Here is a 461,373-nt window from a genome sequence, read left to right on the forward strand (position 1 = left end):
ATGAACAAAGAGATCTTAGCTGTAGTAGAAGCCGTTTCTAACGAGAAAGCCCTGCCGCGTGAGAAAATCTTCGAGGCGTTAGAGAGCGCTTTAGCCACTGCGACTAAAAAGAAATATGACCAAGAAATTGATATACGTATTAGTATTAACCGTCGAAGCGGCGATTTTGAGACTTTTCGTCGTTGGCAGGTTGTTGAAAAAGTGATCCAACCAACCCGAGAGATCACTTTAGAAGCAGCTCGTTTTGAAAATAGAGCTTTTAACTTAGGCGATTATGTTGAAGATCAAATTGAATCCGTAATCTTTGATCGTATTACGACCCAAACTGCTAAACAAATTATTGTGCAGAAAGTTCGTGAAGCTGAACGTGCAATGATACTTGATCAGTTCCGTCAATACAAGGGTAATGTTATTACTGGTGTGGTAAAAAAGGTAAATCGCGACAATATTGTATTAGATCTGGGTAGTAATGCTGAAGCTATAATTATACGAGAAGATATGTTACCGCGCGAAAATTTTCGTCCAGGTGATCGTATTCGTGGTGTGCTTTATGATTTCCGTTCAGAAACACGCGGTGTACAATTATTTATTACACGTTCTAAACCGGAAATGTTAATTGAATTATTTCGAATTGAAGTACCTGAAATTGGTGAAGAAATTATTGAAATAAAAGCAGCTGCTCGAGATCCAGGCTTACGTGCTAAGATTGCAGTAAAAACAAACGATAGACGTATCGATCCGATAGGGGCTTGCGTTGGCATACGTGGTGGACGTGTACAAGCGGTATCTAATGAGCTTGGTGGAGAACGTATTGATATTATATTATGGGATGACAATCCGGCTCAACTTGTGATTAATGCTATGGCTCCTTCTGATGTAGCGTCAATTGTAGTAGATGAAGATAATCATACTATGGATATTGCTGTTGAAACTCCTAATTTAGCACAAGCAATTGGTCGAAACGGTCAAAATGTACGTTTAGCTTCTCAGCTTAGCGGTTGGGAATTAAACGTAATGACCGTTGATGATTTAAAAATTAAATATCAAGCTGAAATACATTTAGCAATTGAAATGTTTAAAAAACATCTCAATATTGACGAAGAGTATGCTACTTTAATTGTAAAAGAAGGCTTTTCTTCATTAGAAGAATTGGCATATGTACCTATTAACGAATTATTAGAAATTAACAGTTTTGATAAAAAAAGCATTAAAATTTTACGTGAACGCGCAAAAAACGCATTGACTACTTTAGATTTGGCAAAAGAAGAAATACTAGGCGATCAAGAACCCGATGAAGATCTCGTGAATCTTGACGGTCTCGATCGTGCGTTAGCATATCGTTTAGCGTCAAAAGGTTTATGCACCTTAGAAGCGCTTGCAGAACAGGGTATTGATGACTTAATAGACATTGAAGGGCTGGATGATGAGAAGGCTGGTGCACTAATTATGGCTGCACGTAATATCTGCTGGTTCGGCGATAATGTGTAATAACAGGAAGTAATATGACAGATGTAACTATCAAATCGCTGGCCGAAGAAATTCAGACTCCAGTCGATCGTTTAATAAAGCAATTTACTAAAGCGGGAATTTTAAAATCCGAAAACGATATGGTATCTCAGCAAGAAAAAGAAATCTTGCTGCTCCATCTTAATCGGGAGCGTGGTCAAATTGGTTCAAAAAAATTAACGTTACAACGAAAGACACGCAGTATCCTAAATATCTCAAGTATCGGGGGTAAAAATAAGTCAGTACAAATTGAAATCCGAAAAAAACGCACATATGTAAAGAGTAATTCAGATCTTGAAAAAACTTCAGTATCGGGAACACCAATACTGCATAAATCATTAAAAAAACTTGATTTAATTGAAGAAAAAACAAAACTAGAAGCAGAAAAAAAAGCTAAACGTAACGTATCTGATAAACTAAAGCGCAAAATAATAATACAAAATGAAAAAGGAATTCATCAATCAATCGAAAATGTTAGATCAAATAAATTGCGACGTGGTATCGAAATATTTGAGTTAAAACGTAAAGCGGAAGAGGAGTCACATCGTAAGCTAGTAGAAAATACACGTAAAGCAGTTGAGCAAAATCGCCGTCTTTTTGAATCAAAGTTAGATGAATGGAAAAAATTTGAAGAAAACAATAAAGGTGATTATCATGTAACCACCTCAATTCATGCACGGCAAGCAGAAGATGAAAATGATCGTGAATTAGAAGCTGCGGGTCGTAGTCGTACTCGTAGCAATAAAACATTACGGTCAGCAAAAAAAAGCAATAAGCACTCAGAAGCTAAAACCGATCGTGAAGAAGCTCGAGCAGTTAATCGCAGTAGCAAAATCATTAAACATCGCAGACTAAATTCGCTTCAGCAGTCTTTTAATAAGCCAACGCAAATACTGAACCGTGATGTAATAATTGGTGAAACAATTACAGTCTCTGAATTAGCTAATAAAATGGCAGTAAAAAGCTCTTTAGTTATTAAAGCAATAATGAAAATGGGTACTATGGCTACGATTAATCAACTTATTGATCAAGAAACTGCTCAACTTGTTGCAGAAGAAATGGGTCATAAAGTTATTTTACGTCGCGAGAACGAACTAGAAGAAGCGGTAATGGAAGATCGCGATACCAATTGCGAACAAGAAGCTCGTGCACCAGTAGTTACTATCATGGGACATGTTGATCATGGTAAAACTTCACTTTTAGACTATATAAGATCAACTAAAGTAGCTTCTGGTGAAGCTGGAGGAATTACGCAACATATTGGTGCATATCATGTTGAAACTGAAAATGGAATAATTACTTTTCTTGACACACCTGGTCATGCTGCTTTTACAGCTATGAGAGCTCGTGGTGCTCAAGCAACAGATATTGTTATTTTAGTAGTAGCTGCTGATGATGGTGTAATGCCTCAAACCGTCGAAGCTATTCAGCATGCGAAAGCAGCTGGTGTTCCAGTAGTAGTAGCTATTAATAAAATTGATAAACTAGAAGCTGATCCAGAACGCGTCCAAAACGAACTAACGCACTATGGTATTATACCGGAAAAATGGGGGGGCGAGAATATATTCGTAAATGTTTCTGCAAAAGAAGGTATTGGCATTGATGATCTTCTGAATGCAGTGTTATTACAGGCAGAAATGTTAGAATTGACTGCAATTCGTATGGGTATGGCAAAAGGTGTAGTTATTGAGTCTTTTTTAGATAAAGGTAGAGGTCCAGTTGCTACAGTTTTAGTACGTGAAGGCACGCTGAACAAAGGTGATATTGTTTTATGTGGCCTAGAATATGGTCGTGTGCGAGCAATGCTTGATGAAATAGGTCGTGAAATTTTAAAAGCCGGTCCTTGTATCCCGGTAGAAATTCTGGGTTTATCTGGTGTTCCTGCAGCAGGTGATGAAGTTACTGTAGTAAGAGATGAAAAAAAAGCACGTGAAGTAGCATTATATCGTCAAGGTAAATTTCGTGACGTTAAGCTATCGCGTCAACAAAAATCGAATTTAGAAAATATGTTTTCTAAAATAGCTGAAGGTGAAATTTCTGAGTTAAATATTGTATTAAAGGCTAATGCGCAAGGTTCTGTAGAAGCCATTTCAGATTCTTTATTAAAACTTTCTTCCAACGAAGTAAGGGTAAAGATTATTTGTTCGGGTGTAGGTGGTATTACAGAAACGGATGCAACTTTAGCTGCAGCATCAAATGCAATTATTCTAGGTTTTAATGTACGTGCCGATTCTGCTGCATGCCGTATTATTGAAATAGAAAACTTAGATTTACGTTATTACTCTGTAATCTATACTTTAATCGATGAGGTAAAAGCTGCAATGAGTGGCATGTTAACTCCGGAGTATAAGCAGCAAATCATTGGTTTAGCCGAAGTACGCAACGTTTTTAAATCACCTAAATTCGGTGCTATTGCAGGTTGTATGGTTACTGAAGGTAATATTAAACGTAATAATCCGATACGTATTCTACGCAATAACATAGTCATTTATGAAGGAGAATTAGAGTCATTACGTCGATTTAAAGATGATGTAAATGAAGTACGCAACAGCATGGAATGTGGTATTGGTATAAAAAATTATAATGATGTTCGAGTTGGGGATATCATAGAAGTTTTTGAACCAACTGAAATTAAACGTATTATTAATTAGTCATCAATTAATTAGTTTGATATAATTTACATAAATGAACATGGAAAAAGAATTTAGCCGTAGGCAGCGTGTTGCACAGGAATTGCATAAAAAAATTGCCTTTATCTTACAAAGAAAAATAAGAGATCCACGTTTAAGAATTATGATAACAGTATCTGGTGTTGAGATATCACGTGATTTATCTTATGCCAAAATATTTATTACTTGTTTAAATGAAGAAAATCATAAAGATATTCAAGATACTGTTAACGCACTGAAAGAAGCGTCAAGCTATATTCGTATGTTGCTTAGTAAAATAATAAAATTACGAACTGTACCGAAGTTAACTTTTTTTTACGATCCTTCATTAACTCAAGCAAGATATATGTTAACGCTTATTTCTAATACCATTAAGAATGATATGATACAATGCTCTAGTAGAGCGAGTAGTAGAAACGAAGGAGGATCAATGTGATTGATCCTCATAGTAACAGTCATAAAATCCATGGTATATTATTAATAGACAAACAGCAAGGTGTTTCGTCTAATACTGTTTTACAAAAAGTAAAACGTTTGTTTAATATTAGAAAAGCCGGTCACACAGGCGCACTGGATCCATTGGCGACTGGCATGTTACCAATTTGTTTGGGGGACGCTACAAAATTTTCCCAATATCTTATTAATTCAGATAAACGTTACCGTGTTATCGCTCGCCTGGGAGAAAGCACTGATACTTTTGATGCTGATGGTAGTATAATCAATACACGTTTTGTTGCAGTGACTCAAAATAAATTGAAAATAGCTTTAGAAAGTTTTCGTGGTAGTATATTACAGGTCCCACCGATGTTTTCAGCACTTAAATATCGCGGGCGTCCATTGTATGAATATGCACGTAAACAAATAAAAGTAGAACGTGCAGCACGTCCGATTTTTATATATGAACTATTATTAATTCGATGGAAATCTAATGAATTAGAATTAGAAATCCATTGTTCTAAGGGAACTTATATTCGTAGTATTATTGATGATTTAGGTGAAAAGCTAGGTTGTGGAGCTCACGTCACTATGCTACGCCGTTTACAAGTATCTCATTACACAACGGAAAAAATGGTTACATTAAAAAAGTTACAAGAGTTGGTTCATAACGCTAATATTCATTCAATTTCATCTTTAATTGTACTAAATCCATTTCTGCTTCCTATGGATAGTTTAGTTGCAAACTGTCCAGAAATACATTTACAGAAGAGTTTACCAAAGGACAGTAGAGCAAATAGCAGCAGAGATGGCTCTGTAAATTGTTAAGCAAGGATTGGTTTGGATTGCGGAAAGCAAATTCAAAAAGTTTATTGGCATAGCTAAAATAAATAGACAGTGTTCTATAAGACTTCATATTTTTGCAGCTGAAAGTCAGTTGTGAGAATACAGAAGTATTAGCTTTATAGTACCTGGAGCTCCATTATACCAACTTTAAATTAAAAGTAGAATCTTTTATTTGGATAAGTGAAGTGTTAAGTTAGAGGTTAGCCTTTATTTAATTGATTATTGGAGTTTATTATGTCTCTAAGCATAGAAATTAAAAAAGAGATTTTTGTTAAATATGGTCGTAATAGTAATGATAGTGGTTCAACAGAAGTGCAAATTGCTTTGCTTACAGCCCAAATTAACCATTTACAAAATCACTTTCATGAACATAAAAAAGATCACCATAGCCGTCGAGGTTTACTGAAAATGGTCTCTCAACGTCGTAAATTATTAGATTATTTAAAACAAAAAAATGTTATCCGTTATGTAGGATTACTGGAAAAATTGGGTCTACGTCGTTAAATATCTATTTATATTCAGTATTATATTCGATGTTTAAAAACTATTTTTAAAAATTATTATTGTTTTTAATGAGGTGCTGCACAGCTAGTAATAAGGTTATATTACGAAGACAAATTTTAAAAGCTGTCATAAGTCGCCAGAGTTAGCACCTAAAGATCGGTAATATACCCCGAGCTAGAATGGGCTTTGCCCTCCCCAGAATTTAAGGATTTAAATTTTGTTGAATTCGATCTTGCGTACATTTCAATATGGTCAGCATACTGTCACGCTGGAAACTGGTATAATGGCACGTCAAGCCACGGCTTCTGTAATGGCTAGTATGGACGATACAGCAGTTTTTGTGACAATTGTTGTTCAGAAAAAGACAAAACCAAGCCAAGATTTTTTCCCATTAATGGTTAACTATCAAGAACGTGCCTATGCTGCTGGTCGTATTCCAGGTAATTTTTTTCGTCGTGAAGGCCGTCCTAATGAAGGTGAAATTTTGATTGCACGGCTGATTGATCGACCTGTTCGTCCCCTTTTTCCTGAAGGTTTCATGAATGAAGTTCAAATTATTGCTACTGTAGTATCTGTAAACCCTCAGGTGAATCCGGATATCATTGCGATGATTGGTGTGTCTAGTGCATTGTCAATATCAGGCATCCCATTTAATGGTCCTTTTGGTTCAGCTCGTGTAGGATACATCAATAATCAATATGTACTGAATCCGATTGCTGATGAACTTAAACAATCTCGCTTAGATTTAGTGGTTGCTGGTACACAGAATGCGGTCTTGATGGTAGAATCAGAAGCTGATTTACTTACAGAAGATCAAATGTTAGATGCTATAGTTTTTGGTCATTCACAGCAGCAAGTTGTTATTGAAAATATTAAGGAATTTGTAAAGCAAATTGATAAACCACAATGGAACTGGCAGCCCGAAGTAATTACTAACAATGATCTTAATATGCGTGTTGCTATGTTAGCTGAAGCACGCATTAGTAAGGCTTATCGCATTACTAATAAAAAAGAACGTTCTATGCAGCTTGAATTAATTAAAAATGACACTATTTCGTCATTTTCAGCGGAAGATGAAACAGTAGATGATATCAAAATTACTAACATAATACATAAATTAGAAAAAAAGGTAGTTCGTTCTCGCATTTTAAAGGGTGAGCCACGCATTGATGGTCGAGAAAAAGATATGATTCGTAGTCTTGATATACGAACTGGCGTGTTACCTCGTACACATGGTTCTTCTCTTTTTACTCGTGGTGAAACACAGGCATTAGTTATTGCTACTTTAGGTAGTCCGCGTGATGCTCAAACTATAGACGAGTTAATGGGTGAACGTAGTGATGGATTCCTTGTACATTACAATTTTCCTCCATACTCTGTAGGTGAAACAGGTGTGATTAGCTCACCAAAGCGTCGTGAAATCGGACATGGTCGTTTAGTTAAACGTAGCATTTTTCCAGTCATGCCAAAACAGGAAGAATTTCAGTATACTGTGCGTCTAGTATCTGAAATTACTGAATCTAATGGTTCTTCTTCTATGGCGTCTGTTTGTGGCGCTTCTCTAGCATTAATGGATGCAGGTGTACCTATTAAAGCTGCTGTAGCAGGCATTGCTATGGGATTAGTAAAAGAAGGGGAGACATTTGTAGTACTATCTGATATTCTTAGCGACGAGGATCATCTTGGTGATATGGATTTTAAAGTGGCTGGTAGTCGTGACGGTCTCACTGCATTACAGATGGATATTAAAATTCCGGGTATCACTCGTGAAATCATGCAAATCGCTCTTCATCAAGCTAGGGGTGCCCGTTTACATCTTCTGAGTGTAATGGATAAAGCAATTAGTATTCCACGTCAAGAAATCTCAGAATTTGCACCACAAATCTATACTATAAAGATTAATCCTAATAAGATTAAAGACGTTATAGGCAAGGGTGGTTCTGTTATTCGAGCTTTGACTGAAGAAACGAATAGTATCATTGAAATTGAAGATGATGGCACCGTAAAAATTGTAGCGAATAATAAAATAAAGGCACACGATGCTATACATCGAATTGAAGAAATTACTTCAGATATTGAAGTAGGTCGTATTCATTCTGGTAAGGTTACACGCATAGTTGATTTCGGTGCCTTTGTAATGATAGCTAACGGCAAAGAAGGTTTAGTTCATATTTCACAAATTGCTAGAAAACGTATTGATAAAGTTACAGATTATTTAAAAATGGGCCAGCAAGTACTAGTAAAAGTAATGGAGGTGGACCGCCAAGGACGTGTTCGTCTTAGCATTAAAGAAGCAACAGATCCAATGAAAATGGAGACAATTATTGCTTCATCCAATATGGTCGACTCATTGGAAGTAAAACAGTAATATTTTAGCTAGTTTTTATCTTGTGATGATAGTACAACAATATATTTAAATTTTATTGTTTATTTGTCTTATAAAACTTGAAATTCCCTTAGTGCGACTTATATATGCATTGATTGACATCGTTATAATGTATTTTAAAAAATTCTTACAATCCCTTCCTATTAATTTCTTACTCTATTTTGTTAAATACAAAGCAGAGTAAGAGAGCATTGAATAACAACATGTTAATAAAATAGTTTAAAATTGCTAGAATTAGGTATAAGAGATAAAATTTCGTTTAGTTTTTGAACTTTGAAACTAATGTATTCTTGATATTAGTTTTAATTAAAAAATAACTTTACTTCAGCATAATATATACCATTTAATTCCAATGGTTAAAAAAAAACAAAAAATATTTATTAAATTTAATCAGTTAGTAACCGATGAGTTTTAATGTACTAATTCAATTCGAGGTTCTAAAAAAATAGTTTTCTATATTAGTCGTAATTTTAAGATTATTTATTCAAATTAGCTGATGCAATCTAAGAGGTAAGTATAGTAAATGGTTGATGTAAAAATTAGTTTTGTTGATTTAGGTCTTAAAGAATCCATTATATCAGCTCTAAAGGATATGGGATATTTAAAACCTTCTCCAATTCAGCTTGAATGTATTCCATACCTGCTTTCTGGACGCGATGTTCTTGGCATGGCACAGACTGGGAGTGGTAAAACAGCTGCTTTTTCTTTACCGTTAATGAATAATATTGATGTTTCTATTAAAGCACCACAGATTCTTATATTAGTACCAACTCGTGAGTTAGCAATACAATTAGCAGAAGCCTGTAGAAAATTTTCTAAATATATTCAAGGGCTTAAAGTATTAGCTATATATGGTGGTCAACGTTATGATATACAGTTACGTTCATTACGTCAGGGACCACAAATTATTGTAGGTACGCCGGGTCGTTTACTTGATCATCTTAAACGCAATACATTAGACCTTTCGAATTTGTGTGGAGTAGTATTAGATGAAGCTGATGAAATGCTTCGCATGGGATTTATAGAAGATGTTGAAAGTATTATGACAAAAATGCCCGCAGAACATCAGACGGCTTTGTTCTCCGCTACAATGCCTGAAGTTATTCGCCGTATAACTAAACGTTTTATGAACGATCCATATGAAGTACGCATTCAATCAAATAGTACTACTGATCCAAATATTTCACAGTATTACTGGACGGCATACGGTTCTAAAAAAGACGCTTTGGTACGTTTTTTAGAAACAGAAAAATTTGATGCTGCTATAATCTTTGTGCGTACACAGAATGCAACATTAGAAGTTAATGAAGTGTTAGAGCGTAATGGGTTCAACAGTGCTGCATTAAACGGTGATATGAATCAAACGCTACGTGAACAGACAGTGACGCGTTTAAAAGATGGACGGATTGATATCCTTATAGCTACTGATGTAGCGGCTCGTGGGTTAGATGTAGAACGTATTAGTTTAGTTATCAATTATGATATTCCAATAGATGCACAATCTTATATTCATCGAATTGGACGTACAGGCCGTGCTGGTCGTACTGGTCGTGCACTCTCGTTTGTTGAAAATCGTGAGCGGCGTTTACTACGTAATATTGAATATATTATGAAATTAACTATTCCAGAAGTCGAATTACCAAATGCAGAACTATTATGTCAACTTCGTTTAGAACACTTTACAGCTAAAATTCAAAAACAGTTAGTAAGTGATGATTTGCATTTGTATGGTGAACTTTTAAAAAAAATTCAATTACAAGGACATTTGCAAGATATAGAAATTTTAGCCGCTGCACTAATGAAAATAGCACAACAGAATCGTCCGCTTATTTTACCACCTGATATACCACGTTCGCAACATCGTGAATTTTATCATCGTAACAAAAAACGTCAAAATTCATCTGGTATGCGTAGTGTTACACGTACACGTTATGCTGCTCGTCAGAATCGTCGAGAACGTCATGATGTTTCTGAAATGCAGTTATATCGCTTAGAAGTAGGCCGTAACGATGGAGTAGAAGTACGCCATATTGTGGGTGCAATTGCTAATGAAGGTGACATTAATAGCCGTTATATTGGTCATATTAGATTATTTAGTACACATTCTACCATTGAGCTAAGTAAAGGTATTTCTGGAGAAGTTTTACAGAATTTTACTCATACACGTATTCTTAATAAACAAATGAATATAAAATTAATAGGTGATGTGCCACAATATACAAAAAATGAACGGCGAAACCGTAAACATGACAGTGAACAACGACGTTTAGGACGACGATCATGGAGGAATTCATAAAAATAAAGTATTGTTATTTATAAATGGATATAGGTAGTTATTTATATTTTTTAATATGGAAATAAACTAAGATAAAAGTTAAAAATTAAAGTTAAATCTTATGCTTTAATAAAAATATTAACTTGCAGATTATTATTGATATTTCTATTTTCTACTGTAGGTAAAGATAAAATTCTTTCTAAAAATAAAATGTATATCTTAAATATGATCGGATGATATTCTTTATATTTACGAACTAACAATATATTAAGTAATATTGTTGTTCTTTTTTGATTGAATTTTATCAAAGGTATTTAATATGTCTACGTATTTTAATTTAATTGAGTATCTAAAAAAACAACATGTTTTATCATTATGTGCAACAAATGGAAAAGATTTATGGTGTGCTAATTGTTTTTATGTGTTTAATGAAACGGATACATCATTTTTATTAATGACAGAAGTAAAGACACGACATAGCCAATTGATGTTACAAAATTCGCAAGTAGCTGGCACAGTAAACTGTCAACAAAAAACTATATTATTAATTAAAGGGATACAATATAGTGGTCAAATTGTCCTATTAAACGATAAACGCAAATGGCAAGCACAACGTGCTTATCAAAAACGTTTTCCAATTGCTAAAAAAGTTAGTACGGCATTGTGGGAAATTATAATTGACGAAATGAAAATGACTAATAACATGCTAGGATTTGGTAAAAAAATTATTTGGCATCGTTCTAAAAGCTAAGTTCTTTATTTTAATAATAACATATTGTTATACTGTTAGTGATTATGTAATCACAATTAAAGTATAGATGCAAGATAAAAAATAAAACATATTGATTGATAATTAACTACTATCCAAAATTTTAATCTTTTTACAAAAAAAATAACTTTTCTATGAAAAGATATTTTGTTTTCTTGTTTAAAATCTTATATTTGAAGTACATTCAGCAGTGAATTTTTTCAAAAAAATACATATCTTCAGTAAACAAAAAATTTTTAATAACGAATTGCAAATGCTTCTATTTCAATTTGTACATCTTTTGGTAGACGTGCAACTTCTATGCAGGAACGAACTGGAAAGTTAGCATTATGCTCAATGAAAAATGTTTCATATATAGCATTTATAATCTCAAAATGTTTTAAATTCTTTACAAACACTGTAGTTTTAACAATGTTTTTTACTTCCAAGCCAGCGCTTTTAACAATTGCTTTTACATTTTCGAGTGATTGGCGAGTTTGCCTACTAATAGTATCAGGCACTGTACCAGTTTTAGGATCGATTGGAATTTGGCCAGAAGTAAAAACAAAAAAACCAAGATCAACACCTTGAACATAGGGTCCAATTGCTGGAGGTGCTTCTGCCGTAATAATTTCACGATACATAATTATTTCCTTAAATAAGGTATTTTTTTTAAATAGTATTATTTTTTAAAAATATTCACATTGCATAAATAACAAGGCATTTACCAATGATCGATAACTACTTGTCGTGTAAACTCTTTTTCGCAATATTTACATTTTAAAAGTAGTTTTTTGTAACGTTCCTTAACGGAAAAATTAGAGTATACCGGTTCACTTCTGCTAATACAATTACTGTTAGGACATGTTAATACACGTTCAATACAATCTGGTAATACCGGGGTGATTTTAGCAACTACCTGATACTCAAAAATGCGGTTGACTGTAGCATTTGGTGCATAAACTGCTAGTTGATTAATCTGATCGTCTGTCAAGCATGTATTTTCAATTTTAATTAAATCTTTTCTCCCCATTTCGCACGATGGTAAATTTAGACCTATTGTAACACGCTGGTCAGTTTGAGTTAAGTGAAAAAAAGATAGCAGCTTAAATCCTACTTGTGCAGGAATATGATCAATTACCGTACCATGCTTAATAGCTTCAACTTGTAATTTATTATCGTATTTCATAATAGTGATTATAGCAATAATGTGCTATTTAATACTAGTGCTAATAGTGCTTGGCGTGCAAAGATACCATTACCAGCTTGTTGGAAATAATACGCGTGAGATGTATGATCTACATCAGTAGTAATTTCATTGATTCTTGGTAATGGATGTAGTATTTTCATATTTTTCCGAGCTCCTAATAAATCTTTAGAACGTAGAACAAATTGTGCTTTAACACTTGCATATTCAGACGGATCTAAGCGTTCTTTTTGTATACGTGTCATATACAGAATATCTAAATCAGGCATAACTTCTTCAATGTTATCGTGAATTGACCAATTTAGATTTTTTTCATCTAATATATCGGTAATATAAGTAGGCATCGCTAGCACATTCGGTGCAATGAAAAAAAATCGGTTACCATTAAATTTTTCTAATGCTTGTGTTAACGAATGTACGGTTCGTCCATATTTTAGATCTCCAGCCATTGCTATATTAAGATAATCGAGGCGATTTTGAGTTTCCTTAATAGTAAAAAGATCAAGAAGTGTTTGTGTAGGATGTTGGTTAGCTCCATCCCCTGCATTGAGAATAGGAACTCCAGCGGAAAATTCTGTTGCTAAACGCGCAGCACCTTCTTGTGGATGACGTATTATAATTGCATCTACATAAGTACTTATAACTGCTATTGTATCAGAAAGGCTCTCACCTTTTTTTTTCATCGAAGTGTTATTGTTATCAGAAAATCCTATAATAGATGCGCTTAAGCGATGCATAGCAGTTTCAAAGGATAAACGGGTTCGGGTAGAAGCTTCAAAAAAACAACTAGCTATTACATGATTTTTTAGCAAAGTTGAATAAGGTTGAATTTTCAACTTGCTTGCAGTATTTAATATTAAATTAAGTTCGTCTCGATTAAGATCGTGGATGGAAATAATATGCCTACGATATAACGGGTTAGTCATACATCTTTCCTTTATCAGCCTAAAATATCTATTTCTACTAAAACAGTAGTTGACAATGATGATTAATCAAGTATTCATTTTTTATTTATTAAAAATTTGCTTCCAGACAAAGCTTATTCTTTTATATGAATTGAGATTTAAAAAGCGTCGCTACCATTACCGCTTTAATAGCATGCATTCGATTTTCTGCTTGATCGAACACAATGCTGTGAGATGATTCAAAAACTTCGTTAGTGACTTCCATGCCTTCGTATAAATGGTAATTTTCTGATATCTGCTTACCTAGAATGGTATGGGTATCATGAAATGCAGGAAGACAATGAAGAAATTTAATTTTCGGATTACCTGTTAAATTTAACATTTTGCTATTAACTTGATATGGTTTTAATAGATTAATGCGTTCTTTCCAAAAAGATTGAGGTTCACCCATGGATACCCATACGTCAGTGTAGATAAAATCAGCATTCTTAGTGCCTTCAGCAATATTTTCTGTTAAAGTAATCTTACAGCCAGTTTTTTTTTCGTTTGCGCGACATTGTGCTATTAGTAACTTTTCAGGCCAGTAAACTTTAGGCGCTATTAGACGCAGATCTAAGCCCACCAGCGCTGCAGCTTCTAGCAAACTATTACTAATATTATTACGGGCATCACCTACGTATACTACAATCATATCTCTCAGTGCTTTTGAGGGTAAATGTTCCTGCATAGTTAGTAGATCAGCTAACAATTGAGTCGGGTGAAACTCATTGGTCAAACCGTTCCAAACAGGTATATTAGAATATTTTGAAAGGGTTTCTAGCAATGTCTGTTCGTATCCGCGATATTGAATACCGTCATAAATGCGACTTAGAACACGAGCTGTATCTTTCATTGATTCTTTATAACCAATCTGGCTATTGTTAGGGCTAAGATAGGTTACATTAGCACCTTGATCATATGCAGCAATTTCAAAAGCACATCTTGTACGAGTCGAATCTTTTTCAAAAATAAGAGCAATATTTTTACCTTTTAAATATTGCATTTCTGAATGGTTTTTTTTTTCTTGTTTTAAATTTTTTGCTAAATTTAGCAGAAAAGTGATCTCTTCAGTAGAGAAATCTAAAAGTCTTAAAAGATGACGTTGGTATAGATTATGCATACAACCCTCAATTCTTATTGATAAAAAAATTTACATTTAAAATTAAGATACGTTTTCGATATCGTCGTTATAAAATTTTGTTATGTACTACAAAGCAATCAGGAAAAGGAGTAATTTATTATCATATAATATGAAAATGTGTTATAGCGCATTGTTAAAAATTTTTAACATTATTCACTTTATACTTTGTATATACATTTACTTTGTATATATATTTACTTTGTTTTATATTTTTATTTGATTTTAATAATTTTTTTAAAAAATACATCATTTTCAAAAAAACATTTAGCAAATAATAAAAAAATGTAGATTAATTGAAGAGGGATAATAAATTATTACACTGTAATTAACGTATTACTTTTTAAAATGCTATTGATATTTAAATTTATTTAAATATCTTAAAAAAATTTTGTACTTATATTTTTATATAACACGATTTTTAAAATATCAATAAAGAATATGTATTCTATAAGAATTCACAATCTTTATGTTTTGAAGGATAACTTATGAGTAAAATCTATGAAGATAACTCTTTTACAATAGGACATACGCCCCTAGTTCGTCTGAATCGCATTGGTAACGGTAGAATTTTAGCAAAAATTGAATCGCGCAACCCCAGTTTTAGTGTCAAATGTCGTATAGGAGCGAATATGATTTGGGATGCCGAAAAACGCGGAATTTTAAAACCAGGTTCTAATTTAGTGGAAGCAACCAGTGGTAATACTGGTATAGCATTAGCTTACGTCTCAGCAGCACGAAACTATAAACTAACATTAACTATGCCAGAAACCATGTCTCTTGAGCGTCGAAAATTACTAAAAGCTCTAGGAGCGACTCTAATATTAACAGAAGGACAAAAAGGCATGAAAGGGGCTATAGAAAAAGCTGAAGAAATTGCAAATGACAACCCTAAAAAAAATATTTTATTACAGCAATTTAGCAATTCAGCTAATCCTGAAATTCATCAAAAAACAACTGGCCCAGAAATTTGGCAAGATACAAATGGGAAAATAGATATATTTATTTCTGGTGTTGGTACTGGTGGTACATTAAGTGGTGTAAGTCATTATATTAAGAATATAAAAGGCAAAAAAGAACTGATTACTATAGCAGTAGAACCTACTGAATCAGCTGTCATTACTCAAACTTTGTTAGGAAAAGAAATTAAACCAGGTCCGCATAAAATTCAAGGAATTGGTGCTGGTTTTATACCAGTTAATCTTAATCTCAAGTTAATTGACCAAGTTATCACTATTACTAATGATGAAGCTATTATTAATGCTCGTCGGTTAATGCAAGAAGAAGGTATTTTAGCCGGTATCTCTTCTGGTGCGGCGATCGCTGCTGCTTTAAAAATTCAAGAAAATGAAGATATTAAAGATAAAAATATTGTAGTAATTCTTCCTTCTTCTGGTGAGCGTTATCTCAGCACTATGCTATTCACTGATTAATTTACCAAAAAACTGCAAATTTTAAATATTATATATTGAAATATTTTAAATATTATTTAATTTAAAACTGCATACATATTAAATTAATTATCTTTATTAACTGAATGTGCTTTTGAACACCGAATGTATTCTTATAATGATGTGAAATTTCCAAATTTTGTTAATTAGAAAATTTATCTAAAATATTCATTAGGATTAAAAATAGAAAAAATGCGTTGAAAATTTTTCATATAGGAGAGTATTTTTTTAATTTAATTGATAGTAAAGATAACATACGATTTAAAATACTTTTAAAAGATGTATTCAATTTTATTACACAAATAATGCATCTATCTAATATTGATTTGGATTTATTATAGCATTGAAAATGATAAATTAAATTTAGATCTAGCATGCTAGATCTGATATTAAGACTTTACAGTAATAAAAAATTGGGGAATAAAATGTTTCAAAAAGACGTTATAATTACTGCAATTAATGGTTTTCACACTCGTCCTGCAGCTCAGTTTGTGAAAGAAGCTCAATCTTTCCATTCTACAATTACAGTGACATATAATGGTAAATCTGCTAGTGCGAAGAGTTTATTTAAATTGCAAACTTTAGGTTTAGCTAAAGGTACTATAGTGACCTTATCTGCCGAGGGTAAAGACGAAAAACAAGCAATTGAATGTTTAGTGAATATTTTAGCTGAACAAAAATAAATTTTTAACTGTATATCTATAATATAATTTTATTTATAAATAATTTATTCGTTTTTTTAAATGATAGATCTATATTAGTTTGTAAATAAAAACACGAAAAAAATGACAACCTATGATGTTAACAGGTAATCTTAATTAAAGGTAACATTATGATTTCAGGTATCTTAGCATCACCCGGCATTGTTTTCGGTAAAGCTTTACTGTTTCAGCAAGATGAGATAGTTGTCAACTGTCAAAAAATCACTAAAAAACAGGTTACAACAGAAATTGAGCGTTTCCTGTTAGGACGAAGTAAAACGGTTAAACAAATTGAAGATATGATAATAAAAGCTTGTAATGTATTTGGTAAAGATAACGCTATGATCTTTGAAGGATACATTATGTTACTTGAAGATGCGGAATTAGAGCAAGAAATCACAGATTTAATTAAAAAAGATTATTTTACAGCTGATGCTGCTGTTTATTCTGTAATTCATACTCAAGTTAAAGCACTAGAACAACTAGAGGACGAATATTTAAAAGAACGTGCGGCTGACGTACGTGACATAGGTCGGCGTCTGCTACAAAATATTCTTAATTTACATATTATGCGCTTCGAAGAGATCAATGAAGAATCTATTTTAGTAGCAAAAGATTTAACACCTTCAGAAACCGTGCAGTTGAATTTTAAAAAAATATTAGGTTTTATTACCGATTCTGGAGGCTCTACCTCACATACTGCTATTATAGCGCGATCTCTTGAACTCCCCGCTATTGTAGGAACTGGTAATGCAACCATAAAAGTAAAAAATGGTGATTTTTTAATTTTAGATGGAGTAAATAATAATATTTATATTAATCCAAATGATGAAATAAAAGAAAAAATGAAGGAAATTCAAGCTCTTTACATATTAGAAAAACAAGAACTATTAAAACTAAAAAATTTGCCTGCAATTACATTAGATGGTCACAGAGTTAAAATATGTGCTAATATTGATGCTGTGCATAACATTATAGCTACAGAATACAATGGAGCTGAAGGGGTTGGTCTATACCGTACAGAATTTTTATTTATGGACCGTCATTCTTTACCAACGGAAGAGGAGCAATTCCAAAATTATAAAATAATTGCTGAAGCGATAGGTTCACGGAAAGCGATTGTACGCACAATGGACATTGGTGGTGATAAAGATGTAAAGTATATGAATTTACCGAAAGAAGATAATCCTTTTCTCGGACGTCGTGCCATTCGTATTGTCTTGGATGAAAAAGAAATTTTACATGCTCAACTCCGTGCCATTCTACGCGCGTCTTCTTTCGGTAAACTGAGTATTATGTTTCCAATGATTATTTCGGTTGAAGAAGTCAGAAGTTTAAAAATCGAGCTTGAAATGCTGAAAACTCAATTACGTAAAGAAGGTAAAATCTTTGATGAAACTATTGAAGTAGGTATTATGATAGAAACGCCCGCATCAGCTGTCATGGCACATCATTTAGCAAAAGAAGTTGACTTCTTTAGTATTGGAACGAATGATTTAACACAGTATACTTTAGCAGTGGATCGTGGTAATGATTTGATTTCGCATCTCTATAACCCGATGACACCTTCTGTTCTTAATCTGATTAAGCAGGTGATTGATGCATCACATGCTGAAGGTAAATGGACAGGCATGTGTGGTGAACTAGCAGGTGATGAACGTGCTACACTGCTACTTTTGGGAATGGGATTGGATGAATTCAGTATGAATGCTATTTCAATCCCAAAAATAAAAAAGATTATTCGTAATGGCAATTTCGAAAATGCAAAAATGTTAGCTGAACAGGCTCTTACTCAACCTACAGCGGAATCTTTAATGAAGTTAATTAATAAGTTTGATAAAGAAAAGCTCTCTGTTAATCCACGAGATCATTGGCCTCTAATTACTGCTTAGGAGAAAATCATGGGTTTGTTTTCTAAACTTTTTGGTGACAAATTAGAGAATGCATTAGGAACAATTGATATTGTTGCACCATTGTCGGGCGAAATAGTAAATATTGAAGATGTACCTGATGTAGTATTTGCTGAGAAAATCGTGGGTGACGGTATTGCTATTAAACCGATTGGTAATACAATGGTAGCACCCATTGATGGTACTATAGGTAAGATTTTTGAAACTAACCATGCTTTTTCAATTCAATCAAATAACGGTATTGAAATATTTGTCCATTTTGGTATCGATACAGTTGAGCTGAAAGGTAAAGGCTTTAGACGTATAGCCGAAGAAGGTCAAAAAATAAAAAAAGGTGATGCAATAATTGAGTTTAATCTACCATTGCTTGAAGAAAAAGCAAAGTCTACGCTTACACCTGTAGTAGTTTCTAATATGGACGAAATTAAAAGTTTAGTCAAATTTTCTGGAAAGGCAATAGTAGGAGAAACATTAATTATGCGTGTTAAAAAATAGCAATAACTTTGGTTATAGTTTGTATTTGGAATATCAAACGGCATCTCAATAGGTGTCGTTTTATTATTAACTAACTTTGTAAACATTAAAACGGTATATTATTTATAGCTCTATAAATAAAATAAAAGCCTTTGTAAAATAATCTATTATATGATGTTACAACTTTCTTAACATTTCATTTGATGTAACGGTATTGTTCCATGGTAAAGTCGTGCTTTTTTTAGCCCAATAAATAAGTATTCACCGTAAGTTGGAGAGATATTTTGAATATTATATACTACGGAAAAGGGTTTTTGATCCAAAGCAGTAGGTTGTACCATTAACTGCCAAAAATGTCCGCGTGGCTTGATATCTACTATCTTAACACGCCAGCATGTTTCGCAACTTACTTCACGTGAAAGGCTAATTTCCCAAGGACGCAAGAAAATTTCAACATTGCCTTCATATATAGATTTATATCCTAACGGCCAACAATGTTCATCGATATAAAAATATGAACCTTGTACTATCCCTTTGAAACAATTAACTTCTCCGAGAAATTCCAGTACAAAACGAGTTTGTGGTTCTCGCCATACTTTATCTGGTGTACCAACCTGTTCAATATTTCCTTGCTTCATAACTACTAAAGTATCTGCTACTTCTATTGCTTCTTCCTGATCATGGGTAACAAATACACCTGTAAATTTTAATTCTTTATGTAACTCACGTAACCAACGTCGTAACTCTTTACGTACCTGTGCATCTAGTGCACCAAAAGGTTCATCAAGTAATAAAATTTGGGACTCTACTGCTAGTGCACGTGCTAATGCTACACGTTGCTTTTGTCCGCCGGATAGCTGTGAAGGATAACGATTTGCTAAATGTGATAACTGTACTATTTCTAATAAATTGTGTACTCGTTTTTTTATATCATGCATAGAAGGTCGTTTATGCCGTGGAAGTATTGTTAGACCAAAATCAACGTTTTCAAATACCGTCATATGACGAAAAAGTGCATAATTTTGAAAAACAAAACCTACCCTACGATCGCGTGCATGCAACGAACTCACATTTTTTTCATTAATGTAAATTTGACCACTAGTTTGATAATCTAAACCAGCAATGATACGTAGAAGAGTAGTTTTTCCAGAACCGGATGGACCTAACAGTGCTACCATTTGACTAGTAGAAATATCTAGAGACACATTATTTAATACGACAGTATTTTCAAACTGTTTAGTAATTTTTTTTATTGTAATACTCATGATTTTATCCGATTAGTACATTTAATTATCTTTTTGCCATTTCAATAAGCTTTTTAGAAATAATGTAGACATTGCCATTAAAGCTAATAATGCAGAAGCTGTGAACGCACCTACAGTATTATAATCCTGATGTAATAATTCAACTTGAAGCGGCAAAGTATAAGTTTCACCACGAATAGAACCTGATACTACAGATACTGCACCAAATTCACCGATTGCACGTGCATTAGTTAATACGACTCCATAAAGTAATGCCCAACGAATGTTAGGTAGTGTAACGCGTAAGAACATTTGCCAACCTGATGCACCTAATAATAATGCAGCTTCATCTTCATATTTTCCTTGGCTAAGCATGACAGGTATTAATTCACGAACTATAAATGGGCAAGTAATAAAAATGGTTGCTAAAACCATACCTGGCCAAGAGAACATAATCTGGATATTATAACTGTCCAACCAACTTCCAATTGGACTATTAACTCCCCAAAATAATAAGCACATTAAACCTACTACAACAGGTGATACAGCGAATGGTATATCAAAAAATGTTAATAAAAGTTGACGACCGAAAAATGTAAAACGAGTTACTAACCAAGTAAACAATACACCAAAAAATAAATTAATTGGTACAGTAATGAAAGCGACCAACATGGTGAGCCAAATAGCGTGTAACATCTCTCGATTTTTTAAATTATAGAAAACAGCATCTATACCGTTACATAATGCCTTCCAAAAAATAAAGATCATGGGTATTACTAACAATATGTTACAAACTATAATCCCTATGCTAATAAGTAACCATTTACTATAGTTGTTGATAGAGTTTTTATTAAATTGGAATAACTTTAAAAATTCAGACATCATTAGTTTCCTAAACGACGACCAAAGCGGTTTTGGAAAGTATTTATAATGCATAATAGTATTAAAGAAACAATCAATATCACTGAAGCAATAGCACTAGCTGCTGGATAATCAAATTCTTGTAATTTTATAAAGATCATTAGCGATGTTACTTCTGTTTTCCAAGCGATATTGCCGGCAATAAAAATAACAGCTCCAAATTCTCCCAGACTACGTGTGAAAGATAAAGCAGTGCCACATAATAATGCAGGTGCAACTTCTGGTAAAATTACGCGTTGAAAAATTTTCCATGAAGTTGCACCTAAAATTTCTGCCATTTCTTCATATTCAGGCGCTAGATCTTCTAAAATTGGTTGTACTGTGCGTACTACAAAAGGGATACTCGTAAAAGACATGGCTATTGCAATACCTACCCAAGTATAAGATATTTTTATATCAAATTGTGAAAGCCAATGACCATACCAACCATTTGATGAAAATAATCCTGCTAAAGTTAAACCTGCAACTGCAGTGGGCAATGCAAACGGTAGATCAATTAGACTATCTAAAAATATACGACCTAAAAAATCATATCGAGTTAGAATCCATGCGATCAACATGCCAAATATCGCATTGAATAAAGATGCAATACTTGCCGATAAAAAAGTTACTTTATAAGCTGTAATTAATTGTGGATTAGTAATGATATCGCAATATTGAGAAAATGTTATTTTTGATAATTGAATCACTAATGCACTAATAGGTAATAAGATTATTAGACACGTAAAAAGTAGGCTAGTTCCTAAACTTAGACCAAAACCTGGAAAAACACGCTGTCGTATTAGGGAAAGCATTAAAATCGCCCTATGTTTAGTAATTTATCTAATTCACCACCGCTAGCAAAATGAGTTTGCATAACTTTATGCCAACTACCAAATTGATCAGTAACTTTAGATAGTACAGTTGTTGGAAAATATGATTTTTTACTTTCCATTAATTGAAAATTATTTACACGATAGTAAAAATTAGTGAGAATTTCTTGTGCTTCTAGAGTATAGAGATAATTTAGATAAGCTTGAGCAACTTGAGTAGTTCCATTATGTTGAACATTTTTATCTATCCAAGCTACCGGAAATTCTGCTAAAATATTAATTTTTGGCACTATGACGGTGTATTTATTTTTGCTATATTGATTACAAATGTTATTGATTTCTGATTCAAAACTAATTAATACATCACCTAACCCACGTTCAATAAAAGTAGTTGCCGCACTACGTCCACCAATATCAAATACTTCAACATTCTTTAAAAAAGCTGTCATAAAAGCTTCAGTTTGAAGTTTATTTTTCCCATCCGCTTGATCAGCTGCATTCCAAGCAGCGAGATATGTATAACGACCATTACCGGAAGTTTTTGGATTAGGAAAAATCAGTTTTACATTTTTACATACCAGATCAGACCAATCATAAATATGCTTTGGGTTATTTTTACGCACTAAAAAAGCCATAGTAGAGTAAAATGGAGAGCTATTATTTGGAAGACGGCTTTGCCAATTAGTTGGAATTAAACACGCTTTATCATGTAAAATTTGCACGTCTGTAACTTGATTATAGGTTACTACATCAGCACGCAATCCTTGCAATAGAGCTAGTGCTTGTTTTGATGAACCTGAATGCGATTGTTTAATAATTAATTTATCATTAGGGTGACTAGCATTCCAATGCTTTTTAAAAGGACGATTAAGTGCAATAAATAATTCCCTAGAAACATCATAAGAGCTGTTAAGTAATTCTGTTGCTTGAACTATACATGCTATTATTAATAATACAGCAATAAAAAACAAAAAACATTTTTTCGAAATCAAAAATATCATTTTACACCTTAAAACGGTGATTACTAATGCTATTAAATATTGCCAGTGTATTTATAACTTTGCGAAAATTAATAATGTTTTTATATATTATTTCGAGATTTTAAATTCTAAAAAATCATAAAGTTATATGTAAGATTGAAAAAATGAATTAACATATTTATATAACTATAGTATTTATTGATTAAATGCTTTATATGATTACATAAAAATAGAATTTAATTATTTCCGATTGAATAATACTATATTTATCTATTGGTAACTGAATTAAAATAATCAATGCTTAGATTATATATAAATAATTTAATCAAATAAGTATTTTTATATATCGCTAAACTAAATAATTTTCAAACGATTTTTAAAAACTCTCTCAGAATATACTGCGTGATATTGTTAATTCTAACTATGTACTATATTATAAAACGAAGAATAAGATATAAAAATCTAAAAAAATGATTTCAAGTATAGAAAAAAATAAATACAAATTGATGTGTATTATCTTGTAATTAATGACTCACTGATAACTAAAATGTATCTCTGAACTACTATTGCAATGTTTAACTAGCCAAAAAAACTAGTTTTTTTCTTAACAATTCATTAAAAGATGCGCACAACTCCGTATTCAATAATTCAGATTTATAAAAAGATAATAAACATTGATTTTATGTTTAAATTAAATTATTAATTATTTTATAGAGATTATAAAAATAATGTTATTGATAATGAATGTAATTAATTCTTCAATATCTTGCTAAAGTAAAGAACTAATTTCTATTAAATTTAACTTGCAAAATAGATATAATTTATTTTGATTAATGAGTTTTTATAATTTAATTTATAATAAAATATTAAGTAAGATTCAGTATATGAATTAAAATAATGATATGATATTCAATTACTATTATGATTTTATCATCAGTTATTCTAACCGATTTTTTAAAAAAATCGGTTTATAAAATAATGTACTGTTATTTCAGTCACTGTAATATCCTACTTCTGAATATCTATTTCACAATAGATAACGAAATTATAATACAGGATTTATCTCAATATTGATAAATATAATAAATTTCTAGTTTTAAAAAAACGCTCTTAATAAGATAGATTACTATTTTTATTTATTAATAAATCTAATTGATGAAATTTTATAACTATAGTAATTAGATATTCAAAAAATTGAAAGTAATTATTTGAAATGATTCACTTATGGTTTCTTATTTATTTGTGATATTAAATCTTTTATCTTTACAAAAGATATTGAATTTCTTACAATTGTGAATATTAAATTTTATTACATCTTTATTAAAAATTTTAGCTATTTAGAATATATCTGTATTGTTTTCATTAAATCATGCTAGTTGATAATATAATGAAATTATTTAAGGCATGTTATGCTAACATGATTAAAATACATAGTAAGTTAACGTATTAATTATTTAGCACAATACATATAAAATCAGATAGAAACAAAAAGTTAATAATCTTAAAAAATGCATGCTTTATGTGCTTAGTTAATCTAAAAAATACATACAACTTATTTTAAATAAACTATTAATATTTAAAAATTAATAATTTTTATTAAACGTTTTCTGTGGGAAAAAAATATGTATTGTCCAATTGTTGATTTGGCTCAAAAGCTAATTCGCTTACCTTCTCTTACTCCTCATGATGCAGGATGTCAAACTCTGTTGATAGAACGCTTAGAAGCTATTGGTTTTTTAGTAGAATCGATGAATTTTGGCGATACAAAGAATTTTTGGGCAACACGTGGTCAAGGTGAAACACTTGTTTTTGCTGGTCATACTGACGTAGTCTCCCCTGGCGATGCTAGTTTATGGATACATAATCCTTTTGAACCTTTTATTCAAGAAGATATTTTATTTGGACGGGGTGCTGCAGATATGAAAGGATCGTTAGCAGCTATGATAGTAGCAGCAGAATATTTTATTGCAGCATATCCTAATCATAAAGGACGTTTAGCATTTTTAGTGACTTCTGATGAAGAAGGTAGTGCTTTTAATGGTACGGCAAAAGTAATTGACAAATTAATATTGCGTCAAGAATGTTTAAACTATTGTCTTATCGGTGAACCTTCTAGTGATGAGATTGTCGGTGATGTAATAAAGAATGGGCGACGTGGATCAATTACAGGTAATTTGGTAGTATACGGTATACAGGGTCATGTAGCATACCCGCATTTAGCAGAAAATCCAGTTCATCGTAGCATACCTGCATTAAATGAGCTTATTCAAACAGAATGGGATAAAGGAAACGTTTTTTTTCCACCTACTACAATGCAGATTGTTAATTTAAAATCTGGCAGTGGTAGTAATAATATTATTCCTTACACATTTTCCGTACAGTTTAACTTCCGATTTAGTAATCAAATTACTGATGTGATGATTAGAGATCAAGTTGAATCATTGCTTAAACGTCACCAACTACACTATACCATAGAATGGAATACGTCTGCTCAACCTTTTTTAACTTCAAAAGGTAAATTAATTGATGCTGTTGTAAGTGCCATTATAAGCTGTAATAAAATTAAACCGCGTATATTAACTACCGGAGGAACATCTGATGGACGTTTTATTACACGTATGGGTACACAAGTTGTAGAATTAGGCCCTATAAATAAGACTATTCATAAAATTAATGAATGTGTAAAAATATCTGATTTAAAAGTACTATCTAGTATGTATCAACATATTATGCAAGAGTTAATTGCTTAGCTTTAAAATCAGTATTTCATTAAAAAACGTTTTAATATACTTGTTAAAATAGCAGTATAATATTTTCGATAAATCATCTGATGTACTGAGATAAAAAGAATATTTTTAATACAAAAGTAATTTTTGCCTAGTTTTTAATAATCTCTTACTTTAAGAAGACATATGATTATTAATTTTTTGTAAAATATTTATAAAATATATTTATTATACTTTGTAACGCTTCGATTTTATTAAGTTTTACAGATAAATAATCAGCTTTAAATCTACATTAATTAAACTACGTATATTCTGACCAAAACGATTTTATCCATTTTTTTAAAACTTTTTTTCGATAAGCGAATATATATAACCAAAATTTATTGTCGAATGTTATTTATTTTAAATAAATAAAATTCGAATTTTAAAGTCATTAAACTAAGATTTACTTCATCAAATAATTTACATAATAAATCATAAATTTGTCTACATTAAGGCTCAAATTGTTATAACATATACTTTCCTTACCAAGTTAAACGCTTCTTAATAAAAATAAGATTTGTTAATTGTTAATTATTTGAATTGTGGTTAGCATCATTTTTTTAAAAAAGATTTAGCAGCAAAAGTGCACGTTCATAAGCTTTTTTATAACTAAATTTCTGATGAATGATCTGGAGCTATACAATTATGTGCTACCTATTTAATAGGTAGCATTGCAAATTGTCATTTTACTATAATTTCATTATGTTGTAATGATCTTTTATATGAAAGTGAATATATTGTTGGTGTCATTTAGTAGTCAAACCTAATTGAATTTATTGTTTGATAGTTATTTGCACTAACTGGTTTTATTTGTATATCATTTTTTGACGTGATATCTCTGTAGAATTCTGACAGTTATAGATTTATGTTATTAATAGAATATATGGTTTTTCCTTTACCGGAGAGCATTAAACGTGCTAGTACACTTAAACGCTAAAAAAATTTAAATAATATTAAAAAGATTAGTAAGTATAATATATAATATTGGATTATTCAAGGCATCTTGAACATCACTCATTCATAATTTTGTTAATATTTTATGCTAGAATTAATTTGGCATATAATTTTTCAAACATCTGTATTACTGATAATGATTAATATCATTTAACGGTATTTTCATTAAAATATTTTCTATATTAAATATTTTTTACTTACCATAATACATAATTAACTATCCTTAATCAGTTGATATTTTATATTTAATAATAGCTAATAAAATTCAGCAGAACAAAAATCTACTAAGAATTAGATCTTAATTATCAATATGTTTTAAATTTAAAATATTTAATTAATTTCATTATTAGACTTTGGTTACCAGCATCTATCTTATCATCCATAGTTAAAATAAAATCATTTAACATTTGAAGAGTATAGTATCGTATCTGATCTGGTGAATTAACAGATTTTGTTCCTTTTATCAGTTTTAATAAACGCACTTTTAAAATTTGTCGATTATCCTCGTGACAAAGATTAATCTGATAAAAAGCCTTGTAATGATGATTTACATCGATATCATAATTGTGACATTTAATCCAATCAGTTATCAACTGTTGTGATCTGTCATCACGTTGTTTAATAGGTAATTTGTAGAAATGCATAATATTAATTATTTTTGGCCAAATTGCACTACGACTATCGTTGACATAAATAATACCAGTGTTATTAATGTATTCTGCGGAGAGGACATTCATGAGTGATAATGACTGCGTTATTGGAGGATGAATATTTAATTTATTACCAATCGGACCGCGAAAAATATTCTGAGGTATATCATATTCACTATGCTGTAATGGCAAAATTATCCCTGTTGGCATTTTTAGATCACATAGTCTAGCAGAGTGCAAGTAAAACTCATTATTATTATCTATTGGTAGAACGTGAATCTGATAACTAGAATTTGAACAAGCTGATAATAATATTAAAGCAAAAAAAACAAAAAAAATGTGAGAAATTGAGTATTTGTTTGAATAATTCATTGAATCTCCACAAATTATCCTATATTTGAATTAATTAATGCCTGTGTTACTTTAAGTTGACCCTCTTCAGTTAATGGTGTCATTGGTAAACGTAAAGTATCTTGTATGATTAATCCTTTCCGTTTTGCAACCCATTTCACAGGTATAGGATTAGGTTCGCAAAAAAGCATTTGATGTAAATACATAAGACGTTTATTCAATTGACGTGCTTGAGCAAAATCACCTAATAATGCCAATTTACAAAGTGAAACCATTTCAGGTGCGGCAATATTAGCAGTAACTGAGATTACACCTTTACTACCTAACTGCATCGAATCCAATGCGGTCGCATCATCACCACTTATTAAAATAAAATCATCATTAACTAACGTTTGTATTTGACTAAAACGTGACAAATTACCTGTTGCTTCTTTTATACCAATAATATTTTTGATTTCGGCCAAGCGTGCTACGGTTTCTGGTAGAATATCACAACCGGTACGCAAAGGGACGTTATAAAGTATTTGAGGTAGATTAGTACTTTCTGCAATAGCTTTAAAATGTTGATATAAACCTTCTTGTGTAGGTCGATTATAATAAGGAGTGACTGTTAGACATGCAGCTATACCAGAATTAGCAAAACATTTTGTAAGAAATATCGCTTCAGATGTAGCATTTGCACCAGTACCAGCGATAATGGGGATACGACCATCTGCCATATCTAGCGTCATCATGACTACTTCTGCATGTTCTTTATAGCTAAGAGTCACTGATTCGCCAGTTGTACCAACCGAAACAATCGCTTGAGTTCCACTAGCAACATGATAATCAATAAGTTTTTTTAAACTTGTCCGACATATATTGCCTTTTTGATCCATTGGTGTAATAAGTGCAACAATACTTCCCGTGAACATGAATAATCTCCCTAAAAAAACAAGTGTTTCATGTTGCTTTTTATATGAAAAGAAAAGCAAGTGAATCATTACGCATATACTATACCACATATAATATGTTTTTTACTTTCATTAAATTTTATTAAATATATGTAAAAAATTTTGAATACCTTTTTACAATGGATATATAAAAAAATATGTATATCATATGTGTAAAGTATATCATGAGATGATAATACAATTAAATATAAGTATAAAATACTATTAAATTACTGTATACATTAAAATTGTCATATTTAATTTTTATGTAAATTGGGATATTAATAGAAATTTCAGTAGGATCTTTTAAAAATGTTGAAATTTTTAATCAATACTATTATCAAAAAAAATTTTACTATGATCCTTAGAAAAGAATAAACAAAGCTTCTATGATTTTTAACCAATTATAAGATAATATTTTCAATAATATTGAAGTGATTCATAATATAAGCATATTAACGGGAATAATTAAAACTATCTTAAATTAATCCTTATGTCTATCGATTAAATTATTCATAAAATTTAATTTTGAATTTTTATTAACTAATACTAATCATATAAAATATTTTATATCAAATTCAATCTATTGAAAATTAGCATAAAAAATTTTTATATTTTTTTCTAAAAAAAATAATATTTGATTGTATTTAAAATACATAATCAAATAAATATTTTTAGTTACTAAAAATATTTTACTTATTACTGAAATTATAGTGCGCTTTGTACGTTATAAAATATATATAACGAACTAATATTAGCATGTATCACAAATGGAAAGAGCGCTAAATTGCATTTGAAAATGAATTTCAAATATTCACGACAGTACCAGTATGCTTATAGTTATAAGATATGTAAATAATATTATAGTTGATCTCTAAAGCTTATTTTATTTATTATACTATTATTAGTAAATTAAATATTAATGCCCCTTAGCCTATTTATTTAAGGTATTTAAAGTTGTTTACATTCAAGTAATTTACTAATAGATAAAAAATGAGAGCAATACTATTTAGTAGAATGATACTTATAAGTTTTTACGTAAATCTAGAATAATCAAAAATAATTGATAGTTTGAAATAAAGAGTAGTTATACATTAATTGAATTAACTTTAAGCGGTTTACTTTGTAGTGAGTCTTTAATTTTAGAAAAGAGTTTTTATATTAGTCATATATTCCTACAATTTATGAATAAATTAATGCAAATAATTGATTAAGAAATTATTTTCTAACAGTCTCTCTTATTTCCATAAAAAATATCTTAGCTCTTCTTTAACCATTCAAGTACTTACAATAGTGCATCTTAAAGATTGTGGCTTTTTAGATATTTCTGTGTGTGCATTACCAAAAATTTCGGCAAATTACAAGAAAGTAATTAGCAATAGATAGAAAAAAATATATTATATCTAAGTATAATATGTACAATTATTATCCATTTCTATGGAATGTTGATATGAATTTTTAATTCATAAAAGCAGAAATGAAAAAGTGTGTAAAATTAGTATGATTAAAATTTTTAATTTAACTAAAAAACTTTTAATTCATGAAGAAATTGGTCTTTTCAATCTCAAAAAATAATCTTCAGGCTATTTTTTTAAATTTGTGCAATTAAGTGAAAATTGATAATAATATTGCTTTTATTTTAACAAAAAATTAGGAAAAAATTAATTAATATTTAAAAAATAGTATGTCTATACATGTGTTACTTAATATTTATTTTAACGATCTTAAAACTTATTATTTTTAGACCGTAGAAAAATTCATTATTATGATTTAAACTTAGTAATGCTAGTAAGTGATTATAATTTTTTTAACACAATGTTTTTATTGCATTTTATGATCAATGATTTCTTAAATATGTAGTTTTCTTTGCGAAAAAAACATCTAGGTATTCATTCTCATCATCTTTGGTTTTTAAAACGTCCAGATACGTATTACACACAGTATTGGTTTATATTTCGTTACTAATCATCTAGATAAAAGTACATATTATCTTACAAAATCAATTAAGAACATTATTTATATTTTTCATAACGAGGTTGTATTACAAGCATATCTATTAATTCATATAAGGAAAAGCATCCTTAGATGATATTTAATTCATAAAGCAACATTATAAACTGATCAGAGATATTAGTTAATAAATTAGTATGATATTTTTTTAAAATACATATTCACTAAAATTCGTAATGAACTTTCATAGATATATAAATATATTTTATCTAATTGAACGATTCATAAGCGACCTTAATATTGTCACTTATGACATTAATAAGATTAATTTTTAAATCATTCTTATAATTTTAGGCTATAATAGGACTTAAAGTATATCATGTAGAATAAAAATATTACCAGATTTCTGAATATATTATATAGTAACGCTATGGTAAAGCTTAAATAGGTTATAAAAATTTGTATTATAGAAAAAGAATTAAGCTGGTTATCATTTAATGAACGTTTTTTACAGGAAGCAGCGGATAAAAGTAATCCTTTAATTGAAAGAGTTCGCTTTCTTGGAATTTATTCCAAAAACTTAGAAGAATTCTACAAGGTACGTTTTGTTGATCTTAAAAGACGCATCTTAACCGAAGAAGAACAGCGCCTATCTCCTACGCTTCACTATTTGTTAAGAAAAATTCAGCAGCAAGTACAAAAGTCTGACCAACTATTTGATAGAGTCTACAATGATCTTTTAATGGAAATGGAATCTAATCAAATTTTTTTAATTAATGAACGTCAATTATCATGTAATCAAAAAGAATGGCTGCGGTATTTTTTTAAAAATCATTTACGTCAACACATTATTCCCATTCTATTAAATCAACATACTAATTTAATACAATTTCTTAAAGATGATTATACTTAATTTAGCGATAGAAATTATTTATAAAGGTAATATTCGCTATGCCCTTTTAAAAATTCCTTCTGATAAAGTAACACGTTTTGTTCATTTACCATCACAATCATTTAACAAATCTAATTCAATGATATTACTTGATAATATTTTACGTTATTGCCTTGATGAAATTTTTAATGGTTTTTTTAATTATGATATATTGAATGCTTTTTCTATGAAAATGACTCGAGATTCTGAATATGATTTAGTTACAGAAATGATGGAATCAAGCTTACTGGAACTTATGTCTTCTAAATTAAAACAACGTCTTAAGGCAGAACCAGTAAGATTTGTCTATCAGAGCAACATGCCCAGTCCAATGATTAAACTGCTTTGTCATCAGCTATCAATTTCTAATTATAATTCAGTTGTTCCTGGAAGTCGTTATCATAATTTCAAAGATTTCATTAAATTTCCAAATATAGGAAAAAAATCTCGTCCATCTTCTATTGCCTTCTATTCGTCACCTTGGCTTTAATTCTTTTCGAAATGGATTTGATGCCATACGGGCACAAGACGTGCTAATTTATTACCCTTATTATACTTTTGAACACGTCTTAGAATTATTACGTCAAGCATCTTTTGATCCAAGCGTACTAGCAATAAAAATTAATATTTATCGTGTAGCAAAAAATTCTCGGATTATGGATGCAATGATACATGCTGCCTATAATGGTAAAAAAGTTACTGTAATTATAGGATTATAGGCACGTTTTGATGAACAAGCTAATATTTACTGGGCAAAACGATTAACAGAATCTGGAGTACATGTTATCTTTATCTGCACCTGGCCTAAAAATTCACGCTAAATTATTTTTGATTTGCCGTCAAGAAAATATGCGTGTAATACGTTATGCACACATTGGAACTGGTAACTTTAACGAAAAAACTGCACGTATTTATACTGATTACTCATTGCTAACAGCAGATGCTCGTATCACTAATGAAGTGCGTTACGTATTCAATTTTATTGAAAATCCATATCGTCCAGTAAGTTTTAAATATCTTATGGTATCACCACAGAATACCCGAGCTATGTTATATTAATTAATTAATACAGAAGCGGATAACGCATTACATGGTTTGCATGCAGAAATCATTTTGAAAATTAATCACTTGTTAGATAAAGAATTAATTGATCTTCTTTATAGTGCTTCAGCTTTAGCAGTTAAAATTAACCTTTTAGTTCGAGGCATGTGTTAACTAATACCTGGATTGCCGGGTATTAGTCAAAATATTTGTATTACTAGCATTATTGATCGCTATTTAGAACATGATCGTGTTTATATTTTTGAATATCAAGGTAATAAGAAAGTATTTCTTTCTTCTGCAGATTGGATGACACGTAATATGGATTACTGTATTGAAGTGGCCGTATCAATTCTTGATCTTCGTTTAAAAGAACGTATAATAAATGTTATTTCTATTTTATTAAATGATACTGTCAAGGCTCGTATTATAGATAAAGAGTTAAGTAATTAATATGTAGATTGTGGGAATCGTAAAAAAATAAGATCACAATTAGAAATCTACGATTATATTAAGCATATAGAAACAGTGAAAGAAAATTAGTATTTTAAATATCTCTCTTAATCTACTATGATATCTTCTGTAAGATGTCAATACATTGTTAAATGTATTCACAGAATTTAATAAATTTTTTAGGAAAAATCTTTACAGTGCTGCTACCTAGTAAGCTTATAGCAAGGATAGTGTATATATATAGCCATATTTAGTTAAGTATTATTTTGTAAAAAGATATTTGATTGTTGTTGTTTTAACAATAAATTTTATCTTAGTAATTTTAAAGATTATTCCCATTCAATTGTTGCAGGTGGTTTACTGGAAATATCGTATACTACGCGAGAAATACCATTTACTTCGTTAATAATACGATTTGAAACAAGTTCAAGAAAATCATAAGGTAAATGTGCCCATTTTGCTGTCATAAAATCGATTGTTTCAATAGCGCGTAATGAAACTACCCTATCATATTTACGAGTATCCCCCATAATACCAACTGAACGTATTGGCAGAAAAATAGCAAATGCTTGACTTACTTTATTGTATAAACCTGCCTTGCATAATTCTTCAATAAAGATCGCATCTGCAGCTCGTAATAAATCGCAATATTCTTTTTTTACTTCTCCTACTATGCGTACACCTAATCCTGGGCCTGGAAACGGATGACGATAAAGTATTTCGCAAGGTAAACCGAGCTCCAAACCAATTTTATGTACTTCATCTTTGAATAACTCTTTTAAAGGTTCAATTAAACCTAATTGCATTTTATTTGGTAATCCACCAACATTATGATGCGATTTGATCAAATGTGTTTTTGAAGTATCTTTACCAGCGGATTCAATAATATCTGGATAGATGGTTCCTTGTGCTAACCATTTTACATCACTTAATTTATTCGCTGTTTCATTAAATATTTCAATGAACTCACAACCAATAATTTTACGTTTAATTTCTGGATCAATTTTACCTGCTAATAATTTAAGGAAGCGATCTTGTGCCGATATATGTACAATGTTTAAATCAAAGCCATTACTAAAAATATTCATCACTTGCTGTGCTTCATTCAAGCGCAATAAACCATTATCTACAAAGACACAGATTAGACGCTTACCAATAGCACGATGTAATATTATAGCTGCTACAGAAGAATCTACACCACCAGAAAGACCTAGAATTACTTTATCATTTCCAACTATTTTACGAATATCTTTAATAGTGTTTTTTATAATATTATCTGATTTCCATTGTGTTTTACAACCACAGATATCGAATACAAAACGTTTTAATATACTTAATCCTTGAGGAGTATGCGTTACTTCAGGGTGAAATTGTACGCCATAAAAATTTTTCTCTTCATTAGCTATAATAGCAAAAGGACAATTTTGGGTACTAGCTACATTAAAAAAACCTGTAGGCATCACTGTCACTTTATCGCCATGACTCATCCATACTTGTAGAAACGATGTACCAGTGGTGTTTATAGTATCGTGAATATTGTCTACTAATATGCATTTATTAATTATTTTTAACTGGGTATGACCCAATTCACGTATTTCTGAACTTTCAACTTTACCTCCTAACTGTACTGCCATAATCTGCATACCATAGCAGATGCCTAATATTGGTAGCCCTAAACTAAATATATATTTCTGTACATCAATACCATTAAGATTAATAACGCTTTCTGGACTGCCAGAAAGAATAATGCCTTTGGGTTTGATTTGTTTAATTTGATTTTCACTGACATCCCACGTACATAGTTTACAATATACGTTCAGCTCACGTATACGGCGTGCTATTAGCTGGGTATATTGAGAACCAAAATCAAGAATTAGAATAGAATCTTCATAAATCTTTTTGATCGTCATAGAAAAATTTTCCGTAGGATGGACTGAAATAAATATTGTCTTTTAAGTTAAAAGTTTTATTTAAAAATATCAAGATCTTACACGATAGTTTGAAGGTTCTTTAATAATAGTTACATCATGTACATGGCTTTCATGCAAACCTGATACACTAACGTGTACAAATTCTGCTTTTGTACGTAATTCCTCAATAGTAGCACAACCTGTTAATCCCATACAGGATCTAAGACCGCCTATTTGTTGATGAACAATTTCTTTTAATTTTCCTTTGTACGCCACTCTTCCTTCGATTCCTTCAGGAACTAGTTTATTAGCAGCATTATCACTCTGAAAATAACGTTCAGAAGATCCTACGGACATGGCACCTAACGACCCCATGCCACGATATGATTTAAATGCACGACCTTGATAAAGCTCGATTTCACCAGGGCATTCTTCAGTACCAGCAAGCATAGAACCAACCATAACAGCAGTAGCTCCTGCTGCAATTGCTTTGGCAATATCACCAGAAAATCGGATGCCTCCATCAGCAATTACTGGAATATTGCTACCTTCTAGTGCTTCGACTACATCAGAAATAGCTGTTATTTGTGGAATACCCACACCAGTTACTACGCGAGTAGTACATATAGAACCTGGACCAATACCCACTTTTACTACATCGGCTCCTGCTTTTACTAATGCTAGTGCACCTGAACCAGTTGCTACATTACCGCCGATTATTTCTAAATCTGGATATTTTTTTCGAGTTTTACGAATGCAGTCTAAAACACTTTCTGAATGACCATGTGAGGAATCAATAAGTAATACATCAATACCTGCATCTACTAGCATATCAATACGTTTATCATGACTTGTGCTAATGCCTACTGCTGCTCCAACACAAAGACGACCTTGCATATCTTTACAAGCATACGGCTTACGTTCAGCTTTTTGAAAATCTTTAACAGTAATCATACCAAGAAGGTGAAATTTTTCATCTACGACTAGTGCTTTTTCAACACGCTTTTCATGCATTTTTTGCAGTATAACATTATATGTTTCATTTTCTTTGACAGTCACCAGACATTCTTTCGGTGTCATGAAGGCTGAAACAGCTTGTGTTAGATCAGTGACAAAGCGAACATCACGACCAGTAATAATTCCTACTAACTCTTTGTTTTTGTTAATGACTGGATAACCAGCAAAACCGTTACGTTCAGTTAATTCTTTTATTTCTTTTAGTGTTGTACTTGGCAATACTGTCTGCGGTTCAGTTACTATACCGCTTTCATATTTTTTTACTTTACGTACTTCATTCGCTTGTCTTTCCATTGGCATATTTTTATGAATAAAACCCATACCACCTTCTTGAGCAATAGCAATTGCTAAATTCGATTCGGTTACAGTATCCATAGCTGCAGAGAGAATCGGAATATTTAAGCGAATATGTCTTGTAAGTTGGGTGCTCAAATCAGCCATATTCGGCAAAATGGTAGAATAAGCAGGGATAAGTAGAACATCGTCAAACGTAAGTGCATTTTTATTAATTCGCAACATAGCAACATTTCAACCTGGCATAAATAAGAAATAGATAAAATATTGCTACAATATTATACAGGTTATAACTAATTGATTCCAGATTTTTTTTAAAAAATATAAAATTTTTGCATAAAAATATATGTAACTAAATAATTAATCTATTAATTTAATTGCTTCTCTCAATAAAATCTTTAATATAAATACAAAGTTTTACATAAAACATAGAATGAATTTAGAAAAATAAAACCTGTGTTAGTAATATACTAGCGCTATATTTTATTTTACGCTGAATTTGTTTTATTAAAATAAATTTAAAAGACAATAGTTATTTTAGGTATATTAAATAATATTGAAATTTATTACATATAAATAAGTTAACTAAATTGTTAAATTAAGTTTTAATCTATTTAAAATCAATCAATTAGTTATTAATGGGTATCTATAGATTTATTTTACATTAACGTTTATTACTTTTTAAGTAATCCATTAAACGTTTACGTTTGCGTTTTTGGGATGATGTTAGCAGATTGTGTTTGCCCTTATATGGATTAACACTTTCTTTAAATTGAACATGAATAGGTGTACCTGTTGTATTTAATGAATTACGGAAAAAATTTATTAGATAACGTTTGTACGAAAGTGTAAGATGTTTTAATCTGTTACCATGAATAATAATCATTGGTGGATTATGACCACCCATATGTGCATATTTAAGTTTTACGCACTGTCCATGTACTAAAGACGGTTGGTGATTATGTACAGCAGTATTCATAATCCGAGTCAAAACAGATGGACTAATATGCATAGTAGCATTCTTGTGCGCTTCGATAACTGATTTAAATATCTTTTTTACGCCATTTCCATGTAAAGCTGAAATAAAATGCACTCGTATGAAATCTATAAAACTCAAACGAAAGTTCATGTTTTTTTTAAATTCAAGTTGTTTTTCCTGTGATATTTTATCCCATTTATTAATACTAATGACTAGACAACGTCCACTATTTATAATAAAATTTACTAGAGAAAGATCTTGATCCGATATACCTATACATGCATCCACTACTAATACAACAACATTTGATTGCTCAATTGATTGCATTGTTTTGATCATTGAAAATTGTTCACTATCATCAACAATTCTACTACGTTTACGTACACCTGCTGTATCAATTAATATATATTTCTGCTTGTTATGCTCTAGAGGAATAAAAATACTGTCGCGTGTAGTGCCGGGCATATTACAAACCATGACGCGATCGTAGCCAAGAAATTGATTTATAAGTGTCGATTTGCCCGCATTTGGACGTCCTACAATTGCTAATTTGATTGGTTGATCAATTAAATGAAAAAAGTCTTTTTTCTCAATATGTTGAAAATTATCTTTTTTTTGTAACATTAATGAATTTTTATCGATTGTATTTTTTTCTTTATTTGTATGTTCTAAATTACCTGTACTCATGCAACTTAACATGATTTTTTCTAATAAAATGGTTATTCCTCTTCCATGTGAAGCAGTTATTGGATAAATTTCATGGAATCCCAGTGAATAAAAATCTAATATTGCTACATCTAAATTTAGACCATCAGTTTTGTTAACAACTAAAAAAGTTGATTTATTACATGAATGTAAATGACTTGCAATTTCGTAATCCGCAGCAACTACACCAGCACGCCCATCAACCATAAATAATACTATATCTGCTTCTTTAATGGCTAAGAGTGATTGTACTATCATGTTATCTTGAATATTTTTCTTAAATTTTAATCTGGCATGATCTTTAACATTGTCATGAATATAGTCAAGACCAGCAGTATCCATCACAATAAATTCAAATCCTTTTAACTCAACTCGACCGTATTGACGATCACGAGTTAATCCAGGAAAACTTCCTACTAGTGCATTGCGTGTACGTGTTAATTTATTAAAAAAAGTGGATTTACCTACATTATGACGTCCAATTAGTGCAACAATAGGTAGCATATAACTTGCCTTATTTTAAATGATGCATTACTATCTTGCTAGATTACTAAATCTTTTATAAAAAATTTAAATAGCTATTCTAAAATACTCAGTAGGTTTACAATAAAACTAATATTTTTGAAATCTAATAGCATAAACTGTACCGTTTTGTGATTGAATAAAAAGTTTATCACTGAGTACTATCGGTGCAGTTTGAAAACTAGTATTAAGAATGCACTGCTGTGCTATATATTGACCATTGCTTCTTTTTATCCAGTATAAACAACCTTGATTATCACAAACTACTAAATAACCATTAAATAATACTGGAGAAGTTAGTTTGTGATGAGGCAAATGATTTTGATTCCAAAGAGATAATCCATTATTGATATGTAATGCATTTATTTGATAATTATCATTAATGAGATAGATACACTGTTCGTCAATCAGAAGATTTCTAACACCATGCATTTCACGTTCCCAACGAATTTGTCCAGAATGTAAATCTAGAGCTACTAGCTTACCATTGCCAGCCAAAACGTAAACTATATCTTTTAATATCACAGGCGTTGTATCAATGTTACGTAGATACTCAATATCGCTACTACCGTCTAATAGCATTTGAGAAAGTTGCTGTTGCCAAATTAATTGACCTTGCTGTATACTAATAGCGCTAATTCTTCCTTTATCATTACTGACGATCACACCACCAAGAGCTGATGATGGTGCAGTTTCGCTACGGAATGATATAACTGCAGGCGTACCAATACTGACACTCCATTTAATTGCACCATTTTTCTGATCTAATGCTTGTACCATACCGTTACTAGTATGTAATAACACTAAATTATTGCTTACTATAGGACGAGAAAGCACTTCACCGGAAATGCTTTTTTGCCAAGCGATACTCCCATCTTTATTGTTTAATGCATATATTTGAGCACGTTCACTACCAATATAAATATAGTTGCCATTAGCAGTAATACCTCCAGATAGCAATGCCGAAACATGTTTTGAGAAAATACCAATTTTTTTAGAAAGATCGATTTTCCATTTTTCTTTACCGTTAGTAGCATATAGCGCTTTTACTATGCCAAAGCTATTTGCGGTATATACCATACCATCATAACAAGATAAATGTAAGTTAGAATACAAATTACTACTATCATTATTTACGGAAGTAGTCCATATGATTTTTGGGATACAGCGATTTTTTATTGTGTGTAACAAAACTATTTTCACTGTATCTTCTGGATTTTTGAAGAGTGAACAAGCGCTGCACAGAATAACTAACATCAGTCCTGGTAACCCTATTAGCAGGTACTTACATAATCGCATGTTGGCTCTCTTGAAAACTAAATTTGAATGATTTATTTTTGTATCTAGTTCGATAATTAGAAGAAATTTATTCTATATTTTTCTTTTAACTATATGATATATAATAATCATTACCTTTTATCGGCTTAATTTTAATGATATCATATAGATTATTAATACTCTTTAATTACGGCAATAATGCTTTTAACATTATAGAAATTTCACTTTGATTTAGCATTTGTTGATTTCCTGTACGCAAATTTTTAATTAATACTTTTCCTGTTTTTAGTTCGTTTTCACCTAACACTAATGCGATACTTGCACCCCATTTATTGGCTCTGGTAAATTGTTTTTTGAAACTCCCGCCACCAAAATTTGTCATAAATTTATATTTAGGATTAAGGTCTCGCAATTTTTCAGTTAATTTTATTGCAGCACATTGTGTTCCTTCTCCTAATGCAATAACATAAACATCTACAAAATTCTTTCTGATTTTATCCAAATTGGGATTAATTGTCTTTATTAGCAACATTAATCGTTCTAAACCCATACCTAACCCTACTGCTGGTGTTGGATGACCACCTAGTTTCTCAACTAAATCATCGTAACGTCCTCCACCACAGATAGTACCTTGCGCACCGAGCCCCTGTTTTGCAACCCATTCAAAAACAGTTCGATTATAATAATCTAGACCGCGTACTAAGCGTTCGTTCACACGATATTTGATACCAACATGGTCTAATAAAACACATAAATTAATAAAATGTTGGCGCGATGATTCGTCTAAGAAAACACTTAATGTTGATACATCTTTTAGCAATTTTTGAATTTCAGGATTTTTGCTATCTAACACACGAAGAGGATTAGTATGCATACGACGTTTGCAATCTTCGTCTAGCATATTAGAATGTTGTTTTAAAAAATCTACCAACTCTCTACGGTATCTAGCTCGCGTTTCTAGCGAACCAAGGGAGTTAATCTCTAACTCTACGTACTCAGAAATGCCTAATGCTTTCCAGCAGCGCGATGTTAACATAATTAATTCAGCATCTATGTCTGGACCTTCTAATCCGAAGATTTCCACACCTATTTGATAAAATTGACGGTATCGACCTTTTTGCGGACGTTCATAACGAAACATCGGACCAATATACCACAAGCGTTGTTCTTGATTAAAGAATAGACCATGCTCAATACCAGCACGTACGCAACATGCAGTGCCTTCTGGACGCAGTGTCAAACTTTGTCCATTTCGATCCTCAAAAGTATACATCTCTTTTTCTACTACATCATTCATTTCACCTATTGCACGTCTGAATAATGAAGTATATTCAAGAATAGGTAAACGGATCTCACTATAGCCATAATTACATAATACTTCTTTTATTATGCATTCAATGTGTTGCCAAATTAAAGTATCCTTAGGTAAGTAATCATTTATTCCACGAATTGCTTGAATATATTTAACCACGTTAAACATCTCTTTATACAATATACATTCACAATATAATATACTTGAATTATTTCGTTCATAAACTATGAAACTTTAAGCATGTAATAAAATCAATTAAGTAATGTATATCTTTTTCATTTATGTTCTTCTAATTGCTTGATTTTAAAATTCTAGTTTTATCTAACATTGCAACTTTAGCCCGAATGCGTGCTTCTAATTGATCAAGAATGTAATGATTGTCAAGACGATCATGTTGATGTACGCCATCTTCATAGAACGAACTGTGCTTATTTCCACCAGTTACTCCTAAAGTTGAAATTTTAGCTTCACCTGGGCCATTTACTACACAGCCTATAATAGATACATCTATTGGTGTAATAATATCTTCTAAACGTTTTTCTAATTCATTAACGGTACTAATAACGTCAAATTCTTGGCGTGAACAAGTTGGACAAGCAATAAAATTAATACCGCGTGAACGTATTCGTAAACATTTCAAAATATCGAAAGCAACTTTTATTTCTTCTATTGGATTAGCAGCTAACGAAACACGGAGTGTATCGCCAATTCCTTCAATGAGCAGTAAACTTAAACCAATTGATGACTTAACTGTACCTGAACGCGCACCACCGGCCTCAGTTATACCAATGTGCAATGGTTGATCAATAGCTTTTGCCAACAAACGATAAGCTTCAACAGCTAGAAATACATCAGACGCTTTAACACTTACTTTGAATTGATCAAAATTAAGACGATCTAAATAATCCACATGTCGCATTGCTGAATCGAATAAGTCCTGTGATGTTGGTTTATGCTTGTTATTTTTTTGTTTTTCTAAAGAACCGGAATTAATACCAATTCGAATTGGAATATTATAGTAGCGAGCACAATCAATTACTTGACGGATACGCTCTTTATTTCCAATATTACCTGGATTAATTCGCAAGCAATCCACTCCGTACTCAGCTACTTTTAGAGCTATGCGATAATCAAAATGAATATCTGCTACTAAAGGTATAGTAACTTGTTTTTTTATTAATTTAAATGCTTCCGCTGCATCCATACTAGGTATTGACACACGTACAATATCTGCACCAACACGTTGTAATTCATTGATTTGCATGACTGTTTCTTTTACATCTGTGGTTCTTGTATTTGTCATAGATTGAACGGCAATAGGAGCACATGCACCAATAGGTACTTTGCCAACATAAATTCGTGTAGATTGACGACGGCTTATAGGTACTTCATTATACATACTCTATCTCCACATTTCTCAATGTAGTTTACTAGACACTGTGATAATTAAAACTACTTATTTCATAGAGTATCTAAAAAAAACAGCTTTATAGTAGTGATGATCTTGATTTTTTTCTTTACTGTGCTTAGCAGATTAATTTTTAGATAATATAAAAGTTAGTCTAAATTTTTATTTTTCGATTATGTTTCATAAGCAATTAAATACATTTTTAGCAGAATGAAAAATTTTATTTTAATTATTATTGGTATAATATCTGATTTAAATTTTATATAGTGATAAATTACTTAAGATATTATAATAATGTACTATGATTTTTATTTCTTCTTATTGAAGACCTATAATCTTAATTATTAAGTTTAAAAATAGATGTGCACCAGATATTAATCAAATACACTTTCAGCGAATGGTCTATGTAGTAGTTTTATTAGTAATAGATTTGTTATATTTATTAGTTTTTGTTTTTAATAAATTGTATCATATTAGAATCATTCTTAAACTTGTCGTCGCTAGCAATTGAAATACTTACTTTACTATTATCCTTTGATAAAATATAATGATCAGTAAGGCTACCTTTACTACTTTCATTTTTGAAGATTGAAAAACGTTCTTTTTGCAAAGATTTATAATTTTTCCACCACCATGTCCCGTTTAAACTGATTAAAATCAATATTATAAGCCAAGTAAAAATTATCAAATTTAAATTGCGTTTTTTACGTTTTTTACCTAATGAAAAACTTTTCATTGGCACAATTGGAGTTCGTGTATGTTGTTTTAATGGCGTTATAGATAACAAATCATCTTCTGATACATGGACTAAGCGTGCATAAGAACAAATATAACCTCGTAGAAAAGTAAAAGATACATTATCCGGAGCTCTGTCTTCTTCAATAGCACGTACTGTAGAAAGTTTTAGACATAATCGCTCTGCGATGTTCTGCTGTGTTAGGCCCATGTTCTCACGAGCTAAACGTAAGCGTTCACCTGTAGAATATAGCGAGGCAGATTTCTCTTGGATGGCTTCATTGTTCATGAGCTAAATAATGATGCTCTGTATTGATGTTGTAAAATTTCGCTCTACTTAAGTTTATTTCTGTAGCTTTACATGTTATAGAATAAGCTTAATTGCATAGCAAAACGTATTTGTGACTATAATCCTCATGCCATTATAAAACATTAACACACTGAAATTACGTTAATTACTTTCATATTTTAAGCTAATTTTTTATAGTGTTCATCCTAACTCAGTATTTTATATTAAACAAATAAAATACTTAAGTAAATAATATATATTATAACAAATTCTTCAATCTATAGCAAAATTAAAATACTCAACTATTCTTATATCATGATTTTATTTTAATTACATATGATTGGCTAAGTTAAATATACTATATTTATTTAAAATAATTAATCGTTTTAATTAAAAATTTTCAATGTACTTGAATACGCTGAGTACGGTCAATAATATTACCAGTTAATTGACCACATGCAGCATTAATATCCTGACCACGTGTTTTGCGAATAAAAGTGATGAAGCCACTTTTTATTAAAATATTGTAAAATTCATCAATGCGACTCCTAGAACTACGTCGGTAAACTGATCCATGAAAAGCATTCCATGGAATTAGATTAATTTTACAAGGTATATTTTTGAGCAATTTAACCAGTTCATATGCATTATTACTACTATCGTTTACATGATCTAAAAGAACATACTCTATAGTAACATAACCTTGATTTGCATTTGATTTTTTTACGTATTTTTTTACTGAAGTTAGAAAACTGTTAATATTATATTTTTTATTAATAGGCATAATACTATTGCGTAGCTTATCATTCGGAGCATGAAGTGAAATTGCTAGGGCTACATCTATCTTATTCTTTAAAATGTCCAATGCTGGCACTATACCAGAAGTAGAAATAGTAATATGTCGTTTTGACAAACCAAAACCAAAATTGTCTAACATAATTTCTATAGCTGGGATTACATTATATAAGTTAAGTAAAGGTTCTCCCATCCCCATCATCACAATGTTGGTAATCAATTGCTGTGCATCTACTTGAGTAGAATTGATAATTTTTTTAGCTTGCCATACTTGTCCAATAATTTCTGAAACACGCAAATTACGATTAAATCCCTGCTGAGCTGTTGCACAAAACTTGCATGCTAATGCACATCCTACTTGTGAAGAAACACATAATGTAGCACGACGGCCTTCAGGGATATATACAGTTTCTATTAATTGATTATCTACCTGCATTGACCATTTCACAGTACCATCGTTAGAACAATGTGTTTGAATTACTTCTGGTGCACGTATCTCAGCAAGCTGGGTAAGTTTATTAGATAACGATTTATTAATATCTGTCATATACTTAAAGTTATTACAAAGATGATGGTAAATCCATTTCATTATTTGTTCAGCACGAAAGGGTTTTTCGCCTATCTTTATAAAAAAATCTTGCATTTTCTGACGATTAAAGTCAAGCAGGTTAACTCGTTTTAGTGTTTGAGAAGTAAGTGATGAATAATTACAAGGTGTTGTCACATTCTGCTCCGAAATAAACTTTTTTAAATTATTATTATATAGATAAATTAAGTTTAAGCCATTAGATATCGTAGATGATAAGCTTATTTGTAATACATTTTAACAAATCTTCAAATATTATAGATGATATATATATATTCAGAGTTAAAACGTGTAAACAAAGATCTAAAACTAATGTCTTATCAATTATGGCTGTTTTGTTTCGAAGTACCAAAATATATTTCATTTTTAGAAAAGAAATATGTAATTTCACGTATAGCTGATTCTATAGAATCAGATCCGTGAACAGCATTTTCAGTTACATTATCTGCATATTCAGCACGTAACGTACCAGCTAATGCTTGATTAGGATCAGTTGCACCTATTAAATCACGATGACGTTGAATAGCATGATTTCCTTCCAGTACAGAAACCACAATTGGACCAGATATCATGAATTTAACTAATTTATCAAAAAATATACAATCTTTATGTTCTGCATAAAATCCTTCAGCTTGTTGTTTTGTTAAATGAAGCATTTTAATAGCAATAATTTTGAAACCAGCATTTTCAAAACGGTTATAAATTGCACCAATTACATTTTTAGCAACGGCATTTGGTTTAATAATAGAAAGAGAGTGTTCTATTGTCATAATCATCTCTATGTAGAGTGTATTCGTTGTACTAATGAAAGGTTATTTAAGCACAACATAAAATATTAAATTGGATTGCTTAACATAAAAAGTAAATTACATAATGTATTACATTATGTAATTTTTACTAAATTTAACAATTGGAAAGCATAATGTAGTTCATATATTTGAATATTTTAATTTAGCATATTTAAAATAAACTAAGCTAACATATAGACTAAAATGCGAATTTGGAAATGTAATTGCATTGAATCATATATTTCTTTAGCGAAAGAGTGAACAGAAATTACAAATTTAGAAATGAGAAATTTGGACCATTTAATTTAGCGTATTATTTGATAATGTAAAATTTAGCAATTTATACCAAATCTATTTAAAAAAAATTTATTTTAATAAAATGACATGATCGGTTTGAACTTTTAATTGTTTAAAATTTTATAAAATTTTTCATAACATTTTGTAATACATAGGTTTTAGTAAGAACGCAATTTTTCATTTCAAACATAAAGTGTTTAACTACAATATATACGTAAGCGCTATGGAAAAGTCAGAAATTAACACTATTTATGTTTAAAAGAATTATTATACTGCTTAACTTTTATTAAATACTATTTAAATCTCTATAGATAATAAAAATAAAGTCATCGATTGATTATATGCGCATCAATTTTCTTAAAGATCTTACTGTTGATGTAACTAATTTGATTGTATAATCAATTTCTTTTTCACTTATAAATCGGCCGAGTGAAAAACGGAGCGAACTGTGAGCTAGTTCTTCACTAACACCCATTGCACGTAATACATAAGAAGGCTCGATATTTGCAGATATGCAAGCAGAACCGGATGATAATGCTAAATCTTTTAGTGACATAATCAATGATTCCCCTTCAACATTAGCAAAACTAATATTTAGAATGTTAGATATGCCCTGTTCTAACGAACCATTAATTTTAATATCTTTTAGTGCGCTAATACCTTGCCACAAACGTTGACGTAATTTTGATAAACGTTCCGTTTCCTCATGCATTTCTTGACGAGATATACGACAAGCTTCACCCATACCTACAATTTGATGTACTGCTAGTGTTCCAGAACGCATTCCACGTTCATGGCCACCTCCATGAATTTGAGCATTAAGATTCACTTGTGGTTTCCGTCTAACCCATAATGCTCCAATACCTTTAGGTCCATAAATCTTATGTGCTGAAAAAGAGAATAAATCTACAGCCAAATTATGAAGATCAATAGGTATCTTACCAACGCTTTGTGTTGCATCAACATGTAATAAAATGCCATGTAAACGACATAAAAGACCTATATTTTCAATATCTTGAATAACACCTGTTTCATTATTTACATGCATCAAAGATACCAATATAGTATCATTACGAATTGCTGATTTTAACATATCTACATTGATAATTCCATTACTTTTAGGTTGTAAAAAAGTAACGTCAAAACCTTTTTTTTTCAATTGTAAGCAACTATCAATAACTGATTTGTGTTCAGTTTGACTAGTAATGATATGTTTACCATGTAAGTAATGGAGCGTTGCTATGCCTTTAATTGCTAAATTATTAGCTTCAGTTGCACCAGAAGTAAACACTATTTCTCGTGAGTCAGCATTAATTAATTCAGCAACCTGATTACGTGCTAAGTCGATTGCTTCTTCTGCTTCCCAGCCAAAACAATGGGAGCGAGATGCAGAATTTCCGAAAATACCGTCTATAGTAAGACATTGCATCATTTTATCAGCAACACGCTTATCTACAGGCGTAGTAGCCGCATAATCTAAGTAAATAGGTAACTTCATTGGTAAAAAATTTCCTATGAAATTATATAGTTTACTAAAAGTAACATTTAATGTTCATAACATTAACAAAAGTTATAAAAAAGTACAGATCAGGCCGGAAAATATAATATATAAGTTTTATCAAAAAAATATAAAAATTTTTTTACCAATTATCATATTTTTAAAAATTATTGTAGTTTTATTGCTTTGAGCAATTTTATTTAATTATTCAAGACCAATAAATAACAAAAAAATTAACATAACTATATTTAATATATAAATAATTTATTGTTTGTATGTTTAATGACATACCCTGACTTACGACTCTGCACATTCCATGAGTCGATCTTATCTTATTCAAAATAAATTTTCAATAAATTTATTATATTTTGAATTATTTAGTAATTCTCAATTTATTTTAAGAATTGAATGACATCAATAAATGTATTTCACTTTAATAAAATACTATATATAATAAATGTTTATTTAAAATGAGAATTTTTTAAAAAAATCAAATCATATACTTATTAAAGTAAAGATAAAATTTAACATGATCATCTATAATACATCATAGTTTTAAAATTAAATATGTATTTAAATACCTATTTTGGTGCCTACACTAAATGAATGATTAAGACGTTAGATAAATAATTTACATTACATAGAAATAATCTTTTTCTTCGGTAATTTTTATATGAAAAATTTTTTAAGATAAAAAGGGGTTCTTTAACTATCCTAATAAAATTTTGTATTACTGTTTATTGCCGCTTGTATTAAGTGTCGTACAGGATTAGGAGTTATTTACCATTAATGCGTAATGAATTTTTAGTACTTTATGTAATTAGTGTTCACAACTTAACGATTATAGTATGAGCAGTGGCAATATCTATACTCTAGACAATATGGTTCTACAAATGGGCGGGACGACTGTCTACTAAATATAAAAATGCATGTATAAGTTTATATTAACATATTTAATGTATTATTGGACTAATGCATTGCTTTTGTCGAACTAGTTTAACAATTTTGGATCTAGCTTATCTTGCCGCTGTCAGTGTCGATTTTTATTTTTAAATTATCTTAAAATTCTGGTATTTTTTAGCAGGTGATTTACTAGTACGCAATCAAGTAACTAATATAATACTGACTTTATTGGTTTCCTGAATTATATCATAGCAAAGAATATAATAGTACATAGTTCGCAGGTTGTTAAAATATTTTTGGAAAACATATTTAATGTATTTAACAATTAATAAAAAAGGCAGTCAAGCCGCCTTTTTGTTAATTATTATTTAATATGATTGAATATATATCAATTAAATAATTAACATTTGCTCGTTTGTCTGCGTTGTCCTACACTTCCCAATATTGCAGATAGCAGCGATTCAATCAAAAGCATAAAAAAGATATACCAGCTTGTTTTTGCAGTTGCTGAAACTGCTTGTTCTGCTGCTTTACGGGCTTTTTGCTCTGCTTGTTGTTTGAGCTGTTGAAATTTTTGAATTGTTTGCCGATATCTTGTTTCAAATTGATTAACGATTTTTTCTGCTTCTCGGTCATCTATATCATTACGCAATTTTATAATTTTTTTCAAAATATCACGATCTTTAGCTTCTAATCTATTGTGATGACTATTTACAACATTACGAACCCAATTAGTAATATCTACATCAGTATGAATATTTCGATTTATGTTGTTATTTTTTTCCTGTACGTTATAGATTTGATTATTAATATTTTTTTGTAATGTATTACTTTCTAATACTGGTGTAGTAGCTTTATTGATTAGTTCTTTTAATTCATTTTGAAAATTTTCTAAATTAATGTTATTTTCTTGAAGTTTTTCTTTTACGATTTTAGTTAAAGAGGGTGCAATATTTGAAACACCTTGGCTTAATGCATTAACACTATGACCAACAATATTAAATACACCGCCAATGACGCTGCTAGCAAATGAAATTGTCAACCATAATGTAATAATAGTGCTAATACCAAATACTAGTAATCCATGTAATGCTCCTTCATGTTGTGCTAGTCGTCCAGCTATAAAACTTCCTAATCCTATTGATAGTAACATATTTAAAGAAGTCCAAATTAATGCACTATTACCAATATGTTGGAATGGATTTTGTTCTTGTAGTGGATTGATAGTAGTTGCTCCTATTGCTGTACCAAGCAACGATAGTGTAATATGCACTATTAATGCAGCAATTACTCCAACAAAAATTGAGCTCCAAGAAATATGCTTTAAAGGCAGCTCCATACGAGCTCCATGGAGAGTTGTTCTAGAATTATTGTTAATCCAAGTTTCAGGCATAATGGTTCTCCTTACGATAAACAACAATACAACATAATTTAATACATCTATTAAAATTCTACTGTTATTCAGCGTAGACAGAGAAGTCTGTTTCTGCCAGGCAGAAAACTACACTAATACACTAGCAAATTGTATAAACAGCATAAATATATATTAAGGTATTTTATTAACTAGCATATAATATGCTCTAAATTCTACTTTAGAAGATACAAATTCAAATGTAAATATAAAGCAAGATCTTTAAATAAGATATAGCAAATAATTACTGTGTTTAAATTAACTTAAATTGAATTATTTTATTGAAAAGAAAAAATTTAAATATCGCTTCATTTAATTATTTAATTTTTTTTAAAAAATTTAATTTTACTAAAATTTAGCAAAGCCATTCATTGCTAACTGTAGAGTAAAATTACTTATTCTAGTTTCAGCGAAGAATTATGGTGTTAATAACGATAGCAGAGATTTAATTATATACAGGGAAACTTGCACAGATATCAAGAACTTTTTGTTTAGTTTTTGTGATCACTTTTTCATTATTAATATTATTCAACACATCAGAAATCCATATAGCTAATTCACACACTTCTGTTTCTTTAAAACCACGACGCGTAACTGCAGGCGTACCAAGCCGTATACCAGAAGTAATAAATGGTGTTTCAGGGTCATTCGGTATGCTATTTTTGTTTATCGTTATATTAGTACGACTTAGTGTGATATCAGCTTGTCTTCCAGTCAACTTTTTGTTTATAAGATTAATTAGAAACATATGATTATAAGTTTCACCACAAATAACATTGTAATCGTGTGCAATAAATACTTTTACCATTGCTTTAGCGTTTTTTATAGTTTGTAATTGATAATTTTTAAAATTCGGTTCCATTGCTTCTTTAAGTGCAACTGCTTTACCAGCAATAACATGCATTAGAGGACCACCTTGACTGCCTGGAAATACCGCAGAATTAAGTTGTTTATAAAATTCTTCATTGCCATTTTTTGCCAAAATTAGTCCACCGCGAGGACCGGCTAAAGTTTTATGGGTTGTTGACGTTACAACGTGTGCATATGATATTGGGCTTGGATATAGATCTGCAGCAATTAGACCTGCAACATGGGCTATATCAACTAAGAGGTATGCACCTATACTATCAGCAATTTCGCGCATTTTAGCCCAATTACATAAACCAGAATAAGCAGAAAAACCGCCAACGATCATTTTTGGTCGATGAATTTGTGTTAATTCAGTTAATTCATCATAATTAATTTGTCCAGTTTTATCTATTCCGTAGAATATAAAATTATACATTTTACCAGATAGGTTAACTGATGAACCATGGGTTAGATGACCACCATGCGATAATTTCATGCCAATAATAGTATCACCTGGTTTTAATAAAGCAGTATAGACGGCAAAGTTAGCTTGAGAACCAGAATGTGGTTGTACGTTTGCATAATCTGCATTGAAGAGCATTTTTGCTCGTTCAATAGCTAGTTCTTCAATAATATCTATATACTTGCATCCCCCATAATATCGTCTGCCAGGATAACCTTCTGCATATTTATTCGTCAGTTGTGAACCTTGTGCTTCCATAACACGTGGGCTGGTATAATTTTCTGAAGCAATTAATTCGATATGTTTTTCCTGACGCACTGTTTCTTGCTGCATTGCTTTCCATAACTCTATATCATAATCAGCAATATTTGTTTCATGTTTTAGCATCTATATTTCCTAATTTAGAGAGTATTAATTAATGTAGTATAAGAATTAAATTTTTATTTTAAAGTCAAAGGAATACGAACATTAAACGTTATATAATAATATTTTTTTTTAATATTTGCTAAATATTTTAGTCATCTATAAGTAGATCAACTTGTTGATGAATTGATATTCATGTGATTGAATTTATTTTTAATTTTGAATGATTGAATCATATGGATAGATACTTAAAAGTAAAAATATTAATGAAGAAAATATTTTATAACATAAACTTAAATAAATTTTTATAAAAATTTTATATATAAATACATTTCTATGTTCGCAAATATTAAAGTTAATCAATACTAGAAATAAAAAATTACTTGATTTCTATTGAATTATGTATAGATATATTTTTATTTAACTAAATTAAAGTAGTTTATAATGTAAAGGTTATTGTGGAAAATTGACTCATACTTGTACATTTACCTTTGTGAAACTTACTAAAAAATACGACAATTAAAAATAATCAATAAATATCGACTTAAATATGTGTCATGGTTTATGTGTTTTAAATGTAATTTAATTTTAAAAAGAGATGATTTTTCTAAAAAAAGTTATAATAGTCTCTATTATATAAATTAATATTTATTAAATTAATTTGTTTAACATTTTTTTGAATTAATATTATGAACTTTAAGTATAAAATTATTTATTAATATATAATCAACAATTCTTCAATTTATTTTTTTAAAAGAACTTATGAAAATTTAATTTTTCTATTTATTTTAAAAGGAATAGATATATTTAATAAATTAAAAACTTTATATATTTTCAATGTATTTTCTTTTATTTAAAATTAAAAATATTCTTAATACGAATAACGACTTCAAAAAATAAATGGTTGAATTAAGTAAATTAATATTGAATATATTTATTTATAATGAATCATACCTTTTATAATTATAATTCATTGAGTTAAATTTAAATTATGACGAATAATTTTGTATTCATTAATCAAGCATAATTTAATATGAAGTTATCAAAATAATACTATTTACTAGGTTTAATATTCAATTTAAAAATTCAATAAATATATCTTAAAAGTGTGCAATTATGTGTAGATTGAAACTAATTTAATAAATTTATAGATAAAAAATTTAAATGAGAATTTATAATAAATATTGTTTTTGAAAAAATACAATTAAATACTTAGTGTTTGCTTAACTTGATATTAAAGTTCATTGAATGAACTATTGACCTAAATGATGAAAACATCAATTGATGCGTTATTCTCTATCTATTTTGCTGAATTCAAAAATTATTATAATATACACAAAATATGTTTTAGATGCGGTATTAATTAATGTTTATTCGCCTATGCATGCCATGCTACTAACTTCTTTAAGTTAATTTATTACTGTATGATTTTCAAAACCAATTTTCTAGTTACGTACCATATAGTCATGTAAAATTATAGTAATAATAATACGATAAGTAATTTTTATTAGCAATGTTTTTCTTTTTTGACTTTTTTTTAGCAAAGATCAAACTGGCTTTGATACAGAATATTTTACATTGTAATATTTTGATTTTATTTATCTACTAATAGTTTGTGTTTTATAAGCTATTTTTATTTAAAAAAATATCATATTTTATATCAATCAGTTTGTTATAATTTTTTCAAATTCATTTATTTTTTTAGTAACTTAAATTAATTTAATATGAAATACACTTTCAGATTAGCATAATACGTTAAATAATTTCAAATTCTCAGTTTTATATTTAGTAGATATGTGACGTTATAGTTATTGCTTAAACTATATTTTCAATGCACTTATACTTGCTTTGTATTAAGTAAATAAAAAATTAAAATAACTAGTTTATTTATTGTTACTAAATAATTCTAGTACAAAATTTGCAATACGACGTTTGTGAAAATTATATATAAAATGATAAGGATCGCTTCTGTTAATTTATAACATCGATTTATAATTTTTTATAAATGGCATTCTATTTTTATATTATTTACTTCTTATAAAAATAAAATCTAAACTCGTATCGCATTGTTCTATAACTATAACAAATCGCAGCTTAATTATCACTGATACTAAAGGTATTTTTAGACTACTTTATTAAAATGAGTTTGCACATAATGATAATGTTACCTTTATCAATATTATTGGTATAAATCTTATTAATATAATTTGCGAAGATAGTTAGTTTCTTATCATCGTTATTATTGAATGTACTATTGTGGTTCATTACTTTGTTTATAAAAATTAAAAATTTACTTTAATACTGGATAAGCAAATTCTTTATTAAATTCTGTATTACAGAATACTGTTTGAATAACAATTTTTTATAAAGTTACGATATGAATAAATTGACCACAACTCCTTTTTTATTATTATTATTTAGAATAAACTATTTCAACTTGCATTATGAATTATATTATAGTTAAGTTCTATAATAAATGGGTTGCGTTAGTGAAGGTATTATGGTGGCATTATTAACTTATATATTAAGTAATATATATAAAGTTTTTTAATAAAATTAAATTTACCTTTTTTGTTCACAAAAATATTCAATTATGTAACTTCTCAACAATATTTTTATTATCTTTAATAGCATAGATATAAAGATGCTGTGTACATATTTAAAATAATTTGAAAAATTAATGAATAATTCATTTTTAAATAATTTTAAAAAGTAATTTATGAGATTTGAATCAATTGAGAGTTTATTATATGTAAGTATTTAACTGTATTGTGTGTATTGGTATTATTATTTATCTCGATAGATTTTATGTATAGATATATCGTAGGTACATCATGATAAATTTATTATAATATTTAATCAAGTGAATTAATAAAATTATGAAAGATCATTAAATTAAAAATTTTACTAACTAATAATAGAACAGTAAATTTTTAACAGTACTTGAATTTAATGAGTTTAAATATTACATGTTTTTAACTATATATAATTTATATAAATAAATCATGTATATTATTATACATTAAATAAAATAATGAAGTATGTTTTTTCTATTTTTAATTAAAAAAATCATATAATAAACATATATGTATTTTGTATACATAAAAGGTATCTTTTATCATTATCCATTTATTATTAAATAATAAATTTTTTATTACGGCATGTAAGAAAAAATTTATTTAAAATTTCTCTACATTCATCAGCTAATATTCCGCTATCAATCTTTATATTATGGTTCATTTGTAGGTAGTCGATTTTTTTAAAAAATGTACTTACTACAGCAGTTTTTCGATCTTTTGCACCGTATACTAACCGAGTGATACGACTATGCATCATTGCACCAACACACATTAAACAAGGTTCTAAAGTGACATATAAAATAGTATTCAGCAATCGATAATTTTTTAATACTTTGCCACCCTTTCTTAAAGCCATAATTTCCGCATGTGCCGTAGGATCATTTTGACTAATGGGTTGATTCCAACCTTCAGCAATAATTTTATTCTTCTGTATTAGCACAGCACCTACTGGTACTTCACCTTGTTTACAGGCATAATGTGCTAACTCTAATGCATAGTGCATCCAGTATTGATCAGTGCATACAGTCATTTATCTATCTCCGTGAATACAAATAAAATATTTCATGATAAAATTCGCTGAATGAAATTTAAAAATAAAATATTCTGCTTTCAATCTAATATTACAGATGATATTCACACATAATAGAATGAAAAATTTAAGTAACAGAAATATTAAATGAAAATTTAACAAATAGTTAATAAATGAAAATCTATTAGAGATTTACGATCCATAATTATTAAAAAATACTATTTCTTATGTATATAAGTTCTGAATCAAAAGTTGTAGATTAATTTTTTAAATATTTATTAATTAATCATTGTTACACAGAACATCAACATTTCATCTTTATTAAATAAATCAATCAGTCAAAAATAGTAAAAATTTGCATATGTGAGTTTCTTTATAACATCCTTATACCTTTATAGCATAGCTAATTCTCGATAATAACTGTAGCGTAAGCATAGTGGCGTTCATCTGCTAAAGTGACGTGAGTTCGCCTAATACCGAGTTTTTGAGCAATTACTTGAGCGTAATTTAAAAAACGTAAACCAGGCTTACCTAATTCATTGTTATATACTTCAAACTGATTAAAAGCTAGTCCTCCGCAAATACCAGTACCAAAAGCTTTGGCTGCTGCTTCTTTAACTACAAACCGTTTTGCAAGAAAATGTGCTTGCTGATTATGTATTTGATATTTTTTTAACTCAAATATACTTAAGATACGCAACGCCAAACGGTTTCCAGAACATTGAATAATTTTTTCTACACGCTCAATTTCTATAATGTCACTTCCTAATCCAAGAATCGCCATTAGTGACGTGCTGTCCACATTAGATTTTTCATCTCTTTAATAGCATCAGATAAACCACTAAATAATGCACGACTAACAATTGCATGACCAATATGTAGTTCATGTATTTCTGGTAAAGCAGCAATTGACTTAACATTATAATAATTTAAACCGTGACCAGCATTAACTTTCAGACCTAAGCTAACAGCAAAATTTATAGAATCAATGATGCGAGTTAGTTCGATATTGCGCTGTTGACCTTCGAGTGCCTCAACATATCTACCAGTATGAATTTCTATAGATGACGCTTTACTTAACATGGCTGATTCAATTTGCTGACGATTAGGGTCAATAAACAGCGACACTAAAATTCCAACTTCGTGCAATCGTTTTATCGCACTATTAATTTTATTTTGCTGATTCGCTACATCTAATCCTCCTTCAGTAGTTAATTCTTGACGTTTTTCTGGCACTATACAAACAAAATGCGGTTTAACTTTACATGCAAAATTTATCATCTCATTGGTCAATGCTATTTCTAAATTCAATGGTATCTGAATGATATCATTTATAGCACATACGTCGTTATCTTTAATATGTCGCCGATCTTCACGCAAATGGACAGTGATTCTATCTGCACCTGCTTGTTCAGAAATAATTGCAGCTTGTACTAAATTGGGATAATTTGTACCACGTGCATTTCGTATAGTAGCAATATGATCAATGTTCACTCCCAATAATAAATGAGACATTAACAATCCTCTATATTTTAATTTTAATTAATATAATTTTTATATTGTAATGACATCTACTTCTAACATATAAAATTTTAAATTAACGATTACTACATTAGTATAATTTTACTATAATTTATATTACAACTATTTGTTCTTTAAAATTAAAAAAGACCATTATATAGATTAGCAGCGCAATAAAATAATCACATTTATTTGCTAAATAGTTATCTTAATATCAGTTTGAAACAACGTATATCAGTCAAGCTGAAATTGAATTATGCAGCTATTCATAATTTATTAAAAACCCACTGACAAAAAAATTTCTTTTTAAAAACATCTCTTCTTAAATAATGATAAACTAGTACAAAATAGTTTTTTTAATTACTCAATAGTTTGGTTTTAAAAATCTTTTACGAAAAAATCCGTTCTTCTGATAATGTATAGTAAACATTAATTATGAATTATATATATTAAAATACTATTTTAGTATCTTTATTATAGCCTAAGCCTAAATTATATAACATATATTGATTATCTACCCAGCCAGATTTTACTTTAACCCAAAGTGTCAGATGGACTTTAATTGAAAAAAATTCTTCAATATTTTTACGCGCTTTAATGCCGATTTGCTTAATCATGCTGCCTTTATTGCCAATTACTATTTTCTTTTGACTATTACGTTCTACTATAATAAGGGCTTTAATATTATAGTTTCCATGGTTATTAAGAACAAAATCTTCAATTTTTACAGTTAAAGAATACGGTAGCTCATTATTTAAAAAATTCATCAATTTTTCACGGATAAGTTCAGATACCATAAAATTCTTCGAACAATAATTAGTATAACATTTTGGAAAATGATGTATACCAAAAGGCAAGTGTTTACGCACTATGTTAGCGATAATATTAAGATTTGTTCTAAATTTAGCAGAAATTGGAACGATATCAATAAAATGCATTTTTTGGCTAACAAAACATAAATGTTGTAATAGTCTCTTTTTATTTTTAATATAATCAATTTTATTGATTACTAAAAGAACGGGAATGTTACTTTGACGTAGTTTTTGTAATACCATTTCATCATCTGGCGTCCAACGAATACCTTCTATAACAAAAATAACTAACTCAACATCAGCGATACAACTAATTGCCACACGATTCATTAGACGATTGATAAGATTTTTTTCTTTAATATGTAAACCGGGTGTATCCAGATAAACTGTCTGGTATATATCTTCAGTGTGAATACCCATAATACAATGTCGTGTAGTGTGAGGTTTACTTGAAACAATAGATATTTTTCTTTGCACTAACTGGTTTAGTAAAGTAGATTTACCAACATTTGGGCGACCTACAATTGCAAAAAAACCAAAATAACTCTTTTGACATTCCTTCATCCGACTCCTTGCATGTTTACTAGAACTATATAATTTATGTATACTTAACTTAATTATTTATTCTAAGCAAAGTTTACGTAATGTCTTTTCTGCAGCTGCTTGTTCTGCTTTACGACGACTTGAACCTATTCCTATTACTGGTTCAGTCAAAGTATTAATTTGACAATTAACACTAAATTCCTGATCGTGCGCTTCACCTCGCACTTGCACAACAATGTAACAAGGTAATGGTAAATGGTGTCCCTGTAAATATTCTTGTAATCGCGTTTTTGGATCTTTTTGTTTGTTACCGGGCCTAATTTGTTCAAGTCGTGTCTGATACCAGTCAAGAATTAAATTTTCAATGACTTGCATAGTACTATCCAAAAAAATACTACCAATTAATGCTTCTACTGCATCAGCAAGAATGGATTCGCGATAGACTCCACCACTTTTTAATTCACCAGGACCAAGACGTAAGCATTGACCAAGTTCAAATTCACGGGCTATTTCTGCTAAAGTATTACCACGTACTAATGTCGCACGCATGCGACTCATATCACCTTCATCTACACATGGGAAGCGATGATATAATGCATTAGCAATGACATAGCTCAAAATAGAATCACCAAGAAATTCAAGACGTTCATTGTGTTTAGTGCCAGCACTGCGATGAGTGAGCGCTTGTGTTAATAATTCCGAATGAATAAAAGTGTAACCTAGCTTGCGCTGAAGCTTATTAAGTTTATTACACTTATTTATGAATATAGCGTTCATGCAATTCCAATTATTATTTACTTCTATCACTTTTACTCTCTAAATACTAAATACAAATGTAGACAAAAGACTATGTATTGCGTTAGTTTTATAATGTATTATGCTAACATGATAAAATATCACTAATCTATTTTATATTGTAAAAAGATATTCTGTTAAAGCTAATTATCAATGAATACTACCAATTCGATTCAAGCGTATACCAGTTGGCCATTGCCCTTCTTTTTTATCAAAGCTCATCCAAATAGCTACCACTTTGCCTAATAAATTTTTCTCTGGAACAAAACCCCAATAACGGCTATCGGCACTGTTATCACGATTATCACCCATCATAAAGTATTGGCCTTTTGGCACAATCCAAGTCGATAGTGGTTGACCTACTTGTTGATAGTACATGTTTGCTTGACTTGGTAATTCATTTAGCAGAAGAATATGGTGTTTTACATGATCGAGAGTTTCTTCACGTGTACTAAGGCGAAGACCTCTATGTATAGTTTTATCTTTTGGTACTTCATAATATCCATTAATTATTTGGTTTTCATTATTACCAAATTCACTAAAAGTTTGTATAAATAGACTAGGTTCAATTTTGGTGTAAGTAATAGGTACTACAGTTTCATATTTGCCGTTTTTATTACAATCAGCATTGATAGTAAGAGTTTTATTATATGGATTAAAGACAATGCGGTCACCTGGTAATCCTATAATCCGTTTTATGTAATCTACTTTTGTATTTTTTGGGTATTTGAAAACTACAATATCACCGCGTTTCGGGTGTCCTGTAGGCATGAGCGTCGTTTGGGTAAGAGGTTCTTTAATACCATAAGCAAATTTTTCCACAAGAATAAAATCTCCAATTAATAACGTTGGCATCATTGAACCAGAAGGTATATGAAAAGGTTCAAAAATAAAGGAACGTATAATTACAACTATCGCTAATACCGGAAATACAGACGAAATAGTCTCTATCCAATGTAGTTTTTTAATAATATAACGCTTTAGAAAAACTGCCTTAAATCGATTAACACACCAAATAACACCGGTTAGCATCGTAATTATTACTAGAGTAAATGTGAAAGCATTAGCCATTAAAAGGTTCCTATTTACTATCTTTGCCAATATGTAAAATAGCAAGAAATGCTTCTTGTGGTACTTCAACGTTACCAATTTTTTTCATTCGTTTCTTGCCTTGTTTTTGTTTTTGCAATAATTTCTTTTTTCGGCTTATGTCACCTCCATAACATTTTGCTAAAACATTTTTACGTAATTGTCTAACAGTTGAACGGGCAAAAATATGCTTATCAATAGCTGTTTGAATAACAACATCGAATTGTTGACGTGGAATCAGAGTTGTTATTTTTTCTATTAATTCACGTCCACAATATTGTGCCTTATCGCGGTGAGTGATAAGCGATAAAGCATCAATACGTTCTGAATTAATCAAGACATCAACGCGTACCATATTAGCGACTTGAAAACGCTTAAATTTATATTCTAGTGAAGCATAACCGCGTGAAACAGACTTTAAACGATTGAAAAAATCGAGAACTACTTCAGACATTGGCATTTCATATGTTAGAGAAACATGCCTTTCATAATATACCATGTTTATCTGAACCCCGCGTTTTTCGACACATAATCTAATAACGTTACCTAAATATTCTTTCGGTAATAATATGCAACATTCAGCAATTTGCTCTCGTATCTCTTTGATATGATTTGATTTTGGAAATTTAGAGGGATTATCTATATATTTTACTTTTCCATCAACAGTTTTAACTTTATAAATCACTGAGGGGGCCGTAGTAATTAGATTAATATTATATTCTCGTTCCAAACGTTGCTGAATGATTTCCATATGTAACATTCCAAGAAAACCACAACGACAGCCAAAACCTAAAGTTGCAGAATTTTCTGGTTCGTAAAATAATGAAGAATCATTTAGACTTAATTTGCTTAATGCATTATAGAAAGGATCATAATCATCTGATTTTATAGGAAATAAACCTGCATACACTCGAGGATTTATTTTTTCAAATCCTGGTAATGCATTAGTTGCAGAATGATTTAAAAGCGTTAAAGTGTCACCTACAGGCATGCTTAGAATTTCTTTTACCCCGCATATTAACCAACCTACTTCACCACATTTTAGCTCTGTTCGATCAATTTGTTTTGGTGTAAAAATTCCTAGTCGTTCTGCATTGTAAACTTGACCATTACTCATAACTTTTATTTTTTCGCCTTTATGTAATCTTCCTTCTTTAATGCATATTAGCGATACTACACCTAAATAATTATCGAACCAAGAATCAATAATTAGTGCTTGTAATGGAGCGTTTGGATTACCTTGCGGTGATGGAATATCACGCACTAATCTTTCTAATACGTCTTGTACGCCTAAACCAGTTTTTGCAGAACATCGCACTGCATCTGTAGCATCAATTCCGATGATATCTATAATATCTTCTACGACACGTTCTGGATTCGCAAGGGGTAAATCAATTTTATTTAGAACAGGTATCACTCGTAAATTCATTTCAATAGCAGTCAAACAGTTTGCTACTGTTTGAGCTTCTACGCCTTGATTAACGTCTACAACTAATAATGCTCCTTCGCACGCAGCTAGAGAACGAGATACTTCATAAGAAAAATCAGTATGACCGGGAGTATCGATAAAATTAAGTTGGTAGATTTGACTATTAAGCGCTTTATAATAGATTGTTACGCTACGTGCTTTAATAGTAATACCTCGCTCACGTTCTAATTCCATTGAGTCTAGAACTTGCGATACCATCTCACGACTGCTTAAACCGTTACAACTTTGAATCAAACGATCAGAAAGTGTGGATTTTCCATGGTCAATATGAGCAATAATAGAAAAATTTCTTATTTCTTTCATTATTTGAGAATATTTTATATATAAAATGTAATAGATAATGTATCTGATTATAATCAAGCGTATTGCATTATGTTAAAATTTAGAATAGTTAAGTAATGATAATGACCTTATATTTTATTATATTTGTTTTAATTATTTAATTATTAATTAGTTAATTAATTTTATGAGTCTGAGAGATCACAAACGATATTTTAAGTTATAATAATAGTCTTCATAGATTCAAACAACTTACAAGTTTTACATCTGGTTGCTTTAAGCAGTACTTGATTCAAAAATTAGAACTCCAAATCTTGGATAACTATTTGCAATTCTAGAAATTCTCTACTATTGTCACATCATCGTCAATGTTTAAAAAAACCTTTAATTAAGAGTGCAATTGGCATGCAATAATATTTAGATCTGACTAATTAAGATGACCAAGATAATGTTGTTATCAAAATAGCAATATCAAGTTCAAAAACTTTTATATAAAATCTTACTGAATACATTATTCTTTTTTAAAAGATTATAAGCGGGAAATGCAGTATTTTTTATTTTTTTCATTTTTATATATTTCAGATTTAATAATTAATATGCACTGTATATAAAAATTTAAAAAGGCAAGTTAAAATTCTATATCTATTCTCACTATGATTTGCTTTAATTATGAGATAATTGTTACATATCTTTTCATAATTTTTGCGTATTGCGCTTCCTTTATTAAAATTAGTAATTTTACATCGTAGCAGTAAACTTATGTTAAGTAAGTAATTATTTAATTTTTTAATTAATGATGTAATTTTAATAAAATCATTAGAGCTTTCTAATTGTATTATGTTTTTAGATAACTATTTAATGTTTTTTTTCATCAAACTTAATATTTATTAAAAATGTTTATAAAAACATCGAAACTCACTATAATAAATTGATTTAATTTCAATTAATAATCTAAGCATATTGCTAATTTTTTTGAAAAAAATATTATTGCTAGAGTAATACATGCATAATGTCAAAATTCAAATTAAAAAATCAGATAATAAACATTGGTATAGGTATGTATTTAATAAGGAAATGATATGATTAAAATTCGGATGTATAAATTAAAATTTGTGTAGATTAATATACATTGATTTTCTAACCTAGAATACTAGCAGAGCGTATAAAATGTTAGTAGCTTTGATTGATATTACTGTATTTCGTCTGTGATAATAGCAAGTTTTTATGAAAATTTTTTTGAAAAAATTAGCAATATCTTATAGTTACATTCGAAATTTATTGCAAAAAAATTTATAAAATTTTTATTTTTTAGCGCGAAAATTTCGTATGTATTTTAAATAATATGATTGATATTGTTAAATTTTTTTAAAATTGAAAATTAAAAGTTATCGCTAAAATTATATATAATATTAAATTTTGTCATCAAAACATTTAAAATACCATATATATATTATATATGTTCTTTATTTGGATCTTAATTATGATATAACGTGTTATTTTATTAAAATGTTTAATGGCCTCAATATAATTGTATTAGAAATTACACTATTAACTCATTTTCAAAAAATTTTTTAAAATTTAATATTATAATGTTTACCATAATTTAATATTTTTTTATATTAATCATGTTTAATTTAATATATTAATATAATATAATACATTATTTGCATAATATTTATTATCTATGAATTATAAAATGAACTGTGTATTCATATTATTTCTAATTTAATTATGTGATGACATTAGATGTTTTTATCAAACATTATATAGAATTGCAAAAATATTATTTAAATTTTAAATAAAAATAAATGAGTTAAAATGCAATAATTAACATTGTCTTTATAATGCGATCTAACTTTTAAAAAAATTAAATTAATTCGTTTATTTTTGGCAAACAGGCAATAAAATTTATAAAAATTATTTATCTATTTGTAACAAAATATCAATGCAATTCATTGTTCTAAAAAATTTAATACGTTTTGTCTTTAAAATATAAAAAAAGATTTTTATATTAATTTGTTTACAAAAATTATTAGTTGTATTTTTATATTAAAAAAATAAATTAACTGTTTTGAATAACCATAGGAATTAATAAAATAAACTATGATAATCAATAATGTTTGTTTTAAATAGCATATTTTAATATTATTTTTTTAAAATAATTAAAGATTACATAATGTTAATCGTAAACTGATTTAAAGTGATTCAGGATATTATTATAATGAGTTTATATATAAATAATTTTTTTACCTGTTAAGTATTATGAAATTTTTAGATGACTTTTATTGTGATGTCCTAATAATAGGAAGCGGTGCTGCTGGTTTATCATTAGCAATACGTTTAGCCCCATATTATCGTGTTATTGTTCTAAGTAAATCACAGCTAAAGGAAGGTTCTACATTATATGCGCAGGGAGGTATTGCTGCCGTTTTCGATGAAACTGATAGTATTGAATCGCATATTGCCGATACTTTAATTGCCGGTGCTGGTTTGTGTGATGCTAATGTTGTTAACTTTGTTACTACTAACGCTAAACATTGTGTTCAATGGTTGATTGATCAAGGTGTTATTTTTGATAAAAACTTTCAAACTCATGGAAAAATTAACTACCATTTAACACGTGAAGGTGGCCACAGTCATCGACGTATATTGCACCATGCCGATGCTACTGGTCATGCAATAGAAACAACTTTAGTTCATGAGGCATGCAATCAATCTAATATCTCTATCTTTGAATATACTAGAGCAATAGATTTAATTCTTTCTGATAAAATAGAAATATCAGGCAAACGACGTGTACTAGGTGCCTGGTTTGCAAATTATCATGATGAACAAGTGAAAATTTGCCGTGCACGTGCAGTAGTTTTAGCAACTGGTGGTGCTGCTACAGTTTATCAATATACAACTAATCCAGATGTAATTTCAGGCGATGGTATTGCTATAGCCTGGCGTGCCGGGTGTCGTGTAGCAAATTTAGAATTTAATCAATTTCACCCAACATGTTTATATCATCCTTACGCAAAAAATTTTTTGCTAACCGAAGCACTACGTGGTGAAGGCGCCTGGTTATTGCGGCCAGATGGCACTCGTTTTATGCCTGATTTTGACTATCGAGCTGAATTAGCACCACGTGATATTGTAGCGCGCAGTATTAATTATGAAATGAAAAGATTGAGAACAACTTGTATGTATCTTGATATCAGTCGACAGTCAGAAGATTTTATTTATTCCCATTTTCCTAATATTTATAAAAAATTAATTCAATTTGATATAGATATTACCAAACAACCTATTCCTATTGTACCAGCAGCACATTATACCTGTGGTGGAGTAGTAGTTGATCTTCAAGGCAGAACTGATATTGACGGTTTATATGCTATAGGAGAAGTAAGTTATACTGGTTTACATGGTGCAAATCGAATGGCATCTAACTCATTATTGGAATGTTTAGTGTATGGCTGGTCTGCTGCAGAACATATTATTCATAATTTACCTAAAATGACTATGTCGGAAACTTTACCGTCTTGGAATAAGATATTATCTAATAAACTGGATAATGTAGTCATTCAACGTAAGCGGCATGAGTTGAAAGCATGCATGTGGGATTATATGGGTATAGTACGCACGAATCAGGATCTAGACTATTTGAAGAGTTATATTAAAGAATTACAATATGAAATTGACGATTACTATGCCAATTTCGGTTATTCAAATCAGTTATTAGAATTACGCAACTTAGTGCAAGTTTCTTTGTTAATGGTTCGTTGTGCATTGGAACGTAAAGAAAGTCGTGGCTTACATTATACTTTAGATTTTCTAATACTTCTAGACAAAGCAGTGCCTACAATTTTAATACCATGATAATTAAAATGCACGAGCAAAAAATTATAAATAGGTTTTTGTATATTGGGTTAGTGTTAAATTTCATAATTGAATGCTCAAAAATAAAAAATTTAGCATAGTTAGATTATATCTAAAAGCAATATAGTAAAATTAATATTTTACACAAAAGTTATTAATAGTAAAATATATATTGAGTATGAAATGTCTTTCTTAGTTTAATATTTGTTGTGTTTATTCTTCGTACGAAGAAAATACACTAAGCTAAACGTCTTTCCTAATATTAAGGAGTTAGCAATGGCTAATAAATTAACCTGGTATGATGTGTTAGCTGAAGAAAAAAAGAAATCTTATTTTAACAAAATATTGAAAAAAATATCAAATGAACGTATGAAAGGTGTTGTTATCTATCCGTCCCAAAAAAATGTATTCAATGCTTTTCGTTTAACTAAATTACATAATCTTAAAGTAGTTATTTTAGGTCAAGACCCATATCATGGAACTAACCAAGCACATGGCCTAGCATTTTCGGTCCTTCCTGGTATTGCTATTCCTCCTTCTTTATCGAATATTTATAAAGAAATAGAACAAGATATTCCTAGTTTTGTACGCCCAAAACATGGTTGTCTTGAACATTGGGCAAAACAAGGTGTCTTACTTCTTAATACTATTCTAACAGTAGAAGCAGGAAAAGCACATTCACATTCTGATTTTGGTTGGCAAAGATTTACTGATCAGGTTATTAGTGTTATTAATGATAATTGTAGAGATATAATATTTCTTTTATGGGGCAAGAATGCACAGAAAAAAAGTGATAAAATTGACCACCGGCGACATTATGTATTGACAGCGGCTCATCCTTCACCTCTCTCTGCATATAATGGTTTTTTTGGTTGTAAACATTTTTCTCAAGTTAACGTATTGTTAAAGTTATATAATCGCGTACCGATTAACTGGACACCACCACCTGTGTAAATAAGTATAAAGAAATAAAACAGCCGCGTGCCGCGGCTGTTTTTATAAAATTTATAATTTAGCTTTTGTTACTGTCACCATTGCTGGTCGAAGTAAACGACCATTAAGTGTATAACCTCGTTGCATTACCATTAAAACATAGTTTGGGGTTATCTCTTCTGATTCAATCATGGACATTGCCTGATGAATTTCCGGATTAAATGGAACGTTAGTACTATTAATTACTTCTACACCAAACTTATGCACTGTATCTAATAAAGATTTTAGTGTTAACTCAATCCCTTCAATGATAGATGATAGTTTTTCATTGGATTTATCGCTCACTTCTAGTGCACGTTCTAAATTATCAATTACAGGAAGTAATTCATTAACAAATTTTTCTAAACAAAATTTATGTACTTTCTCTAAATCTATTTCAGTGCGTCTTCTAATATTTTCGATTTCAGCTTGAGAACGTAACTGTATATCACGTACACATTCCTGTGATTGAGCTAATTCTATTTCCAATTGTGCAATACGCTGATTCAGCAAATCTTCCTGGGCAATAGTTGCTACTTTCTCAATTTCCTTTTCGATGTTTAAGAGTGATTGATCCTGATCTATTTCTTCTAAAATTTTTTCATCAGAGGTATTCTGATCTGTTTTTATATTATTCATGAATTTCTCCGCGTTTTGCACATTTATCTCGCTTGCTCGCTTATTATAAGGATCAGTTTTATGGTTTCAAGTAAACCTATCACATTGCTTTTGTAATTTAACTTATTCAGGGATATTTATTAAATGAATAGATATTTTAATTATATTGGGATTGTGGGTCAGCCGCGTCACTCAACGGCACTAACAACACACAAAATGCTTTGGCATTGGCTGACATCAAAAGGATATAAAGTGCTTATTGAACAACAGATTGCACGTGAATTAAACATAAAATATGCAAAAACAGGTAGTCTAGCAAGTATTGGCAAATCTGCTGATATGGTAGTAGTTGTTGGTGGCGATGGAAATATGCTTAGCGCTGCTCGTGTTTTAGCTCATTATGATATTAAAGTAATTGGAATTAATCGAGGTAATTTAGGTTTTCTTACCGATCTAGATCCTGATAATGCACTACAGCAACTAGATGATGTCTTAAAAGGCAATTATTTTGTAGAAAAACGTTTCTTATTAGAAGCACAAATATGTAAGCAAGCATGTACACTACGTATTGGTAATGCCATTAATGAAGTTGTTGTGCATCCTGGTAAAGTAGCACATATGATTGATTTTGAAGTTTACATTGATGAAGTATTTGCATTTTCACAACGCTCAGATGGTCTGATTATTTCAACACCAACTGGTTCTACTGCTTATTCACTTTCAGCAGGAGGCTCAATTCTTACACCATCGCTAGATGCAATTGCGATTGTACCTATGTTTCCACATACATTATCAGCACGTCCATTAGTAATAAACAGTTGTAGTACTATTCGCTTAAGGTTTGCTTCAGTAAATACTGATTTAGAAGTCAATTGTGATAGTCAAGTATCTTTATTAATTCAACAAGGAGAAGATGTTTTAATTCGCCGTAGTAATGATAATCTCACCTTAATTCATCCGAAAAATTATAATTATTACGATATTTTAAGTTCTAAATTAGGCTGGTCAAAAAAATTGTTATGAACAATCTTACAATCTATTTTTGTTATACCAGTAAAAATTAATTTTAAATATAATAACATTATCTTATTATACAATAATTTTTACTAGCGGAAAGCAGTAGTAATAGATTACTAAAATAACACGATTTTGGTACTTACATTATAATTATGATTCTACATTTCAATACATATACGTTTTTAATATTTAAGTTTTTATTAATTAAAAATTTTTAAATGTCATTTAATCATAGATGTTTAATTTTATTAAACATGCGATTTCAAATTTTAAATAATACAAAACTTTATTATAACTATTAAGATAAGTACAATATAACACGAGAATTTAATGTTAAAGCTAATATTTATAGTTTGTGAAATACCATAAATAAAAAATAATATTATTATGGTGAATTTGCGAATTCTTTTATAAGAACGATTAAAATTTAACTATATTGAATAGGAAATTTAAAAAAATGAGTTTTTATGGCAGCACAATAAAGAAATTTTAAATCAATAACATATCGAATAATATAATTAATTGAATTCTTTTAAATTTTAACATGTATTGTGTTATTTAAACTAATTTAAAGCAAAAATCATATTTAATTCCTAAAATATCGGGAATAAATTACCTGGTATTTACTAAATTAAATCAAATATTATAAAAATTAATAAAAAAATCGTAAAGCAATTTATCATTCTTGATTAAGAATACAGTGATTATATTTTTAACGTTTTATAATAGTAGAAATTCACATTGAAAAATATTTATAACAATAAATCTTAAAAATTTTTGAAAATTATTGAATATTTACTTATTCGTATAACCATACACATACTTAAATTTGATCTAATTAATTAACTTATCTATTATTGAGAATAATATACTAATTGTAGTATATTAAATAATTAATATTATTTTTTGATTTTACAATTACTATAAAATAACCTTTTAAAATAAAAAATAGCATATAAATAAGCTTAACTCTATGTCTAAATGCTTATTTAAATAATAAATATATAAATAATAAAAGTTTTTATATGATTTTGGATCTATTCAATTATAATCAATAAAATTGAACCAAACGTTAATTTTATTCGGTCTCATAAAATGATTATGTATATTAAATAAATAGTTCTGACTTAAGTAACATATATGGTATTATATATTGGATAAGAAATAGACAAGTAAAAACTGATAGTACAATATAAAAAATCATACATAGTTCTTACGGCATTATGTAATATTGAATTTTGAGTATGACCAAGTTTATCTTTCACAGACCGTACCAAAACTGATTCATAGGATTACAAATACGGGGATGTAATGAATGTATTGTAAAATATCAGCTATTTTTATAGCAGTAATATTAAGTATGACGGTTGGATGTTCTAATCTTAGAAGTATTGTTTATTATCCAGATATTAATCAGGGTAACTATCTAGTTGTCAATGATCTCAAAAAGATTCATATTGGTATGACAAAACAACAAATTGCTTATATTCTTGGAACACCCATTTTGCAAGATTCATTGAGCAACAATAATATTTGGTATTATATCTTTCGTCAAGAGTTGAATCATAAACTTTTAAAACAACAAATATTTACACTTATCTTCAATGATAAAGATATTTTAAAAAAAATTAATGACAAGACCTTTATAAACAAAAACAAGCATTAGTAATCATAAAAAAAATATTTTTATTTATTTTTAACGCATTTTTTTGTATTATTGGTTTTTGCATATTGTGCACGTTGTCTGCGCATTTCTTTAGGATCAGTAATTAAAGGACGATAAATTTCTATTCGATCTCCATTTTCAATCAAATAATCTAAAGTTACTAATCGACTAAAAATACCAATTTTATTTTTATGTAGTTGTATATCCTGGCGTAATAAAAGCAATCCTGAAGTTTCAATTGCTTGTTGCACTGTTGCGCCTTTTTTTAAGGTGATACTATATACATACTGTTTATCTGGTAGAGCATATATTACTTCTACCGTAATATTGGACATACAATATTCCTTTGAAAAATTCAATTTATATTTATTTTTTAATAATTTTTTAAATTATCTCAATAATAATTTTTATTATAATAAAATATATTAAAACTTTATTTATAAGTGTATTCTATTAAATTTAATGTTGATGAAATCAAGATTAAATCCTATGCTTATAAAGCATATTAAAAAAATTTAAAATTTTATAATTAATTTTAAATTTTTTCATAACATACTAAATGTATAGCAATATTATAATTAGCATTATAGCATTACAAAAAATTTGCCAATGATATAAAATAAAAACATGTTACTGTATAGAAAGATTAGTAATATAGATTTCCCTATTCGATCAATATGAATTAATATTTAACATATACTATATTTTATTATGACAAAAAAAAAATTGCGTCGGCTTGATACATGTATCATTGCTGTTAACAAGCGCGCTCATTATGAGTTTTTTATTGAGAAAGAATTGGAAGCAGGCATAGTATTATATGGATGGGAAGTCAAGGCACTACGTTCTTATAAAGCCAATATTAGCAATAGTTATATTTTATTACAAAATAATGAAGCTTATCTATTTGGTTCCACATTTGAACCGCTTTCGGTAGCTTCTTCTCATATAACATGCGATTCGATTCGTAATCGTAAATTACTATTAAATAGAAGAGAACTTGACTTTCTTTATGGATCTATACATTATAAAGGTTATACCATTATTGCATTATCACTTTATTGGAAAAATGCTTGGGCTAAACTAAAATTAGCCATTGCGCGTGGTAAAAAAGATTATGATAAACGTAATGATATTAAATATCGTGAATGGAATATTCAAAAAGAAAGAATTTTAAAAAAATTTCCCTATTGATGATTGCTATATCAAGTTTTTTGATTATAATAATATGTGACACATCGGGGCTGATAATGGATTCGACAAGATTTTCAAAATCTAAGGTGCATGCCAAGGTGCGGTGGGCCTTGTAAAAAACCGCAAAAGATAGTTGCAAAAAAAGAAAATTACGCTTTAGCGGCCTAATATGCTGTGTAAAGCCCTTTCTTCCTAGCTTTTGCTCTTTAGGACGGGGTTAAAAGAAAGGTCAAAGATACTAAGAGCTCGCGTAGATGCCTTGCTTACGGTGGACACGTTAAATTTTTTCAGAAGCTAGTTTATGAAGCGCGTGTCTGTCCGCACTTCATGAGCAAAATTAAAGATTAGACTAAGCATGTAGTACTGAGGACGTAGGAATTTTGGACGCGGGTTCGACTCCCGCCAGTTCCATGATAATATTAATTTTTATTTTTGAATTTGCATAAATAAATGATTAAATCAAACATTGTTCAATGTAGCTAGAAAAGTTCAAAAACCTAATTTATTAGATAACGTTATAAAAAAATTATTGAAAAATTTTCATTAAAACAGATTGAATATTTATTTGATTACTATTAAACGCTTCCCATGGATAATGTAGACACTGATTAATTATAAACCTATTGTTGTTCATAAAGCATTATATCCCAGAACAGATACGCTGTTTTTAATTAGAAAAACAATTAGTTTATTGTTTTTATTGAAAATATTAATAAAGAAAAGAATTTGTCAATCATTTTATACAATATGTATTCTTCAGTTGTTTTCAATTTGTGTATTGAAATATTCTATAAAATTCAAATTACTTAAAAATAGAAGTTTATAAATAAATAAAAATTTTTATGATAATATCAATTGTTGTGTTAATTTAATTTAATTAGGAATAGTAGTAATTTGACAATGAGAACAATCGATAAAAATCAAAATTAGAACCAACATAAAATTTTAAAAAGTTAATACATGATACAGCAATAGTTTTGGTACTAGCTGCGTTTACCCCTGCATATTTTCTATAACGTAACATTCTCAATAATCTAATAACTTAATGCATGCTATGCAATAAAAAAAAAGCTTTAAATGAGATTAAATAAATATAATAACGTTCAAATATTTTGTGGTAGTTTAATAATTAAAATTCTCAAAAATGTAATAGATACATATATAACCAAACAAACATTAAATAAATTTATTGAAAAACATGCGTATTCAATTGGATGGCAAGAGTTGTATCTTTGGAATTTAAAAAGCATATCTAATTGATTTAATTAGTATATGAATAAAAATTATCTGCTACGAGATAACACCTAACATAGTTAATATCAATTTAGTTAAAATTGTGTTCTTTTTTTGTATTTTACCTTTATTTTCAATAGAAATATAAATTTATCAATACTTGATAATAATCAAGGATTATATGGTGGATAAAAAAACACTATCATGTTGTCTAAATTTAATTTTCATAAACACCAAAAATATCTTTCTCAACTTCCTAAAATATCACAATCTGTAGACGATATAAACATATTTTATTCACCTACAGAATTTTGTGAAATTTTATTAAAAAAGATCTCTACAGCACAACAGCGTATTTGTATTACTGCATTATATTTAGAAAATGATCGCGCAGGTCGTAGAATAATGCAAGCACTATATGTTGCTCGTCAGACACATCCAAAGATAGATATCAGTATTTGGGTAGATTGGCACCGCGCACAACGCAAAAGGATTGATATTGCACGTGGTCCAACAAATGCTAATTGGTACTATAAAATATCTTCAAAATATTCAGATATTGCAATTCCAGTTTATGGTATACCAGTCAATACTCGTGAAGCACTTGGTGTGTTACACCTTAAAGGTATTATTATTGATGATATGCTACTATATAGTGGTGCTAACATAAATGATATGTACCTTCATCTGTGTGATAAATACCGATATGATCGTTACCATTTAATTCGTAATGCATATCTTACTAATATCATGTACGAATGGATTTGTAAGCATCTGAAACGATCTGATGCAGTTAACCGTCTCGATCAATTTCAACAACCTGATAATTTAAAATTTAAAAAAAAGGTTCGTCTATTTCGACAATATTTACAAAATGTTAACTATACTTTTATAAGCAATGTAGGCAATAAAACCTTAGCATTAACACCATTAGTTGGATTAGGTAAGAATAACATTATCAATAAGACCATCCTACATCTTGTATTATGTACTAAATATAAAATCATTCTTTGTACGCCTTATTTTAATCCACCCGCAATTTTAGTGCGTAAAATAATTCAAGTATTACGTCAAGGGAAAAAAGTAGAAATTATTGTAGGTGATAAAATAACTAACGATTTTTACATTCCTGCTGATCAGAAATTTAAAATTATTTCTACTCTGCCTTATTTATATGAAATTAATTTGCGTCGTTTTCTTAGTCGTCTGCAATATTATATTTCTAATCATCAACTTACTGTTAGAATATGGAAAGATTGTAATAACAGTTACCACCTCAAAGGTATTTGGGTTGATAAGACATGGATGATGATTACAGGAAACAATTTAAATCCTCGCGCTTGGCGATTAGATTTAGAAAATGCAGTACTAATACACGATCCTTTGCAAGAATTAGCTAAACAAAGAGAAAAAGAACTAATAATAATTCGTAACAATACAACTATTCTTAAGCATTTCCGTGAACTCGAAAGCATATGTGAATATCCAGAAAAAGTACGTAAACTAATTCGTCGATTACGTCGTATTAGTATTGATCGGTTAATAAAACGTTTAATTTAATTAATTAGTTATTTAAGTACGTAATAATATAGATAAATCAACAAAACTGCTTATTTTTCAGTGAATATCATAAAATAAACTTAATTATAATTAATTTAAGCAACTTTTTAAAATTGAAGAGTAAAATACAATGGTTTCATTTACTGGAGTTATTTTGGCAGGCGGAAAAAGTAATAGAATGCAAGAAAAAGATAAAGGACTATTAATATTTCAACATAAACTACTGTATCAACATGTATTACAACGCTTTTACCCACAGGTTAATTACTTATTTATCAGCGCAAATCGTAATATTAATCATTATGAATCAAGCGGTTTTCCAGTCATTACCGATTCAATTCCATATTATCCTGGACCGCTAGCTGGAATGCTTAGTGGTTTGTATCATTCTCAAACGGAATGGGTTGCATTCTGTGCTTGTGATATGCCATTTATTCCAATTAATTATGTTAAACGATTATGGGAACAGCGTGGTACTGCGCCCGCAGTATGGGTAAAATCCTTTATCAAAGATCATCCTACATTATCATTGGTACATAATTCTTTAAGAAATGCACTCCAAATTTTTCTATTGTGTGGTGAAAGACGTCTAAAAAAATTTCTATATCAGCAAGGTGGACACGCGGTCATCTTTTCTGATATAGAATCAGTTTTTAAAAATATTAATACACCAAATGATTTAATAGAAAAAAGTGCATAGAAAAAAATATTTTATCCGCCAATTAAACTATTTTAATCTAAATTCAATTTTTATCTTGCTAACATCACAATATTATACGTAACAATTGTGTTCAAAGATATATTATGCTCATTATTAAGATATCTATCAGAAAAGTTATGCAGTAATATTGTATTGTGTGCTTATAAGGTTAAAAGAAAAATCTTGCTAACCACAAATACAACATCAACATATTATATTATTAAATATATTGACAAGAAACGAACAATGGAGCTAAGCGGGATCGAACCGCTGACCTCCTGCGTGCAAAGCAGGTGCTCTACCAATTGAGCTATAGCCCCTCAATTTTAAATTTTTTAGACTATTCAATTTCATTTATATTTTAAATGACAATACAAAATACTGGTAGGCCTGAGTGGATTTGAACCACCGACCTCACCCTTATCAGGGGTGTGCTCTAACCAACTGAGCTACAAGCCTGTTCAGGCTCTATAATAAAATTAATTTAATTCAATAATATTTTCATCAATAATTTCACTATAGCACCTATTGAAAAATATAAGATACAATAACCTTTATAACAGTGCAAGAAAAAATTCAATTTTTCCATTTATCAAAAGATTTTTTTTTAATATTTTCTGGTAGATCTGCTAAACTATTTATTATCCAATCCGCTGCTCTTTTTGCTTTATTTGTTATAGGTTGGCCAGATTTCACTAATACTTTAGTACCAATGCAAGCCATCTTTGCTGCTTGCATATCTTCAAGGGTGTCTCCAACCATATAAGAAGCAGTCATATCAGTGTTTAAATGCCTTTGAGCAGCAATTAGCATTCCCGGTTTAGGTTTACGACATTCACATTTTTGACGGTAAATTTCTAATTTAGCTTCCGGCAAATGCGGGCAATAATAAATCCCATCAAGTATTATATCACAATGAGCAAGAGAGCGATACATCCATGCAGTGAGTGATAGAAATTGACTTTCGGTAAAAAGATTACGTGCAATACCAGATTGGTTGGTTACTAATACTAATGCAAAATTCATTTTTTTTAATGTTAGTAATGCATCAAGAGTACCATGGATAAATTGAAAATTATCAATTGTGTGCACATAACCATAATCAACGTTCAAAGTTCCATCACGATCAAAAAAAATGGCAGGAACTTTATTTTTCAAATAGACGCTCCTTTTACTAAAATTGTATAATGAAATTTATTTTTTATATTAAATAGAGCGAGTTTAATATATTTAGCAAATTTTTTCATATAATTGATGTTATATATGATTAGGAATCAAACTAATTGAAAATAGTTAATTATTTATATAATCAATACAATTGTTTATTTCTGTTTCGAAACAGAGAATTTATTTGATTTATGAATATATTTATCATAGAAGAAAATATATTTCTTCACAATTTTTTCATAAACAAGGTAAAATTTAACTTTTATCATTTAATTCATTTAAAAATTCTGAAATGTATTAATTTTTATTATTAATAGCAAATATACGCATAAGTTGTATTTTAAATACCTTAACTATTTAAAAAGGCTTGCTATTTTAAATAGTTAAGGTATTTATTTGAGATAATATACAATACAGTATACTGCTGTAGAAGTATTGAATATGCTGTTTTAGTTTCTTTAACTAAATTTTATTAGTTAACGGCATAAAATGAAAAAGATATAAAAATTAATAAAATTATAAATTTTTATTTTGAATAATTATTTTTAATATAGCTATACTAGCTACATAAAACTTTTTAAAATATAATTTTAAATTGGAATTCTAATGCATGAGAACTAGTCAATATTTCCTATCTACTTTGAAAGAAATACCTTCCGATGCGGAAATTATTAGTCATAAACTGATGTTACGCGCCGGTATGATTCGTAAATTAACTTGCGGTCTTTATATCTGGTTGCCAACAGGCATGCGTGTAGTTAGAAAAATAGAAAACATTATCCGTCAGGAAATGAATAGGATCGGTGCAATAGAAATTTCAATGCCTATAGTTCAACCTACTGACTTATGGGAAGAAAGCGGTCGTTGTAAACAATATGGTCCCGAATTATTAAACATAAAAGATCGACATCAAAAATCATTTATTTTAGGTCCAACGCATGAAGAAGTAATAACAGATTTGTTGCGAAATGAGCTACGATCTTACAAACAACTACCCCTTAATTTGTATCAAATTCAAACAAAATTTCGTGATGAAATACGTCCTCGTTTTGGAGTCATTCGCTCCCGAGAATTTATTATGAAAGATGCATATTCTTTTCACACTTCACAAGAGTCACTTGAAGAAACTTATGAAGTCATGTCCTCCGCTTATAGTCAAATCTTTAAGCGTATGGGTTTAAATGTGCGTTTAGTACAAGCCGATACTGGCTCTATCGGTGGACATATGTCACATGAATTTCAAGTGCTAGCACAAAATGGAGAAGATTATATTATCTTCTCAGATCAATCAGATTACGCTGCTAATATTGAGAAAGCTGAAGCTTTATCGCCTCTTGGTGACCGTCTGAAGGCTACTCAGAACATGACACTATTTGATACACCTAGTGTAAAAACAATTTCTGAATTAGTCAAACAATATCAAATACCTATTGAAAAAACTGTCAAAACGTTATTTGTAAAATCTACACAAAAACAAGGTAATTCTTTGGTTGCACTATTACTACGAGGTGATCATCACCTAAATACCGTTAAAGCTGAAAGATTAGATATTGTATCAACTCCGTTAGAAATGGCAACCGAAAAGCAAATTTACACGTTGTTAGGTGCGAGTTTTGGTTCACTCGGTCCTGTGGGTTTAACTATTCCAGTAGTTGCTGATCGCACTGTAGCCAAAATTAGCGATTTTTGTGCTGGGGCTAATATTGATGGTAAACATCTTAAAGGAATTAATTGGGGACGTGATTTGCCAGAACCGCGCATAGAAGATATTCGAAATGTAGTCCAGGGTGATCTCAGTCCGGACGGAAAAGGTATTTTACAAATTTCACGTGGTATTGAAGTAGCTCATATTTTTCAACTTGGTACTAAATATTCTAATATAATGAAAGCGACTGTTCAAGATGAAAATGGTCATGAGAAAATTGTTATTATGGGTTGTTATGGCATCGGTATTACTCGCTTGGTAGCAGCGGCAATTGAGCAACATCACGACAATCTAGGTATTACTTGGCCAACAGCACTTGCACCATTTGAAGTTGCTATTCTTCCTATAAATATGTACAAATCCTCTTTTCAGGTAAAAGCAGTAGCGGAAGAATTATATCAAACACTACGTTCAAAAGGTGTAGATGTTATTATTGACGATCGAAAAGAGCGTGTTGGTGTAATGTTTTCTGACATCGATCTAATAGGTATACCACATGTTATTATAATTAGCGATAAAAATTGTAATGTTAAAAATATTGAATACAAATCACGAAGCACTCATGAAACACAAATGATTAAAAAATGTCATATTATTGATTTTATTATTAATAAACTCAATAAACAAACCTAACTCTTCGCTTTTAATTATATTGGAGTAATATAACTACTTAAAATGTAATCACTATTTCTACATTCAATTATTAATACTCTTGTATACTACCATGTAAATCCTGTATTTTACAATTACTTTTTATAGTTTTTATCCAAACTGGTTTCCAACCTTGCTTATCTTTAGATATTCCTTCAAAAGTAGTAAATAATTCAGGAGAACCGATTAATTCTTCATTATAATAAATGAGGGGAATACGTTGTCGTTGCCAAGGTGGAACACCTAACTCTTGCCATAATTTTTTCATTTTACAACGACCAAACCGACCCAAAATATTATAGTATCCATGGGCAACAAATCGAATAGTAATCTGTTCGTTATTTGTTGGAAAACGAAATTGCACAATATTATTATTTGCTTGTAAATAACCTAAATTTTGAGGTAAACACAATGGTTGATTACGATCAGCCCAAATAAGTATATAGTTATTCAACGATGTTAACTGTGGTAACCAATAAAGCTTTTGTCTATAACGGCGTACTTCATGCGTTATGCAGCGCAAGCGCGGTTGTGCGTCTTTTCGACTACGCATAACTTCGAAAGTAATACGTTTTAATGCTTCTCGTGAAGGCATTTTGCCTCCTTGTATAGCAATCCAGCGACGTAATAGTGCATGACGATGTACTTCACTGATTGCTAACAATGGTATAAAATATAAGGCACCCTGCTCGTCAATCAACTTTTCAAGTTGTCCAGCTAAAAGTTCGTCTAACAACTGCTCTTGTTCAGCACAAAGAGCAGCACTTCGTAAAGTAGATTTATTAAAATATGGCCAACGTTTTTTTAGTAAAGGTATAATGTGTAATCGCAAAAAAACGCGATCATAACAATTATCTACATTACTTTCATCGTTTATCCAAGAAAGCTGATGTTTTTTTGCATACGCTTCTAAATATTCACGACTAAGATTTAAGAAGGGTCGAAGATGTAAATATCCGTTAATTCGACGTTTTAAGGACATACCTGCTAAACCTGTGGGTCCACTACCACGCTTTAATGCCAATAGTATAGTTTCACATTGATCATCAAGGTGTTGTGCAGTTAATAAGCACTCACCAGGCCGTAATTTCTCAAATAGTACTTGATAACGAACATCACGTGCAGCAGCTTCTATGCTACTGCTGGAATGTAAATTAATTTTAACATGCAATACCTCATACGGTACTTTCCATTTTTCACAAATTTGCTTACAATGCAATGCCCAATCATCAGCATTCGGGCTTAATCCATGATGAATATGTAGTACACGAATGTGTGATTCAGATGATGATATGCGTTGTTCATTTTTCCAACACATTAGTTGATGTAATAAAACTGTCGAGTCAAGTCCACCACTAAATGCTAACACACAATGTGTTTCAGCATGAATAAGCGAAGTAATATGGGATAAAGGCATGAATATTCCCTTAAATTCAGTAAATATTATTGCATATCTAGATTTTATACAATCAAATAAGAAGTTATAAATATTACTCTAATATTTTTTAAAAACGAATTTTTATTAAGTCGTATTTACTATTTCTTGATAATAAAAAGTACTGACGTCAAAGTAAGTATTATCTAACATATATTATTAGATTTAATTTAAAATTACTCATCTGCTTATTGGATGTCCCTATACAATTATTAAATAATTTATTGTAATCATTAAAAAAAATGAATTTTCAGTTACCAATTAATTTTTTTATTTATAACATAATTATTCTGATTTCTTTTGAAATTTTATAATTATAGAAAAATATTAAAATCAACAATTTTAATTATACTGTCATGTTCGCACAATACACGCACTAGATAACGTTTGTCTTTACTTAATATGATACACCTTGAAGGTTAGTTTGAAAAACTGGACAATGCTGTTCAATTGTACAAAGCATAAGCAAGAAATTAAGAATTGATCTGCATTCTTAAGAAATAATTTATCTCGGCATGATTATCGGTATACCGGAGGATAAGCTAAAATCATATTAGCTAAAATTCGTCCTATTAAATCTCGCACATCGATTATTTCGACATTCGACATATCCTTGTAACTGTTGTTAAAATGCTTTATATGGTCTCATTTCTATTTTTAGTAAAACTTCGAAAGCTTTGAGCATTAAGTACGGCAAATGACATTATATAAAAAGTGTATGCATCCCTTGTGTTAACGTTTGAATATCCATCTTTCTATAGAAGTTAGGGTGTTCTATCTATATACAGAGATGGTAGAACATTGTTAATTGATAAATTAAGATCGTAAGTACGTTTAAATTTATTTAACCTATTTAACATGCTGATGATTTTTACTTTATCAATACCAATTCAAAAAGAAAAAATAGATTATAAGTTCCTGTTTTTTCCTACTATTATGCCATTCTGATAAAGAAATTTAACTACTAACATTGCTGAATTTCTTCTGTTGTTATCTGTCCTAATGCATGTATACCAGGCGTGAGCACAGTTACTTTGATTGGATGAAGATACATATGATTTTATCAGGTTGTATAAATTTATCGCAGTTTTCACTGGATTGAATTGACAAAAATTCTAGAGTGTCTAACTTGTTTGGCTGCCAAATATTGAAAAACCAATCTTTAATTTTCATATAACCTATTAATTTTAAAAAGAATTAATAGCATGTTCTACAGTAGATTGAATTAATCGTTTTTCCTGATTACCTTATAGTATAGCTGCTGCAATTTTAATGGACCATACAATGACATAATTCGGTGAAGTGGTTGTAGAAATCATATGAGCTTCATTGAACGTTTTCTGATCATAGTCGCCTTTTAATATGCAATATGCATCAAAGATGCTCGTGAAAGAGACGCTAATAATTTATGTGTTGACTGAGTTTCGTAAATGACTTTACTTTGAAGACGCTGACCATTTATAGTACTGCTTGGACTAATCAGATAGCGTTCTGTAGTATATTTACTTTTTTTGTATGTTATGATATTAGAATTCATTTTTTGGAATTTGACCAACAATTCCTAATGCGTTTCGTCATATAGGTGAACACAAATAGGGATGATATCAGACATCATGAGTAAGTGTCTTAATGATTGATGACAGTTACGGTCGATTAATAAAGTACTGCCAGTTGATACAGCATACATCCCTATAATTTTGTTTGACGTTGAGGTGCCGTTAGTTACTATATAGCTTTTTTCAGAATCGAAAGTACGTTCAATATATTGTTCTGCTTATAAATTCCGTCTGGTATGATTTAGTAATGAACTTAATTCAATAATAGAAATTGATACATTTGCTTTTAATGTATTTTACCAAAAAAAACACAAAAAATATTTCTAACCGAACTTTTTTGGAATGCATTGCCACCCATGTGACCTGGAGTGAAAAAACATATTTATTTTTTTTTAGCAAACTAAATAGTGTTTTGTTAAAGGTAGAGTAATGTTCTCAATATGTTAAGAAGTACGCTGACAGATATAAGGCACAATATCGCTATAATTTATTGTGCACCTTAACTGCAATACAATACACATATTACTCCAGGTAATATGTGTATTGTATTGCTTGCCACTAATAAAACTATAGGTAGGTAGATAGATATTCATTTAGATAATAAATATTTTTAAAAAGTGATAGACTGTAGCATTCCAATTAATATTACAGTAGAAATACGTGGATTATGCTCAATAAATTTTAAAACATCATTCATTTTTTCAAGGTAAAACACCTGAAAAACTTTTTCTTTTTTAAAGAAATGCCTGATTTATGAATGCATTGTAATAGGTAAAATTTAGCATACGATGCCATAATTATCATAATGCCCAATACGGACCTACTATAATTTTTTAGTATTGAATTATACATAGAAAAAGCATATCCCAATAAATTAATAAATCTTTTTTTTATAATGGAACATACAAAAAATCAACACAATCATACTAAATATGTATCACAATGTGTTAATTATAGAATTAATATGTTATTTATCGCCATAGTTAATCAAGCGTTGATAACGACGGTTCAGTAATTCTTCTGTAGTTAATCGATCTAAATAAGCTAAATCACCTAATAGTTGTTTTTTTAATACTATCGCCGTTTCGATTGGATTACGATGTGCTCCGCCTAATGGTTCTGTAATTATTGCGTCTATCAATTCCAATTTTTTTAGACGACAGGCAGTAATTCCCATTGCTTCAGCTGCAATTGAAGCTTTATGAACATTTTTCCAAAGAATTGCAGCACAACCTTCTGGTGAAATTACAGAATACGTACTATATTGCAACATATTTAGTATATCGCCTACGCCAATTGCTAATGCACCACCAGACCCTCCCTCACCTATAACAGTACAAATAATTGGAATTTTTAAATGAGACATTTCAAGTAGATTGCGTGCTATTGCTTCTGATTGACCTCGTTCTTCTGCGCCAATACCAGGATAAGCACCTGGTGTATCGATCAGCGTAATCAATGGCATCTTAAAACGTTCAGCCATTTTCATTAAACGTAGTGCTTTACGATAACCTTCTGGTGTTGGCATGCCAAAATTACGCCGTATTTTTTCTTTTATTTCTCTACCCTTCTGATGGCCTATCACCATTACTGGACGATCATTAAGACGTGTAATACCACCAATAATTGCCTTATCATCTGAATACGTGCGATCTCCTGCTAATTCATCAAAATCATTAAAAATATTATGAATATAATCCAATGTATGGGGACGTTGTGGGTGACGTGCGAGCTGTACGATTTGCCATACATCTAAATTTGTAAATATTTTACGCGTTAATTCAATGCGTTTTTCACATAAGCGCTGTACTTCTTCATCCAGATTAATATCATATTGTTTATCTTGACGACTGATAGATCTCAATGAATCGATTTTTTCTTCTAATTCTGCAATTGGTTTTTCAAAATCTGGGTAATTAAAATTCATGATATTCCTTTTTAATTAAATTCCAGCTCCACTTGCTGTGATCCTACTAATAATCGTAACTCATTAAGTAAAGAATTATTTAAAGAAATGCGCCATGCTGTACCAAAAAGCAATTTTGCCTTAGCGTCTTTTTTTTGATAATAGACATGCACTGGAATATTTCCTGAACAATAAGGTTCTAAAATTTTCCGAAAATGTTTTAAAAATTGTTCATCTATTTGAGAATCGTTGAGAAAGATAGCAAGTGCATGCACATATTTTTTTCTAGCTTCATCGATATCCATAATTTTTTGTGCAGAGATTTTGAGACTCTGATTAAAATCATTTAAGCTTATCTGACCATGTACGATTAAGATACGATCTCTTTCTACTAAATGCTTATATTTTTCAAATACTTCAGTAAATAATATTATTTCTATATAACCCGACCGATCATCAAGAGTAAGAATACCCATTCTATTACCACGTTTAGTACAAATCACCCGAGCTGAAATTACTAAACCAGCAACAACGGTTATTTTACCGTGTTCTGTTTTCGATATATCTTTTAGACACGTACCATTGACATAATATTGAATTTCTTTAAGATGCTGATCTATAGGATGACCCGTAAGATACAGACCTAATGTATCGCGTTCCCCTCTAAGTTGAACTTCTTTTGACCAAGGTCGTATGCGAGACTTTTTTATTTCTTGTGGACTGTTTGATAAAATTCCAAACATATCAATTTGTCCAATAGTTTTTGTTTGCATACGCTGATCAGCTATTTTTAAAGCAATTTGCACATCGTTCATCAATGATGCGCGATGTGCACCAAGAGCATCACATGCTCCTGATATGATCAATATTTCCAGCACGCGACGGTTGAATTTTTTAATATTAGTACGGATACAAAGGTCAAATAAATCCTTAAAAAGACCGCCTTGATTACGTGCATCGATAATTGCTTCAATAGTACTTTTACCAACACCTTTAATAGCTCCAATGCCGTAAACGATTTTACCTTCATCATTGACATGAAAATGATATAAACCTGAGTTAATATCAGGTTTCAAGACATTTAAACCTATACGATAACATTCATCTACTAATGCCACTATTTTTGTAGTGTTATCCATATCAGCACTCATTGCTGCTGCCATAAATTCCGCTGTATAATTCGATTTTAACCATAAAGTTTGATATGATACCAAAGCGTAAGCAGCTGAATGTGATTTATTAAAACCATACCCTGCAAATTTTTCCACTAAATCAAATATTTTCATTGATAGTACGCCATCAATATCATTTTTTTTGGCACCCTCACGAAATATACAACGTTGTTTAAGCATTTCGTTTGGCTTTTTTTTAGCCATTGCACGACGAAGCACATCTGCACTGCCGAGCGTATAACCTGCAAGAACTTGCGCAATTTGTATTACCTGTTCTTGATATAAAATGATACCATAGGTTGATTGCAAAACAGGTTTTAAGCTTTCATGTTGCCAACGATGATCAGGATAAGCAATTTTTTCACGACCATGCTTGCGATTAATAAAATTATCTACCATACCAGATTGTAAAGGACCTGGTCGAAACAGTGCTACTAATGCTATTATGTCTTCAAAACAGTCCGGTTTGAGACGCTTGATCAGGTCTTTCATACCGCGCGATTCAAGTTGAAACACTGCAGTTGTTTCAGCACGTTGAAGTATTTCAAAGCTCTTTTGATCATTGAGTGAAATAGTAGAAATATTGAGAGGTTTTAAATCATATTTTTTTAAGCGTAGGTTAATCATTTTCACTGCATAATCTATAATAGTCAGGGTTCGTAAGCCAAGGAAATCAAATTTTACTAATCCGGTATCTTCCACATCATTTTTATCAAATTGAGTCATTGGATGATTACCATCTTCATCACAGTACAGCGGAGCAAAATCAGTAATTTTAGTTGGTGAAATTACGACACCGCCAGCATGTTTACCAGCATTACGAATAACTCCCTCAAGTTTACGCGCCATATCTACAAGGGCTTTAACTTCTTCATCTGCGTTATAGGTTTGTAATAATATTGGGTCAGCAGAAAAAGCTTTTTCCAGAGTCATACCTGGATCAGAAGGTATCATTTTTGAAATACGATTGATAAAACCGTAAGGATGACCAAGTACACGACCCACATCGCGAATAACAGCTTTAGCTGTCATACTACCAAAAGTAATGATCTGTGCAACTGCTTCACGTCCATATATTTCAGTAACATGATCAATTACCTGATCACGTTTTTCCATGCAGAAGTCGATGTCAAAATCAGGCATTGAAATACGTTCAGGATTAAGAAAACGTTCGAAAATTAAATCAAATTCTAAAGGATTGAGATCAGTTATTTTTAATGCATATGCTACGAGAGAACCTGCACCAGAACCACGACCTGGTCCAACTGGAATATCATTATCTTTAGACCACTGAATAAATTCCATAACGATTAAAAAATAACCTGGAAAACCCATTTGATTAATCACATCGAGTTCAGCTTTTAAACGCTCATCATATTTCTGTCGTTGCTGAATACGTATTTCATTATTTGGAAATAAAAATTCCAGACGTTTTTCTAGTCCCTTTCGTGATTTTATAACTAGAAAATCTTCAGTGGTTACTGTTCCTGTTGGAAACTGCGGCAGAAAATATTCTCCAAGACGTATAGTAGCATTACAACGTTTAGCAATTTCTACACTATTTTTTAGAGCTGCAGGAATATCTGAGAATAGCTCACACATTTCCTTTTCACTGCGCATATATTGTTGAGCACTATATCGGATAGGACGTTTTGGATCAGAGAGCATATAACCATCATGAATTGCAACACGAATCTCATGTGCAGCATAATCATCTTTATTAAGGAAACATACTTCATTAGTTGCTACTATTGGTAGAGATTTAGAAATTGCTAAATTAACTGCAGCGTTTAAATACGTTTCTTCATCAGGACGACCAGTACGTGTAACTTCAAGATAATAATTATTAGAAAAATATTTAAGATAGAAATCTAGACATTGCAGCACTGATTGCTTATTACCTCGTAATAAACTACGACCTACATCGCCTTGGCGACCACCTGATAATACTATTAATCCGTTACTTAACTCGATTAGCCAATCTCTTTCAATAAACGGACCAACAATACCATATCCACGTTGGTAAGATCTTGAAATTAAAATTTTTAAATGTTTATAACCTATGTTATTGGCAGCAAGTAACGTAACTTGTACAAGTTCATTGTCCATCATCGGTGTGCTAGCCATTTTAAAATCAGCACCAATAATAGGTTTAATGCCTGCTAAATGGGCACTATTATAAAAACGTACTAAGCCACATAAATTCATAAAATCTGTAATAGCAATTGCTGGCATTCCCAGAGAAGCTGTTTTTTTAACTAAAGTACTAGTTTTTGCCAAGCCATCAATCATTGAATAATCACTATGTACACGCAAATGTATAAAACGAGGTTCAGTCATAAAAAATTTTAATTAAATTGAGAAAAGTTATGTAATTAAATATGTCAAAGTAATCTGTAAATATCATACGGATGATTTGTAAAACTTACATACTGGTGAAAAATTGCGGCGATGATAAGGAGTTGCTCCATACTGTATCAATTTTTTTATATGTTGCGATGTTGGATACCCTTTATGCTGTGCAAAACCATACTGTGGAAATAATAAATCTAGCTCTATCATTTCACGATCACGTGTTACTTTCGCAAGGATTGAAGCTGCACTGATTTCTTTTATTAAACTATCACCTTTTATTACAGCTTGTGTTGGTATTAATAAAGACGGGCATCGATTACCATCTATTAATACCAGATCTGGTACGATATGTAAGCCTGTGATAGCCCGTTGCATTGCTAACATTGTAGCGTTCAGAATATTGAGTGCATAGATTTCCTCTAATTCTGCTCGACCCAAATTCCAACAAAGTGCTTTTTCTTTGATTTCATTGTATAATGATAGACGACGTCGTGGTGTTAGTTTTTTAGAATCATTTAGTCCCATTATAGGATTAAGAGGATCAAGGATGACTGCTGCGGTAACTACTGCACCAACCAATGTTCCTCTGCCAACTTCATCAACACCTGCAATTCGGAAAGTATTAGAAGTAGAAGGATAAATCAAGTCATTCATTATTAACTATTTCTAATACTGCATCTGCAGCTTGCTCATCGGCTTTCCAAATAATTTTTTTGTGCAATTTATAAAAATTATTTAATAAAGCAGCTCGCTTTGGTCCTGAATGTAACACTACTTCTAATGCAGCAACTAGCGCTGATGGCTGACAATCATCCTGTAAAAGTTCTTTAACAAGTTCTTCACCAGCTAATAAATTAGGCAGTGAAATATAAGGTATTTTAACTAAATGTTTTGCTAACCAAAAATTAAAAGGCTTCATACGGTAGCCAACAACCATTGGACATTTTGCTAACATACATTCTAATGTAGCAGTGCCTGATGCAATAATGGCTATATCGCTAGCAATCATTACTTCTCTACTCTTACTACCATCAAAAAGTCGAATAGGTATATCAGGTGCAACCATAGCTTTTATCTGTTTAAATTGCTTTTGACGATCCATATTTACTAATGGTACCAAAATTTCCATTTGTGGATATTTTTCATACAATAATTTAGCTGCAAGCAAAAAATCGCCACTTAACATTTCTACTTCAGTAGAACGACTGCCAGGTAGTAAACCAAGACAGAGCGCATCTTTGGTAATTCCTAATTCATTTCGTGCTGCTATTTTATTAGGTCGAAGAGGTATTGCGTCAGCCATACTATGTCCTATAAAACGACAAGGTATATTAAAACGATCATAAAACGCTTTTTCAAAAGGTAATAATACTAAAATTAGGTCAGTATTACGTTTAATTTTGAAAATACGTTTTTGCCTCCATGCCCATACTGAAGGACTTACATAATGAATAGTGCGAATACCAACACGTTTTAGATTACCTTCTAAAGTAAGATTAAAATCTGGTGCATCAATACCAATAAATACATCTGGTTTAAGTTCAATAAATCGCTTTGTAAGATCCCAACGAATCTTGAGTAATCGTGGTAGATTACTAAATACTTCTACAACACCCATAACCATCAGTTCTTCCATGTCATACCAAGCTTCACATCCTTCAGCCTTCATATTTGTACCAGCTATTCCTACAAAACGTGCATTAGTATTACGTGCTTTTAAAGCTCGTATCAGTCCTGCACCAAGAATATCGCCTGATGTTTCTCCAGCTACAAGGGCAATTGTTAAAGAATGTATAGCCATAACTTAACGGATTAAACCTCGATTAGAACGAGCAAAAAAGTCATAAAAAAGTTGTATTTCATTATATTGATTCATCAATACCTCAATTTCCGGTTTGATTTCTTCCATTTTTTTATTACTTCTATATAATAAATTGTACACTTCACGAATAGCATAAAGTACTTCTTTTTTAAAACCACGACGTTTTAATCCTTTAATATTAATACCGAAAGGTATTGCATGATTTCCCTGTGCAATAATATAAGGTGGTACATCTTGCACAATTCCAGAACAACCACCAATCATCGAGTACGAACCGATAGTGCACCACTGATGCACAGCTGTCATACCACCAATAGTAACAAAATTATCCACAGTAACATGTCCACCTAAAGTAGTATTATTGGCAAAAATACAGCCGTTTCCAACTATGCAGTCATGTGCAATATGCACATTAACCATTAATAAATTATCGCTACCTACTACAGTTAAACCGTTAGCTTGTATAGTACCTCGATGAATAGTAACACTTTCGCGTATGCTATTTCGATCACCAATTTCAACCCGCGTTAATTCTCCAGCATATTTTAAATCTTGACTAACTTCACCGATTGAAGCAAATTGATAAATTTGGTTATCTTTACCAATACGTGAATGACCGTTTACCACTACGTGTGATTTTAGCACTGTACCTGTGCCTATTTCTACATTGGCACCAATAAAACAAAATGGACCGATATAAACGTTTTTACCAATAACAGCCCCTTCTTCAATAACGGAACTGGGATGAATGTTGGCGGTTAAATTAATCACTAATTATACCTCCCGGCTTCGCGCACACATCATAGTTGCTTCACAGACCACTTCACCATTAACAGTTGTCACACCTTTAAAGCGTGTTAGGCTACAGCGGGTTTTTTCAAAGGTTACCTCCATAATCATCTGGTCACCTGGTACTACAGGACGTTTAAAACGAGCTTCGTCTATACCAGCAAAATAATAAAGCTCTCCGGGTTCTAATTTTCCTACACTTTTAAAGGCTAATATACCGGTTGCCTGTGCCATTGCTTCTAGGATGAGAACGCCTGGAAAAATTGGTTTTCCAGGGAAATGTCCCTGAAAGAAAAATTCGTTAACAGAAACGTTCTTCACCGCACACAAATATTTATTTTCTTTAAATTCTAGCACACGATCAACCAATAAAAATGGATAACGATGTGGTAGTAATTCTAAAATCTCTTCAATTTTTAAAGCATGCGTTTCAGTAGTCAAAACACTCTTCCTGTACTAAAAAATCTAATGGCAATGATGAGACAGCTATTGCCTTCCTTAAGGATCTTCCACTAGCTGCAAATCATACTTGAACAATATTACCGTACTTAGATTTCTCAATAGTGAAAGAAAGTACACTGATATTATTACTATAATACTAGAAAGATTAGTGAGATGCGTAAGTGTTTAGTGATTTTTAATGACTTGATGTTCGATAGCCTTTAATCGTTTGTTGATATCATCAATTCTCATAAGCAACACTGTTGTTTTGCGCCAGTTTTTATTATGTTGGACTGGAATCCCAGAAGAATATATTCCTGGTGTCTTTATTGGACGTATTACCATACTCATTCCAGTAATAGTGACTCTATCACATATTTCCATATGTCCTTTAATAACAGTAGCCCCTCCTATCATACAGCATTGTCCAATTTTTAAGCTACCTCCCATAACTACACCGCCTGCAACTGCAGTGTTATCGCCTATTATAACATTATGTGCAATCTGACATAAATTGTCTATAATAACACCATTGCCAATTATAGTGTCATCTAATGCACCACGATCGATAGTAGTACAGGCACCAATTTCTACTTTATCCCCTATTATTACTGTACCTAAATGTGGAATTTTAACCCAATTCCCCTCATCATTAGCATAGCCAAAACCATCTGATCCAATAATAGCTCCAGATTGGATTAAACAATCCTGACCAATTTGAATTTCGTGATAAATTGTTACATTAGACCATAATCGTGATGCTTTACCAATCATTGTTCTCTTACCTATAAAGCATCCTGAACCGATCATAACATCATCTCTTAATTCTACATTACTTTCAATTACTGTATTAGCACCTACAGAAACATTCTTACCTAATTTAGCTGTTGAATCGATCACGGCATTCGGTGCAATATTTTGTGCAGGTTGTGGTGTTTTATCTAAAAGTTTAGATATATAAGCTAATGTTAAATAAGGATTATTTACAACAAGAGCAGCTATATTGCACAATTTTAAATCTTGTTGTGTTAAAACTACTGCTGAAGCTTTAATATCGGCAAGATATGCACGGTGACGATTATTTGCAAGAAAAGTTATTTCTCCATTTTTAGCTGATTGTATAGAGGCAACACCAGAAATAATGATGTCACCGTCTCCGTACAATGTTGCATTTAACTGTCGAGCTAAGTCAGATAGTCGAAAGGATAACATCAATTATTTAACCTGTTTAATTACTTCGGAAGTAATCTCTTGTTTTGTTGAAAAGTAAGCAATAGCATCTGTATCGATTACCATATCATAACCTTGACTTTCAGCAACTTTTTTTACAGCAGCTCGTATACGTCTTAATAATTTATTACGTTCTTCTGTCTGACGACGATGTTTGTCTTCGTCAAACGCTTCCGCTTTATTAGAAAAATCTTCACGCTGCATTATAATTTCGCGCTCCATGCGTTTACGTTCGCTAGGTTTTAGAATGGAAATATCACGCTGTAGTTTGTGAATTTTTTTTCGTAACTCGTACTCTTGATTTTTTAGTTCAGTAGAACGCCCTTGAAATTCGTTTTCTAAGTCTTTAGCAGCAATAGCACTTTGTGGCAATTCTTTGAAAACTCTATAAATATTCACTACTGCAATTTTCTCAGCAGCTTGAATACTTACACAAAAAACTAAAGAAAAACTTATAGCTACAGCGTATAACAATTTTTTCATTATAAGCTCCTAATTTTTATATTAAAAATAATGAATCCATACTATCATTATTTATTTAATTACCATGTGCTGCCGATATTAAATTGAAACTGTTCTAATTTATCTCCCTCTGCTTTCCTTAATGGTTTAGCATAGGAAAAGGTCAATGGACCTAAGGGAGATCTCCATTGTATAGACATACCAACAGAAATACGAATATTGTTTGGATCACTATAATCGGGGATACCAGCAGAGATTGTTTGAGCATTATTTTGCCATTTACTATCCCAAACAGTACCTGCATCTATAAAGAAGGATGTACGGATAACATTGATATATTTTTCGTTTAAAAATGGTGTTGGAGTAATTACTTCTATGCTAGCGATAGCATTCGCATTACCACCTATTGCATCGTTTGATTTAGACACTACTGCTCTATTACCTCCTTTAGCAATAAGATTTGCACTATTTTTCAAGTAAGCGGCCTTTGGCCCAATTGTGCGAGATAGAAAACCACGAACGGTACTGGAACCACCGACATAAAAATTTTCATAGAAAGGCATTTCTTTACTACCAAATCCATTACCGTAACCTATACGACTACGAGCTAATATAATCCAAGTGCGTTCATGATTAATAGGTATATAATGTCTTATATCTAATGTGATTTTGTAAAAGGAATTATCTGATCCTGGAATTGATATTTTCCCATTTAAATTAGAATAAGTGCCATGTCTTGAAAAAAAAGTACGATCTAAGCCATTAAATGTCCAACCATAGTTAAAAGTAAAATCACAGCAGGAAACATCATGCTTATCATTAAAATTACGATGATGGCCAAGAGAATTAAAATAACGCCACATTGCTATCTGGGGATGGATATTGGCAATATCATTGTACAGATAACCTAAGCCAAGGCGTAATTTATTACTGTAGCTCACTGGAAAACCTATTGTTGCTTCTACTCCGTAACTTTCATTAGTATAATCAGATAAATCTGCTTTATTTGCTTTGAAATTATTGTAAAATAAACGACCACCAAGACTCACGCCATCAATTGTAACATAAGGATCTGTCATTGAAAATTCAGCATATGTCTGATAGTCATTTTTGAGAGAGCTAATACTTACACTATTGCCGCTACCTAACCAATTTCCCTGTGTTACGCTAGCCTGAAAATTCAGGCCACTTTCAGTACCGTACCCAATACTAAAATTAAAGGTCCCAGTATTACGTTCTTTTATTTGGTAAATCACATCTAATTGATCCAGTGTTCCTGGTACACGTTTCTTAATTACTACAACGCTCTCAAAATAACCTGTACGGTTTAATCGCTCTTTACCTTTATTAACTAAATCACCACTAAACCAGGTGCCTTCCATTTGTCGCATTTCACGACGTAGTATTGCATCTTTTGAGATAGTATGACCTTCAAAACGTACATTATGTACATAATATCGTCGACCGGTATTTATATCCAAACGTAGTTTAACAGTTTTATTGACGTTATTAATTTCAGGATATATTACTACATGAGGATAAGCATACCCACATGTATTCAATATGTTTTTGATATCATTTTCTATTTTTAACATTTTACTGTTATTATACAATCGATTGGATAAAATATGCGTTAGTTTTTCAATTTTTGCATAATATTCAGTTGTATTACTCTTGATTATTACTCCTATAACTTTGTATTGTTCTCCTTCAGTAATATGAACAGTAATATAGATCTTTCTTTTATCAGATGTTAAACTCACCTTTTTAGAATCTATATTAAAATGTATATATCCACGATCAAGATAAAATTGACGTAAATTTTTAAGATCTCTAACTAGTGTTTCCCTATAGTAATTGGAATTATTAAATATGTTCCACCAAGCCACCTGACCGTGTAACTGAAAACAAGAAAGTAGTTGCTTAGAACTGAATGCTTTATTACCTATAATATTAATCTGTTGAATTTTTGATGATATACCTTCTTGAAAAGAAAACTTCAAATTAATACGATTATATGATAGTGGTGTACTAATTACTTTAACTTTAGCATTATATTTACCAATACTGTAGTAAACATCTTGTAGTTTTTTCTCAATAGAAGAAAGCATACCATTATTTACTGGTTGACCTATGCGTATGTGAGACATTTCAAGGTTTTCTTTTAGCTTTTCTGTTGTTATAGTTTTATTGCCCACAAAGGTAATCTTGTAAATTGTAGGATATTCTTTTACTCGTATAATTAATTCAGTACCGTCTTGTAGTAGTTGAATATCTTTAAAGTTACCAGTGGAAAATAATGCACGAATAGCTTTTTTAATATTATTTTCATTAATTGTATCACCAATGTGTATTGGTAAATTCATTAGAGCTGTACTTAAAGTAATCCGTTGTAATCCTTCGAAATGAATTTTTTTCACTACGAAATCGTTTATACCGAAGACAGTGGTGCTGCTGCTTAGTAGCAACAACATTATGAACAATTTTTTGATGGTCATTGTTTTTATGAGTTATCCTGACACACCTCTTGCTTGTTTCTAATACAAGCGTGAGAAATCGTTAAAAATTGCAAACCCCATTAATACTACTAATAGTATTAAACTAATACGGTAACTGAAATCCTTAACTCGAATAGATATTGATTCACCTTTAATTTTTTCAATAATTAAGAAAAGTAAACATCCGCCATCTAATACAGGCAAAGGGAAAAGGTTTATAATACCTATATTAATGCTAATCATCGCTAGAAATATGAGATAATAAATTAGGCCATATTTTGCTGATAATACTGCTCCTTTTGCAATTGAGATTGCCCCCCCGAAATTATTCAAAGCAATATCTCTAGTGATCAATTTTCGAAGAATGGATACATTTAGCTTTATTAATTGCCAAACTTTAACATGAGCTTTATAAATCGCATCGAAATATCCACATTTTCTTATTATTGTATGCTGATTAGGGAAAATAATAATTTGTGGTATAACACCTAAAGAATTTTTATTATCATAATTTGATTGTTTTTCTAATTTCACAAGTTTTTTTATAATCTTACCGCTGCGTTCTATCTCCAATTCAATGTTTGTATCAAAACTCTTTTTAAGAATCGTTGCAAGCAATTGCCAGTTCGTTAATAATTTTCCGTCTACTTTAACAATTTTATCACCTACTTTTAAGCCAGCTCTGATTGCGGGTGAATTTGGATGAATATACGCCAAAGTTGTTTGAATTTTAAAACGATGCGAGAGTATGCCCAAGAAAAGCAAAACATTTTTTGATTTAGGTTTAAAATGGTATCTACGTAAATTAAGTATTTTTTTTTCTTTTTGAATTTTATTAAACTGCGATACAGTAAATGTTATTTCACTATTACCTATTTTTTTAAGTAGAACCATACGTACAGAATTCCAATCTGGTGTTTTTACATCATCTACGGCTTTTACCTCCATACCAGAAGTAAGATGGGCTTTTTCGGCAATAGAACCGTTTACAACACCATGAATAATTGGACGTATACTAGGCATACCATAACTGAATACGATCCAGTAAATAAAAATAGAAAATATAAAATTTGCGATAGGACCAGCAGCAATAATAGCAGCACGTTGCGACAATGTCTTTTTATTAAAAGATTGACCAAAAACTTGATAGGACATATTTTGTTCATGTTCATCAAGCATTTTAACGTAGCCACCTATTGGAATTAAAGCAATGATGTATTCAGTATCTTGACGATCTTTAAAGGAAAAAAGTTTTTTTCCAAAACCTATTGAAAAACGGACTACTTTTACGCCAATTAAACGCGCTACTAAAAAGTGACCTAATTCATGAATAGTAATGAGTACACCTAAGGTTATAACAAAAATTATAAAATTCCAAAGTATGTGTAACATAATTACTATTCTCAGAAAAGTCGGAATATCAACAGCAAAAAACCAAACAATGGAATTGCAGCTGTAAGGCTATCGATACAATCGAGTATCCCACCGTGACCCGGAATTAAATTGCTACTATTTTTAATACTAGCCTCTCGCTTTAACATACTTTCAGTTAGATCACCTATCACGGAAAAACATGCAATACTTATTGCAGACACAATTTGCATAAATGGCTTCATTTCAATCGGTGCTAACATAGAAAATAGCCAAGCGACAATGATAGAACAGAATAAACCACCTACGAGACCCTCCCAAGTTTTTTCTGGTGAAACCTTTGGTATTAATTTATTTTTACCAAATAGCTTTCCAAATATATAAGCACCAGAATCCGTACTCCATGCTAATAATATGACAAACAATAGATACCATGACCCTATAAGGTGATTTGTACTATAATGATAGCAACGTAATTCTATCATCTCTGCGAAAAATGGAAATAATGTTAATATACCAAACAACAAACGTAAATAACGCGAATTACTCCATAATGATGCTGAAATAGGATAGAAAAAAACTAATATAAAAGCGATAACCCACCATATTAATGATATCCATAGTAAGATACGTAATGGATAGAAATGTCGCTCGTCAAATTTCATAATAAAAAACATTCCTGATAGTAGCAAACCGCACAATGCAGATAAGTAAACGCGTTGAGAACGTTTTACCATACCTGCTAATTGACTCCATTCCCAAGCAGCAAGCATACAAATCATAATGATCGTAATTACGAAACTGAATAATGGAAACCAGAATAGTATAGCAATTACTAACGGAATTAAAATAAATGCAACAATTAGACGATAACTTAACAAAATTTACCCTCTAAAAAATTTCATGTACCTTCTTCTGATAACACATGTCATAATACACTACCGTAGCGTCGTTCACGAAGAGAAAAAGCATTTAATGCACCTTTGAAAACATGTTCATCAAAATCTGGCCAAAGAATATCAGTAAACCAAAATTCAGCATAAGCTATTTGCCACAATAAAAAATTACTAATACGATATTCGCCACCAGTTCTTATTACTAAATCTACAGGCGCTAACTCCTGCATACATAGATACGATGCTAAACTTTCTTCAGTAATTTGATCAGGATGTAATATACCTTCTTGCACTTGTTCCGCTAATTTTTTAGCACCTTGAATGATATCCCAACGTCCACCATAATTAGCAGCAATATTAAGTCTTAATCCATTATTTTGTTTAGTTAATTCTTCAGCCAGTTTGATACGTTCTTGAATTCGATTATTAAAACGTCTGATATCACCAATTATGGACAAACGTACATTATGCTGATGTAAAGTTTTAACTTCACTATCAAGTGCCCAAATAAATAATTCCATTAAAGCTGTTATTTCTTGAGTTGGACGACTCCAATTTTCGCTACTGAAAGCATATAAAGTTAATGCTTCTAATTTATGACTTACAGCAAAACGAACAGCACGACTTACTGACCTAACGCCAGCTTTATGACCTGACGTTCGTAGTTTACCTTTTTTTTTTGCCCAACGACCATTTCCATCCATAATGATAGCTACATGCCGTGGTATATAATCCAAAGCATTATTGATATTGTTATGATTTTTGAAAGACATAAAGCGTAAATAATCCCTTTTATCAGAAAAATAATCATTTCTGATACTGTACCAGTCGCAAGGTAGTTTAGCCTAATTAATTATATAGAAATCATTCTTTAATATACTATGAAATATTTAGATGATAATATATTATTTTTATTCATAGCGAACAAATATAAGTATATTTAAATTATTAATTTAGTCAATAAGTTATGAACATAAATGCGTGCTAGACGATCGATTTCCATTACATCATCAAGAGTATCTGGTTCTCGATATGATAAGGATTCAAGCGTTTCGCTGTTGATGATAGCAATGTCAGTAAAACGAATTTGGTGTTGTAGAAAAGCGGCTACTGCTACTTCATTTGCAGCATTGAGTATGATAGTAGCAGACTGTCCTGCTAAACATGCATCCATAGCTAATTTCAAACATGGATAGCGTTTATAATCTGGTGCTGAAAACATTAAGGCATTTATACGAGTAAAATCAATCGGGTTTACACCGGAATGAATCCGAGTAGGCCATGCCATACTATGTGCAATTGGTATCCTCATATCTGGTGAACCGAGTTGTGCTAATACACTGCCATCACAATAACGTACCATAGAATGAATGACCGACTGCGGATGTAAAATTACTTCCATTTGTGTATGTGTAGCATTAAATAACCATTTTGCTTCAATATATTCTAAACCTTTGTTCATCATAGTAGCACAATCAACTGAAATTTTTCTTCCCATTGACCAATTTGGATGCATACACGCTTGATCAGGTGATACATGAGCTAAATCAGCAAGTGGGGTTTCACGAAACGGTCCACCTGATCCTGTAAGCAGAATGGATTCAATACCATTTTCTCGTAAATCAGCGTATCCTAATTGGTTTTGTATTGATGCAGGTAAACTTTGGAATATAGCATTATGCTCGCTATCGACAGGTAATAATTGTGCTTTATTGTGTCGAACAGCATCCATAAGCAAGCGACCGCATATTACAAGCGATTCTTTATTAGCTAGTAATACTGTTTTACCAGCATGAATAGCAGATAATAAAGGTCTCAATCCGGAAGTCCCGACAATAGCTGCCATGACTTGATCTACTTCATCTAACTCTGCTAGCTCACAAGCTGCCTGAATACCTGAAAAGACTTCAGTATCGATATTCAATGATTTCAATTGGTCACGTAAAATTTGTGCAGAAATTTGATCAGACATAGCGGCATAGCGTGGTTGAAATTGTTGACACTGTGCAACCATGAGCGCTACATTCTGACAAGCAACCAGTGCTGTAACATGATATTGATCTGGATTTACTGCTATTACCGCTAATGTATTAGTACCAATTGATCCAGTAGAACCTAGTAAAGTAAGTCGTTTCATTAAATCAACTACCCTAATGAAATCATTAAATATGTCTTAACTGCTCGCTAAATTATGTACTAGCAGTTTATAATATAAAACGCCGTCAAAATATATTTTAAAATGAAATATTTCTTAACGGCGTGTTATAGCAGCACATTGGATGAAATTAAAAATCCATTAATATTTTTTCTTTTTTACTCAATATAGCATCGATATATTTGATGTTTATATTAGTGATTCTTTGGATCTCTTCTTGTGAGTGACGTTCTTGATCTTCACTAATTTCTTTTTCTTTCAAAAGCACTTTGATTTTCTCATTAGCATTACGACGTATATTGCGTATAGAAACACGACCGACTTCTGCTTCACCACGAACAACTTTAATCAAATTTTTACGACGCTCTTCTGTTAGTATAGGTACTGAGACATGGATATTGTTACCAATTGAACTTGGATTCAGTCCAAGACCGGATGACATTATAGCTTTTTCAACAGCTATAACAGTGGAATGGTCAAAAACGTTAATTTTTAGCGTACGTGCATCTTCTATAGTGATATTCGCTAATTTATATAATGGTGTCGTTTTACCATAATATTCTATTGTAATACCGTCAATTATTGAAGGTGTAGCACGACCAGTATGCACTTTCTTAATAGTATTTTTAAAAGTCTCTACACATTTATCCATCCGTTGTTCAGTGTCTTTTTTAATATCATCTATCACGTTAAAACCTTTAAATTTAGTTTGATGCTACTTTATTTTTCAAATAATCAATAAGCACTAGCGTATCGGTAAAGGTTGATTATTACTTTAGCATGCTATATTTACGAAATATATTTGATTCCAATATATCAATATGTAATTAAGGTACCTTCTTTTTCTCCCATGATTATGCGACGAATTGCACCAAACTTATTCATATTAAACACACGTATGGGTAGCTTATAATCGCGAGCTAATGTAAATGCAGCGAGATCCATAATTTTAAGCTCTTTATTTAAAACTTCATTATATGTTAGCTGATCACACAAGGTCGCATCGAGATTTTTTTTAGGATCAGAACAGTATACTCCATCTACTTTCGTAGCTTTTAATATAACTTCAGCTTCAATTTCTATACCACGTAAGCAAGCTGCAGAATCAGTAGTAAAAAAAGGATTGCCTGTGCCAGCAGAAAATATTACTACACGATGGTTGCGTAATAAGCTGATTGCTTGTGCCCAACTATAGTGATCACATACACCGTTAAGTGGAATTGCAGACATTAAGCGTGCATTAACATGCGAACGGTGCAACGCATCGCGCATTGCGAGACCATTCATGACGGTGGCTAGCATACCCATATGGTCTCCGACAACACGACTCATACCTACTTTAGCCAACCCTGAACCACGAAATAGATTTCCACCACCAATAACCATACCTACTTCTATACCTAATTCAATTAATTCTTTTACTTCTGCGGCTATACGATCGAGTACGCTTGCATCGATACCAAAACCTTCGGAACCTTGTAATGCTTCACCACTCAGTTTTAATAATATGCGTTGATATACAGGTTTTGCGTTAATCACCATAGTTAATTCTTCCTAAAAAAAACAAGATGTAAAAACAGTTAAATCTGATTGATCATCCGTTAAAAACTCGAAAAAAACTATTGGGATTAAAAGATAAGATTAAATCTTAATAGTATATATAGATTAAGGGCATAAAAAAAAGTAAGTACTACAAATTTAGTTTTTCCGATCATGAAAGATGTTTAGGAATAGCAGCTAAATCAATAGAATCAACTTCATTGATACTTTCACCGACTTCAAAACGAATAAAGCTAATCACTGTTGCACTTTTTTCTTTAAGTAAATCACTGATTGTTTTGCTAGGATCAATAATAAAAAATTGATTTAAAAGCGAAATTTCATTAACAAATTTTTTCATGCGCCCATCTACCATTTTTCTTGCAATTTCTATAGGTTTATTAGATTGCATAGCAATATCCATTTGTATTTTATATTCTTTTTGAAAAACTGCCTTCGATACATCTTCTGGATTGATAAATTCTGGCTTACAAGCAGTAATGTGCATAGCGATTTGTTTACTAAGCTCTTGATCAGCACCTTTAGTAGAAATTAAAACACCGATACGTACACCGTGTTGATAACTATTTAGTTGTTTTCCTTCTAAAATAGCAACACGACGGATGGTAATATTTTCCCCCATTTTGCTAATTAATGTAATCCGTTCTTCTTCGAAATGGTTTTTTAATATATTTATATTATCAATTTTTTTGTTAATGACTTCATCTAAAATATTATTAGCAAATAATTCAAAATGAATATGTTTTGCTACAAAATCAGTTTGGCAATTAAGTTCTATAATAGCTGCATAATTATTTTCTATTTTAATTTTAATAATGCCTTCTTCAGCAAGATTAGCAGCTTTTTTTGCTGCTTTAATAACACCGGACTTTCGCATATTGTGTATTGCCAATTCAATGTCAGCATTAGCTTCAATGAGTGCTTTTTTACATTCCATAATGCCCATACTTGTACGCTCACGTAATTCTTTTACTAGCGCAGCAATAATTTTAGTCATGATATGATCCTCGACTGATTTCTAAAAATTCAAAAAATTAGAAATTTAATTGCTTGTCCCTATCTTGCAAGCGTGCATCTTTAAGATTCAATAAAAATTGAAAAGTAAAATCATCTAAGTCTCAAGCAACTTAAAAAAATCATTTTATTGTATATTTACTTAAATATCTTTAATGCGTTCTTGAGAACGTCCTTCACGTATACTAATAGCGACGATAGTTAAATATAAGTTAATAGCGCGAATAGCATCATCGTTACCTGGTATGACAAAATCCACACCATCAGGATTAGAATTGGTATCAACAATAGCGAATACTGAAATACCTAATTTGTTTGCTTCTTTAATTGCAATATTTTCATGATCAGCGTCAACGATAAATAATGCATCAGGCAATCCTCCTATATTTTTAATACCACCTAAACTATCTTCTAGTTTAGCTAATTCTCGTGCACGAATTAGCGCTTCTTTTTTTGTGAGTTTATCAAAGGTACCATCTTGCGATTGTATTTCCAGATCTTTTAAACGTTTAATTGATTGACGAACAGTTTTCCAATTAGTTAGCATACCACCGAGCCAACGATGATTAACAAAAAACTGATCACAGCTTATAGCATACTCTTTAATTGCTTCAGCGGCTGCTCGCTTAGTACCAACAAAAAGGATTTTACCTTTTCGACCAGAAATTATATTCAATTCAACTAAAGCCTGATTAAACATCGATATAGTTTTTTCAAGATTAATAATATGCACTTTATTACGTACGCCGAAAATAAAAGGTTTCATTTTCGGATTCCAGTAACGAGTTTGATGACCAAAATGAATACCAGCTTTTAGCATATCGCGCATGGAAACAGTTGCCATTATTACCTCTAATTAATTTTAATGAGGGAAGTTAGATCTTTATGCATAAATAGGTCGGGACTTTTTTTACAAATCTTAACTGTACATCTAGTATAGATATACATGCATCATTAGTAGACTAATGAAATTTACGTATTTCTGACATACGTAGACAATTCAAATTATATCATACCATCATCTATATCAGTACACCAGAAATTGTTAAATGGACACACTCAACTGACTAACTTAATTTAGTTAGCCCATTTAATATTTATTATGTAATATTTTTTATGATTTAATTATTTAAATTATTTTTGCATTATAAGTGTTTATCATTGTAGCATTTGCTTTAAGAACAAAATAACTTCAATAATTATATATCTTACTTTTTATAATGTTGCATTGAATAACGTAACATTATAATTTATAAAAAAAGCTTTTATTTTTTTAAAAAATCACATATTGAAAATATCTTTTAAAATGCTATCAGATTTATCTATAAAAGCAATTAGCCAGAGTGTTTTTTTATTGCTGTATAATATAATATTGCGTGCTATGTTTTAATTTTTAGACAGTAGTTAATATTTCAATTTGAAAAAAAGTATTAACTATACTTACCAGCAAATCGAAGTAAAATAACTAGTACTACTGTATGAATTAATATGATTAAAATTTGTAATAGAAAAAAATGTAACGTAATAATATTTATTTAATGAAGATTGAATTAACTTGATCAGAAAAAATAAACGAGCGAAATTTAGATTAGGCTAAATAATTAAAAGATTCGCTTTTATATAATATTTTTAACACTTTATTCTATATTTACTTTATTTATTCCTTATGTGCGTTTATAAATTTTTTGTCCTTAAATTTATTTAATTAATATATTAATTAAATTATATTATAAACAATAAATTAAAAAAATTTTTTTCATTATTTCAGAAAACAGCTATCTATTTAATATATTTTATAATATCGTACGCATATCTGAAAAATTCAAAAAATGTCTAAAAATTTTACAAAAAAACTTAAAAAATTGATTTTCAAAGATTGAAAATAATTCTATTAGGTTTTTTTATATAAATAATTATTTGAAATAAAGATACTCATCATGCACATTATATAAGCATGTACTTTACTGAATATGAACAATGTTAAGATAGCACATATAAATTTATATTTACAAGTATTACCATATCCATCTATAATTTGTATTGCACTAAATTGCTTTTCATAATATATTATCATATTTAATAATTTAAAATTTTACCTATTATAGCAGCATACTTATTTTAAAGGTACTTTGAATTACTTTAATTTATTTTCAAAATTTATTCGTAAAAGTAGTGCGAAATGATTAATATTTTGTATATATTAATGCATCTAAATTAGAGTTCATTAGCAAAACAAAAAACATAATTATGTTATTAAATGGGAAAATAAGCATTCATTCGGTGTATATTGAAATTTTTGTTAACTATAAATCCTATCGACATCCTTAATTATGTTAATTGTATATTTTCTCAATAAAAATTAATTTATTTTCTTAGCTAAAATTTTAACTTTGTAAATAAAATCATATTTTTAGTTATACATATAACATGTGATAAATATAAAATATAATAAGCGAGGTTTTTAAAAATTAATTTAATCTAATTAGATCGGCTTACTTAATAATTAGCGTAAGCATCTTTTTCTAATGCTCTATCATATTGTATGACTGTATTGATAATATATAATGCTGCAAATTTCTTAAAATAGCCAGAAAACCTTTACATTTTTTGCAACATTCAACAATGTTTAAAAATTTAATCCTAAAGATATCATTTTTTTGTTAAAAAATTTTCTGTTCAATTTATTCCAAATATTCAATTCGTTAAAAAACCATAAGTTACATTTTTTAAATATCTTAAATGCATTTAATGTACTTACAGGTTGAAACATTCAGTTTAACTATAAACCATTATATTATATGTATCCTTTACCGCATAACTTAATTATGAGATAAAAAATTAGGAATAAATAATGCAAGAATTAAAAAATATTATTGAAACTACTTTTGAAAATCGTGTCAACATTACGCCAAGTAACGTTGATAAGATTACTTACAATACAATCGATGAAGTAATAAAACTACTAGATAGCGGTATATTGCGTGTTTCAGAAAACATTAACGGAAAATGGGTAACACACCAGTGGTTAAAAAAAGCCATATTGTTGTCGTTTCGTATTCATAAAAATAAGTTAATAGAAGGTGCGCAAACCCGTTTTTATGATAAAGTACCTATGAAATTCGCAAATTGGAATGAAACTTATTTTGAAAAAAAAGGATTTCGTGTAGTACCACCAGCAACAGTTCGTCAAGGTGCATTCATAGCACGTAATACGATTTTAATGCCATGTTATGTTAATATTGGAGCATATGTTGATGAAGGTACAATGGTGGATACTTGGGCGACAGTAGGTTCCTGTGCACAAATCGGTAAAAATGTACATCTTTCTGGTGGTGTCGGTATCGGTGGTATCTTAGAGCCATTGCAAGCCAATCCTACGATTATTGAAGATAATTGCTTCATTGGTGCTCGTTCTGAAATTGTTGAAGGGGTTATTGTTGAAAAAAATTCCGTTATTTCTATGGGAGTATACATTGGTCAAAGCACAAAAATCTATGACCGTGACACAGGTAAAATTCATTATGGTCGTATCCCAGCAGGTTCAGTAGTAGTCTCTGGTAATTTACCTCATAAAAATGGTGCCTACAGTCTTTACTGTGCAGTAATTGTTAAAAGGGTTGATTCAAAAACGCGCAGTAAAATTTGTATTAATGATCTATTACGTGCTATTGACTGAGCTATATTATATTTTTCGTTTTATCATCATCAATAATCTGTTATGTAAAAATTTTTATTTTTTTTCATAATTTAATTTGTATGAGTACATTTAAATAAAATACATTCTTAAAATATTTGTATTATTTTTAAAATTAGATTATACGAATTTTTTAATTAACAATTCAAGTGTTTCTTTTAATTTTATTAATATATGGTTATATATATTAAAAATAATTTTTTGGAAATAACATTTATGAAATTAATATAAAGAGGGCAGTCATATGCTAAGAGTATGAGAATATAATTCACTGATCAAAATTTATAATAAAAAATGTGTTATATAAAATGCTTTCATGTAAAATGTTTTGAATATGCGCATTAGATTTTAATGCATTATAATTAAAAATTATAAAACTTCGTTGAATGCGAAAAGTACACTAGTTTTTTTAAAAAAAATGTTTAATTGTTTATTAAAATTCATTTTGGTATTTAGTTGATCATTCAGTTAAAATCAAGCTATTTATTATAATCGGCCAATACTATTTTATTAAGTTAGATTATTATACTGCCAAACAACTAATATATCAAATATTTAGTAATGTAATTTTAAATATTTTAATATAAAATTAATAGTGATTTTGTTAGTAAAATAACTAATTCAACCTACTGTCTTCTGAAATATAATTAAGCAACTTAATTATATTTCAGAAGACAGTAGCATTAAAAAATATAAGAATCCTATTAACCATAATTGCTGTTAATTTAATGTGCATTCAATAATAATACATGTTATTATCTACAATATAAATCTTAATTTTGTGATTGTTAAATTTGCATTTTAATATAGCATATTTCAGTTAATGTTAATTTAACGGAATATAAGTAATTTAAATGCTGAATGAGGACCCACAACTACAAGTTGTTTTAGCATTTGGATTTGTTACAACAAAACGCGATCCTTCTAAACTTTCTATGTAATCTATTGAACCACCAACTAAATATTGTAGACTCATTGGATCAATTACTAATATTGCTCCATATTTTTCAATAGTAAAATCACCCTCATTGATTTTATCATCAAAAGTAAAACCATATTGAAAACCGCTACAACCACCTCCGGTAATATATACTCTTAATTTTAAAGTAGAATTTTTTTCCTCTATAATTAAGGTTTTTATTCTTTTAGCCGCAGCATCAGTGAATTGCAAAGGCAATATTAATGAATTATCATTCATTGTTGACCTCCAAAACACATCATGATGAAATCAGTTCTTTTAAATAAAATTATTTATAATTAAATCAATAAATATATAGAATAATATTTATTTTGAATTGAAAATGCATCTGAAATGAAACGTTATGACCTTATTGATGCTTAGTGTACAATAGTATTTTGATCTTAAATTAAAAATAGTAAGTTATGATAGATACTTAAATATATATTTACAATATCAAACTTTATTTTTTTCTCATAGAGCAGACTTTCGAAAATAAAAAGCAGCGTTTTCGGTATCCTACTAATCTATTAAGCAAAGATTAATAATAAAAATATTGATTACAATCATATCATTCAATATCATTAATATATAATATTATAATTATAGTACTATAATTCCATCTCGCGTATATTCTAACAATTTGACATCCCAAGATAGATTAAATAAAATCAATGTTATGAAACTAATTAATTTACATTAATATTATATGTATATAAATAGTCATTCATATATTGTTTAATTTTTGATTAAACATCACAAACTAAAACGTACCTATTTTTTCTATTTATCATTTTACTTTACTAGCATAGTATTTTTATTCAGTTTAGTATTAAATTATTTTTTAGTAATCTTCTATTATTATGAATTGTAAAACATTTCTTTAATCCAATCGGTTATGTTATGATCGTACTTTTTAGTATCCTTTTGATTTTTTTTTTGTTTTTGACATATTTGTTTTGGATCTAATATCCATACAGGCAATGTGCGTAAGGTATTTTGATTACATACAAAATTACCTGAAGAATTAATATGCATATAAGTGATACCTTGCGGAGGTTTTAATATCAACGGCATTGGAGGCTGGTTATCAAGATAACGACGGTAAATCTGCATTGCTCCATTGGCACCATATAGCTTTGCAGTTTGGTTATTATCGCGACCAACCCAAGTGATAGCTACTTCTTTACCATCAATACCAGCAAACCAACTATCAACTAAATCATTAGTTGTACCAGTTTTTCCAGCTAAATGGGCATTTGGATAACGCGCTCCTAATGCACGTGCAGTGCCATGATTTATGACCTCTTGCATGGCATATAACGTCAAATATACTGCCTGTTCAGGTTCTACCCTTTTGGACTGTGGGAAACTTTGATATAATACATCACCATTCTTATCAATTACTGAACGAATTACCGATAATTTTGCACGATTACCACCACTGGCAATTGATTGAAACGCTTGTGCCACTTCAATAGGTGTTAAGTTAAGCGAACCTAACAAAATTGCGGGCACAGGATGTAATTGATCTTTTGGTATACCAAGTTTTATCCAATGATCTATAATGACATCCAAACCTAATGTCATGCCAAGATTTATTGTAGGTATATTCATTGAATTGATTAATGCATCTACCAACATTACTTTATTACTAAAAAGATGATTATTGTTCATCGGTTTCCAGAGAGTACCATTAGGTTGCTTCATAGTAATTGGTTGATTTGAAATTAAACTATTAAGGCGATAAATATCTGGTTGACTTAATGCCGTGAGATAGGTTGCTGGTTTAGCTAGTGAGCCAATAGAACGACGGGCCTGTGTTGCACGGTTATAACCGGCAAATTGTGGATTAGAACCACCTACTATCGCTCTTAACTCACCACTAAATCGGTCAACTATTACCATTGCTGCTTCTAAATCTTTTAAGATATATTGCTTTTTAAGAATAGGAATACCTTCTCTTACAGCTTTTTCTGCGGCATGCTGCGAGATGGGATCAAGCGTAGTAAAAATCTTCATAGAAGAAAGATCTTTCATCTTGTCACGGCCAAGTTTAATTTTCAATTCATTACGTAAGATTTGCATAAATGCGGGTTGAGCAATAATTGCTCTATCTTTCGGTTGAACTTTTAGTGGACGAGTTGAGAGCATTGTGTATAGATTTTTATCTATCACTTTGTGCTGTTGTAAAACATATAAAACTAAATTACGACGTTGCAAAGAAATTTTTAAATTACGCCAAGGATTATACAACGATGCACCCTTTACCATTCCTACTAACATTGCCTGCTGATCAAGACTTAATTCATTTAACGAACGATTAAAATAGCACAAACTTGCTAATGGAAAACCTCGTATCTGAATATTACCCACCTGACCAAGATAGACTTCATTTAGATATAGTTCTAATATATAATCTTTGCTGTAACTTGCATCCATTATAATTGCCATATAAACTTCACGTATTTTACGCCATATAGAACGCTCATTAGTCAGAAAGAGATTCTTGACTAGCTGCTGTGTTAATGTGCTACCACCTTGTATCGCACGTCCTGCAATAATATTAGCAAGAAAAGCACGCCCGATAGAATGAGGACTGATGCCATCATGTTGGTAAAAACGACGATCTTCTGTATTAATTAATGTGTTTATTAATAAATCTGGAAAACCCGTTTTAGGAACAAAAAACCGTTGTTTTCCATTTGATGATTGCAGCATGTTAATTAAGCAAGGATCAAGACGAAAGAAAGCAAAATTTCGCCCTGTTCTAACATTTTTAATCTCTATTAGTTTGTCATGATTAGTATTGAACGTGATACGTACGTATATTTTTCCTTCTTTATTGTCAGGAAAATTAAATGGACGACGTAGTATAAAAATAGTGTCACCTTTTACACTAAATTCGCCAGAATGCATAATATGCGATACGTTACGATAATGTGTACTTTCTAGTAGAGTAATCAAATCTTTCTTTTGATATAGCATTCCTGGTTCTAAACTGACCATACGACTATAAATAATAGCTGGTGATTGCCATATTTTGCTATTTAGACGATTACGAATTTCAGAATTAAGATGGATACCCCAGTTAATGATCATTATTATAAAAACTAAGAAAAAATTTATCATGCAATAGAACCAAAAATGCTTATTGTAGCGTGCAATTCTTACTTTACATCTTCTTGATATGACTCGCATACTCTCCTCATTATTTTACATATCAGACAGTTTATGCATCATGCTATTATAGTTTACACAGTTCTAAGCTGTTTGTTGATTGCTTGCTTATATCAGGATTCCCCTTTAAAAGAAATGTAATATTTTCATTATATTATATGGTATATTATTTAATATACTGATTTATAACAATTTTTTAATTTTTTGATTTTAGACTGCGATTCTATATATATTTATAGTATTTATATTTTCTAAAAATATAGAGAGGATAGCATCTATAATAAAAGACTTTTAAGCAGCAATACAATTACAACATACTATGTATAGTAAAATATGTGCAATAAAAATTAAATTTATGAAAAAAATACTTTATGATTATTTTCTTAATGTATTTTAATAATTACTGATCATCTTGAGTAAAGAACAGTTTTAGTCATTATTTTAAGAAATCAATTTGATTAGAAAATTAATTTTAAATTTGCGCAATGCGCAATGTAAGTACAATATACACTATATGTTTTAAGCAACGATAAGGATATGCAGCTAAACTTAGATACTAAAATTATTTTTAAAATATATAACCTATTGAGTCAATAAATATTTTAATAAGTAAGTAATTTAGAAAATTTTATTTTACAAAATAATGTCATTAAAAATTTTAAAAAAAAATCATAAAGTTAATTATGATGAATTAATAAATCTAAATAAATAGAGACAATTTATATGTGGATTGCAACTTACTAATGTAATAATTTAATGTGTTTTTGATCATATTGTTTAAAAATAGCTAAGAAGTGATTTTCAAATAGATTTTTTAAGTTAATCTGATAAATATGAACGTATAATAAAGATAAGTTACTTTATTTGACATAAAAAACTTACAATGTAATATTTTATTATTCGACAAAATCAAAAAATAAAATCAATTCATTACGTTGAATGGATTAAAAGATTTATTCTTATGTTTAATATTACGTGTCATCAGAATAAATACATTCCTTAGACATTATAAAGCAATAATATATTTAGAAGGTAATGTAAAATAATTTTTGTTAAATAAAAATATTGAATTCTATATTAAGCATTATAATAATACATTGATTTTAAATTTAAATATGTTTTTCTAATCGATGGTTTTAACGCACTGATGAATATTGCTAAATGTGATAGCTTCTGCTATTTATATTGACATGTTTTTCCCTGATGGGAATCAATAGTGCGTGTTATCCAGGAGAAAGAACATGCAAAAAGAGCAAAATAGTAAAACTTCTTCTCTCAGTATTCTTGCAATGGCTGGAGTAGAACCATACCAGGTAAAAGCAGACGAAAAATATATGAATGCAGCGCAGTTGGACCATTTTCGAAAAATTTTAGAAGCCTGGCATCATCAACTTAGAGGTGAAGTAAATCGTACTGTTTCACATATGCGTGACGACGCTGCAAATTTTCCTGATCTAATCGACCGTGCTACACAAGAAGAAGAGTTCAGTTTAGAGCTGCGTAACCGTGATCGCGAACGTAAACTCATTAAAAAAATTGAGAAAACACTAAAAAAAGTTGAAGAAGATGATTTCGGCTATTGCGAATCTTGTAATATCGAAATTGGTATTCGCCGTCTTGAAGCACGTCCTACTGCTGATCTTTGTATTGATTGTAAAATGTTATCAGAAATTCGTGAAAAACAGATATCTGGTTAATAGTAATGCGCAATGACCATATATAAAATAAACAATTACCGCACTGCAGATCGTTTTTTTGTTTTTTTGCTCTGCGGTTTACATATTTAGCCTAACAAAATATTCTACATTTTTAATTTTTCAAACCATTAAAAGTATTTCCTATGCATTGATTGTATTGTAGTTGTTTGAAAAATTTTTGATAGAAATTTTTTGATAAGAATTACTTAAATTTTTATAAGAAAATTTTATTTAAATATTAGATTGATATACATTCAAATCGAATTACAAAGCAATATGATGTCTAAATTATCTCTAACAAGCTATGATCAAATTTTAATATCATTAAAACATTTTTTACTATTGAATTATTGAGGTGTCCTATTTATACCCGAATCGCTAGTTTTCGCTGTAAAGCCCTCAAGTATGACGAGGAGGTACTTAAAAAAGTGAAAACTGAAAATTCAATTAACATTATTCCTCGAAAAAAACATAATATCTCTCGTAGAGATATTAGCAGTAATGCATTAAAGGTTCTCTATCGTTTGAATAAATCCGGGTATGAAGCGTACTTAGTAGGCGGTAGCGTACGTGATTTACTTTTAGGTAAAAAACCAAAGGATTTTGATATTACTACTAATGCTACACCTGAACAAATGCGTAAACTATTTCGTAATTGTCGTTTAGTTGGACGTCGTTTTCGTTTAGCACACGTTATGTTTGGACTTGAAGTGATAGAAGTTGCTACATTTCGTGGTCCTCATCAATATACAAACATAGCAAATCGCAATCGTTGTCAGTGTCAAAAAAACGGCATGTTATTACGTGATAATATTTTTGGTAGTATTGAAGATGATGCACAACGTCGTGATCTTACTATTAATAGTCTATATTATAGCATATCGGATTTTAGCGTGCGTGATTATGTTGGAGGTTTTCAGGATTTAAAAACAGGAATTATCCGTTTAATTGGCGATCCAGAAACACGTTATCGTGAAGATCCTGTACGCATGCTACGTGTAATACGTTTTGCTGCTAAATTGAATATGCAAATTCATATTGAAACTGCTAAACCTATTGTCAATTTAGTAACATTACTGAAAAACATTCCGCCTGCACGGTTATTTGAAGAATCTCTTAAATTATTACAAACTGGTTTCGGTTTAAATACTTACATGATGATGCGTGAATACCAATTATTTCAACCATTATTTCCAATACTCGCTCAAGGCTTTACAACTCAAGGAAATAGTGTAATGGAACGTTTACTAATACAGGTATTTAAAAACACGGATATTCGTATTAATAACCAGATGAATGTAAATGCTGCATTTTTATTTGCTGCCATGTTTTGGTATCCGCAATTAGAGCTAGCGCAGCGAATTGTACAAAAAAATAGTGTTTCTTATCACGATGCTTCTATATTAGCAATTAATGAAATACTAGATGGAGTGTGTAAAACATTAGCAATTCCAAAGCGGATTACTACATTAATTCGTGATATCTGGCATTTACAGTTGCGTATGTCGCGTCGGCATGGTAAATATGCATGGAAATTAATGGAACACCCAAAGTTCCGTGCTGCCTATGATTTACTAGTCTTACGTGCTAATATTGAAAAAAATCAGCAATTACAACATCTTAGTTGTTGGTGGACAGAATTTCAATCGGCTGTATTAACGCAGCAAAAAAATATGCTAAGTAAAATAGGTAATGAACCTCTAATGTATCGAAATTCTACAAAATTAAACTATTGTGATATAAACTATAACAATCGTAGCAGCAGTACATAATGACGATTGTTTATCTTGCCCTAGGTAGTAATCTAACTAATCCTTTTAATCAAATCAAGTCAGCTTTTGCTGAGTTAGATGCTCTTCCATGTAGTAGTTGTATCACTACTTCATCATTATACCGTACACCACCGTACGGTTTATTAGATCAACCAGACTATTTGAATGCTGTAATATCGCTAGAAAGTACTTTACTGCCAGAAGTATTGCTCGATCATATACAACATATTGAAAAACAACATGGCCGTGTACGTACAGAAAAACATTGGGAAGCCCGTACACTCGATATTGATATTCTTTTGTTTGGTGATGCAGTAATTAATACACCTTCTTTAACAATACCCCATTACGATATGTGTAGACGAGCTTTTATGTTAGTACCGCTCTTAGAAATTGCACCACGACTTTTGCTGCCTAATGGATATGCTTTAGTTGATCTAGTTGCTCAGTTAAAGCACAGTGAAATTCGTCTTTGGAATGAATAATCGGCTGAAATGAAATATCAATTTAATCAGCTGATTAAAAATATACTGAGTTAATTTAAAACACTGGATAATATAATGACGTTAACGACCATTTCTTATTTAAATCAATTAAAATCTGATGGATGCAAATTTGCTGCCTTAACAGCTTATGATTTTTGTTTTGCCCGTTTATTTTCAAATGAAGGGATTCAAGTATTACTAATTGGTGATTCACTTGGCATGACTATACAAGGCCATGATTCTACTCTGCCAGTTACTATCAAAGATATGGTGTATCATATTGCTGCAGTACGCCGAGGAGCACCGCAGGCCCTCATAATAGCTGATATGCCTTTTATGAGCTATGCTACTTTACAAAAAACTTTTAAAAATGCTGCACAACTTATTCAAGCCGGTTCTAATGTAGTCAAACTAGAAGGTGGAGCCGCATTTATAGTAGATACTGTTCGTATGTTAACTGAACGTGCTGTACCAGTCTGTGGTCATCTAGGATTAACGCCACAGTCAGTAAATATTTTAGGAGGCTATAAGATACAAGGTCGTAGTGAAGCTAGTGCTCAACGCCTTCTAGCCGATGCACAAGCATTGGAAGCCGCTGGTGCAAAATTATTAGTTCTAGAGTGTGTGCCAATATCATTAGCGGAATGTATAACTAAATCACTAAGTATTCCAGTTATCGGAATCGGTGCAGGCAATGTCACAGATGGTCAAATTTTAGTCATGCATGATGCATTCGGTTTTACAAATCACAATACTCCAAAATTTGTTAAAAATTTTCTTGCCGAAACAGGCAATATTCGTACTGCAATTCACCAATATATTGCTGAAGTCAAAGCAGAAACATATCCAGCCATTCAACATAGTTTTGAGTAAATAAGCAGGAGAACTAATTGATCATCATTAAACAATTATCGACATTGAATTTTAAAATGCGACAATTACGAGACCAAGATAAAAACATTGCGTTAATACCTACCATGGGTAATTTGCATGCAGGCCATCTCTCATTGGTCCATGAAGCACAAAAAAAAGCTGATATTATTGTAGTATCAATTTTTGTTAATCCAATACAATTTGAAAATGCTGAAGATTTATCTAATTATCCACATACCCTAAAAGAAGATTGTAAAAAATTGGATGACCAAAAGGTTGACATAGTATTTATTCCTAGTGTAATAGATATGTATCCTAATGGCATTATTAACCAAACTTTCGTTGAAGTTCCATATTTATCACAGTTATTGGAAGGGCATAAACGTCCAGGTCATTTTCGAGGCGTTACTACCATTGTAAGCAAATTATTTAATCTTGTACGACCAAATATTGCATTTTTCGGTGAAAAAGATTTTCAGCAACTAGTCATTATTCGAAAAATGGTTATAGATATGAATTTTAATATCCATATTGTCGCAGTGCGTACAGTACGTGCTCATGACGGTTTAGCGTTAAGTTCGCGAAATCGATATTTAAGACTAGATGAACGTAAAATTGCACCATCTTTATATAACGTCATTAAAAATATGTCACAACGTTTAAATAAAAATGACTATCATATTGATGAAATTATTACCAATGCGGAAGTTACATTAAAAAAAGAAGGATTACGACCAGATAGCGTAGCAATTGTTGATGCCACCACTTTAGAATCAGTTAACAAACATACTAAACATGCGGTGATACTAATAGCGGCATTTTTAGGCAAGGTGCGTTTGATTGATAGTCAACAAGTGTATTTAAAGAAGAAAAAATGATATATTATAAAATAAAATTTAGTATATAGATAATAAACTAGAATAAATGTCAAAAAAATTGATAATATATTTGGCGTTAAATTTAAAGTAAAATAACCTTTTAGCATCATAAAAGATAATCTCTTTTATCATTTTTTCAGAAAGATTTAAATATATAACACCAATCACAATGATTCAAAATCAGTATATTATTTTAATAATTTACCTCTATTCAAACTTAATATAACTAAATAGTATCCCGGGTATAAATATATGAAAATATTTATTTCTTCTTATCATTCATTTTAATATTGAATACATGCAATACATATTAATGTTTAAAATAAATTATCAATAACTCTGCATAACTTATTATTACTCAATTGTTAAAATTATTATTGATTTTTTTTAAAAAAATATTTGATTTTAAATTAAGTAAATATTTCATTTAGATTAATATCTTTTATATATATGCAGATATTCAATTAAGTACGTAATCCTCTTCCGCGCTCAATAAGAATATAGACCATAACGTAAAATATTATCATAAATATTAACAAGACTAACATTGTTAGTTGTAAAGGAACTTCGTTTATCCCTAGAAAACCATAACGAAAACCACTTATCATATAAACTATAGGATTTAGCCTTGACAATGTCTGCCAAAAAGGTAGTAGTAATCTCAAAGAATAAAATACACCACCGAGATATGTCAAGGGAGTCAGTACAAAAGTAGGAATAAGACTAATATCATCAAAATTTTGTGCGAATACTGCATTAAGTAGACCAGCTAGTGAAAACAAAATTGCTGTTAAAAAAAGTGTAATGCCTACCATTGGCCATGAATATACATGGAATGGAATAAAAAATAATGATACTAGTGTCACTAAAACGCCTACACATACACTACGTGCCACACCTCCACCTATATAACCAATAATAATTATATGTGTTGGCACTGGTGCTATAAGCAGTTCTTCAATATTACGCTGAAATTTAGCGCTAAAAAAAGAAGATGCAACATTAGCGTACGCATTTGTGATAACTGACATCATAATAAGACCAGGTACTATAAACTGCATATAGTTAAACCCACACATGCCTTTCATATGTGAGCCAATTAAATTTCCAAAAATAATAAAATATAATGTAATAGTAATTACTGGTGGTACTAAAGTTTGAATCCAAATACGCGCAAATCGATTAATTTCTTTACTCCAAATGCTTTTAAGGGCTATCCAGTAAAATTTCGTCATATTTTTACCTCTTTTTGCTTTGCGTCAAGCTAACGAATAGCTCCTCTAGACGGTTTGCTTTATTACGCATACTTAATACTTCTATTCCTTGTGCGCTAAGTTGGCTAAATATACTATTTAAACTTTGCTCGCGCATCACTTCTACTTCAAGCGTTGCAGAATCCAATATACGATACTGAAAGTGCTTCAAGCATGGCGGAGAACTAGATGGCGCTAAATCAAAAATGAAAGTCTCTGATTGTAGTTTTGAGAGCAAATCTTTTGTCGAAGTGTTTTCAACTAATTCGCCGTTTTGAATAATGCCAATATTCCGACATAGCATTTCTGCTTCTTCGAGATAGTGGGTAGTAAGAATAATAGTAGTACCTTTAGCATTTAGATCCTTTAAAAATATCCACATCGCACGACGTAACTCAATATCTAAACCTGCAGTTGGTTCATCAAGAATTAATAATCTTGGCTCATGCATTCGTGCGCGAGTGAGCATGAGACGACGTTTCATACCACCTGATAGCATCCTTGCACGCTCATTACGTTTGCTCCATAGATCAACTTGATTGAGGTATTTTTTCGCACGTATATTAGCCTCACGACGCTCAACACCATAATAACCAGCTTGATTTACTACAATCTGCATTACAGTTTCGAAAGGATTAAAATTAAATTCTTGTGGAACTAACCCAAGTTGACGTTTGGCATAAACTGCATCTTTCTGTAAATCATAGCCAAATACACGCACGGTACCGCTAGATTTAATGACTAATGAACTAATAATACCAATAATAGTGGACTTACCAGCACCATTCGGTCCTAGCAAGGCATAAAAATCGCCAGCATCTACATTTAAATCAATTCCTTTAAGCGCTTGTACACCACTAGGATGATAAGTTTTAGTCAAGCTAGAAATTTTTAGTGCATTACTCATTACTCATCTCCATACTCTATGATAGTAAGATTATAGTTATGTAGAATAGTTGGTTATCTTTAATTGAGAGATCCGGTTAATTGAGAATTAATCGATTTGAGAAATCAAAGGAATTAAATAAGATAACAATAATAATCTACCCATCTACTCTATATATTAGAAAAATTAAGAGTAAATAAGCTATTACGTTATCCATTAGTTGATTAAAATTCTAGTAGCCTTGAAATAATATTTTAATTATTCATCTACCATGACAATTTTACCAATATAGGGTAAATGACGATAATGCTGTGCATAATCTATTCCAAAGCCCACTACAAATTCATCTGGAATAGTAAAACCCACATATTCAACAGTTACATCTGTTTCACGACGATCAGGCTTATCTAATAGTGTACAAATTGCTAATGATTTTGGATCACGTAACAGCAGCATTTCATATACTTTTCTTAATGTATTTCCAGAATCAATAATATCCTCTACTATCAATACATCTTTATCACGTATATCTTCATCAAGATCTTTAAGAATTTTGACATCGCGTGTTATAGAAAACATTTCATTCCCATAACTAGAGGTTGTCATGAAATCGACTTCATGTGATATATTGATAGCTCGACAAAGATCAGCTATAAACATAAAGGAACCACGAAGTAGGCCTACTAATACCATTTTACTAGTACTATTACGATAACGATCGCTAATTTGTTGGCCAAGTTCGATAATACGATCCTCTATTTCTTGCTTAGAAAACATCATACTAACAATATGTTTCAATAAATTTTTCTCTTTAAATTTAAAGAATTATTATAAGTAACATTCATGGTACCAGAATTTATGAAATTCTAATATTTTTAAAATCATATTTTACTTTACTAAAAATTTATATCTAATTTTACTAGATACTAATCTTACTATAAATATAAAAATCTTAAAAGTTAAAAACTTTTTATATTTATACAGCAAAAGTGTAGTGACTGAGTAAGTATTTTATTCCTTAAGATGAATACTTAACATTTTATCAGATGTAATAATCTTACAAAGTTATACAATACTTAGCTAAGTATTCAAATAATTGTTTTTCAATAAATGAGTTACGTGTTTTCGATAAATATCTAATTGTTTATAATTACAAAAAAATATTTTTAACTATATAATGAATGATAAAGTTTTTTACATCCTTTATTTTTTCAAATAACAATCAGAAAGACTGTAAATACTATTTAGATATTTTGGTGATGCAATGCATATATTCGTGTATGTATTATAATAATAGCATTATAGTCTCTATTTTAATATATTGTAAGTAATTAATATTAACTCAGTTAGAGTAATACTCCATATGCAGAAGTCACTGAATACTTCATTTTCAATGATACCAAATCTAATTTTAAATCTATTTAAAATCTATTTCAATCTCAAAATGTTTGAATTAAGATCTTTGAATAATTTAAAATATTATTTTTTTGCTTTTGGATTAAGCACATCAGTAATACTACCTTGAAATATTTGAGCTGCTAATCCAATAGATTCATTTAAAGTAGGATGTGCATGAATAATTAGTGCAATATCTTCAGCATCACAACCCATTTCAATGGCTAATCCAATTTCTCCTAAGAGCTCGCCACCATTGCTACCAACTACTGCCCCGCCAATAATACGGTGATTATCTTTATTAAAGATTAGTTTAGTAATACCGTTCGAACAATTAGAAGCAATAGCACGACCTGACGCAGTCCATTTAAAATGAGCTGTTTCGTAGCCAATCTTTTTTTCTTGAGCTATTTGCTCTGTTAAACCAACCCATGCTACTTCTGGATCTGTATAAGCTATGGAAGGAATTACTTTTGGGTCAAAGTAATGTTTTAAGCCTGATATTACTTCAGCTGCTATATGTCCTTGATGTATAGCTTTATGTGCTAACATCGGTTGACCAACGATATCTCCTATAGCATAAATGTGTTGCACATTAGTACGCATTTGCTTATCAACACATATAAATGCGTTTTTATCTAATTTTACACCAGCTTTATCTAAAGCTAATTCTTTAGTATTAGGTACACGACCAATTGCTACTAAGATCACATCGTAAACATTTGTTTTGATAATATTTGTTTTATCTTGTAATTCAACATAGACTCCTTCTTGTTTTAGATTTACATTAACTAATTTAGTTTCTAACATTAAATTAAATTTTTTATTAATAGATTTCATGAAAACTGTTGCTATATCTTGGTCTGCACCAGAAATCAATTGGTTACATATTTCAACTATATCGATTTTGGAACCTAATGCATGGTAAATATTACCTATTTCAAGACCAATTATGCCCCCTCCTATTATTAATAAGCGTTTCGGTATTTTTTCTAGTCGAAGAGCAGCAGTAGAATCCCATATGCGAGGATCTTCATGTATTGCTAAAGGAAGTTTGACAGGATAAGAACCTGTTGCAATAATAACATTATCAAAGTTAATTTGAGTAAAATTAGCTTCGTGTTGTACTATTACACTATGAGAAGAACTAAATTTGCCTATACCTTGCAGGATTTGAATATGACGATTTTTAGCCATATTTACAAGCCCACTAGTTAGCTGCTTAATTACTTTGTTTTTCCAAATATTAATTTTGCTTATGTCGATAATAGGCTGAGAAAATATAACTCCATTTTCTTTAAGGCTACTACTATCGTCAATGATTTTTGCAACATGCAATAAGGCTTTGGAAGGAATGCAACCTACGTTCAGACAAACACCACCGAGAGTACTATAGCGCTCTACTATTACAGTTTTTAAACCTAAATCTGCGCAACGAAAGGCTGCAGAATAACCTGCAGGACCTGATCCGAGTACTAAAACTTGAGTGTAAATCTCTTTATTCATGATGATCTCTTAAAATTTCTAGTGGTCAAAATAAGTTTGAAAAACTCCTTAATACTATATGTATATTAGAATATTTCACTTTAAAATCTATTCAATTCATATAAATACTTTTAAGTACAACAATGCTGAACATCTATTACCTAAATACCATAACCATAAATTAAGCTTTAAGCTTATACAGTAAGTTTGATTACATCACATTACTAGATATCGGATATCGAATAATATACGCTTAATAATATTTATAAATCTAGCACCATCAGCACCATCAATCACTCGGTGATCAAAAGAAAGAGAAATTGGCATTATTAGACGTGGGGTAAACTCTTTACCGTTCCAAACAGGCTCCATCATAGATTTAGAAACACCAAGGATAGCTACTTCTGGTGCATTAACAATAGGAGAAAAGTATGTAGTTCCTAATCCTCCTAAGTTAGATATAGTGAAACAACCACCTTGTACATCATGAGGAGTTAGTTTGCCATCATGTGCTTTTTTTGACATTACCATTAATTCACGGCATAGTTCATTGATACTTTTTTTGTTTACGTCTTTAAATACAGGCACTACTAAACCGTTTATAGTATCCATTGCAATACCAATATTTATATATTTTTTAAGTATCAATTTTTGTGCATCTTTAGATAATGAACTATTAAAAAAAGGCATTTTTTCCAATGCATTTGAAACTACTCTCATAATAAAAACTAATAACGTGAGCTTAAGATCTAACTTGTTTTTTTGAATTTCAGTATTTTGCTCTTTTCGAAATGCTTCTAGTTCTGTAATATCGACCTTATCGAAATGGGTAACATGTGGAATTACAGTCCAATTGCGACTAAGATTAACAGCAGAAATTTTCTGAATACGCTTTAGTTCTATTTCTTCTATTTCTCCAAACTTACTGAAGTCTACTTGAGGCGACATTAATGCACTTGTTGATGAACTACTACCTTTAACTATGAAATTATCTGATAATATTTCTGTATTTTTTAGTGTATCTCTTACATAACATTGTATATCTTCTTTTAAAATACGACCTTTTCGACCAGTGCCTTTTATTTTTAAAAGGTTTATACCGAATTCATATGCTAGACGACGAATTAACGGTGTAGCATGAACATAAGAAACAACCTTGTTTTCAGAAAACTTACTTTTTATATCAGTTTTAGGATTTGATTCTGTTATTTTTTTGCTGTCTGAAGTAAAGAGATTGTTTTTCACTTCAAACACCATGATCAGTGAACCAGTACTTACTTTATCTCCACTTAAAACTTTTAATTCTTTAACAGTTCCACAAAACGGAGATGGAACATCCATTGAAGTTTTATCTCCTTCGACAGTAAGCAATGATTGTTCAAATTCAACTTTATCACCTACGTTAACCAAAATGTCAGTGACTTCAACTTTATCTAACCCAATATCCGGCATTTTAATTTCTATTTCCATTATGTTTTTTTATACCTCTTACGCCAACCTTGGGTTAATTTTGTTAGTATCGATGTTAAATTTGAATATTGCTTCTGTTACTATTTTTTTGTCAATTTTACCACATTTAGCTAACTCACTTAACGCAGACACTACAATATATGACGTATCTACTTCAAAATAATGTCGCAAAGTTTCTCGACTATCTGAACAACCGAAACCATCCGTGCCTAATACTCGATAATTTTTAGTTGGTAAATAACTATAAACTTGTTCAGCAAATAGTTTTATATAATCTGTTGACGCTACTGCTGGTTCATTATTCATCACCTGTGCAATATACGGTATACGTGGTTTTTCATTCGGATGTAACATATTCCAGCGTTCACAATCCTGACCATCTCGAGCAAGTTCAGTAAATGAAGTTACACTGTACACATCACACCCAATATCATAATTATTAGCCAAAATCTGAGCCGCTTTACGAACATGACGTAAGATAGCTCCTGAACCGAGTAACTGTACTTTACCTGTTTTACCGCTTAGCGTTTCTAGCTTATAAATGCCTTTGCAAATACCTTTTTCCACGCCATTTGGCATTGCTGGCATATAATAATTCTCATTCAATGTAGTAATATAGTAATAAATATTTTCCTGTTTTTCACCGTACATGCGTACTAAACCATCATGTACAATAACTGCAACTTCATAAGCATAAGATGGATCATAAGAAATACAATTTGGAATAGTTAATGACTGAATGTGGCTGTGCCCATCTTCATGCTGTAAACCCTCGCCATTAAGTGAAGTTCGACCAGAAGTACCACCAATTAAAAAACCACGTGCTTGTTGATCACCTGCTAACCACATAAGATCACCGATTCTTTGAAAACCAAATATTGAATAATAAATGTAAAATGGAATCATCGGTAGATTGTTAGTACTGTAAGAAGTGGCAGCTGCTAACCACGAAGAACCTGCTCCTAATTCATTAATTCCTTCTTGCAAAATCTGTCCTTTTTTGTCTTCTTTATAATAAGCAAGTTGATCGCGATCTTGAGGAATATATTTTTGACCATCTGAGTTATAGATACCAATTTGACGAAATAAGCCTTCCATACCAAAGGTACGTGCTTCATCTGATATAATTGGCACCAAACGATCTTTTATCGGATTATTTTTTAACATGATATGCAGTATACGTACGAAAGCTACAGTAGTAGAAATATTTTTATGCTGTTCTTGTAACAATGCGCTAAATTCTTCTAGTGTTGGTATTTTAAGTTGTTCTGTAAATTTTATTCGACGGCTAGGTAAGTAGCCGCCCAATTTTTTGCGTTGATTATGTAAATAATTATATTCTTCTGAATCTTTTTGAAAGGTTATGTACGGTAACTGATGGATTTCATCATCACTTACCGGTATATTAAATCGATCACGAATATAACGAATACTGTCGATATCCATTTTTTTTACTTGGTGAGCAATATTTTTAGCTTCAGCGGTAGTACCCATACCATAACCTTTGATAGTGTGTAAAAGAATTAACGTAGGTTGATTTTTAGTTTCATTTGCTTGTTTTAATGCAGCATAAATTTTTTTTGGATCATGACCACCACGATTTAAAGAAAATATTTCTTCATCTGTCCAATATTTTACTAATTCGGCAGTTTCTGGATATTTACCGAAGAAATTTTTTCGCACATAAGCACCATCACGAGATTTAAAAGTTTGGTAATCTCCATCAAGTGTCTCATTCATAAGCTGAATCAACTTACCACTATTATCTTGCTCAAATAATTTATCCCAACGACTACCCCAAATAACTTTAATTACTTTCCAACCAGCACCAATAAAAATACCTTCTAATTCATTAATTATTTTACCGTTACCATTTACAGGACCATCTAGACGTTGTAAGTTACAATTAATAATAAAAATTAAATTATCTAATTTTTCACGTGCTGCAATAGTAATAGCACCTTTAGATTCTGGCTCATCCATTTCACCATCACCAAGAAAAGCGTAAACTTTTTGATTCATAGTATCTTTCAGACCGCGATGCTGTAGATATTTTAAAAATTTCGCTTGATAAATGGCATTTAATGCACCTAACCCCATGGATACTGTTGGAAATTGCCAAAAAGCTGGCATTAATTTTGGATGTGGATACGAAGATAAACCATTTCCCTTTACTTCTTGTCGAAAATTATTCATTTGTTTTTCTGTAATACGACCTTCAAGAAATGCACGTGAGTAGATGCCCGGAGAAATATGCCCTTGAAAATAAACTAAATCACCTCCATTTTTCTCACTTTCTGCACGAAAGAAATGATTAAAACAAACTTCATAAATAGTGGCAGATGATTGAAAAGAGGAAATGTGTCCACCTAATTCTAAATTTTTCTTCGACGCCCGCAGAACTGACATAATAGCGTTCCATCGAATTGCAGAACGAATACGACGTTCAAGAAAAATATTTCCAGGGTATTCTATTTCATTTTCAATTGGAATAGTATTAACATAATTACTTATAATAGAGCAATCTGTAATAATTTTTACTCCTCTTTTACGTGCAGCTATTAATATTTTATTAATTAGATATTGCGCTCGTTCAACACCTTCTTGATGAATGACAGATTCGATTGCCTGTAACCAATCACGAGTTTCGATCGGATCTACGTCATTTTGTAAATGTTCTGACATAGGGAGATTCCTTATGTGTATGTTTCTAAAGAAATGAGACAACAATATTTATATTGAATACTAGTTAAACTAGATTAACAGCATCAACAAAAAGTTTTTAATCCTTACCGAACAATAATACTGCTATCATGTTTTATGATATTACTCTAATAAACAAAGATACCTTTGCTTTTAATAATTATGTTTTATTTAATGTGTAAAAATTAAATAAAATTTTGGATGTATTTAAAATAAGCTCAAGGTATTAAGGTGCTCATCATTTCTTTTCCAGAATTTTTTTAATGAAGATGCTGAAAGTACAACTGTGTTTTAAATAAAAATTTCAATTTGAGCTTCAACGTATTACATCAGTTGCATTAAGTAGCAACTATAAATATTAAAATTTTTAGCTATCTAATTTAAAAAAAATTAATTTTTATTGGCTTAATATAAATCAATTTTTATCAATGAGAGATCTGATTAATTATTCATTTTAATGAAATTGAATTTTTAAAAATTAGTAATATCAATATTCAATTTCTTACATTAAGTGAATTAACATAATTAAGATTTTATATTTCAGTCAAAAAAAAGTAGTCAGAATTCAATCAGTGCCACAGTATTCTATCTTTATCTTTTGATATTAATTAAATTAATAAATATTTATATGTATCTCATTAAATGATTTCCTATTAGTGAAGATATTTCAGCCATATCAATTTAAGATAAAAATCTAAATTTAATTTAAAAATTAAAATCATGAATCTATATAAAGCATTAAATACAACATATATGCTGATTAAATTGTTAAAAAGATCACGTAAAGGTATAGAATATCTTCATATTACACAATTTTTATAAAAAAAGTAAAAAGAGATGTAAAATATTGAATTGATCATTATGCTAATGATCATTGTAGTTCATTAAGTTAAGAGAATAGTATTGTATTTATGGTATGAAAATATGAACTCTAATAGCTTTGTCATGTAGGCATTGCAAGTATACACAATAACATTATGAGGTTTTTATGGAACAACAGCATAGCGAAACGCTGCACCGCGATCTAAAAAATCGCCATATTCAGCTAATTGCGCTAGGCGGTTCAGTAGGTACTGGTTTTTTTCTAGGAAGCGGATCAGTGATTACATCAGCTGGGCCATCAGTAATTCTTGGGTACACTATTGCCGGTTTTATTGCCTTTCTTATTATGAGGCAATTAGGCGAAATGGTTGTAGAAGAACCAGTAGCAGGTAGTTTCAGTTATTTTGCTTGTAAATACTGGAGTAACTTTGCTGGTTTTGTATCAGGTTGGAATTACTGGGCACTTTATGTATTAGTGGCTATGGCAGAACTCACAGCTGTTGGTAAATATATCCAGTTCTGGCTTCCATCTTGTCCTACTTGGATAACAGCTGCTATTTTTTTTATTATAATTAATACTATTAATATGAATAATGTAAAAACGTTCGGAGAAACGGAATTTTGGTTCGCACTAATCAAGATAATAGCTGTTATCAGCATGATTGTTTTTGGTAGTTGGCTATTAGTAAGCGGTAACGGCGGTCCGCAAGCTTCCATTAAGAACCTTTGGAATCAGGGAGGTTTTATGCCTAATGGTATAAACGGACTGATAATGATGATGGCAATCATTATGTTTTCATTTGGTGGTTTAGAATTAGTAGGTATTACAGCAGCAGAAGCTAGCAACCCAGAAGACAGCATTCCAAAAGCTACTAATCAAGTACTTTGGCGTGTTTTAATTTTTTATATTGGTTCGCTGGTTGTGTTGTTATCTCTTATGCCATGGACACGAATTACTGATACAACTAGCCCGTTTGTACTGATTTTTCATGAATTAGGTGATTCTTTAGCAGCTAATGCTTTAAATTTAGTCATTTTAACTGCTGCATTATCAGTTTATAATAGTGCAGTATATTGTAACAGCCGTATACTATTTGGCCTAGCCAAACAAGGTAATGCTCCTAAAATACTGATGAAGTTAGATCGTCATGGTGTACCTATAACAAATATTTTTGTATCTGCTATAGCTACTGGTTTATGTGTTTTAATTAATTTTATAATGCCTGGTGAAGCTTTTGGTCTTTTGCTGGCATTGGTAGTATCTACGTTAGTTATTAATTGGGCTTTAATCAGCTTTACACATATGAAATTTCGTGAAAAAAAAGATCAACAAGGTATCGTTACAAGATTCAAATCAATACTTTATCCTGTTAGCAATTGGATCTGTTTATTATTTATGTTCTTTATACTGATTATTATGGCACTTACTCCCGGAATGGCAACTTCTGTATGGTTAGTGCCCGTTTGGCTTTTGCTTTTGTCTGTAAGTTATGCTATCGTCAAAAAAAATAAAATACAAAATGTATGATTTTAAATTTTACTTTATCGACCTCATTTTTTTTAAAAATTGATATTTTATGAATTTTTAGGTAAATATTTTTATATATGGTATCAGGATTACAATTTTTTTAAGAAAGATGAAATTAAAAGCGTTTTTGGCAATATTTTACACATCAAATAGATTTTCATTCTGATTTTTAAAACATGACGTACTTGAATTTTTATCACATAGTAATATAATTACTATGCATTTAAAGATGCAAGTACATTTATTTTGTATTCCAATTTTTCAATTTAAATTAAATTTTGTATTTTTAGTATCACTGTTGTCTGGATAATACTTGATACTTAGCGATGTAGATATATATCTTTTTCTGATATAGTATCAAAAAATTAAATACATTATGTATATGAAATATACATATATTTAACTAGCCATTTTAAAAGCAAAAAGATAGAGTATTATAAATATAGAGTTAAATTTTATATAATTGCACATTATGAAATCCCGTTATTATAATACTGGTGACCGCCGTCGGACTTTAATGGCACGTATACAGCAGGATATAAAACAAGTTGTTGAACGTGCACTGCAGGAAGATTTAGGTGGCAAAGTAGACATTGATAAAGATATTACAGCTTTATTGTTACCAAAAGATAAAAACGGAAAAGCACAGGTTATTACGCATGAGGCGGGCATTTTTTGTGGTAAACGCTGGGTTGAAGAAGTTTTTATTCAATTAGGGAATCAAGTAAGTTTGATTTGGCATGTAGAAGAAGGACAAAAGCTCATTGCTTATCAAGTTTTATTTGAACTACAAGGTCCTGTTCGTCTTCTGCTAACTTCAGAACGAACTGTGCTTAATTTTTTACAAATGTTATCCGGCATAGCAACCCAAGTAAATCATTACGTTACTTTATTAGCGGACAGTAAAACACAATTACTAGATACACGAAAAACGTTTCCAGGTTTACGTACTGCTATGAAGTATGCAGTATTATGTGGTGGAGGTCAAAATCATCGATTGGATCTGTCTGATGCATTTTTAATAAAAGAAAACCATATTATTGCGAGTGGTTCCATAAAGAATGCAGTGGAAAAAGCGCTATTTCTCTACCCTGATTTACCAGTAGAAGTTGAAGTAGAAACTTTGCAAGAGTTACAAAACGCACTTAATGCTGGAGCTGATATTATTATGCTAGATAATTTTAGTCTCAATATGATAAAAGAGGCAGTAAGTATAAATAACAATACAGCATTACTAGAAGTTTCAGGAAATGTTGATTCAATAACATTACCTCAAATTGCAACAATGGGAGTGGACTATATATCAATTGGAGCACTAACTAAACATTTACATGCATTAGACATTTCCATGCGTTTTTTATAACATTTAATTGTTATATTTAAGATAATCATTTTATGTGTATTGGCATAATTCACTATAGATAACTATTTAATTAATTTGATTTATATTGATTTTCAATTTATGATTCTACTGCTAGTAGAAATTTTGTAACAAAGATTTATTAGGGTAAAAATTATATTTTATTAAAATTTAACATATAATAAAAAATATTACATTTTAACATATTAGATTAATGATATTTATATTTAAATATAACAAGATAAATTCATTTGAATAATATTAATGCCTAGAATATAATAAGTTGGATGTAGATCTATTCATTATAACTGTTGCCCATTTTTGTGAAATTTATTCGTTTTCTTATAATTTAGTGATTAGAATGAGATTATTAATACAGTAGTTATCATATTTTACACATTATCAAATAAGATCAGATTTGATTACTAACAAATATTTTTTGCCTATCTTTTATCTTCATTAAGATATATTTCTTAAACATAGTAAGAAAAGATTTAGATTGCGAGAGAATAACTATGCGTTTTAACGTTGTCGCACTTACTGGTGGTATTGGCAGTGGGAAAAGTACCGTTGCTAATGTGTTTTCGGAATTAGGCATTAATATTATTGACGCTGATAGTATTGCTAGAGAAATTGTTCGACCGGGTTCGCCAGCATTGCAAAAAATCATAGCTCGTTACAGTAGATCTATTTTAACTGAAGAAGGTAAGTTGAATCGTGCTATGTTACGTAACATTATTTTTCAATCATGTAAAGAAAAAAATTGGCTTGATGACTTACTACATCCCTTAATTAATATGCGTACAGAGCAACTTAAAAAATTGACTAGCTCACCTTATATCATTTGGGTTGTGCCACTTTTAATAGAAAATGGACTGCAACATTTAGCTGATCGGGTATTAGTAATTGATACAGAAGAAATTATACAGTTGCAGCGCACACAACGTCGTGATAAAATTTCATTTAATCAAGTAGAAAAAATTCTTTCCGTTCAAATTAGTCGTACACAACGCTTAGCTTATGCAAATGATGTCATCGAAAATAATGGCACGATAGAACAGATGATGGAGCGGGTTGCTGAACTTCATCAATCTTACTTACGCTTAGCAGCAATTGGATAGGATTAATGTTATGAGTACAGATATTTTGTTTGAATACCCTCTTAATGAAAGAATGCGTACTTGGTTGCGTGTTGAATTCTTGATTAATCAATTATATGAAGTTGTACCGGTAACAAACTCAGTTTCAGTACTAAGCGTTTTCCGTATCATTAGTGATTTATTAGATATTTTTGAGCGTGGTGATATACGTACAGAACTTTTAAAAGAGTTAGAACGCCAACAACAAAAATTACGTACTTGGATCGATGTACCAAATGTGGATAGGCAACTTGTAAGTAATTTATGTAAACAATTAGAACAACAATCTAATAGCTTAAAAAATGCACCGCGCATGGGGCAATATTTGCGAGAAGATCGTATGATTTCATTGGTACGTCAACGACTTAATATTCCAGGTGGATGCTGTAGTTTTGACCTACCCAGCCTACATATTTGGTTGAATCAAGAACAATCATTACGAAATTCCCAAGTTAATAGTTGGTTAGTATCACTCCATTCCTTGAGTGATAGTTTGAATATAGTACTAGATCTTATTCGTCAGTCGGGTGTTTTTCGTAATCAAACTAGTTTAAACGGTTTTTATCAAGATCATGCTGAAGGGTTTGATTTATTACGATTACACATAACTTTGGAAAATGCTTTTTATCCACAAGTATCTGGACACAAAAGTCGGTATACTATTCGATTTCTTCCTATACATAGTGAATGCAATGAAATTCCAGCTCGTTTAAATTTTGAATTGGCCTGTTGTTAAATAATTAAGTCATTAACTTAAAAACTTTAAAAAAATAAAAATTTATTAATAATATAACAGGTTATCTCAATAACTAAATTTAATTTAAAATCAATTTTTTTATAAATAGCGAAATTTGTTCAATAATAATAATCAATTTTAATATTCGAAAATATTGAACAATAAAATAGCACATTTCAAAATGAAAGATTTATAACAAAATTTTTTTTACTATTTTTACATATAGCGCTACAGAAATAGCGCTATCTAAGCATGCATTATTAATACTCATTTTTGTGTCATTTAATTGTAAATTAAAAATAATATTATTATATATACAGTAATATGAAAAGCAAAATACTGCAAAATTCATGTCACTCAAAAAATTTTAAAGTAATTTCATGAATAGGAGTATTTTGATGATTTTTTTAAAAAAGTAATAGTGTGTATAATATCTATAAACGACCATGACATTGCTTATATTTTTTACCTGAATTACATGGACAAGAATCATTACGGCCTATTTTTTTTTCTTTTGGTTGCAATATTTTTTTATTGTTTATTTTTAAATCATTAAATTGGTGTTCAAAATTCACATTTACTGCTTCTTTTTTTACATCTAATTGTAATTTGCTTAAAGTACTAATGACTTCATATTTTAGTGACTCAAGCATGATAGAAAACATATTAAAGGATTCACGTTTGTATTCTTGTTTTGGATCTTTTTGAGCATAACCTCGTAAATGTATACCTTGACGCAGGTAGTCCATAGCTGCAAGATGTTCTTTCCAAAGCGAATCTAATGTCTGAAGCATTATACTTTTCTCTAAGTTACGCATGATTTCTGACCCAAACGTATTTTCTTTAATAGAATAATTTTTAATGGCATATTGAATAATTTGATCACATAGTTTTTCTTCATTCAAATCCATATCTAAACTCAACCATTCAGCAATTGGTAGATTAAGATCGAAATCATTCCGGAGACAGTCTTCAAGTCCTGATATATTCCACATTTCTCGAAAAGATTGTGAAGGAATATAATTATTAATAGTAGTTTTAAAAACGTCTTTTCGAATATTATTAATAGTTTCAGATATGTTAGATATAGATAATAATTCATTACGCTGGCTATAAATAGCGTGACGTTGATCGTTAGCTACATCATCGTATTCTAAAAGTTGTTTACGGATTTCAAAATTACGACTTTCAACTTTATACTGCGCATTGGAAATTGCTTTAGTTATCCATGGGTGTTCAATAGATTCACCTGGTTTCATACCTAATTTTCGCATCATATTCGACACACGATCCGATGCAAAAATACGCATTAGAGTGTCTTCCATAGACAAATAAAAACGTGATGAACCCGGATCACCTTGACGTCCTGCACGACCGCGTAGTTGATTATCTATTCGACGTGATTCATGACGTTCTGTACCAATAATATGCAAACCACCAGCAGATAAAACGTCATTATGACGTTTTTGCCATGCAATTTTAATTTTTTGAATTTTTTCTTCGGTAGGGTTTTTCAAGATGGCCATTTCTGCTTTCCAATTACCACCAAGTATAATATCCGTACCGCGACCGGCCATATTAGTAGCAATAGTTATTGCACCTGGCTGTCCAGCCTGTGCAATAATATCTGCTTCTCGAGCGTGAAATTTTGCATTTAAAACATTATGTTTAATTCCATTACGCATCAACGCATGAGAAATTAATTCAGATTTTTCAATGGAAATTGTACCAACTAAAACAGGTTGATGTCTCAAATTACACGTACGAATATCATCGATAATAGCATCAATTTTTTCTTTTTCTGTTATATAGACTAAATCGGCCATATCTTTACGTATCATTGGACAATTAGTAGGTATGACAATCGTATTCAGATTATATATAGAACTAAATTCAAGCGACTCTGTATCAGCTGTACCAGTCATACCGGCTAATTTTTCGTAAATACGAAAGTAATTCTGAAAAGTAATAGAGGCTAATGTTTGATTTTCATTGTGAATTTCTACGCCTTCTTTAGCTTCTATAGCTTGATGTAAACCATCAGACCAACGACGTCCTGGCATAATTCGCCCAGTGTGTTCATCTACAATAATTACTTCGCCATTTTTCAACACATAGTCAACATCTCGCGTAAATAACATATGAGCGCGCAGAGCTGCAGTAACATGATGCATCAACATAATATTAGTTGATGAATATAATGACTCGCTTTCTTTTATAAATTTATGTTTTAACAATAATTTTTCTACTTTAATAAGACCTCTTTCGGTCATATGTGCCTGACGTGATTTTTCATCCATCCAAAAATCGCCTTCACCGTCAGATGTTAAGGAGTTTTCTTTTTCTTGACGAACTAGAAAAGGGATAATTGTATTAATTTTGATGTATAAATCAGAGCTATCTTCCGCGGGTCCAGATATAATTAAAGGTGTACGCGCTTCATCAATAAGTATGGAGTCTACTTCATCAACTAATGCGTAATGTAATTTACGTTGTACCCGTTCTTCTACGCTAAATGCCATATTATCACGAAGATAATCAAAGCCATATTCATTATTAGTACCGTAGGTAATGTCAGCAGCATAAGCTTTACGTTTGGCTTCAACTGATATATCCGGTAGATTAATACCGACACTTAAACCAAGAAATTCGAATAAAGGTCGATTGTTTTCAGCATCGCGCTGTGCTAAATAATCATTCACTGTAACAATATGCACACCTTGTCCGCTTAATGCATTCAGATACGCAGGCAAAGTTGCAGTAAGAGTCTTGCCTTCACCAGTGCGCATTTCAGCAATGCAACGTTCGTTTAATACTATACCACCGAGCAACTGTACGTCAAAATGACGCATGTTGAATACGCGTTCACTAGCTTCACGTACTGTAGCGAAAGCTTCCGGAAGTAACTGTTTTAGATTTTCGCCGTTGAGTAAGCGCTTGCGAAACTGATAGGTTTTTTCTTTTAAAGCGCGATCTGAGAGTCGCCTAAAATCTATTTCCATATCATTAATAATATCCACAATTTTACTCATATGACGTAAAGTACGATCATTACTGCTACCAAAAACTTTGGTTAACAATTTAATTAACATGATAAATTTTTCTCAAGTTAGCAGTGATGCTTATAGACTCTGTAAATTCTACAATAAATAAGCAAAAAAACTCTTAAATATAGCTACCTACTATTAAGGTAATGACCTAATATTAAAAGCGTTCTAGTCATTAGTGTGATTTGATCAATTTATTTTTTAAATTCAATTTGAAAAATAAATTGATTACACTTAAATTCATATTTACTTAATTGTGTTGCTAAGGTGAAATTATTGATAATAAAAATACTGTTAAATTATTTTCATTTTTTTTGTTTCTATTATAATAGAAACAATCAGTTAAATCTCTTGTAAAACAACGAAAAACAGGATACATTTTCTGAAAATTTTAGAGAAAACTAGAAAGGAGTTTATGCTAAAACTAAATTAGTTGCTGTGAAAGTCAAAGGTAAATTGGCATCATCTTCGAAAGTTGCCAATTCCCACGCTTCTTGCTTTGCTAAAAGTGTTTGCAATAGTTTGTTATTTAAAGCATGCCCAGATTTAAATGCCGAAAAAGCTCCTATCATATTAAAACCACACATAAATAAATCACCAATAGCATCCAGCATTTTATGACGAACAAATTCATCTTCAAAACGTAGACCACCTTTATTTAGTACACGAAAATCATCAAGACCAATAGCACAATCCAAGCTACTACCTAAACATAAGCCTTTAGACTGTAGATATTTAATCTCTCTCATAAAACCAAAAGTACGAGCACGGCTTATTTGACGTATAAATGATTCTGCAGAGAAAGTTAATTTATAACATTGTGAACTTGAATTAATTACTGGATGTCGAAAATCGATAGTAAAATCAAGAGAAAAACCATTATAAGGTTTGATTTTTGCCCATTTATCGCCATCATTTACAAGCACTACTTGTTTAACACACATAAAATGTTTTATACTATTCATTTCTTCTATACCGGCATCCATTAACAGATAAATAAAAGGTGCTGCACTACCATCCATGATTGGAATTTCTGGTGCATCTACTTCAATAATAACATTATCTATACCTAGTCCGGCTAAAGCAGCATTTAAATGTTCTACTGTGGAAATACGTACTCCTCCATCGTTTATCAGACAAGTACTCAACGTAGTATCACGTACATATTTTGCATTAGCTTGGAAATCAACTTTTGGATTTAAATCTATGCGACGATAGACTACTCCAGTATTTACTGAAGCAGGACGTAAGGTTAAAGTGACTTTTTTGCCAGTATGTAGGCCGACACCAGTCACCTGAACCACACGTTTTAATGTCCTTTTTTTAATCATCGCATTACCTCAAATATGATTTATTCTATTCGCTATTATAAATTAAAGATTGGCAAATACGTTAATACAAAAAATCAAACTTTCTTAGCTTTAGATATTATTCTTAGTCTGCTTGCTTACGTAAAAAAGCTGGAATATCTAAATAGTCAGGTTCCTTACTAGATGTTGCAACCTGTTCTTTCATAATTTTTGGAGCTGACTTTTTTTCTTGTAATATTGGAGCACTCAGACCCTTTTTTTTGTAGCAATGATCTATAACTAGCTTAGATGTAGTAGATTGATTAGTTACTAAAGTAATTTCAGGACACTTATCTAAACCTATACCAGTAGCAACAACAGTAACACGCAATGTATCGTTCATCTCTGGATCTAAAGAAGTACCAATGACTACAGTGGCATTTTCAGAAGCAAAAGCACGAATCGTGTTACCAACATTTTCAAATTCATCGAGTTTGAGATCGAATCCAGCAGTAATATTAACTAAAACGCCTCGTGCACCTGATAGATCTATATCTTCTAGTAACGGACTAGATATTGCAATTTCAGCTGCTTCTTCAGCTCGATCTTCGCCACATGCTGCACCAGATCCCATCATGGCATAACCCATTTCTGACATAACGGTACGTACATCTGCAAAATCAACATTCATCAAACCTGGACGTGTGATTAATTCTGCGATACCTTGTACTGCACCTTTAAGAACATTATTAGCTGTACTAAAAGCATCGAGAAGAGAGATACCTCTACCCAAAACTTTTAACATTTTATCATTTGGAATAATGATCAGTGAATCAACATGTTTAGAGAGAGCCGAAATACCTTGTTCTGCAAAAGCCATTCGTTTTTTACCTTCAAAATGAAAAGGTTTAGTAACTACTGCAACTGTTAAAATATCTAGTTCTTTTGCCAATTCAGCTACTACTGGCGCAGCACCAGTACCTGTACCTCCTCCCATACCTGCAGCAATAAATACCATATCAGCTCCATCCAATGCAGAACGTAGTGCTTCACGATCTTCTTCTGCTGCAGTGCGACCAATTTCAGGATTTGCACCAGCGCCAAGCCCTTTAGTTATATTAGTACCAATTTGAATAATTTGAGCCACGGCGATTTTACGTAATGCTTGTGCATCAGTGTTTACAGCAAAAAATTCTACGCCCTCAATATGTTCACGCACCATGTGTTCTACAGCATTCCCTCCTCCACCACCAATACCGATAACTTTAATAACTGCGTCATTGCTTAACTCCATAGGTTCAAACATAATTTTCCCCCTTTACATGACTATATTCTAGTCAATAAGATACCATAATATGATAACTATGCTTATCTTTGATAAAAACTAAAATTCCTTCTTAATCCAATCGTTAAATCGCTTAAACCAGCTTCGTATTGAAGACCGTTTTTCTAATTCAGTATCAGCATTCATTTGTAACTCTTTGCCATACAATAGTAATCCTACTGCTGTTGAATAATAAGGTTTCTGCACATAATCTGTTAACCCTGTAATATTTAGTGGTTGCCCAATACGGACCTGCATCTTGAACACTTTTTGCGCACAGGCTACTAAACCTTCTATCTGTGCTGCTCCTCCAGTAAGTACGATACCAGCTGCTAAATGATATTTAGCACTTTGCTGACATAGTTGCTCTTGTATTTGTAAAATTTCATCGTTTATGAAATTTAGTAATTCAATATAACGAGCTTCAATAACTTTAGTAAGAGTTCGGCGATGAAAAATTCGAGGTGCTTGTCCAGCAAGGTTAGGTATTTCGACGTTTTCATCTTTATTTACAAGGGTTTCAATTGCATAACCATATTGTATTTTAATTGATTCAGCATCAGTGAGCGGTGTACCAAAAGCATAAGCAATATCACTAGTTACTAAATTTCCTGCATAAGGAATAACTTTAGTATGACGCAAAGCACCTCCAGTATAAATAGCTATATCCATGGTACCGCCACCGATATCAACAACACAAACTCCTAATTCACGTTCTTCTTCCGTTAAAACAGCAAAGCTAGATGCCAAACCGGAAAAAATTAGTTGCTCCACTCTTAAAGCACAACGATCAACTGCTTTGACAATATTTTTTGCCATATCGTTATGACATGTGATCAAGTGAACTTTGGCATGCATTCGTACTCCGAACAGTCCTATTGGATTCTTAATGCCTTGTTGATTATCAATAGTATACTCTTGAGGAATAACATGAAGAATACGATGTTCATCAGAGATACGCACTGATTTTGCTGTATGTACTACATTTTCCACATCATCCTGAGTAACTTCTTCGTCAGAAATCGGCACTATACCAATTTCATTTTGACAAGTAATATGTTTTCCAGATAACGCAAGATATACTGAGCAAATTTGACAATCTGCCATTAATTCGGCTTGATCGATAGCTTTCTGTACGCATTTTACGATTGACTCTAGATCAGTCACGCTTCCTTTATCCATACCGCGAGATAAGCAACTACCGATACCAATAATATTAACAATACTATCGGGTAGAATTTCTCCAATTAAGGTAGCAACCTTGGCCGTACCAACTTCGAGTCCTACTACCAGTTTTCTGTCCGTTGCCTTGATCATCTTTTCAACCTGTGTATAGATTTTATTTCTATAATTACTATGTTATGGATTTAACTACAGGAATCCAACTGACTGCAGCTCCGCAGTGATATCTAAGATCGATATAATTAATGTGTTTTTTCTTAATTTGAGCTTGGTGTTGCAATTCTGGATAAAGTTCAATAAAACGCTCTAAACGTTCTATAATGCTATATTTCCCTAAATTGATGTGAATATTATTATTTATAATTAACTTCCAGGAGCCGTTTAATGTTATTGAAGTACTCTTTAGCATTAGGCGATTCAAATAGCTATTTTTTAAAACTTCTATTATCATTTGATAACCAACTAATGCTTCTTTTTCATGCTGTTCAGGTCCGTATAGTATCGGCAACTTTTCTTTGACAAGACGATTTGTAGGGATAGAAAATGAAATACCATCCGCATCTATTAAACGCGACATATTCCAACGTACTATTGGTACAAACTCTACTAAATTGATTTTTAACCTATCAGACCGCTGTTTATTTACTCTAACATTTTTAATCCAGGGTAAAATTTTGATATTGTGTTTTATGATATTCATATTTGAAGATATGAAAGTTACTGGTAATCTGATTGACAAAATCGCATATTGGATGTCTTTATAGGTGGTGTAATGTATTTTTCCAGTTAATACTAACTTCGATAAAGGTAAATGTAATTCATTTTTTATCCACTTCGATATCACTAATCCGCTAAATAACCAACCGATAATAATTAATAAACATATCATGCCAAATAATTTACTAGTAATATTGTTATATCTACAATGTATATATTGCTGTGCTTGTGCTTGTGCTTGTGCTTGTGCTTGTGCTATAAAATTTTGTCCTCGTCGTGCTACTGCTTTAGGCATACTAATGAATAAACTCCAAAACTCTAAGATTATTTTCTAGCTATTCGTATGAAAATTTCACTACGTCTTAATCAAGATATCAAGTTTTAAACACAATCAATTTCACGTTAAGTGTTATAGTGCTATGTTATAGAATACATTTAACATATGTAGATTTATGTAATATATAGTTTAATTGTAAAATACATCTTTTATAAATTTGTTTTTCCTAATATTGTATGCAATGTATTCGAATAAACGGATTTAATATAATTGAAATATATAGATAAATTTTTTTAGCAATTACATTATTTTTATGAGCAACTTCTATGAATATTACATTGACAGTGTTTAGTAGAATATGATTAATTATCAAATATTTTTTTCATTTTTTGCCAATATGATCAGTCATTGTAAGAAGATTGTTTACAATATTAATGTTCACCTACTTCGTTCTTTTTTAAGATTTATTCGTTAGAGTTCAGTATTAAGAAACTCTATTTTCACTTTAGGCTTTAAACGTATTTTGGCTAATTTACGTGCAAGCTGGCCGATATTACCTGCTCCTTGAACGATGATTAAATCATTACCAGTTAAAAATTTTGCTAATACTACTGGTAATATATCATGTTCGGAAACTAAAATTGGATCCACTTTTCCGTATCTACGAACTGCACGACAGAGTGATTGACTATTGATTCCAGGTATAGCTGTTTCACCAGCTGAGTAAACGTCCAGCATTAGCAGTACATCAACCTGTGATAATACATTAACAAAATCATCAAATAGGTAGCAAGTACGTGTATAACGATGGGGTTGAAATATCATGACGAGTTTTCTTTCAGGCCATCCAGCCCGTGCAGCTTTAATAGTAACATCTACTTCTGTAGGATGATGGCCATAATCATCAACTAATACCGCACTGCCTAAATGACCGTTCACCACTGTAGTATCGAATTCACCAAGTACATCGAAACGGCGTCTTGTCCCTTTAAAACTTTTTAAAGCGGCTAGAATAACGTTATCACTAATGCTCTCGTCACTAGCTACTGCAACTGCGGCTGCCGCATTAAGAGCATTGTGACGACCTGGCGCGTTAAGTGTAACGTATAGTGTTGGCTTATTTTGACGAATAAGCATAAAATGTCCATTTATACCAGCTTGTTTATAGTTGCCAATACGGATATCAGCGTTATTGTCAAAGCCATATGTGGTAATTTGACGACGAATATATGGAATAAGATCTCGAATTACTGCGTCATCCACACACAATATTGCACGTCCATAGAATGGCAAATTATGTAAAAAATTAATGAACGTTTTTTTTAAGTTTTCAAAATTACCTTGATAAGCATCAATATGCTCTGCTTCAATATTAGTTACAACAACTACTATTGGCTGTAAATGCAAAAATGAAGCATCGCTTTCGTCTGCTTCTGCTATCAGATAACGGCTACTGCCAAGATGAGCATGTGTTCCAACAGATTTTACTAATCCACCATTAATGAAAGTAGGATCTAGACCACCTTGGGTGTAAATATTAGCTAACATTGCAGTTGTTGTCGTTTTCCCATGCGTTCCAGCAATTGCAATTCCATGACGAAAACGCATTAGCTCAGCAAGCATTTCGGCACGACTAATTATCGGGATACATAAATTACGTGCAGAAATTAACTCTGGATTATCTTGCGATATTGCGCTGGAAACTACAACTACACTTGCATTATTAACGTTTTCTGGATGATGGTTAAAGAAAATAATAACACCTAAAGAAAGCAAATGTTGCGTCATTGGATTGCGTTTTAGATCAGACCCGCTAATATAATAGCCTTCATTAACCAATATTTCAGCAATACCACCCATTCCAGAACCACCAATACCGACAAAATGAATATGTCGAACAAAGCGCATTTCAGGTACAATAGAACGCAATTTCGCTAATTTTTGTCTATCCATCTATCTCTGTTACCTATTTTGCTGTCTATAACTTCTAAGATACAAATCAAGCTTGTTGATTTAATAAGTCATTTTGCGATGCGTTTAATAACTTCAACTATTTTATCGGTTGAATCTAACATCGCAATTTTACGAGCTTTTTCTGCCATTGTTAATAATACGGTACGATTCCATTTGCATAGTGTAGTCACTATAGTCGCTGCATTAAAATGTGTTTGTTGAAAAATTTTTGCGGCACCTGCTCGTTCTAGTGGTAACGCATTTAAGTATTGCTGATTGTCCTTATGTCTAAATGGTACAAAAATTGCAGGTAAACCTACAGCGGCTATTTCACTCACAGTCAGTGCTCCAGAACGGCATATCACTATGTCCGTCCAAGCATAAGCCTCAGCTATATCGTCAATAAATTCAGTTATTTTATGTTGATGTTGCCCAATTATTTGATAAGCTTGTTGTACAATTTTTTTTGAATTTTTTCCAGTTTGGTGCCATAAAACGGCATTGTGGCCTAATTCTTTTGCTACCAATGGCATAGTTTGATTCAAAATATGAGAGCCTTGGCTGCCACCTAGCACTAAAATGCGCATTGGACCAGTTCGTCCACTTAAACGTTCTGCAGGTAAAGGTAAAGCTAGTATATTAGCACGTATAGGATTACCTACTACATCAGCATCAGGGAAGGCACCTGGAAATCCTTGTATTACACTATCAGCAATTTTTGCTAACCATCTATTAGTAAATCCAGGAACACTGTTTTGTTCATGCAACACAATCGGTACATTATAACTCCAAGCTGCTAAACCACTAGGACCTGAAACATATCCACCGGTACCTAATGCTACATTTGGTTTCCATTTTTTTATAATGTTATATGCTTGTCGCCATGCATTTAAAATGTTCATTGGTGCCAATATATGAGTTGTAATACTTTTGCCACGGAGGGAATTAATACAAATAAATTCAATATTGATGCCTTGTTGTGGTACTAAGTGCGCTTCCATATGATTAGCAGTGCCAATCCAACATATCTGCCAACCTTGTTTCATGAGATGCTGTGCAATCACTAGAGCCGGGAAAATGTGCCCACCGGTACCTCCGGCCATCACCATTAAACGCTTTTTAATCATCGTGTAATTCGATTACATAAATGCATTTTTGCTAAACGGGTTTCATAATCTGTACGTAATAAACATACAATAGCGGTTGCAATAATGATGAAACTTGATCCACCATAGCTAATTAGAGGAAGTGTTAAACCTTTAGTTGGCAACATCCCTGAAGCTGAACCAATATTAACCAATACCTGTAAGCTAAACCATATACCTATTGAACATGCTAAAAAACCAGAAAAATTTTGATTCATCTCTAAAGCACGTCGACCAATTGACAAAGCACGAAGAGCTACGAAACATATCATTAATAATACTAGTACTACACCAACATAACCTAACTCTTCTCCGAGAATCGAAAAAATAAAATCGGTATATGATTCTGGTAAATACTCCAATTTTTGAACTGAATTACCTAGACCTTGTCCCCATAATTGCCCTCTACCGAAAGCCATAAGTGATTGTGTTAATTGATAACCACTACCGAAGGGATCGTGCCATGGGTTCCAAAACGAGATAATACGATGAAGACGATAGGGTTTAGCAATGATGAGAGGCATTACTATTAAAATACTGGACATGATAATAATGATATATTGCCAAACTTTGGCACCTACAAGGAATAACATTACAAGAGTAGTTACAAATAAAACGATCGCAGTTCCAAAATCCGGTTCTGCCAAAAGAAGCAATGATAATAATATCATTATAGTTATTGGCTTACAAAAACCCCAAAAATTATTACGTACTTCGTCAACTTTGCGTACAAAATAACTAGCAAGATAACAGCATAATGAGAATTTTGATAATTCTCCTGGTTGAATACGAAATGGACCTAGAGGAATCCAACGTGATGCACCATTTACTGCAATCCCTATAATTAATACAAAAATAAGCATAAAAACTGATAAGATAAGCATTATATTGCTATAACGTTGCCAAAAATGCATTGGTAAACGTAATGTAATAATCACTATACTAAAAGCTATTGCAATATACAAAATATGACGTTTGGTAAAATAAAAGGGATCTTCGTTCAAATGCTCACTGGTAGGCATGGAAGCTGACGTTATCATAATTAATCCAATAATAGTTAAACCAAAAGTAAGCAATAGCAAAGTTCGATCATATAATACTACCGATACGTTATTATGTTTACATACATTCTTAATCCAATGTTTAAAACATAGAGGTAAAAGATGCGCAATATGTATCTTACTGATTCTCATTAACCTAACTCCTTTGCTAGTTTTGTAAATATATCCCCTCTTTGTTCGAAATTTTGGAATTGATCGAAGCTAGCACAAGCTGGTGATAACAAAACTATGTCTCCGGATTTTACTTGCAACGCTACTTGTTCCATAGCTTGTTGAAGCGTTTCAGTAAGTGTAGTAATTTCTGGCCTCAACTGAGCTAATATATGACCATCAATGCCAAAGCAAAATAATCTTAAATATTCTACCTGTAAATATTCTTTTAATGATTTAAAATCCGTTCCTTTTCCTTCTCCACCTAATAGAAGCCATAATACACCCTTCTTTATACGTAATGCTTTTAAAGCAGCGTGAGTACTACTAACATTGGTGGCTTTAGAATCGTTAATCCAACGAACACCATTAGCTTGGTGTACTAATTGAAAACGATGTGGTAAACCAGAAAAATTAGCTAACGCTGATAGACTAAAAGTACGTGGAATAGAAGCAGCATCCGCTAACGCCAATGCGGCTAGGGCATTAACATAGTTATGATAGCCTATTAATTTTAATTTTTTAGTATTAATAACTTTTTTGCCTTTTATCTGTAGCCAGATGTTTTCTCCTTGCTGTGTCAGGCAATAATCTCCAGTATTGATACCGAAACTGATGTAAGACTTATTGATACTATTTGTTGGTATAGTCATATTATCGTTAGCATTAAAAATACATACTTCAGCATGTTTATAAATGCGTAGCTTAGCAGAACGATATTGTTGTAAATCTTGTGAATATCGATCCATATGATCTTCTTGAATATTTAATATAGTTGCTACCATAGGTTTTAAACTATAAGTTGTTTGTAGTTGAAAACTGGAAAGTTCTAATACATAAAGGTTTGATACAGAATTAAATTCTAATAATTTTAAAATAGGTAATCCAATGTTTCCACCTACGCTCACCGACCAATTTGCAGCTCGTGCCATTTCGCTTAATAGCATCGTAACAGTGCTTTTTCCATTAGAACCAGTAATTGCAACAATCGGTGCGTTTACTTCACGACAAAATAATTCAATATCACCTATTAACTCGATACCTGATTGATTAATTTCTTGAAATATTGGATCAATCAACGCAATTCCAGGACTCACAATAACTAGATCGCTTGTTAGCAACCAACGTCTATTGATTCCACCGCAATAAAATTCTATATTTTTCGGCAATTTTTTCAAACCCGGCGGTGACATACGAGTGTCCATAATGCGTGGTATCACACCTTTAGCTAAAAAAAAATCAACACATGAAAGACCTGTTAACCCCATTCCAATAATAACAACTTTTTTGCCTTTATAATCAGCCATATTAACGTAACTTAAGTGTCGTTAAACCCATTAATACGAATAGGAACGAAATAATTCCAAAACGTGTAATTAAACGCGGTTCTGGACAACCTTTCAATTCGTAATGGTGGTGAAGAGGTGCCATACGAAAAATTCGTTGACCACGAAGCTTAAATGATACTACTTGCATAATCACGGACAAAGTTTCAAGCACAAATATACCGCCCATTATTGCTAATAAGCATTCTTGACGTAAAAGTACGGCTAGCATTCCTAAAGCGCCGCCTAATGCTAATGAACCTACGTCACCCATAAATAATTGCGCTGGATAAGTATTAAACCATAAAAAACCTAGTCCTGATCCGACAATTGCAGTACAGACAATCATTAATTCACTAGCGTAATGCAAATAAGGAATATGTAAATTTTGAGAACATTGTAAATTACCAGTTAACCAGGCTACTAATGCTAAACCAGTCGCGACAAATACTGTAGACAGAATTGCAAGACCATCAAGACCATCAGTCAAGTTAACAGCATTACCGCTACCAACAATCACAAAATAGGTTAATAGAATATAAAATAATCCTAATTGAGGCATAATATTTTTACAAAACGGTATAACCAATTGCGTTGCAGCCGTATCTTTACCTGTGAAATATAGTCCAAAAGATATACCAAACGTAATGATAGACATCCAAAAGTATTTCCAGTAAGCAGTAAGACCTCTAGTATTTCCACGTACTATTTTACGATAATCATCAAAAAAACCAATAACACCAAAACTAATGAGAATAATTAGTACATACCAAATATACGGATTAGCAAGATAAGCCCATGTTAATACGGATACAGTAATGGATATTAGAATCATAAGTCCACCCATAGTTGGTGTGGCAAGTTTGTTAAAATGCGACTGAGGACCGTCGTAACGTACAATCTGATAAATCTGTCGTTTCTGTAACCAAACGATTAAATGTGGTCCTATCCATAAAGAAATAAAGAATGCAGTTAACAAACTTAAAAAAGCACGAAAAATTAAATATGACAATATGTTACAGTCTGAATACAAAGAGACTAAAGATTTTGCTAACCAAACTAGCATATTCTCTTCTCCTGTAAACTTTGTACTATCTGATTCATATTGGTATTACGTGAACCTTTAATTAAGATAGTAATTTTTTGATGTTCAGATAGTAAAGTCCACAAATGTTTAATTAAAGCTGATTTTTGAGTAAAATGTTGACCTTTTTCACTAATATCACTGATTATTTGACTTAATTTCCCAATACTTAATACACAATCAATATGTGAATTTTTAACTATTTTTCCAATTTGCGCATGGTATGATTCAGCTTTTTTGCCTAATTCCAACATATCTGCGACTACTAAGACACAAAAACCAGTTGTATCGCTTAGTATTTGAATAGCAGCAAGCATAGAAGAGACATTAGCGTTATAACTATCATCAAGCAGTAATTTATTATCTGCTAAATAAATGGGATAAAGACGTCCATAAATCGGCTTTAGCATTTTAAAAGCACTCTGAATAGCGATCAATGGTGCATCTACTGACATAGCAAGTGCTGATGCAGCTAGTGCATTACTAACGTTATGGTAACCAACTAGCGGTATTTCAATAGAAATGTTGCCACGAGGTGTATGTAACATAAACTGGGTAGTATTGGTACTCATAGTAATATTACTTGCACGAAATTCAGCATCGGTCATTTCATTTAACGAAAAACGCCATAGCTTTTTATTAGCTAATTGTAATTTCCATTTAGTCAAATCGTTACTTTCAGCATTAATAATGCTAGTGCCATTTTCTAATAAACCACTAAAAATTTCACTTTTAGCACTTGACACACCAGTCAGAGAACCGAAACCTTCTAAATGTGCTTCTGATAAATTATTAATCAATGCACTTTCCGGGCGAACTAAATTAGTAGTATAAGCAATTTCGCCGTGATGATTAGCACCAATCTCAATAACCGCGTAATCATGCGTTTCATTAAGAGACATCAATGTGATAGGAACACCAATGTGGTTATTTAAATTGTCTACCGTAGATACGGTTTCTCCACATTGACGTAAAATCATTGCTGTCATCTCTTTTACAGAAGTTTTCCCTGATGAACCTGTTAGCGCCACTACACGTGCTTTCGCTTGTTGACGTACCCAGGAACCTAATTGGCCAAGAGCAAAATTTGTGTCATATACTACAACTTGTGAAACGTCAACTGGTAGAAATTTATTTGCTAGTATTGCATGCGCACCCTTGACTATTGCATCGAATGCAAAGTTATTCCCATTAAAATATTCACCAATCAATGCAATAAATAGGCTTCCTTTTGTAACTTTACGACTATCTATTGTAACGTTTTTAATAATTAAATTAGAACCATATAATTTTCCACCACTAATTTTTGCCAATGTTTTAAGGGAAATGGGAATCATATTATATGCCAAGTAAATTTCTAACAATGTGACTGTCTGAATGATACAAATATTCTTTTCCAAAAATTTGATAATTTTCGTGACCTTTTCCAGCAATCAAAATAATATCATTTGTTTTAGCTTGCATCACAATTTTGCTAATAGCTTGTGTACGGTTTTGCAAAACATGAACATTATTTAAGTTATTGAATCCCAAAAGAATATCGTTAATAATAGACATTGATTTCTCATGACGAGGATTATCATCAGTAATGATTACAGTATCAGAAAATTTTTCTGCAATAGCGCCCATTAATGGTCGTTTGCCTTTATCGCGATCACCACCGCAACCAAATATGCACCATAGTTGACCTCTACAATGTAGACGAGCTGTTATTAATGCTCTTTTTAATGCGTCTGGTGTATGGGCATAATCGATAATTACTAAAGGTCTGTCTTTGACAACAAATGTTTGCATACGTCCACATATTGGCTGAAGTCGAGACGCATAGGCGATTAAAGAATTTAATGGATAATTGAGAACTAATAATGTTGTTAGCGCTAACAGTAAATTACTAGCATTACATGCTCCTATTAATCTGCTATTAAGTTCACCGTTGCCCCAGCTAGAGCGAAAAGCAATACGTGTAAAGTCGTGATAATAATTTATAGAAGTAGCTTTAACCCATTGATTATAAAAATTTTTTTTAAAATTATTTTCTAATGTAACAGCCACTGCATCTGGTAGTTTCTTCAACCAACGACGGCCTACTTCATCATCTGCATTGATAATAATTTTATCGACTTGATGTTTAGAAAATAATAGCCATTTTGCTAATTCATAGGCTTGCATATTACCGTGATAATCGAGATGATCGCGGCTCAAATTTGTAAATATCGCAACATTAAATCGTAGATCAGAAACACGATACTGTATTAAAGCATGTGAAGACACTTCCATTACTGCTAAAGTTGCATTTTTTCTTATTAGATTATGTAGAAAATGCTGTATATCTACAGCAGAGTCTGTGGTGTTTTTTGTTAACGTTAATTGTCCATAAAGACCATTGCCCATAGTACCCATAATTGCGCTATTTTCACCTAACATATTAGCCCATTGTGCAACTAGATGTGTAATTGTAGTTTTACCATTAGTACCGGTTACACCAATTAATTTCAATTTATTCGAAGGTTGTTGATAAAAACGTCCAGCAAGCTTAGAAAGATTCTCGGATAGATGGTTTAAATAAATAATAGGGACACCATTTCTTTGTAAAATGTTTCCATTTTTTCTTTTATCTTCTGCTTCAGCAATTACTGCTACTGCACCTCTATCAATGGCTTGGGAAATAAAAAAACGCCCATCAGTATTATGACCTTTTACAGCAATAAATAAGTCGCCCGAATGAATAGCACGACTATCCAATGTTATATGACGAATTGGACAAGCTAATAAGCCTCGGATGATCCAAGGACTAAGTAAATTAGATAAATTACGATTCGTCACTTCATCCCTCATCAATGATTGTTAGGTGAATCGTTATTGAATAATGCATCAGGTAAAATATTCATTGTACGTAATACATTACCCATAATAGTACTAAATATTGGTGCAGCAACTGCACCACCATAATACTGACCGGCTTTTGGATCATTGATTACTACTACCATGGCTAAACGAGGATGACTAGCTGGCACTACGCCTGCAGTATAGGCGATATATTTGTTAATATAATGGCCATTAGGTCCTTGTTTTTTTACAGTTCCTGTTTTAATCGCAATGCGATAACCTTTGATAGCAGCTTTTTCACCAACTCCACCAGGTAAGGCTACACTTTCCATCATGTGAATTACTTTTTTAACTAAATTTTTTGGAAAGACACGTTTTCCGATTATCGGTGTATTAATTTTAATAATTGATAAAGGATGATTAATACCGTAACTACCAATAGTTGCATAAACTCGTGCTAATTGTAATGGTGTCACCATTAATCCATAACCAAAAGAAAATGTAACTCTTTCTATATCTGACCGCTGTTGTCTTGTAGGATACAAGCCTTTGCTTTCTCCAACTAATCCTAAATTAGTTGGTTCGCCAAGACCAAATTGCTTATAACTGTGTAATAATGCTGAAGAAGGCATCGCTAATGCTAAATGTGACACTCCAACATTACTTGATTTTTGTAAAATTCCCGTCAATGTTAATTCACGATAGCAAACTACATCTTTAATTTCATAGCCATGAATACGATAAGGAAAAGTATTTAATACACTGTTTTCTTTTACTACTCCTTTTTGTAAAGCGGTCATAATTACCATTGGTTTGACGGTAGAGCCTGGTTCAAACATATCAGTAATAGCGCGGTTACGGATAATTTCTTGAGAAGTATTACCAAGATGATTCGGGTTATAAGTTGGGCTATTTGCCATTGCAAGTACTTCGCCGGTATTGATATCTATTAATACTACTGTCCCTGATTCAGCTTTATTAAAGTACACAGCATTACTTAATTCTCGATAAACGATTTCTTGCAGGTGTGCGTCAATACTTAACATTAAATCATGAATAGTGCTACTATTTTTGGAAGAAATATTTTCAATCACATGACCATAGAGATCTTTGCGCACAATCCGTTTTCCTGATTTTCCTGTCAAAACATTATTAAAACTTTTCTCAATTCCTTCAATACCTTGACCATCAATATTCGTAAAACCAATTAAGTGTGAAATAGCATGTCCAGTCGGGTAATAACGGCGTGATTCTTTACGTAAAAAAAGATATGGTAACTTCAAGTTTTTTATGTATTCGCTAATTGATAAACTAACTTGACGTGTTAAATATAAAAAGCGCCGTTTTGGATTAGCATTAATTTTTTTAATTAAATCTTCTAATGGAATAGATAATACTTTTGAAAGCGCTTTCCAATGACTATTGGATAATATATCTCCTAAATGTTCTTTAAGCTTTTTTGGATCAATCCAAATTGCATTTACTGGTACACTAACCGCTAATGGACGACCTATACGATCTTTAATAATTCCGCGTTCGTTAAGTGTTGGCTGTATTCGTAGTGAACGCAAATCTCCCTCTTGTATTAATTTATTATCATTAATTATTTGCAACCAAGTTACGCGTGCTAGTAAACTAATAAATGCCAATAAAATGCAACTATATATTAATACAAAACGTTCTTTTAAAAAAATAAATTCATTTTTTTGTTTTTTTAATTTTAACGTTTTGCTTATATTATTTATCAAAATCTGTAATTCCTAATTTTTAATATTTCTTTTTAAAATAACATGTTCTTCAAAAGGGCTGATATTTTTCATATGTAGCTTATCAATTGCTATACGCTCAATTCGGTTTTGATCTCCAAGATAATTTTCTTCTAGAATGAGATTTCGCCATTCAATATCTAATGCATTAGTTTCTGATATTAATTGTTCATGTTTTGAAATCATAAGTCGTGTTTTATGTGTAATATTTATTACAAGTACTGATGATATTAAAATTGCAACTAATAAAACGGCAAGTATTTTGTTAATTTGTAAGAGATCATGACTGATAATACATGGTAAATTATAATATCCATTTATGTTCATAAGGCTATCTTCTCAGCAATGCGCAGTACTGAACTACGTGAACGTGGATTTTTTGCAACTTCCAGTACACTTGGAGTAAGTTTTCCAAGATTTTTAAATTTTTGATTGCTAAAAACTTTTAATTCTGTTTCTGTCATAGGAATACTAGATGGCAACTGTATTCCTTGACTTTGATCTCGTATAAAATGTTTTACTAAACGATCTTCCAGTGAATGAAAGCTAATAACTGATAGACGACCACCTAACGCTAATACAAAAAATGTTGCTTTAAGTGCGGAATGAATTTCTTGCAGTTCATTGTTAATCCAGATGCGAATAGCCTGAAAACTTCGTGTTGCTGGATGTTTAGACTGCTTTCTTACTGGTATGACTGAAGCAATTAATTGAGCTAATTCTTTAGTATGACTTATTGTTTTTTTGCGATTTTGTTCTACAATAGCATGAGCAATACGTTTAGCAAAACGTTCTTCACCATAACTTTTAAGTATAAAAGCAAGTTGTTTTTTTGTAGTCTTAGCAAGCCATTCTGCTGCAGGTTGTCCTTTAGTAGGATCCATGCGCATATCTAATGGCCCATCATTTTTAAATGAGAAACCACGTTTGGCATCATCTAATTGAGGGGAAGAAACGCCCAGATCTAATAAAATACCGTCAATTTTGCCAATTAGACCACGTTCTTCAACATAATGGAATAAAGCTGAAAATGATCCATGTACAACGAAAAAACGTGAGTCTTGTATTTTAGAAGCATGGATTATTGCTTCCGGGTCACGATCAATAGCTATTAATCGTCCCTTTGAATTTAATTTTGACAGAATCAATCTAGAGTGACCTCCTCTTCCAAATGTACAATCAATATAAATACCTTCTCTTTTGATATTCAGACTATCAATGGCTTCATGGAGCAATACTGTAGAATGTTCGAAATGATTATTCATAATAGCTAATTTACATTTTATGATTTATTTGAAAAATTAGATGGTTGTTTTTAATGAAAATTAATATTAATAGTTTTGAAAAATTTTTATTTTTATAAATTTAATTTATTTAATTAAAGTTTAAATTGGATTTGTATTATTTACTTATTTTTTTTTATAAAATATATTTTGATTATAAAAAAATTACTTCTAATCGAAATTTAAAAAATTCATTAAGTAGAAAAAAATTGATATGATTATTTAAGATGCTAAGTCTGTATGTTATGTAGAGCAGCATGCTATGTAAAGGTAAAGTGTAAGTAATATTTTATGTCTTGTTAAGACAATACAAAATTTAATATTAAAATCTTAAATTTCATGACATAATTTAGAATTTTATTTTTATTTAATGAAAACAATATTATAAAAATTTATTGATATTTATAATGCAAATTATATTATTAAAGTAATTTAATATTTAAAAATTTAGAATGATTTCTTAAAACATAAATAGTTTTAAGACAAGAGAATATAAACTGGAATCAAGTTTATGAATTTTTTTCAAATATGTTGTTTTTTTGATTGAAAAATAGCAGTAACTTCCTATGAGTTAAAGTATAGTTACAAAGTAGTTTTTAAAAAGTGGATATTATAATTATTTTTTAAAAGGTATTCTATGAAAAATATGAAATATTATTCAATCGCTTCGAGAAATACCAATAATACCTGAACGGACTATTTCTAAAATATTGGCTGTCTCACGTATTACATTAAGAAAAGCATCTAACTTTTCACTAGTACCCGCTAGTTCTACTATATATAGTATGGATGTTACATGAACAATGTGGCCACGAAAAATTTCCGTATTACGTTTGATTTCTTCACGATTATGGCCTGTGGCATGAATTTTTGCTAGCATAATTTCGCGCTCTACATGTCCAATTTTTCCCAACTCACTAACCCGGAGTACGTCTATTAATTTATGCAATTGTTTTTCAATTTGTTCAAGTGCTTTTTGATCACCAATTGTTTGGATTGTTATATGCGATAAAGTTGGATCTTGAGTAGGTGCTACAGTCAAGCTTTCTATATTATAACCACGTTGTGAGAAAAGTCCTACAACTCGAGATAGTGCACCTGATTCGTTTTCGAGAAGAACTGATAAAATACGACGCATAATTACGTTCTCTCCGTTTTATTTAACCACATTTCATTCATTGCTCCTCCTTGAATTTGCATTGGGTAAACGTGTTCGTTACTATCAATAGCAATATCAACAAATACTAAATGCCCTTGAGAAAGATTACTCATGGCTAGGATTAACTTTTTTTCTAATTCGTTAGGATGTTGAATTGCAATGCCTATATGACCATAAGCTTCCGCTAAACGTACAAAGTCTGGCAATGAGTCCATGTAAGAATGTGAATGTCGACCAGAATACACCATATCCTGCCATTGTTTTACCATACCAAGAAAACGGTTATTAAGGTTTAATATTAGTATTGATATATCATATTGCAATGCAGTTGATAATTCTTGAATATTCATTTGAATACTGCCATCGCCGGTTATACAAATGACCGTTTCTTTAGGTAATGCTATTTTAGCACCTAAAGCTGCTGGTAGACCAAAGCCCATAGTGCCAAGGCCTCCTGAATTAATCCAACGTCGAGGTTTATCAAATGGGTAATAAAGTGCTGCAAACATTTGATGTTGACCAACATCGGATGTTACGTATGCATTACCTTTAGTTAAACTCCAAATTTTTTCAATGACAGCTTGTGGTTTAATGTTATCACTACTACGATCAAACTCTAAACATTTGCGACTACGCCATTTTTCGATACTTTGCCACCAGTGATATAAATTGTCTGGTTTTTGTTGATTTGTAGTATGTTGTATTAATAGCTTTAGAATTTGTATTAAAGTTTGTTTAGCATCACCGACAATGGGAATATGAGCATTAACAGTTTTAGAGATTGAAGTTGGATCAATGTCGATATGCATTATCGTTGCATTTGGACAGTATTTCTTTAGATTGTTGGTTGTGCGGTCATCGAAACGCACTCCTATCCCACAAATTAGGTCTGCATGATGCATTACCATATTTGCTTCATAAGTACCATGCATGCCTAACATGCCGATAAATTGATGATGCGTTCCAGGAAATACGCCTAATCCCATTAATGAAGTAGTCACAGGAAAGTTAAGTTTTTCTGCTAGTTGTAACAACTCTATTTCACAACCTGAAGTAACAGCTCCGCCCCCAGCATAAATTACAGGTTTTTTAGCTGCTATTAGTGTTTGTACTGCACGTTTAATTTGACCTTTATGTCCATGAAATATAGGATTATAAGAGCGCATATTTACGTTATTTGGCCAGATATAGGGAAATTTATTTTCTGTCGTAAGTATGTCTTTAGGTAGATCAATAACAACTGGTCCAGGGCGTCCACTTGCTGCAAGCCAAAAAGCTTTTTTTAAAATAACAGGAATTTCTGCAGTATTTTTTACTAGAAAGCTATGTTTAACTATTGGCCTAGAAATACCCACCATATCGCATTCTTGAAAAGCATCATAGCCAATTAATAATGAAGGTACTTGACCTGATAGAATGACTATAGGAATAGAATCCATGTATGCTGTTGCAATGCCAGTAATTGCATTTGTTGCACCTGGACCAGATGTTACTAATACTACTCCTACTGTACCGGTGGCGCGTGCTAGACCATCGGCCATGTGTACTGCGCTTTGTTCATGACGAACAAGTATGTGGTCAATACCACCTATTGTTTGAAGTGCGTCATAAATATCTAACACAGCTCCACCTGGATAACCGAAAATTTGTTTAATACCCTGATCAATTAACGAATAAACGACCATTTCGGCTCCTGATAATAACTTTTCCATTTTTTATTAACTCCAGGTTCGGAAAATTTGATCAATAAAATCAAATATTTTCCGATAATTTTAATAATCGCTGTACAATTCGCTAATTTAATTGAAATTTTATAATTGGTGTGAGAGATTTGTTTCTATTTGTATTATATGTAGCAGATTCATATAAATTAATTGTTTTATAAAAATATTATAACGATATAATAATTAGCCTGTAAATATCATTTGTGTATATTCTGCTTATTATTTTTTTATTTCATGGTGTATTGATGGGGGAGTTGTTGTCTTTTATAAAAGCATTAATCTAATATGCGATTTTATTTAAGATAAAATATTGTTTTTTTGTTATTTCAGTAATATATAAAATTTAATTTTTAGAAGCTAATAACTTAATACATTATGTTATTATATAATATTATTTAATGAGTTAATTGTTTAATGATTCAATAAATTTTTATCTGTTTACAATATTAAAAGTATTATATACCTAATTAATTGTTAATTATGAATGGTATAAATGTAAAAACCCGTGTTTCAACACGGGTTTTTACATTTGCAAAATTAAATAACTTGAATCCATACAGATACAAGGAACATTAATGATAATGAATCAACAAGTTATTATTTTTGATACCACCTTGCGTGATGGTGAACAAGCGCTACAAGCTAGTCTAAGTGTAAAAGAAAAATTGCAAATCGCTTTAGCGTTAGAACGTATGGGTGTAGACGTAATGGAAGTAGGTTTTCCAATTTCCTCTCCTGGAGATTTCGAGTCAGTAAAAACTATTGCACGTATTATTAAAAATAGCTCAGTATGTGCATTAGCGCGCTGTATAGAAAAGGATATTGATGTTGCTTATAGCGCATTGAAATTTAACAAAAAATTCCGAATTCATCTTTTTATTGCTACCTCCCCAATACACATTACCAGCAAGTTACGTTGTACATTATCAGAGGCCATTGAACGTTCAGTTCATATGATTAAGTACGCTTTAAAATATACAGAAGATGTACAATTTTCATGTGAAGATAGTGGCCGTACTCCAATTGATAATTTGTGCCGTATGGTGGAATCAGCTATTAAAGCTGGTGCTAATACTATTAATATTCCAGATACAGTAGGTTATACGTTGCCAGACGAATATGCTGAAATTATTAGACAGTTAATAAACCGTGTTTCAAACATTGACAAGGCTATTCTATCTGTTCATACGCATGATGATTTGGGGATAGCAACCGGTAATACTATTGCGGCTCTAATGGCCGGTGCAAGACAAATTGAAGGAACAATGAATGGGTTGGGTGAACGTGCAGGTAATTGTGCACTAGAAGAAGTAATTATGGCGATTAAAACGCGCAATAGTATGATGAAGCTAAATACAAATATTAATTTTCAAGAAATCTATCGTACAAGCAAAATTGTTAGCCAAATTTGTAATATGCCAATTCCTGCCAATAAAGCAATTGTTGGTTCTAATGCATTTTTACATTCTTCGGGAATTCATCAAGACGGTATTTTAAAAAACCGTGAAACCTATGAAATTCTAAGGCCTGAATCTATTGGCTTACATACGTTACAATTAAATTTAACATCGCGTTCAGGACGTGCTGCTGTAAAACATCGTATGGAAGAAATGGGTTATCAAGAACCCGACTACGATCTAGATACATTATATGATGCTTTTTTAAGACTAGCAGATAAAAAAGGTCAAGTATTTGATTATGATCTCGAAGCCCTAGCTTTTATTAATCAACAAACAGAAGCTCCAGAATATTTTCAATTATATGAATTTAATCTTCATACAGGTTCTAACATGATAGCAACTGCTTCTATCCAATTATGTTGTGGTGATAAAATCCAAACTACCGTCAGTACTGGCAACGGTCCTGTAGATGCTATTTATCAAGCTATTAATCGTATAAGTGGTTTCGAGACTGAATTAGTGAATTATAAACTAACAGCAAAAGGACACGGTAAAGATGCATTAGGTCAGGTTGATATAGTAATTAATCATAATAATCGTAAATTTCATGGTGTTGGTCTAGCAACTGATATTGTAGAATCTTCTGCTAAAGCTATGGTAAATGCTTTAAACAATATTTGGCGTTCTAAACAAGTAGAAAAAGAATTGCAGCGTAAATTCAAAGATAAGTAAGGAATAATATAACTGATGACTAAATCTTTTCATATCGCAATATTACCAGGTGATGGAATTGGTCCAGAAGTGATGTTTCAAGCTATAAAAGTTCTCGAAAAAATTTGTATGCTTTTTAAAATAAACATCTCAACCAGCGAGTATGATGTTGGTGGTATAGCTATTGATCGTCATGGTCAAGCCTTACCATTGCATTGTATTAATGGATGCAATCAAGCAGATGCTATTTTATTTGGATCAGTAGGAGGTGCTAAATGGAAATATCTACCACAGCAAAAACAACCAGAATATGGAGCACTTCTCCTTTTACGCAAGCACTTTAAATTATTTAGCAATCTACGACCTGTAGTGCTTTATAAAGGATTAGAAAAATTTTGTCCATTACGCAGCGACATCGCTGCACGAGGTTTTGATATCCTTGTTGTGCGTGAACTAACAGGTGGTATTTATTTTGGAAAACCAAAAGGCCGTACAGGTAATGGATCAGAAGAATGCGCATTTGATACTGAAATTTACCACCGTTTTGAAATTGAACGTATTGCACGTATTGCTTTTGAATACGCACGTAATAGACAGAATAAAGTAACATCAATTGATAAAGCTAACGTGCTTCAAACATCAATTTTGTGGAGAGAAATTGTAAATGAAGTTGCAAAAGATTACTTAGATGTAGAATTGAGGCATATGTATATAGATAATGCTGCTATGCAACTGATTACTAATCCATCTCAATTTGATGTGATCTTATGTTCTAACCTATTTGGTGATATTCTTTCTGATGAATGTGCAGCGATTAGTGGGTCTATAGGTATGTTGCCGTCAGCTAGTTTAAATCAAGAGGGTTTTGGTCTTTATGAGCCAGCAGGAGGTTCTGCACCAGATATTGCTGGTGAAAACATTGCTAATCCAATAGCACAAATCCTTTCTCTATCGCTGTTACTTCGTTATAGCTTAAAGGCTTATAAAGCTGCTAATAGTATTGAATCTGCTGTAAAACACGCATTAAAATTAGGCTATCGTACTCATGATTTAGCGGGGCATGGTACAGCGGTGAGTACAAATGAAATGGGTAATATTATCGCGCACTATATTACCAAGGAAGAATAAAAAATTATGAAAAGTTTATATCAAAAGTTATTTGATGCGCATATTGTTCATGAACAACCTAACGAAATGCCCTTGCTATATATTGATCGTCATCTTATTCACGAAGTCACATCACCACAAGCTTTTGATGGATTACGTAAAAATAAACGCAAAGTGCGTCAACCGTCTAAGACGTTTGCTACAATGGATCATAATGTTTCCACTAAAACTAAAAATATTCATGCATCCGGTGAAATGGCACAGCTTCAGATGCACAAACTAATAAAAAATTGTGCTGAATTTAATATTCCATTATACGATCTTAACCACCCATGTCAAGGTATTGTACATGTAATTGGTCCTGAACAAGGTATTACATTACCTGGCATGACCATTGTATGCGGTGATTCACACACTTCTACCCATGGTGCTTTCGGTGCTCTCGCGTTTGGTATAGGAACTTCGGAAGTTGAACATGTACTCGCTACACAGACTTTAAAACAAAGTCGAGCTAAAACAATGAAAATCGAAGTTTCTGGTAATACTGTCTTGGGGATTAGCGCTAAAGATATAATATTAGCTATTATTGGTGAAATTGGTAATGCTTCCGGTACTGGGTATGTAGTAGAATTTACTGGTAAAGTAATCGAAAAATTAAGCATGGAAGGTCGTATGACATTGTGTAATATGGCTATTGAAATGGGAGCTAAATCTGGTTTAATTGCACCGGACAATACAACTTTTAATTATTTGAAAAATAGACAATTTTCACCACAAGGTAAGCAATGGGATATAGCCATTAATTATTGGCGAACACTAAAGTCTGATCAAAATGCAAAATTTGATAGAGTAATAACTGTAAATGCTGATCACATTGCACCGCAAGTTACTTGGGGAACTAATCCAAGTCAGGTTATCGCTATTGATCAAGTTATTCCAAATTTTGCATCATTTTCCAACATAGTTGATCGATCATCCGCACAGCAAGCACTAAATTATATGGGTTTAAAGCCAGGTATCAAATTAACAGATGTGGCTATTGATAAAGTTTTTATTGGTTCGTGTACTAATTCTCGCATTGAAGACTTGCGAGCAGCAGCAGATATTGCTAAGGGTCGTAAAATTGCACCTAACGTATTATCTGCTATTGTAGTACCAGGTTCTAATCCAGTAAAAATTCAGGCAGAAGCAGAAGGCTTAGATAAGATTTTTTTAAATGCTGGATTTGAGTGGCGTCTACCAGGTTGCTCTATGTGTATAGCAATGAATAGTGATTTTCTTAATCCTGGTGAACGTTGTGCCTCAACTAGCAACCGAAATTTCGAAGGTCGTCAAGGACGAGGGAGTCGCACCCATCTCGTAAGTCCAGCAATGGCTGCTGCTGCAGCAGTAACCGGTCGTTTTAAAGACATTCGTGAAATGATTTAATGAGTATTGAAATGATTTTAAAAAAATTTGTTCGGCATACCGGTATCGTTGTTCCTCTCAATATAGCAAACGTCGATACGGATACTATTATTCCAAAACAGTTTTTACAAAAAATTACCCGAGTAGGTTTTGGTGCGCATTTATTCCATAATTGGCGGTTTGATGATGAAGCAGGTACCGTACCAACTGCTAGTTTTGTATTAAACAAACCAGAATATAAAGGTGCTAGTATTTTACTAGCACGCGAAAACTTTGGCTGTGGATCGTCGCGTGAACATGCATTATGGGCGTTAACTGATTTCGGTTTTCATGCAATTATTGCGCCAAGTTTTGCTGATATTTTCTATGAAAATAGTTTTAATAATCAACTGTTACCTATAAAGTTAACTGATAACGAAATTGACACAATGTTCCAACTAGTTTTTGCACGACATTGCATTAGTTTTACAATTGATCTTCAAAACCAAAATGTTATAGCTGGAAATAATATTTATAATTTTAAAATAGATGTTTTTCAGCGTTATTGTATGATTAACGGATTTGACAAAATTGCTTTGACATTGCAATACGATATGGACATAACTCGTTATGAGATTAATCAACTGCAGTTTTTACGTTAATTTAGAACTATACTTATTAAAAAGTACAAATATATTACGTGTATTTAAGAAATGTCTTTCATATATCATTATTTTTAATGACATATAGAGTTTACATAATACTACAGTAAAAATTGTAAATCATAGTCTGTGATTCTATTAAAAAATTATTAAATTAATTTAGTAGAAAAGATTATGATGATTCTAAATAATCTGAATGCGTTATTATGAATTCTGGCTTAGTAAACGTAGATTTTTCGATGGTTTATGTTTTTAAATTAAAAAAATAATTTTTCTTAATAAAAATATAAAAATTAATTGAAACGTTTGATAATATGAAATACCTATAAATTCTGATCTATTGATAGAATTTATAGGTATTAAACTTAATCAATGTTTGAAATATACTACTCGAATTTTAAATTCAAGAAACATATATATCAATCTAATAAAAGATTTCCAAGTAAGTATTATGTAATTCATATAAATTTAGTTAATAATAGATACTTATTTTCTACTTTTATTCTTTATTAGATAGATATTTGGATAATTAATCTGATGTTGCTATTACAATGGGATATTGTATATAAAAAAAGAACAAGTTTTAAGATCGATTATTAGTATGTATTGAATGAATAATGTACTTAGTAGTTTTATGTAATAACTTAACTTAAGTAATGAGTGGATTTTCAGGAAAGTTGAAAATTTTTTTTAAATATATGATTTTTTTTTAAAATAAAATAAAGTTTTCTGTTTAAATACTCTTTACTAAATAGATAAGTCGTGATTAGACTCTAAACAATGCTGTTTAAAAATAAACTGAAGAATTAACATAATAATTCGTTCTGAATTGTGATGACTTCTTCAATCTTCTAATTTTATAGATAATAAATATCCATAGAAAGGAATGTATATTTTTAATACTTAAAACTAAATTGAGCTTTTGATTTTAAAATATAATTTTAATTATTAAGCAATTATCGAAGTCACAAATGAAAAAAAATAGATTTATCTTACTAATTATTGCAATTAATATAATATTATATAGTCAGTGTGCCACTTCGGAAAATCTTATATCACATTCTGTGCTAGAAATGCTACAAGATAATTTTCCTCTTTTAAAACATGATATGAATAAGTTACCAGTTACGATTAATTCTGATTCTGTTAAAGGAAAATATCCTAACATTTTGTTTTTTAATGGAAACGTCGATATAAAACAAGGAAAACGTCATTTTCATGCTGACGAAGTACAATTAAATCAACACCAGAACAATAAAAACATTACATTAGATCGCACCATGAGAGCGTTAGGCAATGTTTATTATGATGATGAGCAAATTTTTCTACAGGGTGAAAAAGCCTGGGGGGATCTAAACAATAAAGATATTAATGTATTTAACGTTAAGTATCAAATGGTTGGCAAAGCGCTACATGGTATTGCTGATGAAATACAATTACGTGATTATAATCGCTATATTATACTAAAAAAAGGTAGTTTTACATCATGCTTTGCAGGTTTTAATAGTTGGAATATGACTGGTTCTGAAATTATTCAAGATAATCAAGAAGAAATAACTAAGATATGGAATGCATATTTTAAATTAGGTAATGTCCCAATATTTTACAGTCCCTATTTTCAGTTACCTACTGGTAATCGTAGATTATCTGGATTTCTACTTCCGACAGCTAAATTTAGTAAAAACAATGGACTACAATTGATCACACCTTACTATTGGAATATTAGACCAGAAGTAGATGTTACTATGACACCATATTACTATAGTAAACGTGGTTTACTGCTACAAAATGAATTGCGTTATCTAACGCAGACAGGTACAAGTTTAGTAAATTTACACTATTTGCTATTAAACAAACAATATGATAGCAATACACAACTATTTAATACTGCGCCAATAAAAAATAAAAAATTTAATCGTTGGTTGTACTATTTTAATCATGTTGGTGTTTTTAAGAAACATTGGTTTTTTAATGCTAATTACGCTAAAGTGAGTGATGAGCATTATTTCAGTGATTTTGAATTAGATGATCATTATTCAACTAAAGGCTACTTGCCAAAAAAATTTAGTATCAAATATGCAAATACTAACTGGGATATTACATTCTCTAGTCAAGATTATCAAAAGTTGCCATCGTATCACAATCATGATAGTACAGCGTATCGTGCTATATCACAGTTTGATCTAAATTTTTATCCAAGTAATGTTAGAATATTTAACGGCTGTTTTTATGCGCAAGTAGTCCGCTTGGTTAATACTAACAATTATATGCCTGAAGCAATACGTTTTCATGTCGAACCAACATTGAATATTCCATTCTCTAGGAGTTGGGCAAGTGTAAATACAGAAGCAAAATTATTGGTAACTCATTATGAACAGTACTGTATTGACCACTATAAAAACCAGGATTCAATTATTAAAAATATTTCCTTGAAACGCTCTGTAAACCGGGTGATACCAAAATTTAAAATCGATGGTCGATTGATATTTGATCGAAAATATAATCTTAATATGCCGTGGAAAAAAAATATTATTCAAGTAATAGAACCACATATTCAATATGCTTATATTCCATACCAAGATCAAAATAATATTTATCCATATGATTCGACGTTATTTCAAGCGAATTATTCTAATCCATTTCATGAATATAATTATAGTGGATTAGATCGTATTTCTGCAGCTAATAAAATAACAAGCAGCGTAACTACACATCTTTATAATAATAATTTAGATGAATTTTTCAATTTCTCTTTAGGTCAAATTTACCATTTTACGCCACATAATAATCAAATAACCCAAATCAATGATCATACGAATACTCTCTGGATGGGTAATGCTTATTGGAAAATAAATAATCGTTGGCATTTACGCAGTGGCTTTCAATATAACATGTCTCTTAACAAAGTATTTCAGGGAAATACTTCACTAGAATACCATTATACTAATCATAGTATGCTACAACTAAATTATCGTTACAGTAGTCCAGAATATATTGAAAGTTTATTCAACAATATAGAACTAATGAATCATTTAGTTTATAAAAAAGGAATTTCACAGATAGGTACAATAGCAAGCTGGCCAATTGCTAACACTTGGTTTTTAGTAGGAAGCTATTATTATGATAATCTAAATAATAAATCACTTGAACAAATGCTAGGGGTGCAATATAGATCATGCTGTTATTCTGTTCGTTTTGGTTACGAACGTAAAATTAATGGTTTAAAAAATAATAACAGTCAATATGATCAAAAAATCTCGCTCAACATTGAGTTACGTGGTATAGGTTCTGATTCTGACAAATTCAATATAAGAAATATGTTACAACAATGCGCTATACCTTATCAACATATTTTATAAATACAATATGTAATGGCCCCGTCATAAAAAATAATGGATAACAATTATGAAGAATTGGAGGATATTAATTTTCAGTATAATGATAACCGCTAATGCTGCGTTTGCAGTGCCGCACGTAATTGATAAAATTGTTGCAGTAGTAAATAATGAAGTATTGTTAAAAAGTGAAGTTGATAGCATTTTTAATAATATGGTATCAAAGGCAAATGACATTGGTTATAAGTTGCCTAATGATAAAATATTGCGTCATCAGATTCTTGAACATCAGATCATGGACAATATTATTTTACAGTTGGGTAAAACAATCGGCATACAAGTTAACGATAAACAGTTAGAGCAAGTTATTGCTTTACAAAATCACATCACTCATAATCAATTACGTAAACTTCTAGCATCTGAAGGAATAAGCTATACTACTTACCGTAAGCAGTTGCGTAAAGAAATATTAATTACAGCGATACGTAATAATGAAGTCCGTCGTCATATCGTAATTTTACCCGAAGAAGTAGATACTATATCCAAACAAATTAGTTTGCAAAATATTCAGCATCTACAGATAAATATTAGTCAAATTCTTTTGCCTCTGCCGGAAAACGCAATAGCTAAACAAGTAAATGATCAGGAGAAATTAGCAAAGGAGTTAATTAAAAAAATAAAAAAAGGCATTGATTTTAATACGTTAGCTATATCGTATTCGATAGCCCCAGAAGCATTACAAGATGGCAGCATGGGCTGGAATACAATTGAAGAACTTCCAACGATTTTTGAACAAGCATTGCGTACTGCAAAAAAGGGCGATATTATAGGGCCAATTCATTCCGGAGTTGGTTTTCATATATTAAAAGTTAACGGGTTGCGTGATGAAACTAAAAGCATTTCTGCAACTCAAGTGCATCTGCGTCATATCTTTTTAAAACCTTCACTTTTTTTGAGTGAAGATCAGGCTGTTGCTAAATTAAATCAAATATTTGATCGTATTAAAAATGGTAAAACTACTTTCATAATGGCAGCTAATCAATTTTCTAACGATTCTAATTCTGCTAAAAAAGGAGGAGATCTTGGTTGGTCTACGTTAGAAATTTATGATCCAATATTTAGTAACGCAATCCTCCAATTGAACAAAGGTCAAATTAGTAAACCGTTACATTCTTCTTTTGGATATCATTTAATTCAATTAATAGATATTCGCAAAGTTAATAAAACCCATGAAACACAAAAAGAACGTGCTTATCGTCTTCTATTCAATAGAAAATTTTTAGAACAAGAACAAGTTTGGATGCAAAAACAACGAGGCATGGCTTATGTGAAAATTATGGATACTTATGATTACTAATTATCGAGTTGTTATTACTTCTGGCGAACCGAGCGGCATCGGTCCTGATTTGATAATTCAGCTTGCCCAATCTAATTGGCCTGTTGAGCTAGTAGTATGCGCTGATGGCGAATTATTGCAATATCGTGCCACTCAATTGGGATTACCACTAACTTTACTTAAATATCAATCCACATTGGAACCAAAACCGCAAAAAAGTGGTTCATTAACTTTGCTACAAATTGATACAATCAAACCAGTTATTGCAGGTCTTTTAGAAAAAGATAACAGTCACTACGTCATTAACACTCTACTACGTGCATGTAATGGTTGCTTAAATGGTGAATTTGCTGCTATAGTTACCGGTCCTGTACATAAAGGTGTAATTAATGATGCTGGTATATTATTTACAGGTCATACTGAATTCTTTGCCAATTATACTGGTAGTAGTCGAGTAGTTATGATGCTTGCAACGAAAGAAATTCGAGTGGCGTTAGCCACAACTCATTTACCTTTAAAGAAAGTACCTGCCGCTATTACTTACGATACTTTATATGAAGTAATTAATATTTTACATGATGATTTGAAAAAAAAATTTTCTTTTCCGAATCCGTGCATATTAGTATGTGGACTTAATCCACATGCAGGTGAAAATGGTTACATTGGTCGCGAAGAAATAGATATTATTATTCCAGTGTTAAATGAATTACGCAGCCTTCATGGCATGCAATTAGTGGGACCTCTACCAGCTGACACAATTTTCTTACCGAAGTATTTACAGCGTGCCGATGCAATTTTAGCAATGTATCATGATCAGGCATTACCAGTATTAAAATTTCAGGGATTTGGACGTGCTGTAAATATTACTCTTGGGTTGCCTTTTATCCGCACTTCTGTTGATCATGGCACTGCATTAGAATTAGCTGGACTTGGTTTTGCAGATCCGGGAAGTTTGATTACAGCACTAAAACTTGCTATTAGTATGATTAACAATAATGTTTATTAATAATCGCACCAATAGAAAACATTATGCTCGTAAGCGTTTTGGTCAACATTTTTTAAAAGATCAGAATATTATTAATAATATTGTTGCTAGTATTTGTCCTAAAAAAGGGGATGTATTAGTTGAAATTGGACCAGGTTTAGGTGCTTTAACCGATCCTATAAGTAGATATTTAGATATATTGACCGTTATTGAACTAGATCGTGACCTTGCCTACCGATTAAAAAACCATCCGTTTCTTGGACCTAAATTGACTGTTTACCAACAAGATGCAATGAATTTTGATTTTTCAGAATTAGCAAAAAAACAAAACAAAAAATTGCGTGTATTTGGCAATTTACCATATAATATTTCTACACCGTTAATTTTTCATCTATTCAAATATATTGAATGGATTAAAGATATGCACTTTATGTTACAAAAAGAAATAGTCGATCGTTTAGTTGCGTTACCAGGTAGTAAGCATTACGGTCGTCTTAGTGTAATCACACAATATTACTGTCAAATCATACGTATATTGGAAGTTCCATCATGTGCATTCATGCCCATACCAAAGGTAGATTCTGTGCTAGTTTGTCAGCTTCCTTTTACTCAACCTCCACATCGAGTGAATAATGTAGATTTATTAAAGTATATTACTATGATTGCCTTTATGCAACGCCGTAAAACTATACGTAATAGTTTAGGTGATATCTTTTCTGAAAAGAGTCTTAAAGAACTAAATATTGACGCTTCATTACGTGCAGAAAATATTACGTTAGAACAATATTGCAATATGGCAAATTGGTTATCTGAATATAAAATTGATATAACTATATAGTTGTATAGAATATGTTATTCTACTCTGATGTTAATAAATTTAAAAATTATATTTTTTTCTTTTGTAAATTTAAAATAAATACCGTATAAATAACATGATAATGCTATCATCTGTGTAATGCATCAGCATGCAAAGTTCAAGTATATCTTTTTTCGTATTGTTATTTCAATGTTATATGTATGTTTACATTATTGTTTGAAGTAAAGCATTTGATTGAGTTTAATTAAATGAATACATACTTAATTGGCGATGTTCATGGCTGTTACAATGAACTCTGTAGTTTATTGAAAAAAGTTGCATTTAATCCATATCAAGATGAATTATGGTTGACAGGTGATTTAGTAGCTCGTGGTCCAAATTCCCTTGATGTATTACGTTATGTCAAGTCTCTAGGTAGATGCGTTCGTATGGTGTTAGGAAATCATGATTTACATTTAATTGCAGTGTATGCAGGTATAAGCCCTAATAAACCTAAAGATCGTTTAACTTCTCTTCTTAATGAAAACAATGTAGTTGAATTAATTGATTGGTTACGTTGTCAACCATTATTGCAAATAGATGAAAAAAAGAAATTACTTATGTCACATGCAGGTATTACACCACAGTGGGATCTAAAAACTGTAAAAATGTGTGCTAGTCAAGTATCAGCAATACTGTCAAGCGATAATTACCATTTATTGCTAAATTGTATGTACGGTGATATGCCAAATAATTGGACATCAAATTTGACCGGACTAGCACGGTTACGTTTTAGTATTAATGCGTTAACTAAAATGCGTTTTTGTTTTCCAAACGGGCAATTAGACATGATTTGCAAAAAAGATCCTCATTCAGCACCTACTCCTCTTCAACCATGGTTTTTAATTCCTAGCAAAATTGATCGAGAATATACTATGGTATTCGGTCATTGGGCTTCTTTAGCAGGAAAGGGAACACCAGATAAAATTATTGGATTAGATACTGGTTGCTGTTGGGGTGGTATGCTTACCCTGCTACACTGGGAAACGCAACAATATTATGTTCAGAAATCAATTTATTAAAAACAAATCTATGATATTATTAAATCAAATTTATATAAAGCATTAGCAGTAACGTGGACGTGTCTTCCTTCTGATTTCAAATTAAATAGATATCTATGAATTATATGATTATGTGATGGCGCTCCAAAATTTCAAAACGATAACTATATAAATTTTGTTTGTCTGGATAGTGAAATTCACTAAATATAGATTTCCATTCTTTTAATTTGTAATTAGGAAATTGCGTGTCACCTTGTACTTTTGCATGAATATGAGTGAGATACAGACGATCTGCATAAGTCAACATTTGCGCATAAATACGACCTCCACCAATAACCATAATTTCCTGAGCATTATTTGCAATTTTTATTGCTTCATATAATGAAGTAGCCCAAATGACATTATGATATTTTTGATTATTTGGCCGACTACTCAGTACAATATTTAGACGATCAGGAAGTGGACGACCAATAGAATCAAAAGTCAGTCTTCCCATAATTAATGGTTTATTAAAAGTATTACGTTTAAACCACATTAAATCGGCTGGTAAATTCCATGGTATAAGATTATTTATACCTATAATTCGGTCTACTGATAATGCTGCGATTAAACTGATCATTTTGAATACTTAAATAAGAAGAATAGTTACAGATAATTAATTTATAAAATAATTTTATTATATTTTTGTGATCTTTTTCTTTGCATGCATTTCCTGGAGAGACAGTACGTGTTCTATAGGATTTGAATTTAATGCCATCACTGTAGCAAAACTACCATTCAAAGTAGTATCATAGTGCACTTTATACCGTAATGCACTGTATCTAATTAATTTTGAATCTTCAATGGCTTGACGTCCTTCAGTAGTATTTACAATATAAGTATATTCACCGTTTTTAAGACGATCTTGAATATGTGGACGACCTTCGTGTACTTTATTTACTAATCGTAATTTGATACCTGCTTTTTTTAGCACAATAGCAGTACCGTAGGTAGCGTCTAATTCAAAACCAAATTTTTGCAGTTTTACTGCAAGATCAACGATACGTGCTTTATCAACATCTCGTACAGAAAGAAGTGCACGACCAATTTTCTTCATATTACTTTGTGCACCTAACATTGCCTTAGCAAATGCTTCTGCAAAGGTACGACCGATTCCCATAACTTCACCAGTAGAACGCATTTCAGGTCCCAGTATAGGATCGACATCAGAAAATTTGTTGAATGGTAATACTACTTCTTTGACAGAATAGTATGGTTGAATTATTTCTTGAGTTATACCTTGTTCAACTAATTTCTTCCCTATCATAACAAGCGCTGCAATTTTTGCTAAAGGTAGACCTGTGGCTTTTGATACAAAAGGTATCGTACGAGCAGCACGTGGGTTCACTTCAATTAGGTAAATTTCGTTATTTTTAACCGCAAATTGTACGTTCATTAAACCACATACTTTTAACTTAAAGGCTAATTTTTTTACCTGTTTTCGCATTTCATTCTGAATGTCATTGCTTAAAGTATATGCTGGTAGAGAGCACGCAGAGTCACCAGAATGCACACCAGCTTGTTCAATATGCTCTATAATAGCACCAATTAAAACGTCTTTGCCATCACAGATAGCATCAATGTCTACTTCTACTGCATCATCAAGAAATCTATCTAACAGTACCGGTGCATTATTAGATACAGCGACTGCAGTTTTGAAATACTGCTGCAAATCATTTGTATTATAAACTATTTCCATTGCGCGACCTCCTAGTACATAAGAAGGACGAACAACGAGAGGATATCCAATAATAAGCGATTTGTTTATTGCCTCTTGTAAAGTACTGACCGTAGTATTAGCAGGCTGCTTTAAGCCTAAAGATTGTACAACCTTTTGAAAACGTTCTCTGTCCTCTGCACAATCAATCGCATCAGGAGTAGTCCCGATAATTGATACTCCTTCTGCTTCTAATTTGCGAGCTAGTTTTAGTGGCGTTTGACCTCCATACTGTACAATAACACCTTTTGGTTTTTCAATTCTTACGATTTCTAATACATCTTCCAATGTAACTGGTTCAAAATATAGACGATTAGAGATGTCATAATCTGTTGATACAGTTTCTGGATTACAATTAACCATGATTGTATCATAACCCTGTGCACGCAAAGCTAGTACTGCATGTACACAACAATAATCAAATTCAATGCCTTGGCCTATGCGATTTGGACCGCTGCCAAGCACCAGAATTTTTTCAACGTGTTGTGTAGGGTTAGATTCACATTCCTCCTCATAAGTAGAGTACATATATGCAGTATCAGTTCTAAATTCTGCTGCACAAGTATCAATACGCTTATACACAGGATACATATTATATTTTTGACGTAGCTGGCGTATTTTTTTTTCTTCTACATATGTTAAGTGTGCTAAACGAGCATCAGAAAATCCTTTTCGTTTAAGATAGTATAAATAATCGTTACTCAGTCCATGGATGCCTATATCGGTTACCTGTTTTTCTAATTGTACTAATTCTTCAATTTGACTTAAGAACCAACGATCAATATTAGTTAGATGAAATACATTATCTACGGACATACCAGCACGAAAAGCATCGGCAATATACCAAATGCGATCAGGACCAGCATCTTTTAGTTCTCTACGAATAAGTGTTAAGCATTCCATGTTGTTAAAATCAACTTTTGAATCAAAACCATTAGCCCCTACTTCTAAAGAACGTAACGCTTTATGGAGTGATTCTTGAAAAGTACGACCAATGGCCATCACTTCCCCGACTGATTTCATTTGTGTGGTTAATCGGTCATTCGCTCCGTTAAATTTTTCGAAATTAAAGCGTGGAATTTTAGTTACTACATAGTCTAGAGATGGTTCAAAAGAGGCAGGTGTACGACATCCAGTAATATCATTAAGTAATTCATCTAAAGTAAAACCAACTGCAAGTTTTGCTGCTACTTTAGCAATTGGGAAACCAGTTGCTTTGGAAGCTAGTGCAGAAGAACGTGAAACACGTGGATTCATCTCGATTACAATTAAACGACCATTTTTAGGATTAATTGCAAACTGAACATTAGAGCCGCCAGTTTCGATGCCAATTTCACGAATGACTGCAATCGAAGCATTACGCATCATCTGATATTCTTTATCAGTAAGAGTTTGTGCTGGTGCAACAGTAATTGAATCACCAGTATGGATTCCCATAGCATCAAAATTTTCGATTGCACAAACAATGATACAATTATCATTTTTATCACGTACTACCTCCATTTCATATTCTTTCCAACCAATTAAAGACTCATCGATTAATAGTTCATGAGTAGGAGATAAATTAAGACCTCGTTCACAAATATCTTCAAATTCTTCCCGATTATAAGCAATTCCACCACCACTACCGCCCATTGTAAAAGAGGGACGAATGATGCATGGAAAACCTACTTCTTCAGCAACCTGTAAAGCTTCTTGCATGTTATGTGCAATACCAGAACGTGATGTTTCTAAACCAATATTTTTTATAGCTTTATCAAAAGAAAGACGGTCTTCAGCTTTACTAATAGCAGCAGCAGTAGCACCTATCATATTAACATTAAATTCTTTTAGAATTCCTTGACGTTCTAATTCTAACGCACAATTCAATGCTGTCTGGCCACCCATTGTTGGAAGTAGGGCATCTGGACGTTCTTTTTCAATAATTTTATATAATATATCTAATTGGATTGGCTCGATGTAAGTAACATCGGCCATTTCTGGATCGGTCATGATCGTTGCTGGATTAGAATTGACTAATACGATATGATAACCTTCTTCACGAAGTGCTTTGCATGCTTGTACACCAGAATAATCAAATTCACATGCTTGACCAATAACAATCGGACCTGCACCAAGGAGTAAAATAGATTTTATATCTGTGCGTTTGGGCATGGTGTATTCCTGATCATTTTACTTTAACACGGTAAATTTGCATCAGTTCAATAAAGTGATCAAATAGCGGCGATGCAGCATCATGTGGACCTGGACTAGCCTCTGGATGACCTTGAAAACTAAAAGCCGGTTTATCAATACGATGAATACCTTGCACTGTATAATCAAATAAAGAAATATGTGTAATACGCAATTTATTACTTATCAAACTATTTTTGTCTACAGTAAAACTATGATTTTGTGAAGTAATCATAACAGTATTTTCATCTAAATCTTTTACTGGATGATTAGCTCCGTGATGGCCAAACTTCATCTTCAAAGTTTTTGCACCGCTTGCTAACGCTAATAACTGATGTCCGAGACAAATTCCAAATATCGGAATTTTAGTTTTTAAAAACGTTTGGATTGCATTAATTGCATAATTGCAGGGCTCGGGATCGCCGGGACCGTTAGAAAGAAAAATGCCGTCAGGTTTCAGTTTTAGCACCTCTTTTGCAGAAGTTTGTGCGGGTACAACTGTTAGACGACAACCTCGATCTACTAACATGCGTAAGATATTACGTTTAACACCATAATCATAGACTACTACTTGAAGAATTGATTCATTAGTCTTGTTACTCTGATTATATAGAGAACCTTGTAATGTTAGACTACCTTCTTTCCAAAGGTATGTTTTCAAAGTACTAACTTTTTTTGCTAAATCTATTCCTGTAATCCCTTGAAATTTCCTAATTTTTTTTAGTGCTACTGAAATTTTTATATTTTTACCGCTAATAATACAACCTTTTTGGGTTCCTTTGTCACGTAATAAGCGTGTTAACTTCCGTGTATCAATTTCAGCAATGCCAACAATTTTGTTACGTTGTAGGTATACTGAAAAATCCTCTTCGCTACGAAAATTACTACTTATAGAGGATAAAGCACGAATTATAATACCTTGAACATGAATTTTATTGGATTCTTGGTCATGAATATTAGTACCAACATTACCAATATGAGGATAAGTAAAAGCAACTATTTGATTGCAATATGAGGGATCAGTCAGAATTTCTTGATAACCAGTTATCGATGTATTAAATATGACTTCTCCTACTGCTACTCCTACAGCGCCTATAGCAACACCTTGAAATTTAGTTCCATCTTCTAAAACCAAGAGAGCTGAATTACCCAAAATATCCTCCAGGTTATAAAATTTAAATTAATTCAAATGACTTATGCTAAATTATTCTAAAATTAAATAATCCATGAATTTTTTAAAGGAATCTATAATCTCAATAATTACATTATCTACGTGCATTAGGTATACTACCTTTTTTATTTGTTAGACAATATTAGATAACATAACGTTAAAAATCAGACATGATATAAATCAATTAAGATAACTTTTAGCAACAAACTATTTTCGAAGAGAAAAAATCAACACATAAAGATTTTTATTACAAATAAATATTATTTTTATTTTACAATTTTCATAATTATGATAAATTTAAAACGTCATGCATGTTATACAAACCAAACTTTTGTCTTATAAGCCAACTTGCTGCTTTAATAGCACCATCTGCAAAAGTCATACGGTTAGTAGCTCTGTGAATAATTTCAACACGTTCTCCAATAGCGGCAAATATTGCAGTATGTTCGCCGATAATATCACCAGCACGTACAGTAGAAAAACCTATGGTATGTTGTTTTCTCTTACCAGTATATCCCTTACGTCCATAAATAGCATGCTCGTTTAACTTCCAATCCATAGTGTCAGCAATAACTTCTCCCATTGTTAATGCTGTACCAGAAGGAGCATCTACTTTATCATGATGATGCGCTTCTATAATTTCAATGTCAGCGTAACTGCCCATAACTTTAGTAATTTGCTTTAGCAAATTAAACATTATGTTCACACCGATGCTAAAATTGGCTGAAAATACAATAGGGATTTTTAACGATGCGCTATGAATTATTTTTTTACCGATATCATCTAACCCAGTAGTACCAATTACAATTGGTTTGCAATAATCAAGGCAAATCTTTATATATTTCAATGTACTTTCAGGACACGTGAAATCTATCAGAACATCAAAATCATTTACTGCTTTTTGTAAATCATTAGTAATATTGACTCTATTACTATCTATGCCAGCAAATTCTCCGGCATCTTTACCTACTAAAGGCGATCCCTGTCGTGCTACAGCAGTAGTAAGTACTACGCCACATGTCTGATCAATAGCAGCAATTAAATTACGTCCCATACGACCTGACGTACCTGAAATAGCAATGCGAATGTCACTCATATTCAATATATAAAACCATTAAATTTAAAATCACTGGATAATATAATAGCAAAGCCAAACACTTAAAGTAAAGTATGTATTGTAAAATACAAAAAAAATACGATAATAGCACCAAGATATGTTAGTTAAATATGCCATTTCTGTATAGATGGTAATTTATCAATTGTCATTTTGTATGCATGTCAATATACAGTATTTTTGGTATTTGAAATACAATTTTTTCTTCGTAACCATTTAATTCTATTACTTTTTCGACGCCCTTTTTATTGAGATATTGAATTACCTGCTGTACCAAAATTTCTGGTGCTGATGCTCCTGCAGTTATACCAATATACTTCATTCCTTCCAACCAATGATCGCGAATATCTTCGACTGAATCAATTAACTTTGCTATTTTACCATCATGTTGAACTAATTCAACTAATCGACTAGCATTAGAAGAATTTTTTGAACCAACTACAAATATAATGTCTGCGCTATATGCTAACAAACGTACAGCTTTTTGCCGATTACTAGTAGCATAACAAATGTCATCCTTACGTGGTCCAATAATCATTGGAAAACGACAGCGTAATGCTTTAATTATACCTGCTGTATGATCCAACGATAATGTAGACTGTGTCATAAAGCAAAGGTTGTTTTCATTTTTGACTTTTAATTTAAATATATCTTTCTCTGATTCTATTAAATACATACCAGCATTAGGATTATTGTACTGTCCCATTGTTCCTTCTACTTCTGGATGACCTGCATGACCGATAAAAATAACTTCAATACCCTTTCGGCTAGCACGTAATACTTCCATATGTATCTTAGTAACTAACGGACATGTAGCATCAAATAAAATCTTTAAGTTACGTGTTTTAGCTTCTATCAAAATAGCTTGAGAAACACCATGTGCTGAAAAAATTAAAATTGATTTATCAGGCACTTCACTTATTTTTTCAATAAAAATTACACCTCGTTTTTTAAAATTGCTTATTACATAGCGATTGTGTACTATTTCATGACGTACATAAATTGGTTTACCGTACATATTTAAGGCACGCTCTACTATGCTTATCGCACGATCTACACCAGCACAGAAACCTCGTGGGTTAGCTAACAGGATTTGCATATTTTATCCCCATGGATGAATGTAAATTCATCCATGTTCTTCGAATTTTACGAATTGATAACTAAACATAAAACCAATAAAATCTCTATCAGTTTACAATCATCAAATTTTAAAAAATTTTTAAGATACCTGTATAAATCTAAAATATTTTAGTATTACGAAAATAAGACTATTATTTCATATGATATAAAAATTAAATTTGTACTTCATTTTCTCTTAGAACTAAAAAAGTTTTCCACTATTAAGAAGGTTGTGCCTATACAAATGCTACTATCTGCAATATTAAAAGTTGCGAAATGCCATTGACCGATATAAAAATCAATAAAATCTATTATGAATCCATAATAGATACGATCAAACAAATTACCTAATGCTCCACCAATGATCAATGCATAAGCAATTTTACTTAAAATATAATTAGAATCAGTGCGATACATTAATACTACTAGTATTACTATGATAATAATAGCTAAAAAAGCCAGAAACCACCGTTGAGCACCGTTTTTATCGGATAACAAGCTAAATATTACACCATAATTACGCACATAAAACAAATTGAAAAAAGGTGCAAATGGGTAAATTTCATTCTGTACAATATTATTGTTAATCCAGTATTTAGTAACTATATCAATAATAGTTACTAAGAATGCCAACCATAGCCATGCCAGCTCATTAAAACTGACAATTTTCATCTTCATTAAACAAATTTCCGTATTTCACCATGACCGAATACATTAATATAACAACGAGTACAGATAGCAATATTTTTAGAATTTTTCCCTATATCAGTCTTATAATGCCAACAGCGAGGACATTTTTGCCCTTCTGATCTATATAAAGCGATTTTTAAACCTGTAAATATTTTGCTTTGTTTCGCATCATGATTTACCATATCATAATCTGTAACTGTTACAGATGATGTTAAAAGTAAAAAACGTAACTCATCCTCTAATGCTAATAGTTTAAACGCTAATTTTGAGTCCGCATACAATATAATCATCGTTTCCAGTGAACAACCAATACGCTTATCAGCACGTGCCTCTTCAATTACTTTGTTAACTTCGCTTCGTATTTTTAGCATTTGTTGCCAGTAAATATCATCCATAGGTTCGTCTATAAACAAACCGAATAAATTCTGATACCATTCTTCTGTAAAGATATATTTGGCTCGATTACCTGGTAAATAATTCCATATTTCATCCGCCGTGAAGGGTATAATCGGTACTATCCAACGTACTAATGCTTCAATAATATGCCATAACGCTGTTTGACAACTACGACGTGCTAGGCTATCGGCTTTTGCTGTATATTGGCGATCTTTGATAATATCGAGATAAAATGATCCCATTTCTACAGAACAAAATTGCATTAGACGTTGAACTACTTCGTGAAAATTATAGTTTTCATAAAATTGTATGATATCTTGTTGTACAGCCATTGCTCGTCCTACAGCCCAGCGATCAATGACTATCATATTTTCCCTTTTAATACAATCTGTAACTGGGTTAAATCCGGTAAGATTAGCAAGCAAAAAGCGTGCAGTATTACGAATACGACGATATATATCAGTAGTACGATTAAGAATTTCGTTAGATACGGCCATTTCCCCGGAATAATCAGTAGAGGCTACCCATAAACGCAAAATGTCTGCACCTAGTTTATTAGTTACATCTTGTGGTGCTATGGTGTTACCAAGAGATTTTGACATTTTTCGACCCTGACCGTCTACTATGAAACCATGGGTTAAGACTTGACGATATGGTTCTTTTGCTTTTATTGCTATACTGATTATTAAAGATGACATGAACCAACCGCGATGCTGATCGGCCCCTTCTATATATAGGTCTGGAGTACAACCTCCAAATTCTGGACGCATGTCAACAACTGCATAGCTAGTAGATCCAGAATCAAACCATACATCTAAAGTATCTGTTACTTTAATATAATTGCTTGCATTTTCATTTATTAATTCATCTAACTTGAGATCCCACCACGCTTGAATACCCTTTTTTTCAACATGTTGAGCAATTTTTTCCATAAAGATTAATGTATCTGGATGCAGTTGTCCTGTTTCTTTATGTATAAATAATACTATTGGAACACTCCAAGCACGTTGACGCGAAATACACCAATCAGGTCGATTTTCAAGCATTATTTTAATACGAGCTTGTCCCCATTTTGGAATCCACTTTACTCTTTTTATAGCTTTAAGTGCTTGTAAACGCAAATTTTTTTTATCCATGCTAATGAACCACTGTGGCGTTGCACGAAAGATAGTAGGTGTTTTATGTCGCCAACAATGAGGGTAGTTATGTATTAGTTGTTCAGCGTGCAAAAGTGCATGTTTTTCTCTTAATAATTCGATTATTATATCATTTGCTTTGAATATATTTATCCCGTCAAGCATGGGATGGGTACCTAATAAATACGTGCCATCTGGACCAACTGAATTGACAATATCAAGACCATACGTTTGACCAATTACATAATCATCGGGACCATGGCTTGGCGCAGTATGTACAATACCCGTGCCTATATCTAATGTCACATGTTTGCTGAGTACTACTTTAGAATGAATGTGTTCAAATAAGGGATGCTTAAATAACTCTAACTCTAAAGCAACACCTTTACATGTTCCTAATACAACCCAATTTTTAATACCAGCACGTTTAATAATACTTTCAGCTAAATTTTTTGCAATAATTAAACTACGACCTTCGATCTGTATTAATTGATATTCAAATTCCGGATGTAAAGCAAGACCGCGATTAGCTGGAATCGTCCAGGGTGTTGTAGTCCAAATAACAATTGAAACCATGCCTTCTGAATGTGTCACTCCAAATTTTGCACGTATTGCATTAAGATCTAGTGCATTAAATATTACATCAATAGCTGGAGATTTTTGTTCGTAATATTCTACTTCAGCCTCCGCTAATGCAGATTCACACTCAAGACACCAATTTACAGGTTTTGCACCTTTATACAGGTAGCCATTACTAATAATTTTACTTAATGTACGAATTACATTAGCTTCAGTATGATAATCCATCGTTAAATATGGATTATCCCAGTCACCTAGAACTCCTAAACGAATAAATTGATTTTTCTGTATATTAACTTGTTCTATGGCATATCGACGGCAAGCTTTACGGAATTCTGCTGTGCTTACTTTTTCATTTGGTTTACCAATCATTTGTTCGACTTTAAGCTCTATTGGTAAACCATGGCAATCCCATCCCGGTATATAAGGTGAATCATAACCTGCCATACCTTTTGATTTTAAGATAATATCTTTTAAAATTTTATTAACTGAATGACCTATATGAATGCTACCATTCGCATAAGGGGGACCATCATGAAGAATAAATTTTTTTTTCCCTTTTTTTGCTTCACGTATAAGACGATACAAATTATCATTATACCAACGCTCCAGTACGCTTGGTTCGCGTTTAGCAAGATTACCACGCATTGCAAATCTTGTTTTAGGTAAATTTAGAGTAAATTTGTAATTATTCATCAAATCATCTATTCCCTTTCTTAAATTAAAGAATTTTTTAAAAAAATTTTCTTTGCAACGACTACATCTTTTACAATTTGATCTTTTAAATCCTCCAAAGAAGAAAAACGTTGTTCATTGCGAATTTTTCTTTTTAGTACTACCTGAATATGAAAATTATAAAGATTTGTACAGGTATCTAATAAATGTACTTCAAGTTGTGAACTTTGCCCATTAACTGTTGGACGCAATCCAATATTCGCTACGCCTGGAATACTCTTTTGTCCAATACCTCTTACTTCAACTGCAAATACTCCTTTTACTGGTGTTACTAAACGGCATAACGAAATATTAGCAGTAGGAAAACCTATTTGACGTCCTAATGAGTCTCCATGAACTACTTTACCTGAAATACTAAATGGATGACCCAGTAACTCCTGTGCTAAAACAAGATCGTCGTTTGCTAATGCTTCACGAACGCTAGTACTGCTGATACGATTACCATCTTTACAGAAGGTTTTGGTTTTAGCAATGTCAAAACCATATTCAAAACCAGCTTTCTGTAATAACAGAAAATCTCCTTGACGACCAGCACCAAATCGAAAATCATCACCAACAGCTAATAATTTCACATTTAACTTTTTAACTAATATTTCAAAAATAAAATTGCTTGCAGAGCGCTGTGCAAAATGTACATTAAAACGAATACATAGCACTATATCAACACCAACTTGTTCTAAATACTGCAATTTTTCACGTAAGCATGTTAAGCGTGCAGGTGCTTGATCACCAGAAAAAAGTTCCAGAGGATGTGGTTCGAATAGCATGACTATTACTGGAAGATTACGCTTATGACCTTCTTTAATTAACCATGATACTATAGCTTGATGCCCACGATGTACGCCATCAAAATTACCAATAGTGAGCACGCAACCACGATGATGCTCTTGAAGATTGCAAAGGCCTCGGATAAGCTTCATAGATGACTCAAATTGGTATAAAGGATTCGATTATACTCTTGAATAATATTTGAGCAGTCTTGTTAAGATCTAATCTATAATCTGTTAAAGGCAACTCTTTTTAGTTAAATGTGTCATGCAAGCTTTAAATTTTCATTTAACAAATCAATTTAAGAATTATAATAAAATTTATAAAATAAATTTCTTGACAAAAGAACACATAAATAGCACAATAATCGGCCGTAAATTGATTATTTGATAGTTATTTATAATATAAAAAAGTGTTTAGGAGTTACCTCTTGGCTAATATTAAATCAGCTAAAAAACGTGTTTTAACCTCTCAAAAACGTCATCAGCATAATGTAAGCAATCGTTCAATGACACGTACTTTTATAAAAAAAGTATATGCTGCTATTGCAACAGGAGATAAAGAAACAGCACAAAATGCATTTAAGAAAATGCAGCCTATTATAGATCGCCAGGCTACCAAAGGTCTTATGCATAAAAACAAAGTAGCACGTTGTAAATCAAACTTAAGCTTACAGATTAATAAACTAACATAATTAGTTGTGTTATTACAATGCATTTTGATTGAATATGTAGAAAGGAGGACTGAAAATTTGTAAGATTTCTTTAATATATTATCTCTCCAATCTTAGCTTTTTTACTTAACAACTTAATAAGATCTTCGATATTTATTATAACATACTAACAAAATCAATAAAATAATTTATCTAAACCTTTATATTATTAACTTTTGGTTTATATGAAAGGTTAGCATTTTTCTACATCTCTATACCAGATGAAGAACACTGCTAACCGATAGGCACTACAGTAGAAACGACTCACACCATTTCAAAATGAAGCAAATTTTTTAAATAAAATAATAAAACAATATTTAGTATATTAGCTTGTTAAATCATCAAAAAATTTTTTGACACCATCAAAGAAACGCTTGGAGCGAGGGCTATTTTTTTCTCCTGTTGGTCCACCAAAACTTTCTTGTAGTTCTCGTAAAAGAATTTTCTGTTTATCATTGAGACTAACTGGCGTTTCTACTACAACACGGCACATTAAGTCACCTAACATACCGTTACGAACGGATTTGACGCCTTTATCACGTATACGAAATAATTTTCCGGTTTGTGTTTCCGATGGTACTTTTAACTTGACACGTCCATCTAACGTTGGTACTTCAATCTCACCACCGAGCGCAGCCATTGCAAAATTGATAGGGACCTCACAATATAAATTATTTTCTTCACGTTTAAAAATAGGATGTTTTTTTACTGAAACTTGAACATATAAATCGCCTTTGGGGGCACCTTGTTCTCCTACTTCACCTTCGCCATTAAGACGAATGCGATCACCAGCATCGACACCCGATGGAATTTTTACAGACAGAGTTTTTGTGCGCTCAACACGACCATGACCATGACAACTATTACATGGTTCCTTGATTACTGACCCGCGACTATGGCAGGTAGGACAAGTTTGTTGTATACTAAAGAAACCCTGTCGCATCTGTACCTGACCCGTACCATGACACGTTGTGCATGTTTGTGCTTTTGTACCAGATTTTGCACCACTACCACGACAGACATGACATTCGCTTAATGTTGGAATACGGATTTCTTTAGTTACACCGCGTACTGCCTCTTCTAAAGACAATTCCATATTATAACGTAAATCGGCTCCACGAGCAGCACGTTGACGACGTCCACCACCAAAAATATCACCAAATACATCACCAAAAATATCACCAAAATCAGCGCTGTTTCCAAAACTAGCAGATCCGGTTGTGCCCATACCGCCTTGTTCAAAAGCTGCATGACCGTATTGGTCATAGGCTGAACGTTTTTGGGGATCCATTAAAATTTCATACGATTCTTTAATCTCTTTAAATTTAGCTTCAGCTTTTTTATCACCTGGATTACGATCAGGATGAAATTTCATTGCTAAACGTTTATACGCTTTTTTAATTTCTCGTTCATCTGCAGATTTTGAAATACCTAAAATATCGTAAAAATCACTTTTTGCCATTTTTTATCTGCCCTTAACATAATTTATTATGGGCGTGGAGAAAGGCCTCCTGCGCCCGTACTGCGTTCAACGGCGTCAGGTTAGCCATAGTGCGGAGACAACAGGGCAATTATTTTTTGTCTTTCACTTCTTCAAATTCAGCATCTACTACATCATCATCTTTTTTTGCAGAAGCATTACTAGTATTTGTACTGCTAGATTGATCCTGTTTTTGTATTAACTCCATTAATTTACTAGAAAGTTTTATTAAATTTTGTATTTTTTCTTCAATTTCTGTTTTATTTTCACCTTTTAATGCAGTATTTAAATCTTTAAGTGCGGATTCAATAGCAGCCTTGTCATCCGCAGCTAATTTATCCCCAGCTTCATCTATCTGTTTGCGAGTACTATGTGCAATTTGATCCCCTTGATTGCGGATTGTAACAAGATCTTCGAACTTGCGATCAGCTTCAGCATTAGCTTCTGCTTCGCGAACCATTTTTTGTATTTCTTGTTCATTTAATCCAGAAGATGCTTTAATAGTAATTTTCTGTTCTTTACCAGTATTTTTATCTTTTGCAGAAACATGTAAGATCCCATCAGCATCTATATCAAAAGTTACTTCAATTTGCGGCATACCACGCGGCGCAGATTGAATACCATCGAGATTAAATTGACCTAGTGATTTATTATCACTAGCACGTTTGCGCTCACCCTGTAGCACATGAATAGTAACCGCAGATTGATTGTCTTCAGCTGTTGAGAATACTTGACTATGCTTGGTCGGAATAGTAGTATTTTTGCTAATTAGTGAAGTCATTACTCCACCCATAGTTTCAATACCTAGCGATAGAGGCGTAACATCTAATAGTAGAACATCTTTTACATCTCCTGCTAATACACCACCTTGAACTGCAGCACCTACAGCAACAGCTTCGTCAGGATTTACGTCTTTACGCGGTTCTTTACCGAAGAATTCAGCTACTTTAGCTTGCACCATTGGCATACGCGTTTGACCACCTACTAAGATCACATCATTAATATCTGTAATAGACAGTTCAGCATCCTGTAATGCGACTTTTAATGGTTCAATAGAACGAGAAATTAAATCTTCAACTAGAGATTCTAGTTTAGTGCGAGTTACTTTAATATTGAGATGCTTTGGCCCGTTTGCATCAGCTGTGATATAAGGTAAATTCACATCAGTCTGTTGTGCAGAAGAAAGTTCAATCTTCGCTTTTTCTGCGGCTTCTTTTAAACGTTGCATAGCTAATGAATCATTATGTAAATCAATTCCTTGATCTTTTTTGAATTCTTTGACTAAGTAATTAATTAAACGACTATCAAAATCTTCACCACCTAAGTGAGTATCTCCATTCGTTGCTAAAACTTCAAAAGTTTTTTCACCATCAACATCATCAATTTCAATAATAGAAATATCGAAAGTACCACCACCTAAATCATATACTGCAATCGTACGATTACCTCGACCTTTATCTAACCCATATGCTAGTGCTGCTGCAGTAGGTTCGTTAATAATGCGTTTTACATCTAAACCCGCGATACGACCAGCATCTTTTGTAGCCTGACGTTGTGCATCGTTAAAATACGCTGGCACCGTAATTACAGCTTCGTGCACAGATTCACCAAGATAATCTTCAGCAGTTTTTTTCATTTTTTTGAGAACTTCTGCAGAAATTTGTGGCGGTGCAATTTTTTGTCCTTTTATATCTAACCATGCATCACCGTTTTCTGAGGCAACGATTTTATATGGCATAATTTTGATATCACGCTGCACTTCCTCGTCTTGAAAACGACGACCAATTAATCGTTTGATTGCAAACAATGTATTTTGCGGATTAGTCACCGCCTGACGTTTAGCCGGTTGACCAACCAAAGTTTCGCCATCCTGCGTATAAGCAATTATGGAGGGTGTAGTGCGATCTCCTTCAGAATTTTCAAGAACTCTTGCTTTAGCACTATCCATAATAGCAACACATGAATTGGTTGTACCTAAGTCAATACCAATAATCTTGCCCATCTAAACGTCTCCTACTTAAACTCTTTGCCAAATGTAGTTGTGAAATAAAAATGCGATCTGGATGATTTTTTCCCAAAATATTTTAATTAAAATTTCGCTGTTTCACAGTACTCTATTATTACTAAATGGGGCCGTATTTCAAACGCATCAAGGGTTAAATAAAAAAATTTTATTGCTTTGTATTTTATTTAAAAAAAGTTAAACATCTATGACAGTCTCACTATTAGCAGATCAAATTATTTTGAGTATTTTATGTATCAATATACTGTTAAACATAGAATAATAGATACTTAAATATACGTTGTTTGGAAGATAAGTTTTAGAAAAATAAAATAATTCATTGAAAATATTTAAACATATGAAACTGTCAAAAAAGTTAAAGAATTTGATGAAATATTTAATATCTTAAACAGTATAGTTAATAAAAAGTTATTTAACTATGCTGTTTTTATATTATGAATAGATAAAATGTAATGTTTCAAATATATAAAAATTCTTAAAAAATAGAGAGAAAAAAATTAATGCTATTAATATGGTGGATAGTGTTTCATTTATGTAGGTTTTTAGGCCTAAAAGATTCTACTACATTAGAATGTGTTTCTACATATGGAGCTTCTAATAGTTGTAAACAGTAAGGTACACACGCAAATATGCCTGGTACTTTTAACACGTGTTCCTCTTTTAATCCTTCTAGGATGTCTGTAATAGCTTTTGGTTGACCAGGCAAATTAAGAATAAGTGATTGCCTACGAATTACACCTACCTGGCGTGATAGAATTCCTGTAGGTACAAATTGCATACTAATTTGACGCATCTGTTCACCAAATCCAGGAATTTGACGATCTGCTATTGCTAGCGTAGCATCTGGTGTTACATCTCGACATGCAGGTCCCGTGCCACCAGTTGTAAGAACTAAATGGCAAGAACATTCATCAACTAATTCACAAATGACCTGTTCAATTATTGATTTTTCGTCAGGAACTAATCGAGTTTGGAATTTAAATGGTGTTATTAGTGCTCTAGAAAGCCAATTTTTTAATGTAGGAATACCTTGATCTTGATAAAGATTATTGGCGGCACGATCAGAAACAGAAATTAATCCAATATGTAATGTATCCATAAATCTCTTCTGAAAAAATTAGTTAATAGATCATTATGTTAATTAGAGAAAGAACAAATCAAGAGATATTTGAAAAGCAATAAAGAGCGCAAGTAAGAATATAGATCGATATGTAATAAATAAAAATCATTGTTATGAAAGTAAATTCAGTTCTAAATATCTAGAAAGCATATTTTCAAGTGTAATTTGATCGATTGCAAAGTTACATATACCTTCAGCCAATTTATTAACGGCCATAGCATTGTGATTATGTTGCCACAGAAATTCAGATTCAGTCATTTTTTTTGGACGTGACTTTACTGTTCCGATATAGTTGAGTTTGTTTTCTACAGTACCCTCGCTTTCTGCTAATTGCTTTAGTAAGGATGGAGAAATAGTCAATCTATCGCAACCTGAAAGCTCTATTATTTGATCAATATTTCTAAAACTTGCACCCATAACTATAGTTTTATAACCGTGCTGTTTGTAATAATGATAAATTTTAGATACTGATAATACACCTGGATCTTCATGTGGAGCATATTCTTTTTCATTACTATTCATTTTGTACCAATCAAGAATACGCCCTACAAAAGGAGAAATCAGCGATACACCTGCCTCTGCGCATGCACGTGCTTGTGCAAAAGAAAATAGTAGCGTGAGATTACAGTGAATTCCTTCTTTTTCCAACTGTTCTGCTGCACGAATACCCTGCCAAGTGGCAGCTAGTTTAATTAAAATTCGTTTATTAGAGATACCAGCATTATTATAAAGTTTTATCAAGTGATGAGCTCGATTAATACTCGCTACAGTGTCGTAAGAAAGACGTGCATCAATTTCCGTCGAGACACAACCTGGAATTAATTTAAGAATTTCCAGCCCAATATTAACAGCTAATATATCAGAAGCTAGTTGTATTTGTTTTTCTTTATACATGCTTTTTTGAATAGCCTGACTTATACTTTGTTTAATAAGTTTATGGTATTCAGGAAGCTGTGCAGTTTTTAAAATTAAAGAAGGATTCGTAGTAGCATCGTATGGTTGATAAATTTTTATTTCTGAAATATCACCTGTATCAGCAACGATAGTAGTGATCTGGCGTAAAGAAGAGAGTTTATTTGTCATAATTTTATAATCTTATGAATTAATTTTTAAAATATAAAAACTGTCAGCATTCTCATAATACATAATTCACAGTGCAGTATGACTGCTATAATACAACGCGTCTTTAAATAAATTGAGTATTTATGAAACTTAATTAATCGACTGTATGTTAATTATTTTACTAAAAATGCATACAATTTCGAAAAATCTGCTTTCATATAATGCGACAACAGTTTTCGTTCGATGTAATTAGCAAATTTTTTAGGTAATAAGAGGGGTTTTTCAATTATTTTTTCTACTATATTTTGAAATTTTATAGGATGTGCAGTACCGAGAAATAAACCATATTCTCCTTTTTGAAGTTGATCGTGAATTAAACGATATGCAATTGCTGAATGCGGTTCAGAAATATATTGTTTTTCTGATAATTGGCGTAAAGTATACTGGATCACTTCGTCGGATACTACACCATATCCCAGGTCGCTCAAGTTCCAAGCTTTACGAAAGAACAATTCTTCTAAACGAGGCCAATTATTAGGTCGACTTACATCCATAGCATTAGATAGCGTTGTTACAGTAGGATTTGGATGCCACTGACCACTACTCAAAAAACGTGGTACTGTATCATTAATATTTGTTGCTGCAATAAAGCGTTTTACAGGCAAACCGAGCGATTTTGCCATCAAACCAGCTGTTAGATTACCAAAATTTCCACTTGGAACTGAAATTACTAATTGAGTACGTTTTTCTTGAGGTAATTGTGCTACTGCTTCGAAATAATAACATATTTGTGCTAATAGGCGACTAACGTTAATAGAGTTAGCAGAATTAAGAACAATAATATTCTTCAATTTTTCATTTTCAAATGCTTGTTTGACTAATGACTGACAGGTATCAAAATCACCATCAATAGCAATAGTGTCAATGTTATTACCTAATGTACAAAACAATTTTTCTTGAAATAAGCTAATTTTACCCTGTGGATACAAAATTACCACACGTATTTTTTCCATACCATAAAACGCATGAGCTACTGCAGCTCCAGTATCACCTGATGTTGCAGTTAAGATAGTCATTTGTTGATCATCACTTAATAAATAAGAAAGTATCTCGGCCATAAAACGCGCACCAAAATCTTTGAAGGCTAGGGTAGGGCCATAAAATAACTCAAGACAAGCAATATTACTGCTCACTTCAGTAACATATAAAGGAAAATTAAAAGCTTTTTTAATACATTTAGTTAACTCATTGTAATCAATATCGTCACCGATATAAGCAGAGAGGATCCGAGTGCTACGGCTAATAAAATCCATCTCCATCATATTATTAATATCAGATATAGTAAATTCAGGTAGATTTTCTGGAAAAAATAATCCTTGCTGCGAACCCAGTCCTTGCTTAACTGCCTGAGAAAAACTTACATGCTCATTGTGATTTTTAAGATTATAGAATTTCATTAATTATTCCAATTTACGTGCACCAATGGTATCAAGACGGCAAATGTGTACAAAGCCTTCTGTATTGTTTACATAATTCTGTGTTAACCAATTGTCTACTTTTTTTGCTTGACGCATCTCATTGCAAACAGCAAAAACTGTAGGCCCTGAACCAGAAATACCGTAAGCTATCGCACCCATTTTTATAACAGCTTGACGGATTTTTGCAAAGTTTGGTAGCAATTTGATACGATAGGGTTCAGCAATAATATCTTGCATTAATTTAGCTGCTAAAATTGACTGGCGTGTATGACATGCATGAATGAAGCCTGCTAACAGACGCGCATGTTTAATGGTATCTTCTTTACAGTATTGTAACGGTAATATAGCACGTGCTTCTGCAGTAGAGATTGTGATTCCTGGATATGCTACTACCCATAGCCAATTATCAAAAGATGGTATATTTTGGCTAATAATATCATTTTCCTCTATCATTAACTGCATACCACCAAGAAAACAAGGAGCAACATTATCGTAATGTATACTGCCAGAAATACGTCCTTCTAACGTACCCATTAAAAGCAAAATTTCATTTTTATTAAAAGGATTATTGCAAAATTCATTCATTGCCATTAAACCAGCTACTATTGAAGAAGCGCTGGATCCAAGACCGGAGGCTATAGGCATATTTTTATTCAATGTTATTTTTAGGCATATTTTTTTGCCGATAGCTTGGCAAAAACATTTCCAACTGTGATAGATAATATTATCTTGTGGATTGATTGGTAGCTTATTTGCAAACCGACCTTTATTTTTTATAATAAATTCATCAGCACCTTCCACTGATACACAATCACCTAGCAATGTGCCATTCACTGGAGATATAGCAGCACCGAGTACGTCAAATCCAACATTAATATTACCTATTGATGCTGGTGCATAAATTTTTACCATTATTATTAAACTCCCAACTTCCATGATAAGGTACGTAAAATATCAGCAAAAACACCAGCTGCTGTTACAGCATTACCTGCACCATACCCCCGTAATACTAGGGGAATAGGGTGATAATACTTACTATAAAAGGCTAAAGCGTTTTCACCATTTTTTACTGTATAAAATGGATCGTTAGTATCTACACAATCAACTTTTACCTTGCACATACCCGTTTCTTCAATTACACCAACAAAACGCAAGACTTTACCTTGCTCATGCGCCTTTGCAACACGTATAGCAAAAATATTATCTATCTCCGGTAAATGTTTCATGAATTCTTCAACATTAGAGATCGTTTTTAGCTTTGCGGGTATCAATGGTTCAATTTCAATATCCTGGAGCTCTAACTCATAACCGGCTTCACGTGCTAAAATTAGTAATTTTCGTGCCACATCGTTTCCAGATAGATCATCCCGAGGATCTGGTTCTGTAAAACCTAATTCACGGGCTATAACAGTAGCTTGAGATAATGGTATTCCTTCATCTAATTTACCAAAAATAAAGGATAATGAACCAGATAGAATACCTGAGAATTTAATTAGTTTATCACCAGCATTCATTAAATTTTGTAGGTTTTCGATAACAGGTAAACCTGCACCAACATTTGTATCGTATAAAAATTTACGGTGCGATTTCGTTGCAACTTCACGCAGCTGTTTATAATACTTCAATGATGAGGTATTAGCTTTTTTGTTCGGAGTAATTACATGAAAACCAGCTGCAAGAAAATCAACGTATTGCTCAGCTATGTTCTGACTAGCGGTACAGTCTATAATCACTGGATTGATTAAATAATTTTCTTTTACTACACAAATTAAATTATCTAAATTAAATTGTCTAGTATTCGATTGAGTTAATTCAGTTTTCCAATTATTTAAGTTAATACCGTGGGCATTTATTAATGAGGTACGAGTATGTATAATGCCACATACACGTAAATCGATGTGTTTGCGTTTCAACCATGCTTTCTGACGATATAATTGTTCTAATAGTGCACTACCAACACCGCCCACGCCAATTAAAAAAATTTCAATTATTTGCTTAGTAGAAAATAATATCTGGTGCACTACACGCATCCCTATAGTAAGATCATTATTATTAATGACTACTGAGATTGAACGTTCGCATGATCCTTGTGCTATAGCTATAATATTGACATTGGCTAACGACAATGCTGAAAAAAATTGTGCAGAAATACTTCGCAACGTGCGGATACCATCACCTATTACTGATAAAATAGCTAAGCTTTCAGTAACTTTTGGGCGATCTAAAATCCCATGTTTAAATTCAAGGTAAAATTCTTGTTCTATGACTCGGCAAGCGCGAGTCTGTTGAGTATGTGAAACACAGAAGCTAATATTATGTTTAGAAGAAGATTGAGTAATGAAAATTACTGAAATACCGGCACACGACATTGAGGACAATATACGTGCTGCTATATTAATCATCTCTTTCATGATATTCGGTCCAGAGATATTAAGCATTACCATATTCTTTAAACTGGTAATACCTTTTATTGGATTTTTATCACAATCGATCTCATCACTAATTAATGTACCGCTTTCATTCGGATTAGTAGTATTTTTAATTACACAAGGAATTTGAAATTGAGCCATGAGCGCAATAGTACGAGGATGAAGAATCTTTGCCCCAAAATAGGAAAACTCCATTGCTTCCTGATAAGAAATGGATTGCAACAAAATAGCATTCGGTACTTGGTCAAGATCGCAAGTATAGACGCCATCAACGTCAGTCCAAATTTCACAACAACTTGCATGCATACAAGCTGCTAAAACCGCCGCAGAATAGTCAGAACCATTACGTCCTAAAATCATTAATTCACCTTGTTCACTTCCAGCAGTCAAACCAGCCATGAGAATTATATTTTTATATGGAATGTGAATACTAGAAATACGACGTGTTGATTCGGCAATATCTATAGTAGATTCAAGGTAATGTCCAACTGCTAACAATTTTTCTATTGGATGAATAACAGTAACTTTATGAGCACGTGCCTGTAGTAGAGCCTCCATTATAGTAATCAACAATTTTTGACCATGGCATATAACCTTAGCTTTGATGGAATCAGGACATTGACGTAGTAATTTAATTGCTTTTAGTATTTGTTGTATTTGTATGAATTCTACGGCAATACGAGCTGTTTGTGCTTCATAATCAAAACCTACTTGATTAATAGCTAAACCTTCTAGCAATTTAGCAAAAATACGTTCAGCATTATTTATAGTTGATAATATATCATTGCCATCGATGGTTTTTTGAATTATCGTAATCAAGTAATTGGTGATGTTCGCTGGTGCAGACAGCACTATGGCAACTTGTTCCTGTTGCGCACTTTTTTCTATAATTTCTGCCACACGAAGAAAATTTTCCGCGTTGGCTACTGAAGTTCCGCCGAATTTCAGTACTCGCATTGTTCAATGTCTCCTGCATTTTTTTTTGACAACATGCTTTTGTAAGAATGGGCTTTTTTATTTTTATATGCTTTAACCTGTAAATTATGGTCTATAATTTATTAATGATTTAAATCACTATAACCTCACATTTAATTGATGATTTAAATGCTTCTTTATTGTTGTTTATATTTTAAAAGTTACGAATAGTGTACTGCTGATCGACAGTATAATCCGACGTCTTGAAACAAGATTTAATTAGCAACCACTACTAAACTTAAACTAAAAAATATTCTTGTAATGATTAACTATTATTTATTGTTATTTTGAATTATTATCATCCTGAATTTGCTATTACATATTTGATGTTGAAAACCAGTTTTACCTTATATTATTTTCTTAACAAATTAAGCATTAGAGTTGTTCTTTTTTGAGTATGTCGTAGAGAATTATGATTAAGCAAATTTTTTACACTCATGGTTAATTTGTTAAGAAAATAAAAAATTTTGTTTATTTTGAAATGCAAATTCTTTACGAAAACATATGCAAATAAAATCTATAAATTAATTATTAATAAAAAATTTAAGAAAGATTCCAATGTTCATGTTATGTATTTTTGTTTTTGTCATTGAAAATTCTAAAAAGAAAAATTTGAACTGTATGATATGTTACATTAACATATTTTAATTATCTTGAGAACTTATTAATTTGATTAAACTATTATACATTTAGGATAATCAATCTTAATTAATTAAAGTTGCGCACTAAAGACTTTTAAGTTAAAATTCACGATGTCTTCTGTGTATATGTATGATGAATTTTGTCATGCTATTTAATTGTTAAGTAATCATTTGAATTAATCAATCAAATAATACAACACTTAAATAAGTTTCTGAAAATAAATTAAAACTATCAAATCAATGACTACTATTTAGTTTGTTAAGTAGTAGTCAACAGGCTAATTTTAGAGTACTATCTACAAACAATCCAAATAAATTTAATGAAAATACATTATTTATTATTTTCTATTTGCAAAAAAATCAATTAGTTAATGATTAGATACCACTGGCACAGTACTTAAAGCATTTTTTGGAGAACCATCTATCATTCTATCAGAGTAAGCTAAGTAAACTAGAGTATTACGCTTTTGGTCCCAAAAGCGCACAACTTGTAATTTTTTAAATATTAGCGATGTACGTTTACGAAATACTACTTTCCCTTGAGTGATTTTATCACTAAGTATAATAGGTCCAATCTGTTGGCAAGAAATAGCGGCATCGGCAGTATCTTCTGCTAGACCTAAACCTCCTGTTATACCACCAGTTTTTGCACGACTGATATAACAAGTTACATTTTTTATATCAGGATCATCAAAAACTTCAACAACGATTTTATGATCCGGACCAAATATTTTAAAGGCTGTATCAACTGAACCCAATTCTTCACTATGAACACGAATGCTACTAAACAAGCATGTCATAAAAATTGTTAGAATAATACGATTAATTATCATAAGTGTTATCATTCAAATAAAATAAATTATAACATAATTATAAGCGAAAAAAAGAATTCAGGTAGGTCATTTCAGAATACTTAAGTTCATTATGTTACATATGAATTAATATTCTTTTCATTTTAGATGTGTGTGCTATATACAAGATGTATTATCATAATTTTACAGTTTTATCTGAATATACAAAATGTATATTTAAATATTTTAATGAGTTTGACACCGTATTATTATCAATTTTTATGTTACGGAAACGTCTTTTGATTAATAATACATATTCAACGAATAATGTTGTGACCACATGACAAGCTGATCTCTCGTTTCTGATATATATATAGTACGTTATAAACAAACTGTATACATAGAATTCGTGATATTTATTTGTATTCGCTAATATTAAAATCGCAGAGTGGGTTAGAAAACATTAAATCAAATTTGAGTTTCTGATTTACACTAGTCGAGTTAAAATTTTTGATATATGTATCGGGTACAATAACATCGATGGCTATAAAATAAAACTCTTGAATAATCAAAATAATTTTTACTTTTAAGAAGTATTGTTGATAGTATTTAATGTTTAGAATTAAATATTCTATATTAGAAATTTCTTACTATTATCATATTAACATATTTATCATAACGTTAAATCAATGGCAAGTTATATTCAGCCGTTAAAAATTTTTTTGATTTATAGAGTATAACATTTAATAAAATTAGGCTATTTCATCATAGATGAATCTTTTTCAATGAAAAAATTTATACACTAGTTATAATTTATTTCATAAAACAGTTTGAATTGTATTCACAATAAATATTAATATAACTTAACATAAATATGTTGATAGGATGCATATCATATTAATATTAAAAAATTTTATTGACTTAGTATCTGCTCTTAGAAAAAATTTTTAGAATCATTTTAATGATCTAAATTTTTTAGACATCATTCTCAAATGTATAAAGTACATTTGAGAATGTATTGTAATTTATTTCACATAATATTTATTATTCATCGATACAACCATATATTATTGCAATAGATACGGTATATGAAATATCAACTTATGCAATTGATAAAAAAATTTTCATCAAGTATTATAAATTCGTACTGATATATTATTGCATATTTACATAAAAATAAAAACTAAATCGAATTTTAGCACATTAAATCAGCTAATTAAATTAAAATAATATTTTTTACTTGAAAAGTATTTAATATATTTTAAATTCAATTAGTACCTAAATATGTTTTATTATCTTTTTTATAAGAAGACAAATTTTAACATAATAGAAGTATCTATTAAAAAATTTTAATATATCTAATTATTTAAAATATATAAAACATTAGAAATGTCATGATATTATTTGGTCATGCTGTATTGGTCTAAATAAATGCACTTACTTAAGATTGTTGATCTAATTTGTTCTATATACCCACTACATATTACTCTTGATTAAGGCGCATTTCTAACCAAAGTTTTAACTCTAAGGGCGCTTCTTTAAGACTGTTTGAACCACGTGTAATAGTCGCGATACCAACACCTAGTTCATTTTTCAACGACCGTTGACTTATTTTTCCTTTTATTAATTCTTCAATAATACGTAAACGAGTACTATAAGATTCACGTTCGTCCGGTGTCATCATTAATTTCAATAATGGTGTTGCTAAACCATCAGAACAAGCATAGTGCATGAGTTTAATAAAACGTACCCAATTATTGTCAAGCGACAACGAAAATCTTGATAACGGTGAAATATGGATAGTCATAGTAAATTTCCGTACTCATTAGATAGTACAAAAGCATAACATATACAATGCTATTACTTCTAGTAAATTTTATTAAAAACCAACCTTAACAAAACTAATAATAAAGCAGATTACATGCTGATTATTTTTTATAGTATCTTAACATATAGTTAAAAACTAACAAAAAATTTAATGAATTAACAGACAAAACAAAAAATTTTATATTAGCGAGTATTAAGTCAGTCAGATTAACTATTTATTAAAAATACTAATTGTGATTTATAGGCATTACTTTTTAATATTATTACTGGCTATTTTAATAATGTTGTTCAATACCACAATATTAGCAAATTGAAATTAATTATAATTACTATTACTAGTATATTACTATTTTTTAGTATATGAACTTGTATGTCTTAGTATAGATGAAATCTTTATCTTGCTAAATGTATTTAAAATAATTTCCACGCTAATTAGAAAAATTCTTATAATAATTATCGAATTTCTTTATTTATCGGAAAAAATTTTAAATCTTATTTAAATATTGATTTATATATTTAAATTTTTAATTTATATATAAATATATGATATTTACAAGACTCAACACAATTGATAGTATATTTGATATATAATACAAAAATTTGTTTCTATTAACAATAATTTAATATACAAAATTTATTATTGCTATTTTCACATACTTTTTTACTTTTTTTAAATTAATTTAATATTAGATTGATTTAATCAATTTAATATTTTTTGCTTTTAAAAAAGTTTATTTTATATTGCATAGTCTTTTATTAATCGCGTATTCGCATTTATATAATTTAGAAAACAGCATCTTTTGAATCATTAGATTTTATCTTTTAGATTGACTAGCAGCTATTTGTATCATCATTAAGCTTTGGATTTACCATACAGGATTGGAAATGCTATTATCAAAATAATGCCTACTATGATTAATGAATTTGCATAATTACATTTTGTAACATTGAATCTACACGATAATGCTTAAATATAATTAGTTACTCAAGAACAACTACAGGATCAAATTAAATTTTTATTAATAAGATATTGCAATCAAAACAATCACATCATCTTTTTCCACTTTTTGGTATCCCTTTCGCAATAAAAGATAATGTAGATTGAGCAGCTGGATCGTTACTTCTGTATCCCGGTTCTCACGTATACAGCTATGGCAAAATAGATTCATTTTTTGTTGCTCATGTGAAAACTTCTTGTGCAATATTGATAGGTAAAACTAATTTGGATCAATCTGTTACAGAGTTAGTTGCTACACATCCATCTTTTAGTATTGTAAACAATACCTTTAACTAACAAGATATCAGCGGTGGATCTAGTTCTAGTCGCTTTTCTAGATTAGTCCGTGGTTTAGTAACCTTTTGTCTTGTTATAGATACACGAGGTTCAGAACGTATACTTGCTAGTTTTAATAATATTATTGATTTAAAATCCACAAAAGGGTGGCTTGTCTTGCTACATCTATAGTTTTTTGTTGATCAACAAAAAGAAACAGCAGGCAATGCGATTTAAAAAAATTTAAATAGTATGTATGAAAATTTGCATCAAATTGATTTGATTAATTTTAATAAATTAGCTCAACAGATTTATAATGGGTCAGTGGATTACGGAACGTACTATATCAGTAGCTAAAATGTTGCATAATCCTATAACATGGATTCAATAGTATACTCTATTATGCGTGATGGTTTGAAATATAGTGCTGTTGATGCATATGAAGCTGAATATCTACGCGTTTATTTATCACGCAAAATTTAACAATACTATCAAATTTTGATGCGCTGGTGGTACTGACATCGTCTACTATTTATCCTAGTTATTTATAATATACTATATAGGTATCTATACTAATTTCACTAATTTTGCTGATCTCTGTGCATTGGCTTTACCGGGTTTTTTTCGTGCTGATGGTTTACAGCAGATATTACCTTAATAGCTCCGAGTTCCGGCTTAGCACCATCATTCTATTGCTAATTTTGGTTTACTTTGGCAAACACAAATAGCATTATCATGAGGTGCTATTGAAAAAAGACAACTCTTAGAGTATAATAGTAAACTTCCAGAATTACCTGAACATGTCCGTTTTGCGTTAATATTGAATTATATTTTAAAAAATGTCGCTTAATTATTCTCTCAAGTTATATCAAGTTTCTTTTGTGCAAACAACGGAAACAACACCTCTGTATTGCTTATTTATTATATCCTCATTATTGAAAATAATATACTTAATTACGTGTTAATTAAAGTAAAATTATTAGATATGCTTCGAGCATACTTCGGTAAATTTACTATCAATATTTCCATATCACTCTGTATTGGATCAATTAGACTACTTGATCGTAGCGTAATAAAAGGCTTAATCTATGACACTACACTAGTATAGTAAATACTTTTGAGCGATTGAATTTAGCATTAAGCGGTTAAGTAATCTTAATAGAAGAATAAAATTTTTGTTGAGTACTATTTTAATTGCTGATCGTGGTAAAATTTTTTGTTCAGCTATTCGTGCTCTAAAACGCCTCAACATAACTAATGTATAATGTAGTAGTATACTCTGATATAGAGCACAATTTAACTCATGTTAAGGAAGCTAATATAGCAATTTCGCTTAATTATGTCGATAGGTATTTTCATATTAAAATAATCACTTGTGCTAAATAAAGCGGTCTTAATACTATTTGGCTAAGTGATAGATGTGTTTAGAAAAATGCATCATTTATTAATGCTTGTGAAAAAGCTGGAATTATGTTTATTGCTCTAACAATAGCTCAATAAATTAGTGATTTTTCCTGCAACATTATGCACGCGAGCTAGCAGATATTGGAAACATACCGATAATACCTGGTACATGCTTGCTTAATTGTTTAGAAGATGCATTAGATTTAGCGAAAGTAATTGGTTAACCAGTAATATTAAAAAGGACTGCGTATGGTGGAGGTATTGGTTTAAGGTACTGCGACTATGACAATGCTGATCTTCTACTCATAGCTTGATTTAGTATTCAACATTTCAATAGTCAGTTTTTTAACGATTCTAATGTATTTATCGAACATGATTTTGATAAGCCTAACCATATTGAGGTACAAATTTTTAGTGATGGTAAAAAAAGTAATTTTACTAGGTGAACGGGACTGTTCAGTACAAGGCCGATATTAAAAAGCAGTGGAGAAAACTCCAGAACCTAATCTCCCTTAAGTAATACGTAATAATATGTATAGCTTACTTCTGTAATCCATCTTAGCGAACAAGTGAAATATCGTAGTATACGAACTGTAGAATATGTTTATGATATTAAGACAGGGTGCTTTTCATTTTCTAGAAGTTAATACACACTTGCAAGTTGAACATGCAGTAACTGAATCTGTTATAAAGATTGATATAATAATAGACTGTATGTTACAATTAACAGTGTGCGACACTATGGATTCGAAATATTTAGAAAAACCACATAGTGTATCAATCGAAGCACGAATATATGCTGAAAACTCAATAAAAAATTTTCAACCTAACCTAGTCCAGGTTTCCTAACAAATGTAAAATTTCCAGAAGCAGTGCACATTGATAGAGGAATTACTAATAGTAGCGAAATCTCAACATTTTATGATTCTATAATTACTAAGTTAGTTGCACATGCTGACAATCAAGATTCAGCGTTAATGAAACTACAGAAAGTTATTTGTGCTACACAATTACATATGTATCATTAGTAATCTTGATTATCTACGTTAAATTATTTTTACTAAATAGTTACATCAGAGAAATATATCCACAGAATTTCTCGATAATTTTATTCCATTCTCCCATATGATTGAAGTGTTACAACCGGAAATTTGCAGTAGTATTCAAGATTTTTTTGACCGAATGGTTTATTAGTATATTCATATTGGTATACTTCCATGGGGTGAAACGAATGATTTTGTTTTCCGTATTGCCAATCATATTGTTGTAAACCATCAATGTGCTGTAGGTTTAGAATTTACTATTTTAGGTCCAATGTTGCGCTTTCATAACGATGCTGTAATTGTATTAACAGAGGCAAACTGATCTTCAGAGATCAATGTTAAAACAACTAACTTACAGGAAACCAATAAATATAAAAACAGGTTATTATTAATAATTTGACAAATACAAAATGAATGTTGAACCTATTTTACTACAGGTAATCTTAGTCCTAGTTTTACTTTTCACTTGGTCAGTGTAGCTAGATATGCAAGTCGTGCTCCACGCATGTCTGATATGTTATCAATTTTTCAAACTAAGCTACCACCTACGGGCTTGTACTACACCGGCGCCCTATAATCGAAACCACACTATATAATACATTGCTAGTGATACAGTATAGTACTCAATGGAATACTGGTATTTTAGATGGATCCGCATAGAGTACCCGATTTTCTGCATGATCTAGCATGGATGAGTTTTCACAGTATTTGGAAGTAAATGATAATTCTAATTGTCTAGGTGTACGTTTAGTTGGCGCTAAACTACAGTGGGCTCACAATAGTGGTGTTGCAAGACATTGCATTATCTAACATATATGACCGACTGACTGTACATAATATAATTACTATAGTCGAAATACAGTTCGGGATATAATTTTCAAAGCTGCCTACTTAGCAATTGGATTAGAAAACGTTTATTTAGGAGCACTTTGTACCATTACGCTTGATCCACGCCATCGTTTGCTAATTTCAAAATACAATCCAATTCGCACAATTACTACCGAAGGTAGTGTAAGCATTGGCGGTCTCTACATGTGCATGTATGATGAATTGGATATGAATTAGTTTGTCTTACATTACCTATTTAGAATAAATTTATCAAAAATAATCAATGTAATAATAAGCCTTAGGTACTACGATACTTGGATCATATGAATTTTTATTCAGTAAAAAAAAATTTAAAATTACAAAAGGATTTTTATCAAGATAATAGCAGTATACGTATAGAAGAAACTTTATTTAATTTTTCTGTTTATCAAAAATTTCTAGCTAAACTGATTGAATCAATTTTAAGTTTTTTCTTGTCCATCTAAAGTTTTTAATGCGCAATAGCACGGTAAGGACAAGATGAATTATATCAAAAAATACCTCTTTCCCAGAGATTGAAATTTTTAAAATAAAATTGAATTTTTAGAAAAAATATTATTGAATAATGTACCGATATATATGGTATTATATTGAAAATATTAGTAAATCCTAGATATAGGATAGTTATCGGACAACCTATTATTATTGAAACTATGAAGATAGAGTTCATTATTGTAATTCAAAATAATGGTGTAATTAACAAAATTGTTTATTAGATTGGTCAAACGGTCAGTAGAGGGAATATTCTATTATGGTATGATTTTAATAAAGTAATTAATAAAAGTTTTTTTTAAATAATTTTTTTATTAACCATTTTTTTTATTGTAATTTACAACTACTCTTGAATACAATAGATGATCTAAGTAAGGAAAAATAAAATTAAAAATTTTTAAAGTCTTTTTAAGATTACCAATACTTCGGGTATATTGTGTTTTGGATATATTCTTCTTCTATTGATCAACTTGTTCGTGTATACTTGAATAGTATGACAGCATCTTAAAAGTACACTTTCTTATTTGAAAAATTTGTTCTTAGCCATTAGATACTAGATACATTTCATCTAACAGCCCTACTTCACCGGAAGTAATTGCAATCCAATGGCAATAGACAATTATAGAAACTCCATATATTGAAACAGTAGAGCTAGAGCAGAATTTTTATTTACTTTACCACAACGTGTTCTTTATTTTGGTCAAATTCTAAAATGCATATTGATCTATCTCTCTAATACAAATCGCACTATCAATGCAAGGTTCTAGCAACTCCGATATGGCAATTAAAGTATCTTCAAGTATGATATGTACTATGTAGTGTCGCGCCGTAAATTTTACAAAATGTGTCTGTTAAGACGTTATTTGCGGTATTTAGATGACGTTCTCAATGAAGTAGACTAGATATCTATCATATCAACTATTTGATATATATTCGATAATACTGAATTTTTAAATTAAATTTTAGATGATGACGCATTGTAATTTCTTTCAATAAATTTTGGCAATAAATTCATAATACATTAATTTATTCACTGAATATATAAACGAATTGAAAAGGCAGACTTAATTTATTGCCCATAATTTACAGCAATTGAAATAGATAGTAGTATAGAACAATAAACAACCATCTAAAATACAATCAAATTCTTTAACATTCAGAAAATAAATTGAAAAGCTTTAAACCTATTTTCAGATAATTTATTTATGCAAGTCTTATGAAAGATACTTGCAAACTAATTCAATAATTATTAAATATTAGACCATGAAAAAATAATACTATTGATGAAATCAATAGTATTACATGTATAAAACAAGCATTGTAATATCGCTTTTAAAATAGGAAATTAGCGTTGTATTCATTGAAAATGAAAGCAAATATATTATGATTTTTTGACAAAATATTTTTACGTGAATTTTATTCATATGATTAGTAATCAATCAAACTACTACTTAATATACAAAAAACACCCATTAAATCAGCATGACGAATCATAACTTTTGTATGCTTGTTAACTTTAGGTTTAGCATGATAAGCTATACCTAAAGCTGCGTTTTTAATCATTGCAAGATCATTAACGCCATCACCAATTGCTACAGTTTGTGTAGATGAAATGTTAAAGGATTTTGCTAATGTATTTAATATTTGAGCTTTATACTGAGCGTTAACAATTTGTCCAAGTATTTTACCGGTCACTTTTCCATTGCAAATCTCTAATTTATTAGCAAATGCAGCATTTAAGTGTAACTTATGATATAAATAATTGGTATAAAAAGTAAAACCTCCCGAAGCAATTGCTATTTTCCAGTTAAAATTTTTTAATTTTTCTACTAATCTAGTTAAACCAGGCGTCAACGGTAGTTCATCAAGCACTTTTTTAAGAATGCTCGCATCGGTACCTTTTAATATACTAACTCTTTTGCGCAAACTAGTTTCAAAATCCATTTCTCCGCACATCGCACGTTCAGTAATTTCAGTTACTTGAATACCATATCCTGCTAATTTAGCAATTTCATCAATACATTCAATTTGAATAGCTGTAGAATCCATATCCATTAATAATAAACCTGGGATATTCAGATATGGAATTTGACTAAGTTGTACAACGTCAAATCCTTTATTATATGCTAACTGAATTGCAAAAGTTGTTAGTGAACCACTTATATGTATTACTTGGTAATCATCGATATTCCAATCATTGATAATTGTGTATGCATCTTTTAGCTGATAGAAATACTCTGCAACTTTTTGTTTACTGAGTCTCCGACCATACAGTAACCAGTGATTTTGTTGATTCTGATAACATAGCGGCATTGATTTTTAACCGTTATTTGAGAATAATGGATATTATGCAAGTGAAAAATTGTATTTAAAATATCGGTATTTTAGCGTTGGAGTGTGTATCATACATAATAATAACTATTTCAAAAGAATTTTTTGATTTATCAATTTAAAAAAAATGATCCTATCATCTTGTATTTAATAATATTATTGATATCTTTTGAAATAGTTATTATTAAAGAGATTTATATATTGCAGAGATCAATAACATGTCGCGTATTAAGTATAGGCATTTGTTGCTCGTTTATCCCGAATTTATACATATGGTATAATATGTATATGAGAGATATATTATATTCAATTTATTAGAATGATAATAACTCAATCATTATTATAGTTTCATATAGTTATTTTTTTATTTAAATAATGATGCATCATGATGAATGATGCATGGGATTTTCATTAAAGTATCAATATAAAGTATTCATTTGAATATACAATACCGTATGGAGCATTTTTTTGGAAAGTATTCAGAAAACACTTACGTTAAATAATATTGAATATAGAATATCTTTTATTTAATCAAAATATACATATATAATTCTAATATTTGATCTATGAAAATAAAAATAGTATTGATAAAATCATGTATTTTTATGTCTGATAACATTTAAAATATATTTTATAATCGATAAAATTAGTATTTTATTTACTTTAATTGCAATACATGTTAATTATGCATTGCAATTTGTAATCATACCAATATATAACACAATTCATATATACATTAAAGAGATCAAGTATCTATTAATATTATTAAATAATAAAGAGAAATATTTTACTTAAATTGTATATGATTCAATCATTTTAAACAAAATAGCTAATGTTCTAAATTTTTTTCAGATTATAGTTATAGTAATAAAGATTGGTCACAGGTTATTTATAATAGATAAAGTAAATTTTTGAATTTTATTTCAAATTGTTATTTAGATAATTACATATTTGCTTCCATAGATCGCGTTTCTGCTTACTACTGTTTGAAAAAACATTAAAAGAAGCTGTAGTAAATTTAATACCATTGAAGCAATGATCACTTTCAAATCCTAGCAACCAAGCACAACAATTGACTTTCACCGGTAACATGACTAATTGATTTGGCAATAACACAATTACATCTTTATTTTGAAAATTCAGTGCTTGTAATACATCTTTAACTAACGGTTCTTCTAATATTAAAATATGCTCAGTCACTAAAATAAGTTGAGCAGAAGGAATTAAGTATATTGTATTATTATTTTTCAGTAAACACGGAAATCGTAGCTGGTATTGTGTAATTCCTGTTTGCTGTATAATCCAATAGCGTCTTGAATTCATATTTTCTACTTTATTAAGTCAATTTAATTGAAAATTGTCAATGTCTGTTTTAAAATTTTATAATTTATTTGATTTGAAATTATATTTACATTTTTTTTGGAGTTTTATTTATACTATTATACTAGTTGCAAACTATATTTGGATTAATATTTGTTGTCAATAAATTTTAACTAAATTCAATAACTCTGAAATCGAGGATTACCGATATTTTAATGTAATCCAACTGGGATATATGATGTAACATATTTATGAATACAATTGATTTTTTATGAATTAAAAATAGTTTTTTATCAGTTTTAAATTAACTCATCTCACAATACTATTTAATGAAATTAAATTATGCACGTGTATATATATATTTGAAATATATTGTATTTCTAAAATACTAGTTTTTAAAATAAATAATCATAGTACTGAGTACTTATTGGATACGGAGAAAGTAATATAACTTTATAATATTTTATAAATAAGTAAAATAAATCGTAATCTTTACCAATGTCATCTGTTATAATAAACGTCATCAAATGATGTTTCATAATGAAAGTCTTGTTTAAACAACACATAAAGTAATAATAGTGAAAATTTGTACTAGTCGAAGTCTAAGGAGTTAAGAAAAGAAAAATATTGATTATTAGATAATTAGACATGCACCTACGAAAAATTGCGACATTTAACGCAATGATGTATTATTAGTTTTAATTATTAAGATCACTATATCTTTTGCGATGGCCAGTACAATACCTAACAGCAAAACTATAAACTTTATCACTAATATTGACTCCATTATTAATCAAAGGCCACATTAAAATAGAATGACTTGCTAAACTGGAGATAAATATATAAATAAATGAAGTTTTATTCAAAGAGTTATATATAATATTTTAATTTATTAAATATATTATTATGATACAAACAAGCAGCATTTAATAGTTAACGTAGTCTAAAGTGATAAAAAATTCGACTACTATATAAAACATACTTAATATTTTTACAATTGAGTATATTAATAATTAACCCTTAGATATTTCTATTAACAAAAAAGTATTTTCAATTTATTATTACCAATTCTTAATTATAACACTTAATCGCTTTTAGTATGAATTACACAAAACTATTCATACAATGATTTAATTCTTTAAAATATTATAACTATATGATTAATATGGTCTTTTAAAGAATTTGTTCAAAATTTATAGTTAATTTTTAAGATTTTTCTTACTATCTGCTTGAGATCAATAAAAATTAATAAAACGCTTATAATAGTGCCGAAGGCCGGATTCGAACCGGCATGTATTTCTACGGTTGATTTTGAATCAACTGCGTCTACCATTTCACCACTTCGGCACGTGAATAATAATGTATATTAAGTATAATAATATTGTAATATCAATCTTTAACAATTTTTATATAATCATTTAAAACAATGATTTTTAAATTAAAAATACAATTTTTGTAAATAACCATACATTACTTAGATGCTAAGCTTATAATCATATTAAACATTAAGCAATAATTTTTAATCTGCTTAAATATTGTTATTTTCTGTTATAAATATTATTTCCATTAGTATAGAATAATTTTCTATGCAATATCAAATACTCATATATATAACCATATTGCGATTATTTATCTCTTTATGAAATATATAAATGCATATATTTCATAAAGAGATCATTACAATCTGTCACTATTATATGACATTTAACTTGTTATTTAAAATAGAAAATATTTATATATTATTGTTATTTAAGTGCATAGTTTGATAAACATCATCAAAAAATAAAATTAGTGATATTTTATAAATAAAAATAAACTAAGCGTAAAAAACACTACACTTGGAAAAATTGCTCCTATTACCGATGACATTCCAAATATCAAAGTTAATGGGCTAAAAATTTGGTCAAGTACATAAAATAAAAAACCAAAACTAATTCCTGTTACTACACGTGTAGTCATTGAAACATTTAATAATGGACCCATTATACATGATAGAGCGGTTAACAGCATGCTTACTATTGAAAAAGGAAGAAAGATTTTTCTCCACATATTTAATACATAACGTCCTGATTCCTGTCCACTGTTTTCTAAATACTTGCTATACTTATACAGTCCGTTAATGGATAGTGAATACGGATCAAGAACCAATACACTTAGTTTATCTGGTGTTAGGTTAGTATTCCACTCACGAATTAAAATGTGAGATTTAATGACTTGTTGAAGAAAATTTTTGAAATGTAATTCATCAATCTGTTCCAGCATCCATGCTCCTCTTGTTTCATTCCAAGTACCTTGTTCTGCATAAAGCCATTTTGTTAAATGAAATTGAGCATCAAAAGTATAAATATTAATATTAACAATATTCGTGTTGTCTTTTATATGATTAATATAGATAAAACTATTACCATCTCTAATCCATAATTTGTTATTTTTTGAAAAAAACGGACCGCCGTATAACTGCTCTGTGCGATAGTTACGTGCTATGCGTTCGCAATTATCAACAACACATTCACTAAGTAGCATCATACTAATCACTAGCGGAACAGTAATTTTTATAACTGCTAAAACAATGCGTGCATGAGTAAAACCTATTGCTTGCATTACTACAAGCTCATTATGTTGCGCTAATATTCCTAAGCCTATTATACCACCTAATAATACAGCCATCGAGAAAAAAATCTCAATATCTTTCGGAACAGTTAATATAGTATAGTAAGCAGCGCCAAGTGCAGTATAGTTACCTTGCCATGTTTGACGTAGCTGCTCGATAAATTTAATTATTGCGGATAATGATAACAAAATAAATAATGCTATCATAATTATATTAAAAACTTTTTTACCTATATAACGATCAAGTATTTTAAACACTATTATTGACTCGTCTATACCAACTTTTTAGAAATACAATAATGCGACGTATCGGTAACGTATGCGATGTATTAAGTATTAATCCTATTAACAAATAAAATAACGCAATTTCCCACATCCAAAATATCGCATCTAATTTGTCTTTTGATACATTTGATCTCATTAAACTTTCTAATAAAAAAAACATTAAATATAGTAACATTGCTGGTAACATTGATAGTATTTGACCATAACGTGGATTGATTACACTAAGCGGAACCGCTATTATTGCCATTATAAAAACCGAACATACTATTATTAGACGCCAGTGTAGTTCAGCCCTAATCAGCGGATTATTATCACTAAAAAGCTTCATTATATCGGCTTCATCAAAATTATTTGGATCAGGTTTTTTTTCTTTATGTTGATAGTGAACTAATGCGTGAAAATTTGAAAAATTTGTAATGCGAAAATTTTTCAAAAATTTATTTACTTCAAAATGATAGCCTTTATTTAAGATAATCACCTGTGATGCATTTTCTGATTTTTCTATATAGCCGCTTTCTGCTAGAATAAAAGCAGACTGTATATTTTCTTGAATCGGAAACTGTACTAGAAAGACTTTACTAAATTTGTTATGTTTAATATTTTCAACAAATAGTACTGTATGAGAATTTTGAAATATTTGAAAGCGGCCTGCAGGTATTGCTGTAATGATAGGATTAATTTTAATATTGTATATTACTGTATTTTTGCACCGTGATGACCATGGACTTAACCATACTACATTGATTGCTGCTAGTATAGCAGTAAAAAAAGCTAAGATCATAGCGGCTTTTATTAGTACTCCTTTGCCTACACCGCATGCATGTATGACTATAAGTTCATTATGTATGTATAGACGTCCAAAAGTTATTAAAATTGCTAAAAATAAACTCAATGGTAAGATAAGTTTTAATATATCAGTAATGCCAAAACCCAATATTGTTAAGATCAATTCCTTCGGCAATTCACCACATACTACAGCACTTAAAATTTTTACTAGCTTCTGGCAAAAAAAAATCAATAGCAGAATAAACCAACTCACTAATTGGCTTTTAAAAATTTCCCTAGCTAGATATCTAACGATCATCAGATTTAATACACCTTTACAGACTGATTTTCAAAAATATGTGTAATTTTTTATTTTTTTTATTTATTATTTGTATTGCTTAAATTCATGAAAATTATTTTTATACATAAATTTTTTATACATAAATATTGTACAAGAAAATATTAGAGTATCTAAAAAATACATCATTGTGATATTTTAATTTATTTAATGACTACTAGAATTGAATTCTATGTATAACAATATAGACAAATTAATCGGGTGTAAACAAGTTACATCTGAAACAATTAATAGTTTTGTCTTGAACAATTAAGGAAACTAAATGGAATTTATTGTAAAACATGATAATTTAGAAAAAGAATTTAGTCCTTGCATAGTATTAAGTATATTCGAATCATGTAATTTATCACCTATGGCAGAACAACTAGATAAAATCAGTGATGGTTATATTAGTTCTCTTTTACAACGTGGTGAATTAAAAGGAAAAATAGGACAGACATTACTTTTGTACCATGTACCCAATGTTTTATCGGAACGTATTCTTCTCATTGGTTGCGGAAAAAAAAATGAACTTAGCGAATATGAATATAAAAAGATTATTAAAACAACTATTAAAGTTCTGAATAGTACAGCTTCAATAGAAGCCATATGCTTCTTAACTGAACTAAATGTCAAAACACGAAATATCTATTGGAAAATACGCCAAGCAGTTGAAATATCAAAAGAAGTTATTTATAATTTCGATAATCTGAAAAGCAAAAAAACTGAATTACACCATCCATTACGTAAACTGGTATTTTACGTACCAGAAAATGATGAACTAACTAGCGGTACCCTTGCCATTCAACATGGTGTAGCAATTGCTAATGGTATAAAAATCGCTAAAGATATTAGCAATATGCCACCCAATATTTGTAATTCTGAATACTTATCATTACATGCGCGTCAATTAGCAAATGAGTTCAGTACAAATATCAATACACGGGTTATCAATGAAGAACAAATGAAAAAATTAGGCATGAATGCTTATTTAGCAGTCAGCGCCGGTTCTCAGAACGAATCCCTTATGTCAATAATTGAATATAAAGGTAGCAATAATCCCAAAATACATCCAATTGTTTTAGTAGGTAAAGGTTTAACATTTGATTCTGGTGGTATTTCCATTAAACCAGCTGGGGCAATGGATGAAATGAAATATGATATGTGTGGTGCTGCCGCAGTATATGCAGTAATGCATGTAGTTGCAGAATTAAATTTACCCTTAAATATAGTAGGCATTCTAGCAGGATGTGAAAATATGGTAAATGGCTGTTCAATGCGTCCTGGTGATATATTAACTACTATGTCTGGGCAAACTGTAGAAGTTTTAAATACAGATGCTGAAGGTCGTCTAGTACTATGCGATGTATTAACTTATATTGAACGCTTTAAACCGGAATTGGTGATTGATGTTGCTACTCTTACTGGTGCTTGTGTAATCGCTCTAGGTCACCATTTCAGTGGTTTATTATCAAATAATAATTCATTAGCTAAAGAGTTAATTAACGCTTCTGAACAATCTGGTGATCGTGTTTGGCGTTTACCGATAACAGATGAATATCAGAAACAATTAGAATCTAATTTTGCTGATATAGCTAACATTGGTGATCGTTCAGGTGGTACAATCACTGCAGCATGTTTTCTTGCACGTTTTGCATATAAATTTCATTGGGCTCATTTAGATATCGCTGGAACTGCTTGGAATTCCGGTAAAAACAAAGGTGCAACAGGTCGGCCGGTTGCGATGCTCTGTCAATTTTTGATAAATCGAGCTACTTTAAACAGTCGAGCTACTTTAAACAGTAATGATGAAAGTAATACATCACTGAACAATGCAATGGTTAGTTATTAAAATACGCATAAATGTTCAAATACTGCTATTACTGTTTTTATAAAAGTATAGATGATATATGATCAATCATATATTAAGGTACAAATGAAAAAAGCTACTTTTTATATACTAAATTCTAACAATATTCAAAATGGTTTAACTGCTATAGAAACACTAGTGTGTAACTTGGTTAACTTATTTTGGCGTAATAAAAAACGTATTCTAATTTCTTGTGAAAATAAAAAACAGGCTTATTGTTTAGATGAAGCATTATGGCTATATCCTGCTAATACTTTTATACCACATAATCTTGTAGGTGAAAAAATTAATTATAGTGCACCAATTGAGATAATATGGCCACAACACAGCCATAATTATTCAAAGCAAGACATTTTAATTAATTTATTACCACAATTTACAAATCTAGTGACAGTATTTGATGAAGTGATAGATTTTGTGCCCTATGAAAAAAAAATTCTAAAAGAATTAGCACGTCAACGTTATAAAACCTATCGTGGTTTAGGTTTTCAATTAAGTGCAGTTTACCAATAGTAACTATAAATAATGAAAATAAATAATGGAAAAGATATATAATCCAAAAAATATAGAACAACATCTCTATCAAAATTGGGAAAAACAGGGTTATTTTAAACCTAATAATAATGTTAACCAAGAAAGATTCTGTATCATGCTTCCGCCACCCAATGTCACTGGAAACCTACATTTAGGTCATGCCTTTCAACAGACTATTATGGACATTATGGTTCGCTATCATCGTATGCAAGGTAAAAATACTCTTTGGCAAGTAGGTAGTGATCATGCAGGTATTGCTACACAAATAGTAGTAGAACGCAAAATTCTTAAAGAAGAAGGAAAAACACGTCAAGATTATGGTCGTACAGAGTTTATTAAAAAAATGTGGGAGTGGAAAGTAAAATTAAGCAGTAATATTACAAGCCAGATACGTCGATTGGGTAACTCAGTTGATTGGTCGCGTGAACGCTTTACTATGGATGATGGTTTTTCTGATTCCGTAAAAGAAGTTTTCATACGTCTTTATAGAGAAAATTTGATTTATCGTGGTAAAGGTTTGGTAAATTGGGATCCCCAATTATGTACTGCAATTTCTGATATTGAAGTAGAAAACCGAGAAAGTAAAAGTTTTATATGGCACATACGTTATTTGCTTGCTAATGGTATAAAAACTTGTGAAGGTAAAAATTACCTTGTCATAGCTACTACGCGTCCAGAAACTTTACTAGGTGATGTTGCTGTAGCGGTCAACCCTCAAGATCAACGTTATAAAAATTTGATTGGGGAAAAAGTAATTTTGCCATTAGTGAATAGGATTATTCCAATTATAGGAGATGAGTATGCTGACATACAGAAAGGAACTGGGTGTGTTAAGATAACACCGGCGCATGATTTTAATGACTACTACATCGGACGTCGTCATAAATTGCCAATGATTAATATTCTAACTTTTGAGGGAAAAATCTGTAAAGAAGCATCTATTTTTAATAGTAATGGTGATCTAAGCAATATATATGAAACGCATATTCCGTTTAATTTTCAGAACATGGAGCGTTTTTCCGCTCGTGAAAGTATAGTTCATGAACTAGATAAATTAGGTCTATTAGAAAATATTCAACCACACTTTTTAAGTATCCCTTATAGTGACCGCAGTGGCGTAATTATTGAACCCATGCTAACAGATCAATGGTATGTGCGAACAAACGTACTAGCTCAGAATGCAATAAAAGTGGTAGAAGACGGTGAAATCCAATTTATTCCAAAGCAATATGAAAATATGTATTTCGCTTGGATGCGTAATATTCAAGATTGGTGTATATCTCGTCAATTATGGTGGGGACATCGTATTCCTGCTTGGTATGATGCGAACGGTAATATTTATGTTGGTCATACAGAAGAAGAAATTCGTCGACAAAATAATTTGTTGGATGCGGTTACACTGTATCAAGATCAAGATGTCCTAGATACCTGGTTTTCTTCTGCTTTATGGACGTTTTCTACTCTCGGCTGGCCAAAAAAAACAAAAGAATTAAGTATTTTTCATCCAACTAATGTGCTTGTAAGTGGTTTTGACATTATCTTTTTTTGGATCGCACGTATGATCATGTTAACGATGCATTTTATAAAAGATGAAAAAGGTAAGCCACAAGTTCCTTTTAAAATAGTTTATTTTACTGGTTTAATTCGAGACGAGAAAGGTGAAAAAATGTCTAAATCTAAAGGCAACGTCATCGATCCTCTTGATATAATTGATGGTATTTCATTGGAAAAATTAGTTAAAAAGCGTACTAATAACATGCTACAACCACAGTTTGCTGAAAAAATACGTAGACGTACTGAACAAGAGTTTCCCAATGGTATTTCTGCATCTGGAACGGATGCACTACGTTTCACTTTAGCTGCATTAGCTTCAAATAGTCGTGATATTAATTGGAATATGAAACGTCTTACAGGATATCGTAACTTTTGTAATAAACTTTGGCATGCTAGCCGTTTTGTATTAATGAATACGGAAAATGAAGATTGCGGCCAAATTGACGGAAAAATGCTGCTATCACTTCCAGACCGATGGATTTTAACAGAATGCAATAGCGTTATAAAAACCTACCGTAATGCATTAGATAACTATCGTTTTGATATAGCTGCTAATATATTATATGAATTTATTTGGTATCAATTTTGTGATTGGTACCTAGAGTTTGTTAAAGTTGTATTAAAGAATGGCAATCAAACAGAATTGCGTGGTACACGCAATACATTAATAACTGTACTAGAAACTTTGCTACGTTTAGCTCATCCAATTATTCCTTTTATCACCGAAACGATTTGGCAACATATTAAAATATTAAGAAATATCACTGATTCTACAATCATGCTACAATCTTTTCCAGAATATGATCCATTTAAAGAATTTCCTATAGTCAAATCCGAAATATATTTTATAAAAAAAGTAATTATTGCAGTTCGTAATATTCGTTCTGAGATGAATATTACTATGAGTAAATCACTTGACTTACTATTGCGTAATTGTTCTATAACAACCACGCAATGTATAAAGGAAAATTATAATTTTTTATTGCATTTAGCTCATCTTAAAAGTTTAACTATCTTACCTATCGGTGAAAAGTGTCCCGTAGCTATGACCAAAGTAATTGAAGGTGTTGAACTAATAATTCCGATCGCTGATTTAGTAGATAAAAAAGCTGAGCTAATCCGTTTAGAAAAAGAATTATTTAAATTAAATCTTAAAATTAACATAATACAAACTAAATTAACTAACAATAGTTTTATATCACATGCACCGAAACCCGTTGTTTTACAAGCACGCGAACAACTAGCAAATTTAGAACAGTCTAAAATAAAATTACTTGAACAAAAAAAATTAATTAATAATTCAAATTAATTAAGTGCTACTCCATAAAAGTAAATTAAGTCTCTACAAACTGCTCTTAAGATTGAATCGTTGTATTTAAAAATTAATGCAACACATAAATTAATATTCAAAATTTTAATTAAAATAAAAAAGAAATTTATAACGGTGTACTCTGACAGAGTTTCAAAATTATCATTATTTTTTAATAATAATTATTCTCAAAAAGCCATTTTATTTATATGTTAAAAATATTAGTGATTATTTTTTAGATTAAATATTAATTAATCACAATTACAAGCAGATGCGTTTAATGAAAATTTTTTGACAAAAAAACGGTCCATTTTATACCATATTTATTTCGATTATCACGAATTCATTTATTGTATAAAATTTAAAGTTTATAGTAAAAATATCATTAGTATAATCTTGAGTTTCGTTCAGTCTAAGATATATTTTTATATATCCAAGTTAGATAAGCATGGATTATGTTAATGTTCGTAACTATACACACAATATAGTAGATAATGAAAAATCTTCTTTCTAATCTTTTTGCATAGATATAAACTGTAGTGCTTTCTTAATACGTGCTAAAGAGCGATGCTGTCCGATTAGTTCTAACACAGCATCTAATTCTGGAGAATAACTGGTGCCAGTTACAGCTACACGAAGTGGCATGCCTACTGTGCTAATTTTTACTTCAAGTTCTTTAACTACATTGTTAATAATAAAATGTATATTTTCTGCTTTCCATTTTTCAGTACTAAGCGCAGAAAATTTTTCATATAATACTTGTAGAGGTCTGTTTGCACAGGGACGCAGATATTTTTTTGCTGACTCAACATCAAAATTTTCAATTTCTTGATAAAAATATCGACAAGAATTAGCAATCTCCACTAAAGTTTTGGAGCGTTTTGCAATCAATGGCATCACTTGTTTTAATTTTGGACCATTACAAGTATTAATGCTCAATTTTTTCATATGCCACTGTAATTTTTTTACTATATAGTTTTCTGGCAATGTATTAATATAATATTGGTTAAGCCATCGTAATTTTTCAATATTAAAAACACTAGCTGATTTATTAACCTCTTCGATTCTAAACAATATTTTCATTTCCTTTATACTAAAAATCTCCTTATTGCCATGTGACCAACCTAATCTTACGAGATAGTTAAGTAGTGCTTCAGGAAGATATCCATCTATTCGGTATTGCATTATATTCATTGCATGGTGACGCTTAGAAAGCTTTTTACCGTCATGATCAAGAATCATTGAAACATGAGCATACATAGGAACTGTAGCACCTATTGCTTTGAAAATATTTATTTGACGCGGTGTATTATTAATATGATCTTCGCCACGGATAACATGTGTAATACCCATATCCCAATCATCTACTACAACACAAAAATTATAGGTTGGAACACCGTCAGAACGACGGATTATTAGGTCATCTAGTTCTTTATTATCAAATTTAATTGGACCACGAATTTGATCATTAAAAATAATCAACCCTTCTTGAGGATTACGAAAACGCACTACGTAAGATTCAGCGTAAGAGTTAGAATGTTGATTTTGATTTCGACAATTACCATCATAACGCGGTTTTTCACCTTTTGCTATCTGATTTTCACGTAATTGTTTTAAACGTTCTTTAGAACAATAACATTTATAAGCAGTACCCATTTTCAGCATATCGTCAATAACTACATTGTAACGCTCAAAGCGTTTAGTTTGATAGTATGGACCTTCATCCCAATTGAGATTTAACCAGCGCATACTATCTATGATAGCCTCAATAGCTTCTGGCGTTGATCGTTCTATATCAGTATCTTCTATACGAAAAATAAATTTTCCATTGTTATGCCGCGCATAAAGCCAGGAGTATAGTGCAGTACGAACGGATCCTATATGTAAATAACCAGTTGGACTGGGGGCAAAACGAGTTATAATCTTCATTGCACAGAACCTTAATACAGATATTTAAGTTATAAGTTACGTAGATAACAAAAAATAGATAGGCTAAGGTAACAAATAAGTGTTTAATAATTATTTTTTAAAGAATGATCAATTAGTGTAATTATAGAAAAATTATATAAAAATTACTTAAATGAATTAGTTATTTTTTAAAACGCTTGACTCCTTAAACAAAAATCTGTAATATGATTCAATATAAGCGATGGGGTGATTAGCTCAGTTGGCAGAGCATCTTCCTTACAAGGAGAGGGTCGGCGGTTCGAATCCGTCATTACCCATTCTTTTAAAGACATAATATAGATAACATTTATACTTTGTTGCTTGTATGAACATTTTCCATCTATGTTACTAACATCAAGATATTTATAATTATATTTTACTAGCAATCTAATAATAGATTTAATTTAGTGTAATTGTTTTTTTGCGTATTACATACTATTAATCTTTAAATAGAATAACACTTTCATGTATTAATTGAATATTAATTTCATTTTTAATGTGTAACATGAATGAAATAATTATAATCAGTATATTAAGATTTTTTCTTTCAAAAGAATTTTATACAACATTTTTAAATGTATCCACGTGTAGAATTTATCTGCAGCCATATCGGCTTAATATATTAATTTTTTTGGAATGTCTAATTTTGTAATGAATTTACTAAAATTTTACTAACTTTTATTAAATTAAATAATTAATATCTTACTATTATATTAAATATAGTTAATTAAATTTCACTCTACAATCTAGTTTGTGATTTTATGACTGCATTATTATATATTATTTATATAATTACTATGTAATTAAAATACATCTCTATTATTTAGATTACTGCATGTCAATTATAGCAATTAATGATTCATGAATAATGTTCATCAACTGATGTAATAAGTTAATTTTATTTTTAAATCTAATTAACATACAATTTATTATATTATTTTGATTGATAGGATCGTAATAATGCGGTTTTTAAAAGTTGATCCGATGATGGTTAAACTTATCATCACTGTGTTTGTTGCCACTATTCTTCCTGCAAAGGGTAAATTTATCACTTTTTTCAATTGTTTCAGTGTGTTAGCAATCGCGCTATTATTCTTTATGCATGGGGCGAGGTTATCTCGTGAAAATATTATGGCTGGAAGCAAAAAATGGCGATTACATTTATGGATTACTTGCAGTACTTTTATAATTTTTCCTTTTTTTGGTCTGCTGCTGAATTGGTGGCATCCAATTGACATAAAAAATAGTATTTATGTTGGTTTTACTTATCTCTGCATTTTACCAGCTACAGTACAATCTTCTATTGCTTTAACCTCTATTGCTGGTGGTAATGTAGCTACTGCAATATGTAGTGCTTCGGCTTCGAGTTTACTGGGTGTTTTTGTTTCGCCTTTACTAGTTAAATTATTAATAAATATAGAGTATGATACATATAGTAGTAATCTAGAACATATTGGGAAAATTATATTACAGTTATTAGTACCGTTTTTATTAGGTCAGTTATCGCGTCGATGGACTAAAATATGGATCAAAAAACATGTGAACATAGTCAGTGTAATTGACCAAAGCTCAATCGTGTTAGTAGTTTATTTGTCTTTTAGTGAATCTGTATTAAACGGTATCTGGTATAACATAGATATGGTTAGTTTACTTTGGATTCTAATAATAAACTTGTTTTTACTTTTTATTATGATGATAATTAATTTTGCTGCCTCACGTTTATTTGGACTAAGTCGCACTGATGAAATTGTAGTATTATTTTGCGGTTCAAAAAAAAGTTTAGCCAATGGTGTGCCTATGGCTAATCTTTTGTTTCCACATAGTTCAGTGGGAATTATTTTGTTACCATTAATGATATTTCATCAATTGCAGCTAATGGTCTGTTCATTAATTGCCCAACGGTATAAAACTTATAATTCGTCAATATAATAGATAAATTAACAATATTTAATCAATAATATATATACTAAATTAGTATTAAATACAGTTAGTTAATAAAAAACTAAAACAATTTAAGTTGATTTTCAACTCAATGAATGCATTTGTATTAAAAAATTAGCAATAAACAAAGTTTATAAAAAGATTTTAAAAAATAATAGTATTTACCAATGGATACCAAGATTTTTAATGAGATCATGAATAATAACAAGATTGCTTTCTTCGTGCATAAAATGATGTATGTGTCTTGCTACAATCTCACCAATATCTTGTACAGAGACTAATGTTTTAAAATCAGCATGTATGATCGATTCTATATCACCAAAATAATTGGCTAAGTTAAAAGCTGTCACTTTTCCTACTGTATGGATTCCCAGCGCATATATAAAACGCGTTAATGTAGTGTATTTTGATTTTTCTATAGCATTCAATATATTTTGTGCTGATCTAGGTCCTATACGATCTAATACATTCAGTGTATCTAAAGTTAAACGAAACAGATCAGCTGGTGTTTTAACATGCTTTGTATCTACTAACTGCTCAATAATTTTATCACCTATACCCTGTATATTCATAGCAGAACGTGATACAAAATGCTTTAATGCTTTTTTGCACTGTGCACTACACACTAACCCACCTGTACAACGTGTTACCGATTCTCCTTGTACTCTTTTAACACTGGATCCACACACTGGACAGCATATTGGAAAGATGATTTCACGTGTGCCTTTAGAAGATTCAGATTCTATAACTTGAACGATTTGGGGAATTACTTCACCCACTCGACGAATAACTACTTTATCACCAATTCGTAGCTTGAGACGAGTAATTTCATCAAAATTATGTAGGGTTGCATTTGCAATAATGACACCAGACACCTGGATCGGTTCAAGACGTGCAACAGGTGTGATAGCACCAGTTCGTCCAACCTGAAAATCAACATTATGTACAACAGTGATTCGTTCTTGTGCAGGAAATTTAAACGCTATCGCCCATTTTGGTGCTCGTGATAATACACCAAGAACTTGCTGAAAGTTTATGGAATCTACTTTGAATACTACGCCATCAATATCAAATCCTAGTTTAAATCGATCTTTTGCCACTTGATGATAAAAATTTAATGCTTCATTAACATTACGCGCAAGACCAATACGACTGCTCACTGGTAATCCCCATGCCTTAATTTGCTTTAATCGCTCAAAATGACTAGATGACATTGTTCCGCCTCCTTCTATTAAGCCAACATTATAGCTCAAAAAGGTAAGAGGACGTTTCGCAGTAATATATGGATCAAGCTGACGTAATGCACCAGCTGCTGCATTACGCGGATTTGAAAAAACTTTATTTCCAGTGCGTTTAGCTTCCTGATTCATTTTTTTAAAACCGGTTTCAGTCATAAAAACTTCACCTCGTATTTCAAGTTTTACCGGAATATTATCACCTTGTAAGCGTAGCGGAATAGCACAAATTGTTCGTGCATTAGCTGTAATATTTTCACCAATTTTACCATCACCTCGCGTTGCTGCACGTACTAATAAACCATTTTCGTAAAGCAAACTAACAGCTAGACCGTCTAATTTAAGTTCACAGCAGTAAGTAATATTATTATTTCTCAATCGATTTTGTATACGTCTATTAAATATTATGAAACCATCTTCATCAAAAGTATTATTAAGAGACAACATAGGTATTGTATGGAATACGGGTTCAAAAGCGTTAAGTGGTTTTCCTCCTACTCGCTGTGTCGGTGAATCAGGTAGAATTAAATCAGGATATATTGTTTCTAGATTACGTAATTGCATTATTAATCGATCATATTCTTCATCAGGAATTTCAGACGTATTCATTACATAATAAAGATATTCATGATGACGTAACGTAGTACATAGCGAGATCATTTGCTGCTGAATCAATTTCATAATACCTCATCAAATAAAAAATTCACCTAACGGTTAAGAATTTTAAAAAATTTTAATATGATTTTAGTTATGTACTAACAAATTTAATCATTAAAAATGATATCTATTGATATTTACAGTGTAATATAAAAAATGCCAACTAAACTATCATTAATTAGATAAATTTATTTAATGAATAAAATGATAAATCAAATTTTTAATTGTTTAAGATTTAAATAGTTATTCTCTAAAAACATGGAATATTATTCTGAATATAAATTCATTGTTATGATAGACGAGAATACTAATTTACAATATCAAAAATTAATAAATATATATTTACATAATTGTTTTATAGAATGATATTACGATAATACTTATTATTATCGTATATTATCGTAATATCATCTTTTTATTTTTTTAGTAATTACGTTATTAATTTTGTATACATTTAAATTATAATTCAGGATTAATTAATACATAATTAAAATTCACAATGTGTGATATAAAATATATATAATATAATATTTAATTAAGTATTAAAAAATTTTGCTTAGTTACTTAATTGCTTGATATTAAATCATGCAATATTTATAATTTTAATAAAATTCAAATTCATCAAAATTAATATAATTGAACCATGTATCTCTATTGCATTTATACATACATGTTTGTAGATATTTTAAATCACTTTTTAAATTTTATATAAAATAATGTATGATGTTTATACTGAATATCGTAAGTATGTATTAAGATGAAATGCTTATAGTAAAATATTATATTTCAAACATAACTGTGATTAAAATCATTTCATGCGTGAATTTATAATTATATTTTATCATAACTTTTGTTCAATCATGGAATCATTACATCTTTAAATAATAAAGTTAAATTAAATTAAATTAGTTTTTAATAAAAATATTAAAATGTAGCAAGATTGTAAATCTTGCATGATTGATTAGTGTATTGAATTAAAAATTACATGTTAATAATGTAAAGAAACATATAAATTTTTTGATTTAAAATGACGAAAAGATATATGTTAGTAAATATAGAGTAATCATTTAATTGAAATAAAATTTAAATAATTTTAAGTGATTTTTTTTAAGTTAAACATGAAAATTTTTTCAAAATATCGCAAATCAAGATAAATTTTAACTTGACACTGTTTATGGATAAATTACATTATTATAGTCTGTTGTGTTAAAGATTAAAATAATTATTGTTTTTAAGTGAAGTATAGGGGCTATAGCTCAGTTTGGTAGAGCGTTTGCATGGCATGCAAAAGGTCAGCGGTTCGATCCCGCTTAGTTCCATATTTTTATAATTTTTCAAAATTAGTTGATCTAAAGGAATTTTATTCTATATTAATCTTTAATGCTTTTTTTGAATTTAAACAACAATTGAATGTTTTTACAAATTGCACATCATTTAGTCATACTGTAATACCGAGATATAATGTCCAGCCAACTATATACTATTATAGTTGGCTAAAATAATACAAGCGCATTAAATATTAAGACAAGGAAATGTATTAGATATAAATTTATTAGGTATGAAAATTAAATCTTGTAAATCTTAAAAGAGAATTTATATTTATTTGTTTAATAAAGAATTTCAATTCTATGGACCTTACTTTTTCAACAAAGTATTTAAAAGTTTTTTAAAAAAGATTGCTTATTTCTCGCAAAAATGTTTTTGTATATACGTTAAAGTATAGCAAGTACCATATTTCATGGTTCAATCTATTCAATAGCTGTTTTACTTATTTTCAAATAAGTAGCCCTTCAATCTTTATGAGTTATCGTTAATGAACATTAAGATATAAGGTCAAAACTATGTCAGACAGTCGCACAGCTGAGCGCGATGCTCATAACGCTAAAAAAAAGATCAAGCTTTCTTTATTAGGACCAGCATTTATAGCAGCCATTGGTTATATCGATCCAGGTAATTTTGCTACTAATATTCAGGTAGGTGCTGCATATGGGTACAAATTGCTTTGGGTGGTAGTATGGTCTAATATTATGGCAGTTTTGATTCAGTTAATGTCAGCAAAATTAGGTATAGCAACTGGCAAAAATCTTGCTGAACATATTCGTGATCGTTTTCCTCGTCCGTCAGTATGGTTTTATTGGATTCAAGCAGAAATTGTTGCCATGGTTACAGATCTTGCTGAATTCATTGGTGCATCGATAGGATTTAAGTTATTATTAGGTATTTCGCTTTTCCAAGGTGCTGTATTAACAGGAATAATTACTTTTTTAATTTTAATGTTACAAAATCACGGACAAAAACCATTAGAGTTAGTAATTGGTGGTCTGTTGTTATTTGTTGCTGCTGCATACATCGTTGAGTTATTTTTTTCTAAACCAAATGCTGGCCAACTAGCTGTAGGAATGGCATTACCATCATTACCAAATTTTGATGCTGTTTTTTTTGCAGCGGGTGTGCTTGGTGCAACGATTATGCCCCATGTTATTTATTTACATTCGGCACTCATGCAGGATGATGGTGGGTGTAACAAACAACAACGTTATTCAACTACTAAACTTGATGTTGCGATTGCAATGAGCATAGCGGGTTTTGTAAATTTGGCAATGATGGCAATGGCTGCTGCGGCATTTTATTATACAGGGCACGTGAATATCATTGACTTAGATCAAGCCTATCTTACACTGCAACCGCTATTGAGTCATGCCGCAGCAACAGTTTTTGGTTTAAGTTTAATTGCAGCAGGTTTATCTTCGACTGTTGTTGGTACATTAGCAGGGCAAGTAGTAATGCAGGGATTCGTCCGATTTTATATCCCGGTATGGATGCGTCGTGCTATTACTATGTTGCCATCTTTCGTGATTATTTGGATGGGTTGTGATCCTACAAATATTTTAATAATCAGTCAGGTTTTACTATGTTTTGGTATTGCACTAGCACTTATCCCTTTACTATCATTCACTGGAAATCGAGAATTAATGGGAGATGAGCTAGTCAACTCTAGAGCCATGCAAAATGCAGGTCGTATGATTGTAGGTTTAGTCATTTTACTGAACTTTTACTTATTAGGACGTGGAATTTTCAGTTCGTAATTTTTCACATTTATTTAAAATAATAAATAAATGACATTTGAAATTCAGATAATAGTAAAAATTATGAATTTTCATAGTTAATCAAGGATGTTAAAGATATTGGTTATAAGAATTTAAAAACGATAGATAAAATCTATTAGGAGATGATACTAAAATAATATCAATTAAACAAATAAAATAGCATGAAAATGCTATTTTATTTCCGAGAGAATGCTGAAATTTCAAACATGATTTATGAAATATTGATCAATGTTTTTAATTTGTTAAAAAAAATCAACTTACATTTTTTAAGTCAAACATGCTCATTTAGAAGTATAATTAATAATATAAATCATTTTAAAATAGTGCTATTTAATCAAAAAATTATAACACTTTGCTATATCAAACTATTCAATCAATGCTTATTTTACTATAATGTTTATATATAAGTAATATTTTAATTATTCGTCAATTTTTACCTATCGTGGAAGGTCAATGCTAAATGACACGTATCATTTACGATTATTGCTCACTAAGCTATTTTCGCTAATATTCAACTATATTTATAAATTTAAAATAGGAGCAGTCAAAGAATGACAAAATACGCCTTAGTTGGCGATGTAGGTGGTAGTAATGTTCGTCTAGCATTATGTGAAATAGAAACTGGTATTATTACTCAAACGAAAATATTTTCTACATTACAATATGATACTTTAGAAAAAGTTATTCGCTGTTATTTGCATCAACAACAAAAAGATATTCAAGATGGTTGTATTGCTATTGCGTGCCCAATTAAAAATGATTGGGTAGAAATGACTAACCATAATTGGGCTTTCTCCATACATCAGATGAAAGATAATCTAGGTTTTTCACATCTTGAAATCATTAATGATTTTACAGCGGTATCAATGGCTATTCCAATGTTATCTAAAAAGGATGTTACTCAATTTGGTGGAAAAGTACCAATGCAAGGCAAACCAATTGCAATTTACGGTGCAGGAACGGGATTAGGGGTCAGCTATTTAGTACAAGTGGATAGACGCTGGATTAGCTTACCAGGTGAAGGTGGCCATGTGGATTTTGCGCCTAATAGTAAAGAAGAAACTGATATTCTTGAAATATTACGAAGTGAATTGGGACACGTTTCAGCCGAACGTATTCTTTCTGGTTCTGGCTTAGTGAACTTATATCGTGCTATAGTAAAATCTCAGGGTCGTAATCCAAAAATTCTTAAACCGAAAGATGTCACAAAATATGCTCTTAATTCGAGCTGTATAGATTGTCATAAAGCTTTAATGCTTTTCTGTATTATTATGGGTCGTTTTGGAGGAAACTTAGCACTCAATCTCGGTACTTTTGGCGGCGTATATATTGCAGGTGGTATTGTGCCACGCTTTATTGATTTTTTTAAATCATCCGGTTTTCGTACTGCCTTTGAAGATAAAGGTCGTTTTCGAAATTATTTAGTAGACATTCCAGTATACATGATAATGCATAGCAACCCAGGTTTATTAGGAGCTGGAACACATTTACGTCAAAAGCTCGGTCATATATTATTATAGTTTTAACATTAAATAGCAATTTTTTTATGTTGTAATATCGGGTTTAATATTGTGTGAAATGTTAATAATATATGGATACGCAATGTTCTTGGTATTTAAAAAAATTTTAATATTGAGAACGCATATTTTTAGACATTATACTCTTTAGAAAAAAGTATTATATTTCGATATTAGTAAAAAAAATAAAAAAGCTATTCATATTAAGTAAATCAATATAGTAGATCAATATGTAAAAAAATAAGATATGTTTAATTGTATTGAATTCTTATTAACTATTTCACAATAAAAGTAAATTTACAAATGGCCTAAAATATATGATTAATTAATTTAACTTGAAAACAGAAAAGAATTTTTTAGTAATTTTAAAAAAACTATAATTGTCATTTCGATAGAATAAAATGCATATGATATTCTCTTACAATTCAATGAAATATGTTCATATTTTTTATTAGCTAAAAGCTCAATAACAAAAAAATTTATTAAAAAAATCTTTATTTATCATGAGAAATACTACTCTATAGATGTATGTTATTAAAAATGATTTGTATATTAAATTGAATTAAAAATTCATTATGTTAAATAATACACATATTATATTTTAGCAATTTTTTAACTGTTTTCTAAAGCAACATTATTAACTTATTTGACATAAAAGAATAAATTTTATGAAAATATGTTTAAACATTTATAAAATTAATGTCCTAATTTTTATTATTTATGTAATTGATATGTCTAGTATTAGAAGAATTAATTCTAATTATTAAGTTAATTTGAATTAAATTAATATATATCAACCTAATTAACTTTATTTAAAAATAAATTTTTTCGTGCTTAAGTAGCATATATGATATATATATATAACCAATATATAATGATAAATATAAATTACAGTATTTTTTATCAGTTCATAAATAAAATATACTTTTTATCCCCTGCAGGACTCGAACCTGCAATAAGCCCTTAGGAGAGGCTTGTTATATCCATTTAACTAAGGGGATCTTAATCACTGATAATATCGTTATATGCTATAAGTGGAAAATATACTTAATTATTTATTGTAAATTTAATATAATGTATCAAACTTAGAGTTACATAAATAGCAGATTGAATTTATAATCATTTATACAATAAAATTACCAATTTAATTTAACATTTAATCAACTTTTTTTATTTAGCAATTATGTATATTTTCGTTGCATTTTTTTGTATCTCGATGACTTATAATAATAAAGTAAATTAAAATTTTTAGCAACTTAGGTTTTTCTAATACGTATTTTATCGATTATTTATATTTCGCTATGTTTAAAAGATAATTACGCATAGTCATTTTGATTTTTGTCAAATTATACCTACGATATTAAATTAATAAATATGGTGCTAATGGTATTCTATAACAACATAACATATCAATTGATCATATGTTTCATATAGTAAAGTATTTTCATTGTAAAATCTTTTTTAGGTCGTCTTAAATATCTAATTTTATCTTTTTTAAAGAGATATTTACATTGATATGATTTATTAATCAATCTTAATAAATCATATCAATAATATTATTATTCTATAATAAGTGATTATCAATAATACTTGTAATTTAAATAGTGTTAGATAGTAAAATTCTACTTTAGTTCAAAATCCTAATATAATAGAGTAACATCATGAATATTTTCATATTATATAGGCAAGACAACAATAAAATTGTTAACATTTCAATCAATTTATGACAATACTTCTATTTTAATATTATGAGTATGCATTTTCTATTTAATTCAGTATAGGTTATAATATAAATCCATTGCGAGGAATATTAGCTCTGAATTCGATATTGATGTTAGTTCAAATTCAATTCTATTTTTAAAAAATTAACTATTAATATGTTATTGATACTAAATAATTATAATTATCGCAAAATACATTTTTATACTTCATAATTTGGAGATAAAGTGAAGAATTATTTGACTGGTTTAGTACTGGCTAGTATTGTGTTAACGGGTTGCGCTAATTCACAATCAGATAATACTAATCTTGTTATGTTAAAACGTAGCGATCCATTTGAATATTTGAATCGTATAATTTTTAAATTTAATCATAATACATTAGATCATTATGTTATCCGTCCTATGGCAGTAAGCTGGCGTGATAACATTTCGTTACCTGCACGTACTGGACTCAGTAATTTTCTTAGTAATCTAGATGAGCCAGCAAGCATGATTAATGCTCTGTTAATTGGGAAGCCGCGTCGTGCTATGATCAGTTTTACAAGATTTTTTCTTAATTCTACTATAGGTTTAGGTGGATGGATCGATGTAGCAGGTAAAACTAATTCAATGCTAGTGCGCGAAGAACCGAATCGATTTGGCGGTACGCTAGGCAAATACAATATCAGTTACGGTTCTTATATAGAATTACCTATTTATGGGAGTTTTACTATGCGAGAAGATGGCGGTAGCATAATTGATATGCTCTATCCGGCTCTAAGTTGGCTCACATGGCCAATGTCCATTATAAAATGGACATTGGAAGGCTTAGAAATGCGTGTGCAATTGCTGGATTCCGATGCTATTTTAAATCAGCAAAAAGATCCTTATAGTTTCTGGCGTAATGCATATTTTCAACGATACGATTTTATTGCTAATGGTGGCAAGTTAAAGTCGGCAAACAATTGCAATGTTATAGCCATACAAGAAGATATAAAGAGCATTGATTCATGATAGATAAACATCACTATAATCGCTTAGTTTAGAATCCATAAAAACACACTATTATACATATTTAATTTAATATAGCTTATTTAATAGTCTTAAACGTAATAACATTCAACTGTATAAGCGCTGACTTAAAAGTTAAATATTTTAAATGTTAAATTTAATTGATAGTATAATTTTAAAATTTGACCGATGATTAAGATCTAATAGATAGAATTTTTTTGATTTTAACATTAAAATAAAATCATATTCTATATATACTTATAATAACATAATATTTAATAAATATTAATGCTACAGTATGAAATCTAATGTCATATATAGTAATATTAGATTGACTTTTGATGACTATATTAGTTTGTGTCATTTATATATGTCAGCTTAATATTCGAATCATTTTAATGATTCAGTTCATCAAAATAATATTTAAATTTTGTATTAAACAATCAGCATATTTTATTCAATTTTGCATTTAATTATTTTCTAGTATGTGAATTGAATTGATAAATATGAAATATATTGATTTAGTGAAGATTTAATTTTTTAAATTACTTTAAGTACTTTAAACAACCTTTTAAATTCAATAACAGGTTGACCATAGTCTAATCAAGGGAGTAGTATCGTATACCTGTACCTGTTCGCAGAAACCACAATGGTGCTTTAATGCAAGTTTTTATCATGCGACATAGTGATGCTGTACTAGAAGCAGAAAGTGATTTAATGCGTCCTCTTACATTACGTGGGTGTATTGAATCGCGCCAAATAGGAATTTGGCTTAACCACCAATCGGTTGGTATAGAACAGGTATTGCTTAGTCCATATTTGCGTGCTGAACAAACATTTAAAATAATACGTGAGACACTTTACTTGCCAAAAAAACAAATTGTATTGCAAGAACTTACCCCAAGTGGTGATCCAAAAACTGTCGTTAAATATTTATACACTCTATCTAAAAAAGGGGTTCAATCAGTATTGATTATTTCGCATCTTCCTCTAGTAGGTTATTTAGTATCTGTCCTTTGTCCTAAGGAAGCTCCTTTGATGTTTGTTACTTCTGCAATAGCTTGTGTTGATTTGAATATTCACACCCATCTAGGTATCTTAAAGTGGCAAGTTAGTCCTTCAAAACACGGACAAAGACAAGTAATTTTTTCTGGGCTTAAATATATTCATAATCCTACTTTCTAAATACAGAGTAAAATAGTTAATGCCTTTTTAATTACTTATTCTAAATTCTAACATGTAGTTTTTAATTTATTTTAATAAAAATTAAAAATTTTATAAATAGTTACTTAACCAGTTAATCTTATATGTTACGGAGTCATCATTTGGACAAGATTTTTGTCGATGAAGCAGTAAATGATCTTCACACTATTCAAGACATGTTACGCTGGGCCGTCAGTCGTTTTTCTGCAGCAGATATTTGGTATGGCCATGGAACAGACAACCCTTGGGATGAAGCATTTCAACTCGTTCTTCCTACACTCTGGTTATCCCCTGTTATTCCTAAAGATATGCACTATACACGTTTAACTACCAGCGAACGGCTTCGTGTAGTTGAACAAGTGATTCGTCGTGTTAACGAACGTATCCCCACAGCTTATCTTACTAATACAGCTTGGTTTTGCGGATATGAATTTTATGTTGATAAACGAGTACTAATTCCACGTTCGTTAATTGGTGAGTTAATTTACAAGCGTTTTAGTGGGTTACTTAAAACAAAACCCAAACATATCTTGGATATGTGTACTGGTAGTGGTTGTATCGCGATTGCTTGTGCATATGCTTTTCCAGAAACTGAAATCGATGCAGTAGACATTTCTACTGATGCACTAGCAGTCGCAGAACATAACATTGAAAAACATGCTTTAATTAATCAAGTCATACCTATTCGTTCTGATCTTTTTCGTGGTCTTCCTCAGATAAAATATGATTTGATAGTTACAAATCCACCCTATGTTGATATAAAAGATATGAGTGATTTACCAACTGAATATCACCATGAACCAGAATTAGGATTAGCTGCAGGGAGCGATGGTCTCAAATTAGTACGTCGTATTTTATCTCGTGCATCAGATTATCTTAGCGAGCAAGGTGTACTAATTTGCGAAGTAGGTAATAGTATGATACATATGATTACACAATATCCCGACGTACCTTTTAGTTGGCTAAAACTTGATAACGATGGTGAAGGTGTATTTATGTTAGCACGTGAAGAAATTATTGCAGCACAGCATCACTTTTTCTTTTATAAAGATTAATAACCAGGATTTATTTGTAAATTATATTCTATATTTAAGGGATTAAAATGGCCGGGAACAGCATTGGACAGTCATTTCGCGTAACTACGTTTGGCGAATCACATGGCATAGCACTAGGTTGCATAATTGATGGTGTACCACCTGGTCTGCCTATCACTGATACTGACATTCAGCATGATCTTAATCGTCGTCGTCCTGGTACTTCAAGTTATACAACTCAACGTCGTGAACAAGATGAGGTAAAGATATTATCTGGTGTATTTGAAGGTGTGACCACCGGTACTCCTATTGGTCTTTTAATTGAAAACAAGGATCAGCGATCACAGGATTATAGTGCTATTAAAGATCTATTTCGACCCGGTCACGCGGACTATACGTATGAACAAAAGTATGGAGGCTTACGTGATTATCGTGGTGGCGGTCGTTCTTCGGCTCGAGAAACAGCTATGCGTGTGGCAGCCGGTGCAATTGCAAAAAAATACTTAAAAATGCAATATGATATTCAAATTCGTGGTTATTTGGCACAGATGGGTAGCATAGTTTGTGATTTTAAAAATTGGAATATTGTAGACAGTAATCCTTTTTTTTGCGCTGATGCATCCAAGTTAACTGAGTTAGACTCTTTAATTCGATTACTAAAAAAAGAAGGTGATTCTATCGGTGCTAAATTGACTATTTTAGCAGAGAAAGTACCTGCCGGGTTAGGTGAGCCAGTATTCGATCGTTTAGATGCCGATCTAGCGCATGCATTTATGAGTATTAATGCTGTAAAAGGTATAGAAATTGGTGATGGTTTTAAAGTTATTAAGCAACGTGGAAGTCAACATCGCGATGAAATTAGAACTAATGGTTTTCAAAGTAATCATGCTGGTGGTATTTTAGGTGGTATCAGCAGCGGTCAAATTATTAGTGCTAATTTAGCAATGAAGCCAACATCAAGTATTACTATTCCAGGGAAAACTATTACACGATTTGGTAACGAAATAGATATCACGATAAAAGGCCGTCATGATCCATGTGTTGGTATTCGAGCAGTACCGATTGCAGAAGCAATGATGGCGATTGTATTAATGGATCACTTGTTACGTTATCGTGCTCAATGTAGTGCTGTGAACAATCTTGTAATATGTAAGCAACCAGCATTTACAAGTTAAATTACAGATTACTAGATGTGTAGTCTATAAATTTCAAAAAATAAATTGCTTCATTATTCATATTAACTGATAAAACATGCTATGCAATATGTAATTTATGTATAGTAACTTTTATTAAAAACATCTGTTTAAACTGATCAAAATGATCATATCATATAGTTAAACAATTCAGTATATACTTAAAAGTATCTCTTAAAGATGTAATATATTAATTAGATAAAATAGATTAGTAAATTTTAGTTATTTCATCTTAATATTAAGATGAAAATTGTATTTAATAACAAAGAATTTGTCTAAATTTTTTGAAAAAGATCATTTAACTATTTATTAATGCAAAAACATATTTATATTTTTTAGCAAAGAAATTTGAAACTATATTGATAATTAGAAATTGTTTTTTTTAATATTGTTATACTATAATTTAAGTTTTAAAAAGTGCTAATACGACATGTCTGACTTACAGCTGTAATTTACAATTCCGCTAAATTTCAGATTGGAACGAGGAGTTTTTGAATGAAACGTGCAGTGATTACTGGCTTAGGTATTATTTCCAGTATTGGAAATAACCAACAGCAAGTGCTGTATTCTCTGCGTCACGGTCGTTCTGGAATTACTTTTTCTGAAGAAATGAAAACAGCAGGTATGCGTAGTCATGTTTGGGGTAATATAAAATTAGATACTCAAGGAATGATTGATCGTAAAATCGTTCGTTTTATGAGTGATGCCTCAATTTATGCATATCTATCGATGCTGGAAGCAATTAAAGATTCAGCTCTCAGCAGTAAAGATTATCAGAATAACCCTCGCGTTGGTGTAATCGCGGGTTCTGGAGGAGGATCTCCTCGTTACCAAGTATTTGGTGCTGATGCAATGCGAGGCTCACGTGGTCTAAAAGGTGTTGGACCTTATGTGGTAACAAAAGCAATGGCATCGGGCATTTCGGCATGTTTGGCTACGCCTTTTAAAATTTACGGTGTCAGTTATTCTATTAGCTCAGCTTGTGCTACTTCCGCGCACTGTATTGGTAACGCTGTTGAACAAATTCAAATGGGTAAACAAGATATTATATTTGCAGGAGGCGGTGAAGAACTAAGTTGGGAACTAGCATGTGAATTTGACGCAATGGGTGCATTATCAACTAAATACAATTTGATACCTCATAAAGCCTCTCGTCCTTATGATGTTAGTCGTGACGGTTTTGTGATTTCAGGCGGTGCGGGTATAATTGTAATTGAAGAATTAGAACATGCATTATCTCGTGATGCATATATTTACGCAGAAATAGTAGGTTTTGCAGCGACGTCTGATGGTAAAGATATGGTAGTACCTTCAGGTGACGGTGCAGCACGTTGCATGAGGATGGCAATACAGAATATTGACATTCCTATTGATTATATTAATTCTCATGCAACTTCTACTTTAATTGGAGATTTAAAAGAACTGTCTGCAATTCGCGAAGTATTTAATAAAAAAATACCGTATATCTCGGCAACTAAAGCTATGACAGGCCATTCACTTGGAGCGGCTGGCGTTCAAGAAATAATATATAGCTTATTGATGCTTAAGTATAATTTCATTGCAGCAAGCATTAATATAGAGACATTAGATGAATCTGCCAAAGAAATGAACATTCTTACGCATCCTATTGAAAAAAAAATATACAGTGTTATGTCCAATAGTTTCGGTTTTGGCGGTACTAATGCCACATTAGTAATAAATAAATATTATAAATAAGAATAAAATAGTTATTTTAGATATTTAAATACAGTATTTATTTTTTTTAACTCTAAACATATTAGATAATTAAGCGCATTGTTTGTATACTAATTTTAGTATTAAAATGTATAATTTTACCTTAGTTTACATTAAACCTATTAGGTTTTTTGAATATTCATTTTTTTAGATACACAATCTTCATCATTTTTTGTAAATTCCCCATTAGGCATAACATAGCTATTCTCAATCACTATGTATAAAAATTTTTATAATTAAGTTTTTTTAAATAATTAACGCATATGATTATATATCAGTATATTTGAGTGTATATTAGTGTATCTGTTTTTAAGATATCAGATAAGTTCACTGGAGATAATTTATGTTTATGATACTTTGTATCATAAAATTTAAATTTGTTTAATTTTTTTCAATATAGAAATCGATAATGTAATAGTATTATAGTAATATATTGTAATATTTATCTGTTTTAAAATTATTTAAAATCAAAAGAGCTAACACAGTGAAAATTCTTATTGATGAGAATATACCTTATGCTCCTGAGCTTTTTAGTCTGACTGGTGAAGTGGTAGTTATACCAGGGCGTTTATTATCTAGAGGTATATTAAAAGATGCTGATGCATTAATAGTACGCTCTACTACTAGAGTAACTGCCTCACTTTTAACTGAAACTCAAGTGAAATTTCTTGGTACTACTACTTCAGGTATCGATCATGTTGATACTGTTGCTTTAGCAGATATGGGCATTAAATTTTCTTCTGCCCCTGGTTGTAATGCTACTGCAGTAGTTGAATATATTTTTTCAGCACTGCTAACATTAGCAGAACGTGATAATTTTAAATTATGCGACCGAACTGTAGGTATTGTGGGTGTAGGAAACATTGGAAGTTGTCTATATAAACGTCTTAAATTTTTAGGCGTAAAAACAATATTATGTGATCCCTTACGTGCCAATCGTGGTGATAAAGAAAATTTCTATTCATTGGATCAATTAATAGCACAAGTAGATATTTTAACTTGTCACGTACCTTTATTTACAAAGGGACCTTATAAAAGTTGGCACTTAGCTGATGTTTCATTGCTAATGGGACTGAAACCTTACACTATTATTATTAATACTTGTCGCGGTTCTGTAATAGACAATGCTGCATTATTACAAGTGTTAAGTATACGTAAAGATATTAGCGTAGTGTTGGATGTATGGGAATTTGAGCCTAATTTATGTCGCGATTTATTAAAAAAAGTAGATCTTGCCACTCCGCATATAGCTGGTCATACACTAGAAGGAAAAGCACGTGGAACAGTACAAGTTTTTGACTCTTGGTGTAAATTTATTGGTCAATCTATTCACGTAACATTAGAAAATCTACTACCTATACCGCAATTTAATTCTATTACATTACATGGTGAATTTGATCAAATTATACTCAAACGATTAGTTCATTTAGTGTACGATATAAGAAGAGATGATGCATGGCTGCGTAAACTAAGTAAAAAATCTGATGGATTTAATTATATCCGTCAGCGTTATTATAATCGCCGTGAATGGTCTTCATTGCAAGTTATTTGTGATGATGATGATGTTGCCCTTACATTAAAAACACTGGGTTTTTGTGCGCGTTCACAACATTCTTCATTATCTTAAGTAGTCTAATCAAAAAAAATGATATTTGATATTATGATGCTTGTTAAAAGATCCATATTTTACTGAATTAAATAAAGATTTCTTTATTTATAATTAATATATGAGATTTAGAGCTATGAAAAACACTAATTTTAAAAATTTAAGAGATAGTTAAAATTAATATAAGCAAAAAAATTCTAATGTAGAGAAACATTAATAGACATAGAATTGAGACAGGAGTACATTTATTATTAATGCTATGTGAAAAAAGACAAGTATTTAAAATAGCATTAGGCGTTGAGTATAATGGCAGCGGTTATTATGGTTGGCAATCTCAGCAAAAATTATGCAGCGTACAAGAAAAGTTAGAAAACGCACTTGCGAAAATAGCTAATCATAGCATTCGTATATTTTGTGCAGGACGTACAGATGTTGGAGTACATAGTACTGGTCAGGTAGTACATTTTTTAACTACATCAAATCGTCTTGATAGTGCATGGACAGTAGGTGTAAATGCTAATCTACCTGCTGATATAGCAATACGCTGGGTAAAAAGGGTACCATTTGACTTCCATGCGCGCTTTAGTGCCATTGCACGATATTATCGCTATGCAATTTATAATAAAAGATTGCGTTCAGCTATTATGAATAAAACTTTAACACATTTTTCTCGTCCATTAGATATAGCAAAAATGCTACGTTCTGGAAGATGCTTAATTGGAGAAAAGGATTTTACTTCGTTTCGTTCCACTCAATGCCAATCACGTACACCATTTCGTAATATAATGTATTTTAATGTTTTTCGTCGAGGTCCATATGTGATTATTGATATTAAAGCTAATGCGTTTTTACGACATATGGTGCGTAATATTGTTGGCAGTTTAATGCAAATTGGATGTGGTCGTCATCCGGAAGATTGGCTGGAAACTCTACTAGCTGCTAAGGATCGTAAAGTTGCTGCAGCTACTGCAAAACCTGAAGGATTATATCTTATAGGAGTAGAGTACCCATCTCACTTTGCATTGCCTACGTATGTAACGCAACCATTGTTTTTTATAAATTAAAGTCTTTGTAAAATTTTAAGAAGTCTAAATTATTTTAATATGATAATGAATTCCCATTAATTACATAGAATACTAAGTTAAATAATTCGTTATATTCATACCAAGTTTAATTATCTATCAATTATTATAACTAAGTAATTTTATTGTTTAAAATAAAAAATTATTCAAAAATATTACCATGATGTATGAATGCGTTTTATGCCAAAATGGTGTATTTACTTTTAAATAATATTTAAAAAGTATTCGATACAATTCGTGTCCATTCATAATAGAAGATAGGATTTTATATTTTTTTCAATAATTGTATTATTAAACATTTTAGAAAATCCTTACTTTACTAGATTTAGTAATAGTCTAAAATAAATTACTATTCATACCAATTATGAATTGAGTTTTAAAATAGATTAGAAAAATTTATTGAATAATAATAAAATATTTAAATTAGTTACTTTTAGAAGGCCATTAATGAGTTGGATTGAACGTATACTCAGTAAAAGTAATGTTACTCCTACGCGTAAAGCTAATATACCAGAAGGGGTTTGGACTAAATGTAACAACTGTAGTCACGTGCTATATCGTGCTGAATTGGAACGTAATCTTGAAGTGTGTCCAAAGTGTGATCACCACATGCAAATACAAGCACGAAAGCGTTTACAAAATTTTTTAGATAATTTTCCAATTGTTGAATTAGGAAGTGAATTAGAACCAAAGGATTTATTAAAATTTCGTGATACTAAAAAATATAAAGAACGTTTGACAATAGCACAGAAAAAAAGTAATGAAAAAGAAGCATTGATTGTTTTAAAAGGTCAGCTTTACGGTATACCTGTAGTAGCTGCTGCATTTGAATTTTCTTTCATGGGCGGTTCTATGGGTTCTATCGTCGGTAAACGTTTTGTACAGGCTGTTGAGAAGGCATTGGAAGATCAATGTCCTTTAATATGTTTTTCTGCTAGCGGCGGTGCTCGTATGCAAGAAGCTTTAATATCGCTAATGCAAATGGCTAAAACTAGCGCTTCATTAGCAAATATGCAAAAATGTAGTTTACCATATATTTCTGTATTAACTAACCCGACTATGGGTGGTGTATCTGCCAGTTTAGCAATGTTAGGTGATATTAATATCGCAGAACCTAACGCTCTGATTGGACTGGCTGGTCCTCGTGTCATTGAACAAACTGTGAGAGAAAAATTGCCTCCAGGCTTTCAACGCAGTGAATTCCTAATCGAGAAAGGTGCAATTGATATGATTATTCGTCGTCCAGAAATGCGTATGAGGTTATCAAAATTACTTGCAAAAATGATGAATCTACCGAATCCAACACAAAATAGTGATTAGTTATTAATTTGATTTCAAATCAATTAATACAAACATTTAACTTATTAAATTACATTTAAATAAATACCAATGTATTTATATCTAATAATATAAGCCAACAAATAAAAATATGGGAAATTTTTATTCTCCTAATGCGAGCTGGTCTTTAGCTAACTGGCTTGATTATATTGAACATTTACATTTTAAAACCATTGATTTAAGTCTCGATCGTGTTCAATTAGTAGCAGAAAAACTGAATTTGTTAAGACCTGCTCCATATGTATTTATTGTTTCTGGAACCAATGGTAAAGGAACTACGTGTCGTGCATTAGAAATTTTTCTACTTGCAGCTGGCTATCGTGTAGGTGTTTACAGTTCGCCGCATTTAGTACGTTATACGGAACGCGTACGTATCCAAGGGATAGAATTAGATGAAACACTACATATTGCTAGTCTAACAACTATTGAAAATAATCGAAATAACATTTCGCTAAGCTATTTCGAATTTAGCACATTATCGGCACTAAATTTATTCTGTAAATCAAATCTTGAAGTAGTGATCATGGAAGTAGGATTAGGTGGACGTCTTGATGCTACTAATATTGTTGACGCCGATATAGCGCTAATTACAAGTATTGGATTAGATCACACCGAATATTTAGGGGCTGATCGTCAAAGTATTGGTCGTGAAAAAGCCGGTATTTTCCGTGCTAATAAGCCCGCTATTGTCGGAGAAGTTGATATGCCTATTAGTGTTGCTGAAATAGCAGCAGAAAAAAGTGCTATATTATTACAGCGTAATCGTGATTGGAATTGCGAGCAGGAAGATGATAGTACCTGGGTACTTCGAGATTTATATGGTGAAATATCTGGCTTATCATTAACTCAAATACCACTATCAAATGCTGCTACTGCATTAGTTGCATTACGTGAATCGCGTTTAAACGTAAGTGAAGAAATTATTCGTCATTACCTACCATTGATAAAATTGCCAGGCCGTTTCCAAAATATCAAACAGTTCCCGCGTGTTATTCTAGATGTAGCACACAATCCACAAGCGGCTAATTATTTGGCTTCACGTTTAGTACCTGAAATAAACAGCGGAAAGGTACATGCAGTTGTAGGTATTCTGCGTGATAAAGATATCTTCGGTGTATTGTCTCCTCTAATAAAAAAGGTAGATTATTGGTACTGTGCAACACTAGAAGGTCCACGCGGTACTTTAGCTAAAGAGCTCCTAATGTCCTTGAAGTTAATGCACCAAACAAATAATACTAAAATTTTTAATAACGTTAAAGAAGCTTGGGAAATGGCACGTTTTCAATCTCATCCTCAGGACATTATTCTAGTTTTTGGTTCATTTCAGACAGTAGCACAGGTATTACAATTTATGGAAGCTGAAAATTATTTGTGATACATTAAGTTAACAGTAAGTTAGTAAGGTTTAAAACAGATTAGTTGGTGCAATGTATTTATTGTAATTATTAGTGTTGTATTTATCAGCTTATTAAAATAATAAAATTATATGAAGAAATATTATAATAATTCTATATATGAGAATATTAAAGGAATAATAAAACAGCAAAAACGTATTCTACGTGCATATGTAAAATTTCTAAAATATGCATGAAAATCAAAATTTTTAAAATGTCAAAATCAGTGCATGCTTTCTACTAATGATATATATGAATTATTTATACGAGTATTAAATTAAGTGTTTTAAAACTATTTCTGATACATTAGTCAATATAATTTAGTACTCTGAAATAATTAAGAAAGTAAATTATTTAATAATACTATATTGTTATCTCAAAAAACCGAAAAATAGAATTCAGCAAAATACAATTGAGTTAGAAGTGTTTAAAAATGTTTTGAGAACTATTCAAACAGCATAAAAACTATATTGTTATAGATTATTCCCAATTTTTACTGCATCATTAAATTCTATATAAGGAAAAATTAAGTGTATTTATATGAGATCTATTTTTCAGAAACAAAGCTGAAGCTTTGTTTCATCAATTAAATAGTTTGTCTAATGTGAATGGTGTTTTACGCATCAGAACATATTAAAAAATATTTCAATATATATTTAATTACCTAACATTAATATTAGAATTTCAATCAAATTTTCCATTATTTGAAATAAAAAATTGACCTACAAACTTTACCCTTATTAAATAGAGAAAAAATTCATGACTTGGATTGATTATGTAATTATTTTAGTAATTAGTTTATCAATTTTTATCAATCTAATACGTGGGTTTATACGTGGAATGTTGTCGTTAGTTATTTGTGCCAGTGCCTTTTTTTTCGCTAGCCATTACTATTCCTCCTGTGCTATCTGGTTCTCATATTTTAGAAATGAAGTGATTCGTAATAGTATTGCCATAGCTTTTTTATTTTTTTCAACTTTAATGATTGGTTCTATAATAAATTATTTAATGATATTTTTTATTGAAAAAACTGGTTTATCAGAAGTGGATAAAATATTAGGGGGAGTTTTTGGAGCTTTATGCGGGATATTATTTGTTTCTTTTGCCCTCTTTTTACTTGAAAAATTTACTAGCTTTCCTAAAAACCAAGACTGGCGACATTCCCAACTTATTCCACAGTTTAGTTACATTATTAGATGGATATTAAATTATCTTTATACGTGGCATGTTTATCCTGAATCCACTTTCGGAGAAATCGCTACTAATAAAGGAATCATTAAATATATAATACATTATTGTATATAATTTATATTATTACATTAAATCAGCGCCATCTGCAGCGCTTTAATAGAATGACAACACCATGGAAAAGATAGTAGCAGTATTTATACAATTAATCTTATTAATAATTTTCATTTACGTAAGTCTAATAGTTAGATAAAAAATATTTTAAATAATTCTATATAAAATAGATCAAAATAATATCAGTGTAAGTAAGTTTCTTATTGAATTACAAGTAATTATAGGCATGAAAGGCATAAATTTTATGCAAATTATGACTATTATCGCATGATAATAGTCTAAGTAATGTGCTTATGTTGCAAGATATTTACTTTCTATGTGCTTGCTGAAATATTCGAAATACTTCAAATTCCAATGTTATTCTAAATATCTTTACTCAAAAACTGAAAGATTTTTATCATTATTAAGATATTAATAGCAAAAAGATATCATTGATTGCAGAAATACATTAAAAATGAATATAGTGATTCGATAACAGTGATAATTATTGAAGGCATGGCATAGTGCTTATCATCTCTTCTTAATTATATCGCTCTGTTACTGCTTAGTAAATGAAACGTACAATCAATTAAAAAGCGCCAGAACATATGGTATATGTGTTATTGTGTTTTAGGACGGCCATTTAAGTGGCAAATTTCTTAATACAGTGTTTGATGAATAGGCATATATATATCAGATATGCCCATTATAAAATGTTAATTTAATAAAAATAATACATGTTTTTTTGATATATCTATCTTAATGATCTTATTCATTCATCCATAAGGTTATTGTCTATAGTATATATGTATCTACAATTGTTCAGTTGAGTATAAATTTACTCTTAAATAAAAAAAGTTTAGATTTATTGATTTATTACTGTTTCGACAATATTTATCGATATGGCATTAAAAATTGTATTTCTTTTTAAGAAACCTTACCAAGTAGAGATTTAGTTAAAAATTTATGTAAGCTTACATTCGCGACAATATATAGTTTGTATCAGTTAAATACTTACTGAACTATAGTACGAACAGCTGGCATTGCTGTAAATAATTTTATCTTGATTAATTTTAATGGACTTATCTTTCACTACATATAAATGATTCCATTGAAAAAATAATAAATACACACCATCTAAACATAAATAGTTTGAACATTTAGTATACGACGATGTATATCTACATTAGAATCTAAATCAACTATATATTGAATATTTGCTATCATAATAGTAAGCATAAAATAACAGATTATGTTATAACTTACATTATCATATTATTTTAAGTTTATTTTACATTCGTTATTACTTTTTTGATTTTTCTTCAAGTAAAATTCAAAATTTTCACCCATAAAATGGGTAAATATATAAAAAATGAAAAGACTTATTATTGGTATTTCTGGAGCAAGTGGCGCTATTTATGGTGTACGTCTACTACAAATGCTTCAAACACTCAAAGAGATAGAAACACATTTAGTTATAAGCTCTTCAGCATGTCAGACATTAGAATTAGAAACAAATTATGATTTATATGAAGTACAGGCACTTGCTAATGTATTGCATGATATACATAATATTGCTGCTAATATTTCTTCTGGTTCTTTTAAAACATTAGGAATGGCAATTGTACCCTGTTCAATAAAAACACTTTCGAGTATTGTAAATAGTTATAGTGACAATATATTAACACGTGCTGCCGACGTAGTACTAAAAGAAAAACGTAAACTGGTACTATGTGTACGTGAAACACCTTTACATGTTGGTCATTTACGGATCATGACAAAAGCTGCGGAACTTGGTGCCATTATATTACCTCCAGTACCGGCATTTTATCATCGTCCAAAAACCATCAAAGATTTAATGGACCAAACGCTAAACCGTGTCATTGATCAGTTTGATATTGAGCTTCCTCAAGATTTTTTTACGCGATGGAATGGATTATAGCTGAACATAGAAACCTTTTACTTTTAGGAAAACTAATAAGATAGTCAATATAACTAAAAGATTATTTGACTTAAAATTTTTAATCAATTGTATAGTGAATACTTGCTAACTATTTTGGAAAAAAATAGACTAATATATCAATAACTATAAAAATTTTGCACTCAATCTATCTATACATAGATCTTTGTTTTTAAAAATGACTTAATTTTTAAAGTTAATTAATGTGTGTCATATAGTTTATTAAGAACAGACTTTATTCATTAAGCATAAATTAAATTATATTTTTATATATATGAATAATATTTAGAGTAAATTCATTACTAGTATATATAAAATATGCTGAAAATATTGTCGCTGTATTAGCAATATTTAATTCGTTAATGTTAGTGCATCTAACACGCAGTATTCACATACAAAAAAGCATGATGTTTATATTGTATAAAACATAATATAAACATCTATCTGGTAACATTATCTTAGCTGTTGTGCATCTAGAGCGCTTATTTTATAAAATGTGACTAATTTTTTAGCACTTAGATACTAAGCGCTCCTACTATAAACAGTATTTTAACAAGATGCGGTAATAACACTCTACTACTTTTAAATTTAGCTAAATATTATTCATGTATTCTTAATTTAAATGTAAATATATATCAATATTGTATATTAAAAATATATAATTCTTTATATTGATTACAATCATGAATATAAATTTCGATACTGTAGTCATATTTTTTTAAAATAAAAAAGTAACGTATTAAATTTAATAACTTTTGATATGCTATAGTTTAGTAGGCATTCTTCTTAAGAACTTAAATTTCATTGAAACAAAAGATATTCTAACTGATTAAACTTTAATAAGTTAAATGGTTCATAATTATTTTGAATAGATTTTTAATCTATCAGCTACACTGATATTAACACGACCATAATATTTACAATAATTTAATAAAAAATTAAATCTTTAACCATCTAAGATCAAGATATGATAAGGGTTTAGTTGATTTATTTTACATGACAGTAGAATACTTACAATTACCCTTTAATATATAATATTATTAATTCAATTACTTATTAATTAAGTAGATAATATGTCAAAAAATACAGAACTGATCATTCAAAATTGGGCATTTATTAGTTTTATTGTAGGTTCATTTAGTCTATGTATATTTATGTTAATAGCCGGATGGTTATTAGGGGGACGAGCAACTGGACGGTATAAAAATACTCCATTTGAGTCAGGCATAAAGTCACTCGGTGATACTCACATTCGATTTTCCGCAAAATTTTATTTAGTTGCCATGTTTTTTGTTATCTTTGACGTTGAAACTCTTTTTTTATATGCATGGGCAATTTCTATCAGAGAAATTGGATGGACAGGTTTTTTCGAAGGTTTAATTTTTATTTTAGTATTATTAGCCAGCTTAGTATATTTAGTGCGTATCGGTGCATTAAATTGGACACCGGTGCGTCGTTATATACCTATTATCAAAATAAGATAGGTTAATCATTGTGATTAAATGTACATTAATATTAATATATATAATAACCTAATAAAGGTACATAAACATGGACTATACGCTAACATATATGAAAAAAAATAAGAATGACAGCAATAAATATTCTTTTGAAAAAAAAAAGATGCCCGATAATTCTATTCAGGATTCTCCCCTAAATAAACATAATATTTATATGAACAAACTCGAAAATGTTTTACATAGTATAGTAAATTGGGGGCGTAAGAATTCCTTATGGCCCTACAATTTTGGCCTTTCTTGCTGTTATGTTGAAATGACTACATCATTTACATCTATACATGATGTTGCACGTTTTGGTTCAGAAGTAATGCGTGCTTCTCCTCGTCAAGCAGATTTCATGGTAATTGCAGGTACGCCATTTATAAAAATGGCACCAGTTATTAAACGTTTATATGATCAAATGCTAGAACCTAAATGGGTGATTTCAATGGGATCTTGTGCTAACTCAGGTGGTATGTATGACATTTATTCAGTAGTACAGGGTGTAGATAAATTTCTGCCAGTAGATGTGTATATTCCAGGATGTCCACCTCGTCCTGAAGCATATATTCAAGCTCTTTTACTGCTGCGTGAATCTATTAGTCAAGAACGTCGTCCACTATCATGGATAGTAGGCGATCAAGGTATTTACCATGCTAATATGCAGTCTGAACGCCAAAAAAAACATGCCAAACGTATTTCCGTTACAAATTTAAGAAATCCGAATGAAGTTTAAACTCTTGTCTTAAATAGAGAGAATGATATTTGCATAGAAATTTAATGTATATAAATACAATATGTTATGTTGTTTTGACACCCTTGTAATGGTGAGTAATTTATGACGGATTTAACCACTCAAAATTTTATTCAATCTTCATTGAAACAAAATAAAAATCATCAAGATGGTGCCTTGATTGCTGAGCTATATAATCATTTTGGAGTAAGTGTCTTTAGAATCCAATCTACTTGTACGGGAATTTTGAATATATGGGTACAACGGGAACAATTTTTAGAAGTTATTAAATTTCTACGTCATTTACCAAAACCTTATCTGATGCTCTATGACTTGCATGGTATAGATGAACGTTTACGTATTCATCGTACTGGATTACCTCCAGCGGATTTTTCAGTCTTCTGTCATTTATTATCAATTAAGGGTAATTGCGATATTATTCTTAAAGTAGCATTATTTGAAAATGATCTTACTATGCCTACCATAACAAAAATTTTTGCTAATGCTAATTGGTATGAACGCGAAACTTGGGAAATGTTTGGAATTATTTTTAATGGTCATCCTCATCTCACACGTCTTATAATGCCACAGACATGGAAAGGCCATCCATTGCGCAAAGATTATCCAGCACGCGCAACAGAGTTTGATCCTTTTACATTAAGTAAGCAAAAAGAAGATTTAGAAATGGAATCGCTAAGTTTCAAACCAGAAGATTGGGGTATGAAACCTGGAAATAAAAATGAAGACTTCATATTTCTTAATCTTGGCCCTAATCATCCTTCAGCCCATGGTGCTTTCCGCATTATTTTACAATTAAATGGTGAAGAGATTATCGATTGTGTACCAGATATTGGTTATCATCATCGTGGTGCTGAAAAAATGGGAGAACGTCAAACATGGCACAGCTATATTCCTTACACTGATCGTATTGAATATCTTGGTGGCTGTATAAATGAAATGCCTTATTTACTAGCTGTTGAAAAAATGGCAGGTATTACAGTTCCAGATCGTGTAAAAGTAATTCGCATTATGTTATCTGAACTATTCCGTATCAATAGCCACTTACTTTATATTTCTACTTTTATTCAAGATGTTGGTTGCATGACACCAGTATTTCTTGCTTTTACTGATCGCCAAAAAATTTACGATGTAGTTGAGGCAATTACGGGTTTTCGTATGCATCCTGCATGGTTTCGAATTGGTGGTGTTGCGCACGATTTACCAAATGGATGGGAGACTTTATTGCGTAAATTTCTTGATTGGATACCAAAACGATTAAAAGAATACGATAAAGTTGCATTGCGTAATACTATCCTAATCAATCGTTCAAAAGGAGTAGCAGCATACAATATGGAAGAAGCAATAGCATGGGGTACAACAGGTGCAGGATTGCGTGCAACTGGTTTAGATTTTGATGTACGAAAATGGCGTCCATATTCTGGTTATGAGAATTTTGATTTTGAAGTGCCAATAGGAGACGGTATTAGTGATGCATATACGCGCGTCAAACTAAAAATGGAAGAAATTTGGCAATCACTGCGCATTTTAGAACAATGCATGAAAAACATGCCAGAAGGTCCATTTAAAGCAGATCACCCATTAACTACACCACCACCTAAAGAACGTACTTTGCAACATATTGAAACTTTGATCACTCATTTTTTACAAGTATCATGGGGACCGATTATACCAGCCAATGAAGCTTTTCAGATGATTGAAGCAACGAAAGGCATTAACAGTTATTATTTAATAAGTGACGGAAATACTACTAGTTACCGTACTCGTGTACGTACTCCAAGCTTTTCGCATTTACAACAGATTCCATCAGTAATCCGTGGTAGTTTAGTTTCAGATTTAATCGTATATCTTGGTAGTATCGATTTTGTTATGTCAGATGTGGATCGTTAAATTATGAATTTTCAAAAAATTGATATCCAATTAGTCGATAACGATAATTCTTTTAGCTTAACCGAAACAGAATGCAAAGCCATTGAAAATGAAAAAAAGCATTATGAAAATTCACGAGCTGCTTCAATCGGAGCTTTAAAAATTGTTCAAAAGCAGCATGGTTGGGTATCTGATAGTGCTATCCAAGCTATTAGCGATATTTTAGGTATTCCTGCTAGCGATGTAGAAGGTGTAGCAACTTTTTACAGCCAAATTTATCGTATGCCAATAGGCCGTCATCTTATTCGTTATTGCGATAGTGTAGTATGCTACATTATGGGATATAAGTGCATACAGGCAACTTTAGAAAAAAATCTAAATATCAAATCAGGTCACAGTACGCCAGATGGCCGTTTTACGTTACTTCCTACCTGCTGTTTAGGTAATTGTGATAAAGGTCCTACGATGATGATCAATGAAAAAACTTACATTCATTTAACACCGAAATTTATTGTCGACTTGCTGGAGCAATGTGAATGAAGACTAAAAATATCATTCCTACTCCAGAAACACATCCATTAACCTGGCGTTTACGTTCGGATAAACAACCTATATGGATAAATGAATATCGTAGTAAAAATGGATATGTCGGTGCTGAAAAAGTACTTAAAGGAATGATACCTAAACAAGTTATTGCTGCGGTAAAAGATTCTGGTCTTAAAGGGCGTGGAGGTGCAGGTTTTTCTACTGGCTTAAAGTGGAGTTTAATGCCGCAACATGAATCCTTGAATATTCGTTATTTATTATGTAATGCTGATGAAATGGAACCTGGTACATATAAAGATCGTTTCTTGATGGAGGCAATACCACATCAATTAATAGAAGGTATGTTAATTGCTGCTTTTGCTCTTCGATCCTGCTGTGGTTACATTTTTCTGCGAGGTGAGTACATTGAAGCAGCATTTAGTCTTCAGCGTGCTATTGATGAAGCTATGATGGCAGGTTTATTGGGTAATAATATTTTTGGTACTGATTTTAATTTTCAATTATTTATTCATACAGGTGCTGGTCGTTATATTTGCGGTGAAGAAACTGCATTAATTAATTCATTGGAAGGTCGTCGTGCAAATCCACGTTCTAAACCACCATTTCCTGCTATTTCTGGCTTATGGGGAAAACCGACCTGTGTCAATAACGTTGAAACCTTATCGAATCTTCCAGCAATTTTTCTAAATGGCGTTGATTGGTATAAAAATCTTTCTAAGAGTGATGATAAAGGCACTAAAATGATGGGTTTTTCAGGACGCGTTAAAAAACCTGGAATTTGGGAACTTCCCTTTGGAATTACAGCACGTGAAATTATAGAAGATTATGCTGGAGGTATGTGTAACGGATTCAAGTTTAAAACTTGGCAACCTGGCGGTGCAGGAACAGACTTTTTACTTGAAAAGCACCTTGATTTACCTATGGAATTTACAAGCATGAGTAAAGCTGGTAGCCGTTTAGGTACTGCAATGGCAATGGCAGTAGATCATCAAATAAACATGGTATCGTTAGTGCTTAATCTAGAAGAATTTTTTGCTCGTGAATCTTGTGGCTGGTGTACTCCATGTCGTGAAGGTCTATCATGGATTGTCAAAATTCTTCGTGCATTAGAACAAAATAAAGGACAATTAGGTGATATTGAAACTCTACAACAACTTTGTTCTCAGCTAAGCTTAGGTAAAACTTTCTGTGCACTTGCTCCGGGTGCTATTGAGCCATTACAAAGTGCCATTAAATATTTTCGTGAAGAGTTCGAAGCCGGTATTATTCCACAAAAAGTATTTAAAAATACTCTTTCTATTATTGGGATACAACCTAATTTTTAAAAAAGTAAAATTTAGAATACATGGATCGCAATGTCACTTAGTTTGAAAGGACAGCGTATTTAACGCTTGTCATATAATATGAGATAAGCTTGATGGAAATATGTTTAATATGGCTACAATCTACATAGACGGTAAAGAATATGATGTAAATGGCAAGGATAACCTTTTACAAGCATGTTTATCTCTTGGTTTGGATATTCCTTATTTTTGTTGGCATCCTGCTTTAGGAAGTGTAGGTGCTTGTAGACAGTGTGCGGTAAAAAAATTTAAAAATATTGAAGATACCAATGGTTATCTTGTTATGTCTTGTATGACACCAGTATCAGATCATACTGTAATTTCTATTAACGATAGTGAAGCAAAAGAGTTTCGTAAAAATGTAATAGAATTGTTAATGATCAATCATCCTCATGACTGTCCTGTATGTGAAGAAGGAGGTAGCTGTCATTTACAAGACATGACTATAATGGCAGGTCACAGATCACGCCGCTATCGTTTTACAAAACGTACTCATTATAATCAAAATATTGGTCCGTTTATTTCTCATGAAATGAATCGTTGTATTACCTGTTACCGTTGTATACGATACTATCAGGATTATGCAGATGGCAAAGACTTTGGGGTTTACGGTGCAAATAATAATATCTATTTTGGTCGAGTTGTAGAAGGTACGTTGGAAAACGAATTTTCTGGTAACTTAGTTGAAGTATGTCCAACTGGTGTGTTTACTGATAAAACACATTCTCTGCGTTATAATCGAAAATGGGATATGCAGTTTGCACCAAGTATTTGCCAACAGTGCAGTGTAGGTTGTAACACTAGTCCTGGTGAACGCTATGGTGAAATTCACCGTATTGAGAATCGTTATAACGGTAGTGTCAACCATTATTTTCTTTGTGATCGTGGTCGATTCGGTTACGGATACGTTAACCGAAGAGATCGGCCACGTTATCCTGAACAATTACGCGGTAGAGACCGTATTATTTTGAATGCAGAACAAGCAATTAATGCTGCAGCAGATATTTGTAGACATGCTAAAAGAGTAATTGGTATTGGTTCTGCCCGCGCTAGTATTGAGAGTAATTTCGCGTTGCGCACTTTAGTAGGTGCAGAAAACTTTTCAACTGGTATTGCAACCAATGAACAATTATGCCTTGAATTAATGATAAAAATTCTGCGGGAAAGTGGTATTTATACACCCTCATTAAGAGAAATGGAAAATTATGATACAGTGTTAGTATTGGGAGAAGATCTTACTCAAGTTGCTGCACGTGTAGCACTTTCTATACGTCAAGCAGTAAAAGGTAAAGCTCGCGCGATGGCATATGAACAAGAAATCGCTCACTGGCAGGCTGCAGCAGTGCTTAATATTGGTCAAAAGGCTAAATATCCATTATTTACTACTAATGTGGATAAAACTTGCTTAGACGATATAGCAACATGGAGTTACTATGCATCCGTTGAAGATCAAGCACGTTTTGGTTTTGCTATTGCTCATGCTCTAGATAAAACTGCACCAGCAGTAACTAACTTTGATAATAATTTGTATAAACCATTAAAGATTATTGTAGAAGCATTAATTAATTCAAAAAAACCCTTAATTATTTCTGGTACACATTCGGGTAGTTGCGCGATAATCGAAGCATCAGCCAACATAGCTAAAGCACTTAAAGCACGTGATTCAAATGTAGGTATTACACTATTAGCATCAGATGCTAATAGTGTTGGTTTAGGTATGATGGGCGGTTTATCTTTAGAGATTGCATTAGAACAAGTTATTACACAAAAAGATAATGCTCTTATTATCTTAGAGAATGATCTTTATCGTTGTATACCTAAAATTACTGTAAATGCTGCTCTACAAAATACAACAAACATAATAGTACTTGATCATCAACGTACCAGTACTTTAGAAAAGGCAGGTCTAGTATTTTCTGCAGCTAGTTTTGCCGAAAGTGACGGTACTATAATCAGTCATGAAGGCCGTGCTCAACGATTTTTCCAAGTTTACGATCCAATGTATTACGATAATAGTGTTGTAATGTTAGAAAGCTGGCGATGGTTACATTCTCTACACAGCATGTTAGAAAATCGTCAGATTGATTGGACATCACTTGATTATGTGATTGATGATGTAATTCTTTCTTTACCACAATTTAAAGGTATTAAGGACGCTGCTCCAAACGCTAGCTTTCGCATCTCTGGTCAAAAATTAGCACGTTTACCTCATCGCGCAAGTGGTCGTACTTCTATGCGATCTAGCATCAATGTGCATGAACCACGTCAGCCAGAAGATAAAGATACTATGTTTGCTTTTTCTATGGAAGGCAATAACCAGCCCAGTGCAATGTGTTCTCACATTCCTTTTGCTTGGGCACCAGGTTGGAATTCCGTGCAGTCATGGAATAAATGCCAAGCTGAAGTAGGTGGAAAGTTACGTCATGGCGATCCAGGAGTACGTCTATTTAATGCAGTTAAGGCTTCATTACCTTGGTTTACAACTATTCCAGACAGTTTTTGTCAGTCAAAAAATATATGGCGTGTGGTACCTTATTATCAGTTATTTGGAAGTGAAGAAATGAGTCAACGTTCTCTAATATTTCAACAGCGCATATCACCTGCAATGTTAGTAATTAATCCAATAGATGCAAAGAAATGGAATCTACAGAATGGCTCAAGAGCTGAATTAGTGTGTGCTGGTGAAACGTTGAACATAACAGTGCGTTTTTCTACATTTTTGCAAAATGGTTTGATAGGTTTACCGCTTGGTATACCCGGCGTACCTCTTTTTCTCTTAGGTGCTCAAATCAATAAACTGCAGGAGTTAAAAAAATGAGATGGATTGCGACAGATATCAACAATTTATTGATTCATACATCTAAAGCAATGTTCATCTTAATAATGATTATAGCTTGTGGCGCTTTTATGAGTTTTGCTGAACGTCGTCTACTTGCTTTATGGCAAAATCGCTATGGACCCAATCGTGTAGGTTGGTGTGGTTCATTGCAATTACTAGCTGATATGATAAAAATTTTATTTAAAGAAGATTGGATTCCACCGTTTTCTGACCGTTTTATTTTTACTTTAGCACCTGTAATTGCCTTCGTATGTTTACTGCTGGTTTTTGCTATCATTCCTATTTCCCCTACGTGGATAGTAATAAATTTAAATATTGGTATACTATTTTTTTTAATGATGACTAGTCTTGCAGTATATGCAATTTTATTAGCTGGTTGGGCAAGCAATAATAAATATTCTTTATTAGGTGCAATGAGAGCTTCAGTACAAACGTTAAGTTATGAACTTTTCATTGGTTTATCATTGATGGGTGTAGTCGCTCAAGCTGGTTCATTTAATTTAAATTTAATCATTGAAAGTCAAACACATATATGGAATGTTGTTCCTCAATTTTTCGGGTTTTTAGCTTTTTGTATTGCAGGTGTTGCAGTATGTCATCGCCATCCATTTGATCAACCCGAAGCTGAACAAGAACTAGCTGATGGTTATCATATTGAATACGCGGGTATGAAATTTGGTTTGTTCTTTATAGGTGAATATATATCAATTATTAGTGTATCAGCCATGATCGTAACATTGTTTTTTGGTGGTTGGAAAGGTCCATTACTTCCTCCATTTCTCTGGTTCATGATAAAAACGATTTTTTTTATCCTTATATTTATCTTGGTTCGCGCTTCGCTTCCGCGGCCACGTTATGATCAGGTGCTGTCGTTTGGGTGGAAAGTTTGTTTCCCTTTAACGCTATTAAATCTTATAATAACTGCGCTAGTAATTCTTATATAACTGGTATTAAGGCATTTTTAAATGAATTTAAAAGATATTTTACTGGGTTTTTATACAACTTTGCGTAGTATTTGGATGGTAGGTATGCATGCTTTTTCTAAACGTGAAACACAAATGTATCCAGAAGAGCCAGTTTATTTACCACCGCGTTATCGAGGTCGTGTCGTATTAACTCGTGACATAGAAGGTAAAGAACGCTGCGTAGCTTGTAATCTTTGTGCAGTTGCATGTCCGGTAAGTTGTATTTCATTGCAAAAAGCCGAAACGCAAGACGGACGTTGGTATCCGGAATTTTTTCGTATCAATTTTTCACGTTGTATCTTCTGCGGTATGTGCGAAGAAGCCTGTCCAACTACCGCAATTCAACTAATTCCAGATTTTGAATTAGGTGAATTTAAACGTCAAAATTTGGTATACGAAAAAGAAGATTTACTAATTCAAGGACAAGGTAAATATCCGAAGTATGATTTTTATCATATAACAGGCCTGGCAATTGACGGAAAGGAGAAAGGTGCAGCAAAAAATGAGGATAAACCACTTAACGTAAAGAACTTATTACCTTAGGAAACGAAGCATGGAATTTGCATTTTATTTTTGCGGACTAATGTCAATATTAACAACATTTCGCTTTATTACGCATACTAATCCTGTGCATGCATTGATGTATTTAATTGCTTCATTATTATCAATTGCTGGTGTATTTTTTTCTATAGGTGCATATTTTGTCGGTGCACTAGAAATTATCATTTATGCTGGTGCTATTATGGTGCTTTTTGTTTTTGTAGTAATGATGCTCAATTTAGGCAATACGCAAGAACAAGAACGAGAATGGTTGAAAACTTCATTATGGTTAGCTCCGGCTATTATTTCTTTAATTCTCTTAGTGTTGATCATTTACGCTATTATTACACTACACCAACAAAGTATTAATGGTACTGTTATTGATGCAAAAACAGTAGGTATTAATCTCTTTGGTTCGTATGCATTTATTGTAGAACTAACATCTATGTTACTGTTAGCGGGTTTAATTATAGCTTTTCACATTGGGCGTGAAGATCGTCAAAGCGAAGTTTTAAATAACCGTTCGTTTGAAAAAATTAACAGTAATGAGGAAAATGCATGATTCCTTTAAAACATGGACTAATTCTTGCTGCTGTATTATTTTGTCTGGGATTAACTTCCATAATCGTACGTCGTAATTTACTCTTTATGCTGATTGGTGTAGAAATCATGATTAATTCTAGTGCATTAATACAAGTGCTGGCAGGAAGTTATTGGCGCTCAGCTGACGGCCAAGTAATGTACATTCTTACGCTCAGCGCAGCAGCAGTAGAAGCAATCATTGGTTTAGCCTTATTAATTCAACTTTATCGTTGTCGTCAAACTGTAAATGTTGATACAGTAAGTGAGATGCGCGGATGAATCTTCTTTATTTAATTGTATTATTTCCATTAATTGGCTATCTACTATTAGTATTCTTTCATAATTTTTGGTCACAGAAGCTTGTAAATTTTATTGGAATAGGATCAATTGGTTTATCAGCATTAAGTACAATTTTTGTAGCAGTAGAATTTTTTACAACAGAACAGCAGCATTTTTATCAAGAATTATGGTCGTGGATATATGTAGAAAATTTTAATATAAAAATAAATTTTTTTCTAGATGGATTGTCATTAACAATGATATCAGTAATTACTGGTATTGGTTTATTAATTCATATATTTTCTTCTTGGTATATGTTTGATCAAGAAGGTTATTCGCGTTATTTTGCATATACGAATCTTTTTATTGCTAGCATGCTTATACTAGTCTTAGCAGATAACTTTATGTTGATGTATCTTGGTTGGGAAGGTGTTGGACTGTGTTCTTATTTATTGATTGGATTTTATTACAACAATGTAAAAAACGGAAAAGCAGCGTTAAAAGCTTTCATCGTAACTCGTATAGGTGATGTGTTCCTTGCATTTGCTTTATTCATTATTTACAATGAATTCAATACACTAAATATATCTGAATTAATAAAATTTAGTCTATTAGATTGTGCTAAATTTCATCATTCCATATTAGAATTGGCAGTTCTGATGTTATTAGCAGGTGCAATAGGTAAGTCTGCACAATTTCCATTACAAGTCTGGCTACCGGATGCAATGGCTGGTCCAACTCCGGTTTCGGCATTGATTCATGCAGCGACTATGGTCACTGCAGGCGTTTATTTAATTGCACGTACTCACAATCTTTTTTTACTCGCACCGCAAATACTGAATTTAGTTGCTATTATTGGTGCAATAACTTTAATAATTTCAAGTTGTTCTGCATTAGTACAAACAGATATAAAACGTATTCTTGCTTATTCAACTATGAGTCAAATTGGTTATATGTTTCTTGCATTGGGCGTACAAGCATGGCATGCTGCGATTTTCCATTTAATGATACATGCTTTTTTTAAAGCGTTATTATTTCTTGCTGCAGGCTCGCTAATTTTGTCATGTCATCACGAGCAGAATATTTTCAAAATGGGTGGTTTACGTAAAAAAATTCCGTTTATATATTTTTGTTTTTTAGTAGGAGGCAGCTCATTAACAGCTTTGCCTGTATTGACTGCTGGCTTCTATAGCAAAGAACAAATTCTGGTTGCTACACTCGTAGATGGCCATATCTGTCTAACGATTACTGGATTGATAGGTGCGTTGCTTACATCTCTTTATACTTTTCGTTTAATATTTATAGTTTTTCATGGCGAACAAAAAATTAATGCAGATGCCATTAAAAGTTTTACTCACCATTTTCCCCTGATTGTATTGTTGGTACTTTCAACCTTTTTAGGAATATTCATCATACAACCTTTGATTAAAGTGTTACCTCAAAATAATTTTAGTGATGCTGGTGGAATGATCTTAGCAACTATTTCGAGTTTAATAACAATCTTTGGTGTACTGCTCTCTAAATGGTTATGGTTAGATAAGCATAAATCATTTATTTATATTTCTAATAGCATATTAGGTCGTTTTTTCAGCTCTTTCTGGTTTGTAGGCTTTGGTTTTGACTGGTTATATGACAAGATTTTTGTAAAAACTTACATGAGAATTACTTGCTTGCTACAACATGATCCACTTAATTCACTAATGAATTTACCAGTATTGATTTCAAAAATTAGCAATAGAGGTTTACTAATAAGTCAAAATGGTTATTTACGATGGTATATAGCTTCAATGAGTATAGGTGCTATATTAATATTAGCATTGATGCTGTTATATAACAATTAATGAAATTTGTATAAATTATTCTAATAATGTAATATTTAAAAAACAGAATAGGTAGAGTAAAGTTCTTAAAAATTTTAGTTATTTAAAATCAAAATCAATATATCAAATTATTGAATCAGAATACTTCTAAAACTAAATAAAAAATCTAAATAGATCAATTTCATTATATAAGGAATAATAAGATCGTGTTACTGCCCTGGTTAATTATCGTGCTATTTGTCGGTGGATTACTCTGCTGGCCAGCAGAGCAATTTGGTACAAAAGTGCCACGTTGGATAGCATTAATAACAACAGTATACACATTAGTACTTTCAGTCTACTTATGGGTTCAAGGAGATTATTCATTATTACAGTTAAGTGATATTCCTCAATGGCAATCTATCTTCTTTAAATCGTGGATTCCACGCTTTGGCATTAATGTCTATTTAGCAATTGATGGATTTTCATTACTTATGGTATTACTAACCTGTTTGCTCGGTGTAATGGCAGTCTTATGTTCTTGGAATGAAATTGAAAAATATCAAGGATTTTTTCATCTTAATCTAATGTGGATTCTTGGTGGTGTAATTGGTGTGTTTCTAGCTATTGATATGTTTTTATTCTTTTTTTTCTGGGAAATGATGCTCGTTCCAATGTATTTCCTTATTGCGTTATGGGGACATAAAGCCTCGGATGGTAAAACACGTATTACTGCAGCAACTAAGTTCTTTATCTACACTCAATCTTCTGGTTTGATTATGTTAGTAGCTATTTTAACATTAGTGTTTGTACATTATAAAACTACAGGATTTTTAACTTTTGATTATGAAGAATTACTACATACAAAAATGTCGCACACTGTTGAATATTTACTAATGCTAGGTTTTTTTATTGCTTTTGCAGTGAAAATGCCAGTTGTTCCTTTTCATGGTTGGTTACCTGATGCACATAGCCAAGCACCTACTGCAGGTTCAGTTGATCTTGCAGGTATTTTATTAAAAACGGCAGCTTATGGTTTATTGCGCTTTAGCTTGCCTTTATTCCCTAATGCATCAGCAGAGTTTGCACCTTTTGCTATTTGGTTAGGAAATATAGGAATCTTTTATGGTGCTTGTTTAGCATTTTCGCAAACTGATATTAAACGTTTGATTGCTTATACTTCAATTTCTCACATGGGTTTTGTATTGATTGCTATTTATAGCGGAAGTAAATTAGCTTTCCAAGGTGCAGTAATACAAATGATTGCACATGGCATTTGCACAGCTGCATTGTTCATATTATGTGGTCAAATATATGAACGTCTACATACTCGAGATATGCGTCAGATGGGCGGACTATGGTCGCGTATCAAGTGGATTCCTGGTTTTTCACTTTTTTTTGCAGCAGCAAATCTGGGGATACCTGGTACCGGTAATTTTATAGGTGAATTTATGATTTTAATTGGTAGTTTTCAGGTAGTACCAAAGATGATCGTACTTGCCACGTTTAGTCTTGTTTTTGCGTCAATTTATTCTTTAACTATGATTCAAAAGACATATTACGGTGCAGTAAAATCTGAAGAACCACTACAGGGCATGTCTTCTCGAGAATTATTAATCATTAGTATCTTATTGATATTATTAGTTTTTATAGGTATTTACCCGCAACCGCTTCTTAATACTTCATATGCTGCAATAAGCAATATACAGCATTGGTTTACTACTTCGATTCAACTTCAACGCTATAATTTTTATGATAATATCTAAATTACAATTTATTGCATTACTACCATTTTTAATTATTGTCTTAACAGTGTTGGTTGTAATGCTATGCATTGCATGGAAACGAAACCATTTTGTTAGCGCTATGCTAACAGTGATTGGACTTAATTTGAGTTTTGCTTCATTGTGGTTTGTTGGAAAGGTTGTTACAGTAGATATTACACCGATATTATGTATAGACAGTTATTCAGTGTTTTGTATTGCTCTTGTAATATTAGCAAGTTTAGCAACTTGTATATTTGCTTATGCCTGGTTAGTTGGTTTTTCAAATAATAAAGATGAATTTTATCTTCTTGTTCTAATTTCTACATTAGGAGGTATGGTATTATCAACTACAAGTCATATGGTAACATTATTTATTGGTATTGAATTACTTTCAGTGCCTCTATTTGGTTTAATTGGTTATAGGTTTCACCAAAAAGGTTCGTTAGAATCAGCTTTGAAATACACAATTTTGTCAGCCTCAGCTTCATCATTTTTATTATTTGGAATTGGTTTGATTTATGCAAATACTGGTAGTTTTAGTTTTATCACATTAAGTCAATATGTTAATCAAAACGTGATGCAACCTTTATCATTAGTGGCATTAGGTATGATGATAATTGGTTTTGCTTTTAAATTATCTTTAGTCCCATTTCATATGTGGACACCTGATGTTTATCAAGGAGCACCTGCACCAGTATCAACTTTTATTGCGACTGTTAGCAAAATTGCTATGTTCTCAGCCATTATGCGATTTTTTATCTATATACCATCATTTGCTAACAATAATTCAGTACGTACTGTTTTAGCAACTATGGCTTTTTGTTCTATCTTAGTTGGTAATTTAATGGCGATTTCACAAAATAATATCAAACGTCTCCTTGGTTATTCTTCTATCGCACATTTTGGTTATTTGCTGATTTCGTTAATTTCTTTGAAAAATAATCAGTTAACACTTGAAGTTAGTGGTATTTATTTAGTAGGTTATCTTTTTAGTACTCTTGGCGCTTTTGGTGTAGTTAGTCTCATGTCTAGTCCATGTTGTCATGGAACTGATACAGATTCACTTTATTCATATCGTGGTCTCTTTTGGCATCGCCCTATTTTATCAGCTGTTATGACAGTTATGATGTTATCTTTAGCAGGTATTCCATTGACGCTTGGTTTTATAGGTAAATTTTACATTATCGCTTCTAGTATAAATGCGCATCTTTGGTGGTTAACTGCAACAGTAATTATAGGTAGTGCAATTGGTGTCTATTACTACCTACGAGTCACAGTCAGCCTGTATCTTAGTCCACCAGAGTTATATACTCGCGATACACAGTCTAATTGGATATTTAGTGCAGGTGGCGCGGTAATTTTGATCTCTTCCATTCTTGTATTATTCTTAGGTATATATCCACAACCGCTAATTACGTTAGTAAAAATGGCTAAACTATCTATTTAAATTTTTTAATAAAAGTTAATTAAATGAATTAGTAATTTTTTTAAGTTGTTTGAATATGTAATTAATTATCTTTAGTAAGTAATTATTTTAAAAATTATTCTAAAACAGAATTGCTACTAATTTTAAAAACTTCAGTACATACGCTCTGCATTACACCATATTTTGCGTATAGCGGTATATTAGAATATATTACGAAATTGCATTATCGTAATATATTAAATTGAATTAAAAATAACATTTCGAATATTATACAATCAAAATTTTATTAATTATAAAACGTCATTTTTCATAAAAGCACTATGAATATATATTCAATTTTTTTATTATGATGTAATAAATAATTCAATATTTCAGTATGATGAAAATCATTGATATTAATGTAAGTTAATAGTGTAAAATAAAAAAGATATATATTTAAGTGCCTTACATCATCATACCATTAATAGCTTAATATAACTTAGGCAAATCTTATGCTTCATCTGCAGGAAGTTGATTAAATTAACAGCTATAGTTAGTTTATAGCGCCTTATTTAATGGAGGAATTGTAAGTGTTATCTACAGAACAATTTGAGACCCGCGAAAATCGTTTTGATAAGGATTTAAGTTTAATGACAGAAACTTTGGAAGAAATTCTGCGCTCTTCTGGTGATCCAAACGATCAAAAATACATTGAATTGAAAGATAAAGCCGAAAAAGCATTGGAAGAAGTAAAATTACGCATTAGTCAGGCTTCTGATGATTGCTATTATCGCGCAAAACAAGTTGCTTATCGCGCCGATAATTACGTTCATGAAAAACCTTGGCAGGGTATCAGTATAGCTGCAGTTGTTAGTTTTTTTACGGGATTATTATTAGCACGACGTTAAAATCTGCTTTCCTGTTATTATTTTTCAGGCGCAACTTTATGCGCCTGTCTCTGAATTTTTATTTTATTTTTAGCTTATCTAAAAATAAAAATCATATTAAAATTATATTCGTATTTTATTGACGCATTATAACTGAAAATCATTGAAGTCCTCTTTGCCTACTTCTGAATCAATCTGTCCCACTAAATAGGAGCTTACTTCAACTTCTTGTGGAGCTACTTGTACATTATCAGATATTAACCATGTATTAATCCAAGGAATAGGATTAGAACGAATTTGAAATGGCAAGTCTAAACCTACTGCTTTCATACGAACATTAGTTATATATTCAATATATTGACATAAAATATCTTTATTTAAACCTATCATAGAACCACTATTAAATAGGTATTGAGCCCATTCTTTTTCTTGATCAGCTGCTTTTTTAAAGAGTTCAAAACACTCATGGCGGCATTTATTTGTAATACTTTTCATCTCTATATCATCTTCACCGGTTTGCATTAAATTCAGCATGTATTGTGTACCAGTTAAATGCAGTGCTTCATCACGAGCAATAAGACGAATAATTTTAGCGTTTCCTTCCATCAATTCTCGTTCAGCAAAGGCAAAAGAACAAGCAAAACTGACATAAAATCGAATAGCTTCTAACGCGTTGACGCTCATTAGACAGATATACAGTTGTTTTTTTAAAGTATGTAAATCAACAGTAATATTTTTATTTTTAAAATGATGTGTTCCTTCACCTAGAAGGTGCCAGTAACTAGTCATTTCAATAAGATCATCATAATACTTAGAAATATCTTGAGCACGTGCTAAAATTTCTCTATTGTTAACAATGTCATCGAATACGTCTGATGGATTATTGACAATATTGCGTATGATATGAGTATAGGAACGAGAATGGATAGTTTCAGAAAATGCCCAAGTTTCAACCCAAGTTTCTAGTTCTGGAAGCGAAATAAGAGGCAATAATGCAATATTTGGACTGCGTCCTTGTATAGAATCAAGCAACGTTTGATATTTCAAATTGCTAATAAAAATATGTTTTTCATGTTCTGGTAATGATTGATAATCAATACGGTCTTGTGATACATCAATTTCTTCTGGACGCCAAAAGAAAGATAATTGTTTTTCGATTAGTTTTTCAAAGAAGCTATATTTTTGTTGATCAAAACGAGCAATGTTCACTGACTGTCCAAAAAACATTGGTTCTTTAAGTTGGTCATTTTTTTTTTGTGAAAATGTAGTGTAAGCCATAATATATAGTCCAATTGTGAATTTATTGATCGTTGTCAAGACCGATACAATAGAATAGATAATTAATAAATACACCTATATAATTAAATTTTACAAGCACCGCTTTCACAACCATCATAAATTATAGGCGATAGAGGATCATGCTGTACATCCCCTGCACCATCACGGGTATTATGATAGTATAAGGTTTTTAATCCAAACTTATATGCTGTTAATAAATCTTTAAACAATTGCTTCATAGGTACTTTACCATTACTAAAACGGTTTGGATCATAGTTAGTATTAGATGAAATAGACTGATCGATAAACTTTTGCATTAAACCCACAAGTTTCAGATAACCTTCATTTGAAGGCATTTCCCATAATAATTCATACTGATCTTTCAAACGATCATATTCTGGAACTACTTGGCGTAATATACCATCTTTAGAAGCTTTTATAGTAATATGCCCACGTGGAGGTTCAATGCCATTTGTAGCATTTGAAATTTGCGATGAAGTTTCAGATGGCATGAGTGCAGAAAGCGTAGAATTACGTAAGCCGTATATTTTAATTTCCTCGCGCAACTGTTCCCAATCAAAATGTAATGGTTCATTGCAGAGACTATCAAGATCTTTTTTATATGTATCAATTGGTAAAATTCCCTGTGAGTATGTAGTGTCTTGAAATAATGGACAAGAACCTTTTTCTTTTGCTAATTCTTTTGATGCAGTTAATAAATAATATTGAATAGCTTCAAATGTTTTGTGCGTTAAATTATTAGCACTCCCGTCAGAATAACGTACACTATGTTTCGCCAAATAGTAAGCAAAATTAATTACACCAATTCCTAACGAACGACGACCTATAGCACTGCGTTTAGCAGCGGGAATAGGATAATGCTGATAATCTAATAATGCATCTAAAGCACGTACTGTAAGCGTTGATAGTTCTTGTAGATCATCAAGGTTGTTTATTGCTCCCAAATTAAATGCCGATAATGTACAAAGAGCAATTTCACCGTTTTTATCGTTAACGTTTTCTAGTGGTTGAGTAGGTAATGCAATTTCTAAACATAAGTTGGACTGTCGAACGGGTGCAATATGAGGATTAAAAGGACTATGAGTATTGCAGTGATCAACGTTTTGAATATAAATACGACCCGTAGAAGCACGTTCTTGCATCATTAACGAAAATAAATCAATAGCTTTTATATGCTGTTTTCGTATGCGATTATCTTGTTCATATTTGCAGTATAAATATTCAAATTTCTCTTGATCAGCAAAAAATGTATCGTACAAATCTGGTACGTCAGAAGGACTAAATAATGTGATTTTTTTGCCTTTAAGAAGACGAGTGTACATTAATTTATTTATTTGTATACCGTAATCCATATGACGTACGCGATTTCCTTCCACACCGCGATTATTTTTTAGAACTAGTAAACTTTCTACTTCTAAATGCCATATTGGATAGAATAACGTTGCAGCACCACCTCGCACACCACCTTGCGAACATGACTTGACTGCAGTTTGAAAATGTTTATAAAAAGGGATACATCCGGTATGAAACGCTTCACCGCCTCGAATGGGGCTTCCTACAGCGCGAATACGACCAGCGTTAATACCGATGCCAGCTCGTTGAGAGATATATTTTATGATACAGCTGGAAGTTGCATTAATAGAATCAAGACTATCATTGCATTCTATTAAAACACAAGAACTAAATTGACGAGTTGGTGTACGTACACCTGACATAATTGGAGTTGGTAGTGAAATTTTAAAAGTTGAAATGGCATTATAAAAACGCTTAATATAACTCATACGTATGTCGCATGGATATTTAGAGAACAAACAGGCTGCTATTAAAATATATAAAAATTGTGCGCTCTCATATATATCACCTGTAACACGATTTTGTACTAAATATTTACCTTCTAATTGTTTTACGGCAGCATAGGAAAAGTTCATATCACGCCAATGGTCGATAAAACTATTCATTTGCTCAAACTCTTTTGAGTTATAATCTTTTAGCAAATTATGATCATATTTACCTATCTCAACCATTTTTATAACTTGATCATATAATTTTGGTGGTTCAAATTTTCCATATGCTTTTTTGCGCAAATGAAAAATAGAGAGACGTGCTGCTAAGTATTGATAATCAGGAGCATGATGTGATATTAAGTCTGCAGCAGCCTTAATAATAGTCTCATGAATATCTGAGGTATTAATACCATTATAAAATTGAATGTGAGAACGCAACTCGACCTGAGAAATAGAAACATTATTTAGTCCTTTGGCTGCCCAGTCTAAAACTCGATGAATTTTGTCAAGATTAATACTCTCCCGGTGACCATCGCGCTTAGTAACGAATAGACTCTGGTTCATGTCGCGTTTTTACCTTTACGTAACTATGTAAAAATGAAAATAAATTTGTTATTAAATACAACTAAATTCATTGATGAATAATAAATGTATAAACACTACGTTTAGTAATAACTGTACAAAATTCATAGCAAAAATATAAATTTCATTTAATAAAAAAAATTTTACAAATGTAACAAATGCTTTTAGAGGGTCAGCAAGTTTGTTATTAAATAAAATTGTTTTATTTATATATTTCTGATTTAAAGAGATCGAAATTGTTAATTATATTAATAATACCTTATGTTTTAACTTTAAAAAAAATTTCTATATTTAACAAGTATGTAAATTATTAGGAATTTTCAAAAAAATTGAAACTATTTCTTAAAATATAATCAAAATCTGCTATTTTTAATTTTATCTTTATATGTTTCAGAGAATTAAAATACCGAAAGCAGGTTAGGTATATCGCATAGCTATTATAAAGGAATGTCAATCTATAGTACTATCTAACAATAGCAGATAGCACTTTCTTTAGGGTATTATAATAATCTAATACATAATTTATCTCTAGTTTACTTTTGCTAAATTGCTAATAATGTATACAATATTTTTTAAGTCACCAACATTTCTCTGCTCTATACATAACATACAACATACATTAATTAATATCATTCTAATCAAATTTATTCTATATGCGAATATGTATTTTCACTTTTCTATCATATTAGTTATTAATATACTACTATATTACACTTAAGGTCGAGTACTTTTTTAATTAAGAATTTTTGTTATTATACAAATGGTTAAATAAACATACAAGTATAAATATCTGTCAAATATTAAATATATACTGTATGTTCAATACTATTATGCTAGCTAATCAGTAAATTTCAAACGAACCTTTTTAACTTCATATATATTTTAACGGTTTTCCTGTAGTTATTTATTGATATCAATCTTATTAAGATTTAACATATAAATGTTCGACTATATGATCTTATATTTTGGCATATAAATTGAAAAGAAAGCCTTCTTTAACATTCATTGACTTCAAACTATGTGATATACTTGAATACTTTTAAAACTCCAATATTATATTAGGGATAGTAGTTCCATGAGCGGTCTTGCAAAAGAAATTACACTAGTCAATATCGAAGAAGAATTAAAAAATTCTTATCTCGATTATGCTATGTCAGTCATTGTAGGTCGAGCCTTACCTGATGTACGTGATGGTCTTAAACCAGTTCACCGCCGTGTGCTTTTTGCTATGAGCGTCCTGGGTAATGATTGGAATAAACCTTATAAGAAATCCGCTCGTGTAGTTGGTGATGTAATTGGAAAGTACCATCCTCACGGTGATGCTGCAGTATATGACACTTTAGTGCGAATGGCACAACCGTTTTCGATGCGTTATATGTTGGTTGATGGTCAAGGTAACTTTGGTTCTATTGATGGTGATTCTGCTGCAGCAATGCGTTACACAGAAGTACGCATGGCAAAAATTTCCCATGAACTACTGTCTGACTTGGACAAAGAAACCGTTGATTTTATATCAAACTACGATAATAGTGAACAGATTCCTGCAATTTTGCCAACAAAAATACCTAATTTATTAATAAATGGTTCATCTGGTATTGCAGTAGGCATGGCAACCAATATTCCGCCTCACAATTTAACAGAAGTAATTAACGCTTGTCTTGCTTATATTGAAGATGAAAATATCAGCTTTGAAGAATTGATCAAACATATACCTGGCCCGGATTTTCCTACTGCAGCGATTATCAATGGTCGTTATGGTATTGAAGATGCATACCGCACCGGTCGCGGTAAAATCCACATCCGTGCTCGTAGTGAAGTTAAAAACGACGTTAAAACTGGACGTCAAAGTATTGTTATACATGAGATCCCTTATCAGGTTAATAAAGCTCGTTTAGTTGAGAAAATTGCTGAATTAGTAAAACAAAGAAAACTTGAAGGTATTAGTGCACTACGTGATGAATCTGATAAAGATGGTATGCGTATAGTAATTGAACTAAAACGTAATGTAGTGAGTGACGTAGTATTAAATAATCTTTATTCATTGACCCAACTTCAGGTATCATTTGGCATTAATATGTTAGCACTGCATCAAGGTCAGCCAAAAATCATGACGTTGAAAGATATCATAAAATCTTTCATAAATCACCGTTGTGAAGTAGTAACACGTCGCACTGTTTTTGAATTACGCAAGGCACGTGAACGTGCTCATGTTCTTGAAGGTTTAATTATTGCTCTTACCAATATTGATTCTATCATTGAGTTAATTCGTCGTTCTCCCACTTTAGCTAAAGCTAAAGTAGAGTTAATTTCTCAAACATGGAAATCTACTAGTCTTTTAAAAATGTTTGATTATTCTAACAATAATTTATTTTCTTCTATATATAGCAAATCTACGTTTAATAAGTTTGATAATACTTATCATTTGACTGAACAACAAATAGAAGCTGTTTTAGATCTGCGATTACAAAAGTTAACTAGTTTAGAAAATGAAAAATTACTTATTGAATACAAGGAAGTAATTAATCAAATTTTAAAACTCATTTCCATACTAAAAAGTACTGATTGTTTAATGGCAGTAATTCGAACAGAATTAGAAAAAATTCGTGATCAATTTGGAGATAAGCGTCGCACTGAAATTACGGTAAATAGTGCAGAACTTAATGTTGAAGATTTAATTAATCAAGAAGATGTGATAGTGACATTATCGTATCATGGGTACGTTAAATATCAACCTTTATCAGATTATGAAGCTCAACGACGTGGTGGTAAAGGTAAATCTGCAGCACGTATCAAAGAAGAAGACATTATCGACTGTTTGTTAGTTGCCAATACTCATGATAGCATTCTATGCTTTTCTAGTCGTGGTCGTTTATATTGGATGAAAGTCTATCAATTACCAGAAGCTAGTCGTAGTGCTCGGGGTCGTCCGATAGTTAATTTGCTACCGCTCGACGTAAATGAACGTATTACTGCTATTCTTCCTGTACGTGAATATACCAAAGGTTTTAATATTTTGATGTCTACTGCTAAAGGAACTGTTAAAAAAACTGCATTACAAGAATTTAGTCGTCCGCGTAGTACAGGAATTATTGCTATTAATTTACATAAAAATGATGAGCTTATTGGTGTTGCATTAACTAACGGTAGCGATGAAGTGATGTTATTTTCTGCTGCAGGTAAAGTAGTGCGTTTTAGCGAAGCTACTGTTCGAGCTACAGGAAGATTAGCATCAGGTGTAAGAGGCATCAAACTGGCTGAAAATGATAAAGTTGTCTCTTTAATTGTACCGCGTGCAGAAGGTGCTATTCTTACTGTAACACAGAATGGATACGGAAAACGCACTATTAATAAAGCATATCCATTAAAATCACGTGCAACTCAAGGTGTTATTTCAATTAAAGTCACCAAGCGTAATGGACCAGTTGTTGGAGCGGTGCAAGTGGTTGATAATGATCAAATTATGATGATTACTAATACTGGCACATTAGTGCGTACGCGAGTCTCTGAAGTAAGTATAGTAGGTCGTAATACTCAAGGTGTGATTTTAATTCGTACTGCCGAAAATGAGAATGTTGTTGGTTTACAACGTGTTGTTGAACCATTAAAAGATCAAGAGTTTAAAAATATTAACGATCATGTAATAGAAAGTCCAGAGATTAGCAAATTTGAATTAAATAATTCACATTAACAATCAATGATTTTTTATCTATAATTTGATTATATGATTAAAGTCAATAAAAATAATATGGTCTATATTATTTCTTTTCTTAACAGAATGATAAGTTTGTAATTTAATTATCATGAAATCATGGAAATTACTTTTATCTTTATATTAATTAAGGTTAATCAAATTTATTAATCATTTGAGAATAAATGTTTTTATTTTGGCGGATATTATTTATTGGTAATAAATAATATCCGCCATATCATTATTCTTTTAGTTGTTCTCAATCTAAATGAGAGTTAATTAAGAATAAGCAGCAAATTGTTGATTTGTCGTTCTACTAAAGATAAAAATTGTATTTAAGGATCGTAATCTCTTGAAAGAACGGGACTATATTTCGATATGAATTATACATGGGCTAATTTTTTAAAGTTATTAAATAATATATCTTAATATATGAAGTTATTTGAAATAAAACGCCAATTTTACAAAAATTTCTAATTAAAAACCGTATGTTATTTGTTTTTCATTGCTCAACAAATTCAATATTTATTTATACGTCATTTAGATTCAAGATTTATTAAATCTAAATGAATACAATAATACGCATAATTATATACGAAAATAATAAAAAAATATATTTTTATGTATGTAAATTCAATTTATAATATGTAAATATTTGTAATATTTACATATTAAATGAATGTTTATTTATTAAAATTTTAAAAATCTATTTTCACTAATTCAAATGGTATATACATATTAGTATAGATTTATATTCTCTTTTATAAAAAATTATTTAAAAAAATTCAAGTATATTCAATCAAGGGCAATAAAATGACATTTCGTATTTTCTCCATTATAATTACTTTGTTTTTGTTTGTAAATTTAGCAAGCGCTGCTGAAATTTATAATAAAGATAATAATAAGCTAGATTTTTACGGTACCTTGGAAGGAGCATATCGTTTTTCTTCCTATTATGACAATACAAATAATGATCAATCCTATGTTTGCGTTGGTTTGAAAGGTGAAACAAAATTAACCAATCAAATTATTGGGTATAGTCAGTGGGAATACCAATCGCTTTTGAAATTGTCTGAATTTGAAAACACAAATAATCATATAGTGCGTTTAGGACTTATAGGTATGAAATTCAATGATATTGGTTCTTTTGATTATGGCCGTAATTATGGCGTGATGTATGATATCTCTACATGGACCAATGTTTTGCCAGCATTTGGAGGTGATACCTATGATGTAGATAATTTTATGTTTCAGCGCGGTAATGGCATGCTAACTTATCGTAGTAATAATTTTTTTGGCTTGGCGAAGGGCTTAAATTTCGCTATTCAGTATCAGCATGAAAATAATAATTTAACTGAAATAGAAGAGTCAGGTCGTGATGTATTAAATGAAAATGGTCAAGGATGGGGCTTGAGTAGTACTTATAATATAGGTTCAGGTTTGGATATTGGCATAGCAACTTTTCAATCCTATCGTACTGATAATCAAAATGGAAAAATTTCACGTACCTATAATATTGTAGGTCGTAACCATAAAGCAAAAGCTTACGCTGGAGGTTTTAGATATCAAATTAATAACTTTTACTTAGCTACTACATATACACGTTCTTATAACGCAATACACTTTGGTACTAGCGGATATGGCTACCTTTACGGTTATGCAGATTACACGAATAACCTTGAAATAGTTGCACAATATCAATTCGATTTTGGTTTGAAACCGTCTTTAGCGTTTATTTCTTCAGTTGGAAAAGTGAAAGATTATGGCCATCGAAAACTACAGCAATATGTCAGTATAGGTGCAACTTATAATTTTAATAAACACCTATATGCTTATTGTGACTTTAAAATCAACTTGTTAAACGATAATAACTTTAACGATTCATGCGGTACAAATGCTTGTAGCATGGCTGCATTAGGATTAGCTTATAAATTTTAGGTATGTAATTAAGCGTGGTTCATATCAAAAATCATGCTTAATTTTTTGAAACTTATTCTGTATAGCATACAAGATATATAAAATATTTAAAAAATTTATTGAATAATTTATATGTATTTTTATCTTTAAATAATTTAGATTTAGCTATATTAATTCATAATTAACAAGATCTATTAATGATGTATATATTTAATAAATTTAAAAATAATTATTCATGCGAAGTAAATAATTTTTTGTATAAATAACCAGAAAGAGTTTTTACCTAATTTTAGAATTAATTTCATTTCATTTATTTATATTATTTTAATCAATTCTAAATTGAGGAATAGTATATGCGTTTTCAGAAATTTCTATTAATCATTTTAGCAGTTCAAATGCTAAATAGCTGCAATAATCATGATACAAATCAAGGTACTATATTGCATGGAAAGACTATGGGTACTATATGGACTGTACACATAATGGATATCAAAAATCATCACAAGGATGAATTAAGACGTCTTATTCAGGAACAATTAGACAGAGATGACAATGATTTTTCAACATGGAAAACAAACTCAGCATTATCACATTTTAATCGATACCAGGGTTCTGATCCACAACCTATAAGCATTGGTATGGCCGATATTGTCACTGAAGCATTACGTATCGGTATGAAAACAGGTGGTTACATGAATATTATGGTGGGTCCATTAGTTAATTTATGGGGTTTTGGTCCAATGCAAGAACCATTGCATACACCTAATGAAAATGAAATTGCCTCAGCAAAAGCCTTAACAAATTTAGAACATTTACGTTTAATTCAAGATATTAATGGACAATGGTTACAAAAAGATTTGCCAAGTATATATGTCGACCTTTCAACTATGGGAGAAGGTTATGCCACTGATCATCTTGCACGACTAATGGAAGAACAGGGAATTACGAACTATCTTGTTTCGGTTGGTGGTGCAGTATTATGTCGAGGTAAAAGTTCATACGATAAACCTTGGAAAGTAGCGATTCAAAAACCAACGGATCGAGAAAATGCAGTAGAAGCACGTGTTGAACTCAAAGGGCATGGGATCAGTACCGCAGGTAGTTATCGTAACTATTACGAACTAGACGGTAAACGTATTTCACATATTATTGATCCAAGTACTGGACGTCCTATTAATCATAATTTAGTTTCAGCAACTGTAATTGCTACTACGGCCTTAGAAGCTGATGGATGGGATACTGCTTTATTAGTAATAGGAACCGAACGTGCTAAGATGTTAGCTCTTAAAGAACATTTAGCTGTATATCTGATCACTAAAGAAGGTAAAAATTTTACACATTGGATATCACCGCAATTTAAATCTTTTTTAGTCGGTTAATTATAAAAAAATTTAAATATAAACATTATATTTTTAATAAAAATGCCATCATTTTAGATTAATATCTATTTTATTAAATATTTAGCTAAGAGTGTTATTAATTATTTATTAGATAAATTAAGTTGTACGCTTAATCTATATTAGTGTATTTTTATTATGTAATTTGGAAAGGTAATATGAAGTATATTGGTGCACATGTTAGTATTTTAGGGGGAGTAGACAAAGCAGTAATCCGTGCTCATGATATTAAAGCTACTGCATTTGCACTGTTTACTAAAAATCAACGACAATGGCATGCAACTCAGCTATCAGAAAAGATAATTCATGCTTTTAAAAATGCCTGTAAAAAATATGGTTTTAGTTCTTCACAAATTTTACCTCATATCAGCTTTTTAATTAACTTAGGGCATCCAGATAAGCAAGTACTAGAGAAATCGCGCGCTGCATTTCTTAATGAAATGCAGCGCGCTGAACAACTAGGTCTAACATTATTGAATTTCCATCCAGGTAGTCATTTACAAAAAATTGATCAACAAACATGTCTTAAACGTATTTCAGAATCTATTAATATCGTTTTGAACAAAACTAATCATGTTACTGCTGTAATTGAAAACACAGCAGGTCAGGGCAGTAATATAGGATTTCGATTCGAACATCTTGCAAAAATTATTGAAAATGTAGAAGATCAATCACGCATTGGAGTATGTATTGATACTTGTCATACCTTTGCGAGCGGTTATGATCTACGCACTGAACAAGATTGTATTAAAACTTTTAGTGAATTCAATGAGATAATAGATTTTAAATATTTACGAGGTATGCATTTAAATGATACAAAAAGCACATTAGGCGGTCGTATAGACCGACATCATAGTCTAGGTCAAGGTAATATAGGTAAAATTGCTTTTAATTGGATTATGAAAAATCCACGTTTTGATAATATACCTCTTATACTTGAAACTATTAATCCTTGTATTTGGACAAATGAAATTAAGTGGTTAAAATCGCAGTGCTTAAACTAAATTATCGATATTTATACCATTGATTTCGATTATAAATTTAATTCAATAATTAAATGTTTGTATTATATTATTTTGAATATCATATAATTATGTCATCAACAATATTTTAACTAAATCTCTGTGATCATAAAAATATCATTATTCAACACTTTAAATTATTTAACGTTTATTTGCATTTGAAAATTAATATCTATTTAACAAATAATATTTTTTATTCATATTTATAAAAAAATATTAAAATTAAAAATTAAAATTAATTTAGATAACATTATAATAAAATATACCGAACTAGAAGTTTACCAAAATTTTTTTTTAAATAAAAAATAATATAACTCACTAATTATTAAATTATCACAGATACGCATGATCACTTGAATAAAAATATGTTATAAAGATATCAAATTTTAATATGCATTAATTTAATTAAAATACTAAATTATATGTTTATTATTTTTATCTTAGATATTTATTGTTCTAATAAAATAGAAGTAAAAATTTTAACTATATTAAATTAATAAATTTAATCTAAAAAATAATTATTTTTTAATTTTTAAAACTTTTTTAGTTTAAAATATCAAATATCAAATCTTATTTTTCTATCTCGATAAATATAGTATTTTATATCAATGAAAATGTTTATTATTTTAGTCATGAAAATATAATTAAATACTGTTACCATATAAATGATTTGAACATCATCAATAATAATATTATATATATAAAAGCAATTTCATTGCACATAATTTATTCTAAATTTTAGTCTCATTCACAATTATAAATAAAAAATTCTTGTTTATTTTTTTAACTAAATAATTTAAATAAACAGTACGGATATTACACAAAGCAATAAAATTTTTTTTAAATATTTCTTTAAATTTAAAATGAAAATATATATTCATCTTTCATTAAAGAGTAATATATAAAATAAAATGCATATTTGTAATTTAAAAAAATTATAATATATCATACTGTAAAAATAATACTAACTAATAGTATTTATTAAAATAATTTACTACGCATTTTCTGTTAAATTTTATAAAATTTATATATATTAGATAATACAAAATTACTTACTTGTGTATTAATTATTTACTTATCTTACTTATAGCGTTATACTATAATCCTTATTTTTAGATAAATTCAGAAAGTGATATTGATGTATATTATCTCACGATTCTATAAATTTAAAATTCTTAAAGAGATGCTAAATGTTTATTATTAATGCAAAAATACGAACAGAAAATGGTAAAAGTGCAAGTCGGCGTTTGCGATTAAAAAACAAATTTCCAGCTATAATTTACGGAATTAAAGAAACTACTGCACTTTCTATTGAATTGGAGCACGATGTAATTATGAATATGCAAAATCAGAATAATTTTTATAGCGAAGCGCTAAGCATACTGCTCAACGGGAAAGAAATTAAAGTTAAAATTCAAGCTGTTCAACGCCATCCATTCAAGAAAAGATTTTATCATATTGATTTTATTAGAATATAAATTATATTAGTGAAAAATTTTTATAAATTTCCACGTATATCACATTATATAAAAAAATTGTATTATTTATAATTTGTTTACAATTCAATTTGTAAACTTATCATCACAAACTAAAAAAGCGAAATGTACTTAATACAATTTTGATTTATACTTAATATTTAAAATCAAATTCTACATTATATTAATTTTCAATGTTATTTATTTATTTATAATAAAATAACGTTAGCTATAAAATCAAATAAACTTTAATATGATAACCTAATCATAAACTAAACAGTAATAAAATATTTATGAAAAATTTTTTATAAGTAAATAATAATTTTCATTCTTAAGTATATATATTGTATTGATGCAATTTGGATATTCGGCACGTGGCGCAGTTTGGTAGCGCACTGTCATGGGGTGTCAGGGGTCAGAGGTTCAAATCCTCTCGTGCCGACCTAAAAGTTGAATCATGAACTTGTATGAATAAAATAAATGTCAGCATTGCAAATGCGTTATAAAATATAAAACTGATAAGATAAAAAGAATTGCATAATTATTAAGATATCAATAGGTATATTCTAATACAATAAATAGTTTTTACTTCCTAAATTAATAAGTTAATCAAATTCAGTCAGCGATCGAAATATATGCTTGTGATTTTTTCTCTGTATACAAAAAAACATTTACTTAATTGTGATGTATTATTTATTATAAAAACGAGGATAAAATGAGAATTCTAAGTCAAGAAGCACTTATAGTTCATCAAGCCCTATTAAAACATGGTCTAGAAACACCATTCCGCACTGAAGAATATAAAATAGATGAACAATCGCGGCAAAATAAAATTGCTGATCATCTTTCTCAAATTATGAAATTATTAAATTTAGATTTAAAAGATGATAGTTTAATGGAGACACCGTATCGTATTGCTAAAATGTATACAAATGAAATTTTTTCGGGTCTCGACTATATTAATTTTCCAGAAATTACTGTTATCCCAAATAAGATGAAAGTAGATGAAATGGTTACAGTACATGATATTACACTAACTAGTACTTGTGAACATCATTTTGTCATCATTGATGGAAAGGCTACTGTAGCTTATATTCCAAAAGATAAAGTAATCGGTCTATCAAAAATTAATCGTATTGTTCATTTTTTTTCTCAACGACCACAGGTTCAAGAACGTTTAACTCAGCAAATATTAATTGCATTACAAACTTTACTTAATACAAATAATGTAGCAGTTTCCATCGATGCTATTCATTATTGTGTAAAAGCACGCGGGATAAAAGATAGTAATAGTGCTACAACTACTACATCTCTAGGTGGTTTATTTAAAGCTAGCTACAATACTCGTACTGAATTTTTACGTGTAGTACATCAAATATAACAACAATGCATAGGAATTTTATGTTGGGTTAACTGACAACTATAAGAATAATATTAACAAAAATTTTAATTTTACTATCTGAAATTTATTCAAAATAATTTAACTAAACTATAGACTAAAATTTTTTCTAAAATCATGAACATGATTTTTAGAAAATCAATTCTAATTATCTAATTTAATCCTTTTCATAGTAAAACTTTCACTGAAAACAGCAAAAATCATATCAATTTAATTATATTGACTATTTTAATGTATTTTTAGATGACTCTATCATTGCATTAACTGCGGTTTTTTCGATGCGACGATACATTACGTGAAAGGGTTGAATTGTACAATTAAGTAAGGGGTTTATTATATCTTGCCAATTTAGTTCTCTTTGTAGAAAAATTTCTGCACGTCTACTCAAAGACGGTAGTATTGGTTTTAACCAAGTCATCACAATACGAAATAAATTTATACCCATTGAACATACTTCATGTAAATCTACATTTGCTCCTTCTTGTTTTGCTAATATCCATGGTGCTTGTTCATCAATATATCGGTTAGCTATGTCAGCTAACATCATAATTTCACGAATTGCAGAATTAAATTCACAGTTTTCAAAAAAATTACCTATCTTATCAGAAGCTTCTAAAAAAGTCTGGTATAAATTAGGATTAGCTATTTGACTCGCTAATTTTCCAGAAAATTGCCTAGTTATAAAACTAGCGTTACGTGATGCTAGATTTACTACTTTATTCACAATATTAGCATTAATACATTTGATAAAATCTTCTATATTTAAATCAATATCATTAATGGACGTAGAAAGTTTTGATGCATAATAATAACGCAAACTATCGGAATCTAGATATTGCAACCAAGTTCTAGCTTTAATAAATGTTCCTCTTGACTTTGACATTTTTTGACCATTTATTGTCAGATAGCCATGAACAACTAATTTAGTTGGCTTACGAAATTGACTACCTTCTAAAATTGCTGGCCAAAATAAGCTATGAAAATAAATAATATCTTTTCCAATAAAATGATATAATTGAGTGGTAGAATCCTTTTTCCAGAATTCATTAAAATCTATATCAGTATATTTATTACACATATTTTTAAACGACGCTATATAGCCAATAGGTGCATCTAACCAGACATAAAAATATTTATTTGGTGTATTTGGAATTTCAAAACCAAAATAAGGAGCGTCACGTGAGATATCCCACTGTTGTAGACCTGATGTAAACCATTCTTGAAGTTTATTAACAATAGGTTCCTGCAATGCGCCAGATCGTGTCCACTTTTTAAGCATTTTACTGAAAGATGGTAGATCAAAAAAAAGATGTTCTGAAGTACGCAGTTCTGGCATTGCGCCTGAAAGAACTGATTTAGGTTCAATAAGCGCGGTCGATCTGTAAATCGCACCACATACTTCACAATTATCTCCGTATTGATCTACAGCTTTACATTTTGGGCAAGTTCCTTTAATTAAGCGATCAGGCAGAAACATCTTTTGGATTGGATCGTAAAATTGAAAGATAGTACGATTTTTTATAAAACCATTTTTTTTTAAACGTCCATAAATTAATTCAGATAATTGACGATTTTCTTCGCTGTGAGTTGAATGATAGTTATCATAACTTATATTAAAATCAAGCAAGTCAGCTTCGTGTTCTGTTTTTATATTAGTAATCATTTGTTCAGGCGCAATCCCTAATTGTTGTGCTTTGAGCATAATCGGAGTACCATGGGCATCGTCTGCACAAATAAAATAAACCTTATGACCACACAGTCGTTGATAACGAACCCAAATATCAGCTTGAATATGTTCGAGTAAGTGACCAAGGTGAATAGAACCATTTGCATATGGTAATGCACATGTTACTAAAAATTTTTTTATAGCTTTTGTCATATTAAAATAACTTTTCTTAATTAATTAATAATAAATAGAATAGAACTTAATTTTTTCTATTGAATTATTTTTTGATATTGATAATAGTACAATAGGAATATTAGTTGATGTACGACATATATTTAATGCAATATATTTATATATACAGTATAAATAAACCTTAATTTTCTATAAAAATGTTAATTTTTGGTATTAATAATTTATATTATTATCGTTTTATTCGATCAATATATTTATAAAAGTTATTACATCATTGATTTATTCTTATCAACAGTTTTTAGAGAATAACTATACCTCTTACTTTTTGAATTCATTTAGTTTTAGTTTTAGCAGCGGGAAAGGCACACATAATAACACTATAATCTATCTATGCGCTCGTACAAATATAAATAAATATTTTATATTTAATAAAATTACATGTAAGCTAATAGCTCTTTCATGTACAATATAATAAAAATTATATTGATAATATTATATTATTTATTTAATTTTTTCTAACTTTTTAAGTTACAATATCATCTAAATTTACAGTATAAAGTTTCTGCGCAATGGAGATAGAAACTATGTCTATTATTAATACTAAAATTAAACCTTTCAAAAATACAGCATTTAAAAATGGTGAATTCATTGAAATCACTGAAAAAAACGTTGAAGGTAAATGGAGTGTTTTTTTCTTCTATCCAGCTGATTTTACTTTTGTTTGTCCTACTGAACTTAGTGATATGGCTGACCATTATGAAGATTTCCAAAAATTGTCAGTAGAAATTTATTCGGTGTCTACTGATACGCATTTTACGCATAAAGCCTGGCATAATTTTTCTAAAACTATTTCAAAAGTTAGATATGCTATGATTGGAGATCCAAGCGGTACTATGACCCGTAACTTCGAGGTTATGCGGGAAATTGAAGGATTAGCGGAGCGTGCTAGTTTTATAGTTGATCCTCAAGGCATCATTCAAAGTATCGAAATTACTGCTGAAGGCATAGGTCGTAATGCATCTGATTTAATTAGAAAAATAAAAGCTGCTCAGTATATTGCTAAACATCCAATGGAAGTTTGTCCAGCTAAATGGCAAGAAGGTGATATCACTTTAACACCATGCTTAGATTTAGTAGGAAAAATATAAACTAAATTTCAGTTTAACTTAAGATTAGCAAAATTTTTATAGCCTATCTGAATTAGAAATTTAAAATTCGTTCAACAGGCTATTTTATAAGCATTATCATAAAATTATGACATATTTTTCTTTTCTATCAAAATAATACATCATGATTTATTACGACTCGCTCTATCGTAGAATTTATTAATTTTAATATGATAGGCATAAATAACTATTTTAATAATATCGGTTCACTCTTTAAACAAACAATCTCTATCAATACGACTAGCATCTGCACCTTTTTGTTTCTGATATTTTGCATTTTTTCGAAGATTATAAGGGCGTGTTGCTCTTCCTGATAAAGGTTCAAAACTTAATGCTCCAATTAACATTCCCGGACGCAATCCTAAAGGTAATTTACCCGAATTAAAAAATTCCAATACAATATGTCCATGCCAACCTGGATCTATTCGATGTGAAGTAACATGAACCATAAGTCCAAGACGAGCTAACGATGAACGTCCATCTAACCAACCAACTAAATTGTCTGGCATCGTTACAGATTCCAATGTTGCAGATAACACTAATTCCCCCGGATGCAAAAAAAAAGTTTGATTTTTTTTCAAAATGATTTCGTCACTCATCATAAGATCAAGGGCAGCTTTGACTTCATTTTTTGAACAACTTAAATCAATAAACGGTACAGTATGTCCACTAAAAGTGCGAAACTGATTACCAAGACGTACATCAACTGTTACTCCATTAATATGCTCTATATGTGGAGATGGTTCAATAATTAATTCACCATTTTCTAATAAGAGTTCAATATCGTTATCGCATAATCTCATTTTTAGAAATCCATCATTTAAATACTATAAGTAGATATATAATATTAAATTGTATTAGCTTTACTTTATATTAATACAGATTATTAGTTTTAATTTTTAAGATATTTTAAAATTAGGTTTTTGTGTCGCTAAAAAGTTAGCTTTACAAGCTATCTTGTTCTTTTTTTGAAATACATGTATACTGAAAATATATATTCAGTATTAAATGCAACTTAATTATTAAATAATGCTCAAATATCAAAAAAATAATATTTTTTTAATTATTATGAACATTAAATGTACTTATTACTATTATTCAAAATAAATTAAATAAGCAAATTTAAAATAATAGCTTTTTGAAACAATATAATACTATATTTTGTTTATATAGTATTATTAAACACATATAATATTTTCTGTTTGTCTCAATAGGCCGATTTGATTATAAGTAAGAGAAATCAAAAACATTATATTTAAGTCTGATAACTATACTATTAGCATAAAGTGATTTAATCATCGTTTGTTCTAATCTAGAATAGACTAATTTTTGGAAATAAATACTTAGTCGTCAAATTTTTAGATAAGTTATATTTTTGTCATATAATCTATTTTTTCAATATCTTTTTTATTTAACTTTAATTCCATTGCTTTTACAAGTTCATCAATTTGTTGTAATGAAGTAGCACTAACGATTGGTGCAGTAATATTCGGACGAGCAATTAACCAAGCTAATGCGACTTGTGTTTCTGAACAACTATATAGCAATGCTATTTGTTTAAGTAACTCAATAATACGCTTACCGCGCTTATTAAAATATTTTTTAATGACGAACGGGCCACGTTTGCTTTTATTAACATCTTCTAATATTTTATATTTTCCAGTTAAAAAGCCACTTGCTAGTGAATAATAACTGATAACAGCTAATTCGTTTTTTATTGCAACTTGTTCTAATTTACCTTCATATTCGTCACGATCATATAGATTATATTTTGGTTGCAATGTTTTATAACGTGCTAGTCCTTCTTTTTCACTAATATCTAAAGCATTTTGTAAACGTTCTTCTGAATAGTTAGATGCACCAATATTAAGAACTTTGCCTTCTTTTATTAATGAATCAAATACTTGTAATGTGTCTATTAATGGTGTGTCTTTATCATCACGATGAGCTTGGTAAATATCAATTCTGTCAGTTTGTAGGCGACGTAGCGAATCTTCAATTGCTTTTTTTATATAATTTGGTTTTAAATTAGTTTTACCAGTTAAACACTCTATACCAACTTTAGTAGCTAGGACAATATTATCACGCTGACCGCTTTTTTTTAACCATTTTCCAATAATAGTTTCTGATTCACCACCTTTATTACCTATTGCCCAATATGAATAAACATCTGCAGTATCGATAAAAAATAAACCTCTTTCAATTAGAGCATCGAGTAGCGAAAAAGAAGTTTTCTCATCTACTGTCCACCCAAAGATATTACCGCCAAACGTAAGAGGTGGAACCTTAATTCCGGTATTGCCAAGATAACGAAAATTATATTTTTGCATTTTTTCTTTCTACTATTAGCAAATAATAAATTTATTAAAATGTTAATGAACATTATATTCAATATATTTTGAATAATTTAATATATTCTTTTTCTTAATAAGGTAAACATATTTTGAAAAAATTTTTAAATTTAAATACATTAGATACTAGTTACATATTATGTAAAATTTCTTATGTTACACTGGCAAAATATTTATCGAAATATTTCATATTAGTAACAGTGCGAAACTATATAAATGCAATTTTAAAGAAATAAAACTAAAACAGATTTAATTTGACTGAATAGATAACCTTTTATATCATTTTTATGAATTATTTGATTTAATATCAAAAATATATAACAAAAAATTAAGAATTAATAATAATTTCTTTGAGAAAGATTTTAGATACATAATAACGTGAGAATACAGATGTAATCAACTAAAACACATCATTGTTTAAAAATTACTTATCACTAGATTAGTCATATTTCAATTTATCTATAAAGTTATAAAAAATCTACTGTCTCCATAAAGAAACCATTTAACTAACTACTAGTTGATCTTATAAATTAGGTTTTTTAAAATAAAAATATTTATTTAACAATACACATAATTTAAAAAGCATACACAGGCGCATTATATAGTAAGACATAGTATTAAAATCTAAATCTATAAATATTACTTTTAATAAAAGAATGAATTCTTCAACTTTTAAGTATGATTCTTAAAGAGAGCATATATTAAAGGAAGACAATAAAACTAGATCTTAACATGATGTTATTGCTAGAGTATATTACTATCATAATTTTGAAAAATAGCTTTGACAAACTCAATACTAATCGCTACTATGTAGTAAGTTTAAGTAGTTCCTCTGTAGTTCAGTTGGTAGAACGACGGACTGTTAATCCGTATGTCACTGGTTCGAGTCCAGTCAGGGGAGCCATCTTATGAACAGTACTTTGTAAATCGTTTTGATTATCTTTGAAATAAGAGGATTTAATAATTTAAATATACTGATTCAGTAATAGAATATCTATTCTATTACTTTTTTAAATTAGATTTTATTATTTAATGTACTCAAGAGTGTTATTGTAAGTAGATATCTCATAGTCAATACTATTTAATAATGTATAATCATATTTTACAGATTTTTAATTGTCTTAAATTTTTTTATTTATCTTATAGCTAAGAAGCAAATTTAGCATTTACCACCAATTATAAAAATGATGGACTGGTCCAATACCTTTACCTACTTCTAGCAATTCAGCATGTAGTAGAGCTTGTTGTAACCAAACTTTAGCTTCAGCTATAGCAGATATCCATCCATCATGCCGTGGACGCAATGCTGCTATTGCGGCAGATAATGTACATCCAGTGCCATGTGTATGACGTGTATTAACTCGAACTGTACTAAAGCGCTTTTGATCATTTCGAGTAATTAGCCAATCCGGGCTTTCTTTTGCATTGTTAAGATGTCCTCCCTTGATGAGTACTGCTTTACAACCTAGATTAAGTAATGATTTCCCCTGTAGTAACATATCTGTTTCAGATTCAGCTACTGAATCTTCTAATAATAAAGCAGCTTCCAATAGATTCGGCGTAATTAATGATACTTTAGGCAATAGTAACTGTCGTATACTACCTATTGTATCTAGAGATAATAGCGGATCACCACTTTTAGCTATCATGACCGTATCTAGAACTATAAAAGGAACATGAGTGTGAGTTAAGCATTCTGCTATTACTTCAACAATATTAGATTTTGCTAACATACCTATCTTTAGTGTATCAATTCGGACATCATCTAGAACAGATTTCAGTTGTTTTTTAACGAAATTAGGTTCAATATAGTATATACATTGTACACCACAGGTATTTTGTGCTACCAATGTAGTAATTACACTAGTACCATATGCTCCTAATGCTGAAAATGTTTTAAGATCAGCTTGAATTCCTGCACCGCCAGTAGGATCGGTACCTGCAATAGTTAATGCATTTATATATTTTATCTTAATACTCCCATGTTTTACATATTCATGTAAAAATTCTCTTGCTTTTTCAAATACATTAGAATTATATTGATAAGAATTTACAATAAACTATTTTTGTATATTATATTTTATTGATATATAATTAGTTTTATATTGTCAATATTATTATATAATGATTAATGTGTCATCTAAAACTTGTAATTATATCAATTATGAAAAAATATAGTTAATAACTTACTGCTTATTAATTTTATTTTAAATAGTGATTATAAATTGTACTAAATGTAAATCTATACTATACGATATATACAAAGTTACCAATTAAAAATTAAATTCGTAATGCGATAGGTTTTTTCAAATTTTTCATAACAATAACTTTTACTATTGACATTCTAAAAGAATAACCTATGCCTATTTTAATAAAGAGCAGAATACGAATATATCGGATCGTATACATGTTAGTATTTTTAGAACAACAGCAAAATATTATAGTCCTAGATAATTTTCACAATTTTTCTTAGAAAACTATTAATCGTACTGAAAAATTAAGCGGTAAAAAATACTCTTGTATAAAGATATCTGAGATAGCGCTCCGTTACATGATACATTTATTTCAAATCAAATTTTTTCTGTAATTTCTTTTCTGCATTTAAAAGTGTGAAAGAATTAAATCGCATTCCATTAGAATACTATGATTATAATCATATTGTAAAAAATAAAAAAATTGGTTTATTGAATTTAATTTTTAGTTCATTAGATACTGAGTATAGAGAGCTCTCATGCTTTAATTATATATCTCGGAACAGATTCTTAGTGTGTGAACAATTAATTTACATATTATATGTAAACTAATTATTGAATTTTTGTGTATAAATTTACTTTAGCAAAACAGAATTTTAAGGTTAGTGTATTACGTTATTTTAAATTCTATTAGCAATACAGGAATCTAATAAAATCGGTAAGAATACAAATAAAGTCTCTAGTGATTTATTGCCATATATTACTTAGGTAGAAACTGGACTAATTAGAAACATAGGTATTTTAACATTTGACCACACGTCAGACAGTAATGCACAGCATGATTATATTTATATGATTGATTTAGAATAAGTTAATTTAAAAGCATCAAAATATCTTTCAAATATTAAAGGTTATAAAGGCTATAATTTTAGTAGTTGTAAAATTTTTTAGTTTTAAAGATTATTAAAAATTTTGAAAAAAATATCAGAAAAAAATAGATTTTGAATTTAAACTTTGTCGAAATAGTGACTTGTCTGTATTGTACGCCCAATACATACTATGTTAGTAAATAATGAACTCAATTGGCATGCAATAAGCAATATCGATAAGATGATAAGTAAATGAATAGAAAAAGCGGTTAAAAAACTTATATACTTAATTAAGAAAGTTACATACATTTCAGTATGGTATTCGTATTAATTGAAAAATTTTTGTTCATTCTCGGTTTTTCGATTCTATTATTGCACGTGAATAATTAGCAAATCAAACCTAGATTGTCAAGGTTATTAATAAACTTTATAATCCATATAAGTAAAAAGTATTATGCTAAAAAAACAATGGTAAAAATGAAATGGTTCACGCATATGTACTCTATATTTTCATTGAGATTTTATATACATAATGCAGAGATATACAATTAAATTTTAAACGCATTATAATAAAACCATATATTAATTGTGTTAAAGTCATTCAATCAAGTTTTTTCCTTCCTAATTAATTTACATACTATCAAGCAATTTTTAGAAAAAAATACTGACGAAATAAGAAAAAAATTTATTAAATCCAAAAGTAATCAAAGTATGATTTTCCAACAGATTTTGAAGAACAAGATTTATATTATGTTCATAAGGATCCTTATTCCGGCTTTTTGCAAAAAATACATTACTAAACACTGGAACATGGATCTAATAAAATTTCCAATAGATTTTCTCAGAACATTGTCTACGCATTTTAATAATAATTATGACTATTTCAATCATAGATATCAAGGTATTCCTAAATAAGGGCATGATAAAATAATGCAATCTATTTTCGATCATAAAAATATTAAGATTATTTAATACAAAATTCAATAAATAAAAAAAGAAATATCACCATTTTTTATCTCAGTGCATTAGACTAATATTTTAATTATGAATTACTTTAGTTAAAGTATACGACATTTAAAATTTAAAAAGTTTGTTGTACATAAAGATTACAAAAATGTACGATTATGAATTATTGTAAAACAACTATTCCTTTTATACCAATAACCAACATAATTATATTACACCATGCTAAAAATATTCTTGCTTAATTTGATCGTAAATATAACAAACGCTGCACAAAATGATTTGCCATTATTATTTTATTCGAAAAATTAATGAAATATCTTGATTAAATTAATCTATTTGTAAAGCTAGCAAAGATAAAAATATTGCATTTGTAGTGATTAGAAGATATCGCTACATTAATGGATATGACAATAGTGAAGCTCTTATGATAACACGCTATTTTTTTGAATTCCTGAGTATGCAACAACAATGCCGATATGTGTAGTAAATGCAATACATATATAATGCTGTATGTTAATTTATTAAATATATATTTAAAATATTAACATTAAATAAACAATCTTTCATTCTTTTTAACATTTTCATAAACACAACAACATATAAATTTATTATCATAAATTTGTTTTTATTTTTTTTAAATAAATTTAAACTTAAATTATCATCTTGTGTATATGAAAATTATAAAATAATCAGTTTAACTTTAAAATCGAAAATTTTTAAAAACCAATTGTATTAAATGCAATTTATTACTGTTATTTTAATGAAATTCAATATGATACAATGTATAATTTAGATTATGTATAATAATAGCACTTGTTATATTTATAGGGACTAAAAATGTCTAAGCAACAAATCGGTGTGATAGGTATGGCAGTAATGGGTCGTAATTTAGCTCTTAATATTGAAAGTCGAGGCTATGCAGTTTCTATTTTTAATCGTTCTCGCAAAAAAACCGACGAAATTATTGATCAAAATCGATATAAAAAACTTATTCCTTATTATTCTATCAAAGAATTTGTCAGTTCATTGGAAAGACCTCGTTGTATTTTATTAATGGTTCAAGCAGGTGATGCAACAGATAATCTTATAACTTCGCTTATCCCATATCTTAATAAAAATGATATTTTAATTGATGGTGGCAATAGCTTCTATAAAGACACTATTCGTCGCAGTAAAGATATCTGCAAACAAGGTTTTAACTTCATTGGCGCTGGTATATCAGGGGGGGAAGAAGGAGCAATGAAAGGCCCTTCTATTATGCCAGGTGGTACAAAAGAATCTTATGAACTAGTTGCAGTAATTTTTAATAAAATTGCTGCTCGAGCAGATAATGGAGAAGCTTGTGTTACCTATATAGGTCCAGATGGTGCTGGTCATTACGTAAAAATGGTCCATAATGGTATTGAATATAGCGATATGCAGCTTATTTCAGAAGTATATTCTCTACTCAAGAGTGCACTTGGTTTAAAAAATATGGAATTAGCACAAATTTTTAGTGATTGGAATAATGGCGAATTAAATAGTTATTTAATTGATATTACTAAAAATATCTTTTTAAAAAAAGATGAAAACGGCAAACATTTAATTGATGTGATTTTAGATAAAGCAGCAGAGAAAGGTACAGGCAAATGGGCTAGTCACAATGCTCTTGAGCTTGGGGAACCACTGTCAATTATTACTGAATCTGTATTTGCTCGTTATCTTTCCTGTTTAAAATCTCAGCGTGTAATTGCATCTAAATTATTCATTGGTCCAGATCACAATAAAATTCTAATAAGTAATAAAGAGGAATTCATTGAAAAAATACGTCGTGCATTATATCTAAGTAAAATTTTGTCTTATGCGCAGGGATTTTCTCAATTGCGTGCCGCTTCAAAATACTATAATTGGAATTTGAATTATGCTAATATTGCAAAAATTTTCCGTGCTGGTTGTATTATTCGAGCACAATTTTTGCAAAAAATTACAGATACTTATATAGAAGATTGTAATATACCTAATTTACTACTAGGCAATTATTTTAAAAATATCGCTAATCAATACCAGCAATCATTACGTGAAATAGTAGCATATGCAGTACAAATTGGTATTCCAATGCCAACCTTTTCTGCATCAATTGCCTATTACGATAGTTATCGCTCAGCATTTTTACCAGCTAATCTGATTCAAGCTCAACGTGACTATTTTGGCGCACACACTTATAGACGCACTGACAAAGAAGGGATATTCCATACGGAATGGCTGAATTGTTCATAAAATGAATTGATTTAAGCCTCTTAACAGAGGCTTGTGATAATTTCCCAATCAATAAGGAATAAGGAAAGACACAAATTATTTTAATATGACAGTATCTTAAATACTTAATTTTTCTGGTAATTATTTATAATCATATGTGGAAGCATTATGGCGCATTAATAAATTATCTATAATAGAGCTAAAATCGACTTCTCGAGATTGAAGTAATACAAGAAGATGATACATTAGATCAGAAGCTTCGTCAATTAATTCTCGACGATCATTAGTCATAGCAGCCAATGCGGTTTCTATACCCTCTTCACCTACTTTTTGTGCAATACGTTTGATACCACTGGCATATAACTTGGTAGTATATGAACTTTCTTTATCAAAATTTTTACGTTTAGCTATTAAGAGTTCGAGTTGATATAAAAAGGTCCATTTAGGTGCAACAGTAGAAAAACAGCTTGATAACCCAAGGTGACAAGTCGGTCCGACAGGATTTGTCAATATTAATAATGTGTCATAATCACAATCTGGACTCACACTAACTATCTCAAGAAAATGAGATGAAATTTCACCTTTAGTCCAAAGACGATTCTTTGTGCGCGAAAAAAAAGTAACATAACCTTCTTGTAAAGTTTTTTGCAGTGCATCTTTATTCATATAACCATGCATTAATACTTCACCTGAAATGTTATTCTGGATAATTACAGGCATCATACCCGATGTTTTGTCCCAATCTAATTTATCAAGTTGTTCTTCAGTTAACACCTGCGAATCTCCACACCATTTTCCAATAGAAAATTTTTCAAATTTCTAATAGAAATAATCTTTTTATGAAATACCGAAGCAGCTAGAGTCCCGTCCACGTTTGCTTGCTCAAAAGCATCTAAAAAATGCTGTAAAGAACCAGCTCCGCCAGAAGCAATAAGAGGCACTGTACATACTTCTCTCACTTTCTTTAACTGTACTAAATCATAGCCTTTACAAACACCATCTTGATTCATCATATTCAATACAATTTCACCTGCCCCTAATTTTTGTACTTCCTGAACCCAATTAAGTGTTGTCCAGTTAGTTACTTGAGTACGCAATTCATCTCCAGTATACTGATTAACATGATATTCACCTGTTTTTTTTTCATACCAAGTATCAATGCTAACCACGATACACTGTACACCAAATCGGTCTGCTAAACGAGTAATTAATGTAGGGTTCGATAAGGCTGGTGAATTAATAGAGATTTTATCAGCACCAAATTGTAATATACGAGCAGCATCTTTTTCATTATTAATTCCACCTGCTACACAGAAAGGAATATCGATTGTTTTAGCTATTTTTTCTATCCAATGATTATCTACTAATCTTTCTTCAGAAGAGGCAGTAATATCGTAAAATACTAGCTCATCTGCACCTTGTTCTACATAATATTGAGCTAATGGAAGAATATCTCCCATAATTTTGTGATTGCGAAATTGTATTCCTTTAACAACTTGTTGATTACGCACATCGAGACAAGGAATTATCCGTTTTGCCAACATGAAATTGCCTCCGAAATCGTAAATCTGTTTTCTAATAAAGCACGTCCGATAATTACACTTTGCGCACCACTACTGCGCAGCGCAAGTATATCATTTAGCGAGCCAATTCCACCAGAAGATTGAAATGCAATACTTGGAAACATTTCGGATATTTCTTTATATAATAATATATTAGCACCATTCAATGTACCATCACAAGAGATGTCTGTACATAAAACGTGTCTAAGACCTATAGTGCGATACCAGTTTATCACCTGCTCTAGTTCTACATCGACCGTTTCTTTCCAACCACTAATTGCTATTTTTTTATGATTTTTTATGTCAGTGCGTACATCTATTGCTAAAACAATAGCATCTGTACCAAACTCATGAAACCAATTTTTGACTTCTTCTGGATTTTTTATAGCAGCAGATCCTACTACAACACGAGAAACCCCTATGTCTAATAATGATGCAACATCATCACGATTACGAATGCCACCTCCAACCTGAACTTGTATATTAATGTTACGTAGCAGGTTTTCAAATAAAGTAATTTGACGTTTCTGAGGAGATTCAGCACCAGTTAAGTCTACCAAATGTATTAATTCGGCGCCTTGGTTTATATAATATTGTAAAAATTCTAATGAATTATCACCATAATTAAATTGCTGATTATAATCGCCTTGGTGAAGACGTACTACTTTACCTTCAATTATATCTAAAGCTGGAATAATCATTATATCTCCAGAAAATTTTTTAAAAGCTGTGCACCCGCTTTACCAGAACGCTCTGGGTGAAACTGTACTCCAAAAAAATTATCATACTCTATGGCCGCAGAAAAGGGTAATGAATAGTTACATTGAGCAATAGTACTAATATTAATACACATCGCATAACTGTGAACAAAATAGAAATAACTATCATTAGAGATGTTTTGGAATAAGCAATGTCCGCTCTTTATAGTAAGTTGATTCCAACCCATATGCGGCAATGGCAATCCAGATGTATTCATTAAGGTAACTGGCTCATTAATAATTCCAAGAGTCGAAACACCGCCGTTTTCATCACTACTGCGACCAAGAAGTTGCATACCTAGACAAATGCCTAACACAGGCTTAGTATAATTCTTTATTAAATCTATTAAATTGTGTTTTTTGAGATGTTTCATTACAGTTCGTGCAGCACCTACACCTGGTAAAAAAAGTTTATCGGCTTGCATGACTATATCTGGATTGAAACTTATATGCGGTGTATAGCCCAAACGTTTAATTGCCCATTTGATCGATGAAAGATTGCCACATTCAGTATCAAGAATTACTACTTTCATTACAAAATTCCCTTAGAGCTAGGTATTACACTGCTGTCAATATGAATTGCTTGTCGCAATGTTCGACCAAAAGCTTTAAATAAACTTTCCACACGATGATGATCATTAAGACCTTTAGTTTTTAAGTGCAAAGTACTCATCATAGCGCAGGAAACCGAACGAAAGAAGTGTTCTACCATTTCTGTACTTAAATCGCCAACTCGCTGATAATTAAACTTCGCTTTATATTTGAAATATGGGCGACCACAGATATCTAAAACACAACGTGCTATACATTCATCCATTGGTAATACAAAACCAAATCTATTAATTCCTAATTTATCTCCTAATGCTTTTAAGAGAGCTGTACCTAAAGCTAAACCGGTATCTTCTACAGTGTGATGATCATCGATATAAAGATCACCTGTGACCTTAATATTCATACGAAAACCACCGTGTATTACAATTTGATGAAGCATATGATCAAAAAAACCAATACCAGTACTAATATTGCTACTTCCCTCAGAATCTAGCCAAATTTCGACTGTAATCTGTGTTTCTTTAGTTTTTCGATTTACTAGAGCATAACGATTATTTTTAGTTAAGCGTATCTGTATTGTATTCCAATTTTCCCCTTTTTGACCACCATATGATATTCCTTGAATACCCATATTTTCCGCTAACTGCATATCCGTGATACGATCTCCAATGACATAGCTATTTGATTTATCTAATACACCTTCGGTTAACCATGATTTAACCATTTGAGTTTTTGGTTTACGACAATTGCAACCATCTTCTGGTTTATGAGGACATATTAATATATCTGTAAAATACACACCTTGCGAAGTCAAAATTTGAATCATGAAATTGTGTGTATTATCAAAATCAGCCTTTGGAAAGCTATCAGTACCTAATCCATCTTGATTAGTAATGAGTACCAATTCATAACCAGCTTTTTGTAATGCCAGCAGTGCAGGAATAACATTTTTTTCAAATGCTAGCTTTTCTATGCGATCTACTTGAAAGTTCTCTTTTGGCTCAGATATTATAGTACCATCTCTATCGATAAATAGTATTTTTTGACTCATACGAACTTCACTTATAAGACCTGTAAGGCAGTAATCACATGCTCACATTCTTGGCGTGTGCCAATAGAAATGCGTAAGCATCCAGAAAGACCAGGGTTGTTATTTTGGTCTCGTAATATAATACCTTGATTCCATAATGCGTTAAATATCTTTATGGAATCGATGAAACGCACTAAAATATAATTTGTCTTACTGGGAAATACTTTTTCTATACATGCAAGCTGATTAAGCTTCTCACAAAAAAAATCCCTAGTATTATTTAATTCAATAACATGTTTTTTCATTAGTTTAATTCCATAATCACTTAATGCTTGACACGCTAAATCAGCTATTGGTGTTGCTAATGGATAAGGTGTAATTACCTTCAGTAACAAATCGATTACTGGTTTATTTGCTAATGTAAAACCACAACGTAAACCCGCTAAAGCAAAAGCTTTTGATAATGTGCGTAGTATTACTAAATTTGGGTATGTTTGAAGACAACCAGTTATTGTTGATTCTGGACAGAATTCAATATATGCTTCGTCTACTACAACCAATGCTGTATTAGCTGTTATTTCTAATAGTATGCGAAGATCATTTGGATTAATAAGATTACCAGTTGGATTATTAGGATTACAAAGATATATTATTTTTACATCTTTCAGCAATTTAGTAATTTCCGGTAAATTTAATTGCCAATGAGACAACGAGGGTACTGTACGATATTCAATACCTATAGTTTCAGCACTGACACTATACATCCCATAAGTTGGTGGACAAATTAAAATAGCATCTTTTCCAGGCTCGCAAAAAGTACGCATTAATAATTCAATGCCTTCATCCGCGCCTCGAGTGACGAGTACCTGATCTGATGATAAAGCAGCGTAACGAGCATAGCGCTCTATGACTAGTTTTGGTTGACATTCTGGATATCGATTAAACGTTGTTTGTAAAATTGTAAATGGTACTGGTAATGGATATTCATTAGCGTTTAACCATACATTTCCTTTACCACCAATCCGACGGGCTGATTGATACGGTTTTAATAAACGTACGTTCACACGGGCTAAATCTTCAATATTGAAACTCATTTTTAGTCCTTGAGTGCAGCAACACGTAAAGTAACAGCATTTTTATGAGCTTCTAACTTTTCAGCTGTCGCTAAAATTTCAATTGTTGACGCAAGATTAAGAAAACCCTTAGGTGTTAATTCCTGCACGGTCATCCGCTTTTGAAAATCCGCTAAACCCAAACTTGAATACATCTTAGAATAACCGTAAGTAGGGAGTACATGATTAGTGCCAGAAGCGTAATCACCAGCAGATTCCAGAGACCACTCGCCAAGAAAAATGGAACCAGCATTATTAATATAATTTAATAAATGATGTGGTTGATCTGTTTGAATCATCAAATGTTCTGGACCATAATTATTAGAGATTTCTATACACTGTTTTAAATCTTGCATTACAATTAAATAACTATTTTTTAATGATTTTCGTATAATGGTAGTACATTTTAACTGTGCCAATTGTTTTTTAATTTCAGCATGTACATTTTCAGCTAATTTTAATGATGGAGTTAATAGCATTACTTGTGAATCTGGTCCATGTTCTGCTTGTGATAATAAATCGGCTGCGATAAATATTGGGTTTGCATATTCATCAGCAATAACTAATAGTTCAGACGGACCAGCAGGAATATCAGTTGCTACACCTGTGAAGTGTTGACTTACCTGACGCTTAGCTTCAGTCACATACACGTTACCTGGTCCAAAAATTTTATCTACTTTTAATATACTCTCAGTACCAAATGAAAGAGCAGCTATTGCTTGTGCACCTCCAACAGAAAATACTTCTGTTACATTACATAATAGGGCTGCAGATAAAATCTCATCAGGGATCGGCGGTGGCGAGCATAAAACTAAACGACTACATCCAGCGATATTAGCGGGAATAGCAAGCATGAACACTGTAGAAAATAATGGAGCCAAACCACCAGGGATATATAGACCAACTGATTTTATTGGACGAGTAATCTGTTGGCAACATACACCAGGTTGAGTTTCTAGTTTAAGAGGAATAAGTTTCTGGGCACGATGAAAAGTTTCAATATTTGTAAAAGCTACTTTCATCGCCTGTTTTACTTTTTTATCGACACGATTACTAGCTTCTTCCATTTCCACTCGAGAAACACGTAATTTTTCTATATATATTTGATCATAATTTACATTAAATTCACGAAGCGCAATGTCACCGTTTTCTTTTACTTTGATAAGTATATCATGTACAATTTGGCTAATTTTTTGACAGTAAGAAATCGTTGGACGTTTTAATAATGCATCCTTTTCTTCTTTACTACATTTCTGCCATTTAATTATGGGCATCATTATACTCAATTGTATTACTCCAACATTTTTTCAATAGGTAGAACGAGAATTGAGCTCGCCCCTAAAATCTTTAATTCTTCCATAGTTTCCCAAAATAATGTTTCACTACTCACCATATGCACTGCGACACGATTTACTTCACCAGCTAATGGTAATACTGTAGGATGCTCGGCGCCGGGTAGTAAAGTAATAACCTGTTCTAAACAATTTTTATTGATATGTAACATAATATATTTAGATTCACACGCTTTAATAACCCCTTGAATTCGCATCATTATTTTCTTAATCAGTTCTTTTTTATGAATTGATAGTTCTCCAGCGCGTTGAACTAATACTGCTTTAGAATAATAAATAACTTCTACTTCCCGTAGGCCATTAGCTTCCAATGTAGCACCTGTAGACACCAAATCGCAGATAGCATCAGATAAACCAGCACGTGGTGCTACTTCTACCGAACCATTTAACAAACATGATTTAAATTTAACAGATTCTTTATCAAGATATTTTTTTAGTAAATGTGGGTAAGAAGTAGCAATACAAGCTCCATTAAGACATTGTATGTTATCGTATTTTTGATCTGCTGGTATAGCTAGAGATAAACGACAGCTGCCAAATTCAAGACGCCGTAAGATCAAATAATGCGGATTTTCACCCTGTGCACGACGCGTGAGAAGCTCTTCTTCTAATACATTTTCGCCTGCAATTCCGATATCTACCATACCATCCATTACTAAACCGGGAATATCATCGTCACGCACGCGAAGAACGTCGATAGGCATATTCTCCGCAAATGCAATTAATCGCTGTTGTTGAAGATTGATTTTGATACCACAACGTTTAAGTAATTCGCTGGACTCATTACTTAAACGACCTGATTTTTGCATGGCTATGCGTAACCGATTATTATCTAACATGATTCCTATCCTCTTCATTTTATTCTTTTATGACTTCTTTCGTCCAACAGAATCCCATAAAAAACCCCCAGAAGAAAATCTTCCGAGGGTTTTTTATTATAGTTACAGCGTATAGAAAATACTAAAAATGTCTTTCAAGATGCCTATTTTTAAGCGCAGTTTAGGATAGTGAATAGAGCAATAAATATAAGATATGGTATATCAAAATTTTATATTTAAATCAATAGTTATCTGTTTTATGATTAACTTAACGAATATAAAATAGTTTCACTACCTTTTTTTAACGGAAGACTTTAAAAATATTCTGAAAAAATTCGATATTTTTAAAACAGAACTTTCTTAAATTGTATTAAGAGCATTCTGTTTTATATATAGTAAAAATATCACTTATGATTGAATGATTTAAGATAATAAAAGTAGAGAATAGATAAAAAATATTAAAATACAAAACGTTATTGAAATATCTTTGAGTATTTAGTAAAGATATATTCCCTAATTTCTATTGTACTATTTATATCATGTAACATCAAATATTTTCTACTTAAATTAGATCACTAAAAGTAAATATCTTTATCTATATGATATCAAATAAAAATTTAAATATTAAATTTTAAAATATTTATTTTTAATATTTAATACATCTTTTATATTAAAACGACTTAATTTACTACTTAAAATCTTATTCTGTTTTAAATAGTAATTTTTACTTTTGAACTATAGTAGTAACATCCTTATTTAATAAAATAATACAATCTATTTAATTTAAAGTAATCATGTTATTTTCGAATTGTTTAGTTTATATAGAGATGTTTACAATATTATGCTCTATTAGTTTTTTCAAAATTTTATAAAATCAATACCGATTTATAATAATCATTAAATACTGTTTTAATAAATTTAAGAAATTAATTATTTTAAATTTAAATAATGTACTATTAGCAATAAAATACTCTGAATATTTGCTTATATAAATTCCAAACTCTAGAGTTATCTATTAATATGCTATATTATTAATAAATGAACATAATGCGGCAAAATTATATAGTTAAATATTTAAAACCATTTGTACTGCAGGAAGATCCAAAATACTAAAATTACATATTTCAATATGAATATTATGATTTTTTATAATAGAGCAACAAGATTTAGAATTTTTTACTGATATGTTATGTATATTTTAAATAGCACACACAGAAATTTTTAAGACGATTTTATCAATAAATTTTATACATTACATTATTGGCCACATTAAGGGTAAAAATTATATTAATAATACTAACTAATGTGTATTATTGAAAATACTAATAATGATCGCATAACCTAATTACTTAGGTCGTGCGTTTATTTGTAGAGTTCGCAATGAAGTTATATTTTCTATGCTACATCTTAGATATTAAAACATGATAATTATTAGATATTAGTATACAGTGAGTATGCTAGAAAAACTATTCACTTAACTAGTATTGTAGAGAGTTTTCTGACAATTCCATATATACATGAACTAATAGTTTTATATATAATATATTTATTTAAGTCTATTAATGCACTTTTATGTATGATGATATAAAATTAAATATTTTTACTTATTTTTACTAATGTTACTAAAACTTAAATAGTACTATTTCCAATAATAAAATCATATAAATTTTCATGCAATACATTATTCATTTTATTGAAATACTTTGAATAGAATAATAAACATTCATGATTATTGTTTACTATAATTAAATGCGTAGCAAAATGTATGATATTGAGTAAATGTGAACGACGATTAAAGTATTGGAGAATTAATTACTAAAATTAAAAAAAGCTCGACAGAACATATTCTATATAATGTTATTATTGTATAATATATGATTTTGTCCAATTATATAATCATTTAGTTTTTAAATAAATTACGAACTAACGTTACAGAAAACATTTTTACATAGCAAAAATTTTAACTCATATACAGCATAATTAAACTTAATTATTAATGTTTTTATTATCTCCTAGAAAAACGAATTGCACCAGACGAACTAATAATTAATTATACAGAAAGTTTTCTAATGATAAAATAGAAATAACCTAAAATATTCAATAATATTTTGTTTAAAGAAAAAATAAATACTATATTTGCTAAATTTTTAGATGTATTAGTTAAATACATTTAGAAATATTGATATAAATTCAATTGTTAATTTTTAAAATAATTATACTAATATTTTAATGGAAGTAATTTATTTTTTCGTTAATATTATTATTATATTTTGTGAATTTTAAGAAAATATTTTTATATATTTTAGAATGTAAAATTTTCATGTAATTACCATATATTTCTTTGAATTAGTAATATTGATTAATATAAATACCATATTTGATAATTTATATTCATGTATTTAATTTAAATAGTTAAGTAAGTAAATATAAATTTCATTGCAAATGGGTATAGATATAATATGCTTTTAATTATTAAAAATGTTACTATAACTTTAAATAAGTTAATTATTTTTAAAAACTCTAATTGATATAGACAGATCTATAATTTAAAATAAATCAATTGTAACAAGGTATTTTATAATTTATAACATTAAAATTTTAATAAATTTATATGTAATTTTTATTCTTTCTTCTAGTTAAAAGTATTATAGTATTATAAAAAATTCTATTTAACAATAAAAAATATTTTATATATCTACTTTTACTTTAAATCATATGATTATTTAAGAGCATTTAACATGATAACGAACAATATATTACATCAATTAACTTATCATATATATAATTACTAATCATAAAATCCTTTTAGTATGAGATACATATTATTTTAGAAAAAATGTTAATACATTTAAAATTTTTTTAAAAAAAAATCATATTTTATGATACTTATCATATTTCGTGATAAGTTTTTTGTTAATAGCAATGGCATATATTATCTGAAAGGTTAATCATATGAATTTACGATTCATTTTCATTAAAAATAAATGTAAATATTAAAGTTAATAAATTAAGATAAAATATTCTTTTATAAAAGATCATATCAAAAAAGCAAAATATTTGGATGTAATGAGTTATTATATTATGTATGTAAATTTCTTTAAAAGGGTATTAGTATGGAAAATACTAAAAAATCATTTCATAATGTTCTAGAATTTGTCCGTTTATTTCGCAGAAAAAACAAGTTACAACGAGATATTCATGATAATGAAAAGAAAATTCGTGATAATCAGAAACGTATTTTATTATTAGATAATTTAAATGAATATATCAAATCTGGTATGAGTATTCAAGAAATGCAAGAAATTATTGCTATAATGCGTATTGATTACGAAGATCGTATAGATGAATATATAATTAAAAATGCTGATTTATCTAAAGAGAGGCGTGAATTATCAAAGAAATTAAAAATAATAGGCGAGTCAAAAAAATTGTGAAATAATGTTCAAACATTATCCATTTAATATACGTCAACATTATTTTTATAAAACTGTTATTACTATGATGATTGATGAACGTGAAATTGTATTTTTAATTCTAAAATCTTTAGTTTACTTTTAAAATTAGTATAAATTATCTTACGTTAGAAAAATTAGTTTATTAATTAAATTGATGTTGTAAAAAAATTTTCCTTGATTAGTAGTGAAAAAAATTGCCTAACATGATTAGAGTCGGTGATTTGCACTGAAAATTATATTTATTGTCATGTAACTAAAATTTTTCTAAAAAACAACTTTGAATATAATAACTATGGTTGAGAAAGTTAAATATATTTACTTTAATAGCAAAGTATTTTTATTTGTATATCATACAATACATTTACTGCATAAATTATTCTAGAAATCATTTTCGTCATGTTTTATAGTTTTATTTAGATGTATTGTTATTTTATGCAGATAATAAGACTTCTTGGTTTTTAAACCTAATACAAGCTTTAATTACTTATAAAGTATTATAATAATTTATATATGCTTCTAAACTGTAATTAAAGAATAATAACCTTTTCTAAAATGTTCTTCTGATTTCATTACTTCATATCTTAAAATTAGCAACAAAATATCGTTGTTTTTAAAAAACAGTTTACTATTTTTAGTATGATTTTTACAAAAAAATTTCTTCATTATAAATTAAATTCAATTAATATCATTAATTGAATTTAATTTATAATGGATGGAGTTATCAATATAATGAAAAAAACATCTGCGGGTGGACGCATACGCGCAAGACGTAAAAGCTTGAAATTTACACAACAAGCGCTCGCTGAACGTATCGGCGTGTCACATGTCGCCGTTTCACAATGGGAAAAAGAAGAAACTGTACCACGCGGTGAAAATCTATTACGATTAGCAGAATTGTTGCAATGCACTGCAGCATGGATTATTGATGGTGACGGAGAAATTTTTATCGCTACAAATAAAATGGAGAACACAAAGATCGTCCCCTTATTTAGTTTGGCACAGATATCTAATTTTTCAGAACAGAAGATGTTACTACAACAAGCCAGTCGATTTCTGTATAGTGATGAACAAATTAGTGATATGGCATTAGCAATTATACTAGACGATAATGCAATGCAGCCAGAATATCAGGCAGGCGAAGTTATGATCTTTGATCCACTTATTCAGCCACAACCTAGCGATGTAGTATTAGCTCTAGCTAATGGCCAACCAGTTGTACGCATCTTTCGTTTACAAATTCAACATTATGACGAGCAAATTTTTTCATTACGTCCGCTAAATGATGATTTTCCAATATTACAAAGTAGTAAAAATAAGCTGAAACTGATCGGGACATTACTTGAGTCTCGTCGTTATCGTAGTAGTCGATAATAGCATATATAGAAAAACCCGCCTTAAGCGGGTTAACAAGTTTAATTTTAACAATTTTATTTTTTTTAAGATGAATGTTAAATACATTATTTAATAGAATTATTATGTTTATAATCTAGCCAACTGTCATAAGATTCGTATTGCCCCCTGTGGCAGCAGTATTTACACTTAATGAACGTTCAACTAGCAAACGTTCTAACAATAAATTAGTTTCACCTCGAGAAAAACTTTGTACTGATATAATCGCACCTTCACGTGAAGCAATTTGCTTACATAAATTGTGTAATGGTTCAACATCACCGTGATAAATAACCGCATTAAATTCTCTAGATAAAACGTTTTTTGTTAATTCTATTCGCTGTTGTAAAGTAGCAGGCAAAGAATATCGAAGTGTACGATGTAGTTCATCATCTTGCCACAACACTTTACTACCTAAGCTAGTTACTGCTGCTAACTGTACTAAAGTGTCTTCTTCGTTATCGGCAATACAGAGTACATAATCACGCGGAAGCAAACTAAAAGTATTACTTTCTCCGGTTGGACCTAAAAATAAGCGTACCGTGCCAGTTTGTGTCAAATCCTGATAGTATTGACATAAGGACAATAATGAAGGTTTATCTTTTTCTTTGGCCCATTGAAGTAATATTTGATGTGGTTTTAGTAACTCTGTGCGTAAAGTAATATCTGTAGTATATTCTGTATCTGGACGATCTAAAACAGATTGCAGTGCATCAGCAGGGTAACTTGATAGCAAACGGTATAAATACAATGGCCCTCCAGCTTTAGGCCCAGTTCCAGAACGTCCTTGCCCTCCGAAAGGTTGTACGCCAACCACAGCACCTACCATATTACGATTTACATAAAGATTGCCTACTTTAGCTGTACTGTTGATTTGCTCAATAGTTTCATCAATTCGTGTATGTAGTCCGAGTGTTAGACCATAACCAGAAGCATTGATTTGAGCAATCAATTGAGGTAAATTTTTTCGTGAAAAACGTAATACATGCAATACAGGTCCAAATATTTCTTTATCTAGATCACTGACTGTGTTTATTTCAATTAAAGTAGGTTTAATAAAATGACCTCTTTTCCAATCATTTAAATCTTGTGGATGCTCCTGTATCGCTTGGTATACAGCAAAACCTTTGTTCCGCATAGCCCGAATATGACGTTTGATGTTAATTTTAGCTTCAATATCAATCAATGGACCGATATCAGTAGAAAGTCTTTCAGGATTCCCCATGCGATATTCAGTCATTGTGCCGCGTAACATTTTCAATGTGTGATCCGCAATATCTTCTTGTACACATAGTAAACGCAATGCCGAACAACGTTGTCCTGCACTATCAAATGCAGATATCATAATATCACTTACTGCCTGCTCAGTCAGTGCAGAAGAATCTACGATCATAGCGTTGATGCCACCGGTTTCAGCTATCAATGGTATTGTATTGCCTTTTGGATCCAGACGGTCGGCGAGCCTATGCTGTAAGAAGTTTGCTACTTTACTAGAACCGGTAAATATAACGCCACACACACGATGATCGTTAATTAGCTGAGCGCCAACTGTCTCACCTGAACCGGGTAAAAGTTGTAATACACCCGTTGGTATACCAGAATCTAATAGAATCTGAACTGATTGCGCTGCAATTAAAGGTGTTTGTTCCGCAGGTTTTGCTAATACACTGTTACCGGCTGCTAATGCTGCTGCAATTTGCCCGATAAAAATCGCTAGTGGAAAGTTCCATGGACTGATACACACTATGGTTCCAAGTGGTCGATGAGTTTGATTATCAAAATGTTCACGTACTATACTAGCATAGTAATAAAGAAAATCTATTGTTTCACGAATTTCTGCTATAGCATTGTTATAAGTTTTACCCGCTTCGCGTATTAATAAACTTATCAGTTGTTGTATTTGACCTTCTATTGTTTTTGCTGCACGTTCTAGAATATCAGCACGTTCCTTTGGTAATACAGAAGACCAAATTGGAGCCATATGTACAGCTATATCCAATGCATGAGATACTTCATCTTCAGTTGCACAACATACATTGCCAACAATATCAATCGGTTGAGAGGGATTAATAACTGGACGACTAACTCCTTGATATGATGTATTACTCTTAATGATAGGTTGAGCGAACCACTCTTGATAGGCACTATCTAATAATGTATTAGAGAGCTCTGTAAGACGATGTTCATTAACCATATCAAAACCAACAGAGTTTATACGTCTATCACCATAAAGGTTACGTGGCAACGGGATTTGTGGATGAGGAAGACCAATAACCCCTTCGCTAATACCGATTTTTTCTACTATGGATACTGGATTAGTTACTAACTCATTAATTGGTAATGAAGTATTCGCAAGGCGATTTACAAACGAAGTATTTGCACCGTTTTCCATTAAACGACGCACTAAATATGCTAGTAAAGTTTTATATGATCCTACTGGTGCGTAAATACGGCAAGGGCGATTAAGTTTTCCATTAGATACTTTACCAACTACTTGTTTGTAAAGTGTTTCTCCCATGCCATATAAGCATTGAAACTCATATTGACCAGGATAATAGTTGTTACCTGCAAGGTAATAAATAGCAGCTAATGTTTGTGTATTATGAGTAGCAAATTGTGGATAAATTAAATTTGGTTTGAGAAGCAGTTTGCGCGCACAGGCTAAATAAGAGATATCAGTGTATGATTTGCGGGTATATACTGGATAACCTTCCATACCGTCTACCTGAGCACGTTTGATTTCGCTATCCCAATAAGCCCCTTTTACTAAGCGAATCATTAAACGTCGATGGCTACGTTCTGCTAAATCTATTAATGCATCGATTACAAAAGGACAGCGTTTTTGATAAGCTTGAATTACAAAACCAATACCGTTCCAATTATCTAGTTCTGGTTCAAAACATAATTTTTCTAACAGATCGAGTGATAATTCAAGACGATCCGCCTCTTCTGCATCAATACTAATACCAATATCGTAAGAATATGCTAGCAGTGTTAATGCCTTAAGAGTTGGATATAATTCTTCTATGACTCGTTCATATTGTGCTCGACAGTAGCGCGGATGCAATGCTGATAGCTTAATAGAAATACCAGGACCTTCATAAATACCACGACGATTAGATGCTTTACCAATTGCATGAATCGCTTTTTGATAAGAAAGTAGATAAGCTTGAGCATCCTCAGACGTTAATGCGGCTTCACCTAACATATCATAAGAGTAACGGAATCCTATTTTTTCTAATTTGTATGCATTAGCTAATGCTTCATTGATGTTCTCACCGCTAACAAATTGCTTACCCATCAAACGAACTGCCATATCCATTGTTTTACGAATCAATGGTTCACTACTTTTAGTAAGAATTCGATGTAACGCACTAGATAGATTATTGCGATTATGACTATTAATTAATCGATTAGTAAAATCAAGCCCCCATGTTGCAGCGTTGACATACATCGAATTACTATGTCCGAAATGTAATTTCCAGTTACCTTTGCTAATTTTATCACGAATTAACAGATCACGCGTTGCTTGATCAGGAATACGCAGTAATGCCTCTGCTAAAGACATTAACGCGACTCCTTCCTGTGAACAAAGGGAAAATTCTTGTAGTAGACTTTGTACTATATGTGTACGGGTACTTATTTTTTTTTGATACCGCAGTGTTTTTGCCAAACTATATGCTAGTTTATATATTTTTTTTGATATTGACTTAGAACAGCGTGCCTGTTCTAGGAGAACTGGTATTGCGTGCATCTCCGACAATCGCCAGGAATCGGTAACAGCGGAACGTATAACTGAATATGTTAAAACATATTTTTTAAAGTCCTTAAAAGGCCTGACCGCTTCTTGTGATTTTTCGAGAAGTATACCGTCAATTTTAATAGGATCATTGTGCTGCGAAAAAATTTCGGGTATCGTATTTTCTGCTTCAAGTTGAGATAGGTAATGTAGAATTGCCTGTTCAACCAACCAATTTTGTGTTTTTTCAGTTTTTTTTACTGCTAATTTGATACGATTATAGGTGGCTTCGTCCAGTTTCACCCCCATGGTAGTAATCCCCATTATTCTCTCAGTCCTCGAAAAATGAATTAATATTAATAGTGTAATACTTGTATGATTATTTAATTTTAATTTTAAAAATATTATTTTCTTTACTTTATATACAACTACTATTTAACTGCGTCAATGTAACCTTAGATAATGCGTTTATTAAAATAAGTTACTTGATTAAATTTTAAAATTAATACAAAAATATTAAAGTTCCAATGGCTATTTCAAGTGTAATAGTAAAAGCTGAGAGAAGCTAATATACTTAAAATTTGCATTAGCACAAATTTATAAAAAGTTATATAACGTTGCTATATTAATGATAGAGTTATTACCGTATGAAGTACATCAATCTATGTATAAATGCGTAACATAAGTCCAAGAGCAAGGTAAGGTTCCACGTTCCTAAAAGGACTCTTTTTTTAATATACGGTCAAATTCTGATGCTATCTTCTGTGATAGCTTAGAAAGAAATTGCTTTCTAAAAAGTTTAATAAATTAAGTGGAGAGCGTGATGAATGTAAATACACCAATGTTAATAACTTTTATTATTTACATCCTCGGAATGATATTAATTGGGTTTATAGCCTATTATTCAACATCGGGCTTTGAAGATTATATGTTAGGTGGGCGCAGTTTAGGTACTGTAGTAACGGCTCTTTCTACCGGGGCATCGGATATGAGCGGATGGTTATTGATGGGATTACCAGGTGCTATTTTCACTTCGGGCATTACTGCTAGTTGGATTGCAATCGGCTTAACTATTGGTGCTTGGATTAATTGGACAGTAGTAGCAGGTCGTCTACGTGTACAAACTGAGTACTATGATAATGCGCTTACATTGCCAGATTTTTTTACTAATCGTTTTGAAGATCATACAAAAGCTTTGCGTGTTACTTCTGTATTAATCATTCTTGTATTTTTTACTATTTACTGTTCTTCGGGTGTAGTAGCTGGAGCTCACTTATTTGAAGTGACATTCCATATGAGTTACCAGAATGCTTTATGGTCTGCTGCTGCTGCTACCATTCTATATACCTTAGTAGGTGGTTTTTTAGCAGTTAGTTGGACTGATACGATACAAGCTAGTTTGATGATTTTTGCATTAATTTTAACACCAATTATGGTAATTATTACTGTAGGAGGCTTCTCGGATTCATTAGAGATAATTAAAGCGAAAAACCCATTAAACTTGAATTTAATAAAAGGAGCAAATGTTTGCTCAGTAATTTCATTGCTAAGTTGGGGACTAGGTTATTTTGGTCAACCACATATCTTAGCGCGCTTTATGGCATCAGGTTCTCAACGTTCTGTTCATAAAGCTCGTTATATCAGCATGACTTGGATGATTTTATGTTTAATTGGTGCTGTTGCTATTGGTTTTTTTGGTATTGCATATTTTCAAAATCATCCAGAACAAGCATCAGAAGTAAATCAAAATAGTGAACGTATTTTCATTGAGTTAGCCCAACTTCTATTTAATCCATGGATGTCTGGTGTACTATTATCAGCGGTTTTAGCCGCCATCATGTCAACTTTGAGTTGCCAACTATTAGTGTCTTCAAGCGCACTTACGGAAGATTTATACAAAGGATTTTTTCGAAAAAATGCGAGTGAGAAGGAATTAGTATATGTTGGTCGTTTCATGGTGCTAGTTATAGCAATTATAGCTATTTTAATAGCTACAAATCCGAAAAATCGTGTTTTAGGTCTTGTTGGTTACGCTTGGGCAGGTTTTGGTGCATCTTTCGGTCCTGTAATTTTATTTAGCCTTTGTTGGAAGAGAATGACACGTAATGCTGCATTAGCGGGTATGATTGTCGGCTCAATTACAGTATTTTTATGGAGAATATATGGTTGGATAGAATTATATGAAATTATTCCTGGCTTTATTATGGGTACTATAGCTGTTTTAGTAGTGACTTTAAGTGAAGCTCCTCCATCACAAAGCATACAGCGACGTTTTGCCGAAACAGAAACGAAATATCTCAAGACAGCGAAATACTTTAATAAATAAACGCCTTATAAATCAACGTTATTCCGTCTCTTATTAATCTAATTACTTAATATTGAGACGGTATTTGTGTTATTTTTATCAATGATATTAATTTGATTCTTAACCTTAATATAAATATCCTAATGATTTAATGTTAAAAATATTTTAACATCAAGAGGCAAGAAATTTTTATTTCTTATGGCATGATATTAATGTGAGGTGGCTTAAAGTTAAAGTGGCTTTAATTTCTAGTGTGATCGCTAGTTACTCGAACAGGAGTCCTTAATAGCGAACTTTTTTTTAAAAATTATGCGGATAGCATCCATTATAAGTAGATAATATTTTTTATTTAGGTACATTAATTAAACGACAAGAATTAAACGACAAGTGAAGTTTTTAAAAAGCAAGAGTATCGCATTTCTGACAGTGATGACATTAACTTTTATATTATTTTATATACGTAAGATTTTATTCAACATCTAAATAACGTTAGAAAAATGGTTAAAACAAACTTTATAAAAGAAAAAAAAACAATACACTTTCATTAATAGTCATATTATTCTCAGTACTGTCATGATAAAGGCTAAAATTAATATTACTTACTTCTAGCCTGTTTGCTCTGCTGCTATTGCTATACAAAGTCTAAGTGATGATACACTTACTACTGATGCAATATTATATTGATTTATGATACTAATAACAATACTTATTCAGTATAGTCGTTTTTGCATGAATATCAAACTACTTTTTTATTTGTATTAATATTATTGTATTCATTTCTTATGGCGCATTTTCTTCTAATGCTATTAACGCTTTCAATGTAACATAGATTATGTAATTTTTGCAAAGAAATTTCTTTTAATTTAAACAAGATTTAATATATTTATTATCGTTAAGTAGAGTATTAGAAAATGTATTGTGTTCTGTTAAAAAATATCGAGTGTAAGCGAAATTGTATCTAGTTGATTTAAATCATTTTAATTTCACTGATATTTTTTATTGGTTAGATAATTTATAAAATAGACTATACCTTAAATGTTATATACATAAATACTGTTTTACCTTTTTTCTAAAAATAAACATTTTTTTTTAAAGTTTAACCTTGGTCGTGAATGTAATAAATTGTTAATTTGTATTTTACTGCTATCGAGTAGCGGATTTGTGCTGCAAATTACTGTAATGCGCTTAACGATGAATGTATATCTGTTGCTATAATGCAGTTGCTTATCCATAATAGATGAGTGTTAGAAATAAAAAAACAGTCAATAGAAAATTTTAAATACGTGACAATAATAGAAGAACGGAAAAATATTACACTAAGTTTTAGCTAAACAATAGTTGTTAAATTGAATTTAGGTAAATGCGATATACGCTATCCTCTTCTGAACAAAACGAAAATTAATAGATAAAAAATTTTTTAGTCTTATTAAGAAAATCAATTTATTTCAGTGTATTAATCTGATAGCTAATTATAAAATCAATGTAATCAAAACAATTAAAGCGTTAGCATATATTACTGAATTGCTAAATAATGCAGTAAAAGTTAAAAATTTAAATTACTTCTTTAGAATATCAGAATTATGAACACATCGAATTAATTGCTGCATTGTTTCATATTTGAAATGTAGAATAAATCAATGTAATGATGAATTTTAAAAAAACAAAAAATAGATATTTCAGCGATCTTCACTCATTAGAAATTTGCGTTACTGTACACATATAGTACTAAGAAAATGGAAAATTAAAACGATTAACTCGATAAAGATTTTTAAACACTGAAAACTTGTTTTAGTAAATTAATTTTTCCATTTCCAATATCAAAAGTAATCAAAGATATTGCACATCTCATGAAACGAGAAGTATATAGCAAAACTTTCGAAAAAAGGTGGTTAGAGTTATAGAAATTTATGATTTTTTAAAAAAAATTCTGATCGGGAAGCACGAAAAATTGCAGATTTACCTCGTGCTATTTTACCACAATAATAACATCCAATTATTGCGAGTAATAAATGCTAATTTTCGACACATAAAGAATAGTGTGAATAAATACAGTACAAAGCATGGTTTTTAACCTTAAAAGTAGCTATAAATTTCTAATTATCACCTTATAAAGCAATCTGTCGAAATTTTAGCAAAAATATTTTATTAATTAGAATAAATTTATAATCTCAATTTCAATATATAAAAAATAAATTTTGATTAAAGAGTGGATTTTATATTTTTAATATAATTAACTACGTTATTTCTAATACAATAGAATATAAAAACTATCGGTGAGAGAGGGATTCGAACCCCCGATACGTTAAATCGTATACACGCTTTCCAAGCGTACTCCTTCAGCCTCTCGGACATCTCACCATATAAATTTTTAAAGACTATAATTTTAAGTTTACTGATGCGTTTTTTAGTGACAATAAATTCAGCTGTATATTCTATACTTTAAATAAAAAGTTTAAAATATCACCATCTTGTATAAGATAATCTTTTCCTTCTGAACGTATTTTTCCTGCTTTTTTCACACCGTGTTCACCCTTGTAGGTTATAAAATCTACAAATGCAATAGTTTGTACACGAATAAAACCCTTTGCAAAATCACTATGTATTTTACCTGCTGCTTGTAATGCAGTTGTTCCAATAGGAACAGTCCAAGCACGCACTTCTTTTGCACCAACAGTAAAATAAGTCTGCAGGTTCAATAATTTATATCCGGCGGAAATTACACGATTTAAACCGGATTCTCTTAAACCAAGTTGAATTAAAAACTCTGAGTGTTCTGTATCTTCTAACTTAGAAATCTCTGATTCTAAAGTAGCACATAATGGAACTACTATTGACCCTTCAGTCTCACAGATAGAGTATATCTGAGAGAGATAAAGATTGTTTGCAGTTCTTTCGTTATGAATATTAGCAATATACATTACTGGTTTAATAGTTAAAAATTTAAGGTAATCAATAGAATCTATTTCTATATTATTTAGTTTTAATGATCGTAACATACTCATACTTTCAAGATGTAATAGACATTTTTCTAATGTCGCTATTTTTATATCTATGTCGTTTTGAGTGAATTTAGTTTTCTTCTTTGCACATTCAATAGCACGCTGACAAGTTTCAAAATCTGACAATATCATTTCAGTATTAATAATTTCAATGTCTTCTTTTGGATTTACTTGGCCGGATACATGTATAATCTTCTCATTTTCAAAACAACGCACTACATGAGCAATTGCTTCAGTTTCACGAACATTATTTAAAAATTGATTACCCAGTCCTTCACCTTTAGAGGCTCCTTTAACTAAACCAGCTATATCAGTGAATTGCATTGTAGTAGGTATAGTACATTTGGAATTAACAATTTTACTAAGTTGATCGAGACGATGATCAGGAACTGCTACTACACCATTATTCGGTTTAATAGTACAGAATGGAAAATTACCTACTTGAGTAGTTAATTTTGTTAGCGCGTTGAACAAAGTAGATTTGCCAACGTTTGGCAAGCCTATAATACCGCATTTAAAGCCCATTCTGATAGTCACCTTAATTTGATCAATACATATACATTTAACTTTCAGTACAGTATAGATTTATGGAGTTTTATTTTATTATACATAGAAATAACCTTTTGTCATAGTTAATTAACTTAACGAGTTCCAAATGAGTGTAATCGATTCATTGCTTTATTTTTATCTTTTAACCATAATTCAGTGCAGCATACCGCTTCATACATGACGGAATCAATCAATTTTTGTTCATCAAGTGCAGGTACACTCAAAATAAAACTGTTTACTTTATCACGTTCACTAGGATGTCCAATACCGAAACGTAATCGATGAAAATTACTATTAGATAATTTATTGATAATATCTTTTAAACCGTTATGACCACCATGTCCACCTCCTTGCTTGAATTTTGCTACACCTGGTAATAAATCCATTTCATCATGTGCTACTAAAATTTCTTCTGGTTGAATATGATAGACATTCAGTGTTGCTTCAATAGCTTTACCACTTAAATTCATAAAGGTATTAGGCACTAACAAATGTATATTACTGCCTCCTAAAGCAACATATGCGGTATCACCAAATAGTTTAGGTTCACTTTTAAACGACTGATGAGTATATTTTGCTAACAGATAGACGTACTGTGCACCTAAATTATGCCTTGTTTTATTATACTTTAATCCTGGATTATTTAGACCCACAATTAATTTAATGTCTTTCATATCTTTTTTCCAATTTTTTTTCAAGAAAATTTTTTTGAAAAAAAACCATGAAAATAGCAAATCAAGAGCTAACATGGATTCTTGTCATACTAATTTTTACTAATTAACATCATATTGACTATAATATTAAGAAATGATGAAAACATTAGTTATTTTTTTAAAATTATAACTTTGATTAAAAATTTATTTTTTAAAAAATTAATTTTTAAATTCTCTAAATTTTAACAATCTATTAATAAATTTCATTTTTTTAATAAGTGAAATATTTCAATTTTTTCAAAAAATTTAATAAACTTTACTACTCACGAAACTATATATCTTTAAAATTTACTAATTATAAAATACAAAATTTTTTTATTTTAGTAAAAAATATAACCTTTTATTTATAATTCATCGGTATATTAATGTTCGAACATTGCAGAAATGGATTCTTCATTACTGATACGACGAATTGCTTCGGCTAACATTCCAGATAATGTAAGAGTACGCACTTTTTGTTGTGTTTTCATTTCGTCAGATAATGGGATAGTATCGCATACTATAACTTGATCGATCATTGAATTCCGTAAGTTTTCTATTGCAATACCTGAAAAAATTGGATGAGTTGCATAAGCAAAAACACGTTTTGCTCCTCGTTCTTTCAATGCTTCAGCTGCTTTACACAACGTACCACCAGTGTCGATCATATCATCCACTAACACACAATCACGGTTAGCAACATCGCCGATAATATGCATTACTTGAGCGATATTAGTACGCGGACGACGTTTATCAATAATCGCCATATCTGTATCATTAAGCAGTTTAGCAATAGCTCGTGCACGCACTACACCACCTATATCTGGAGAGATAACGATAGGATTATCTAGACCAACTTGTAACATATCTTCTAGTAGAATTGGACTACCGAATACATTATCAACTGGAACATCAAAAAAACCTTGAATCTGTTCAGCATGTAAATCAACAGTTAATACACGGTCAACGCCAACACTGGAAAGAAAATCGGCCACTACTTTAGCAGTAATAGGAACACGTGCAGAACGCACTCGTCGATCTTGACGTGCATAACCAAAATAAGGGATAACAGCAGTAATACGTCCAGCAGAAGCACGACGCAAAGCGTCAACCATTACTACTAATTCCATCAGATTATCATTAGTAGGAGCACAAGTAGACTGGATGATAAAAATATCACCACCACGTACATTTTCGTTAATCTGTACACTTACTTCACCATCGCTAAAACGACCAACAGAAGCCTCTCCGAGGCTAGTATAGAGTCGGTTAGCAATACGTTGTGCTAAATCAGGAACGGCATTACCAGTAAATAACTTCATATCAGGCACGAGAAAAACCTCAGAATTAGAATGCAAAACAATGGACAGATACACTAAAAGTAATCACAGTTATTGATATATGTGCTTTTTATCATTAAGATGAAAAATGCATATTACCTTGGTGCATCTATGTTATTTATATATAGGTTATTAGACAATGTGTGCTGCAGCGGAGAAAGATTAAACCCTTGCGCTACAAATCCTTCAATGCCTTTCGGTACACGTTTTAACACTCTACAGGCTTCGGATTCAGTATTAAATTCAGAAAATACACAAGCACCTGTACCAGTTAAACGAGATGGTGCGTATTGTAACAGCCAAGTTAGTAACTTATCAACCTGAGGGAAACGTTTTCTTACTACTGCTTCACAATCATTTCGAAAAGGATGTTGTAATAACTCATCTAATGTACGTATTGGAGAATCACGAGTCAATTCAGGATCTCTAAATACATGAGATGTAGATATCATAATTCTATTATGAGCAATGAGATACCATTTTTCAGCAGGTTTAGCCGCTTGAAAATTTTCTCCTTCAGAAAAAGCAGATTGACCATGTACAAATATGGGCACATCAGTTCCTAATGTTCTAGCAATCGTTATTAATTGATTTTTATCCAATGCAGTTTTCCACAAATGATTAAGTGCTACTAATATAGTAGCAGCATTAGATGAACCACCACCTAATCCGCCACCCATTGGCAAACGTTTTTTTAGTATAATTTGTGCCCCTGCTTGTAAGGGTAGACTATTGTTTAGTAATGCTGCTTTTTGTAATGCATTAGATGCTTTTAGAATCAAATTTTTTTCTAATGGTACATTTTTAACAGATGTTAACAGTTTGATTTTTCCACTTTTATTAGGTATAATCTTTAATGTATCGCCATAATTAAGAAATTGGAAAAGTGTTTGCAGATTATGATAACCATCAGCACGCCGTCCAGTAATATATAAAAAAAGATTTAGTTTTGCAGGTGAAGGCCAATAAGAAATATTCATTTTAATATATCCCATTTATCTATGCATAATTTGATATGTCGATTACCTTCAATAAATTCTATATTAGAGGGAAGTGCTGGTATCATCTTATTGTTGTAATGCTCAATATAAACTTTCCAATGTTGATTAGAATGATTATATCTGAATGATTCAAGACGGTTATCTTGATTTAGATAATATTGAGCACAATGATCTGGTAAACCTAATATCCATTTGCTCAAATTGTTTAGCGGAATATTAATCCCAATAAGTCCTCTAATCATTTTTTCAGCATTATTACCAATATAGTGAATGCCTTTATTGTCTATAATTTTTACAGTAGAACCTTGCTTTTCAATCTGTAGTTCAGTTATACCTAATACATTAATTAATGACAGATGGTAATGATTGGGAGAAATTTGATGCCATTTAAAACGTACATAAAATTTTTTACTATCTGATATGTAGATAACTAAACCTTGTGTTTGATAGTGAGTAATGTTTTCTATAGCTTTCTCATGATTTTTCCATTGTAATGAATTTGTGATAATACTAGAATATTGTATTTTATTATTAATACTACAAGCGGTCATTAACGGCACATAGACCAAAATAAGCAACTTCAACAGTAGTGTATTTCGAAAAGAAAAATTCATGAGTACTTATCTCCTGAAATACATTTGAATTTATATTCAGTAACGTTAATTTTTAGCGTGAGTAGGTAATCAATTAGTATGCTTAGGCAAATAATGATGGATTATCATATATATAATAATTAACATATACAAAAATTATACTATTTTCTTCTTGTTCAACATCTTGTGCACAAACTCAAATAAAAAATTCTTATCAAACTATAGTAATAATAATTTAAATTTTTATAATTTTTTTGATTGAAAAATTTCATTAAATTTAAGTCAAACATATTAAATACATAAATAAAATAATTTAAAAAATGAATTATATTATTATTAATAAAATTTTATATAAAAAATAAAGTGACGTATAACATTAAAGATACAAGCAATGATGTCGCAATGTGGTTAACTATGTAATAGCATTTTGTTACTATTTTAAACTTTGATAAATCAATAAAAAACAATAAACTAAATTATAAGATAAAAAAATCACCAGTATAGCTTATATGGTATATAAAAATAGAAGACATTACCAAAATATTTTTTTATAGCATGATATGCATACTGAAAAAAATTAGTCACCATAGAGCACTGTTTATGTTTTAAAGTTAGTTTGGTTCATATGTTAAATTTTTTCGAATTATTAATCATATTAAATAATATCATCAATTTTCAAAAAATTACTATGCTAATGATTTAAGACTTTCAATCACTATGATATAATCAACTTTATAGCTGTTGATTTAAAGCATAGGTTATGAATATAGCATCTATCTGTATATGTTGTGTCTGTAAAGTGATTTTGTCAAAATAAACTAAAGTATATTACTAATTGAATTAATATTTTCAATTTATGTAGTTTTTTACTTTCTGAAATTTTCAAGCAAGTAATCTAATGTTTTGTAATGTTTAAATAGATTTGAAACTTATTCTGTTCATACTTTTAAAGTACTTTTAATATTTGCTATTTAGAAAAGTTATCTATTAGCTTTTCTATTTACCTGACACATAGTTTAATAACAGTTATTGAAAATATAATATTATGTATATATAAGCTTGTTACAGTGTAGCTTAAAATACAAATATTATATGTTTTATAAAGGACCTATGTGCAATTTAGTTATATATAAAATATATTGAATATTTAGTGATAGATATATTCATATACTAAGAATTGAGTAATATACTAATTCTATAAAAAAATTTATTAGTTGTATTTTTATTGGTTGATAATGAACTTATTAAATAAGTTGGCATACATGTTAATTAACCTTCTTCATCTCTGTAAAAAACTAAATTACTAAATGAATTAGAACGCCTAAAAAGTGGAATTATACGCTTGCTTATATATATTATGTAATCTTAGTTTAGAACAATTAAATTTATATTTGATTTGATATTAATTAAGGTATTGTTTATTAGTATATGAAAAATTCTATTATTGCCAAATTAGAGTCTCTTCAAGAGAGATATGAGGAGTTAGAAGCATTATTAAGCGATAATAGTGTTATCTTCAATCAAGAACGTTTTCGTGCTTTATCACGTGAATACACTCAACTTAGTAATTTAATTATTTGTTTTCGAAAATGGCAAAAAATCCAGAAAGATCTTAAAGAAGTAAAAACACTGCTTGACGATGTAGAAATACGTGATATTGCACAGGAAGAATTGAAAATTACTCAAGAGAAGCAAAAAGAATTAGAGAAACAACTTCAATTTTTTTTGTTACCCCAAGATCCTAGTGACCAATATCCTTGCTTTATTGAAATACGGGCTGGTACTGGTGGTCAAGAAGCAGCGCTTTTTGCGAGAGATTTGTTTCGAATGTATAGTCGATATTGTGAAGCGCGCTGTTGGCAAGTAGAAATAATAAATGCCAATGAGGGTGAACAAGGGGGGTATAAAGAAATCGTTTTATGTATTACTGGTGATAATGCTTATGCACGTATGAAATTTGAATCAGGTGGGCATCGCGTTCAGCGTATACCAGAAACCGAATCCCAAGGTAGAATTCATACTTCAACATGTACTGTTGCAGTTATGCCTAAAATACCAGAAACAGAACTACCAAAAATCAGTTCTAATGATTTAAAAATCGATACTTTTCGTTCTTCAGGTGCCGGAGGACAACATGTCAATACTACAGATTCAGCAATTCGTATTATACATTTGCCTACTGGTATTATGGCAGAATGTCAAGATGAACGTTCACAACATAAAAATAAAGCTAAAGCACTAACAGTGCTAATTGCACGTATTCATGCAGCAGAAATAATAAAGCGCCAAGCTGCTAAAGCTAACATGCGTCGTAATCTCTTAGGTACTGGCGAGCGTTCAGATCGCATTCGCACTTATAATTATCCAAAGGGACGCGTAACAGATCACCGTATCAATTTAACTATTCACAATATTGATAGAGTTATAGCAGGAGAATTAGACGTTTTAATTGAACCTATTATACAAGAATATCATACTGATCAGTTAACTACGATATCTGAAGAGGATTAGCAATGGATATACGTTTGTGGAAAAAACGAGCCGTTGCAGCACTGTATAATAGTGATAGTGCTAAGCGAGATGTAGAAATTCTTCTTTCTTATGTTACAGGTAAAGAACGTAGTTGGTTAATTGCGTTTGACGATAGTATTCTAAGTTCAGAACAGCTAGCGTATTTAGACGTCATGCTAACACGTCGCATTAAAGGTGAACCAATTGCTTATTTGGTTGGTAAGCGTGAATTTTGGTCGCTATCATTACAGGTTAGTAGTGCTACGATAATCCCACGTCCTGATACTGAAATTGTAGTAGAACAGGCTTTAGCATGTTTACCATTAACCCCTTCTTGCTTGCTAGATTTAGGTACAGGTACAGGTGCTATTGCATTAGCATTAGCGAGTGAACGTACAGACTGTCAAGTGATTGGTTGCGACCGTATTGCAGATGCAATAACATTAGCTCGATATAATGCAAAAATACTTGATATAAATAATGTGTTATTTCAAGTGAGTCATTGGTTTAATAATATATGTCCACAATATTTTGAAATTATTGTGAGTAATCCGCCCTATATAAATTCTCAAGATCCATTCTTAAAACAAGGAGATGTTCGTTTTGAACCAATTAGTGCATTAGTAGCAGACGAAGAAGGTCTTGCAGATTTACGAGAAATTATTTCTGCTTCACCAAAATGGTTGAACACAAAAGGATGGCTTGTTTTAGAACATGGTTGGCAGCAAGGCGAATGCGTACGTAATATGATGTTAAAAAAAGGATACCAGTTTATCAACACTGTAAATGATTACAATGGTAATCCACGCGTTACATTAGGACAAATGATTTAAAAAAGAATGAAATTTTTTAAAAATTAAAATGATATTGAAATTAATATAAGTGCTTTTTAGTTTTTTAAAAGAGACGTTACAATTGTCATCATTCAAGTTTTCTCTTTTTATCCACAGAGTGTTCCATTGATTTGATGAATTATTAACAGCTATAATTTTTATAAATTTTTTATCTTTATGCTTCTGTTAATATATTAATTATTTTAATAAATATTTTTAAATTATTTAAATATGTTCTTAGAGTAATATGTTATACATACACTTTGTATGCCTTCAATATATATCGAGCTCATTACGAGATCAAAATTTTTAATTTTATTACAAATAATATTGAGTAAAATTTAAACATAAAAAATTTGATACTTAAATTTAATTAAGATCGCTAGAAGGTAGTTTTTTTGTCTAATGTTATAGATACAGTTTAATTATAATAAAATAACAGTGTTAGAATTATAGATTTTAAATATTGATACCAAATATAGATAGGTATTTTATTATGCTAGTTAACGAGATTATTTAAATTTAATTTTTATAAATTTGAGGGATACATTTCTCTAAAAAATAAACAAGTTTTCTAACAGAAATTTTTTAAAATTAGGAAATACCGTGATACATAAAATAGTGAGTATAGGCAATATTAAAGTCGCAAATAATTTTCCATTTGTCCTCTTTGGTGGTATGAACGTATTAGAATCACGTGAGCTTGCTATAAAAATCTGTGAGCATTTTGTAAAAATTACTGATAAATTAGGTATTCCTTATATTTTTAAAGCTTCTTTTGATAAAGCAAACCGTTCTTCCATTGAATCTTACCGTGGTCCAGGATTGGATAAAGGTCTAAAAATTTTTCAAGAAATCAAGCAGTTATTTAATGTAAAAATTATTACTGACGTACATGAATCATGGCAAGCTCGATTAGTTGCTGACGTAGTTGATGTGATTCAATTACCGGCTTTCTTAGCGCGACAAACTGATCTTATAGAAGCAATGGCAAAAACTGGTGCAGTAATCAATATAAAAAAACCACAATTTATGAGTCCAGTACACGTTAATCATATTATAGATAAATTTTCATTAGCCGGTAATAATAAAGTGATACTTTGCGAGCGTGGGATTAATTTTGGTTATGACAATCTAATAGTAGATATGCTCAGTTTTAATATAATGAAAAAAGTTTCAAATAATAATCCAGTGATTTTCGATGTAACCCATTCTCTCCAAACACGCGATTTATTATGCGCAAGTTCAGGTGTGCGTCGTGCTCAGCTCAATGAGTTAGCACGTGCAGGTATAGCAGTGGGTATTGCAGGTTTGTTCATAGAAGCACATCCGGAACCAAATAGCGCTAAATGTGACGGTGCCTCTGCGTTACCACTGAATAAGTTAGAGCCTTTTTTAATACAGATAAAAGCAATTGATAATTTAGTAAAAAATTTTATCGAGTTAGATACTAGTAATTGATTTATATAAAACATATATTATATTTGGTACTTCTTGTATATAATATACAAGTTTAGTTAAAAAAATGTAAATTTAATATTTATACAATAACAGTATAGAAAAATTCTCTTTGACTCCATATATAACACAAATATATTTTGTATTACATATGTTCGATTGTTTTAATACCGAGAGTCTTCAGACCCTGTTTTAACGTTTTAGCCGTTAACGCTGTTAACTGAAGACGACTCTGACTTAGTATTTTGTTGTTAATAGAAAGCATTGGACAATGTTCATAAAAAATCGAAAATAAACTTGCTAATTCATATAGATAAGAGCACATGATATGTGGTGTGCCATCTTGTGCAACTTGCATAATTGTTTCTTCAAACTGTAGTAAACATATAGCAAGGCATCTTTCTTGATGTTCTGATAAAACAATTTCGCCTCTTAAGTTTTTAAAATCTATTTTTGCTTTTCGAAATATTGAAATTGCACGAGTATAAGCATATTGTATATAGGGTGCAGTATTGCCTTCAAATGCAAGCATCTTATCCCAATTAAAAATGTAATTAGCGGTGCGATTTTTGGATAAATCAGCATATTTTACTGAACTAATACCTATGATTTCAGCCAATTTTAATAGTTGGTTCTTTGACATTTTGGGGTTTTTTTGACTGACCAATTTAAAAGCTCGATCAACTGCTTCATCTAGTAAATCCATTAATTTAATAGTATTACCCTTACGCGTTTTAAACGGTCGCCCGTTGTGGCTGAGCATCATACCAAATGCATGATGTTCCAACGATACGTCTTTTGGTACATAACCTGCTTTTCTGGCAATTGTCCATACTTGCTTTAAATGTTGGTTTTGACGTGCGTCAATGTAATATAGGATACGATCAGCATGAAGAGTTTCACATCGATATTTCACACAGGCAATATCGGTAGTAGCATAGAGGTAGCCACCATCCTTTTTTTGAATGATTATTCCCATCGACTCACCTGTTCTATTTATAAATTCATCAAGAACAATCACAGTAGCACCGTTACTGATAGTTGCTAAACCTTTATTACATAAATCAGAAACGATACTAGGAAGCATATCATTATAAAGGCTTTCTCCCATTATATCTTTGCATGTTAAACTAACATTCAGACGATCATAGATCTTTTGATTATGATTGATACTGATATCAATGAGTATTCTCCATACGTTTCGGCAGTACTCATCACCTTTTTGTAATTGCACTACATATTTTCGCGCAAGTTCAGCAAATTTTTCATCTTCATCATAATTTTTCTTAGCTTTTCGATAAATGTTTTCTAATTCATTTAATTCCATCTGTGTATAATCTTTATGCTCTTTTTCTTTCATATACGCAATTAACATACCAAATTGAGTACCCCAGTCACCAATATGGTTAGCACGAATTACGTTATGACCCAGAAATGATAGCGTACGAACCATAGCATCACCTATGATAGTAGAACGCAGATGACCAACATGCATTTCCTTGGCTACATTTGGCGAAGAATAATCTACAACAATAGTTTGAGAAGGTACAAGCATACTAATACCTAAACGGCGCAATCGAAACCTTTGGGTAATTTGTTGAGCTAACCATTTTTCAGAAAGAACAATATTAATAAAACCAGGATCAGTAATGACAACTTGGCTAGCGAGATCATTCAAATCCAAGTGCTGAACTACTTGTTGAGCTAGCTTATAAGGTGATTTACCTAATTTTTTAGCTATACTCATAATGCCATTAATCTGATAATCGCCAGGCTGTATCTTATTGGATTGACGAACGTCAAGTTCGTGATTAGCAGAAGCGCCAATTATTATCATTGCTTCAGTGAGTTTATTTAAAATAAAAGTTTTTATATTCATAATATTATTATTACTTAACAAAAGATGCCATTTAAATACACCTTTATTTCAAATATTCAAAAGACTTTGCTTTAATTAATAACTGATAAAAATAAGTAAGCAAAATACATATAAAATATGTTGTTAAATGAAAAAAACGAAATAGAATATTAAATATTGATAATATGAGTACTAAAAAGTTATACTTTTTATAAGTATATTTTCATATTACTCTAATCAGAAGACAACTCTTACAATTCATTAAAGAATACCTATTTATAAAATAATAAAATAAATAATTTATCTTAAGTAAGATAAACTCAAATATTTTTATTATATTTCTACGCCTTGAAAATAAAGAGAAAACTATATTTATAGTATTTAATTATGCAAATTTTTATATTACAACATCACTTTGAATTTTGGATTTAATTAAATTTAAAATTCAAAGTGAAATATTAGCAATATCTCAGCATCAAGATCTTAATCAAGCTAACTAGTTAGCTAATAACATTCAAAGAACAGATTCATATCTATATGCATATCTTCTTACTCTGCAAAAGAGGTGCATAATGCACAATTACATTTTAACAAAATATTTTACCTTTTTAAAAGTACAATACGGGCAAGCAACAAAATAGTGAAAACATGTATCACAATATATGGTTTTTACTAATATTCTTTATTCGATGATTATAAAAAAATCTATTTTTAGTTTTTATAAATTCAGTTTATGGTTTACGTGCTATTAGAACAGCACGCAAAGGTGCTGAATAACCTTCAATTGTTTTAGTAATATCGTTTGGATCAAGAAAATCTGCTAGTGATTCACGCGTCATCCATTTAGTACGACGCTGTTCTTCTAGCACGGTGGTATTATAGTCAACAATACGTATGTCCACTAGACCGCATTTTTTTAACCAATTTTTTAACGCTCTTGCTGAAGGGATAAAATAGACATTACGCATTTTTGCATAACGTTCAGAGGGAACTAACACTGTATTTTTATCTCCGTTAATAACTAGAGTTTCCAATACTAACTCACCATTTTGTACTAGTTGATTTTTTAACTGTATTAAATAATCAAGTGGTGACCGACGATGGTATAGCATTCCCATAGAAAATACTGTATCAAATGCCTTCAATGAAGGTTGTTGTTCAATGCAGAGCGGTAGTAAGTGTAGTCGATGATCATTGCCTAATAATTTACGTATTGCTTCAAATTGACATAAGAATAATTGATTTGGATCAATGCCTATTGCTGCGTCAGCACCTGCGCCAATCATACGCCACATATAATAACCATTACCGCATCCAACATCTAATACTGTACGGCCCTTCAACGGTGAAAGATAGGGCAATAAACGTTGCCATTTCCAATCGCAACGCCATTCGGTATCGATTTTAATACCATACAGTAAGTAGGGACCTTTTCGCCATGGCATTAAATTACGTAATAAGCTTTCAATATTAATACGCTGAATATCAGTTAAATCATCTTGTTGGTATGCATTTATACCATGTAGCAAATCTAGTCTATCAGGGATTAGGAGTGGCAGATTTTTTACGCATTTCACCCAATCATGAAAATGACCATGTAAACTTTTTTTCTGCCATGTTAGTAACTGTTGAGGTAGTACTTTAAGCCAACTAGCAAGTGGACTATCAGCTATTTTTTTATAAAAATTTTCAAAATTTATCATTTTAAGGATATTAATGAACCAAAATTAAAATATTGAAACCATAATTCAGTGTGTGAAAAACCAGCTTGTTTCAAACGTTCTTTGTGCGTTTCTAATGTATCAATAAACATAATGTTTTCTAACATATGACATTTTTGGTTAATCTGCAATTCACTATAACCATTAGCCCGTTTAAAATCATGATGCATATCAGAAAGAACACTCTCAATATTAATATCTTGAAAGCTAAACTTTTCTGATAAAATTAAAATTCCTCTAGGATTAAGTCCTTGAAAAATTTTTTTAAGTAATGTTAAACGTGCATTTATATTTACAAATTGTAATGTAAAATTAAGTACTACAAGAGATGCATTTTCTATAAGAATATCACAGATATCAGCTTCTATGACTTCTATATAGTGCAGTACAGAAGCATGACTGACATTGCGACGACAACGCTCAACCATTGCTTTAGACTTATCTACAGCAATAATCTGACAACCTTGTACATTAATATTTCGGTGAACTGAAAGTGCCGCTGCTCCTAATGCACAACCAAGATCGTAAACTTTGCTATTGGGTTGTACGACGCGCTTTGCTAGCATACCAATCATCGAAATAATATTAGAATAACCTGGTATTGAACGTTGAATCATATCCGGAAAAACCTTGGCTACATGTTCGTCAAAAGTCCAATCTTCAATATTTTTCATAGGGATACTAAAAAGCATATCACGTTTAGACATAATGTACTCGCAGAAAAAACTATTAATTTAGTAGATCACATATTTAACCTATCTAAAAATTAGATTATAAAATAATATTGTTTTTAGTATCGTTTTTAAAAAAAATATACAAACTAATTTAAAATAACTTACTGGGATTGATATAACTAATTAAGTTAACGTATAGAGACAAAAATTTATATTTTGTAAATTTGAAAAAAAATTTTGCATGGAAGAGACTCCAGTAATAGCAAATGCATCAATGAAAACCGTTGTATGCCGTTGTCTTATCAAAAATTTCATTTTGTAGTGCCACATTTCAAATAACAATACGTGTTTCTTAATTCCTGTCATTTACAATAAGACACATTAGTAGGACATAAACTAAAACGAATAATATGAATGAAATAAACGTGATTTTTAAGTATATATAGTGCATGCGATGGAGTATTAAGAGATATTTGAATTGGTCGACAGTCTATTTTATTCAATTACACGTAATGTAGATCGATCGCATTATATCTTTGCTAAAAAAGCGCAATTGTACATTATCTAAATTAGAATTCAAACAGAATGGAACATCATATAAAAATGATTCAAGTCAATAGCAAAAAAGATAGCAGAAATTGATGCCAATATGTTCATTCTATAATAACTTCTTAATCAATTCAAATAAACAAAAATCCAATTTTACTCTATTGTAGTTCTTTAAATCTTATAACTAATTAATAGTAAAAAGAAATTTAAAATAAATCGAAAATTATCATACGTCATATCTTGCCAGTAAAGCATCAATTCGCAATTAGATAAAGTATATTACATTATATTACCTTTTATGTATGCAATCGAAAAATCGAGCATAATCAGTTAAAATCTTTAAAATAAATTGTTTACACATTTTTAATGTTAGCATAGTGGTAAAACTATATGAAATTTCAAAAAAAAATCTGCTATATTTTCATGGTTTAAAACTCAAATTTAATTTTAAAATCATTGTATTATAAAATATAAATCACTAATTTTATAAGATAAGAAAAATTTTCTATCTTATTATTTAAATCATTTACTCTTCATTAGATTGTCCTAACAAAAAATTTTGTTATCAAAGTTTTTAAATATTATAAAACTGACATAAATCTTCTTCTTTTATAGTAGTACACACAAAGTTAAAAGGATATCCTTATGCGTACAGAATATTGTGGAAAAATAAATTTTTCTCATATAAATAAGAAAGTTACTTTATGTGGCTGGGTAAATCGCTATCGTAATTTGGGTAAATTAATTTTTATTGATATACGTGATTGTAAGGGTATAGTACAAGTATTTTTTAATTCTGATTATGCTGAAGCATTCAAGGTGGCATCTACACTGCGAAACGAATTCTGTATTCAGATTACTGGTATTGTATTATTACGTGATGAAAAGAATAAAAATAGAGATATGCTAACAGGCGAAATAGAAATATGTGCACATTCAATTAATATTCTTAATGAGGCTGAACCTATTCCTTTAGACTTTCATAAAACTAATAATGAAGAAACACGTTTGAAATACCGTTATTTGGATTTGCGTCATCCTATTATGCTTAATAGACTAAAAAAACGTGCTAAAATTACTAGTATTGTTCGTCGTTTCATGGAATGTGAAGGTTTTTTAGATGTTGAAACACCAATATTAACTAAAGCAACTCCAGAAGGTGCTCGTGATTATTTAGTTCCCAGTCGAATACATAAAGGCACATTTTATGCATTGCCACAGTCACCGCAGTTGTTTAAACAACTTTTAATGATATCTGGTTTTGATCGTTATTATCAGATTGTTAAGTGTTTTCGTGATGAAGATCTTCGTGCAGATCGGCAGCCAGAATTTACACAGATTGATATCGAGATGTCTTTTATAACAGCTGATCAAGTGCGTGATATAACAGAACGTCTCATTCGTACCTTGTGGATTCAATTGATCAACGTAGATCTGGGAGCTTTTCCAAAAATAACGTTTAAAGAAGCTATAAGTCGTTATGGTTCTGATAAACCTGATTTGCGCAATCCTATGCAATTAATAGATGTAGCAGATTTGATGAAAAAAATAAATTTTCCATTATTTTATGATGCAGCTAATGATCCTAAAAGTAGGATAGCAGCACTTTGTGTACCAGGAGGAGCAAAATTAACGCGTAAAGAAATTGATAAATACTGTAAATATGTTGAAAATTACGGTGTCAAAAATTTAACATGGATAAAAATTGCAAATTATATCAATCCTCTTCAAGATTCAGAGGGTTCAATAACTAAACATTTAAGCATAGATATCATAGAAAAAATTTTGAAACGTACTTCTGCACAAAATGGTGATTTAATATTTTTTGTTGCTGACCGAATTAAAGTAGTATCTAATTCATTGGGAGAATTACGTTTAAAAATAGGTCAAGATTTGAAGATTACTAATCAACACACTTGGGCTCCTTTATGGGTTATAGATTTTCCAATGTTTGAAGAAAATGATGAAGGTACTATAGTAGCGATGCATCATACATTCACTTCGCCTAAGACATGTTATGCAGATCATTTAAAAGATCAACCACTGAAAACTATTGCAAACGCATATGATATGGTAATTAATGGCTACGAAGTAGGTAGTGGTTCCGTTCGCATTCACAGCGAAAAAATACAACGTTTAGTTTTTAACATACTAGGCATTACTAAAAACGAACAACAAAATAAATTTGGGTTTTTATTAGATGCTTTAAAATTGGGTGCACCACCACATGCAGGATTTGCATTTGGTTTAGATCGTTTAACCATGCTATTAACTAATAGTGAAAATATTCGGGATGTAATTGCTTTTCCGAAGACTACCGCAGCCTCATGTTTGATGACGGAAGCACCTAGTAAAGTAAATGCTACTCTGCTATCAGAACTAGGCATTCAAATTATACCATAAAAATAATTCAAATTCAAAATCAATATAGTAGAGATATCAGATGTTTTTAATGTTCATGTATATATAATATTTTTATCTGCTATTCATTTTAAAATTCATCATACGGTAATTTTTTAAATATCTAAAAATGGCTAAATGATATTAGTAAAAAGAAAGATATAATACTGTGGAAAATAGTTTTAGATTTACCAAAATTCAATATTGATATTCTTGATAAGAACTATATTAAATTACAATTTTCAATGTTGCTAAGTACCAACAATACCATATTATGGTATTGTTGGTACTTGAAATTTTTTAAATTCTTTTTAAAGTAGCTTTAATTATTGATATTACATATCAACGTGTATTGTTTTCTATGTCATTAGGACTTAGCTCAAGTTATTTAAAATATTAACATATTGTATATGTATAAGCTATTCAAATACAATATGAAATGTAATTAATTACTAATTGGTTAAGAAAAATTAAACCTATTGATTAAAAAATTATGATAATTTTAATGAAATGATTATTATTTAATATGATTAAATAATAATCATTTCATTAGCGATCAAATCATTGCAATATAAAAAATGATTTAACTAGACTATTGTCTATATCTATCTGCATTAATAATAAAACATTTTAAACATACTAATTATATTGTTAGAAAAGTTTGTTTTATTTTTAATATATGAGTGGTAACCTAGAAAGGTTATGGTTGTATTTTTTATTTATTGATATCGAATCAATAAGCAATTGCTTTAAAAATGTCTTGTAATAGCATAAATATAATTAAAAGCTATTCTAAAACATTAAATTGATTATTTAATCATCTATGATGAGAATATCATCGATATTTTAATTAAAAATTATTAATAAAACACATAAAATTCTATAGTCGATATTTCTAGATGTTAATATTACTAACCTGTTAATGATTCTAATCATTATAATCACATTAAATAATCATAATGTTTTGCTTTTTTCTGAATCTGTTATAATGTTATGAGTCTTCTATAAATATATAGATTTTTAAAGACAGATATTATGCCAATAGTATTAGGAATTGACCCTGGTTCGTGTGTAACCGGTTATGGTGTTATTCGCTATATTGATCAACGAATCATTTATTTAGATAGTGGTTGCATACGTACCAATACTACTCATTTAGCATCAAAATTGAAGTTTATTTATAGCGGAATCAGTAAAGTTATTCAAAAATTTTCACCTGACTATGTTGCTATTGAACAGGTATTTATGTCTAAAAATGCCGATTCAGTCATCAAATTAGGTCAAGCACGCGGAGCAGCTATTGTTGCAGTAGTTAATCAGGAAGTGCCAGTTTTCGAATATGCTGCACGTCAGATAAAGCAAACAGTAACAGGTACCGGTAGAGCCGAAAAAAAACAAGTACAATATATGGTACGTACGTTATTAAAATTGCAGTTTAATCCACAAATTGATGCAGCAGATGCTCTCGCTATCGCTATAACTCATTGTCATATATCCTATTAATTGATACTTTAGTAAATTCATATGATAATAAATTTGTATGATGTCTTGTTACTATTTTGAGTACAATAAAAGATTTACGCAGTATCAAAGATGATATAAAATCAAAATTTTTATTTATATGATTTTATATTATTATACTTAATTAATTGACGAAATTAAGGAAGAATATAGGTGATTGGTCGTTTACGAGGTGAAATTCTGGAAAAACAACCACCGTTAGTATTAATCGAGGTACATGGTGTTGGTTATGAAGTATATATGCCAATGATTTGTTTTTATAAACTTCCTAAGATTAACCAAGAAGCAATAATTTTTATTGAATTTATAATACGTGAAAATACACAGTTATTATTCGGTTTTAGCAATACAAAACAACGCAATTTATTCCGTGAATTAATCAAGGTGAGTGGTGTTGGTCCAAAATTAGCTCTATCTATTCTTTCTAGTATATCTACAGAACAACTTATGCACTGTGTTGAATGCGATCAAATCGAATTATTAGTAAAATTACCAGGTATAGGTAAAAAAATTGCCAATCGGCTTGTCATGGAAATGAAAGATCGCTTTAAACGTATTTATAATAAGACATTAAATACAACAGGTTCTGACTGTGTGTTGAGCACTACATCGCCGTGTAGTACGTTGCAAATTCATCATGCAGCAGAAGAAGCAGTGGCAGCATTAATATCGTTAGGCTATAAACCACAAGAAGCTAATCAGATGATTGACAAAGTGATAACATCAGACGCGAATTGCGAAACTTTAATTCGTGAAGCGTTGTGTAGCGTTATGTGAGGTAGTGGATGATCGAAGTAAATCGCTTAGTTTCTAATTCTTCTTTTAATGAGGAAGACCATTTTGAGCGTGCTATGCGCCCTAAGTTGCTATCAGAATATATCGGTCAACGTCAAGTTAGAGAACAAATGGAAATCTTTATTAAAGCAGCAAAACAACGTGGTGATGCTTTAGATCATGTATTAATTTTTGGTCCACCAGGATTAGGTAAAACGACGTTAGCTCATATCATTGCTAATGAATTAGGCGTAAATTTGCGTACTACTTCAGCTCCAATACTAGAAAAAGCGGGCGATTTAGCGGCTATATTAACTAATCTTAAACCATATGATGTACTATTCATTGATGAAATACACCGTTTATCTATCGTTTTAGAAGAAATATTATACCCTGCAATGGAGGATTATCAGTTAGATATCATGATTGGACAAGGTCCAGCCGCTCGTTCTATTAAGCTCAATTTACCACCTTTTACCTTAGTCGGAGCAACGACGCGTGCAGGTTCTCTTACATCTCCCTTACGTGATCGCTTCGGTATCATACAGCGTTTAGACTTTTATGATATTACTGATTTACAGAACATTATTACTCGAAGTGCACAATTGTTGGATTTAATAATTACTAAAGAAGGTTCACTCGAAATAGCACGTCGTGCACGTGGAGCTCCGAGAATAGCCAATCGTCTATTACGCCGAGTTCGTGATGTTGCAGAAGTCACAACTAATGGTAATATAAATGGCGAAACAGCATCTATGGCTTTAGATATGTTAAATGTTGATAATTTAGGACTGGATGATATGGACCGTAAGCTTCTTTTGACTATTGTTGATAAGTTTTCGGGAGGACCGGTGGGGTTAGATAATTTAGTAGTATCAATAGGTGAAGAACGTGAAACTATCGAAAATATTATTGAACCGTTTCTAATTCAACAGGGATTTATTCAGCGTACACCACGCGGACGTACTGCCACATCTTATGCTTACAATCATTTGCGTATTAAAAAGCAACACAATAATATTAGATTGTAGATTTTTTAATAATACCTATGATAAAATTAATTATATAATACATAGAGCGGACAACTGGTATGTGGTGTATGGTGGAACAGACCGGCCTATCTACGATATCAATCATATTGAATATTCTAACTAGAATACCTACTTTTTCGGATAAAATGAGTTACGATGTGCAGTTTACATCATAAAAAATAAGCAATAAAGTTATGATGATCACCCGATAAATTTCATAGGTACTCTGCTCCGATTAGTCAATTTTATGACTTACATTAAAATAAAGAATATATGTTGAGTACTAACTCAATAGACCTGTGCTAATTACTATATCAAGATTTATTAACAATAATCATTCCGATAACCATATAAGTACAACTCTTACAATCGTTGTGCGGATCCTAAGAACTATAAATAATTTGGAGTCATTGCTAATAAATCTCAAAATGTATAGTCTCTTAAATCTATATGCACATCTTTATAATTCACAATACTAAACCCAGTTATAATGTACTGTGCGATTTATAATTCCGAGTAAAACATCAGTCGATACAAGAAACCGTGGTTCTACTAACCTTAAATAAACGCTAAATATATTATTAAGTAGAATACTATATAGCATGCATGCATGGCATGGGTTGATCGTGTTCAGTAATGAATTACGTGCTATGATGCTAATAAGCAATGAAATATTAATATAGAGTATTGCAAAAAAGCACATACAAGCATGCTAGATTATAAACTACCTCATAAACCAAGCACCAAGCTGCTATTATTGTCAAAAATATTCCACTGACTTCTCCAAGTAATATTAGTTCGATCATTGTCAACTACTTTTCTTCTCAATTAAGATGTTTTATAAATTTTTAAAGTAATATTAATTATGACATATATATGCTAAATAAGAAAAAATTTTAATAACTTTCTGATTTTATAATACTTTTTAGTTTTTTAAAATACTATATATAGTTATTAAGCCTTAGCAATTAATCAATCTTAGTAATTACTATATGTAAATTATTTAAGATAATATTATTATTTCTACAATAGAACTAATGATCTAGATTACCGATTCAATTATAATTATATAAGGGGATTTTTCTTTTGTTGTATCTATACATTGCATTGGTTATAAATACCGGCAATTTAGATTTTTTTAAAAGAATACAAACGAATAACACATGCTGCATCTTTTTTCCAAAAAGCTTTTTTAGTGAGATATCATACAGATGATCAGATTGTAGATGTTTTAATGTCAATCAAACAGTATTGAGGTTACTTTTACACTACAAATTCATAAAAAAATTTAATGATGATGATATCACGTTGAATCAATATATAATATTTTCTGCACATACATTCTTTGCGAGTTAATACAATGTATTAGTTTACTTGTAGTTAATAATACTAATTTTAGTATGATACGTAATGATTTTGATATTTGAGTTCGATTAGAATCAAGTACCGTAAGTATTTTACTATATTTTGATGAGAGATTAATATTTTTTAATATTACATGTGACTATAACTACATAAATATTTATTTAACTTTGATAAAAAAAGAAATTAATATGCTAGTAAACTTAATAGTACAATTTAATTTGTATATGTAACATTGTTACATGAATTGGTTTACAACATCAAATAATGTATTATGCTTGGTAATTAAAAGTATTTTATTTTTAAATTTTTTTTTGATTATTGTTGTTATATAATTTTCTAACATGTTGACGGTTAGGACATCAATTAAACTTATTGGATTTATTTTCTCTTCTATAATACTAATAGAATTATATTCAATTGAATTATTTTGACAGATAATGCTTTTAAACTTTATGCAGCATTGTATTTATCTAAACTAAAACGGATAACATGGATAGTCTAGAAAAAGAATGTTTTCTTATTAGACATTTTGCTAAACTCTCATTAAAAAATTTGCACAGTTCTAATATACTTAAATTTAAAAAACTTCTAGTCAAAAAACCCATAAATAGAAAAACATTAGAAACTTCTAATCCGCAGCATAATAAAATAACATTATTGCTTCGTAATGCATATATACATTTAAATATACATATATAGATTTTAAAAATATATAATTTATGGAAAGTTATTAGAACTAATTTTATAGAACCTAGCTTAGTACTAAATTTAAATCTTAAGTCTCTCAAATTAGAGTTATTAAGGACAGATAAACATATAAAAATACAACTTCTTTCAGAATGAACAAATATTTATTATTTTTATGATCCTTATACTGATGTTAAAAAACATTACGGTTTATGATTCATAACTTATTTTGTACTTAATTCTAAAATCCCAATAGCTACCGGACAATGAAATCAAGTAAGCATATCAATCCATTGATATTGGATTACAAGTTAAACTAGCTATCCATTAATGGTATGTTTCTATTACACAGTTACCTTAGAGTAATTTTAATTCTTTCGTTACAGAAATTAACATTAATAAAGATTGCTACAGCTATCTAAAATTTTTTTACGACTTCGCAAGAATATATTATTTGCTTCAGTAACTACAATAAATCAATTAAATTAATTTAATATTTTTTAAATGCTGTTTATATTTAATAATTGTGATTATTTCATCAGTGATTTATTGTTAATTGTCTTAAATTGAGAAGGACTTAAAAGATCTTAATAAGATAAATATCAATCCAACAAAAAAAAGAAGTAAGTAAGAAATTTTCTCAAAACTTAAATTAAAATTAACAGATAATCTTCACAATTAATATTAGTATGATATTATAAATAATGTAGAACATAGTGGAAAGATTCAATCAATTAAAATTGACGAAATAATTTTTTTAAAACATACATAGTTTAAAATTATTTTTAATTTTTTAATATCTTAGATTCTTTAAAAAATCATACATACAATTATGTAAATTGCTTATTCTAAAAGGCAACTTATGAAAACTAGAAAAACAAGCAACATAAAAAATAAAATTGAATTTGTTCCAGTTTTTAAAAGTTCCTTTTTACGCCCAAAATACTGGTTCAGTTGGCTAGTAATTAGTTTCTTAATATGTATGTCTATGTTATCTGTTAAAATACGTGATCCTATTTTAAATGTATTAGGAAAATTAATTAGCAAATTAGCAAAAAATGCGCGTCGTCGAGCACGTATTAATCTTTATTATTGCTTACCCGAACTGAATGAAGTACAACGTGAACAGATTATTGAAAATATGTTTTCTACTGCATTACAGGCTATAGTTATGATGGTAGAGTTAGCTCTATACAACTCGAAAAATTTACGTAAACGTATAGAATGGTATGGTCGTGAAATCATTGATGCATTAAAAAATAAAAAAGAAAATGTTATATTTCTTGTACCTCATGGTTGGAGTGTAGATATGCCAGCTATGTTATTAGCTTCTGAAGGTAAGATGATGGCTGCCATGTTCCATCATCAAAGTGATTTGTTGATAGACTATTTATGGAATACTATACGCCGTCGCTTTGGAGGTCGCATGCATGCTCGCAAAGATGGCATAAAACCTTTTGTTAATTCTATACGTCAAGGTTATTACGGTTACTATTTACCCGATCAAGATTATGGAACCGAAAATAGTGAATTCGTAGATTTTTTTGCTACTTATAAAGCCACATTGACTGTCTTAGGTCGTCTCATGAAAGTATGTCATGCATGTATAGTTCCAATGTTTCCAGTATATAATAGTATGACACATCGTCTAGAGATTTATGTACGTCCAGCAATGAATGATCTCTTAAGCGCTGATAATAAAACATTAGCTCGTCGTGTAAATGAAGAGATAGAAAAATTTGTACGACCTTTTCCTGAACAATATACCTGGGTTTTAAAGTTGTTAAAGACACGAAAACAAGGAGAGATAGAACCCTATGCGCGTAATGATTTATATCCATTAAAATAGAGCATTCATTGGTTTCAATTCATCAACGTCTAATTGATTTATTTATTAACTATTTTTCTATTTTAAATAAAATTTATATTTATGTAATAAATATAAATTTAGTTATTCATATATAAAGACAGGCTTAATAAATTTTTTAAAAATAAATCGAAAAATCAAAAATTACACTCAACATTGCTGTAGATATAAAAGACCGATAGTATTAGCAATATCTATCTTGCCATTACATCACCTTGAGTGACCGTTAGTAAATTATCTGATAAAAAATCTTTTCCTTTGCTAAAGGCAAAGTACCATAAAAAGCTCATATATTATTACTACTATCGAAATACAGCAGTATCTATCCCACGATAGAGTGAGATCAAGTTTATAATTTACCTTTACATGGCATGATGTGGCAAATCGGTAAGTACGATGTGATACGTAAAGTCATTAATGCAATTCATTAAAATAGAAATTATCTGTTGCATATTTCAACATCTCATATTAAAAATATTATTAGAAATATGAGTAACATGAATTTTTGTACTTAAAAATACTTTAGCTAATAGCGATACAGTTACTACTGCATATTAATTAATAGCAGTTTCTGCTGATACCTTTACAATATTAGTACTATTTGGAAAAGCTTTATTCATTCATTACTACATTTTATATAGCAATCAGATTAATAATCATCAATTATATCATTTGAGTAGTAGTAATAATAGCATGATTTAATTAATAAGGATGACGAATTAATTTTTTAAATTTCTATTAAGTTAGCACAAAAATATGTATGTTTTATTATTAAATAGAACTACGTCGACACTAACTTTTTTGAGAACTCTTATGCACTACTTTTAGAACTTTCAGTTTTATATACTCATCGTCGAATAACAAAATATCGTTTCGAATATATATTTTAAAAAGTTTTTGTAATTGACACTAATTTTTTGTTTATCTGATTGACTTTGATGTAAATTTGCATTTAGCAAATATTTAACTCCAATTTATAAAAATATCTTCTTTTCTTTAAAAGTCAAAATTGTATCTTATAGTTTTGTACATCAACTAAAATAGCTATATAATGACTTAATTTTATTTTACGCCCTATATGTACTTACATGAATAGACTTTTAAAAATTGTGATCAATATTAGTAGTTAATTTCAAAATTATAATGTTCTTAGTTCTTCTAACATGTTTATGCATAGAAGACTCCATTAATCACCTATTCTTATGTAGAATGAAAATACCTTTCCATCACATATTGAATATGATCATGAATAGTTCTAAACTTCAAATTTAGAATACAGATATATTTATTTTTTTAATTGTAATTTTGGCATACTATCTAATATTGAAAAATATGGTTCTTGTTATGTTTTAATTTGATGTAGGTACTTGTAATATTAATATATCGTATATTTATATTAAGTTATTTATGCTTGTATAATTTTTAACACTTTTCTGTCGATATGGAAATAGTTCTTTTATAAATATATTTTTTAAAAAAAACTGCTATTATCAATGCTTATAAATGTCATAGTTAAATATTAAACATAACAAGTCTAAAACTAAGCTTCTATGTAAATAATAAGTTTAATTGATCAATATTGCTTATTAAACTCTATAATTTAATAATAATATTAAGCATAACTGACACTTTTTAAAAAATCTACTTAATTGCAATAAAAAATAAATTTCAAAATTTATAAAGTTAGTTATTTTCATCGTTAAAAGATATTTATTTAGACAACACTACAAATACAATATCCACGTGCAATCATGTACGTTATTAATTTAATCTTAAAATATATTTAAAATATTGCGAAAATTTTAATACATCTTATTTACTGCCATTGATCTATAATTATTTTGTTTTTTAAGTTTTGATGTTATAAAAACACACCTTTTATTTCTTGGAATACACAATTTATATTAACTGGAAGTTAAAATTGAACAAATTGATATTGTTATCTTTCAATGTATTTACATATTTAATTTATAATATCTATTAATTAAAAGCATACATTAAGGTTAGTTATACTTTTAAGAATTGAACTATATGTAATGTACATTTATTTTTTTAAGATCGCTTATAAAAGTTACAGTTGTAATATTATAAAAATAAATATAAACATTTTAGTAATCTGATTGCGAATAAATTTACTACTATTGAGTTAAATTAAAATACCAAAAATACTTATACAAATACTTTAACTACATCTATCCTACATTAAGAATATTATATCAGATTTATGTCCAAATAAGCAAGAAACATACTGTACTTAAAAATAAGAAAATATAAGTATTAGTAATTTATATGTAATCATAAGAATAATACTCATATATGCGTACAGTAAGGAGGAAAAGCAAAATGACATTTGTAGAAATAGCCGAAGCATGTGATTTGGTAATTTTCGGTGCTAAAGGTGATCTTGCACGACGAAAATTATTACCTTCATTATATCAATTAGAAAAAGCTACTCAAATGCATGTAGCTACACGTATTATTGGAGTAGGACGTGCAGATTGGAATAAGGAAGAATATATAAAAGTAGTACGTGAAGCGTTAGAAAATTTTATGCAAGAAAAAATTGACGAAACAGTATGGTTTAATCTTAGTAGACGTCTAGATTTCTGCAATTTAGATGTTAATCAAACTTCACATTTTGCCAAACTAGGCAAAATGCTTGATCAAAAAAATCGAATTACTATTAATTATTTTGCTATGCCACCATCTACTTTTGCTAATATTTGTAAGGGCTTAGGCAATGCAAAACTTAACTCTAAACCAACACGTGTAGTAATGGAAAAGCCTCTTGGAACCTCTTTGCTAACATCACAAGAAATCAATAATAATGTCGGAAAATTTTTTGAAGAAAGTCAAGTTTTTCGTATAGATCATTATCTTGGTAAAGAAACAGTACTCAATCTACTTGCATTACGATTCGCAAATTCCATTTTTATTAATAATTGGGATAATCGTGCTATTGATCATGTACAGATAACTGTAGCAGAAAAAGTAGGCATAGAAGGTCGTTGGGGTTATTTCGATAAAGTCGGTCAAATGCGTGATATGATTCAAAATCACTTACTTCAGATACTGAGCATGATTGCGATGTCCCCATTATCGGATCTGAGTGCTGATGCAATACGTGATGAAAAAGTTAAAGTTCTTAATTCATTGCGTTTCATTGATCATAAAAATGTGCTTGAAAAGACTGTACGTGGTCAATACACTGCTGGTTATATACAAGGAAAACAAGTGCCTGGTTATCTAGAAGAAAAAGGTGCAAACAAACTGAGCAATACTGAAACGTTTGTAGCTATTCGTGTTGATATTGATAATTGGCGTTGGGCAGGAGTCCCATTCTATCTACGTACCGGTAAACGTTTACCAACAAAGTGCTCAGAAGTAGTAGTATACTTTAAAAGTCCACAAATTAATCTATTTAAAGATTCGTATACTAAATTACCGAAAAATAAATTAACTATTCGTTTACAACCAGATGAAGGGGTCGATATAGAAATTTTAAATAAAGTACCAGGGCTTGATCATAAACATAAATTACAGACTACTAAATTAGATTTAAGTTATTCGCAAACTTTTAATCAATCACATTTAGCTGATGCGTATGAACGTCTTTTATTAGAAAATATGCGAGGTATTCAAGCACTTTTTGTTCGTCGTGATGAAGTAGAAGCAGCTTGGAGTTGGGTTGATTCAATTATTAATGCATGGAGTGTAAACGCAGATTCACTAGAATCATATAAAGCGGGCACCTGGGGACCCATATCTTCTATGACAATGATTACTCGAGATGGTCGTTGTTGGAATGAATTTCAATAATAAAATTTAACAATCAAATTTTCGAATAGAAATTCATTAAATATTCATTGGTAATTTTAAATTTTATATTATTTTAATTTATTTAAGTGGAGTATAGATATAATTATCATTACATACAAAGAAAAACCTATACAATTTACTACTGTATCTTATGTGAATTTGATTAATACTATAGCTATGAATTACAATTCAGAGAATATATATATTTTAACTAAAGATAAAGAATTAATTGTTTACTTAACACAAATTGCATACATAAAATATATTTTCTAATTTTTATAAGAAAATATATGAATTTTTCTAAAACTTATTTAGAGTTAAGTATACATATATGTAGCTATACAAATATTAATAAAATGTAAAATTTTGAGATAGTCGAATAAAAATTATTGAAATTGTATTAAATTTTTTATAATCTTTTGTAGTTATTATAATATTAATGAAATATTCATATATATTTATTTTATTAAAAAAGAAATAATCTCATAAAAATGTAATTTCTATTATTTATTAAAAATTAAAATTTCTTATAAATAAAAGTAAAAACCACAGATATTAGAAACTCATATTACTATTACATTATTGGAATAATATATGTAAGAATAATTTAGAAAATTAATTTTCTCTTTCTATCTTTTAAAAGGACTATTTGTATTTAATTTAATATAAACGTAGTGTTATAGATCTATCTTTAATAGATCGCAAAATCTTAAAAATCATTTTTTATGATATATTTTAAAAAATTATTTATTACTACTAAATCCTTTTCAATGCATTGTTTCTTATATTTAACTTCTTTAATTTAAATATTATTAAATAATATTTATTAAGAAATATTTCGTTAATGAATATTATCCAATACGTAGATTACAACAATAACTATATTATAGTTATTGCATTTAATAAGTTGAATTTTTTAATTTAAAAGGTATTTATTTTGATTTAAAAATCAATATTTTTATTATTTTTAATCAAATTGAAATAAAAGAAAAAATATTTATTTTTCTTTTATAATGTATAATAATACAAAGATTATATTGAATATGTTATGATGTTTTACTATCATAAATACGATATTTGAATTACAACAACTCTAATTTGTATATATGAATATTGATAAATAATTATATTGACATCTCTATGTGATTTGATTATTATCTTAATAATAACATAAACGTTTTACGCTGATTATTTTGAATTTATCAACATTTAAATATGTTACACATATATTTAGATATTATTTGTCTCTATGTAAATTGACTAAAAATGATCTATCAATATTATTTGATATAATCTATATTATTTTCTAAATAAATCTATTTTTGATCACAATATCATATTTTATATTATAGAATATTCATAACATTAAATATATAACAAGATATTAAAATCTATTCGTTAATAAAATATATTTTTTATTATTTTATATTTAATACTAGTATTATTAAATAGGTGGTATAATGTAAAAATTAAAGATATATCCGTATGTTCAATCTATAATAACAAAAAATTAAATAGTATTTCGTAATGTGCTCATTATACTGAAATAAGTATTCATGATTAATTGAATTGGTAAATCTGTTATAATTAGGAAATCTCATGGAAAATCAACTTAAGTTGAAAAGCAGTAAAGAGGTCATCTTATTTCTGGCAGAACGTTTTCCGCAATGTTTTAGCATAAAAAGTGAAGTGCGTCCGCTTAAAATAGGGATTTTTCAGGATATAATAGAACGTATTCAAGATGAAAATAAGATGAGTAAAACACAATTACGTGCAGCATTACGTCTGTATACCTCGAGCTGGCGTTACCTGTATTGCATTAAAATTGGTGTGAATCGCATCGATCTTGATGGTAACATTTGTGGTGTTTTAAACAAACAACATGTTGAATATGCGCGTAAAAAATTAGAAGAAGCAAAATTGCGTGTTCGAACACAGCGTGAGTATCTTAAAAATAAGAAACGAGCAGTTTTTGAAAACGCGACAAATCAAAATAATCACGATCGTTTAAATACATCTGTCATGCCATACGACAAAAATATATCGCCACTCCATCAATCTAAAGTAAAATGTTCAGATATTATATCGAATATTTCTAATAATATTGATCAAAATTTATTATATAAACCTTTCATTGATATTACAACATTACAAGTTGGACAAAATGTCAAAATAAAAGTTGGAAAAGACATCGTGGATGCGACAATTATTGAAATTACTAAAGATGATATTCGCGTAAGATTAGAATCTGGTATGTCTATTATTGTACATACAGAACATTTACAAGCATAATTTACAAAAAAAACAGGTTAGTAATATTTTACTAACAATCATATTATATATTGTGTGTAATATGAAAATTTCTATAATTTAATTGGTAAGAAATGTAAAATAAAATCACTATACTCAATTATAATATAAAAAAATTTAACTTTTTAATATTTTCCAAATGTTAAAAAAATTTCCATTTTAATTAATAACCATTAGTTACTATTAGTGATACTTGTATTTACGAACTTATGTTCAACTAATATTGAACATATTTATTTGTTCTAAAAATATTTTTCATAAATAATTATATATACGCATGAAAAACTATTATAAATAATATTTTTAAATGATACATTATAAAGTAGAATGTCTAATATAAATATGAAATATATATTGAAAAGTAGCGAAACATTATTTTTAATTTAAAGATTAAGAAACATCTTAAATATTTTTTCTTAATCATATTAATATTTATAAATATAAAATTGATTAGAAATGTATTAAATTTCTTTTTTGTAGTTTTTGTATATTTTAAATTAATTTGCAATAATGAATGTTAACTAAGGTACTTTTTTATATCTCTATAATTGTTATATACTATTCATTACTAATGCTTACTGAAAAGTAAAACATATATATAAATGTATTTTGGATATTTAAAAGGTCCATATATTATGAATCGCATTTTTCTTTTTTTAATTACTCATTTATCAGTGATGCTTGTTTTTGGATTGTTTCTTAATTTAATTGGAATACAATCAAATAATATTCAAAATTTGCTTATTATATCGTCTTGTTTAGGATTTAGCGGTTCTTTTATCTCACTATTACTCTCTAAGTCTATGGCCTTACGTGCTGTTAATGGCGTAATTATTGAATACGCACATGATGAAAGCGAACACTGGTTAATAAAAACAGTCAGTTGTCAAGCTAAACAAACTGGAATTAAAATGCCTCAACTAGCAATTTATCAAGCAAAGAATATTAATGCGTTTTCTACTGGTTTTCGTCGTAATTCATCACTCATTGCTGTGTCAAGTGGGTTGTTGAAACATATGAACTATGATGAAACTGAAGCAGTAATTGCTCATGAAATTTCTCACATTGCTAATGGTGATATGGTTACTATGGGTTTAATTCAAGGTATTGTGAATACGTTTGTTATCTTTTTTGCTGGTCTTATGGTGAAAAAAATAACATTTAGTCCTGTATCAATTCGTTGCAATAGTGCAATAGAAAATGATGCACGAATTAAATCATTAGGTTATATTATTGTAACAATAATACTAGAACTAATATTTGGCATGCTTGCTACTATGATTGTAATGTGGTTTTCACGCCATCGAGAATTTTATGCCGATGCACATGCAGCCAAATTAGTCGGATCCAAAAAGATGATTGCTGCATTACAGCGTTTAAATATTAGCAGTGAGCCGCCACAAGAACCACAAAATATCATAGTTTTTTGTATTAATGGTAAAAAAACAAAATCGATATTTGAATGTTTTATGTCGCACCCTGCTCTTAAAAAACGTATCAAAACATTGCTTAGATCTAAAGATATGGATTAGCGCTGCTACCTATATTATGTTACTTAATTTTTATTCATTAAATATTGATTAAAATATACCAAAATAACAGAGAAAATAATAAAAAGAAAATCAATGTATTTACAATAGATATAATATAAACAGTGTGATATGTTGTAATTATATGCCGAGTACACTTGTCAAACACCTTAAAATACTAATAACAAAAAACTTTTTATAATCAATATTGAATCAATACGATGAAGCAATAACCACATACAGCTAAATGTTAACAGCAAAGGAATGCAACCAGACATTAGTTTATCTAAAATAGTTTGTACGGTCGTCATTGTTATTTTACTATTTTTATCTGTGATGCGCAAAACTACAACAAGTATATTAGCATGATTACGCTTATGAACAACTGTGCCCATAATAAAAACACCCAGAATTGATGCTCCTTCAGTAATTTTTTTAAGAAGTTTTCTTGTATGTCGTTTGTGATATTAATACTTTTACGATAACCGTACATTATCATCGTAATATCGAATTACAATACGAATTGTATTAAAAATAAAATCGCACGGAGAATGTTTCCGTTTATTGCTAGACTTGCTTCAAAAACTGAAAAAATTGGACGAATAATACCCCAAAAATTGGATTACCAACACTAGCTAAAGGGCCCATCAATGATACTTTTATTGCAATGATTACATCATCATGAATTATCTCGCCAATTATTAGCGCGATGTTTTTCCATTGCCGTCGTAATGGCTAGTATTAGTAGAACTGTGTAAGGATGTTGTGTATTAAAAAATTGCAGATCATGTTTAATTGCTTGTTTACGATGTCGTCGTTTTTTGTGTAAACACTGTGAATGACTGGTACCATTGAGCAGTAAAACCTAAAGCTTGCATTTGTTAAAATTCTAAGAACCTTGAAATGAATTTGAGCAAATCATTACACTTCGAATATCGTGTAGCGTAAGTGTTTTAGAACTAGTCATTTACACACCATCATTTTAATTTTTATTTCAATCCTGTGCACCATCCAAAAAATGGTTGCAAGTATCATTAGTACGGTTATATTTATCTGTGACTTGAATGTACAACATTGCCATAACTGTAACGATTACACTCAATGCAACAAAATTAAAATTAGTGAAAGCAGTTGTTACAAAACCAAGATAAAAAAAGGCATTAGATAACACAAACGTATGATATTCATAACTATTTCATAACCTATAATCACAATTATACCACTACTGACATTTAAAGCATTAATAAAAACCATAGCAATAGACTTTAAAAATATATTTAGCACATTAGTTCCATAAAAAAATAACTATAATCAAAGTAGTTAGAGCAATCCGCATTGTTTGTAAAAATATAGTAGACATATGAATCTAAGAAATAGCGCCTAAATTAAATTTTATAGCTATTATATCAGTAACATGTTGAAATATAATAATAAATATACGTTCAATAATTGTTAACACTTGACTAACGACAGACAATGGAATTCCTAACGCAATACTAGTACTAATATTTTGCCATTCACTAATTACTAAAATAGTTCAGATAATAGAAGCTAATGCAACGTCAGAAGCAATAGATGCACTTATTTTGGTTCATCTTAATACAATTATTTCTAATATACTTCCTACCTATAATAACTCCAGTCTTGATATCTCCTAGAACACTACCTATAGATAGATTATTAATAATAATAAGCTAAGTAGGACTATAAATTAATCTTCTTTTTAAGTCTATCATATTTACTTTGGAATCATTGGAAATTTTACGTACTTTAAGTTCTCTCCCACGTCGATTAAGTCGATAACATGCTGATATTTCTTCTTTATTGATAGATGGTATATTATTAATTTGAGTGTTTCTTTTTTGAAAAGCCATCCCAACCATATTAACTTATTTAATCTCTATAGCTTTTTCTACGATTCGAAAAATATCTATTGGATAAGAAAATAATAAGATCACTCGATCTTGACTATATTTAGTATGATTCTAAATTCCACCATCTTATCTAGATTAACTACGAGTACAGTTATAAGAGAAGAGGAAGAACTATCTGCATAATAAATATTTTTCATATATGATCACTAGCAAACTCATCATTTACTGAAATAATTCTTGTAATATTGATTTCTCTAACCCAACGTGTTGAAATTTGTCCATGAATTAAACAATCCTCAATACAGACAAGATTAAGTTTCATATGTTGGTTCTGTTTGTGTTGGTATTCTTCTACATTTTTTGTTCTTGCTTAGATCTTCTTATCTTACAGACTTGAGATGCTTCTGAAGCAATGCGTGTAGCAGATGTAGTTTTTAGAGATTTTATATTTTTACGACTAGCTTCAATGGCGAGATGAACAAGCTTTTCTATCGAGATAATACGATCTCATTTCATTAAAATTTTTAGTAATATTAGTATATTGATTCCATCAATATAACGTTATACATAAGTTGATCGATAGAAATACGTCTATTTTCATTGAAAGGGCTACCTGCCCATCCATGTATCGACTAAAAACAATATTCCTTGAGAAGGATTGAGAATGATTAATTGTTCTGTGTACTTTTTAAATAATATATCTACATTTTCGTTAGGCAAAAATTTACCCATATAAGATTCTTTTGTTTACGGAGTACCACCTCGTTGTACTAAGCAAATTTTTTTCCATTTCACCATGTGTACAAATTATAATGGCAATTGTCACTTGATATCTCTGTCCTTATGACATGTTTATATAAGATAAACGGGAAGAAAAGAACATGTAAATATATTATTCTAATCTAATTCAAAAAAAATCATTAAGAAAAAATATTCTAATATAAAACATGTTAATACAATTTATTATTGGTAATAAGATAAATATATTATATATATATTTACTCATTTTCACATATGCAAAAATTGCATTTTCACTAACTATGCTAATGTAGGATGATTATTTATAAATAAAAAAATTTTAATGTTTTAAGTTCATGAACATATTATTAATTACTACTATTATTACTAATACTTCTTACTTTATTATCATCTCTCAGCGCATCTTTTAACTATTATCAAAATAGTTTAGTCTACTTTCAGCGTTTTCTAACCTATGCTGTAATATTATCAGTTGTATTATTATTGGTTAAAGGTGGTTGTCTCATTGTACTATTCAGACCCGTTTGTTTCGCCCTGGATTTCTGCAAGGAGTCATTGATGGAATTTTTTTCAAAACCCTCAATGTGGGCGGGGTTACTTACATTAGTTATATTAGAGATTGTTTTATGTGTTGATAATTTGGTATTTATTGCCATTTTAACAGATAAACTTTTACCAAATCAACGTGATAAGGCTCGATTAATTGGTCTAACACTCGCTTTTTTTGCACGAATAGCTTTGCTATCATTTATCTCTTGGATTGTGACTCTTACAAGACCTTTGTTCATAATAAGTAAATTTAGTTTTTCTGGCAGAGATTTAATTCTTTTGATTGGCGGTTTATTTCTTTTATTCAAAGCAACAATGGAATTACATGAACGTTTAGAAAGTCATGATCTTGAACATCAAATGGATAAAAACTATGCGAGTTTCTGGGCAGTAGTAATACAAATTGTAGTGTTAGATGCAATATTTTCGTTAGACGCAGTAATTACCGCTGTTGGTATGGTAAATAATCTATCGGTTATGATGATTGCAGTAGTAATTGCCATGAGTATCATGTTACTAGCTTTCAAACCATTAACGCGTTTTGTTAATGCACACCCCACAGTGGTGGTCTTGTGTTTAAGTTTTTTACTAATGATTGGCTTATCACTAATGGCACAAGGGTTTGGTTTTAATATCCCCAAAGGTTATATTTATGTAGCTATTGGTTTTTCGATTATTATTGAATTATTTAATCAAATTGCACGACGTAATTTTCTACGCCATCATGCACGCCGTCCAATGCGTGAACGTACCGCTGAAGCAATTCTGCGTCTGATGGGTAGTGTAAGGCAACGTAATCAACCAATAATTAATGAAGAAGAAGTGTTAGTACAAGTAATGCATCAGCAACCTTTTAAAGATGAAGAACGTGATATGATGAAAGGTGTATTAACACTCTCACAGCGTTCAATTCGTAATATTATGACACCACGCAGTGATATTTCTTGGGTTGACGTTTCGCGTCCACTAGATGAGATTCGTATTCAGATTTTAGATACACCACATAGCCTATTTCCAGTCTGTTGCGGTGAATTGGATAATATTATTGGAGTAGTAAGAGCTAAAGAACTTTTAGTTGCACTAGAAAATACTGTAGATGTTTCAATATTTGCTTCTAAATCACCTGCTATACTTGTACAAGAAACACTAGATTCAATCAACCTACTCAGTGTATTGCGTGGTGCAAAGGGTAAATGTGTTATTGTAATCAATGAGTTTAGTAAAATACAAGGATTAATTACTCCTCTAGATGTATTAGAAGCAATTGCTGGTGAATTTCCAGACGAAGATGAGACCTTAGATATCACGAATACCTAATAGATATAATCTAGAACATCACATAACACACATTAGACACTTCTATATTAATATAGTTGAACAATTTTTACGATCATTTAATAAGTTCATGATTTGAAAAAATATTTTCATTTATAAATATTTTCATGATTCTAGCATTTAAAAGATCTGTAATATACAAGATATATCATTAATTCTATACTTAAAAAATATTTGATATTTATCAAATAATATTTTATTAATTTGTAATTCAATTTTAAAATTTATATTTAGTATTAGCGTCAATGTGTAAAATGCGATTTACTTTATTAAACGTTTCTTCATATTCCTGTTCAAGTATGCTATCTGCTACTAATCCACTACCTGCTGAACAATAAAGGTGCTGTTTTTCCGCAATTAATGTACGGATAGCAATACTGCTATCCATTCTACCACATAAACTAATATAACCAATGCTACCACACCAAGCATTGCGACGATTTGGCTCTAACTCCTCTATGATCTCCATGGCACGAATTTTGGGCGCCCCAGTAATAGAACCGCCAGGAAAGCAAGCTCGCAATAAATCTACAGGAAAAAACGTCTGTAATAAACGGGCCCGTATAGTACTAACTAAATGATGAACTGCTGCAAAAGACTCTACTATAAACAATTCTGGTACATGTACGCTGTTAGTTACAGCTATGCGACTGAGATCGTTACGCATTAAGTCGACAATCATTAGATTTTCTGCGCGATCTTTTTCAGCATTAGCAAGTTTTTTAATTTGTTTGATATCATTTATTGGATCTAATAGACGCGGTAAAGTTCCTTTAATGGGTCGTGTTTCAATTTCTCCTTTTTGGAGAAAAAGAAAACGTTCTGGCGATAAACTCATCACTACACTCATTGGTAATCTTATAAACGCACTAAAAGGAGCACAGTTACGCCGGTTAAAGTTCAAGAAAGCATGCCATTCATTGCCAGTATAAGTTGCTTGAAAACGCTGTGCTAAATTAACTTGATAACATTCACCTTTTTCAATATATTTTTTCACTTTATAAAATCGGCTAGTATAACCCTTAAAATTCATGTTGCTGTGCCATCTGCTAGTTAATCTAAAAGATATAGTCTTAGTTTTAGCTTGAGCTAAAAGCCACTTCCAGCGTGCATTCGCATCATTAAGCGATACTAATGTAAGTTTTTTTAAACAATGATCAGCAATCAATGCCCAATCATAAATTCCTACTGCCATATCAGGCGTTGACAGATCTTGTTTTGCTAACTTGGGCAGTTTTTCAAAGCGTCGTGCAAGATCGTAACCAAATAGCCCTATTGCACCTCCTTGAAAAGGTAATGCATCGTTAAAAAGAGGAGTTACTCCTATCATATCGCATTCTCTACGTACAATTAATAAAGGATCTTCATTAGACTGTAGAACACTACCACCTTTTACAATTGTTGTTATATTTCCGTATGTCGTAAGCATAACAAGAGGGTCAGCAGTAAGAATGTCAAATCGGCTATATACATGATTAGCGTGCCCTGAAGTAAGTAACATTGCCCAGGGTTGATTAGCAAGAACGGAAAAATTATGTAATGCTGCGTAAGCAGTATAGTTTAAAATATAAGTTTTAATAGTCACGTGATGAATTACTTTACTCCACCCATTAATTAGCAAGCTATATTTTGTATTTTTGTCTCAGTCTGCTTTATAGAAAATTCTTGCTATTGAAATTAATACATGAAGAAAGTCTTACCGTTATCAATTTACATACCCACAGCATGATAATAAATCATATATAATGATCAACAGCTTAAAGAATATATTTTTTATTTGAATTTATATTATATTTAGATTGACGTATAGAGTCTAAATATAGTTTATATAATGTAATATGCCTTTAATTGTATGTATGTGTTTTAAATTTAATACATATTAAAATAATATTATTTATATACATTGTATACGTAGCAATTTTTTGGCATGTAATTATGGTCAGATTGAAGTATAATCATGTAATATCTATGTATATTAAACTAATTAATATTATCAGTTAAATTATATGATCAATTTAATTAATCGGTATAGTTTATCAGTATAGTGCATATGATAGTATAGTTATACTATTTTGATGAACTAAAATATTTAAAAATCAATTTTTGATGTTACTATACAATAAAAAAATAAAAATTGTAGGTGTTTATCATACTATGTCTATTAAAATTTTAGCCTTAGATACTACTACAGAAGCTCATTCAGTTGCATTAATAAATAATGAGAAAATTGATGCACGTTTTGAAATTGCTCCCCGTTTGCATACGCAACGTATTCTTCCAATAATCAAAGAATTATTGTATAAGCAAAATATGAGATTAGGTGAAATTGACTTATTAGCTTTTGGCCACGGTCCTGGTAGCTTTACAGGTATACGTATTGCAATTAGCATTACACAGGGACTAGCTTTAGGTGCACACCTTCCAATTGTTGGTATATCTTCTTTAGTTACAATGGCACAAAGTGCTTGGAACCAAATAGCAGCTACCCACGTTCTTGCAGGAATTAATGCACGTATGGGAGAAATTTATTGGGCTGAATATCAACGTAATGATCAGGGTATTTGGACAGGTAAAGAAACAATATTATCAATAAAAATAGTCCTATCACGTATTGCTACTCTGAAAGGAAAATGGGCTATAGTTGGTAATATCTGGAAAATTTATCCAGAACTATCAAAGACAGTACCTGATCTGCAGCTCATAGAGACAAACATAATATTACCTATCGCAAAGGATATGTTACCTTTAGCCTCTAGAGCTTGGCAACGTAGGGAAATTAAAAAAGTAGAAGATGCTATTCCAGTATATTTACGGAATGAGATTGCATGGGCAAAGAACCCTAATCCTTGAATAAGATTAATACCTTTAAATCTAACTGATCGAAGATTCTTAATTTTAGTTCGATAAAATTTAGCAGCTAATTTTTCACCTAAATGTAATATATATTAATAAATAAAAAATTTAAAATGATTCAGTATAGCATATCAATGTTTAAATCATGTAATATTGTTATGTACTACACGTTATTTATATAATTAATAGATTAACATATTTTTTTTGATAAGAATAACTAATTTTACAAAATTACATTAATTATATAGTGTATAATCGTATACTAATGATTTCAAAATTTACCGATAAAACAAAAAGTAATATATTATAACTATAATTAGATAATAATTTAGCTAAACAAATAATATAAAGATTATTAATACACATTATAAATATACTCTTTAGCATATCTGAAAATGTTATTTAATAATAATGTCTTCAGTTTCAGGCAAAATAACATTTAATTCTAATATAAAGATATCGTCTCCTTTTTGATCTAGTTGTACAGTGACCATATCTGGATCAATTTTTACATACTTACAGATTACTTCTAGTATATCACGTTTCAATTGAGTCAAATAATGAGGTTGACTATTGTCTTTTCTGCGTTCAGCTACGATAATTTGCAGCCTTTCCTTGGCTATGGAAGCTGTATTCTTTTTATGAGATAAAAAAAAATCAAGTAATACCATGATTTATACTCTGAATAAGCGTTTTAGAAAACCCTTCTTCTCTTCTCCAACAAAACGAAAGGGGTATTGTTCACCAAGTAAGCGCTCTACGGTATCAGTATAAGCTTTTCCAGCGTTAGAATTACTATCAAGTGTTATTGGTTCGCCTTGATTAGACGCACGAAGTACAGATTGATCTTCTGGTATGACACCGACTAATGGAATACGTAAAATGCTTAACACATCTTCTATGCTTAACATATCACCTCGAATCACACGACTGGGATTATAACGAGTTAAGAGCAAATGTTCTTTAACTGGTGCATTGCCTTTCTCTGCTCGACGAGATTTAGAGGAAATAATTCCAAGAATACGATCAGAATCACGCACAGAAGATATTTCAGGATTAGTTGTAATAATTGCTTCATCAGCAAAATAAAGTGCCATCAATGCACCAGTTTCAATACCTGCTGGAGAATCACAAATAATAAATTCAAATTCCATTAGTTCTAAATCATTGAGAATCTTCTCAACGCCTTTTCGAGTTAAGGCATCTTTGTCACGAGTTTGTGAAGCAGGCAGTATATATAGCTGTTGAATACGTTTATCAGCGATCAAAGCCTGATTCAATATAGCATCACCCTGAATAACATTTATAAAATCGTATACTACACGACGTTCACAACCCATAACTAAATCAAGATTTCTTAGTCCAATATCAAAATCGATTACAACAGTTTTTTTTCCCTTTTGTGCTAACCCCGTGGCAATGGCAGCACTTGATGTAGTTTTGCCAACGCCGCCTTTACCTGATGTAACTACAATGATGCGTGCCATAAATATTCATTTCCTTAACAATGGAGAATAAAGAAAAGAAGCTTAATTTTAATTAAGTGTTTGTATAGCAAGTACGCCGTCTTGAAGGTACAAACGTGCTGCAGTACTAAAAAACTTACCTGGAATTTGATCCATAGTCCAATATTCTCCAGCGATGGAAACTAACTCTGCAGCAAGATTAGTACAAAAAATCTGGCATTTAAAATCGCCACTCGCTCCCGCTAATACACGACCACGCATAATACCGTAAATATGAACGTTACCATCAGCGACTAGTTCAGCACCGGCGCTAACATTGTTAATAACGATAAGATCAGTATTACGAGCATAAATTTGTTGACCTGAACGTACTAGAGTATTAATAATACGTGCTTTATTAGTCTCTTGATTATGATCGTTAACTAAATTAGATTTAGTACTATCTGTTGTTTTGAAAACAACTTTACCTTCACATAATACTGGCAGACCGGCACTCGCAATTATTTTTTTTAATGTCTCATCCTTACAACCACTTACACCGATAATACGTAGCCCTGTTGCGCTAACTGCTTGTTGTATTTGTAACCAGTTAATATCACCGCTTAATGTGGAGATATTGAGTACTATAGGTGCATTCTGCAAAAACTTAGGTGCTTGGTTAATTTTTTCTTGTATAGCTTGCCGGATAATCTCAGGTTGCGATTGGTGCAGATGAACGACTGATAAGGTAAAATTGCTTCCTTTAAAATCAATTGGCGATTTCGACATCTGTCTTATGCGTTCCTATTTTTACGATTATTTAGATATTCAACAACATCTAAATAATCAATATTTAAGAGTTTTCAAAACATATTATAATTATTATTTAAGTTCAAACAAGTAAAGCTATCTGCTAAAGTGATATAAAAAAATATTTTTATATCGTTTTTATATGATCTTTATAAAAATTTTTTTTAAAAAAACTGAGAAAAATTTTCAAAATATATTTTTTCGACATTTTTTTAATGATAAACGTTAAATTATAATTAATTTAACTTTAAATTAATTATAATTGATATTTAGTAAAGTCAGATCTATATTTAAACGAACTACGCGATTAATGTAATAATTTATGTATTTTTCTGAAATTTTATATTATTATCAATATAATAAAGAATTTTTTTTCTGTTGTTAAATAACGTTTTGAGCTTCTGACACTATGAACATCTAATAGATTAGATTTATATTTTATAATTTTTTATGACACAATAAAAATTATAAAATATTTAATCTCGATTAAATTAACCAAAATTATTTCTTGTAAAATTAATACAATTTTCACATAGATTCAGTCTATTACCAGCATATTGAAAAATCGAAATATCTATTTGATATATTATGTTGTAAATTAAATTCATGTAAGATTAATCATAAATAATTTATATTTATAATTCATTAGTTTTCTATTAACAATTAAAGTGAATAATTAAAGTATTTATTTTAATTATTCACAGTAATAAAATTATAATTTTACATACACAAAATTTAGAAAAGAAAAATTTTAACTTTTTTATAAAAAAATACAGTAAATTTATAATATTTTTATTTATAAATAAATGATTATATCAATGAAAAAATTAATTTACTTAAATAAATTTTTGAAAAATAATATACAAGATATTAATAAACACATTATATCTATAATCTAGATTTTATGATGTCGAAATGATATATTTCAATACAGATATATTATATATGTTTTGGTCTAAAATATTTTTTTTGATTATAAATTAGAAAATTAAAATAATTTAATTTTTATATTGTAAATAAATTCTTGTAATAAATATATGGCATATATATATCAAAACTCATGCTACTTAACTAATATTATAATATAATTTACATAATATAATCAATTAATTGAGTAACATTGATTGTATTTCTAATCTAAGCCAATACTTGTCGTTTGATAGATTTTGCTTAATTAAACTATTCAAATGGAAAATTTATATACATAAATATTTTTCAGAAATCGAAAATTTAATATTGTAGAATGAATAGTTTGTATTTTAAAAAATTTTAACGATATTACTTAACAAGTATAACAAATAAAAAATATGATTGTATCATTTTCTTTTAATAAAATATTATGCATTCTATAGAAAAGGTATTTTCTAATTCTATTTAGAATCTGATATCAAATGATAAGATCATGTTTAATTTAAATTTAAAATTTAGAATAATAAAAATATTATATATGATTTTATGAGTAACAGTATTCAGTAACGATATGTCATTTAAAAATGATTTAAACATTTTCTGCTGTCTTTATTATTAATATTGATCAACACAAATCAGATACTATAGAGAGATCTTACAAAAAATTTAGAAAAATGAAATCAATACTATTTTATTGAGTAAACATAATATTATGTAATTAATTAATCAGAATTAATAATTTTTAATTTTTTATTTAATATAAAAATTTATGTTATTTTCTTTTTGTAATCTCTTTTATTAAAAATTTTAAAGAATACATGATGAATTTTAATTAGAATTAAATTTTCTCGATATTTAACGATGCAGGTTGGATTTAAATAATCTTTAATATTTTTTAGCAATTTTGAAAATTAGTGGAATCAATTTTTGATTTTTTTTTAAAAAAATTCAGATGAGCAATCTATTTATTTATATATATAACCAATCAAAGTATGATTTAAAATCATTCTAGATCTTCCATAACACGTACTCCAATTTTCATAATTTGATTATTTTCCTTTTCTGCAACTGTCCAAATAATCTGATTCCATTCTACTTGATCACCAACTACCGGTGTACTGCCAAGCAAACTCATGATTAATTGATTCAGGGATTGATTTTCATCGGTATCATTATCTAACTCAAGACCATAAATTTGTGCTACATCATGTAATCGAGCATCAGCATCAAGAATAAAATTACCGAAAAAACTCTGGTCAAGTGATATAGGTGGGGTTTGGCTGAACATTTTTCCTAAAGCAGGCAAGTCGTGTTCACGACCTATTACACATAAAACATCCCCTTCTTTTAAACGTGTTTTACCATTTGGATGCATTAACGTATTTTGACGAAACAAAGCAGCGATGCGAGTTTTATGTGGCATTTGTAAATCACGAATAGTAGCACCAATACACCATTTATCAGCATTCAACCTATAAACAAATTGTTCCCAAGGGCTTTCGGGATGAATATCCAATGCAATACGACTAATTGGTGAAGCAGTAGGAGGCACAATAACTTTAGCTTTTTTTGCTGCATAGCCAAGTGATGTACCTTGCAGCATTAAGGATACTAGAACGACAAAAAACGCAATATTGAAATAAAGTTTAGAATTTTCTAATCCGGCCATCATTGGGAATACAGCTAATATAATTGGTACAGCACCACGTAACCCAACCCAGCTAATAAATATACGTTCGCGATATGTAAATCCTTTGAAAGGTAATAATCCTACTATAATTGAAAAAGGACGAGCAATAAAAATTAACCATAGTGATAAAATCATTGCTGGAAGTGCAATATGCCACAGATCTGACGGTGTTACTAATAGTCCTAGTACAATAAACATTCCAATTTGGCTCAACCATGCCATGCCATCAAAAGTCTGTAAGATACCATGGCGATTTCGAATAGGACTGTTTCCTAATAGAAAACCACACAGATAAATTGCTAAAATACCGCTGCCTTTTATAACAGTTGTTAAAGCAAAGACCATAATACCACCACTTAATGCTAATAAAGGATACAAACCTTCTGCTAAATTAATTTTATTAATTAATTTTTGCATTGCCCAACCACCGCTTAAGCCAAATATAATACCCAAACCAAATTGTTGAATTAGATGTATTACAAAAATCCAATTTAATTCTGATTCTCCCTTTTGAATCATCTCAATCAGAGCAATAGTTAAAAAAACAGCCATGGGATCATTACTGCCAGATTCAATTTCGAGTGTTGCGCTTACTCTTTCATTCAGACCTTTATTGCCTAATAAAGAAAATACGGCAGCAGCATCGGTTGAACCGATAATAGAACCAATCAGAAAACCTTGTATTAAATCAAGCTTAAAAAGCCAAGCAGCACCTATACCTGTTAATCCTGCTGTAATTATTACACCCACTGTTGCCAATGCCAATGCAGGAGTGAGAGCTACTTTAAAAGAACTAGCTTTAGTGCGTATTCCACCATCAAGTAAAATTACAGCTAATGCAAGATTTGAAACCAAGTAAGCGACAGGATAATTATCAAAAGCCACACCACCAATACCATCAACACCTGTAAGCATACCGATCAACAGAAAAATAACTAAAATTGGAATACCCAGTCGTGAGGAAAAAGAACTTAGCAGAATACTTGCTGCAACCAGCACGGAACCGATAATTAACAAACTATAAATCATGCTGATATTCAACGTCATTCTCCTACTAAAATGAGAAATAAGTAAAAAGTTATGTTAAATTCAATGAGATAAGCAAAGATAAAATATATCGTATATCAATAATTTTTCATCAGCTATTTACGTATTCTCAAGAATATTAGGAACTATTCTCTTATACTAAAAAATTTTAGAAAAATCAGTTATTATTACTAAAAATTAAAAATAATTATGTAAAAAAAGCCTATCATAGATAGGCTCTAAGCTTTATTTCTTTAATGCTCTTAATAAAGAGATCTAAATACTAGATACATGCTAAAAATCAGATTGATATCAAATTAAGACAATCTTGCAACATTATTGTAAATAATTACTATTAATTCCATAGAATTTAATCAAGATGGTAGGAATTAGAATATTTTGTTTAATGCAGCTATAAATAAAGTTTCTTAATAAAAATTAATAAAATATAAAACTTATTAATTGAAGTTATGCTTATTTAAGGATTATAGAATATAGATATTACATAGTCAGTTATGATATATTTTATTTTTTATATGAAAAACTTTTTATAATTAAATGTATAAAACACTTGTTATTCTAGAGAAACACTTTGCTCACGTAATTTTAATTTCAAATATAAAATACTTAATATTTTATATTGTTATTTTAAGTTAAAGTAGACACAATATAACAATACTTAATTAAGTATTGTTATATTAAATGTACAAATCTTATGAAGATATTTAAAACAATGCTATTATTTTTAGTGCATAGTTTTTTATTTATAAAAATATTTTCAAAATGCATCGTTTATAGATCTATAATTTAATAATTCCGAATTTACTGTAGTAAATTTCACAAAAATTACTATCCTATTTTTAATATATATATACTTAAATGCATAAATATATCGAATATTATTAATTGAGTAAAAATTTTCATTGACTATCATCGACTATAAAACTAAGCGAATTTGAATTTTCATTTTTATGAAAACATTTATATAAATTAATAAAAACTATATATTAATTATATTATTTTATATGTCTATTAAAAAATTAATGCGCTTATTTAAACCATATAATTATTTGCTGTTTAAATAAAATTTTCTTATTTTTATGAGAAAGAATTTTGATGTATTAACATAAATCATTAATTAATAGATATGTAGCATTTAAATTAAATTTTTTAATACATAAGATGACTTATGATCTTTAAATGCTCTATATTTACATCAAATAGTTTTAAGTCTTTAAAATCATATCTTATTATTTTTTTATAAATTATGATTAGGTAATATCAAACGTGGTTAAGTAGATTATAATAATTTTATTAAGACAAATATTGGTATAGCATTGTAATTTTCTTAATTAAAATAAATTGCATTATAAATAATACAATAGAATAAAATTATATGCAGATCAAATTTAATTTTTCATTTATATACCATATATGCAAATATAAAATATTTTTGTTACTTCACATATAATATAATTATGTAACAGTTGATCAATGCTGAATAATTTAAACTTTTCTTATAAAAATATTTGGCGATTTTAAAATACATATTAACAAATAAATTAACATAATTATTTTGATTATATTGTATATAATACATATTATATACAATATAATCAAAATACTATATATTAAGCATAGTCAGTCAAAAAAATTTTTGAATAATTTTCTTAATATTAGATTCCTCTAACTTTAAGCAATTTTAAAAAATTTTATATTTTTCAACATTTTTTGATATTCCACAGTGAATACTTGCTTAAAATACCATATAAATTTAACGATGTTCAATTAATTTTTATTAACAGCTTAAATCAAGTTCTATTTAGAATACAAATCATAGTAATAAAATATATTTTTCAGAAATTACGTTCACAAAAACATAATGTTAAATTATTCGTTTGAATGTATTTAATATTAATTTAAATATTATGTTAATAATACGAACTATTAACGTATAAATTTTACAATGCTACAATTTAATTATATTCTCTGTTATATTAGAGAGTCTTTTAATTGAATCAATTATATATATCTATACAATAAAACACACTTGTTTTACAAAAATCTATTTAGTATGAAGCAATTAATGCAATTAAATCTAGAACTTTATTAGAATAACCAGTTTCATTATCATACCAAGAAACTAACTTAACAAAATTATCATTTAGTGCAATACCTGCTTTGACATCAAATACTGAAGTTAGAATTTCACCATTAAAATCAGAAGACACTACATCGTCATCTATATATCCAACAACGTTTTTCATTTCATTTTGTGCAGCACTTTTTATTGTTTTGCAAATTTCTTCATAAGAGGCTGCTTTTTTTAAACGTACAGTTAAATCTATAACAGATACATTCGCAGTCGGTACTCGAAATGCCATACCTGTCAGTCGTCCATTTAATTCTGGCAAAATTTTCCCTACTGCTTTAGCAGCACCTGTTGAAGATGGAATAATATTCAACAACACACTACGTCCGCCTCGCCAATCTTTTTGAGATGGTCCATCTACAGTTTTTTGAGTTGCAGTAGCTGCATGAACAGTAGTCATTAAACCCTCGATAATGCCGAATTTGTCATTAATAATTTTGACCAACGGAGCTAAACAATTTGTCGTACAAGATGCGTTGGAAACAATATTTTGTCCATGATATTTATCAAAGTTAACACCACGAACAAACATAGGCGTATCATCTTTAGGGGGAGCAGTAATTACTACCTTTTTAGCACCAGCAGCAATATGTTGACGTGCTGTTTTATCAGTTAAAAACATACCTGTTGATTCAATCACTATATTTACTTCTATTTCATCCCATTTTAAATGCATTGGATCTTTTTCAGCAGTAGTACGAATTTGCTTACCATTAATAAGTAACATGCCGTTTTTTACTTCTACTAAACCATCAAACCGTCCATGTGTAGAATCATACTTTAACATATAACCTATATAATCGACATCAAGCAAATCATTAATTGCAACAATTTCAATGTCTGAACGCTGCTGAGCAGCCCGAAATACAATTCGACCTATGCGACCAAAACCATTAATACCTACTTTAATACTCATATTATATTTTACCAACTATTTTATTATTAAATATTAAATCATAAAGTTATAAAACTTTGTACTAGAAGTCAATAAAAATTAAATAGATCAATTACTAAATTTTATATAATTTGTTTATTTAATGTGCAACGTGGTAGTACATATAAATTTGCAAAATATTTTAAGATAGCTATCATCTCTATTTAATTATCTTGTCATTATAATTAATGAAAGTTTTTTTTAAGAATTTTTAGTGTACAATGTAAATACTGCACATCTAACTTTATGGTTCATCAAGCATTTTAATTGTTTTTGCGCATAGCAGTACAAATTAATAAACTCTAATAACGAACATTCAACCATTATTTAGAACCTTTGTATAATCTATCTTAATTTAAGATAGTAAATCCATCTAACGCACATATCAAATGTTATTATGTTAAATATGGATTATTTTTAATGTGTGTTAGGATAAGATAGTATGTTTCATCTGTCAACTCTTTACACCTATAATTGCAAAGCAACTTAAGGAATAACTAATAGTAATATTTAAAAATATTAAAAAATTTATGATGTTAAATTTAATAAATAAATATTTAAGTATGCAATATAAAGTAAAGAAAACTTAATTTTCCATTAATAACTTTAAGTAAATACAGCGCTGTAAAAAAGCTTTTTAAAAAAAAATTATTAAACATGTTTGCATAATTCGAATTCTACAATGTTTGAATTAAATTAATAATAAATCAAAGATATTGAAAAAAAATTTTTATTTTCAATATCTTGTTGAAATTAACAAAACGAAAATTTTAACAAGATTATTTTAACTTTAACATCTTACAGGGAAGATATTTTTAGCTTATCAAAAAAATTCACAATAAATTAATTATTTGGTGCTACTAAGATAATCAAATACTATATTTCATGATATTTAAACTAATAATAATGCATATTATTAATTAATTATTTTAAATCATATTTAAGTTTATTAGTTTTGATATTTAAAATCATTTAAATATATAAAAGCATAAGTAACTATTTTTTTTTAATTAATAATTAAATAGTTACAATTATAATTTATAAAATTATTTCTTTGAATATTCAATTTTATATTCAAGTTTTTGTTACAAGTGCTTATGATTTTAGCAATATACAATATATATAAAAATTATAATGATTTTTTTAATCAACGAATTAAAAAAATCAGCTCAAAAAGCTTACATACTACTTTCTTAAAATAGTAATTTTATTTATTACGATATTGACTCAAATTTTTCTATAAATAAAATATCCTATTAGCCAAAATTCAATTCAAATTAAGTTATTGTGGAAAATTTTAAAAATCTAATTTTATTCTAAGATGAATTTATTAAATACATCATAAGTTTTAATTCATTAAATAAAATTCAACACTCATGATCTATTTGAAGATACTATCTCTTTATGTCCTTTATGAAGATACTTATATTATAAACCTAAAATCAAATAAAAGATAATTCACTTAAGAACAATATTTCTATAGATTATAGCTGAAATACAACATTATCAATCATTATGATATAACATTTAAATGCTTAGTTGGGGTCTTAAACTTAATATACCATAACTTATTTTCAAACACCTTTTTCTGTTGAAGAGAGGTATTGAATGTCTGCCAAGGATAAAATAACAAAAGCGGTAATTCCTGTTGCCGGATTAGGTACTCGTATGCTGCCCGCTACTAAGGCTATTCCGAAAGAAATGTTACCGCTAGCTGATAAGCCGTTAATTCAGTATGTGGTTAATGAATGCATTACAGCGGGCATTAATGAAATTGTTCTTGTTACACATTCTTCTAAAAATTCTATTGAGAACCATTTTGATACTAGTTTCGAACTAGAAGCCATGCTTGAAAAACGTGTTAAACGTCAGTTATTAGGTGAAATTCAATCTATTTGTCCACCACATGTTACTATTATGCAAATACGACAAGGAATAGCAAAAGGATTAGGACATGCAGTAATGTGCGCCTATCCTCTAATAGCTAATCAGGCTGTAGCTATCATTTTACCAGATGTTATTATTGACGAATATGAATTTGATCCAACTAGCGATAATTTAGCAGAAATGTTAGCACGGTATGAAGAAAGCGGTCGTAGTCAAATAATGGTTAAGCCAGTTACAGATGTAACATCCTATGGTATAGTAGATTGTCAAGGTGTAAATATGAAACCAGGTGATAGTGCAATGATAATCAATGTCATTGAAAAACCAACAATATCTGAAGCACCCTCTAATTTGGGCATAGTTGGCCGTTATGTGCTCTCTTCAGATATTTGGCCATTATTGGCACAGACACCTCCTAGTAGTAGCGGTGAAGTGCAACTTACTGATTCTATAGCAATGTTAATGAAGAAAGAAACTGTTGAAGCTTATCATTTAAAAGGTTTAAGCTATGACTGTGGTAACAAATTGGGTTATATGCAGGCTTTTGTTAAATATGGTATGAGACATCCAGTTTTTGGAAAAGATTTTACTGAGTGGCTTGAACAAATAATACTAAAAAAAATATTTCATTAAATGCAGGATGATTAGATGAAACTTACTGTATTTGGTATCGGTTATGTGGGTCTAGTGCACGCTGCCATATTAGCCGAAGTTGGACATCATGTTCTCTGTATTGATATTGATGAGAAAAAGATTAAAAATCTAAATGCAGGTATTATACCAATTTTTGAACCTGGCTTAAAACCTCTAGTTTTATCAAATTATCAAGCCGGCCGTCTTAAATTTACTACTAATGCTCATCAAGGTGTAGAACACTCCATAATTAATTTCATTACAGTTGGCACTCCAACACATCAAAATGGATATGCTGATTTGAGCCATGTAACTTCAGTTGCTAATACTATTGCAAAATATATGAATACTTATAAAGTTATCATCGATAAATCAACAGTTCCTATAGGAACTTCGAATGCTATTAGTAAAATAATAAAAAGAGTACTAAAAAAACGTAACTTGAATACGTCATTTGATATAGTTTCCAATCCCGAATTCCTTCAACAAGGTGGAGCTATAAACGATTGTATGCATCCAGAACGTATAGTAATTGGTATTGATAATGATAATGATAAATTAATCGACTTATTATGTCAATTATATGAACCTATTAACAAAAATCATAATCGCATCATTTTTATGGATCGTAAAAGTGCCGAATTAACTAAATATGCAGCAAACTGTATGCTAGCAACTAAAATTAGCTTTATGAATGAAATTGCTAATTTAGCAGAATATTTGGGCGCCGATATTGAAAAAGTCCGTCAGGGTATTGGTTCAGATTCACGTATAGGGTATGATTTTATCTATCCTGGGTGTGGATATGGTGGGTCTTGTTTTCCAAAAGATATAAGGGAACTTATTCGTACTGCAGAATTAATGAACTATACACCACGTCTTTTAAAAGCTGTAGAAGATGTCAATAATTGTCAAAAAAACAAATTATCTTATATTATTCAACACTATTTCGGTAATGATTTACGAGGTAAGGTATTCGCTGTATGGGGTTTAGCATTTAAACCCAATACTGATGATATGCGTGAAGCCCCTAGTCGTAATCTGATGGAAGCATTATGGTCAGCAGGAGCAATCATTCAGGCATTTGATCCACAGGCAATGGACGAAACTCAACGTATTTATGGTGATCGAAGTGATTTAAAATTGATGGATACTAAAGAAAAGGCATTGGAAGGTGCAGATGGATTAGTTATCTGTACAGAATGGCAAAATTTTCGCGCACCGAATTTTAATGTTATTAAATCTGCATTGAAGCAACCTGTAATCTTTGACGGGAGAAACCTTTATGATCCTGAACTTATTAAGAAATACGGTTTTATTTATTACGCAATCGGACGTGGAGAATCTATACAAACTGTGCGATCAAATCAGAGGAACTTATGAAGTTTTTAATTACTGGCTCTGCAGGTTTTATTGGTTTTCACATTAGTAAACGTTTATTAGATTCTGGTCATCAAGTTATTGGCATAGACAATCTAAATGACTACTATGATGTTAGTTTAAAAAAAGCGCGACTTAATCAAATTATTAAATATTCTAAATTTACTTTTATAAAAATGGATTTAATAGATAGCTCTGCTATCTCTTGCTTATTTTCAACATATCATTTCGATCGTGTTATTCATTTAGGTGCACAGGCAGGTGTACGTTATTCAATTGATCATCCCAATGCTTATGCAAATTCCAATTTAATTGGACATCTCAATATTTTAGAAGCATGTCGCCATAATAAGATTGAACATCTTATATATGCTTCATCTAGTTCAGTATATGGCCTTAATAACAAACTTCCTTTTTCAACGGATGATAAAGTAGATCATCCTATTTCACTTTATGCCGCTACAAAAAAAGCTAACGAATTAATGTCACATGCTTATTCACATCTTTATAAATTACCTACTACAGGATTAAGATTTTTTACAGTTTATGGTCCATGGGGACGTCCAGATATGGCTGTATTTAAATTTACGCGTTCTATTCTAGAAGGCAAACAGCTTCATATTTATAACCATGGACACATGAAACGTGATTTCACTTATATTGATGATGTTGTTGATAGAATAATATATTTAATAGATGTCATTCCTCAACAAAATAAAAATTGGACTGTAGAAAATGGGCCCATAGGATCAAGCTCTGCAACTTACCATATCTACAATATAGGTAATACTCACTCTGTTAGCTTAATTACTTGTATTAATTTGATTGAAAAAGCAGTGGGGATGAAAGCAAAAAAAAATATGTTACCTATGCAACCTGGTGATATTTTACAAACTAGTGCAGATATGACAGCACTACAAGGTAACATTAATTTTCAACCCTATACTAATCTTGAAGAAGGTATAAAAAAATTTGTTGATTGGTATCGAAAATTTTATCATTATTAAAAATTTTAAATTTTTAATAATGTTTTATAACAATGTATAATTTAATTATATTTTAAATATTAACATATTCAAAATTTAAAAGTGAATTATATTTTTTTATAACAAATCTATAAAGAAGAAATATCGAAAAAGATATAGTTAATCTATTTTGTTCGGTTCTATTTTAAAAAGATAATATGCAATATATAAAAATAATATGCCTATACTCGCTCATCTATATTCTATCTGGATGTTTAGAGCACCATTTCACTCATAGACAGTTAGAAACTGATGCTATTTTTTTAAAAACAACATATGATAAGAATTGATGATTATGTTAATTTTGTTTAACATTTATAGTAAAGGACTAAAAAAATAACACAATTGTTCAATAATTCGTTTCCACCAAGCACGCTTCGACCACAACGTATTATTTAAAAGACGAGAACAAGAAATATAGTTATTTTGTACATCTGCAAGATTCTGACCAAAATCGCTATCATCAATTACTAATATAATTTCAAAATTGAGCCACAGACTACGCATATCAAGGTTTACTGTACCAACTAAACTGAGTTGTTTGTCAACTAATACACTCTTAGAATGTAATAAACCGTCTTTAAATTGATAAATTTTTACTCCTGCCTCTAACATTTCAGTAAAAAAAGCACGACTAGCCCAACCAACTAGCAGTGAATCATTGTGCAGAGGTACAACAATACTGACTTCAACACCACGTTGTGCAGCAGTACAAATAGCATGCAATAAATCATCACTAGGTACAAAATAAGGCGTAGTCATAATTAATTGTTCACGGGCTGAATATACTGCAGTTAATAAAGCTTGATGTATTATATCTTCGGGAAAACCTGGACCTGAAGCAATAATCTGTATTGTATGATTACTGTCCTCTTTAAAAGGGATATTCTCATATAACGGATTAAGTGACAAAATACGCTTACCAGTTTCAGTTTCCCAATCGCAGGCATAAACAATGTCCATTGTTATTGCTATTGGACCTTTCATACGCACCATGAGGTCAATCCATTGTCCAACTCCTACATTTTGTTTAAAAAATCGTGGATCTGCAAGATTCATACTACCAGTATAAGCAAGATAATTGTCAATGAGTACTAATTTGCGATGTTGACGTAAGTCTATACGTCGTAAAAAAACTCTTAAAATACTGACTTGCAGTGCTTCAACTACATCAATCCCTGCATTACGCATCATATTAGCCCAAGGACTTCGGAAAAACGCAACACTACCTGCTGAATCCAACATTAAACGACAAGATACACCACTCAGAGCAGCTGCTATAAATGATTTTGCTACTTCGTCTGCTAATCCTCCAGGCTGCCAGATATAAAATACCATTTCAATACTATGACGTGCCTGCTGAATATCTTGAATTAGTGTATGCATAGCATTATCAGTGTTAGTCAATAACTGTATTTCGTTACCTTTCATACCAGCTATGCCTTGTCGATAACGACATAAATCGAACAAAGGACGTGCAACATCGCTATTCTTGGTAGAAAAAATATGACGCATATGTTGGAAGTTATTCAACAATTTAACAGTATTTAACCATATGTTACGAGCAGATTCCGCACGATGTTTACCCAAATTTGATTCACCCAGTGACAGATACGCAATCATACCAATGATTGGTAAAATATAAATAATCAGTAACCAAGACATTGCTGAAGTTACTGTACGGCGTTTTATTAAAATACGTAGAGTGACTGCTGAAATTAATAACCAATAGCCAAAGGGGAACAACAAATTAATAAATTTCATAATATGGTCATTAAGTGAAAATCCCGTTGACGCTTTATTTAAGTAAAGTTTACATATAATTAACAAGAGAACTTTATAATTTTTAAATAATATCTAAATGAACAAATTTTAATTTTTTTTAGCATTGGAATTAACTAGATATCATTAGTAAATAAATTCAAATATATAATATATAATATGAACTGCATTTAGTTTGAAGAGTTGATTAACTTAATTAGCCAAGCTAATAGCTCAGTTATAAATGTTCAATATTAATAGATTAATATTCTCATTATTTCCATTTATTACTAGTTCTAAATTCTGATCCCTGATCTTGACTAATCATTAAAAATAGAGCAATTATTTTAATTTTTTCGTCGAGTTTTTAACCAAATATATACACCGCTACAGAACATAAATAATAAAGTTAGAATAGTTAAAATAAATACTTTAAAGGTAACCCATATATCTTGCGATAAATAAAATGCTACATAAATATTTAATAAACTACAAAGCAGAAAAAAAACAGCCCAAGCGGTATTTAGACGTAACCAAATACCAGGAGGTAATTGTAATTCTTTTCCTAATAGAGTTTGTATCAAAGGTTGTTTTGTAAAACGTTGACTATATAGTAATGCTAATGCCAATACTAAATAGACTAGCGTAACTTTACATTTAATGAATTTATCATTATGGAATAATAATGTTAAGGTACCGAAAATAAATAAAAAAATAAAAGTAACGATTTGTATTTTTTCTAATTTACGGTAGATTATCCAATTCATGACCAGTGCCATAGCAGTTGTAGCGATTAGTACACCTGAAGCAACATAAATATCATAAAATTTATAAAAAACAAAGAAAATGATTAAAAGAAAAAAATCGACTAATGGTGTCATAGCAAAATCCAATCAATTACAAAAATGTTGATTTTTTAATATAAATTAAATACATGACTATGACTTTTGACGCAATAGTATATAAAGTCTATATAAATACACAGTTAAAACAGCAGAAACCGTATTTCCAAATATGTTTAATATTATAGAACTTGAAAGAACGTTAATACAATTCGTCATTGAAGAAGAAAATAAAAAAATCAACGTAATTTTAGATAACATCCATAACGATATTGCTGGAGAAATTAGCTTAATATACTTCCAAGCACATGGAATGCTAGAACGTATTGCAACAATAATACTCGTTTTCTCAACTGCTAATATAACAGGTGATAATGATAATAAAAACATTAATATTATACCCGGTATTACCAATAATGCCAAACCGAGCTGTATTAAAAAAGTAATAATAAAAAGCTGTAACGATAATTTAGGTAATAAAGGTATAGAAACTTTGATTACTTCAATAACATTTGTAATTTTATCTTTATAACTTAAAGAGATCAAAGACAACATACCTCCGATCAGGATAGTATTGCTAATTAAATCTATGAATGTGCCCACAGCAGAAATATAAAGTAACATACGCTGTTGTTCCGACGACATATTTTTAAAAGCGCTAAACAAGGAAATATTTTCATTATTGCTTTGATTCAATAGATATAATGTATCTGTATCATAAGTAAGTACGTGGGCTATAATCGCTGAAATCAACGAGGTCAATAAGACCAGCATCAAGATAGTCATAAGCTCATTACGAAAAAAATTTTTTGTGTCAGAATATAACGAGCTTGTAGTGATAGACATGTATGTAAATCCCTCAAAGAAATTTAATTCTATAACTTATGAAGTATACATCTTATGTGTGGTATGTTGACAACTATTTCAATAATGATAATCTGTTGTCAGATATTACTTATTTTTCCAGTAAGCAAGTATGTTTTCGTTTTTTACTATAGCATAAAAAGCTTAAATAGTGAACGTAAAGTACGAGATGAGATCATTAAATTATCTACTTAGTGTAACACATTTATATTCAAGTAATCTTTTTAAAGTAAAGATTTTAAAAAACATTTGAGCAAAGAAATAAAACACTCTTTTAAATTAAACTAATATTTTTAGTTAAATATTACTGTTAATGCATAGTCTTATGATACGTAATATCAATAACTAAGTTCTTAGAAACAATATCTAAATTATATTTTCTCTTTCTAAAATCTGCTTGATTCTTTCACTCTTAAAATGGATAATTCTAGTTATGTAAATCTATTTTATACATTTAGATTGAGTTGCATTTTTTAAGATGGTGACAAACTTTTTCAAGTTTATCAACATTAAATTTATATCATTTTGATAACACTCAATAATTTTTATAATCGCAGAACCTGATATTACGCCTGCAACACCTAATGCTATCGCTTTTTTTATTTGAATAGGATCAGATATACCAAAACCATACAACAGCGGAGCAGCATTATATTCACACAATTTATTAATCAAGTAATGTGATAGTAAAATAGTAGGCTTTTCTACACCAGTTACACCTGATCTCGATAATAAATAAGTATAACCTCGACTATATAAAGCAATTTTATGTAATAAAGCGTCGTCCGCATTTGGTGGACAAATAAAAACAGGGTTAATTTTGTAATATATTGCTGAATTGTAAAATAATTCTGATTCTTCTATAGGTAGATCTACAATTAAAACTGAATCCACGCCGACGATTTTACAATCAGCATAAAAATTATTTATACCTCTATTAAAGACTAAGTTAGCATATAGCATTAAACCAATAGGTATATCTGAATATTTTCTCCTAATAAATTGAATGACTTTAAAACACTGTTCGACTGTAGTATTGGCAGACAATGCACGTAAATTAGCTGCTTGAATTGTTACACCTTCTGCAATAGGATCAGAAAAAGGAATACCTAATTCTAACGCATCAGCTCCACCGTGTATTAATGCATCTACTATATCTAAAGACAGTGTAACTGATGGATCTCCAAGAATTACAAAAGGTACAAAAGCGCCTTCTTGTGTCAATGCTAAGCGTCGAAATAGTTGCCTGTAACGATCGTGATGCATTAAATTTTTCCTTTTTTTTGTTTTAAAATATCATAAACAGTCAAAATATCTTTATCTCCTCTTCCTGAAAGATTTACTACTATGATTTGTTTCTTCTTCGGATTAGTTCGAATGATTTTTAAAGCGTACGCAAGCGCGTGCGATGATTCTAATGCAGGTATAATACCCTCTGTACGACAAATAGACTGAAATGCATCTATAACTTCATAATCTGTAACAGATACATACTCTACTCTACCTATGCTATTTAAATATGCATGTTGTGGACCTACGGATGGAAAATCCAAACCTGCCGAAATTGAATAAGATTCCTTAATCTGACCTTCATCAGTTTGCATTATTGGTGCTTTCATACCAAAATAGATACCGGTACGTCCATGCTTTAATGCTGCTCCATGTTGACCGGTTTGGATACCTTTACCAGCAGGTTCTACGCCAATGAGATGAACACTACTTTCATCAATAAAATCGGTAAACATACCAATGGCATTAGATCCACCACCAATACATGCTAGTATTTGATCTGGTAAGCGACCTTCTTGCTCGAGAATTTGTGACTTTGTTTCTCTTCCAATAACACGTTGAAATTCTTGAACAATTGTTGGAAATGGATGAGGTCCTGCGGCTGTTCCGAGCATATAATGCGTATTTTTATAACTAGCAGACCAATCGCGAAACGCTTCATTACAGGCATCCTTTAATGTAGCTGAGCCACTATATATAGGAATTACTTTAGCACCCATTAAACGCATACGAAATACATTTGCTGATTGACGTTCAACATCTTTAGCTCCCATATAGATGCGGCATTTCATTTGAAGTAAAGCACATGCTAAAGCAACAGCTACACCATGCTGACCTGCACCAGTTTCAGCAATCACTTCTTTTTTCAATAGTCTTTTAGCTAAAAGTGCCTGACCTAGAACTTGATTAGTTTTATGTGCTCCTCCATGCAATAAATCTTCACGTTTTAGGTAAAGACGCGTATTGCTATCTTTAGTTAAATTACTGCATAATGTTAATGCAGTTGGACGACCAGCATAATTTTTTAATAATTTATTGAGATAATCAGTAAATTTAGGATCACATTGTGCATCTATAAATGCAGATTCTAACTCGCGAAGAACTGGCATTAAAATTTGTGGTACGTACTGACCGCCGAATTCGCCAAAGTAAGCACTAAGTAATGTACTCATTTTAATTTCCTTAATCTTAAACAAGTTGATAAAAAAAATATAAATACATTAAGGAGATCAACATTAATAACAACGTAGTATTCGGAACACTTCTGCTATTTTATTAGAATCTTTAATTCCTGTAGTAATTTCTACACCGGAGTTGAAATCTAAACCACTAAAGCCAAGTTGAGCAGCCTGAAAACAATTATTTGCATTTAACCCACCTGCTAACATTACGTTGCTAAGATCTTTTTCTCCTGCTAACAATGACCAGTTGAAACACTGCCCACTACCGCCTGTACCATTATCAAAAACATAACGATCTACACCTAACCAATCTCGTATAGGTAAGATGCCTTGACCAATATTGCATGCTTTCCATATTTTTACTTCTACAGGTAATACTTCACGTAATGTATTAACAAATTTTTTATTTTCATTTCCATGTAGTTGAACAACAGCAAATTGAAAAGTAGAAACTAAACTCATTATTTCACTGATAGTACTATTACGTAATACGCATACATATTTCAATGGAGCAGAATCTATAAGATCTTGTAAATACATGCAATTTATTTTTCGAAAAGAATCTTTTGCGAAAATAACACCACCATAAATTGAACCAGCTGCATAAGCAACTTGAGCATCTTTAGATCGTGTTAATCCACAAATTTTATTATCTCCCATAATGATGCGACGTACCGAAGACATGAGATCTTTTTCTTTCATTAATGCTGAACCAATTAAAAAACCGTTAACAAAGGGTCTTAGCTCACGTATTTGTGTATAGTTATAGATACCTGATTCGCTGATTACTGTTGCAGTATTTCGTAAAAGTGGCGCTAATAAGCGTGTACGATTAAGATCAATAGAAAAATTTCGCAAATCTCGATTATTAATACCAATCACTTTCGCATTAACTTCAAGAGCACGTTTTAATTCAATAGCATTACTGATTTCTGTTAGAACTCCCATTTTCATGCTGTGTGCTAAAGCAGCTAACGTACAATATTGTTGATTATTTAAAAGAGAAAGCATTAACAGAACTGCATCAGCTTTATAATAACGTGCTAAATAAATTTGATATGGATCAATAATAAAATCTTTACAAATAACTGGTTGCGTAACTATAGCACTTATTATTGGAATAAAATTGAAGTCGCCTTTAAAATATTTTTCGTCGGTAACTACTGAAATAGCTGAAGCGTAATGACGATAAACATTAGCAATTACAATTGGATTGAATTCTTCGCATAATAGTCCGTTGGAAGGAGAGGCTTTTTTACATTCTAATATGAATATACTCTTTTCAGTATAACGCATAATGTTGTAAAAGTGACGGTTTGCAGGTTCTAATAAATTTTCAAAAGTATTTAATGGTTGTTCTTTTTTGCGTGCTTTTATCCAAGTTGCTTTATATTGTACGATTTCACCTAAAATTGTACCCTTAATATCCATATTTATCCTCTTGCTGCTAAAGCTATAATGCGTTTATATGCTTGTCCGCTGCGAATTACTTCAAGGGCATATTGGGCATTGTCATATAAATCTTCGTTGCCAAATATTTTCAACAGCATTGCAACATTGACTGCAATAACTTGTTCGTGAGCAAGTTTTCCTTTACCTTTTAATACACGCATTAAAATATCGCGGTTTTTTTCAGTAGAGCCGGCCTGTAAAGCTTTTTTATTTTGAGCACGAAAACCAAAATCTTCTTGATTTAATTGATAAGTAGTTATTTTACCATTATGTAGTTCAGCTACTTGTGTTGGACTATGTAAAACAACCTTATCCATACCTCCACCATGCACTACTATAGCACGATGATAAGTGCCAAGTATTTTCAGTGTTTCAGCTATCGGAAGTACTAAATTAGGACTGTATACACCTATCATGGCCAGTGGCGGTTTCGCTGGATTGATCAGAGGTGCAATTAAGTTAAATATTGTGGGAGTTTTTAATTTATTACGTACTGGTATTGCGTGAATAAAACCAGCATGATATTTTGGTGCAAACAAAAAACAAACATTAAGATCGTCTAGTGCTTGACGCGCTTGTTTAGGTGATATATCAAGATTGATTCCAAAGGCCTCCAGTAAATCGGACGATCCCGATTTACTGGAAATACTTCGGTTATTGTGCTTTGCTATTTTCATACCGCAACAAGCTGCTACAAAAGCGCTAGGAGTAGAAATATTAATACTATTACTATGGTCACCACCGCTACCAACGATATCCGCAAAAATATAATCCGGACGTGGAAAAGGTTTAACATGTTTCAATAATGCAGATGCTGCACCAGCAATTTCTTCAGGATTTTCACCTCGTACTTTCATCGCAATTAATGCAGCAGCTATTTGTATAGGTTCTAATTTTCCGCTAATAATAATTTTAAAAAGGTAATAAGTTTCACTTTGGCTAAGTGAATTACATTGATAAAGTTTATTTAAAATAGATTGGAGCATATAGTTTTCCTAAATTATTTTGTTAGTAACCAAGTTAATGTCTGTTCTAACAAACGTGCACCTTGAACAGTAAGTATAGATTCAGGATGAAATTGGAAACCACATACTCGTTCAGTATCATTTCTAATTCCCATAACCATACTTTTATAAGTAGCATTAATAGTTAATTTAGAAGGGATATTTTTTCCAATTAGTGAATGATAACGAGCTGCGGGTAAAGGATTCATAAGACCAGTAAACATCGCTTCGTTATCATGTACAATGGGTGAAGCTTTTCCATGTAAGATCTCACAGGCTTGACTAACATATCCACCATATGCCTCGATGATGGCCTGATGGCCTAAGCAAATACCAATAATTGGTAGATTGCCACATACTTTTTTTAATAATGTAGGCATACAGCCAGCTTCTCTGGGAGTGCCAGGACCAGGTGAAAGCATAAGTATAGGATTTGACATGTTTTCTAGTACATTTATTAAAAAGTCTGTTTTTACAGTATTGCGATAAATTAACACGTTATAACCTAAAATGCCTAACTGATCGGATAAATTGTAAGTAAATGAGTCAATATTATCGAGCAATAAAACATCAGACATTAGAGAATTTCCTTGCAGTGATGGGCTGTTGTAATAGCATGTAATACCGCACGTGCTTTATTGCGGCTTTCGTTTGCTTCAGATTGTGGCTGTGAATCTAATACTATTCCTGCACCTGCTTGAATGGTAGCGATTCCATTTTCAACCCAAGCAGAACGAATCACAATACAAGTATCAAGATCTCCATAAGCGGTAAAATATCCTACTGAACCACCGTAACTCCCACGTCGTATACCTTCTTTTTTAGCTATTAATTGCATTGCACGTACTTTTGGCGTACCACTTAATGTACCCATATTCATGCAAGCACAATAGGCATGCAAAACATCTAAATCATGACGCAGAATACCAATGACACGTGATACTAAGTGCATTACAAATGAATAGCGATCAACTTTCGTTAAGTCAGAAACATAACGACTTCCTGGTATACAAATACGTGCTAAATCGTTACGCGCTAAATCAACTAACATTAAATGTTCTGATAACTCTTTGTTATCAGTGCGCATTTCTAACTCAATACGGGTATCTAGGTCATTATCGAACGAGCCATCTGCATAACGTCCACGCGAGCGAGTACCCGCTATTGGATTCATTTCTATTTTACGTGAAGAAGCATCGTATTTTAATGCACTTTCTGGTGATGCACCAAACAATACAAAATCCTTATCTTGCATAAAAAACATATATGGACTAGAATTGCACCTTTTAAGCGTATCGTATGCAGCTAATGGAGAAGGACAGGGTAAAAAAAAACGACGTGATGGAACGACTTGAAAAATTTCACCCATATGAATAGCTGCTTGCATCTCACGAACTGTATTACAATATTCCTCATCACTTTGGTTAGTGATTAGCGTCATTTTTTCTACGTGTTTTACAGGTAAATTTGGTGCAGTTTGTATCATTTGTTTATATATTTGTGAAATACGTTGTTGAAGTCGTTGAGACTCACTGTTTGAAGGATAGAAAAGACTAGCCTGTAATCGTGCACTATGTTGTTTATGATCAATCAGTAACAAAGTTTCAGCTAAATAAAAACAATAATCTGGACAATTCTCTTTTTGCTGCAATATAGGTAAATCTTCAAAACCAGCTACTAAATCATATGCAAAGAGACCGCCAAATAATACTGCTTCACGTTCATCAATCGAGGTTTGAAATAACTGTAAAATCAATCGCAATACACTAAAAACTGATAATGTTTTTAGACGTGATCCTTCATCATGTACTTCTTTTAATAAAGGTAAATATAACGTTCGTGCCTCTGGGTATATATCAATTCGCACTGTAGATGGCAATAATTTATCTAAAAATGGTAAAATCGAAGAACCATTTTTGGAACATGCTTGCAATTTGACTGCATTACCTAATGCGCTAATTCTTAATGCACAATCTATAATTATAATACTTTTTATATTTTGTTGATTATCGATATCTGCTGATTCTAACAATAGTGTCCATGGACGCATACCGCATAATTGATAAAATACAGTAGTTGGATCTTCACAATAAGGAGCAATACTATTAATTAATTTTACTTTAGATTTTAAATTCACTGTAAGTTTTGCCTTGCCTAATTATAATTAATTCTCTCAATCTTATTTTAGAACCATGTTTTTTAACGCATTGCACTAAAGAATCTGCTTAACATAAAGCAAATCATATAGAATTCCTAAAGAGAGCATTTATTTTGAATCTATGTACTAGTAAACTAGTTTAAAACAAAAATGTCAACTCTATTTTGTTTGTTTTGAAAAATTATTATGTTATTATTTATTTGAAATATTCAGTTAATTGTTTATTTGTTAAATAAAACGTTTTCCAAAAAACTCAAATTTTTAATATAAATTCAAAATTTTTTGAACTTTTGATATTTAATCATATTAAATTTAATGAAAATCATCCATTTTTATGACATTCTTAAACAGAATGCTTTAGTTGGTAAGATAATAAATTATTATAAAGTTATTTATTCAATAAATAACTTTATAATAATTTATTTTTATTAAAGGTTTTAATACAAAACATTTCACGTAAAAATTTTTAATAACTAAAATAGTTATAATTTACAATTATTATTGTAAATTATAAATGATAATTTGATATATTTAATATTAAAATTTACTTAATTAAGTGTAAAATTTATTATTAAATAAATAATAATTATTATAGTTTAATAAATTAATTGTAATACAATCATAAAAACCTGAGTAACTATAAATTATTAAGCATTTAAACTGTTTTTTTAAATATTAAGAATATTCTTCAACAATGTTCTTAAGTAACAATTAGTATCAATTAGTTAATTAATCACTGTAGCAAATATGTACTATATAAAAATTAATTTATTGAATTTATTTAGATTTAATTTGAATTAATATTCAATTTGCTATTGAAACATTAATTCAAATTATTAAAGACGTCTAATAATAAAATTTTGCGTACCGATTAACTTATCTATGCACAGAAATTTGATTTTTAAAATAGTTAATATCTTTTGTTTGCTATATTAGATATATTTAAAATACCATCGTATAGCACTATATTTTCTAGAAACAAATTTAAAATAATTTGTGTATAATTATACATCATGGTTTAATAAAAATTCAGTGCTTTTTTAGGTATCTACCATATTGTCTTTTTTTTAAAAAAGACTTTATATTAACAGATAAATTTAATAATATATTATTATGAGCAAACTGTTGCTATTTAGCTAATCTTAAATTGCGATAACTTAATTTTCACGTGTTATTTTTTCTTATGTAATATTTAAGTACATATATCTGTAAAAATGGATGTATACTTTTAAACTAATTAATTTTCAAATTAAAAAAGGAAGTGGAATGGATGTGATTTCCAATTATGGACTATTTCTTGCCAAAAGCATTACTACAATATTTACTATAGCTATTATTCTGATGTTAATCAATAATACATTACGCAAACGTCAAAATGTTGGTCAATTACGTTTAACGAATCTTAACGAAAAATATCATCAAATAAAAAAAGATATTGAATTAGCAAAAATGAAGCCATGGATGCAAAAAATCTATCTAAAACAAAACAAAAAAGCTGAAAAACAAAAAATTAAAACAGAAAAATCTGATACTAAGAGAAGCATAGAGAAAAAAGATAATCCAATACTTTATGTAATTGAATTTAAAGGCAGCATAAAAGCTAATGAAATTAGTTCGTTGCGAAAAGAAATCTCTGCTATATTGATGACAGCAAATATAGGTGATGAAGTGTTGCTACGGTTAGAAAGTCGTGGTGGTTTAATTAATGCTTACGGGCTAGCAGCTTCACAACTACAGCGTTTACGTGATTCTGGTTTATATTTGACAGTAGCAGTAGATAAAATAGCAGCTAGTGGCGGATATATGATGGCTTGTGTAGCAAATCGAATAGTTGCTGCTCCATTTGCTATCATTGGCTCTATTGGAGTAGTTGCACAGATACCTAATTTTAATCGTTTATTAAAACGCAAAGATATTGATGTTGAATTACATACTGCTGGTCAATATAAACGTACACTTACATTATTTGGTGAAAATACAGATACAGACCGTGAGAAATTTTGTGAAAATTTAAATGAAACGCATCAGTTGTTCAAAACATTTGTGCATCAAATGCGCCCATCACTCGATTTAGAAAAAGTTGCCACAGGAGAACATTGGTACGGACGTCAAGCACTAAATTTAGGTTTAATTGATGATGTTAGTACAAGCGATAGTTTACTTATTGAGAAAATGAACAATTTTACTGTTTTAAGAGTGAATTATGTACAAAAACACAAAATGATTAACTGTGTTATGAATACTGTTAGTCAAATTGTAGAACAATCGATTTTAAAAATTTGGTATTTTAAAGACAAAACAATCTTATGATAATAGAGAATTAATATATGCATCAATGATATGATCATATTTCATTAATATTACTTTTTACTAAAATTTTGCTGTGTAATTATCTTAATTAGATTTAAATAACCGAATCAACTTATATAAGTAGTTATTAAATGATGAAAATTTAATTTAAAATATAGATTTCCAATAGTATTAATTTTTTCTTAGGACAAAGAAAATTTTTCAGTAGAAAATTGAATATGTTATTTAATTTAAACTGATGCTTTCTATGTTCTTTTATAAATAAAAAAATGTATGAAAATTAATAGTTAGTTTTTATTTTAAAAATTTTTATTTTTCATTATATTAAAACTATTTAAATTCAAATACACAAGGTGTATATGGTTAAAGCACTCGTAATCGTTGAATCTCCGGCAAAAGCTAAAACAATTAATAAATACCTTGGCAATGATTTTGTAGTAAGATCTAGCTTTGGTCACATCCGTGATTTACCTACTAGCGCTTCAATTTTTAATAAGAATCTTAAACGAAAAAAAACAAAAAAAATTCAAAAAGATGTTAAATCAGTTCTCATTAATCGTATGGGAATTGATCCTTGGCATAATTGGAAGGCTAATTATCAAATCTTACCGGGGAAAGAAAATATTGTCGCTGAATTAAAAACTCTTGCTGAAAATGTTGACCATGTTTATCTTGCAACTGACCTCGATCGTGAAGGAGAAGCAATAGCATGGCATCTTCGTGAAGTAATTGGCGGTAATATCAAACGATTTAGTCGTATAGTTTTCAATGAAATTACTAAAAATGCAATAGCTCAAGCATTTGAAAAACCAAGTGAATTAAATATTCGGCGCGTTCATGCCCAACAGGCACGCCGTTTTATGGACCGTGTAGTAGGATATATGATTTCTCCTTTACTTTGGAAAAAAATTGCAAGGGGTTTATCTGCCGGTCGTGTGCAATCGGTTGCTGTTCGCTTAGTTATAGAACGAGAACATGAAATTAAAACGTTTATACCTGAAGAATATTGGCAAATAGATAGCAATTTAATTACTTCGAACGGTGATCATCTGATAATGCGAGTAAAATATCTGTGTGATAAATTATTCCGTCCAGCTAATTACGAACAAATGCAAACTGCACTAACAATGCTCCATAAATCATGTTATGAGGTATTAAACTGTGAAAAGAAATCTATAATTAATAGGCCCTCTCCCCCTTTTATTACCTCAACCTTACAACAAGCAGCAAGTATACATTTAGGCTTTAATGTAAAAAAAACCATGCTCATAGCACAGCTTCTGTATGAAGCAGGTTATATTAGTTATATGCGTACTGATTCTACTAATCTAAGTCAAGATGCTGTAATGATGGCACGTAATTATATTAAGCAACATTTTGGTAAACAATACTTACCAAAATCACCTAATATATATGCTAAAAAACAACATTCACAGGAAGCACACGAAGCTATTCGTCCTTGTGACATTTATGTAATAGCAGAGCATTTAAAAGACATGGAATATGAAGTCAAAAAACTGTATCAATTAATATGGTGTCAGTTTGTTGCATGTCAAATGGTACCTGCAGAGTATGATCGCATCATTCTAACAGTGGGTGCTACTAACTTTAAGTTGCAAGCAAAGGGACGAACATTACGTTTTGAAGGTTGGACTAAATTGATATCAATGATGTATAAAAAAAATGAGGATTCTCCTTTGCCATCCGTCAAAATAGGTGAACAACTTACTTTAAAATCATTGGTACCGAGCCAGCATTTTACTAAACCTCCTTCGCGTTTTCGTGAAGCTTCATTAGTCAAAGAATTAGAAAAACGTGGTATTGGTCGGCCATCTACTTATGCATTTGTGATTTCTACTATTCAAGAACGTGGTTATGTACGTATGGAGCATCGTCGTTTTTATGCTGAAAAAATGGGTGAAATCGTTACTAATCGATTAGTACAAAATTTTGGTGGCCTAATAGATTATAACTTTACTGCTAATATGGAAAATAGCCTTGATCAAGTTGCAAATAATCGAATTGATTGGAAAACAGTGCTTGATTCTTTCTTCAGTGATTTCACTGATCAATTACATCAAGCTGAAAAAGAACCTACTGAAGGTGGTATGCAACCTAATCAGGTAGTATTTACATCAATTACTTGTCCAACTTGTACTCGTCAGATGGGCATTCGAACTGCTACTACTGGTGTATTTCTAGGTTGCTCTGGTTATGTGTTATCTTCTTCTAAAGAACGTTGTAGACAAACGATTAATCTAATACCACAGAACGAAGTATTTGACAATTTTTTAGAAGATGATGAAGCCGAAACAAATGCGTTACGTTCTCGTCATCGCTGTAAAAAATGTAGCACGGCAATGGATAGTTATTTTATTGATAGTCAAAGAAAATTACATATCTGTGGTAACAATCCAGAATGCGATGGTTATGAATTGGAAAAAGGGGCGTTTCTTATTGAAAGATATGATATTTATTGCTTGAAATGTGATAAATGCACTGCCAACATGTATCCAAAAATTGGACCTTTCGGTAAATACATAGCTTGCTCAAATAAAACTTGTAAAAATACTCGTAAGATTTTTCAAAATGGTGAAATAGCTCCGCCAAGGGAAAATCCTGTACCCTTACCTGAGTTAAAATGCACAAAATCGGATGCGTACTTTATATTACGTAATAGTGAAAAAGGAATCTTTCTTGCTGCCCATAACTTTCCAAAATCACGTGAAACTCGTTCACCCTTAGTAGAAGAATTACGAACATATTCAGATCGTCTGCCTGAAAAATTAAAATACCTAGCAGAAGCGCCATTGACTGATCCAGAAGGAAACAAGACGTTAGTACGCTATAGTAGAAAAAATAAACAACAATATATCGCTTCTGAAAAAAATGGTAAAAAAACTAACTGGTCAATGTTCTATATTGATGGAAAATGGAAAGAAATTAAAAAATAATTTTTATATAATTATTATTATCAAATCTACTGAAGTAGATTTCATCACTTAAATATTGATTGTTTATATTTATTTTTTAATTGATCATAAGATTTCCTTTTTATTGATATCAAATGAGTACATAGGTATTTTTTAGCATGCACTACAATGCTATTGGGAAAATATAGCCATGAAATTGCAACAGTTGCGTTACATCGTTGAGGTAGTTAATCATAACCTTAATGTTTCTTCAACAGCGGAAGGCTTATATACATCACAGCCGGGTATTAGCAAGCAAGTACGTATGTTAGAAGATGAGTTAGGTATACAAATTTTTATACGTAATGGCAAACATTTAACACAAATAACTCCTGCTGGTGAAGAAATTATAAGAATTTCACGTGAGATATTATGCAAAATAGATGCTATTAAATCTCTTGCGGGAGAACATACTTGGCCAGATAAGGGTTCACTTTACGTTGCTACTACACATACTCAAGCACGTTATGCCTTACCTAATGTAATTAAAGGTTTTATTAAACGATATCCTCGAGTATCATTACATATGCATCAAGGTTCGCCTATCCAAATTATGGAAGCTGTTTCTAAAGGTAATGCTGATTTTGCTATTGCTACTGAAGCACTTCATCTGTACGACGATCTTATTATGTTACCTTGTTATAATTGGGGTCGTTCTGTCATCGTTATGAAAAACCACTCTTTAGCTAGAAAAAAACATATAACGCTTCAAGAATTAGCAGATTTTCCACTTATTACTTATACATTTGGTTTTACAGGCCGTTCAGAATTAGATACAGCTTTTAATAGTATAGGTTTGACTCCACGTATTGTGTTTACAGCCACTGATGCAGATATTATTAAAACTTATGTACGTTTAGGTTTAGGAGTCGGTGTTATTGCAAGTATGGCTGTTGATTCAATAACTGATACAGATTTAGTATGTATTAACATGCCAGAAATTTTTGCTACGAATACTACAAAAATTGGGTTTAAACGTAGTACATTCATGAGAAGTTATATGTATGATTTTATTCAACTTTTTGCTCAACATCTTACACGAAATATAGTGGATAAGGCACTTTCTCTCCGTTCACATGAAGATATTAATGCTATGTTTCATAACATTAAATTACCTTTTAAATAATTATAAATAATTATTTCATAAGATATCCGATCGATACTTTATGAAATTTTTATTTTAAATACCAATTTGGTAGCTTGTAATTTTTTTAAAACTGATATTGCTTTCTCAGAAATTTTAATTTGTGCTGGAAAGATAAAATAATATTAAATCAATTGTAAATAAAAAACAGTATACTATTTATCAACAAAACCTCTCGCTGAGAAAAAACTTTATTCAAATCAAGTAAAAGTTTATTTTTCCTTATTTCAATTTTATTAATGTATTCTATCATTAGCTAGCATTATAAGCTCAAATGTAGTAGAGATATGTATATCATGTTACTTTAACTGAAGATATGTAATATATATTCAATGAAGGAGAGTATATGTCTTTAATATTGCATGAGCATAGTAAAGATACTCTATATTGTAGTGGAAAACAATATCATTATTATAGTTTGCTTAAAGCAGCTCAGCATTTAGGTAATATTGATCGTTTACCTAAATCTATGAAAGTTCTTCTAGAAAATTTACTTCGTTGGCAGGATGCTGATTCTATTCAAGAAGAACATATACAATCGATAGTAAAATGGCAAAAAAATGCCCATATTGATTGTGAAATTCCTTACCGACCAGCACGTATCTTAATGCAGGATTTTACAGGCGTTCCTGCAATTGTGGATTTAGCTTCAATGCGAAATGCAGTAAAACGCTTAGGTGGCAATATAAAGAAAGTTAACCCAATTTTACCTGTTGATTTAGTTATTGATCATTCAATATCTGTAGACTATTTTGGTAATAAATATGCATTTACTAAAAATGTAAATCTTGAAATGGAACGTAACCAAGAACGCTATATATTTTTACGTTGGGGACAAAAAACTTTTGATCGTTTTCGTGTAGTACCCCCAGGTACTGGTATTTGCCATCAAGTTAACCTTGAATATTTAGCTAAAATTATTTGGAATCAAATACAAGATGGTAAAACAATAGTTTATCCAGATACCTTAGTGGGTACAGATTCTCATACTACAATGATTAATGCGCTTGGTGTTCTTGGATGGGGTGTTGGAGGTATTGAAGCTGAAGCAGCAATGTTAGGTCAACCTATTTCAATATTAGTTCCTGATATTATTGGATTTAAATTTATAGGTACATTGTCTCCTGGTATTACCGCTACCGATTTGGTTTTAACCGTAACGCAAATGCTACGAAAAAAAGGTGTAGTTGGTAAATTTGTTGAATTTTACGGAGACGGATTAGAAAATTTATCGTTAGCAGATCGTGCAACTATCTCTAACATGGCACCAGAATATGGGGCAACTTGTGCTTTTTTTCCTATTGATGCAATTACATTAAAGTACTTAAGACTTACTGGACGAGATGAAGAACAAATTGAATTAGTTGAAATTTATGCTAAAAAACAAGGTTTATGGCGTAATATAGGTGATGAGCCTATTTTTACTAGTACTTTAACCCTTAATATTAAAGAAGTAGAATCCTGTATAGCAGGTCCAAAACGACCGCAAGATCGTGTATTATTAAGTGATGTACCCTCTGCATTTTCTCTTGCCAATAAGCAAAAAATAAAGAATTTACCAAATTTCTATAATATTCGTTATAAATGTGATCAGAGTAAAAAAGATCAATTGGACCATGGTGCAGTAGTTATAGCGGCTATTACTTCTTGTACTAATACTTCTAATCCAAGCGTTTTAATAACTGCAGGTTTATTAGCAAAAAAAGCCATAAAATATGGTTTAAGATGTAAGAACTGGGTTAAAACATCTCTAGCACCAGGTTCAAAAGTGGTGTCCACTTACCTAACTATTACACAATTGACACCCCATCTCGATAAATTAGGATTTAATTTAGTAGGCTATGGTTGCACTACCTGTATTGGAAATTCTGGCTCATTATCACGTCATATTGAAAATACCATTAAAAAAAGAAATTTAACAGTAGCTGCAGTGCTTTCTGGAAACCGAAATTTTGAAGGACGAATCCATCCGTTAGTTCAAACTAACTGGTTAGCTTCGCCGCCATTAGTAGTAGCTTATGCATTAGCAGGTAATATAAAGATTAATTTGCAGACAGATGCAATCGCAAAAGATCGGCAGGGTAACGATATTTTTTTAAAGGATCTTTGGCCATCTAGAGAAGAAATTTCAGAAGTTTTAGAAAAAATCACTAGTGATATGTTTAAAAAACAATATGCTAAAATATTTCTCGGTACCTCTAGTTGGCAAAAAATTCAAGTTAGTGATTTCGAAACATATAATTGGAATAAAGCTTCAACTTATATTCAACCGTCTCCTTTTTTTGAAAAAATGGAAAAAACATTTCATACAGAAAAAAAAATTAAAGGAGCACGTATTTTAGCAATATATGGTGATTCAGTAACAACCGATCATATTTCACCAGCTGGAAGTATTAAGGCAAACAGTCCAGCAGGACGATATTTATTAGAAAATGGAATTGAGGAGAATGATTTTAATTCTTATGGTTCACGACGTGGTAATTATGAAGTAATGATACGCGGTACATTTGCTAATACTCGTATTCGTAATGAGATGATATCAGGTATTGAGGGTGGATATACTAGACATTTTCCTAGCAATGAAATTCTTTCTATTTATGATGCAGCTATGAGATATAAAACAGAAGGAATATCACTTGTTATTATTGCTGGAAAAGAATACGGTTCAGGTTCAAGCCGTGATTGGGCAGCAAAAGGACCACGTTTACAAGGTGTTTGTATAATTATTGCAGAATCTTTTGAACGTATTCATCGTTCAAATCTAATTGGTATGGGAATTTTACCATTAGAATTTTTACCGGGTATAACACGTAAAACATTATGCATAGAAGGTGATGAAAGCATAGAGTTATGTGAATTTTCTCAAATTAAACCTAACTGTAAGATAAAAATAATATTAAAACGTATTAATGGTAAATGCGAAACGCTAGAAACACAGTGCCGTATTGATACTAAATCCGAATTGATGTATTACCAAAACGGAGGCATTTTACAGTATATGATTCGTAACATGCTTAAATAAAAAATGCATACTTTCTATTAACGAAGTAGGTGACCCATTTTTTTTTCTTTAGTATCAAGGTAGTATGCATTTTTAGCATTACGTCCCACAATTAAAGGAACACGCTGGATAATATTAATTCCGCATTTAGTGAGTATCTCAACTTTATGCGGATTGTTAGTTAATAGCAATACTTTTTTAATTAATAAAAGTTTTAACATATCAGCACATAAGGTAAAATCTCGTTCATCATCAGCAAAACCAAGTTGATGGTTTGCTTCTACCGTATCGTAACCTTTATCTTGTAATGCATAGGCACGAATTTTATTAAGAAGCCCAATATTACGACCTTCTTGTCGATGATACAACAATACACCACAGCCTTTGTCAGCAATGGCTGTTAATGCAGCTTGTAATTGAAATCCACAATCACAACGTAAACTGAACAATGCATCACCTGTTAAACATTCAGAGTGTATGCGTACTAGTATAGGCTTATGATAATTGTGAATATCGCCATAAACTAATGCAATATGATTATGAGCAGTTGACATTTCTTCAAAACCAACTAATAGAAAATCGCCCCATGGTGTTGGTAATGTAGCTTCTGTTACTCGTTTAAGCTGCATGTGACTCTCCAGAAACTTATAGGATACAGGACTATTATTTATGATGGATGATAGATCTGTAAAGATTGCTGTTGTGCCATAATCGAAGCTCAAGTAGTCAATTGATATTTAATAAATAAAATAACGAATATTATTAGAATAAAAATTAATAATTTAATATTTTGAATATATATTATTTTTGACAGAAACAGCATTAAAAAATATAATGGGTAAAAAATGTTACAAATTATACAACGTACGACAATTAGTTTATTTCTTTTGTTATTAATGCCTATAAGTGTATCGTTATCTGGATGGACATGGCAACCAGGAAAATCAAACAAAATACTACATTTAATGTTTTGGATTACGCAAACTATCTCTTTTCCTTGGGGTATGTTAACTAGTTTATTATTGAGTGCTTGGATTTTATGGTTATTGCGTTTTAATTTATTACATACTTTTTTTTTAATTATTATTATGAATAGTACAATTTTAATTGGGCAATTGAGTCAAATTTATATAAAAAAATACATAAATTTACCGCGTCCTTATGTTATGTGGCTGCAAAATAAATATGGAATTAAAAAAGATCGATTCTATCACCTCAATCGACAAGAACGTAGTCGAATGGTATGTACATTACTAAATAACACTTTTGAAATATCACCATGGTTAAAAAAACATTGGGCTTTAGAAACTGATTGTTCATTTCCTTCAGGTCATACAATTTTTGCTACTACATGGACAATGTTAATTGTTAGTTTAAGGTGGCTACGTCGACATATTAGAATAATGATAGTAATGCTATTTATTTGGACAATAATGGTGATGAGTAGTCGGTTGTTATTAGGTATGCACTGGCCATGTGATTTGATAGCAGCAATACTAATGTCTTGGCTGTTAGTGAATATAGTGTTATGTTTAGTTAATCATTTTTATAAATTTTTAACTATTGCTAATTGAGAAAAAATAATTAGCAGATTACATCTCTAACCAAATTTTTATTTTAAAACAGACAATTCAACAACATATAAACAAAATTTTTTGCTAACTATTTAATAATTCGAATATATAATGATCACGGCTCTTATTTTAACTTTTTAATATATAAATAAAAAATTTCAAATTTTGACTTTAGTCATTTTATGTTTATCACTCGATTAATCATAGCATAAGACATTTACTTTCTATAATGTAGAAATACTGTTTCTTTTGTTTGTATTCAATGAAAAATTAAATATTTACACAAATAGAGAAAGAAGATCTTTTTCTAATAGTTTATTTTATGGCATTTGATTTTAATCTATTATATAGATAATCATATAAAACATCCTTATCAAATCATTTATAATGATATGATATTAAATAAATTAAAAACCAAATTTTGTTCCTAATAAAACAATATCATTTTATGTATTTTATGAACTTTTCTTTTTTTGATCTTAATATACAAGTCAAGCTGATTTTTATCTCAATTTAATATATAGGGAAATATTTTTTATAAATAATTCATACCTACTAAAGTAATTAATTTCAATATTAGATACATCATTAAAATAATGATAAGGAAGCTTTATGGTTAGTATTACCTCTCCTGTTGTGGTAGCACTGGATTATAATAGTCTTAATGAAGCACTGCAATTTGTTGATCGCATTGATCCAACACAATGTCGTTTAAAAGTAGGGAAAGAAATGTTTACATTGTTTGGCCCATCGCTCATTAAAATGCTACACGATCGTCATTTTCAAGTTTTTCTTGATCTTAAATTCTATGATATTCCAAATACTACAGCTCGATCTATATCTGCAGCAGCAAATTTGGGAGTATGGATGTTAAGTACTCATGCTAGTGGCGGGGCAAGGATGTTAGATGCAGCATGTGAAGCATTAGTACCATTCGGAAACGATGCTCCCTTACTTATAGGCGTGACTGTGCTTACTAGTATAAATGTAGAAGATCTGCAAAGAATAGGTATCAAACTAACACCTATGCAACAAGCTGAACGCCTAGCGTGTTTGGCATATGAATGTGGGTTAGATGGTATTGTCTGTTCTGCAAACGAAGCAGCGCATTTTAAGAAACAAATTAGCCAAAATTTCTTACTAGTAACACCAGGTATTAGGTTATGTACTAACAATATTCAAGATCAACGTCGTATTATGACGCCCTATCAAGCCAAACTAGCTGGTGTAGATTACATGGTCATTGGACGACCTATCACACAATCCTCTAACCCCGTTGCTATGCTAGAGTATATTCTACACTCATTAACACAATGTTAATTGATCTTTGCAAGAAAAAGGGTTTAAAAAATAAAAGTACAATATTCCACTATTGTAATATATCAATATTTAATTACTCAATAATATTAGAATTAATAATTATTTATATTGAAAAAATTTTAATGCATATTAATCAACTTTTTTTAAAGAAATAACAGTATATGTCATGATTCAAGTAACTAAATTTGCAATTACACTACGTGTTTCCATATTCACTTTAACAATAGTGACATTTATAACATCTGTAACGCGATACATAATTTTCCCTTTAATTTGACAAGTTCCATTTTCCTGTGAACAAATTAATTCATCCCGAAATGAATGAATAAAACTACTAGGAATGAAAGCAATAGCTCCATTTTTTTGTAAACGTATACGCATACCCGCTCGTAAAATATCAATAATTTCAGCACTGAAATACTGCTTGTTGACACCTGCAAAATGAACTAAAAAACTTGCGTAAAGCCAATCGTTTACATCACGTTCAGCCATACGGTTTAATCGCCGACGTTCTTTCATGATTTTAGTCAATTTATCATCGGGACACATGATAGTTTTTCCACGCAAAATTGCTTTTAGTAAACGATGATTAATCATATCTCCAAATTTACGAATCGGTGAAGTCCAAGTTGCATAAACGTCCAAACCGAGTCCAAAATGTGGTCCAGGTCTAGTACTAATTTCTGTAAAAGATTGAAAACGACGAATACAACTATTAAGATACTGGGTAGGTTGTGCATCAAGTTGACGACGCAATTGACAAAAACCATCTAGCGTTGTAATTTTTTTAGGATCAACAACAATACCGTGACTGGAAAGAATGTTAGATATTTGTTCAGCATTTATTAAATCAAAACCAGTATGTACATTATAAATACCAAAACCAAGTTTATCTCTAAGTATTTTAGCAGCACATATATTAGCTAAAATCATTGCTTCTTCTACTATGCGATTAGCAATACGACGTGGTTCAGCAACAATATCTAGTACTTCGCTTTTTTGGCCAAAAATAAAACGGTAATCTGGACGTTCTTGAAACACTAGTGCATGGGTTTTACGCCATTTCCATCTTGCCAAACATAAACGGCGTAATAGATTAATCTGTTGTATAATTACTTCATTTTCTGGTTTCCAGCAGTCGTCTTTAACTTCTTCAATCCAATCCGAAACTTGATCATACACTAATTTAGCTTTAGATTTAATCCAAGCAGTAAAAAAATCAATATCATCTTTTACACTACCGTCTTTAAGCACAGATACACGACATACTAATGCTGGACGGCTCACATTTGGACGTAATGAACATAGATGATCAGATAGTTTGCGTGGTAGCATTGGAATATTAAAACCTGGCAAGTAATTGGTAAATGCACGTTGAGCAGCTTGCTTATCCAATTCACTACCTTCTGAAATATAAGCTGTTGGATCAGCAATAGCTATAGTTAAACAAAAATCACCTTTTAAATTTTCAGTAACATATAATGCATCATCCATATCTTCAGTACTAGCATTATCAATTGTGATAAAATCTAAAGCAGTAAGATCGTGACGTTGCGAGTGCTCTTCACTAAGCATGTTACTAAAATTTATTTCCTCAGGCGCCTCACGTTCCAAATTATAACGTGATAATGTAACCCACCATGGTGCAAGATCATCGTTTGCTGTGGTAATAAATTCAGTTAATTCAGCATAAAATCCGAGATCACCCTTTAAAGGGTGATCTCGCAATTGAGCAACAGCCCAATCACCAGTTTGAAACTCATGATGTAGATTATTGATAGGACGGCACTGTATAGCATCTTTTAAAAGCGGATGATCAGGAATGATCGATAGATAGCTCTCTTTTTTTTGAACACGTCCTACAAAACGAGTTAAAAATGGTTCAACAAGCGACTCTGGTTCGGCACTTTCTCTATTTTTATCAATACGGATTAACGCTATAATTCGATCACCATGCATTACTTTTTTCATATGTATCGGTGGGATAAAATAACTTTTCTGGGTATCGATTTCAAGAAAACCAAAACTTTTTTCTGTTTTTTTTACAATACCTTCAACGCGTGGAATTTGTGCATGAAGTGTTTTTTTAAGCTGAGCTAGGAGTATATTATCTTGGAACATTATTCGTATACTTTACATAGTCTAAAATAGTTGATGATTTTACGTTAATTACTGGCAATATTTATGCAGCAAGATTTAATATAACTTTTTAAGTATAAAATTTAAATCATATTTACTTTTAAAGTAGAATTATTTGAAAAAACACTCAATGTTAGTTTCACCGGGATCGATTTTGAAGTGGGAGTATGACTTTGATCACCGTAGCTAGAGAGAGGAACTAAAGGATTAGTTTCTGGATAATAAGCTGCGAGGTTACCGCGCGGAATATTATATTTAACCAACTTGAATCCAGTAACACGACGTGTAATACCATCATTCCATAACGTTTCAATGTCTACTAATGCCCCTTCAGTCAAACCAAGAAATTTTATATCTCTTGGATTAATAAGTACTACTTCACGCTGTCCGTAAATACCACGATAACGGTCATCAAGACCATAAATTGTAGTATTATATTGGTCATGTGATCGTAACGTTTGTAATAAAAAAGAAATTTGTTTGCTGTCCTCAAAGGTCGGAAATAGTGAATTTGGTAATGCAGTAGCGCTAAATTCAGCTCGACCGGAATATGTTTTAAAATTCAACTTGGCCGCTGAATTACCTAAATAAAATCCTTTAGACATATTACATCTTGTATTGAAATTAGCAAAACCAGGGATTATAGCAGCGATCTGATCACGGATCAAGTTGTAGTTACCTGCCAATGTTAACCAATCTACTTTATTGTTACCAAGAGTATTATAAGCAATGCCAGCAATGATTGCTATTTCTGAACGTTGAGTATGAGTCAACGGAAGTCCAATACCTTCTGAAGCATGTACCATGCTAAAAGAATCTTCGACAGTAATATATTGATTACCGCTTTTTTGTTGATCACGTTCAGTACGTCCTAATGCTGGTAAAATTAAAGACTCTTTTCCTGGTACTAAATGACTGCGATTTAGTTTAGTACTAATATGTACGGTCAAACCACATTGCTTTAAAGCTTTTTCTGTTAGTAAGGAATCAGGTGCTGCTGAAGCTAAATTTCCTCCTAACGCAATGAATACTTTGACTTTATTATTTAACATTTCTTGTAAAGCTGTTACAGTACAATGACCCGGCTCCTCTGAAGGATTAAATGAAAAATAAGAGCCCAGTGCATTGAGAAAAGATTTTTGAGGTCTTTCATTTATACCCATTGTGCGATTACCTTGCACATTACTATGACCGCGAACTGGGCAAATACCGGCACCTTTCTTACCTAGCTGTCCAAATAATAGCTGTAAATTCACAATTTCGCGTATAGTATGTACTGAGTGTTTATGCTGAGTAATACCCATAGCCCAAGTAATAATAACACGATTGGACTTTTGATAAATCTGCGCTGCTTCACGAATTTGCAGTTCTTTCAAACCAGACTGACTAATAATATCATGCCATGATGTATTGTCTACAGCCTCAATGTAAGCATGTATACCTTTTGTATTTTGATCAATAAAATATTGATCAAAAATACCTTTTCCTTTCGCTTTTAATTGAATACGATGCATTTCTAATAATACTTTGACTATACCACGAATTGCAGCCATATCACCACCAAGATTTGGTTGATAATAAGCAAAACTGACTTTTTTGGAAAGAGATGTGATTAGTTCCAGTGGTTTCTGAGGGTTAGAAAAACGTTCTAGTGCTCTTTCACGAAGTGTATTGAAAGTGATAATTTTTGCGCCATTATTAGCTGCATGACGCAAACTATGCAACATACGTGGATGATTAGTTCCAGGGTTTTGTCCAAAAATAAAGATCGCATCGGCATGATTAAAATCGTCTAGGCGAATGGTTCCTTTACCTACACCTATGCTCTCTTGTAGTGCAATACTACTTGCCTCATGACACATGTTAGAACAGTCAGGAAAATTATTAGTACCAATTAAACGACCAAAAAGTTGATAAAGCCAAGCAGCTTCATTGCTAGTACGACCTGAAGTGTATAGCTCAAGTTGATTTGGGTGATCCATAGCTTTTAAATGTTTTGAAATCACAGTAAAAGCATTATCCCAACTAATAGATTCGTAGTGATCAGTTTTATTATTGTAATACATAGGATGTGTTAGACGACCTTGATATTCAAGGAAATAATTACTTTTTTGGTAAAGTTTAGCAACACTATATTGAGAAAAAAAACTCGGTCCCACAATACGACGTGTTGCTTCCCAAGCTACTGCTTTAGCCCCATTTTCACAAAAACTTAAAGTGCTAGTATTATTATCACCCCATGCACAACCTGGACAATCAAACCCATGTATTTTATTCATACGAAGTAAATTACGTATATTTTTTAGTACCAATTTACTATCGAAAACAAACCGAGTAGTTGATTTTAATGAATCCCAACCACCAGCAGCAGCATCATAGGGTTTAATATCAGATTTAAATTTCATAGTCTACACAGATTCATTATTAATTTAACCAATAATATTCATTCATAGATAACTATTAAAATAGTATCAAATAAATTTAATATTGTAATAAATCTATTACAATATTTGTCATTATACGTATTTAGCTAACATATTACTTAAATAAAGACATACTAAATGAAAATATAGCATATTTAAAATGTATTGAATTAACATACACTACAAATTGGATAGTATAACGAGCTATGTTAATTACAAATTATAAGTAAAAATATTTATATTAATTAGTTCAATGTATCTGAGTTAAAAATTAATATAATATTGCTATAAATCATACTAATATATCGCAACTAAGATCTATTTATTTTCTAAATAAAATTTTTTTGTAAATTTTTATAAATAAAGTCAATACTTATTAAGATTATTATTAAGATTAAATCAGTATTTCAAAAAACTTATTTAAAATCTGGTTTCATTGCCATAATATTAAATCCACAGTCAACATATATTACATCACCAGTAATACCGTTAGCTAAATTTGAAGACAAAAAAGCTGCAACATTACCTATATCCTCAATGGTTACTGTACGACGCATTGGAGAAAAATTTTCACAATAAACTAACATTTGACGGAAATTCTTAATACCAGATGCTGCTAAAGTACGAATTGGACCTGCAGATATAGCGTTTACTCTAATACCCTCTGGACCCATAGAGTTTGCCATATAACGAACATTAGCTTCTAGAGATGCCTTGGCAACACCCATGACATTGTAGTGTGGAATAACACGTTCTGCTCCTAAATAAGAAAGAGTCAATAATGAAGAATTTCTATTTAACATTGAACGACAATATTTTGCCATAGCTACAAAGCTATATGCACTAATATCGTGAGTCGTTTGGAAAGCTTGGCGTGTTACTGTATTGACATAATCACCATCTAGTTGATCACTGGGTGCAAAAGCAATGGAATGAATTAAACCATCAAAAGTTGGAAAAAATTTTTTTAATTCATTAAAAAGCGCAATAATACTTTTATCTTCTGATACATCACACGGTAGAACAATATCCGAATCGAGTTCTTTAGCAAATTTTTTTATGCGGTTTTTCAATCTATCATGTTGGTAAGTAAGTGCTAATTCTGCACCTTGTTTATGCATTGCTTGTGCAATACCGTAAGCAATCGATAGTTTACTTGCTATACCAGTAATTAAAATTCGCTTACCGGAAAGGAAGCACATATATTGTAATCCTTTTAGTTAATTAATTCGATGAATTATCGTAATTTTTATTTACTTTAAATTCAGTTAGTTAAACTATCTTAGTTTTTAATGTACGAATATAGAAAACTTAAAAAAAATGATCAAATATTTATGTTCAGTCATTAAATTTTAATTCTTTATCATAGATATAATCAATTAATTTTTTTTTGGAAAACAATTAATAATATCATTGAGATAAAGACAACTTAGCAAGTTAAATAAATTAAAATACATGAAGTTATGAAACTTTTAAAAAATCAAAACAGATTTTTACTTAAAAACATTATGTTTACTTTTTAAATATAGTTGATGTTGCATATTACTTTTTTTTGTTATTAATTTTTTATTGTTTATATAATGAAAGTATTATATTCATCTAGTCTTATCAGAGCAATTCAATTAATATTTGAGATCAGAATTAGCAATAACTACACTAGAATACTTAAAATAAAAGACTCTTTATTATTATTTATAATAATATGACTTAATTAAAATTTTTATAACTTAAAGTAATGCTGTGCAAAAAGTAAATCAACAAATTATATATGATATAATATCATTATATAGTTAGTATATTTTTTATTACTAAACTGAAAATTTAGCTATTTTGAATACTTTTAGCAAGTACATAATTGAGGATACTAATTTATCTTTAAAAATATTTCAATGTATTTAAAATGTGTTAATAAATTGTTCATTTCATATCAATTTTTAAAGACATTAAATATATATAACTACTAATTTTAACATTATTTTATTTCTAATAAGTCATTAAAATGAATGTATTGAACAAATATATCAATTGATATTTATAATTGTATATCTTGTTTCTCTATAAAATTTCTTTTTCTTTATAGAAAGAATTTTATGCAATTAAAAATTATTTAATTAATTTTTAAAAGAGGTACAAATTAAGTTTGTATACTTAAATAATGAATTATTATATTAATCATATTAAGTTAAAATAATTATCCAAAAATGGATACACATTATTTTTATGTAAAACCTTAAAATAATGAGATGTTTTTACAATTTATTAAAAAGGAAATGTTTATAAAAAATAGAGAAAAGAATATGTTAATCGAAATACCTAAAAACATTTATCTAACGAATCACGTGTCGCTGCTATTCAGAAGAATGTCAAAATATTAATCAATATGGGATTTAATTAATGTAAGTATTAAATAAAATACAGCAGTAAAATTTTATTACCAAGATGAAAATTTCATCACTACATGGGCTACTATTAATAATATCAACATGACATTGAAAGATATTATCTTAAAACTTAATTTACCGAATAATCAAAAAAATAGAACTAATACGTACAATTGGTATTTTAATATGCTTCCTTTTGGCCGCATGTTAATGAAGAATTATTAGAAATATTAGCTAAATTTAAAATTACTATTATACCTACAGATCGTGTCTGGACATTTTTATCCCGGTTAATATTTGCATATACGTAAGTGCAATGTGTAGTATTCCTGGTTATTGAGTGATTATTGAAGCTGCATATAAATCTATCGGTTTTTTAACAATTAAATTATCGTCTTAAGTGAAATTTCTGCTGCTAAAATTTATTGTTACAGGTACCGCAGTAGTCTTTAGATGAGCTGCAACTCGGTACTACTAGAAGTCTAGGTAAAATTGTACGTATTTTAAATACTTACCTTAATGTAATGAAAAATCAATTCACAGCACAGGAGCTGAATTTTTAGAATGAACCATTCAAGAAGACAAAAAACTATGATCAATATCAATGATTATGAAAAGATACACTAAAAAGATTTATCAAATCGCAAACAGAGGTGGTTTCTTATCAAACGAACAATGTAGATGTTGTTACCTCTACTTTACTTCATTATTTTTAGAAAACTAGACACCTAAATTAATTACTGTTGAAATATTATCAAAGCATAGTGTAATTCTTGATTTAGCAGAAAAAGTAGGCAGAAACTGTGCATTCACTGTAGCTAGCCAAGTTGTATTAACTAATAATAAAGTAAAGATTATGGACTATATGTTTTAATCTGCTTGTTTATTTATGCCAGTATGTCAATGTGATTTTAATACCATATTGAATTTAATAGAATTTCTTTTTTATAAAGCAAACCGTAAAATTATCATTTAGTTAAATGATTTTCTGATAAAGAGTATCAGCGTAATTTATTAAGCCAGCATGACCTAGCCACTATTAGTAAAATAAATATTTTAGTTATCAAAATTAATATTACAACCTTGTATTACAACAACTAAAAAAACAATACATTTTTTTTAAATATACCTCAAATATATAATATTTATTACATTTATAGTGATTTTCATTTATCTTGCTAATATTTTTATTAAAATTAGTAATACACCTTTAAAATATTTATGCTTTCTTGCATTGAAGGCTATACGCAGCCATTTTCCACGTATATTTTAATTTCTAATATGAATGTTAATTTTATTATTATAATAGTAATATTACACATTGGTTATAGTTATTGAATTATATTGAGCATTTAGCGGCATATTAATTATGAGTTTCAATATCTTTGGCAGTTTTGTTGTTATGCAGATGTTAAAAATGTTTCGTAAAGATTAAGAGGTCACAACATCATATTCGGTATTTTAATAAATAACTTTTTGTTTTAAAAAATTTTTTATTTTAATTTTATCAGTCTTTCTAAATATGAAACCTAAAAAGAAGCAATGTTTACGGTATTATTGGAATGTATATTACGCTGTTTACAAGTATTTTTAGTTAAAATAAAATTATTTAATTTGAATTATATTATCAGTAGTAATCGGCGACTCGATTGGTATATACATAGTAAACAGTTACAATAACTAAAATTTCAGAATTAATTGCTATTTTACATAATGTTGTTGAATTATAGCTGTACTAGTAAGTTTCAACATTTATTACTAAAAAATGTTGCATTGTTTGATTCTAATACGGAAGATTTATTTAATAGAAATTTTTTGATATATTTGTAGGTGCTTTTCTTTGTAGGAATTCAGTAGTAACATTTCGTGAATTATCTAATCACACTTCTTGATGCGTATTAATATTATAATATAGAGATATAACCAATTCAATTACTTTGTTTTTTCTTTTCCATTATTACTATAATTTTGATGGAATGACAACAGTAATGATAATCAAATTATTTTATAGTTATTAGTAATTTTAGTAGTGTGATTTTTGGCTAGTATTTTTTAGCAGTATCAACGATGGATGGCATCAAAGATGCCAGTCATAATTGCAATGTTTAATTTTTAATTATTATAGATATCAGGAATAGTAGCATTCATTATTAATAATCATCTATCAATCATGGTGGGTTACTTAGTTAATTCTTCAGATACTAGTTTTATTTATGTAATTTAGAATGCAATTAAATCAACTGTTGTTTAATTTCGGTTGTTCTTGGAAGATATGGTTCTAACATTACTATCAGTAAAACTACAATTAGTGTTCCATATGAGATTTCCGAACAAAACATACCGCAATTTTTTTAAAATCTTCTAAATTAGTTATCATGATACTCTATTATGGTATAGTTGACACCAGACTACAAACGCAAATATTTAATTGTAAAAATTACTCAAGATTTTTGTATAGTTACAATGTTACATTGCATTTGGTATTCACCTTGTTGGGGGGGCATTTACTAAATCATATGTATGTATTGTTCGGACAATCTAAAATAGTTTACGATTTTGTATTAGAATGAAATGAAAATAATGATCATGGCATTCATATTGATACTGCACAGTTTATGATGAGTAGGCGAAAATGATATCGTTAACCAAGTGGTGCAAGAAGATTCTCTGAGCTCAATTGCTGGTATGCCGGTATTAGAAAAGTAAGCAAAAAACACAAAGAAATAGTTGTAAATGCTGAATAAAAACTCGATATCTACCTTAAATAATGTCTTACTATTGCAAGATTTTCAAATATTATTTTATGATACAAAAACAATTATAAGAGTTATTCTGCGTTTTCTATAAATTTTAAAATATAAATATAATTCTAATATAAGAAGAAAATTTCTCTATTTTGACTTTTCTTTTAAAAAACGCAGCTAGCGTAAGTTATCAGTATAATTTAAAATGTTTAAATTAATATAATAACATTTTACGTTCGTTTTTTTAAACATAGACCAATAAATAAGGCTAGTATCAATAACATACTAATAAATATACTAACACCATACCAGCCTGAATTATACCAACATATTCCACCTAAAGTACCGGAAACACTAGAACCTATATAATAACTAAATAAATATAATGAAGAAGCTTGGCCTTTCGCACGACGAGCTCGCAAACCAACCCAACTACTTGTCACAGAATGTGATGCAAAAAAACCAATAGTAAACAAGATCATGCCTAGAAAAATAATATATAAAGATTGAAATAGCATAAAAATTAAACCACAAAACATCATTACTATTCCACCTATTATGACTTCGCTACGACCAAAACGATTAATCATAATACCAGCTTTTGGCGAACTCCAAGAACCAGTCAAATAAACCATTGAAATTAAACCTACTAATGTTTGACTGAGAAACCATGGTGCACTCAATAAACGATAACCAATATAATTAAATAAAGTAACAAATGCACCCATTAGTAAAAATCCTTCACTAAACAAAAATGGTAGAGCTTTATCACGCCATTGTAAGCAAAAATTGATTAACAATTTACGTAAACACAGAGACACTGGACGAAAATGACGAGATGTAGGTAAAAGTTTCCATACTATTAATGCACTTAAAAAAGAAAAACAACTGATAACACTAACTGCTGTAGTCCAGGAGAAATAATCAGTAAGTATACTAACAAACAAACGTCCACTCATACCACCAATCGAATTACCGCTTATATATAGTCCTATAGAAAATGAAAGCGCATAAGGATGAATTTCCTCACTTAGATACGTCATACCAACAGCTGCTACACCACTTAAAGCAAGTCCAGTGAAAGCACGCATTATAAGAATTCCATGCCAACTAGTTACGATAGTACATAATAATGTAAAAATTGAAGCTAGTATCAATGATATTAACATAATTGATTTACGTCCCACTATATCTGATAATGGTCCTGTAAACAGTGAACCTAATGCCATAAATACTGTTGATAATGAAAGAGCAATGCTACTTTCAGCTGGTGAAATACCAAACTGTTTTGAAAAAATAGGTAAAATAGGTTGTACATAATATAATAGAGCAAAAGTAGCAAGACCAGCTGAAAATAATGCAAAAGTAACACGTAGAAACTGTGGTGATCCCCGTTCAATCCACTTTGATGGTGCAGTAGATGGAGAGGCTAATTTAAAAGACACGTTATCCTTATTTGATGAAGATATGCGTCTGCGAAAATAACACATTTGAAATTCTCAAGTATTGAAGAATATTTTATTGTAAAAATAATATCACTAAATGGTATAGTGTATATATTATATGATTTGATTTTTAAATATAAATATTGTATTCTATCACTTACATTTCTTTATTTCACTGACTGAAGCAACGATTTTTTGTTTTTGCTTCAATTAAGGGTAAATTTTTTAAAACAATTATTAATCATGTTATTAAAATTTAAAATAAATAATTAATGTAAAATTGTTTTTACATTAATTAAAATTTACAACTAACAATTTTAGATAAATATTTTTTTAAATGATACCTATATTTAGTGGAAGTTTAGTACACACTAAATTCAATACAAAACATACAGGGTATTTTAGCAAGAAGAATTACGAATTGAATGACATTGCGTTTATTTTAGATTACATTGATATAAAATATGGTTTTTACTGCTAGCATAATTCATCATATTTTATATTAATATTCAATGGAATAATATAAGGAAATGGCACTAACTTTTACATATACTACGTTTATGATAAGTAAAATTTTAACATCAAACAACTTACAATATTATCTATTTTTTTAAAAATGCTTATATAGTAATATGTTGTATCGATTGATTAACTAAATTTAATGAGATAACTATTAATAACTTGCTAATAGACATTACATTGTGTTATGTCTATGGGTTCCCAAATCGTTATAGAAACAGAATTTTTCTACTCATTGCAACAAAAAAATCAATGTATTTATGAGATGGTAAGTAATCAAAGTCATTACTATTTCTGTTTTAATATTGACTAATGTAGGTCTGGAAAATTTAAAAAACTATAATGCAATAAAAATTGTTTTAAATTTAGTAACGTTTAAAATTTTAATTTGATAATTGTTAATCTTTTTCTTAAAAAATTCAAAATTATCAATCTGTCAATGTAGTGATCACATCATACAAAATATTAACGATATCGTTATGACTGATTAAATATTCTCATTATAGAGAAATTAAAATTTACTCACGCAATTATATAATTGTTTTTTATCAAAAAAATACAATTTCCTTTCAAGATAATTTTAAAAAAACGATCGCTAGTTTATAGCAGTATGTATTCTCGTAGAGAACCTTTTATTTACAAAATAAAAAACATATTAATTTAATTAATATAAATAAAAATACAAAATATTACATTAACAATTCACAGTTTAATAATTAAATTACAAAAACCACATGAACATTAGATAACTATTACTATAGTTTTAAAGAATTATTTATTTCATCTTTAAAATAAAAATATTTAGAATAAATTTCGTATACAGCATATGAGCATATGCTGTATAACATCAAGGTAAGAAATAAAATGAATGATTTGATCTTATTGCAAAAGTAGATGCAATCCATTCTATTGAGCAAGAATAAGATCTTAATAAAAAATAATTATTTACCGTTAACCTCTTTAATATATCTACTATTTTCAGAATAAGTGATAAACTTAATTTTTCCATCAAGATATGCATAGGAAAACACTTAAATTAGTAATTAAAGATGATTTGATATAAAAATTAAATACACTGCACTCTATTGTGTGTTATAGTAAAATCAAGAGACCAGTTAAAATATGACGAATTTTATGTATATGGAAAATGATGCAAATACAACTTAAGCTTAGCTGCTATTTTACTATCGTGAGTATCTTATATAGAATCTATATAATTTTTTATGAGATCACTTATTGCCATAAGTTACTAAGTGAGTAATCATATTCTATTATGCTTTCAACATATTTAATTAGTATCATTAAATATATTTATTCTTCTATGAGTCCAATCATTTTTTTCGGACATACCCAATGATCAAACTGTTCTTCAGTCAAATAACCTAATTTTAATGCTGAAGATTTTAGAGTTAGATTTTCCGTATGAGCTTTCATAGCGATTGATGCCGCTTTATCATAACCAATATGATCACTCAAGGCTGTTACTAGCATTAATGATTTATTCAACAATTGGTTAATACGAGTATAATTTGGTTGAATTCCTATTGCACAGTGATGATTAAAGCTATTCATACCGTCTGAAAGCAAACGAATAGATTTCAAAAAATCATATATCACTAATGGACGACTCACGTTTAATTCAAAATTACCTGATGCACCAGCAATATTAATTGCTACATCGTGTCCGATTACTTGACAACAAATCATGTTCAGTGCTTCGCATTGAGTAGGGTTTACTTTTCCAGGCATAATTGAACTGCCGGGTTCATTTTCAGGAATTATAATTTCACCGATACCACAGCGAGGTCCGGAAGATAACCAACGTATATCATTTGAAATTTTCATTAAAGATACAGCTAAACCTTTTAATTTACCGTGAGCATGTACTAATGCATCACAAGTCGCTAAGGCTTCAAATTTATTCGGTGCTGTGATAAAGGGTTGATTTATTAATTTAGCTAATAACTTTACTACTCGTTCTGAATATTCAGGATGTGTATTTAAACCAGTACCTACTGCAGTTGCGCCAATCGCTAATTCACTTAAGTGTGGAATACTGTCTTTAAGATGTTCAAAATTATGTTCCAACATTGATACCCAACCAGAAATTTCCTGTCCGAGCGTCAATGGTATAGCATCTTGAAGATGAGTACGACCAATTTTAACTATGTTTTTAAACTGTCTAGATTTGTCGGTTAAGGTTTTTTTTAACCCAACAAGTTGTGGCAGCAATTGATTTTTTAAAGCAATGACAGCAGCTACATGCATAGCTGTTGGAAATACATCATTAGAACTTTGACATTTATTTACATGATCATTAGGATGTACTAAGCGAGAAAGACCTCGTTTTCCGCCTAGAATTTCACTAGCACGATTCGCTAATACTTCATTCATGTTCATATTAGTTTGTGTTCCAGAACCTGTTTGCCAAATCATTAATGGAAATTCTTGGTCATGCTTATTAGTAAGAATTTCATCACTAGCTTTAATAATCGCATTAGCAAATTTTTTCGGCAAAAGCCCAAGATCACAATTAACCTGTGCAATAGCACGTTTTATTGTAGCTAAAGCATGTATTAATGAAATAGGCATTTTTTCTGTGGAGATATGAAAATATTTAAGTGAACGTTGTGTTTGAGCTCCCCACAATTTATCTGTTGGTACTTCGATTGTGCCTATTGAGTCTTTTTCAATTCTATTGGCTGTTGTCATTGCCAGTCTCCACCAATTTAATTTTTTTTAAATATTATTTAAAAGTGACAAAATAACAATGAGTAATTATTCTCTTTATAAAAACTTATAAAAAATACTTTTTTAGGTTTCTTCAGAAAAAAATGAAAGTAAATTTTATTAAATTGATATCGTTATATTCAAACGTTATGACTTAATAATACTTTTAAATATAATCTTTTTTTAAAAACATCTGTTTTAAATCAGAACATGTATTTCAATTTATATTTTATACTTTATATGTAATGTATAATTAGAAATACAATATCTGATTGTTAAGTAAAAATAATTATAATACTTCAATTTATATTGATATTTATCATATATTAGATTTCAGATTATGCTAAAAGTATGTTCAGTTTTAGTTTTAAATTATTAAATAATCGATAACATCATACAATGAAAATAGAAATTATTATTTTTTTTAACTTAAAGAAAAATCTGTTTAAAGAAATCATCTTATAATCAAATCTAATTTTAATAAAATGCTTAATTGATAATCTTGAATTTTACTACAATAGTAGTTGTATAATTATTATAGATTTAAATTATCTAATCAATTAATAATATCACTGCTTATCTTAATTTAATCAAACAGTTAAAACTTATTAACTACCGATAGCATATAAATAATAAATTCATCAAAATAATATTTGATCACAATCTTAAAAATATAAAACTATAAATATTTGAAAATACTTTTGCTGTAATCTAATTATTCAATTAACTATTAGTAGAGATAAAACTGAAATAAATAATGTAAAAATTAATATTTTCAATAAAAAATAAATAATAAGTTATGTCAATTAACAAATGTTTGATTATCTGATTATAGTTAATACTAATATTTTAGTTTTTTTCATATTCGCATAGATCTTGTATGACACAATTATGACAATGTGGTTTTCGTGCTATACAAGTATAGCGGCCATGTAAAATTAGCCAACTATGACAATATATCTGAAATCTTCTAGGGACTACTTTTAACAGTTTTTCTTCTACTTCTTTTACATTTTTACCTAATGCAAAACCAGTACGATTACTAACTCTAAAAATGTGGGTATCAACAGCAATAGTTCGCCATCCAAAAGCTATGTTAAGCACAACATTAGCAGTTTTACGTCCTACACCTGGTAAAGCTTGTAATGCTGTACGATCTTCCGGAACGTTGCCAGCGTACTTTTCAAGCAAAATATAGCATAATTTGGTTATATTTTCTGATTTTCTATTAAATAGACCTAAACTTTTAATATATTTTTTCAGTTCTTCAGTTCCAAGAGCTAATATTGTTTCAGGTGTATTGGCCACTCGATAGAGTTTGTCTGTGGCTTTATTAACTCTTGCATCTGTAGATTTGGCTGATAATAATACAGCAATTAAAAGTTCAAACGGCGATTGAAAATTCAATTCAATAACGGGATGATTATGCTTGTTTTGTAATCGCATCAAAATTTGTATTCGTTTATTTTTATTCACTTCACGGGTTTAACTTTCTTGTTTAATTTTTAGATTTATTTTATAGTTAATAAAATACTTGAGAGTTAATAATACACCTAAACCAATAAAACCTCCTGGAGGCAGTAAAGCTAATAACATTGGTGATTTAAAATGCACTATTTCAATACGAAATATTTTTGCCCAAGACCCTAACAATTTATCTGCTTCGTTAAATATTGTTCCGTTTCCGATTAATTCTCGTATTGCACCAAGTATGAACATAAAACATGTAGCACTGATTCCAATAGCAAACCCATCTAATACAAAAAGTAAAATACCATATTTAGAAGCTACTATTTCTGTACGACCTACTATAATAGTACAGTTAGTAATAATAAGAGGACTAAAAATCTCCAATAATTGATACAAATTGTACGCATAAGCATTAATGAACATTTGAACGCAGCTAACAATACAAGAAATAATCATAATATAGATCGGAATACGGATTTCAAATGGTATGTAACGATGACATGTGGCAATAACAAGATTAGTTAATGTTAAAACAAAAGTAGTTACTAAACCAACACCAAAAGCACTTGCTGCACTAGATATAAGTGCTAATATTGGACATAGAACTAATATTTGCACTAACATAAAATTATTTTTCCAGAAACTATCCAAGAATAAATTTTCAGTTCTACTCATTTAATTATCCACATTTAGGAAGAGAACTTAATTTGTCTGGTAGAGTTTTAATTAATAAGGTTGTTCGTTTAGTAGCATTTACTACAGCACGAGGCGTAATAGTTGCACCTGTAAACTGATCAAATCGACCACCATCTTTTTTTATTGCAAAATCTTTATCATTAGCATCGTGTACTACTTGACCATTAAAACTATTAATCCAATTCGAAACGCGTAATTCCACTTTATCACCGAATCCTGGAGTCTCATGATATTCAGTCACACGCACACCTAATATTTTACCTTCAAAAGTAGCCCCTACTAACATTTGAATAGGACCAGCATACCCATCAGGAGCGACGGTTTCAATTGCTGCTGCAACAGGCGTATTGCCTTTACGAGCTAAATAAAGATGATGAAATTTATTATTACCAAGAGCAACTTTATCTTTTATAAGATAACATTCCTGTTGTATTTGATTATCATAAAGCTCTGTAGGTATAACTTGATCAAGTAATTTTTTTTGCTGAAATAAAATTTGATTTTTTGCAACACATTCAGTTATATAGTGAATAACAGCTATCAACCCGGTAGTAATTGCTGCAAAAATAGCTAATGTTAAAGCATTTTTACGTATGATTTTGATCATTGATTTTCCTTACAAGAACCGTAAATACGAGGTTGAGTATAATAATCTATTGATGTGACGCACATATTTGCCAATAATACAGAAAAAGCTAATCCATCTGGATAATCACCAAAGCTGCGGATTAACCAAGTGAACATCCCGATTAATCCACCATAAATCAGACGTCCAACATTCGTTGTTGCAGCCGTGACTGGATCAGTAGCTATGAAAAATGCTCCTAACATAGTTGATCCGTAAAAAAGATGTACGATTGGTACATTGAGCGTTTCCGGTGAAAATAGCCAACCCAATACAGTAAACATTGACAATGAAATTAGGAAACTTATTGGAATGTGCCAACGGATTACATTTTTTATTAATAGCATACTACCGCCTATTAGGTAACCAATATTTACCCACTGCCATGCAAGATGAGTTAAGATATTTTTGTATGTAGAGATTGGCCAATAAAGTTGTTGATGATTAGCTCCTATACGATGCCTATTTTTCAAGATATTCAACGGTGTTGCCTGACTAATACCGTCTACTCCTAAGTGTTGTAATTGCAAAATAGCGCCATCTACTGACGCATGTCCAGTGAAAATAATGTTAACTACATCCATAAATTCAAATTTAGTTTCTTGTAAAGCAGTAGGTGATGTCCAGTGCGTCATCTGTAATGGAAAAGAAATTAACAAAACTGCGTAACCTACCATTGCAGGATTGAATAGATTTTGACCTAAACCACCATATAGTTGCTTACCTATTACAATAGCAAAGATTGTACCTAAAACTACTAACCACCAAGGGGATAAAGGTGGTAAACTAAGACCAAGCAATAATGCTGTTAGTGTTGCAGAATTATCACTTAATGTTTTTAGAATGGTTAAGTTACGTAACCATAAAATTAAACCCTCTGTAATCCATGCAGTAATTATTGCTAGTAATATTTGAATTAAAGAGCCAATACCAAAAAAATACCATTGAGCTGATATACCTGGTAGAGTTGCTAATATTACCAGTAACATAGTATTACTAATAGTACTACTATGATGGGTGTAAGGAGAATTTGAAATTTGAAAAACCATTTATGCCTCAATTTTTTTTGAAAGATGCATTTTTTTACGTGCTTTAACACGGGAAATTGCTTTTTCTATTATTTCTTTGCGTGAATCATTTGTATCATCTATTGTATGATTTAAAGTTTGAAAATTCTTTGTATTGAATATATTGTGAAGGAGTTGACGTTTTTTTCTATCATCTTGTAGGCGTATTTGACGTGCTTCAAAGCGCGCTTTAGATTCAGCCATGCGTTTTTTTTGAAAGTCAATACATTGTAATTCAAACTTTTCTTGGCGATAATACTGTACTAATGGAATATGACTTGGACAAACATAAGCGCAAGCACCGCATTCTATGCAATCTTCAATATGATATACACGTGTGCTATCGTGATCTTTAGTCTTGCTATACCAGTATAATTGTTGCGGTAATAACCGTATCGGACATACTTCAGCACATGCACTACAACGAATACACGGTTTTTCTTCAAACCTAGGTGCTATTTCATTGATAGAAGGTGCTAAAATACAATTAGTCATTTTTACTGTTGGTATCTCAGTTGATGTCACAGTAAAACCCATCATCGGACCGCCAATTATCAATATCTGAGATGCGCTAGGGGTAAAGCCAACGTGATCTAATAAATGACTTAATGATGTGCCAATCCGACTCCATGCATTACAGGGATTAGAAATGGATTTACCGGTCAGAGTAATTACGCGTTCAGTAATGGGTTCACCATTAATAATGGCACGTTTTATTGCCCACACAGTAGCTACATTGTGCATTAATATACCAATATCAAGAGAATGACCGTTACATGGCACTTCTAAACCAGTAAGAATTTTCGTTAATTGTTTAGCACTACCAGAAGGATATTTAGTTGGTATAACACATAACTGTAAATCATTGTTGTCACCTAAAGCTTGCCTTATTGCCTGAATTGCTTGAGGCTTATTATCCTCAATACCTATTAGTACGTGATTCGCTTGTAAGATCCACGCAAGGATGCGGCAACCTTCCAATACTTCCAACGTATAGTCCTGTATTAATCGATCATCAGCAGTAATATAGGGCTCACATTCAACCGCATTGATAATTAATGTTTTTACACGTTTTTGTAAACCTATACTTAATTTAGCAGCGGCAGGAAAACCAGCCCCACCAAGCCCAGCTATACCTGCATTATAAATACGTTTTATAATCTCCTTGCGTGACAAGCTTCGATAATTTGGTTGAGGATCGAGTTTAATCCAACGATCTTGACCATCAGCTCGAAGAAAAACACAGAGTTCCTCTCGTTTTTTAGAAATAGGATACGGTGCAATTGCCTCTACAGTACCAGAAGTAGGTGCATGTACCGGCAACATCATATATCCAGAACCAACAGTTAATGGCTGGCCGCGTAATACATGATCACCTTTTTTAACACAAATTTCACCTTGATAACCAATATGTTGTTTTAAAAAAACTATAAATCGATTAGGTAAGGGAAGATGACTAATTGCTATACAATTTGACTGTATTTTCATTTCAAGAGGGTAAATTCCTCCTTTGAAATTCCAAAATTTTTTTTTGCGAAAAAATTTTTTTATATGATTATGTAAAATCATGTTATTTAACTTACCTGAAAAATAATAGGTCTAGAATCCGTTTGATAGTTACTTTTTTGATCAACAGTACTTTGTATTGCTATGCAATCTGTTGGACAATGAGGAACACATAAATTACAACCAGTGCACAAATCTTGTAATACAGTATGCATTGTTCGTGGAGCGCCTATAATTGCATCAACCGGACAAACTTGAATACATTTATTACAACCAATACAATTAACTTCATCAATTTGCACTACTGTACGTAATGGTATAGGTAAAGATGTTATTGGTGTAATGCCATCTTCTATAAAAAAAGAGGGATTCATATTAAGTAATGCAGCAAGCTTAAGCATCGTCTGTTTTCCACCTGGGATACATTTATTAACAACTTCTTTTTTTTTAACTATTGCTTCTGCATATAAACGACAACCCATATAACCACATTGAGCACATTGATTTTGAGGTAAAACAGCATTAATTTGTTCAATAATACAATCTTCTTCCATCTGAAAATAATATGAAGCGTAGCCTAGTATAGCTCCAAAAATTAGGCTTAATATGCTTAGTACAACGATAGAAATCCAAATTGTAGTCATATTAAATCTTCACCAAACCATTAAAACCCATAAATGTCATTGCCATCAAACCAGCTGTAATCAGCGTAATAGATTCACCTTTGAATGGCCTTGGTACATTGGCTAGCATTATACGTTCATGCATGCTAGAAAATAAAAACATTACTACTGTAAAACTTAATGCCGAACTACAACTATAGAATATACTTTGTAAAAAAGTATGATTTGCATTAAAATGCAATAATAGTATACTTAAAAGTGTACAATTGGTAATGATTAAAGGTAGGAAAATGCCGATAAATCGGTAAAGTAAGAGATTAATTTTACGCAATACTATTTCAATGAACTGTATTAGAGTTGCAATTACTAAAATATAATCCGTAGTACGTAAATATGCTAGATTAAGCGGAATTAGAATTAGGTGATCAATCAACCATACACATATACATGTCAATGTAATTACAAAAGAAGTTACAATTCCCATACCTATAGCCGTTTCTAATTTTTTAGATACATCTAAAAACGGACATAGACTTGCGAATTTCTTAAATATAAAATTATTGATTACAATAGTACTAATAAATAATACAAAATATTGAGTCATATTATTTACCTAAAAATTGCAGTTAAACTTTTATTATTTAATCGATCACAAATAATTAAAAAAATTATTACATATATATAATATAATAATAAACATTACTTCTATAAATACCTATCAAATAGTAACAGTAAAACTTACGATCATAAATGAGTATATTAAATCATGCTAACTACGATCACACGAAAATATATTTCATTTAAAATTTTCAACCGAAAATTTTAAATGAATCATTGAAAATAATTTATTTCAAGATTACACGTGAGTCAAAACTGTAATTATTATACAATGCATGCCATTCTTAATTTATAATTAATTATTTTTAATATGGCACTTATATTAAATGAAAAATAAATTTTTTTCTTTAAATTTAAATACACAAGATACTTCTTTTGTAATATTATTAATAAGCAACATACCAATAAATTAACTCATATAAGATAATCTTAGCTACTATTTGTAGTTTGATTTATATCGATTCTCTCTAATACAATACAAAAATTAAAATTTAACATAATGAATCTGTAAATTTCAATTCCAGCTAATTAAACAATAATATTTTTTACCGCGACGTAATAAAGTAAAACGATTAAACAGTTTATCTTTTTTGCTAAAATGGTACTCAGGATTGAGCTCTCTTTCTCCGTTGATATATATGGCTCTCGATGTAACCATAGTACGTGCTTGAGTACGTGAAGTTACTAGCCTTGCAGTTACTAATGCACTTAGTAGGTCGTTTGTTTGATATAATACAATACTGGGAACACCATCTTGAAGCAATTGTTCAAAATCATTTTCAGTCATTTCATTAACATTGTCAGAAAAAAGACATTTTGTAATACGTTTTGCTGCAAGTAAACCATTTTCTCCATGTACAAGACGAGTAACGTTTTCTGCTAATATATATTGTGCTTTTAGAAAAGTATCATTATTGTTATTTTTTTCTAATTTTTTAATTTCTTGAATGTTAATAAAGGTAAAAAATTTAAGAAATCGGTATACATCAGCGTCTGATGTATTGATCCAAAATTGATAAAATGCATACGGACTGGTTTTTTTACCATCAAGCCAAATTGTACCTTTTTCAGTTTTTCCAAACTTAGTACCATCGGATTTAGTAATTAATGGGACAGTCAATCCCCAAACTTGTTGTTTTTGTAGACGACGTGTTAAATCAACTCCCGAAATGATATTACCCCACTGATCGGATCCGCCTATCTGAAGTACCACGTTATAATGTTCGTTTAATTTGACAAAATCATAACTTTGCAATAAACAATAAGAAAATTCAGTAAAGGAAATCCCTTGATCATCACGATTTAAGCGTTGTTTAATTGCTTCACGTTTAATCATTTGATTGACTGAGAAATGTTTACCAAGATCGCGCAAGAAAGTTAATACGTTCATCTTAGTAAACCAATCATAGTTATTAACCGAAATGGCACTATTATAACCGCACTCAAAGTTAAGAAAAAGTGTTATTTGATTTTGAATTTTTTTTATCCACTTATTGACAGTTTTAATTTTATTCAATGTACGTTCTGTTTTTTTAAAGCTAGGATCACCAATTAAGCCTGTAGCACCCCCTATGAGTACAATAGGTGTATGTCCAGAATTTTGAAAACGTTTTAAACAAAGCAACAATACTAAATGTCCTAAATGCAAACTATCAGCTGTAGGATCAAAACCACAATAAAGAGCTATAGGCCCTTTCTGTAATCTTTTGACTAAAGCAACTTCATCTGTTATTTTTGCTATTAAGCCTCTTTCTTGCAGTTGTGCTATTACGTTACTATCAGTTGTCATTACGGACTCCAAAAAATGGCATAATATATTAAGCAATACTACATAATAATTCTACGGTGATAATCGGTCAATTGTCCAAGAATTACCATTTCGTGTATAGAGAAAACGATCATGTAAACGATGTTTGCCACCTTGCCAAAATTCTATAGTATGAAATTTAACACAAAATCCACCCCAAAAACTCGGCAAAGGAATTTTATTTTGTTTGAATTTCTTTTTGAATTCAAAAAACTTACATTCCAATATATTACGGCTCGAAATACAACGCGATTGTTTTGAAACCCAAGCAGCAATTTGACTGTCACGAGGACGACTGTAAAAATACTTTAATACCTCTAGTGGCGATAATTTTTCTGCTTTCCCTAAGATCATCACCTGACGATCTAAAAAATACCAAGGAAAATGTAACGAAATAGCGGCATTGTTTGATAAATGTAGTGCTTTACGACTGAATAAATTAGTGTAAAATATCATTCCTTTTTCGTCGTAATGTTTTAGAAGAACAGTTCGCTGATAAGGCTGACCGTTGCTGTCAACTGTCGCTACCGTCATTGCTGTAGGATCAGGTAACTGTACTGAACAAACTTGATGAAGCCAATTTTCAAATAATACTAAAGGGTTATCAGGCAAATCTTCACGACGTAGTCCACTGTAAGTGTATTCACGACGCAAATAAGCAATGTATTGTAAGCTATTACTATCATTCATACTGATCTCGTTTTTATTGAATATTAGGATGAAAAAGCAAGAGATACATGTTTTATAACTGATAATTACTGTTTAATTTAATTTAAATGAGAACGAGGTTACTACATAAATATAATCTATGGTTTTAGCAATTTTGTATAAAATTAATGATAGCGATGCATAATTTGAATAAATATCTTTGATAATCAATTAACAAATTTTATTTAAAATACTGAAAGGTATTATAATGAACTTTACACTATAAAGATAAAAATATACTAAATTGAAAATTATTAATTATTAATAACGTGTTATTAGATAAAAATCATAAGTTAACTAATTTAGTTATATTAAATTCTACTTAATTGTAATTTTTGGCATAATATATTATGCTCAATAATTGCTATGGGATACTAATGTCTGAATTCAACGATTTCAATGCTCTTTATCAACGTTTTCGTGGTTTCTATCCCGTTGTAGTTGATGTGGAAACTGCTGGGTTTAACGCTCACACTGACGCGCTTTTAGAAATTGCTGCCACAACATTAAAAATGGATGAAAATGGTTGGCTACATAATAATGAAACTTTACATTTTCATGTAAAACCATTTAAAGGTGCATTATTAAATCCACAAGCACTCGCTTTCACTGGTATTGATCCTACTAATCCGTTACGTAGTGCAGTAAGCGAATATCAAGCATTAAATCAAATCTTTCAAATGGTCAGTGAAGGTACTAAAAAAAGCAATTGTAATCGTGCGATTATTGTAGCTCACAACGCTAATTTTGATCATAATTTTTTAATGGCCGCATGTGAACGTTTAAATATGAAACGTAATCCATTTCACCCGTTTGCAACCTTTGATACAGCAGCACTTAGTGGACTAGTCTTAGGACAAACGGTATTAGCCAAGGCGTGTAAAACTGCCGGTATAGATTTCGATAGCACTCAGGCACATTCAGCTCTATATGATGCTGAGCACACGGCACAACTATTCTGTGAATTAGTAAATCGCTGGAAACGACTCGGCGGTTGGCCAGTACAATTAGATAAGATAGACACTAAAAGTACAAATGCTATATCTGCGTAAATAATAAAAAGAAAAATAGAAAATATTTTATTTAGAAATCATTTTGATTTTTTGTATTTCTCAGCAGTTTTTTTTATTAATATTTGTAACTCGCCTTGTTGAAACAGCTCAACGATAATGTCACAACCGCCTATTAGTTCACTATCAACCCATAATTGTGGAAAAGTTGGCCAGTTAGCATATTTTGGCAATTCAGTACGAATATCATGGTGTTGTAAAATATCTACATATGCGAAATGTTCACCACATGCAGAAAGCGCCTTTACAGCCTGTGCTGAAAAACCACAGCTAGGCATGTTCGGTGAACCTTTCATATATAGTAATATAGGATTTTCTGAAATCTGATGCTGAATTTTTTTAACTGTACTCATTGTTTTTCCTTTTAGTGATGCTAATTTTATTGTTTTTTTCATTAATGAATTAAAACTTTTGAATATTAACTTTGTATTTTATAAACATAAACATATACAAAAATTCTTTTTTTACAAAAAATAGACCTTGTTTCTAAATTATTAAAGTACTTTGATTAAGATTTACTTTTTGCATAAAAAATCACTCGCCTATACTTTATTTTATTTTAGTATCAAATACTTTCGTTTAATATTTAAAATTAAATTTTATACATAATTATAGATTTATTAGATATTTCTATTATTATAGATTTGTAACGTGTTCTAAATACAATTTTTTTCTATGAGGATTAAAATTAAAAAGGTAACATGCGTACATTTAATTAAATATGCGTTAAAGCAAGCAATTTCAAAGTAATTAGCTATTTGATTTCGTATTTTTATATATTAATTTCAAAGATATAACTTCTGACATATAAAAATAAAATTTTAAAAAATTAAAATGTCAAAGATACATTTTGATATGTTAACTTATTTCTTAAATGTATTTAAATTGAAATTATCATATTATTATTACAAAATGTTTAGTAATCCAGCTATTAATTGGTAACTAATTTAGTTATATTTATATTTTATGCTTAAGATTTAATCTTTTTACTTATACAAAACACTGAAAATCTATAACATAAAGTAATACGATAATATTCTAAGTTTTTATTTTATTAAAATAACTTACTGTTAAATATTGACTGTTTGCTAATACAGGCATAATACAATATATGCAGCAAAGTATAACACTAAATATATTAATATTATACTTTATTATAAAAAAATAGATTAGTAAAAGTTTTTAATATTAAAATAATATCTCAACATCAGAGATATCATAAAGTAACTAGTGTAAAGCGTTTTAATTACGGATCTTTAAAAATCTAGATCTTAAAAAACTAGAAAATTTAATTTTTAATTAAAAATCGTAATCCTTATTATAAAAATTATTTAATTGATAAACTGAAATATTATTAGCATATACAAATGAATAATATACTAATTTATCAGTCAATAACACATATTTTTCTAAAATAATTAACTAAGAATGTTTTAAAAAAAACTAAATTATAATATATTTCATTTAGTTAAAATAATGAGCTTTTATAAAAATATAAAATTGATTGTTAAATATTATGGCAAATAATATTCTATATATAAACGTTTCTTTGAAAATTATTTATATTAATCAATACATACAAATAATAAATATTCAAATGTATATTTACTGATTCTACTGCAACTTGACTTATGCAGGAAAATTTAGTATACGTAGCAGTTTAATGATAAGGCATACGAATGAAGTCATGCTATAACCGTTACTGTGATACTAAAGTAGGTTATTTTTTTTGGATATTAAGTAAATTATGAATAATTTGGTGATATATAATGTATTGATTAAATGGTTATTTTTGATTACTAAGATTAATTTTATTTAAATTCTATTTTACTACTGATATTTTAGATTGTGTGAGTACTCGTTCAACAGTGTCGACGATTGCTTGTGTACGAAAATCAACTTCAACATTGACTTTATCTCCTACTTTCTTAGTAGCTAAAATAGTACGTGATAATGTCTCTGGTATTAGATATACACAAAATTTATTGTTCGTGATATTTGCAATTGTTAAACTAATACCGTCAAGGCCAATAAAACCTTTACATAAAATGTATTTCATGTATATTGAGTCTTTTAATTTACACCATAATTCATAGTTGTTTTTTATTTTTACAATTTTATAGATTACTGCTGTAGTGATAATATGCCCGCTCATTACATGACCACCAATTTCATCACTGAATTTTGCTGCACGTTCAACGTTTACTAAATCTCCAACTTGTAGTTCTAGTAAATTAGTAATACGCAGTGTTTCCTTTATGAGATCAAACTTGGCAAGATCACCTTGTAAATGTGTAACACTAAGACAGCAACCGTTATGAGCTATTGATGCTCCTAATACTAAATCAGGTAGTAATTTTTTTGGTAATTTAACTAGATGAGTTCGAAGTAATTTGTTTTCTTCAACTGCGACAATTTTTGCTATTCCTTGTACAATTCCTGTAAACATAATATTAATTCCTATGAAATTTCTATTTTTTACCATAGCTTTTTAGTTGCTTATATAGCATAGTAAAATACAGTTTAGCGAGCATTAGCATAATTATAGTTACGCTATGCTCTAATATTTTAGAAAATTCATTTTCATATCTTCTTACATTTTAAAGAGGTTTGGGTGCAGAAGTATTTAATAGAAGCTCGTCAATTATTAATTCTCGCCATTCCAGTTACTTTGGCTCAGGTAAGTCAAACTGCAATGGGTTTTGTAGATACAATTATGTCTGGTGCAGTGAGCGCTATGGATATGGCAGCTGTTGCTATTGGCACATCTATATGGTTGCCAGCTATTTTATTTGGACATGGATTATTATTATCTTTAACACCTATTATTGCACAACTTGACGGCTCAGGTAGACGTGAGTTTATCGGGCAACATATATTACAAGGTTACTGGCTCGCACTAGGTGTGGCATTATTTATTATGGTAGTGTTGTGGAAGGCGAGCTCTTTCATCCATATTATAAGTCATATCGATCAGCAATTGGCACTAAAGGCAAAAAATTATTTGCATGCTCTTCTATGGGGCACGCCAGGATATTTATTCTTTCAAGTTGCACGTAACCAATGTGAGGGTTTGTCAAAAACCAAGCCCGCAATGCTGCTTGGTTTTCTTGGCCTTTTGTTAAATATTCCTTTTAATTATATATTTATTTATGGTTATTTTGGTATGCCTGCAATGGGTAGTATGGGTTGTGGTGTAGCAACAGCTTCAGTGTACTGGATGATGTTTATAATCATGCGTTTCTGGGTAGGAAATATGACAGATATGCATGATGTTAATATGAAAATTTTATTTTTTAAAGCTATCCCATCACGAGTAATATTATCTAGACTATGTACCGTGGGTCTACCAATAGCATTATCTCTATTTTTTGAAGTGACTCTCTTTGCCGTAGTTGCACTATTAGTTTCCCCTCTCGGTATTGTAAAAGTAGCAGGGCACCAAATTGCGCTTAATTTCAGCTCATTAGTATTCGTACTACCATTATCATTAGGTGTTGCTACAACTATCCGGGTAGGTTATTGCCTAGGACAAGGTTCTGTCGAAAAAGCGCGTATCGTATCTTGGACAGGACAAACTGTTGGAATTACTCTGGCGAGTATAACAGCATTTTGTACTGTTGTTTTCCGATATAAAATAGCTGCTTTGTATACTATGAATCCAGAGGTAGTAATGTTATCTTCTCAACTCATGCTATTAGCTGCAATCTACCAGCTTTCAGATTCTATTCAAGTAATTGGTAGCGGTATTTTACGTGGGTATAAAGATACACGTTCGATATTTTTTATTACATTTATTGCCTATTGGTTATTAGGTTTACCTATTGGTTATGTTTTAGCACTTACTAACTGGGTTATTCCAAAATTAGGTCCAACAGGATTTTGGTACGGCTTTATTATTGCTTTAACGTCTGCAGCGGTGATGATATTATGGCGTATTAGATATGTACAACGATTGCCTGATCAGCTCATATTATTGCTTGCATCTCGCTAATATATTAAATAGAATGTTAAATGTATAAGTCAAGATTTTAAAAACAACAAATTTTTTCTTGACTGACTATTAGTATAATTTATTGTTAATATAATTTTTATTTTTTTTAGTAATAGTATACTGCGTTCTTAGCTCAGTTGGTTAGAGCATCACCTTGACATGGTGGGGGTCGATGGTTCAAATCCATTAGAACGCATTACTTTCTTAACAAAATTTTATTACATAATTTAACAAAATATTTAATTTATGCTTAATGATCGAATTAATTATTATTTATCTTTAAACCTAGCAAGGTTGCATGCTAATGTATCTAATCTGATAATCTAAATAATTTTTTAAGTGTTCCTTGAGTTATTTTATTTGCTTATGTTTGGATTTTTAATACAATTAATTACTGCTATTATAATAAATACTAAATATTATTGATTGCAATTTACAGAAAATTCACATGAAAAAAACCAAAATTGTTTGTACTATCGGTCCTAAAACTGAATCACAAGTGATGCTTAGTCAATTGCTTGAGGCTGGTATGAATGTTATCCGACTCAATTTTTCTCATGGCGACTATATCGAACATAGTCGGCGTATTATTAATATGCGCCATGTCATGAAAAAAACTGGACGTCAAGCTGCAATTCTTTTAGATACTAAAGGTCCAGAAATTCGAACTATGAAATTAGAAGGTGGATGTGATGTATCATTAAAAGCAGGGCAAACATTTATTTTTACAACAGATCAATCGATTATTGGTAACAATTTTCGCGTTGCAGTAAGTTATGTAGGCTTGACCAAAGATCTACAACTTGGTAATACTATTTTAGTAGATGACGGCCTTCTTAGTATGAAAGTAATAGAAGTAACAACAGAAAGTGTAATATGTAAAGTATTAAATAATGGTAACTTAGGTGAAAATAAAGGAATAAATTTACCAGGCATTTCTGTACGCTTACCGGCTCTGGCAGAAAAAGATAAACGTGATTTAATGTTTGGATGTCAACAAGGAGTGAATTTTATTGCAGCATCCTTTATTCGTAAGGGTTCAGATGTTTTAGAAATTCGTGAATACTTAAAAACATGCGGCGGTGAGCACATTCAAATTATTTCTAAAATTGAAAATCAAGAGGGATTAAACAATTTTGATGAAATTCTTGAAGCTTCAGATGGTATTATGGTCGCGCGTGGTGATCTAGGAGTTGAAATTCCAGTTGAAGAAGTAATTTTTGCACAAAAAATGATGATTAAAAAATGCAACAAAGCTTGTAAAGTTGTTATTACAGCGACACAAATGCTTGATTCTATGATACAAAATCCAAGACCAACACGTGCAGAAGCAGGAGATGTTGCTAATGCTATACTGGATGGTACAGATGCTGTCATGCTATCTGGAGAAAGTGCAAAAGGAGAATATCCTTTAGAAGCAGTTTCTATCATGGCCGCAATTTGCGAACGTACTGATAGAGTAATGAAATCACGTATTGAATTATTAGAAACTACTCGTAAATTGAGTATTACTGAAGCAGTGTGTCGTGGAGCTGTTGAGACTGCGGAAAAACTAGCAGCACCACTTATTGTGGTAGCAACAAAAGGCGGAAAATCTGCAAAATCAATACGTAAATATTTTCCTCGTTCAATAATTTTAGCTTTAACTACTAATAAAACTACCGCACAACAACTAATTTTGAGCAAAGGTATTGAAACACATCTAGTCTCTAAAATTGCTTCAACGGATGACTTTTACTGCATTGGTAAACAGGTAGCCTTAGAAAGTAAATATGCACAGAAAGGAGATTTAGTAGTGATGGTTTCAGGTGCATTAGTGCCGAGCGGGACCACTAATACTGCTTCAGTGCATATACTATAAATATAATTAGAAATAATTGCTTTGGTAGTAATAATATTTACATTCTATTTATAATAAATATTGCATTATGAATGTTAATCTAATCGTTTTTGAACTTAAAAACTTCTATAATAAATATTGTACTCAAATAAGAATTCATTTAATCTAGGAAGTAGACATCATGAATAACACTAATTTGCTAATTATAGCAATTTTAAGTTCGATACTTCTTACCAGTTGTTCGAATAATTCTAAAATTGATCGGCTATCTTCAGAACTTCAAATACTTAATTCTAGAGTTGAACAATTAAGTCATGATCTTAATAAAATTCGCACTGACGTTCATACTGTTCAAGATGATTCTGCTCGTACCAATAAACATCTTGTATAGATGAGAAAGAGGAAAAAACGAAGAATAGATTACTTTTTATAAATAAGCAGTACAGTAGCTTAATGATGTAATTTAGATCCGTCCAGTTCTGCAGAAACTAAATATTCTTAAATTTAAGCAGAGCGGATATGTGTAGTAGAACGGGCGGGTTTTTAGAAAGTTATCTTTTAGTAAAATTGAATGCGATAAAGTAACATAAGCTGAAAAAATATTTTCACTATCTAATATTTATTGTTAAATTTGTTTAATGATATTAAATTTCAATAGTATTTACGTAAATTATAAGAAAGCGCGTGCATTACGCTGGATTGTATAAATCATTGCTTCAAGACCTTGTGAACGTAAAGGAGTCAGGTGTTTTGTTAATTCAAGTTTTTGCAGAGATTCTTGAATTTTTAGCTTAATAATTTCTTGAACTGTTAGACCTTCATAAAAACTAAAAATTACAGCAATTAACCCTTTAACAATAGCTGCATCGCTATCACCTTCAAAGGTAATAGTTCCATCTGCTTTATAAGTCATATGAATCCAAACTTGACTCTGGCATCCAAAAATTACGTATTCTGGTTTTCTAAACTCTTCATTAAAAGATCTCGATAATTTTTCACCTAATTCAATTAGATAAAGATATTTTTGCTCCCAATTAATACAACGATTAAAATTGTATAGCAATTTATTTTTATCTGGCAAATTAGCCATTTATTATTCCTTCTTGATTAACCACTTAATAAGTGATAGATGCGTTTCAAACTGAATGCTAATCGATCAATTTCTTCTTTTGTATTATAAAACGCAAACGATGCTCGACACATTGCCGGTACTCCATAATATTGCATTAATGGCATAGCACAATGATGACCGGTACGAATTGCAATACCATATTGATCAAGAAAACTGCCTATATCAAACGCATGATATTTACCTAAGTTGAAAGACACAATACTACTACGCTTTTCTAAAGGACCATAAATTACTAACTCAGGTACTAATGCTAATTTATTTAATGCGTAATTCGTTAACATCGCTTCTCGATCATAAATTAAATTAAAACTTAGCTGTTTAAACCACGTTAAAGCAGCCCCAAGACCAATGATACCGGCACTATTTGGTGTACCTGCTTCAAAACAAAAGGGTACATTATTCCATGTAGTACCCATGGGTAATGTAACTTGAGAAATCATCGATCCTCCACCTTGCCATGGAGGCATAGCATCAAGTAATATTTTTCGTCCATATAGCACACCAATACCTGTAGGACCGTATATTTTATGCCCTGAAAAAACGTAAAAATCACAGTTAATATCTTGTACATCAACAGCATGATGCATTATTGCCTGTGCTCCATCTATCAGAGTTACTAATCCATGTGATTTTGCATATGCAACCAGTTCTTTTACAGGGTTTATAGTACCAAGCACATTAGAAATGTGAGTTATAGCCAAAAGCCGAGAATGTTTATCAATAAGTTTATGCAACATTCCCTGTACTAATTCTCCTTTTTCATTACATGGCAGAATGCGAATTTGCGCACCAGTAGATTGAGCAACCATTTGCCATGGTACAATATTTGCGTGGTGCTCCATTTCGCTAATGATGATATTATCACCCGAATTTATTTGATTTCTACCCCAGCTATTAGCAACTAAGTTAATACCTTCTGTAGTTCCTTTAACAAAAATGATTTCCTCTGATGCAGACGCATTGAGAAAACAAGCAACCTGATGGCGAACTTTTTCTATTTTTTCTGTGGCTTGTACGCTCAGAGAATGAATTCCTCGATGTACAGCTGAATAATGGTACTTATAAAAATCACTTTCCGCATTGATAACAGCTAATGGACGCTGAGCACTAGCAGCATTATCAAAATAAGCAATCGGATATCCATTTATCTTACGATTAAGAATCGGAAATTCTAATCTAATTCTTTGAATATCTAACGTCATAATTTAATTCCTAAAAAACGTTTATTGATAGATGCTATCACTATTTTACGAATCATTTCATCATCCAAAATATCGGTAATATCGGTAGAAAAAGCATGAATGATCATTTTTTTTGCTGCATGTTCAGCAATACCACGTGAACGAAGATAGAAAATCTGTTCATTATCAATGCAACCTACTGTTGCACCGTGACTACACTTAACATCATCAGCATAAATTTCTAGCTGTGGTTTAGTATTTACTTCAGACAAATGACCTAATAATAGGTTATTATTAATCATCTGACTGTCAGTTTTAAGTGCATATTGTCCTACTTTAATATGACCATTGAAGACTGAATGAGCTTGATGGCATGAGATAGTTTTATGTACCTGTCTACTTTGACAGTAGCCTTTATTGTGTTCTAAATAAGTACGAATATCTGCTAATTCTGAATTAATAGGTAATGCGAAGCTATTTAATGAAAGTTGAGTATTTTCACCGTTAAGTTGAACACTTGTATTGTGACGTAAGAAAGCAGAACCAAGAAAAAAACAACTACTATTAACCTTAGCATTACAACTAACCACCACATCGTTATGTGCAAAGTGATAACTATTACTTTCTTGAAATGTTAGTTTAATATGATTAAGGCATGCATGATCTGCTACTTTGAATGTAAATCGTGCACCAGTAAAATGTGATTTAGTATTCAGTGTAACATAATGTTCAATTACGTTAGCGTTAGTATTTTCTTCTAATTCAATATGATGCCGATAATGCACTGTATTTATTGCATCTGTTTGACCACTGCTAATATGCAGTAAATATAGAGGACGCATTGCTATACTATCACGTTTTAAACGAATATGTATGATCTTTTCAGCTAAGCTTTCAGTAAGATGTAAAAATGCTTCTGGCTGTATAGGTTCAGGTAAAAAAGAATAGTCAGCATTAACATTATGTTCAATGACAAATAAATCAGTGTCTGACGTACTTAATTTTAACTCAAAATGTCCGTCAATAAATACTAATCGAATTGCATCTATAGATAAGGCATATTTTGAAATTTCGTCTTGAGAAAGTTTTGGTATTTGTATTGGCAGTACAAATTTTTGTGATAATAAAATGTCTAAAAAGGTATATTTCCAACTTGCATACTGACAGGTTGGTAAACCGAGATCTACAAATTTCTTCCAGTGCTGTTGTGCATATAAGGAACGCATTTTATCTTGTGATTTAAACAATTTAAACCACTGATGTATGATATTCTCACGCTTTGTCAATAAGCCAGCCATAGCCTAGCTCCTCCAACTGCCTTACCAGTCTAGAGTCACCTGATTTGGCAATTTTGCCATTATAGAGAACATGTACAAAATCTGGTTTAATATAATTAAAAATGCGCTGATAATGTGTTACGATAATAAATGCACGTTTTTTATCGCGTAAACTATTTATACCTTCTGCTACAATTTTTAATGCATCAATATCTAATCCTGAGTCAGTTTCATCTAAAATACAAAGTTCAGGTTCTAATGCAGCCATCTGTAAGATATCATTTCTTTTTTTTTCTCCTCCTGAAAAACCTACATTGACAGAACGAGTTAATAAATCTTTAGACATTTTGAGTAATTGAATTTTTTCTTCGATAAAATCTTGAAAATCGAAGTGATCTAACTCTTCTTGTTGACGATATTTACGTACCGAATTAACTGATGTTTGCAGAAAAAGTTGGTTGCTAACACCTGGGATTTCAACAGGATACTGAAAAGCCATAAAAACGCCTTCTCCCGCACGTTCTTCTGGTCTTAAAGCTAATAAATTTTTACCCTTAAAAGTGATAGTACCTTGAGTAATATCATAATTTTTATGGCCAGCTAACGTTACAGATAATGTGCTTTTTCCAGATCCATTGGGTCCCATAATAGCATGTACTTCACCTGGTTTTATTTCAAGGTTTAGTCCGCTTAAAATTTTTTTCTTTTTAATGCTTACTTGTAAATCTTTAATGCATAACATACAGTTTCCTTTATTTTGCTTCTACCAGTACATACTTAATACTAGCCTACACTATGCTCAAGACTAATAGCTAATAATTTTTGTGCTTCTACAGCAAATTCTAGAGGTAGTTCAGAGAAAACATTTTTACAAAAACCATTAATAATTATAGAGATAGCATCTTCTTCTCTAAAACCTCGCTGTAAACAGTAGAAGAGTTGGTCTTCGCTGATACGAGATGTAGTTGCTTCGTGTTCTAATTGAGTAGTGTTATTGCGTATCTCTACATGAGGGAATGTATGTGCGCCACAGTTTGTACCAATCAACATAGAATCACACTGTGTAAAGTTACGTGCATTAGTTGCGCTTGGCATTACCTTGACTAAACCGCGGTAAGTATTCTGACTCTTACCTGCAGAAATACCTTTCGATATAATAGTTGAACGAGTATTTTTACCAATGTGAATCATTTTAGTACCAGTGTCTGCCTGTTGGTATCCGTTTGTTAATGCAACTGAATAAAATTCTCCAATAGAATAATCGCCTTTTAAAACACAGCTCGGATACTTCCAAGTTATTGCTGAACCAGTTTCCGATTGTGTCCAAGACATTCTACTATATTCACCTTCACATAGTGCACGTTTAGTTACAAAATTAAAGATACCTCCTTTTCCTTTAGTACCAGGAAACCAATTCTGTACAGTAGAATATTTTACCTGAGCATTTTTTTTAATAATCACTTCTACTACCGCAGCATGTAATTGATAAGTATCACGGACAGGTGCAGAACAACCTTCGATGTAACTAACATAACTATCTTCATCAGCTATAAGAATAGTGCGTTCAAATTGTCCTGTTCTTGCTGAATTTATTCGAAAATAAGTCGATAAGTCCATAGGACAACGCACACCTTTAGGGATATATACTACTGTACCATCAGAAGCAACAGCAGCATTCAATGCAGCAAAAAAATTATCATTATAAGGAACTACACTACCAAGATATTTTTGAATTAGTTGTGGATATTTTTGAATCGCTTCACTAAAGGAGCAAAAAATAATGCCCTGCTCTGCTAGCTTACGTTGATAAGTAGTAGCTACCGAGACAGAATCAAAAATTGCATCGACTGCTATCTCTTTATCTTCATGTACAGGTATGCCCAATTGTTCGAAGGTTTTTTCTACTTCCTCAGTAAGATACTCATTACTTAATATATTATTAGATGACTGTACAGTAGCAGATTTGTCTGTATAATTGTTATTACAACTATTACAAGAAGGAGCAGAATAATAGCTATAAGATTGATAATCTAATTTTTTGTAATGCGCTTTTAACCAGTGTGGTTCTTCCATTTTTTTCCAAGCTTGAAAAGCTTTCAAACGAAATTGCAGCATCCAATTCGGTTCGTTACGTTTATACGAGATGGTATTTATTATATCTTCGTTAATACCATATGCTAATTCATCTGTTTGCAACTTAGTAAAGAAGCCTTCTTTATAGTTTGCATTGTTGTCCCACATTTTTATACCATCAATTATTTTATTATGTTATAGATGCAATTTTACTGAATTGACACTAAATACTGAAACTTTCACCGCACCCACATGTATTTTGAACTTTAGGATTATTAAATTTAAAAATTTGATTTAAACCTTCACGAACGTAATCTATTGTTGTACCATCAATAAAAGGCATTGCATTGAGCGATACAAAAAATTTTGCACCGAATTGAATGAATTCTAAATCACTGTCATTAGGTTTTTTTATTAAATTAATCACATATGAAAATCCAGCACAGCCTGATTTTTTAACACTAATTTTTAATCCTTGAATGTTTGAATTCTGTTTTACTAAGTGTAAAATTTGTTTTGCAGCTGATTCAGTAATAGTCACGCCTTTCCAAAGAAAATCCTTAGATGAAAAAGAAGTTGTATTTTTTAATGACATCATGCTAGCTCCTTTATTCAAATCTTTAGGTTATCTATTTATATAAATGATGTTAAATCATATTAATATAGTAGTTCCAAAATATGTTTTTTAAAATTTTAAAAATTAATGTTTAATAAAAAATATTTATTTTATATTAATTTGAAATTATTTTTTATAATTTAAATATTAATCAATAATCCAAAATTTTTTATTTATTATATTTTACTTTTTAATAAAATATAACGTACATATAAACTTAAAAAAGCCTGACAATTTATTATAGCTAACCATAAAAAAGTAGAGAAATAGTAAAATATTACAGAAATTTTGATAACATTTCCATTATTATTAAAGATAATATATATTACGTATACATTGAGCATGATATTTATATGTATTTTAATAATACATATAAACAATCAATATTTATTAGTCTAATATATTAGACTTATTTCATTAAATTTACAAGAACTTGAATTGGATGATGAATTATTTTTCCATGAATCCTTTTTATTTGATTACGACATGAGAATCCAGTTGCTAAACAGTATTCGATAGGAAGGTCTTGCAATTTAGAGGACCATGATAATTCATAAATTCCTAAAGAATTCTTTAAATTTTTTTTTTCATGACCATAGGTACCTGCCATACCACAGCAACCAATGTTAACACTCTCAAGCTTTAATCCAAAATAAGCAAAAATGTTCTTCCAACGCATTGAAGAATCAGGTGATATTGCACTTTCAGTACAATGGGAAAAAAGATACCAAGTTTTTTTTATGCGATGTTTTGTCGTATCCCTATCTCTGTTAATTATCTGAGATAACCATTCATCTACCATCAATACATTAAAATTTCCGCGATTACTTTTTAATATACTATGATATTCATCACGATAACATAAGACCATAGCAGGGTCTATTCCTACCATAGCTATATCGAGCTCAGCTATAGAATTTAAAAATTCAGCAGTGTTTTTAGCGGTATCCATAAAACGCTTTAGAAACCCTTTAACGTGCTCCGTTTTTCCATTAGCCAAGAACGGCAAAATTACAGCACGATATCCAAGTTTTTGGATTAAAATAATAAAATCATATACTAATGAAGCTTCATAGTAACTCGTAAAAACATCCTGTACTATTAAAATATATGAATTATACTGAGTTTTTTGTATTGATTGTATTTGTTTTAATGTTAAAAATATGTTTTTATGATTACGTAATTGCTGTTTTAAGGTTGGATACGATAAGATAGGAAGATCTACCATACCAATATATCGTTGGCTTACATTACGTACCAATGATCTATTTAGAAAAAAATTAAACAATCTCGGAACATTAGCGACTATAGGTATATAATATTCTAAGTTTGCTACTAAATAATCACTAATTGGTCGTAAGTAACGCATGTAATAAAGTTGTAAAAAACGTGAACGAAAATTAGATATATCAATTTTCACTGGACACTGAGTAGAGCAAGCTTTGCACGCAAGACAGCTAAACATGGCCTCTTTTATTTCGTGTGAAAAATCATATTGACCTAAACTTGCAAATAATGAATTTCTCATTTTTTTAATGAAAATCAATAATTTAATCGATTTCTTATCAAAATGTTTTTCTAATTTACTAAGATTTATGTTTTTATTCGATAATAAACGTAACCACTCTCTGATTAGAGTTGCACGCCCTTTAGGGGATAAAACACGATTTCGAGTAATTTTCATTGAAGGACACATTATAGTATGTACATCGAGATTGAAACATAGACCGTTACCATTGCATTCTAAGATTTTATGCCATTCATTACGAATAAAAATCGGAATCTGACGATCGTAGGTACCGCGCTTTTCTGCATCTACCTGTATTATCGCTTTGTTATTGCCTAATGGAGTGCAAATTTTACCCGGATTCATACGGTTATAAGGATCAAAGGCTGATTTTATGCGACGTAATTCTTTAAATAATGTTGCTCCAAAAAATATTGGACTGTATTGAGAACGAAATCCTTTACCGTGTTCTCCCCATAATAATCCACCATAATTAGAAGTAAGTTTTACAACTTCATCAGAGATTTTTTTGACTAACTGTTCTTGTGTAGGATCGCATATGTCGAGCTCAGGACGCACATGCAAAACACCAACATCTACATGACCAAACATTCCATAATTCAAACCGTAAGTATCAAGTAGTTTACGAAAATCAGCGATATAATCAGCTAACCGCTCCGGCGGAACGACGGTATCTTCTACAAATGGAATGGGTTTACTATCTCCTTGAATATTTCCTAATAAACCAACTGCTTTTTTACGCATATTGTAGATATGTTCAATAATGTTTGTGTCATTACATAACTGATAAGCAATAATTCCATGTTGTTGTATTGCTATTAATTTGTCTAAATGATTACATAATGTATTAACTTTTTTTTCAATTTTTTTAGCATTATTACCAGTAAATTCAACTATATTCAATGCTGACATGTCTTTATCACATACTTGCTGAATGATATTTTTTAGCGAATACCAGCAAATATCTGCACTTGCTAAACTAAGTATTTTTGAATCAATAGTTTCTATCGATGAAGCTTTAGTACTTAATATTAATGACGTATTTCGCAATGCAGAATCAAAACAATTATATTTAATATTTACTAAACGACGTACTCTGGGAATAGGTATAATATTCAGTTTTGCTTCAGTAATAAATGCTAAAGTTCCTTCTGAACCGCATAAAAGACGTGTCATGTCAAATGTTTGCATATCATTACTGAATACATGTTCTAAATCGTAACCAGTAAGAAACCGTTTCAATTTAGGAAAATTTTTGAGAATTAATGTGCGATTTGAACGACAAATTTTTAAAACTTGTTGATAAATTCGCCCTTCATCATTCGGTATACTTCCTATTTTTTCGGCCAATATGGAAGGCATAGCATACGTCTCCATAATATGGCCGCTTAATAATACTATTTGGAGCGCTTTAACATGATCTGAAGTTTTTCCATATATAAGCGATCCCTGTCCAGAAGCATCTGTATTGATCATACCACCTAACGTAGCTCGATTACTTGTAGAAAGTTCAGGACAAAAAAATAGTCCATAGGGTTTAAGCCATATATTAAGTTGATCTTTAACAACTCCTGTTTCAACACGTACCCAACGTTCTTCTACATTAATTTTTAATATATGATTCATATAACGTGAGGTATCAATAATAATACCTCGATTTAGTGATTGACCATTAGTGCCAGTTCCTCCGCCTCGTGCGGTAAAAACTAAGCTAGAAAATTTTGAATCATTTGCTAATTTTGCCACTAGTACTATATCAGCAGTTGAACGAGGGAATAATATTGCATCAGGCAACAGTTGATAGATACTATTATCAGTAGAAAGTGCCAGGCGATCAGCATAACCTATACTGATATCACCACTGAATCCTTTTTTTTTTAACAATTGTAGAAATGTTATCGCTATTTTAACAATGTTTGGTATATGAGAAATTCTTGGGATCATAGCTAAGCAACCGAAAATATTAAATTTTTTGATTATTTTAAAATAGCCAATCTATCATATTTTTTATATCCCAGATAGTTTTTCAAGAAATCAGTAACTCATTCTATGATTTATATTTCATTTTTAATAATTAGAAGTAAATAATCTTTAATTAAGCAAATGAATTTGCTTAATTACGAAAGATTTCTTACTGAGGTTAAACTGATTTTATGAAAAGTTTACAACGCTCTATGGATTTACCGCAACTATTATTTTCTATAATGTTTATATTAATTATGGTAATTGCCTGTTTCTGGGTGGTGAAGCCATTTATACTTGGTTTTACATGGGCTAGTATGGTTGTAATTGCTACATGGCCACTTATGATTCGCTTACAATATCTCTTGTGGGGTAGACGCTTATTAGCGATAATAGTAATGACGATTCTATTATTGCTTTTGTTTATTATTCCAATTGCTGTTCTAGTAAATAGCTTGATTGATAACAGTACACTAGTAATTAACTGGATTAGCCAGGGGCATCTATCTTTACCGCAACTGAATTGGCTTAGTGATATTCCAATGATTGGACAAAAACTTCATTTCAGTTATCATAGACTGCTTAATGGCGGTAGTATAGCAATAATACAACATTTGCAACCTTATTTAGGACGTACAACTAGATTTTTCTTTGCACAAGCCGGGAATTTTAGCAGATTTATGATACATCTTGCGCTAATGCTACTATTCAGTGTACTACTTTATTGGCGGGGAGAACATGTCGGATACGGAATTCGCCATTTTGCGTATCGTATGGGTGGAAATCGGGCTGATGCGACTGTATTGCTAGCTAGCCAAGCAATTCGTGCTGTAGCCCTAGGTGTAGTTGTAACGGCATTAGTGCAAGGTATTTTAGGAGGCATTGGTTTAGCTATCTCCGGCATTCCGTATTCTACTTTGTTAACTGTATTGATGATACTAACTTGTTTAGTGCAATTAGGCCCGCTTGTTATGTTAATCCCGGCCATTATATGGTTATACTGGATTGGTGATACAACTTGGGGTACAGTATTAATGATATGGAGCTGTATAGTAGGGATGTTGGATAACATATTACGACCTATATTAATTCGAATGGGAGCTGATTTACCAACCATCTTAATTCTTTCTGGCGTTATTGGTGGTTTAGTTGAATTTGGTATGATAGGATTATTTATTGGACCAGTAGTATTGGCTGTTTCTTATAGGCTACTATCAGTATGGATACATGAGGTATCTGCACCTAATGAAGATATAGATACAACTATTGAAACTTTAACTGATAATTAACAATTATTTTACTATATTAGTAAAACCTATTAGTAAACTTGCTTATATAAAATAATAAAAAGGTCGCTAGGCGACCTTTTAAAATTAATTAGCTTTTTTATTAGATGGTTTATTATCAACGCGACTTTTCAATTTTTGCCCTGGTCGGAATGTTACCACCCGGCGAGCAGTTATTGGAATATCTTCTCCTGTCTTTGGATTACGACCTGGACGTTGGTTTTTATCACGTAATTCAAAATTACCAAATCCAGACAATTTTACTTGTTCTCCGTTTTCCAATGCGCGGCGAACCTCTTCAAAAAAAAGTTCTACCAACTCTTTGGCATCGCGTTTGCTCAACCCGAGTTTTTCAAACAGGTACTCTGACATTTCAGCTTTAGTAAGCGCCATAAGTTTAATCCCTCAAGGTTGCCTGGAGTCGTTCTTTTAATACCGCAATACATTTATTGACATTTGCGGCAATTTCCTTTTCTTTTAGTGTCTTATTGATATTTTGTAAAATTAAACTAATCGCGAGGCTTTTTTTGCCTTTTTCTATACCTTTACCGCGATATACATCAAACAAATTTATTCCAATCAGTTGATTTCCTAAAGTTTTCTTACATTCCATAATAACATCTTCTGCGGGTACGTTTTCAGACACAACGATAGAAATATCACGACGATTTGAAGGAAAGCGTGAAATTTCAAATATATTAGGTAACCTACGATCTGCTATCTTACTCCAAAATAATTCAAACACTAAAGTTGGTCTATTGAGTTCTAGCTTATCTTCTAAATTTGGGTGAATAGCTCCAATAAATCCTATACACTCTTTATGTAAATAAATGGCTGCACTCTGTCCAGGATGTAGTGCAGGATGTATTTGTGCACGGAAAGAAATATCTCGTAATTTACCAGTTAAATCTAACATTGATTCTAAATCACCTTTTAAGTCATAAAAATCGGCAATTTTATAGTCCATATCCCAATGTTCTCCACAGCGAGTACCACTGAATACAGCCGCCAGCATAAGATCCTGGCTAACGCCAAGATCAGCATGTATATCGGGTACAAAACGTAATCCACTTTCAAATAAACACACTCGTTGTTGCTGACGTTTATTATTGTATGCCACAACACCTAATAAACCAGTCCATAGTGATAAACGCATAGCTGACATATCACTAGAAATTGGATTTGGTAAAATTAATGCTTTTTGATTTGGATGCAGTAATTGCTGTATTTTGGGATCAACAAAACTATAAGTAATGGCTTCTTGATAACCTTTATCTACTAACAAGTCTTTAACACGTTTTAGTGATAAATCGGCTTCCCGATTCTGTATCATCACTAAGTTGGTTTTGATAGGCACATCTGGAATATTGTTGTAGCCATAAATACGTACTATTTCCTCTATTAAATCTTCTTCAATCGCTATATCGAAACGCCAACTTGGCACTATAACTTTCCAGTCACTTCCTATTATATAGACTTTACAACCAAGATAAGTTAAAATTTGCGTTATTGTATCATCGAAAATTAGATGTCCGATAAGACGATTTAGCGTTTTTCGATATAACATAATTGTAGCGCATTTTGGCAGTTCACTATATTCAATATAATCTACTAACGGACCAACTTTTCCCCCGCAAATATCTAATAATAGCTGAGTTGCTCGTTCCATCGCCTTAGGTTGTAACGCAGGATCTACTCCGCGCTCATAGCGGTATGATGCATCAGTACATAAACCATAACGACGTGCACGACCATGAATTACCATTGGATTGAAAAATGCACATTCTAAAAGAACATTCTGAGTCTCTTGCTTTATGGACGAATGTTCACTGCCTAAAATACCTGCTATTGCTAATATTTGATATTCATCAGCAATTACTAATGTATCGTTATTCAGTTTCAGTTCATCATCATGAAGCAACTTGATTGTTTCCTGTTCTTTAGCCATTCGTACTGTAATAGGATCATGTAATTGATCGAGGTCAAAAGCATGCATCGGTTGACCGAGTTCTAGCATAACATAGTTGGTGATATCTACTACTGGATTGACGGAACGAAAACCACAACGACGCAGTTTTTCATACATCCAAACTGGCGTAACAGATTGAATATCTATATCTTTTATGATTCTACTAACATATCTTGGGCATGCGGTTTTTTCATTAACATTAATTGGAAAAATATCATCAATAGTAGGTTCTACAGTCTTAATTTTTGGTGTTATCAATTTCAAACTATTTAATGCTGCTAAATCACGAGCCATACCAATGATACTCAAACAGTCTGAACGATTTGGCATAATATTAATATCAATTATATGATCATCTATTTGAACGTATTGGCAAATATCAGTTCCTATAACAGCATGCACTGGTAATTCAATAATATCTGTACCTGTGTGATTATTGAAAATTCCCAATTCACAGGATGAACATAATCTTCCTTCCGAACGCTGACCATACAGCTGGGTAACTTGAACTTTAAAATTCCTTGGTAATAACGCACCAACAGTTGCTACTGCAACTTTTAATCCTTGACGACAATTTTTAGCACTGCAGAGTATATCTAATAAATGCTTTTTACCAATATCAATTTTGGTTATTTTTAAATGAAGATCATTAGAATACCGAATACATTCAACAATTTCACCAACTATTACTCCGCTATATACCTCTGTCACTGGAGTAATATTATTAACTTCTAAACCGGCCATAGTAAGTTGCTCTGCTAAAGCAGTACCATCTAAGTCTAGGTTAACCCATTCGCGTAACCAAAATTCACTGAATTTCATCGCAAAACTGCTCTATTTAGATAAATTGTTTTAAAAAACGCAAGTCATTTTCAAAAAAAGAACGTAAATCACTTACTCCATAGCGTAACATGCTAAGGCGTTCTATACCCATGCCAAATGCAAAACCAGAATAAACTTTTGAATCGATACCAACATTGTACAACACTCGTGGATGAATCATCCCACACCCTAATACTTCTATCCATTTACCGTTTTTATCCATTATATCTATTTCAGCAGAAGGCTCAGTAAACGGAAAGTAAGAAGCACGAAACCGTACTTGAAGATTGTTTTCAAAAAAAATAGTAATAAAATTGTTTAGTGTTCCTTTTAGGTTAGTAAAATTGATATCTTTATCAACTATTAAACCTTCCATCTGATGGAACATAGGCGTATGCATTGAATCATAATCATGGCGATATACACGACCTGGTGCAATAATGCGAATCGGCGGCTTCTGATCTTTCAAACTACGAATCTGGACACTAGAGGTTTGCGTACGTAATAAACGATTTGAATCTAGCCAAAAAGTGTCATGTTCGTTTCGTACTGAATGATGACTGGGAATATTTAACGCATTGAAATTATGATAATCATCCTCAATTTCTGGACCAGTAACGACTGTAAAACCTAATTGACAAAAAAAGAATTCGATACGATCGATTGTACGGGTTACTGGATGCAAATTAGCACTTTCAATACGTCGACCTGGTAAAGAAACATCGATTTTTTCCACAGCAAGACGTTTATTAAGTTCTATATTCTTTAGAATATGTTTACGTGTAATGATATAATCTTGTACCTGTTTTTTAGCTTTATTTATTAATAAACCAACAACAGGACGTTCTTTAGGTGTTAATTTATGTAATGCTCTTATTTGTAATGTAAAATACCCTTTTTTACCTAAAAAATCGGCATGCAAAACCTCCAATGTTTTAATATCTGATGCCTGGTCAATAGCATTGATAGCACGTGTTACCAGGGATGCGATTTGCGACATAATCTGCTCGTTTCCTCTGCTTTATATAGCAACTAAATTATTTTATTAAAATATGTTAAAAAAAATAAAAAAGCCCCCTTCATGGAGGCTTTAGTAGCGCGATTCAGATTTCTTTTTTCTTACGCATAAAAACCTTAATAAATTCATTTTAAAATAAAAAAGAAATGAAAAGAGCAATACATATACTTGAATAACCTCATGTTGCATAGAAACTATCATAGTTAAAATATAAAACTATTAAAATAGAAATTTTCCTTGTAAGATATCTTTATAGATAATAAAAAAGAAACCATTCTTCCTTAATTATTTAATTAAATTAGTTTAGAACTGATTTTGCCTTTTCAATTAACGCAGTAAACGCAACTTTATCAAATACAGCAATGTCAGCTAAAATTTTTCGATCGATTTCAATAGACAGTTTTTTTAACGCATTAATAAAATTGCCATAAGACATACCATTTTGCCGCGCGGCAGCATTGATACGTGTGATCCATAGCTGACGGAACTGACGTTTCCGTTGACGGCGATCGCGGTAAGCATATTGCCCAGCTTTAATAACAGCTTGGATGGCAACCCGGTATACACGTGAACGTGCGCCATAATAACCTTTAGCTCGTTTTAAGATTTTTTTGTGACGTGCACGAGCAATTACACCACGTTTTATGCGAACCATGTAAACTTCTCTCCTACTATCATATTATTTTATAGTACTCATATTTCGATACAGATTTTTAATCTGTTAAATTTTTTTAAATAAATATTTAAACAGAGATCTATAAAAATCTAATTTGCATATGGTAAGCAGGCAATAACAAAATCACGATCACTTTTAGATACTATACCTTTCGTATGTAGATGACGTTTTCGTTTAGTCGTTTTTTTAGTCAAAATATGACGTAGGTTTGCATGCTTGCGTTTAAATTTCTTAGAAGCGATTTTCTTAAAACGTTTAGCAGCACCACGTATAGTCTTAATCTTTGGCATATTTTAAAATATCCACTTCCTTTACGTTTTAATTAATTTATTTATCCTATATTTATAATATACAGCTTCTTGAAATGTAAAAATAGAAATACTTCTACACATTATTTCACCTTGAAATTTCATTGTTTCTTCTTTGGTGCAAGCACCATAATCATCTGACGTCCTTCAATTTTTGTAGGAAAAGATTCTACTATTGCAAATTCATTTAAATCTCTTTTTACACGATGAAGCAGTTCTATTCCTATCTGTTGATGGACCATTTCACGACCACGGAAGCGCAATGTAATTTTAGTTTTATCGCCTTCCTCTAAAAAACGGATCAAACTACGCAGCTTCACTTGATAGTCACTTTCGTCAGTACCAGGACGGAATTTAATTTCTTTTACTTGGATAAGTTTTTGTTTTTTCTTTTGTTCCCTGGAAGATTTATTTTTCTCATAAAGGAACTTGCCATAATCCATAATTCGGCAAACTGGTGGTTCAGCATTTGGACTAATTTCTACTAAATCTACACCAGCCTCTTCCGCTTTTTGAATAGCTTCAGCCAACAAAACAATTCCTATCTGTTCACCATCAATATTAGTTAAACGTACTTCAGCAGCACGGATTTCACCGTTAATGCGATTAGGACGTGCTAGTTGTACTCGTTTTACGCCTTTAATACCTTATTCCTCCCACTGATAAAAATGTCGACCGCGGATTTCCTTTTGTAATTTCTTAATAAATAATTCAATATCCATATTATGAATATTTTTACCGCGGTAAGTACGTACAGTAATTTTACCTACTTTTAATTCTTTTTGTCCGCAAATCAACATATAAGGAACGTGACGCAATGTATGTTCACGAATTTTTAATCCTATTTTTTCATTTCTCAAGTCAGTTTTAACGCGAATGTTTAAATTTTGCAATTTTTTTGTCAATTCATTAACGTATTCTATTTGATGACAAGTAATATTCATCACAACAACTTGTACTGGAGCAAGCCAAGTTGGCAACAAACCAGCAAATTCTTCAATAACTATTCCAATAAAACGTTCTATAGAACCTAACAGCGCACGATGAATCATCACTGGTGTTTGACGTTCATTTTTTTGATTTATATAAGTAGCATTTAAACATTTAGTTATAGAAAAATCTAATTGAATTGTACCACATTGCCACGATCGATTAAGGCAATCATACAGAATAAATTCAATTTTTGGACCATAGAATGCTCCTTCTTCTTTTTGATATTCAAATGCAATACCATTATCTTGTAGTGCTTTAGCTAAATCTGCTTCTGCATTATCCCAAATTTCTTCTGAACCTATGCGCTTTATTGGACGAGTCGATAGCTTAACTGTAATTTTTTTAAATCCAAAAGTGCTGTATATATCATAAGCCATACTGATACAGCTTTTTACTTCTTCGCATATTTGGTAGGACATGCAAAAAATATGCGCATCATCTTGAGTAAAGCTACGTAAACGCATTAGACCATGTAATGAACCTGATGGTTCATTACGATGACAAGTACCGAATTCTGCTATACGCAATGGTAAATCACGGTAAGATTTCAATCCTTGGCTAAAAATCTGAACATGTGCAGGACAATTCATAGGTTTTATACAATATTCACGATTATCGGAAGAAGTAATAAACATTGCATCATGATAGTTTTCCCAATGACCTGTAGTTTCCCATAAATGACGATCCATCATACATGGAGTCCTAACTTCTTGGTATTCATACTCCTGTAATTTTGAACGGACGAAAGATTCCAATTCACGAAAAATAATCCATCCGTTATGATGCCAAAACACCATACCTGGTGCTTCTTCCTGCATATGATATAAATCAAGTTGTCGACTGATTTTACGATGATCTCTGTTTGCTACTTCTTCAACATGTTGTAAATAGTCATCTAATTGTTTTTTGCTTGTCCATATAACACCATAAATACGCTGTAATGTTTTATTATTACTATCGTTAAAAATATCAGAAACTGTCTGTAATTTAAAATAACGGCAAAACTTTATATTAGGAATATGAGGGCGAGAACATATATCAATATATTCTTTCTGACAATGTAATGTAACAAAATTATCACGTTTTATTTTTTCATCAAGAAGATGTATTTTGTATTTTTCTCTACGTGATGTAAATAAATTATATGCTTCCTGCCAAGTTACTTTTTTCTTTACAATGTCATAACCATTTTTTACCAATTCATGCATGCGATTTTCTATTTTAAGAAGATCTTCAAATGTAAATTTATATTTCAAATCAATATCATAATAAAATCCATTGTCAAGTGCGTTATTGATCATCATTTGTGCATTTGGCCAAAGCTGTTTAACTGCTCGACCCAGTAGATGTCCACAAGAATGTCGGATAATTTCTAGACCTATTTCATCTGTTTCAGTAATAATTTTAACACAAGCATCTTCAGTAATCAGATCAACTGTATCTACCAATTTATTATTTACACATCCAGCAATACAAATTTTGGCTAAGTGAGGACTGATATTTAAAGCAATATCCATTACACTAACAGAACATTCAAAAATACGCTGGCTGCCATCAGGAAGAGTAATTAGTGGCATTTTTTATCCTTAGAATTGCAGTCAGTTATTATATACAATATTAGTAAAAATATAGCCATCTATTTTATATTTATATCATATATTAAATTATGAAATCTTGCATTATATTGAGTGGATCTTTTTTTAAAGATATTTATCTTAAATTAAATTCATGATTGCTAATCTTACCTTTTTTAAAAGTATTTAATAGCATGCATTATATTTCATTTTAGATTAAAGAAATATGTTTATTCAATAGTGCATTTTTAATTAGTCTAAAATAGTAAACTTTTCTTGAATCACTACTATTATTAATAAAAATAATTAATTTAAGTTTAATCTCATCGACTCAATACATTTACTGTTAGTAATAACACATATCATACAGAAATACAAAAGTTTATCTTATCCGTTGATATCAAGATATTAATACTAACAATAGATTTTTAATTCAAAATGTTTTATAGTTTAAATTTCATAAATATACTTTGAATTTTCATTTTTACAAAAAAATTTTTTTGATATACCTAATAATACTTATTAAAAAACTACTTGATTTTTTTATGATTACCATATGAATTTATTATAGATGTTTTAAAAATTAATGTAGTGAAATTAATTAAGTATTAAGGAAAATTGATGTCAATACAAAAAAAAATTATTCAAGTACTAGGTGTAAAACCTTTTATTAATCCTTATGAAGAAATTCGTATCAGCATAAATTTCTTAAAGTCTTATTTAAAAGTTAATACACTGTTACAAACCTTAGTGCTGGGAATTAGCGGTGGCCAAGATTCTACTCTTACAGGCATATTATCACAGATAGCAATACGCGAATTACGAAAAGAAACTAACCGAAAAGAATATTCATTTATTGCAGTGCGATTGCCATATGGTGTACAAACAGATGAGCAAGATTGTCAAGAAGCTCTATCATTTATTCAACCTGACCGCATAATAGTGGTAAATATTAAAGATGCTGTACTAACAAGTGAGCGTTCCCTTAAAAATGCTGGTATTATTCTATCAGATCTTATAAGAGGCAACGAAAAAGCACGAGAACGTATGAAAGTGCAATATAGCATAGCAGGTATGACCAAAGGATTAGTTGTGGGTACAGATCATGCTGCTGAAGCAGTAACGGGATTTTATACTAAATACGGTGATGGCGGTAGCGATATTAATCCTATTTTTCGTCTAAACAAAAGACAAGGTAAAAAATTATTAAAAACACTTGGTTGTCCTGAACGACTTTATATGAAAAATCCTACAGCCGATCTAGAAGATGAACGACCGGCATTAAATGATGAAGCTATCTTAAAGGTTACTTACGAACAAATTGATGATTATTTAGAAGGTCATATAATTGATAGATTAGCTAGTAATCTTATTGAAAATTGGTATTTGAACAGTGAACATAAGCGTCATTTACCAATCACAGTATTTGATGAATTTTGGAAAAAATAAATTTTTATTTTTATTTAAAATTTTTTAAATAAATTTAAACTAATAATTATAGAATAATATAAATCAACAATTAATGTTAGTTAAATTTTTTCTTATTCTATATTATTATAATCTGTGTAGTTTTTTAAAAAAATAATAATGAGAAGAAACTTTCATTCAATATTCAGTAAAAATAATTAGCTAGGTTTAATATTCAGAATGTTACAATTTATTATTCTTGTCTTAAAAGACAAGAAATTGATGTAAATAACTTTAGTTGATTCATTAATAAAGGCAGTGTAACTATAAACGCGTAAGGATTTTATATAAATCTATTGTAAATCTTGAAGATATTAAAAAATTTTAACTAGTTGAATTGCGAAGTAAGATATTTTACTTGTCTTTAATTAAAAAGACACGCATTTTACAGTTAAATACATAGTTGATTTGATAATTTTTAAAATTCTTTTACTAAAGTACATATGATAGATATCATAGATTATGATAAACACTTTAATATAGAAGAATTGTTTGAATTAGTTTTTAGAAAAAATATTCTATTAAATATAAAATTACAATTTATACAGTGGTAGAATATTTAATTAATTTTTTCAAATAAAATCTAAAAATTAACATTTTTTTATAAAATGTTAATTATCTAATTTTTAACATCATAAAAAATAAACAGGTATGGTTACTTCTAGTTGTCAAAGGATCTAATAATAGAGTTCTTCAGACTTTAAGGACAACATTAATCATGATGAAAAACTTCAAATGTATTGTAAAGAATTTTGCTTTCTGTTTTTTAAGTGCTATTGTTTCTCTAAGTTCTTTCTTTCCTTGTGTATATTCTCAAACTAATAATTGTAGTCTTGCTGTAACAGAACAGCCATTAGATATACAGTTAGGCGCTTTATTTAAGGAAGTACAAAAATCCAATTTTTATTCTGATCAAAAAACTTTTGCTGATGCAATACCAAAATATGACCCTTTATCAATTTTAGCTGAATGGAACATACAAAAAACTCAACATGACTTTGATTTAAAAAAATTTATCGAAAATAATTTTGTTATACCCAAAGAATATAAAATGTACAGTAAATTACCTGTACGAAACAGTTTGCGCGAGCATATTAATAGTCTTTGGCCTATACTAACACGTAACGCTCGAAGAACTAATCAATATGATTCATTACTATCACTTCCAAAGTCCTATATAGTCCCTGGTGGTCGTTTTCGTGAAATTTATTATTGGGATAGCTATTTTACAATGCTTGGTCTTGCAGAAAGCAATAACTGGAATCACGTACAGAACATGATAGATAATTTTGCTTATGAGCTTAATAAATACGGTTGCATTCCCAACGGGAATCGCAATTACTATCTTAGCAGATCTCAACCACCCTTTTTTAGCTTAATGGTAGATCTATTAGCGACATATAAAGGTGATGATATTTACCGTAAATATTTGCCACAGTTAGAAAAAGAATATAATTATTGGATGCAAGGAAGTGATAAAGTAGTTGCAGGTCAATCTTACAAACGTGTCATTAAGCTGATAGACGGTACATTACTAAATCGCTATTGGGATGATCGTGATGTACCACGGACTGAATCGTGGCTTGATGATGTTAACACTGCAAAACAAGCACCTTTGAGAAATAAGCGAACAATATACCGTGATTTGCGGGCTGCTGCTGCTTCAGGATGGGATTTTAGTTCACGTTGGTTTGCCGATGAATATAATTTAGCATCAATTCAAACAACAAAATTAGTGCCTGTCGATTTAAATAGTCTGCTATTTCACTTAGAAAAAACAATTGCTAAGGCATCGATTTTATCGAAACAAAAGAAAAAAGCAGCAAAATTTATTCAGTTTTCTAAAAACCGTCAAGCCGCCATTAATCACTATTTATGGAATGAAAAAAAAGGTTGCTATTGTGATTACAATTGGAAAAAACAAAAAATTCACAATCAGCTCACTGCTGCTGCCCTGTTTCCACTCTATGTGAAACTTACTGACTATACAAAGGCAAAACGCACGGCATTAATAGTAGAGAAGAAGCTATTAAAATCCGGTGGACTAGTAACTACCACTGTAAATAGTGGACAGCAATGGGATTCTCCGAATGGTTGGGCTCCATTACAATGGATAGCAGTTCAAGGTCTTGAACACTATAAACAATCTAAACTGGCTGATCAAATTGGAAAACGATTTTTGCAAAATGTACAAAAAACTTACGATCAAAAACACAAATTAGTTGAAAAATATATAGTAGAAGGTTATGATCTAGGTGGTGGTGGTGGTGGCGAATATCCACTACAAGATGGATTCGGATGGACCAATGGTGTTACATTAATGTTACTGGATAAATATTGCAAGAAAAATCAAACTTGTAATAATGCTTATGCTATTTCTAATACGCCCGTACTTAACTTCGTAAAATAAAATTTTTTTGTAAAACCGAGTTTAAAACAACTCGGTTTTTAATCTTGTTTGCTTATAACTTCAAATTAATTGAATAAATAGTATCATATTGAATGATAAAATTTTATTGTACAGAAAGGTTTATCTGATAACCTACAATTCAGTCGTATAATTTAGTTATTAACAATGCTGAAATAGATTGAAAAATATTTAAAAATGAAATAGAAAGCAATACACAATCAAATAAAATAATGATATATATTTCGTATCACGTTATATATATAAACTAAATTATATAGTTAAAATATCTACTCTCAATACGTTTTAAGATATAGTAAACACTAAAATTACATGTTTGAAATAATCACCTCACCGAATTTAGAACATGATAGCAAGAGAGCTCCGTTCATAAAACGTTTAAGATCGTACGTAACAGTTTGATTAGCAATACTGGCTTCCATTCCTTTTATAATTAAATCAGCAGCTTCATTCCATTTCATATAGCGTAACATCATTTCAGCCGATAGAATTAAAGAACTTGGATTCACTTTATCCTGACCGGCATATCTGGGTGCACTACCATGTGTAGCTTCGAATAATGCACATTTTTTACCTATGTTTGCACCTGGTGAAATTCCAATACCACCAACTTGCGCCGCCAAAGCATCTGAAATATAATCTCCGTTTAGATTCATACAGGCTATTACATCATATTCTGCTGGATATAATAAAATTTGTTGTAAAAAAGCATCTGCAATTACATCTTTAACAATAATTTTTTTTCCAGTATTTGGATTTATAAAACTCATCCATGGTCCATTATTAATTAATGTACTATGAAATTCATCTTGTATCAATTGATAACCCCAATCTCTGAATGAACCTTCGGTAAATTTCATAATATTACCTTTATGCACTAGAGTAAGTGAGGTGCGATTGTGAGTGATGATATACTCGACAGCATCGCGAACCAAGCGTTTACTACCTTCTTCAGAACATGTTTTAATGCCCACTCCACATTGCTGAGGGAAACGAATGTTGTTAACAGCCATATCTTTTTGCAAAAATTCAATTACTTTGTTGGCTTGAATAGATCCCGCTTTCCACTCAATACCTGCATAGATATCTTCAGAGTTTTCGCGAAAAATTACCATATCAATATTTTCTGGACGTTTAACTGGACTAGGTGCACCTTTATAATAACGAATAGGTCGTAAACACACATACAAATCTAACTTTTGGCGTAGAGCAACATTCAAAGAACGAATGCCACTTGCAACAGGAGTAGTTAATGGACCTTTAATGGCTATACAATACTCTTCGATTAAATTAAGAGTTTCTTGAGGAAGCCATACATCTTTTCCATAAAGTTTTACTGATTTTTCGCCAACGTAAATTTCCATCCAATGAATTTTTCTTTCTTTTCCATAAGCCTTTTTAACAGCAGCATCAACTACTCTTAGCATTACTGGCGAAATATCAATGCCTATACCATCTCCTTCAATATAAGGAATTATAGGATAATCAGGGATATTCAATTTTTTTTTATTAAAGGTTATTTTTTGACCTTTTGACGGAACGCATACTTTGCTTATTATCATTTATGTTTTACCCTAATTAATTTTCGACAAAATAAAATTTTTAATAAGTAGAGGTTAATATTATATAAAATTTTTTATCTATTGATTGTTCTAAAAAAATAGAATAATTTTTTAAAAATTTAAAATATAAAGTTTGTCATTAGATATAGAAATATTTTTATATTGTATTTAATGCGATATTCTATAATTAAAGTTTATCCTAGTTAGGATAAATAATTTAGCATTATTAATGTAATTAAATTCCATTTTTATGTGCTTATAAAATCAAATAATACTATGCATAATAAAATGAATATACATAGTTATACGAAAATTGTTACAATATAGAAATAGTTTATTTATGTAACTAAATTTTTACTAATGGGAATTAGGTTTTTAATTATTTTAGCTTATTAATACATTATATATCTAGTATAATATTTCTCTAATCTAATTATAAAAATTTTTATTTATCAAATAATTAATTTTCATCAAAAAATTTTTATATTATTTAACAAAAACTCATATATAGATATGATATCTTAATTATCTATAATAATACGTTTTGTAATACAAAATATATTGTTAGTGATAACACTTTTCTATAGTTAGACTGAAATGAGAAACTGAATTTTCTGCTAAAATAATCTAATCGTATTACGATTATTTATAAGCAGTTGTAGTCGCTAATCTCTTTTAAGAAAATCTTTTGTCACTTTAGATAGTAGTTAATATAGTTTTTATGAATCTAATTGAGAGCAGATTATGCAAGACAACGGCAGCAAAAAAAAAGTCATTGTGGCCATGTCCGGTGGAGTTGATTCTTCAGTTGCAGCTTGGCTTATGCAAGAGCAGGGTTATCAAGTTGAAGGGTTATTTATGAAAAATTGGGAGGAAGAAGACAATGATGCATATTGTACTTCCGCCCGAGACTTAGAAGATGCACAACAAGTATGTGATCAACTTGCTATAAAGCTGCATAAAATTAATTTTTCGGCCGAATATTGGGATAATGTTTTTAAATATTTTCTTGAAGAACATAAAGCAGGTCGTACACCAAATCCAGACATTTTATGTAATAAAGAAATCAAATTTAAACATTTTCTTGAATTTGCTAGGCATGATCTTAGTGCAGATCTGATTGCTACAGGTCATCATGTGCGCCGTCGGGATATAAATGGTAAAAAATTTTTGCTACGTGGACGCGATGATAATAAAGATCAAAGTTATTTTCTTTATACTTTAAGTTATGAGCAAATTGCACAAAGTCTTTTCCCCATCGGTGAATTTACAAAAACAGAAGTGCGTAAGATTGCTGAGAATCTTAATTTGGTCACTGCAAAGAAAAAAGATTCTACCGGCATTTGTTTTATTGGTAAAAGAAAATTCCGTAAATTTCTTGCTTTGTATTTTCCTATTCAACCAGGTATTATTGAAGACGTTAATGGAAAAATCGTCGGTGAACATCAAGGCCTAATGTTTTATACGTTAGGTCAACGTAAGGGATTAGGTATTGGAGGAAAAAGAGAAAGCAATCAGTATCCGTGGTATGTGGTTGATAAAAATTTAAAAAAAAATTGTCTCATTGTAGCACAAGGCATCAATCATCCTGGCCTAATGTCAATAGGTCTCATTGCACGAAAAATTCATTGGATGAATCGTGAATTTATTAAAATACCTCAATGTTGCACAATAAAAACACGATACCGTCAGACTGATATTCCATGTAAAATTATGCTATTAAAAGATAGTATTACAGTGCATTTTGATAATCCTATTGCAGCGGTTACACCAGGACAATCTGCTGTTTTTTACCTTAATGAAGTTTGTTTGGGTGGTGGCATTATCGAAAAACGCCTACCTTTATTAAAAAATTAAAATTAATAAACAATAAGTTATTGTTAAAAATTGTATAATTGCATACTAAACATTGCACCTTTAAAGTTTATTAAGGAATAAATATTTTATCTAATAGTATATTAGACATGGTATGGTATATCTTTATAACGATATAATCCTATTAGGATATATAATTGATGCAACTATCTTCCTTAACCGCTCTGTCACCTATTGATGGTCGATACAGCAATCAAATTGCTCCTTTACGTGCAATTTTTAGTGAATATGCTTTACTAAAATTTCGGGTTAAAGTTGAAATTTGCTGGCTACAAAAATTGGCTTCTACGTCAAAAATTAAAGAAATTCCTGCATTTGATATTAGCACGATAACTTTTCTTAATTCTATTATTCTCAATTTCAACGAAGAAGACGCTGCGAGTATTAAAAGTATTGAACATACAACAAATCATGATGTTAAAGCAGTCGAGTATTTTTTGAAGAAAAAAATAAGTCATTGTCCTGTATTAAAGAATATCTCGGAATTTATTCATTTTGCATGTACTTCTGAAGATATTAATAACCTATCATATGCGCTAATGTTAGCAACAGCACGACATAACCAAATCGTACCATATTGGGTTAAAATTATTTCTTCGGTAAAAAATTTAGCGCAACGATACCGAGATACTGCTATCCTAACGCGAACTCATGGACAACCAGCTACACCCTCTACAATGGGCAAAGAAATGGCAAATGTAGCTTACCGAATGGAACGCCAGCTTCGTCAGTTAGAAAATATCGAAATACTAGGAAAAATCAACGGTGCTGTTGGTAATTATAATGCTCATATAACGGCCTATCCAGAAGTGAATTGGCATCAGCTTAGTAAAGAATTCGTTAACTCACTTGGAATCAAATGGAATCCTTATACTACACAGATTGAACCGCATGATTACATTGCTGAATTATTTAATTGCATTACGCGTTTTAATACTATATTACTTGATTTTAACCGTGATATTTGGGGTTATATTGCACTGAATTATTTTAAACAAAAAACTACTGCTGGAGAGATTGGATCTTCTACAATGCCGCATAAAATAAATCCTATTGATTTCGAAAATTCCGAAGGCAATTTGGGTTTAGCAAATGCACTAATGCAACATATGGCTAATAAATTGCCAGTTTCGCGATGGCAACGTGATCTCAGTGATTCAACTGTATTACGTAATCTTGGAGTGGGTATTGGTTATGCCTTAATTGCCTATCAAGCAACATTAAAAGGAATCGCCAAATTAGAATTAAATCGAAACTTCTTATTAAATGAATTGAATAGTAATTGGCAAGTATTAGCAGAACCACTCCAAACTGTTATGCGTCGTTACGGTATAGAAAAACCATATGAAAAACTCAAAGATTTGACATATGGGAAAAATATTCATCCTGCTAATATACGAGCTTTTATCGATAGTTTAGATTTGCCTGAAAAAGTAAAAATACATCTAAAACAGATCGAACCAAGCAACTATTTAGGTTATGCTATTCAAATGGTTGACGATTTAAAGTAACTTATGTTTTTTATAATTACATGTAACTCATTCAAGTTACATGTATGAGATTTCTTTCAAAAGAATATTATATTCTCGTAATTATTTTATAACTTCATAAACAAGGTATTGAAAGACTGTATTTTAATAAGTCGAAATTCACATGATGCCGTTTGAGATAAACTGCATACCGTAAAAATAGCGTTGTTAATATAAATTTCATTTATATTAACAACGCCAATCAACGTAATTAGCGAAAGTTCAAATATTAATATGAAAATTGATGCTTATATTGTAAAACTATTCTGAAAATTTTATATAAATACATCATAATTTTTTGATTTTTAATCAAAGCTTCTTGTAAGTAAAAGTGCTTTTCGAATTTCCATAAATGACTTATATCAATTTTTATAGTGCGAAGGGTGTGAGATAATTAATTATAATACTACATTTGATGCATTTATTATGCTATAAACATGTACAATTTACTATTATAAATTAATTTATTGACATAAACATGTTATTAAATAATTTCATTTATATTTATTTCATAAATAAATATAAATTGCTTTTTTGATTTTTTATTGCATAACTAATAGTCGCAGAACAGTTAATTTTAAAAAATACAAAAATGTGATCTGAATTAAATTTTTTACAAAATATCATCTGTTTATGATATACTTAATTGTAAGTAAGAGTAAATTTTAAAAATAAAATTTAAATTTTTTTACTAGACTTTAAATATAAATTTTCATATAACTGAGATTTGATTGATTAATTTATATTATATATTACATTATATACTTTTAATAAATTTTTTATGTTATTGAACAACTGAACAAATATTAAAAAATGTACTCTGTAACATGTACTCTTCTATAATAATCAATGATTTTTGTCGTATAGTAGCGTACAACACCTATCATAGATAGTTAATAAATTTTGAACTGTCTAGTAGTTCTTCAAATTAAAAGAGACAAGAATTATTACTTGTATCACGCCATATCACTGTTCTACTCTGTAGATAATATCTTACTATCATAACTCGTATTAGATTGCATAGATAGAACATTATACTGTACTTTCAATTAGACTGAATAATTAAAATAATGCAAAAATGTAAGCAAAAAACATTGATGAGTCTTTCTGGCATTCATAAAGCTTTTGATGGTAAAGCTATTATTTCTGCTTTCGATCTCATCATTTATGACGGCGAATTCATTACTCTACTCGGTCCATCTGGTTGTGGTAAAACCACTATTTTACGTCTTATTGCTGGTCTAGAAAAGGTAGATAATGGTTATATTATGCTTGATAATAATAATATTACCGATATACCGGCTGAGTACCGTCATATTAATACTGTATTTCAGAGCTATGCTTTATTTCCGCACATGTCAGTTTTTGAAAATATAGCATTTGGTCTACAAATGAAAAAAACGCCAGCTTTAGAAATTTCTAAGCGTGTACAAGAAGTTTTAACAATAGTAAAGCTAGAAAATTTTACTAATCGACGTCCACATCAACTATCAGGCGGTCAACAACAACGAGTTGCTATTGCTCGAGCCATAGTGAATCGCCCTAAAGTCCTTTTATTAGATGAACCATTATCAGCGTTAGATTATAAATTACGACAGCAAATGCAGAATGAATTAAAAGCACTGCAACGTAAACTCGGTATTACCTTTATTTTAGTTACTCATGATCAAGAAGAAGCGCTGACTATGTCGGACCGTATTGTTGTAATAAATAATGGACGTATTGAGCAAGATGGAACACCACGTGAAATTTATGAAGAACCAGCAAATCTTTTTGTAGCACGCTTTATTGGAGAAATTAATGTATTAAATGCAGAGGTGCTGAGCAACGACAATGCACCTAATGTACGTGCATATGTTGAAGGTTATGAATGTAATCTTTACTGTCCATTTTCAGTTCAAACGGGAGATAAATTACATGTTTTATTACGTCCTGAAGATTTACGCGTAAAAGAAATTGATGATATTAACGTTAATGAAAATTTAATGGGGTACGTACGCGAACGAAACTATAAAGGTATGACATTAGAATCTACCGTTGAATTAGAAAATGGCAAATTAATAACGGTTAGTGAATTTTTTAATGAAGACGATCCGGATTTTGATCATTCACTAAATCAAAAAATGTCTGTAAGCTGGGTTCCTAATTGGGAGGTAATACTGCCATATGAAGCTGATACATAATCATCTTCAGAAAATCATTATTTTTTTTATTATTAGTTGGCTAATGCTATTTGTATTTTTGCCAAACGTGACAATTTTAGCTACTAGTTTTTTAACACATAATGATCTTCATTTTGTTAGCATTATATTTACATTCAAGAACTATAGTAGACTTGTTGATGCTTTATATGTTCAAGTACTACTCCATTCGCTCAATATGGCATTTATTGCAACACTATGCTGTTTATTATTAGGTTATCCATTTGCTTGGTATGTTACAAAACTACCTCAAAATACACGTTCCTTAATGTTATTTTTACTTATCATCCCCTTTTGGACTAATTCACTGCTGCGTATTTATGCACTAAAAATTTTTTTAAGTTTGCACGGTTGGCTAAATGAATTTTTGCTTTGGCTTCATATGATTAACACTCCTTTTCGTATTATGTATAAACCAATGGCAGTAATTATTGGACTAATTTATATTTTGCTACCCTTTATGGTATTACCGCTTTATTCAAATTTAGAAAAATTGAATATATGCTACCTTGAAGCTGCACGAGATTTAGGCGCTAGAAAATTAAAAATTTTTTTCTGTATTATGCTTCCCCTTACTATGCCAGGTATTATTGCTGGATGCTCATTGGTTTTTATTCCAGCTATGGGTTTGTTTTACGTTTCAGATTTAATGGGAGGTGCTAAAAATTTGATGATAGGAAATTTGATTAAAAGTCAATTCTTAAACATTCGTGACTGGCCATTTGGAGCTGCTATTAGTACTTTAATGACTTTAATAATGGGTGTTATATTATTAATATATTGGTATGTAACTCGTTTATTAAATGCCAAAACAGAGCTTCAAGAATGAAACGTTGTTGGTTAAGCAATATATTTATAGCATCAATTTATGCATGGTTTTATATACCTATAATCATATTGATTGCTAATTCTTTTAATTCTTCTCGTGTTGGCTTTAAATGGCAAGGTTTTACTACTCAATGGTATCATTTTTTAATGAAAAATGATAGCCTCATTCAGGCAGCTGAACATTCATTGATTATGGGAATTTTATCGGCTACTTTCGCTACAATGATTGGTTCGCTAACTGCAATAATGTTGTATCGTTATTGCCGTCGTAGCAAATTATTAATTATTAGTCTTCTATTTCTAACAATCATGTCACCAGATATCATAATGGCGATATCTCTGCTAGTACTTTTTGTAGTTTTAGGTGTTTCGCTCAACTTTTGGTCCTTATTATTTTCTCATATAACTTTTTGTTTACCATTTGTAGTAATTACTGTTTATGCTCGTTTAAATGGCTTTGATATTCGCATGTTAGAAGCAGCAAAAGATCTTGGTGCCAGAGAAGTAACAATTCTACGTCAAATTCTCCTTCCGCTTATGATGCCTGCTATTATGGCAAGTTGGTTGCTGAGCTTTACTCTTTCACTGGATGATGTAGTCGTATCTTCTTTTGTCACCGGTCCTACTTTCGAAATATTGCCATTAAAAATTTATTCAATGGTTAAAGTAGGTGTATCACCGGAAATCAATGCGCTGGCGACTATTTTGGTTCTATTATCGCTAATACTCGTGGCGACCTGTCAATTTTTACTTCATGATAAAATAATTAAAAGGGGGTAATTAATGAAAAAGTGCTATCAGTGGTTAATGGCTACTATATTAGCATTATGTATCCAACATCCTGGCTATGCTCAAAACAATCAGATACTTTACTTTTACAATTGGACTGAATATGTACCATCAGAATTATTAGAGCAATTTACTAAAGAAACTGGGATTAAAGTGATTTATTCTACTTATGAATCTAATGAAAGCATGTATGCTAAGTTAAAAACTTGGAAAAATGGAGTTTATGATTTGGTAGTACCCTCAACCTATTTTATCGATAAAATGCGTAAGGAAGGCATGTTGCAAAAAATAGACAAATCTAAACTCAGCAATTTTAATAATTTAGATCCTAATTTATTAAATAAGTCTTTCGATCCTAATAACGATTATTCCATACCCTATATATGGGGTGCAACTGCTATAGGAATCAATACTAATATCATAAATGCAAATAAAATATCTAGTTGGGCAGATTTATGGAAATCAGAATATAGACAAAGCTTGCTACTAATCGATGATGCGCGTGAAGTCTTTCAAATAGCATTAAGAAAATTAGGATATTCAGGTAATACCCGGGATCCAAAAGAAATTAATGCTGCTTATCGAGAGCTCAAAAAGCTTATGCCAAATGTTGTAGCATTTAACTCTGACAATCCTGGCAATGCTTTTATAGAAGGTGAAGTAAATATTGGAATGATGTGGAATGGTTCAGCGTACGTAGCTCGCTTATCCGGCATGCCGATACAAGTAATCTGGCCTAAAGAAGGAAGTATTTTTTGGATGGATAATTTAACTATTCCAACGAATGCAAAAAACAAAGAAAATGCTATGAAAATGATTAATTTTCTTCTACGCCCAGATATTGCTGCAAAAGTAGCAGAAACTATAGGTTATCCTACTCCTAATTTAGCTGCTAAAAAATTACTCCCGAAAAATGTTTCAGAAGATCCGTTGCTATATCCACCTGCTACAATTATTCAAAACGGCGAATGGGAGAATGATGTAGGCAATGCAAACGTACAATACGAAACTTTATTTCAAAAACTTAAAATAGGATAATTATTATAGATACATTAGCTATTTTAATATCAATTTTAAATGTAACTTCATATTACAATACTAAATTGTCGTAACTCTTATTAATAAAATTTATTATTTAAGTGTCTTATGCTGTATCGAGTTTATGAAAACACAGTGTCTAGTAGCCAGTTTGGCTTCATAGTGATCTCTACAGCATAAATATAGTATCGATTGGTTAAAATAAATAACACTTAGTTCTTTTTGATCAATTTTTTAACATGCTAAGTAGTAATGAGTAAATTCGTTGTTCATGCTATATTACGTGTAGTCATAATTGTGCGAAAATTTGACAATAGTTTCAACTATCGTTCATGATTATTTTTTTTGTCCAATGAATTACCTGACATTTGTTTTTACAAGATTTTTTCAATGATTGACCATATGTATAGATCAGCGTTTTATCTTCTCTACGTTTTTGTAAATTACCGAAGTATTGACGCATTAAGACACAATGACTCTCTTTTTTTGATGATAGTTGTAGTTTCATTAGCGATTGATTCATAATATTATTTTGAGCCGTAATCTGTTGTTGTAGTTGGCGACAGCAGCGTGATTTGTATAAAGCATATACTGTTTCAGTATTATGATGAAAATCTTTTTGCATTATTATGTTTTCTAAACAGCACTTTTCCCATGTACGACGACGATATTCATAAAAAGGATTAATCCCTGATTTAGACGACATAACTGCTCTAGTTGGTACCACAACGCGCCACAATGAGTGAATTAACTTTTCAACTTTGCGATCGCGTTCACATATACGTCGTCGAAAATGTTGATGTAAATTAACACGAATTTTTTTACAACGAGCTAAGCGTATCTGACGTCGTAGTGTACGCATATGAATCCTTTTTAGAAGATCATTTGAACTCGATTATAGTATAGTTGCATTTTATTAATACAAAATTATGCACTTTAATTTATCTGCATAAATAAGCATACATTATTATTACATAGATTATTATTACATAGATTATTATTATATGTATTGATTTAAATGGATTATCTACTTAAGAATGCACGCTGGATCAATTCGGCTTGCACGCCATGCTGGATAGCAGCTAGCGACTAAACTTAATACAACAACTACTAAAAAAACAGAACAAATATCTATCCAATGTACTTCTGAAGGCAAAAAGTCTATAAAATAAATACTTGGATTTAACAAATGAAAACCGATTACATATTCGAATAAATGCATAATTGATGTTAATTTAAAAGATACTATTATTCCAATACATATACCACTTATACTACCAAATAGACCAGCTAGCAGACCATAACAAATAAAAATAGCGGAAATTAATGCATTTTTTGCTCCTAAACTGCGTAATATAGCTATATCGCTACTTTTTTCTTTTACAGTCATCATTAATGTAGAAATAACATTAAAACAAGCAACAATAATAACTAAAAACATGGCTAAATAAATAGTAGAACGAATTATTTGCACATCGTGGTACATATAACCATAAGTATTCATCCAATGATGAACATAAACATAGCAATGTGTAGCTTCAGCAGCAGTATTTACTAGTAGTTCTGCTTTAAAAGGATCAGTTACTTTTATTTCAATTCCGCTAATACTGGTTCCCATCTTTAGATAGGTTTGAGCATCTTTTAACGGTATTAGCGCTAAATTATTATCTAATATATTATTTAGTTGTAGCAAAGCAAATACATGTAAACGAATACGCTGTGCTTGTTTTAACTGATGATGTGTATTATTATTGGGTATTACAATAGTTATCCAACTACCTTCTTTGAGGTTAAGCGATTTAGCAAGTGCCGTACCAAGAATAATTTGTTTGTTATTATCGCGGAATTTTGACCATACATTGTTTGTAATAACAGATCCTAATGATTTTAAAAATAAATTTATGTTTGGATCTATTCCTTTTAATTGTAACATGCGTATTTTAATACCATTCTCAATAAGTCCGTTGACTGTGATGTATGGCATAGCAGATATTATTCCAGGAATATCATTGATCTTTGAAATCATTTTTTTCCAATTACGAAAAGGTTGATTAACAGGTTCAATAGTGCCATGCGGTACTACTGCTAAAATTCGGTTGTTAAGTTCACGTTCAAAGCCATGCATAGCACTCAATCCAATTATTAGTGCTGCTACGCCAATTATAATACCCGTGGTACTAATAATAGAACTCAGAGAAATTAATGAAGATCGTATATTTTTATTATACTTACATTGCTGTCTATAGATAAATCGTACACTGAATAATAGTGGTAACCATAAATACATTCCAAAATCCTTGGCAATAAATAGTTAAATCACTTTAATATGTCCATCTTTCATCTCCATTTGTTGATTGAGACGTTTAGCGAGTTCTAAATCATGTGTTACTACAAGAAAAGTTGTGTTCTGTTGTTTATTAAGTTTAATCAGTAAATCAAAAATAACATCGGCAGTACGTATATCAAGATTTCCAGTAGGTTCATCAGCCATAACTAAACGAGGGTAATTAATTAGAGCACGAGCAATCGATACTCGTTGACGTTCTCCACCGGATAGTTCTGAAGGATAGTATAGCATGCGTTTTTCTAATCCGACTTCTGCTAACATTGCACGAGAACGCAATTCTACCTGTCTCTTAGGAATTTTACTAATTAGCAATGGTAGTGCTACATTTTCTAATACATTGAAATCGTACAATAAATGATGAAATTGATAGACAAAACCAAGTTGACGGTTACGTAATTCTGCTTTATCAGATAATGACAGGCCATTCAATAATGTGCCATTAAAAATTATTTTTCCAGATGTAGGTGTGTCAAGACCACCTAGTATATGTAATAAAGTACTTTTACCTGATCCTGAACTACCTACAATTGCACTCATTTCACCTGATTGCAAACTAAAAGTGATATTGTTAAGAACCTTTATTTGTATATTGCCTTCTTCATAGCTTTTGCATAGGTTATAACATTGCAATACAGGAGAAGTATTATGCATAACGTAAAGCCTCAGCAGGTTGAATAGCAGCGGCACGCCACGATGGATAAAAAGTTGCAAGCAATGCTATACTGATTGAAATTAGTATTATACTAATTACTTGGTAGTAATTAATCTGAACTGGCAAAGTTACTTTAATATTTAGAAAAGAACCAAGTATTGTAGGCATTAAATTATGTAGTTGACTTGTAAGTAAAATACCGACTAATGTGCCTAACGATGTACCAATGATACTCGAACTAGCACCTTGAATCATAAATACTGCAATAATTTGATAATACGTCAAACCTTGTACTTGTAGAATAGCTATTTCAGCCTGTTTTTCTATGATTAGCAAATTAATAGAAGTAATAATGTTGAAAACAGCTACTACTATAATTAAGCTTAATAATAGTCCCATCATATTTTTTTCCATTCGCACAGCTTGGAACAAAGCACCTTTATTTTCGCGCCAATCTTTCCAAACTAATCCAGCAGGTAGCTCCTTTAGTTTGATATTGATATTATCTACATACAGTGGATTTTTTAACCACAAACGCCAACCAGTAATATTTCCTGATGGGTAGTGCATTATATTTGATGCATCTTTTTGATTTACTATTATTTGATAATTATCAATTTCGTTATTAGTATTATAAGTTCCAGCTACAGTAAAAATACGTTGGCTTGGTACACGTCCAATCGGTGTAAATTGATTAACTGAAGGAACTATAAGATATAAGTGATCACCGATTTTTACATTAAGTTCATCAGCATATCGTTGTCCTAAAATGATTTTATACTTACCAGGTTGAAGTGAACTTTGTTGTGTATTAACCAAAAATGGAACTAATGGATACTGCTCATTAGGATTAATACCCACCATAACTCCTATAGAAATATTAGTTGCACTTTGTATTACTACGTTACTGGTAGTCAGTGGTTCTATATGCGTCACACCCGGTAATTTAATCATTTTCGTAGGTAATTCCTTAGGATTAATACTACCTGTTTTGCTAGTAATTAATGCATGTGGAATCAATCCAAGAATATTGGACTCTAAGTCGATTTGAAAACCGTTCATGACCGATAATACTATTATTAAAGAGAATACACCTATTGTAATACCAAGACTGGATAGCCAAAAAACAAGGCGATTAAATCGATCTAACGAGCGTGCACAAACATAGCGTAAACCAATAAATAAAACCACAGGCTGATACATGATGCTCTATCTTAGTATTTTTATGTTAAACAAATAATTCAAAAAATGATAGAAAATAGGTTATGTTAAATTTTAATTATAGAGAGAATGCACTAAATTTATCAATAAAAACTGGGATTAAAAAATAGAAGCCATAGTTGTAATATCGCCGTTCTAAAAATAATTAGTATAATACAAGTACATTTGATTGATATTATATTAAACAATACGATTAAGATACTAAGATTTAAAAATGCAAAACACGAGTATAGACAATAGTCCATGTTTTTATAAAACTATATTGTATATTTATACCAATAAACATACAATATTTAACATATATAAATTCTTTATATATGTTAAATATTGTAATTCATCATTGTGACATCATGTTCAATTTAAATTTTAGTTAGACTAAAAAGAGACTGTTTCAAATTTTATGTTAGAAAAAATTTTTTATCCTTTACCTACCAAGGCTGGTGAACAACGTATTCTTGGGCAATGTTTAGATTCCGCAACAGCATTTGAATGTGCTAATATTACTCAATATCATAATGGTTTGATATTAATTATTACTTCTGACATGCAGTCAACTCTTCGTTTATACAAAGAAATTCGTCAATTTACTATGTTACCTGTTTTTCATTTTTGTGATTGGAAAACATTACCTTACGATACTGTCTCACCTTCAAAAGAAATTATCTCTGCTCGCCTTTCGATCCTATATCGACTTCCTGTAATTACAAAAGGTATCTTAATCATTCCGGTTAATACGCTAATGCAGCGTGTATGTCCATGTAGTTTTTTACATCATCAGACATTAGCAATATATACAGGGCAAAAATTAACTTGTGATCTAATGGATATTCAACTAAAACATGCTGGTTATAATCATGTTAATCAAATTACTAGACACAGTGAATATTCTATACGAAATGGACTAATGGATTTATATCCAATGGGAAGTAATCAACCATATCGGATTAGTTTTTTTGATTCACAAATCGACAACTTGTATTTATTTAGCATTGATAGCCAACGTATTTTAAAAGAAGTTAATAAAATTAATTTACTACCGGCTTACGAATTTCCTACAGATAAAACAGCAATTGAATTGTTTTGTAGCCGCTGGAAAAATATTTTTGGCGTTAGTTCTGATTCAGAACCTATTTATCAACAAGTAAGAAAAGGGATTTTACCGCAAGGCATTGAGTATTGGTTTCCTTTATTTTTTAAAAATACAACATTAAAAACAATATTTAGTTATTTACCTGATAATACAATAGTTCTTAGTATAGGCAATTTTCAAAAAAATGCTGAACGTTTTTGGCAAAATGTTAATACACGCTTTGAACATGGTAGGGTCAATTTAATGCGACCATTGTTAACCCCAAGCGCACTTTGGTTAAATCCCAAGGCATTACAAAATGAGTTAACTAATTGGCCGAATATACAATTAAGAACTGAATCGCTTCCAAAAAAACAAGGTTATACAAACCTTGGCTATCAGGTACTGCCAAATATAAAGTTACAACAACACTCTGGTTCATCCACTGATACATTAAAAACATTCCTCAAAAGCTTCAGCGGTAAAGTAATCTATTTAGTTAAAAATGAAAGTAGTCGTAACTTTTTGCAAAATTTACTAAAAAGTATCAATGTATCTGCTTATCCAATTACATATTTTAAAGAAGCTATAAAGTATTCCCACAGTTTAATCATAGGTGCAAGTAATTCCGGATTTATTGATACTCAACGCCAATGGGTATTAATTTGTGAAAACGATTTATTAGATCCTCATATTAAAAAATGCTCACACTATGATCAAAATTTAATGAACTCAAAGTTATTAATTGCTAATTTCAAAAAACTACAGCTTGGTCAACCAATGGTACATTTTAATCATGGTGTAGGTCGATACTTGGGCTTAATAGTACTTGAAGTTGGTGGAATTAAAAGTGAATACCTCATGCTTGCTTACGCTTGTGACACAAAACTTTACGTACCAATATCATCTTTACATTTAATTAACCATTATTCGGCTGGAAGTGATAAAACTGCACCATTACATAAACTGGGTAATGATAGTTGGTTGCGCACACGTCAAACAGCAACGAAAAAAATACACGATGTCGCTGTTGAACTTTTAAAAATCTATGCACAACGAACTGCTAGAATTGGTTTTCCTTTTAGGAAAAATCATGAACTATATCAACTCTTTTGCAAGCAATTTCCATTTCAAATTACATCTGACCAAAAACAAGCTATAAACGAAGTTTTGCATGATATGTGTCAACCTCTGCCTATGGATCGTTTGGTATGTGGGGATGTCGGTTTTGGAAAAACTGAAGTTGCAATGCGCGCTGCTTTTCTTGCCACAGTAGAGAATAAAAAACAAGTAGTTGTACTGGTTCCGACTACTTTACTAGCACAACAACATTATGATAATTTCCGAAATCGTTTTGCTGACTGGTCGGTATGTATTCAAATGTTATCTCGTTTTCGTAGTGCTAAACAACAAAATGAAATTTTTGAACAAGTTAGTTCAGGTAAGATAGACATTTTGATTAGTACTTACAATTTATTTTTAAATAAAATTAATTGGTACAATTTAGGCTTATTAATTGTGGATGAAGAACATCGTTTTGGCGTTCGTCATAAAGAACGCATTAAAGCAATGTGTACTAATATTGATGTACTGACACTCACCGCTACTCCAATTCCACGAACACTTAATATGGCTATGAATGGCATAAGAGATTTATCCATCATTGCTACTCCACCAGCTCGTCGTTTAGCAATAAAAACTTTTGTAAAAGAATATGATAGTTCAATTGTGCGTGAGGCTATTTTACATGAAATTTTAAGAGGTGGTCAAACTTACTATCTTTATAATGACGTAGAACATATTGAAAATGCTGCTAAAAAACTCGAAATCTTATTGCCAGAAGCACGTATTGTTATCGCTCATGGCCAGATGCGTGAGCGCGATCTAGAAAAAGTTATGAACGATTTCCACCATCATTGTTTTGATGTATTAGTCTGCAGTACTATTATTGAAACTGGTATTGATGTACCAAATGCTAATACTATTATTATTGAACGTGCAGACCAATTTGGATTAGCACAATTACATCAACTACGTGGTCGGGTAGGTCGGTCTTATCATCAGGCTTATGCGTGGCTGTTAACCCCGCCTCCAAAAGTAATAACTCAGAATGCACATGAACGTCTTAAAGCTATTGCTTCGCTAGAAGACTTAGGTATAGGTTTCACTTTAGCAACTCATGATCTGGAGATTCGTGGTGCTGGTGAATTGCTAGGTGAAGAACAGAGCGGTCAGATAGAAACTATTGGTTTTCCATTATATATGGAACTATTAGAAAATGCTGTTAGTGTGTTAAAAACAGGGAATGAACCAACATTAGAACAATTTATTAACAAGCAAACCGAGATAGATATCCGCATACCAGCTTTGTTACCGGAAAAATTTATTCCAAATGTTAATACTCGCTTATTATTTTATAAACGTCTTGCTAGTGCTAATAATGAAAAAGAAGTTATTGAACTTAAAATTGAGATAATAGATCGTTTTGGAAAATTACCAAATATAGCCCATAATCTATTTGATATTACATTGTTAAAATTATCTGCACACAAAGTAGGCATACAAAAGATTGAACTTAATGAAACAGATGGATATTTTGAGTTTATGGCACAGAATCATATAAATCTAAGTTGGCTAATTGATTTAATACAAAAAAATCCAAAACAGTGGAAATTAGATGGTCCAACACGTTTAAAATTTAAATTTAATCCATTAGAGCATACTGCACGAATAAAATGGGCACACAATTTTATTGCAGACTTAGAAAAAAATCAAATGTGAAAATAATATTTACATTTAATAATATATTAAGTTTACCCGCATCTGCATTAAATAACAATTTAAATAAAATTTTAAATTTAAAAAAAGAGAAAAAATAGCTCTAATTTCATTGTATATTGTATGTTATTAGAGAGTATATACGAAAATATATATCATATGATATTAATTACTTATTATTGCGTATGTTATTTTGGAGATTAACATTATTTCCCGACCAGATAATTTCACCACTATTTAACTGTATTAACTGTACTTGTACAATTGGTAATTTGTCATCTTGTATATTAGTATACAGAATATACTGTGCATGCATAATACGTGCTAGACTAATAAATTTACTATGCGAGTTTAAATTATCATCTAATGATAAACCAAATTTTAACTTAGTTTTTTTAAGTTGTTCTGATGATATCAAACTGAACTGGCTATTCAATAACAAAGTATGTTCGACAATTTTTTTTAAATTTTTATTTTCTAAACATTTTTTATTGTTATTTCTAATGCAGTCTACTAATAATATGCTATCTGGATGTATACGAATCGTCTGTACCATATTCATTACTATTTTTTGTATCGTGCTATCCAAAATAATATTTTTTTTCAGGTGAAACGGTTTTGTTGTTATACTAGAAATTTGATTTATCATTGTACAATTAGTAAGTATTAATATCAGTATCATCATGCAAATACTTTGTAGTATGTTATAAACCAAAAATGATCTCCTTAGAGAGAAAGCATTGCATTACATTATACTTTGAGTAATAACTTAATTGTAGATTTTTATTCAACAGATAGATTGTAAATTTATTCATATTTTAATGTCATTTATCATATTTTTGTAGTAAATCTAATGTTAAATTACAAGGCTAAAATATTGGTCCTAAACGTTGACCACCAATTAAATGCATATGAATATGATAAATTTCTTGTCCACCATGGTCATTACAGTTAATAATTAAACGGTATCCATCTTCTGCAATCCCTTCCTTTTTCGCAACTTTTGCTGCAACTATGATCATACGTCCTAATTCTTGCTCATGTGTAATTTGCACATCATTAATTGTTGGAATTAATATGTTAGGAACAATTAAAACATGTGTTGGTGTTTTAGGTGCAATATCACGGAAAGCGGTAACTAAATTATCTTGATAAATTATATCAGCATAAATTTCGCGACGTATAATTTTACTAAAAATAGTTTCTTTAAACACATAAAGTCCTTAATAGTTAAAATTCAATATAGTTACTATGTATAACAAATCATAATTTCTTCAACTTTAATAGATTGCTTGTTAAATTTAGAAAATAATGATTTTTTATACCATTATAGTATCACTAAAATAGCAAGTTATTATGTGTGATAATTCATAATGCATATTTTATAATTGTTTTTAATTTTTTTAATACGATAACACAGGAGTATTGTTACAGTTAACATACTAATCGTGAATATTCATTTAAATTAATTATTAACACGATCCATTGGAATATGAAAAAGTTGACAAAAATTTTTTGTAGTTATAGACGCTAAAGTTTCGATACCTACTCTCTTTAATACTGCTAGATATTCAGCTATCTCGCGTGTAAAAGCTGGCTCATTTTCTTTACCTCGATGTGGTACAGGTGATAAATACGGCGAATCTGTTTCTATTAGAATACGATCTAACGGTATATAGCGCGCTGCTTGCCGAATTTTTTCAGCATTACGAAAAGTTAAAATACCCGAAAATGAAATATAAAAACCAAGATCTAGCAACTGTGCGGCTATTTTTTTTTCTTCAGTAAAACAGTGTAGTACACCTCCGCATATTTCTGCTTGCTCTTCACGTAGGATAGCTAGTGTATCATCACTCGCATGACGCATATGTACAATGATTGGTTTATTTATAGAAATACCTGTACGAATATGCTCACGAAATGAAGCTTTTTGTTGAACCTTGGTTTCCGGTTGCCGGAAATAATCTAGTCCTGTTTCACCAAGTGCAACTACGCTTTTTTTTTCTGCTAAATCATGAAATTCATTGATATCATAAGGTTTTTTTTGTTCAAGTGGATGTACACCGCATGCTAGAACTACATTTTTAATATTTTCTACTTTTTTGCTCAGGACGTGGTAATCTATCAAATTCATGGGAATTGCTAGTATAAGTTTTACATTGCGGTCTAATGCTTTAGTAATAACATCATCTATATTGCGATGTTTTTTTTTATAATCCAGATCATTAAGGTGACAGTGTGAATCAACAATAAACATAGACGTCTCTTTAAATAAACTATGAAGTCAGAGGAGTAATTAAACTCGACCACGTTAATAATCGATCGGTTAGAATTATTTCACGATTAAGTCCTGCGATATCTTCAAGTTGTTTGCGACATTTCATCCATTTTTGTATGTCTTCTTGTAAAGAATTAGGCTTAAATTTTTTTGATAGTTGCATTACTATATCTTGACAATCACTATTATTCAACCAATTGCTAGCCCCATAATGCACTTTTATTACATCTACCAGTATTGATATCAGCCAATTTAGATAATCACTCATATGATCAGTGTTTAAGATTGGTAAAAGCTCTAGCACATCATTGTTTAGGGAATTTAAAAGTTTTTTGCAGAAAATTTTTCTTATACACCAACGATTAGATCGTAATAATGACAATGCTGCAGCAGGGGATCCATTGCTCAGCCTTAAAGCTGTTATTAATATTTCTGTTGGTTGTGTACATTGTTGTATCTTTAGCCATTGCAAACTCGTTATTTCACTTGGTGGACATACAGAAATAATCATACAACGACTACGTAACGTTACAAGTAAATACGAAGGTTCTATAGAACTAAAAAAAAACCAACAATTTTTGGGAGGTTCTTCTAGAATTTTTAAAATAGAATTCATTGCTGATTCAGTTAATCGTGATGAATACGGTAACCATACTATTTTTGCACCTCCTTGTTGTGCACAATGATATAATTTTTCTACTATATGACGTACTGCATCGACACCAACAGATGTTTGTCCAGGTTGTGCTTCAAGTCGATACCAATCAGGATGAGTATGTGCCTGCATAAGCTGACAACCATGACAATTGCCGCAACTTTTCAATCCTTTTCGCTTTTGGCACATTAACCAACGACTTAAACCCCAAACTAACTTATCATCACCCATATCTTTAATAGAATAAATTAATAACGCATGATGCGCTCGACCTTGTTGATGATGATCAATAATCTTTTTATAAGATGGGTTTAGCCAAGGATACCAGTTCATAGATGCTTACCTGCTAACCAATTATACAAAATTTTTCTAAGAGACAACTCTACTTCGTAAAGACTTTGTTGCGCATCAATAATAACAATTTTTGAATCGCCAGAAACAAGTGAAAGATAGTAGTTGCGCACACGTTCAAAAAAACAAAGAGATTCTTGCTCAATACGGTCTAATTTACTGCGAGTCAGAATACGTTGTAAACTAATCTCAGGTTTAACATCTAGATACAACGTTAAATCTGGACGAAAATCTCCTAACACCATATTACGCAAAGTATTAACTAATTTTATATCTAAACCACGCCCACCTACCTGATAAGCTAGCGAAGAAAGATCATGACGATCTCCTATAACCCAATCACCTCGTGACAATGCTGGTTTAATAACATTTTCTAGTAACTGCACACGAGCAGCATACAACATTAATAATTCTGCTTTATCGGTAACTGTTTCTCCATCTACACCATGTTTGATTAAAATACGTAATTTTTCAGAGAGCGGAGTTCCACCTGGTTCTCTCGTAACAATAAGATTATTAATACCATGTTCGTGCAGAATAGCAATTACTGCTTCATGCGCAGTAGTTTTACCTGCGCCTTCTATACCCTCAATAACGATAAATTGATTTTTCATTTTTTATTGCATTGATATTCGATACAATCGTATTGTTTTACTTAGTAATTAATTAAATTTAGTACGAACAGTATGTACACCTTGACCATTTAATATAGATAGATAACTAGTTTTTTCTACATGCACTGCTTATTTTTTAACATCATTTTGGGATATTAATAATGTCTAATTATAATTTATTAATATTATTAAATAAGATATTCAATAAGTATGTTTACGTTATTTATAAATTAGTCATCCTTAAATAACATCTAGCAATACCATATCTCATAAATAACTGTCGGCTTAGTCTGAAATATAATTTTAATAGTAAATAAATATTTTTGTAAGCACAGAAGATATAACACATCATCTTTTTTTATTTAACCTGGAGTTTCTTCAAAATTAATTTTACACTGATTAGACCGTACATATATTATGCATAGATTTTTTCTATGCCTTGCTAAATTTTAATGAATTTATTCATTTTTCAAATATTTGCTATAACAAAAAACACTATTAATATCATCTGCATTCAATAATTTATTTAGATTGAATAGAGTTGCTAACAAATTGAAATTTATTTTTATTAGTACCGTTATTACTGCGGTGACGAACCTCATTTTTTAAAATCATTTTCATATAGAGAGAACTGTATATTTCTGCTAATTAATATATTTAAATAATATCCTTGAATCAATTGTATAGAAGTTGCGCTTCTTTACCAATTGCTATCATGTGTAAAAGTACTTTCCGTAAATTTATAATACCAAATATTCTCTCAGTAAAAACATGTCTATATTACAATTTATATATTGGATATTTCGATGTAGCGTATAACGATTTTGTATCTCATGTTAAAAATTTATCACAAAAAATGTTAATCGAAAATCAAACTTACTATTATTCATGTACTAGTCATGATCATTGCAATGCAGATTATAATACTTGCAACAAGTTTCATAAAATTGTTTATAAAGTAAACCGGTATTGAAATAAACATTATCGATTGCATATACAGGTAAAACAGGCATTAAAGCATTACAAATCGTTACTTCATCGGCCTGAAGTACATCTTCTCTACTATAATTTGCTATATTACAAACTTGGCCTGAAGCTACAAGCTGTGTTATAAAATAATTTCTCATGATACCTTCGACTCCAGATTCATTTAAACATGGTGTGTAAATATCATTTTGTTTACGCCAAAATAAATTGGCTGTACAACATTCTATGACTATTCCTTTAGTATCTAGTACTAACGCTTCATCACCACCTTTATAATCAATATGTTGACGAATGAGCACTTGTTCTAATCTGTTTAAATGCTTCATACCTGCAAAAAACGGGTTTCTTGCTAATCGTATTGGACTTGTAAACAAACGTACTCCTGTTTTTTGTAATTTAATATAATGTGTTGGCCAAGGTAATAATAAAATAATACGTGTTGATGCATGATTGCATCCACGGCTATAACCTCTTCCATTCATCCCGTCTGATGTTATAAGAATCACTTTTAAGACAGCTTTCTTTTGTTTTACTGCAATAGAATTAATTTCATTTTCTAATTTTATAAAATCAGGATCATTCATTAGTAAGCGTTCACAATTCTCTCTAAGACGCTTTAAATGAGCTTTTAACATAAGAGCTTTACCCGCAATTACGGCAATAGTAGTAAAACAACCATCTCCAAATTGCAGTGCACGGGAATACTCAAGCGCTTCAACTTTTTTTTTACCATTTACCCACATAATTGATATCTTAATAACTTGTTTTAAATTTAAATATTAATAATATTATCAATATAAGACATTAAAATTTATAAACTTTCCAGGATACAAAAAATAAAAAAACTAAATCATATCTGCATACATAATTACTAATAAAATGGTTGCTTTCAGATATACGCCATTAAATTTATCTATTTTAATATTGCATCTATTAAAATAGATAAATTAGCAAAATTAGTTATGCGTACTATATAATAATTAAGATATACATAAACAAATAAGATAAAGATATTGCATCAAATTTGAGATGTAAATGCTAAACAATATAGGCATAAATACGTATTAAAAAAACCAGGCGATCATTTTGATCGCCTAAAAATATTTATTCAGCTTGATGATCAAGGATATAATCAATTGCTGCTTGAACAGTAGTAATTTTTTCAGCTTCCTCATCTGGAATCTCAGTATCAAACTCTTCTTCCAGAGCCATTACCAGCTCAACGGTGTCAAGAGAATCAGCGCCTAAGTCTTCAACGAAAGAGGCAGTACTAACTACCTCATCTTCTTTAACACCTAACTGTTCAGCTACGATTTTCTTAACGCGTTGTTCGATATCGCTCATACTATTTATTTTCCTATCAAAACTCGCTTTCGCGATGGTTTTCGTAGTGTATAAAATATTTTAAAAGATGCAACAAAATCACGATTAACCGCCTAACCAAAAGTTTACGTTATTCCGCGGTATGTGCAGTAGAATACTACAAGGTAACAGAAATATTTTATTAATATCATCATACCATATACAGGCCACCATTAACATGTAAAGTTTCACCAGTAATGTAAGCAGCTTCGTCAGAAGCTAAGAACACAACGGCATTAGCAATATCTTGTGATCGTCCCAAACGACCTGTAGGTATTTTCGAAATGATATTATCAAATTGATTTTTACGTAGCACATGTGCCATGTCAGTGTCAATAAAACCCGGTGCTACAACATTGACAGTGATACCACGTGATGCAACTTCCCTTGCTAATGATTTGCTAAAACCAATTAAGCCTGCTTTTGTTGCAGCATAATTCGTCTGTCCGATATTACCGGTACTGCCAATTACAGAACCAATATTAATAATACGACCTAGACGTTTTTTAATCATAGGACGAATTACTGCTTTAGAAAGAAAAAATATAGATGTAAGATTAGTATTCAAAGTACTCAACCATTCATCCTCTTTCATGCTAACTAACAAGTTATCGCGTACAATACCTGCATTATTAACCAATATATCTATTCCACCAAATTCAGTACTAACCGTCTTCAGCATAACTTTTATAGAATTTATATCAGTTACATTCATTAATAGACCTTTACCCATCTTCCCTAAGTAAGCACTAATGATCTCAGCATTACTTTCATTGGTAGCTGTTCCAACTACTTTGGCACCACGAATAGCCAATGTTTGTGCGACAGCACGACCAATACCTCGGCTGGCACCACTGACTAATGCTACTTTACCTGCAAAATTCATCAATTGCCCTCTAATTGCTGAGTCATTGCGGCAGTCAGTGAATCAGGGTCATTCACTGAAGCTACATTTAAAGTATCGATAATACGTTTAGTCAAACCTGTTAAAACTTTACTTGGACCGATTTCTAAAAAATGCTTAATACCTTGTAATGCTATAAATTCTACTACTTCCGTCCAACGTACAGGGTTATATAGCTGACGTACTAATGCACTACGAATAGCTTCTGGATTCGTTTCGCACCTGACATCTACATTATTAATCACTGGTACAATAGGTTTTTTAAACACAATTGATTTTAAGGCTACTTGTAACTTATTAGAAGCTGATTTCATAAGTTTACAATGTGATGGTATACTAACCTGAAGAGGCACTATTCTTTTTGCACCGGCAGCCTTACATCTTTGAACAGCACGATTGACTGCCTCATTATGTCCAGCAATAACAACTTGATCGAAGCCGTTAAAGTTTACCGAGCATACTACTTGATCTTGAGCACTTTTTTTACAAGCTTTTTGGATGGATTCACGATCCAGTCCAATAATAGCCTTCATTGTGCAAGTACCTTCCGGAACTGCTTCTTGCATTATTTCACCTCGCAATTCTACTAATTTTATCGCATCAGTAAAATTTAATGCGCCAGCACATACTAGTGCTGAATATTCACCTAAGCTATGGCCTGCCATAAAAGAAGGCACAATACCTTTTTTACTTTGCCAAATACGGTAAATCGATACAGATGCAGCTAATAAAGCTGGTTGAGTATGATAAGTTTTGTTTAATTTTTCAATTGGCCCTTTTTGTACTAAGCGCCATAAATCGTAACCTAATACATCAGAAGCTTCATAAAAAGTTTTTTCGATCTGAAAATTTTCTGCAGCCAATTTAGCTAACATTCCTATAGTTTGACATCCTTGACCTGGAAAAACAAAAGCAAATTCTGTCATGCTACATTCCCGTTCATTAAAATCGAATAAGTGCAGAACCCCAAGTAAAACCACCTCCAAATGCTTCTAATAAAATTAGTTGTCCCTGTTTAATACGACCATCTCGTACTGCTTCATCTAAGGCTCCTGGCACTGATGCTGCAGATGTATTACCATGACGATTAAGCGTTACAATAACTTTATCCATACTCATGCCGAGCTTTTTTGCAGTAGCACTAATAATACGTATATTTGCTTGATGCGGGACTAACCAATCAATTATTTCAAGCGTCATGTTATGAAAATGTAGAGTTTCATTAACAAGACGCGTTAGTTCATTAACAGCGATTTTAAATACCTCATTGCCAACCATGCTAAGATAAGCAGGTTGATTTTCGTATATTCGATCTTGGTAAGGTAATACAAGTAAATTGCTATAACGACCATCAGCATGCAAGTGAGTTGAAAAAATTCCCGGTTCTTTGCTCGGTGCTAACAAAACAGCTCCAGCACCATCTCCAAATAAAATCATCGTACCACGATCGTTAGGATTTATAGTTCGAGTTAACATGTCAGAACCAATTACAAGCACATATTTTACAGAACCATTTTTAATATATTGGTCAGCAACACTTAATGCGTAAATAAAACCAGCACAAGCAGCAGCCAAATCAAAAGCAGCGCAGTCATCAATCTTTAGCATTTGTTGAACCATACATGCAGAACTCGGAAATGCATGGCTAGAGGAAGTAGTTGCAACAATAATTAGATCTACATCATTAGCATGAATGCCTGCCATTTCTAATGCATATTGAGCAGCTAGATATCCCATGCTTGCTGCTGTTTCGTCAGATGCTGCAATGCGACGCTCACTTATACCGGTACGGGCAATAATCCATTCATCTGAGGTTTTTACCATTTTTTCTAAATCCGAATTTGAACGAATTTGTTCAGGTAAATAACTGCCTGTACCAATAATCTTAGTAAACATTCTACAACACCTTGTCACTTTTTATTAAAAAAGCATCAAGACGCAGAGAAATTCTTTCAAGTATTTTCTGTCGTACTGCTTTTTCTGCTTGTTCAATTGCTACAGCAAATAAATGTTGATTTACAGATCCGTGGCTTTTAATTGCTATATTTTTTAAACCTAATAAGCAAGAGCTATTATAATGATCGGAATTGAGATAGTTAAAACATTTTTTAAAATATTTTTCAAAACACCATTCTAATAATTTTAAATGAAAATGACATTTCTCTACTTTTTGTGTGCATTGAACTATGGGAGAAAATATTCTCAAAATACCTTCTATTGTTTTTAAAGTAATATTACCGGTGAAACCTTTACATACTAAAACATCTGTTTTACCTGCTAGAATGTCATTACTTTCAAGATAACCAATATAATTGATTCCCGATAGTTTACGTAGTGCAGAACCTGCGTTACAAATATTTTTTAAACCCTTTATTTCTTCTTTACCGAAATTGAGTAACGCAACTCGTAGATGGGTAAGTGCAAGTAATTTTTTTGTTATAACCGCACGCGTAATGGCAAACTGTACTGGTATTTTACTATCTGAATTCATATTTGAACCGAGATCTAGTATTGTTGTTTTGCTGTGCTTCTGATGTGGTAATACAGTCACTAAAGCAGGAAACTTAATACTTTCTTTTATTGATTTTAATAAAATCTTAACCAAAGCGATTAAAACACCTGTATTATCTGAACTAATACAGCCTTGTGCCTTACAGTCTTTGATTAATTTTAATGCTAATCGCATTGAACTACCACAATTATTTCGCATTGTTATTAAAGGTTTAATATTACTATCAACAATCGATATTGCAGGGATCACCTGTATACAATCTAATATTGAGTCATCTACTTTCTTAAGAAAGTTCCAAATAACATTCCGGTTACCAAATAAGAAAAGAATCAATGTTAGATGAGAATATAATACCCGTAAAACTGCAGGTATTGTCACATTAGGACTACAGTCTCTAGTCATTACATCTATTGCTAAAGTTAACAATGTTAATGATATCATATTGTTTAATAGTAAGATTTATTTATTTAAAACTTTTTTACCACGATAGTAACCATCTGCTGTAATATGATGTCGTAGATGAATTTCACCAGAGATTTTATCTGTTGATAAAGTCATTATAGTTAGAGCATCATGGGAACGACGCATGCCTCTTTTAGAACGGGTGGGTTTATTTTTCTGTACAGCCATATATTGAAATTACTCCTTAATTATTATTATAAATAAAAAAATAAACTGTATAATGATGAAAGTAACTTCTTCTGTTATAAAAATGCATCATAATTTATCTTATAAACTTATTAAATTACTATGAAAATATTTTATTTAAAAAGCAGAAACACTATACACAAAATTGATACTATATATCATATATATTTCATTTATTTTCATAAATATACTTTGTGTATTCAGCATATCATAATTTGTATTAATAGTAAATTAAGTTAATTAGGATTAATTTAAAAGTAATCACGTGTATTACTATATTAAAAAAAATTTTTTGTATAAAATAATAATACTGTACAATTTATTACGTTATATAATATCTTTAAATTTAAGATTGTTAAAAATTTGAATAATATATTCGCTATAATTTTTATTTAATTTAAAAAGAATTCAGTTACTATATATATTAAATCAATTTTATATTTTAAATTTTTATTTAAAAATAGCAGTTCTATTCTCTAAAAATTTGCATTAGATTTTAAAATAGATTATTTAATTATGCTAAATAATCTAAAACCTATAAAATTATCTATTTTTATATTGAAATTATAACTTATTAATTTAGTTGAACTGAACGACAGACAAATTATATTAATTTAATGAAATTGACTTTTATCTATTTAAACTAATTAATAGCGATCTTAAGATAATAGAAATAAATGTATACGTATTATATACCAAATATTAATTATCAATATTTTTTTGGCGTAATTTAAAGAGACAGTCTTTTAAAATATTATCTAAAGGAGCTTTTATTTTCATAGTTTCTTTAGTACTTGGATGTACGAATTTAATAACACTAGCGTGCAGAAATAGACGAGATAAGCCAATTTTTTTTGTTAATTGATCATCAAATTCACGATCACCATACCGATTATCACAAGCAATAGGATGACCACAATGTAGGGCATGTACGCGAATTTGATGTGTACGGCCAGTTATAGGAGTTACATGAACTAATGTTGCAAAACTAAAACGTTCTTTCACTCTGAAATATGTCTCCGATGGTTTACCTTGCATATTAACACATACCATATACTCACTGTTCTGTGAACTCTTTTTTAATAGAGGAAATTGAATCAATTGAAGAGAGGGTGGCCAATCACCTTTTACTAAAGCAATATAACTTTTTTTAATGGTTTGTTCACGTAATTGTTGATTTAATGAACGTAGTGCAGAGCGTTTTTTTGCAATCATCAAAATACCAGAAGTATCTCGATCTAACCGATGTACTAGTTCAAGAAAAGGTATTTCAGATCGTAACACCCGTAAGCTTTCAATGATACCAAACTGTACACCAGTTCCACCATGTACGGCTATTCCAGCCATTTTGTTTAAAATCATTAGATAATCATCTTCATATAAGATAGCTTTAGTAATAGCAGCTATTTTATATAATTTCGGTGATAATTGTGCATATCTTTTACATTTAGCAATACGCACTGGCGGTAAACGAACCTGATCACCATATTGAAGTTTATATTTTGGCTGAATGCGTTTTTTATTTACTCGAACTGCTCCCTTACGTATAATCCGATAAATCATACTTTTTGGAACCCCTTTAAGTTGAGTGCATAAGAAATTATCAATTCGTTGATCAATGTCTTCATCTTTAATAGCAATCAACTTTACTGGAATATTATTAGTTTTCACCATTATTTTAATATTAATATGTTCATGTATAAAAATTTTAATATATTAACATTGAATATCAATGCTTCTTTCTTAAATCATTAGCTGTTTTTGCGATTGCATTTCAGATACAAAATATGTAACAAATTAAATTTTATGAAAATTTTTATTTTTTTATGCATATATAAAAAGTTTATGGATAAATTTCATAAGTGAAGAAAAGTCGTCTTGCTATATATTAGGTGGCAATGGAATAATATTGGCATTTCTTATTTAAAAGATAGTAAGCAAGAAAAAACGAAAAAAAGTTATTATGCCAGATGAAACAGACATACTCAATAATGGCGATAAAAGTATGTTAAATCAGGCAGTTATCAAGTTGCAATTTGTAGCCTAGACGACAGACTAGTATGCGTGGATCTTTGAATAATTTAAAATACTTTTCCACCTTCAAGTCAGGTGCTGAATTTTCTTATGAAAAATAAACGACCGAAAAGATTTTCGCCCTCTTAACCGCTAATACTGTAAAGAAAGTTGATGCTGACAACATTGTATTAAGCGTGATAGGTTAATTCTGGTCTAGGGTGACGATGCTTGCAGCTTTATCACTACTATGTGAGAATAACGAGTAAGCTACGATGAAAAGAATGTTAATTAACGCAACTCAGCAAGAAGAGTTGCGTGTTGCTTTGGTCGATGGACAACATCTTTACGATCTAAATATTGAAATTCCTGGACATGAACAAAAAAAAGCTAATATTTATAAAGGAAAAGTAACCCGTATTGAACCTAGTCTTGAAGCTGCATTTATTGATTACGGTGCCATTCGTCATGGTTTTCTTCCTTTAAAAGAAATTGCTCGAGAATATTTTCCTAGTCACTATGCCGTACATGGTCGCCCGAACGTTAAAGATATACTTTTTGAAAATCAAGAGATTATAGTTCAAATTGATAAAGAAGAACGAGCTAATAAAGGCGCAGCGCTAACTACTTTTATTTCATTAGCAGGTAGCTATTTAGTACTAATGCCAAATAACCCGCATGCAGGTGGTATTTCTCGTCGTATAGAAGGAGACGAGCGTAACCAATTAAAAGAAGTACTGTCTGTATTACAGTTACCAGACGGTATGGGTTTAATAGTACGTACGGCTGGTGTAGGCAAATCCGCTGAATCTCTACAATTAGATCTTAGTTTTCGTCTCAAGCATTGGGAAGCAATAAAAGAGGCTGCAAAGTGCCGTCCAGCACCATTTTTGATACATCAAGAAAGTAATATTATTGTTAGGGCATTTCGTGATTATTTACGACAAGATATAGGTGAGATTCTTATTGATAATCCCAAGGTACTTGAACTTGCACATCAACATATTGCAGAACTAGGTCGTCCAGATTTTAATAGTAAAATTAAACTTTATAGTGGAGAGATTCCATTATTTAGCCACTATCAAATTGAATCGCAAATTGAATCTGCGTTTCAGCGTGAAGTCCGTTTGCCATCAGGTGGTTCAATTTTTATTGATAGTACAGAAGCATTGACCGCTATTGATATTAATTCTGCACGTGCAACACGGGGAAGTGATATAGAAGAAACTGCTTTGAATACCAATCTGGAAGCAACTGATGAAATAGCACGTCAACTTCGACTACGTGATTTAGGTGGATTAATTGTAATTGACTTTATTGATATGACTTCAATTCGTCATCAGCGAGTGGTAGAAAATAGACTTCGTGAAGCAGTTCGTCAAGACCGTGCAAGAATTCAAATGAGTCACATTTCACGTTTTGGTTTACTTGAAATGTCACGTCAGCGTTTAGGTCCCTCTTTAAGTGAATCAAGTTATCATGTATGTACTCGTTGCAACGGTACAGGTACTATTCGAGATAATGAATCACTATCATTATCTATTCTTCGCTTAATTGAGGAAGAAGCTTTAAAAGATAATACTAAAGAGGTTCATGCTATTGTACCGGTACCTGTAGCTTCGTACTTGTTAAATGAGAAACGTGATTTAGTGAATGCTATCGAAAAACGTCAAGGAGGTATACGCACAGTTATAGTTCCAAATCACGATATTGAAACACCACATTATTCTGTATTTCGTATACGTAAAGGAGAAGAAACACTTTCTCCAAGTTATCATTTGCCAAAAATACATGAAACACAATTAACAGCATCTTGGGAAGAGCAATACATACAACAGCCGCAGAGATTATACAGCCATCAGTCTGTTGTGAATGCTTTTGTAATATCAAAATTACGTTTAAGAATGAATATAATAAAAAAGAAAATATTTATTTTCAAATTACAAATTACGACGTTATTATTATTATTAACACGGCTTTTGATGATTTTGGTGAGAGGATTGTCTCATATACTGAAAATGCTGTATAAAAGTAAAAAAATTTCTGCACTAATTGAAAAAAATAATCAAATTTTTCAATTTTTTAGAAAAAAATACATGCAATGCTTTAATAAAAATTTTTATAAAAAATATCATGAAAATCTTTTAAAGAATTGTGAAAATACTCAAGTTAATAAAGTATATAATTCTGTACTTAGGGATAACCGCTCTTATAGGTATCAAAAAAAATTTGTTAAAAATTACCATAACTCTAAAGATCAAAAAACAATCACAGAAAAAAATTCTTATTATCAAAAACACACAGGTTATTTTATAACACATGATCAAAAATTTATAAAAAATCAAACACCAGTTAAAGTGATTGTAAAAGATATCAAACATGAAAAAAAGTATATACAGGGATTGATAATACCACTTTGTAAATATTATGAATTAATGCAATTACAATATATTTTTAACAAAAATAAGTATACAATTAAACTTTCAAAGAGCATTTTTTACAAAAATATTCTCAATACTATACAAGATAAAATAATTTTGTATAAACAAGAAAAACCATCCTTTTCTCTTAAAAATAAGACTCGATATGAAAGTAAAAATCATTATAATACTATTAATTTATCGCGTCGTTTAGGTCGTTCTCATCGTC

307 protein-coding genes, 10 tRNA genes, 1 other RNA gene and 11 pseudogenes (1 of these 329 only partly in view) are annotated in these 461,373 nt (G+C 30.5%); 133 read left to right on the top strand and 196 right to left on the bottom strand.

Annotation, left to right across the window (positions count from 1 at the left end; translation table 11 throughout):
* The 8 genes and pseudogenes from nusA to BMSBPS_RS00040 all read left to right on the top strand — a co-directional run bounded on the left by nusA (position 1) and on the right by BMSBPS_RS00040 (position 11,372).
* Entirely contained in the window at positions 1-1,488 is a 1,488-nt protein-coding gene (nusA, locus tag BMSBPS_RS00005) for a transcription termination factor NusA (protein ID WP_046201043.1), read from the top strand.
* Between the two features lie 14 nt (positions 1,489-1,502).
* Positions 1,503-4,157: a translation initiation factor IF-2 gene (gene infB, locus BMSBPS_RS00010; RefSeq protein WP_022564364.1), complete on the top strand. Its 2,655-nt coding sequence runs from the start codon at positions 1,503-1,505 to the stop codon at positions 4,155-4,157.
* Positions 4,158-4,197: 40 nt separating this feature from the next.
* On the top strand, positions 4,198-4,611 hold the full coding sequence (gene rbfA / locus BMSBPS_RS00015) for a 30S ribosome-binding factor RbfA (protein ID WP_044169980.1): 414 nt from the start codon (positions 4,198-4,200) through the stop codon (positions 4,609-4,611).
* Positions 4,608-5,438: a tRNA pseudouridine(55) synthase TruB gene (gene truB, locus BMSBPS_RS00020; RefSeq protein WP_022564366.1), complete on the top strand. Its 831-nt coding sequence runs from the start codon at positions 4,608-4,610 to the stop codon at positions 5,436-5,438. The genes rbfA and truB overlap by 4 nt, the downstream gene beginning before the upstream one ends.
* 252 nt (positions 5,439-5,690) lie before the next feature.
* Complete coding sequence (rpsO, locus tag BMSBPS_RS00025; RefSeq protein ID WP_022564367.1) at positions 5,691-5,960, top strand: 30S ribosomal protein S15; 270 nt, start codon at positions 5,691-5,693, stop codon at positions 5,958-5,960.
* 217 nt (positions 5,961-6,177) lie between these two features.
* The gene (pnp, locus tag BMSBPS_RS00030; RefSeq protein ID WP_022564368.1) at positions 6,178-8,328 is read left to right on the top strand and encodes a polyribonucleotide nucleotidyltransferase; all 2,151 of its coding nucleotides are present in this window, start codon (positions 6,178-6,180) and stop codon (positions 8,326-8,328) included.
* Between the two features lie 541 nt (positions 8,329-8,869).
* Positions 8,870-10,582: pseudogene (locus tag BMSBPS_RS00035) on the top strand (DEAD/DEAH family ATP-dependent RNA helicase); the annotation flags it as partial.
* A gap of 358 nt (positions 10,583-10,940) precedes the next feature.
* Positions 10,941-11,372 (top strand): YhbP family protein, encoded by a 432-nt coding sequence (locus tag BMSBPS_RS00040; RefSeq protein WP_022564370.1) that lies wholly within the window; start codon positions 10,941-10,943, stop codon positions 11,370-11,372.
* Positions 11,373-11,626: 254 nt separating this feature from the next.
* Here the strand turns inward: BMSBPS_RS00040 and BMSBPS_RS00045 are convergent, their stop codons facing one another.
* The 4 genes from BMSBPS_RS00045 to argF all read right to left on the bottom strand — a co-directional run bounded on the left by BMSBPS_RS00045 (position 11,627) and on the right by argF (position 14,640).
* The gene (locus tag BMSBPS_RS00045; protein ID WP_022564371.1) at positions 11,627-12,013 is read right to left on the bottom strand and encodes a Rid family detoxifying hydrolase; all 387 of its coding nucleotides are present in this window, start codon (positions 12,011-12,013) and stop codon (positions 11,627-11,629) included.
* Positions 12,014-12,093: 80 nt separating this feature from the next.
* Positions 12,094-12,558 carry an aspartate carbamoyltransferase regulatory subunit gene (pyrI, locus tag BMSBPS_RS00050; RefSeq protein ID WP_022564372.1) on the bottom strand — a complete coding sequence of 155 codons (465 nt, stop codon included), beginning with the start codon at positions 12,556-12,558 and terminating at the stop codon, positions 12,094-12,096.
* Between the two features lie 8 nt (positions 12,559-12,566).
* Complete coding sequence (pyrB, locus tag BMSBPS_RS00055) at positions 12,567-13,502, bottom strand: aspartate carbamoyltransferase (RefSeq protein WP_022564373.1); 936 nt, start codon at positions 13,500-13,502, stop codon at positions 12,567-12,569.
* Between the two features lie 121 nt (positions 13,503-13,623).
* Positions 13,624-14,640 (bottom strand): ornithine carbamoyltransferase, encoded by a 1,017-nt coding sequence (gene argF / locus BMSBPS_RS00060; RefSeq protein ID WP_046201044.1) that lies wholly within the window; start codon positions 14,638-14,640, stop codon positions 13,624-13,626.
* Positions 14,641-15,146: 506 nt separating this feature from the next.
* Between argF and cysK the strand changes: the two genes are divergently transcribed.
* From cysK to crr, 4 genes are all read left to right on the top strand, one after another.
* Complete coding sequence (gene cysK, locus BMSBPS_RS00065) at positions 15,147-16,091, top strand: cysteine synthase A (protein WP_022564375.1); 945 nt, start codon at positions 15,147-15,149, stop codon at positions 16,089-16,091.
* Positions 16,092-16,534: 443 nt separating this feature from the next.
* Positions 16,535-16,792, top strand: coding sequence for an HPr family phosphocarrier protein (locus BMSBPS_RS00070; protein WP_022564376.1), 258 nt, complete (start codon positions 16,535-16,537; stop codon positions 16,790-16,792).
* A 149-nt stretch (positions 16,793-16,941) separates the two neighbouring features.
* Positions 16,942-18,702 carry a phosphoenolpyruvate-protein phosphotransferase PtsI gene (ptsI, locus tag BMSBPS_RS00075; protein WP_022564377.1) on the top strand — a complete coding sequence of 587 codons (1,761 nt, stop codon included), beginning with the start codon at positions 16,942-16,944 and terminating at the stop codon, positions 18,700-18,702.
* A 9-nt stretch (positions 18,703-18,711) separates the two neighbouring features.
* Positions 18,712-19,215: a PTS glucose transporter subunit IIA gene (gene crr, locus BMSBPS_RS00080; RefSeq protein WP_022564378.1), complete on the top strand. Its 504-nt coding sequence runs from the start codon at positions 18,712-18,714 to the stop codon at positions 19,213-19,215.
* A gap of 167 nt (positions 19,216-19,382) precedes the next feature.
* On the opposite strand, the gene cysA is transcribed toward crr, so the two are convergent.
* From cysA to cysP, 4 genes are read right to left on the bottom strand one after another with little or no spacing between them, the layout of a single operon-like run.
* Positions 19,383-20,459, bottom strand: a complete 1,077-nt coding sequence (cysA, locus tag BMSBPS_RS00085) for a sulfate/thiosulfate ABC transporter ATP-binding protein CysA (protein ID WP_022564379.1) — start codon at positions 20,457-20,459, stop codon at positions 19,383-19,385.
* A 21-nt stretch (positions 20,460-20,480) separates the two neighbouring features.
* The gene (gene cysW / locus BMSBPS_RS00090; protein WP_044169983.1) at positions 20,481-21,320 is read right to left on the bottom strand and encodes a sulfate/thiosulfate ABC transporter permease CysW; all 840 of its coding nucleotides are present in this window, start codon (positions 21,318-21,320) and stop codon (positions 20,481-20,483) included.
* Between the two features lie 2 nt (positions 21,321-21,322).
* Positions 21,323-22,153, bottom strand: a complete 831-nt coding sequence (gene cysT, locus BMSBPS_RS00095; RefSeq protein ID WP_046201045.1) for a sulfate/thiosulfate ABC transporter permease CysT — start codon at positions 22,151-22,153, stop codon at positions 21,323-21,325.
* Entirely contained in the window at positions 22,153-23,172 is a 1,020-nt protein-coding gene (gene cysP, locus BMSBPS_RS00100) for a thiosulfate ABC transporter substrate-binding protein CysP (RefSeq protein WP_022564382.1), read from the bottom strand. Before cysP ends, cysT begins: the two co-directional genes overlap by 1 nt.
* Before the next feature lie 1,601 nt (positions 23,173-24,773).
* Here cysP and dapE point away from each other — a divergent pair.
* Entirely contained in the window at positions 24,774-25,901 is a 1,128-nt protein-coding gene (dapE, locus tag BMSBPS_RS00105) for a succinyl-diaminopimelate desuccinylase (RefSeq protein ID WP_022564383.1), read from the top strand.
* Positions 25,902-27,178: 1,277 nt separating this feature from the next.
* On the opposite strand, the gene bamC is transcribed toward dapE, so the two are convergent.
* Positions 27,179-27,895: an outer membrane protein assembly factor BamC gene (gene bamC / locus BMSBPS_RS00110; RefSeq protein WP_052719887.1), complete on the bottom strand. Its 717-nt coding sequence runs from the start codon at positions 27,893-27,895 to the stop codon at positions 27,179-27,181.
* A 14-nt stretch (positions 27,896-27,909) separates the two neighbouring features.
* Entirely contained in the window at positions 27,910-28,788 is an 879-nt protein-coding gene (dapA, locus tag BMSBPS_RS00115; protein WP_022564385.1) for a 4-hydroxy-tetrahydrodipicolinate synthase, read from the bottom strand.
* Positions 28,789-31,207: 2,419 nt separating this feature from the next.
* Between dapA and ppk1 the strand changes: the two are divergent.
* Positions 31,208-33,271 (top strand): annotated as a pseudogene (ppk1, locus tag BMSBPS_RS04350) (polyphosphate kinase 1).
* 239 nt (positions 33,272-33,510) lie between these two features.
* Here the strand turns inward: ppk1 and guaA are convergent.
* From guaA to lepA, 19 genes are all read right to left on the bottom strand, one after another.
* On the bottom strand, positions 33,511-35,091 hold the full coding sequence (gene guaA / locus BMSBPS_RS00125) for a glutamine-hydrolyzing GMP synthase (RefSeq protein ID WP_022564390.1): 1,581 nt from the start codon (positions 35,089-35,091) through the stop codon (positions 33,511-33,513).
* 69 nt (positions 35,092-35,160) lie between these two features.
* Positions 35,161-36,627 (bottom strand): IMP dehydrogenase, encoded by a 1,467-nt coding sequence (guaB, locus tag BMSBPS_RS00130; RefSeq protein ID WP_022564391.1) that lies wholly within the window; start codon positions 36,625-36,627, stop codon positions 35,161-35,163.
* A 439-nt stretch (positions 36,628-37,066) separates the two neighbouring features.
* Positions 37,067-38,590 carry a ribosome biogenesis GTPase Der gene (der, locus tag BMSBPS_RS00135; RefSeq protein ID WP_046201046.1) on the bottom strand — a complete coding sequence of 508 codons (1,524 nt, stop codon included), beginning with the start codon at positions 38,588-38,590 and terminating at the stop codon, positions 37,067-37,069.
* 108 nt (positions 38,591-38,698) lie between these two features.
* Positions 38,699-39,907, bottom strand: coding sequence for an outer membrane protein assembly factor BamB (bamB, locus tag BMSBPS_RS00140; protein WP_046201047.1), 1,209 nt, complete (start codon positions 39,905-39,907; stop codon positions 38,699-38,701).
* 166 nt (positions 39,908-40,073) lie between these two features.
* Positions 40,074-41,357 (bottom strand): histidine--tRNA ligase, encoded by a 1,284-nt coding sequence (gene hisS / locus BMSBPS_RS00145; protein WP_022564394.1) that lies wholly within the window; start codon positions 41,355-41,357, stop codon positions 40,074-40,076.
* 130 nt (positions 41,358-41,487) lie between these two features.
* On the bottom strand, positions 41,488-42,597 hold the full coding sequence (ispG, locus tag BMSBPS_RS00150; protein ID WP_022564395.1) for a flavodoxin-dependent (E)-4-hydroxy-3-methylbut-2-enyl-diphosphate synthase: 1,110 nt from the start codon (positions 42,595-42,597) through the stop codon (positions 41,488-41,490).
* A gap of 451 nt (positions 42,598-43,048) precedes the next feature.
* Positions 43,049-43,630 carry a cytoskeleton protein RodZ gene (rodZ, locus tag BMSBPS_RS00155; protein WP_022564396.1) on the bottom strand — a complete coding sequence of 194 codons (582 nt, stop codon included), beginning with the start codon at positions 43,628-43,630 and terminating at the stop codon, positions 43,049-43,051.
* A 400-nt stretch (positions 43,631-44,030) separates the two neighbouring features.
* Positions 44,031-45,164 (bottom strand): 23S rRNA (adenine(2503)-C(2))-methyltransferase RlmN, encoded by a 1,134-nt coding sequence (gene rlmN / locus BMSBPS_RS00160; RefSeq protein WP_044169986.1) that lies wholly within the window; start codon positions 45,162-45,164, stop codon positions 44,031-44,033.
* Between the two features lie 167 nt (positions 45,165-45,331).
* The gene (gene ndk / locus BMSBPS_RS00165; protein WP_022564398.1) at positions 45,332-45,781 is read right to left on the bottom strand and encodes a nucleoside-diphosphate kinase; all 450 of its coding nucleotides are present in this window, start codon (positions 45,779-45,781) and stop codon (positions 45,332-45,334) included.
* A 652-nt stretch (positions 45,782-46,433) separates the two neighbouring features.
* Positions 46,434-47,594 (bottom strand): IscS subfamily cysteine desulfurase, encoded by a 1,161-nt coding sequence (locus BMSBPS_RS00170; protein WP_022564399.1) that lies wholly within the window; start codon positions 47,592-47,594, stop codon positions 46,434-46,436.
* 1,303 nt (positions 47,595-48,897) lie between these two features.
* The gene (locus tag BMSBPS_RS00175; protein WP_022564400.1) at positions 48,898-49,890 is read right to left on the bottom strand and encodes a hypothetical protein; all 993 of its coding nucleotides are present in this window, start codon (positions 49,888-49,890) and stop codon (positions 48,898-48,900) included.
* Between the two features lie 463 nt (positions 49,891-50,353).
* Positions 50,354-51,607: a serine hydroxymethyltransferase gene (gene glyA, locus BMSBPS_RS00180; RefSeq protein ID WP_022564401.1), complete on the bottom strand. Its 1,254-nt coding sequence runs from the start codon at positions 51,605-51,607 to the stop codon at positions 50,354-50,356.
* Positions 51,608-54,718: 3,111 nt separating this feature from the next.
* Positions 54,719-55,192, bottom strand: a complete 474-nt coding sequence (gene tadA, locus BMSBPS_RS00185; protein WP_022564402.1) for a tRNA adenosine(34) deaminase TadA — start codon at positions 55,190-55,192, stop codon at positions 54,719-54,721.
* A 403-nt stretch (positions 55,193-55,595) separates the two neighbouring features.
* Positions 55,596-55,976, bottom strand: a complete 381-nt coding sequence (gene acpS, locus BMSBPS_RS00190) for a holo-ACP synthase (protein WP_022564403.1) — start codon at positions 55,974-55,976, stop codon at positions 55,596-55,598.
* Positions 55,976-56,707, bottom strand: coding sequence for a pyridoxine 5'-phosphate synthase (gene pdxJ / locus BMSBPS_RS00195; RefSeq protein WP_022564404.1), 732 nt, complete (start codon positions 56,705-56,707; stop codon positions 55,976-55,978). Before pdxJ ends, acpS begins: the two co-directional genes overlap by 1 nt.
* Positions 56,708-57,162: 455 nt before the next feature.
* Entirely contained in the window at positions 57,163-58,089 is a 927-nt protein-coding gene (gene era, locus BMSBPS_RS00200; protein ID WP_046201048.1) for a GTPase Era, read from the bottom strand.
* Positions 58,090-58,146: 57 nt separating this feature from the next.
* Positions 58,147-58,845 (bottom strand): ribonuclease III, encoded by a 699-nt coding sequence (rnc, locus tag BMSBPS_RS00205; RefSeq protein WP_044169988.1) that lies wholly within the window; start codon positions 58,843-58,845, stop codon positions 58,147-58,149.
* Between the two features lie 168 nt (positions 58,846-59,013).
* The gene (gene lepB, locus BMSBPS_RS00210) at positions 59,014-59,934 is read right to left on the bottom strand and encodes a signal peptidase I (RefSeq protein ID WP_022564407.1); all 921 of its coding nucleotides are present in this window, start codon (positions 59,932-59,934) and stop codon (positions 59,014-59,016) included.
* Positions 59,935-59,944: 10 nt separating this feature from the next.
* Positions 59,945-61,744, bottom strand: a complete 1,800-nt coding sequence (gene lepA / locus BMSBPS_RS00215; RefSeq protein ID WP_046201049.1) for a translation elongation factor 4 — start codon at positions 61,742-61,744, stop codon at positions 59,945-59,947.
* A 2,238-nt stretch (positions 61,745-63,982) separates the two neighbouring features.
* Between lepA and nadB the strand changes: the two genes are divergently transcribed.
* Together nadB and ung are read left to right on the top strand one after the other, a co-directional pair.
* The gene (gene nadB / locus BMSBPS_RS00220) at positions 63,983-65,581 is read left to right on the top strand and encodes an L-aspartate oxidase (protein ID WP_046201050.1); all 1,599 of its coding nucleotides are present in this window, start codon (positions 63,983-63,985) and stop codon (positions 65,579-65,581) included.
* A gap of 276 nt (positions 65,582-65,857) precedes the next feature.
* Positions 65,858-66,535 (top strand): uracil-DNA glycosylase, encoded by a 678-nt coding sequence (ung, locus tag BMSBPS_RS00225; protein ID WP_022564410.1) that lies wholly within the window; start codon positions 65,858-65,860, stop codon positions 66,533-66,535.
* 51 nt (positions 66,536-66,586) lie between these two features.
* Here the strand turns inward: ung and grpE are convergent, their stop codons facing one another.
* A complete protein-coding gene (grpE, locus tag BMSBPS_RS00230) occupies positions 66,587-67,192 on the bottom strand; it encodes a nucleotide exchange factor GrpE (protein WP_022564411.1) in 606 nt (201 codons plus the stop codon).
* 123 nt (positions 67,193-67,315) lie between these two features.
* On the opposite strand from grpE, the gene nadK reads away from it, so the two are divergent.
* Positions 67,316-68,194: an NAD(+) kinase gene (gene nadK, locus BMSBPS_RS00235; protein ID WP_022564412.1), complete on the top strand. Its 879-nt coding sequence runs from the start codon at positions 67,316-67,318 to the stop codon at positions 68,192-68,194.
* A 1,309-nt stretch (positions 68,195-69,503) separates the two neighbouring features.
* Positions 69,504-69,854: an outer membrane protein assembly factor BamE gene (gene bamE, locus BMSBPS_RS00240; RefSeq protein ID WP_022564413.1), complete on the top strand. Its 351-nt coding sequence runs from the start codon at positions 69,504-69,506 to the stop codon at positions 69,852-69,854.
* 20 nt (positions 69,855-69,874) lie between these two features.
* Here the strand turns inward: bamE and BMSBPS_RS00245 are convergent, their stop codons facing one another.
* Positions 69,875-70,189: an RnfH family protein gene (locus BMSBPS_RS00245; RefSeq protein WP_022564414.1), complete on the bottom strand. Its 315-nt coding sequence runs from the start codon at positions 70,187-70,189 to the stop codon at positions 69,875-69,877.
* Between the two features lie 376 nt (positions 70,190-70,565).
* On the opposite strand from BMSBPS_RS00245, the gene smpB reads away from it, so the two are divergent.
* The 4 genes from smpB to mobA all read left to right on the top strand — a co-directional run bounded on the left by smpB (position 70,566) and on the right by mobA (position 74,541).
* Positions 70,566-71,048 carry an SsrA-binding protein SmpB gene (gene smpB / locus BMSBPS_RS00250; RefSeq protein ID WP_022564415.1) on the top strand — a complete coding sequence of 161 codons (483 nt, stop codon included), beginning with the start codon at positions 70,566-70,568 and terminating at the stop codon, positions 71,046-71,048.
* Positions 71,049-71,094: 46 nt separating this feature from the next.
* Positions 71,095-71,462, top strand: a transfer-messenger RNA (tmRNA) gene (ssrA, locus tag BMSBPS_RS04485).
* Between the two features lie 1,023 nt (positions 71,463-72,485).
* Entirely contained in the window at positions 72,486-73,841 is a 1,356-nt protein-coding gene (pssA, locus tag BMSBPS_RS00255; protein WP_022564417.1) for a CDP-diacylglycerol--serine O-phosphatidyltransferase, read from the top strand.
* 130 nt (positions 73,842-73,971) lie between these two features.
* On the top strand, positions 73,972-74,541 hold the full coding sequence (gene mobA / locus BMSBPS_RS00260) for a molybdenum cofactor guanylyltransferase MobA (protein ID WP_022564418.1): 570 nt from the start codon (positions 73,972-73,974) through the stop codon (positions 74,539-74,541).
* Positions 74,542-74,788: 247 nt separating this feature from the next.
* Here mobA and BMSBPS_RS00265 read toward each other — a convergent pair.
* From BMSBPS_RS00265 to gmhB, 3 genes are all read right to left on the bottom strand, one after another.
* A tRNA-Ala gene (locus BMSBPS_RS00265) sits at positions 74,789-74,861 on the bottom strand.
* Between the two features lie 62 nt (positions 74,862-74,923).
* A tRNA-Ile gene (locus tag BMSBPS_RS00270) sits at positions 74,924-75,000 on the bottom strand.
* A 117-nt stretch (positions 75,001-75,117) separates the two neighbouring features.
* Positions 75,118-75,699, bottom strand: coding sequence for a D-glycero-beta-D-manno-heptose 1,7-bisphosphate 7-phosphatase (gmhB, locus tag BMSBPS_RS00275; RefSeq protein ID WP_022564419.1), 582 nt, complete (start codon positions 75,697-75,699; stop codon positions 75,118-75,120).
* Between the two features lie 619 nt (positions 75,700-76,318).
* Between gmhB and BMSBPS_RS00280 the strand changes: the two genes are divergently transcribed.
* Positions 76,319-78,046 carry a proline--tRNA ligase gene (locus tag BMSBPS_RS00280; protein WP_022564420.1) on the top strand — a complete coding sequence of 576 codons (1,728 nt, stop codon included), beginning with the start codon at positions 76,319-76,321 and terminating at the stop codon, positions 78,044-78,046.
* A 70-nt stretch (positions 78,047-78,116) separates the two neighbouring features.
* Here BMSBPS_RS00280 and tilS read toward each other — a convergent pair whose 3' ends face one another.
* The 19 genes and pseudogenes from tilS to rpsB form a co-directional block, all read right to left on the bottom strand.
* A complete protein-coding gene (gene tilS, locus BMSBPS_RS00285; RefSeq protein ID WP_046201051.1) occupies positions 78,117-79,481 on the bottom strand; it encodes a tRNA lysidine(34) synthetase TilS in 1,365 nt (454 codons plus the stop codon).
* A 332-nt stretch (positions 79,482-79,813) separates the two neighbouring features.
* Positions 79,814-81,868, bottom strand: a pseudogene (locus tag BMSBPS_RS04770) (Orn/Lys/Arg family decarboxylase).
* A gap of 154 nt (positions 81,869-82,022) precedes the next feature.
* The gene (gene accA, locus BMSBPS_RS00295) at positions 82,023-82,982 is read right to left on the bottom strand and encodes an acetyl-CoA carboxylase carboxyl transferase subunit alpha (protein WP_022564423.1); all 960 of its coding nucleotides are present in this window, start codon (positions 82,980-82,982) and stop codon (positions 82,023-82,025) included.
* A gap of 11 nt (positions 82,983-82,993) precedes the next feature.
* Entirely contained in the window at positions 82,994-86,473 is a 3,480-nt protein-coding gene (gene dnaE / locus BMSBPS_RS00300; RefSeq protein WP_046201052.1) for a DNA polymerase III subunit alpha, read from the bottom strand.
* Between the two features lie 63 nt (positions 86,474-86,536).
* A complete protein-coding gene (gene rnhB, locus BMSBPS_RS00305) occupies positions 86,537-87,142 on the bottom strand; it encodes a ribonuclease HII (protein WP_022564425.1) in 606 nt (201 codons plus the stop codon).
* On the bottom strand, positions 87,135-88,289 hold the full coding sequence (gene lpxB, locus BMSBPS_RS00310; protein WP_022564426.1) for a lipid-A-disaccharide synthase: 1,155 nt from the start codon (positions 88,287-88,289) through the stop codon (positions 87,135-87,137). The genes rnhB and lpxB overlap by 8 nt, the downstream gene beginning before the upstream one ends.
* Before the next feature lie 3 nt (positions 88,290-88,292).
* The gene (lpxA, locus tag BMSBPS_RS00315) at positions 88,293-89,081 is read right to left on the bottom strand and encodes an acyl-ACP--UDP-N-acetylglucosamine O-acyltransferase (protein WP_022564427.1); all 789 of its coding nucleotides are present in this window, start codon (positions 89,079-89,081) and stop codon (positions 88,293-88,295) included.
* A gap of 3 nt (positions 89,082-89,084) precedes the next feature.
* Positions 89,085-89,540 carry a 3-hydroxyacyl-ACP dehydratase FabZ gene (fabZ, locus tag BMSBPS_RS00320; RefSeq protein ID WP_046201053.1) on the bottom strand — a complete coding sequence of 152 codons (456 nt, stop codon included), beginning with the start codon at positions 89,538-89,540 and terminating at the stop codon, positions 89,085-89,087.
* 186 nt (positions 89,541-89,726) lie between these two features.
* Positions 89,727-90,752 carry a UDP-3-O-(3-hydroxymyristoyl)glucosamine N-acyltransferase gene (gene lpxD / locus BMSBPS_RS00325; RefSeq protein ID WP_022564429.1) on the bottom strand — a complete coding sequence of 342 codons (1,026 nt, stop codon included), beginning with the start codon at positions 90,750-90,752 and terminating at the stop codon, positions 89,727-89,729.
* A 3-nt stretch (positions 90,753-90,755) separates the two neighbouring features.
* Positions 90,756-91,253, bottom strand: coding sequence for an OmpH family outer membrane protein (locus BMSBPS_RS00330; RefSeq protein WP_022564430.1), 498 nt, complete (start codon positions 91,251-91,253; stop codon positions 90,756-90,758).
* A 59-nt stretch (positions 91,254-91,312) separates the two neighbouring features.
* Positions 91,313-93,730: an outer membrane protein assembly factor BamA gene (gene bamA, locus BMSBPS_RS00335; protein WP_044169990.1), complete on the bottom strand. Its 2,418-nt coding sequence runs from the start codon at positions 93,728-93,730 to the stop codon at positions 91,313-91,315.
* Between the two features lie 39 nt (positions 93,731-93,769).
* On the bottom strand, positions 93,770-95,122 hold the full coding sequence (gene rseP, locus BMSBPS_RS00340; RefSeq protein WP_046201054.1) for a sigma E protease regulator RseP: 1,353 nt from the start codon (positions 95,120-95,122) through the stop codon (positions 93,770-93,772).
* Between the two features lie 11 nt (positions 95,123-95,133).
* Positions 95,134-95,982: a phosphatidate cytidylyltransferase gene (locus tag BMSBPS_RS00345; protein WP_046201055.1), complete on the bottom strand. Its 849-nt coding sequence runs from the start codon at positions 95,980-95,982 to the stop codon at positions 95,134-95,136.
* A gap of 47 nt (positions 95,983-96,029) precedes the next feature.
* Positions 96,030-96,770: a (2E,6E)-farnesyl-diphosphate-specific ditrans,polycis-undecaprenyl-diphosphate synthase gene (ispU, locus tag BMSBPS_RS00350; protein ID WP_046201056.1), complete on the bottom strand. Its 741-nt coding sequence runs from the start codon at positions 96,768-96,770 to the stop codon at positions 96,030-96,032.
* 167 nt (positions 96,771-96,937) lie between these two features.
* Positions 96,938-98,134 (bottom strand): 1-deoxy-D-xylulose-5-phosphate reductoisomerase, encoded by a 1,197-nt coding sequence (ispC, locus tag BMSBPS_RS00355; protein WP_022564435.1) that lies wholly within the window; start codon positions 98,132-98,134, stop codon positions 96,938-96,940.
* 148 nt (positions 98,135-98,282) lie between these two features.
* Positions 98,283-98,840, bottom strand: coding sequence for a ribosome recycling factor (gene frr / locus BMSBPS_RS00360; protein ID WP_022564436.1), 558 nt, complete (start codon positions 98,838-98,840; stop codon positions 98,283-98,285).
* A 128-nt stretch (positions 98,841-98,968) separates the two neighbouring features.
* Complete coding sequence (gene pyrH, locus BMSBPS_RS00365; protein ID WP_022564437.1) at positions 98,969-99,694, bottom strand: UMP kinase; 726 nt, start codon at positions 99,692-99,694, stop codon at positions 98,969-98,971.
* Positions 99,695-99,863: 169 nt separating this feature from the next.
* Entirely contained in the window at positions 99,864-100,709 is an 846-nt protein-coding gene (tsf, locus tag BMSBPS_RS00370; RefSeq protein WP_022564438.1) for a translation elongation factor Ts, read from the bottom strand.
* Positions 100,710-100,868: 159 nt separating this feature from the next.
* The gene (rpsB, locus tag BMSBPS_RS00375; RefSeq protein WP_022564439.1) at positions 100,869-101,570 is read right to left on the bottom strand and encodes a 30S ribosomal protein S2; all 702 of its coding nucleotides are present in this window, start codon (positions 101,568-101,570) and stop codon (positions 100,869-100,871) included.
* A 2,007-nt stretch (positions 101,571-103,577) separates the two neighbouring features.
* Here rpsB and dapD point away from each other — a divergent pair.
* The gene (gene dapD, locus BMSBPS_RS00380; protein WP_022564441.1) at positions 103,578-104,402 is read left to right on the top strand and encodes a 2,3,4,5-tetrahydropyridine-2,6-dicarboxylate N-succinyltransferase; all 825 of its coding nucleotides are present in this window, start codon (positions 103,578-103,580) and stop codon (positions 104,400-104,402) included.
* Between the two features lie 868 nt (positions 104,403-105,270).
* Here dapD and erpA read toward each other — a convergent pair.
* Together erpA and mrcB are read right to left on the bottom strand one after the other, a co-directional pair.
* On the bottom strand, positions 105,271-105,618 hold the full coding sequence (erpA, locus tag BMSBPS_RS00385; protein ID WP_022564442.1) for an iron-sulfur cluster insertion protein ErpA: 348 nt from the start codon (positions 105,616-105,618) through the stop codon (positions 105,271-105,273).
* Positions 105,619-106,239: 621 nt separating this feature from the next.
* A pseudogene (gene mrcB / locus BMSBPS_RS00390) lies at positions 106,240-108,591 on the bottom strand (bifunctional glycosyl transferase/transpeptidase); the annotation flags it as partial.
* A 1,208-nt stretch (positions 108,592-109,799) separates the two neighbouring features.
* Between mrcB and dksA the strand changes: the two are divergent.
* The 5 genes from dksA (at position 109,800) to panC (ending at position 114,263) form a co-directional block, all read left to right on the top strand.
* Positions 109,800-110,255: an RNA polymerase-binding protein DksA gene (dksA, locus tag BMSBPS_RS00395; protein ID WP_022564444.1), complete on the top strand. Its 456-nt coding sequence runs from the start codon at positions 109,800-109,802 to the stop codon at positions 110,253-110,255.
* Positions 110,256-110,617: 362 nt separating this feature from the next.
* The gene (gene pcnB, locus BMSBPS_RS00400; protein WP_235375459.1) at positions 110,618-112,027 is read left to right on the top strand and encodes a polynucleotide adenylyltransferase PcnB; all 1,410 of its coding nucleotides are present in this window, start codon (positions 110,618-110,620) and stop codon (positions 112,025-112,027) included.
* On the top strand, positions 112,027-112,512 hold the full coding sequence (folK, locus tag BMSBPS_RS00405) for a 2-amino-4-hydroxy-6-hydroxymethyldihydropteridine diphosphokinase (RefSeq protein ID WP_022564446.1): 486 nt from the start codon (positions 112,027-112,029) through the stop codon (positions 112,510-112,512). Before pcnB ends, folK begins: the two co-directional genes overlap by 1 nt.
* A gap of 75 nt (positions 112,513-112,587) precedes the next feature.
* Positions 112,588-113,385, top strand: a complete 798-nt coding sequence (gene panB / locus BMSBPS_RS00410; protein WP_046201058.1) for a 3-methyl-2-oxobutanoate hydroxymethyltransferase — start codon at positions 112,588-112,590, stop codon at positions 113,383-113,385.
* A gap of 17 nt (positions 113,386-113,402) precedes the next feature.
* Positions 113,403-114,263: a pantoate--beta-alanine ligase gene (gene panC, locus BMSBPS_RS00415; protein ID WP_046201059.1), complete on the top strand. Its 861-nt coding sequence runs from the start codon at positions 113,403-113,405 to the stop codon at positions 114,261-114,263.
* A 464-nt stretch (positions 114,264-114,727) separates the two neighbouring features.
* On the opposite strand, the gene BMSBPS_RS00420 is transcribed toward panC, so the two are convergent.
* The 6 genes and pseudogenes from BMSBPS_RS00420 to aceE all read right to left on the bottom strand — a co-directional run bounded on the left by BMSBPS_RS00420 (position 114,728) and on the right by aceE (position 123,437).
* A complete protein-coding gene (locus tag BMSBPS_RS00420) occupies positions 114,728-115,498 on the bottom strand; it encodes an ABC transporter permease (protein ID WP_022564449.1) in 771 nt (256 codons plus the stop codon).
* 4 nt (positions 115,499-115,502) lie between these two features.
* Positions 115,503-116,423 carry an ABC transporter ATP-binding protein gene (locus BMSBPS_RS00425; RefSeq protein ID WP_022564450.1) on the bottom strand — a complete coding sequence of 307 codons (921 nt, stop codon included), beginning with the start codon at positions 116,421-116,423 and terminating at the stop codon, positions 115,503-115,505.
* A gap of 237 nt (positions 116,424-116,660) precedes the next feature.
* Positions 116,661-117,200, bottom strand: coding sequence for a hypoxanthine phosphoribosyltransferase (gene hpt, locus BMSBPS_RS00430; RefSeq protein ID WP_022564451.1), 540 nt, complete (start codon positions 117,198-117,200; stop codon positions 116,661-116,663).
* A gap of 681 nt (positions 117,201-117,881) precedes the next feature.
* Complete coding sequence (lpdA, locus tag BMSBPS_RS00435; RefSeq protein ID WP_022564452.1) at positions 117,882-119,303, bottom strand: dihydrolipoyl dehydrogenase; 1,422 nt, start codon at positions 119,301-119,303, stop codon at positions 117,882-117,884.
* 195 nt (positions 119,304-119,498) lie between these two features.
* Positions 119,499-120,743, bottom strand: a pseudogene (gene aceF / locus BMSBPS_RS00440) (dihydrolipoyllysine-residue acetyltransferase); the annotation flags it as partial.
* Between the two features lie 27 nt (positions 120,744-120,770).
* A complete protein-coding gene (gene aceE, locus BMSBPS_RS00445) occupies positions 120,771-123,437 on the bottom strand; it encodes a pyruvate dehydrogenase (acetyl-transferring), homodimeric type (RefSeq protein WP_022564454.1) in 2,667 nt (888 codons plus the stop codon).
* 1,006 nt (positions 123,438-124,443) lie between these two features.
* Between aceE and BMSBPS_RS00450 the strand changes: the two genes are divergently transcribed.
* The 4 genes from BMSBPS_RS00450 (at position 124,444) to zapD (ending at position 129,040) form a co-directional block, all read left to right on the top strand.
* Entirely contained in the window at positions 124,444-125,805 is a 1,362-nt protein-coding gene (locus tag BMSBPS_RS00450; protein ID WP_022564455.1) for an amino acid permease, read from the top strand.
* A 472-nt stretch (positions 125,806-126,277) separates the two neighbouring features.
* On the top strand, positions 126,278-127,168 hold the full coding sequence (nadC, locus tag BMSBPS_RS00455; RefSeq protein WP_022564456.1) for a carboxylating nicotinate-nucleotide diphosphorylase: 891 nt from the start codon (positions 126,278-126,280) through the stop codon (positions 127,166-127,168).
* A gap of 512 nt (positions 127,169-127,680) precedes the next feature.
* Positions 127,681-128,286 (top strand): dephospho-CoA kinase, encoded by a 606-nt coding sequence (coaE, locus tag BMSBPS_RS00460; protein WP_022564457.1) that lies wholly within the window; start codon positions 127,681-127,683, stop codon positions 128,284-128,286.
* 10 nt (positions 128,287-128,296) lie between these two features.
* Positions 128,297-129,040, top strand: coding sequence for a cell division protein ZapD (zapD, locus tag BMSBPS_RS00465; RefSeq protein ID WP_022564458.1), 744 nt, complete (start codon positions 128,297-128,299; stop codon positions 129,038-129,040).
* A gap of 434 nt (positions 129,041-129,474) precedes the next feature.
* Here the strand turns inward: zapD and secA are convergent, their stop codons facing one another.
* The 17 genes from secA to ilvI form a co-directional block, all read right to left on the bottom strand.
* Positions 129,475-132,132, bottom strand: a complete 2,658-nt coding sequence (gene secA, locus BMSBPS_RS00470) for a preprotein translocase subunit SecA (RefSeq protein WP_022564459.1) — start codon at positions 132,130-132,132, stop codon at positions 129,475-129,477.
* 368 nt (positions 132,133-132,500) lie between these two features.
* Positions 132,501-133,418: a UDP-3-O-acyl-N-acetylglucosamine deacetylase gene (gene lpxC, locus BMSBPS_RS00475; RefSeq protein ID WP_022564460.1), complete on the bottom strand. Its 918-nt coding sequence runs from the start codon at positions 133,416-133,418 to the stop codon at positions 132,501-132,503.
* Positions 133,419-133,521: 103 nt separating this feature from the next.
* The gene (gene ftsZ / locus BMSBPS_RS00480) at positions 133,522-134,682 is read right to left on the bottom strand and encodes a cell division protein FtsZ (RefSeq protein ID WP_022564461.1); all 1,161 of its coding nucleotides are present in this window, start codon (positions 134,680-134,682) and stop codon (positions 133,522-133,524) included.
* 78 nt (positions 134,683-134,760) lie between these two features.
* Complete coding sequence (gene ftsA / locus BMSBPS_RS00485; RefSeq protein ID WP_022564462.1) at positions 134,761-136,017, bottom strand: cell division protein FtsA; 1,257 nt, start codon at positions 136,015-136,017, stop codon at positions 134,761-134,763.
* Between the two features lie 37 nt (positions 136,018-136,054).
* Positions 136,055-136,894, bottom strand: a complete 840-nt coding sequence (locus tag BMSBPS_RS00490) for a cell division protein FtsQ/DivIB (protein WP_052719889.1) — start codon at positions 136,892-136,894, stop codon at positions 136,055-136,057.
* A gap of 453 nt (positions 136,895-137,347) precedes the next feature.
* The gene (murC, locus tag BMSBPS_RS00495) at positions 137,348-138,829 is read right to left on the bottom strand and encodes a UDP-N-acetylmuramate--L-alanine ligase (protein WP_022564464.1); all 1,482 of its coding nucleotides are present in this window, start codon (positions 138,827-138,829) and stop codon (positions 137,348-137,350) included.
* Between the two features lie 68 nt (positions 138,830-138,897).
* The gene (murG, locus tag BMSBPS_RS00500; RefSeq protein ID WP_022564465.1) at positions 138,898-139,956 is read right to left on the bottom strand and encodes an undecaprenyldiphospho-muramoylpentapeptide beta-N-acetylglucosaminyltransferase; all 1,059 of its coding nucleotides are present in this window, start codon (positions 139,954-139,956) and stop codon (positions 138,898-138,900) included.
* Positions 139,953-141,167 carry a cell division protein FtsW gene (ftsW, locus tag BMSBPS_RS00505; RefSeq protein WP_046201060.1) on the bottom strand — a complete coding sequence of 405 codons (1,215 nt, stop codon included), beginning with the start codon at positions 141,165-141,167 and terminating at the stop codon, positions 139,953-139,955. Before ftsW ends, murG begins: the two co-directional genes overlap by 4 nt.
* Entirely contained in the window at positions 141,167-142,492 is a 1,326-nt protein-coding gene (gene murD / locus BMSBPS_RS00510; RefSeq protein ID WP_022564467.1) for a UDP-N-acetylmuramoyl-L-alanine--D-glutamate ligase, read from the bottom strand. Before murD ends, ftsW begins: the two co-directional genes overlap by 1 nt.
* A gap of 1 nt (position 142,493) precedes the next feature.
* On the bottom strand, positions 142,494-143,576 hold the full coding sequence (gene mraY / locus BMSBPS_RS00515) for a phospho-N-acetylmuramoyl-pentapeptide-transferase (RefSeq protein ID WP_022564468.1): 1,083 nt from the start codon (positions 143,574-143,576) through the stop codon (positions 142,494-142,496).
* Entirely contained in the window at positions 143,570-144,931 is a 1,362-nt protein-coding gene (gene murF, locus BMSBPS_RS00520) for a UDP-N-acetylmuramoyl-tripeptide--D-alanyl-D-alanine ligase (protein ID WP_022564469.1), read from the bottom strand. The genes mraY and murF overlap by 7 nt, the downstream gene beginning before the upstream one ends.
* 1 nt (position 144,932) lies before the next feature.
* Complete coding sequence (gene murE, locus BMSBPS_RS00525) at positions 144,933-146,417, bottom strand: UDP-N-acetylmuramoyl-L-alanyl-D-glutamate--2,6-diaminopimelate ligase (RefSeq protein ID WP_046201061.1); 1,485 nt, start codon at positions 146,415-146,417, stop codon at positions 144,933-144,935.
* Positions 146,418-146,428: 11 nt separating this feature from the next.
* Complete coding sequence (gene ftsI, locus BMSBPS_RS00530) at positions 146,429-148,165, bottom strand: peptidoglycan glycosyltransferase FtsI (RefSeq protein ID WP_044170099.1); 1,737 nt, start codon at positions 148,163-148,165, stop codon at positions 146,429-146,431.
* 15 nt (positions 148,166-148,180) lie between these two features.
* Positions 148,181-148,513 carry a cell division protein FtsL gene (gene ftsL / locus BMSBPS_RS00535; protein WP_022564472.1) on the bottom strand — a complete coding sequence of 111 codons (333 nt, stop codon included), beginning with the start codon at positions 148,511-148,513 and terminating at the stop codon, positions 148,181-148,183.
* Positions 148,510-149,451 carry a 16S rRNA (cytosine(1402)-N(4))-methyltransferase RsmH gene (gene rsmH / locus BMSBPS_RS00540; protein ID WP_022564473.1) on the bottom strand — a complete coding sequence of 314 codons (942 nt, stop codon included), beginning with the start codon at positions 149,449-149,451 and terminating at the stop codon, positions 148,510-148,512. Before rsmH ends, ftsL begins: the two co-directional genes overlap by 4 nt.
* Positions 149,452-150,127: 676 nt before the next feature.
* The gene (ilvN, locus tag BMSBPS_RS00545; RefSeq protein WP_046201062.1) at positions 150,128-150,607 is read right to left on the bottom strand and encodes an acetolactate synthase small subunit; all 480 of its coding nucleotides are present in this window, start codon (positions 150,605-150,607) and stop codon (positions 150,128-150,130) included.
* A 2-nt stretch (positions 150,608-150,609) separates the two neighbouring features.
* On the bottom strand, positions 150,610-152,340 hold the full coding sequence (ilvI, locus tag BMSBPS_RS00550) for an acetolactate synthase 3 large subunit (protein ID WP_022564475.1): 1,731 nt from the start codon (positions 152,338-152,340) through the stop codon (positions 150,610-150,612).
* A 593-nt stretch (positions 152,341-152,933) separates the two neighbouring features.
* On the opposite strand from ilvI, the gene leuA reads away from it, so the two are divergent.
* From leuA to apaH, 9 genes are all read left to right on the top strand, one after another.
* On the top strand, positions 152,934-154,484 hold the full coding sequence (gene leuA / locus BMSBPS_RS00555) for a 2-isopropylmalate synthase (protein WP_046201206.1): 1,551 nt from the start codon (positions 152,934-152,936) through the stop codon (positions 154,482-154,484).
* Positions 154,485-154,499: 15 nt separating this feature from the next.
* Entirely contained in the window at positions 154,500-155,591 is a 1,092-nt protein-coding gene (leuB, locus tag BMSBPS_RS00560) for a 3-isopropylmalate dehydrogenase (RefSeq protein WP_022564477.1), read from the top strand.
* A 3-nt stretch (positions 155,592-155,594) separates the two neighbouring features.
* Entirely contained in the window at positions 155,595-156,998 is a 1,404-nt protein-coding gene (gene leuC, locus BMSBPS_RS00565) for a 3-isopropylmalate dehydratase large subunit (RefSeq protein ID WP_046201063.1), read from the top strand.
* A gap of 11 nt (positions 156,999-157,009) precedes the next feature.
* Positions 157,010-157,618 (top strand): 3-isopropylmalate dehydratase small subunit, encoded by a 609-nt coding sequence (leuD, locus tag BMSBPS_RS00570; protein WP_022564479.1) that lies wholly within the window; start codon positions 157,010-157,012, stop codon positions 157,616-157,618.
* Between the two features lie 971 nt (positions 157,619-158,589).
* Positions 158,590-160,977, top strand: coding sequence for an LPS assembly protein LptD (lptD, locus tag BMSBPS_RS00575; RefSeq protein WP_046201064.1), 2,388 nt, complete (start codon positions 158,590-158,592; stop codon positions 160,975-160,977).
* A 46-nt stretch (positions 160,978-161,023) separates the two neighbouring features.
* Entirely contained in the window at positions 161,024-162,310 is a 1,287-nt protein-coding gene (surA, locus tag BMSBPS_RS00580) for a peptidylprolyl isomerase SurA (protein WP_046201065.1), read from the top strand.
* Entirely contained in the window at positions 162,300-163,295 is a 996-nt protein-coding gene (pdxA, locus tag BMSBPS_RS00585) for a 4-hydroxythreonine-4-phosphate dehydrogenase PdxA (protein WP_046201066.1), read from the top strand. Before surA ends, pdxA begins: the two co-directional genes overlap by 11 nt.
* The gene (rsmA, locus tag BMSBPS_RS00590) at positions 163,291-164,112 is read left to right on the top strand and encodes a 16S rRNA (adenine(1518)-N(6)/adenine(1519)-N(6))-dimethyltransferase RsmA (RefSeq protein WP_044170102.1); all 822 of its coding nucleotides are present in this window, start codon (positions 163,291-163,293) and stop codon (positions 164,110-164,112) included. The genes pdxA and rsmA overlap by 5 nt, the downstream gene beginning before the upstream one ends.
* 227 nt (positions 164,113-164,339) lie before the next feature.
* Positions 164,340-165,152, top strand: a complete 813-nt coding sequence (gene apaH / locus BMSBPS_RS00595) for a bis(5'-nucleosyl)-tetraphosphatase (symmetrical) ApaH (RefSeq protein WP_022564484.1) — start codon at positions 164,340-164,342, stop codon at positions 165,150-165,152.
* Between the two features lie 100 nt (positions 165,153-165,252).
* Here apaH and folA read toward each other — a convergent pair whose 3' ends face one another.
* From folA to ribF, 8 genes are all read right to left on the bottom strand, one after another.
* Positions 165,253-165,750, bottom strand: coding sequence for a type 3 dihydrofolate reductase (gene folA, locus BMSBPS_RS00600; RefSeq protein ID WP_022564485.1), 498 nt, complete (start codon positions 165,748-165,750; stop codon positions 165,253-165,255).
* 57 nt (positions 165,751-165,807) lie between these two features.
* Positions 165,808-169,041 (bottom strand): carbamoyl-phosphate synthase large subunit, encoded by a 3,234-nt coding sequence (carB, locus tag BMSBPS_RS00605; RefSeq protein WP_022564486.1) that lies wholly within the window; start codon positions 169,039-169,041, stop codon positions 165,808-165,810.
* 13 nt (positions 169,042-169,054) lie between these two features.
* Entirely contained in the window at positions 169,055-170,212 is a 1,158-nt protein-coding gene (gene carA, locus BMSBPS_RS00610) for a glutamine-hydrolyzing carbamoyl-phosphate synthase small subunit (RefSeq protein ID WP_022564487.1), read from the bottom strand.
* A 304-nt stretch (positions 170,213-170,516) separates the two neighbouring features.
* Positions 170,517-171,326 carry a 4-hydroxy-tetrahydrodipicolinate reductase gene (gene dapB / locus BMSBPS_RS00615; RefSeq protein WP_022564488.1) on the bottom strand — a complete coding sequence of 270 codons (810 nt, stop codon included), beginning with the start codon at positions 171,324-171,326 and terminating at the stop codon, positions 170,517-170,519.
* 166 nt (positions 171,327-171,492) lie between these two features.
* Positions 171,493-172,443 carry a 4-hydroxy-3-methylbut-2-enyl diphosphate reductase gene (ispH, locus tag BMSBPS_RS00620; protein ID WP_022564489.1) on the bottom strand — a complete coding sequence of 317 codons (951 nt, stop codon included), beginning with the start codon at positions 172,441-172,443 and terminating at the stop codon, positions 171,493-171,495.
* Positions 172,444-172,649: 206 nt separating this feature from the next.
* Positions 172,650-173,141, bottom strand: coding sequence for a signal peptidase II (gene lspA / locus BMSBPS_RS00625; protein ID WP_046201067.1), 492 nt, complete (start codon positions 173,139-173,141; stop codon positions 172,650-172,652).
* Positions 173,141-175,960: an isoleucine--tRNA ligase gene (gene ileS / locus BMSBPS_RS00630; RefSeq protein WP_046201068.1), complete on the bottom strand. Its 2,820-nt coding sequence runs from the start codon at positions 175,958-175,960 to the stop codon at positions 173,141-173,143. The genes lspA and ileS overlap by 1 nt, the downstream gene beginning before the upstream one ends.
* A gap of 20 nt (positions 175,961-175,980) precedes the next feature.
* A complete protein-coding gene (gene ribF, locus BMSBPS_RS00635; protein WP_022564492.1) occupies positions 175,981-176,919 on the bottom strand; it encodes a bifunctional riboflavin kinase/FAD synthetase in 939 nt (312 codons plus the stop codon).
* Between the two features lie 278 nt (positions 176,920-177,197).
* On the opposite strand from ribF, the gene rpsT reads away from it, so the two are divergent.
* Positions 177,198-177,461 carry a 30S ribosomal protein S20 gene (rpsT, locus tag BMSBPS_RS00640; RefSeq protein ID WP_022564493.1) on the top strand — a complete coding sequence of 88 codons (264 nt, stop codon included), beginning with the start codon at positions 177,198-177,200 and terminating at the stop codon, positions 177,459-177,461.
* Between the two features lie 343 nt (positions 177,462-177,804).
* Here the strand turns inward: rpsT and dnaJ are convergent, their stop codons facing one another.
* The 9 genes from dnaJ to trpR all read right to left on the bottom strand — a co-directional run bounded on the left by dnaJ (position 177,805) and on the right by trpR (position 191,285).
* On the bottom strand, positions 177,805-178,941 hold the full coding sequence (gene dnaJ, locus BMSBPS_RS00645) for a molecular chaperone DnaJ (protein ID WP_022564494.1): 1,137 nt from the start codon (positions 178,939-178,941) through the stop codon (positions 177,805-177,807).
* Positions 178,942-179,050: 109 nt separating this feature from the next.
* Positions 179,051-180,961, bottom strand: a complete 1,911-nt coding sequence (gene dnaK, locus BMSBPS_RS00650) for a molecular chaperone DnaK (protein WP_022564495.1) — start codon at positions 180,959-180,961, stop codon at positions 179,051-179,053.
* Positions 180,962-181,508: 547 nt separating this feature from the next.
* On the bottom strand, positions 181,509-182,081 hold the full coding sequence (mog, locus tag BMSBPS_RS00655; protein ID WP_022564496.1) for a molybdopterin adenylyltransferase: 573 nt from the start codon (positions 182,079-182,081) through the stop codon (positions 181,509-181,511).
* Between the two features lie 132 nt (positions 182,082-182,213).
* Positions 182,214-183,185 (bottom strand): transaldolase, encoded by a 972-nt coding sequence (gene tal / locus BMSBPS_RS00660; RefSeq protein ID WP_046201069.1) that lies wholly within the window; start codon positions 183,183-183,185, stop codon positions 182,214-182,216.
* A 152-nt stretch (positions 183,186-183,337) separates the two neighbouring features.
* The gene (gene thrC, locus BMSBPS_RS00665) at positions 183,338-184,621 is read right to left on the bottom strand and encodes a threonine synthase (RefSeq protein ID WP_022564498.1); all 1,284 of its coding nucleotides are present in this window, start codon (positions 184,619-184,621) and stop codon (positions 183,338-183,340) included.
* A gap of 3 nt (positions 184,622-184,624) precedes the next feature.
* Positions 184,625-185,554, bottom strand: coding sequence for a homoserine kinase (thrB, locus tag BMSBPS_RS00670; protein WP_046201070.1), 930 nt, complete (start codon positions 185,552-185,554; stop codon positions 184,625-184,627).
* A gap of 5 nt (positions 185,555-185,559) precedes the next feature.
* Positions 185,560-188,028 carry a bifunctional aspartate kinase/homoserine dehydrogenase I gene (gene thrA, locus BMSBPS_RS00675; RefSeq protein WP_046201071.1) on the bottom strand — a complete coding sequence of 823 codons (2,469 nt, stop codon included), beginning with the start codon at positions 188,026-188,028 and terminating at the stop codon, positions 185,560-185,562.
* A 1,027-nt stretch (positions 188,029-189,055) separates the two neighbouring features.
* Positions 189,056-189,520, bottom strand: coding sequence for a protein CreA (gene creA / locus BMSBPS_RS00680; protein WP_044170001.1), 465 nt, complete (start codon positions 189,518-189,520; stop codon positions 189,056-189,058).
* A 1,441-nt stretch (positions 189,521-190,961) separates the two neighbouring features.
* On the bottom strand, positions 190,962-191,285 hold the full coding sequence (gene trpR / locus BMSBPS_RS00685) for a trp operon repressor (protein WP_022564502.1): 324 nt from the start codon (positions 191,283-191,285) through the stop codon (positions 190,962-190,964).
* Between the two features lie 3,303 nt (positions 191,286-194,588).
* Between trpR and BMSBPS_RS04445 the strand changes: the two genes are divergently transcribed.
* The 5 genes from BMSBPS_RS04445 (at position 194,589) to BMSBPS_RS04785 (ending at position 196,090) form a co-directional block, all read left to right on the top strand.
* On the top strand, positions 194,589-194,831 hold the full coding sequence (locus BMSBPS_RS04445) for an ATP-binding protein (RefSeq protein WP_158414187.1): 243 nt from the start codon (positions 194,589-194,591) through the stop codon (positions 194,829-194,831).
* 23 nt (positions 194,832-194,854) lie between these two features.
* Entirely contained in the window at positions 194,855-195,010 is a 156-nt protein-coding gene (locus BMSBPS_RS04775; protein ID WP_022564505.1) for a hypothetical protein, read from the top strand.
* 181 nt (positions 195,011-195,191) lie between these two features.
* Complete coding sequence (locus BMSBPS_RS04780) at positions 195,192-195,347, top strand: hypothetical protein (RefSeq protein ID WP_407638113.1); 156 nt, start codon at positions 195,192-195,194, stop codon at positions 195,345-195,347.
* 365 nt (positions 195,348-195,712) lie between these two features.
* Positions 195,713-195,835, top strand: a complete 123-nt coding sequence (locus tag BMSBPS_RS04740) for a hypothetical protein (protein WP_268748051.1) — start codon at positions 195,713-195,715, stop codon at positions 195,833-195,835.
* Between the two features lie 87 nt (positions 195,836-195,922).
* Entirely contained in the window at positions 195,923-196,090 is a 168-nt protein-coding gene (locus BMSBPS_RS04785; protein WP_407638114.1) for a hypothetical protein, read from the top strand.
* Positions 196,091-197,812: 1,722 nt separating this feature from the next.
* Here the strand turns inward: BMSBPS_RS04785 and serB are convergent.
* The 5 genes and pseudogenes from serB to lptF form a co-directional block, all read right to left on the bottom strand.
* Positions 197,813-198,697, bottom strand: a pseudogene (serB, locus tag BMSBPS_RS00695) (phosphoserine phosphatase); the annotation flags it as partial.
* 936 nt (positions 198,698-199,633) lie between these two features.
* Entirely contained in the window at positions 199,634-200,038 is a 405-nt protein-coding gene (locus BMSBPS_RS00700) for a DNA polymerase III subunit psi (protein ID WP_022564507.1), read from the bottom strand.
* A gap of 1,263 nt (positions 200,039-201,301) precedes the next feature.
* A tRNA-Leu gene (locus BMSBPS_RS00705) sits at positions 201,302-201,382 on the bottom strand.
* Between the two features lie 441 nt (positions 201,383-201,823).
* Entirely contained in the window at positions 201,824-202,903 is a 1,080-nt protein-coding gene (lptG, locus tag BMSBPS_RS00710) for an LPS export ABC transporter permease LptG (RefSeq protein ID WP_022564508.1), read from the bottom strand.
* Positions 202,896-204,017, bottom strand: a complete 1,122-nt coding sequence (lptF, locus tag BMSBPS_RS00715; protein ID WP_044170002.1) for an LPS export ABC transporter permease LptF — start codon at positions 204,015-204,017, stop codon at positions 202,896-202,898. The genes lptG and lptF overlap by 8 nt, the downstream gene beginning before the upstream one ends.
* A gap of 298 nt (positions 204,018-204,315) precedes the next feature.
* Here lptF and pepA point away from each other — a divergent pair.
* From pepA to BMSBPS_RS00730, 3 genes and pseudogenes are all read left to right on the top strand, one after another.
* Positions 204,316-205,815 (top strand): annotated as a pseudogene (gene pepA / locus BMSBPS_RS00720) (leucyl aminopeptidase); the annotation flags it as partial.
* A gap of 153 nt (positions 205,816-205,968) precedes the next feature.
* A complete protein-coding gene (locus BMSBPS_RS00725) occupies positions 205,969-206,415 on the top strand; it encodes a DNA polymerase III subunit chi (protein WP_044170004.1) in 447 nt (148 codons plus the stop codon).
* Positions 206,416-206,440: 25 nt separating this feature from the next.
* Positions 206,441-209,299 (top strand): valine--tRNA ligase, encoded by a 2,859-nt coding sequence (locus BMSBPS_RS00730; protein ID WP_046201072.1) that lies wholly within the window; start codon positions 206,441-206,443, stop codon positions 209,297-209,299.
* Between the two features lie 510 nt (positions 209,300-209,809).
* Here BMSBPS_RS00730 and gltX read toward each other — a convergent pair.
* Entirely contained in the window at positions 209,810-211,228 is a 1,419-nt protein-coding gene (gene gltX, locus BMSBPS_RS00735; protein ID WP_022564514.1) for a glutamate--tRNA ligase, read from the bottom strand.
* A 223-nt stretch (positions 211,229-211,451) separates the two neighbouring features.
* Here gltX and BMSBPS_RS00740 point away from each other — a divergent pair.
* Together BMSBPS_RS00740 and BMSBPS_RS00745 are read left to right on the top strand one after the other, a co-directional pair.
* Positions 211,452-211,524 (top strand) — tRNA-Val (locus BMSBPS_RS00740).
* Between the two features lie 682 nt (positions 211,525-212,206).
* Positions 212,207-213,175, top strand: coding sequence for a bile acid:sodium symporter family protein (locus BMSBPS_RS00745; protein ID WP_022564515.1), 969 nt, complete (start codon positions 212,207-212,209; stop codon positions 213,173-213,175).
* A 173-nt stretch (positions 213,176-213,348) separates the two neighbouring features.
* Here BMSBPS_RS00745 and ligA read toward each other — a convergent pair whose 3' ends face one another.
* Complete coding sequence (gene ligA, locus BMSBPS_RS00750) at positions 213,349-215,103, bottom strand: NAD-dependent DNA ligase LigA (RefSeq protein WP_046201208.1); 1,755 nt, start codon at positions 215,101-215,103, stop codon at positions 213,349-213,351.
* A gap of 1,221 nt (positions 215,104-216,324) precedes the next feature.
* Between ligA and BMSBPS_RS00755 the strand changes: the two genes are divergently transcribed.
* The 3 genes from BMSBPS_RS00755 (at position 216,325) to glk (ending at position 219,706) form a co-directional block, all read left to right on the top strand.
* Positions 216,325-216,398, top strand: a tRNA-Ala gene (locus BMSBPS_RS00755).
* Between the two features lie 522 nt (positions 216,399-216,920).
* On the top strand, positions 216,921-218,165 hold the full coding sequence (locus BMSBPS_RS00760; RefSeq protein WP_022564517.1) for an Nramp family divalent metal transporter: 1,245 nt from the start codon (positions 216,921-216,923) through the stop codon (positions 218,163-218,165).
* A gap of 572 nt (positions 218,166-218,737) precedes the next feature.
* Complete coding sequence (gene glk, locus BMSBPS_RS00765) at positions 218,738-219,706, top strand: glucokinase (protein ID WP_022564518.1); 969 nt, start codon at positions 218,738-218,740, stop codon at positions 219,704-219,706.
* Positions 219,707-220,632: 926 nt separating this feature from the next.
* Here glk and BMSBPS_RS00770 read toward each other — a convergent pair.
* Positions 220,633-220,704, bottom strand: a tRNA-Arg gene (locus BMSBPS_RS00770).
* 945 nt (positions 220,705-221,649) lie between these two features.
* Between BMSBPS_RS00770 and BMSBPS_RS00775 the strand changes: the two genes are divergently transcribed.
* The 25 genes from BMSBPS_RS00775 to elaB all read left to right on the top strand — a co-directional run bounded on the left by BMSBPS_RS00775 (position 221,650) and on the right by elaB (position 253,330).
* Positions 221,650-222,417 carry an MlaA family lipoprotein gene (locus BMSBPS_RS00775; protein WP_022564519.1) on the top strand — a complete coding sequence of 256 codons (768 nt, stop codon included), beginning with the start codon at positions 221,650-221,652 and terminating at the stop codon, positions 222,415-222,417.
* Between the two features lie 657 nt (positions 222,418-223,074).
* Entirely contained in the window at positions 223,075-223,599 is a 525-nt protein-coding gene (gene sixA / locus BMSBPS_RS00780; RefSeq protein WP_022564520.1) for a phosphohistidine phosphatase SixA, read from the top strand.
* A gap of 140 nt (positions 223,600-223,739) precedes the next feature.
* Complete coding sequence (prmB, locus tag BMSBPS_RS00785) at positions 223,740-224,672, top strand: 50S ribosomal protein L3 N(5)-glutamine methyltransferase (RefSeq protein ID WP_046201073.1); 933 nt, start codon at positions 223,740-223,742, stop codon at positions 224,670-224,672.
* 47 nt (positions 224,673-224,719) lie between these two features.
* Positions 224,720-225,826 (top strand): chorismate synthase, encoded by a 1,107-nt coding sequence (aroC, locus tag BMSBPS_RS00790; protein ID WP_022564522.1) that lies wholly within the window; start codon positions 224,720-224,722, stop codon positions 225,824-225,826.
* A gap of 513 nt (positions 225,827-226,339) precedes the next feature.
* Positions 226,340-227,560 (top strand): beta-ketoacyl-ACP synthase I, encoded by a 1,221-nt coding sequence (gene fabB / locus BMSBPS_RS00795; RefSeq protein ID WP_022564523.1) that lies wholly within the window; start codon positions 226,340-226,342, stop codon positions 227,558-227,560.
* Positions 227,561-228,062: 502 nt separating this feature from the next.
* A complete protein-coding gene (locus tag BMSBPS_RS00800; protein WP_022564524.1) occupies positions 228,063-229,205 on the top strand; it encodes a DUF3410 domain-containing protein in 1,143 nt (380 codons plus the stop codon).
* A 233-nt stretch (positions 229,206-229,438) separates the two neighbouring features.
* On the top strand, positions 229,439-230,248 hold the full coding sequence (gene truA / locus BMSBPS_RS00805; protein WP_022564525.1) for a tRNA pseudouridine(38-40) synthase TruA: 810 nt from the start codon (positions 229,439-229,441) through the stop codon (positions 230,246-230,248).
* A gap of 465 nt (positions 230,249-230,713) precedes the next feature.
* A complete protein-coding gene (gene accD / locus BMSBPS_RS00810) occupies positions 230,714-231,586 on the top strand; it encodes an acetyl-CoA carboxylase, carboxyltransferase subunit beta (RefSeq protein WP_022564527.1) in 873 nt (290 codons plus the stop codon).
* A 109-nt stretch (positions 231,587-231,695) separates the two neighbouring features.
* Positions 231,696-232,979 (top strand): bifunctional tetrahydrofolate synthase/dihydrofolate synthase, encoded by a 1,284-nt coding sequence (gene folC / locus BMSBPS_RS00815; RefSeq protein WP_046201074.1) that lies wholly within the window; start codon positions 231,696-231,698, stop codon positions 232,977-232,979.
* 778 nt (positions 232,980-233,757) lie between these two features.
* The gene (locus tag BMSBPS_RS00820; protein ID WP_071880128.1) at positions 233,758-234,303 is read left to right on the top strand and encodes a CvpA family protein; all 546 of its coding nucleotides are present in this window, start codon (positions 233,758-233,760) and stop codon (positions 234,301-234,303) included.
* A gap of 1,348 nt (positions 234,304-235,651) precedes the next feature.
* Complete coding sequence (locus BMSBPS_RS00825) at positions 235,652-236,221, top strand: UbiX family flavin prenyltransferase (RefSeq protein ID WP_022564530.1); 570 nt, start codon at positions 235,652-235,654, stop codon at positions 236,219-236,221.
* Positions 236,222-237,312: 1,091 nt separating this feature from the next.
* Positions 237,313-237,723: an NADH-quinone oxidoreductase subunit A gene (locus BMSBPS_RS00830; RefSeq protein ID WP_022564531.1), complete on the top strand. Its 411-nt coding sequence runs from the start codon at positions 237,313-237,315 to the stop codon at positions 237,721-237,723.
* Between the two features lie 88 nt (positions 237,724-237,811).
* Positions 237,812-238,474 (top strand): NADH-quinone oxidoreductase subunit B, encoded by a 663-nt coding sequence (locus BMSBPS_RS00835; RefSeq protein ID WP_407638111.1) that lies wholly within the window; start codon positions 237,812-237,814, stop codon positions 238,472-238,474.
* A 102-nt stretch (positions 238,475-238,576) separates the two neighbouring features.
* Positions 238,577-240,379: an NADH-quinone oxidoreductase subunit C/D gene (gene nuoC / locus BMSBPS_RS00840; RefSeq protein ID WP_022564533.1), complete on the top strand. Its 1,803-nt coding sequence runs from the start codon at positions 238,577-238,579 to the stop codon at positions 240,377-240,379.
* A 3-nt stretch (positions 240,380-240,382) separates the two neighbouring features.
* The gene (gene nuoE, locus BMSBPS_RS00845; protein WP_022564534.1) at positions 240,383-240,898 is read left to right on the top strand and encodes an NADH-quinone oxidoreductase subunit NuoE; all 516 of its coding nucleotides are present in this window, start codon (positions 240,383-240,385) and stop codon (positions 240,896-240,898) included.
* A complete protein-coding gene (nuoF, locus tag BMSBPS_RS00850; RefSeq protein ID WP_022564535.1) occupies positions 240,895-242,229 on the top strand; it encodes an NADH-quinone oxidoreductase subunit NuoF in 1,335 nt (444 codons plus the stop codon). Before nuoE ends, nuoF begins: the two co-directional genes overlap by 4 nt.
* Positions 242,230-242,338: 109 nt before the next feature.
* Positions 242,339-245,065 (top strand): NADH-quinone oxidoreductase subunit NuoG, encoded by a 2,727-nt coding sequence (gene nuoG / locus BMSBPS_RS00855; protein WP_044170007.1) that lies wholly within the window; start codon positions 242,339-242,341, stop codon positions 245,063-245,065.
* The gene (gene nuoH / locus BMSBPS_RS00860) at positions 245,062-246,030 is read left to right on the top strand and encodes an NADH-quinone oxidoreductase subunit NuoH (protein WP_022564537.1); all 969 of its coding nucleotides are present in this window, start codon (positions 245,062-245,064) and stop codon (positions 246,028-246,030) included. The genes nuoG and nuoH overlap by 4 nt, the downstream gene beginning before the upstream one ends.
* Before the next feature lie 21 nt (positions 246,031-246,051).
* Complete coding sequence (gene nuoI, locus BMSBPS_RS00865; protein ID WP_022564538.1) at positions 246,052-246,594, top strand: NADH-quinone oxidoreductase subunit NuoI; 543 nt, start codon at positions 246,052-246,054, stop codon at positions 246,592-246,594.
* A gap of 10 nt (positions 246,595-246,604) precedes the next feature.
* Positions 246,605-247,153 carry an NADH-quinone oxidoreductase subunit J gene (gene nuoJ, locus BMSBPS_RS00870; protein WP_022564539.1) on the top strand — a complete coding sequence of 183 codons (549 nt, stop codon included), beginning with the start codon at positions 246,605-246,607 and terminating at the stop codon, positions 247,151-247,153.
* Complete coding sequence (nuoK, locus tag BMSBPS_RS00875) at positions 247,150-247,452, top strand: NADH-quinone oxidoreductase subunit NuoK (protein WP_022564540.1); 303 nt, start codon at positions 247,150-247,152, stop codon at positions 247,450-247,452. The genes nuoJ and nuoK overlap by 4 nt, the downstream gene beginning before the upstream one ends.
* Positions 247,449-249,293 (top strand): NADH-quinone oxidoreductase subunit L, encoded by a 1,845-nt coding sequence (gene nuoL / locus BMSBPS_RS00880; RefSeq protein ID WP_022564541.1) that lies wholly within the window; start codon positions 247,449-247,451, stop codon positions 249,291-249,293. The genes nuoK and nuoL overlap by 4 nt, the downstream gene beginning before the upstream one ends.
* A gap of 185 nt (positions 249,294-249,478) precedes the next feature.
* Positions 249,479-251,017: an NADH-quinone oxidoreductase subunit M gene (gene nuoM / locus BMSBPS_RS00885; protein ID WP_046201075.1), complete on the top strand. Its 1,539-nt coding sequence runs from the start codon at positions 249,479-249,481 to the stop codon at positions 251,015-251,017.
* Positions 251,004-252,464 carry an NADH-quinone oxidoreductase subunit NuoN gene (nuoN, locus tag BMSBPS_RS00890; protein WP_022564543.1) on the top strand — a complete coding sequence of 487 codons (1,461 nt, stop codon included), beginning with the start codon at positions 251,004-251,006 and terminating at the stop codon, positions 252,462-252,464. The genes nuoM and nuoN overlap by 14 nt, the downstream gene beginning before the upstream one ends.
* A 548-nt stretch (positions 252,465-253,012) precedes the next feature.
* Positions 253,013-253,330, top strand: coding sequence for a stress response protein ElaB (elaB, locus tag BMSBPS_RS00895; RefSeq protein ID WP_022564544.1), 318 nt, complete (start codon positions 253,013-253,015; stop codon positions 253,328-253,330).
* 126 nt (positions 253,331-253,456) lie between these two features.
* Here the strand turns inward: elaB and nrdB are convergent, their stop codons facing one another.
* Positions 253,457-254,587: a class Ia ribonucleoside-diphosphate reductase subunit beta gene (gene nrdB, locus BMSBPS_RS00900; protein ID WP_022564545.1), complete on the bottom strand. Its 1,131-nt coding sequence runs from the start codon at positions 254,585-254,587 to the stop codon at positions 253,457-253,459.
* A gap of 83 nt (positions 254,588-254,670) precedes the next feature.
* Positions 254,671-256,956, bottom strand: coding sequence for a class 1a ribonucleoside-diphosphate reductase subunit alpha (gene nrdA, locus BMSBPS_RS00905; RefSeq protein ID WP_046201076.1), 2,286 nt, complete (start codon positions 256,954-256,956; stop codon positions 254,671-254,673).
* A 1,093-nt stretch (positions 256,957-258,049) separates the two neighbouring features.
* Here nrdA and gyrA point away from each other — a divergent pair.
* The 7 genes from gyrA to folE all read left to right on the top strand — a co-directional run bounded on the left by gyrA (position 258,050) and on the right by folE (position 267,854).
* Positions 258,050-260,662: a DNA topoisomerase (ATP-hydrolyzing) subunit A gene (gyrA, locus tag BMSBPS_RS00910; protein WP_022564547.1), complete on the top strand. Its 2,613-nt coding sequence runs from the start codon at positions 258,050-258,052 to the stop codon at positions 260,660-260,662.
* 813 nt (positions 260,663-261,475) lie between these two features.
* Entirely contained in the window at positions 261,476-262,600 is a 1,125-nt protein-coding gene (locus BMSBPS_RS00915) for a porin (protein ID WP_022564548.1), read from the top strand.
* 332 nt (positions 262,601-262,932) lie between these two features.
* Positions 262,933-263,958 (top strand): FAD:protein FMN transferase ApbE, encoded by a 1,026-nt coding sequence (gene apbE / locus BMSBPS_RS00920; protein WP_022564549.1) that lies wholly within the window; start codon positions 262,933-262,935, stop codon positions 263,956-263,958.
* Positions 263,959-264,134: 176 nt separating this feature from the next.
* A complete protein-coding gene (gene nfo / locus BMSBPS_RS00925) occupies positions 264,135-264,980 on the top strand; it encodes a deoxyribonuclease IV (RefSeq protein ID WP_022564550.1) in 846 nt (281 codons plus the stop codon).
* Positions 264,981-266,188: 1,208 nt separating this feature from the next.
* Positions 266,189-266,476, top strand: a complete 288-nt coding sequence (gene rplY, locus BMSBPS_RS00930; protein WP_022564551.1) for a 50S ribosomal protein L25 — start codon at positions 266,189-266,191, stop codon at positions 266,474-266,476.
* 365 nt (positions 266,477-266,841) lie between these two features.
* A tRNA-Pro gene (locus BMSBPS_RS00935) sits at positions 266,842-266,915 on the top strand.
* A 273-nt stretch (positions 266,916-267,188) separates the two neighbouring features.
* The gene (gene folE / locus BMSBPS_RS00940; protein ID WP_022564552.1) at positions 267,189-267,854 is read left to right on the top strand and encodes a GTP cyclohydrolase I FolE; all 666 of its coding nucleotides are present in this window, start codon (positions 267,189-267,191) and stop codon (positions 267,852-267,854) included.
* A gap of 256 nt (positions 267,855-268,110) precedes the next feature.
* On the opposite strand, the pseudogene metG reads toward folE, so the two are convergent.
* Positions 268,111-269,751, bottom strand: a pseudogene (gene metG / locus BMSBPS_RS00945) (methionine--tRNA ligase); the annotation flags it as partial.
* A 563-nt stretch (positions 269,752-270,314) separates the two neighbouring features.
* Here metG and ahpC point away from each other — a divergent pair.
* A complete protein-coding gene (ahpC, locus tag BMSBPS_RS00950) occupies positions 270,315-270,878 on the top strand; it encodes an alkyl hydroperoxide reductase subunit C (RefSeq protein WP_022564554.1) in 564 nt (187 codons plus the stop codon).
* A gap of 224 nt (positions 270,879-271,102) precedes the next feature.
* Here the strand turns inward: ahpC and dcd are convergent, their stop codons facing one another.
* Together dcd and BMSBPS_RS00960 are read right to left on the bottom strand one after the other, a co-directional pair.
* Positions 271,103-271,699, bottom strand: coding sequence for a dCTP deaminase (gene dcd / locus BMSBPS_RS00955; RefSeq protein ID WP_022564555.1), 597 nt, complete (start codon positions 271,697-271,699; stop codon positions 271,103-271,105).
* A 564-nt stretch (positions 271,700-272,263) separates the two neighbouring features.
* Positions 272,264-273,226, bottom strand: a complete 963-nt coding sequence (locus BMSBPS_RS00960; RefSeq protein WP_022564556.1) for an aldo/keto reductase — start codon at positions 273,224-273,226, stop codon at positions 272,264-272,266.
* Positions 273,227-274,075: 849 nt separating this feature from the next.
* Between BMSBPS_RS00960 and BMSBPS_RS00965 the strand changes: the two genes are divergently transcribed.
* Positions 274,076-274,151, top strand: a tRNA-Asn gene (locus BMSBPS_RS00965).
* 262 nt (positions 274,152-274,413) lie between these two features.
* On the opposite strand, the gene thiD is transcribed toward BMSBPS_RS00965, so the two are convergent.
* Positions 274,414-275,217, bottom strand: coding sequence for a bifunctional hydroxymethylpyrimidine kinase/phosphomethylpyrimidine kinase (gene thiD, locus BMSBPS_RS00970; RefSeq protein WP_044170010.1), 804 nt, complete (start codon positions 275,215-275,217; stop codon positions 274,414-274,416).
* 1,841 nt (positions 275,218-277,058) lie between these two features.
* Between thiD and BMSBPS_RS04790 the strand changes: the two genes are divergently transcribed.
* Entirely contained in the window at positions 277,059-277,223 is a 165-nt protein-coding gene (locus BMSBPS_RS04790) for a UDP-galactopyranose mutase (RefSeq protein ID WP_158414188.1), read from the top strand.
* Positions 277,224-278,111: 888 nt separating this feature from the next.
* On the top strand, positions 278,112-279,530 hold the full coding sequence (gene gndA / locus BMSBPS_RS00975; protein ID WP_046201077.1) for an NADP-dependent phosphogluconate dehydrogenase: 1,419 nt from the start codon (positions 278,112-278,114) through the stop codon (positions 279,528-279,530).
* A gap of 120 nt (positions 279,531-279,650) precedes the next feature.
* Here the strand turns inward: gndA and hisIE are convergent, their stop codons facing one another.
* The 8 genes from hisIE to hisG are packed head-to-tail and all read right to left on the bottom strand — an operon-like array spanning position 279,651 to position 286,714.
* Positions 279,651-280,283: a bifunctional phosphoribosyl-AMP cyclohydrolase/phosphoribosyl-ATP diphosphatase HisIE gene (hisIE, locus tag BMSBPS_RS00980; protein ID WP_022564560.1), complete on the bottom strand. Its 633-nt coding sequence runs from the start codon at positions 280,281-280,283 to the stop codon at positions 279,651-279,653.
* Positions 280,277-281,053 (bottom strand): imidazole glycerol phosphate synthase subunit HisF, encoded by a 777-nt coding sequence (hisF, locus tag BMSBPS_RS00985; protein ID WP_046201078.1) that lies wholly within the window; start codon positions 281,051-281,053, stop codon positions 280,277-280,279. The genes hisIE and hisF overlap by 7 nt, the downstream gene beginning before the upstream one ends.
* Complete coding sequence (gene hisA, locus BMSBPS_RS00990; protein WP_046201079.1) at positions 281,035-281,772, bottom strand: 1-(5-phosphoribosyl)-5-[(5-phosphoribosylamino)methylideneamino]imidazole-4-carboxamide isomerase; 738 nt, start codon at positions 281,770-281,772, stop codon at positions 281,035-281,037. Before hisA ends, hisF begins: the two co-directional genes overlap by 19 nt.
* Positions 281,772-282,362, bottom strand: a complete 591-nt coding sequence (gene hisH / locus BMSBPS_RS00995; protein WP_046201080.1) for an imidazole glycerol phosphate synthase subunit HisH — start codon at positions 282,360-282,362, stop codon at positions 281,772-281,774. Before hisH ends, hisA begins: the two co-directional genes overlap by 1 nt.
* Positions 282,362-283,432 carry a bifunctional histidinol-phosphatase/imidazoleglycerol-phosphate dehydratase HisB gene (hisB, locus tag BMSBPS_RS01000; RefSeq protein WP_022564564.1) on the bottom strand — a complete coding sequence of 357 codons (1,071 nt, stop codon included), beginning with the start codon at positions 283,430-283,432 and terminating at the stop codon, positions 282,362-282,364. The genes hisH and hisB overlap by 1 nt, the downstream gene beginning before the upstream one ends.
* An 11-nt stretch (positions 283,433-283,443) precedes the next feature.
* On the bottom strand, positions 283,444-284,505 hold the full coding sequence (gene hisC, locus BMSBPS_RS01005; protein WP_046201081.1) for a histidinol-phosphate transaminase: 1,062 nt from the start codon (positions 284,503-284,505) through the stop codon (positions 283,444-283,446).
* A 2-nt stretch (positions 284,506-284,507) separates the two neighbouring features.
* Positions 284,508-285,797 carry a histidinol dehydrogenase gene (gene hisD, locus BMSBPS_RS01010; protein ID WP_407638115.1) on the bottom strand — a complete coding sequence of 430 codons (1,290 nt, stop codon included), beginning with the start codon at positions 285,795-285,797 and terminating at the stop codon, positions 284,508-284,510.
* A gap of 17 nt (positions 285,798-285,814) precedes the next feature.
* Positions 285,815-286,714 (bottom strand): ATP phosphoribosyltransferase, encoded by a 900-nt coding sequence (gene hisG, locus BMSBPS_RS01015; RefSeq protein ID WP_022564567.1) that lies wholly within the window; start codon positions 286,712-286,714, stop codon positions 285,815-285,817.
* 3,092 nt (positions 286,715-289,806) lie between these two features.
* Here hisG and tmaR point away from each other — a divergent pair.
* Positions 289,807-290,127 carry a PTS system regulator TmaR gene (gene tmaR / locus BMSBPS_RS01020; RefSeq protein WP_022564568.1) on the top strand — a complete coding sequence of 107 codons (321 nt, stop codon included), beginning with the start codon at positions 289,807-289,809 and terminating at the stop codon, positions 290,125-290,127.
* Between the two features lie 750 nt (positions 290,128-290,877).
* A complete protein-coding gene (locus BMSBPS_RS01025; protein WP_022564569.1) occupies positions 290,878-291,519 on the top strand; it encodes a helix-turn-helix domain-containing protein in 642 nt (213 codons plus the stop codon).
* A gap of 115 nt (positions 291,520-291,634) precedes the next feature.
* On the opposite strand, the gene putA is transcribed toward BMSBPS_RS01025, so the two are convergent.
* Positions 291,635-295,600, bottom strand: coding sequence for a trifunctional transcriptional regulator/proline dehydrogenase/L-glutamate gamma-semialdehyde dehydrogenase (gene putA / locus BMSBPS_RS01030; RefSeq protein WP_046201082.1), 3,966 nt, complete (start codon positions 295,598-295,600; stop codon positions 291,635-291,637).
* 499 nt (positions 295,601-296,099) lie between these two features.
* Between putA and putP the strand changes: the two genes are divergently transcribed.
* Positions 296,100-297,602, top strand: coding sequence for a sodium/proline symporter PutP (gene putP / locus BMSBPS_RS01035; RefSeq protein WP_022564571.1), 1,503 nt, complete (start codon positions 296,100-296,102; stop codon positions 297,600-297,602).
* Between the two features lie 2,250 nt (positions 297,603-299,852).
* Here putP and BMSBPS_RS01040 read toward each other — a convergent pair.
* From BMSBPS_RS01040 to lolB, 6 genes are all read right to left on the bottom strand, one after another.
* Positions 299,853-299,939 (bottom strand) — tRNA-Ser (locus tag BMSBPS_RS01040).
* A 74-nt stretch (positions 299,940-300,013) separates the two neighbouring features.
* Positions 300,014-301,105, bottom strand: coding sequence for a redox-regulated ATPase YchF (gene ychF / locus BMSBPS_RS01045; protein WP_022564572.1), 1,092 nt, complete (start codon positions 301,103-301,105; stop codon positions 300,014-300,016).
* A gap of 116 nt (positions 301,106-301,221) precedes the next feature.
* Positions 301,222-301,803 (bottom strand): aminoacyl-tRNA hydrolase, encoded by a 582-nt coding sequence (gene pth / locus BMSBPS_RS01050; protein WP_044170108.1) that lies wholly within the window; start codon positions 301,801-301,803, stop codon positions 301,222-301,224.
* A 401-nt stretch (positions 301,804-302,204) separates the two neighbouring features.
* Entirely contained in the window at positions 302,205-303,152 is a 948-nt protein-coding gene (locus BMSBPS_RS01055) for a ribose-phosphate pyrophosphokinase (RefSeq protein ID WP_022564574.1), read from the bottom strand.
* Positions 303,153-303,256: 104 nt separating this feature from the next.
* Positions 303,257-304,141, bottom strand: a complete 885-nt coding sequence (gene ispE / locus BMSBPS_RS01060) for a 4-(cytidine 5'-diphospho)-2-C-methyl-D-erythritol kinase (protein WP_046201210.1) — start codon at positions 304,139-304,141, stop codon at positions 303,257-303,259.
* Positions 304,138-304,776 (bottom strand): lipoprotein insertase outer membrane protein LolB, encoded by a 639-nt coding sequence (gene lolB / locus BMSBPS_RS01065; protein ID WP_046201083.1) that lies wholly within the window; start codon positions 304,774-304,776, stop codon positions 304,138-304,140. The genes ispE and lolB overlap by 4 nt, the downstream gene beginning before the upstream one ends.
* A 1,407-nt stretch (positions 304,777-306,183) precedes the next feature.
* Between lolB and prfA the strand changes: the two genes are divergently transcribed.
* From prfA to kdsA, 3 genes are all read left to right on the top strand, one after another.
* Positions 306,184-307,266, top strand: a complete 1,083-nt coding sequence (gene prfA, locus BMSBPS_RS01070; protein WP_022564577.1) for a peptide chain release factor 1 — start codon at positions 306,184-306,186, stop codon at positions 307,264-307,266.
* Between the two features lie 2 nt (positions 307,267-307,268).
* A complete protein-coding gene (gene prmC, locus BMSBPS_RS01075) occupies positions 307,269-308,099 on the top strand; it encodes a peptide chain release factor N(5)-glutamine methyltransferase (protein WP_022564578.1) in 831 nt (276 codons plus the stop codon).
* Positions 308,100-308,705: 606 nt separating this feature from the next.
* The gene (kdsA, locus tag BMSBPS_RS01080) at positions 308,706-309,560 is read left to right on the top strand and encodes a 3-deoxy-8-phosphooctulonate synthase (protein ID WP_022564579.1); all 855 of its coding nucleotides are present in this window, start codon (positions 308,706-308,708) and stop codon (positions 309,558-309,560) included.
* Between the two features lie 142 nt (positions 309,561-309,702).
* Here the strand turns inward: kdsA and argS are convergent, their stop codons facing one another.
* The 3 genes from argS to cmoA all read right to left on the bottom strand — a co-directional run bounded on the left by argS (position 309,703) and on the right by cmoA (position 313,843).
* On the bottom strand, positions 309,703-311,436 hold the full coding sequence (argS, locus tag BMSBPS_RS01085) for an arginine--tRNA ligase (protein WP_046201084.1): 1,734 nt from the start codon (positions 311,434-311,436) through the stop codon (positions 309,703-309,705).
* 710 nt (positions 311,437-312,146) lie between these two features.
* On the bottom strand, positions 312,147-313,118 hold the full coding sequence (gene cmoB / locus BMSBPS_RS01090; protein WP_022564581.1) for a tRNA 5-methoxyuridine(34)/uridine 5-oxyacetic acid(34) synthase CmoB: 972 nt from the start codon (positions 313,116-313,118) through the stop codon (positions 312,147-312,149).
* Positions 313,115-313,843, bottom strand: coding sequence for a carboxy-S-adenosyl-L-methionine synthase CmoA (gene cmoA, locus BMSBPS_RS01095; RefSeq protein WP_046201085.1), 729 nt, complete (start codon positions 313,841-313,843; stop codon positions 313,115-313,117). Before cmoA ends, cmoB begins: the two co-directional genes overlap by 4 nt.
* A gap of 1,161 nt (positions 313,844-315,004) precedes the next feature.
* On the opposite strand from cmoA, the gene aspS reads away from it, so the two are divergent.
* The 8 genes from aspS to htpX all read left to right on the top strand — a co-directional run bounded on the left by aspS (position 315,005) and on the right by htpX (position 331,665).
* Positions 315,005-316,762: an aspartate--tRNA ligase gene (gene aspS / locus BMSBPS_RS01100; RefSeq protein ID WP_046201086.1), complete on the top strand. Its 1,758-nt coding sequence runs from the start codon at positions 315,005-315,007 to the stop codon at positions 316,760-316,762.
* Between the two features lie 1,032 nt (positions 316,763-317,794).
* Positions 317,795-318,262, top strand: coding sequence for a crossover junction endodeoxyribonuclease RuvC (gene ruvC, locus BMSBPS_RS01105; RefSeq protein WP_022564584.1), 468 nt, complete (start codon positions 317,795-317,797; stop codon positions 318,260-318,262).
* 171 nt (positions 318,263-318,433) lie between these two features.
* Entirely contained in the window at positions 318,434-319,057 is a 624-nt protein-coding gene (ruvA, locus tag BMSBPS_RS01110; protein ID WP_046201087.1) for a Holliday junction branch migration protein RuvA, read from the top strand.
* An 8-nt stretch (positions 319,058-319,065) separates the two neighbouring features.
* The gene (gene ruvB, locus BMSBPS_RS01115) at positions 319,066-320,085 is read left to right on the top strand and encodes a Holliday junction branch migration DNA helicase RuvB (protein ID WP_022564586.1); all 1,020 of its coding nucleotides are present in this window, start codon (positions 319,066-319,068) and stop codon (positions 320,083-320,085) included.
* Positions 320,086-322,999: 2,914 nt separating this feature from the next.
* On the top strand, positions 323,000-323,986 hold the full coding sequence (gene lpxM / locus BMSBPS_RS01125; protein WP_022564587.1) for a lauroyl-Kdo(2)-lipid IV(A) myristoyltransferase: 987 nt from the start codon (positions 323,000-323,002) through the stop codon (positions 323,984-323,986).
* Positions 323,987-326,347: 2,361 nt separating this feature from the next.
* Complete coding sequence (gene zwf, locus BMSBPS_RS01130) at positions 326,348-327,823, top strand: glucose-6-phosphate dehydrogenase (protein ID WP_046201089.1); 1,476 nt, start codon at positions 326,348-326,350, stop codon at positions 327,821-327,823.
* Positions 327,824-329,422: 1,599 nt separating this feature from the next.
* The gene (gene proQ, locus BMSBPS_RS01135) at positions 329,423-330,115 is read left to right on the top strand and encodes an RNA chaperone ProQ (protein WP_022564589.1); all 693 of its coding nucleotides are present in this window, start codon (positions 329,423-329,425) and stop codon (positions 330,113-330,115) included.
* Positions 330,116-330,768: 653 nt separating this feature from the next.
* Entirely contained in the window at positions 330,769-331,665 is an 897-nt protein-coding gene (gene htpX, locus BMSBPS_RS01140; protein WP_046201090.1) for a protease HtpX, read from the top strand.
* Between the two features lie 138 nt (positions 331,666-331,803).
* Here htpX and BMSBPS_RS04365 read toward each other — a convergent pair.
* The 6 genes and pseudogenes from BMSBPS_RS04365 to BMSBPS_RS04560 all read right to left on the bottom strand — a co-directional run bounded on the left by BMSBPS_RS04365 (position 331,804) and on the right by BMSBPS_RS04560 (position 333,858).
* Positions 331,804-332,629, bottom strand: a pseudogene (locus BMSBPS_RS04365) (PTS system mannose/fructose/sorbose family transporter subunit IID).
* Between the two features lie 27 nt (positions 332,630-332,656).
* Positions 332,657-332,833 carry a hypothetical protein gene (locus BMSBPS_RS04665; RefSeq protein WP_162484258.1) on the bottom strand — a complete coding sequence of 59 codons (177 nt, stop codon included), beginning with the start codon at positions 332,831-332,833 and terminating at the stop codon, positions 332,657-332,659.
* Complete coding sequence (locus BMSBPS_RS04670; RefSeq protein WP_235375461.1) at positions 332,797-332,916, bottom strand: hypothetical protein; 120 nt, start codon at positions 332,914-332,916, stop codon at positions 332,797-332,799. Before BMSBPS_RS04670 ends, BMSBPS_RS04665 begins: the two co-directional genes overlap by 37 nt.
* A 112-nt stretch (positions 332,917-333,028) precedes the next feature.
* Complete coding sequence (locus tag BMSBPS_RS04760; RefSeq protein ID WP_326972816.1) at positions 333,029-333,139, bottom strand: hypothetical protein; 111 nt, start codon at positions 333,137-333,139, stop codon at positions 333,029-333,031.
* Between the two features lie 217 nt (positions 333,140-333,356).
* Positions 333,357-333,536 carry a hypothetical protein gene (locus BMSBPS_RS04555; RefSeq protein ID WP_148424734.1) on the bottom strand — a complete coding sequence of 60 codons (180 nt, stop codon included), beginning with the start codon at positions 333,534-333,536 and terminating at the stop codon, positions 333,357-333,359.
* Between the two features lie 193 nt (positions 333,537-333,729).
* Positions 333,730-333,858: a PTS sugar transporter subunit IIB gene (locus BMSBPS_RS04560; protein ID WP_081699083.1), complete on the bottom strand. Its 129-nt coding sequence runs from the start codon at positions 333,856-333,858 to the stop codon at positions 333,730-333,732.
* Positions 333,859-334,853: 995 nt separating this feature from the next.
* Between BMSBPS_RS04560 and BMSBPS_RS04795 the strand changes: the two are divergent.
* Positions 334,854-335,637 (top strand): annotated as a pseudogene (locus BMSBPS_RS04795) (TerC family protein); the annotation flags it as partial.
* Between the two features lie 759 nt (positions 335,638-336,396).
* Here the strand turns inward: BMSBPS_RS04795 and pabB are convergent.
* A complete protein-coding gene (pabB, locus tag BMSBPS_RS01165) occupies positions 336,397-337,764 on the bottom strand; it encodes an aminodeoxychorismate synthase component 1 (RefSeq protein WP_022564595.1) in 1,368 nt (455 codons plus the stop codon).
* Positions 337,765-338,339: 575 nt separating this feature from the next.
* Here pabB and tsaB point away from each other — a divergent pair.
* Positions 338,340-339,029 carry a tRNA (adenosine(37)-N6)-threonylcarbamoyltransferase complex dimerization subunit type 1 TsaB gene (gene tsaB / locus BMSBPS_RS01170; protein ID WP_235375462.1) on the top strand — a complete coding sequence of 230 codons (690 nt, stop codon included), beginning with the start codon at positions 338,340-338,342 and terminating at the stop codon, positions 339,027-339,029.
* Positions 339,030-339,430: 401 nt separating this feature from the next.
* Here the strand turns inward: tsaB and minE are convergent, their stop codons facing one another.
* The 5 genes from minE to gap all read right to left on the bottom strand — a co-directional run bounded on the left by minE (position 339,431) and on the right by gap (position 347,980).
* Positions 339,431-339,703, bottom strand: coding sequence for a cell division topological specificity factor MinE (minE, locus tag BMSBPS_RS01175; protein WP_022564597.1), 273 nt, complete (start codon positions 339,701-339,703; stop codon positions 339,431-339,433).
* Between the two features lie 3 nt (positions 339,704-339,706).
* A complete protein-coding gene (gene minD / locus BMSBPS_RS01180; RefSeq protein ID WP_022564598.1) occupies positions 339,707-340,519 on the bottom strand; it encodes a septum site-determining protein MinD in 813 nt (270 codons plus the stop codon).
* Between the two features lie 48 nt (positions 340,520-340,567).
* A complete protein-coding gene (minC, locus tag BMSBPS_RS01185; protein WP_022564599.1) occupies positions 340,568-341,266 on the bottom strand; it encodes a septum site-determining protein MinC in 699 nt (232 codons plus the stop codon).
* A 1,933-nt stretch (positions 341,267-343,199) separates the two neighbouring features.
* Positions 343,200-344,933 carry a potassium/proton antiporter gene (locus BMSBPS_RS01190; RefSeq protein WP_407638112.1) on the bottom strand — a complete coding sequence of 578 codons (1,734 nt, stop codon included), beginning with the start codon at positions 344,931-344,933 and terminating at the stop codon, positions 343,200-343,202.
* 2,048 nt (positions 344,934-346,981) lie between these two features.
* Positions 346,982-347,980 carry a type I glyceraldehyde-3-phosphate dehydrogenase gene (gap, locus tag BMSBPS_RS01195; protein ID WP_022564601.1) on the bottom strand — a complete coding sequence of 333 codons (999 nt, stop codon included), beginning with the start codon at positions 347,978-347,980 and terminating at the stop codon, positions 346,982-346,984.
* Between the two features lie 1,626 nt (positions 347,981-349,606).
* Here gap and galU point away from each other — a divergent pair.
* Genes galU through BMSBPS_RS01210 form a run of 3 tightly spaced genes read left to right on the top strand, consistent with a single transcriptional unit; the run spans position 349,607 to position 352,905 of the window.
* Positions 349,607-350,518, top strand: a complete 912-nt coding sequence (gene galU / locus BMSBPS_RS01200) for a UTP--glucose-1-phosphate uridylyltransferase GalU (RefSeq protein WP_046201092.1) — start codon at positions 349,607-349,609, stop codon at positions 350,516-350,518.
* Positions 350,519-350,533: 15 nt separating this feature from the next.
* Positions 350,534-351,901 (top strand): UDP-glucose dehydrogenase family protein, encoded by a 1,368-nt coding sequence (locus BMSBPS_RS01205; RefSeq protein ID WP_022564603.1) that lies wholly within the window; start codon positions 350,534-350,536, stop codon positions 351,899-351,901.
* On the top strand, positions 351,898-352,905 hold the full coding sequence (locus tag BMSBPS_RS01210; RefSeq protein ID WP_046201093.1) for an NAD-dependent epimerase: 1,008 nt from the start codon (positions 351,898-351,900) through the stop codon (positions 352,903-352,905). The genes BMSBPS_RS01205 and BMSBPS_RS01210 overlap by 4 nt, the downstream gene beginning before the upstream one ends.
* A gap of 333 nt (positions 352,906-353,238) precedes the next feature.
* Here BMSBPS_RS01210 and cls read toward each other — a convergent pair whose 3' ends face one another.
* The 8 genes and pseudogenes from cls to BMSBPS_RS01255 all read right to left on the bottom strand — a co-directional run bounded on the left by cls (position 353,239) and on the right by BMSBPS_RS01255 (position 363,454).
* Positions 353,239-354,687, bottom strand: a complete 1,449-nt coding sequence (gene cls / locus BMSBPS_RS01215) for a cardiolipin synthase (RefSeq protein WP_022564605.1) — start codon at positions 354,685-354,687, stop codon at positions 353,239-353,241.
* Between the two features lie 344 nt (positions 354,688-355,031).
* Entirely contained in the window at positions 355,032-355,565 is a 534-nt protein-coding gene (locus tag BMSBPS_RS01220) for a septation protein A (RefSeq protein ID WP_046201094.1), read from the bottom strand.
* A gap of 57 nt (positions 355,566-355,622) precedes the next feature.
* Positions 355,623-356,372 (bottom strand): YciC family protein, encoded by a 750-nt coding sequence (locus BMSBPS_RS01225; RefSeq protein WP_044170012.1) that lies wholly within the window; start codon positions 356,370-356,372, stop codon positions 355,623-355,625.
* A gap of 459 nt (positions 356,373-356,831) precedes the next feature.
* Complete coding sequence (trpA, locus tag BMSBPS_RS01230) at positions 356,832-357,656, bottom strand: tryptophan synthase subunit alpha (RefSeq protein ID WP_046201095.1); 825 nt, start codon at positions 357,654-357,656, stop codon at positions 356,832-356,834.
* On the bottom strand, positions 357,656-358,852 hold the full coding sequence (gene trpB / locus BMSBPS_RS01235) for a tryptophan synthase subunit beta (RefSeq protein WP_046201096.1): 1,197 nt from the start codon (positions 358,850-358,852) through the stop codon (positions 357,656-357,658). The genes trpA and trpB overlap by 1 nt, the downstream gene beginning before the upstream one ends.
* A gap of 63 nt (positions 358,853-358,915) precedes the next feature.
* Positions 358,916-360,286: a bifunctional indole-3-glycerol-phosphate synthase TrpC/phosphoribosylanthranilate isomerase TrpF gene (gene trpCF, locus BMSBPS_RS01240; RefSeq protein WP_102029176.1), complete on the bottom strand. Its 1,371-nt coding sequence runs from the start codon at positions 360,284-360,286 to the stop codon at positions 358,916-358,918.
* Positions 360,287-360,294: 8 nt separating this feature from the next.
* Positions 360,295-361,895: pseudogene (gene trpD / locus BMSBPS_RS04675) on the bottom strand (bifunctional anthranilate synthase glutamate amidotransferase component TrpG/anthranilate phosphoribosyltransferase TrpD).
* On the bottom strand, positions 361,895-363,454 hold the full coding sequence (locus BMSBPS_RS01255; protein WP_022564613.1) for an anthranilate synthase component 1: 1,560 nt from the start codon (positions 363,452-363,454) through the stop codon (positions 361,895-361,897). Before BMSBPS_RS01255 ends, trpD begins: the two are co-directional and overlap by 1 nt.
* Positions 363,455-364,741: 1,287 nt before the next feature.
* Between BMSBPS_RS01255 and sohB the strand changes: the two genes are divergently transcribed.
* The 4 genes from sohB to acnA all read left to right on the top strand — a co-directional run bounded on the left by sohB (position 364,742) and on the right by acnA (position 372,923).
* On the top strand, positions 364,742-365,785 hold the full coding sequence (gene sohB, locus BMSBPS_RS01260; RefSeq protein WP_022564614.1) for a protease SohB: 1,044 nt from the start codon (positions 364,742-364,744) through the stop codon (positions 365,783-365,785).
* Between the two features lie 359 nt (positions 365,786-366,144).
* Positions 366,145-368,739 carry a type I DNA topoisomerase gene (topA, locus tag BMSBPS_RS01265; RefSeq protein ID WP_046201098.1) on the top strand — a complete coding sequence of 865 codons (2,595 nt, stop codon included), beginning with the start codon at positions 366,145-366,147 and terminating at the stop codon, positions 368,737-368,739.
* A gap of 169 nt (positions 368,740-368,908) precedes the next feature.
* The gene (cysB, locus tag BMSBPS_RS01270; RefSeq protein ID WP_022564616.1) at positions 368,909-369,883 is read left to right on the top strand and encodes an HTH-type transcriptional regulator CysB; all 975 of its coding nucleotides are present in this window, start codon (positions 368,909-368,911) and stop codon (positions 369,881-369,883) included.
* A 364-nt stretch (positions 369,884-370,247) separates the two neighbouring features.
* Positions 370,248-372,923, top strand: a complete 2,676-nt coding sequence (gene acnA / locus BMSBPS_RS01275) for an aconitate hydratase AcnA (RefSeq protein ID WP_046201099.1) — start codon at positions 370,248-370,250, stop codon at positions 372,921-372,923.
* Positions 372,924-372,940: 17 nt separating this feature from the next.
* On the opposite strand, the gene ribA is transcribed toward acnA, so the two are convergent.
* Positions 372,941-373,531: a GTP cyclohydrolase II gene (gene ribA / locus BMSBPS_RS01280; RefSeq protein ID WP_022564618.1), complete on the bottom strand. Its 591-nt coding sequence runs from the start codon at positions 373,529-373,531 to the stop codon at positions 372,941-372,943.
* 216 nt (positions 373,532-373,747) lie between these two features.
* Here ribA and pgpB point away from each other — a divergent pair, with 216 nt between their 5' ends.
* Both pgpB and pyrF read left to right on the top strand, forming a co-directional pair.
* Positions 373,748-374,476 (top strand): phosphatidylglycerophosphatase B, encoded by a 729-nt coding sequence (gene pgpB, locus BMSBPS_RS01285; protein ID WP_022564619.1) that lies wholly within the window; start codon positions 373,748-373,750, stop codon positions 374,474-374,476.
* Positions 374,477-375,088: 612 nt separating this feature from the next.
* The gene (gene pyrF / locus BMSBPS_RS01290; RefSeq protein ID WP_022564620.1) at positions 375,089-375,796 is read left to right on the top strand and encodes an orotidine-5'-phosphate decarboxylase; all 708 of its coding nucleotides are present in this window, start codon (positions 375,089-375,091) and stop codon (positions 375,794-375,796) included.
* Positions 375,797-375,967: 171 nt separating this feature from the next.
* Here pyrF and BMSBPS_RS01295 read toward each other — a convergent pair whose 3' ends face one another.
* The 14 genes from BMSBPS_RS01295 to pdxH all read right to left on the bottom strand — a co-directional run bounded on the left by BMSBPS_RS01295 (position 375,968) and on the right by pdxH (position 399,279).
* Positions 375,968-377,917 carry an exoribonuclease II gene (locus BMSBPS_RS01295; RefSeq protein ID WP_022564621.1) on the bottom strand — a complete coding sequence of 650 codons (1,950 nt, stop codon included), beginning with the start codon at positions 377,915-377,917 and terminating at the stop codon, positions 375,968-375,970.
* A gap of 101 nt (positions 377,918-378,018) precedes the next feature.
* Positions 378,019-380,340, bottom strand: coding sequence for an FdhF/YdeP family oxidoreductase (locus BMSBPS_RS01300; protein WP_046201100.1), 2,322 nt, complete (start codon positions 380,338-380,340; stop codon positions 378,019-378,021).
* Between the two features lie 434 nt (positions 380,341-380,774).
* Positions 380,775-381,560 carry an SDR family oxidoreductase gene (locus BMSBPS_RS01305; protein WP_022564623.1) on the bottom strand — a complete coding sequence of 262 codons (786 nt, stop codon included), beginning with the start codon at positions 381,558-381,560 and terminating at the stop codon, positions 380,775-380,777.
* Positions 381,561-385,713: 4,153 nt separating this feature from the next.
* Positions 385,714-386,973 (bottom strand): MFS transporter, encoded by a 1,260-nt coding sequence (locus BMSBPS_RS01310; RefSeq protein WP_044170014.1) that lies wholly within the window; start codon positions 386,971-386,973, stop codon positions 385,714-385,716.
* Positions 386,974-388,758: 1,785 nt separating this feature from the next.
* Positions 388,759-390,159: a class II fumarate hydratase gene (gene fumC, locus BMSBPS_RS01315; RefSeq protein WP_022564625.1), complete on the bottom strand. Its 1,401-nt coding sequence runs from the start codon at positions 390,157-390,159 to the stop codon at positions 388,759-388,761.
* A gap of 867 nt (positions 390,160-391,026) precedes the next feature.
* A complete protein-coding gene (nth, locus tag BMSBPS_RS01320) occupies positions 391,027-391,653 on the bottom strand; it encodes an endonuclease III (protein ID WP_022564626.1) in 627 nt (208 codons plus the stop codon).
* A 9-nt stretch (positions 391,654-391,662) separates the two neighbouring features.
* The gene (gene rsxE, locus BMSBPS_RS01325; RefSeq protein WP_022564627.1) at positions 391,663-392,322 is read right to left on the bottom strand and encodes an electron transport complex subunit RsxE; all 660 of its coding nucleotides are present in this window, start codon (positions 392,320-392,322) and stop codon (positions 391,663-391,665) included.
* Positions 392,323-392,326: 4 nt separating this feature from the next.
* Positions 392,327-392,950 (bottom strand): electron transport complex subunit RsxG, encoded by a 624-nt coding sequence (gene rsxG / locus BMSBPS_RS01330; protein ID WP_022564628.1) that lies wholly within the window; start codon positions 392,948-392,950, stop codon positions 392,327-392,329.
* On the bottom strand, positions 392,947-394,017 hold the full coding sequence (gene rsxD / locus BMSBPS_RS01335; protein WP_046201101.1) for an electron transport complex subunit RsxD: 1,071 nt from the start codon (positions 394,015-394,017) through the stop codon (positions 392,947-392,949). The genes rsxG and rsxD overlap by 4 nt, the downstream gene beginning before the upstream one ends.
* Positions 394,018-395,604: an electron transport complex subunit RsxC gene (gene rsxC, locus BMSBPS_RS01340; RefSeq protein WP_022564630.1), complete on the bottom strand. Its 1,587-nt coding sequence runs from the start codon at positions 395,602-395,604 to the stop codon at positions 394,018-394,020.
* A 5-nt stretch (positions 395,605-395,609) separates the two neighbouring features.
* Positions 395,610-396,185, bottom strand: coding sequence for an electron transport complex subunit RsxB (gene rsxB / locus BMSBPS_RS01345; RefSeq protein WP_046201102.1), 576 nt, complete (start codon positions 396,183-396,185; stop codon positions 395,610-395,612).
* Position 396,186: 1 nt separating this feature from the next.
* The gene (rsxA, locus tag BMSBPS_RS01350; RefSeq protein ID WP_022564632.1) at positions 396,187-396,768 is read right to left on the bottom strand and encodes an electron transport complex subunit RsxA; all 582 of its coding nucleotides are present in this window, start codon (positions 396,766-396,768) and stop codon (positions 396,187-396,189) included.
* Between the two features lie 528 nt (positions 396,769-397,296).
* Positions 397,297-398,571: a tyrosine--tRNA ligase gene (tyrS, locus tag BMSBPS_RS01355; protein WP_022564633.1), complete on the bottom strand. Its 1,275-nt coding sequence runs from the start codon at positions 398,569-398,571 to the stop codon at positions 397,297-397,299.
* Positions 398,572-398,622: 51 nt separating this feature from the next.
* Positions 398,623-399,279, bottom strand: coding sequence for a pyridoxamine 5'-phosphate oxidase (pdxH, locus tag BMSBPS_RS01360; protein WP_022564634.1), 657 nt, complete (start codon positions 399,277-399,279; stop codon positions 398,623-398,625).
* Positions 399,280-399,674: 395 nt separating this feature from the next.
* On the opposite strand from pdxH, the gene rnt reads away from it, so the two are divergent.
* Positions 399,675-400,349, top strand: a complete 675-nt coding sequence (rnt, locus tag BMSBPS_RS01365) for a ribonuclease T (RefSeq protein ID WP_022564635.1) — start codon at positions 399,675-399,677, stop codon at positions 400,347-400,349.
* A 38-nt stretch (positions 400,350-400,387) separates the two neighbouring features.
* Here the strand turns inward: rnt and BMSBPS_RS01370 are convergent, their stop codons facing one another.
* Positions 400,388-400,720 carry a Grx4 family monothiol glutaredoxin gene (locus BMSBPS_RS01370; protein WP_046201103.1) on the bottom strand — a complete coding sequence of 111 codons (333 nt, stop codon included), beginning with the start codon at positions 400,718-400,720 and terminating at the stop codon, positions 400,388-400,390.
* Positions 400,721-402,189: 1,469 nt separating this feature from the next.
* Entirely contained in the window at positions 402,190-402,816 is a 627-nt protein-coding gene (locus tag BMSBPS_RS01375) for a riboflavin synthase (RefSeq protein ID WP_046201104.1), read from the bottom strand.
* 165 nt (positions 402,817-402,981) lie between these two features.
* On the opposite strand from BMSBPS_RS01375, the gene BMSBPS_RS01380 reads away from it, so the two are divergent.
* From BMSBPS_RS01380 to BMSBPS_RS01395, 4 genes are all read left to right on the top strand, one after another.
* Positions 402,982-404,361 (top strand): MATE family efflux transporter, encoded by a 1,380-nt coding sequence (locus BMSBPS_RS01380; RefSeq protein WP_046201105.1) that lies wholly within the window; start codon positions 402,982-402,984, stop codon positions 404,359-404,361.
* 122 nt (positions 404,362-404,483) lie between these two features.
* Positions 404,484-404,557, top strand: a tRNA-Val gene (locus tag BMSBPS_RS01385).
* Positions 404,558-404,809: 252 nt separating this feature from the next.
* Positions 404,810-406,222 carry a pyruvate kinase PykF gene (pykF, locus tag BMSBPS_RS01390; protein ID WP_022564639.1) on the top strand — a complete coding sequence of 471 codons (1,413 nt, stop codon included), beginning with the start codon at positions 404,810-404,812 and terminating at the stop codon, positions 406,220-406,222.
* A gap of 160 nt (positions 406,223-406,382) precedes the next feature.
* Positions 406,383-406,592, top strand: coding sequence for an LPP leucine zipper domain-containing protein (locus tag BMSBPS_RS01395; RefSeq protein WP_022564640.1), 210 nt, complete (start codon positions 406,383-406,385; stop codon positions 406,590-406,592).
* Positions 406,593-406,871: 279 nt separating this feature from the next.
* On the opposite strand, the gene sufE is transcribed toward BMSBPS_RS01395, so the two are convergent.
* The 7 genes from sufE to ydiJ all read right to left on the bottom strand — a co-directional run bounded on the left by sufE (position 406,872) and on the right by ydiJ (position 415,952).
* Complete coding sequence (gene sufE, locus BMSBPS_RS01400) at positions 406,872-407,291, bottom strand: cysteine desulfuration protein SufE (RefSeq protein WP_022564641.1); 420 nt, start codon at positions 407,289-407,291, stop codon at positions 406,872-406,874.
* Between the two features lie 17 nt (positions 407,292-407,308).
* Positions 407,309-408,535 (bottom strand): cysteine desulfurase SufS, encoded by a 1,227-nt coding sequence (sufS, locus tag BMSBPS_RS01405; RefSeq protein WP_022564642.1) that lies wholly within the window; start codon positions 408,533-408,535, stop codon positions 407,309-407,311.
* Positions 408,532-409,812 carry a Fe-S cluster assembly protein SufD gene (sufD, locus tag BMSBPS_RS01410; protein WP_022564643.1) on the bottom strand — a complete coding sequence of 427 codons (1,281 nt, stop codon included), beginning with the start codon at positions 409,810-409,812 and terminating at the stop codon, positions 408,532-408,534. Before sufD ends, sufS begins: the two co-directional genes overlap by 4 nt.
* Positions 409,787-410,533, bottom strand: a complete 747-nt coding sequence (gene sufC / locus BMSBPS_RS01415) for a Fe-S cluster assembly ATPase SufC (RefSeq protein ID WP_022564644.1) — start codon at positions 410,531-410,533, stop codon at positions 409,787-409,789. Before sufC ends, sufD begins: the two co-directional genes overlap by 26 nt.
* Positions 410,534-410,574: 41 nt before the next feature.
* On the bottom strand, positions 410,575-412,032 hold the full coding sequence (sufB, locus tag BMSBPS_RS01420; RefSeq protein ID WP_022564645.1) for a Fe-S cluster assembly protein SufB: 1,458 nt from the start codon (positions 412,030-412,032) through the stop codon (positions 410,575-410,577).
* Positions 412,033-412,087: 55 nt separating this feature from the next.
* The gene (gene sufA, locus BMSBPS_RS01425) at positions 412,088-412,459 is read right to left on the bottom strand and encodes a Fe-S cluster assembly scaffold SufA (RefSeq protein WP_022564646.1); all 372 of its coding nucleotides are present in this window, start codon (positions 412,457-412,459) and stop codon (positions 412,088-412,090) included.
* Between the two features lie 430 nt (positions 412,460-412,889).
* Positions 412,890-415,952 carry a D-2-hydroxyglutarate dehydrogenase YdiJ gene (gene ydiJ / locus BMSBPS_RS01430; RefSeq protein WP_046201106.1) on the bottom strand — a complete coding sequence of 1,021 codons (3,063 nt, stop codon included), beginning with the start codon at positions 415,950-415,952 and terminating at the stop codon, positions 412,890-412,892.
* Positions 415,953-416,161: 209 nt separating this feature from the next.
* On the opposite strand from ydiJ, the gene ydiK reads away from it, so the two are divergent.
* Positions 416,162-417,259, top strand: coding sequence for an AI-2E family transporter YdiK (gene ydiK / locus BMSBPS_RS01435; RefSeq protein ID WP_022564648.1), 1,098 nt, complete (start codon positions 416,162-416,164; stop codon positions 417,257-417,259).
* Positions 417,260-417,343: 84 nt separating this feature from the next.
* On the opposite strand, the gene ihfA is transcribed toward ydiK, so the two are convergent.
* The 7 genes from ihfA to thrS all read right to left on the bottom strand — a co-directional run bounded on the left by ihfA (position 417,344) and on the right by thrS (position 424,619).
* Entirely contained in the window at positions 417,344-417,649 is a 306-nt protein-coding gene (ihfA, locus tag BMSBPS_RS01440; RefSeq protein WP_022564649.1) for an integration host factor subunit alpha, read from the bottom strand.
* Positions 417,650-417,653: 4 nt separating this feature from the next.
* Positions 417,654-420,047, bottom strand: a complete 2,394-nt coding sequence (pheT, locus tag BMSBPS_RS01445; RefSeq protein ID WP_022564650.1) for a phenylalanine--tRNA ligase subunit beta — start codon at positions 420,045-420,047, stop codon at positions 417,654-417,656.
* Positions 420,048-420,063: 16 nt separating this feature from the next.
* Complete coding sequence (pheS, locus tag BMSBPS_RS01450; protein WP_022564651.1) at positions 420,064-421,047, bottom strand: phenylalanine--tRNA ligase subunit alpha; 984 nt, start codon at positions 421,045-421,047, stop codon at positions 420,064-420,066.
* Positions 421,048-421,363: 316 nt separating this feature from the next.
* Positions 421,364-421,720 carry a 50S ribosomal protein L20 gene (gene rplT / locus BMSBPS_RS01455; protein ID WP_022564652.1) on the bottom strand — a complete coding sequence of 119 codons (357 nt, stop codon included), beginning with the start codon at positions 421,718-421,720 and terminating at the stop codon, positions 421,364-421,366.
* A gap of 110 nt (positions 421,721-421,830) precedes the next feature.
* On the bottom strand, positions 421,831-422,031 hold the full coding sequence (gene rpmI, locus BMSBPS_RS01460) for a 50S ribosomal protein L35 (RefSeq protein ID WP_022564653.1): 201 nt from the start codon (positions 422,029-422,031) through the stop codon (positions 421,831-421,833).
* A gap of 119 nt (positions 422,032-422,150) precedes the next feature.
* Positions 422,151-422,693, bottom strand: a complete 543-nt coding sequence (gene infC, locus BMSBPS_RS01465) for a translation initiation factor IF-3 (protein WP_071880131.1) — start codon at positions 422,691-422,693, stop codon at positions 422,151-422,153.
* A 3-nt stretch (positions 422,694-422,696) separates the two neighbouring features.
* Positions 422,697-424,619, bottom strand: coding sequence for a threonine--tRNA ligase (gene thrS, locus BMSBPS_RS01470; protein ID WP_046201107.1), 1,923 nt, complete (start codon positions 424,617-424,619; stop codon positions 422,697-422,699).
* 618 nt (positions 424,620-425,237) lie between these two features.
* Here thrS and nadE point away from each other — a divergent pair.
* Positions 425,238-426,065, top strand: coding sequence for an ammonia-dependent NAD(+) synthetase (nadE, locus tag BMSBPS_RS01475; RefSeq protein WP_022564656.1), 828 nt, complete (start codon positions 425,238-425,240; stop codon positions 426,063-426,065).
* Between the two features lie 736 nt (positions 426,066-426,801).
* Complete coding sequence (gene treA, locus BMSBPS_RS01480) at positions 426,802-428,493, top strand: alpha,alpha-trehalase TreA (RefSeq protein ID WP_046201108.1); 1,692 nt, start codon at positions 426,802-426,804, stop codon at positions 428,491-428,493.
* Between the two features lie 326 nt (positions 428,494-428,819).
* On the opposite strand, the gene icd is transcribed toward treA, so the two are convergent.
* Entirely contained in the window at positions 428,820-430,070 is a 1,251-nt protein-coding gene (gene icd, locus BMSBPS_RS01485) for an NADP-dependent isocitrate dehydrogenase (RefSeq protein WP_044170114.1), read from the bottom strand.
* Positions 430,071-430,817: 747 nt separating this feature from the next.
* On the opposite strand from icd, the gene mnmA reads away from it, so the two are divergent.
* From mnmA to potD, 6 genes are all read left to right on the top strand, one after another.
* Complete coding sequence (gene mnmA, locus BMSBPS_RS01490) at positions 430,818-431,930, top strand: tRNA 2-thiouridine(34) synthase MnmA (protein WP_046201109.1); 1,113 nt, start codon at positions 430,818-430,820, stop codon at positions 431,928-431,930.
* A 158-nt stretch (positions 431,931-432,088) separates the two neighbouring features.
* Positions 432,089-433,459, top strand: coding sequence for an adenylosuccinate lyase (gene purB, locus BMSBPS_RS01495; protein ID WP_046201110.1), 1,371 nt, complete (start codon positions 432,089-432,091; stop codon positions 433,457-433,459).
* A gap of 1,088 nt (positions 433,460-434,547) precedes the next feature.
* Positions 434,548-435,660: a spermidine/putrescine ABC transporter ATP-binding protein PotA gene (potA, locus tag BMSBPS_RS01500; RefSeq protein ID WP_044170018.1), complete on the top strand. Its 1,113-nt coding sequence runs from the start codon at positions 434,548-434,550 to the stop codon at positions 435,658-435,660.
* Positions 435,644-436,507, top strand: coding sequence for a spermidine/putrescine ABC transporter permease PotB (gene potB / locus BMSBPS_RS01505; protein WP_022564662.1), 864 nt, complete (start codon positions 435,644-435,646; stop codon positions 436,505-436,507). Before potA ends, potB begins: the two co-directional genes overlap by 17 nt.
* A complete protein-coding gene (gene potC, locus BMSBPS_RS01510; RefSeq protein ID WP_022564663.1) occupies positions 436,504-437,286 on the top strand; it encodes a spermidine/putrescine ABC transporter permease PotC in 783 nt (260 codons plus the stop codon). Before potB ends, potC begins: the two co-directional genes overlap by 4 nt.
* A 3-nt stretch (positions 437,287-437,289) precedes the next feature.
* A complete protein-coding gene (gene potD / locus BMSBPS_RS01515; RefSeq protein WP_022564664.1) occupies positions 437,290-438,333 on the top strand; it encodes a spermidine/putrescine ABC transporter substrate-binding protein PotD in 1,044 nt (347 codons plus the stop codon).
* 319 nt (positions 438,334-438,652) lie between these two features.
* Here the strand turns inward: potD and BMSBPS_RS01520 are convergent, their stop codons facing one another.
* The 4 genes from BMSBPS_RS01520 to lolC form a co-directional block, all read right to left on the bottom strand.
* The gene (locus BMSBPS_RS01520) at positions 438,653-439,195 is read right to left on the bottom strand and encodes a hypothetical protein (protein ID WP_046201111.1); all 543 of its coding nucleotides are present in this window, start codon (positions 439,193-439,195) and stop codon (positions 438,653-438,655) included.
* Between the two features lie 165 nt (positions 439,196-439,360).
* A complete protein-coding gene (lolE, locus tag BMSBPS_RS01525) occupies positions 439,361-440,620 on the bottom strand; it encodes a lipoprotein-releasing ABC transporter permease subunit LolE (RefSeq protein ID WP_022564666.1) in 1,260 nt (419 codons plus the stop codon).
* A 24-nt stretch (positions 440,621-440,644) separates the two neighbouring features.
* On the bottom strand, positions 440,645-441,331 hold the full coding sequence (lolD, locus tag BMSBPS_RS01530; RefSeq protein ID WP_046201112.1) for a lipoprotein-releasing ABC transporter ATP-binding protein LolD: 687 nt from the start codon (positions 441,329-441,331) through the stop codon (positions 440,645-440,647).
* Positions 441,324-442,535 carry a lipoprotein-releasing ABC transporter permease subunit LolC gene (gene lolC / locus BMSBPS_RS01535; RefSeq protein WP_022564668.1) on the bottom strand — a complete coding sequence of 404 codons (1,212 nt, stop codon included), beginning with the start codon at positions 442,533-442,535 and terminating at the stop codon, positions 441,324-441,326. Before lolC ends, lolD begins: the two co-directional genes overlap by 8 nt.
* 418 nt (positions 442,536-442,953) lie before the next feature.
* Here lolC and mfd point away from each other — a divergent pair, with 418 nt between their 5' ends.
* Positions 442,954-446,403, top strand: a complete 3,450-nt coding sequence (mfd, locus tag BMSBPS_RS01540; protein WP_046201113.1) for a transcription-repair coupling factor — start codon at positions 442,954-442,956, stop codon at positions 446,401-446,403.
* A gap of 166 nt (positions 446,404-446,569) precedes the next feature.
* Here mfd and BMSBPS_RS01545 read toward each other — a convergent pair whose 3' ends face one another.
* The 13 genes from BMSBPS_RS01545 to rluC all read right to left on the bottom strand — a co-directional run bounded on the left by BMSBPS_RS01545 (position 446,570) and on the right by rluC (position 458,382).
* A complete protein-coding gene (locus BMSBPS_RS01545) occupies positions 446,570-447,085 on the bottom strand; it encodes a hypothetical protein (RefSeq protein ID WP_148424735.1) in 516 nt (171 codons plus the stop codon).
* Between the two features lie 184 nt (positions 447,086-447,269).
* Positions 447,270-447,614, bottom strand: coding sequence for a purine nucleoside phosphoramidase (gene hinT, locus BMSBPS_RS01550; RefSeq protein WP_022564671.1), 345 nt, complete (start codon positions 447,612-447,614; stop codon positions 447,270-447,272).
* Positions 447,615-447,865: 251 nt separating this feature from the next.
* A complete protein-coding gene (locus BMSBPS_RS01555) occupies positions 447,866-448,657 on the bottom strand; it encodes a YchF/TatD family DNA exonuclease (protein WP_022564672.1) in 792 nt (263 codons plus the stop codon).
* 19 nt (positions 448,658-448,676) lie between these two features.
* Complete coding sequence (locus tag BMSBPS_RS01560) at positions 448,677-449,666, bottom strand: DNA polymerase III subunit delta' C-terminal domain-containing protein (protein ID WP_022564673.1); 990 nt, start codon at positions 449,664-449,666, stop codon at positions 448,677-448,679.
* Positions 449,663-450,298 (bottom strand): dTMP kinase, encoded by a 636-nt coding sequence (gene tmk / locus BMSBPS_RS01565; RefSeq protein WP_022564674.1) that lies wholly within the window; start codon positions 450,296-450,298, stop codon positions 449,663-449,665. The genes BMSBPS_RS01560 and tmk overlap by 4 nt, the downstream gene beginning before the upstream one ends.
* 893 nt (positions 450,299-451,191) lie before the next feature.
* Entirely contained in the window at positions 451,192-452,028 is an 837-nt protein-coding gene (gene pabC, locus BMSBPS_RS01570) for an aminodeoxychorismate lyase (RefSeq protein ID WP_046201114.1), read from the bottom strand.
* 361 nt (positions 452,029-452,389) lie between these two features.
* Positions 452,390-452,629 (bottom strand): acyl carrier protein, encoded by a 240-nt coding sequence (gene acpP / locus BMSBPS_RS01575; protein ID WP_022564676.1) that lies wholly within the window; start codon positions 452,627-452,629, stop codon positions 452,390-452,392.
* A 169-nt stretch (positions 452,630-452,798) separates the two neighbouring features.
* Positions 452,799-453,533: a 3-oxoacyl-ACP reductase FabG gene (gene fabG, locus BMSBPS_RS01580; protein WP_022564677.1), complete on the bottom strand. Its 735-nt coding sequence runs from the start codon at positions 453,531-453,533 to the stop codon at positions 452,799-452,801.
* Positions 453,533-454,477 carry an ACP S-malonyltransferase gene (gene fabD / locus BMSBPS_RS01585; RefSeq protein WP_022564678.1) on the bottom strand — a complete coding sequence of 315 codons (945 nt, stop codon included), beginning with the start codon at positions 454,475-454,477 and terminating at the stop codon, positions 453,533-453,535. Before fabD ends, fabG begins: the two co-directional genes overlap by 1 nt.
* Before the next feature lie 16 nt (positions 454,478-454,493).
* Complete coding sequence (locus BMSBPS_RS01590; RefSeq protein ID WP_022564679.1) at positions 454,494-455,447, bottom strand: beta-ketoacyl-ACP synthase III; 954 nt, start codon at positions 455,445-455,447, stop codon at positions 454,494-454,496.
* 1 nt (position 455,448) lies between these two features.
* Positions 455,449-456,504: a phosphate acyltransferase PlsX gene (gene plsX / locus BMSBPS_RS01595; RefSeq protein ID WP_046201115.1), complete on the bottom strand. Its 1,056-nt coding sequence runs from the start codon at positions 456,502-456,504 to the stop codon at positions 455,449-455,451.
* A gap of 18 nt (positions 456,505-456,522) precedes the next feature.
* A complete protein-coding gene (gene rpmF, locus BMSBPS_RS01600) occupies positions 456,523-456,693 on the bottom strand; it encodes a 50S ribosomal protein L32 (protein WP_022564681.1) in 171 nt (56 codons plus the stop codon).
* Between the two features lie 720 nt (positions 456,694-457,413).
* Complete coding sequence (rluC, locus tag BMSBPS_RS01605; RefSeq protein WP_044170116.1) at positions 457,414-458,382, bottom strand: 23S rRNA pseudouridine(955/2504/2580) synthase RluC; 969 nt, start codon at positions 458,380-458,382, stop codon at positions 457,414-457,416.
* 617 nt (positions 458,383-458,999) lie between these two features.
* Between rluC and rne the strand changes: the two genes are divergently transcribed.
* On the top strand, positions 459,000-461,373 hold the 5' portion of the coding sequence (rne, locus tag BMSBPS_RS04565; protein ID WP_046201116.1) for a ribonuclease E. The gene runs 713 nt beyond the window's last position; the window shows 2,374 of its 3,087 coding nt (coding positions 1-2,374); its start codon is at positions 459,000-459,002; the stop codon falls past the right edge of the window.

Origin of the sequence: Candidatus Pantoea carbekii, from assembly GCF_000971765.1 — a bacterium.
Classification (GTDB): Bacteria; Pseudomonadota; Gammaproteobacteria; order Enterobacterales; family Enterobacteriaceae; genus Pantoea_A; species Pantoea_A carbekii.

Coding starts and splice junctions, on each gene's coding strand:
- nusA (WP_046201043.1), top strand. CDS start 1: ATGAACAAAGAGATCTTAGCTGTAGTAGAAGCCGTTTCTAACGAGAAA.
- infB (WP_022564364.1), top strand. CDS start 1,503: ATGACAGATGTAACTATCAAATCGCTGGCCGAAGAAATTCAGACTCCA.
- rbfA (WP_044169980.1), top strand. CDS start 4,198: ATGGAAAAAGAATTTAGCCGTAGGCAGCGTGTTGCACAGGAATTGCAT.
- rpsO (WP_022564367.1), top strand. CDS start 5,691: ATGTCTCTAAGCATAGAAATTAAAAAAGAGATTTTTGTTAAATATGGT.
- BMSBPS_RS00040 (WP_022564370.1), top strand. CDS start 10,941: ATGTCTACGTATTTTAATTTAATTGAGTATCTAAAAAAACAACATGTT.
- BMSBPS_RS00045 (WP_022564371.1), bottom strand. CDS start 12,013: ATGTATCGTGAAATTATTACGGCAGAAGCACCTCCAGCAATTGGACCC.
- pyrI (WP_022564372.1), bottom strand. CDS start 12,558: ATGAAATACGATAATAAATTACAAGTTGAAGCTATTAAGCATGGTACG.
- pyrB (WP_022564373.1), bottom strand. CDS start 13,502: ATGACTAACCCGTTATATCGTAGGCATATTATTTCCATCCACGATCTT.
- argF (WP_046201044.1), bottom strand. CDS start 14,640: ATGCATAATCTATACCAACGTCATCTTTTAAGACTTTTAGATTTCTCT.
- cysK (WP_022564375.1), top strand. CDS start 15,147: ATGAGTAAAATCTATGAAGATAACTCTTTTACAATAGGACATACGCCC.
- BMSBPS_RS00070 (WP_022564376.1), top strand. CDS start 16,535: ATGTTTCAAAAAGACGTTATAATTACTGCAATTAATGGTTTTCACACT.
- ptsI (WP_022564377.1), top strand. CDS start 16,942: ATGATTTCAGGTATCTTAGCATCACCCGGCATTGTTTTCGGTAAAGCT.
- crr (WP_022564378.1), top strand. CDS start 18,712: ATGGGTTTGTTTTCTAAACTTTTTGGTGACAAATTAGAGAATGCATTA.
- cysA (WP_022564379.1), bottom strand. CDS start 20,459: ATGAGTATTACAATAAAAAAAATTACTAAACAGTTTGAAAATACTGTC.
- cysW (WP_044169983.1), bottom strand. CDS start 21,320: ATGTCTGAATTTTTAAAGTTATTCCAATTTAATAAAAACTCTATCAAC.
- cysT (WP_046201045.1), bottom strand. CDS start 22,153: ATGCTTTCCCTAATACGACAGCGTGTTTTTCCAGGTTTTGGTCTAAGT.
- cysP (WP_022564382.1), bottom strand. CDS start 23,172: ATGATATTTTTGATTTCGAAAAAATGTTTTTTGTTTTTTATTGCTGTA.
- dapE (WP_022564383.1), top strand. CDS start 24,774: ATGTATTGTCCAATTGTTGATTTGGCTCAAAAGCTAATTCGCTTACCT.
- bamC (WP_052719887.1), bottom strand. CDS start 27,895: ATGAATTATTCAAACAAATACTCAATTTCTCACATTTTTTTTGTTTTT.
- dapA (WP_022564385.1), bottom strand. CDS start 28,788: ATGTTCACGGGAAGTATTGTTGCACTTATTACACCAATGGATCAAAAA.
- guaA (WP_022564390.1), bottom strand. CDS start 35,091: ATGACGATCAAAAAGATTTATGAAGATTCTATTCTAATTCTTGATTTT.
- guaB (WP_022564391.1), bottom strand. CDS start 36,627: ATGTTGCGAATTAATAAAAATGCACTTACGTTTGACGATGTTCTACTT.
- der (WP_046201046.1), bottom strand. CDS start 38,590: ATGCTACCTATTGTTGCACTAATTGGACGTCATAATGTAGGTAAATCC.
- bamB (WP_046201047.1), bottom strand. CDS start 39,907: ATGCGATTATGTAAGTACCTGCTAATAGGGTTACCAGGACTGATGTTA.
- ispG (WP_022564395.1), bottom strand. CDS start 42,597: ATGTATAATGAAGTACCTATAAGCCGTCGTCAATCTACACGAATTTAT.
- rodZ (WP_022564396.1), bottom strand. CDS start 43,630: ATGAACAATGAAGCCATCCAAGAGAAATCTGCCTCGCTATATTCTACA.
- ndk (WP_022564398.1), bottom strand. CDS start 45,781: ATGACAATAGAACACTCTCTTTCTATTATTAAACCAAATGCCGTTGCT.
- BMSBPS_RS00170 (WP_022564399.1), bottom strand. CDS start 47,594: ATGAAGTTACCTATTTACTTAGATTATGCGGCTACTACGCCTGTAGAT.
- BMSBPS_RS00175 (WP_022564400.1), bottom strand. CDS start 49,890: ATGCCTGAAACTTGGATTAACAATAATTCTAGAACAACTCTCCATGGA.
- glyA (WP_022564401.1), bottom strand. CDS start 51,607: ATGCTAAAACATGAAACAAATATTGCTGATTATGATATAGAGTTATGG.
- tadA (WP_022564402.1), bottom strand. CDS start 55,192: ATGACTGTATGCACTGATCAATACTGGATGCACTATGCATTAGAGTTA.
- acpS (WP_022564403.1), bottom strand. CDS start 55,976: ATGGCGATTCTTGGATTAGGAAGTGACATTATAGAAATTGAGCGTGTA.
- pdxJ (WP_022564404.1), bottom strand. CDS start 56,707: ATGTCTCATTTATTATTGGGAGTGAACATTGATCATATTGCTACTATA.
- era (WP_046201048.1), bottom strand. CDS start 58,089: ATGAAGGAATGTCAAAAGAGTTATTTTGGTTTTTTTGCAATTGTAGGT.
- rnc (WP_044169988.1), bottom strand. CDS start 58,845: ATGAACGCTATATTCATAAATAAGTGTAATAAACTTAATAAGCTTCAG.
- lepB (WP_022564407.1), bottom strand. CDS start 59,934: ATGGCTAATGCTTTCACATTTACTCTAGTAATAATTACGATGCTAACC.
- lepA (WP_046201049.1), bottom strand. CDS start 61,744: ATGAAAGAAATAAGAAATTTTTCTATTATTGCTCATATTGACCATGGA.
- nadB (WP_046201050.1), top strand. CDS start 63,983: ATGAAATTTTTAGATGACTTTTATTGTGATGTCCTAATAATAGGAAGC.
- ung (WP_022564410.1), top strand. CDS start 65,858: ATGGCTAATAAATTAACCTGGTATGATGTGTTAGCTGAAGAAAAAAAG.
- grpE (WP_022564411.1), bottom strand. CDS start 67,192: ATGAATAATATAAAAACAGATCAGAATACCTCTGATGAAAAAATTTTA.
- nadK (WP_022564412.1), top strand. CDS start 67,316: ATGAATAGATATTTTAATTATATTGGGATTGTGGGTCAGCCGCGTCAC.
- bamE (WP_022564413.1), top strand. CDS start 69,504: ATGTATTGTAAAATATCAGCTATTTTTATAGCAGTAATATTAAGTATG.
- BMSBPS_RS00245 (WP_022564414.1), bottom strand. CDS start 70,189: ATGTCCAATATTACGGTAGAAGTAATATATGCTCTACCAGATAAACAG.
- smpB (WP_022564415.1), top strand. CDS start 70,566: ATGACAAAAAAAAAATTGCGTCGGCTTGATACATGTATCATTGCTGTT.
- pssA (WP_022564417.1), top strand. CDS start 72,486: ATGTTGTCTAAATTTAATTTTCATAAACACCAAAAATATCTTTCTCAA.
- mobA (WP_022564418.1), top strand. CDS start 73,972: ATGGTTTCATTTACTGGAGTTATTTTGGCAGGCGGAAAAAGTAATAGA.
- BMSBPS_RS00280 (WP_022564420.1), top strand. CDS start 76,319: ATGAGAACTAGTCAATATTTCCTATCTACTTTGAAAGAAATACCTTCC.
- tilS (WP_046201051.1), bottom strand. CDS start 79,481: ATGCCTTTATCCCATATTACTTCGCTTATTCATGCTGAAACACATTGT.
- accA (WP_022564423.1), bottom strand. CDS start 82,982: ATGAATTTTAATTACCCAGATTTTGAAAAACCAATTGCAGAATTAGAA.
- dnaE (WP_046201052.1), bottom strand. CDS start 86,473: ATGACTGAACCTCGTTTTATACATTTGCGTGTACATAGTGATTATTCA.
- rnhB (WP_022564425.1), bottom strand. CDS start 87,142: ATGAATGACTTGATTTATCCTTCTACTTCTAATACTTTCCGAATTGCA.
- lpxB (WP_022564426.1), bottom strand. CDS start 88,289: ATGGCTATACATTCTTTAACAATTGCCCTTGTAGCTGGAGAAACATCA.
- lpxD (WP_022564429.1), bottom strand. CDS start 90,752: ATGTTATCCTTTCGACTATCTGACTTAGCTCGACAGTTAAATGCAACA.
- BMSBPS_RS00330 (WP_022564430.1), bottom strand. CDS start 91,253: ATGAAAAAATTGTTATACGCTGTAGCTATAAGTTTTTCTTTAGTTTTT.
- bamA (WP_044169990.1), bottom strand. CDS start 93,730: ATGACCATCAAAAAATTGTTCATAATGTTGTTGCTACTAAGCAGCAGC.
- rseP (WP_046201054.1), bottom strand. CDS start 95,122: ATGTTACACATACTTTGGAATTTTATAATTTTTGTTATAACCTTAGGT.
- ispU (WP_046201056.1), bottom strand. CDS start 96,770: ATGTCTTTCAAAAATCATAACAATATCAATAATGCTTTGGATTATATA.
- ispC (WP_022564435.1), bottom strand. CDS start 98,134: ATGAAACGACTTACTTTACTAGGTTCTACTGGATCAATTGGTACTAAT.
- pyrH (WP_022564437.1), bottom strand. CDS start 99,694: ATGGTGATTAACGCAAAACCTGTATATCAACGCATATTATTAAAACTG.
- tsf (WP_022564438.1), bottom strand. CDS start 100,709: ATGACTAAAATTATTGCTGCGCTAGTAAAAGAATTACGTGAGCGTACA.
- rpsB (WP_022564439.1), bottom strand. CDS start 101,570: ATGGCAACTGTTTCCATGCGCGATATGCTAAAAGCTGGTATTCATTTT.
- dapD (WP_022564441.1), top strand. CDS start 103,578: ATGCAAGAATTAAAAAATATTATTGAAACTACTTTTGAAAATCGTGTC.
- erpA (WP_022564442.1), bottom strand. CDS start 105,618: ATGAATGATAATTCATTAATATTGCCTTTGCAATTCACTGATGCTGCG.
- dksA (WP_022564444.1), top strand. CDS start 109,800: ATGCAAAAAGAGCAAAATAGTAAAACTTCTTCTCTCAGTATTCTTGCA.
- folK (WP_022564446.1), top strand. CDS start 112,027: ATGACGATTGTTTATCTTGCCCTAGGTAGTAATCTAACTAATCCTTTT.
- panB (WP_046201058.1), top strand. CDS start 112,588: ATGACGTTAACGACCATTTCTTATTTAAATCAATTAAAATCTGATGGA.
- BMSBPS_RS00420 (WP_022564449.1), bottom strand. CDS start 115,498: ATGACGAAATTTTACTGGATAGCCCTTAAAAGCATTTGGAGTAAAGAA.
- BMSBPS_RS00425 (WP_022564450.1), bottom strand. CDS start 116,423: ATGAGTAATGCACTAAAAATTTCTAGCTTGACTAAAACTTATCATCCT.
- lpdA (WP_022564452.1), bottom strand. CDS start 119,303: ATGAATAAAGAGATTTACACTCAAGTTTTAGTACTCGGATCAGGTCCT.
- aceE (WP_022564454.1), bottom strand. CDS start 123,437: ATGTCAGAACATTTACAAAATGACGTAGATCCGATCGAAACTCGTGAT.
- BMSBPS_RS00450 (WP_022564455.1), top strand. CDS start 124,444: ATGGAACAACAGCATAGCGAAACGCTGCACCGCGATCTAAAAAATCGC.
- nadC (WP_022564456.1), top strand. CDS start 126,278: ATGAAATCCCGTTATTATAATACTGGTGACCGCCGTCGGACTTTAATG.
- coaE (WP_022564457.1), top strand. CDS start 127,681: ATGCGTTTTAACGTTGTCGCACTTACTGGTGGTATTGGCAGTGGGAAA.
- zapD (WP_022564458.1), top strand. CDS start 128,297: ATGAGTACAGATATTTTGTTTGAATACCCTCTTAATGAAAGAATGCGT.
- secA (WP_022564459.1), bottom strand. CDS start 132,132: ATGTTAATTAAATTGTTAACCAAAGTTTTTGGTAGCAGTAATGATCGT.
- lpxC (WP_022564460.1), bottom strand. CDS start 133,418: ATGATTAAAAAAAGGACATTAAAACGTGTGGTTCAGGTGACTGGTGTC.
- ftsZ (WP_022564461.1), bottom strand. CDS start 134,682: ATGTTTGAACCTATGGAGTTAAGCAATGACGCAGTTATTAAAGTTATC.
- ftsA (WP_022564462.1), bottom strand. CDS start 136,017: ATGATCAAGGCAACGGACAGAAAACTGGTAGTAGGACTCGAAGTTGGT.
- BMSBPS_RS00490 (WP_052719889.1), bottom strand. CDS start 136,894: ATGCCTAAAGCAGTAGCACGACGAGGACAAAATTTTATAGCACAAGCA.
- murC (WP_022564464.1), bottom strand. CDS start 138,829: ATGGATAGACAAAAATTAGCGAAATTGCGTTCTATTGTACCTGAAATG.
- murG (WP_022564465.1), bottom strand. CDS start 139,956: ATGATTAAAAAGCGTTTAATGGTGATGGCCGGAGGTACCGGTGGGCAC.
- ftsW (WP_046201060.1), bottom strand. CDS start 141,167: ATGAGAATCAGTAAGATACATATTGCGCATCTTTTACCTCTATGTTTT.
- murD (WP_022564467.1), bottom strand. CDS start 142,492: ATGGCTGATTATAAAGGCAAAAAAGTTGTTATTATTGGAATGGGGTTA.
- mraY (WP_022564468.1), bottom strand. CDS start 143,576: ATGCTAGTTTGGTTAGCAAAATCTTTAGTCTCTTTGTATTCAGACTGT.
- murF (WP_022564469.1), bottom strand. CDS start 144,931: ATGATTCCCATTTCCCTTAAAACATTGGCAAAAATTAGTGGTGGAAAA.
- ftsL (WP_022564472.1), bottom strand. CDS start 148,513: ATGAACATAAATGGATATTATAATTTACCATGTATTATCAGTCATGAT.
- rsmH (WP_022564473.1), bottom strand. CDS start 149,451: ATGAATAATCATTTCGAACATTCTACAGTATTGCTCCATGAAGCCATT.
- ilvN (WP_046201062.1), bottom strand. CDS start 150,607: ATGCGTCGTATTTTATCAGTTCTTCTCGAAAACGAATCAGGTGCACTA.
- ilvI (WP_022564475.1), bottom strand. CDS start 152,340: ATGGAAAAGTTATTATCAGGAGCCGAAATGGTCGTTTATTCGTTAATT.
- leuA (WP_046201206.1), top strand. CDS start 152,934: ATGAATCAACAAGTTATTATTTTTGATACCACCTTGCGTGATGGTGAA.
- leuB (WP_022564477.1), top strand. CDS start 154,500: ATGACTAAATCTTTTCATATCGCAATATTACCAGGTGATGGAATTGGT.
- leuD (WP_022564479.1), top strand. CDS start 157,010: ATGATTTTAAAAAAATTTGTTCGGCATACCGGTATCGTTGTTCCTCTC.
- lptD (WP_046201064.1), top strand. CDS start 158,590: ATGAAAAAAAATAGATTTATCTTACTAATTATTGCAATTAATATAATA.
- surA (WP_046201065.1), top strand. CDS start 161,024: ATGAAGAATTGGAGGATATTAATTTTCAGTATAATGATAACCGCTAAT.
- pdxA (WP_046201066.1), top strand. CDS start 162,300: ATGATTACTAATTATCGAGTTGTTATTACTTCTGGCGAACCGAGCGGC.
- apaH (WP_022564484.1), top strand. CDS start 164,340: ATGAATACATACTTAATTGGCGATGTTCATGGCTGTTACAATGAACTC.
- folA (WP_022564485.1), bottom strand. CDS start 165,750: ATGATCAGTTTAATCGCAGCATTATCAGTAGACCGAATTATAGGTATA.
- carB (WP_022564486.1), bottom strand. CDS start 169,041: ATGCCCAAACGCACAGATATAAAATCTATTTTACTCCTTGGTGCAGGT.
- dapB (WP_022564488.1), bottom strand. CDS start 171,326: ATGAGTGACATTCGCATTGCTATTTCAGGTACGTCAGGTCGTATGGGA.
- ispH (WP_022564489.1), bottom strand. CDS start 172,443: ATGCAAATCCTGTTAGCTAACCCACGAGGTTTCTGTGCTGGTGTAGAT.
- lspA (WP_046201067.1), bottom strand. CDS start 173,141: ATGAAGATGAAAATTGTCAGTTTTAATGAGCTGGCATGGCTATGGTTG.
- ileS (WP_046201068.1), bottom strand. CDS start 175,960: ATGAATAATTACAAATTTACTCTAAATTTACCTAAAACAAGATTTGCA.
- ribF (WP_022564492.1), bottom strand. CDS start 176,919: ATGAAGCTTATCCGAGGCCTTTGCAATCTTCAAGAGCATCATCGTGGT.
- dnaJ (WP_022564494.1), bottom strand. CDS start 178,941: ATGGCAAAAAGTGATTTTTACGATATTTTAGGTATTTCAAAATCTGCA.
- dnaK (WP_022564495.1), bottom strand. CDS start 180,961: ATGGGCAAGATTATTGGTATTGACTTAGGTACAACCAATTCATGTGTT.
- mog (WP_022564496.1), bottom strand. CDS start 182,081: ATGGATACATTACATATTGGATTAATTTCTGTTTCTGATCGTGCCGCC.
- tal (WP_046201069.1), bottom strand. CDS start 183,185: ATGACAAATAAACTCTCTTCTTTACGCCAGATCACTACTATCGTTGCT.
- thrC (WP_022564498.1), bottom strand. CDS start 184,621: ATGAAATTCTATAATCTTAAAAATCACAATGAGCATGTAAGTTTTTCT.
- thrB (WP_046201070.1), bottom strand. CDS start 185,554: ATGGTAAAAATTTATGCACCAGCATCAATAGGTAATATTAATGTTGGA.
- thrA (WP_046201071.1), bottom strand. CDS start 188,028: ATGCGAGTACTGAAATTCGGCGGAACTTCAGTAGCCAACGCGGAAAAT.
- creA (WP_044170001.1), bottom strand. CDS start 189,520: ATGATAATTAATCGTATTATTCTAACAATTTTTATGACATGCTTGTTT.
- trpR (WP_022564502.1), bottom strand. CDS start 191,285: ATGACTATCCATATTTCACCGTTATCAAGATTTTCGTTGTCGCTTGAC.
- BMSBPS_RS04445 (WP_158414187.1), top strand. CDS start 194,589: ATGATATTAAGACAGGGTGCTTTTCATTTTCTAGAAGTTAATACACAC.
- BMSBPS_RS04740 (WP_268748051.1), top strand. CDS start 195,713: ATGGATGAGTTTTCACAGTATTTGGAAGTAAATGATAATTCTAATTGT.
- BMSBPS_RS00700 (WP_022564507.1), bottom strand. CDS start 200,038: ATGAATTCAAGACGCTATTGGATTATACAGCAAACAGGAATTACACAA.
- BMSBPS_RS00725 (WP_044170004.1), top strand. CDS start 205,969: ATGAAAAAAGCTACTTTTTATATACTAAATTCTAACAATATTCAAAAT.
- BMSBPS_RS00730 (WP_046201072.1), top strand. CDS start 206,441: ATGGAAAAGATATATAATCCAAAAAATATAGAACAACATCTCTATCAA.
- gltX (WP_022564514.1), bottom strand. CDS start 211,228: ATGAAGATTATAACTCGTTTTGCCCCCAGTCCAACTGGTTATTTACAT.
- BMSBPS_RS00745 (WP_022564515.1), top strand. CDS start 212,207: ATGCGGTTTTTAAAAGTTGATCCGATGATGGTTAAACTTATCATCACT.
- ligA (WP_046201208.1), bottom strand. CDS start 215,103: ATGAAATTGATTCAGCAGCAAATGATCTCGCTATGTACTACGTTACGT.
- BMSBPS_RS00760 (WP_022564517.1), top strand. CDS start 216,921: ATGTCAGACAGTCGCACAGCTGAGCGCGATGCTCATAACGCTAAAAAA.
- glk (WP_022564518.1), top strand. CDS start 218,738: ATGACAAAATACGCCTTAGTTGGCGATGTAGGTGGTAGTAATGTTCGT.
- sixA (WP_022564520.1), top strand. CDS start 223,075: ATGCAAGTTTTTATCATGCGACATAGTGATGCTGTACTAGAAGCAGAA.
- aroC (WP_022564522.1), top strand. CDS start 224,720: ATGGCCGGGAACAGCATTGGACAGTCATTTCGCGTAACTACGTTTGGC.
- fabB (WP_022564523.1), top strand. CDS start 226,340: ATGAAACGTGCAGTGATTACTGGCTTAGGTATTATTTCCAGTATTGGA.
- truA (WP_022564525.1), top strand. CDS start 229,439: ATGCTATGTGAAAAAAGACAAGTATTTAAAATAGCATTAGGCGTTGAG.
- accD (WP_022564527.1), top strand. CDS start 230,714: ATGAGTTGGATTGAACGTATACTCAGTAAAAGTAATGTTACTCCTACG.
- folC (WP_046201074.1), top strand. CDS start 231,696: ATGGGAAATTTTTATTCTCCTAATGCGAGCTGGTCTTTAGCTAACTGG.
- BMSBPS_RS00820 (WP_071880128.1), top strand. CDS start 233,758: ATGACTTGGATTGATTATGTAATTATTTTAGTAATTAGTTTATCAATT.
- BMSBPS_RS00825 (WP_022564530.1), top strand. CDS start 235,652: ATGAAAAGACTTATTATTGGTATTTCTGGAGCAAGTGGCGCTATTTAT.
- BMSBPS_RS00830 (WP_022564531.1), top strand. CDS start 237,313: ATGTCAAAAAATACAGAACTGATCATTCAAAATTGGGCATTTATTAGT.
- BMSBPS_RS00835 (WP_407638111.1), top strand. CDS start 237,812: ATGAAAAAAAATAAGAATGACAGCAATAAATATTCTTTTGAAAAAAAA.
- nuoC (WP_022564533.1), top strand. CDS start 238,577: ATGACGGATTTAACCACTCAAAATTTTATTCAATCTTCATTGAAACAA.
- nuoE (WP_022564534.1), top strand. CDS start 240,383: ATGAATTTTCAAAAAATTGATATCCAATTAGTCGATAACGATAATTCT.
- nuoF (WP_022564535.1), top strand. CDS start 240,895: ATGAAGACTAAAAATATCATTCCTACTCCAGAAACACATCCATTAACC.
- nuoG (WP_044170007.1), top strand. CDS start 242,339: ATGGCTACAATCTACATAGACGGTAAAGAATATGATGTAAATGGCAAG.
- nuoH (WP_022564537.1), top strand. CDS start 245,062: ATGAGATGGATTGCGACAGATATCAACAATTTATTGATTCATACATCT.
- nuoI (WP_022564538.1), top strand. CDS start 246,052: ATGAATTTAAAAGATATTTTACTGGGTTTTTATACAACTTTGCGTAGT.
- nuoJ (WP_022564539.1), top strand. CDS start 246,605: ATGGAATTTGCATTTTATTTTTGCGGACTAATGTCAATATTAACAACA.
- nuoK (WP_022564540.1), top strand. CDS start 247,150: ATGATTCCTTTAAAACATGGACTAATTCTTGCTGCTGTATTATTTTGT.
- nuoL (WP_022564541.1), top strand. CDS start 247,449: ATGAATCTTCTTTATTTAATTGTATTATTTCCATTAATTGGCTATCTA.
- nuoN (WP_022564543.1), top strand. CDS start 251,004: ATGATAATATCTAAATTACAATTTATTGCATTACTACCATTTTTAATT.
- nrdB (WP_022564545.1), bottom strand. CDS start 254,587: ATGGCTTACACTACATTTTCACAAAAAAAAAATGACCAACTTAAAGAA.
- nrdA (WP_046201076.1), bottom strand. CDS start 256,956: ATGAACCAGAGTCTATTCGTTACTAAGCGCGATGGTCACCGGGAGAGT.
- gyrA (WP_022564547.1), top strand. CDS start 258,050: ATGAGCGGTCTTGCAAAAGAAATTACACTAGTCAATATCGAAGAAGAA.
- BMSBPS_RS00915 (WP_022564548.1), top strand. CDS start 261,476: ATGACATTTCGTATTTTCTCCATTATAATTACTTTGTTTTTGTTTGTA.
- apbE (WP_022564549.1), top strand. CDS start 262,933: ATGCGTTTTCAGAAATTTCTATTAATCATTTTAGCAGTTCAAATGCTA.
- nfo (WP_022564550.1), top strand. CDS start 264,135: ATGAAGTATATTGGTGCACATGTTAGTATTTTAGGGGGAGTAGACAAA.
- rplY (WP_022564551.1), top strand. CDS start 266,189: ATGTTTATTATTAATGCAAAAATACGAACAGAAAATGGTAAAAGTGCA.
- folE (WP_022564552.1), top strand. CDS start 267,189: ATGAGAATTCTAAGTCAAGAAGCACTTATAGTTCATCAAGCCCTATTA.
- ahpC (WP_022564554.1), top strand. CDS start 270,315: ATGTCTATTATTAATACTAAAATTAAACCTTTCAAAAATACAGCATTT.
- dcd (WP_022564555.1), bottom strand. CDS start 271,699: ATGAGATTATGCGATAACGATATTGAACTCTTATTAGAAAATGGTGAA.
- BMSBPS_RS00960 (WP_022564556.1), bottom strand. CDS start 273,226: ATGCAAAAATATAATTTTCGTTATCTTGGCAATACCGGAATTAAGGTT.
- BMSBPS_RS04790 (WP_158414188.1), top strand. CDS start 277,059: ATGTTCATAAGGATCCTTATTCCGGCTTTTTGCAAAAAATACATTACT.
- gndA (WP_046201077.1), top strand. CDS start 278,112: ATGTCTAAGCAACAAATCGGTGTGATAGGTATGGCAGTAATGGGTCGT.
- hisF (WP_046201078.1), bottom strand. CDS start 281,053: ATGTTGGCAAAACGGATAATTCCTTGTCTCGATGTGCGTAATCAACAA.
- hisA (WP_046201079.1), bottom strand. CDS start 281,772: ATGATTATTCCAGCTTTAGATATAATTGAAGGTAAAGTAGTACGTCTT.
- hisH (WP_046201080.1), bottom strand. CDS start 282,362: ATGAAAGTAGTAATTCTTGATACTGAATGTGGCAATCTTTCATCGATC.
- hisB (WP_022564564.1), bottom strand. CDS start 283,432: ATGAGTCAAAAAATACTATTTATCGATAGAGATGGTACTATAATATCT.
- hisC (WP_046201081.1), bottom strand. CDS start 284,505: ATGAGTTTCAATATTGAAGATTTAGCCCGTGTGAACGTACGTTTATTA.
- hisD (WP_407638115.1), bottom strand. CDS start 285,797: ATGCCCATAATTAAATGGCAGAAATGTAGTAAAGAAGAAAAGGATGCA.
- hisG (WP_022564567.1), bottom strand. CDS start 286,714: ATGTTAGATAATAATCGGTTACGCATAGCCATGCAAAAATCAGGTCGT.
- tmaR (WP_022564568.1), top strand. CDS start 289,807: ATGGAAAATACTAAAAAATCATTTCATAATGTTCTAGAATTTGTCCGT.
- BMSBPS_RS01025 (WP_022564569.1), top strand. CDS start 290,878: ATGAAAAAAACATCTGCGGGTGGACGCATACGCGCAAGACGTAAAAGC.
- putA (WP_046201082.1), bottom strand. CDS start 295,600: ATGGGGATTACTACCATGGGGGTGAAACTGGACGAAGCCACCTATAAT.
- putP (WP_022564571.1), top strand. CDS start 296,100: ATGAATGTAAATACACCAATGTTAATAACTTTTATTATTTACATCCTC.
- ychF (WP_022564572.1), bottom strand. CDS start 301,105: ATGGGCTTTAAATGCGGTATTATAGGCTTGCCAAACGTTGGCAAATCT.
- pth (WP_044170108.1), bottom strand. CDS start 301,803: ATGAAAGACATTAAATTAATTGTGGGTCTAAATAATCCAGGATTAAAG.
- ispE (WP_046201210.1), bottom strand. CDS start 304,141: ATGAATATTTCTTATTGGCCTTCACCTGCAAAACTAAATCTTTTTTTA.
- lolB (WP_046201083.1), bottom strand. CDS start 304,776: ATGAATTTTTCTTTTCGAAATACACTACTGTTGAAGTTGCTTATTTTG.
- prfA (WP_022564577.1), top strand. CDS start 306,184: ATGAAAAATTCTATTATTGCCAAATTAGAGTCTCTTCAAGAGAGATAT.
- prmC (WP_022564578.1), top strand. CDS start 307,269: ATGGATATACGTTTGTGGAAAAAACGAGCCGTTGCAGCACTGTATAAT.
- argS (WP_046201084.1), bottom strand. CDS start 311,436: ATGAATATAAAAACTTTTATTTTAAATAAACTCACTGAAGCAATGATA.
- cmoB (WP_022564581.1), bottom strand. CDS start 313,118: ATGATAAATTTTGAAAATTTTTATAAAAAAATAGCTGATAGTCCACTT.
- cmoA (WP_046201085.1), bottom strand. CDS start 313,843: ATGTCTAAACGTGATATGCTTTTTAGTATCCCTATGAAAAATATTGAA.
- aspS (WP_046201086.1), top strand. CDS start 315,005: ATGCGTACAGAATATTGTGGAAAAATAAATTTTTCTCATATAAATAAG.
- ruvC (WP_022564584.1), top strand. CDS start 317,795: ATGCCAATAGTATTAGGAATTGACCCTGGTTCGTGTGTAACCGGTTAT.
- ruvB (WP_022564586.1), top strand. CDS start 319,066: ATGATCGAAGTAAATCGCTTAGTTTCTAATTCTTCTTTTAATGAGGAA.
- lpxM (WP_022564587.1), top strand. CDS start 323,000: ATGAAAACTAGAAAAACAAGCAACATAAAAAATAAAATTGAATTTGTT.
- zwf (WP_046201089.1), top strand. CDS start 326,348: ATGACATTTGTAGAAATAGCCGAAGCATGTGATTTGGTAATTTTCGGT.
- proQ (WP_022564589.1), top strand. CDS start 329,423: ATGGAAAATCAACTTAAGTTGAAAAGCAGTAAAGAGGTCATCTTATTT.
- htpX (WP_046201090.1), top strand. CDS start 330,769: ATGAATCGCATTTTTCTTTTTTTAATTACTCATTTATCAGTGATGCTT.
- BMSBPS_RS04670 (WP_235375461.1), bottom strand. CDS start 332,916: ATGGTTTTTATTAATGCTTTAAATGTCAGTAGTGGTATAATTGTGATT.
- BMSBPS_RS04555 (WP_148424734.1), bottom strand. CDS start 333,536: ATGGCTTTTCAAAAAAGAAACACTCAAATTAATAATATACCATCTATC.
- BMSBPS_RS04560 (WP_081699083.1), bottom strand. CDS start 333,858: ATGAAACTTAATCTTGTCTGTATTGAGGATTGTTTAATTCATGGACAA.
- minE (WP_022564597.1), bottom strand. CDS start 339,703: ATGGTATTACTTGATTTTTTTTTATCTCATAAAAAGAATACAGCTTCC.
- minD (WP_022564598.1), bottom strand. CDS start 340,519: ATGGCACGCATCATTGTAGTTACATCAGGTAAAGGCGGCGTTGGCAAA.
- minC (WP_022564599.1), bottom strand. CDS start 341,266: ATGTCGAAATCGCCAATTGATTTTAAAGGAAGCAATTTTACCTTATCA.
- BMSBPS_RS01190 (WP_407638112.1), bottom strand. CDS start 344,933: ATGACGTTGAATATCAGCATGATTTATAGTTTGTTAATTATCGGTTCC.
- gap (WP_022564601.1), bottom strand. CDS start 347,980: ATGAGTATTAAAGTAGGTATTAATGGTTTTGGTCGCATAGGTCGAATT.
- galU (WP_046201092.1), top strand. CDS start 349,607: ATGTCTGCCAAGGATAAAATAACAAAAGCGGTAATTCCTGTTGCCGGA.
- BMSBPS_RS01205 (WP_022564603.1), top strand. CDS start 350,534: ATGAAACTTACTGTATTTGGTATCGGTTATGTGGGTCTAGTGCACGCT.
- BMSBPS_RS01210 (WP_046201093.1), top strand. CDS start 351,898: ATGAAGTTTTTAATTACTGGCTCTGCAGGTTTTATTGGTTTTCACATT.
- cls (WP_022564605.1), bottom strand. CDS start 354,687: ATGAAATTTATTAATTTGTTGTTCCCCTTTGGCTATTGGTTATTAATT.
- BMSBPS_RS01220 (WP_046201094.1), bottom strand. CDS start 355,565: ATGACACCATTAGTCGATTTTTTTCTTTTAATCATTTTCTTTGTTTTT.
- BMSBPS_RS01225 (WP_044170012.1), bottom strand. CDS start 356,372: ATGTCTATCACTACAAGCTCGTTATATTCTGACACAAAAAATTTTTTT.
- trpA (WP_046201095.1), bottom strand. CDS start 357,656: ATGCATCACGATCGTTACAGGCAACTATTTCGACGCTTAGCATTGACA.
- trpB (WP_046201096.1), bottom strand. CDS start 358,852: ATGAGTACATTACTTAGTGCTTACTTTGGCGAATTCGGCGGTCAGTAC.
- sohB (WP_022564614.1), top strand. CDS start 364,742: ATGGATGTGATTTCCAATTATGGACTATTTCTTGCCAAAAGCATTACT.
- topA (WP_046201098.1), top strand. CDS start 366,145: ATGGTTAAAGCACTCGTAATCGTTGAATCTCCGGCAAAAGCTAAAACA.
- cysB (WP_022564616.1), top strand. CDS start 368,909: ATGAAATTGCAACAGTTGCGTTACATCGTTGAGGTAGTTAATCATAAC.
- acnA (WP_046201099.1), top strand. CDS start 370,248: ATGTCTTTAATATTGCATGAGCATAGTAAAGATACTCTATATTGTAGT.
- ribA (WP_022564618.1), bottom strand. CDS start 373,531: ATGCAGCTTAAACGAGTAACAGAAGCTACATTACCAACACCATGGGGC.
- pgpB (WP_022564619.1), top strand. CDS start 373,748: ATGTTACAAATTATACAACGTACGACAATTAGTTTATTTCTTTTGTTA.
- pyrF (WP_022564620.1), top strand. CDS start 375,089: ATGGTTAGTATTACCTCTCCTGTTGTGGTAGCACTGGATTATAATAGT.
- BMSBPS_RS01295 (WP_022564621.1), bottom strand. CDS start 377,917: ATGTTCCAAGATAATATACTCCTAGCTCAGCTTAAAAAAACACTTCAT.
- BMSBPS_RS01300 (WP_046201100.1), bottom strand. CDS start 380,340: ATGAAATTTAAATCTGATATTAAACCCTATGATGCTGCTGCTGGTGGT.
- BMSBPS_RS01305 (WP_022564623.1), bottom strand. CDS start 381,560: ATGTGCTTCCTTTCCGGTAAGCGAATTTTAATTACTGGTATAGCAAGT.
- BMSBPS_RS01310 (WP_044170014.1), bottom strand. CDS start 386,973: ATGTGTTATTTTCGCAGACGCATATCTTCATCAAATAAGGATAACGTG.
- fumC (WP_022564625.1), bottom strand. CDS start 390,159: ATGACAACAGCCAATAGAATTGAAAAAGACTCAATAGGCACAATCGAA.
- rsxE (WP_022564627.1), bottom strand. CDS start 392,322: ATGAGTAGAACTGAAAATTTATTCTTGGATAGTTTCTGGAAAAATAAT.
- rsxG (WP_022564628.1), bottom strand. CDS start 392,950: ATGATCAAAATCATACGTAAAAATGCTTTAACATTAGCTATTTTTGCA.
- rsxD (WP_046201101.1), bottom strand. CDS start 394,017: ATGGTTTTTCAAATTTCAAATTCTCCTTACACCCATCATAGTAGTACT.
- rsxC (WP_022564630.1), bottom strand. CDS start 395,604: ATGATTTTACATAATCATATAAAAAAATTTTTTCGCAAAAAAAAATTT.
- rsxB (WP_046201102.1), bottom strand. CDS start 396,185: ATGACTACAATTTGGATTTCTATCGTTGTACTAAGCATATTAAGCCTA.
- rsxA (WP_022564632.1), bottom strand. CDS start 396,768: ATGACTCAATATTTTGTATTATTTATTAGTACTATTGTAATCAATAAT.
- tyrS (WP_022564633.1), bottom strand. CDS start 398,571: ATGACAACTGATAGTAACGTAATAGCACAACTGCAAGAAAGAGGCTTA.
- pdxH (WP_022564634.1), bottom strand. CDS start 399,279: ATGAATGATAGTAATAGCTTACAATACATTGCTTATTTGCGTCGTGAA.
- rnt (WP_022564635.1), top strand. CDS start 399,675: ATGTCTGAATTCAACGATTTCAATGCTCTTTATCAACGTTTTCGTGGT.
- BMSBPS_RS01370 (WP_046201103.1), bottom strand. CDS start 400,720: ATGAGTACAGTTAAAAAAATTCAGCATCAGATTTCAGAAAATCCTATA.
- BMSBPS_RS01375 (WP_046201104.1), bottom strand. CDS start 402,816: ATGTTTACAGGAATTGTACAAGGAATAGCAAAAATTGTCGCAGTTGAA.
- pykF (WP_022564639.1), top strand. CDS start 404,810: ATGAAAAAAACCAAAATTGTTTGTACTATCGGTCCTAAAACTGAATCA.
- BMSBPS_RS01395 (WP_022564640.1), top strand. CDS start 406,383: ATGAATAACACTAATTTGCTAATTATAGCAATTTTAAGTTCGATACTT.
- sufE (WP_022564641.1), bottom strand. CDS start 407,291: ATGGCTAATTTGCCAGATAAAAATAAATTGCTATACAATTTTAATCGT.
- sufS (WP_022564642.1), bottom strand. CDS start 408,535: ATGACGTTAGATATTCAAAGAATTAGATTAGAATTTCCGATTCTTAAT.
- sufD (WP_022564643.1), bottom strand. CDS start 409,812: ATGGCTGGCTTATTGACAAAGCGTGAGAATATCATACATCAGTGGTTT.
- sufC (WP_022564644.1), bottom strand. CDS start 410,533: ATGTTATGCATTAAAGATTTACAAGTAAGCATTAAAAAGAAAAAAATT.
- sufB (WP_022564645.1), bottom strand. CDS start 412,032: ATGTGGGACAACAATGCAAACTATAAAGAAGGCTTCTTTACTAAGTTG.
- sufA (WP_022564646.1), bottom strand. CDS start 412,459: ATGTCATTAAAAAATACAACTTCTTTTTCATCTAAGGATTTTCTTTGG.
- ydiJ (WP_046201106.1), bottom strand. CDS start 415,952: ATGATCCCAAGAATTTCTCATATACCAAACATTGTTAAAATAGCGATA.
- ydiK (WP_022564648.1), top strand. CDS start 416,162: ATGAAAAGTTTACAACGCTCTATGGATTTACCGCAACTATTATTTTCT.
- ihfA (WP_022564649.1), bottom strand. CDS start 417,649: ATGGCGCTTACTAAAGCTGAAATGTCAGAGTACCTGTTTGAAAAACTC.
- pheT (WP_022564650.1), bottom strand. CDS start 420,047: ATGAAATTCAGTGAATTTTGGTTACGCGAATGGGTTAACCTAGACTTA.
- pheS (WP_022564651.1), bottom strand. CDS start 421,047: ATGTCGCAAATCGCATCCCTGGTAACACGTGCTATCAATGCTATTGAC.
- rplT (WP_022564652.1), bottom strand. CDS start 421,720: ATGGTTCGCATAAAACGTGGTGTAATTGCTCGTGCACGTCACAAAAAA.
- rpmI (WP_022564653.1), bottom strand. CDS start 422,031: ATGCCAAAGATTAAGACTATACGTGGTGCTGCTAAACGTTTTAAGAAA.
- thrS (WP_046201107.1), bottom strand. CDS start 424,619: ATGCCACTAATTACTCTTCCTGATGGCAGCCAGCGTATTTTTGAATGT.
- nadE (WP_022564656.1), top strand. CDS start 425,238: ATGTCAATACAAAAAAAAATTATTCAAGTACTAGGTGTAAAACCTTTT.
- treA (WP_046201108.1), top strand. CDS start 426,802: ATGATGAAAAACTTCAAATGTATTGTAAAGAATTTTGCTTTCTGTTTT.
- mnmA (WP_046201109.1), top strand. CDS start 430,818: ATGCAAGACAACGGCAGCAAAAAAAAAGTCATTGTGGCCATGTCCGGT.
- purB (WP_046201110.1), top strand. CDS start 432,089: ATGCAACTATCTTCCTTAACCGCTCTGTCACCTATTGATGGTCGATAC.
- potA (WP_044170018.1), top strand. CDS start 434,548: ATGCAAAAATGTAAGCAAAAAACATTGATGAGTCTTTCTGGCATTCAT.
- potB (WP_022564662.1), top strand. CDS start 435,644: ATGAAGCTGATACATAATCATCTTCAGAAAATCATTATTTTTTTTATT.
- potC (WP_022564663.1), top strand. CDS start 436,504: ATGAAACGTTGTTGGTTAAGCAATATATTTATAGCATCAATTTATGCA.
- potD (WP_022564664.1), top strand. CDS start 437,290: ATGAAAAAGTGCTATCAGTGGTTAATGGCTACTATATTAGCATTATGT.
- BMSBPS_RS01520 (WP_046201111.1), bottom strand. CDS start 439,195: ATGCGTACACTACGACGTCAGATACGCTTAGCTCGTTGTAAAAAAATT.
- lolE (WP_022564666.1), bottom strand. CDS start 440,620: ATGTATTTATGGTTACCACTATTATTCAGTGTACGATTTATCTATAGA.
- lolD (WP_046201112.1), bottom strand. CDS start 441,331: ATGCATAATACTTCTCCTGTATTGCAATGTTATAACCTATGCAAAAGC.
- lolC (WP_022564668.1), bottom strand. CDS start 442,535: ATGTATCAGCCTGTGGTTTTATTTATTGGTTTACGCTATGTTTGTGCA.
- mfd (WP_046201113.1), top strand. CDS start 442,954: ATGTTAGAAAAAATTTTTTATCCTTTACCTACCAAGGCTGGTGAACAA.
- BMSBPS_RS01545 (WP_148424735.1), bottom strand. CDS start 447,085: ATGATGATACTGATATTAATACTTACTAATTGTACAATGATAAATCAA.
- BMSBPS_RS01555 (WP_022564672.1), bottom strand. CDS start 448,657: ATGTTTATTGTTGATTCACACTGTCACCTTAATGATCTGGATTATAAA.
- BMSBPS_RS01560 (WP_022564673.1), bottom strand. CDS start 449,666: ATGAACTGGTATCCTTGGCTAAACCCATCTTATAAAAAGATTATTGAT.
- tmk (WP_022564674.1), bottom strand. CDS start 450,298: ATGAAAAATCAATTTATCGTTATTGAGGGTATAGAAGGCGCAGGTAAA.
- pabC (WP_046201114.1), bottom strand. CDS start 452,028: ATGTGGGTAAATGGTAAAAAAAAAGTTGAAGCGCTTGAGTATTCCCGT.
- acpP (WP_022564676.1), bottom strand. CDS start 452,629: ATGAGCGATATCGAACAACGCGTTAAGAAAATCGTAGCTGAACAGTTA.
- fabG (WP_022564677.1), bottom strand. CDS start 453,533: ATGAATTTTGCAGGTAAAGTAGCATTAGTCAGTGGTGCCAGCCGAGGT.
- fabD (WP_022564678.1), bottom strand. CDS start 454,477: ATGACAGAATTTGCTTTTGTTTTTCCAGGTCAAGGATGTCAAACTATA.
- BMSBPS_RS01590 (WP_022564679.1), bottom strand. CDS start 455,447: ATGTTTACTAAGATTATTGGTACAGGCAGTTATTTACCTGAACAAATT.
- plsX (WP_046201115.1), bottom strand. CDS start 456,504: ATGATATCATTAACATTGTTAACTTTAGCAATAGATGTAATGACTAGA.
- rpmF (WP_022564681.1), bottom strand. CDS start 456,693: ATGGCTGTACAGAAAAATAAACCCACCCGTTCTAAAAGAGGCATGCGT.